Source organism: Mycobacterium sp. TY815 (genome assembly GCF_030755135.1).
Taxonomy (GTDB): domain Bacteria; phylum Actinomycetota; class Actinomycetes; order Mycobacteriales; family Mycobacteriaceae; genus Mycobacterium.
Window position 1 is genome coordinate 459,292 of sequence record NZ_JAUFRX010000001.1, and the last position, 461,373, is coordinate 920,664.

Below are 461,373 nucleotides of genomic sequence, written 5' to 3' on the forward strand. Positions count from 1 at the left end.
GTTCGGTGAATACCGCGACGTGACCGGGTTCGGCGACCACCGGCACCAGGTGCGGTGCCCGTCCGGCCCGGTCGTGGACGATATCTCGCAGGGCCGCGGCGGTGAATTGTGCTGTGCGCCAAGTGATATCCCAGGTCAGCCGTTGACGTAAGCCACGGCCGCGATGCCAGCCCTCGATGACGGGAACCTGCGCGACCACCGCAGCGATAGCCGGGTCTTCGGAGGCCACCGTCAATACGTGGCCCCCGCTGAGGGAGGTGCCCCACAGCGCGATCCGGGCCGGGTCGACGCCCGAAAGATCCCGCGCGAAGCGCACCGCTGCCCGATAGTCTTCGTGTTGTTCTGCGATGTTGATGACTTGTCGCGGCTCGCCGGCGCTGGCTCCGAAGTGCCTGTAATCGAACGCCAGGACGGCCAGCCCCGCTGCGGCGAACCGTTCGGCGTAGCGGGGGAGTCCGAGTCGCTTGGTGCCGCTACCCCCATGTCCCATCACTACGCACGGCGCCTTCTCCTCACCAGTGTCGGGCCGGTAAAGGTCAGCTGCGCAACGTATTCCGCCAGATTCGAAAAATGCATCCTCAGGCACTGGCTTGGTCCGTTCCGCCGCAACATAGTGGTCCGGTGTCAAGCGTAGGCGAGGTTATCTGAACTGCACCGCGCTCTGCAGTGTGATCTCGGAGATGTCGGAATGACTCCCTCAAACCGCTCGGGGCAGGGCACCTTCGACGGGCGGTCCGCGTTCTAGACGAAGTGTTCGAGTTCTGTTCGGGTCTGGTCGATTTGGTCGCAGGCGTACGTCACGGGGGCGTTGGTGGTCATCAGTTCGCCCGCCCGGGCGAGCGATTCGAAAGCCTGGTCGCCAAGGGTCTCGCGTAGGTGCGACCGCGGCGACGTCGGCTTCGCGCCCGATCAGACTCGTGCCGGTAGGCCGCAGATTTCCCGGATCCGTATCCAGCGCCCGCAACGGCGGAAACTCCGTCCGCAAGCCCGCAGCCCGGACCTGAAACAGGCCGACCGGCACGGGGAGATCCCGCAACCGTCGTGGTCCCAGATCGATGAGGTCCACGCCGCTCAGCAGGCATGCGGTCGACTCGGCCACCAGGATCTGCCCGCCATGCCCGGCGGCCATGACCCGCGCCGCACGATTGAGCACCACCCCGAAATAATCGGCCTCGCGCAGTTCGGCTTCACCGGTGGCCAACCCCATTCGCACCGGCAGGTCCAGCTTCCGCTGTGCAGCCACCGCAGCTTCCACAACGGAGCAGGGCGAGGCGAAGGCCGCACAGATACCGTCGCCGGTGTGCTTGAACACGAAGCCGCCGTGGGTCTGGATCGTGTGGTGCAATACCTCGTCATGAGCGCGCAGAGCGGCGCGCATCGCAGCGGCGTCAGCCTCCCACCGACGGGTGGAGCCCTCGATATCGGTGAAGAGGAACGTCACCACTCCCGAAGGAGCAGCGGCCGGCGGAGCAGGCACATCGGCAGAATCTCATAACCGCCGCGCTTGCACCATGGTGCTTGCCGGCGGCCGTTGGTCCCGGCGCACAAACGAAACCACCCGCGCGGCGATCGGCGAAGCGATCGCGGCGCGGGTGGCTCGTCGCTGTCCTGGCCTACTCAGGCTGTAGGACCGGCGTCGGACTTCGACGTCACTTAGACGTCGTAGTACAGCGCAAACTCGTACGGGGTCGGCCGGATCTGCACCGGCAGGATCTCGTTCTCCCGCTTGAAGTTGATCCACGTCTCGATGAGGTCGGGCGTGAACACGCCGCCCTCGGTGAGGTACTCGTGGTCCTCCTCGAGCTTGTCGATCACCGCGGAGAGCTGAGTCGGTGCCTGCGGGATGTTCGCAGCTTCCTCCGGCGGCAGCTCGTAGAGGTCCTTGTCGACCGGCGCCTGCGGCTCGATCTTGTTCTTGATGCCGTCCAGGCCGGCCATCAGCATCGCCGCGAACGCCAGGTACGGGTTACCCGAGGAGTCGGGGCAACGGAACTCGAGGCGCTTGGCCTTGGGGTTGCTGCCGGTGATCGGGATACGCACACACGCCGAACGGTTGCGCTGGCTGTACACCAGGTTGATCGGGGCCTCATAGCCCGGCACCAGCCGCTTGTAGGAGTTCACCGTCGGGTTGGTGAACGCCAGCAGCGACGGGGCGTGGTGCAGCAGGCCACCGATGTAGTGGCGGGCGGTGTCCGACAGCCCGGCGTAACCGGTCTCGTCGTACATCAGCGGGCTGCCGTCCTTCCACAGCGACTGGTGGGTGTGCATGCCGGAGCCGTTGTCACCGAACAGCGGCTTGGGCATGAACGTCACCGTCTTGCCGTTGGCCCAGGCGGTGTTCTTGACGATGTATTTGTACAGCTGCATGTCGTCGGCCGCGTGCAGCAGCGTGTTGAACTTGTAGTTGATCTCGGCCTGGCCGCCGGTGCCCACCTCGTGGTGGCCCTTCTCCAGGCTGAAGCCGGCCGCGATCAGGTTCTGCAGCATCTTGCTGCGCAGGTCGACGTAGTGGTCGACGGGCGCCACCGGAAAGTAGCCACCCTTGGGGCGGACCTTGTACCCGCGGTTGGGGCTGCCGTCGGCCTCGTTGGCTGCACCGGTGTTCCACCAACCCGAGATGGCGTCCACCTCGTAGAACGAGCCATTGGTGCGCGAGTCGAAGCTCACCGAGTCGAAGATGTAGAACTCGGCCTCGGCACCGAAGTACGCCGTGTCGGCGATACCGGTGCTAATCAGGTAGTTCTCGGCCTTGCGGGCGACGTTGCGCGGGTCGCGGGAGTACGGCTCGAGGGTGAACGGGTCGTGCACGAAGAAGTTCAGGTTCAGCGTCTTGGCCTGCGTGAACAGGTCGATCTGGGCCGTCTCCGGGTCCGGCAGCAGCAGCATGTCGGACTCGTGGATCGACTGGAAACCACGGATCGACGAGCCGTCGAAGGCCAGGCCGTCCTCGAACACGCTGTTGTCGAAGAACGAGATCGGAATGGTGAAGTGCTGCATGATGCCGGGCAGGTCGCAGAAACGGACGTCGACAAACTCGACGTTTTCGTCTTTGGCAAGTTTGAAGACGTCGTCGGGCGTCTTTTCCGTCACGTGAAGGCTCCTTTACTTGGTGATTCGCGGCCGACGCTAGGGAGCAGTTGTTGCCCGTCAGTCAACCCCGTGTTGCGCAGAGGTTACGTACCACAGCGGCCGCAACAGCGCCCGGTGACCGCCGGGCCCTATTGTGAAGGCCATGGCCCGCAAGATCGTAACTGGTCCGCCGTCGATGCTGAATGGGCGATGCCAACCACGGGCGGCCGACTTCGCCGGACACCGTCGATGACGCCGGAATCACCTGCCGGTTACCCCGGCGAAACGCTCGGCCTGCCGCGGACCGGCCCGGGTTCGGTGGCCCCCATGGGACGCCGCCTGTTGGCGTTACTGATCGACTGGTTGATCGCCGGCGGGCTGGCGCTGCTCGCGCTGACCTTTGGAGCAATTTCCGACGCGTTGTTGTCGACGGTGCAAGCGCTGGTGTGGCTGGTGATCGGCGCGGTGTCGGTGCGGCTGTTCGGATTCTCGCCGGGTCAGCTTGCGCTGCGGATTCAGGTGGCGGCAACGGACGGCCGGCTGCCGATCGGCATCGGCCGTGCGCTGGTCCGCGGATTGCTGATCTTCCTGGTGGTCCCGCCGCTGTTCACCGATTCCGACGGGCGGGGCTTGCAGGACCGGTTGACCAGGACCGCGGTGCTACGCCGCTGACGCTCACCCGTTGGCGCCGGCGCTGCCGCCCGTTCCTGGCAGCGCGCTGCCCTGGCCGCCGGCACCGCCGGTGCCGCCGCCGGCGCCCGCGTTGAGACCACCGCTGCCACCGTTGCCGCCGAAACCGATTCCGGAGGCGGCGCGACCGCCGCTGCCCCCGTTGCCGCCCTTGATGACGCCGTTGTCGCCGGCATAACCATCACCGCCGGCCCCGCCGTTGCCGAACCACATCCCGGCGTTGCCGCCGTTACCGCCGGCACCGCCGAGCTGGCCGCCCCCGCCGCCGTCGCCACCGTTGCCCCACAGCACGCCGCCGTTGCCACCGCTACCGCCGTGCGCGCCGCCGGTGAAGCCGAAGCCGCCCAGTCCGCCGTTGCCGCCGTTGCCGATAAGCCCCACCGCTCCGCCGCCGTTGCCGCCGGCCCCGCCGACCCCGGCCACGCCACCGCCGATGCCGCCGAGTCCGCCGTTGCCGCCGAAGCCGAAGAGCAGACCGCTGGTACCGCCACTGCCGCCGGCCCCGCCGCTGCCGAATACGCCGTAACCGCCGACCCCGCCGGCTCCGCCGTTGCCGACCAGCGCGACCGAGTTGCCGCCGGAGCCGCCGACCCCGCCGGTGCCACCGACGCTGGTCGCGGTGCCGCCGTTGCCGGCCAGTCCGCCGTTTCCGAACAGGCGCCCGCTGACACCGCCGCCGCCGCCAGTACCGCCCGTTCCGTTCGTGGTGGCCCCGCCGGCCCCGCCGGCCCCGCCGTCACCGATCAGTCCGAGCACGCTGCCGCCGCGACCGCCGGCGCCACCCGCTCCGCCGAGCGTGTTGTACCCGCCGGCGGCGCCCGCTCCGCCGTTGCCGAACAACAGACCACCGGTGCCACCGTTGCCGCCGGAGGCCGCTGCCTGTGTGATGGCGGTAGCGCTCTGCCCGCCGACGCCGCCGGCGCCGCCATCGCCGATCAGTCCGATCGCATTGCCGCCGTTGCCGCCGACCCCGCCGAACCCGGCGGCACCGAGGCCGCCGGCTGCGCCATTGCCGCCGAAGCCGATCACCAGGCCGCCGTTGCCGCCGCTGCCGCCGGCGCCACCGCTGCCCGCGACACCATTGCCGCCGAGACCGCCACCCCCGCCGTTGCCGATGACGGTGAGCGCGTTACCGCCGGCCCCGCCGACCCCGCCGGTGCCTCCGGCGGCGGTCGCCATGCCGCCGTTTCCGCCGATTCCGCCATTGCCCAGCAGATGCCCGCTGCCGCCGCCGGCACCTCCGGCACCGGCAACGCCCGTCGTGGTGTACCCGCCGGCGCCGCCGGCACCGCCGTCGCCAATCAGGCCGAGCACGTTGCCGCCGGCGCCGCCCGCGCCGCCCGGGCCCCCGAAGATGTTGTATCCGCCCGCGCCACCGGCGCCGCCGTTGCCGAACAGCCACCCGCCGGTACCGCCGTTGCCACCGGCCGGCGCCGCTACCGTTCCGTCGCCGGTTTGTCCGCCGACGCCGCCCGCGCCGCCGTTGCCGATGAGCCCGAAGACGTTGCCGCCGTTCCCGCCGGCCCCACCGACCCCGCCGGCACCGACGCCGCCCGCGCCGCCGTTGCCGCCGACACCGAAGAGCAGGCCGCCGCTGCCGCCGCTGCCGCCGGCACCACCGACCGTGCCCAGTCCACCCGTTCCGCCGGCGCCGCCAGTTCCGATCAGGCCCATCGCGTTGCCACCGGCCCCACCGGCTCCGCCGGACCCGCCGAGCCCCAGTCCGCCGATACCGCCGGACCCGCCGTTGCCGTACAACCACCCACTGGTGCCTCCGGCGCCTCCGTTCGCGCCCCGTCCGCCGGCTCCGCCGGCCCCGCCGTTACCGAACAGGCCGGCGGCGCCACCGGTGCCGCCGTTTTGGCCGATCGCCCCCGAGCCACCGTTGCCGCCATTGCCGAAGAGCAGGCCACCCGCTCCGCCGTTCTGTCCGGTACCGGGCAACCCGTTGGCGCCGTTACCGATCAGCGGTCGGCCGAGCAACGTCTGAGTGGGGGCGTTGATCGCCCCGAGCAGGTTCTGCTGGATCGTCTGCAACGAGGCGTTGACCGCGTCCGCACTGCCGTAGGCGATGCCGCCCGCGCTCAGGATGCGCACGAATTCCTCGTGAAATGCCGTCGCCTGGGCGCTGACGGAGCGGTACATCTCGCCGTGCCCGTTGAACAGCGCCGCGACGGCCGCCGACACTTCGTCGGCACCGGCGGCCAGCACCTCCGTCGTGGCCGTCGTTGCCGCAGCGTTGGCTTCGGTGATTGCGGACCCGATGCTTGCCAGATTCGAGGTGGCCGCCGCCACAGTCTCCGTCGAAACGATCACAAACGACACTGCTGTCCTCCCACCGTAGAGACCCGGCTACCGACGAGTCGCTTCGAATTTGCCCGAAATATCAGGCGCAAACGTACGGCGAGTTATGGCGAAATTCACACTAGTTTATCAAAACGTTATAAATAACTTATTACCTTCGCCGTCAATGTGAAGCGGCTATACATAAATGGCTTTTCGCGGTATTTGTCGCGTTTTTGTAAAACGGCTTTACAGCGCGAAGATATCCGGCGATGTGCAGAAAGCCCAGGCAGTCAGTGGGTAGAGCGGTGTCCGGAATCGGTGAAGGACGCGTACCCAGCTATGAATGCGGCGAAATTACAGGTCATTGTCGATTGAATTCAATTGGGCGGGCGGTCGACGGGTTGGACCGCGCGTTGCCGAATTACTTGCGGCGCACCGTACGCTGCACGCCGCGCATTTTTCCGGAGTTTGGCAGCGGGCCTTTTGGCATCATGGCGGCGCCGGCCCGCGACCCGAGCGCGGCCAGCCGGGATTCCAATGTATCCATCTGCTTGACGGTGATATTGGCCGGAAGGCGGTTCAAGTGGCGCTCCAGCTTGGCCAGTGCAACCTCGCCGTCGCCGTTGCCCACGATGATGTCGTAGATCGGCACTTCGCCGACCACCCGTGCCGTACGCTTCTTTTCCTGTGCGAGCAATGGTTTGACGCGAGTCGCCGAGCCCTCGCCGACCAGGATGACGCCGGGCCGGCCGATCACCCGGTGCACCGCGTCGAAGTGTCCTGTCGCGGCCACTCCGGGCGTCACCCGCCACTTGCCCCGCAGGTTGTCCAGCACCCATGCGGCGGCGCCGGTCTGACCTTCGGCCTGCTTGAAAATGCTGCGCTGGGCCCGTCGGCCGAAGATGATGAACGCCACCAGTGCGCCGAGCAGCAGACCGATCGGGATCATCATGATCATGGTCAGTCCGCCGGCCCACACGCCGACGGCCACGCTGATGGCCACGATCAGCACGAACGCGCCGATCATGTACGGCAGCAGGCGCTTGTCCTGCTTGCGCTGCATGTTGAACGCCTGCCAGAGCTGAGCTCGGCGTTGTTTGGAAGCAGCCTTGCGGGCGGCCGCCGCCTCGGCCTTGGCGGCCTTGGTCTCAGCAGCAGTTCGGGATTTCGCCATAGTTGTCAAGGATACGTATGCGCCGGTTATCCGGGCGCCGAGGTTCGCGACGCGCGGGCCTGCTCGTAGAGTCGGCCGGCCCGGTAGGAGGACCGAACCAGCGGCCCGGCCAAAACGCCGGCGAAGCCCAGTCCTTCGGCGAATCGCGCGAACTCGACGAACTCATCCGGGGTCACCCAGCGCTCCACCGGATGGTGGCGCGCCGTGGGCCGCAGATACTGAGTGATGGTGATGATGTCGCAGCCGGCGTTGTGCAGGTCGGCCAGCGCGGTGTGCACCTCGTCGGGAGTTTCACCCAGGCCGAGGATCAGGTTGCTCTTGGTGACCAGACCGACGTCCCGCGCCGCGGTGAGCACGTCCAGACTGCGCTGGTAGGTGAAGGCCGGACGGATTCGCTTGAAGATGCGCGGCACCGTTTCGACGTTGTGCGCCAACACTTCCGGCCGGGACTCGAAGACCTCGGCGAGGCGGGTCGGTTCGCCGTTGAAGTCCGGAACCAGCAGTTCAACGCCGGTCGACGGGTTGAGCTCCTTGATCGCCCGCACCGTTTCGGCGTACAACCAGGCGCCGCCGTCGGGCAGGTCGTCGCGGGCGACGCCGGTAATGGTGGCGTAGCGCAGGCCCATCGTCTGTACGCTCTCGGCCACCCGGCGCGGCTCGTCGCGGTCGAGGTCGGCGGGCTTGCCGGTGTCGATCTGGCAGAAATCGCACCGGCGGGTGCACTGGTCGCCGCCGATCAGGAAGGTCGCCTCCCGGTCCTCCCAGCATTCGAAGATGTTGGGGCAGCCGGCCTCTTCGCACACGGTGTGCAGGCCCTCGCGCCGGACGAGGCTTTTGAGTTCGGTGTACTCCGGTCCCATCCGGGCCCGGGTCTTGATCCACGGCGGCTTGCGCTCGATCGGAGTCTGGGCATTGCGCACTTCCAGACGCAGCAGTTTCCGACCCTGGGGAGCGACAGTCACGTACTCGATGCTACGCGGCTGGCCTCGTGATCCCGTACCGGCAACAGACCGTTCAGGGCGTCGCACACGGCATCGGCGACGGCGGCCCGGACGTCGCTGACGGGGATGCGGCGGCCGAGCTCGGCGGACAACGTCGTGACTCCGGCGTCGGTGATCCCGCACGGCACGATCGTGGTGAACGACGCCAGGTCGCAGTCGCAGTTGAGCGCGAACCCGTGCAACGTCGTCGAGCGCGCCACCCGCACCCCGATCGCCGCCACCTTACGGGCGGGCCGGCCGGCAACCCACACCCCGGAGCGTCCGTCCACCCGCCCGGTTTCCAGACCGAGATCGCCACACACCTTGATCAGTGCTTCCTCGAGCACCCGCACGTAGTTCACCACGTCGAGGGGCTCGGCCAGTCCGATGATCGGGTAGCCCACCAACTGGCCGGGGCCGTGCCAGGTGATCTTGCCGCCGCGATCGGTGTCGACGACCGGGGTGCCATCCACCGGCCGTTCCTGGGGTTCGGTGCGTCGGCCGGCGGTGTAGACCGCGGGATGTTCGAGCAGCAGGAGTGTGTCGGAACCGCCGGCGACCCTTGCGTCGGCAAGATCGCGTTGCAATTGCCAGGCGTCGCGGTAGTCGATCGGGCCGAGCTGCCGTACGTCGATCGGGGCGGGGCTGGACCGGATTGAACCCGTCACTCCAACGACGTTACGCGAAGCGCCCGCCCAGAGGCTCCACCACCGCTAATCTGCCTGCCATGGTTCTGCTGCAGATCGTGGACCACGTCGGCTCTGCCATCGACGTCGCAGGAGTCTCGGTGATCGTGATCGGTTGCGTGATCGCCTGTGCGCTCTTCCTCAAACGGTTTCCGCGCTCGCCGGATCAGGCCTACCGCGACCTCCGCAACAACTTGGGACGCTCGATTCTGATCGGCCTGGAATTCCTGGTGGCCGGTGACATCGTCAAGACGATCGTCGTCACCCCCAACGCACAGCACGTCGCGGCACTGGCCGGCGTCGTGGCCATCCGGACCTTCCTGAGCCTTTCGCTGACCGTGGAGATGACCGGCAAATGGCCTTGGCGGGACAGTGATTCGGGGACGCAGGCCACCTGAGGCTAAACGACACCCGCACAGTCGACCGACCGCATCTCCTGCATCAGGGCGAGGTTCGCATGCGGGTCCACCGGGGCATCGATGATGTGCACGCCGCCGGCTGCGGCGGCCCCTTCGAGCAGGGCACGGAACTGGGCCGGGTCCTGCAGTCGGTGCCCGGTAGCGCCGTAACTGCGTGCCAGGGCGACGAAGTCGGGGTTGTCGAAATCGACGCCGTACCGCTGGTAACCGTCCGCAACCTGTTTCATCGCGATCATCCCCAGGCTCTTGTCGTTGAACACCACCACAATCAGATCCAGCCGCAGCCGCACCGCTGTCTCGAGATCCTGGATGTTCATCGCAAACCCGCCGTCGCCGGTGAGCACCACAACCTTGCGTGCGGGATGGACGAGCTTGGCCGCGATGGCGGCCGGCAGGCTGATCCCCATCGATCCAAGAGCGTGGTCGATCAACATGGTGTTGGGTTGGCGGGCATTGAAATTCCTTGTCGCCCACATCATGTGAATACCGTTGTCGAGTGACAGGATGTCGTCGTCGGCCATGAAGTCCCGCAACGTTGCGATGAGATGGCCCTGCTTGGCCGGAAACGACGTGTCGGTTGCCGAGTCTTGGATACTGCGCCGTGTCTGCTCGGCCAGTCGGAGGAAGCCGTCGTGATCCCAGTCGGGATCAGGGGCCAGCTGTGCGGTGAGCCGTTGCACGGCATCGGCCATCTCACCGACGATCTGAGCTTGGGGGAAGTAGCTGTTGTCGCCTCTGGCGGCAAAGGGATTGAGGTGGATGACGGTCTGGGTGCCGTCGGCCCGCATGAACAGAGTGGGCTTCTCCATGACGTCATGACCGATGTTGAGGATAAGATCGGCGGCCTGGATAGCGCAGTTCGGGTAATCGGCGGGCATGATCGAACACCCGACGTAGCGGGGGTGATCCTCGTTGGCGACGCCTTTGCCCATCATCGTCGCGACGAACGGGATCTGAGTCTTGTCGATCAGTTCCCGCACGGCCGCCGCGACCTCCGGGCGGTTGGCGCGGGTGCCGCCGCCGACCATGATCAGTGGCCGGCGTGCCTGGTGAATCAGTTGGGCCGCGGCGTCGATGCTCTCCTGGGTTGCAACCGGGATCTGGCTGTGCCGGCACGGGACTGACGGGCCGAGTTCGGAATCCCGGGCCACATCGTCGGGCAACTCGAGGTGCGCCGGACCCTGACGCCCGTCCAGCGCTGACATCATCGCCTGGCGCACCAGCGACCCGGCCATCGGACCGGATGGGATCTTGGCGGCGAACTTGGTGATCGGGCGCATCACATCGACCACGTCGACCAGCTGGTACTGGCCCATCCTGTTGTCGCGCACCGCCTTCTGCCCCGTGATCACCAGCATCGGCATAGCCGCCAAATAGGCGTGGGCCACCGGCGTCGTCAGGTTCATGGCACCGGCGCCCAGGGTCGACATGGCGACGGCGAGCTTGCCGGTGAGCCGCCCGTAGGCGGCCGCGGCGAAACCGGCGGCCTGTTCGTGGCGAAAGAGCACGAAAGTGATCCGGCCGTCTTTGCGGAGCGCCTCCATGAAATGCAGGTTTTCATCGCCCGGAATGCCGAAGACGTACTCGACGCCTTCGGCGGCCAGGGCGGCGACCAGCTGTTCGCTGGTGTTCGCCGGCGCGCTCACAGTTCGCCGCTGCCCTGACTGAGGACTGTCTCGGGGTCTTCGCGCTTGAGGCTTTCTTTGGCGGCGTCCATCTTGTGCATGATGTTGCGCGCCTTGGTCAGGATCGCTTCGGCCTCACCGCCCGGAATCACCACGGCCGTCGAACCTTTGGCGAAGATGACATCACCGGGTACGACGGTGACGCCACCGACGGCGATCGGGACGTCGGCCAGGTAGGGCTGGACTTCGTTCCCGCCGGCCCGCACCGTCTCGCCGCGGCTGTAGGTGGCGAACCGGTAGGTGTTCAGCTCTTCGTAGTCGCGGAGCTTGCCATCGGCGAGAATGCCTGCCATGCCGAGGTTTTCCACCCGGCTGAGCTTGGTGCCCCCGCCCAGCGACGTGTGTTGATAGCCGTTGGAGGCCATCACGAGCACCGCCCCAGCGGGATCATGTTTGGCGACGGCCCGGTAGATGGCCGGTCCGAGGCTGTGCCGCTCCGGATCCATCAGATCCTTGCGCACCGGCAGATAGGAAATCGTCACCGCCGGGCCGACGAGGACCCGGCTGGGATCGGGGCTGTCGAGCTCGATGATGTGAGCACGGTGCGCATGCGTCATCGTCATCGCGTCGACCACGTCGGCCACTCCGAGACCCGCAACCAATTCGGTCAACTCCATGCTTTCACCTCTCCAATCAGCGGACTTTTTCTTGGGGACCAGCTGGCAGCATCCGCAGCAGCAGACTCACCACCGGAATCATGCGGCCCATCGCATGAGGTATCAGCTGCTCCAGCGAAGCCCGCACGGCTGCCGTCGTAGCGGGGTCGGGAAGGCCGGTACGGCCCAGGGCTCCGCTGACTGTGACGCCGCGGCGCCTGGCGTCGTCAACCACACAGTCGACGGCGGTGAGCAGCGACCCGCTGTCGTGCAACGGCTGCAGGGCCGCGAAGTAGAGCACCAACATGCTGGGCCAACGGGCCAGATTTCTGGGCAGGCTGACCTGCAGGGTTTGTTCCTGCCCGCGCGCTCCGATCAGGTTGACGCTGCGCACCAATTCCGCAACATGGGTCGGCATCTGGTCGAAATCCAGTGGCGGAGGCACAGGTAGCGCCGAAGGTGCACGGGACGGTGGGCGCACCGGCGGGCACGGCGATGGTGTGGATCCGTTCAGGCGGGCCAGCACTGCGCAAAATGCCACCGTGTTCAGCGGGTTACCCCTGTCGTAGCCGGAAAGGGTTGCTCTGATCGCTATTTCTTGATCGGCATCAATTCCGACCGCACGGAGCGCCGCGGTGGAGAACCGGGGCACCGGCGGCAGATCCGCTACGGCGCGCAGCGCGTCGGCCTCCGAGTACACGGTGCCGTTGGCGAACAGCGGCTTCATCGTCGCCCAGGTCCACTCCAGGCCGTCTGGAATGGACGCCAGGTGACGCCACACCAGGTTGACGAAAGACATCCCCAGGGTCTTGCGGATGTCGTCGTAGAGATCGGCGACGCGCCCGGTCGCGTCGGCCTCGCTGATACTCGGGAGCGGATCACTCTGCATTGCCGCGTCGCTGCTCGACGAGTGCTCAGTCCGGCATGTTCTCGCGCAGGTAGCTGATCGCAAGCTTCATCGCGGCGGCCTTGACTTCGTTGCGCTGCATCATGATCGCGTTGTGCCGGGCGATGTTGACGGTGTAGGGGTTGTCCCGCAGCAGCTTCGCGCCGAAGAGCAGGTTGAGCGCGGTCAGTTCGGCGTTGCGCCGCACATACGGCGACAGTTCGCCGCCCGCCTCGATATAGCTGGCTCCCGGCCCGGCATCGCCGACCCAGTAGAGATCGGTGTTGGGCGGCACGGTCACTCCGAAGTGCAACAGGTTTGCGAAGGTGTTCGCGACGCAGTCGTGGCTGCCGTCCTCGTTGCCCGTGACCACACAGCCCGCGACCGTTCCGTACAGCGGGAACTGGCCGGTGCGCTCACACATCACCGTCTTGGTGGTGCCGTCCAGACGCTCGATCACGCGCTGCATCACCGACGACCGCACGCCCATCCAGATCGGCATGGCGGGCACAATGATGTTGCAGCGCTTGACTTTTTCCAGAATCATCGGCCATTCGTCGCCGTCGCCCTCGTCGTTTCCGATACCGGGCTTGACGTTGTAGTCCACGACGCGGACGATCTCGGTTTCGATGTCCGGTTCGTGGGCTCGTAGTCGTTCGATGAGCAGATTGCACAGCGCCTCGGTATTGGAAACCTCCGGCCCCTTCTTCAGGGTGCAGTTGAGGAAGAGTGCATACAGCGGCCCCTCCTTTTTCACGTCATGAAAAACCGAGGCAGTCACGCTTCTCCACCTGTCCGTCGTGTCGGCTAATCACGCCGGAAGCAAGATACCGCAGAAACCGCTGGTCGGGAATGGGTTCAGCGGAGGTATCTAGTCCTGTTCACGACGGGCCGTGGCGTAATCGAGTGCCTCGCCAATTGTGTTGTGGTGGAACTGAAAACCCGCTTGTTCCAAGGCTGTCGGAATGGCGCGCTGACCGGTGAGCAGACCCTCGTCGGCAAATTCTCCGAGTGCGGCGCGGACCGCGAACCCCGGCACGGCCATCGGCGTCGGGCGGTTGACCGCCCGGCCGAAGGCGGTGGTGAACTCTGCGTTGGTCACCGGCGCCGGTCCGGTCAGGTTGACCGGACCGGACAACGTTGGATTGGAGATGGCGAACAGCAGTGCCCGGACCTCGTCTTCAAGGCTGATCCACGACATGTACTGACGGCCGCTACCCAGTCGAGCGCCCAGGCCCACCGAGAACACCGGCCGCATCATCCGCAGGGCGCCGCCCGAGGGGGCCAGCACGACACCCGTCCGGGCCAGCACTACCCGGGCGCCTTCGTACTGCGCGGGCAAGGTGGCCGCCTCCCAGTCGACGCACAACTGGGCGAGAAAGCCCCGCCCGGCGGCATCGTTCTCGTCGACCACGCGGTCTCTGGTGTCGCCGTAATAGCCGACCGCGCTCGCGTTGATCAGCGTGCCGACCCCTGCGTCGGCGACGGCCGCGGCCAGTACCTCTGTCGGCGCGAGCCGGCTGTCGCGCAGGCTCTGTTTGAACGCACCTGACCACCGGCGCTGGCCGACGTTGACGCCACACAGGTTAACCACCACGTCGACGTCTGCGAGCGCGTCCGGGTCGAATTCGCCGCTCTCCGGATTCCAGTGCAGCTCTTCGGAATTCGCCGGCGTACGACGGACGATGCGCAGCACGTCATGGTCGGACGCGCGCAGCGCAGCGGTCAGCGCCGAACCGATCAAGCCAGACGAACCCGCTATCGCGATTACCGCTTTGGCCACGGCTCGGGAATCCTTCTACAGCCCTAGATCGGCCTCGAAGGCTCCTTCTTCGAGCCGGTGCTTGATCGTGGTCAGGAAACGCCCGGCGTCCGCGCCGTCGATCAGCCGGTGGTCGTAGGTCAGCGGCAGGTAGCTGATCGACCGCACACCGATGGACTCGTTGCCGAATTCGTCGACGATCACCCGGGGACGTTTGACGATGGCCCCGGTGCCCAGCATGGCGGCCTGCGGCGGCACCAGAATCGGGGTGTCGAACAACGCGCCCTGGCTACCGATGTTGGTGATGGTGAACGTGCCGCCGGACAGCTCGTCGGGCTTGAGGTTGCCCGTCCGTGCGCGGTTGGCGATGTCGGCGATGGCCCGCGCCAATCCGGCCAGCGACAGGTCGCCGGCGTTGTGGATGACGGGGGAGAGGAGGCCCTGCTCGGTGTCGACGGCGAACCCGAGGTGCTCGGCGTCGTAGTAGGTGATTTCCTTGGTTTCCTCGTTGTAGCTGGCGTTGACGTTGGGGTGGATTTTGAGGGCGTCGATGACGGCCCGCGCGATGAACGGCAGGAACGTCAGGTTCACCCCTTCGCGCTCGGCGAACGCTGCCTTGGCCCGGTTGCGCAGCGCCACGATCTTGGTCATGTCGACCTCGTGGGTCTGGGTGAGCTGCGCGGTGGCCTGCAGAGATTCGCGCGTCTTGGCGGCGGTGATCTGACGAATCCGGCTGGCCTTCTGCTTGGTTCCGCGCAAGTGGGCCAGTGACGGCGCCGACGCGGCCGCGGCGGCCGGCTTCGCCGCCGGGGCAGAGGGCTGAGCGGCGGGCTTGGCTTCTTCCTTGGGTTGCTGCTTCTTCTCCGCGGCCGCCAGCACGTCCTGCTTGCGAATCCGCCCGCCCACGCCGGTGCCGGTCACTTCGGCCAGGTCGACCTTGTGCTCGGCGGCGAGTTTGCGTACCAGCGGCGTCACATAGGGGCCGCCGTCGGACGAGGGCTCGGCTTGTGGCTCCGGCTTGGCTTCTTGCTTGGGCTCGGGCTTGGGCTCTTCTTTGGGTTCGGGCTTGGGTTCTTCCTTGGGCTCCGGCTTGGGCTCGGGTTCCTTCTTGGCTTCGGGCTCAGGCTCTGGCTCTGGCTCGGGCTCGGGCTCTGGCTCTGGCTCGGCCTCCGCCTTCTCCTCGCTGGGCTCGGGTTTCGGCGCGGGAGCCGAGGCCGCGCCCGAATCGGAACTACCGACCTTGGCCAGCTCGCCGCCGACCTGCACCACGTCGTCTTCCTCGGCGGTGATGCTGACCAGGACACCCGCCACCGGTGACGGGATCTCGGTGTCGACCTTGTCGGTCGACACCTCCACGAGCGGCTCGTCCACCTGGACCGAGTCGCCGACCTTCTTCAGCCATCGCGTGACCGTGCCCTCGGTCACCGACTCGCCCAGTTCGGGCATCACGACCGGCGTCGCGTCGCCGCTGCCACCGCTGGACTTCGCTGGCTCGGGCTCCGGCTCACTTTCGGGTTCGGCCTGCTCCGGTTCCTCGGATGACGAGGATTCCTGAGCCTCCTCCTGTGGTTCCTCCTGGGCGGGCTCCGAGGCGGCTTCGCCGCCTGCGTCGCCTCCGTCACCGGCGTCGTCGGCCGAGTCGCCGATGACGGCCAGGTCGCCACCGACCTCTACCGTGTCGTCTTCCTGGGCGATGATCTTGGTGAGCACGCCCGCGGCCGGCGACGGGATCTCGGTGTCAACCTTGTCGGTCGAGACCTCGACGAGCGGCTCGTCGACTTCGACCGTGTCGCCTTCCTGTTTGAGCCAGCGGGTGACCGTTCCCTCGGTGACGCTTTCACCAAGTGCCGGCATCTGGACGGAGAAGGCCATCTGAGTTGACTCCTCGAACGGTCGTCGGATCGGCGCAGGTAGACCTCTGGCTTACCACACCGTCAGAATCCGGGTGGGCAACCGTGTCGAGGTCAAAACCTATCCTTTCACTCTGCCACCAGCCACCCACATTCAGGGCGCGGCGACTTGGGGTGCGTGTCGTGACAGTCGGCCTTGCTACCGTGTGGCCACTGGTTCCCGAATCGATCCCAATTACGCGTGGCAGGTGCGGAGGTTTGATGCCGGCAACACAACATGCACCCCAACAGTTCGTCGACAGCGCGGACGGTGTCCGGATTGCGGTCTACGAAGAGGGCAATCGCGAAGGGCCAACCGTGGTGCTGGTGCACGGCTGGCCGGACTCACATGTGTTGTGGGACGGCGTCGTGCCGTTGCTGGCACAACGGTTCCGGATCCTGCGGTTCGACAACCGCGGGGTCGGCCTGTCGTCGGCGCCCAAACCGGTATCGGCTTACAGCACCGCCCGGATGGCCGACGACTTCGCCGCGGTGATCAGCGAGTTGAGCCCCGGACAGCCGGTGCACGTGCTGGCCCACGACTGGGGCTCGGTGGCGGTCTGGGACTACCTGGGCCGGCCCGGCGCAGCAGACCGGGTGGCATCCTTCACCTCGGTGTCAGGCCCGGCGCAGGACCAGCTGGTCAGCTTCATCTTCGGTGCTCTGCGCCAGCCCTGGCGGGTCCGCAAGCTCACTCAGGCGATCAGCCAGGTGCTGCGGCTGACCTACATGGCCTTCTTCTCGGTACCGGTACTGGCGCCGCTGCTGCTGCGGCTGGCGCTGTCGAGGGCGGCGGTGCGGCGCAACATCGTCGACAACATCCCCGTCGAGCAGATCCACCACTCCGAGAAGCTGCCCAGCGACGCGGCGACCTCGGTGAAAACCTATCCCGCGAACTACTGGCGTTCGTTTTCCGGCACATTCCGCCGCCAGGGCGTGCGCGTCATCGACACGCCGGTGCAGCTCATCGTCAACACCAGGGACAAGTACGTCCGGCCGCACGGATACGACGAGACCGCGCGCTGGGTGCCGCGGCTGTGGCGGCGCGACATCCGGGCGGGCCATTTCTCGCCGATGTCGCATCCGCAGGTGATGGCGGCGGCGGTGCACGACTTCGCCGATCTGATCGAGGGCAAGCAGCCCAGCCGGGCGATGCTGAGGGCGCAGGTGGGCCGCCCGCGGGGCTACTTCGGCGACACGTTGGTGTCGGTCACCGGCGCTGGAAGCGGCATCGGTCGCGAAACAGCGATCGCGTTCTCGCGCGAGGGCGCCGAAGTCGTGATCAGTGATATCGACGAGGCCACCGTCAAGGAGACCGCCGCCCAGATCACCGCGCGAGGCGGTGTCGCGCACCCCTATGTGCTCGACGTCTCCGACGCCGATGCCGTCGAGTCGTTCGCCGAGCGGGTATGCGCGGAGCACGGCCTGCCCGACATCGTGGTCAACAACGCCGGCATCGGCCAGGCGGGCGGCTTCCTGGACACCCCGGCCGAGCAGTTCGACCGCGTGCTGGACGTGAACCTCGGTGGGGTGGTGAACGGTTGCCGGGCATTCGGCAAGCGCCTGGTCGAGCGTGGCACCGGTGGGCACATCGTGAACGTGTCGTCGATGGCTGCCTACGCACCCCTGCAGTCCCTCAGCGCGTACTGCACGTCGAAGGCGGCGACGTTCATGTTCTCCGACTGCCTGCGCGCCGAACTCGATGCCGCCGACGTGGGTCTGACCACGATCTGCCCCGGTGTCATCGACACGAACATCATCGCGACGACCCAATTCCACGCCGGCACACCGGACGACGAGAAGGTCGACGGTCGGCGGGGTCAGCTGGACAAGATGTTCGATCTGCGCAGCTACGGACCGGACAAGGTCGCCAACGCGATCGTGTCCGCGGTCAAGAAGAACAAGCCGATCCGGCCGGTTACCTTCGAGGCCTACGCGCTGTATGGCGTATCCCGGGTGCTGCCCCAGGCATTGCGCAGCACCGCGCGGATGAAAGTGATCTAGATGTCGACCGGCGCGCCTCTGGTGCGCCGCACGAGCAGCGCCCCCGCTACGCCGACGAGGCCGATCACCGTCAGCGGGATCGTCCACATCCGCCGGCCCGACACCGCGGACTCGCACTGAGCCACGAAGTCGGTGTGCGGGATGATCTCGTTGAGGATCGGGATATTCGCTCCATTGCGGTCATTGGCGGCCCGGGCTCCGGAGAGGTCCGTGGCGAATCCGTTCCCGCATGACACCGTTCCGCCGTTGCTGTTGGATACCTGAACCGGCACCAGCAAGCCGATCACGCCGGCCACCAAGAGCACGGCACTCACCGCGATGATCAACCGTCGTACAGTCACTTTTCGGCCTTTCCCGAGGAGTTTCCTGCTGACGGGGTAATAGCCGCACCGATTTGAGTTAAACCCGCAAAATGTTTGCCAGGACCCGGTTGCGGTACTTTCCGGCGGCCGGGGTACTCCGCGGTGGAGATTCCGACGCGGAAGGACCTGTGATGACTTTGACGAAGGAATTGACCACGATCCGAGACGTGTCGGCGTCGCGGCAGGCCGTGTGGGACGTCATCGCCAACGGCTGGACGTACACCCAATGGGTGGTGGGCAATAGCCGGACTCGTGCCGTCGACGCAAACTGGCCGGAGCCCGGCTCGGCGATCAAGCACTCGGTGGGGGTGTGGCCATTGGTGATCAACGACAAGACCGAGGTCGAAAGCTGCACGCCCGGTGCGGAACTGGTGCTCAACGCCCGGTTGGGACTATTCGGCGCGGCTCGAATCACGCTGCGGCTCAGCGATATTGCGGACGGATGCCGGATCGAGATGATCGAGGTTCCGGTCAGCGGACCGGCACGCCTGCTGCCCGACCAGATGGCGCTGGCGGCCGTCTACCCGCGCAACCGTGAGTGCCTCTGGCGCCTCGGCGCTTTGGCCGAACGTCTCAATCCCAGCCAGGTCAAGTAGCCATGGGCGTCGCCGATCCGGTAGACGAACGGACGCGGGGCCCATGGCGCTAGCCCCTTACCCGTTGCTGACGATGTCCTCGAGCACGGCGAACATCGTCCGCGTCGGAACACCGGTTGCCCCCTTGGGTGTGCATCCCCATGGGCTGCCGGTGTTGTAGGCAGGTCCGGCCACATCGATGTGCGCCCACTGCACCGACTCGGCGACGAACTCACGCAGGAACACTCCGGCCACCAACATGCCGGCGAAACGCTGTCCGCTGACGTTGGACAGGTCTGCCACTGTCGACTTCAGGTCGTCCTTGAGTTCGTCGGGAAGTGGCATCGGCCAGCCGTTTTCGCCCACCCGCTGAGAGATCCCCGCGACCCGGTCGCGGAACTCTTCGCTGCCCATCACCCCGGGGATACGGGCACCGAGGGCCACCGTCTGCGCGCCGGTGAGCGTGGATGTCTCGATCAGGTAGTCCGGTTTGTCCTCACACGCCCGGACGATGGCGTCGGCCAGGATGAGCCGGCCCTCGGCGTCGGTGTTCTGTACCTCGACGGTGATGCCGCCGTACTGGGTCAGCACGTCGCCGGGCCGTTGTGCCGTGCCGGACGGCATGTTCTCGGCCATCGGCACCGTGGCGATCACGTCGATCGGCAGTTGCAGCTGGGCGGCCAGCGCCACCGTCGCGATCACCGCGGCCGCCCCGCCCATGTCGGAGGTCATGTAGTGCATCGACGCGGCGGGTTTGATCGAGATTCCGCCGGTGTCGAAGGTGACGCCCTTGCCGACCAGGGCGACCGTCTTGGCCCGCTTCGGGTTCTTCGCCAGTCGCGACCCGCGATGGATCAGCCGCACCAGCCTGGGCGGCCGGGAGGAACCCTGACCCACCCCGATCAGGCCGCCGAAGCCCGCCTTCTTCAGCGCCTTCTCGTCGAGCACCTCCACCTCGAGGCCCGCCGATTCTCCCAAAGCTTTTGCGCGGGCTGCGAATTCGCCCGGGAAAAGGTGACTTGGCGGAGTGTTCACGAAATCGCGGGCGGTGGCCACGGCGGCGGCGACTGCCGCGCCGTGCGCGCTCTGCTTCTTGGCATCCCGGGCGGTCGACAGCACCGTGATCTTGCGTAGCCCGGCGTCTTTGGGAGCGGTCTTGGCGCTGCGGAACGCGCTGAACCGGTAGCTGCCCAGGATGAGGCCCTCGACGGCGGCCTCGCAGCTTCCGTCGCCGGGCAGCTCGGCCAGCGTGGTGATCACGGCTTCCGCGGTGCCGAGCGATCGAGCCGCGGCCCCCGCTGCCCGACGGACCAGGTCAGCCGGCCACCCGTCGCGCTTCTTGCCCAGGCCGATGGTGGCCACACTGGCCACCGGCAACGACGGCACCACCAGTCGGTGCACCTGCTCGGACCCGCCGGTGGCGCCCAGCGCCTTCAGACCGGCCTCGATCTCGGCCACCGCCTCGGCGGGCAACAGTGCGGTGCCGGCGGCGACGGTGGCTCCCGGCTCGTCCTTGTCGCCGGTCGAGACGACCGGTACCAGCAGGACCGAGGAACCTACACCGCGTTTAGGCAGGGATGTCGCAACGTTGACGGTGGGGGCCGCGTAGCCCGAAGCAGAGGTGGTCACGGGCCTAACTTAGTCGGGCGACGATGCTGGGCGCGTGGGCGGCCGGAGATGGAGTCCGACAAATGGAGTGGAGTCGGGCAGTCGGAATGCGACCCGTGGCGTTCGTGGCTACGCACCGCAAGTGGTACGTACGTCGCCGGCGTCCTCACCGCCGTTGGCGGCGCGTAACTCGAAAGCCGCCACCGGGACGTCAAAACCCTTCAGAGTCAACGGGCCGTGCGGTTTCGCGGGCCAATCTGGCAGCTGCTCGTGCAGCGCCGCGTCGGTCAGGATCTGGCCCGGCGCCGCCGCGGCCACCAGGCGCGCGGCCAGATTGACTGCGTTGCCGAAATAGTCGCCGTTGATCGCCAGGACCGTGCCGAAGGCAAGGCCGGCGCGGACCTGCAGGCCCTCGGCGCGTGCCTGAGGATGCTCGACGAGATCGACGGCGGCGTTGGCGAGCTGCTCCGGCGACGCGCTCACCCACATCACCTCGTCGCCGATGAACTTCACGACCCGACCGCCGTCGGCGTGGACCACGTCCGACACCGCGCCGGCGAACTCGTTGAGCAACTCCGACAACTGGGCGGGGGTGAGCGCCTGGGTGAGGGCAGTGAAACCCGACAGGTCGGCAAAACCGATGCCGCACACCACACTCGACGACGTGTCGCGGATAACGCCCTCGAAGTGGGTGCGGGCGCTGGTCAGGTGGTGGCGGTGCACGATGTCGATCAGCGCCCCGATCCGCGGAACGAACTCGGCGACCGATCGGTAGGCCTGCGCGGTGGCGAACTCGTCGTGGGTGTGGGTCATCTGGATGTCCGGGGTGCCGGCGCGGATCAGCGTGGACTCCGCCTCGGCGAGCCGGGCCATCGCGGCGCCGAGGACCCGCAGCAGGCCCAGCGCCCCGTCCTCGCCCACGACCGCCTTCAACCCCACCCAGGTCGCCAGGGCGTCAACGTCGGCCTGACTGAACACCGGCACGTCGGGGCCGGCGAAGGTCAGACCCAACAACCCCCAGGCGTGCGCGACCTGTCCGGCGGTCAATCCGAGTTGGTCGGCCGCTGCTGCCACGGTGTATATCGGGGCGCCGGACCACTGCAGCACGTCGCCAGCCAGCCCGAACAACCGGCCCCGGCGTTCGGCCTCCACCATCTCGTCGAGCGTGAATCCGAGGTCGTCGAGGTACTTGATGAGATCGGCGCGCTCCCGCGGGTTGGCGATTCCGGCGGCTTCCATCGCATCCCAATCGAACACCGCCCAAGTGTGCCAGCTGCTACGGGTTTGAGTGAGGTTGTGCGTCTCCATACGCGGGCCTCTTGGCGGGCCTTTCGATAGCCCCCTGGTTCGGCGCCTGCTTAGGCCTCTGCCGCGACGTTGGCGCTTTGTACGAATTGCTGGTGCAGGCCGCCCAGTTCGCGACTCAGTACCTGGTACTGGCTGGCGTGATCGTCGAACAACGCCGCAATCAAGGCCGAGACCTCGTCCGCGGCGGCCGGCGCCAGTGCGGTGGTAGCCGGTGCTGCCGTCATATCGGCTAGGCGGACGGCAGATCCAAGCCGCGCCAAAAGCGAAGCTGCTAGTGCCACGAGATCCGGCGATGCGATGACGAACGACCTTGATGTACTTCTCTCTTGTTTTCACCACCAGCCCGAAGAGTCCGAGCAGTTGGACTCGGGGTCTTGCCTCCCGCAGCCGGCTTAGCCCGGGTTGCCGTTTTGCCCACCGTTGTTGATGCCGGTTCCGGTGCCGCCGGCGCCGCCGGTGCCGCCGGTGCCGTTGGGTTGTCCGCCGGTGCCGGTGCCTCCGGTTCCGCCGTGGCCGCCATTGCCGCCGATGCCGCCGGTCTGTCCTGGTGGTTGGGTGCCGCCGTCGCCGCCATCTCCGCCGTTGCCGCCCTTACCGCCGCCGGCGCCGGGACCTGCGCCGCTGGCGGTGCCGGCGTCGCCTCCGGTGCCGCCTTGACCGCCGGCGCCGCCGCTGCCGCCAGGCCCGTAGTTGCCGCCAAAATTCCCGGCGCCTCCATGACCGCCGTTGCCGCCGTCACCGGCCGTTCCGCCGGCCCCGGCTGCTCCGCCTGCCACCCCGGCCGCGCCCTGGCCACCGCCACCGCCGGCGCCGCCCTTTCCGCCATGACCCCCGGCGTTTGCGCCGTCGGATCCGGAGACGCCGCCCTGGCCGCCCTGACCCCCGGCCGCCCCGAAGCCACCGGCGCCGCCGGCGGCGGCTGTTCCGGCACCAGCGCCTGCTTGGCCACCGGCTCCGCCGGTGCCACCGATCCCGCCCTGGCCGCCGTCGCCGCCATTGCGTCCGCTGAAGTCGGCTTGGGGGCCGGGCGCCCCGTTGCCGCCGGAACCGGCCGCCCCGCCGCCCCCACCGGTTCCACCGGCGCCGTTGGTGCTGCCGACTCCTGCGGCGCCACCGCTGCCGCCGGTACCGCCGGCACCGCCGTCACCGCCGGAACCACCGTCGAAGCCTCCGCTGAAGAACGACCAATTCGAGGAGTCCGCGCCCGAACCGCCGGTGCCGCCCGTGCCGCCGTTGCCGCCGGCCCCGCCGCCGGCTCCTTGGCCGATGGCGCCGGTTGCCCCGCCGTTGCCGCCGGCCCCGCCCGCTCCGGCTTTGCCGCCTGCGCCGCCACCGGTACCGGTGTCGGCGGTGCCGGAGCCGCCATTGCCGCCGTTGCCGCCCTGTCCGCCGGCACCCCCGGTGCCGTTGACCCCGGTCGCGCCACCGGCGCTGCCGCCGCCGCCGCCGGCTCCACCCCGCCCCCCGGCACCTCCGGCGTGCCCGGTGGCCGCCGCTGCGTTCGCGCCGGTACCGCCCTGGCCGCCCTGGCCGCCCTGGCCGCCCTGGCCCACGCCACCGGCGGCGCCGACACCGCTGCCCGCCGCGCCGCCGTTTCCGCCGCTACCCGCGGCACCTCCGTCGCCGCCGCTGCCTGCGCCCATTCCGCCGTCGGCACCACCGTGGCCGCCGTTACCGCCCCTACCCCCGGCACCCCCGGCGCCGCCGCTGCCGTTGACGCCCCCGGCGCCAGCGCTGCCGCCGGCGCCGCCGTTGCCGCCCTTGCCGCCGGCGCTGCCGCTACCGCCATCGCCTCCGACCAGCGTGGCGGTGCCGGCCACCCCGGCCTGGCCGCTCATGCCGTTGCCGCCCTTACCGCCGGCCCCGCCAGCGCCGCCGATCCCGGCGTCGCCCACCGTGGCGCCGGAGCCACCGGCACCGGCGTCACCGCCGACGCCCCCGGAGCCACCGTCACCGCCGGCGATGCCCGCAGTGCTGCTGATGCGACCGTCAGCGCCCGCACCCCCGGCCCCACCATTGCCGCCGGCGCCACCGGCGCCCTCGCTGCCCGCAGATCCTGCGCCGTCGCCGGCCGCGCCACCGGCCCCACCAGCCCCACCGGCCGCGCCGCTGCCGCCATTGCCGGCACCGGCACCGCCGTCGACACCCCCTTGACCGCCACTGCCGCCGGCGCCACCTTGCCCGCCGGCACCGCCCTTGCCGTTGACACCACCGGCGGCCGCGCTGCCACCGCTGCCGCCCTGGCCGCCGTTGCCACCAGCAGTGCCGTTGCCGCCGTTGCCGGCCACCGACGTCGAGGTGCCCGGGATGCCGGTGCCGCCGGCCAGACCGGCCCCGCCTTTACCGCCCGTCCCGCCGGTGCCGCCAGTGCCCGCATGCCCATCGATTCCGCCAGTACCCCCGGTGCCAGCCGCGCCGCCGAGACCCGCCGCACCGCCATTGCCTCCGCGGCCTCCGGTACCGGTCACGGCGGCATCGCCACCGACACCACCCACGCCGCCGTCACCGCCGACACCACCGCTGCCATTGACCCCGCCAGCCCCACCAGCGTCACCACCAAGACCACCGTTGCCGCCGGCTCCGCCCTGACCACCAGGATTGCCCGGACTGCCGAGAACGCCGCCACTACCGACAGAGTCGCCCACGGCACCAGCTCCGCCAGTACCACCGGCACCGCCCTTGCCCGCCGCTGCCTGCGACGCCCGCGCCGCCTGCGCCGCTGCCCGCCCCGCCTCCAGTGCCGCCCTGACCGCCACCGCCGCCGGCACCGCCGGTGCCGCCTCCGGTGCCGGCGTCAGCCTTGCCGAGGGCCCCGGTGCCGCCGACGCCGCCTTGTCCGCCGTTTCCGCCTGCTCCGTTGGTGCCGCCTATGCCGCCGGAGTTGCCGCCGGTGCCGCCCGCGCCGCCGCGTCCGCCCTGTCCGGCCGCATCGCCGTTGCCCGGTGTTCCGTTGCCGCCCGCGCCACCGGTGCCACCGCTACCGCCGGTGCCACCATTGCCGGCGGCGCCACCAGCGCCGACCGCGCCCACCGCACCACCGTCACCGCCGCGTCCGCCGGTACCGCCGGTGGCCCCGGTGCCGACCGAGCCCAACACGTTGTTGACCCCGTTGGAGCCGGCACCGCCCGCGCCGCCTAGGCCGCCCTTACCCCCGCTGCCACTGACCCCGCCAGGCCCACCGGCGTTGCCGCCCTGACCGCCGTGCCCGGCGTTACCACCAGCGCCTCCCTCGTTTCCGGACGAGCTGAGGGCGGCGGCTCCGTCACCACCGTTGCCGCCTGCGCCGCCCTGACCGCCGGCGCCTACCGCGCCCGCTGTTCCAGGTCCGCTGCCGGCCGCTCCGCCGACCCCGCCGGCGCCACCGCCACCGCCGGCGCCGCCGGTACCGGCGCCGAGTCCGAGGTCGGGGCCGCCTGTGCCGCCGTTGCCGCCGTTGCCGCCCTGGCCCCCGGTTCCGCCGGCGCCGTTGGTGCCGGTGGTCCCACCGGCGGCACCGCCTTGGCCTCCGGTCCCGCCACCGCCGCCCTGGCCGCCGACCCCGCCGGTGGCGCCGGCGGAACTGCCGGCGCTGCCGTTGAGCCCGGCACCGCCCGTGCCGCCAGTTCCGCCCTGGCCACCGTCGCCGGCTTTGCCCGCGATACCGGAGCCGGCGCCTGCGGCGCCGCCGGTTCCGCCCTGGCCGCCGTTACCTCCCAGACCGCCGGTGAACCCCTTGGCGCCGTTGCCGCCGATGCCGCCTTGGCCGCCGGTACCGCCGTCACCGTTTGCGCCGTTGACCCCGCCCGATGCACCCCCGCTACCGCCGGCACCACCGCGTCCGCCGACGCCGCCGGACTGACCGGAGCCCGTCACGGCGTCGCCGCCGGCACCGCCGGTGCCGCCGGAGCCACCGGTTCCACCGCTGCCGGCAATCCCGCCGGTGCCGATCACGCCTGCCGCGCCACCAGCGCCGGCCGCACCGCCGGCACCGCCGGTTCCGCCGGGGCCGACGACACCGCCGACCACGTTGAAGTCGGTGGCGCCGGCACCGCCGAGGCCACCCCGGCCACCGGTGCCGCCGTTGCCGCTGGTCCCGCCGGCACCGCCGGCATCACCACCCTGACCTCCGGCACCACCTGTCCCGCCGGCACCGCCGTCTGTGCTGCTACTGCTGATTCCGCCGGTACCCGGACCGCCGCCACTCGAACCGCCGCCACCCGGACCGCCGCCATTCGAACCGCCACCACCCGAACCGCCGCCGCTCGAACCGCCGCCACCCGTCCCGCCGCCACCCGTCCCGCCGCCGCCGCCTGTGCTGCCACTGCTGATTCCGGCGGCACCCGAACCGCCGGCCCCGCCCGTGCCGCCCTGACCGCCGCCGCCCACACTGCCCGCTGCACCCGGACCGCTGCCGGCGGCGCCGCCGGTGCCGCCCTTGCCGCCAGCCCCGGCGTCGCCACCTCTTCCGGCGCCAAGCCCGAGTTCGGGGATGCCCTGACCGCCGTCGCCGCCGTCGCCGCCGGTGCCGCCGCGGCCGCCCGTTCCGCCGCTGCCGTTGACGCCGCTGGCATCCCCAGCACTGCCACCGACACCGCCACGCCCGCCGGGTCCGCCGCTCAAACCGGTCCCACCGGTGGCCCCGCCGCTTTTGCCGGCGCTGCCGGCGTCGCCGGCACCGCCCACACCACCGGTTCCGCCCTGGCCACCGGTGCCCGCATGCCCGGCAAGCCCGCCGCTGCCCAGCAACCCACCGGTTCCGCCGGCCCCGCCAACCCCGGAGCTACCGCCGGCACCTCCCTCGCCGCCGGTGCCCCCGGCAAATCCGTAGCCGACACCGCTAGCACCGGCACCGCCCGTGCCGCCGGCCCCACCGGCCCCACCGACGCCGCCGACACCACCGGACCCCAGTAAGCCACCCGCACCGAACAATCCGGCGTTGGCGCCGCCCGCCCCACCGCTACCACCGTTACCGCCGGCGCCACCGATATCGCCATTAGCGCCCGCAGTCTGCCCGTCAACACCCGCCAGACCCGCACCGCCGGCGCCGCCGGCCCCGCCAGCGCCTCCGGAAAAGCCCACTACCGACCGATTGTCACCCCCAGCACCGCCGTTGCCACCCAGCCCGCCGACCACCCCAGAACCCCCGGCACCGCCCGTGCCGCCCGCACCACCGTTACCGGCCAGCCAACCCCCAGCCCCTCCCGCACCACCATTACCCCCAGCCCCAGCCCCAGCCCCAGCCCCAGCGCCAGCCTCCGCCCCGGCGCCCCCAGCACCACCCACACCACCAGAGCCCCACAACAGCGCCGACCCGCCAGCACCCCCGGCGAACCCAGCAGCCCCGACACCACCACTGCCGCCATTGCCGAACAACCAGCCGCCGTTGCCGCCCGCTCCGCCGATCGCACCGGCCCCGCCGGCCCCACCAACCCCGCCGTTGCCGATCAACCCGGCAGCCCCGCCCGCGCCACCGGCCTGACCGGCCGCCCCAGACCCACCGTTACCACCGTTGCCCCACAAAAACCCCCGGCCCCGCCAGCCTGCCCGGAACCCGCGGCGCCATTGGCACCGTCACCGATCAGCGGCCGCCCGAGTAGAGCGTTGGTCGGTGCGTTGAGCACGCCCAGCACGCTCTGCTCGATGGCCTGCAACGGTGACGCGGCCGCAACCTCTGCCATCGCGTAGGAACCCGCACTGCCTGCCAGGGTCTGTGTCAGCTGCTCATGAAAGGCCAGAGCCTGCGCAGCGACCTGGCCGTAGTCCACCGCATGCGCAGAGAACAGCGCCGCAATCGCCGTCGACACCTCATCGGCCGCCGCACTGATGACACCGGCGGTCGGCCCCGCCGCGACCACCTGAGCACGCGCCAGCGCAGCGCCGATGCTCTCGACATCAGCAGCCGCCGAACTGACCAGATCCGGTGAAACAAACACGAAAGACATTCGAACCCCACAGCGAGAGAAGTGGACGAGAGGCAAAACACTCGAAGAATTCGACCAGAGCTTAAACCCAAAATTCCGATGCATTCGTGCGGTTTCTCGTAATCAGAGAAAAGTCCACCACGAGGAGCCTGCCGGGGGGCGACCTAAAGCCGAAAAGCACTGTGCAATAACAATGTTGGATTCATCTTGGACAGCGAGTGATCCGACCCGCCAGCGCGGAGTATCACAAATCAACTTCGCTACACGCTTGCCGGGATTTGTCTAAAAAGTCAACCATAGCGAAATCGGTTATTCATCGATATGTGCAAAGTGCATACAATTCGGCCGGCAGTGAAGGCACTATGAACATTCGCGCGGGTCGTACCCGCACCGACGCGAGCCGGGATCGACACTGCCCGCAGGCCGTTGGAGCCGGCGAAGCAGGATCACGGTGCACCGGCGACGCCATGGACCGCGAGGATGAAGCCCGCGCGGCGGACGAGGCGGGAGCGGTCACACCGGCAGAGTCGTCAGTTCGGGTCGCAGCAGTCGAAAAGAGAACATGGCTGGCGAAAGGGCTCGCAGGCGTATCCGCCGCCGTGTTGCTTCGCCCGATAGAGGGCTTGGTCCGCACGTTGCAGAGCGTCGCTGCCCAGTTGCCCAGGAGCGATCACGCTGACCCCGATGGTGACACTTCCAGGGGAGTGGGTCCGTACCCGCTCAACCAGCGTCTGGGCTAGCTCCTGAGCCTTCTCGGCGGAGGTATGCGGTAGTAGTGCGGCGAACTCATCCCCGCCAATGCGGGCAAATACATCAGACAGGCGCAGTTGGCGGCTGATGATCTGGGCCACGCTCTTGATGTAGCTGTCTCCCGCGGCATGGCCGTACTGGTCGTTGATTCGCTTGAGGCCGTCGAGGTCGATCATGAACACCGCCGCCTCGTCCTCATGGCCATCTCGACTGAGCAGCGCTCCGTAGCGGGCCAGTTCCTCAGTGAATCGCGCGCGATTGAGAACCCCGGTCAGGGGATCGCGCGTTGCCTGCTGCCTGAGCAGTTCTTCGTCGCGTTTGCGTGCGGAGATGTCCTCAACGAGGGCGATGAAGTGCAGAGGCTGACCATCCGCGTCACGCACCATCGAACCCGAGAGATGGATCCAGATGAGGTGTCCATCCTTGGCGTAATAGCGCTTGTCCAGTTGATAACTGCTGATCTCACCGTGCAGGAGCCTGGTGGCTTCATGGAGGTCAGAGTTCAGATCATCGGGAAACGTGATGTCTTGAAACGTCAGCTGGGTCAGTTCCCGCTCGTCGTATCCGGTGATCCGGCACAGCTGCTGGTTGACCCACCGGAAGCTGCCGTCGAGGCCGACAACGGCAATACCAATGGGAGCGCTATCGAACACGGCCTTGAAGATGGCGTCGGTATCGCCCTGACGGGTTCGAGTCTCCGAAACCGCGGTCATGTCGCGAATGAGGGCATGCAGCCTCACTTTCGGGCCGGAACGGACCGCGGTGACGAACACTTCTACCGGTAGTTTGCTGCCGTCTTTTGCGTGCGCGACGTGCGCAACGACGTTGCCGACAACCGGTGTCTGATCGGTGTGCGCATAGTCCAGCAGTTCCTGCAACGCCCAATCGCTGTGCTCGCCATCGCAGACTCCCACGACCTCGGTCAGATGCCGGCCCACCGCCTCCTCTGGCGTCCAGCCCAACATCGCGACCGCGGCGCGATTCCACTCCAGCACCCGCCCGTTCGAATCCAGGCCGACACAGGCCTCCACCATCTGGCGCGGCAGGTGATCTGCCCTGCGCCCATTGTCGGCGTCAGACAAAGCGGCGATGGCAGGTTGGTTATTCAGAACCGGCGAATCCATGCACTCCCTCCTGCGGCCGTCGGACTGCGAGATGGAGGATCCGGTGGGGTCTTCGCCACGGTCCTGTGAGTGAGTATGGCGCGCGAACAGCAGATCTGGCGCTGAACGAGACAAACGAAGCTTTTCGGCAAGTCCGAGGTCGCGTCGTCGTTGCGCCTCACACCTTTGCCGGCCCGCATCGTCGGCCGACTGCGACGATGGTCGTGCTCCGCAACGGGCCTTTGGCGGCCCGCATCGTCGCCCGACTAGGGTGACGGCCGTGACCGATGCGCCGGAGTTGCTCAAGGGACCGCTGGAAGACCGTCATCGCGAGCTCGGTGCGAGTTTCGCCGAGTTCGGTGGCTGGCTGATGCCGGTGTCGTACGCCGGAACCGTCGGCGAGCACAACGCCACCCGCAACGCCGTCGGTCTGTTCGATGTGAGCCACCTGGGCAAGGCGCTGGTCCGAGGCCCGGGTGCGGCGCAGTTCGTGAACTCCGCACTCACCAACGACTTGCGCCGCATCGGCCCGGGCAAGGCGCAGTACACGTTGTGCTGCAACGAATCCGGGGGTGTCATCGACGACCTGATCGCCTACTACGTCGACGACGACGAGATCTTCCTGGTGCCCAATGCCGCCAACACCGCCGCGGTGGTGGCGGCGCTGCAGGCCGCGGCACCGGCCGACCTCGCCATCACCGACCTGCACCGCGACTATGCGGTGCTCGCCGTGCAGGGGCCCCGGTCCACTGAGGTCCTTGCCGCGCTCGGGCTGCCGACCGAAATGGACTACATGGGCTACGCGGATGCGACCTATTCGAATGTGCCGGTGCGGGTTTGCCGCACGGGTTACACCGGCGAGCACGGCTACGAGCTGCTGCCGCCGTGGGATTCGGCGGGGGTCGTGTTCGACGCGCTGGTAGCGGCGGTCGCTGACGCCGGGGGTCAACCTGCGGGTCTGGGTGCGCGCGACACCCTGCGCACCGAGATGGGCTACCCGCTGCACGGACATGAACTGTCGCTGGACATCTCGCCGCTGCAGGCTCGCTGCGGCTGGGCGATCGGCTGGAAGAAGGACGCGTTCTTCGGCCGTGACGCGTTGCTCGCCGAGAAGGAAGCCGGGCCGCGCAGGCTGCTGCGCGGTCTGCGTACCACCGGCCGCGGGGTGTTGCGGCCGGGACTGACGGTGCTCGACGGCGACAAGCCCGTGGGCACCACCACGTCCGGCACTTTCTCGCCGACGCTGCAGCTGGGGATCGCGCTGGCGCTGATCGACTCCGACGCTGGAGTGCAGGACGGCCAGCAAATCACCGTCGATGTCCGGGGCCGCGCGGTCGAGTGTGAAGTGGTACGTCCGCCGTTCGTCGAGCTGAAAACGCGGTAGGCCGCCGATGCGCGTGGCAAAAACCCGTTCGCGCACGGTTATAGAATCACCCTCTCAGTGTCAAAGTGAGGTTGCCGCGTATCGCGGTGGTTGGATCCTGATCACCTGGTGTCTGGCTCATAGAATCGGTGCCACCTTCGGGTTGGCGTGCATGCGTTTTGTCGGCATCAGGTGTGAAGGACCGGCCGGCGTGACTTGATAGGAGCGTGGCATCGCCCCCACTGAGATGTGTCCGCCGACCGGTCCAACCGTCACCTCACAGTGAATGGAGGCAACCACCATGGTTGTTGTTGGAGCCGATGTACACAAGCGCACGCATACGTTCGTCGCTGTTGACGAGGTGGGGCGCAAACTCGCCGAGAAGGTGGTTCGGGCCACTACTGCAGGCCACCGCCAGGCGATCCGGTGGGCGCGCGTGCAGTTCGGTGTGGAGCTGGTGTGGGCGATCGAGGATTGCCGGCACTTGTCTGCGCGGTTGGAGCGCGACTTGCTCTCGGCCGATCAGAAGGTGGCGCGGGTACCGCCGAAGTTGATGGCGCTGACGCGCAAGTCCGCGCGCACCAGGGGCAAGTCCGATCCGATTGATGCACTGGCGGTGGCGCGGGCTTTCCTGCGTGAACCGGATCTTCCAGTGGCCTCCCACGACGCGAGGTCCCGAGAACTCAAGTTGTTAGTGGATCGCCGGGAAGACCTTGTTGCTCAACGGACTTCGACAATCAACCGGTTATTGTGGCGGGTTCACGAACTCGATCCTGATCGGGCTCCGAAACCGGCGTCGCTGGATCTGGCCAAGCACCGCAAGTTGCTGGGTGACTGGCTTGGCGCCCAAACCGGCCTAGTCGCCGAGTTGGCCCGCGATGAGCTCACCGACATCACCCGGCTCACCGAGGCGATCAATGCATTGGCCAAACGGATCGGAGAACGCGTCCGCGCCATCGCACCGGCACTACTGGCCATGCCGGGTTGCGGCGAGCTCACCGCGGCCAAGATCGTGGGTGAGACCGGCGGGGTTACCCGCTTCAAGAGCGAGGCCGCGTTCGCCCGCCACAGCGGTGTCGCACCGATCCCGGTGTGGTCGGGCAACACCGCCGGCCGGGTCCGCATGACACGGTCGGGCAACCGCCAACTCAACGCCGCATTGCACCGCATCGCCATCACCCAAATCCGCCTCGTCGGTGTTGGCCAGACCTACTACCGCAAACGCTTAGCCAACGGTGATTCCAAAACCGAAGCGCTGCGCTGCCTCAAACGCCGGCTCGCCCGAGTGGTCTTCAATCACCTGCACACCGATCAACAAACCCGTCAAAAGCCTTGCCAACCGGCAGCGGCTTGACATAGGAGAAACCCATGACCAGCGGCCCCCTCGAGTTCACGGTTTCGCGCGCGGCAAATCCCGCCACCGAGGCCGAGCGGGTAGCGATCCTCGCAGACCCCGGCTTCGGCAAATTCCACACCGACCACATGGTCTCGATCGACTATGTCGAGGGACGGGGATGGCACAACGCCCGCGTCCTCGGATACGGCCCGATTGAGCTGGATCCGTCAGCCATCGTGCTGCACTACGCGCAGGAGGTTTTCGAAGGCCTGAAGGCGTACCGGTGGGCCGACGGTTCCGTCGTCGCGTTCCGGGCCGACGCCAACGCCGCCCGAATGCGTGCGTCGGCGCGCCGGCTCGCGATGCCGGAGCTGCCCGACGAGCTGTTCCTCGAGTCGTTGCGCCAGCTGATCGCCGTCGACAACCAGTGGGTGCCCAAGGCCGGCGGCGAAGAGGCGCTCTACCTACGGCCCTTCATGATCGCCACCGAGCCCGGCCTGGGCGTGCGGCCGGCGAAGGAATACCGGTACCTGTTGATCGGATCACCGGCCGGCGCGTACTTCAAGGGTGGCATCAGTCCCGTTACCGTCTGGGTGTCGACCGAGTACGTGCGCGCCAGCCCGGGCGGCACCGGTGCGGCCAAGTTCGGCGGGAACTACGCCGCGTCGCTGCTGGCCCAGGCGCAAGCCGCCGAGCACGGCTGCGATCAGGTGGTGTGGCTGGACGGCGTGGAACGGCGCTATGTCGAAGAGATGGGCGGGATGAACCTGTTCTTCGTGCTCGGCAGCGGCGGCTCCGCACGGTTGGTCACTCCCGAGTTGTCCGGTTCGCTGCTGCCCGGGATCACCCGAGACTCGTTGTTGCAGTTGGCGCTTGATGCCGGCTTCACCGTCGAAGAGCGCAAGATCGATATCGAGGAGTGGGAGAAGGAGGCGGCCTCCGGCGAGATCACCGAGGTATTCGCCTGCGGCACCGCGGCTGTTATCACCCCGGTCTCGCGGGTGAAGTACGGCGACGGCGAGTTCACCATCGCCGATGGCGAATCCGGCGAGGTCACGATGGCGTTGCGGGACACCTTGACGGGGATCCAGCGCGGCACGTTCGCCGACACCCACGGCTGGATGTCGCGACTGGGCTAGTCGGCCTCGCTCGGCGCCGTGAACGGCACGCTCGGCGCCGTGACGGCGCCGTTAGAAGCGCACCAGCCCGGCCAGCGTCACCGCGCACACCGTCGTCGTCAGCTCGATCGCGGCCCCCAGCACGTCGCCGGTGATGCCGCCGAACCGGCGCACGCAGTGCCTGACCAGAACCGCCCCGCAACACACGGCAACGACCACCGCTACCGGCCCCTGCCACGGCCGCGGACCTGCCACCACCGAGCCGGCAAGCAACGCGACCAGCCACGCCACCACCACCCACCCCGGTTGGCTTCCCGCGACCTGAACGCCCAGTGTGCTGCCCTCGGCCGCCGGAACCGACCGGTGACCGGCGAGTACCGCGCTCACCCGGCCGGCGCACACCGCCAGAACGATCGCCGGTGCACTCAGCGCCGTGAAGGCGGCACTTTGCAGGGCGATCACCAGGACGACGGCCGCGACCCCGAACGGTCCGGACGTGCCGTCGCGCATCACCGACAAGGCCCGCTGCGGGGGTCCGTAGCAGCCCAGCCCGTCCGTCGTGTCCGCCACGCCGTCGATGTGCAGACCGCGGGTGGCAAGCAGCAACGACGCCACGGCGAGTAACCCCGGCAGTGTGCTGGAATGCCCGAACGCTGCCGCGGCGCCCCACGCCACCGCCGCGGCCAGCGCGCCGAGTGCGGCGCCCACCACCGGCAGTGCCGTCAGTGCGCCGCGACCCATCGGGCCGGTTGCCGAACCCGGGACTGGCAGCACCGTGCCGAACGCGAAAGCGGTTGCCAGCGAACGGATCACGCGGGGTCCGGCGGAGTGATCGCGCCCGACACTCCGGCCTCGGTGAACGTCGACATCGCGGACAAGGTGGCCACTGCCGCCCGGAGCACCGGCAACGCCACCGCAGCACCGGTGCCCTCGCCCAGGCGCATCCGCAGGTCGACGATGGGCTCCAATTCGAGAGCCGCCAACGCCAGCGTGTGGCCGGGCTCGGTGGAGCGGTGACCGGCCTGCCACCACTGCCGGGCGCCCGGTGCCAACCGTTCGGCGACCAGCGCCGCGGCCGTCACCGCCATGCCGTCGAGCAGCACCGGGGTGCGCCGGATCGCCGCCTGCGCGCAGAAGCCGGCCATCGCCGCGAAGTCCGCGCCACCGCAGCAGCGCAGTAGGGCCACCGGGTCGTCGGCGATCGACCTGGCCCGGAAGAGGGCATCGCGGACCGCTGCCGTTTTGCGCGACCAGGCGGCATCGTCGATCCCGGACCCGAAACCGATCACCGCCACCGGTTCGGTGTTCGTCAGTGCCGCCACCAGAACCGCGGCCGGGGTGGTGTTGCCGATGCCCATGTCGCCGGCGATGAGCAGATCGGCGCCGGCGTCCACCTCGTCGTCGGCGATCTGTTGACCCGCCACGATGGCCCGCGCCGTCTCTTCGTCGGACAGCGCGTCTTCGACGGCGATGTCGCCGCTGCCGCGACGGATCTTGTCGCTGAACTTGTCCGACTCGCCGATCAGATGCTCGTCGACGTCGACGGCCAGGTCGACGACCCGCACCGTCACGCCGGCGATGTCGGCCAGCGCGTTGATCGCCGCTCCGCCGGCGGCGATGTTCGCGACCATCTGCGCGGTCACCTCGGCCGGGTAAGCCGACACGCCGGACCGGGTGACGCCGTGGTCGCCGGCGAAGACCACCACCCGCGCACGGTCGAATTGCCTTGGCGGGCATTGGGATTGGCACGCAGCGACCCAGACCGACAGGTCTTCCAGTCGGCCCAGCGCGCCCCGCGGCTTGGTGAGAGTGTCCTGCCGGGCACGGGCGGCGGTCGCGGCGTCGGCGTCGGGCGGCGACACCGGTGCGAACCCGATCATGTCGGCGTCTTGATCGTCAGCGGCTGTCCGGCGACCACCAGCACCACCCGGTCGCACAGCGCTGCGACCCGTTGGTTGAGACTGCCCAACTCATCGGCGAAGCGCCGTCCCGATGCGCTAGCGGGCACGACGGTCAGCCCTACCTCCGGACTGACCAGCACCAGCGTCGACTCGAAGGCGCCGACCGCGCGCAGTAGTTGCTCGACCGGTTCGTCCACCGAGCCGCCGTCCCACCCCTGGTGGTCGTCCAGGGTGCCGGTGAGCCAGGTGCCCAGATCGTCGACCAGGGTCGGAACCGCGGGCGGCTGCTGCAGAACGCGGGTGACGTCGCCGGTTTCCTCTGTCGTCCAGTGTCCGGGGCGGCGGGCGCGATGCTTGGCGATGCGCGCCAGCCAGTCCGGGTCGACCCGGACCGACGCGCCGGCGGCCAGATAGCGGACCGGCTGATCCGGGGCCAGCGCGTTCGCGATCGCGTCTTCCGCCCACCGGGACTTGCCCGACCTGATGCCGCCGAGTACCAGCGTGCGCACGTCAGGTCAGCTGGTCATTCGACATGGGCACCGCGTTCGACCTGCGGCCTGGGAGCGCGCATCCGACGCATCTGCGAGGCGCGACCCGCGGCGTAAATGCCCAATTTCCAATGACTTTCGGTGTTCTTGGGGAACTTCGCGTCTACCAGCCTGCCCACCTTGCGGCTCAGGATGATCCCGTCGATCGTCATCAGTGCCATCAACAACAGCATGATCGGGGACATGTAGTACTGCAGCTGTGGCAACGCGAACATGAACGCCAGCAGTGCCAGGGCCGACGGCATGAACAAGCCGAGCACATTGCGCCGCGCGTCCACCACATCGCGGACATAGCGCCGCACCGGCCCCTGGTCGCGCGGCAGCAGGTAGCCCTCCTCGCCGGCCATCATCCGATCCCGGCGCTCGGACATCTTGGCCCGGCTGGCCAGGCGATCGGCACGGCGCTCTTCGCGGCTGAGCTTCGGTCCGGACATGGACTTGCGGCGGGCCCGCGCCTCGGACGCCGTCATCGGCGCCGGCGCCACCGGGCCCTTCCTGCCCCGAGCCTGGTTGCGCTTGGGTGTGGGACGACCTTTGGGGCCGGTTCGCGCCCCGCGAGCCACCGTCTCCGCTGTCACAGAACCCTGCTCCGGCGCGGCCGAAGCGTCGTCGTCCTCGTCATGATCCTTGTTGCGGCCCAGCAGCTTCACAGTCGTCAGGTTACTTCGCCGATGTGAGCCTGCTTAATTGCGGCTGTATTGCGTACGGTGAACTGCGTGTACACCTACGCTGGCCTGTGATGAACGGGGCGCAGGCGGGGGGTGGGAATGCCGGTGGCTTCGGGCCCGGCAGGCTACAGCTGCCCGCGATGCGGGTGCTGGTCGCTCCGGACTGCTATGGCGACAGCCTGTCCGCGGTAGAGGCCGCCGCCGCGATCGCCACGGGCTGGACCCGTTCCCGCCCCGGTGACTCCTTCATCGTCGCGCCGCAATCCGACGGCGGCCCCGGGTTCGTCGAGGTGTTGGCCAGCCGGATCGGCGGGTTACGACGGCTGCGCGTGTCCGGGCCGCTGGACGCCGAGGTCAACGCCCGCTGGGTGTTCGACGAGCGGTCCCGCACGGCCTATCTGGAATGCGCCCAGGCCTGCGGTCTGGCCTTGCTGGACGGGCCGCCGACGCCGGAGACCGCGCTGGCCGCCCACAGCAGGGGAGTGGGCCAGCTCATCGCCGCAGCGCTCAAGGCGGGCGCGGTGCGGATCGTGGTCGGGTTGGGCGGCAGCGCCTGTACCGACGGGGGCCAGGGGATGGTCGACGAGCTGGGCGGCCTGGACACCGCCCGCCAATGGTTGTCCGGTATCGACGTGATTGCCGCCTCAGACGTGGAATATCCGCTGCTGGGTCCGTGGGGCGCGGCCCGGGTGTTCGCGCCGCAGAAGGGTGCCGACGCCGCGACGGTCGCCAAGCTGGAAAGCCGGCTGGAGGCATGGGCCCTGGTGCTGGACACCGTCGCGGGCCGGGACGTGAGCGCGGAGCCGGGCGCGGGTGCCGCCGGCGGGCTCGGCGCCGGGCTGCTCGCGCTGGGCGGCCGGTGTGAATCGGGCGCGGCGATCTTCGCCGAACTGACCAATTTCGCCGACGACCTCGACGATGCGGACATGATCGTCACCGGTGAGGGCCATTTCGACGAGCAGTCGCTGCACGGAAAGGTGGTCGGCGAGATCGCGGCCGCCGCCCGTCCCCTCGGCATCCCGGTGATCGTGCTGGCCGGTCAGGTGTCGGTGGACAAGTCGACCACCCGCGTATCGGGCATCATGTCCGCGCTGGCCATGAGCGAATACGCCGGTTCGGTGCGGCTGGCGCTGGCTGACGCCGCCAATCAGCTGATGGGGCTGGCCTCGGAGACGGCCGCGCGACTCGGGAATAGCGGCCCGCCGGGGTACCGTTGACGTAGTGGGTTCTCGTGAGCAGGCCCCAGACTCATACCTGGCTTAAAGCTGGATAGGCCCCACCCGACGATGAGCATGTAGGAGAAGCAATGACGGTGCAGAACGAGCCGACCGCCGCGACCCACGGCGTGATCCTGACCGAGGCCGCTGCTGCGAAGGCGAAGTCCCTGCTGGACCAGGAGGGATGTGACGACCTGGCGCTGCGCATCGCGGTGCAGCCGGGCGGATGCGCCGGCCTGAGGTACAACCTGTTCTTCGACGACCGCACCCTCGACGGCGACCTGACCGTGGAATTCGGCGGCGTGACGCTGACGGTGGACCGGATGAGCGCCCCGTACGTCGAAGGCGCATCGATCGACTTCGTCGACACCATCGAGAAGCAGGGCTTCACGATCGACAACCCCAACGCCACCGGTTCGTGCGCGTGTGGGGACTCGTTCAACTAATACTGACCGGCGGTGCGCAGCACATAGGAACACACCAGGATCTGTCCACGCTGGAATAACAGCTGGGCGATGCCCTGGACCGGCCCGCGTGACGGTCCGCCGGCGGCGGGCGTCACCTGCATGCTGAACAGCACCTGAGCCTGGTACTGCGACAGGTAGACGATCTTGTCGATCGCCGTCACCTCGACCTCGGAGAACTGCTTCCGGAACGCATCGCTGCTGAGTTTGGCCAGAGCCTGGTCGGAGCGCTTGTCCTTGACGGCTTCGTACAGGCCGCACAGCGTGTTGCGTTCGATCGCGTCGATGTCCTTGTGCGCCAGAGCGTTGAGATAGCTCTGGATCGCGGTCTTGGCCGAGGCTTCCGACACCGCACTGCCGGTGTTGGCGCCGTTGGTGCGCACCCCGTACACGATCGCGGTAGTCAGTCCGGCCACCAGCGCGACCGCCAGCAACAACCCGATGAGCAGCCGTTTGGGCCGTCGCTTCTGATACGGCGGCGGACCGGCATAACCGGCCGGGGGACCCCCTGCATTGCCGGGCCCGAACTGCGGTTCGTTGTGCGGAAATTCCACGGTGCCGGACGGGTTTGGTCCGGTCTCGGGATATGGCTGCGGCTGTTGCGCTCCGTCGGCACCCACAGCGGGGTTCGGTGGGTGCGGACCGGCCATCGTTGTTCTCCTACGCTGGGGGACGAGGCGACAAGCGGGTTGCCGTCCGAATGTCCAGCCGCGGCAACCGAGTGAGTCTCTAGGCAGGCTAGCGCAAGGGCTGCGGGCCGCCTCGGACGTCGGCAGCGTTCGTCGCCGCATGACGTTCGTGAGAGGCTAGACGACTGACTAACGAAGGGTGGATTTTTCGTGACCATCGCGGTGACCGGTTCGATTGCGACAGACCATTTGATGCGCTTCCCCGGCAAGTTTTCCGAGCAGCTGCTGCCCGAGCACCTGCACAAGGTGTCGCTGAGCTTCCTGGTCGACGACCTGGTGGTGCACCGCGGCGGAGTGGCCGGCAACATGGCGTTCGCCATCGGTGTGCTCGGTGGTGACGTCGCGCTGATCGGCGCCGCCGGTGGCGACTTCGCCGACTACCGGGACTGGCTGAAGTCCCACGGCGTCAACTGCGACCACGTCCTGCTCTCGGAGACCGCGCACACGGCGCGCTTCACCTGCACCACCGACGTCGACATGGCTCAGATCGCGTCGTTCTACCCCGGCGCCATGTCCGAGGCGCGTGACATCAAGCTGGCCGACGTGGTTTCGGCGATCGGTACGCCGGAGCTGGTGATCGTCGGGGCTAACGACCCCGAGGCGATGTTCCTGCACACCGAGGAGTGCCGCAAACTCGGGCTGGCCTTCGCCGCCGACCCCTCCCAGCAGCTGGCCCGCCTGTCGGGTGAGGAGATCAAGCAGCTCATCGATGGCGCCGCCATCCTGTTCACCAATGACTACGAATGGGACCTGCTGCTGTCCAAGACCGGCTGGACGGAGGCCGACGTGATGGCCCAGGTGGATCTGCGGGTTACCACACTCGGCGCTGACGGTGTCGACATCCTCGAGCGTGACGGCGCCAAGGTGCACGTCGGCGTGGTGCCGGAAACCAGCCAGACCGACCCCACCGGCGTCGGCGACGCATTCCGCGCCGGCTTCCTGACCGGACGCAGCGCGGGCCTGAGCCTGGAGCGCTCGGCTCAGCTCGGGTCGCTGGTCGCGGTGCTGGTGCTGGAGTCCACCGGGACCCAGAACTGGGAGTGGGACCGTGCGAGCGCGACCGCCCGGCTGGCCGGCGCCTACGGTGACGACGCGGCGGCCGAGATCTCCGCGGTGCTCGCCTGAGCCCGGGGGCTTGGGCGCGGCCTTACAGCTCGACGGGATAGACAGGCTCGCTGATCTGCGGCACCACGCTGTGCTCGATGAAGATCGCGTGCCACAGCATGAAGATCAGCATCGTCCACAGCCGGCGGCTGTGATCGCTGCTGCCCACCCGGTGTTCGTCGAGCATCCGGCGGACCGCGGCCAGGTCCACCAGGTGGCCGGCCTGCGACGTGTCGACCATCTCGTAGGCCCACTCCAGCAGCTCGCCGGCGCGCAGCCAATGCCTGATCGGAACCGGGAACCCGAGTTTGGGCCGGTTGAGCACATGTGCGGGCACGATGGGCGCCAGCGCGCGCCGCAGCGCGTACTTGGTGGTGGTGCGGGTGATCTTGGCCTGGTACGGCAGTCGCGAGGCCACAGCGAACACCTCGGGGTCCAGGAACGGCACCCGCAGCTCCAATGAGTTCGCCATGGTCATCTTGTCGGCCTTGACCAGGATGTCGCCGCGCAGCCAGGTGAACAGGTCGATGTGCTGCATCCGCGCGACCGGGTCCCAACCCGCCGACTCGGCATACACCGGGGCCGTGACGTCGGTGTGGGTCCAGTCCTCCCGGAAGCGGGGCAGCACATCGCGTAGCTGCGCGTCGGAGAAACTGCGGGCATTGCCGTAGTAGCGCTCTTCGAGCGTCAGCGATCCCCGGTGCAGCAGGCTCTTGCCGCGCATTCCTTCCGGCAGCGGCTTGGACACCCTGCCCATCGACCGTCGCAGCGGCCGGGGCAGGTAGTCGAAGGGTTTGAGCGAGAGCGGCTCCCGGTAGATCGTGTAGCCGCCGAACAGTTCGTCGGCGCCTTCACCCGACAGCACCACTTTGACGTGCTTGCGCGCCTCGCGGGCGACGAAGAACAACGGCACCAGCGCGGGGTCGGCGACCGGCTCGTCGAGGTACCACACGATCTCGGGCAGCGCGCCCACGAACTCCTCGGCACTGACCACCTTGGCGATGTGCCGCGCTCCGATTGCCTCGGCCGATGCCACCGCGACGTCGAGCTCAGAGAAGCCCTCACGCTCGAATCCGGTGGTGAAGGTGATGAGCCGGGGGTTGTGCCGGATCGCGAGCGCCGCGATGGCCGTGGAGTCGATGCCGCCGGACAGAAACGACCCGACGGTGACATCGGCACGCATGTGCTTGGCCACCGAATCCTCGAGAACCGCGGTGATCTCGTCGTAGCGGGCCTGTTCGGTGCCCGAGGTGATCGGGACCGCGGTGAACCGTGGCACGAAGTAGCGGGTGACCACCGGGGCCGAACCCGGACGGATCCGGGCGTAACAGCCCGATTCGAGCCGACGTACGCCACGGTGCAGGGTTTCGGGTTCGGGCACGTACTGCAGGACGGTGTAGTGCTGCACCGCGCGTTCGTCGATCCCGGAGCCCCCGGCGTCGAAGCCGACCAGGTCGGCCAGGTCGAGCAGGCACTTCTTTTCGCTTGCCACCGCTGTGCCCCCGGCGCCGGTCGCCATGAACAGCGGCTTGATGCCGAACGGATCGCGGGCGCAGAACAACTCCCGGGTGACGGTGTCCCACAGGGCGAACGCGAACATCCCGCGCAACCGGTTAAGCACGGCGGTGCCCCAGTGATGGAAACCGGCGACAATGGCCTCCCCGTCGCCGTCGGTGGCGAAGACCACGCCGTGCTGCGTGCGCAATTCCTCGCGCAACTCCAGGTAGTTGTAGATCTCGCCGTTGAACACCAGGACGTAGCGCTCGGGGGACTCCGGTGGTCCCCAGCGCAGCGGCTGGTGCGAATGGGCGATGTCGATGATGGACAGCCGGTTGAACCCGAACACCACCGAACCGTCCGCGTCAGGGTCGGCCCAGGTGCCCGGTTCGTCGGGTCCACGATGGCGCATCAGGTGCGATGCGCGGGCGATCGCACCATCAGCCTCGGCGGCATGAGCTGCGGCAGCATCGGCTCCGGCGGGGCCGTCCTGACCCGGGGGAGCAGCGACGAAGGCCAACAATCCACACACGGCGCCCCAGTATGCCGCAGTCCCCGGCACCTTGTCGGGTCGCCGTGCGTGCCGCGCCCGGCGGGTCGTGGTGACCAGGCAGTCGCCCGGGGGAGCGGCGTGGTCTACGCTGCGTAGTATTCGACATCCGAGTTAGCCGAACGCAGTCGGCACAGCTTGCGATACAGGAGGCGTCAACGTGACACGTCGCGGGCAAGACAGTTCGCAGAGCTTGTCGCAGAGCAGGTCTGGGCACCGTTCCGGAAAGGCGCGGGGCCTGTCCCGTCGTCTCCGCCCGATCGCGATGGTCGTGACGCTGGGCGTGCTGGCCGTCACCCTGAGTGGATGCTCGTGGGAGGACGCGCTGGCACTGGGCTGGCCGAAGGGCATCACCCACGAAGGCCACCTCAACCGGCAGTTGTGGATCGGCGCGGTCATCGCCTCGCTGGTCGTCGGCGTCATCGTGTGGGCCCTGATCTTCTGGGCCTGCACCTTCCACCGGAAGAAGAAGGGTGACGACGAGTTCCCGCGGCAGTTCGGCTACAACATGCCGCTCGAGCTGGTGCTGACCGTCACTCCGTTCCTGATCATCTCGGTGCTGTTCTACTTCACGGTCGTGGTGCAGGAGAAGATGACGCACCTGGCCAAGGATCCCGAAGTTGTCATCGACATCACGTCGTTCCAGTGGAACTGGAAGTTCGGCTACCAGCGGGTGGCCTTCAAGGACAACACGTTCAACTACGAGGGCGCCGACGAGGCCAAGAAGAAGGCGATGACCTCCAAGCCGGAGGGCAAGGACCGCCACGGTGAGGAACTCGTCGGACCCGTCCGCGGACTCAACACCGAGGACCGGACCTACCTCAACTTCGACAAGGTCGAGATTCTGGGCACCAGCACCGAGATCCCGGTCCTGGTGTTGCCCGCTCACAAGCGCATCGAGTTCCAGATGGCCTCGGCCGACGTGATCCACGACTGGTGGGTGCCGGAGTTCCTGTTCAAGCGTGACGTGATACCGAACCCCGAGGCGAACCACTCGGAGAACCGCTTCCAGGTCGAAGAGATCACTCAGACCGGCGCATTCGTCGGCCACTGCGCCGAGCTGTGCGGCACCTACCACGCGATGATGAACTTCGAAGTGCGGGTCGTGGAGCCCAACGACTTCGTGGCCTTCCTGCAACAGCGCATCGCCGGCAAGACCAATGCCGAAGCGCTGCAGGCGATCAACCAGCCCCCGCTGGCGGTCACCACCCATCCGTTCGACACCCGCCGCGGCGAATTGGCCCCGAGCCCAAGAGGTTAGGACAACTCATGCACATCGAAGCCAGGTTGTTCGAGTTCATCGCCGCGTTCTTCGTCTTGGTGACGGTGTTGTACGCGGTGCTCACCGCGATCTTCGCGAATGGCGGTGTCGAGTGGGCCGGCACCACGGCCCTGGCGCTGACCGGGGGATTGGCGCTGATCGTGGCCACCTTCTTCCGGTTCGTGGCACGCCGTCTCGACACCCGGCCCGAGGACTACGAAGGCGCCGAAATCAGCGACGGGGCAGGCGAATTGGGGTTCTTCAGCCCGCACAGCTGGTGGCCCATCATGGTCGCGTTGTCCGGCTCGGTGGCCGCAGTCGGTATCGCTCTGTGGCTGCCGTGGCTGATCGTCGCGGGCGTCGTTTTCATCTTGTCGTCGGCGGCCGGGCTGGTCTTCGAGTACTACGTGGGACCCGAAAAACACTGATTCCGTCCGCAAAGGTCACAATCTGGTCACCAGTTGACCGGTGGGTAGTTTGGCGTGCGACCTGTGCACCGGCCCGTTCGGTAGGGTTTGCCGGGGCACGATTTCACGGAGTGCACCGACGCAGCCGCGGAGCCCCGCGCGCTGGCTGGGCAGTTGGACAGGGTAGGCAGACATGAGCGGGCCGAATCCGCCGGGACGGGATCCTGACGAACCCGACGTTGCCGGCGAGCCTGCCGAACCCGACGTTCCTGGCGAGTCAGCCGACGCGGATGCCGATGTCGATGCGTTCGGCCATGGCGACGTACTGGGGCCGCTCGACGGCGGGGAGGTGGAGCCCGCAGGGGAGACCGATGCCTACTCCCGGGCCTACTCAGCGCCCGAGTCCGAATTGTTCAGCAGCTCTTACATGCCCGGCGACCTGGCGTTGTACGACTACGACAGCTACGACGAGGCCGACCGGGACGACGATCGATCCCCGCGCTGGCCGTGGGTGGTCGGGGTGGCGGCGATTCTGGCGGCAATATCGCTGGTGGTCGCGGTGTCGCTGTTGGTGACCCGCACCGGCACCAGCCAATTGGCCAACCCGGCGACCACCACCTCCTCGGCGCCCCCGGTGCAGGACCAGATCACCACCACCAAGCCGCCGCCCTCGTCCGAGCCTCCACCGCCCCCGTCCTCTGAGCCCCCACCGCCACCGCCACCGCCGGAAACCCCCACTGCAACGGAGACGCAGACAGTAACCGTGACGCCCCCGCCGCCACCACCACCGCCGCCGTCAACCACCGCCGCGCCGCCGCCCGCGAGCAGCACCACTGCGGCGGCCCCGCCCCCGGCGACCACGACGCCGGCGGGTCCGCGGCAGGTCACCTACTCGGTGACCGGCACCAAAGCCCCCGGTGACATCATCTCCGTCACCTATGTCGACGCCTCAGGGCGGCGGCGGACGCAGCACAACGTGTATATCCCGTGGTCGATGACCGTGACTCCGATCTCGCAGTCGGACGTGGGTTCGGTGGAGGCGTCCAGCCTCTTCCGCGTCAGCAGACTCAACTGCTCGATCATCACCAGTGACGGAACGGTGTTGTCCTCCAACACCAACGACTCACCGCAGACGAGCTGCTGATGGTCGGCAGGTATTCGGCGTACCGGCGGGGGCCGGACCCGGTCGTCAATCCCAGCATCATCGACCGCATCATGATCGGCGCTTGCGCCGCGATCTGGCTGGTGCTGGTAGGCGTCAGCGTCGCGGCCGCCGTTGCTTTGGCGGACCTGGGCCGGGGTTTTCATAAAATGGCGCGCACCCCACACACCACCTGGGTGCTGTATGCCGTGATCGTCGTCTCGGCCCTGATCATCGCCGGTGCGATCCCGGTGTTGTTGCGGGCCCGCCGGATGACGCAGGCCGAACCGGTGGTGCGCTCCCGTGCCCTGCAGGGCGGTGCCATCAGATCGTCCAAACAGGCGGGACGTTCAGGGGCTCGCATCCCGATCGAGCCGGCGCGCCGTGAGCCCGTCAAAGCCTATGGCGCCGTTGACCATTGGTCCGGCGAGGTGGTGGACCGCATCTGGCTCCGCGGCACGCTGGCGCTGACCACCGCGATCGGGACATCGCTGGTTGCCGTCGCTGTGGCGACCTATCTGATGGCTGCCGGGCATGACGGCGCAGCCTGGGTCTGCTACGGATTCGCGGGCGTGATCGCGGCGGGTCTGCCGGCGATCGAGATCCTCTACGTGCGCCAACTCCGTCGCCAGGTCGCGCACTGAGTTTCGCTCCTCGTTTCTGTCCGTCTGTTCTATCGGTTCTGTTAGTCGGTTCTGTCGGCCTTTGGTGCGTCCTCGATGCGCCGGCGCCGACCACCGTTGTTCGAGTGTGCATCGACTGCTTTGGGTGTGCACTGAAGGCGGGATTGTCACACCGGAAGGCCGCGCTACGCGCACACCGGAAGCGCCGAATGCCCAGAGAGACAAGAACAGAGAGATAAAAGCGAGCCGCCGCCCCCGGTAGTCGGGGACGGCGGCTCATTGCCTTGCTGGGGGCCCTTAGTGGTGGCCTCCATTGGTGGAACCGTTGGAACCGTTGGAGGCGCCGTTAGAGCCGTTGGAGGACCCGTTCGGGCCTTCCTGGTGCTCGCGCAGCGCGGTGAGGGCACGGACCTCGGCGGTGTGGCCCGCCTCGCGCAGTGCTGCATCCTCCGAGGCCGGGTCCGCGAACAGGAAGCTGCCGCTACCCGGTGAGCCGGCCGAGCCCAACTTGTTCATCTTCTTGGGCAGGGCGGCGCCCTGGTATTCCAGCGGAAGCGGGTGGCCGTGGTCGTCGACCGGACCCAGCGGCTGGTGCAGCTCGATGTAGGCACCGTGCGGCAGGCGCTTGATGATGCCCGTCTCGACACCGTGCTCGAGCACCGAACGGTCGCTGCGCTGCAGCCCCACCGCCCACCGGTAGGCGATGAAGTAGACCAGCGGCGGCAGGATCACCATGCCGATGCGGCCGATCCACGTCGTCGCATTCAGCGAGATGTGGAACTTGAACGCGATGATGTCGTTCATCGCGCACAGCGTCAGCACCATGTAGAAGGCGATCGCCATGGAGCCAATTGCGGTGCGCACCGGTGCGTCCCGCGGCCGCACCAGCAGGTTGTGGTGTGCGTAGTCCTTGGTGAACCGCTTCTCTAGGAACGGGTAGATGACCAGCAGGCCGAACACCAGGCCCATGATGATCGCGACCCACACGACAGCCGGGATGGTGTGGTGCCAGAAGTAGAACTCCCATGGCGGCCAGATACGGGCCAGGCCTTCCGTCCACATCATGTAGAAGTCCGGCTGCGAGCCTGCGGAGACCTGAGATGGCTTGTACGGGCCCAGATTCCAGATGGGGTTGATCTGCAGCAGCCCGCCCATCAGGCCCAGCACGCCGACGATGCAGGCGAAGAACGCGCCGGACTTCACCGCGAAGGTCGGCATCACGCGCACGCCGACCACGTTGTGCTCGGTGCGGCCCGGTCCGGGGAACTGGGTGTGCTTCTGGAACCACACCAACGCCATGTGTGCGCCGATCAGAGCCAGGATGATGCCCGGGATCAGCAGAATGTGCAGCGCGTAGAGTCGCGGGATCAGGATGGTGCCCGGGAAGTCGCCGCCGAACAGCGCCCAGTGCAGCCAGGTGCCGATGATCGGCATGCCCAGCGTGATCGAGGACAGCGCCGCGCGCAGGCCGATGCCGGAGAGCAGGTCGTCAGGCAGGGAGTAGCCGAAGTAGCCCTCGAACATCGACAGGATCAGCAGCAGCGACCCGATCACCCAGTTGGCCTCGCGGGGCCGCCGGAACGCGCCAGTGAAGAAGATGCGTGCCAGGTGCACCATGATCGACGCCGAGAACATCAGCGCCGCCCAGTGGTGGATCTGCCGGACGAACAGACCGCCCCGGACTTCGAAGGAGATGTTCAGCGCCGTCTCGTAGGCCCGCGACATCTCGACGCCGCGCAGCGGCTGGTACACGCCGTTGTAGGTGACTTCGGCCATCGACGGGTCGAAGAACAACGTCAGGTACACGCCGGTGATCAGCAGCACGATGAAGCTGTACAGCGCGATCTCACCCAGCAGGAACGACCAGTGGGTTGGGAACACCTTGTTCAGCTGACGGCGCACCGCCGCAGACGGGTGGTAACGGGAGTCGATGTCGTTGCCCTGGCGGGCCAGGACGTCGCCGATTTTCGGGGGACTCAATTTTGGACTCATGTTGTTGTGCGCTCCCAGAATGCCGGTCCCACGGGTTCGATGAAGTCACCGTTGGCGACGAAATACCCGTCGGAGTCGATTGTGATGGGCAGCTGAGCCAACGCACGGGCCGCCGGGCCGAAGATCGGCTTGGCGAAGTGCAATGCGTCGAACTGCGACTGGTGACACGGGCACAGAATTCGGTAGGACTGCTGCTCGTACAGCGATGCAGGGCAGCCCAGGTGCGAGCACACCTTGGTGTAGGCGAAGAACTCACCGAAGTTGAAGCTCTCCTGCCCCTGACGCTTGACCACGCGGTCGACGTCGGTGGGCTTGATGCGGATGAGCATGACGGGATTGCGGACGCCCAGCGAGATCGCGGATAACTTCTCGTGTGACTCGACAGTGGTGCCGTCGCCGTCGGACTCCCGCCACGGGAAGACCGTCTCCATGCCGCCGGCGTCCATGTCCTCGGGGCGCATCTTCACGTAGGGAGGTCCGTCGTGGGCGCCGGTGGCACGGGCGAGGTAGATCGTCTCGCCCTTGTAGCGGGGAGTCCACCCCGACGTCCACAGCACCGCCTTCATGCCCTCAGCGGTGGGAACGACCGGCTTCCACGGGTTCTTGATCAGGCCACCGGCAAACGCGACCAGGGTGCCCAGGCCGAACGCGCCCAGGCCGATTCCCAGGGACGCGCCGATCAGCTTGCGGCGTCCGACCGTGGAACCCTCGTAGGCGTCGGTCAGGTTGGCCACCACGGTCTTGCGGTCGATCTCACGGGAGGCGCCGTCGTGGCGGTCCTGGATCGTGATCTCTTCGGGGATAAAGCGTTTCTGCAGCAGCACCGCGCCGATGGCGATCGAGAGGATCGACATCCCGAACGTGAAGCCGTACAGCGGCGTGGCCAGCGAGTACAGGAAGTTGCCCGAACTGCCGGTGGGCTTGTACTCCCACGGCCAGAACAGGAAGACCAGCAGCAGAGCCAACCCGAACACGCCGCCCAGCAACAGCCAGGTGGCGACTCCGCGCGCGGCGCGCTTCTCGGCCTTGGTGCCCTCGACCGGCCAGCGAGGCTCCTTGTAGACGATCTGGACGCCGTCCATCTCGCTGCCGAGCGCCAGCAGTTCGTCGTTGGACATGCGGGCCAGCGCTGCGTCGTCGGGCTCCGTGCGGCCCGCGTGTGTGCTGGTGTCGGTGTCCGAACCGGTCTTCGCTGTCTGTGTCACCTCAGACTCGTCGCTCATGAGCGCGCCCCAATCCACAGTGCCAGCCCGATGGCGGAGACCATGCCGATGATCCATGCCGCCATGCCCTCGGGCGCAGGTCCGAATCCACCCAGTCCGTAGCCGCCCGGAGAGCGTTCCTCGGCGGCGGTCCGCACGTAGGCGATGATGTCCTTCTTCGACTCGAAGGACAGCTGGCGGTCGGAGAACTTCGGCATGTTCTGCGGACCGGTCAGCATCGCCGTGAGAATCTGCTGCTCGTTGGCCTCACCCAGGTCGGGCGCGTACTTGCCTGACGACAGCGCCCCGCCCTTACCGGTGAAGTTGTGGCACGAGGCGCAGTTCAGCCGGAACAGGTCGCCGCCGCGGCCCAGGTCGGTGCCGCGCAGCGACTGCATGGCAAGGCTTCCGTCGGGGTTGCGCACCACGGTGGGGCCGCCACCATTGGCCTGCACGTAGGCGCCGAGGGCGTCGATCTGCGCCTCGTCGTAAATCGGTTCCTTGCGTGGTGCCTGGGCCTCGCCGCGCATGGCGGGCATCCGGCCGCTAGACACCTGGAAGTACACGGCCGCCTCGCCGACGCCGATCAGGCTGGGCCCGTGGTCGGGCACACCCTGCAGGTTGGCACCGTGGCAGGACACGCACGAGGTGTCAAAGAGCTGCTTGCCGGTCCGCAGCAAGGCCGAACCCGACTCGTCGGCGACCGCGACCTGCGGCGTCGGTGTCAGGACGGCTGCCAATCCACCGGCGATGGTGAGCGCAATCAGCAGCAACAGCCCGCCGGTGAGCCGACGGTGCAGACGCCGCCGGGACCGGCCGCTGAGGCCGGTGCCGGACCGGGTGAACCGCATTTTCTTCAACCGAGCACTCCTGTTCATTGGTGTATTCGGAGCCGCGGGCTCATCGGATGAAATAGATCACGGCGAACAACGCGATCCACACGATGTCGACGAAGTGCCAGTAGTACGAGACGACGATGCTGGCGGTGGCCTGTGCCGGGGTGAACTTGCTCATCGTGGTGCGGATCAGCAGGAAGATGAAGGCAATCAGACCGCCGGTGACGTGCAGGCCGTGGAATCCGGTGGCGAGATAGAACACGCTGCCGTAGGCGCTGCTGGGGATGGTCGTCCCGTGCGTCACCAGGTGGACGTACTCGTACGCCTGGCCGCAGATGAAGAACAGCCCCATCAGGAAGGTGATCACATACCAGCGGCGCAGGCCGAAAACGTCGCCGCGTTCGGCCGCGAACACGCCCATCTGGCAGGTGAACGACGACGCGATCAGCACCAGCGTCACCGGTACGGCCTGATACAGATTCAGCTCGGTCGGCGGCGGCGGCCAGTTCCCGCCGGCCTGCGCTCGCGCCGTGAAGTAGAACGCGAACAGGCCAGCAAAGAACATTAGTTCGCTGGAAAGCCACACTATGGTGCCAACACTGACCATGTTGGGCCGGTTCAGCGAATGGACTCGCGACGTAATCGCAGTACCCGAGGTCCCTACAGCACTCGTCACATCCGCAAGTATGACGCTTTGTAGTTGTCGAAGACTACCCGGGTCACAAATTTCTGAGATTTCGTGTCGCGCGGGCGGTCTGGCGGTCCCGGGGCGCCCTGTTGGGAGCGGTGGAATTCTCGTGGGACCATCGGCGACGTGGCTGCGTCGTCTGAGGCTTGTTCGTCCGCCGCGCCGTCGTGGCCGCGGGTGCTCGGGCGCCTGACGGACCGGCAGAACCTGCTGCGGGGTCAGGCCGGTTGGGCGATGGATCAGATCATGAGTGGCGCCGCCCAGCCGGCACAGATCGCGGCGTTCGCCGTGGCGATGAAGATGAAGGGCCCCACGTCCGATGAGGTCAGCGAACTGGCCGGTGTGATGCTCGACCATGCCCGTCCCATGCCGGCCGGAGCCATCCCTGACGACGCGGTCGACGTCGTCGGTACCGGCGGCGACGGCGTGAATACGGTCAATCTGTCCACCATGGCGTCGATCGTGGTGGCGGCGGCCGGTGTGCCGGTGGTCAAGCACGGCAACCGGGCGGCATCGTCGTTGTCGGGCGGCGCCGACACGCTCGAGGCGCTCGGGGTCCACATCGATTTGGGGCCCGAAGAGGTCGCGCGCAGCCTCGCCGAATTGGGTATCGGGTTTTGCTTCGCGCCGCAGTTCCATCCGTCCTACCGGCATACGTCCACGGTGCGCCGGGAGATCGGGGTGCCCACGGTGTTCAATCTGCTTGGGCCGCTGACGAATCCGGCGAAACCGCGGGCCGGCTTGATCGGTTGCGCGTTCGCGGAGCTCGCCGAGGTCATGGCCGGGGTGTTTGCTGCTCGCCGGTCCAGCGTGTTGGTGGTGCACGGCGACGACGGCCTCGACGAACTCACCACCACGACGACGAGCACCATCTGGCGGGTCCAGGCCGGCACCGTGGACAAGCTCAAATTCGACCCCGCGGGCTTCGGGTTCGCCCGTGCCGAGCTCGAGGAGTTGCGCGGCGGCGACGCTCAGGCCAATGCCGCCGAAGTGCGCGCCGTGCTGGCCGGCGCCCGGGGGCCGGTGCGCGACGCGGTGGTGCTCAACGCCGCGGGTGCACTTGTCGCGCATGCGGGGCTATCCAGCCGCGCTGAATGGTTGCCTGCGTGGGAGGACGGGCTGGGCCGGGCCGCGGCCGCGATCGACAGCGGGGCGGCCGAAGAGCTGCTCGCGCGATGGGTGCGGTTCAGCCCGCAGCTCTGAGTCGGCTTGCGCTCCGCGACGACGCCCGTCGGGGCCGAAGGGCGGCTCCATCGAACCCGGTGCCTGGCGATCCGCCAGCCGCGCCGAGCGCGCGGTGGCGGCCCAGGCGGACCATGCGCCCGCCGCGCCCAGCGGCGAGGCCCAACCCGCGTCGCCGGCGCCGGTCACCCGCACAAGGCGCACCCCCGGAGCCGCCAACCACCGCGCGATGAGCGCCGTCTCCTCGACCAGCGCGCCGCCCAGCGGGGTCTGTGTCGGCAGGATCGTCTGAGCGCCGGCCCGAATAGCGTCCACCACCGGCATTGGCGGAACTCCTCTCGCGGCGCTGCCCGCTGCCGCGAGTTGGCCGTGACGGACCACGGCGAACTGGTAGCCGCCCGCGCCGTCGGGCGCCGCGGCAATCAGCTCAGGCAGCGCCGCCAGCGCCCGCAGGCGCTGCCCGCGCCACAACGCCTCGACGGCGGTGGCGATGTGGTCGCGCAGCCGGGCCGCGCTCTCATAGTGGTGACGCCCGGCCAGCACCGCCACCTGGTCGACGGCAGCGGACAGCGCAGAGTTGTCCGATCCGTCGATCAACGCCTGGGCGCGCCGCGTCGCCTCGGCGTACTGCTCGGCCGCGACGTCGCGGGCGGCAGGGCAGGGTGCGAGCTCGACCTCCGGACACACTGGACCGTGCAGCGCGGCACGTCCCAGCCGTTTCGTGCACGTGCGCACGCCGGTGAACCTGGCCAGCAGCGCGGCGGTGTCCGCCGCGTCGGTGCGCGACCGGAACGGCCCGATCGCGCGCTCGTGGCGCGGATTGCGGATGACCGAGAAGCGGGGGAACGCCTCGTCCGTCAGCACCACCCACCACCAGCGGTGCGGGAACTTCGAGCGACGGTTGTACGGCGGGGCATGGGCTGCCAGCAGGCGTAGTTCGCGCACGCCCGCTTCCAGCGCGTGGGCGCATTCCACATGGTCCACCCCGTCGGCGAGGGCGACCATCTCCTTCATCCGCCCACGCGGGTCGCTGCCGTTGAAGTACTGACTGACCCGGCGCCGCAGGTCGACTGCCGTACCGACATAGAGCACCTCGCCGGCCGGGCCGCGGAACAGGTAGACGCCCGGCCGGCGCGGCAGGCCGTCGGCGAGGACACGCTTGCGGCGCTGGGCGGGAGTGACATCCGGCAGGTACGAGCGCAGGTCGGCGTAGGTGTGGATGCCCTGATTACCCACTCGCTCGATGAGGGCGTGCAGTACTTCGACGGTGGCCCGCGCGTCGTCGAGGGCACGGTGGGTGGGCTGGGTCGCCACCGCGAAGATGCGCGCCAGCTCGGCTAATCGCACGCTGGGAGCCTCTTCGCGGCTCAGCACCCGGCGCGCCAGCCGGACCGTGCACAGGACGTTGGGTCGCGGCCAGCGCAGCTCGCATCGCTCGGTCGCGGCACGCAGGAAGCCGACGTCGAAACCGGCATTGTGGGCCACCAGCACCGAGTCGCCGGCGAACTCGAGGAACATCGGCAGGACGGTCTCGATGGTGGGGGCGTCACACACCATTGCCGTGGTGATGCCGGTCAGACGGACGATTTGTGGGGGGATGCTGCGTTGCGGGTCCACCAGGGTGGCGAATTCACCCAGGACCGCGCCACCGCACACCTTGACCGCGCCGATCTCGGTGATCGCGTCGGGGGTGGCACCGTCCCGGCCGTTGGCGCGTCCGCCCGTGGTTTCGAGGTCGACGACGACGAACGTGGTCTCGCGCAGCGGCATTTCGTCGGGGGTGACCAGCCCGGTGAAGCTGAGTTGAGTTCCGCCGGTCGCACCCATGGCGGTGACGTTAGGCATCCCCACCGACACCCGCTGATTCCCACGCCGGGCGATGTTGTCGGTGCCCGCCGTTACGGTGCGGTGCAGTTGGAATGAGGAGCTTAAGCACTAGCGAGAGGACCGCCCAGATGGCACACAGCAGCGGGACCGAATGGACCGGTGGCGCCGCGGCCAGGCCGGGGGAGCCGGTGGTCATCGATTGTGACGACTGTGCGGTGCGAGGCCCCGGATGTCGTGAGTGTGTGGTGAGCGTTCTGCTCGGGGTACCTGAAACCCTTTCGTACGACGAACAAGTCGCGCTAGAGACGCTGGCCGAGGCCGGGTTGGCGCCGCGGTTGCGCTTGGTTCCGATCCGCCGCGACCGCGCTGTGTCGCCTAAAGGAGTGGCGTGACCGATCGTGTAGGGTCGGCGACGACCAGAAACCCTGACTCACATAGAAATGACATAAATCTTCCCAATTTCTTAACTCCCCCCTTTGGACAAACGTCGATATCGTTTCGTAACCTGTTTGAGACCTAAACCAGCTCGGCGAATTTACGCCGATGGCAGTTTAAGGAAGCAAATCTTGAGGCTCGACTGTAGGCATTCGATCGCGCGTGTAATCAAGCGGTTCGCCATCGGTTCGTTCGCGAGCTTCATCGTGTTCTCGGGCATCACGGCCGCCGGCGCGCTGGCCGATCCCGCCGATGACGCGTTGGCGAAACTCAACGAGCTGTCCCGTCAGGCTGAGCAGACCACCGAGGCTATGCACAGCGCTCAGCTCGATCTGAACGAAAAGCTCGCCGCCCAGCAGGCAGCGGAGCGCAAGCTGACCGACGACCAGGCCAAGTTGGAAGCCGCGAGAGCGCGCCTGGCCAACTTCCAGGGAGCCGTCAACAAGGCGGCCGCCGCCACGTACATGGGTGGCCGCACCGACGGTCTGGACGCCATCCTGACCGCCGGGTCGCCGCAGTCGCTGATCGACGGCCTGACCATCCAGCGCGTGATGGCGGGTCAAATGTCTTCGCAGATGGCCAGTTTCAAGGCCGCCGGCGAAGAGGCCGTGAAAGCGGAGCAGGCGTCCGCCAAGTCCGCTGCCGACGCGAGGGCCGCGGCAGAGCAGGCCGTGGCGGTGCGGGCGAACTTGCAGCACAAGCAGAGTCAGCTGCAGGTGCAGATTGCTGTCGTCAAATCGCAGTACCAGGCGTTGACCCCGGACCAGCGCACTGCGCTGGCCAACCCCGGGCCGGCCCCCGATCGAGTGCCGGACCGCGGGCCCGGTGCGCCCGCTCCCGACGCCCTGCCGCCGGGCGCGCCGCCGGAAGGCGTCCCCGGTGAGGCACCCGCTCCGGGTGGGGCGTCCAACGTGCCCTTCACGGGTGGCGGTGGCAGCGGAGACCGTGCCGTGGTCGTGCAAGCCGCGTTGACTCAGATCGGCAGCCCCTACGTGTGGGGTGGTGCGGCTCCTGGCGGATTCGACTGCTCGGGCCTGGTGATGTGGGCGTTCCAGCAGGCGGGCATCTCGCTGCCGCACTCCAGTCAGGCCCTGGCGCACGGTGGTCAGCCGGTGTCGCTGTCTGACCTGCAGCCCGGCGACGTGCTGACCTTCTACTCCGACGCCTCACACGCCGGCATCTACGTGGGTGACGGCATGATGGTCCACTCGTCCACCTTTGGCCAGCCGGTTCGGGTGGTGCCGATGGACTCCTCCGGCCCCATCTACGACGCACGCCGCTACTGACGGTCCCGCCCGGGCGGCGTTGGCTCCAACTGCTCCTGGCGAGTGTCTTCACCGCCGAGCTGATCGCTGCGGTCCTACTGCCGGCGCGCCAGAGTCCACCGGCGCGTGCGGTTGCGCACCCGGCACCCGCCCCGATGACATCACTGGTCCGCGATCGTGTGGTGCGACTGGTCAGCCCGGGTGACGCGGAGTCCTACCAGCTGCTGTCCCGCGTCGCAGCCGATCTCGGCGGTGCCGTCGATGCGGTCGTCGGGTTCTGGGGGCCGGACTGGACCCGCGACATCGTGGTGGTGGCCACTGGGTCAGACGAGCGGTTTCAGCGGGCCGCGGGCGGCGGGCCGGCCTCGCAGTGGGCAGATATCGCAGCGGTGACGGTTGTCGATCAGGTGAACCCGGTGGCCCGGACAATGGTCGGCGCCCGGATCCTGCTGGCTCCCGGTGCGTCGCAGATGAGCGCCGGGGCGCTCCGAATAGTGCTGAGCCACGAACTTTTTCACTACGCGGCCCGAGTGGACACGGCTCTGGACGCACCACGTTGGCTCACCGAGGGCGTGGCCGATTACGTTGCCCGGCCGCAGACGCCGCCTCCCGCTGAGGCCGCGGCCACGATGCCGGCATTGCCGACGGACGACGACCTGGACATCCCCGGGCCGCAACGCTCGCTGGCCTACGACCGGGCATGGTGGTTCACCCGGTTCGTCGCCGATACGTACGGTCCGGCGAAGCTGCGCGAACTCTACGTGGACGCGTGTGGTGTGGGGCATTCCGACCTGGCTGGTGCCGTCCATCGGGCGCTGGGCATCGACGTCGCCGGTCTGCTGCCGGGCTGGCAGCGGTGGATGAGCAACCACGCCTGACGCGCCGCTACCCGCGGCGCGCCTCGTCGCCCGCTCTGTTGACGCGGCTCCTCACCGCGCCGCTACCCGCGGCGCGCCTTGTCACCCGCTGGGTCTGTTGACGCGGCTCCTGACGCGCCGCTACCCGCGGCGCGCCTCGTCGCCCGCTGGGTCTGTTGACGCGGCTCCTCACCGCGCCGCTACCCGCGGCGCGCCTTGTCGCCCGCTAACCTCACCGTGTGAGCCGGGTCCTGCTGGTAACCAACGACTTTCCTCCGCGGCGCGGAGGCATCCAGTCCTACCTCGGCGAGTTTGTCGACCGGCTGGTCGACTCCGGATCGCACAGCATCACGGTATACGCACCAAAGTGGAAGGGCGCCGAGGCTTTTGACGATGCCGCGGCCTCAGCCGGCTACCACGTGGTGCGCCATCCCACCACGCTGATGCTGCCGGTCCCGACCGTCGATACCCGGATGCGCCGGTTGATCGCGGAGAATCACATCGACACCGTCTGGTTCGGCGCGGCCGCCCCACTGGCCTTGCTGGCTCCCCGCGCCCGGCAGGCCGGCGCCACACGAGTGCTGGCCAGCACCCACGGCCACGAAGTCGGGTGGTCGATGCTGCCGGTCGCACGGTCGGTGCTACGCAGCATCGGCGATCACACCGACGTCGTCACCTTCGTCAGCCGCTACACCCGGTCGAGGTTCGCGCCGGCGTTCGGGCCCAAAGCCGCCCTGGAATACCTGCCCCCTGGCGTGGACAGCGACCGCTTCCGCCCTGATCCGGCCGCCCGCGCCGAACTGCGTCAGCGCTACCGCCTCGGCGAGCGGCCCACGGTGGTCTGTCTCTCCCGTCTGGTACCCCGCAAAGGCCAGGACATGCTGATCAAAGCCCTGCCGGCGATTCGCCGGCGCGTTGACGGCGCAGCGCTGGTCATCGTCGGCGGCGGCCCCTACCTCGAGACGTTGCGCACCCTGGCGCGCGACTGCGAGGTCGAAGACCACGTCACCTTCACCGGCGGCGTACCCGGTGACGAACTACCCGCCCACCACGCCATGGCCGACGTCTTCGCCATGCCGTGCCGCACTCGTGGCGCCGGCATGGACGTCGAGGGTCTGGGCATCGTCTTCCTGGAAGCCTCGGCGACGGGAGTCCCGGTGGTGGCCGGTGATTCGGGTGGGGCTCCGGAAGCCGTGCAGCACAACAAAACCGGGCTGGTGATCGACGGCCACTCCCTCGACGAGATCGGCGAGGCCGTCACCGAACTGCTGACCGATCGCGATCGCGCGGCCGCGATGGGCGCCGCCGGCCGCGAGTGGGTGCGAACGCAGTGGCGCTGGGACACGCTGGCCACCCGGCTGGAGACGCTGCTGGAGGGTGGCTAACCGGAGGCCGGCGTGACGACAGGTCAGTCCTTCGAGTAGATGGCCTCGATGTCGGAGGCGAACTTCTCGGCGACCACGTTGCGCTTGACCTTCATCGTCGGCGTCAGTTCACCGGTGTCCTCGGTGAAGTCGACGGGCAGGATGCGGAACTTGCGGATCGACTCGGCGTGGGAGACCTGCTGATTGGCCTGCTTGACCGCCGCATCCACCTCGGCGACCAGATCCGGGTCGGTGGCCAGATCGCCGACGCTCGCCGCAGCGGCCTTGTGGTGATGGTGCTTCCAGCCTTCGAACGCCTCGGGGTCGATGGTGATCAGCGCGCCGATGAACGGTTTGGCATCCCCGACGACCATCGCCTGGCTGATCAGCGGGTGGGCCCGCAGCTGATCTTCGAGCACCGCCGGGGCGACGTTCTTGCCACCGGCGGTGACGATCAGCTCCTTTTTGCGGCCGGTGATACTGACGAATCCGTCTTCGTCGACGGCGCCGAGATCGCCGGTGCGGAACCAGCCGTCGGTGAACGCTTCGGCGGTGGCCTGCTCGTTGCGCCAGTAGCCGGTGAACACCACGCCGCCGCGCACCAACAGTTCCTTGTCTTCGGCGATGCGCAGGCTGTTCCCCGGCACCAGTTTGCCCACGGTGCCGATCTTGAGGGCGTTGATCTGGTTCACGGTGATCGCCGCACTGGTCTCGGTGAGCCCATACCCCTCGTAGATCGTCACCCCCACGCCGCGGTAGAAGTGTCCCAGCCGCGCGCCCAGCGGTGCCCCACCGGAGACCGCGGAGTGGCATTCACCGCCCAGCGCCGCGCGCAATTTTCCGTAGACCAGCCGGTCGAACAGTGCGTGCTTGGCGCGCAACACTATTCCGGGCTTGCCGCTGTCCTGCGCGCGGCTCCAGTCAACCGCCGTCTGCGCGGCTGCCTTGAAGATCGGGCCTTTGCCGTCATTGGCGGCGTTCTGCTCGGCGGTGTTGTAGACCTTCTCAAACACTCGCGGAACAGACACCACCACCGTCGGCTTGAACTCGGCCAGCAACGGCAGCAGGTTCTTGATGTCGCTGGTGAATCCGACCGTCACTTTGCTGGTGAAGGCCGCCAAGGTCAGCGCCCGGGCCAGCACGTGGGCCAGCGGCAGGAAAACCAGCAGTCGTTGGCCCTCGCACAACAGCGTCGGCAGACACTCACCGGTGCCGCGGATCTCGTGGAGCAGATTCGAATGGGTCAACTGGCAGCCCTTGGGACGTCCCGTGGTGCCCGAGGTGTAGATGAGCGTCGCCGGGTCGTCGGCCTGCAGCGCCTGCTGCCGCGCTGTCAGTTCGGCCGCGTCGACCGCGGCGCCAGCCTCCACCAACTGGTCCAGCGCCTTGGGGCCCGAACCGTTGATGTGCAGCACCCGGCGCAAGGCCGGCAGTTCGCCGGTGAGCTCGGTGACGATCGCCGCGTGCGCATCAGTCTCGGCGAACGCCAGCACCGCTTCGGAGTCCTGCAGCACCCAGCGCACCTGCTCGGCCGACGACGTCTCGTAGATCGGCACGGTCACCGCACCCACCGACAGAATCGCCAGATCCAGGATCGCCCATTCGTAGCAGGTGGCGGAGAAAATCGAGACGCGGTCGCCGGCTTCCACGCCCATCGAGATCAAACCCAGTGCCGCCGAACGGATTTGTTCAGCGGCCTCGGCGCAGGTGACGTCCGTCCAGGCCCCGTCCACCTGGCGCCGGTAGATCACGTAGTCGGGATCGTTGCGCTCGTGCTCGTACACCACGGCCGCGACGTTGTCGTGGTCGTAGACGGAAAAGCGGGCGGGGACACTGTACTGACGCACTCTCATTACCTCGCTTGACCTCGGGGGGCGCTGGTCGCCGGCGACTTGCTGATGCCCAGCCTATCGGGGACATTCGCGCAGGATGGCGACGGCCGGTAGGCGTTCGGAGCGATTGCCGGAAGGTCCCGGGGCTGCGCCGGTCCCGCTCGGGCGGGTATGTGAAGCTGAGGCGATGAACAGCATCCAGATCGCCGACGAAACGTACGTCGCCGCAGCCGGCGCACTGGTCGGAGCCGCGATTGCGGATCGGTCCAAGTGGAGCCGGTGGTGGCCCGACCTGAAGCTGCAGGTCACCGAGGACCGCGCCGAGAAGGGCATCCGGTGGGCGGTGAGCGGCCCGCTCACCGGCACGATGGAAGTCTGGCTGGAGCCGTCGATGGACGGGGTGATACTGCATTACTTCCTGCATGCGGAACCGACCGGCGTATCTCCGTCGGAGCTGGCCAAGCTCAATCTGGCCAAGATGACCCATCGCAGACGCGTGGCGGGCAAGAACATGGCGTTCGAGGTGAAAACGACCCTGGAACAGTCACGTCCCGTGGGGAGTTCTCCGGTAGTTTAACCGGGTCAGATCGGCATCAAGATTGCCGAGAGAGAGAGTACCGTTTCTGCCGGGAGATTCGGGGGCACTCCCGCAATTGACCGGGGCCGACCGGGAAAGGGAAGCAGCCAAGTGGCGGACAAGACCAACCAGACGATCTACATCGACGCGGACCCAGCCGAGGTGATGAAGGCGATCGCCGAAATCGAGTCCTACCCGGACTGGATCAACGAATATAAGGAAGTCGAAGTCCTCGAGGCCACCGACGACGGCTACCCCAAGAAGGCCCGCATGTTGATGGACGCGGGGATCTTCAAAGACACCCTGATCATGAACTACCAGTGGCCCGACGACCGTAAGTCGCTGAGCTGGACCCTGGAATCCAGCTCGTTGCTGAAGTCACTTGAAGGCTCCTACATCCTGAACCCCAAGGGTTCCGGCACCGACGTCACGTACGAACTGGCGGTAGACCTCGCAGTTCCAATGATCGGGATGCTCAAGCGCAAGGCCGAACGCAGGCTGATCGACGGCGCATTGAAGGATCTGAAGAAAAGAGTCGAGGGCTGAGTGATTCCGTCCCGCCTACTCCGGCCCGGATCAGCCTGTTCGTCGGTAAGGGCGGGGTAGGGAAGTCCACCCTGGCGTCCGCGACCGCGGTTGGTGATGCCAGCGGTGGACTGCGCGTGCTATTGGTGTCCACCGACCAGGCCCATTCCCTGGGCGACGTTCTGGGCATTCCGGTTCCGCCGACCGGTCAAGGCGAACCCGTCCGGGTGCACGCCGACGACTCCGACGCCGGCGGTGGCCTCATCGACGCCCTGGCGCTGGACACCTTGGCCCTGCTCGAGGACCGCTGGCGCGAAGTAGTGGGCGCGCTGGACGCGCGGTTCTCCGAGTCTGAACTGAATCGCATTGCACCCGAGGAACTTTCGGCGTTGCCCGGCATTCAGGAGGTCCTCGGGCTGCACGCCGTTGGTGAGCTTGCGATGTCGGGCCGATGGGATCGCATCATCGTCGACTGTGCCTCGACAGCGGACGCGTTGCGGATGTTGACCCTGCCGGCCACTTTCGGGCTGTATGTGGAACGCGCCTGGCCGCGGCACCGGCGGCTCAGTTTCGGCGCCGACGACCCCCGCTCGGCCGCGTTGGTGAATCTGCTGGAACGCACCAGCGCCGGGGTGGAACGGCTCAGCACCCTGCTCACCGACGGCGACCTGGTCAGGGCTCATCTGGTGCTCACCCCGGAACGGGTGGTGGCCGCCGAAGCGGCGCGCACGCTCGGGTCGTTGGCGCTGATGGGAGTGCGTGTCGAGGAGCTGCTGGTCAACCAGGTCCTGGTGCGCGATGAAACCTACGAGTACAGCAGCCTGCCCGACCATCCGGCGTTCTACTGGTATGCCGAACGGATCGCCGAGCAACGCGCGGTGCTGGAAGAACTCGACGCCACGATCGGCGATGTCGCACTGGTGCTGGTGCCGCACCAGGCGGGGGAGCCGATCGGGCCGAAGGCACTGGGCGGGCTGCTCGACAGCGCACGCCGGCGCCGCGGTGCGGACCCGCCCGGGCCGCTGCATCCGGTCGTCGACCTGGAATCCGGAACCGGTCTGGAATCGGTGTACCGGATGCGGTTGTCGTTGCCCCAACTTGACGCCCGATCGCTGGCCCTGGGCAGGTCCGATGACGACCTGATCATCAGCGCCGGCGGTGTGCGCCGCCGGGTTCGGTTAGCCTCTGTGCTGCGCAGGTGTACGGTGCTGGACGCGCATCTGCGGGGCACCGAATTGACCGTTCGTTTTCAACCCGATCCGGAGGTATGGCCGAAGTGAGTGGGGCTCATACCGACCTCGGTCCCGAGCTGCGCAAGCTTGCCCAGGCGATCCTGGACGGGATCGATCCGGCCGTGCGCGCGGCGGCCGCCCTGACCTCGGGCGGCGCCCCCGGCAAGTGTCAGCAGGTGTGGTGCCCGGTGTGTGCGCTGGCCGCGGCGGTCAGCGGCGAGCAGCACCCGTTGGTGACGGTCATCGCCAATCACAGTGTCGCGCTGCTGGAAGTGATCCAGGCCATTGTCGACGACATCGACCGCTCGGCGGTACCGGCACAGGCCGAGGCACCCGAAGCCGGGTCGGCCGCCGAGCGCCCGACCAACGGCGAGGGCACCAAGAAGACGGGCTACCAGCCGATCCCGGTTACGCTTCAGGAGTGAGCGGGCACCCGGCCCGGGCTCGCGAGGTGGTCGCAACCACCGCGGGTGAGTACAGTTGGCCCAGACACCAACGGGTGTGGGCGAGAGGGAGGGCCAATGTGGTACTACCTGTTTAAGTACGTCCTCCTGGGTCCGTTGCTGTCCTTGATCGGCCGCCCGAAAGTGGAAGGGCTGCACCACGTTCCGAGCTCCGGTCCGGCGATTCTGGCGAGCAACCACTTGGCGGTGATGGACAGTTTCTTCCTGCCACTGGTCGTGCGGCGCCGGATCACCTTCCTGGCCAAGTCCGAGTACTTCACCGGCACCGGGATCAAAGGTTGGTTCAACCGCTGGTTCTACACCGCCGTCGGCCAGGTGCCGATCGACCGAACCGACTCCGAAGCCGCACAGGCCGCTCTGCAGACCGCCGAGCAGGTGCTGGGTCAGGGCAAATTACTCGGCATGTATCCCGAAGGCACCCGCTCGCCGGACGGACGGCTCTACAAGGGCAAGACAGGCCTGGCGCGACTCGCCCTGCAGACGGGCGTTCCGGTGATCCCGGTGGCGATGATCGGCACTGATGTGGTGAACCCACCCGGCACGACACGACTGCGGTTCGGCCGGGTCACGGTCCGCTTCGGCAAGCCGATGGACTTCTCCCGCTTCGACGGCCTGGCCGGGAACCACTTCATCGAACGCGCCGTCATCGATGAGGTCATGTACGAGCTGATGGGCTTATCCGGCCAGGAATACGTCGACATCTACGCCGCCAGCGTCAAGGACGGCACCGCCGCGGACGGCGACACCGAGGCTGCCAAACCGGAGTCGTCGGTTGCGTCGCGGATTCCCGAGACCGCGGTCGGCTGAAGGACTGAAGCGCTAAGCCGCCGCGACCGGGGTTCGTTCCCGGGGCGCCGAGCGCGTGGGCGCAATGGCCGCGGTGACCGTGAGGCCGGCGACGACGATGACGGCCAGGGCCCACCAGACGTAGGACATCCCCACTAGCTGGCGCCACCAGTTGGCCGTCGTCTCGTGGTGCTTGGGCAGCAGGTCGATTGGCGACCAGTGCATCAATGCCAGCCCCGCGACGGTGACGACGCCCAGCGCGATGTTGCGGCGACGCCAGGCCAGGACCCCGGTCACCAGTACCGCGGGCAGCATCCAGACCCAGTGATGCGACCACGACACCGGGGAAACCACCAGCCCGAACAGCGCGACGCAGATGACGGCCAGCGTCGGTTCGCCGGCTTTGAGCACGCGGCGCATCGCCCAGACCGTCGCAGCCAGCACCAGCAGGCAGGCCAGCACCCAGAGCGGAAAACGCTCGTGTTGATCGAGCCCCAGCCGGGCCAGCGAGCCCGCGATGTTCTGGTCGGTGTTCAGCGCCGCCTCGCCGATGCGGTCGGTGTGCTGCAGCGTTTCCGTCCAGTACTCGCACGAGTCTCGCCAGGCGAGCGCGAAGCCCAGCACCGTCGCGCCCGCGAACGTCGCCAGCGACGTCAGCGCGGCCCGGTTGTCCCGCCGCAGCAGGAAATACAGCAGGAACACCGCCGGGGTCAGCTTGAGCGCGATACCCAAACCGAGCAGCAGGCCGCGTGGCCAGGGGGTCCGGCGGGGGAAGCAGTCGGCGATCACCAATGTCATCAGCACGGCGTTGATCTGGCCGAAGGCGAAATTCGATGCGATCGGTTCCAGCCAGATCGACGCCGGAGCGACGATCACGACCGCCAGCCAGGCGCGGCGCAGCCATGCGGGCCCGGGCAGGAGGGCCGATTCGGCCCACACGTCGAGGCGGGTCAGCACGATCGTGGTCGACACCAACAGCACCACCAGCGTCAGCGCGGTGATCACCACGCTGGCGACGGGCATCCCCATCCAGGCGAACGGGCTGAACGCGATGGCGGCCAGCGGGGGATAGGTGAACGGGAGGTCCACGATGGGTGTGTGGAACATCACGTTGCCGTGGTAGAGCGGCCGGCCGTCCAGCCAGGCCTGGCCGCCCATCTGATACACGTCGATATCGATGCGGTAAGGAATGTGGCCGAATAACTGCCAGCACGTGTACGTCAATGCAAGGCCGGCAAGCAGCCAGAGCAGGCACCATAGCGAAACCCGCCCGAGTCGACTGCCCACCCCGGGCGACCGCCATTTACTCATGTCGAAGACAGCCTAACGGGTATTTCGGCTTGTCTGGCCCGTGCAGCGCGGCTTGCCGGAACCACGCTCGGGTCCGGCGTAGCTTTTTTGAGGTGCACCACTGGCTGCAGCACGACATCATCGACCGCGGTCGGCTCCCGCTCCTGTGTTGTCTGGTCGCCTTCATTCTCACCTTCTTCGTCACGCGGTCCTGCGTCCGCTTCATCCGCCATCGGGCCGACCGCGACCGGCCGGCCCGATGGTGGCAGCCGCGCAATATCCATGTCGGAACCGTGCACATCCACCACGTGGCGTTCGGTGTGGTGCTGGTCATGCTGTCCGGCCTCACCCTGGTGACGCTGGCGGTCAATGGCCAAGAACCCCAACTGACCCTGGCGGCAATACTTTTCGGTGTGGGCGCGGCGCTGGTGCTGGACGAGTACGCGCTGATCCTGCACCTGTCCGATGTGTACTGGGAAGAAGACGGCCGCAGCTCGGTGGATGCCGTGTTCGCCGCGGTCGCGGTGGCCGGGCTGTTGATGCTGGGTTTGCATCCGCTGATGTTCGTGCTGCCCATCCGCTACGACGGCGACTGGCTGACACTGCAGAGCACGCTTGCCGCGGCGCTGGTGTTCACCCTGCCGCTGGCGGTGATCGTGCTCCTCAAGGGCAAGGTGTGGACCGGGCTACTCGGCATGTTCATTGTGGTGTTGCTCATCATCGGGGCGGTCCGGCTGTCGCGCCCGCACGCCCCGTGGGCGCGGTGGCGCTACACCGCCCGGCCGGCGAAGATGCGGCGCGCGCTGCAGCGCGAACGCCGGTGGCGACGGCCGGTGGTGCAGGCGAAGCTCTGGCTACAGGGCGCGATCGCCGGAACTCCGCGGCTGCCCGACGAGCGCACCGTCGACGCGCAACTGGACCTCGAGGTGCACCCCGCACCGCCGCCCGACACCGGGCCCATCCTGATCGGTGGGTAACTGCCGCAACCGCGAGCAGACGCGAACTCGCACTGCGGCGCGCCGCAGCGTGCGAGTTCGCGTCTGCTCGCGCAGCTGAGGCGAACTAAGCTGCGGCGGTGCGGTACTTCTACGACACCGAATTCATTGAGGACGGCCGCACCATCGAGCTGATCTCGATAGGGGTGGTCGCCGAAGACGGCCGGGAGTATTACGCCGTTTCCTCGGAATTCGATCCCGGACGAGCGGGCACCTGGGTGCGGTCCCACGTGCTGCCGAAGCTTCCGTCACCGTCGTCCCAGCTGTGGCGCTCGCGCCGGCGGATCCGCGCTGACCTGGAGCAATTCCTGGGTGTCAACGGCTCTGAGCCCATCGAACTGTGGGCCTGGCTGGGGGCCTACGACCACGTGGTCCTGTGTCAGCTGTGGGGCACGATGCCCAATCTGCCCAGGGCGATCCCGCGGTTCACCCGGGAGCTGCGCCAACTGTGGGAGGACCGGGGATCCCCGCGGCTGCCGCCCAGATCTGCGGACGCACACGACGCGCTGGTCGACGCGCGGGATCAGCTGCGCCGCTTCCAGATTATCGCCGCCAGCGACGATGTGGGCCAGCGGCGTTCGCCCTGATCAGCCACGAACGGCCACAGCTACCATGGACCGATGAACTGGACCGTCGACATTCCGATCGACCAGCTGCCGCCGCTGCCTCCGCTGCCTGCCGACCTGCGGGCGCAGCTGGACGCGGCGCTGGCCAAGCCGGCCGCCCAGCAGCCGAGTTGGGACCCCGATCAAGCGGCGGCGATGCGCAAGGTGCTGGAAAGCGTGCCGCCGGTGACGGTGCCGTCGGAGATCGTCCGGCTGCAGGAACAGCTCGCGCAGGTGGCCCGGGGAGAGGCATTTCTGCTGCAGGGCGGTGACTGCGCGGAGACGTTCACCGACAACACCGAACCCCACATCCGCGGCAACATCCGGACACTGCTGCAGATGGCCGTGGTGCTCACCTACGGCGCCAGCATGCCGGTGGTCAAGGTGGCCCGTATCGCCGGCCAGTACGCCAAGCCACGGTCGGCCGACATCGACGCGCTGGGCCTGAAGTCCTACCGCGGCGACATGATCAACGGCTTCGCTCCCGACGCCGCGGTTCGTGCGCACGACCCGTCACGACTGGTGCGGGCCTACGCCAACGCCAGCGCCGCCATGAACCTGGTGCGGGCGCTGACGTCGTCGGGTTTCTCCTCACTGCACCTGGCGCACGACTGGAACCGCGAGTTCGTGCGCACGTCACCGGCCGGTGCGCGGTACGAGGCGCTGGCCTCCGAAATAGACCGTGCGCTGCGCTTCATGAGCGCCTGCGGGGTGGCCGACCGCAACCTGCAGACCGCCGAGATCTACGCCAGCCACGAGGCGCTGGTGCTCGACTACGAGCGCTCCATGCTGCGGCTTTCAGACGTGCAGGACGGCGAACCGCAGCTCTACGACCTCTCGGCACACACCGTGTGGATCGGCGAGCGGACCCGCCAGCTCGACGGCGCTCACCTGGCGTTCGCCGAGGTGATCGCCAACCCGATCGGCGTCAAGATCGGACCGACCATGACCCCCGAGCTGGCCGTCGAATACGTCGAGCGCCTGGACCCGCACAACAAGCCGGGCCGGCTGACCCTGGTGAGCCGGCTGGGGAACAACAAGGTGCGCGACGTGCTGCCGCCGATCATCGAGAAGGTCCAGGCCACCGGCCACCAGGTGATCTGGCAGTGCGACCCCATGCACGGCAACACCCACGAGTCCTCGACGGGCTACAAGACCCGCCACTTCGACCGCATTGTCGACGAGGTGCAGGGCTTCTTCGAGGTGCACCGCGCGCTGGGCACCCACCCGGGCGGCATCCACGTAGAGATCACCGGCGAGAACGTCACGGAATGCCTTGGTGGGGCACAGGACATCTCGGACAACGATCTGGCGGGGCGTTACGAGACCGCGTGCGACCCGCGGCTGAACACCCAGCAGTCACTGGAGCTGGCCTTCCTGGTCGCGGAGATGCTGCGCGACTAGCCCGACCAGAACTAGAGCAGCGTGCTCAGGTGGACGCCGATCGTCCAGGCGGCGGTCGCCACCAATCCGGTCAGCGTCAACACCACGGCCACCCAGATCAGCACCATGCGGCGGCCGTGCTGGCGCGCCCAGACGAATTCGTCCATCGGGATGCCGGCGAATTCCCCTGCGTCAGGACCAAATTCGGCCTCGTCCAGCTCGTCGAAGTCGTAGTCGTCGGGCAGCGCCGGGGCAGCGGGAGCGGCCTCCCCGGGTTCTCGGGTGAACTGACGGGTCGGGTGGGGAGCCGGAGACGGGGCCGGGCGCTGCGTCATGCGGCTGTGCTCCAGCGCGCGGTGCTGTGCTGAGTTGCGGGGCGCTGGAACCCGGAAGTCGGGCAACCCCAGCTCCTCGACGATCGATTCCAGATCGGCCGCCATCTCGATCGCGTCGGCGTACCGCTGCGCCGGGTCACGAGCGGTCGCGCAGGCCACGAATTCGTCGAATTGTCTTGGCACGCCATCAATTACCGCGCTCGGTGGCGGTACATCGTTGTCCAGGCGCTGATAGGCGACCGACAGCGCGGTATCGCCGCTGAATGGTGTCTGCCCGGTCAGCAGTTCGTAGGTGAGAATCCCGGCTGAGTAGACGTCGCTACGTGGACCGGCGTTGCCGTCGCGGACCTGCTCGGGCGACAGGTAGGCCGCGGTGCCCAGAATGACGCTGCTGGATGTGATTCCGGCGGCCGCCACGGCGCGCACCAGGCCGAAGTCGGCGATCTTGACCTCGCAGTCATCGGAGATCAGCACGTTCTCCGGCTTGACGTCGCGGTGGACCAGCCCGGCCCGGTGCGCGGCGGCCAGCCCGCCCAGTACCGGGCGCAGCACCGCCGCGACCGCGTGCGGCGGCATCGGACCCCGCTCGGTCAACAGCTCGCGCAGGGTGCCGCCCTCCACCAGCTCCATCACCAGAAACGGGTGCCGGCCGTCCTGTCCCTGGTCGTAGACCGCGACCAGGCCCGGGTTCTTCAGCCGCGCGACGGTGCGCGCCTCGAGCTGGAAGCGGTGCAGGAACTGCTGATCACCGGCGTAACGGGAGTCCATCACTTTCAGTGCCACAGGGCGGTCAAGGCGCGTGTCCAATCCCCGATAGACCGTCGAGGTGCCACCGCTGCCGATCTTCGCCTGCACCAGATACCGGCCATCCAGTAAGGCGTTGTCCAACGGGTCCCCTCCAACCACGTGGGCCATCGTAGGTGGACGGCGCAATTCGACAGCACAACGCGCACACTTGACCGTCCGGCAAGTTCTAGACTGACGTCGTGGGCAGTATCCCGGCCGGCGATGATGTTCTGGATCCCGACGAGCCAACCTACGACCTGTCCCGGGTCGCCGAACTGCTCGGCATACCGGTGAGCAAGGTCCTGCAGCAACTGCGCGAAGGCCACCTGGTCGCAGTTCGGCGGGCCGGCGGCGTGGTGGTTCCGCAGGTGTTCTTCACCAATACCGGGCAGGTGGTCAAGAGCCTGCCGGGCTTGTTGACGATCCTGCATGACGGCGGCTATCACGACACCGAGATCGTGCGGTGGCTGTTCACCCCAGATCCGTCGTTGACCGTCACCCGTGACGGCTCGCGCGACGCGCTGAATAACGCCCGCCCGGTTGACGCGCTGCATGCCCACCAGGCCCGCGAGGTGGTACGGCGCGCCCAGGCGATGGCGTACTGATCAGGGCGCACCGATCCTGATCAGGGGGTGCTGACCGGGACCTGTTCCTGGCTCGGCTCCGGCTCGCGGTACAGCGAGTGCCAGGCCAGCACCGCGAACGCGGTCGCGAGCCCCACGTGCAGCCAGGAGTACATCCCGTGGGACCCGTCCGGCTTGAAGATCACCATGATCCACGTCGAGAATCCCGCGATCGCCGCCATCGCCCGACGCGACTGGGCCAGTGGGGCCACCACCGCCAGCGGCCAGGAGTAGTACCACGGCAACGCCGCAGGCACGAACAACACGACTACCAGCATCACGCCGAAGATGCCCAGCAGCGCGTCCCGGTCGTCGCGGCGGAAGCGCCACCAGAGCAACGGCAGCGACACCAGGATGACCAGGATCCCGATCAGCCGGGCGATCCGCAGCAGGGTGTAGAACTGCACGGCGAAGAAGCCGCTGCTGAAGGCGTGGATGAGGTTCGCCGCGGCCGTCGGGATGGTCAGCCAGTTGATGATTTTCACCGAGCCGGCCAGCGCGGTCAGCCAGCCGAGTCCCACCCCGGCCACCAGTGACAGCACCGCGAACCCGATGACACAGATCGCCAGCGAGGCCAGCACCGCCGTCAGGAACGCCCGCACGGGCCGCCAGCCGCGATCCTCACGCAGGTGGCGCATCCATACCCAGCACAGGAACGGCAGCGCCAGCCCCGCGGTGGCTTTCACCGCAATCGCGATGGTGAGCAGCGTGATCCCTGCGACATGGTGGCGTTGCAGAGTCAGCGCGATGCCGGCGGCCATCAGACCGACCATCAACATCTCGTTGTGCACCCCGCCCATCAGATGGATGAGCACCAGCGGGTTGAGCACGCAGATCCACAGTGCTTTGGCGCCGTCGGTACCCACGTGATGCGCCAGTCGGGGAGCGGCCCAGATCAACAGCGCCAACCCGGGCAGCATGCACAGTCGCAGCAGCATCGTGCCGGCCACGACGTTGTTGCCGACGATCATCGTGACCACTTTGGCTATCAGGATGAAGGCCGGCCCGTAGGGCGCAGTGGTGATGGTCCAGATGGGGGAGACGTCGTCCAGCAGCGAATTGTTGTTGCCCACCGGGCCGACCGCATACGGGTCCAGGCCGTCCCGCAGCAGTGCGCCCTGCGCCAGGTAGGAGTAGGTGTCGCGACTGAACACCGGCACCGACAGCAGCAGGGGCAACAGCCAGAACGCTGTGGTGGCCCGCATGGTGAATTCGGTGGTCGCACCGGCCAGGCACCGCCGGCCCAGCCGCAGCCAGGCGATCAGCATCAGGCCGACCCCGATCCACAGCAGGATGGAGGACAACACCAGGCCGTGCCCAAAACGCATCCAGGACAGATGAATCGACTCCAGCAACGGATCGTGCTGACGAGTGCTGCCGGCACCAAGGCCGCCGGTGGTGATGAGCACCGACCCCAGAAAACCCAGTCGGGCCGGCGCGCCCTCGGCGGCGGTTGCGAACACGCGCAGCCGGGAAAGGCGTTGCGGATAGGTCTGTTTCGCCGTGGCTGAGGTCGGGGCTGCCATGGGTCAGGCGGTCCGCTCGGTGGCCAGGCGGGCCAGTTCGGACAGTCCGGCCTTGGCGGTCGCGCTGATCGGCGCCGCCGCCAGCGTCGCCAACGCCCGCCGGGTGAGATCGGTGATCCTGTTCTCCGCGGCGGCCAGAGCGCCCAGATCCTCGATGACCGTGCGCAGTTCGCGCACCTGGGCATCGGTCAGTTCGGTACCCACCGAAGTGCGCAACAGGTCGGCCGCCACCGGGTCTGACTCGTCGGCCAGTTGAGTGGCCTCGGCCAGCAGCACGGTGCGCTTGCCGGAGCGCAGGTCGTCGCCGGACGGCTTGCCCGTCACCGCGGGGTCGCCGAACACGCCCAGCACGTCGTCGCGGAGCTGGAATGCCACCCCGAGGTCGGTGCCGAATTGCTGGAAGGCCGCCATCACGTCGGGCCGGTCGGCCGCGGCGGCAGCTCCCAGTTGCAGGGGTCGCGACACCGTGTAGGAGGCGGTCTTATAGGTGGCGACGGTCATTGCCGCCGCGACCGACTCGGCGGCCGACGCCGGGGTCGAAGCCTCGGCGACGATGTCGAGGAACTGGCCGCCGAGCACCTCGGTCCGGATATCGGACCAGACGCGCTCGACCCGCTGCCGGGCCGGCGGGCACAAACTCGCCCGCACAATCACGTCGTTCGCCCAGGCGTGCGCGATGTCGCCGAGCAGGATGGCCGCCGACACACCGAACTGCTCTGGGGCGCCGCGCCACTCCCGGTCGCGATGCAGGGCCGCGAAATGCATGTGAGCGGTCGGCTTGCCGCGTCGCGTCGCGGAGGCGTCGATGACGTCGTCGTGGATCAGCGCGAAGGCGTGCAGCAGCTCCAGTGCGGCGAACAGCAGTAGCGCGTCCTCGTCGGGCGCCTCGCTGCTCACCGCGTCCCAGCCCCAGTAGGCGAAGACCGGTCGCATCCGCTTGCCGCCGCTGAGCACGAAGTCCTCGAGCCAGGCGGTCAATGCCGCATAATCGGCGCCGAGAAAGGCGGATTCGACGCGGCGTTCGTGCACGTACCGGCGCAGCTGATCGGTGATGGCTCCGGCCACCTGGACGGCCGCCGATGCTTCCAGGCTCACCGGAGGTGCCCCTTTCTGCTCGGCGTGCTTCTGGCCCGACAGTGTATGCCGCCCGCCAGTCGGTGGCCCGTCGGCAGCCCCCAGCGCTGCGGTCGCCGCACCGGCCGCCCCTATGCTGTCGTGGTGGCCCGACACGGGGGGTCGGAGTTCTCACACAAGGAAGAGGAGCCGAGTGACGCTCAACACCATCGCGCTGGAGCTGGTGCCGCCGAACGTGGACGGGGGTCAGGAGAAGGCGGCAGAAGACGCGCAGAAAGTGGTGCGGTACTCGGCTGAATCGGGGCTCGACGGCCGCATCCGGCACGTCATGATCCCCGGCATGATCGCCGAGGACGACGATCGTCCGGTGCCGATGAAGCCCAAGCTGGACGTCCTGGACTTCTGGTCGATCATCAGGCCGCAGCTACCCGGCATGCGGGGACTGTGCACCCAGGTCACCGCGTTCATGGACGAGGCATCCCTCGGCCGGCGCCTTCACGAGCTGACCGACGCCGGCATGGAGGGCGTGGTGTTCGTCGGGGTGCCGCGCACGATGAACGACGGTGAGGGCTCCGGTGTCGCACCGACCGACGCGCTGTCGATCTACCGCGACGCGGTGGCCAACCGCGGGGTGATCGTGATCCCCACCCGGGAAGGCGAGCACGGCCGGTTCAACTTCAAATGCAACCAGGGCGCCACCTACGGCATGACCCAGCTGCTGTATTCCGACGCGATCGTCGATTTTCTGGCCGAGTTCGCCAAGGAGACCGATCACCGGCCGGAGATTTTGTTGTCCTTCGGTTTCGTGCCCAAGATGGAGAGCCGCGTCGGCCTGATCAACTGGCTGATTCAGGACCCCGGAAACGAAGCGGTGGCCGGAGAGCAGGAGTTCGTCAAGCAGTTGGCCGGCAGCGAACCCGAGCAGAAGCGCCGGATGCTGGTGGACCTGTACAAACGGGTGGTCGACGGGGTGGCCGAACTCGGTTTTCCGCTCAGCATCCACTTCGAGGCCACCTACGGCGTTTCCGGTCCCGCGTTCGAGACGTTCGCCGAAATGCTCGCCTACTGGGCGCCCGACCGGGCTTAGCCAATGTCGCGACCCGCAGCGACCGGCTACGCCGCTCTTGCGATCGCGATTAACCGATTGTCGCGACCCGCAGCGACCGGCTACGCCGCTCTTGCGATCGCGATTAACCGATTGTCGCGACCCGCAGCGACCGGCTACGCCGCTCTTGCGATCGCGATTAACCGGACGTCGTCTTGTCGCCCGAAGCCGTGAAACGCGGTGATCGGTCCCGGCTGACCCAGGCCAGCAACGCCACCACACCGGCGGCGGCGAACGACGCGATGCCCAGCCAGATCCCCGCCCCCGTGAACGAACGGGTGTTGGGGTCGGTGTAGCGGGCCTGCGCGGTCATCGTGCTGACCACGCCCGGTTTGAGCTTCCACTGGACCACTTCGGGCTCGATCCGGTCGCCGTTCGTCGAGGTCACCGTGCCGGGAAAGGCGACGGTCAGCTCCACGTCGGCATCCGGATCGGTCAGCGAGGTCAGGTCGGCCCGGCCCTCCAGGATCACCAGGTTCCCGTTGCGGCGAAGTGACAGGTTGACACCCGCGGCGTCGGGATTCATATGGGCCAGTTGTGGCAACTCGGCGAAGGTCAGGTCGGAGAAGACGGCCTGGGAACCCACATAGCCGTCGCTGTCGTAGTTGGACACGGCGACCTTCTGGCTGAAGGGCAGGTTGGTGTCGAGCTGCGGCCCGGTGTCCTTGTTGTTCTTGGGTTTTGCCGCGGCGATGATCTCTCCGGACACCTTGTCGTCGGGCGAGATCGTCAGTGACGCGCGCACGCGCAGGCAGCCGGTGGCCAGCGGCACCAGCATCAGCAGCATCAGAATGGCCAGCACGCGGCGCCGCCGTGCAGTGAACAATCCGCGGGCTGGAAGCGGGGGTGAGCTGGCTCGCACCAGGTCATCGTGCCAGACCCGGTGCAACGCCCGGGCGAGCCGTCCGGTTAGAGCGGCAGTGCGCGGCCCAGAATCGCGAAGGCCCGCGGATCGCCGGTGAAGTAGTAGCTGCGGATGACGTCGGTGAAACCGAGCCGCCGGTACAGTCGCCAGGCCCGGTTGGCCTCGCCGTTGTTCTCCGGAGTGGAGAGCAGGACGTTGTTCTCGTCACGCCCGGCAAGCAGACGGCGGGCCAGCGCCTCGCCGAGGCCCCGCCCCTGGGCGCGCGGGTGGATGTGCAACTCGGTCAGCTCGAAATAGCTGTTCATCAGCCGGTCAATGGCGTGCGGTGGAAAGCCGCTGCGCTGCAGCCCCAGGACGACCTGCTGTTGCCACCACTGGCCGGGTGCGCCGGGGTAGCCGTAGGCGATGCCGACGAGCGGCGCGGAGCGCAGCTCGGCCTCCGAGCCGGGGCCGGCGGCGTCATCGGCGACTTCGACGGCGGCGACCGCCTTCCAGCCGCGCCGCCGGGTGTGCTCCAGCCACATGCCGGCGCGCTGATTCTCCGTGCCCCTCGGGTAACGCATGGCGTCGACATAGACCCGCAAAGCGTCGCCGAGGCGCCGCTCCATTTCTTTGGCCGGCAAATCGATGAGGAATGTCGCCAACTTGCGGTGTCCTTTTCATCGTCTGCGGGTGAGCTCCGGGTGGTTCCAGTATCGGACGCTGCGTTCGGGAAGCCACGACTGGGCGCAGGACGCCTGTGTGACGGGTTGCACCATCATCTGATTGCGGCCGATCACGTCGCACTCTCGCTGCCGGGATAGAATCGCCTGCGAACCAGTGGTACGGCGCAGATTGACCTCGTATCATTGTGGTTAATTGCCCTAACAAGGGCAGGGCGCGTGCTACCGGTGGTTACGTGACAGTGTGTCGGCAAGGAGGGACGAATGCCACTCTCCGATCATGAGCAGCGAATGCTCGATCAGATCGAGAGCGCTCTCTATGCCGAGGATCCCAAGTTCGCGTCCAGTGTGCGCGGCGGCGGTTTCCGGGCGCCGACCGCGCGTCGTCGCCTGCAGGGCACGGCGTTGTTCGCCGTCGGTCTGGGCATGCTGGTTTCCGGCGTGGCATTCAAAGCCACGATGATCGGAAGTTTCCCGATTCTGAGCGTGCTCGGTTTCGTCGTGATGTTCGGCGGCGTCGTGTACGCGGTCACCGGCAAGCGGCTGTCCGGCAGGCCGGACCACGGCGGCCCGGCTGCCGGCTCATCGCGGCAGCGTCGCTCCAAGGGTGCGGGCGGCTCCTTCACCAGTCGCATGGAGGACCGCTTCCGTCGGCGCTTCGACGAGTAGGTCGACCGCAATAGCTTCATGACGGGGTAGCCCCACCGGGCTGCCCCGTTTTTGTATGCGCGCTGGTATGCGCGCGCCCCCTGGCCGTGGGGGAGTGAACGCGCCTGCACCGGGGTTGGGCGGACCGTCTGGGCGCGGTCCATGCAACCGTCGCAGACCGGGCCGCCGCGACACGCCATCCACGCCGCCTGAAGCCATCTCGTGCCCCACTTGTAGCGCAGTTGTGTCCAATCCGCCCCACTGCGCCCCACCACCACCCCGAGACGCCAAAAATGGTCTGCGACATGGAATTTCGCTTATATCACCCGGTGGCCGGCGGGCCTCAACATGGCAGGCGGGTGAGCATGGTGTGGGAAAACGCCGCTCCGTGACGCGCGCAGGGGGCATTTATGGGGCGAAGTGGGGGGTTGTGGGGTATGGTGGCCGAAGTGTTTGGGTGAGAAGCAAGTTGGAGGTGCCGCAGTGTTTCTCGGCACCTACACGCCCAAGCTCGACGACAAGGGGCGGCTCACGCTGCCGGCCAAGTTTCGCGACGCACTGGCGGGAGGGTTGATGGTCACCAAGAGCCAAGACCACAGCCTCGCTGTGTACCCGCGGGCGGAGTTCGAACTGCTGGCACGGCGGGCGAGCAAGGCGCCGCGCAGCAACCCGGAGGCGCGGGCATTCCTGCGCAACCTCGCCGCCGGCACCGACGAGCAGCATCCCGACGCGCAAGGGCGGATCACGCTGTCGGCCGACCACCGCCGCTATGCGGGTCTGTCCAAGGATTGCGTGGTGATCGGCGCGGTCGATTACCTCGAGATCTGGGATGCGCAGGCCTGGAGCAACTATCAGCAAATTCACGAAGAGAACTTCTCCGCGGCCAGCGATGAAGCACTCGGCGACATCTTCTGAGGTGCATGCCTGTGCACCGTGGTCTCTGCCCGAACCGACCCTGGCGTACTTCCCCAACGCCAGGTGCGTCTCGGACAGGGGCCTCGGTGCGCCGGCGCCACGGCGTGTAGGCCTGACCCGGGGAGGTGTCGCAGTGGGTGACTCCAGTTCCGGCGCAGGAGATTTCGGGCATGTCCCGGTCATGGCCCAGCGTTGCGTCGAGCTGCTCGCTCCGGCGCTGACCCGCCATCACTCCGACGGATCGGAGGCCGTGCTCGTCGACGCCACGCTCGGCGCGGGCGGGCACGCGGAACGCTTTCTCACCGACCTGCCGGGCCTGCGGCTGATCGGACTCGACCGTGACCCGACCGCCTTGGACATCGCCCGCGAACGGCTGGCGCCGTTTGGCGATCGGGTCACCCTGGTGCACACGCGGTACGACGGCATCGCCGCTGCGCTCGACGAATGCGGTTACGGCACAGTGGAATCGGTCGACGGAATCCTGTTTGACCTCGGAGTGTCGTCGATGCAACTCGACCGCGCCGAGCGTGGCTTCGCCTACGCCAAAGACGCCCCACTGGACATGCGGATGGACCCGTCCTCGCCGCTGACGGCGGCAGACATCGTCAACACCTACAGCGAGGCGGAGCTGGCCGACATTCTGCACCGCTACGGCGAGGAGCGGTTCGCGCGGCGCATCGCCGCGCAGATCGTCCGCCGCCGCGCCCGCACCCCGTTCACCTCCACCGCCGAGCTGGTGGCCCTGCTCTACGAAGCGATCCCGGCGCCGGCCCGGCGCACCGGCGGGCACCCGGCCAAGCGGACGTTCCAAGCGCTTCGGGTAGCCGTCAACGACGAACTGGAGTCGCTGCGCACGGCCCTCCCCGCCGCGCTGGACGCCCTCGTCGTAGCCGGTCGCATCGTGGTGATGGCCTACCAGTCCCTGGAGGACCGGATCGTCAAGCGTCTGTTCGCCGACGCGACCGCATCCCGCACGCCGCCGGGCCTGCCGGTCGAACTTCCCGGCCACGGACCGCTGTTCCGGTCGTTGACTCACGGAGCGGAAAAAGCCGACGCGGCCGAGGTGGACCGCAACCCGCGCAGTGCCCCGGTGCGAGTGCGGGCCCTGCAACGAATCGAGCACGCGAGGGGGAACGCACAGGCATGAGCACAAAGCGTGAGGCGACGAAACGCCGCGAGAGCGAGCGTCGCGGCCGGCGCGGCGGTGCCGCTCGTCCGGGCACGGTGGACTCATCTGCGCGCCGGGGTCGCGGACGCTCCGGAAAACCGCAGGCACCCAGTCGTGAGGCGCGCGTGCCGCGTTCGGGTCCGCAGACCAGCCCGATGGCCCGGCCCGTCGACCGGCCGGCCCGCCCGAAGAACACCAGTCAGGCCAAGGCGCGCGCGAAGGCCCGGAAAGCCAAGGCCCCCAAAGTTATCCGGCCCAAGCTTACGGAGCGGCTGGCAACCAGGCTGAGCGAGATCGACCTCCGGCCGCACACGCTGTTGAGCCGGGTGCCGTTTGTCGTGCTGGTCATCGGTGCGCTCGGCGTCGGTTTGGGTTTGACGCTGTGGTTGTCCACCGATGCCGCCGAGCGTTCCTACAAGCTGAGCGACGCACGCGAGCGGACCCGCATGCTGCAACAGCAGAAAGAGGCGCTCGAACGCGATGTGCGGGAGGCGGAGTCGGCGCCAGCCCTGGCGGAGGCCGCCCGCAAGCAGGGCATGATCCCCACCCGGGACACCGCCCACCTGGTCCAGGCTCCCGACGGCAACTGGGTGGTGGTTGGGACGCCCAAGCCGGCCGACGGGGTTCAGCCGCCCCCGCTGAACGCCAAACTGCCCGACGACGGGCCACCGGCGCCGCCGAAGCCGGCGGTGACCCCGCCGGAGGTGGCGGTGCGGGTGCTGCCGGCTCCCGGCGACCCTGCGCAGCCTGGTCGGCCCGGCCCGGAGGTGTTGTTGCGGGGGCCCGACGGTTCGTCGACATTGCCAGGTCAGGTACCCGCCGTGCCGGGTCAGCTGCCCACGATGCCGGGTCAGCTGCCGACGCCCGCCGGTCAGGTCCCTGCGGTGCCGGGTCAGCTGCCGACGCCTGCCGGTCAGGTCCCGACGGTGCCGGGTCAGGTCCCGACGCCCGCCGGTCAGGTCCCGACGGTGCCGGGTCAGCTGCCGATGGTGCCGGGGCAGGTGCCGACGGTGCCGGGTCAGCTCCCCACCATGCCGGGCCAGGCCGCGACCGTGCCCGGTCAGGTGCCGACCGCGCCCGGCCAGCTGGACGTGCATGGGCCGCTGTTGTCCTTCCCCGATCAGGTGCCGGCGCAGCTACCTCCGCCCCTGCCACCGGCGGCGGTGCCCAATCCCTTACGCAATGCACCCCCGGCTCCGGGCGTATCGCCGCCCCCGCCCGCTAACACCGAGCAATCCGTTCCCGTCGCGCCGCCCGCGGCGCCCGCGGTCCCGGGAACACCGAGATGAGTCGCGGCGAGCCGAGGCGCGATCGCGGTCCCCGTCGGCCGCGTGAAGACCAGGGGCCGGCCAAGCGCCGCAGCAACCGTTCGGCCACCGAGGTTCCGGGATCCAAGCGAATCCGGAAACCTAAGGAGACCAACAAGTCCCGTGCCACCGCGCGACCGGAGACGGGACACCCGGCGACACAGCGGCGCACCCGGCAGGCGGTGGAAGTAGCCAGCCGCGGTGCGTCGTTCGTCTTCCGGCACCGGGCGGGTAATGCGGTCATCCTCGTGCTGATGCTGGTGGCCGTGACGCAGCTGTTTTACCTCCAGGTGTCCAACGCCGCCCAACTCAACGCACAGGCGGCCGGCCAGCTCAAGGTCACCGACGTCGAACGTGCCATTCGCGGCGCCATCATCGACCGCCACAACGACCGCCTCGCGTTCACCATCGAGGCGCGCGCACTGACCTTCCAGCCCAAGCGGATTCGCCAGCAGCTCGAGGACGCCAGGAAGAAGATCCCGAGCGCTCCCGACCCGGACCAGCGGCTCAAGGACATGGCCAAGGATGTCGCGGGCAAGCTGAACAACAAGCCCGACGCCGCCACCCTGCTCAAGAAGCTGCAGAGCAACGAATCGTTCGTATACCTGGCCCGTAATGTCGAACCGGCTGTCGCCCATGCAATTTCGGCGAAATACCCCGAGGTCGGCTCCGAACGTCAGGACCTGCGGCAGTACCCTGGCGGTTCACTGGCGGCCAACATCGTCGGCGGCATCGACTGGGACGGCCACGGGTTGCTGGGCCTCGAAGATTCCCTGGACGCCATGCTGGCCGGCACCGACGGTTCGGTCACCTACGACCGCGGCTCGGACGGCGTCGTGATACCCGGCAGCTACCGCAACCGGCACAAGGCCGTGCATGGTTCCACGATTCAGCTCACCCTCGACGACGACATCCAGTTCTACGTCCAGCAGCAGGTGCAGCAGGCCAAGAACGTGTCGGGAGCTCACACCGTTTCAGCGGTGGTGCTCGACGCCAAGACCGGCGAAGTGCTGGCCATGGCCAACGACAACACCTTCGACCCGTCGCAGGACATCGGGCGGCAAGGCGACCGGCAACTGGGCAACCTGCCGGTGTCCTCACCGTTCGAGCCGGGATCGGTCAACAAGATCATCACCGCGTCGTCGGTCATCGAATACAACCTGTCCAACCCTGACGAGGTGTTGCAGGTACCCGGCACCATCTCGATGGGCGGTGTCACCGTGCACGACGCGTGGGAGCACGGCGTGATGCCGTACACCACCACCGGGGTGTTCGGGAAGTCCTCGAATGTCGGCACCCTGATGCTGGCGCAGCGAGTGGGCCCGGAGCGCTTCTACGACATGGTCCGCAAGTTCGGGCTGGGCCAGCGCACCGGCGTCGGCCTGCCCGGTGAAAGCGCCGGCCTGGTGCCGCCGATCGACCAGTGGTCGGGCAGCACCTTCTCCAACCTCCCTATCGGACAGGGCGTTTCGATGACGCTGCTGCAGATGGCGGGCATGTACCAGGCCATCGCCAATGACGGGGTGCGGATTCCGCCGCGAATCCTCAAGGCCACCATCGCCGCCGACGGTTCGCGCACCGAGGAGCCGCGTCCGGAAGGCGTCCGGGTGGTGTCGGCGCAGACCGCCCAGACGGTGCGTCAGATGCTGCGTGCGGTCGTGCAGCAGGATCCGATGGGTTACCAGCAGGGCACCGGTCCCGCGGCCGCCGTGCCGGGTTACCAGATGGCCGGCAAAACCGGTACCGCGCAACAGATCAACCCCGGCTGTGGCTGCTACTTCGACGACGTCTACTGGATCACCTTCGCCGGCATGGCCACCGTCGACAATCCGCGCTATGTCATCGGCATCATGATGGACAACCCGCAACGCAACGCCGACGGCACTCCGGGTCACTCGGCGGCGCCGCTGTTCCACAACATCGCGGGCTGGCTGATGCAGCGCGAGAACGTGCCGCTGTCACCGGATCCGGGACCGCCGCTGACGCTGCAGGCGATGTAAGGCGTCTGCCCTTTCGCCATCGACAGGTGGATGAGGCGGGAGCCGGCCCACAACCGGCGGCGCCCGCCCGCACCGATTATTGCGCGATGCAGTGCGTGATGCTTCCAGCCGCGCGGCGTGCATCAGCCGAAACCCGGACCTGCGCGCGGCCACTGGGCACCGCGTAGCTCGCCCAGAGAAAATCTACGCCGCCGTCGCGGGCAATCTACGCGGTATGGCCGATGCGCTCAGCTCCGCAAGGTCACATACTCAATTCAGCGTTGATTGACACGAATACTACGGTCGGCGGTCCCCGAAGCGGGCGCCTTCCCGGTACTCACGGTTTGCGCGCGTCCTGCGCCAAGCCAGATTGACACGCGCGTCGGGCCGGCGCGGGGCCCACGAGCGTTCAGACATGCGGCGCAGCCGCTGCCACCCCGGTGCATGGTCACAGCGAAGTGGCTGTGCGCCGCGGGTCCCTTTGTGAATCACCAAGCGAGCTTTGCTCATTCGCCGTGCATTCGTGCGTCAGAGCGGATGACCCATTGGTCCGACGACAGCGAGCCGAGCCGAGGAGGTCTAGTCGATGAAAAGCCGCCGCCCGATCGACGGCATGCAGTTGGTGACCGACCAGGTCGCCTCGGCAAGCCCTGGGTTGATACGTGAGCTGCTGTCGACGTTCATTCACACCTTGCTGAGCGCGGACGCCGACGCGGTGTGCAGCGCCGACTACCGTCAACGCAGTCGAGGCCGGGCCAATAGCCGCAACGGCTATCGGCGCCGCAATCTGGCAACTCGCGCCGGCAAGATCGAGCTCGCCATCCCCAAATTGCGCTTCGGCAGCTACTTTCCGTATTGGCTCCTGGGGCCGCGCGAGCGCGCTGAGGGCGTGCTCACCAATATGGCGATCACCTGTTATCTGTTGGGCGTGTCCAGGCATCGGGTGGCGACGCTGGTCGAATCGCTCGGCATCACCGGCCTGTCTGCATCGCAGGTATCGGCAATGGCCGATCGACTGGAGCAGTCCGTGGACGCCCTTCGCAACAAGGCCCTGGACGGCGGCCCGCACCGGTTTGTCGCCGTCGATGCCTTGACGCTGAGCGTGCAGCGGCACGGCCGAATCTGCCACGTGCAGTTGCTGATCGCCACCGGTCTGAATGCGAACGGCTGCAGCGAGATCCTCGGGGCTTACATGTGCTCCGCCGACGACACCGAACGCTGGCTGACTTTCTTTCGGAACCTCTGTGCCCGCGGCTTGTCCGGAGTCGCTCTGGTTACCGGTCACTACGATGCCGACCTGATCACCGCGATCGAGGCCATGCTGCCGGGAGCGACCTGGCAGCGCTGCACTACGCACTACATCACCGAGCTGATGGCGGTCACTCCTACCAGCTGCTGGTCAAAGGTCCGCAAGCTGGTGAAGTCGATCCTCGACCAGCCGGACGCCGACTCCGTTGCGGCCCAATATGATCGAGTCTTCGAGATCTTGAGCGAGGCGCTGCCCGAAGCGGCCAGGCACTTCGAGGCGGCCCGTGACGAGCTGCTGGGCTACACCGCATTTCCCGATCAGCTCTGGCGTCAAATCTGGCTGAACAACCCTTGCGCTTTGCGGCGCTGCAACACCCATTTGTGACGCCGCGGGCACGCCCTTGACCCTGGTCGGGAACCTGCGCGGCCGGAGAACTACCGAACTGGCGCGGTGCCGTCCCGGCTAGAGGCGGATGGTGCAGATGTGCATGCGCGGTGCCGCCCCCGCGCACGCGTCACAGCGGTCGCACCTGTGTCGGGAAACGGTGACGAGTTCGCTGCTCGCCGTTGTGCGACAACAGTATTGAGCAGCACTACCGATCTTGCGCAACGGGTGCGCCGCAGATCAGTTCTGCAGTACCACGCCGGACAGCCGGGACCCGATGCTGGCGAAGCCGGCGACAACGCTGTCGAGGTTGAAGGACAGCAGGCCGGTGTTCGCGATACCGGATATTCCGCTGCCCAGGTTGGAGAAGCCGGAGACGTTGCCGCCGTAGTTCTGGTAACCCGACCCGAAGAGGAGGCCGCCCAACGGGTTTGTGTTGGACCATCCCGAGAGGGCCGAGCCGTTGTTGCCGAACCCTGAGTTTCCTCCTGCGCCGGCGTTGAAGAAGCCCGAGGAGGGCGTACTCGTCGAGTTGAAGTAGCCGGGACCCGGTGGGATGTCGAAAGCCGTGATGGTGGTGGAGGGCAGGGTGATGCTCGGAACGGTCAGGGGTGGAGTGGTGAATGCGCCCACGCCGATGGGCGGAATGGTCAGCGGGGGGGTCGTGATCGGCGGAATCGAAATCTGCGGCAGCGCAAAGCCTCCCACTCCGATCGGCGGGATGGTGAGGGCTGGGGTGGTGATGGCCGGGGTGGTGATCTCGGGCAGCAGGAATCTTCCGACACCGATCGGGGGGATGGTGAGGGCTGGGGTGCTGATGGCCGGGGTGGTGATCTCGGGCAGCAGGAATCCTCCGACACCGATCGGCGGAATGGTGAGTTCCGGGGTTGCGATAGCTGGGGTGGTGATCTGCGGGAGGAAGAACCGGTTGACGCCGATCGGCGGAATGGTGAGCTCCGGGGTTGCGATAGCTGGGGTGGTGATCTGTGGGAGGAAGAACCGGTCGATGCCAATCGGCGGAATGGTGAGCTCCGGCGTGGCGATGGCCGGCGTGGTGATCTCCGGCAGGAAGAACCTGTCGACGCCGATGGACGGGATGGTCAGTACAGGGGTGGCGATGGCTGGGGTGGTGATTTCCGGGAGGAAGAACCGGTCGATGCCGATCGAAGGGATGGTCAGTGCTGGGGTGGCGATGGCGGGGGTGGTGATTTCCGGGAGGAAGAACCGCTCGATGCCGATCGACGGGATGGTCAGCTCCGGCGTTTCGATTGCCGGGGTGGTGATTTCTGGGAGGAAGAACCGCTCGATGCCGATTGGCGGGATGGTCAATGCCGGCGTCTTGAATTCGGGTATTTCGATCTGCGGCAGCGTGAAACCCTGAACTTGAGTAGCCGGGATCGTCAGAGATGGAAGGTCGAATTCGTTAATCTGCAGGCCCGGAATAACGTAGCTACCGCCGTTGGGATTGCTAATGGTGACGAAGGGTAGATCGAACTCCGATATCCTTGCGCCCGGAATGACAAATTCGTTGATTATTCCTGCAAACGATCCTGGTAATACTTGCCCGATGAAGAACGGCGGCATGTTGAAGGCCGGTATATAGAATTTCAGGTCGCCGATCGCACCGCCGTTAACGTCGATATATAGGACCTGAACCCCGTTGTTATCCGGCCCGCCACTGCCCCCTGGGAAAAAGACACTCGGCGTTTGAATGGTGGGCAAAGTGATTCTAGGAATTGTTACCGTCGGTAGTGAGAATCCGCTTATGGATACCAGGGGTGTAGTGATCGGCGGAACGACTATTTCGGGTAGTCCAATGGATGGCACATGTATCGTGGGAGTCTGTATTTCGGGCAAGCTGAAGGCGCCGACAGTGATATCTGCAGGCGATTGCCACTCCGGAATGGTAACTGGGGGAATTGCTAACGCCGGCAGTGCGAACCCGCCGACTTCGGTGTTGCCGAGGGTGACGGGTGGGATGAGCAGGGGCGGGATGGTGAGTTCGGGGAGGGCGAAGCCGTCGACGGCGATGTTGCCGAGGGTGACGGGTGGGATGAGCAGGGAGGGGATGGTGAGTTCGGGGAGGGCGAAGCCGTCGACGGCGATGTTGCCGAGGGTGACGGGTGGGATGAGCAGGGAGGGGATGGTGAGTTCGGGGAGGGCGAAGCCGTCGACGGCGATGTTGCCGAGGGTGACGGGTGGGATGAGCAGGGAGGGGATGGTGAGTTCGGGGAGGGCGAAGCCGTCGACGGCGATGTTGCCGAGGGTGACGGGTGGGATGAGCAGGGAGGGGATGGTGAGTTCGGGGAGGGCGAAGCCGTCGACGGCGATGTTGCCGAGGGTGACGGGTGGGATGAGCAGGGAGGGGATGGTGAGTTCGGGAAGGGCGAAGCCGTCGACGGCGATGTTGCCGAGGGTGACCGGTGGGATGGTCAGCGACGGGATGGTGAGTTCGGGAAGGGCGAAGCCGTCGACGGCGATGTTGCCGAGGCTGACCGGTGGGATGGTCAGCGACGGAACAGTGAGCTCCGGGAGTCCGAATGCGCCGACGAAGATGTCGTCCGGCGTCTGGAAAGCCGGTATCGACAGGGAGGGCAACGTTATCGCCGGCAGATTGAAACCGGGGATTGCGATGGCGGGGATGCCGATTGGCGGCAGAATTATATCGGGTGTCGTGATGACAAAATGGAGTCTGCCCTGGTTCTGCCCGGCGTAGAACGCGCCGTTGTTCATGTCGCCGGTGTTGAAGGCCCCGGTGTTGATGCTGCCCGCATTCGCGAAACCAGTGTTGGAGCTGCCGGTGTTGAAGCTGCCCGTGTTGGACACGCCGGGGTTGAAGTCGCCTGTGTTGTAGTTCCCGGCGTTGAGGTTGCCCGTGTTTGCGTTGCCCGCGTTCAGAATCCCGGTATTGAAGGCGCCGGCATTGAAGATGCCGGTGCTTGCGGTCCCGGTGTTGAAGAGCCCGGCGTTGTAGCTGCCGGAGTTGCCGATGCCGAAGTTGCCGGTGCCGGAGTTGAAGAACCCCACATTCCCGGTACCGGAGTTGAACAGCCCGAGGTTACCTGTTCCGGAATTAAGCGGACCGGTGCTGAACTGTACGATGTTGGAATTCTCCAGGCGGACGTAGGTGTCGCCGAAGCCGATCAGATTGTTGCCGGTCAGCCCAAGGCCGACGTTGTTGTTGCCGGTGTTCGCCAGACCGATGTTGAAGGCGCCGGCGTTTCCGAAGCCGAAGTTGCCGCCGCCGATATTTCCGAGGCCGACGTTGCCCGCACCAAGATTTCCGAAGCCGGCATTGGAAATACCGTAGTTTCCAGAACCGACGTTGAGATCGCCGAGATTTCCGCCACCGAAGTTTCCGACGCCGACGTTTGCGTTGCCGAAGTTTCCGATGCCGACGTTGGCCAGGCCGAGGCTGAGCCCGAGCGCGCGCACTGAGGAAGTTGCGGCCGCCAGGCCAGGTGTTGTCGGGCTGAACCCCGCCGCTTCGATCCCCGCCAGATCCTGCAGCGGCTGGACGAACGGCGGCAGAGCGGAGACAATCGCCGAGGCCTCAGCGTGGTAGGCGGACATGGTGGACACAGCTTCGGTCCACATTTGTTCGTAGTGAGCCTCGGCAGCGGCAATGGCCGGGCTGTTCTGCCCGAAAAGGTTCGAGATCACCAGCGACACGAACTGAGAACGGTTGGCCGCGACCAGTTCCGGCAGCACCATCGTGGTGCGGGCCGACTCGAAAACCGCCGCTGCGGCGCGCGCCTGGGCAGCCGCCTGATCGGCCTGAGCCGCCATCGTGGACAGCCAGCGTGCAAAGGGAGCAGCCGCGGCGCTCATCGCCGTCGCCGACGGTCCCTGCCACACCTCGTGGGTAAGCCCTGCGGTGATCGATCCGAAAGAAGCTGCTGCCGAGCTCAATTCAGCCGCCAGCCCATCCCACGCGGTCGCCGCCGCAGCCATCGGCGCAGATCCTGCGCCGGCGAAAAGGCGCGCCGCATTGATCTCGGGTGGCAGCACAAAGAAGTTCACCGTCTCACACCTTCCCGCGCCCGGGCCCGTCGTCGCTGGGGCGCACAGGTGGGGAAGCTACGTAAGGACAACAAGTCTCGTCCACGAAAGTGGTGTATGGCGCAGCGGAAAGCGCCGTCCCCTCAGATGCCGGCGTGCAGCGCCGGTGCGCCGGGCAATCCCGTTATCGGCAGGGGCATTTCATTGCGCGTTCAGCACATGCCGAGCGTGGATCACGCGGCCCGCAGGAGCCTTCGCCGATTGGAAGTGCTGGGGACGGCGACGCCACAATTGGCGCGGCTTGGTACCGCGCTGCACAGCGCCAATGCCGCTGCCTCGGCCTCGACCACCGAAATCCCGTCGGCCGGGGCCGACGAGATATCGGCGGCGGTCAGCTGGCACCGCGGGCGCAGCTCACTTGCCGACCGCTTCGCCGTGGGCGCACTGCTTTCTCGACGGCCCAGCCGCGATGAGGAGAATCTGTGCCGCAGCGCGGGTAGAACTTGCATTGAAAAGGTTGAGATATTCGCGGAATATTCGCCCCATTGCGCCGTGACCGTTGCATACTGGCTCGTCATTCGTGGCCAGATGAAAGCATTCGGGCTGGCCTAACGCGCTAGGAGGGCTTTGATGTCTTTTGTAGTGGCTGTTCCGGAACTGCTGGGCACGGCGGCGCAGCATGTGGCGGGTATCGGCACGGCATTAGGCACCGCGAACGCAGCGGCGTCGGCGTCCACCACAGGGGTGTTGTCGGCCGGCGCGGACGAGATCTCCGCTGCGATCAGCGCGTTGTTCAGTAATCACGCTCTGCAGTACCAGTCATTGAGTGCGCAAGCGGCAGAGTTCCATCAGAATTTTCTGGCGACCCTGAACGCGGCCGGTAGTGCTTACTCGGCAGCGGAAGCGGCCAATGCTTCGCCCTTGCAAGCGGCGGCAAATAGCATCCTCGACGTGGTGAATGCGCCCACGCAGGCGCTCCTGGGGCGTCCGCTGATCGGCAACGGAGCTAATGGAACAGCTGCCAGCCCCAATGGCGGCGCGGGCGGAATCCTGATCGGCAACGGGGGCGATGGCTACGGCTATAACGAAGTCGGTTTCTTCACTCCGACGAACGGCGGCAATGGTGGCGCCGCGGGCCTGATCGGCAACGGCGGCGCGGGCGGCGCCGGCAAAGCCGGCGGGAACGGGGGCGCCGGGGGAAGCGGGGGGTGGCTGATCGGTAACGGCGGTGCCGGCGGTGCCGGAGGAACCGGCCTCACCGCTAGCGGCGGCGCGGGCGGCGCCGGCGGCAGCGCCTCACTCATCGGCTGGGGTGGTCACGGCGGTGCTGGTGGCGACTCCAACTTCACTTTTGGTGGGGTTGGTGGCAGTGGTGGTGCCGGTGGACGACTCGTGGCGATCGGGGGTGACGGGGGAGCGGGTGGTTACGGCTTCACCGGCGGGGGCGCCGGTGGTGCAGGCGGTGCCGGCAGCGGTGTGCTTATCGGTAGCGGCGGCGCGGGTGGCGCCGGTGGGACGGGCTTTGCCGGTCTGGGCGGTGGTGCCGGAGGTGCCGGCGGCGCTGCGGGCGGCAATTTCTTCAGTCTCGGCGGGGCCGGGGGCGCCGGCGGTGCGGTTATTGACACCACCACCGGCGTTGGTGGGGCCGGGGGTGCGGGTGGTATCGCGGGGGGATTGTTCGGGTACGCACAGGGAGGTGCCGGAGGTTTGGGTGGCTTCGCCCAGGCCGGCGGGGGTGCGGGCGGTCTCGGTGGTACAGCGGCGGCGGTCTTCGGCGTGGGTGCCGGCGGCAGTGGCGGCATGGGCGGCGCCGCCGGCAACGTCGGGGCAATCAGCGGTGCAGGAGGTGGGGGCGGCATCGGCGCCGCGGTGTTCGGCGCCGGTTTCGGCGGCGTTGGTGGTGCCGGTGGGACGAGCCTGGGTGGGCCCGGCGGCGCCGGCGGCACCGGCGGCCAGGGCGTCTTAGTCGCCGGCCTGGGCGTCGGCGGTGCAGGCGGTAACGGTGGTGCCAGCATTACTGCAGCTAGCGGCGATGGCGGAGACGGCGGCAGCGCCGGCGGCCTGCTGACCCTCGGTATCGGCGGCAACGGAGGCAACGCCGGACCCAGCAACAACAACGTTCCGACTGCCGCCGGCGGCGATGGCGGCGATATCGGGGCGTCCACCAACGGCTCCTTCGTTCGGACGTTCTTCGGCTTCGGCGGTAACGGCGGCAATGGCTTCAACGGTGGACCCGCCGGCACCGGCGGCACCGGCGGCCTGCTGCTCGGTGCGAACGGAGACAACGGCGTGTCATAACCGGGGTGGGCGGATCTGCCCGCGCGGATTGAGTCCGGCGACATCGCCGGCGCAGATGGCGCTGCGGTAGCAGCCGCCCCCGCGGGGCGGTACCGATCGGTGATCGCCGCCACCGTGCGCGGGCGCGGCTCTGCGTGGCGACCGGTTGCCTCTGGGTAGGGTGTCAAGGCCGAGCGATCTCTGGAACATCCGCGGCCGGACGGAGGTGGTGCCCGTGGCGGAGTCGACGCCCACCGGGCTACGTCCCCGCACCGTCGTCGGCGTACCGCTGGCCACGCTGGCCGCGCAGATCGGAGCGGCACCCCCTACCGGCGCCGACGTGCTGGTGACCGGCGTGACGCTACGCGCTCAGGACGTCCAGCCGGGGGACCTGTTCGCCGCGCTGCCCGGTGCGACCACACACGGCGCCCGGCATGCCGGTGACGCCCTCGAGCGCGGCGCGGTGGCAGTGCTCACCGACGCCGACGGGGTGGCGGCAATGGGCGCTCACGCGACGGCCGTGCCGGTTGTGGTGCACCCCGCACCGCGCAGCGTGCTCGGCGGACTGGCGGCGAGCGTGTACGAGCGGCCCTCCGACCGGGTCACCGTCGTCGGCATCACCGGCACATCGGGCAAGACCACCACGACGTACCTAGTGGAAGCGGGATTGCGGGCCGGCGGCCGCGTCGCCGGTCTGGTCGGCACCATCGGCATCCGCATCGACGGCGTCGACATCCCCAGTGCGCTCACCACCCCCGAGGCTCCGGCACTGCAGGCGCTGTTCGCCGCGATGGCCGAACGGGGTGTCGACACCGTCGTGATGGAAGTGTCCAGTCACGCGCTGGCCCTGGGCCGCGTCGACGGCACCGAGTTCGCCGTCAGCGGCTTCACCAACCTGTCGCGCGACCACCTGGATTTCCACCCCACCATGGCCGACTACTTCGAGGCCAAAGCGCTGTTGTTCGACCCCGCCTCGGCGTTGCACGCCCGCACCGCCGTGGTGTGTGTCGACGACGAGGCCGGCCGCGCGATGGCGGCCCGGGCCGCTGAGCCGGTCACCGTCAGCGTCACCGGCCAACCCGCCCAGTGGCGCGCCGTCGACGTCGAGACCACCGGACCGGCGAGCCAGGAATTCACCGCCATCGATCCCACCGGCGCCGAACACCGCATCGGCATCAACCTGCCAGGCCACTACAACATCGCCAATTGCCTTGTTGCGCTGGCGATTCTGGATGCAGTCGGGGTTTCGCCGGCGCAGGCGGCGCCGGGTCTGCGGCATACCCGGGTACCGGGGCGCCTTGAACAGATAGACCATGGCCAGGATTTCCTCGCGCTGGTCGACTATGCGCACAAACCGGGCGCCCTGCGCGCGGTGCTCAGCACCCTGGCCCAGCCCGGCCGCCGCCTGGCGGTGGTGTTCGGCGCCGGCGGCGACCGTGACCCGGGCAAGCGCGCGCCGATGGGCGCGGTGGCCGCCGAACTCGCCGACCTCGTCGTCGTCACCGACGACAACCCGCGCAGCGAGAACCCTGCCGTCATCCGTGGTGAAATCCTCTCCGGAGCAAAAGAAGCCGGCACAACAGCCGAACTGGTCGAGATCGCCGACCGGCGCGAGGCGATCCGGCACGCGGTCACCTGGGCGGGTCCCGGCGACGTGGTGCTCATCGCCGGCAAAGGCCATGAGACCGGTCAGCGCAGCGCCGACGAGGTGCGGCCATTCGACGACCGGGTCGAACTCGCGGCCGCCCTCGACGCCGTGAAAGGCCGAGCGTGATCGACCTGACCGTGGCCCAGATCGCCGACATCGTCGGCGGCACGTTGGCCGACATCACCCCGGAGCGTGCCGCGGCCACCCGCGTCACCGGAACGGTGGAATTCGACTCACGCGCCGTCGGCCCGGGCGGACTGTTTCTCGCCCTGCCCGGCGCGCGCGCCGACGGGCACGACCACGCCGCATCGGCCGTGGCCGCCGGCGCGGTGGCGGTGCTGGCCGCCCGGCCGGTGGGGGTGCCGGCGATCGTCGTACAGCCACAGGCGGCGGCCGACGACCGCGCCTCGGTGCTCGAGCACGACGCAGATGGCTCGGGCGCTGCGGTGCTGGCCGCGCTGGGCAAACTGGCCAAGGCGGTGGCCGCCGACCTGGTGGCCGGTGGGCTGAGGATCATCGGGATCACCGGCTCGTCGGGCAAGACGTCCACCAAGGACCTGGTGGCCGCCGTGCTGCGGCCGCTGGGTGAGGTGGTCGCGCCGCCCGGGTCGTTCAACAACGAGCTGGGTCACCCCTGGACCGTACTGCGGGCCACCCGGGACACCGACTTTTTGATCCTGGAGATGTCGGCGCGCCACCCCGGCAACATCGCCGCGCTGGCCGATATCGCGACCCCGTCTATCGGCGTGGTGCTCAACGTCGGTACCGCGCACCTGGGCGAGTTCGGCTCCCGCGAGATCATTGCCCAAACTAAATCCGAACTACCACAATCTGTTTCGTCGTCCGGCGTGGTCATCTTGAACGCCGACGACCCGATGGTGGCCGCAATGGCCGACGTGACCGCGGCCCGGGTGGTCCGGGTGAGCCGCAATGCCGGGCCCAATACCGGCCACGTGTGGGCCGGGCCGGTGTCGCTCGACGAGTTGGCCAGGCCGCAGTTCACCCTGCACGCGGGGGCCGAAGAAGCCGACGTTCGCCTCGGCGTCTTCGGCGACCATCAGGTCAGCAACGCGCTGTGCGCGGCCGCCGTCGCGCTGGAGTGTGGCGGGACCGTCGAACAGATCGCGGCAGCGCTCGCGGCGGCGGGCCCGGTGTCGCGCCACCGCATGCACGTGACCACCCGCGCGGACGGCGTCACCGTGATCGACGATGCCTACAACGCCAACCCCGACTCGATGCGGGCCGGTCTGCAGGCTCTCGCCTGGATCGCGCACGGCGAGGATCATCCGCGGCGCAGCTGGGCGGTGCTGGGTGAGATGGCCGAACTCGGCGAGGATGCAATAACCGAGCACGACCGCATCGGCCGGCTCGCGGTGCGATTAGATGTGTCTCGACTCGTTGTCGTGGGAACCGGGAGGTCGATGAGCGCCATGCACCAGGGTGCGGTGATGGAGGGCTCGTGGGGGGAGGAGGTCGTCAACGTGGACGACGCGGCCGCCGCCCTGTCCCTGTTGCGCGCTGAGCTGCGACCCGGAGATGTGGTTCTGGTGAAGGCATCCAACTCGGCCGGATTGGGAGCGCTGGCCGACGCGCTGGTCGACGACACAGCCGGCAAGGGAGCGACGCGCCCGTGAGGCAGATTCTGATCGCCGTAGCCATCGCGGTGACCGTGTCCATCCTGCTGACTCCGGCGCTGATCCGGCTGTTCACCCGGCAGGGATTCGGTCACCAGATCCGCGAGGACGGCCCGCCCAGCCACCACACCAAGCGGGGTACGCCCTCGATGGGTGGGGTGGCGATCCTGGCCGGCATCTGGGCCGGCTACCTGGGCACCCACCTGTTCGGGCTGGCGTTCGACGGCGAAGGGATCTCGGCGTCGGGTCTGTGCGTGCTCGGACTGGCCACCGCCCTGGGCGGAGTCGGGTTCATCGACGACCTGATCAAGATCCGCCGGTCGCGCAACCTGGGCCTGAACAAGACGGCCAAGACGGTCGGGCAGATCACCGCCGCGGTGCTGTTCGCCGTGCTGGTGCTGCAGTTCCGCAACAACGCCGGCCTGACACCGGGCAGTGCGGACCTGTCCTACGTGCGCGAGATCGCCACGGTCACCGTCGCCCCGGGGTTGTTCGTGCTGTTCTGCGTGGTGGTGGTCAGCGCCTGGTCGAACGCGGTGAACTTCACCGACGGGCTGGACGGCCTGGCCGCCGGTTGCATGGCGATGGTGACCGGTGCCTACGTCCTGATCACCTTCTGGCAGTACCGCAACGCGTGCGTCACCGCGCCCGGCCTGGGTTGTTACAACGTGCGCGACCCGCTGGACCTGGCGCTGATCGCCGCCGCCACCGCCGGCGCCTGCATCGGGTTCCTGTGGTGGAACGCCGCGCCGGCCAAGATCTTCATGGGTGACACCGGCTCGCTGGCTCTGGGCGGCATCATCGCTGGACTGTCGGTGACCAGCCGCACCGAGATCCTGGCCGTAGTGCTGGGGGCGCTGTTTGTCGCCGAGGTCACCTCGGTGGTGCTGCAGATCCTGGCCTTCCGCACCACCGGGCGCCGGGTTTTCCGGATGGCCCCCTTCCATCACCATTTCGAGCTGGGGGGCTGGGCGGAAACGACAGTCATCATCCGCTTCTGGCTGCTCACAGCGATCAGCTGTGGCCTGGGCGTCGCCCTGTTCTATGGCGAGTGGCTGTCCACGATCGGTGCCTGACATAGACCCGTTGGCGCCGGGTGCGCCCGTCCTGATCGCCGGCGCCCGGGTGACCGGCCGCGCGGTGCTGGCGGCGCTCACCCGGTTCGGGGCCGTGCCGACGCTATGCGACGACGACCCCGCGATGCTGGCCCCGCACGCCGCGGCCGGCGTCGCGACCGCCGACCCGGCGACTGCCATTGCGCAGATCGACCGGTACGCGCTGGTGATTACCAGTCCCGGATTCCAGCCGGACACCCCCGTGCTGGCCGCCGCCGCCGCGGCCGGGGTGCCGATCTGGGGCGATGTGGAGCTGGCCTGGAGGCTCGATGCAGCCGGTCATTTCGGGCCGCCGCGCCGGTGGCTGGTGGTGACCGGTACCAACGGCAAGACCACCACCACGTCGATGCTGCACGACATGCTGATCGCCGGGGGACTGCGCAGCAAGCTGTGCGGGAACATCGGCGACCCGGTGCTCGATGTGCTGGACCAGCCGGCCGACGTGTTGGCGGTGGAGCTGTCCAGCTTCCAGCTGTACTGGGCCCCGTCGCTGCGGCCGGAGGCGGGCGTGGTGCTCAACATCGCCGAGGATCACCTGGACTGGCATCACACCATGGCCGCCTACACCGCCGCCAAAGCCCGGGTGCTCACCGGTCGGGTCGCTGTCGTCGGCCTGGACGACAGCCGGGCGGCGGCGCTGCGGGACACCGCCCCGGCGGCCGTTCGAGTGGGCTTCCGGCTCGGTGAACCCGCCCCGGGGGAGCTCGGCGTGCGTGACGGGCAGCTGGTCGACCGGGCGTTCGCCGAGGACCTGCCGCTGCTGCCGGTCACGTCGATTCCGGTGCCGGGCCCGGTCGGGGTGCTCAACACGCTGGCTGCCGCGGCGCTGGCGCGGGCGGTCGATGTGGCGCCCGAGGCGATCGCCACGGCCATCGCCTCGTTCCGGCTCGGCCGGCACCGCTGCGAGGAGGTGACCGTCGCGGACGGCATCACCTACGTCGACGACTCCAAGGCCACCAACCCGCACGCCGCCCAGGCCTCGGTGCTGGCCTACCCCCGGGTCGTCTGGTTGGCCGGCGGCCTGCTCAAGGGCGCATCCCTGGATGCGGAGGTCGCCCGCATCGCGTCGCACCTGGTCGGAGCGGTCCTTTTCGGGCGGGATCGCGCCGAGGTTGCCGAGGCGTTATCACGACACGCCCCCGATGTCCCCGTCGTACAGGTTGTTACAGGCGAGGATGTTGAGATGCATGCGACTGGTGTGGTTTCTGTTGCTGATGTGACACAAGTGAATAACGAGGGTGGGACCATCGGGGATCGTGTGATGGTCGCGGCCGTCGCCGCGGCCCGCGAGATGGCCCAACCGGGAGACACGGTGCTGCTCGCACCGGCCGGCGCATCGTTCGACCAGTTCACCGGGTATGGCGCACGGGGTGACGCCTTCGCGGCCGCCGTACGCGCCGCGGTCCGGTAGGCGGTGTGGGTATCGCAGTGACCCGGCTGTTCCGCCGGGATAAGGGGGAGACGTCCGCCGCAACCGAGGTGGCGGACGAGGCAGAGCAGGCAGAGCCTGCTGCCGCGGGGGAGAAAAACACCGCGCCGAAAGCCGATCCGAGCGGGCCGCGCACCGCGTTCGGTGCCTGGCTGGGCCGCCCCATGACCTCGTTCCACCTGATCATCGCTGTCACCGCACTGCTGACGTCGCTGGGACTGATCATGGTGCTGTCGGCGTCGGGCGTGCACTCCTACGACAACGACGGGTCGGCCTGGATCATCTTCGGCAAGCAGGTGCTCTGGACGATCGTCGGGCTCTTCGCCTGCTACGCCGGCTTGCGGATGTCGGTGCGCTTCATCCGGCGCGTCGCGTTCACCAGCTACGCGGTCACCATCATCTTGCTGGTCCTGGTGCTCATCCCGGGCATCGGCAACCTGGCCAACGGCTCCCGCAAGTGGTTCGTCATCGCCGGTTTCTCCATGCAGCCCTCCGAACTGACCAAGATCGCGTTCGCGATCTGGGGCGCGCACCTGCTGGCCGCCCGGCGCCTGGAGCGGGCGTCGCTGCGCGAGATGCTGGTCCCCTTGGTCCCGGCCGCGCTGATTGCCCTGGGGCTGATTGTCGCCCAGCCTGACCTCGGTCAGACCGTGTCGCTGGGCATCATTCTGCTGGGCCTACTGTGGTACGCCGGACTGCCGTTGCGGGTGTTCGTCAGCTCGCTGGGCGCGGTGTTCGCCGCCGGCGCGGTGCTGGCCATGTCCGCCGGCTACCGCTCCGACCGGGTGCGATCCTGGCTGGACCCGGAAGACGACCCGATGGACACCGGTTACCAGGCGCGCCAGGCCAAGTACGCCCTCGCGCACGGCGGCATCTTCGGCGATGGCCTGGGGCAGGGTGTGGCCAAGTGGAACTATCTGCCCAACGCGCACAACGACTTCATCTTCGCGATCATCGGCGAGGAGCTGGGCCTGATCGGGGCGGTGGGCCTGCTGGGGCTGTTCGGGCTGTTCGCCTACACCGGCATGCGCATCGCGCGCCGCTCCGCAGACCCGTTCCTGCGACTGCTCACGGCGACCACCACGTTGTGGGTGCTGGGCCAGGCGTTCATCAACATCGGGTATGTGATCGGCCTGCTGCCCGTCACCGGCCTGCAGCTGCCGCTCATCTCGGCCGGTGGAACGTCAACCGCTGCAACACTGTTCATGATCGGCATCATGGCCAACGCGGCCCGGCACGAACCCGAAGCCGTCGCGGCGCTGCGTGCCGGGCGAGACGACAAGGTAAACCGGCTGCTTCGGCTGCCGGTGCCGGAGCCGTACGTGCCCAGCCGGATCGAGTCCTTCCGTGATCGCAAGCGCCCGTCGCCCGCGCCGCCCAAAGCGCCGCGGCCCCGGCGGGCCGCCGGGCCACCGCCGAAGGCGCAGCCGCGCACCAGTCGGCGGTCTGCGGGAAGCGGCCACGGGCGGGAAAGGCATCATAGATCTGGCCAGCAGTACGCCGGCCGGCGCCAAACAGGGCGCGTAGGTGCATTGGAAGGTCAGCGTTACGGGTGAACGACAAGGTCACGGAGTCGGCCGGCGGGTCAGGGGACAGTCCCCTGCCCGCCGGTGGTGCGTTCTCGGTCGTGCTGGCCGGCGGTGGTACCGCCGGCCATGTGGAGCCCGCGATGGCAGTGGCCGACGCGCTGACCGCCCTGGACCCCCGGATCAGGATCACCGCGCTAGGCACGGCCCGCGGGTTGGAGACCCGGCTGGTGCCTGAGCGCGGCTACCGACTGGAGCTGATCACCCCGGTGCCGCTGCCGCGCAAACCCAGCGGTGACCTGGCGCGGCTGCCACCACGGGTCTGGCGCGCCGTACGGGAGACCCGCGCGGTGCTCGACAGTGTCGCCGCCGACGTCGTCATCGGTTTCGGCGGCTACGTGGCGTTGCCGGCCTATCTGGCTTCTCGCGGCAGGCCGGGACGCCGCCGCATCCCCGTGGTGATTCACGAGGCCAACGCCCGGGCGGGCCTGGCCAACCGGGTGGGCGCGAGGACCGCCGACCGGATTCTGTCCGCGGTGCCCGATTCGGGGCTGCGGCGCGCCGAGGTGGTCGGAGTGCCAGTGCGGGCGGCGATCACCACGCTGGACCGCACGGGCCTGCGTGCGCAGGCGCGGGCCCACTTCGGCTTCGCCGACGACGCGCGCGTGCTGCTGGTGTTCGGTGGCTCCCAGGGTGCGGTGTCGCTGAACCGGGCCGTCTCCGCGGCGGCCGCCGACCTGGCCGCCGCCGGGGTGTCTGTGCTGCATGCGCACGGACCCAAGAACACGCTCGAACTCCGCACACCCGAGCCCGGCGATCCGCCGTATGTGGCGGTGCCCTATCTGGACCGGATGGACCTGGCCTACTCCGCCGCCGACATGGTGATCTGCCGGTCCGGCGCAATGACGGTGGCCGAGGTCTCGGCCGTCGGCCTGCCCGCCATCTATGTGCCACTGCCGATCGGCAACGGTGAGCAGCGGCTCAACGCGCTGCCGGTGGTCAACGCCGGCGGCGGCATGATCGTCGCCGACGCGGCGCTGACCCCGGAGCTGGTGGCGCGTGAGGTGTCCGGCCTGCTCAACGATGCACCCCGGCTGGCGGCGATGACGGCGGCGGCGACCCTGGTCGGGCACCGCGACGCCGCGCAGCAGGTGGCCCGGGCGGCGCTGGACGTTGCCGGGCGGATCCCGGGAGCGCGCCGATGAGCGCCGAACAGCTGCCGCCGGAACTGCAGCGTGTGCACATGGTCGGCATCGGCGGCGCCGGCATGTCGGGCATCGCCCGCATTCTGCTGGACCGCGGCGGGATGGTGTCGGGCTCGGACGCCAAGGAGTCGCGCGGCGTGCATGCGCTGCGGGCGCGCGGCGCGCTGATCCGCATCGGTCATGACGCGTCGTCGCTGGATCTGCTGCCCGGCGGCGTCACCGCGGTCATCACCACGCACGCCGCCATCCCCAAAACCAACCCGGAGCTGGTCGAGGCCCGGCGCCGCGGCATTCCGGTGGTGCTGCGGCCCGTGGTGCTGGCCAAGCTGATGGCCGGGCGCACCACCTTGATGGTCACCGGTACGCACGGTAAGACCACGACGACGTCGATGCTGATTGTCGCGCTACAGCACTGTGGTCGCGACCCGTCGTTCGCGGTCGGGGGTGAGCTCGGCGAGGCCGGCACCAATGCCCATCACGGCAGCGGCGATATCTTTGTCGCCGAGGCCGACGAGAGCGACGGCACGCTGCTGGAATACACGCCCAACGTCGCGGTGGTCACCAATATCGAGTCCGACCACCTCGATTTCTACGGCAGCACCGAGGCGTACGTCGGGGTGTTCGACTCCTTCGTGGAGCGGCTCGCGCCCGGTGGCGCGCTGGTGGTGTGCACCGACGACCCGGGTGCGGCGGCGCTGGCCCGGCGCACAGCGGAGCTGGGAATTCGGGTGCTCTGCTACGGGTCGGGGGACGGGCCGCTCGCGGCTCGCTTGTTGTCGTGGGAACAACGCGGCACCGAGGCGGTCGCCCACATCCAATTGGCGGACGAGCCGCACCAGCGGGTGATGCGGCTGTCGGTGCCGGGACGGCACATGGCGCTCAACGCCCTGGCGGCGCTGCTGGCCGCGATCGAGATCGGCGCGCCCGTCGACGAGGTGCTCGACGGTCTGGCCACCTTCGAAGGAGTGCGGCGACGCTTCGAACTCGTCGGCACCGCTCATTCGGTGCGGGTATTCGACGACTACGCCCATCACCCCACCGAGGTCGCCGCCACGCTGGCGGCGGTCCGCTCCGTGGTCCAGCAGAGTGGCAGCGGTCGTTCGCTCGTCGTCTTTCAGCCCCATTTGTATTCCCGGACAAAAGCTTTCGCGCAGGAATTCGGGCACGCTCTGGACGGTGCCGACCAGGTCTTCGTACTCGACGTCTACGGTGCGCGCGAACAGCCACTGGCCGGCATCAGCGGCGCCACCGTCGCCGAACATGTCAGCGCGCCCGTGCGCTACCTGCCTGACTTCTCCGCGGTGGCCGAGGAATTGGCCGGGGCCGCCGAACCGGGCGATGTCATCGTCACGATGGGCGCGGGCGACGTGACGCTGCTCGGACCCGAAATCGTCACCGCACTGCGGATGCGGGCCAACCGCGGTGCACCCGGTCGGGAAGCACCCCAGTGAGCGAACCCGACCCCGACGCACCCGGGGCTCGGCCCGCCGACCTGGCCGGCGATGCTCCCGAGGACTCTGTCACCGGCGAGGCGGCGACGGAGCCGATCTCCACCGAGGGCGGCGCCCCGCCCGAATCTGAGGAAGAGGCAGAGGATTTCGAGGGCCCGCGGCGGCGAGCCCGGCGGGAACGCGCCGAACGCCGCGCTGCCCAGGCCCGGGCAACCGCCATCGAGGAGGCCCGCCGCGAGGCCAAGCGGCGCGCGAAGGGGGCGATGCTGCCGGAGCCCAAACCGGTTGCCCGCGGGGTGGTTCGGGGCCTGAAGATGCTGCTCGCAACGGTGCTGCTGGTGGTGGTCGGGGTCGGACTCGGCCTGATCCTCTACTTCACGCCCGCGATGTCGGCCCGCAACATCGTGGTCACCGGTACCGGCGTCGTCACCCGCGAGGAAGTGCTCGACGCCGCGCAGGTGCGGGTCGGGACTCCGCTGCTGCAGATCAACACCAACCAGGTCGCCGACCGGGTCGCCGCGATCCGGCGGGTGGCCAGCGCGCGGGTGCAGCGGCAGTACCCGTCGGCGCTGCGCATCACCATCGTCGAGCGAATCCCGGTGGTGGTGAAGGATTTTCCGGACGGACCGCATCTTTTCGACCGCGACGGCGTCGACTTCGCCACCGATCCGCCGCCGCCGGCGATCCCGTACATCGACGTGGAGAACCCAGGGCCCACCGATCCGGCCACGCTGGCCGCGCTGAAGGTGCTGAGCACGCTGCGTCCCGAGGTCGCCGGTGAGGTGGGCCGTATCGCGGCGCCCTCGGTGTCGTCGATCACGTTGACGCTGACCGACGGCCGGGTGGTGATCTGGGGGACCACCGATCGTGCAGCGGAAAAGGCCGAGAAGCTGGCGGCGCTGCTGACGCAGCCCGGGCGCACCTACGACGTGTCCAGTCCAGACCTGCCGACCGTCAAGTAGCCGCCAGCGACCGAGCAGCGCGAGCAGACGCGAACTCGCATTCAGAAGCGCTCAGCCATGCAATTTTCCGTCTGCTCGCGCAAAGAAAAAATCCGTGGCGCGCGTCGGCGCGCCTGCACGGCTAGTGCCCGTCGTACCCATACGGTTCTGGTTACGCGGAACTACTTGACATAACTCTAACTCTATGGTTGAGGTTGAGGGTTTGCAAGGAGACACACCGCAGGCACACCACGCATTACCAGGGGAACTGAAAGCCCATCAGGGAGGAAGACGAATGATGACCCCCCCACACAACTACCTGGCCGTCATCAAGGTCGTGGGCATCGGTGGTGGCGGCGTCAACGCCGTCAACCGAATGATCGAGCAAGGCCTCAAAGGTGTGGAGTTCATCGCCATCAACACCGACGCGCAGGCGTTGCTGATGAGTGATGCCGACGTCAAGCTCGACGTCGGTCGCGACTCGACACGAGGCCTGGGCGCCGGCGCCGACCCGGAGGTCGGCAAGAAGGCCGCTGAGGACGCCAAGGAGGAGATCGAGGAGCTGCTGCGCGGCGCCGACATGGTGTTCGTCACCGCCGGGGAGGGCGGTGGCACCGGCACCGGTGGCGCGCCCGTGGTCGCCAGCATCGCGCGCAAACTCGGCGCACTGACCGTCGGCGTCGTCACCCGGCCCTTCTCGTTCGAAGGCAAGCGGCGCAGCAACCAGGCCGAGAACGGCATCTCCGCGCTGCGGGAGAGCTGCGACACCCTGATCGTGATCCCTAACGACCGGTTGCTGCAGATGGGTGACGCCGCGGTGTCGTTGATGGACGCGTTCCGCAGCGCCGACGAGGTGCTGCTCAACGGTGTCCAGGGCATCACCGATCTGATCACCACCCCGGGTCTGATCAACGTCGACTTCGCCGACGTCAAGGGCATCATGTCCGGCGCCGGCACCGCGCTGATGGGCATCGGCTCGGCCCGCGGCGAGGGACGCTCGCTCAAAGCGGCCGAGATCGCCATCAACTCACCGCTGCTGGAAGCCTCGATGGAAGGCGCTCAGGGCGTGCTGATGTCGATCGCCGGCGGCAGCGACCTGGGCTTGTTCGAGATCAACGAGGCCGCCTCGCTGGTGCAGGACGCCGCCCATCAGGACGCCAACATCATCTTCGGCACCGTGATCGACGACTCGCTCGGTGATGAGGTGCGCGTCACTGTGATCGCCGCAGGCTTCGACGCCGGCCCCGGCCGGAAAGCCGTCAGCGGCAACGAAACCGGTGGCGCCCACCGCATCGAGACTGCCAAGGCCGGCAAGCTCACCTCGACGCTGTTCGAACCGGTCGATGCCGTCAGCGTCCCGCTGCACACCAACGGGGCGACCCTGAGCATCGGCGGCGACGACGACGACGTCGATGTGCCGCCCTTCATGCGCCGCTGAGGTCTCGATTTGCTTGCCAGTGCGCGACAAACCGGCGTCGAAACATCATGGCCCGACGTCGATGCGGTCTGACAGGCAACGGAATCCAGATACTGGGGACGTGAGCGTTCGTATCCGCCGGGTGACCACCACTCGGGCGGGCGGCGTGTCCAAGCCGCCGTTCGACACCTTCAACCTGGGCGACCATGTCGGGGACGATCCGGCTGCCGTGCGGGCCAACCGGTCGCGCCTGGCCAAAGCCGTCGGCCTGCCCGGCGACCGGGTGTTGTGGATGAACCAGGTGCACGGCACCCACGTCGAGGTGGTCGACGGCCCGCAGTCCTCGGCGCTGCCCGACACCGATGGAATGGTCACGGCGACAACGCGATTGGCGTTGGCTGTGGTGACAGCCGATTGTGTGCCGGTGTTGCTCGCCGACGCGCGGGCCGGTGTCGTCGGCGCGGTGCACGCCGGGCGGGTGGGCGCTCAGCACGGCGTGGTGGCCCGCACGGTCGAGGCGATGCTCGAATTGGGGGCGCAGATCGGCGACATTTCGGCGCTGTTGGGCCCCGCGGTCAGCGGTCGCAACTACGAGGTGCCCGAGGCCATGGCCGCAGAGGTCGAAGCCGCGTTACCCGGCAGTCGCACCACGACGCCCGCGGGCACTGCGGGCCTGGATCTGCGCGTCGGCATCGCCGGCCAGCTTCGTCGAATGGGCGTGACGTCCATCGAGGTCGACCCGCGCTGCACCGCAGCCGACCGGGCGCTGTTCAGTCACCGGCGCGATGCGCCGACCGGACGGCTGGCGTCGCTGGTATGGATGGAACAGTCGGCATGACGGTCGAGGACGCCGCTCAGGGCGAACGCCAGTCGGAATTGACCCGATCGCTCGCCGCAGTGCGATCGCGGCTGGCTGCGGCGGCCGAAGCGGCCGGCCGCAATGTCGGCGAGATCGAACTGCTGCCGATCACGAAATTCTTCCCGGCTTCCGATGTGGCGATCCTGGCGCGGCTCGGAGTGCGGGCCGTGGGCGAATCCCGCGAGCAGGAGGCGTCGGCGAAGGTGGCCGAGGTGGCGCGGTTGCTGGGTGCATCAGGGGAATCCCGGCAGATGCAGTGGCACATGGTCGGCCAGATTCAGCGCAAGAAAGCCAAGGCGCTGGCCCGGTGGGCGCATACCGCCCACTCGGTCGACAGCCAGCAGCTGGTGACCGCCCTGGACCGTGCGGTGGCCGGCGCTCTGGCCGAGCAGCGCCGCAGCAAGCCGCTGCGGGTCTACGTTCAGGTCAGTCTCGACGGTGACGCCTCGCGCGGCGGTATCGACATTTCCGAGCCCGGCGCGGTGGATCGGGTCTGCGAGGAAGTGGAGCAGGCGCAGGCCCTCGAACTAGTCGGTCTGATGGGTGTTCCCCCGCTGGGCTGGGACCCCGAACAGGCCTTTGACCGGCTGCAATCCGAGCACTGCCGGGTGCGCAGCGCCTTCCCCAACGCGACGGGGTTGTCGGCCGGCATGTCAGCAGACCTCGAGATAGCCGTCAAACATGGATCGACGTGTGTGCGTGTCGGTACCGCGCTTATGGGCGAACGGCGGTTACGGTCACCGTGAATAGTCACTCGAGTCACACCTTCATCACAAACAACAAATATCCCAGGCTAGAAGGGGTCGCACGATGAGCACTCTGCACAAGGTCAAGGCCTACTTCGGTATGGCTCCGATGGAGGATTACGACGACGAGTATTACGACGACCGCACGCCGTCCCGGGGTTATTCGCGGCCTCGATTTGAGGACGACTACGGCCGTTATGAGGGGCGCGATCGGGAATACGACGAGCCTCGCCGGGACCCGCGCGGCGACCTGCGGGCCGAGATGCCCGCGGACTACCCGCCGCCCAGCAGCTACCGCGGCGGCTACCCGGACGAGACTCGCTTCCAGCCCCGCGAGTTCGACCGGCCCGAGATGGCCCGGCCCCGGCTGGGGTCGTGGCTGCGCGGTTCGACCCGCGGCGCCCTGGCGATGGACCCGCGCCGCATGGCGATGATGTTCGAGGACGGCCACCCGCTGTCGAAGATCACCACGCTGCGGCCCAAGGACTACAGCGAGGCACGCACCATCGGCGAGCGCTTCCGCGACGGCACCCCGGTCATCATGGACCTGGTGTCCATGGACAACGCCGACGCCAAGCGGTTGGTCGACTTCGCCGCCGGCCTGGCCTTCGCACTGCGCGGTTCGTTCGACAAGGTGGCGACCAAGGTGTTCCTGCTGTCGCCGGCCGATGTTGACGTGTCCCCGGAGGAGCGTCGCCGCATCGCCGAAACCGGTTTCTACGCTTACCAATAGGCGAAAACTACGCCGCACAGCCCGGTTGGCCACACGATGGCTGACCGGGCTGTGCGCATGCCTGCGGTCCCTTGCGATGTGTGCGCCGCGGTCGGGTCGGTAGGCTTGCTGGTGCCGCTGCGGCGGCGACGGACATTCCTCTCATCGTCATCGTTAAGGTCGGGCTCCCGTTGGTGCTGTTCTTTCAGATCCTTGGTTTCGCGCTGTTCACCTTCTGGCTGCTGCTCATCGCGCGGGTCGTGATCGAGTGGATCCGCTCGTTCAGCCGGGACTGGCGGCCGACGGGTGCGACAGTGGTGATCCTGGAGATCATCATGTCGATCACCGATCCGCCGGTGAAGTTGCTGCGCCGACTGATCCCGCAGATCACCATCGGCGCGGTTCGTTTGGACCTGTCCATCCTGGTGTTGTTGCTCGTCGCATTCATCGGGATGCAGTTGGCGTTCAGCGCTGCGGCGTAGCGGCCTTCGGCCACGGACGGAATGTAGCTAGGAGACGGTTCGGCCACGATTCGGCGACAAGTGGGATGCGCGTGATTTTTCTCTTCTAAGAAATGTGATTTATTTGCCTTAGAGATTGAAATTGCTCCTTATTTATTAGTCCAATCGGCAACCGCCGAGTCTGGTGTGACAGGATGGGCGGCAGTTGCCAGACGGCTACCGCACCGTTTTAGACTCTCCAGATCGCTTGACCGTCCAGGAACTTTGAGGGGACAAAGAATGCCGCTTACACCTGCCGACGTCCACAATGTGGCGTTCAGTAAGCCGCCCATCGGCAAACGCGGGTACAACGAAGATGAGGTTGACGCCTTCCTCGACCTGGTGGAAAACGAGCTGACCCGGCTGATCGAGGAGAACTCCGATCTGCGTCAGCGCATCGCCGAGTTGGACCAGGAATTGGCCGCCGGCGGCGGTGGTGGCGCTGCCGCGCCGACCGTTGCCCAGCCCGTTCCGACGTTCGAGCCCGAGCCTGAGCCGGTGAAGCCCGCGCCGGTGGCGGCTCCGGCCGCGGCGCCGTCGTCCAGCAACGAGGAACAGGCCATGAAGGCCGCGCGGGTGCTCAGCCTGGCGCAGGACACCGCTGACCGGTTGACCAGCACGGCCAAGGCGGAATCGGACAAGATGCTGTCCGACGCCCGCGCCAACGCCGACCAGATTCTCAGTGAGGCTCGCCATACCGCCGAGACCACGGTCGCCGAGGCTCGCCAGCGGGCCGACGCGATGCTGGCCGACGCCACGTCGCGGTCGGAGACGCAGCTGCGTCAGGCGCAGGAAAAGGCCGACGCCCTGCAGGCTGACGCCGAGCGCAAGCACTCCGAGATCATGGGGACCATCAACCAGCAGCGCACGGTGCTGGAAGGCCGTCTCGAGCAGCTGCGGACGTTTGAACGCGAGTACCGCACCCGCCTCAAGACTTATCTGGAATCCCAGCTCGAAGAGCTCGGCCAGCGTGGGTCGGCGGCCCCGGTTGATTCCAGCGCCGATTCGGGCGGGTTCGACCAGTTCAATCGCGGCAACTGACGCACTGCGGGGGGCTGGACGCGCGCGGGCTGCGGCTCTGGGGCTGTCGGCCCTGGTAGGTTTGGCAGTCGCACCGCGCCGGCCGGAGGATGACCAATGCTGATCATTGCGCTCGTATTAGCCCTAATCGGGCTTGTCGCCTTGGTGTTTGCCGTGGTGACCAGCAACGAGCTGGTGGCGTGGGTGTGTATCGGCGCCAGCGTCCTGGGCGTCATTCTGCTGATCGTCGACGCGGTGCGGGAACGCCAGCAGCGCGAGGCGGGCCGGGACGAGAAAGACTCGACGGACGAGGACGAGGACGACGGCGAACCCCTCGACGCTGTCGACTACCCCGACGACGCCGACGCGGCTGACGACTCAGCCTCCGAGCCCGCCTCCGAGCCTGCCGACGCCCCGGCCGCCGACGAGAATTCCAAAAAGTAACGCACGCTCAGCGCCGCGGGACGTTGTCGGCCGGTATGGCCAGCAGTGCCCGCACCTCGTCGTCGGTGACTTGATGGAAATCGGCGTAGACCTGTCCGACGGCGTCGAAGTCGACCGGCATCGTCGCGAACACCACGTCGTCGGCTTCGGCGGCGAGTTGGCGGCGGGCTGAGCGGGGGCCCACCGGCACCGCGACCACCACCGACCGAGCTCCGGCCGCCCGCACCGCCCGCACCGCTGCCAGCATGCTCGCCCCGGTGGCGATGCCGTCGTCGACCAGCACCACGGTGCGACCGCGCGGGTCGGCTTCGGCCCGGTCGCCGCGGTAGGCGTGTTCGCGGCGGCGCAGCTCCGCCGTCTCACTCTCGATGACCGAGCGCACCTCATCCTCACTGATGTGCAGGCTGGACACCACGTCGTCGTTCATCACCACCCGGCCGCCGCTGGCCAGTGCGCCCATCGCGAGTTCGGGCCAGCGCGGAACGCCGAGCTTTCGAACCACAAACACGTCCAGCTCGGCGCCCAGCGCCGCGGCGACCTCCCACGCGACGGGTATGCCGCCGCGAGCGAGGCCGAGCACGAGTAGATCGGGTTTGCCGCGATAGGAGGCCAGCTCGGCTGCCAGTACGCGACCCGCTCCGCGGCGGTCGCGGTACCTGCGAGCCGGCATTCGCCGGAGAAAGCCCCTGGATGGGATCCTCGATGGGGTCATGTCACACTCCCGACTGCGCGCCTCGTTTAGCCTACGACGCCGAGTCTGAGTGCAGAACTCTGCAATCAGCTGCGCGCGCTGACTGCAGTCGTCTCGCGGGCCTCGCCGCTCCCACCCGCCGAGCTTCGGTCCGAGCCCCCTAGAAGGTGAACCCCGTCGATTGCCTCGTCGCTCAGCGAGCCATTTCCCTTGTCCAGTTCAGCATTCGATGTAGTTGACCGAGACGTTCACAGCCAGTCCGCCGGTGGCGGTCTCCTTGTATTTGTGACTCATGTCCAGACCCGTAGTGCGCATGGTGTCGATGACCTCGTCGAGGCTGACCAGATGCGTACCGTCGCCGCGCAGTGCCATCCGCGCGGCGTTGATGGCCTTACCGGCCGAGATGGCGTTGCGCTCGATGCAGGGCACCTGGACCAGTCCGGCGATGGGGTCGCAGGTCAGGCCAAGGCTGTGCTCCATCGCAATCTCCGCGGCATTCTCAACCTGTTGCGTTGTGCCGCCAAGGATTTCGGCCAGTCCGCCGGCGGCCATGGACGCGGCCGAGCCGACCTCGCCCTGGCAGCCCACCTCGGCGCCCGAGATCGACGCACGCTCCTTGTACAGCGACCCGATGGCTCCGGCGGTAAGCAGGAACCGGATCGCCGTGTCATCGGGGTCGGCCTTGCCGGCTGCGGTGTAGTGCACGGCGTAGTGCAGAACGGCGGGGATGATGCCGGCAGCGCCGTTGGTGGGGGCGGTGACGACCCGGCCCCCTGAGGCGTTCTCCTCGTTGACCGCCAACGCGACCAGATTGACCCAGTCCTCAGCGAAATGGGCGGCGCGGTTCGGATCCTCGGCGTCGAGACGTCGGTACCAGTCATGGGCGCGCCGCCGGACGTTCAGTCCGCCCGGCAGGATGCCGGTGCGACTGACGCCGTTGCGTTCACATTCGACCATCACGTCACGGATGTGCAGCAGGCGTTGGCGCACCTCCGCCTCACTGCGGGTACCGGTCTCGTGGGCGAGCATGACCTCGCTGATCGACATGTTCTCGGTCTCGGTGAGTTTCAGTAGTTCCTCGGCGGAGGAGAACGTCAGCGCGGCGGGCGGCTCGCCTGCGCTGCCCGCCGGCGTGGCGGCCGCCTCGGTCCCGGTGAGCACGAAGCCCCCGCCGATCGAGAAGTAGGTCTCGGCGAAGATGGTGTTGCCGTCACCGTCGACCGCGTCCAGGCGCATGCCGTTGGGATGCGTCGGCAGCACTGTGAGCGGATGGAGCACCATGTCCTCTTCGCGCAGTGCGATCGGGACGCTCCCGCCGAGCAGAACTGCAGCGCCAGAACGGAACTCGGCAAGCCGTGCTTCCTTGACCTCGGTCCGAACGGTTTCCGGGAGGTGACCGTCCAGACCCAGCAGGATGGCCGGCTGAGTGCCGTGTCCGGCGCCGGTGGCCGCCAGTGACCCGTACAGGTCGACGCGGACACTGGCCACCCGGGTGAGCCGATCGGAGCCGCGCAACTCTTCGGCAAATCGCGCGGCGGCCCGCATCGGCCCAACCGTGTGCGAACTGGACGGTCCGATGCCGACCGTGAACAGATCGAACACGCTGATGGTCACCGGTCTAGGCCCTTGATTTTGAGTAGATCGGGAAGTGACGTGCCAGCTGCGCGATCCGCGCGGGCAGGCCGCTCAGGTCGGCGTTCACGCGCTGACTCCGTTTTTCTCCGCGTACTCCGCAGCGGTCAGCAGCTCGCCGGCCGCGTCGGGCTGGACGGCGAACAACCAGCCGGCACCGTACGGGTCGGCGGTGATCACGGCGGGGTCCTCGGCGGCGGCCCGGTTCACCTCGATGACGGCCCCGCTGACGGGTGGGTAAAGCTCGGAGACGGTCTTGGTCGACTCGAGCTCCCCGCACGCCTCGCCGACCGTGACAGCGGCGCCCACCTCAGGGAGGTCGACGAAAACCAGGTCACCGAGGGAGTTCGTGGCCACCGACGTGACGCCAATTCGCACCGGTGTGTCCGGTAGTCCGGCGCCGGGGGCGATCATCACCCACTCATGATCGTCGGTGTAACTGCGGTCATTCGGGATGGACACGTGCCTAACTCCTTGCAGGGGTTCCGTGGTTCAGCCGCGCCGGTAGAACGGGAAGGGGGCACGTGAGACGTCGCCGTCGGACAACGCCTGTAGCACAGCGCGCTCTACGAAGTCCTTGTTCAATCGGACTGCCGTGCCCAGCCGGGCCTCGTAGGGGCAGGATTATCGGCGCGGTACCGCGGATCTGCGCAGGATTGGCCGAGTCGATCAGGTCGTCGAGGCGGTCGAAGGCCACGGTCTCGAGCATGCGGGCGACGGCGGTGGGGCCGGGGCCGATATGGCGGGTGCAGAAAGAGTCAACGTAGAGCTGCGATGAGACGTCAGGTACCACGCCAGGTGCCTCCAGGTTCACGAAGTCCGGATGTCTCCGAACTGGAATCGACACCTCCCCGCTCTGTCCTGTGAACCTGAGAGTTTGGGGGCATCCGGCCCGCGGGCCGGATGCGCTCTACACCTTCGGTAAGTCCCGGCTTGGCCGAGGCTGTTCTCCAGAGTTGCCTCGGCGCTGCGGTACTGGGGCCTGAGAGATTCCCGGGGAGGAACTTGCTCCTACGGCGCCTCCGTGGCGGAGGTTCTCCCGCTGCGCTTCAACGGCGTCTTGAGTTGTGATGGTGGACGCTACCTTCCGAACCCGCCGTTGTCATCCTGAGAACTTCGTCGGGGGTGTCGCGGCTGCCTGGAATGTGGGGCTCGCGGCCCCTCGCGGGGGTGCTCAATCTCTTGGACATCTAGGCGCCTCGACCTACAAGATGCCCGGCGGTGTGCCGATGTGCTGGGCGGTGCTTGGGTTCTTCGCGTTCGTCATTTGGGCGTTCACCCAGAAGGCCGACACCCTGCACGCGCTGCAATGCACGCCGGTGTGGTTCGTCGTCTTGGCAATCGTCTGGTCGGTGGTCCGCAAGCGGCCGCACCATCTGCAGAAGGAAACCGTCTTCGAGGCTGAACTGGAGTCGGACGAGCCGATGGCATCCGCGTGATCTGACCGCGTGCGGGTCAGCGGGTCCGGACCAGACATAGTCACTACCAGGCTGCTCGTCCGGGGAATCTGCAACCCATCACGCGACTCACCTGTAACCGATGACGCGACTCATCACACAGTGTCCGAGGGGGGACTTGAACCCCCACGCCCATTAGTAGGGCACTAGCACCTCAAGCTAGCGCGTCTGCCATTCCGCCACTCGGACCCGACCAACCGCATGAGTTGGCAGCTAAGGCTATCGGATGGATTCGCGTCGGCCCAATCGGCCTCGGGTCGCACCATTCAGCCCCGCGACTGTCAGCGCAACGCAGCCGTGGGGGACAGATCGCCACCACTGCGAACCGTGGTAGGAAAGGTGACTGTGACCGGTGCAACGGCGGCTGAGCCGAACGACCCGACGGGCCCTGTCGATCCGGCAGACGAGGTGGCCGAAACCGTCAGCCAACTGATCCGCTTTGACACGAGCAATACCGGCGAGCTCGAGACGACCAAGGGCGAGGCCGAGTGCGCACTCTGGATCGCCGAGCAGCTCGCCGAGGTCGGTTACGAAACCGAGTACGTCGAGTCCGGCGCTCCCGGCCGGGGCAACGTCTTCGCCCGCCTCCGCGGCGCAGACCGTACCCGCGACGCCCTGATGATCCACGGTCATCTCGACGTGGTCCCGGCAGAACCCGCCGACTGGAGCGTGCACCCGTTTTCCGGTGCGATCGAGGACGGTTACGTCTGGGGCCGCGGCGCCGTCGACATGAAAGACATGGTCGGCATGACCCTGGTGCTGGCCCGGCATTTCCGCCGAGCCGGCATCGTGCCGCCGCGGGACCTGGTGTTCGCGTTCGTCGCCGACGAGGAACACGGCGGCAAATACGGGGCCCAGTGGCTCGTCGACAACCGGCCGGATCTGTTCGACGGCGTCACCGAGGCGATCGGTGAGGTCGGTGGCTTCTCGTTGACGGTGCCACGCCACGATGGCGGAGAGCGCCGCCTGTATCTGATCGAGACTGCCGAGAAGGGCATCCAGTGGATGCGGCTGACCGCGCGGGGGCGCGCCGGACACGGGTCGATGGTGCACGACAACAATGCGGTCACCGCCGTCGCCGAGGCCGTGGCCCGTCTGGGCCGTCACCAGTTCCCGCTCGTGGTCACCGACACCGTCGCCCAGTTCCTGGCCGCCGTCAGCGAGGAGACCGGTCTGGCCTTCGACGTCGACTCACCCGACCTCGACGGGATGATCGACAAACTGGGCCCGATGGCCAGGATGCTCAAGGCAGTGCTGCACGACACCGCGAACCCGACGATGCTCAAGGCAGGCTACAAGGCCAATGTGGTGCCGGCGACCGCGGAAGCGGTGATCGACTGCCGGGTGCTGCCCGGCCGCCTGGCGGCCTTCGAAGCCGAGGTGGACGCGCTGCTCGGACCCGACGTGAGCCGGGAGTGGATCCGGAGCCTGAGCTCGTACGAGACCACTTTCGACGGTGATCTGGTGGACGCGATGAACGCTGCCGTGCTGGCCCTCGACCCGGGTGCCCGCACGGTGCCCTACATGCTGTCCGGCGGCACGGACGCGAAATCGTTCATGCGGCTGGGGATTCGTTGCTTCGGCTTCAGTCCGCTGCGGCTGCCGCCGGACCTGGACTTCACGTCGCTGTTCCACGGCGTGGACGAGCGGGTACCCATCGACGCGCTGAAATTCGGCACCCAGGTGCTGGCGCACTTTCTCACCCACTGCTGATGACACGAGAGGACTGACCATGACAGTGCCGAACCCTTACGACGCGCTGCCGGAGCTGCCGTCGTTCACCCTGACCTCGGAGTCGATCACCGACGGGCAGCCGCTGTCCAACCCGCAGGTCAGCGGCATCATGGGTGCCGGGGGTGAGGATGTCAGCCCGCAGCTGAGCTGGTCGGGCTTCCCGGCCGAGACGCGCAGCTTCGCAGTCACCGTCTATGACCCCGACGCCCCGACGGCGTCCGGGTTCTGGCACTGGGCGGTGGCCAACCTGCCCGCTGACGTCACCGAGTTGCCCGCCGGTGTCGGCGACGGCGGCGAATTGCCTGGTGGCGCCCTGACATTGGCCAACGATGCCGGTCAGCGTCGTTACATCGGCGCCGCACCGCCTCCCGGGCACGGTCCGCACCGCTACTACGTCGCCGTGCACGCCGTCGATGTCGACAAACTCGATCTGCCGGAGGACGCAACCCCGGCTTACCTGGGCTTCAACCTCTTTCAGCATGCGATCGCCCGCGCCGTCATCCACGCGACGTACGAGCAGACATAAGCAACCAACCCGTGCGCGGGTGCGTCCTGGTTCTACCGGGCGGCAGAGTGCGCAGCGAGGAGCCGTCGCGCTGGTGGCAGCCCGCCAACCTCCGGATGGTGTTCCTTGCTCGTGCTCTGCGGCGCCGGCTGGACTCGGACATCGTCGTGCGACGTGTGCAGTACCGGTTGCGTGGCTGGAACAGCCCGCAGCGGGATCCGGTGCACGACGCCGCCGAGGTGTTGCGCAGCTGCCGACTGCAATGGGCGCCGGAAAAGCTTGTGCTGGTTGGTCATTCGATGGGTGGGCGGGTCGCCGCGCAATTGGCGGCCGGGGGTGGCATTGACGCCGTGGTGGCGCTCGCGCCGTGGTGGGCCGGGGACAAGGGTGACCTGATACCGCCCGGCACGCGCCTGCTGGTCGTGCACGGCACCGCCGACACGCGGACCGATCCGGGGATCTCGTGCGTGCAGACGCAGCGCGCCAGCCGGCGGGGGCTGGATGCGCGATGGGTGGGAATCACCGGTGCGGGCCACGCCATGGTCCGGAATTGGCGTGAATGGCATAGTCACACAACTGATTTCGTTGCCCAATGCCTGGCGGGACAACGTTGAGGCCGGCGCGGCGGCCCGCGGGCCCACCCGGTCGCGGAACCCGGTCGCCCCAGCGGCCGTCCGTCGCGTAGTCCGGATTACGCCGCGCCTGCTCCGGCGCGGTCTGCGCGCCACGCCGACCTTGGGCGGCAAATCAGCGCGGCAAAGGGTCCGGGAGGCAACAATGAGAGGCGCCCCGCCTGGTGCCGGGGCCCGGACGACTTGGCCGAGACCGCATGGAGAGCCGATGACCACCACCGACCGCGTCACCGTCGTCGTAGCCGACGATCACCCGGTAATGCGACAAGGGGTCGTGCGGGCCCTCAAGGCCAGCGGCCGGGTTGATGTGGTCGCGCAGGTCGCCGACGGGCGCGCGGCATTGGACGCCATCAGGAAATTTAAGCCCACGGTCGCACTGCTGGACTACAAGATGCCCGGCCTGGACGGCGTCGAGGTCACCCATGCCGTCGTCCGCGACGGTGTGCCCACCAGCGTGGTATTGCTGACTGCGTTCGATGACAGTCCGGTTGTGTTCAAGGCACTGGCCGAGGGCGCCTCCGGCTTTCTGACGAAAGAATCCGACGCCGACGAGATCGTCAACGCCGTGCTCCGGTGCGCCGAGGGAGAGTCGTATCTGCCGGCCGGAGTGGCCGGCGGTCTGGCCGGTGAGGTCAGGCGGCGCGGCAGGGGAGCGACGACCTCGCTGACCGAGCGCGAGACCCAGGTGATCACCATGATGGCCGAAGGGATGTCGGTGCCGCAGATCGCCGCGCGACTTCACCTGGCGCGCAGCACGATCAAGACGCATGTGCAAACCCTCTATGAAAAACTCGGTGTCTCCGATCGGGGAGCGGCCGTCGCCGAGGCGATGCGGCGACGTCTGCTGGAATAGCGGTCAACCCGGGCGGGTCACGCGTATGCCCGCTCCGACACGACACAGGTGCGCAACGGCAGCTCCACCCGGACGTGCGCCCCGCCGGGTTCATCGATGACTGTCAGTGCGCCGCCGGCGGCCTGCACGCGCGCCCGGTGCGAGGCAAGACCGATGTGCCCCTCGGCGAAACGGCGGGCGGCGATGTCGGCGGCGATCCCCACCCCGTCGTCCACCACGTCGACGCGCGCAACGCCGTGGTGCACGGCCAGTGTCACCGTCGCCGAACTGGCCTGCGAATGGCGGGCCACATTGGAGACCAATTCGCGGATGACCCCGAACAGGATCGGATCGATCGGATTCGGGTCGGGGTAGTCGATGTCGGTCGATATCGCGATGCCGGAGCGCTCTGCGGTGACTGATACCAGTTTGTCCACCGCCGCGGCCAGGCCCACTTGCTCGAGCAGGGCCGGGTGCAGTTCGAACGTGGCTTCGCGGAGCAGTTGTGAGGCTTCCCGCAGACTGGTCAGGGCCTGTTCAAGCGGGGCGTCCGGGGAAACTTTGAGGAAGCTGGCGAGATCCCGGCGGGCCGCCAAGACGTCCTGCAGCGGTCCGTCGTGGATGAACTCTGATATCTGCCGGCGCTCGTCCTGCGAGGCGGTCATCGTCTGAGCCAGCAGCTCCTCGCGCGAGGTCGTGAGTCTGGCCATCTCGTCGACATTGCGTAACCGGAAGATGACCATCAAAAACGCTGTGGTGCAGACGAATCCGTACATCAACACGATCAGCGCCACTTCCCAGGCGCCGACCCGCGGCATGATGACCGGATCCTGTAGCAGTGACGCGGTGAACACCGCGAGGCTGGTGGCCAACACCGCTCCCGCTCGCCGCAGCGACAACTCGACCGCCACCATGCGTGGCAACAGCGCCATCACCAGGAGCGGGATGTAGCCGCCGGGTGACAGAAGCTTGAAACCGAACACGGTGGCGACGTCGGCCAGACCGAGGGTCATCAGCGCCGTGTCATCCTCGAAATGATGCGGCCCCAGAAAGGCGATGAGCAACGCGGCGACTGTCACCACGGCGTAGATGCCCAGTAACACAGCTTTCGCCGGCAGCCGGGCCGGATCGTCGGCGATCAGCATCGCGACGATCATGATGGCGAGAACGCCGACGCGAAGCAGTGATCCGCCCTGCAGTGAGCGCAACCGCTGCCGTCGCAGGACCTGTTCGATGTCTGGGCTGTTCATGAGTCACCTAACGTTGCCGCGCGCGTTGCTTCTGCGAATGTACAACGGCGTAGCCCCATTTCAGTTGAGTCAGAACACCGAATCGATCAGGCGCGCGCGTCACGGCCACGCGAAGTTGTTGAAGAATCCGGACAGGTCGGTGCCGACGTTTCCGACGCCGGAGAGGGTGGTGCCGACATTGGCCAGACCCGATTCCAGCTGACCGGTGTTCAGATAGCCCGAGTTGCCCGGCCCTCCGTCGTTGAGCAGGCCCGAGGTGTTCGCGAAGTCGTTGAATAGGCCGGACACCCCGGTGTCGCCGGCATTGAAGAAGCCCGATGCGCCCCCGCCGCCGGAGTTGAAGAACCCGGACGACGGCTCGGTCGACGAGTTGAAGAATCCCGGATTCTGCTGGTGCTCGAAGCCGAAGGTGTATGGGCCCACGGTCCCGCTGCCGGGGAAATCGACTGTCTGACCGAATGATTCGTCGATGACCGTCTCCGACAGCAAAGTGGTGGGACTGATCGTCCAGCCGCCGATGCTGTCGTTGTAGAGCGTCGTCGTCACCGTGCTACACCGGTAGTACGGGTACTCGTACCACGGATAGCAGATCGTCTGCTGCAGTTGGACTTTGATCGGGATATCGGAAATGTTGAACTCGTCCAGGGTGATCGCGTTGATGTGGCCGGTGACCGGGATCTCGATGGGCGCGTTCACGTCGTAGTGCCAAGGGATCTCGGGAACGGTCGAGGAGTACCCCACGGAGACCAGGCCCTGGTAGTCGCCCCGCCACAACAGGCCGTTGCTGTAACTGCCGGTGATGAAGGCGCCGGTGTCGACGTTGCCGGCGTTGGCCAGGCCGGTATTGGAGTTGCCGGTGTTGAGCAGTCCGGTGTTGACGCTGCCCGGGTTGAACAGGCCAGTGTTGTAACTGCCGGGGTTCAAGCTGCCGGTATTGGTGGAACCGGCGTTGTAGCTGCCGGTGTTGTAATCGCCGACGTTGGCGACGCCGGTATTGGCGGTACCGGCGTTAAACAGTCCGGTGTTGTAGTCCCCCGAGTTGGCGATGCCCCAGTTTCCGTCGCCGGAGTTGAAGAAGCCGACGTTGCCGGTGCCCGAATTGAACAGGCCGACGTTGGCGCCGCCGGAGTTCAGCGGACCGAACCCGACCTGGCCGGTGCCGGTCAGCCCGAAGCCGATGTTGCCCTGGCCGGTGTTGCCGAATCCGATGTTCGCATCGCCGATGTTGCCGCTGCCCACGTTGTGGCTGCCGAGGTTGCCGCTGCCCAGATTGTGGGCGCCGAGATTGCCGTTGCCGGCGTTGAAGTCGCCGACATTACCGCTGCCCAGGTTGTAGTCACCGACATCGGCCAGACCCAGATTGAGCTGACCGACATTGGCGAGCCCCAGGTTCAGCACCGTCCCGCTGGGTCCGTCACGGAACAGGCCGGCCAGGTCGGTACCGACATTGGCGAAACCGGAGACGCTGGTCGGCGCCGCGGTGTTGAAGACCCCCGAGACGGTGTTGCCGAAGTTCAGCAGACCCGATTGCAGCGCGCCGGCGTTGCGGTAGCCCGAGACGCCGCCAAAGGAGAGGTTGCGGAAGCCGGAGCCGTCGACGCCGGCGTTGCCGAAGCCCGAGGCAGATCCGTTGCCGGAGTTGAAGAATCCGGACGACGGGGTGATGGTCGAGTTGCCGAAGCCGGGCGCCGCCGGAGCGTTGATGAGCGGGATGCTGACAGGCCCCACCCCGCCCGACGCGTCGATACCTATCACCGTCGATTCGTCGGGGTTGCCGATATTGATCGCCACCGCGGGTTGGTCTCCGAAGCTGATCAGAATCGGGTCGCCCGTCTCGGCTCCGTAGACGCTGACGGGGCCGATGTAACCGACAACCTCTCCGCCGAGACCGTCGTCCAGCCCGCTGAACGAGATCTTGGGAATGGTGACCGGGTTGATCTGGACGTCGCCGACGCTGACGGTGATCGGGATGTTGAGCGGGATGTCGACGGTGAGGTACGCCGGAATTTCCGGCGCGGTGATCGCGTAGTAGGCGCCGAGCTGGCCTTGGTTGTCGCCGCGCCAGAAGAAGCCGTTGTTCATGCTGCCGGTGTTGTAGGCGCCGGTGTTGGTGTCGCCGCTGTTGGCGAGGCCGGTGTTGTAGTTGCCGGGGTTGGCGGGTCCGGTGTTGGTGTTGCCGGGGTTGAAGCTACCGGTGTTGGTGTTGCCGGTGTTGGCCAGGCCGGTGTTGTAGTTGCCGGTGTTGGCCAGGCCGGTGTTGGCGGTGCCGGTGTTGAACAGGCCGGTGTTGGTGTGGCCGGGGTTGGCGAGGCCGGTGTTGAAGTCGCCGGTGTTGGCGATGCCCCAGTTGCCGTCGCCGGAGTTGAAGAAGCCGATGTTGTTGGTGCCGGTGTTGAACAGGCCGATGTTGTTGGTGCCGGAGTTCAGGGGGCCCAGGCCGAGTTGGTTGGTGCCGGTGAGTCCGAGGCCGATGTTGCCCTGGCCGGTGTTGCCGAGGCCGATGTTGTTCTGGCCGGTGTTGCCGAGGCCGATGTTGCTCTGGCCGGTGTTGCCGAAGCCGAGGTTGCCGGTTCCGATGTTGCCGCTGCCGAGGTTGTGGTTGCCGAGATTGCCGCTGCCCCAGTTGGTGTCGCCGATGTTGCCGTTGCCGAGGTTGTGGTTGCCGCTGTTGCCGAAGCCCAGGTTCCAGACGCCGGTGTTGGCCAGGCCCGCGTTGAGTACACGCCCGGCGGTGCCGGCGCTGCTGTTGTAGACGCCCGAGACGGTGGTGCCGTAGTTGGCCAGACCCGATTGCAGCGCCCCGGCATTGCGGTAGCCCGAGACGGTTCCGGAGGACAGGTTGCGCAAGCCCGAGACGTCGGCGCCGCCATTGCCGAAGCCGGACGCGGCGCCGGTGCCGGAGTTGAAGAATCCCGACGACGGGGCGGTGGTCGAATTGCCGAACCCGGGAGCGGCGGGGATGTCGAGGAAGGTGATGTCGATCGGTCCGATGCCGCTGTTGATGGCGATCGGAATCGAGGTGCCGGGCCCCCCGATCAACGCATTGACAGCGGGCACGACTCCGGTGATCGCCGGGATGGAGATGGTGCCGAAGGTGACGCTGAGGTACGACGATCCCAGCAGACTCACCGTGATCGGTTTGATGGTGAACGAATTGACGACGATGTTGGCGATATCGACAGTGATGGGGATATTCACCGGGATGTCGAAGTCGAGGTCCACCGGCGAGAACTCGGGGATGTGGATTCCGGCGTGCAAGCCGTACAGCCCTTGGTAATCGCCCCGCCAGAAAAAGCCGTTGCTGTAGGTGCCGGCATTGAACGCCCCGGTGTTGACATCGCCGGTGTTGAGCAGGCCGGTGTTGTAATCCCCGGGGTTGACGAAACCGGTGTTGTAATCACCGGAGTTGAAGCCGCCGGTGTTGGTGCTGCCGAGGTTGTAGCTGCCCGTGTTGTAGCTGCCCGGGTTGGCCAGCCCGGTGTTGGCCACGCCTGCGTTGAAGGCGCCCGTGCTGTAGCCGCCCGAGTTGCCGACGCCGGTGTTGGCATCGCCCGGATTCCACAGTCCCGTGTTGTAGTTGCCCGCGTTCTCGATCCCGGTGTTGCCGACCCCGGCATTGCCGATACCGTGGTTTGCGTTGCCGGAGTTGCCAATTCCGATATTGCCGGTGCCGGAATTGAGCAGGCCGATGTTGCCGGTGCCGGAGTTGAACAACCCGAGATTGCCACTGCCGGAGTTCAGGGCCCCGAATCCGACCTGGCCGTTGCCGGTGAGCCCGATGCCGATGTTGCCCTCGCCGGTGTTGGCGAAGCCGATGTTGGCGTTGCCGGTGTTTCCGAACCCGAGGTTGTGGTCGCCCGCGTTGGCGAATCCGCGGTTGTGATCTCCGATGGTTCCGAAACCGAGGTTGTGATCGCCCACGTTGCCGGAGCCGACATTGTGCGCGCCGTGGTTTCCGAAGCCCAGATTGACGTTGCCGATATTCGCGCTGCCGACGTTGGTGTCGCCGATGTTTCCGCTGCCGAGATTGGCGTGGCCGACGTTCCCACTGCCCAGGTTGAGGCTGCCGTCGTTGGCGAAGCCGAGGTTCGATACCGCGAAATTGGCGAACAGGCCCGACAGGTCGCTGCCTCTGTTGGCCACCCCCGAAATGTCGGCCGCGGCGCTCAGGTCGAGCGTGCTGGTGTTGAGCACGCCCGACATGGTGTTGCCGAGGTTCGCCATACCGGAGATCAGGCTGCCGAGGTTCTTGGCGCCGGAGATTCCGGTGCCGCCGACGTTGAAGAAACCGGAGGTGTTGGCCCCGACATTGGCCAGCCCCGAGGAACTGCCGGCACCGGTGTTGAAGAAGCCGGAGGACGGGACGCTGGTGGAGTTGCCGAAGCCCGGGGCGGCAGGAATGTCGATGACTGGGATGGCGACGGGGCCGATGTCGCCGGTGCCGGTCAGGCTGATGGCAGTGGTCGGCCCGCCGAGCGTGGTCTCGATGGCCGGTAGGGAGATCGCGATGTTGCCCAGCGTGATCGGGCCGACGCTGATGGCCTGCGTCTCGCCGGTGCTCAGGATGTTGATGTCGGCGGTGTACTTGGGAATGGTGAAGCCCTGAACGGTCAGGGTGCCCAGGGTTGCGCTGATCGGGATGTCGATCGGGACGGTGATGCCGGCATCAACCGGGATGGCGGTGTCCGGGATGGAGATGGTGTAGCTGTAGCCGATCAGGCCCTGGTAATCGCCTCGCCACAACAGGCCGTTGCTGAAGTTCCCGGCGATGAACGCCCCGGTGTTCCCATCGCCCGAATTGGCCAGGCCGGTGTTGTAGTGGCCGGTATTGGCCAAACCCGTGTTGTACCAACCCGGGTTGAATCCCAGGGTGTTGAAGCTGCCGGCGTCGAAGCTGCCGGAGTTGTAATCACCCGCGTTGACGAAGCCGGTGTTGACCGCGCCGGAATTGAGGCCGCCGGTGTTGAGGGTGCCGGAGTTGAGCAGGCCCGTATTCAGGTGACCGCTGTTCCCGAGTCCCCAGTTCGCCGTGCCCGAGTTGCCGATGCCGACGTTGCCGGTACCGGAGTTGAACAATCCGGTATTGCCGGTGCCGGAGTTGAACAGCCCGATGTTCGCGCTCCCGGAATTGATTGCCCCAAAGCCGATTTCGCCGTTGCCGGTGAGGCCGATGCCGATGTTGTTGTTGCCGGAATTGCCGAAGCCGATGTTGGAGTCGCCGGTGTTGGCGATACCGCTGTTGGCATTGCCGGCATTGGCGAGCCCGTGGTTGTAATCACCGATGTTGGCCCGGCCGATGTTGTGGACCCCCAGATTTGCAGACCCGAGATTATGTGCGCCGAGGTTGCCGAAACCTCCGTTGCCGGAGCCGATTTGCCCGCCGCCGAGGTTGTAGTCACCGACATTGCCGGCGCCGAGGTTATAGTCGCCGACGTTGCCCAGGCCCGCGTTCAACGCGCCGACATTGGCCAGACCGAGGTTGTAGGTCGTCATCCCCGTCACGCCGTCGCGGTACAGGCCGGCGAGGTTGGTGCCGAGGTTGGCGAAGCCCGAGACGTCAGCCGGTGCGCCCAGGCCGGTGTTGAACAAGCCCGAGACGGTGTCGCCGAGATTCGTCATGCCCGACAACGACGCCCCCACATTGCGGAAGCCCGAGACAGTCCCCGTCGAGAGATTGCGGAAGCCGGAGCTATCGGCGCCGACGTTGGCGAAGCCGGACGCGGAGCCGGTACCGGAGTTGAAAAAGCCCGATGACGGAGTGGTCGTGGAATTGCCGAATCCCGCAGCGTTGCCGAAGTCGAGCAGGGTCAGGTCGGCAGGCCCGAGGCTGGCGAAGGCGGGGATGACGATCGCGGTGGAGCCGTCCGGGTTGCCGATCTGGATAACCGGCGTGGGACCTGATGCGTACACGGGCGGGATGGTGAGCGAGTTGACGGTGCCCTCCAAGACCGGGATGGGCCCGAGCGCGACAGTGGTGCCGAAGGGGATGTCCTTGATCGTGACGCCGTGGTACACGGTGGTCGTGAAGCTGCCGCTGACGGGGATGTCCACGGGGATGGTCCCGGTCAGATTCAATGCGATCTCCGGAACATGGATCGCGTAGTAGGCGCCGATCTGGCCTTGGTTGTCGCCGCGCCAGAGCAGGCCGTTGTTCATGGTGCCGGTGTTGTAGGCGCCGGTGTTGGTGTCGCCGCTGTTGGCGAGGCCGGTGTTGTAGTTGCCGGGGTTGGCGGGTCCGGTGTTGGTGTTGCCGGGGTTGAAGCTGCCGGTGTTGGTGTTGCCGGTGTTGGCCAGGCCGGTGTTGTAGTTGCCGGTGTTGGCTAGGCCGGTGTTGGCGGTGCCGGTGTTGAACAGGCCGGTGTTGGTGTGGCCGGGGTTGGCGAGGCCGGTGTTGAAGTCGCCGGTGTTGGCGATGCCCCAGTTGCCGTCGCCGGAGTTGAAGAAGCCGATGTTGTTGGTGCCGGTGTTGAACAGGCCGATGTTGTTGGTGCCGGAGTTCAGGGGGCCCAGGCCGAGTTGGTTGGTGCCGGTGAGTCCGAGGCCGATGTTGCCCTGGCCGGTGTTGCCGAGGCCGATGTTGTTCTGGCCGGTGTTGCCGAAGCCGAGGTTGCCGGTTCCGATGTTGCCGCTGCCGAGGTTGTGGTTGCCGAGATTGCCGCTGCCCCAGTTGGTGTCGCCGATGTTGCCGTTGCCGAGGTTGTGGTTGCCGGTGTTGCCGAAGCCCAGGTTCCAGACGCCGGCATTCGCCAGACCGGCGTTGAACGCGGTCCCGGTCGCGCTGTCGCGCAGCACGCCGGCCAGGTCCGCGCCCGAGTTGGCGAAACCGGAGAGGTAGGCGGGAGCGGCGGTGTTGACATAACCGGAGACTGCGGTGCCGTAGTTGGCCAAACCTGACTGCAGCGCACCGACATTCCGCAAGCCCGAGACGGTTCCGGAGGACAGGTTGCGAAAGCCCGAGACGTCGGCGCCGCCGTTGCCGAAGCCGGACGCGGCGCCGGTGCCGGAGTTGAAGAATCCCGACGACGGGGCGGTGGTCGAATTGCCGAACCCGGGAGCGGCGGGGATATCCAGGATCTGGATGGTTCCGCCCTGCAGGGCTCCGACCAGCGTGGCGTCGATCGACGTCGTCGGGCTGCCGATAACCACCGTCACCGTCGGGGCGGTGAGCGTCGACGGCGAGATGTAGAGCGGTCCGATATAGAAGGCGCCGTTCAGGAAATAGGTCTTGGGATAGTCGTAGCCCGGGATGTCCCAGTCCTGACCACCGACCACCAGCGTCTGATTGACCGGGTTGTTCGATGCGATGTCGACGGGAATGGTCGGGATATCAATCGCGATGTGGGCGCTGATCTGGCCCTGGTTGTCGCCGGTGACAAAAAGTCCGTTGCTGCAGTTGCCCCGGATGAACGCGCCGGTGTTGACGTTTCCGGTGTTGTAGTAGCCGGTGTTGTAGTTGCCGGAATTCAGGCCTCCGGTATTGAAACTGCCGGTGTTGTAGCTGCCGGTGTTGGCGCTACCGACGTTGAAGAAACCCGTGTTGTAGCCGCCGGTGTTGCTCGCGCCGGTGTTCGTGCTGCCGGCGTTGAGGAATCCGGTGTTGTAGCTGCCGGTGTTGGCGATGCCGGTGTTGGTGCCGCCTGCATTCCCGATGCCCCAGTTTCCGGTGCCCGAGTTGCCGATGCCGACGTTGCCGGTGCCGGAGTTCAGCAGGCCGATGTTGCCGGTGCCGGAGTTGAGGAGGCCGACATTGGCGATACCCGAATTCAGTGCGCCGAAGCCGATTTCACCGTTGCCGCTGAGACCGATGCCGATGTTGTTGCTGCCGGTGTTGGCGATGCCGGTATTGGCGTTGCCGGCGTTGGCGAGGCCGACGTTGGCATTACCGGCATTCCAGAAGCCGCGGTTGTCGCTGCCGAGGTTCCCGGGCCCGATGTTGCGATTGCCGAGGTTTCCGAAGCCGATGTTGCCGTCGCCGTGGTTGCCGAAGCCACGGTTGCCGCCGCCGATGTTTGCGCTGCCGATGTTGGCGTTGCCGACGTTCGCGGATCCGATGTTGAAGTCTCCGAGATTCGCGCGTCCGATGTTGCCGGAGCCGAGATTCGCGAAGCCCAGGTTCGCAAAGGGTGGGTTGGCCGCCGCGGCACTTGCGGAACCGTTGGGGGAGAGGGGGGTCAGCGCTGAGGCGATGGTCGAAGCCTCTGCGTGGTAGGACAAGAGCGCGGATACGTCCTGCGCCCACATCTGCTCGTACTCGGCCTCGACAGCGGCGATCGCCGGTGCGTTCAGCCCGAGCAGGTTCGCGGTCACGAGGCGAATGAGTGCGCCGCGGTTCGTCGCGATGATCTGCGGGTGTACGGTTGCCGCTCGCGCGGCCTCGAAAGCGCTTGCGGCCAAACGGGCTTGGGTGGCCGCCTGCTCAGCGTCGACGGCTGCCCCAGTCAGCCACCCCGCGTAGGGTGCGGTCGCGTCCAGCATCGCCGCCGATGCCGCGCCTTGCCAGGAAGACCCGGTCAGCCCGGTGGTCAGCCTGGTGAAAGCGGCTGCACACGAGCCCAATTCAGCGGCCAGACTTCGCCACCCCGCGGCAGCCGCGAGGAGGGGGCTGGGCCCAGGACCGGCAAACAACCGTCCGGAATTGAGCTCCGGCGGAAACCTCGCGAAATCCATCACATCTCTCCCTAGGCCGCAACAGATGGTCGGCGCCGCAGTGCGGGGGCGGTGAATCCCTGCGGGCAGGTGATCCCGCTCTGCCATCGCTTAGCTGCGGCGAGCGGAGATCACCGTCATTCGAAGGCAACTTTGCGGAATGCGCAAACGGCTGATTCTGCGATGGCCGGCGCTGGGCTGTGCGGTCGGCGAACGTGTTTCGGCGATCGGCAGAGATGCCAAAATTGTTGCAGCACAGCGGTAGTCAGTTCTAAGCAGATCTTCTCGTTGGCACTGAGCGAGGTCGAATGCCGGGAAATCCTCCCCCAATAGGGGGAGGAAATTTCATCCATCGATTCCGCCCGCTGCCCGAGGCCCCGGCGCTCACATCCGCGCGACAGTCGTAGCTGGAGCAGTGGCCGGGCCACGCAATGCACTCATGCGAAGGGGTTCCAAGAGATGTTATTTATGTGGGCTGGTCCGGAGGCATTGTCGGCTGCAGCGGCTGACATCGCTGATATCGATGCTTCTCTGCGCTGGGCGAACGCCTCTGCTGCTGCCTCGACCACGTCCGTGCTGGCGGCGGCTGCCGATGAGGTCTCGGCCGCGGTGGCCGCGCTTTTCTCCGGACATGGCCGGGACTATCAGCTGCTCAGCGCTCAATTGACGGCCTACCACGACCAATTCGTGCGGACGCTGGATTACAGCGCCTACACATACGCCGCGGCGGAAGCCGGCAACGCGTCGCCGCTCCAAACCGTGCTCAACGTGATCAACGCGCCCACCGAGGCGCTGGTGGGGCGGCCGTTGATCGGTGACGGCGCCAGCGGCGCCAGCGGGGCGATGGGCCAGCCCGGCCAGGACGGCGGAATCTTGCTGGGCAACGGAGGCAACGGGGGCAGCAGCAGCGACGCGGGTGCTCCCGGTGGGGCCGGCGGTTCGGCCGGGCTGATCGGCAATGGCGGAAGCGGTGGTACCGGGGGCGCCGGCGCGGTCGGCGGTAGAGGCGGCAACGGCGGCTGGCTGCTCGGGTCTGGCGGTGCCGGCGGAACCGGCGGTGCCGGCGGGTACGGGGGCCAGGGCGGTTCAGCCCTACTGCTCGGCAATGGCGGACAAGGCGGCACCGGAGGTGCGGATCCCCTCGGCAGCGGTGGCCACGGTGGTAGCGGCGGCAGGGCCGGGACGTTCTTCGGTACCGGGGGTGCCGGCGGTGCCGGTGGTGTTGGCGCGATAGGGGGTGTCGGAGGAGACGGCGGCACGGCCGCGTTGGTCGGCGCCGGCGGTGCCGGCGGCACCGGTGGTGCCGGAGCTGCGGGCGTGCCCGGCATGAACGGCGGGACGGGTGGCACCGGAGGTGCGGGCGGTACCGGCGGGGTGCTCGGTTTCGGCGGCCACGGCGGGGCCGGTGGTGACGGCGGAGCCGGTGGTGTGGGCTCTGCCGGTCAGCAGGGCAGCGCCGGCGCTACCGGCGGCGCTGCGGGTGCCGGGGGAGCCGGCGGCCAGGCGTTGATCGGCATCGGCGGCCAGGGCGGAACCGGCGGGACCGGTGGCATGGGTGGGGCCGGTGGCGCTGCGGTGGGTGCTGGGGCGCAGGCCGGGCAGGGCGGCAGCGGAGGTACCGGAGGTACGGCCGGTGCGGGGGGTGCAGGACTCGTTGCGGCCGGTGGTGCTGGCCGGGGTGGCGTCGGCGGTACCGGAGGTGCCGGTGGTGTAGGCAGCAGCGGCGCAACCGGTTTAAGCAGCGCGACCGCTCCCACCGACGGTATGCAAGGCGGCCTGGGCGGCGCCGGCGGCCAGGGTGGTGCCGGCGGTGCCGGGATCAACGGTGTGGGCGGCGGTCAGGGTGGCCAGGGCGGGGCCGGCGGCCAGGGTGGTAGCGGCGGTGATGGCGGGGCCAATACCGGAACCAAAGCCGGGATGGGTGCTGCGGGAGGACAGGGCGGTACCGGTGGCGCCGCCGGAGTGGGCGGTTCCGGAACAGACGGCGGAGCGGACGGATTGAGCGGTGCCGGTGGCAAGGGTGGCACCGGGGGTACCGGTGGAGCGGGCGGTGGCGCACAGTCCGGTACCGCGGGTTCCACGCCGACGGCCGGCGCGCACGGTGGTCAGGGCGGCGCCGGCGGGCAGGGCGGCGACGGTGGTGCCGGGATCGGCGGCGTCGGCGGTGGCCAGGGTGGTCAGGGCGGCATCGGAGGCCCGGGTGGCGCCGGAGGTGACGGCGGGGCCAACACCGGTACCAACGGCGGCATCGGTGCCGCAGGAGGACAGGGCGGTACCGGCGGCACTGCCGGCGCGGCCGGTCGTGGAGTCGACGGCGGCGCGGGCGGTGTGGTCGGTACGGGCGGCAAGGGCGGGGTAGGGGGCGTCGGCGGCATCGGCGGCACCGGTCAGGCCGGGGACCCGGGCACTGCGCCCGCGTCCGGTGCGCAGGGTGGTCAAGGGGGCGCCGGCGGGCAAGGCGGTGACGGTGGTGCGGGGATCGGCGGCGTCGGCGGTGGCCAGGGCGGTCAGGGAGGCATCGGAGGCCAGGGCGGCATCGGCGGTACCGGCGGCAGCAACACTGGCACCGGAGTCACTGCGACCGGGGGCGCCGGCGGCAAAGGCGGAACCGGAGGTACCGCCGGTGCCGCCGGTCAAGGAATCGACGGCGGAGCGCAAGGCACGACCGGCAATGGCGGCAAGGGCGGACTCGGCGGCACGGGCGGAACCGGCGGCGTGGGCCAAGCCGGCATCTCGAGCTCCACGCCAAGCGCCGGTGGGCAGGGCGGCGCCGGCGGCGCTGGTGGCCAGGGCGGTGACGGCGGTGCGGGTTTCAACGGCATCGGCGGTGGCCAGGGCGGAAGAGGCGGCCAGGGCGGCCAGGGCGGCATCGGTGGCGCCGGCGGCAGCAACACCGGCACCGGGGTCAACGCCAACGGAGCCAGCGGCGGCAAAGGCGGCACCGGCGGCCTCGCCGGCGCCGCCGGGGTCGGAACCGATGGCGGCGCTGCCGGGGCCAGTGGCAGCGGAGGCAAGGGGGGTACGGGTGGCACCGGAGGCGCCGGCGGTACCGGTCAATCCGGCGTCTGGGGCGCCACGCCTACCACCGGTGGGCAGGGCGGCGTCGGCGGCGCCGGAGGCCAGGGTGGCGACGGTGGGGCGGGCATCGGCGGGGTCGGTGGCGGGCAGGGCGGATCCGGGGGTACTGGTGGCCACGGCGGCTCAGGAGGTCTGGGCGGCAGCAGCACCATCAACAGCTCTGCTAACGGTGCTGTCGGCGGAAAAGGCGGTGCCGGCGGTGTCGCCGGTGCGGGCGGAACGGGCGGAGCCGCGGGCGGCAGCGGCGGTGTCGGCGGTCAGGGTGGGACCGGCGGCACCGGTGGAAACGGTGGCAGCGGCAGTGTCAGCGGGAGCGGGGCCAGCGGCGGAGCCGGCGGCGCTGCCGGTGCCGGCGGAGTGGGCGGGGCAGGCGCAGGCGCCGGCGCTGCCGGAAACGGCGGCATCGGCGGAACCGGTGGTGACGGCGGCAACGGCGGCAACGGCGGCGCAGGCGACGGCACCAAGAACAGCAGGGGCGCCGGAGGCCGGGGCGGCGATGCGTCCGTCGGTGGTACTGGGGGAGCCGGCGCCAACGCGGCGGTAGGGACCGGCGGAACGGGTGGCACCGGAGGCAGCGGCGGCACGGGTGGCACCGGAGGCAGCGGCCAAGGTCTCGGCAGCGTCGGGACCAGCGGCAACGGCGGCAGCCCGGGAGGTCCGGCCGTCGGTAACACCGGTGGCAAGGGCGGCTCGGGCGGCAGTGCCGGCACGGGTGGGGCGGGTGCCCCGTCGGGTGCGGCGGGCCCGGGGGCCGGCGGCGGTGGCGGTGTCCCCGCCGGTTAACCCGCCGGTTTCTCCCGTCCAGCCACCGCCGACCCCACGGCATCGCTCAGCGACGCGTATCCGCCGTCGTGCAGCCGGCGGGCAATACCGTCGTGAATCTCTTTGGCCCACAGGCCCCCGCCGTAGATGAACCCGGTATAGCCCTGCAGTAGCGAGGCGCCTGCGGTGATGCGCTCCCAAGCGTCGTCGGCGGTCTCGATGCCGCCCACGCTGATCAGCACCAGTCGGTCGCCGACCCGGTCGTAGAGCCGGCGCAGAATCTCCACGGCCCGGCGCGCCACCGGTGGCCCGGAGATGCCGCCGGCACCCAGTGCGGCCACGTCGGGTGTGCGCAGGCCGTCGCGTGAAATCGTGGTGTTGGTGGCCACGATGCCGGCCAGTCCGAGCTCGACGGCCAAGTCAGCGATGTCGTCGACGTCTGAGTCGGACAGATCCGGAGCGATCTTGACCAGCACCGGGGTGTTCGACGCTTCGGCCAGGACGGCGGACAGGATGGGACGCAGCGACTCGACGGCCTGCAGGTCGCGCAGCCCGGGAGTGTTCGGTGAGCTGACGTTGACCACAAGGTAGGACGCCAGCGGCGCCAATAGCCTTGCACTCCAACGGTAATCGTTGACGGCATCTTCGGGTCGGGTCTTCTTGGTCTTGCCGATGTTGACGCCCAGGGGCACATCGGGAACGTGCTGGGCAAGCCGTGCCGCCAGCGCGCCGGCGCCGTGGTTGTTGAAACCCATGCGGTTGAGCAGCGCCCGGTCCTCCGCCAGCCGGAACAACCGCGGCGCCGGATTGCCCGGCTGCGCGTATGCGGTGACGGTACCGATCTCGGCGTACCCGAAACCCATTGCGCCCCAGGCGGATAGCCCTGTTCCGTCTTTATCGAATCCGGCGGCCAGCCCGAGCGGCCCGGGGAAGCGCACCCCGAACACCGTGCTGGCCAGCACCGGGTCGGTCGGGCCGAGCCAGTGGCTCATCCGGCGGCGCACCGCAGCCGCGGCGGTGACACCGCGCAATCCCGCGAATACCAGGGTGTGGACGCGTTCAGCGGGCACCTGGAAGAGCAGGCTTCGCAGCAGGCCGTACATCCGGTGTGAGTGCGATGGTGCCGACGTCACGATTCCAGTCACGATTCCGGCTGCTCAGACAACCGGTTTTGCATGCGAGCCTTCTTGCGCCGCAACAATACTCGCCTACTTCCGTCGGTGTAGAGCCGCACCCTGGTCAATTCCCAGCCGCGGTACTCGGCCTCGATGGACAGCCGGGTGGATGCACTGAGCCGGGTCACGTCCGGGGGGAGCCGCAACGGCACCCACTCGTACTCCTCGGACATGTCGGCTTCCCACCCGGCAGGCAACCGGCTCCACCGCGGCGCGGGCCCCGGGTTCACGGCGCGCCCCCAGCATGTTCGATGATCTGCACCCCCGCGCCCGAGCCCGACACCACGTACAAGGTGTCCGACGCCTCGTCGAAGGCCAGCGAGTTCGGTTGCTGCACGGTTGGGTAACGCACCTTTTCCACGGGTATTCCGGTGCTCAGATCGTAACCAATGACGGTGTTGGATGCCGTTTGGGACACCCAGGCCAGTTGGCGGGACCCGGCCAAGCCGTAGGGCGACTGCCGTACCGGGAAGGCCTGGCGCAGGATCAACGGATCGATCCCGTAGACCAGCAGTTGCCCGCCGCGGGTGTCGGCCACCAGCACCCTGCCCTGCGAGTCGGCGGCCAGCGTGGTGGCGCCCTCGCCGGCCCGCAGAGACTGCGCGGCACGGCCGTCGGGGCCGATCGTCGTCACCGACGTCTGGCCACGATCCAGCACCACCGTCGTGTTTGCTTGCGCGACAAGGGCATCCACCCGCGCAAAGATCTTGTTCCGATTGGCCACCGACCCGTCGGCGCCCAGGGAGTACACCGCACCGTCGGCGCTACCCAGCACCAGCCTGCCGTCGGCGCGGCGCGCGATGGCGGTGAATTCCTGGCCGCCGGCGACGGTCGTTCTGACGCCCTGCCCGGTGGCCAGGGCCACCGTGACATAGCCGTCACGTCCCGCCAGATAGACCGTGCCGTGTCCGTCGCCGGTCATGGCGGTGGCGGGCCCGGGCAGCGTGATCACGCGCGCAGCGCCCCGCGGTCCGAGCACGGCGATGCTGCCCGGTCCGCCGGGGTCATCGCCGGGGGATAAAACCACCAACTGCCGCGAGTCGCCGTCGAAGAAGGCGCTTTGTGGACGGCCGCCCAGAGACTGCACCACCCCCGCGGGGTTCGAGGCGGGTGGGGAGACGGCCGGCTGCGCGGGTTCGATGGTGGGTGGCGTGTAGCTGAGCGGGTTCGACGAGCACCCCGAACCGACCCAACCCGTTACGAGCAAACTCGCCAAAATAACAACGCGCTGTTTAAAGAGCGCTCTTCGCGTTGTCAGCAATCCAGATCTCCCGTATCTACAAGACGCATATAAAATTCTAAGGAACGTTATCGCGCTCAATTTCGCCATCTGTGACGTGTAAATCGGTGTAGCGGAGGTATTCTCAGCCCATGACCGTCACCGATGACCGGCATACCGCAGACCAGGAGTTTGCTGTCGAGGACATGACGCCTGGCATTTTCGCCAGCGGGTACGGGCAAGTCGGAGATGGGCGCAGTTTTTCCTTTCATATCGAACACCGGTCTCTCGTCGTAGAAATTTACCGGCCGCACCTGGTGGCACCGGTTCCGCAGGCCGAAGACGTCGTCGCGCGCGCCGTGCGCAGTGTGCTCGATATCGACCTGACCGACGAGCGCAGCTTAGCCGCCGCAGTGCGCGATGCGGTGGCCCGCGCGGTGCCTGTCTCGCGCTAGCCCGGCCGCGGCGCGGCCGCGCTTCTTCACCGCACCAGGTACGGTCGTCGTCGTGTCTGCGGTAGCGCCGATGTCCTGGGGGCAAGTCATCGTCTTGTCGGTGGTGCAGGGTCTGACCGAGTTTTTGCCCGTCTCCTCCTCCGGGCACCTGAACATCGTGTCGCGAATCTTCTTCAGCGGCGACGCCGGCGCATCCTTCACCGCGGTGAGCCAGCTGGGCACCGAAGCCGCGGTGCTGGTCTACTTCGCCCGCGACATCGGGCGCATCCTGCGCGCCTGGTTCAACGGACTATTCGTCAAGTCGCAGCGCAACGCCGACTACCGGCTCGGCTGGTACGTCATTATCGGCACCATCCCGATCTGCGTGCTCGGGCTGCTCTTCAAGGAAGTCATCCGCTCCGAGGTGCGCAACCTGTGGGTGGTGGCCACGGCGATGGTGGTGTTCTCGGCGGTGATCGCACTCGCCGAATACCTCGGACGCCGCAACCGCGACATCGAGCAGCTGAACTGGCGCGACGCGATCGTCGTCGGAAGCGCCCAGTGTCTGGCGCTGGTGCCGGGGGTGTCACGCTCGGGCTCGACGATCAGCGCGGGGCTGTTTCTCGGGATGGAGCGCGAACTGGCCGCTCGCTTCGGCTTCCTGCTGGCCATCCCGGCGGTGTTCGCCTCGGGGTTGTTCTCCCTGCCCGACGCGTTTCGGCCCGTCACCGAGGGAATGAGCGCTACCGGGGCACAGCTGCTGGTGTCTATCTTGATCGCGTTCGTGATCGGCTTGGCGGCGGTGACCTGGTTCCTGCGTTTTCTGGTGCGCCACAACATGTTCTGGTTCGTCGGATATCGCGTGGTCGTCGGTAGCGCGGTGCTGATTTTGCTGGCGACGGGGACGGTCGCGGCGACATGACGGTCCTGTTGTTGCGTCACGGCCGGTCAACGTCCAACACCGCGGGTGTGTTGGCGGGCCGGTCAGAGGGTGTGGACCTCGACGACAAGGGCCGCGAGCAGGCGGCCGGCCTGATCGACCGGATCGGTGACCTGCCCATCCGGGCGGTGGTGTCCTCGCCCTTGTTGCGCTGCCGCCGCACCGTCGAACCGCTGGCCCGGGCGCTGTGCATCGAGCCGGTGATCGAAGACCAGCTCGCCGAAGTCGACTACGGCGAGTGGACCGGCCGCAAGCTGAGCGAGTTGGTCAGCGAGCCCCTCTGGCGGGTGGTTCAGGCCCATCCCAGTGCCGCGGTGTTCCCCGGCGGTGAGGGACTGGCGCAGGTGCAGGCTCGCGCGGTCGCGGTCGTTCGCGAGCATGATCGCCGGCTCAGCGAGGAGCACGGCGGCGACGTGCTGTGGGTGGCCTGCACCCACGGAGACGTCATCAAGTCATTGATCGCCGATGCCTACGGCATGCACTTGGACAGCTTCCAGCGGGTCAACGCCGACCCTGCGTCGGTGAGTGTGATCCGCTACACCCCGCTGCGTCCATTTGTGCTGCATGTCAACCACACTGGCGCGCGGTTGTCGGCCGGCCTGCGCGCCGCGCCGGCGCCGGAAGCGAAGGAAGAGCCCTCCGGCGACGCGGTTGTCGGCGGCTCCACGAACTAGGCGACACGCCCGGCGGTGTCCGGCACTGCCGGACGAAGCGCACGGTGCCAGCGTCTGCACGGTATTTTGGAGGTGCCATGGCCCGCGCAATTCACGTATTCCGTACACCCGACCGTTTCGTGGCCGGGACCGTCGGGCAGCCCGGGAACCGCACGTTCTACATCCAGGCGGTGCACGACGCCCGGGTCGTCTCGGTGGTCCTGGAGAAGCAGCAGGTTGCGGTCCTGGCTGAACGCATCGGCGCGCTGCTGCTCGAAGTCAACCGTCGTTTCGGCACTCCGGTACCCCCCGAGCCGACCGAAGTGGAAGATCTCAACCCGCTGATCATGCCGGTCGACGCCGAATTCCGGGTCGGCACAATGGGGCTCGGCTGGGACTCCGAAGCGCAGACCGTCGTCGTGGAACTGCTCGCCGTCACCGATGCGGAATTCGACGCCTCCGTGGTGCTCGACGACACCGACGAGGGCCCCGACGCGGTGCGGGTGTTCCTGACGCCGGAGTCGGCGCGGCAGTTCGCCACCCGGTCCAACCGGGTCATCTCGGCCGGCCGGCCGCCGTGCCCGTTGTGCGAGGAACCGCTGGACCCCGAGGGTCACATCTGCGCGCGCACCAACGGCTACCGGCGCGAGGCGCTCTTCGGGTCCAGTGATGACGCCGAGGAATGACCATCATGAGGTGCTGCGCGACGGCGAGCTGACTGTCCTGGGACGGATCCGGTCGGCGAGCAACGCCACCTTCCTGTGCGAGGCGTCGCTCGATTCTCGATGCGTGCACTGCGTCTACAAACCCGTCTCGGGCGAGCAGCCGTTGTGGGATTTTCCCGACGGGACGCTGGCCGGCCGCGAGCTGGCCGCTTACCTGGTGTCGACGCAGCTGGGCTGGAACATCGTGCCCCACACCATCATTCGCGACGGCCCGGCCGGTCCGGGAATGCTGCAGCTGTGGGTGCAGCAACCGGGCGACGCCGCCGACTCCGACCCGCGGCCAGGTCCCGACCTGGTCGATCTGTTCCCCACCGGCAAACCGCAACCCGGCTACCTCCCGGTACTGCGCGCCTACGACTACGCCGGCGACGAGGTGGTGCTGATGCACGCCGACGACGATCGGCTGCGCCGGATGGCGGTGTTCGACATCCTCGTCAACAACGCCGACCGCAAAGGCGGCCACATCCTCTACGGCGTCGACGGCAATGTCTACGGCGTCGATCATGGAGTGAGCCTGCACGTCCAGGACAAGCTTCGCACCGTGCTGTGGGGTTGGGCCGGCAAGCCGATCGACGATTCCACGATGGGGCCGGTGGCCGAGTTGGCCGACGCGCTGTGCGGCCCGCTGGCCGCCGAACTCAGGGGCCTGATCACCAGCGCTGAAATCGCGGCGCTGATCCGTCGCACCCAGGTGTTACTCGAGGATCCGGTGATGCCCGGACCCAACCGCAGTCGCCCTATTCCCTGGCCGGCGTTCTGAGCGGGTGCCCGCCGTCGGCGATACTGGGGCGGTGAACCCGGGCGCGCGTGACCAGAGCGATGCCGCGCTGGCCGCTGACCTCGCCGCCGAGGCGGGGGAGCTGCTGCTCAAGGTGCGTGACGAGGTCGGGTTCGACTATCCGTGGGAATTGGGCGACGCCGGCGACCGCCTGGCGAATTCGCTGATCCTGCGCCGGCTGAGGGCCGAACGTCCCGGAGATGCCGTGCTCAGTGAGGAAGCTCACGACGATCTGGTTCGGCTGAAGTCCGACCGGGTGTGGATTGTCGACCCGCTGGACGGCACCCGTGAGTTCTCCACCCGCGGGCGTGACGACTGGGCGGTACACATCGCGCTGTGGCAGCGTTCGTCCGGGGGATCCGCGACCGGTTCCGCGAACGGAGTACGGCAGATCACCGACGCGGCGGTGTCACTGCCGGCCCGCGGCAACATCGTCTACCGCAGCGACACCGTCACCGCGAACGCCGCGCCCGTCGGCATTCCCGACGTCATCAGGATCGCGGTCAGCGCCACCCGGCCGCCGGCCATCCTTTACCGCATCCGGCAGATCCTGGACATCGAACTGGTGCGTATCGGCTCGGCGGGCGCGAAAGCCATGGCGATTATCGACGGGGTTGCCGACGCCTACCTGCACGCCGGCGGTCAGTGGGAGTGGGATTCGGCCGCTCCGGCCGGCGTCATCCAAGCCGCCGGAATGCACGTGTCGCGCCTGGACGGGTCGCCGATGATGTACAACCAGCTCGATCCCTACCTGCCCGACTTCGTGATGTGCCGCGCCGAGTTGGCGCCGATCCTGCTCGAGGCCATCCGCCAGTCGTGGTGGTAACCGGGTGTGCGGCCACGGTGCATTTCCTGCCCAATCGCATCGGTGCCCGCACAGTAGAAACGGTGGGCGCACACCCGCTCAGCGCCCCGCTGTGCGGGGCGCATCGTCACCGGGCCTAGACCGATTGCCCGGCTTCTCAGCGCCCCGCTGTGCGGGGCGCATCGTCACCGGGCCTAGACCGATTGCCCGGCTTCTCAGCGCCCCGCTGTGCGGGGCGCATCGTCACCGGGCCTAAAGTCGACGCATGCGGTCGTGGTCTCCTCCGCCGGTCCCGGCGTTGCCCGGACGCGGTCCCGAACTGAGGCTCTACGACACCGCTGACCGGCAGATCCGCCCCGTTTCGGCCGGCGGCACGGCCACCATGTACGTCTGCGGCATCACGCCCTATGACGCGACGCATCTCGGCCACGCCGCCACCTACCTGACGTTCGACCTGATTCACCGTTTGTGGCTCGACCTCGGCCACGAGGTTCGGTACGTGCAGAACGTCACCGACGTGGACGACCCGCTCTTCGAGCGCGCCGAGCGCGACGGTGTCGACTGGCGCGAGCTCGCCGACCAGGAGGTCGCGTTGTTCCGCGAGGACATGACGGCGCTGCGGGTGCTGCCGCCGCAGGAGTACGTCGGGGCGACCGAGGCGATCCCCGAGATGGTCGAGCTCGTCGAGAAGATGGTCGCCTCGGGGGCCGCGTACGTCATCGAAGGCGAGTACCCGGACGTCTATTACCGGGCCGACGCCACACTGCAGTTCGGCTACGAATCGGGTTACGACCGGGAAACCATGCTGAACCTGTTCGAACAGCGTGGCGGTGATCCGCACCGGCCCGGCAAGACCGACGGACTCGACGCGCTGCTGTGGCGGGTGAACCGGCCGGGGGAGCCCAGCTGGCCGTCCCCGTTCGGCCCGGGCCGGCCGGGCTGGCACGTCGAATGCGCCGCCATCGCTATGAGCCGGATCGGCAGCGAAATCGATATCCAGGGCGGCGGCAGCGACCTGATCTTCCCGCACCACGAGTTCACTGCCGCCCACGCCGAATGTGTCAGCGGCGAACGCCGATTCGCCCGCCATTACGTGCACGCCGGCATGATCGGCTGGGACGGCCATAAGATGTCCAAGAGCCGGGGCAACTTGGTCCTGGTGTCGCAACTGCGCGCCCAGGGTGTCGACCCGTCGGCGGTCCGACTGGGCCTGCTCGCCGGGCACTACCGCGCCGACCGCTCCTGGAGCCTGCAGGTGCTCGAAGAGGCGCGCACCCGCCTGCACCGCTGGCGCACTGCCACCTCGCTGCCGGCCGCTCCCGACGCCGTCGACGTCCTGGGCCGCGTCCGCCGCTATCTGGCCGATGACCTGGACACGCCGAAAGCACTTGCGGCACTGGATGGTTGGGTGACAGACGCGCTGGAGTACGGCGGCCACGACGAGTCGGCCCCCGCGCTGGTGGCCGCCACGGTCGACGCCCTGCTGGGAGTCGGCCTTTAAGGCTGCGGTGGTACCTTTTGCGCCATGACATCGGTGCAGGACAAGGTCATTTTCATCACTGGCGCCGGGCGCGGAATCGGTGCCGAGGTCGCCCGCCGGCTGCATAACAAGGGCGCCAAGCTCGTCTTGACCGACCTGGGCGAAGCCGAGCTCAAATCGATCGCCGCCGAACTCGGCGGCGACGGCCGGGTGCTGACAGTCGTCGCCGACGTGCGCGACCTGGCGGCCATGCAGGCCGCCGCCGACCAGGCCGTGCAGAAGTTCGGCGGCATCGACGTCGTGGTGGCCAACGCCGGGATCGCCAGCTACGGCTCGGTGCTCACCGTCGACCCGGAGGCTGCAAAGCGGGTGATCGACGTGAACCTGATGGGCGTGTTCTACACGGTGCGCGCCACGCTGCCGTCGATCATCGACAGGCGCGGCTACGTGCTGATCGTCTCGTCGCTGGCCGCCTACGCCGCGGCTCCGGGAATGGTGCCCTACGACATGTCGAAGGCCGGCGTCGAACATCTGGCCCACGCGCTGCGACTGGAGGTCGCGCATCTGGGCGTGACGGTCGGGTCGGCTCACATGTCGTGGATCGATACCGCGCTGGTCCGCGACACCAAGGGCGACCTGCCGGCGTTCAGCGAGCTGTTGTCCAAGCTGCCTCCGCCGCTGAACAGGACCACTTCGGTCAACAAGTGCGCCGCGGCCTTCGTCAAGGGCATCGAGGGCCGCAAGACTCGGGTGTATTGCCCCGGTTGGGTGGCGGCGATGCGCTGGCTCAAGCCGGTGCTGTCGACGCGCATCGGCGAATCCGCGATCCTCAAGACCGCGGCCGAAGTGATGCCGAAGATGGACGCTCAGGTCCTCGCGCTGGGCCGATCCACCAGCGCATACACCCACGAGCTGGAGAAGTAGCAGCCCAGCGTGAAAGTAGTCATCTGCGGCGCGGGCATCGCCGGGCTGGCCGCCGCAGAGCGCCTGGCCTCCCTCGGTAACGACGTGGTGGTGCTCGAACGCGCCGCCGGGCCCCGCGAACAGGGCTACATGATCGACTTCTTCGGCGCCGGCTACGACGCAGCCGAGGCGATCGGCGTGCTGCCGGCGATCCGGGCGGTCGGCTACAACTTCGACGAAGCCGGCCTGTTCGACCAGCAGGGGCGCCGCCGCGCCGCTGTCTCCTACGTCAAGATCGACCGGGCGTTGCGCGGCCGCCTGTGCAGCGTGATGCGCCCCGACCTGGAAAAGGTCCTGCGGGATAATCTGCCCGACACCGTCGAATTGCGCTACGGAGCCGACGTCACCGGCATCGAGGATCGCGAGGACGGCGTGACGGTCACGCTGGCCGGCGGGGACAGGCTCGACGCCGACCTGCTCGTCGGAGCCGACGGAATTCACTCGACCGTGCGCGCGTTGGTGTTCGGCGAGGAAGCGCAGTATCTGAGGTACCTCGGATTCCACACCGCCGCTTTCCTTTTCGACGCCCCCGCGATCCGTGAGGCGGCCGGCGACAACGTCGCCCTCACCGACACCATCGACCGGCAGATCGGCTTCTACGGGCTACGAAACGGCAAGGTGGCCGTGTTCGCGGTGCACCGCGCCGCGGAGCGACGACTGCCCGACGACGCCCGCGCCGCGATACGGGAAAGCTATGCCGACATGGGCTGGCTGGTGCCTGACGCACTGCAGCGGTGCCCCCCGTCGGAGCAGATCTACTACGACGAGGTCGCGCAGGTGGTCATGCCGCGCTGGCACAAGAACCGCGTGGTGCTGATCGGCGACGCCTGCGCGGCGGTCTCGTTGGTGGCCGGTCAGGGCGCCTCACTGGCCGTCGGCGCCGCCTATGTGCTGGCCGAGCAGCTTCGCCGGACGTCGACGGTGGAACGGGCGCTGGACTTTTATGAGCAGCTGTGGCGCCCGGAGATCGAGGAGAAGCAGAAAGCGGGACGGGACGCGGCCAACCGGTTCCTGCCCAGCTCGCCGTTTCAGCTGTGGACCCGGCGCACCGCGCTGCGGCTGGCCTGGCTCCCGTCCGTAAGCCGGCGTATCACCGCGGCGCTGGTCGGTCCGCCCTCTCCGGTGGTCGCGATGCTGCGCACCGGCTCGGAGTCCGACGAAGGTGGGGAAAGCGCAGCGGACTAATCGGTGCGCGGCTAGCATGCACCTTTCCAGGCCTCACATAGTGCGTGTCCCGCAACGAAAGGTGCCGACGATGAATCGTGTGAAGGGCGTGCGGACACGGCGGCTGCTGGGTGCGGTGTTCGCCGTGCTGATTGCGTCATTGACGGTGGGTTGCACGGAGCACGCACCGACCCCGCCGGGGTTCTTCACAATCAGGAATGTGCCGCCGGCTGGTTGACCGCTCTACAGCCCGAAGCCCGGCCGGCGTCGCCGCAGATAGCGTTCAAACTCGGCGGCCAGCGCGTCGCCGTCGATCTTGCCGAGCGCCTCGTTGACGTCCACCGCGGCGTCGCCGTGCTGCTCGAGCGACTGCACGTACTCGGCCAGCTCCTCGTCGTCGGCGGCCATTTCGGTGATCTCCTGCTCCCACGCCTCGGCCTGGGTCGGCAGGTCGCCGAGTGGCACCTCGACATCGAGCACTTCCTCGACCCGCCGCAACAGCGCCACCGTCGCCTTCGGGTTGGGCGGATGCGACACATAGTGCGGAACCGCCGCCCAGAATGTGACCGCGGGAATTCCGGCGGCCACGCAGGCGTACTGGAAAACCCCGGCGATGCCCGTCGGGCCCTCGTACCGCGTTTCTTCCAGGCCGAACAGCCGCGCCGACTCCGACGAGTAGGCCGCACCGGAGACCGGCACCGGCCGGGTGTGCGGCGTATCGGCCAGCAGCGCCCCGAGAATGACGACGGTGTCGACATTGAGCTTGTCGATGACTGCCAACAGCTCATCGCAGAACGTGCGCCAGCGCATGTTCGGCTCGACCCCGTGCATCAAGACGACGTCGCGGTCGCTGTCTGGCGGCCGGCAGTGCGAGATGCGCATCGCCGGCCACTCCAGCTCGCGGGTGACGCCGTCGACCTGGCGGATGACCGGGCGATTGACCTGGTAGTCGTAGTACGCCTCGTCGTCGATCTCGACGATCGGCAGCGCATCCCAGATGGCGGCCAGGTGCGTCACCGCGTCACTGGCCGCGTCGCCGGCGTCGTTCCAGCCCTCGAAAGCCGCCACCACCACGGTGTTGTGCAGCTGGGGGAGCGTGTCGTCACCCGGCCCAGGATCCGGCAAAGTCACCCAGTCAGCCTACGGCGTGACCAAGCGGCGCCGGTGCGGGCGTGGCCGTGCCGGAGCCCCCGTCCTCGCCGAGAATGCCGCAGTGGTCGCGCTTCGGGCCTCGACCGCGACCGCGGTGGCAATCTCGGCGAAAACGCGGAGAACTCCGATCCATAGGTCGTCTATCCTTATCAGGAGACTGCGGACGAGGCGAAATACGCCCGGGTGCAGTCTGGTTAACCTAGGTAACCAGGACATTGCCGACAAGATCCGCGAGCTGACGCTCAACGGCGCCGCGACCGGCACACGGATCGGGTCGAGCTGGGCGTCCAGACGTCGTACTACGACGTAGACTTCTCTCGTCGAGAGGCGTTGCAACGGATCCGGGTCCGCACAGGCCGGTTTCCGCCACGCTCGGCGGAGTCAAGGACGCCTTCCGCTAAGGAAGGAATGTACGTGAACGCCTCTGAGTCGATCGCCGCGACAGAATTCGCACCCAACGTCCGCCCCGACTGCACCGAAGCGCTGACGGCAGCGCTGCGCGAGCGGATTGTGGTGATCGACGGTGCGATGGGCACGGCGATCCAGCGGGACCGGCCCGACGAGGCCGGCTACCGCGGCGAGCGCTTCAAGGACTGGCCCAGTGATCTCGTCGGTAACAACGACCTGCTGAATCTGACTCAGCCGCACATCATCGAGGGAATCCACCGGGAGTACCTGGAGGCGGGCGCCGACATCCTGGAGACCAACACGTTCAACGCGAACGCGGTCTCACTCGCCGACTACAACATGCAGGAATTGGCCTACGAGCTGAACTACACCGGCGCTGCGCTGGCCCGTCAGGCGGCCGACGAGTTCAGCACCCCCGAGAAGCCCCGCTACGTGGCCGGCGCCCTCGGGCCGACGACGCGGACCGCGTCGATCTCCCCGGACGTCAACGACCCCGGGGCGCGCAACGTCTCCTACGACCAGCTGGTCGCCGCCTACCTCGAAGCCGCCAACGGACTGGTCGACGGCGGGGCCGACATCATCATCATCGAGACGATCTTCGACTCGCTGAACGCCAAGGCGGCAGTGTTCGCCGTCGAGACCCTGTTCGAAGACCGCGGGCGCCGCTGGCCGCTCATCATCTCGGGCACCATCACCGACGCTTCCGGCCGCACGCTGTCCGGCCAGGTCACCGAGGCGTTCTGGAACTCGATCAGGCACGCGAAGCCGATCGCGGTCGGCCTCAACTGCGCGCTGGGTGCGCCGGAGATGCGGCCCTACATCGCCGAGGTGGCACGCATCGCGGACACCTTCGTCTCCTGCTACCCGAACGCCGGCCTGCCCAACGCCTTCGGCGAGTACGACGAGTCCCCGGAGCGTCAGGCCGGCTACATTGCCGATTTCGCCGGCGCCGGCCTGGTCAACCTGGTCGGTGGCTGCTGCGGAACGACGCCGGCGCACATCGCCGAGATCGCCAAGGTCGTCGAGGGCAAGCCGCCGCGCGAGGTGCCGGAGATCCCGGTGGCCACCCGGCTGTCGGGCCTGGAGCCGCTCAACATCACCGACGGCTCCCTGTTCGTGAACATCGGTGAGCGCACCAACATCACCGGTTCCGCCCGGTTCCGCAACCTGATCAAGGCCGAGGACTACGACACCGCCCTGTCGGTCGCCCTGCAGCAGGTCGAGGTCGGTGCGCAGGTCATCGACATCAACATGGACGAGGGCATGATCGACGGCGTCGCCGCGATGGACCGCTTCACGAAGCTGATCGCGGCCGAGCCCGACATCAGCCGCGTCCCGGTGATGATCGACTCCTCCAAATGGGAGGTCATCGAGGCGGGCCTGAAGAACGTGCAGGGCAAGCCCATCGTCAACTCGATCTCCATGAAGGAGGGCGAGGAGAAGTTCATCCGCGAGGCGCAGCTGTGTCGTAAGTACGGTGCCGCCGTCGTCGTGATGGCCTTCGACGAGAAGGGGCAGGCCGACAATTTGGAGCGCCGCAAGGAGATCTGCGGGCGCGCCTACCGGATCCTCACCGAAGAGGTCGGCTTCCCGCCCGAGGACATCATCTTCGACCCGAACTGCTTCGCGCTGGCGACCGGCATCGAGGAGCACGCGACCTACGGGATCGACTTCATCGAGGCCTGCGCCTGGATCAAGGAGAACCTTCCCGGGGTGCACATCTCCGGCGGTATCTCGAACGTGTCGTTCTCGTTCCGGGGCAACAACCCCGTCCGTGAGGCGATCCACGCGGTGTTCCTGTTCCACGCCATCAAGGCCGGCCTGGACATGGGCATCGTCAACGCCGGTGCGCTGGTGCCCTACGACTCGATCGACCCCGAGCTGCGTGACCGCATCGAGGACGTCGTCCTGAACCGTCGCGAAGACGCGGCCGAACGGCTGCTGGAAATCGCCGAACGGTTCAACAGCACGGAGAAATCCGAGGACCCGGCCGCTGCCGAGTGGCGCAGCCTGCCCGTGCGCGAGCGGATCACCCACGCGTTGGTCAAGGGCATCGACGCCCACGTCGACGAGGACACCGAGGAGCTGCGGGCCGAGATCGCCGCCGCGGGCGGCCGCCCGATCGAGGTGATCGAGGGCCCGCTGATGGACGGCATGAACGTCGTCGGTGACCTCTTCGGCTCCGGCAAGATGTTTCTGCCCCAGGTGGTGAAGTCGGCCCGGGTGATGAAGAAGGCTGTCGCCTATCTGCTGCCCTACATCGAGGCAGAGAAGGAAGAATCCAACGTCTCTTCCAAGGACACCAACGGCACGATCGTGATGGCGACGGTGAAGGGCGACGTGCACGACATCGGCAAGAACATCGTCGGGGTTGTCCTGCAGTGCAACAACTACGAAGTGATCGACCTCGGCGTGATGGTGCCCGCGAGCAAGATCCTGGACGCGGCTAAGGAGCACAACGCCGACATCATCGGGCTGTCCGGCCTGATCACCCCGTCTTTGGACGAGATGGTCAACTTCGCGGTCGAAATGGAGCGCGAAGGGCTGGAGATCCCGCTGCTGATCGGCGGCGCGACCACCTCGCGCGCCCATACGGCCGTGAAGGTGGCGCCGCGGCGCAAAGGTCCGGTGGTGTGGGTGAAGGACGCGTCCCGCTCGGTGCCGGTCGCGGCCGCGCTGCTGGATGACAAGCAGCGCCCGGCTCTGTTGGAGGCCACCGAAAAGGACTACGCGTCCCTTCGCGAACGGCACGCCCAGAAGAACGAGCGGCCGATGATGACGCTGGAGAAGGCGCGCGCGAACCGCACGCCGATCGAATGGGACGGCTACACGCCGCCGGTGCCCGCCCAGGGCCTGGGCGTGCGGGAGTTTAACGACTATGACCTCGCCGAGCTGCGCGAGTACATCGACTGGCAGCCCTTCTTCAACGCCTGGGAGATGAAGGGCCGCTTCCCGGACATCCTCAACAACCCGGCCACGGGCGAGGCCGCCCGCAAGCTGTACGACGACGCCCAGGAGATGCTCGACACCCTGATCAAGGAGAAGTGGCTGACTGCCAACGGGGTAATCGGGTTCTTCCCGGCGAACGCGGTTGGGGACGACATCGAGGTCTACACCGACGACACCCGCACCGAGGTGCTGACCAGGTTGCACAATCTGCGTCAGCAGGGCGAGCACCGCGAAGGCATCCCGAACCGGTCGCTGGGCGACTACGTCGCCCCCAAAGATACGGGTCTCGCCGACTACGTCGGGGCCTTCGCCGTCACCGCGGGGCTGGGCAGCCAGGACAAGATCGTGGAGTTCAAGGCCGCCCTTGACGACTACAGCGCGATCCTGCTGGAGTCGATCGCCGACCGGCTGGCAGAGGCGTTCGCCGAACGGATGCACCAACGGGTCCGCAAGGAGTTCTGGGGATTCCAGCCGGACGAGCAGCTGGACAACGAGGCCCTCATCGGTGAGAAATACCGGGGAATCCGCCCCGCCCCCGGCTACCCGGCCTGCCCAGAGCACACCGAGAAGGTGACGCTCTGGAAAATGATGGACGTCCGGGAGCGCACCGGAATCGAACTGACCGAGTCGATGGCGATGTGGCCGGGTGCTGCCGTCAGCGGCTGGTACTTCTCGCACCCGCAGTCGCAGTACTTCGTGGTCGGCCGGCTGGCCCAGGATCAGGTCGCCGACTACGCGAAGCGCAAGGGATGGACCCTGCAGGAAGCCGAGCGCTGGCTCGCCCCCAACCTCGGCTACAACCCGGAGGACTGAGGCTGTCGGCGTGACCCTGCTGCACCACCCCGACGCCAGGTACGTCAACGTCTGAAACAATCGCTGGTCGTGAAGACCTTCGAGGAGCTGTTCGCCCAGCTCGGTGAACGTGCCCGGACCCGACCGGCCGGTAGCGCCACCGTGGCCGCTCTGGACGCCGGAGTACACACATTGGGCAAGAAGATCCTGGAAGAGGCCGGCGAGGTGTGGTTGGCCGCCGAACACGAACCCGACGAGGCGCTGGCCGAGGAGATCAGCCAATTGCTGTATTGGACGCAGGTGTTGATGATCTCTCGCGGCCTGTCCCTCGACGACGTCTACCGGAAGCTGTGAGCATGTTGCGAGTCGCGGTGCCCAACAAGGGGGCGCTGAGCGAGCCGGCCAGCGAGATCCTCTCCGAAGCCGGCTACCGCCGCCGCACCGATCCCAAAGACCTCACCGTCATCGACCCGCTCAACAGCGTCGAGTTCTTTTTCCTTCGCCCCAAAGACATCGCCATCTATGTCGGTTCCGGCGAACTCGACTTTGGGATCACCGGTCGGGATCTTGCGCTGGATTCGGACGCGCCGGTGCGCGAACGACTGGCGCTGGGCTTCGGATCCTCCAAGTTCCGTTACGCGGGCCCCGCCGGGCGGGAGTGGACGGTGACCGACCTGGCGGGCAAGCGGATCGCCACCGCGTACCCGAATTTGGTGCGAAAAGATCTGTCCGCCAAGGGAATCGACGCTACGGTGATCAGGCTCGACGGCGCGGTGGAGATTTCGGTGCAGCTCGGCGTGGCCGACGCCATCGCCGACGTGGTCGGATCGGGCCGCACCCTGAGCCTGCACAACCTGGTGGCTTTCGGTGAGCCGCTGTGTGATTCAGAGGCGGTGTTGATCGAACGGGCCCAGGACCACTCCAGCGCGGCCCGTGATCAATTGGTGGCCCGGGTTCAGGGCGTTGTTTTCGGCCAGCAGTACCTGATGCTCGATTACGACTGCCCGCGTTCGGCGTTGGAGCAGGCCACGTCGATCACACCAGGACTCGAGTCGCCGACCATCGCTCCACTCGCCGATCCGGACTGGGTCGCGGTACGCGCGCTGGTGCCACGCCGGGGTGTCAACGCAATCATGGACGAGCTCGCCGCGATCGGAGCGAAAGCGATTCTGGCATCCGACATCAGATTCTGCCGATTCTGACCCCTCGCCAGAGCCGTTGCTGTGTTAGCGTCCCCGCTGGGACCGCCGCGTTAATCGGGGGCTTTCCCGTTATCGTCGCCAGGCTGTACGTCTGTCCCAGGAGGGATCGCTGTGACGCAGGTTCTCGTTCTTCTTCTCGCGCTGTTGATCGGTGTCGTCGCCGGATTGCGGTCGTTGACGGCACCCGCCGCGGTCTCCTGGGCGGTCTTTCTCAGCTGGCTCAATCTGCACGGAACATGGGCGTCGTGGGTGGGAAACCTGGTGACGGTGGTGATCCTGAGTCTGCTCGCGGTCGCCGAACTGGTGAACGACAAGCTGCCGAAGACCCCGCCGCGCACCGCGCCGCCGGTGTTCGCCGTTCGCCTCATCATGGGTGGTTTCGCCGCTGCGGTCATCGGCACGGCCTGGGGGCATAAGTGGGCCGCGCTGGGCGCCGGCATCGTCGGCGCAGTATTGGGCACGGTCGGCGGGTACCAGGCGCGTCGCGCACTGGTAGCCAAGAACGGCGGCCATGACCTGCCCATCGCGCTGCTGGAAGACGCCGTCGCCGTGCTCGGTGCGTTCGCCATTGTCGCCGCGGCCGCCGCACTGTGACGGAGGCGCAGCAGTTCGACGCTATCGTCGTCGGAGCGGGTCAGGCGGGACCGCCGCTTGCCGGGCGGCTCAGCGCGGCAGGGCAGCGGGTCGCTGTCATCGAGCGCCAGCACGTCGGCGGAACGTGCGTGAATTACGGATGTATCCCCACCAAGACTCTGGTTGCCAGTGCTCACGCCGCACATCTGGCTCGCCGGGGTGCCGACTACGGCGTCGGAACGGGGCCCGTCACCGTCGACATGGCCAGGGTCAAGGCCCGCAAAGACGAGATCATGCTCAAAGACCGCCACGGTGTCCAGAAATGGCTGGACGGCATGGACGGCACCACGTTCATTCGCGGACACGCCCGCTTCGAGGACCCACACACCATCAGGGTGGGTGATCAGCTGCTGCGTGGCGAGCGAATCTTCCTCAATGTCGGTGGCCGCGCGGTGATCCCGAATATCCCGGGCCTCTCCGACGTCGAATACCTGACCAATGTGACCATCATGGATCTCGACACGGTGCCCGAGCACCTGGTCGTGGTGGGCGGCAGCTACATCGCGCTGGAATTCGCGCAGATGTACCGACGGTTCGGAGCCCCGGTCACCGTCATCGAGCGTGGGCCGCGGCTGGCTTCACGCGAGGACGAAGACGTCTCGGCCACCATCCGCGAGATTCTGGAGGGCGAGGGCATCGACGTCGTCACCGGTGCGGATGATGTGCGACTTGCCAAGACGGACAAGGGTTTTGAACTGACTCCGGGTGCCGGCGCAGATCCCGTCGCGGGCAGTCATCTGCTGCTTGCGGTGGGGCGTCAGCCCAACACCGACGACCTGGGCCTGGAGGCGGCCGGTGTACAGACCGACGCCAGGGGTTACATCGTGGTCGACGATCAGCTCAAGACCAGCGTCGACCACATCTGGGCGTTGGGCGACTGCAACGGCAAGGGCGCCTTCACCCACACCTCCTACAACGACTTCGAAATCGTCGCCGCCAACCTGCTCGATGACGATCCGCGCCGGGTCAGCGACCGCATCACCACCTACGCGCTGTACATCGACCCGCCGCTGGGACGGGCCGGCATGACCGTCGAGCAGGCCCGCGCCGCCGGCCGCAAGGTGCTGGTCGGCAAGAGGCCGATGACCCGGGTCGGCCGAGCGGTCGAAAAGGGTGAAACGCAAGGGTTTATGAAGGTCGTCGTCGACGCCGAGACCGATGAGATCCTGGGCGCCGCCATCTTCGGCGTCGGTGGCGACGAGGCCGTGCACTGCGTCCTGGACGTGATGTCGGCCAAGGCGCCCTACACGACGCTCTCGCGCACCATGCACATCCACCCGACGGTCAGTGAGCTCATTCCCACGGTGCTGCAGGAGATGTCACCGCTCGACTAGCGCGCGTAATGCTGCGCCGAGCTGCCATCGCTTGACGGATATCGCCTCGCTAAGTTCGAAGTGCTTTGTCCGGCAATAGAATTAGCTAGTAGGCGAAGCGACGTGCCCGGCCGTGCCCCCTTGAGGCACGGGCGATCACCCGCAAGCAGCAGGCGGACGGATGCCAAACTCGACCAGGCCGGGAGCACACGGTCAGAGATCAGAACCTGGCCCGGGACCGCTTCACGCCGCCGGCTCGGTCGGCTGTGAGGCCGTCTGGCGCGCGAACCCTGGCCAGCCAGGGTAGGGCGGTGGCGTCCCGCCGAACGCGGGGCAGTGCGCCTGATGGGGGCACCAGTCACACAACCGCGACGGGCTGGGCCGGAAATCGCCGGTCTGTCCGGCGGCCTGGATGGCTCGCCAGATCGCCATCAGCGTCTTCTCGAAGCGCAACAACTCGTCGTGGTCCGGCGCGTAGTCGAGCACCTGACCGTCGGCCAGATAGATCAGTCGCAACCGGGCCGGCAGGACGCCGCGTGAACGGAGCAGCGCCACGGCGTAGAACTTCATCTGGAACATCGCCTTGAACTCGGCCCTGGAATCGAACCCAGCCCGAGCGACCGGTGGCGCTTTACCGGTCTTGTAGTCCACGACCCGCAGTTCCCCGGTGACGGCTACATCGATGCGATCGATGTAGCCACGCAGCAGCGTGCCGTCGGCCAGTTCGACCTCCACGCGCTGCTCACAACACTGCGGCTCGAACCGCGTCGGGTCTTCTAGCCGGTAGTAACCCGACAGCAGGGCGCGCGCTTCGCCGAGCAACTCCGCGCGTAACTCGGGATCCAGCTCATCGGCCAGCGTCGGCTCGCCGGCTATCACCCGGTCCCACGCGGCCTCCAACAGCGAGTAGGCGGTGTCCGGCACCCGCTGCGGTGCGGGCAGCCCATACAGCTGCTCGAGAGCGGCGTGCACCACCGAGCCGCGCAGTTGCGCTGTCGAGGGCGCCTCCCGTAACCGGTCGATCGCACGGAACCGGTACAGCAGCGGGCACTGCTTGAAGTCGGCGGCCCGCGACGGCGACAGCGCCGGCGGGGGGCGTGACTCCGGCTGGTCCGTCATATTCGCAGCCTAGGACTGGGGCGTGACAAATCATGGTCAACCCCGACCACGAGCTACGGCGCGTCGGCTGGCACGCTATACGCCGTGTCAGCAACCGGTCCGTTCACCGTGGGCGAGCGCGTCCAGCTCACCGACGCCAAGGGCCGTCATTACACGATCACCCTGACGCCGGGTGTCGAGTTCCACACGCATCGCGGCCGGATCGCGCACGACGCCCTGATCGGTCTCGAGCAGGGCAGCGTCGTCAAATCCAGCAACGGCGCCCTGTTCCTGGTGCTGCGGCCACTCCTGGTCGACTACGTCATGTCGATGCCGCGCGGACCGCAGGTGATCTATCCCAAGGACGCGGCGCAGATCATCCATGAGGGAGACATCTTCCCGGGCGCGCGGGTGCTTGAGGCCGGCGCCGGATCCGGTGCGCTGACTCTCTCGCTGCTGCGGGCGGTCGGGCCGCAGGGGCAGGTCGTCTCGTACGAAGCGCGTGCGGATCACGCGGAGCACGCCCGCCGCAACGTCTCGGCTTTCTACGGCCAGGCCCCAGAGAACTGGCAGCTGATCATCAGCGACCTTGCCGACGCCGAGTTGCCCGACGGTTCGTTTGACCGGGCGGTGCTGGACATGCTGGCGCCCTGGGATGTGCTCGACGCGGTGTCGAGACTGGTGGTCGCCGGTGGCGTCCTGCTGATCTACGTCGCAACCGTCACGCAGTTGTCGAAAGTGGTCGAAGCGGTGCGGGCACAGCAGTGCTGGACCGAACCGCGGTCCTGGGAGACGATGCAGCGTGGCTGGAACGTCGTCGGCCTGGCCGTGCGCCCCCAGCACACCATGCGCGGGCATACCGCTTTCCTCGTCGCCACCCGGCGGCTGGCGCCGGGCGCGGTGGCGCCTGCGCCGCTCGGCCGCAAGCGTGAGGGCAGGGACGGCTAAGGCTGGCTAATCGTCGCTGCGGTTGAGCCCGCGCCGCACCGACAGCAACTCAAACTCCGGATGCGCAGCGACGAGGCGTTCGGCCGCATCGAGGACATCCACGGCATGGGCCCGGTCTCGCGACACCATGGCCACGCCGATCCCGGCCCGCCGATGCAGATCGTGCGAATCGGTCTCAGCCGCCGAAACGCTGAACTTGCGCTGCAACTCGGCCACCACCGGGCGGATCACCGAACGCTTCTGTTTGAGCGAGCGCACATCGCCCAGCAGCACGTCGAATTCGAGCCAACCGATCCACATCGAGTCAGGGCGTCGGCGACGGCGTCGGCGAGGGTCCGGCCGCCGGGGTGGGGGCGGGGCTCGGCGACGGGCTTGGTGAAGCCGGCGAGGGCGCCGCTGTCGAGTTTCGCGAGTTCTGCAGAGCCAGCAGCATCTCCGCGGTCTTGCGGGACAGCTGCCAACCTCCCTGGGCGGGCGTGAACTCCATTGGGAAGGTGAATTCCCGACGCTCTGGATTGGCCGTGTTGACGACGACGGTGGCCAGCACGCAACCCGCGTCCGTGGCCGACCACGCGACGTTGTTCGCCGTGAACGTCATCGGCAAGTAGCCGCCGTCGCGCGCGGCGTTGGTGAACCTGTCCAGCGCCGTGGCCGCCTCCGGGGTCGACCCCTGCACGAGGTTGAGTTTGTTGCTGCCCGGCACGGCCGGGTCAGCGAGGCGGGCCAGCACATCGGTGAGAGCTTCGGGCGGTGGCAGGGGAGCGCTAGGAGGAGCCACGGATGTGATGGACGTGGGCGGTGGTCCAGGTGTCTGCGCCGAGTCCAACTGTCTCGCGGTGTTGTGCGAACAACCCGTCATCGTGATCACCACCGCAGTGGCGGCGGTGCCCAGTGTTACGCAGACGTTGCCGGACATCCGGGACAGCCTCAATTACAGGCGACGAAGCCGATTGCGTTGCACGTCACATCGCAGACCGCGGAAGGCGCGAATGGAGCGGTCAGAACGCCTGTGGCTAGGGATTTCGCGGTCACGGAAGTCCTTTCGCTCGGCCCGAATAGAAGGCGAGATTACCAGCGTGACCCAACTTGTAACTTTCAAACGGCATTTGACTGCCCACATCGATCGTGGTTGACCGGTAGCGTTGAGGGTATCCGCCACACCTATTCCTGGTGCGGGAAAGGAGCGCAACATGGGTGACTCAGAGCGTTCTGAAGCATTCAAGACATCTCGCGATATCCCCCTGTCCAGCGACGATGCTGCCGAACTCGAACAGCTGCGGCGTGAGGCCGCGGCTCTGCGCGAGCAACTCGACAACGCGGTTGCCCACCAGAGCCCGGCGCGTTCGGCGCGCGACGTGCATCAGCTCGAGGCCCGAATCGACTCCCTTGCGGCCCGCAATTCCAAATTAATGGAAACTCTTAAAGAGGCCCGTCAGCAGTTGCTGGCATTGCGGGAAGAAGTCGACCGGCTGGGGCAACCACCGAGCGGCTATGGCGTCCTGCTGGGCACCCATGACGACGAGACCGTCGACGTGTTCACCTCCGGCCGCAAGATGCGCCTGACATGCTCGCCCAACATCGACACCTCCGTGCTGAAGAAGGGCCAGACGGTCCGGCTCAACGAGGCGCTGACGGTGGTCGAGGCCGGAACGTACGAGTCGGTCGGCGAGATCTCGACGTTGCGCGAGGTGCTGGGCGACGGTCACCGTGCCCTCGTGGTCGGCCACGCCGACGAGGAGCGCATCGTGTGGCTGGCCGAGCCGCTTGTTGCCGAGGATCTGCCGGAAGGCCACCCCGACGCGCTCAACGACGACACCCGGCCCCGCCGGTTGCGTCCGGGGGACTCGCTGCTGGTGGACACCAAGGCCGGGTACGCCTTCGAGCGCATTCCCAAGGCCGAGGTCGAGGACCTGGTGCTCGAAGAGGTGCCCGACGTCAGCTACGAGGACATCGGTGGCCTGACGCGTCAGATCGAACAGATCCGCGACGCCGTCGAACTGCCGTTTCTGCACAAGGAGCTGTATCGCGAGTACGCGTTGCGTCCGCCCAAAGGCGTGCTGCTCTACGGTCCGCCCGGTTGCGGTAAGACGCTGATCGCCAAGGCCGTCGCCAACTCGCTGGCCAAAAAGATGGCCGATCTTCGCGGCGACGACGCCCGCGAGGCGAAGTCGTACTTCCTCAACATCAAGGGTCCCGAGCTGCTCAACAAGTTCGTCGGAGAGACCGAACGCCACATCCGGCTGATCTTCCAGCGGGCCCGCGAGAAGGCCTCCGAGGGCACCCCGGTGATCGTGTTCTTCGACGAGATGGACTCGATCTTCCGCACCCGCGGCACCGGTGTCTCGTCGGACGTCGAGACCACGGTGGTGCCTCAGCTGCTTTCGGAGATCGACGGCGTCGAAGGCTTGGAGAACGTCATCGTGATCGGCGCCTCCAACCGCGAGGACATGATCGACCCGGCCATCCTGCGGCCCGGCCGTCTTGACGTGAAGATCAAGATCGAGCGTCCGGATGCCGAAGCCGCACAGGACATCTTCTCGAAGTACCTGGTCGAGACCCTTCCGGTGCACGCTGACGATCTCGCCGAGTTCAACGGCGACCGCAGTGCCTGCATCAGGGCGATGATCGAGAAGGTCGTCGAGCGGATGTACGCCGAGATCGACGACAACCGGTTCCTGGAAGTCACCTACGCCAACGGTGACAAGGAAGTCATGTACTTCAAAGACTTCAACTCCGGGGCGATGATCCAGAACGTGGTCGACCGCGCGAAGAAGAACGCGATCAAGTCGGTGTTGGAGACGGGCCAGCCGGGTCTGCGCATCCAGCACCTGCTCGACTCGATCGTCGACGAGTTCGCCGAGAACGAGGACCTGCCCAACACCACCAACCCCGATGACTGGGCGCGGATCTCGGGCAAGAAGGGTGAGCGGATCGTGTACATCCGCACCCTGGTCACCGGCAAGTCGTCGAGCGCGTCGCGGGCCATCGACACCGAGTCGAACCTGGGTCAGTACCTGTAGATAACGGCGGACGCTTGTCCGCCAGGCCAATTAGAGTCGCGCGGGTGCGATTGCGCTTTGGTCCTGGTGAAGAGGACGCCTACGCCGATACCCGCGGGGTGCTTCTGGAAGAGCTCAACGGGTGGCTGGACCTCCCGGAGATCGAGCGTTCCGGAACGGTCGTCAACGTAGGGTTCGTGCTGGATTGGCGGTACCGCGACTCCGACGGCGTGCTGGACGACTTCGCGCCGAGCGACATCGCCGACCTGATGTTGAAGTGGTGCCCACCGCGGCTGGCGGGCCGGGCTGAGGTCGTTCCCTTTCTGTGCGACGCCGTCCAGATCTACCTCGAGTTCATGGCGGCCACCGGACGGCTGGTCGGCGGCCGCAAGCGCGCCACCCGGCTGATCGGGCTGGTCGACGATCTGATGCCGGCCCTGCTGGCGGAGGTACAGGACCCGTCGAGCGTCGAGGAGTATTCCGAACAACCGCAGCGCACTTACGAGTTGCCGTTCGTATACCTGCGGCCACCAGCAGCCGAGGTCGAAGCTGCTGCGGCTGCCGCGCCGTTGCTGGCGAAGTTCAGGACGCTGTGCGCGTACCTGGGTCCAGACGGGAAGCAACTGACCGAGAACGGCAACCTGAAGCTGGCAGATGGCCGGGCGCTGGTGGACCTGCTGGAAACCGGCGACATGATGGAGATGCAGCTCGGCGGCACCACGATCAGTGCGAAATCTACGAGGTCGTTGCGCCGGCTGGATTTCATCGTCACCTTTGCCAGGCACGCCGGCGCGGTCCGGGCGCTTAAAGGTCGCCTGGTTCCGGTGAAGGCGTGGGCAGCGCGCCCGGCCGTGCAGCAGGCAGAGGCACTTTTCGCGGCGCTCGTGCAGCGGGGCCCGCTGGAAGTCGAAATCTCCGATTCCTGGCTGTACTCGCTTGAACTGCGCCAACTACTCGACGATGGAATCGTGCACTGGCTGGCGCCACTGCTCGCACCGGGCGCCGTCGAGTCCTTCGACGCCATGGTGGAGTGGGCGCAGTCGGCGGCGACCACGAAACACGAACTGCTCGATCCTGACGATGAATGGAACTACGAGTCCATCGAGGCGGATATGAGCCGCATCTTCGAGGTGCTCGAGCAAGCCGGTGTGGTCCTTTGGACCGATCGGCAGGAAGTGCCCGAGCCATTCGGTCCCACTGTCTGGACCGGCGGCACGGTGGCGCTTACGGCGTTCGGCCGCCATGTCCTGCCGGACTATCTCGGTGACGCGGGATACGTGCTAAGGCGCGCCGAAGATGTCGTCCACGCTGACGCCCCCGCTCTGATCGACGCGCTGTTTTCAGCCGGCGACACGGACCGGGAGGCGCTGATCGCGGCTTGGCAGGCGGAGCGGCCGACCACGGAGCGGGTGCAGATGCTCACCGAAGCAATCGTGGCGGCTTCCAACGGAGCGAGTCGCGGAATGGCGCTCTCGGTGCTGGACCATTTCGACATCGACGTGGCGGAGCCGTTCGTCCGTCAATTGCTGGACACACCGGTCGCCGGCCATGCGGCACTGTGGCTTATGTCGCAGGGGCGGGCCGATGCGGAGACGGTTGGCAGTTTCATCGACATGACGGTCATCGTGGATGTGCTCGCGGCCGGCGTGGACGACCCGAAAGAGCTGTGCGAATTCTTCGGCAGCTTCCCTGAACCGTTCGGGCTGCTCGATGACATGTGGCGCCATCCCGCACCTGAAACCGCAGTCGTACTTGACGCGCTCGGACACCACCTACAACACAAAGCGCTGGCCAAAGCCGCGCGAAAGGCGGCGGTCAAACACCGCAGCTGGATGGCGAACCGCTAACTCACCAGCGAATAGCTGTTGGTCAGGTCGTCCTGGATCACCTGCGCGGCCTGCGTGGTGGTGTCCACCCGCAGTGTCTCGGGGAGCACCCGCGCATGAAAGGTCCAGCCCGCAGGCAGGTTGAGCCGATCGCCTAGCTTGGGCAGATCGGCGCGTGAAAGCTTGGGGTCGACGACCTGACTCCAGGTCTGCATGACCCATTGTCGGCCGTGCGGATCCTGCAGTTCGTAGACCTCTTGGCCGGCGTCGAAGACGAAAACGGTGTTCCGGCTGACCTGATTCACGGTGTACGGATTCGGGTTCATCGACGCGAGCAGCACCGTGGCCTGCAGGATCATGTCGATGCCGCCGAAGTTCTTGATGATCTGCGGGCCCTGCTGAGTCTTTTCGATGCTGTTCATCAGCCAATAGCGTGGGCCGTTGAGAAGTGCTGTGGCGGCGCCGTTTTCGGTCGCGATGGCATGGGCGTCCAACGCCGTCCACAGGTCGGCGGGACAGTCGTTGAGGGGGAAGCTGTTATAGACGGTGGCCTGAGGGCCTGCCTCGCCGGGCGTTACGAGAAGCACTTCGCCGTAACGTTTCCCGGAAAGGTCGCCCGAATCTTGGTGGGCTGCTGAGGGCGATTGAGGGGCTGACACCAGGGTGAACCTAATCACCCAGGTCAGCGCCGTCAACACTGGTCACCGGCGCGTTCGCCATCCGATTGCGATAGCGGTTCCGCGCGGTCAGGGTGGCATGCAGATCACCAATCAGCGGGTCGACGAAATTCGACCGGTAATCGTCGTCGCCGGCTGCCCGGGCGCTGATGTACATGAACGTCAACGCGCCCAGGAACAGGCACAGGTGCACCAGTGAGTCGGGCACCGGGACCGTCAGACCCAGCACGGTTGTGTCGTTATCGGTCGTGCGGGCCCACTCCTTGAGCAGGGCGGGCGTGAGCACAATCAGGCCGAGGGTCACGTAAATGCTCGCCGTCAGCGCGGCGACCACCGCGATCTGCGCCAGTTGCGAGGCGGCCAGCACGAAGATCACGTTGACGCGCTCGGCGCGGGTCAGCTTGGGACTGTTCGCTGGATCAGACATCGCCTCGAACGGCGTACCGGCCAGGCGTTCGGAGTCCTGGGGCACCGCCGCCGGTGAGCGCAACATCGGCCTGACGCGCTCGCCCGTCGCTGAGACCACGAACGCCGCGGCGATGCCGACCAGGAAAAGAATTGCCACAGCTAGCCGATCGCTGCTGATCATCGCCGACATCAACCAGACGTTGCCGTTGAAGAACACCAGTGTCGTCAGCAGCACCACCGGTAGTGCCCGCACCGCGAGTGCTCCGATCGAGGTGAGGTGCGACAGCGTCATGCGTGCCGCCCACCCGACGACCGACCCGACTCCGCAGCCGGTCAGCACCATCAACACCACCGCGGTCACGACGGCTTCGGGAAGGTGCGACGGGTCCGTTTCCACGACGATGACGATCCCCACAACGGTGATTGCCGCGGTGGATGCCAGGGCGCGGTACCGACGGTCGGAGATGCGGGACACCCACCATCCGGCCAGCGCCATCGCCAAGGGTGCAAGGCCGATAAGCCCGAGCAGCGACCACTCCTTGGCCGACGGATTGTCGTCGATGACGACTTCTTTCTGGCCGTCGGTAAGGAACAGGATCGGCACGGTCCAGCAGTGCATGGTCGCATAGGCCGCCAACATCGGAGCCGATCGCGACCACAGCCGCCGCCACCTGCCGCGAGTCGTCAGAACCGAGGGCAGGCCGCGTTCCAGAAACCAGCTTTCAGCCTCGTCGGTCACCGACGCCCGGCGTACCGGCGAGCGCACAAAAGGGCTCATGGCGGCTCACATTAATGGCGGACGGCCGCGGCGGGCGCACGTGACGAGAGGCGGAATTCCGGCGTCAGCCACCCGCTCCTGATCGGGGGTCACAGCGGGACCGTAGTCTTTAACTCATGCAACGGATTATCGGGACGGAGGTCGAGTACGGCATCTCCTCGCCGTCGGACCCGACCGCCAACCCGATCCTCACTTCGACACAGGCGGTACTGGCCTACGCCGCCGCCGCCGGCATCCAGCGCGCCAAGCGAACCCGCTGGGACTACGAGGTCGAGTCGCCACTGCGCGACGCCCGCGGCTTCGACCTGAGCCGCTCGGCCGGTCCGCCGCCGGTGGTCGACGCCGACGAGGTCGGCGCCGCCAACATGATCCTGACCAACGGTGCGCGGCTCTACGTCGACCACGCCCACCCGGAGTACTCGGCGCCCGAGTGCACCGACCCGATGGACGCGGTGATCTGGGACAAGGCCGGTGAGCGCGTGATGGAGGCCGCTGCCCGCCATGTCGCGAGCGTCCCCGGAGCGGCCAAGCTGCAGCTCTACAAGAACAACGTCGACGGCAAGGGCGCGTCCTACGGGTCGCACGAGAACTACCTGATGTCGCGGCAGACGCCGTTCTCGTCGATCATCGCCGGGCTCACCCCGTTCCTGGTGTCGCGGCAGGTGGTGACCGGATCCGGTCGGGTGGGTATCGGTGCCTCGGGGGACGAGGCCGGTTTCCAGCTGTCGCAACGTTCGGACTACATCGAGGTCGAGGTCGGACTGGAGACCACCCTCAAGCGGGGCATCATCAACACCCGCGACGAGCCGCACGCCGACGCCGACAGGTACCGCCGGCTGCATGTCATCATCGGCGACGCCAACCTGGCCGAGACGTCGACCTACCTCAAGCTGGGCACCACGGCGCTGGTCCTCGACCTGATCGAGGAAGGCGTCGATCTGAGCGATCTGGCGCTGGCGCGCCCGGTACATGCCGTCCACGCGATCAGCCGCGACCCGTCCCTGCGTCAAACCGTCGCACTGGTCGACGGCCGGGAACTGACCGGCCTTGCGCTGCAGCGGATCTATCTGGACCGAGTGGCCAAGTTGGTCGACAGCCGCGACCCGGACCCAAGGGCCTCGCATGTGGTGGAGACCTGGGCCGAGGCGCTCGACCTGCTCGAGCGCGACCCGATGGAGTGTGCCGAGTTACTGGACTGGCCGGCCAAGCTGCGGTTGCTCGAAGGCTTCCGGCAGCGGGAGAACCTGAACTGGTCGGCGCCGCGCCTGCACCTGGTGGACCTGCAGTACTCGGACGTGCGACTCGACAAGGGCCTGTACAACCGTCTCGTGGCGCGCGGCTCGATGAAGCGGCTTGTCACCGAGCAACAGGTACTGGCGGCGGTGGACAATCCGCCGACGGACACCCGCGCGTACTTCCGCGGCGAATGTCTGCGCCGGTTCGGGGCCGACATCGCCGCGGCGAGCTGGGACTCGGTGATTTTCGATCTGGGCGGCGATTCGCTCGTCCGGATCCCGACGCTGGAGCCGCTGCGGGGCAGCAAGGCGCACGTCGGCGCGCTGCTCGATTCGGTGGACAGCGCCGTCGAACTGGTAGAACAGCTCACGAGTTAGTGCGACGACCGTGGGGATCGGTGCGGCCCCAGGTGGGGGTGCCCCCAGGCGCGTGGCGTCGAGGGGCGGCGTCGGGCAGTGATGCTTAGGTGGTGGTTAGACCGACGAATTGTCGGTGGGCAACGGTAGGGTAGAGAAAAGCCTGCGGGCGTGTGACGGCGCCAGCGGCTCATGACAAGCAGGAGGCGGCGATGGCGCAGGAGCAGACTAAACGCGGCGGTGGTGGCGGCGACGACGATGACGTCACCGGCGCGGCGGCCGCAGGTCAGGAGCGTCGCGAGAAGCTGACCGAGGACACCGACGATCTGCTCGACGAGATCGACGACGTGCTCGAAGAGAACGCCGAGGACTTCGTGCGCGCTTACGTCCAAAAGGGCGGACAGTGACCTGGCCGTTGCCCGATCGCCTGTCCATCAATTCAGCACAACCCGGATCCGTAGACCTGTCGTCCTTCGCGGATTTCCTGCGTCGCCAGGCGCCTGACCTGCTTCCCGCAAGTCTCAGCAGCGCCACCGTGGGTGACCAGCTGCCGCACGGCACCACCATCGTCGCGCTCAAGTACCCCGGCGGTGTCCTGATCGCCGGCGACCGCCGCTCGACACAGGGCAACATGATCGCGGGCCGCGATGTCCGCAAGGTCTACATCACCGACGACTACACCGCCACCGGCATCGCCGGAACGGCAGCCATCGCGGTCGAGTTCGCGCGACTCTACGCGGTCGAACTCGAGCACTACGAAAAGCTGGAAGGTGTCCCACTGACCTTCGCCGGCAAGGTGAACCGGCTGGCCATCATGGTCCGTGGCAACCTGCCGGCCGCGATGCAGGGGCTGGTCGCGCTGCCGTTGCTGGTGGGCTACGACATTCACGCCGCTGATGCCGAGTCGGCCGGACGCATCGTCTCCTTCGACGCCGCGGGCGGCTGGAACATCGAGGAAGAGGGATACCAGTCAGTGGGCTCGGGGTCGATCTTCGCGAAGTCGTCGATCAAGAAGCTGTATTCGCAAGTCTCGGATGCGGATTCGGCTCTGAAGGTGGCCGTGGAGGCGTTGTACGACGCCGCCGACGACGACTCGGCGACCGGCGGACCGGACCTGGTCCGCGGCATCTACCCGACCGCGGTCACGATCGACGCGGACGGAGCGATGGAGATACCGGAGCGGCGCATCGCGGAACTGGCCCGAGGAGTCATCGAAACGCGTTCGCGCGCCGACACTTTCGGCCCCGACGGTGGTGAGAAGTGAGCTTCCCGTATTTCATCTCGCCTGAACAGGCGATGCGCGAGCGCAGTGAGCTCGCACGTAAGGGCATCGCCCGCGGTCGCAGCGTCGTGGTGTTGGCGTACTCCGACGGCGTGCTGTTCGTCGCGGAAAACCCGTCGCGGTCGCTGCAGAAGATCAGCGAACTCTACGACCGGGTGGGGTTCGCCGCCGCCGGCAAGTTCAACGAATTCGACAACCTGCGGCGCGGCGGAATCCAATTCGCCGACACGCGGGGCTATGCCTACGACCGCCGCGACGTCACCGGCCGCCAGCTGGCCAACGTCTACGCTCAGACCTTGGGCAGCATCTTCACCGAACAGGCCAAGCCCTACGAGGTCGAGTTGTGTGTCGCGGAGGTGGCCCACTACGGCGAGACGAAAGCGCCCGAGCTGTACCGGATCACCTATGACGGGTCGATCGCCGATGAGCCGCATTACGTTGTGATGGGTGGCACCACCGAACCGATCATCAACGCGCTCAAGGAGTCCTACGCCGAAAACGCCGACCTCGCCTCTGCACTCAAAGTGGCGGTCAACGCGTTGCGGGCCAACAGCGGCGACAACGCCACCAATGGCCAGCCTGCGCTCGGTGTTGCCAGCCTGGAAGTTGCGATCCTGGACGCCAACCGGCCGCGACGGGCATTCCGCCGGATCAACCGCGCGACCCTGGAATCACTACTGCAGGAGTCGGATTCCGCCGAGGCCACGGACGAGGCTACCCGCGAGGCCGCCGGAGGTGCCGAACAGCCGGAGAGCCCGGAGAAACAGGCAGAACCCGAGGGCGACTCCTCGTCGTAGTCGCCGCCTCACCGCCAGGTGTTGGGCAGCATCGGCAGGGTAGGGCCATCGTCGAACTGGCCATCGTGCAGCCTCGTCAGTCCGGCGGCCTGGGTCACGGTGTCCTGGCTGAGCGTCCCGGCCAGTCCGAGCCGTTGCGCACCTCGGTCTGACGCCGTGGAGTCTGGTGTGCCCAGCGGTTCGTCCCAGTCCGGCTCGACGTCGCCGTCCATGTCCAGGTACTCGTCGCCGGGCTGACGCTGGATGGTGCGGGACCGCTGCCTAGCCCGTGCCTTTCGGCGCTCGGCCGCCCGCGACTGCGCTGCCGCCGGCGCGCGATCGGGTTCGGCGGCCTTTTTCCTGACGCTGGCGCTGGCGCCGGCCGCCATGCCTGAACCGAATCCGATACCGGGCGGGCCCACCGCGTAGGGCGGTGCAAACCCGGCGGCTGGTCCGGGTGATGTGGTCGGCAGCGAAGAGATCGGAGCGGGCGCGCTCGTGGGAGCGGGGGCGGGTGCCGGAGTGGACGTCGGGGCTGTAGCGACTCCTGTCGGCGCAGAACTCGATCCCGCGAGGTGCCACGAGCTGGGCTCGTCCGCTCCGGTCAGCGGCTCGGGCGCGGCCATCGGTTGGGGCGGCGCGGCCAGCCCTGCCAGGCCGGCTAATCCACCGGCCGACGCGGCCGGAACCACCACCGCGCCGCCGGCCGCGGCCAGCAGCAGCGGGGACTGGGTGATGGCGGTGCCCAACTGGGCGATATGAGTCGGCCAATCGAAGATCGCCAGGGCCAGCATGTACTGCACAGCCTGTGCCGGGTTCTGCGACATCTGCATGGAGTCCCCGATCAGTTCGAGGCCCCGGGCGAGGTACCACATCGGCTGGGTGGCGTCCGCGTAGTACTCGTAGTCAAGACCGTTGAGCATTCCGGCGGCGGGGTCCCAGTACACACCGAAGTTTTCCAGGACGTCGGCGATGAAGGTCGTCACGACGTTGGATACCAACGGATTACGGATCAGTGGGTTGATTCCGAATTCGTTCAGAATCGGTTCCAGCGCCTTGAGAGCGATTCGCACCGGGTCGAGGGATGCAGCGGGTTGAGCTTGCGCCGGCGCGGCAGAGCGGACGATTTGCGGCGCCGGAACCGGTGATGGCGCCGACGCGACCGCTGCTGTCGCACTCGTCTCGTAGACGCTCATCGTGGTGGCGGCCTGAATCCACATCCGGACATAGTCGGCCTCATTCAGTGCGATCGGAATGGCATTGATTCCGAAGAAGTTCGTCGTGACCAGGGCTGCGTGGAGGGCGTGGTTGGCAGCCAGTTCCGACAGGGTCGGCATGGCGGCCAGAGCGGCGGAGTAGGCCGCCTCGGCAATCTCGTGCCGGCAGGCCGCCGCGGCGCTGTCGGCGCTGGCCTGCAGCAACCATGCTGCGAAGGGCTGGTGGGCGGCCGTCCACGAGGAAGCCCCCGCCCCCTCCCACGCTTGCTGCGTCGCGGCGGTCAGCGTGCTGATCTCGTCGGCCGCGACGGCGTATTCAACGCTGAGGGCACGCCAGGCTGCTGCCGCCGCTGCCAGCGGCCCCGGACCCGGCCCCTGGCTCAACAGCGCGGAGTGCACCTCCGGCGGTAGTGCCATCCACACAGCCGCCGTCATCCAGTCAGCCCTCCGAGACTTCACCTGAAAGTTTCGGACAGCCTAACTTTTCGATTAGGTAGATCGATAACGGGGATGGAAGCGTTGTCAGCGAGCTCTGATCGCGAGCAGCGCGATGTCGTCCTCCGGTCCGAGTTTGGGGATGAGGGTGGCCAGTTCGTCGATCAGGCCCCTGACTTCCGGCCCCGCGTGTTCCGCGGCGAAGGCGGCCAGGCTGTCTTCGTTGAACGGGTTGGCACCGCGACGGGCTTCGACGATGCCGTCGGTGTAGAACAACAGCGTCTGACCTGGACGCAGTGTGACGTCGCAGGAGTGGAATGTGGCGTCTGCCCGCAACCCGACCAGTGTTCCTTCGTCGGAGCGGACCTGCGTTGCCGTCCGGTTGGCGGGATCGAGCAGCAACGCCGGGGGGTGACCGCCGGTGGCGATGGTGATGGCAAAGCCCTCGCCGCCCGGGAGCCGCTTCAGGGTCCCGAACAGCACAGTGCAGAAGCGCCGGGTGTCCAGCTCGCGCAACAAGACCGCGTTGAGTTCGGCCAGCCCTTCGGTGGGGTCGCTGTAATGCAACGCAGCAGACCGCAACGTGTACCGGATGAGCGAGGTGACCACGGCGGCATCCACCCCATGCCCCTCGACGTCGCCGATGAAAAACGCCCACCGGTCGTCAGCCAGGGCGAACACGTCGTAGAAGTCACCGCCGATCCGGCGCGCGGAGGCGGGATGGTAGTGAGCCGCCAAAGATGCGCCCTCGATCGTTGGCAGCATCGGGGGCAGCAAGGTTCGCTGCAGGACCGCGGCGTATTCCTCGGTCAGGTCGCGGTCGTACTCCGCGATATTGCGGTCCCGGATCGCGACGTCACGATCCAGGCGTGCGTCATCACGCTCGCGTTGCGCTTCGTCGAGGTCACGGCGCGCCGTATCACGCGCCTGCTGCGCGTGGTAGCGCTCGAAGCGAGCATCGTCGCGCGCGTATTCGGCGGCACTGCGTAGGCCGCGTTCCACGCCCAGCGCATCCAACGAGGCCAGCCGCAAATCCAGCTGCTCCATCACGATCGCGGCGAGGTCTTGCAGCACCGACACTTGCGTCTCTGACAGGGTCCGCACCTCGGTGTCCATCACGGCCACCGCACCCAGGCTGTATCCGTCAGGGGTCACGACCGGGGCGCATGCGTAGAAACGGATCTGGTGAGCGTGCACCCACCGGTTGCCGGCGGTCCGGTGATCGGTGAGCGCGTCTTGCACCACGTACGGCGTCGTGCCCATGACGGCCGAGGCGCACAAACCCTCATCCCGCGGGATCTGGTCCGGGGCGGGCAGGCCGTACGCGGCCATCAGGTAGATGTCGTCCTCGCCGACCATCGACACCGTCGCCATGGGCATACCGAGAGACCGAGCGGCTAACCCCGGAATTCGCTGGACTACCCGGTCGGGGGGCATGCCGAGCACGTGGTAGCGGCGAAGCGCTTGCACGCGAGCTCTGTCTGCGTCACTGCCCGGAAGCAGATTTTCTGAAATGGTTCGTCACATTCCGCGCGGGAGGATTATCTGACACCCCGACGCCCGAAGGGGGCACGCGCCATCATATCCAATCCCCATGGTGGATTCGCGGGCCAACCGCAGCGATGTGGTAACGAGGGCGTGGCTTGCGCGCCGCGACATTTCGACAACAAGTACCCTCGATTACGTGCAGCGACGAATTATGGGCATCGAGACAGAGTTCGGTGTCACCTGCACCTTTCACGGGCATCGCCGACTGTCTCCGGACGAGGTGGCCCGCTACCTTTTCCGGCGGGTGGTGTCGTGGGGTCGCAGCTCGAATGTTTTCCTGCGAAATGGCGCGCGCTTGTATCTCGACGTGGGCAGCCACCCCGAGTACGCGACCGCGGAATGCGACAGCCTGGTCCAGTTGGTCACCCATGACCGGGCCGGTGAATGGGTGCTCGAAGATCTGCTGATCGATGCCGAGCAGCGGCTTGCCGACGAGGGCATCGGCGGCGACATCTATCTGTTCAAGAACAACACCGACTCGGCGGGCAACTCCTACGGCTGCCACGAGAATTATCTGATCGTTCGGGCCGGCGAGTTCTCCCGGATCTCCGATGTCCTGTTGCCGTTCCTGGTCACCCGTCAGCTGATCTGCGGGGCCGGCAAGGTTTTGCAGACGCCGAAGGCCGCCACCTTCTGCCTGTCGCAGCGCGCCGAGCACATCTGGGAGGGCGTCTCGAGCGCGACCACTCGCAGCCGGCCGATCATCAACACCCGCGACGAGCCGCACGCCGACGCCGAGAAGTACCGGCGGCTGCACGTCATCGTCGGCGATTCCAACATGTGCGAAACCACCACCATGCTCAAGGTGGGCACCGCCGCACTGGTGCTGGAAATGATCGAGGCCGGAGTCGCGTTCCGGGACTTCTCACTGGACAACCCCATCCGCGCCATCCGCGAGGTCAGCCACGACACCACCGGTCGCCGGCCGGTCCGGCTGGCCGGCGGACGTCAGGCCAGTGCCCTGGACATTCAGCGCGAGTACTACAGCCGTGCCGTCGAGCATCTGCAGACCCGGGAACCCAACGCGCAGATCGAGCAGGTGGTCGACCTGTGGGGCCGCCAGCTCGACGCCGTCGAGAGCCAGGACTTCGCGAAGGTCGACACCGAGATCGACTGGGTGATCAAGCGCAAGCTCTTCCAGCGCTACCAGGACCGCTACAACATGGAGCTGTCCGACGCCAAGATCGCCCAGCTGGACCTTGCCTATCACGACATCAAGCGCGGCCGCGGCGTCTTCGACCTGCTGCAGCGCAAGGGCCTGGCGGCCCGGGTGACCACCGATGAGGAAATCGCCGACGCCGTCGACCACCCGCCGCAGACCACCCGTGCCCGGCTGCGCGGTGAGTTCATCAGTGCCGCGCAGGCCGCCGGGCGCGACTTCACCGTTGACTGGGTGCACCTCAAGCTCAACGACCAGGCTCAGCGCACGGTGCTGTGCAAGGATCCGTTCCGCGCCGTCGACGAGCGGGTCAAGCGACTGATCGCGAGCATGTAACCCTTAATCTGGACCGGATGCCCATCAACAAAGTTGAGCGACTGGTCAATCTGGTCATCGCGCTGTTGTCCACCCGTGGCTACATCACGGCCGACAAAATCAGGTCCAGCGTCGCCGGGTACGCCGACAGCCCCTCCGCAGAAGCGTTTTCCCGCATGTTCGAACGCGACAAGAACGAACTGCGCGACCTCGGCATACCCCTGGAAGTGGGCAAGGTCTCCAACCTCAACCCCACCGAGGGCTACCGGATCAACCGCGACGCCTACGCGCTGCCGCCCGTCGACCTGACCCGGGAAGAGGCCGCCGCGGTCGCGGTCGCCACCCAGCTGTGGAAGTCACCCGAGTTGATCACCGCAACCCAGGGCGCGCTGCTCAAGCTGCGCGCGGCCGGTGTCGACGTCGATCCCGTGGACACCGGGGCTTCGGTATCCATCGCATCTCCGGCCGGCGTCCCGGGGCTGCGAGAGTCCGAAGAGGTTCTCGGAATCCTGTTGAAAGCCATCAATTCCCGGCAGGCGGTCCAATTCCCGCACCGGTCGTCGCGTTCGGCGCCGTACACCACCCGCACCGTCGAACCCTGGGGCGTGATCACCGACAAGGGCCGCTGGTATCTGGTCGGTCATGACCGCGACCGTGACGCCACCCGCACCTTCCGGCTCTCGCGCATCGGCGCCGATGTCACCGCGATCGGTGAGCCGGGCGCGATCACCGTGCCGGACGGCGTCGACCTGCATCAGATCGTCGCCGACGCGGTCGCCGAAGGGCCGACCGGAGCGCTGGCCACGGTCTGGGTTGCCGACGGACGTGCCACAGCGCTGCGCCGCGCCGGACGCTCCGTCGGACCCCGCGAATTGGCCGGGCGCCACGGCGAGGTGCTGGAACTGGACATGGGGTTCAACGACCGGCTTGCCCGGGAGATCGCCGCCTACGGGGCCGACGCGATCGTGCTCGAGCCGGCGTCGTTGCGCGAGGATGTGTTGTCCAGGCTGCGGGCAGCCGCCGGGGAGGGCCGATGAACTGCGCCGGCGACGATGCAGTGGGGGTACCGCCCAGTTGCGGAGGAGGGTGTCGTCGATGACCCCCGTATCCGACCGGCTGGTCCGGTTGCTCAACATGGTGCCGTACCTGCAGGCCAACCCCCGCATCACCAAGACCGAAGCGGCAGCCGAACTCGGCGTCTCCGAAGACCAGCTGCAAAAGGACCTCGAGCAGCTGTGGATGTGCGGCCTGCCCGGCTACGACCCTGGTGATCTCATCGATTTCGAGTTCTCGGGTGACACGGTCAAGGTGACGTTCTCCGCCGGCATCGACCGGCCGCTCAAGCTGACCTCGCCGGAGGCGACTGGACTGCTGGTAGCGCTGCGTGCGCTGGCCGACATTCCCGGTGTGGTCGATCCCGAAGCGGCGCGCAGCGCGATCGCCAAGATCGCCGCGGCGGCCGGGGCCGCCGGGCACGACGACGCCGCGGCCGCCATCGACGAACCGGCGCCGATGGAGAGTCGCGCCGCCGCGACGGTGCGTGCCGCGGTGCGCGACAAGCGAGCGTTGACCATCGACTACTACGCCGCCTCGCACGACTCGCTCACCTCCCGCGTCGTCGACCCCATCCGCGTCCTGCTGGTCGGCGACCACAGCTACCTGGAAGCCTGGTCACGCGAGGCCGAAGGGGTCCGGCTGTTCCGGTTCGACCGGATCGTCGACGCCACAGCGCTCGCCGAACCCGCCGCACCCCCGGAACCGGTGTTGCAGTCGCCACCCGACACGTCGCTCTTCGACGGTGACCCGGCCCTGCCGTCGGCGACGCTGCGGCTGGACCCGTCAGCGTCCTGGATGTTCGAGTACTACCCGCTGCGGGACCCGCAGGAACTGCCGGACGGCTGCTGCGATGTGACCATGACCTATGCCTCCGAAGACTGGATGACCAGGCTGATTCTGGGTCTCGGGTCGGCCGTGCGGGTACTGGCGCCGGAGTCGCTCGCCCAGCGGGTGCGCGCGGCCGCCCTCGCGGGCGTCGAGGCGTATCAAGCCGTGCAAAGTACCTCTGAGCAGGCATGACGTCCTAAAGCGAGCGGCGCGCGGCGGTGCAAGGGTTCGCTTGTCCCGGCCAGGCACCTGTGCTGCGGTAGCATCGGGTGAACGTCTGGAGGTAATCAAAGTGGGCAGTCTTCAACCGTGGCACTGGCTGATCCTCGCTGTCGTGGTGATCGTCCTGTTCGGTGCCAAGCGGCTTCCCGATGCGGCGCGCTCATTGGGCAAGTCGCTGCGCATTTTCAAGTCCGAGGTCCGTGAGCTGCAGAGCGAGAACAAGACCGACTCGTCTATCGAGACTCCTGCGGCGGCTCCCACACCGGTGCAGTCGCAGCGTGTCGAACCGCCAGCCGCCGCCGAGCAGGGTCACACCGAAGCACGGCCGGCGTAGTCCGTCCTCACTTCTGACCAAATGTCGTGAAAGGTCCCAGGGTTTCAGCGCGCGCTTTTGGTCCTCTCAAACGCCTCAACCCGCGTAACCGGCGTAGCCGGGTCAACCCGGACGGGACGATGTCGCTGGTCGACCATCTGACCGAGCTGCGTACCCGGCTGTTAATTTCGATGGCCGCGATCGTGGTCACTACGGCGTTCGGCTTCATCTGGTACTCGCACCCGATCTTCGGGATGGAGAGCCTCGGCGAGTGGCTGCGCCACCCTTATTGCGCGTTGCCCCAGTCCGCGCGGGCCAGCATCAGCGCAGACGGGCAATGCCGGCTGCTGGCCACCGCGCCGTTCGACCAGTTCATGCTGCGGCTCAAAGTCGGGATGACGGCCGGGGTCGTCCTGGCCTGTCCGGTGTGGTTTTACGAGCTGTGGGCGTTCATCACGCCCGGGCTGTACAAGAAGGAGCGCCGCTTCGCCGTGGCCTTCGTGATTCCGGCTGCGGTGCTCTTCGTCGCCGGAGCCGTCCTGGCCTACCTGGTGCTGGCCAAAGCGCTGGGGTTCCTGCTGACGGTCGGCAGCGACGTGCAGGTGACCGCGCTGTCGGGTGACCGCTACTTCGGCTTCCTGATCAATCTGCTGGTCGTCTTCGGGGTCAGCTTCGAATTTCCGTTGCTGATCGTGATGCTCAACGTCACCGGCATGCTGACCTACGAGCGGCTCAAGTCGTGGCGTCGTGGGCTGATCTTCGCGATGTTCCTGTTCGCCGCGGTGTTTACTCCGGGATCCGACCCGTTCTCGATGACCGCGCTCGGTCTGGCGCTCACGGTGCTGCTCGAATTCGCCATCCAGATTGCGCGGATCCATGACAAGCGAAAGGCCAAGCGCGAAGCCGCCGCCGCTGCGATCCCCGATGACCAGGCGTCCGTCATCGAACCACCCTCGCCGATACCGGCGCCGTCGGTGATCGGCGGAACACATGACGACGTCACCTGAGCCGTCCGTCCCGGAGGGCCTGCCGGAGCTGACCCGGTTCGCGGCCGAGCTGGCCTTTCCCCTCGATGACTTTCAGCGCCGGGCTTGTGCCGCCCTCGAAGGCGGTCACGGGGTGCTGGTCTGCGCGCCCACCGGCGCCGGCAAGACGGTTGTCGGCGAATTCGCCGTACACCTGGCGCTCGCCGGCGGGGGCAAGTGCTTCTACACCACGCCGCTGAAGGCGCTGAGCAATCAGAAGCACACGGACCTGACGGCGCGCTACGGCAAGGACAAGATCGGGCTGCTCACCGGCGACCTCTCGGTCAACGCCGACGCCCCGGTGGTGGTGATGACCACCGAAGTGCTGCGGAACATGCTCTACGCGGATTCGGCTGCGCTGCAGGGTCTTTCGCACGTGGTAATGGACGAGGTGCATTTCCTGGCCGACCGGATGCGCGGTCCGGTCTGGGAGGAAGTGATCCTGCATCTGCCCGACGAGGTGCGGCTGGTCAGCCTGTCTGCGACGGTGAGTAATGCCGAGGAATTCGGCGGATGGATCCAGACGGTGCGCGGCGACACCACCGTCGTGGTCGACGAGCACCGGCCGGTGCCGTTGTGGCAACACGTTCTGGTCGGCAAGCGAATGTTCGACCTCTTCGACTATCGCGCCGAGGGTTCGAGCAAGGACAAACCGCACGTCAACCCCGAACTGCTGCGCCACATCGCACACCGCCGCGAAGCCGACCGCATGTCGGACTGGCAGCCGCGCCGGCGCAATGCCGGACGGCCCGCCCGGCCGCGCTTCTACCGCCCACCCGCCAGGCCCGACGTCATCGCATCGCTGGACTCGTCCGGGCTGCTGCCGGCCATCACCTTCGTGTTCTCCCGTGCCGGCTGCGATGCCGCCGTGCAGCAGTGCCTGCGCTCGCCGCTGAAGCTGACCACCGAGGAGGAACGTGCGCAGATCGCCGAGGTCATCGAGCACCGCTGCGGCGACCTGGCAGACGACGACCTGGCCGTGCTGGGTTACTACGAGTGGCGCGAAGGACTGCTGCGGGGCCTGGCCGCCCATCACGCCGGCATGCTGCCGGCCTTTCGGCACACCGTCGAGGAACTATTCACCGCCGGCCTGATCCGGGCCGTCTTCGCCACCGAAACGCTGGCCCTGGGCATCAACATGCCGGCCCGCACCGTGGTGCTGGAAAAGCTGGTGAAGTTCAACGGCGAGCAGCACGTGCCGCTGACGCCGGGGGAGTACACCCAGCTGACGGGGCGAGCAGGCCGGCGCGGCATCGACATCGAGGGCCATGCGGTGGTGCTCTGGCACCCGGATGTGGAGCCTTCGGAGGTGGCAGGCCTGGCATCCACCCGCACCTTCCCGCTGCGCAGCTCGTTCGCGCCGTCGTACAACATGACGATCAACCTGGTGCATCAGCTGGGGCCGGAGCAGGCGCACCGCTTGCTGGAGCAGTCGTTCGCGCAGTACCAGGCGGACCGGTCGGTCGTGGGCCTGGTGCGTGGCATCGAGCGGGGCGAGACGATGCTCGCCGAGATCGCCGCCGAGCTGGGCGGGCCCGAGGCGCCGATCCTCGAATACGCACGGATGCGTGCGCGGATCAGCGAACTCGAGCGGTCCCAGGCACGAGCGTCGAGGCTGCACCGCCGGCAGGCCGCCAGCGATGCCCTCGCCGCCCTGAAACGCGGCGACATCATCAACATCAACCACGGCCGGCGCGGTGGGCTGGCCGTGGTCCTGGAATCCGCCCGCGACCGCGACGACCCGCGACCCCTGGTGCTGACCGAACATCGGTGGGCAGGCCGGATCTCGTCCGCGGACTATTCGGGCGCGACCCCGCCGGTCGGGTCGATGACGCTGCCCAAGCGGGTCGAACACCGCCAGCCGCGGGTACGACGCGATCTTGCCTCCGCTCTACGCTCAGCCGCCGAAGGCCTGACGGTCCCTTCGGGCCGCGGTGACAAGGCGGACACGCACTACGACCCGGACTTGGCGTCACTGCGCGAGCAGTTGCGCCGGCACCCGGCCCACAACTCGCCCGGTCTGGAGGAGCAGGTAAGGCAGGCCGAGCGCTATCTGCGCATCGAACGCGACAACGCGCAGCTGCAACGGAAGGTGGCCGCGGCCACCAATTCCCTGGCCCGCACCTTCGACCGGATCGTCGGCCTGCTCACCGAGCGTGAGTTCATCCAGGGGCCGCCGACGGACCCACACGTCACCGACGACGGCCGATTGCTGGCGCGGATCTACAGCGAGAGTGACCTTTTGGTGGCCGAGTGCCTGCGCACCGGCGCTTGGGCCGGGCTGAAGCCGCCGGAGTTGGCGGCCGTGGTCTCGACCGTGCTCTACGAGGCCCGCGGCGGTGACGGCCCCGGCGCCCCGTTCGGCACCGACGTGCCGACACCGCGGCTGCGGCAGGCGCTCGGGCAGACCGCGCGGCTGTCCACGGCGTTGCGCGCCGACGAGCAGACGCACCGCATCGGGCAGACCCGCGAACCCGACGACGGGTTCGTCCACGTGATCTATCGCTGGGCGCGTACCGGTGATCTGGCCGCAACCCTGGCGGCGGCCGATGCCTACGGTTCCGGATCTCCATTGTCAGCAGGCGATTTCGTGCGCTGGTGTCGCCAGGTGCTCGACCTGCTGGACCAGGTCCGCAATGCGGCACCCGACCCCGACGTGCGGTCCACAGCCAAGCGCGCTATCAATGACATTCGGCGCGGCGTCGTCGCAGTTGACGCCGGGTAGGCTAGGCCGGAGCTACGGTTACATCCGGAATGCGTACAGAGGCCACCGGGGGCGACGGTGGCGAGGACACATCAGACTGAGGAGTAACGATGAGTGGACCGCAGGGGCCAAACCAGTCATGGCAGCCGCCCGGGGGTTCCTCGGACCCGACCGTGGCGGGATCGCCATGGCAACAGCAAGGCGGCAATCAGGACGCGACATGGCACGCCCAGTCGTACCCCGCCGCGGAGTATCCCGGCTACCAGCAGCCGGCTGACCCCGCTTATCCCCAGCAGTCGCCCGGGTACGGTTCGGACTTCGGATCACAAGCCACTCAGTACGGTGCCACCCCGCAGTACGGTCAGCCGCCCCAGTACGGACAGCCACAGCAGTACGGTCAGCCCCAGTATGGGCAGCCGCCCCAGTACGGGCAGCCGGGCCAGCCGGGTCAGTACCCGCAGCAGCCGTACAGCCAGACCCCGCAGGGTCCGAAGCGTTCCAAGGCATTTCTCGGCGCTGTCATCGGTGGCATCGCGCTGCTGTTCGTGATCGTCATCCTGGTGCTCGGTTTCGTGGTTCCCGGGTTCTTCGTCACCACCAAGCTGAACGTGAACAAGGCGAACACCGACGTGCAGTCGATCCTCACCGACGAGACCAACGGTTACGGCGCCAAGAACGTCAAGGACGTCAAGTGCAACGGCGGCTCCGACCCGGTCGTCAAGAAGGGCAGCACCTTCGACTGCACCGTGAGCATCGACGGCGCGAACAAGCACGTGACGGTCACATTCCAGGATGACAAGGGCACCTACGAGGTCGGTCGGCCCCAGTAAGTCACAGGGCGTCGAGCGCTTTCTGCAGCCGAGAGATCGAGGATCCGACGCCGTAGCGGGTGGCCAGTTCGGCGGTGCGTTCGGGATGGGCCGCGTGCAGCGGCAATTCGTCGCTGGGCGTGGACAGCGTGACGGGTGCGTCGGTCGCCACCCGCACCACCGTGCCGGCCGCCTCGATGTAGTCCGTCGAGGACTTGATTTTCGCCCGTAATCCCTTGGCCATCTTCGACTTTGGATCCTCGGCGGCAGCGACGATCTGCTCCAGCGAGCCGTGCTGCGCGAGTAGCGTCGCCGCGGTCTTCTCGCCGACCCCCGGCACGCCTGGCAGCCCGTCGGACGGATCGCCGCGCAGCAGAGCGAGTTCGGCGTATGCCGGGCCGGCCCGATCGATCGGAACCCCGTACTGCTCGGCTACCTGGGCGGGTCCGAACAGCGTCGCCTTCGACAGACCCCGGCCCAGGTAGAGCACGCGGACGGGGACGGGTTCGTCGGCGACCACCTGCAGCAGGTCGCGATCGCCGCTGACGACGACCACCGGGTCGTTGCGTTCCTGTGCGGCCAGGGTTCCCAAGACGTCGTCGGCCTCGAAACCGGGCGCACCGGCCGTCGGGATGCCGAAGGCATCCAGCAACTCCATGATCATGTCGACCTGGGGGGTGAGCTCGTCGGGTACTTCCTCGATGTCGGGTTCACCGGCAGGTCCCTCGGCGGCCACGCGGTGCGCCTTGTAGGACGGGATCAGGTCGACCCGGAACTGCGGGCGCCAGTCCAAATCCAGGCACACCGCCAGCCTGCTGGGCTTGTGCTGGGTGATGACCACCGCCATCGAATCGATGAATCCGCGAACGGCGTTCACCGGCCTGCCGTCGGGGGCCTTGATCGAGGACGGCACCCCGAAGTACGAGCGAAACCACATGCTGGCGCCGTCCAACAGCAACAGGGGTGCGGGCATGCTGATCATCCTGCCAGGCCGTCCGGTTAGCCTGGCTGCCATGGACACTGACCGATTCGAGGCCGCGGTGTATGCCCGACGGCTGAGGGCCGCCGCGGGATTGGCCGAGCGGGCCGGCTTGGCTGGTCTGGTCATCACGCCCGGATATGACCTGCGATATCTGCTCGGGTCGCGAGCGGAGACGTTCGAGCGGTTGACCGCTTTGGTGGTGCCTGCCGTTGGTTCGCCGACGGTGGTGCTGCCCCGGCTGGAACTGGCTTCGTTGAAGCAGTCTGCGGCTTCGGAATTGAGCGTCAGCGTGCGGGACTGGGTGGATGGGGAAAACCCGTACGCGATGGTGGCCGCCGCGTTGGGAAGCGGTGCTTTCGCCGTCAGCGATTCCATGCCGGCTCTGCACCTGTTGCCGTTGGCTGCTGAGCTGGGTGTGACACCGGTGCTCGCCACTGACGTGTTGCGCGAGCTGCGGATGGTCAAGGAGCCGTTGGAGATCGAGGCACTGCGCGCGGCCGGTGCGGCCATCGACCGGGTGCATGCACAAGTGCCGTCGTTCCTGGTGCCGGGGCGGACCGAGGCCGAGGTGGCCGCAGATATCTCGAGAGCGATTGTGGCCGAAGGGCATTCCGAGGTGGCATTCGTGATTGTCGGTTCGGGTCCGCACGGGGCTGACCCGCACCACGGGTATTCGGACCGGGAGCTCGCGGAGGGCGACATCGTCGTCGTCGACATCGGCGGTTTGTACCGTCCCGGGTACCACTCGGACTCGACCCGTACCTACAGTATTGGCGAGCCGAGTCCTGAAGTTGCCCAACACTATTCGGTGTTACAGCGAGCTCAACGCGCCGCGTGCGATGCGGTCCGGCCGGGCGTGACGGCGTCGCAGGTGGACGCCGCGGCCCGTGATGTGCTGGCCGAGGCCGGCCTTGCGGAATATTTCGTGCATCGCACCGGGCACGGCATCGGGTTGTGCGTGCATGAGGAGCCCTACATCGTTGCGGGCAATGATCTGCCGCTGGTGGAAGGCATGGCGTTCTCGGTCGAACCGGGTATCTACTTCCCGGGGCGCTGGGGTGCCCGCATCGAAGACATCGTGGTAGTCACGTCGGACGGTGCTTTGTCGGTCAATAACCGGCCGCATGAGCTTGTCGTCGTGTCGTAAGCCCTGGTTGGGCAACGGGATTCAGGGCTTGCGGCTTGCGGATGCGCCGTCAGTGCGCCTTCGCTGCCAGAAACCAGGCGAGATGGTAGTTGGCGGTTGCCTTATCCCCGGCAACTAAAGCATCGATTGCGGCAAGCAGCTGCCAGTTGCCCACCTCGTGGCCGTTGACTCCGTCGGGGTAGCTGTCCAGTACCCGCTTGCTGGTCGTCGCGAGATGCTCGCGCAGCAGGTTGATCTCGGAATCCAACACGCCGGTGCCGGCGGAGGCCGCCTTCGCCAGGGTATGGGCAAGCCGGGGTAGGCCGTCACGCCATTGGGTCGCTTGGCTGAGCTCCCATCCGAGATCGTTGACGTCCGGGGCGGTGCGGGGTCGCGACGAAGTCGGGGTCTCGTTATCGGCATGGGGCAGATGATGGATCGGGGTGTAGCTGGCGGTGACGGTAGCGCCGCCCAGTAGTGCTTCCAGGTTGCCGCGGCGCCGGGCCGGCGCCAGCAGGGTCACCGCGGACGGCAGTTCGATGCCCGGCGGGATCCAGCCGCTAGCCAGATCAGTGACGAGGAACGTGGTGTTATCGGCGTGGTCACCGGCAGCCCAGGCCAGCCGGGGTTGCTGACGCGCGACCGCGTTGACCAGGCGCTGCAACCGTTTTCGCGCTGTGTCCTCGGCCGAGATGGTACCCATTGTGGCCCCGGCGGCAGTCGCGGCGACGGCCTGGGTTCCCAATGCTGATGGAGGTGGCGGTGTGGGGGATGGGCTGGTCTGGCGCACGACGGCCGGCTGGTTCGCGGGCGATTGAGCTGCTGACGGCGTCACCGGCGCGGAGGTCGGGTTGGCCGACGGCGGTAACGGGGTGCCCGGTGCTGCTGGCGGGCTGGTCGCAGTCGAGACCGGAGGCCGTATGTCGGAGCCGTAGCTAGGCAGGGGGCCCACGGCTTGCGGCGTTACGGGTGGCGAAACTGGCTGGGGCGCAGCGACTATCGGTGTGGGAGTAGCTGGTGCCGCGTCCATCGCCGGTGCGTGGTGGACCGGCGGTGGGGAGTCGACGACCGGGACGTGCACCTGCGGGCTGGGAGCTGCTGATGGGATCGTCTGCGCGGCATGGGAAATCTGCGGTTCTGTCGACGTCACGGGGATCGACGGCGCGACGTGCGCGGCTGCGGACAGCGGGGCTCCCGATTCCATGCCCTTGTTGAAGCTTTGAGCGAGTTCGGTGGGGGAGAGGGTTGGGGTGGGGGGAAGCGCTGCGAGTGTTTCGCTGGACGTACCTAGCGGCGCTGGCACCTTGACAGAGGATGCCGCTGGCACGGGCACCGCGGTGTGATTGGGAACCGTCAACGGCATGCCAGTCTCGGCGCCAAGGCTGATTGGTAGCGGTGATTTGGTGGGCGATTGACCTGACACCGAAGCGATCTTTGGCCCGGTCGAGGCATTACGTGGAACTCCGGGACCTACGTCAGGGCCGCGCGAAAGTGTTGCTGCTTGCACATGGCTTGGTCCAGCGCCGAGATTGGTGGGCAGCGCCCCCGTGCCTCGGCCCTCTGTCTCTGGTGCCGGGGCGGCGACCAGAGGCTTGGTCGACTGGTTGTGGGGAATGCCTGCAACACCCGGCCCGTTGAGTTCTGTGCGGACCTCAGACTCTAATTCCTGCGAGGTCTTTCCCTGCCGGAACAATTCTCCAGCATCGACTCCGTGGCCAAGGGCGAATTCCCGAGCCGATTGGCCTCTTCCTTCCATATCTAAGATGTGTTGCATCGCATCAATCACATTACTGCCGTATTTGGCTGATGCGGCATTTGCCAATCCTCGATAATTCTCTATCAATGTCGCAATCTGTGCCACCTTCAGCGGCTCCGGATCTTTCGAATTTACCAACGCTTCTATTGCAGCATTTCCCTCGGCGGCGAGTGCCGTCAAATCATGCTGCAGACTGATGACGCTCGCACATGCGGCGGCATAGGCACGTTCCTTTACCGCATTCTTGGCTGCTACACCAAGAGCGTGGGTCTCCCCGCTTCGAAAGGTTTCGCGGAGATCGGCGATTGTCATTCCGTGCTGCTCTGCGAGGGAAGAAGATTGTGCGCGGCGCAGCAATTCGGCAAAGTCGTGAAATCCAATGTGTATCCGATTGCGGTTGCTCTCGCATTGTTGAAGTACTGCGAGGTCGTGGGCCGTCGGCCACTGTTCACCCACGAGAAGTTGTGACCATCTTCCCGGGGGGAATTCGGTCACTGGCAGAGCCTGTCAATGTCCAGGGAGGGCTGTTCTGCGGCGCGTCGTAACGGCTCAATATCTGCTTCGTCTACTTCAGCAAGGTAGTTGATCGCAATTTCTCGATATAGACCCGCAAGCTTATGAACCGCATTCGCCAGATCAACTGCAGTTGCCGGCGCTTCATCAAGCTTGGAGCTTAGGTACTGGCTGCCAACTGCAAGCGCCTGCCGCGAACTCGTCGCGACCGCAAGGGTCGCGGTGGGGTCCGTTCCGCCATCTCGGCTACCCGTTGCGGCCAGAGCCTTTCGGACTACCCGATAAGCAGCGCAAACCTTCGCCTTCGCATCCGCCACCTGCTGGCTCGAATACGTCGGCGCCGCAGGCGGCTCGTTCTTCGGCAGCGGCCGGAACCAGGCACCGATGGCGATGCCGACCGAGACCAGGGCAATTCCGATCGACACAAACGCGAGCCACCGAGACGGTCGACTCGCCGCAGGCGCCCACGGCGGCGGAAGTTGCGAGGGAGGCATATTCGACACGCGTGGATCGTATCGTTCCTCCGGAAATTCGCCAGTCAGACTTTGCTGAAAAGTATCAGCTAGCGGGACTGTCAGCGATTACTAGCGAAAAGGCAAGCGAGATGGATTTGCTTCGAGCTCAGTCCTCAGCGTTCCTCGTCGTCCCGCTTGACCTCCGGTAGAGCAATCCGCCGCGTCGCCACCGGCTTGCCGTCCACATGCTTGGTCACCGCCGGCATGGGAGGCGCAGTGATGCGGCCCTGCACCGGCGCGCCATTCTTGACCGTCGGCCCCAGGATGCGCTTGGTTTCAGGCTTGTTTTCGCCGCTCGCGCCGGCGGCCCCATGCATCCCACCGGGCGGCATCATCGGCATCGCACCCATCGCCCCGCGCTGCGCCGGCGCCGACTCTGGAGTGGCAGTCGGCGCCGGTGCCACGGCCTGCGACGACGCGGGCACAGTACCGGCGGACGGGGTCGGCGGCGGTCCCAGCATCGCGGTCGGCGTGGTGCCCTCAACACCCCCGCCGCCGCTTCCGCCGCCACCGCCAGCACCGCTCAGTTCGCCGGCTTCACTGCCCAGACCCCTTTCGGCGCCTGCCAGCTCTTCAGGCTCGGCTTCGGCCGCGCCCGCGCCTTGCTGCATCATCCCCATCCCGGCCTGCATGGCCTGCTGTCCGGCCTGGGCCAGCTGTTGCGGAATCTGACTCAGCGGCTGCAACAGACCGCCGAGAGCTCCCGCGATACCGCCCGCGATCCCCGACGCCATTTGCGGCATCTGCTGCAGCATTTGTCCCATCTCGCCGGATCCCCCGACACCCGCCAGCTGCGCTGCGGCCTGCTGCTCGTTGGCGGGAAACTTTGCCAGTGCATCGGAGGTCTTGGCCTCACGCTCGTCGTGTCCGGCCAGCGCTTCACCGTAGTCGGCCGAGTCGCCGGCATTGGCCGCCGCGCCGAGCGCGCGCAGCAGCTGGCTGATGCTGGAAGCTCCCGTCGCCAACTGGTCGGGGGTGATCATCGGCGGCGGCGGTATCCCGAGCAGCTGCGACAGCTGATCGAGAATGATTCTCAGTTGGTCGTCCCCACCGCTCATGATGTCCTTAAGTTCGTAGTTGCAGTTACTTCGTGTTGTTACGTTGTGCTGTGACCCGGGTGGGCCGGGTGAGGCTGTCATGTTGTTGTCGGCCCGTGGGTGCGGCTTGAAAGGACTGGCCGCCCGGTCTGCTTGGACTTCTCTGGCCGCTGATTGAGATCTGCGATGTGATCGCTTGTTTAAGGACATGCTGGCGGGGTCGTCCGTGGGGATCATGTTGGGCAACAAGCGAAGAGGAGGTTCGATGGCGGCGAGCCAGTTGTGGGCTGGTGTGGATGTCGGCAAGGAACACCATTGGGTGTGCGTGGTCGACGATAAGGGCGCCGTGGTGCTCTCGCGCAAGCTCGCCAACGATGAGCAATCGATTCGCGAGCTGATCGCCGAGATCGAAGGGGTGGCCGGACAGGTGGCCTGGACGGTGGATTTGACCACGGTGTACGCCAGCCTGCTGTTGACGGTGCTGGCTGACGCCGGCAAGTCGGTGCGCTACCTCGCCGGCCGTGCGGTCTGGCAAGCCTCGGTGACCTACCGCGGCGGCGAAGCCAAGACCGACGCCAAGGACGCCCGGGTGATCGCCGACCAATCGCGGATGCGTGGTGCTGATCTGCCGATCCTGCATCCTGACGACGACCTGATCACCGAACTGCGCATGCTCACCGCCCATCGTGCGGATCTGGTGGCCGACCGCACCCGCACCATCAACCGGCTGCGCCAGCAACTCATCGCGGTGTGCCCGGCCTTGGAGCGGGCCGCTCAGATCACCCAGGATCGCGGGTGGGTGGTGCTGCTCTCGCGCTATCAAAGACCGAAAGTGATTCGTCAGAAGGGGCTTTCGCGGCTGACCCGGATACTGGCCGATGCCGGGGTCCGCAACGCAGCCGCGATCGCTGCGGCGGCGGTCACCGCCGCCAAGTCTCAGACGGTGCGCCTGCCCGGCGAAGAGGTCGCTGCCGCCCTGGTCGCCGAATTGGCCCAGGGGGTGATCGCCCTCGATGACCGCATCAAGACCACCGATACCGACATCGAGGGCCGATTTCGCCGCCATCCGCTCGCTGAGGTGATCACCAGCCTGCCCGGCATGGGCTTTCGGCTCGGTGCAGAATTCCTCGCCGCCGTAGGCGATCCCGCGCTGATCGGATCGGCCGACCAACTCGCCGCCTGGGCCGGACTGGCCCCGGTATCCAAAGACTCCGGAAAACGCACCGGACGACTGCACACCCCCAAGCGCTACAGCCGTCGACTCCGCCGCGTCATGTACATGTCCGCACTGACCGCGATCCGCTGCGACCCCGACTCCAAGGCCTACTACCGGCGCAAGAGAGACGAAGGCAAACGAGCGATCCCGGCCACAATCTGCCTGGCCCGACGCCGCACCAACGTCTTCTACGCACTCATCCGCGACAACCGCACCTGGCAACCCGACTCACCACCCATCACTGAATCGGCGGCTTGACTTCTTCATTGAGAGTCCTTTCTGATTCTCGATGTCGCTGGGTCACGCGCAGGCAGGGATGTGCGCCTTCGGTATCGGGCGATGCTAGCGCCGATCGCCCGCCGGCGGTATTCGGCTTTGCTGGGAGGCGGCTACTTCTTCTGCGGGTCGTGATCCTGGATGACGGCGTCGTAGCGATTGACCATGTACAAATCCGGGACGAAGGGCTGTTCAAGACCATTGGCCTGGCTCTGTCGCAGGAGACCGGCCAGCAACTGATTGAGCGTTTCGTCGTAGTGGCCAAGGTCTACCTCGATGTGCTGGCGCGCCAGCTCGTCAGGGCTTCCGATCCGGCCTTCAATGAGGTACTGCGGCGGCACGCCCTCGACAGAACGGCCGGAAGCGATGACGGCATTGAGGATTTCGCGATCGGCCTGCCCGATGGACATATGGGGTAGCTGATGGTCGGTCACCGCACTACTCGTCGGGGGCAGTCCGACGTAGTCGTTTTCCAGTGCCGTGCTTAGTATTCCGATCGCGACGCCGGCGGCCGGACCGACTACCGGAACACGGTCGACCCCAGCTCCGAGCACCTTGGCGCCCAGTTCGTAAGCGAGCTTCCTCTGGTTGTACTCGGCGGTCGCGGCCGCTTCGGCGCTCAGGTGACGGTTCTCCGTATCCGCCTGCAGAGCGCTGTGAATCCCGGAATCGACCAACCCACGCAACGTCATAGCATCGTGCAGGTGGGCGTTGTAGGCGCCCGTGCCGGGTTCGCCGTTCACCACCTGTCGGGCGTAGGCACCTTCGGCGATCAGGGCCTCACGGTCGGCTGCGCCGTTGAAGTACTCGGATGCCTTTTCGTCGGTGCTGAGCACCGCGAAGATTCCCTTGGCGATGGGCATCACGCCGCTTTCACGGTTGCCGTCCTGCATCACGCCGAACTCGGCCAATCCGCCTGTGCCCGAGATGTTTTGGACGTAGGGAGCCAGCCCGTGCGCCAAGCCCCGGACCAAGTCCGGATTCACTTCGCCGACAGTGTGATTGCCCGGCAGGTGCAACAATCCCGGTTCACTTGCCCCGATGTACGCGGCGTACGCTCTAGCGGTCTCGCCGGCGATCCCGGCCTCGGTGCCATGAGCGGCGTGTTCGGTCCAATCGAAGAGCGACGCTGCGGCTTTGCCGTGGTCGCTCCAGAAATGGCGAGTGACGTTGTCCATGAATGCGACGTGCGCGGGACCGGTCAACACGTCATGCACGACCTGGTGGTCTGGCGATACGGCGGCGAGGATGTCGGCGACGATCGGATCAAACACCATTGCGCCCTGACGCATTTGGGGAGGCGGCGAAGACATGCCAAAGGTTGCATCCATCATCGCCGATGCCCTGGCGAGCATCCGTCGGTCTAGTTCGGTGTTGGTCTGGAACGAGGATCTTCCGTGTTTGACGACGTCCGCCACAGTCTTCGAGGGGTCGCCGCCGGCAAGCATTTGTCCCACCACGAGGTCGTAGTACTGCGACCACGGCGCTTCCAGCGCCTGCCGGACACAGTCGGGCAGTTGCGTGAAGCCGCCCCTGACGATGTCTGTCCCCTGCAGCGCATCGGGTTTGAGGTCGGTCCGGGGGAACGTGAGGGCGGGGTTGCTCATCAGCTGCCATGAATTGGCGATCATCTCTTGTTGGTCGCCCAGTCGCTGCACGGCGGTCTGCACAGCTTCGATGGACATCCCGTGTTGCTGCGCTTGAAGCTGACTCACGACGGATGCCTGCTCCGGAGACAGCGGCACCTTTCCGGCCAACTGGTCAGCGGTGATCGAGCCCAAGATCGCATTCACCCGCGACGCGGCCACCTGATCACCGGCGAGTGCCGCGTGGACGTCCCGTTCTGCTTGCGCGGGTGATTGAACGGGCTTGGCCTCCCCGCCGTCCAATGCTGAGACGGCCCCGTCGTAACCACCTCGTTCGCGCATCCGAGTCTTCAATCTTCGCAACAGGTCTGCGTACATCTCCCGGATTTGCTCAACGTTTCGCAGCGCCCCCGCGGTGTCGTCAATCGCGCGCTGCTCGAGTTCGACGATGATGCCGTCGAGGGCGATTTCGTGCGACAAGGGCAGGTGGTCGGAGTTCACCAACGCATGGGCTTCGCTCAGCTCGCGGTCGAGGGCCTCCAGTCGGCCTTCCAGCGCCCGGATCCGGCCCGCGGATGCGCGCTGCGCTTCAGCCAGGATCGCCGCAATCCGTTCCAGATCAATCGCGATCTCCGGCAGCTGCTCGGCCTGCACGCCGAGTGAACCCGTTGCGCGCTGAACCTCGGCCGCATCGTTGATCGGGTGGTCGCCGTTCTCGCGGTTCCACGCCGCCTCGAACCGGTCACGGGCCTGACGGAACGCCGACTCAGCCTCGTTCGTCAGGCGGCCGGCGTCGTGAAAAGCAGTTGCCAGGAACGAGATCTGCGCCGGACGACCGCGCTGCAGGCTGGTGTTCACAGCCCAGGGGTCGCCCCCCGCCGCGGCGATCAGGTGCTCGACGCTTATGTAGCGGAGTCGCACCACACCGCCTGCACGCTCGCCGCGTTGCTCGCGTCCATCTCAGTGAACCCCGCTGCGGCACGGCATGCGCGACCACCAACGCCGACAAGGACAGTCCGATGCTGGCGCAAAAGCGCCATGTGGTGGGCCTGCATCGAGCCCACGGCTTCGTGAAAAGTCTCGGCAGCGGCGAAATCACCGAAGATCCCGGGCTCTAGCGCGGCACGCGAAAGATGTTGAGCCGCTTCCTGTGCATGGTCACCTGCGCGGCCGGAAGCAGCACCGCCCGAACGCAGCACGGCAACGTCGACGAACACCCTTGCTCCTTTCCGGTCGTCGGATCGTGGCGAGGCTAACCCGGTGCCAAACTGCCCGCAATTCACTGCTGGGGTCAGCCGCGCCGTCCAATCGCAGGAGGGTGAATTCCAGGCCCCAGCGCTAGAGGCTGAAGTTGCATATGAGAACTATGAGTCAAAAGAGACCAATGTTAACGAAGTGATTTCAACACACCCACAGTTCGACAACATTTCTCCTCCCTATAGCCAAGCCGTGACAATCTTTCGCGCATGTCAAGCGCCCCATGCGCCCGGTGGCTGCAATCCGCTGTCGTGGTCTGTGCGTTCATGCTGGCCCTCGCCTCGGCCCCGCCGGTGACCGCCGACGTCAATGAGGTGCCGACTCCGCCATCCCCGACGGCGCCCTGTAATGCCATCAGCCCCTTCGCTTTTCCCTGCGTGGGTACAGGAAAGTTCGCCGACGCGGTCGCTGCCGAATGCCGGCGCATCGGGGTAACCGACAACCTGTGCCTCGTTCCGCTCGCCTCCAAGGTGACCCAAGCGGCCACCGTCGCCTACCTGAATTCCTGGGTGCATCGCACCGCGCAGTTCCAGTACGCGCTCGGCAACCCGGTCCCGTTCAAGGACGCGCAGTGGATTGGCACCCACAACTCGTTCAACAGTCTGGTAAGCCAATTCACCCCGTCCCACGCCGACTCCAATCAGCAGCTGTCGATGCCACAGCAATTCGACATCGACGCCCGCAGCATCGAACTGGACCTGCACTACATCCCGCAGATTGACCAGCTGGGCAATCGCGCCGTCACGGTGTGCCACGGCCGGGGGCCCGACCAGGCGAATCTGGGTTGCACGACCGAACCGGTACTCACCAAAGTGCTTCCGGCGATTACTGATTGGCTGAACACGAATCCGAACGAGGTCGTCCTCATCCTGATCGAGGACCAGTTGAAAGACGCCAAGGCTTATGCCTCGGCACTGGACTCCCTGGAGCGACAGTTACGCCGCCCCAACGGCACCAGCCTCATCTACCATCCCGCGCCGGCCGACATCACGGCGAATGGTTGTGCCGACTTCCCGCGGACCATCTCGCGTGATGACGTGCGCACTGCGGGCGCACAGGTCGTACTCGTCGGAGACTGTGTGCCGAGCTGGGGAACCACGGTGTTCAACTGGGACGGCCAGGAAGTGCAGAGCGGCTCGACGTTCGACTATCAGCCCTACCCGAAATGCGACGCCACGTATGGCCCCGCCATCTACGCCTCGAAAATCGTTCGCTACTACGAAGACTCGACCTTCATCTCGGCCCTGATCAACCCGAGCCGACCACCAACCAACCCCGCGGCCCTCACCCCTCCGAAAGCGCAGTCGATGACGAACTGCGGGGTCAACCTGTTCGGCTTCGACCAACTGCTACCCGAAGACGGGCGTATTCAGGGCACTCTGTGGAGCTGGGCACCCGACGAACCCCGCGTGAGCGTCGGCACCTGCACCCTGCAGAGCACCGACAGTCGTTGGGTGGCGGCGCCGTGTGCGGCCGCGCATCCCGCGGCCTGCCAGAACGCCTCCGGCACCTGGTTCGTGACGGCTCCGGTCACTTTCGCCAACGCTCCGGCGGCCTGTGCGGCGGCAGGCTTCACTTTCCAACTGCCCCGGACCGGGGTCCAGAATTCCCGTCTGCATGCCGTTGCCGGGCCGGCCGGGGGCGCCTGGGTGAACTACACCATCACCTGAGTCGGGATTAGTCGCCGCGGTCGAGCAGATCCGACGAACCCAGAACCCGTTCTATCTGAACCTCGATCACCACGCGTCGAGGATTCGCCCGCGGTGTCCGATAGCGCTGGGCATACCGCAGTTCCGCGTCACGGACGGCCTCAAGCTCCTTGTTCACCACCGCCCGGCCCTCCAACGAGAGCCAGCGGGCCCCGTCCACCTGGCTCAGCACCGCCACCCCGGCCCGCTCGGCGTTGAGTGCCTTCTGGGAACCGCCGGTGGTGATTACCCGGGCGATGTGAGTCTTGGGGTCGAAGGTGAAGCCCACCGCGACGACGTGCGGTGAATTGTCGGTGCGCAGCGTGGTCAGCATGGCCAGATGGCGTTCGGAGAGGAACGCCATCGCATCGTCGGTGAGACGGGTCGTTGTCTTGGCCATCGCCCTTCACGCTAGCGCAGGCAATAATCACAGCCGTGGACGACACCCGCGAAGGTCCGCTGGTAATTTTCGGCGGCCGCAGCGAGATCGGTATTGAACTCGCGCGGCGCCTGGCACCGGCGAGCACTGTGGTGCTGGCGGCGCGCAACGCTGACCAACTCGAGCACCAGAAAGCCGCCCTGCTCGCCGCCGGCGCCGAAGCCGTGCACACCCGGGAATTCAACGCCGACGACGTGTCCTCCCACGGTCCTCTGGTCGACGCCATCATCGCCGAACACGGTCCCATCGGCACCGCGGTCCTGGCCTTCGGCATCCTCGGCGACCAGACCCGCGCCGAACGCGATGCCGCCCATGCCGTCGCCATCGTCCACACCGACTACGTCGCTCAGGTCAGTCTGCTCACCCATCTGGCCTCAGCCATGCGCGCCGCTAACCGAGGATCGCTGGTGGTGTTCTCCTCGGTGGCCGGGGTCCGGGTGCGCCGCGCCAACTACGTTTACGGATCGGCCAAGGCCGGCTTGGACGGCTTCGCCAGCGGACTGGCCGACGCGCTGCACGGCAGTGGCGTTCATTTGCTGATCGCGCGCCCGGGATTTGTGATCGGCCGGATGACCGACGGCATGGCGCCCGCGCCGCTGTCCAGTACCCCCGACCAAGTCGCCGCCGCCACAGCGCGAGCACTGGCGAAAGGCCGACGCAGTGTCTGGATACCGTGGGCGCTGCGGCCAATGTTTTTCACGCTGCGGCTACTTCCGCAGCCGATATGGCGCAGGATGCCGCGATGATCGTCGTAGTCGGCATCGGTGCGGACGGAATCCCGGGTCTGTCCGCCGCCTCCAGATCCGAATTGCACCGCGCCACCGTTATTTACGGATCCCGGCGACAGCTCGACCTCCTCGATGACACCATCGCAGCGCCGCGACGGGAGTGGCCGTCGCCGATGCTGCCCGCGCTGGAGGCGCTTGCGGTGGACGGGCCGGACATCCACATCGTCGCCAGCGGCGACCCGCTGCTGCACGGGATCGGCGGCACATTGATCCGCCTGTTCGGCGCGGCCAAGGTACGGGTTCTGCCGCACGTGTCGTCGGTCACCTTGGCGTGTGCCCGGATGGGCTGGAACGTCCACGAGACCGAGCTGATCAGTCTGGTCACCGCTGACCCGCACACCGCGATCCGCCGCGGTGGCCAGGCGATTGTGTTGTCGCGCAACCGAAACACACCCAAGACGCTGGCCGCGGCGCTGGACGCTTACGGGCACGGTGAGTCGGAATTCACCGTCCTCGAACTGCTCGGCGGACCGGGGGAGCGCCGACGCGACGGTGCCGCCCGGGACTGGGCACACAGCACGGCCGAGGACGTCGACGACCTCAATGTGATCGCCATCCGCTACCTGCCCGACCATCGGGTGACCTCGCTGCCCGACGACGCTTTCATGCACGACGGACAAATCACCAAGTACGGGATCCGGGCGGTGACGCTCGCAGTCCTGAATCCGCGCCCCGGTGAAAGACTCTGGGATGTGGGGGCGGGATCGGGCAGCATCGCCATCGCATGGTGCCGCAGCGCGCCCGGTTGCACCGCGGTGACGTTCGAACTCGACGAACGGCGCCGCCTCAACATCGGTTTCAATGCCGCCGCCAGCGGTGTCAGCGTCGAGGTGCGCGGCGCCGCACCCGACCAGTTCGCCGGCGCGCCGCGCCCGTCGGTGATCTTCATCGGCGGCGGCCTGACCCACCCGGGACTGCTCGACGCCTGCTTGGAACACTTACCCGCGGGTGGGCGCTTGGTGGCGAATGCGGTCACCGTAGAGTCCGAAGCCATTCTCGCACAGGAATTTTCCCGACATGGCGGTGAACTGCGGCGGTTCCAGCACTACCAGGGTGAAGCGCTCGGCGGCTTCACCGGCTGGCGCCCACAACACCCCGTCACTCAGTGGTCGGTGACCAAGCAGTGACGGTTTACTTCATCGGGGCCGGCCCAGGGGCCGCCGATCTGATCACCGTTCGCGGCCAACGACTTCTGCAACGCTGCCCGGTGTGCCTCTACGCGGGCTCCATCATGCCCGACGACCTTCTCGCGCACTGCCCGCCGGACGCCAGGATCGTCGACACCGGCCCCTTGACCCTGGACCAGATCATCGCCGAGCTTGCCGAAGCCGACGCCGCCGGACATGACGTGGCGCGGCTGCACTCCGGTGACCCCTCGCTTTACAGCGCACTCGCCGAACAGTGCCGACGACTCGACGCGGGAGGCATCGACTACGAGATCGTGCCGGGCGTGCCTGCTTTCGCCGCCGCGGCCGCCGCGCTCAAGCGGGAACTCACCGTGCCGGGCATCGCGCAGACCGTCACGCTGACCAGGGTGTCGACCCTGTCGACCGCTATGCCGCCCGGCGAAGACCTCACCACTCTCGCCCGATCCGGTGCCACCCTCGTCCTGCACCTGGCCGCGGCGCAGATCGACAACATCGTTCCCCAGCTGCTCGCCGGCGGATACCGGTCCGAAACGCCAACAGCGGTAGTCGCATTCGCGAGTTGGCCGAAAGAGATTGTGTTGCGCGGCACGCTGGCCGACATCGCCGAGCGGATGCACGAGGCTGACGTCACCAAGACGGCGGTCATCGTGGTGGGCGACGTCCTGGGCGCCGAAGGTTTCACCGACAGTTATCTGTATTCCGTCGCGCGGCGCAGCAGAGGCGCGCACTGATGCGGGTGCTGCTGCTCGGCGGTACGGCTGAGGGTCGGGCATTGGCGAAAGAGCTGCACCCACAAGTTGATATCGTCAGCTCCCTGGCCGGCCGGGTGCCCGATCCCGCGCTGCCGGTGGGTCCGGTACGCATCGGCGGGTTCGGTGGTGTCGAAGGTTTGCGCCGGTGGTTGCGGGACGAACGCATCGACGCCGTCGTCGATGCCACGCATCCGTTCGCGGCCACCATGACCGCGCATGCCGTGCAAGCCTGTGCCGAGCTGCGGATGCCGCATCTGGTGCTAGCTCGCCCGGCGTGGGATCCCGATCTGGCCACGGTTGTCGCGACAGACGATGAGGCAGCGAATGAAGTTGCCCAGCAGCAGTATTCGCGAGTTTTCCTGACAACCGGACGGTCCGGCGTCGCGGCGTTCGCCGCCAGCGATGCGTGGTTCCTGATCCGCGCCGTCACCCCGCCCGCGGACGCGGTGATGCCCCGGCGTCATCACCTGCTGCTGTCGCGCGGCCCCTACCACTACGACGAGGAACTGAAGCTGCTCGCCGAACACCGCATCGACGTGTTGGTCACCAAGAACAGCGGCGGCGAGATGACCCGGGGCAAGGTGGATGCTGCTGCGGCACTTCATATTCCGGTGGTGATGGTGTCACGGCCGCCGCTGCCCGAGGGGGTCGCGACGGTCGGTACCGTCGCCGCAGCCGCCCAGTGGGTCGCGCACCTGCGTTAACCGGTCAGGTCGTCGCGTTCGGCGTCGGCCAGCAGCGCGTCACGGGCCCGTGCGACGCGGGAGCGAATGGTGCCCACCGCGTGTTTCCGGTGGCGGCCGCCATGGCCAGGGAGGTGACGGCCTCGTCGTCACTTGCCGCGGTCATGGGGCACAACGCTACCGGTGCCCGAACGGGCGATGCGCGCGTCAGACCCGAAGGCGCTCATGCCGGGCCCATGACGCGGATGCGATACTGCGGCCATGCAGGGACTGCCGGGCACACAATTAGGCCGCCGCGAATTTCTGGGTGCCGCCGCCGTGTTGCCGCTGGCGGCGTGTGCGCAGGGCGCGGGCCGCACCGGATCGGCAACGACGTCGACGCCGGCGCCGGACCTGTCCCGTCAGTTCGCCGACATCGAGCGGCGATACGGGGGACGACTGGGCGTCTACGTGCCTGAGAGCGGCACGACGGCAGCGATCGCCTACCGCGCCGACGAGCGGTTCGCCTTGTGCTCCACGTTCAAGGCGCCGTTGGTAGCAGCGGTGTTGCATCAGTATCCGCTTGCTCACCTCGACTCGATGGTCAGCTTCACCAAGGCCGACATCAACTCGATCTCACCGGTGACCGAGCAGCACGTCGACACCGGAATGACCGTGGGGCAGCTATGTGACGCCGCCATTCGATACAGCGACGGCACCGCCGCCAACCTGCTGCTCACCCAGGTCGGCGGGCCCGCGGGTTTCACGGACTACCTCCGCAGCCTGGGAGACGACACCAGCCGGCTGGACCAGGCGGAGCCGGAGCTCAACCGCGACCCGCCGAACGACGCGCGGGACACGACCACGCCGCATGCGATCGCTCTCGTCTTCCAGAAGCTTGTGCTCGGTGACGCGCTGCCGCCTGACAAGCGGACGATGCTCACCGACTGGATGGCCCGCAACACCACCGGCGGCAAGCGGATCCGCGCCGCGTTCGCCGCCGACTGGAAGGTGATCGACAAGACCGGGTCGGGCGACTACGGGCGGGCCAACGATGTCGCCGTCGTCTGGTCACCCAAAGGCGCAGCGCATGTCATCGCCATCTACACCGACATCGCCGGCGGCGGATATGACGCGCAGCCCAATGAGGCATTCGTGGCCGACGCCGCGCGCGTGGTGGCCGGCGCTCTCGGACATTAACCCGGATAACGCCGTGGCGTGAACACCCGATCGCCGGAATCGCTTGCATGCCATTGAGTTTGGGACGAACCGACAATCAGCAGGCAGCGCATGTCGACGTCGGCGGGATTCAGGTCGGCCAGCCGCACCACGCGCACCTCCTCATCCGGGCCGGACACGTTCCGGCCGATCACCACCGGCGTTCCCGGTTCGCGATGGGCCAACAACAGATCCCGCATCGCCCCCACCTGCCAGGTCCGCGACTTTGAAGCCGGGTTGTAGATGGCCAGCACCAGATCGGCGGCCGCCGCGGCCGACACGCGGGCGGCGATGACGTCCCACGGCTTGAGCCGATCCGACAGCGAGATCACCGCATAGTCATGGCCCAGCGGCGCGCCCACCCGGCTGGCCACCGCTTGTGCCGCGGTCATCGCCGGGATCACCCGAACCTGCACATCCGGCCACTGCTTGGCCTCCTCGAGGACCGCGGTCGCCATCGCAAAAACGCCCGGGTCGCCGGACGACACCACGGCCACCGCGTGCCCCTGTTCGGCCAGCGAGCAGGCCAGCCGGGCGCGGGCCGGTTCGTCGGTGTTGTCGCTGGCGTGGCGGCGCTGTCCGTCGCGCAGTGGGACCCGGTCCAGATATCCGGCGTAGCCGATCAGATCGGTTGCCCGGGCCAGTTCGCGGCGGCTCTGCGGCGTCATCCACTCGGTGCCGCCCGGTCCCAGGCCCACCACGGCGACGGTGCCCGCGGCCGCCGGCCGGCGTCGCCCGCCCGGCAGCATGGCCAGCGAAAAGTATGGCACGCCGGTCTCGTCGACGTCAGCGGCGGGCATCACGCGTTGCCCGGGTGTGCTGGCCCGTTCCACATAGAACGTGTCGTCGAGCACCCCGGAAGCCGAAAGCGCTTCGCGCACATTGCGATAGGAACGACCAAGTTTGAGTATCACCGCCGCGTCGGCATCGGCGAGCCGGCGGGTAAGTTCGGCCACCGGCAGCGTGCCGGGCAACACCGAGAGCACTTCGTCGCCGGCCACCAGCGGCGTGGCGACAGCGGCCGAGGCGGCGCTCACCGACGTCACGCCCGGCACGATGACGGCGTTGAACCGCTCGGTCAGCCGGGTGTGCAGGTGCATGTAGGAGCTGTAGAACAGCGGATCGCCTTCGGCCAGCAGCGCCACGTTGCGCCCGGCTGTCAGATGCGCGGCGATCCGTTCGGTGGCGGCGACGTAGAAGTCCTCCAACGCGCCCGCATAGCCCCCGGGATGGTCGGTCGTCTCGGTGGTCACCGGATACACCAGGTGTTCCTCGATCTGCCCGGGCCGCAGATACGGCTCGGCGATGCCGCGCGCGATGCTGCGACCATGGCGGGCGCTGTGATAGGCCACCACGTCGGCTTCGCCGATCAGCCGGGCCGCCTTGACCGTCACCAGCTCCGGATCACCGGGGCCCAGCCCGACACCCCATAACGTGCCCGTCATTCGCGGTCGGTCGCAATCGCGTTGACGGCCGCCGCGGCCATGGCGCTGCCGCCGCGCCGGCCCTGGACCAACAGATAGGACATGCCACGTGGGCGCTCGATGAGCTCCTGCTTGGACTGGGCGGAGCCGACGAAACCGACCGGTCCGCCGAGCACCGCCGCCGGTGGCGCAACTCCCTCGTCAACCAGTTCCAGCAGGCGGAACAACGCGGTCGGCGCGTTACCGATAGCGACGACGGCGCCGGCCAACTCGTCGGCCCACAGGTCGACGGCGGCGGCCGAACGGGTGGTCCCGTGCTCCGCGGCCCAACCCGCTGCGCGTGGATCGGCGACCAACGACACCACCTCGTTGCCGATCGGCAGCCGCGACTTGGTGATCCCGGCGGCCACCATCGACGAGTCGCACAGCACCGGCGCGCCGTCGCAGAGTGCGGCCCGGGCCCGGGTGACGACGTCGTCGGTGAAGGCGACGTGCTCAGCGACGTCGACCTGGCCGCAGGTGTGGATCAGGCGGACCACCACGCGTTCGACGTCGGCAGGAAATCGGCTGAGGTCGGCCTCTGCGCGGATCGTCGCGAATGACTGCCGGTAGATCTCCGCAGCATCGCGGGTGTAGTCGAGCACTCGCTCACCTTAAGACCTCAGCAGCCGGTACCCCGTGCCGGTGGCGACCAACACCTCCCCGTCCACCGGGCTGCCACATGCCCGTTCGCAGCCGACGAAGTGGCGGTGCACCGGATAGCCGGCGTCCAGCGCTTGCGCGGCATCGGCCCGTACGTCGGCGGCGGAGTGCGCACAGCCGGGGCTGCCGGTGCACGCACTGATGCTCAGCCACGGGGAATTCTCGTCGAATATCAGACCCAGTGGCGCCAAGACGCGCAGCGCGGTGTCCGCCACCTGCTCGGTCAGGTCGCACACCAGCACCGACCGCCACGGCGTGATCACGATCGGCGCCTCGATGGCGGCCAGGAATTCGGCGACGCGAGCGGGCAGGACTCCCAGCGGCACGGCGGCTCCCAGCGCCACCCGGCCGTCGTCCTGAGGTATCCAGCCCACCGGCGCCTTGCCGGGCGAGGGGAGGGTTGGGCCCAACTGCACGCCTGGGCACAGCTCACTGAGGTTATCCAGTTCGGTTACTCGCCAAGCTTTTTCGCGAATCTCGACAAACCGGAGTGCGATATCGATGAGGCTCTGGCAGACGTCGGTGACCCGTATCCCGGTATCGCGGCCGGAGAGCAGCAGCCGGGGTCCTTCGGCGAACACCTGCACCCCGGCATCGGCGTGCAGGCCCGACACGTCACCGCGGCCGTCGTCGAGGCTGAACCAGAACCGGCCGCCCAACTCGGCCAGCCGGGGTTCGGCGCGGACCGCCGCGTCCAGTTCACCGACCCAGGGCCGGACGTCGACGTTGCCCCCCGACCGGCCGGACAGCGGCGACGCCACGATGTTGCGTACGCGTTCGTGGGTGGCCGACGGAAGGAGCCCGCTCGCGGCGACGGCCTCGGCAACCTTGCCGACGTCGGTCACCGCCCGCAATTGCACGTTGCCGCGGCCGGTCAGTTCCAGGGTCGACCCGGCGTATTCGGCGGAGACGGCCGCCAAGGTCGCCAGTTGGGCGGCGGTGAGCGTGCCGCCCGGCAGGCGAACCCGTATCAGAGCGCCGTCTGCGGCCTGGTGTACCTGCAACGCGCCCGGGCAGGCGTCGGAGTCGCGGATTCTGGCCACCTGCCCAGGTTAGACAACCGAAAGGGTGTCCCGAAGTCCGAGCAAATGCGTGTGCGCATGGTTTTGCCGGCCCATCGCGCGGGCACACCCGTGCCTGTGCGGACGGTCGAATACGCCCCGGGACGGTTGGCCGATGTCTTCGGCGATGCCGGCCAACCCACCGTCTTGCTGTGGCACGGCATGCAGAGCGACGCCCGCGCCGCGGTCCGGCCGCTGGCGGAACTGCTGGCCGGTCACGGTGTCACCGTCATCGCACCCGACTGGAACTCGCACGCCGACGATGGTGGGCGCGCAGACCTGTTGCGATCGGTCGCCTTCACGCGCGAACGCGCAGCGGGGCCAATTGTGCTCGTCGGGTGGTCCTTGGGTGGTGCCGCGGCGGCCGGCCTGACCGTGGATGCGCCGCGCAATGACGTGCAGATCTCGCACACGGTGTGTCTGGCCGGAGCATTCATGGCCGACGACCCGATATCCGGGGAAGCGGTCACTGACCTGCTGTCCACCGCCCAAGCGGGTACGCCGTTCACCTTGTTGCACGGTATGGCAGACGACGTCGTACCGATCAGCGCGAGCGAGAAGTTCGCTGAGGCTTTGCAGCACGCCGGTTGGCCGGTGGACTTGATCGCGCTGGCGGCCGATCACGGGTCGATCGCCGGAGCCGACTATGACGTGGCCGCCGATCGTTACGTGCCGGGAGAAAGCGACGCGGCGCGACAGGTGGCGCAGGAGGTCGCCGGCCGCATCGCAATGCTCGCCGGCTCAGCAAATTAAGTACTCGACTACTCAAGGTGCCCACGCGGCAGCGCAGCACACTTCGTTGCAGTCCATCGACGAAGGAGCGTGCAATGGTGCGACGTGGTGGTGATGCGGTGGTGTTGGGCGCCAGCATGGGTGGCCTGCTGGCAGCCCGGGTCTTGGCCGACTACTACGACAGGGTCACGATCGTCGAACGTGATGTCCTGCCCGAGGATCCGGTCAACCGGCGCGGTGTCCCACAGGGCCGGCTCATCCACACCTGTCTGGCGCGGCTCACGCTGGTGCTCGAGGAACTCTTCCCCGGCATCCGGGACGAATTGATCGCCCACGGCGTCACAACCTGGGACGACGGGGATTTCGCCAAGCTGGATTGTTCCTTCGGTGGGCATTCACTGGTGCGTTCCGGCAAGTCGGCGCACGCGCCCCAGATCGTGTCGCCGAGCCGCCCGGTGCTGGAATGGTCTGTGCGCCAAAGAATTCGAGCAATCCCGAAGGTCACGTTGTGTGAGAATCACGATGTCGTGGGCCTGGCGGCGACACCGGACCGTCGGCGGGTGAACGGTGCCCGGGTGATCGATCGCTCGACCGGCCACGAGAGGACGTTGTCTGCCGATCTTGTCGTCGACGCCACGGGCCGCGGATCCCGCACACCGGTGTACCTGGAGCAACTCGGTTACGGACGGCCACCCGAGGACGAGGTGAAGGTGCAACTCGCCTACGCCAGTCAACTCGTCCGCATACCGCCCGGCCTCATCACCGAACACATGATCGCGCACTTCCCGCGTCCTGGCCGGCCGCGGATGTTCGCCATGATCGGCTACGAGAACAACTACTGGATGATCGCTGCCGGTACCATGGCCGGACTCGAGCCGCCGCGCGATTACGCCGAAATACTCTCCTACGCAGCAGAATTCGCACCTGCCGCCGCGGCAAAGGTGGCCGCCGCCGAGCTGATCGGCGACGTTATCCACCATCGCGTGCCCTCGAACCGCTGGCGTCGCTACGACAAGATGCGGCGCATACCAGAGGGCCTGCTCGTGGCCGGAGATGCGGTATGCAGCTTCAACCCGATCTACGGGCAGGGCATGACGGTCGCGGCCGTCGAAGCCACGGTGCTGCGAGACTGCTTGCGGCGAGGTGGCAGTGGCCTGGCTCGCCGGTTCAATCGTATTGCCGCCAAGAAGGTGCGAGTGGCCTGGCAGACCGCTGTCGCCTCGGATCTGGCGCTGCCCGAGGTGTCGGGTCCGCGACCACTAAGGATCCGCGTCAGCAACGCCTGCCTCGAGCCGGTAATGACCGCAGCCGAGTCCGACCCCGTCGTCGCCGCGCAGTTCATGCGGATCACGGCGATGGTCGACCCGCCCGCTCAATTGCTGCGGCCGGCATTTCTACTGCGGGTCGCGCGGGCACACCACCGCCGGACGGGCAGCAATGTTGTCCACGAGGGGTCCGGCGGAGATGTGGTCACCCGCGAATCTCTGGGTACGCCGGTCCGATCGGCGTAACGTGCACGTCAGCGAGACACCGGGAGGCGGCAATGGCGCGTGCACTGAAAGTCGCGATTATCGGGGCCGGGATGTCCGGCATCTGCATGGCAGCCAAACTGCAGGATGCGGACATCGACTCGTTCACCATCTTCGAGAAGGCCCACGACGTGGGTGGTACCTGGCGCGACAACACCTATCCCGGCCTCACCTGTGACGTGCCGTCGCGTTACTACTCATACTCCTTCCGGCCCAACCCGAACTGGTCGCACTGGCTGCCGCCCGGGTGGGAGATCCAGAACTACTTCCAGCAGGTGGCCGACGAGCGTGGCATCCGTCCGCACATCCGGTTCGGCACCACCATCACCCGCGCCGAGTATGACGACGGAAAGTGGCAACTCACCACCTCCGACGGCGAGACCCACTCGTTCGATGTGCTGGTGACCGCGACGGGGGTGCTGCGGGTGCCGCGTTATCCGGACATCCCCGGGCGCGACACGTTCGCCGGGCCGGCGTTCCATTCGTCGCGCTGGGATCATGCGGTGTCGTTGCCGGACAAGCGGATCGGCTTGATCGGCACCGGATCCACCGGTGTGCAGATCACCGCCGAACTCGGCGGCAACGTGCGTCAGCTCAAGGTCTTCCAGCGCACCGCGCAGTGGATCTACCCATTGCCCAACCCGCGCTATTCCAAGCTGACCCAAGCGGCGCTGTCGCGCTTCACGGCCCTGAACAGATTGCCTTACCTGTTCTGGGGATGGTTCTTCCGTTTGGTATTCGGCCGCGCCCCGATTCGGCCGGGCTGGCAGCGTCGGCTGGCTCAGGCCGAGTGTCGTTGGAACTTGCGGCTTTCGGTGCGCGACCCCGAGTTGCGGGCCAAGCTCACCCCCACTTACCAGCCGATGTGCAAGCGGCAGGTGATGGCCGGGCGCTTCTACAGATCCGTGCAGAAGCCCGGGGTGGACATCATCACCGACCCCATCGACCACATCGAGGCGCGCGGGATCGTGACCGCGGACGGCACGCTGCACGAACTGGATCTGCTCGTGTTCGCCACCGGATTCGACGCCCGGGCCTACGTGCGTCCGATGGAAATCGTCGGGGAGGGCGGCCTCACCCTGGACGAGGCCTGGGCCGACGGACCGATGGCCTACCGCTCCATCGCGGTGCCGGGATTCCCCAATCTGTTCATGATGATCGGGCCGCACTCGCCGATCGGCAATCAGTCGTTGATCCCGATCGCCGAAGACCAGGCCAACTATGTGATGTGGTGGATTGAACAGCTGCGCGCCGGGCACGTAGTTGCCGCCGCACCCACCGAGGCGGCCACCAAGCAGTACAACGAGGACATGAAAGCCGCCATGCCGCAGACGATCTGGGTCAGCGGCTGCAACAGCTGGTACCTCGGCAAGGATGGCTTGCCGGAACTGTTCCCGTGGACGCCGGAGACGCACCACGAGCTGCTGCGCCAACCGGAGCTCACCGACTTCGACGTGCGGACCGCCTGACCCCGGCAATATCGCGTTGCGGCCGTGGCCGGGACTGGACTGCGACGCACACGGTCTCAGACGCGGCGTGGAACGCTGCCCAGTTCGCGCAGCCAGCCTTTACGTGCGGCGTCGTGCCACTTCAAGGCCGCGGGTATGGCACGCCACCCCTGTTTGATCGTCGCGCGCAACGCGCGGTAACTGGTCTCGTCGACGCCAGTCCAGCCGATCCCGAACCGCTCCCGCACGATGGGCGGTAGGCCGCCGAAGATCACCAGACGCATCGGCGGGGCCAGCGCGGTGCGCACGGGCATGGTGGGCAGCAGGGCGTCCATGATCGGTTTGAGCAGGGGAGTGCTCGGATAATCCGGTGACGCGCTCATGTCGGGGATCGCCGTGCGCTGGATGAACTCGATCAGAAAGTCCGAAGCCGCGTTCGGCTGCAGCACTTCGGTGCAGTATCGCTCGTATTCGCGGTTGAACTCGGCGAGCGTCGACGGCAGCACCGAATCTGACATGCCGTAGCGGCGAAACCATTCGCAACCCTCGAGGTAGAGCTGCTCACGCTCGGTATCGCTGAGCCGGTGCACGTCCCAGTGCTCGGCGAGTCGATGCACCATCACCTGGAAGGTGGCGTGCGCCCACCAATACGTCTCTGGCTTCAGGGCGTGGTAACGCTGCCCGTCAGGCAGGTTCCCTTTGATGTCGCGATGAAAGTCGCGCACCTTGAGTCCGGTCTCGTCCGCTTCGGGGCCGTCATAGATGGTGCCGAGAATACCTGGGAGCGAACGGAATACCCGATCCACGGGATCGCTGAAGAAGTTCGAGTGGTCGATGAGGCCCTGCCCGATGGCGGGATGCATCGTCTGCATCAGGCCGGCCGTACCGCCTTCGAAGGCGATCCGCATGTCGCCGGCCCAGCGCCACAACAGCGACTTCGGGCCCAGGTCGATGCGGGTGCCCTGGCTCACGACAGACCAGTCCGCCGCGTGTAGACGTCGTGCTGCTCGCGTTTGAGGTCGCTGGTGAACACGCGGCCCGTACCCAGTGCCCGCCCGAGCGCCTCGGCCAGGCCCATCGGCATCAGGCGCTGCGCCCACACCGTCGCCCCCAGCGAACGGGGTATGGCCACCCGAGGTTCCGGCTTTCCGATCACCTCGACGACCGCGCGCGCGACGTCTTCGGGCTCGGCGTTCTTGAAGCCCTTCGCATGCCCGACGCCGGCAACCATGTCGGTGTTGGTCAGAGTCGGCATGATCACCGTGAAGTGCACGCCACTGCCCCGATTCTCCATCCGGACGGCGTCGGTGTAGCCGAGCACGGCATGCTTTGTGGCGCAATAGGTTGCGATGCCCTCGGTGGGTAGCACGCTGCCCAGAGACCCGATGTTGATGACGTGGCCGCGGCGCCGGGGCAGCATTCGCTGCGCCGCCAGTTTGGTGCCCAGGATGACACCGTGCACGTTGACGTCGAAAAGGCGCCGGGTGGCTTCGTCGTCCTCCTCGACCGCGCTGCCCACTGAGATCAGGCCGGCGTTGTTCACCACCACGTCGAGCGGTCCGAGTTGGTCTTCCACCGTGTCGAGGAACTCGGTGAACGACGGCCGGTCGGTGACGTCCAATTTCCGAGCGAGCGGCAGCCCGAGTCGGTCACCCGCCGATTTCGCGCCGGCCTCGTCGACGTCGCCGATGGCGACTTTGGCGCCCGAGCTGTGCAGGGCGGTCGCGATGGCCAAGCCGATTCCGCGAGCGCCTCCGGTGATAGCGACGACTTTGCCGGCAACCGAGGATGTCATCGCCTCACGCTACCCACCTGGGCGTTCGGACTGAACACCGACGTGATCGCGGCAGAGGTTTCGTCCGCGGCGGTCGAGCGCCGATCCGATTCCGGCGAGATCCGTCGCGGTGGAAGTCAGCAATTCCGGGACCGCCCATAGTTGCGACATCGCCATCCTCCTTCACGTCGTCATTGACGCATCGGTGATTCGGATGAATGTGGAGACTACGCCGGCTCCGCCCCGCTGTCCCGGTGTTGGAGACAAAATGTCGCCGGTCCTGAGCCGGCCCGCCGGCGGGATCGGCAGTAATCGCTTGTTCTGTTGCGCGACAAAGGTTTACAGCGGTCTCGCGAAACGCGGGTAAAGTTGCTCCGATGGCTGCCACCCCGTCGAACGAGAAGATGCTTGTCGGTGTCGCCGCCGCGGCCGTCGCACTCGGGGTGGCTCAGCTGGTCAGTATCCCGTTCGGTGGGCGCGCCGACGCGCGTACCGCCGTCGGCTCGGCAGTCGTCGACCTGACACCGGGACCGGTCAAAGAGTGGGCGATCCAGACCCTCGGCACGCTGGACAAGCCCTTCCTGGCCGTCGCGGTGCTCGTGGTGATCGCGACCTTGGCAGCGATAGCCGGGTCCTTCGAGACGCGCCGCCGCCCGCTCGGCAGCGCGGTGATCGCCGCGGCGGGTGTTATCGGATGTATTGCCGTGCTGTCCCGGCCGGGTGCCACAGCGCTCGACACGATCCCCACCATCGCCGGCGCCGCCTGCGGTGTGGCGACGCTGCGGGTGCTGGTTCGCCGGATCCAGCCCGACGTGAAGTGCCCGGACGACAACAGCGACGAGGCCGACGCCGGCCGGCGCAAGCTGATGGTTCTCAGCGTGCTCGGACTGGGAGTCGTCAGCGGCGTCGCCGGTGCCGTCATCGCGCGACTGGCGCATTCGGTGGCAGCCGACCGCAAGACATTCGTTCTCCCGCCGCCGAAATCGTCGGCGCCGCCGATCCCTCCGGACGTGCAACCGAAAGGCGTTGCGCTACCGCGTTTCATCACACCCAGCACCGAGTTCTACCGGATCGACACCGCGCTCAGTGTTCCCCAGCTCAGCCACGGCGACTGGCGGCTGCGCATCCACGGCATGGTGGATCGCGAAACCAGTTACAGCTTTGACGATCTCACCCGCTTCGACCTGGTCGAATCGGTGGCCACACTGACCTGTGTGTCGAACCCCGTTGGCGGAAAACTGATTTCGACCGGAATCTGGACGGGCTATCGGGTGGCTGATCTGCTGGCAGCGGCCGGTGTGCACAAGGACGCCGACATGGTGCTGTCGACGTCGATCGACGGCTTCACCGCAGGCACGCCGGTGCAGGCCCTCACCGATGGCCGCGACGCGCTGCTGGCGGTCAGCCTCAACGGCCAGCCTCTGCCGGTCGAACACGGCTATCCGGCCCGCCTGGTGGTGCCCGGACTCTATGGCTACGTGTCGGCGACCAAATGGGTCGTCGACCTGGAGTTGACGCGGTTCGACAAGGCAAAGGCCTACTGGACACGGCAGGGCTGGGCGGCGCAGGCGCCCGTCAAAACCGAGTCGCGAATCGACGTCCCACGCAGCGGTCAGCAGGTGCCACCCGGTCCGGTCGTGTTCGGCGGCGTCGCCTGGGCGCAGAATCGTGGCGTGCGTGCCGTCGAGGTCCGCATCGGTGAGGGGGAGTGGCAGCCCGCTGAATTGGGCGCGAGCTATTCCAACCAGACCTGGCGGTTGTGGAGCTTCCCGTGGCAGGCGAAAGGCCCTGGCAAGCAGACCATTACCGTGCGGGCGATCGACAACACCGGAGCTGTCCAAACCGAGCAGCGGGCTGATCCCGTTCCAGACGGTGCGACCGGCTGGCACACCGTGAGCTTCTCCGTGACGGGGAAGTAAGGCCTACTTGGCTGACAGTTTCCGCCAGCTGAACACCGCGATCGCAACGCCGACCAGTGCGGTGATCGGGCCGATGACCGACCAGGTGGTCGTGTTGCTCATCGGGCTGCCACCGAGCACTCCGAATCCCTGCAGGGCCCAGATCAGACCGAACAGCGCGATGATCAACCCGACCCCGAAGGTGACGACGAAGCCCCTGTTCATACCGGAACCCTACGTGCCGATTCGTCGGGTCTGCGTCGCTGCTGTACGAATAATGAGTGGCTGAGCCGACCGTCCTGTTGCTGTCGACGTCCGACACCGACCTGATCAGTGCCCGTTCCAGCGGAAAGAACTACCGGTGGGCCAACCCGGCGCGGCTCTCCGAGGTCGAGCTGCCCGAGCTGCTCGCGGAAGCCTCGATCGTGGTGGTGCGGATTCTCGGCGGGTACCGCGCCTGGGAGGACGGCATCGAAACGGTGCTGGCCAGCGGGGTGCCGACGGTGCTGGTCAGCGGTGAGCAGGCGCCTGACGCCGACCTGACCGGTCGCTCCACGGTCGCGGCGGGCATCGCGGTGCAGACGCACATCTACCTCGCGCACGGCGGCGTCGACAACATCCGGCAGCTGCATGCGTTTCTGTCCGACACCGTGCTGATGACCGGATTCGGCTTCACGCCACCGGTGGCGACCCCGACCTGGGGCGTACTCGAACGACCCGCCGTTGACAGCGACGGTCCGACGATTGCCGTGTTGTTCTACCGTGCCCAGCAGCTGGCCGGCAACACCGCCTACGTCGAGGCGCTGTGCCAGGCGATCGAACGTGCCGGTGGGCGCGCGCTGCCGGTTTACTGCGCGTCGCTGCGCACCGCCGAACCCGAGCTGCTGCATACACTGGGCGACGCCGATGCCATGGTGGTCACGGTGCTGGCCGCCGGCGGAGTGAAGCCCGCCCTGGCGGAGGCTGGTGGTTCCGATGACAGCTGGAACGTCGAACATCTTGCCGCGCTGGATATTCCGATTTTGCAGGGATTGTGTCTGACGAGCTCGCGGACGCAGTGGAGTGACAACGACGACGGCCTGAGCCCACTTGACGTGGCCACCCAGGTCGCGGTGCCGGAGTTCGACGGCCGCATCATCACGGTTCCCTTCTCGTTCAAGGAGATCGACGACGACGGTCTGATCTCCTACGTGGCTGACCGGGAGCGCTGTGATCGGGTGGCCGGGCTGGCAGTCCGGCACGCGTTGTTGCGCCGGATCGCCCCCGCCGACAAGCGGGTGGCCCTGGTCTTTTCGGCCTATCCCACCAAGCACGCGCGCATCGGCAATGCCGTCGGCCTCGATACCCCGGCCAGTGCGGTCGCCCTGGTGCGGGCGATGCGTGAGAGCGGGTATCGCGTCGGCGATCTGCCCGGTATCGAAGCCGGCGACGGTGACGCGCTGATCCACGCCCTGATCGAACGCGGTGGGCAGGACCCCGACTGGCTGACCGAGACACAACTGGCCGCCAACCCGATCCGGGTCCCGGCCGCCGAGTACCGCGCGTGGTTCGCCACCCTGCCTGACGAGCTGACCGACGCGGTGACCCAGCACTGGGGACCGCCGCCCGGTGAGCTCTTCGTCGATCGCACCCACCATCCTGACGGTGAAATCGTCATCGCCGCAATCGAATCCGAGAACCTGGTACTGATGGTGCAGCCGCCACGCGGGTTCGGCGAGAACCCGGTCGCCATCTATCACGATCCGGACCTGCCGCCCAGCCACCACTATCTGGCCGCCTACCACTGGCTTTCCCAAGACGCTCCGGCCGGTTTCGGGTCACACGCCATGGTGCACCTGGGCAAGCACGGCAACCTGGAGTGGCTGCCCGGCAAGACGTTGGGCATGTCGGCGGCGTGCGGATCCGACGCGGCGCTGGGCAACCTGCCGCTGATCTACCCATTCCTGGTCAACGACCCCGGCGAGGGCACCCAGGCCAAGCGCCGCGCGCATGCGGTGCTGGTCGACCACCTGATCCCGCCGATGGCCCGCGCCGAAACCTACGGCGACATCGCGCGGCTCGAACAGCTGCTCGACGAACACGCCAACGTCGCCGCGTTGGACCCTGCCAAGCTGCCCGCCGTCCGCCAACAGATCTGGACCTTGATCCGGGCGGCCAAGATGGACCACGATCTGGGGCTCACCGAACGTCCGGAAGAAGACACCTTCGACGACATGCTGCTGCACGTCGATGGTTGGCTGTGTGAGATCAAGGACGTGCAGATCCGCGACGGTTTGCACATTCTGGGCCAGAAGCCCACGGGCGAAGGCGAACTCGATCTGGTGCTGGCTATTCTGCGGGCCCGTCAGTTGTTCGGTGGCACGCATGCGTTGCCCGGTCTTCGTCAAGCGCTGGGCCTGGCCGAAGACGGCACGGACGAGCGGGTGTCAGTTGACCAGACCGAGGCCGTGGCGCGCGGGCTGGTGGCGGCGATGCAGGAAGCCGGCTGGGACCCGCAGGTGGCCGACCGGCTCACCGACAACGCCGACGTCGCGGCGGTCCTACGCTTCGCGGCAACCGAGGTGGTGCCGCGGCTGGCCGGCACCACATCGGAGATCGAGCAGGTGCTGCGGGCGCTCGACGGCCGGTTCATTCCGTCTGGGCCCTCGGGATCTCCGCTGCGCGGACTGGTCAACGTGCTGCCCACGGGGCGCAACTTCTATTCGGTCGACCCGAAGGCGGTGCCGTCCCGGCTGGCATGGGAAGCCGGTGTCGCGCTGGCGGATTCGCTGCTGCAGCGGTACCGCGCCGACCACGGCCAGTGGCCGCAGTCGGTGGGGCTTTCGGTTTGGGGCACGTCGGCGATGCGCACCGCCGGCGACGACATCGCCGAAGTGCTGGCGCTGCTGGGGGTTCGGCCGGTCTGGGATGACGCGTCGCGACGCGTCGTCGATCTGGCCGTCATACCGTTGTCGGAGCTGGACCGGCCCCGCATCGACGTCACCGTGCGGATTTCCGGTTTCTTCCGCGACGCTTTCCCGCACGTCGTCACCATGCTCGACGATGCGGTCCAACTGGTCGCCGGGCTCGACGAGCCCGCAGAGGACAACTACGTCCGCGCGCACGCGCAGGCCGATCTCGCCCAGCACGGTGACCAGAGGCGTTCCACCACAAGGATTTTCGGGTCCAAGCCGGGCACGTACGGCGCGGGACTGCTGCAGCTGATCGACAGCCGCAACTGGCGTGACGACGCTGACCTCGCGCAGGTGTACACCGCCTGGGGCGGATTCGCCTACGGCCGCAACCTGGACGGCCGTGAAGCGGTCGACGACATGAACCGGCAATACCGCCGAATCGCGGTGGCCGCCAAGAACACCGACACCCGCGAACATGACATCGCCGATTCCGACGACTACTTCCAGTACCACGGCGGCATGGTCGCCACCGTGCGGGCGCTGACCGGCCAGGCGCCCGCCGCCTACATCGGAGACAACACCCGCCCCGACGCCATCCGCACCCGGACGCTGTCCGAGGAGACCACCCGGGTGTTCCGGGCCCGCGTGGTCAATCCGCGCTGGATGTCGGCAATGCGCCGGCACGGGTACAAAGGCGCGTTCGAAATGGCCGCGACGGTGGACTATCTGTTCGGCTACGACGCGACCGCCGGGGTGATGGCCGACTGGATGTACGAACAACTCAGCGAGCGTTATGTGTTGGACGCGGAGAACCGCAAGTTCATGAACGAGTCCAATCCGTGGGCGCTGCACGGCATGGCGGAGCGACTGCTGGAAGCCGCCGGCCGCGGCATGTGGGCCGAGCCGCAACCCGACACACTCGACGGACTTCGCCAGGTGCTGCTGGAAACCGAAGGCGACCTCGAGGGTTAGCTCGCTCGCGCAAAGTCAATCAGCTGAAGAACCCCGAGGTGTGGTCGCTGCTGTTGTAGCCACCTGAGGTGTTGTTGCCGGCGTTGGAGATGCCCGAGTCGTAGTCGCCGGAGTTCCGGTAGCCCGAGTTCCAGGTGCCGGAGTTTGCATAGCCGACGTTGTAGTTGCCGGTGTTCTGGAATCCGGTGTTGACCATCCCCGCGTTGCCATATCCGACGTCGCTGAAGCCTGAGTTCAAAATGCCCACGTTGTACTGGCCGGTGTTGAAAAAGCCCACCCCGTTGGTGCCCGTGTTGAAGAATCCGACGTTCGGCGACAGGTCCGGGGTCAGCATCATGGAGCCGCCCTGACCGTTCCCCTTGTTCTCGAACCCGTAGTTGTACTCGCCTGTGTTGCCGTAGCCGGCGTTGTAACTGCCGATGTTGTAGAAGCCCGAGATGTGGTCGCCTGCGTTGCCGATGCCCGAGACGGTGCCGGGCTGAGTGAGCGCGTTGCCGAAACCGGTGTTGACACTGCCTCCATTCCAGAATCCGGTGTTGAGATCCCCTGAATTCGAGAAGCCGGTGTTGAGGGAGCCCGAGTTGAAGAACCCGACATTGCCGCCGCCGACAGTGAGCGTATTGAGGTTGACGCCGCCGGAGTTGAAGGCTCCCGCGTTGCCGAAGCCCGAGTCGAATGCCCCCATATTGGAGTAGCCGGAATTGTAGAGCCCGAAATTCGTGTAGCCCGCATTGGCGAAGCCGGAGTTGAACGTGCCCGAGTTCTCGATGCCGACGTTGCCGGTGCCCGGGTTGAGCAGGCCCATGTTGCCCTGACCGGCGTTGAGGGCACCGAAGCTGAACGAGCCGGTGTTCAGCACTCCGGTGTTGTAGCTCCCCGCGTTGAATAAGCCGGTGTCGTGATCGCCGGAGTTGAAGAGTCCCGTTTCGAAGCTGCCCCCGTTGAGAACCCCGGAATTGGCTGTGCCGGAGTTGAACAGACCCCAGTTGCCTCCGTTGCCGAGGCCATTGCCGCCGGAGTTGAAGAATCCAGTGTTGTTGGTGCCGGAGTTGAACAAGCCGGACGTGCCCGTTCCCGAATTGAACCCGCCGAACCCGATCTGATTGTCACCGGTCAGCCCGATCCCGATGTTGTGGCTTCCGGTATTGGCGAGCCCCCAGTTGCTGTCACCGGTGTTGGCGAAGCCGAAGTTGAAGTTGCCGCTGTTGGCCAGCCCGATGTTCCAACCAGTGCTGCCGCTCCAGTTCAACCCGCCGATGCCGATCTGATTGTTGCCGCTCAGGCCGATCCCGATGTTCCCGATCCCGTTGTTGCCGAAGCCGACATTGTTCAGGCCGCTGTTGCCGAAGCCGACGTTGCCGTCACCGAGGTTCCCGAGTCCGAAGTTGGTGTTTCCGATGTTGGCGTCACCGAAGTTGTAGGTACCGAGATTCGCGCTACCGAAATTGATCGACGAGATTTTGTTTTCCAGAGCCGCTTGCTCCAGGCTCCCGTTGCCCAGGCCGAAATTGAGGAAGCCCGCGTTGCCCAGGCCGAAGTTGTAGCCGCCCAGGTTGCCGAAGCCCAGGTTGTTGCTGCCCAGATTGCCACTGCCGATATTGCCGCCGCCCAGGTTGCCATCACCGAAGTTGAAGCTGCCGGTGTTGCCGCTGCCCAGGTTGAGGTCGCCGACATTGCCCAGGCCCAGCAGGCCAAAGTTCTCGAAGTTCATGGCCTGCAGCATGGAAGCGCCTGAGGCCTCGGCGGCAGCGTAATGTCCGCCGGCGATATCCAGTAGCTGGGCCAATCGGTCCCGGAACGTCGCGGCCTGAGTGCTGGCGGCTTGGAACTCAAGGCCGTGCCCGGAGAACAACGACGCTATCGCCGACGACACCTCGTCGGCAGCTCCCGCGAGCACCGATGTCGTAGCCTGTTGGGCCGCCGCGCCGGCCGCGCTGATCTTCGAACCCAGCTGGGTGAGATCCGTTGCCGCGAAAGACATCAACTCGGGCGCTGCCATCACATACGACACTTGATTTCCTCCATGAAGAACTGGTGTGCGTCTCGCCTGTTGCGGGACCTGAAAAAGCGAACGCCAGAGGCAGATTCGTTGACCCCTGACTCACGCGCTGGACTGCTCAGCCAGCAAGCCCGAGTCGGCATCCGGCGCGTCGCCAAAACACGCCGCCACCTGCGTCGGTACCTGAGAGCAATCCGTCACACGGTAGAAGTCGCTGTGACTGAACAAAAAGTTCCGGGGAATGTGACAAGTACCCCCGATTGGGGCTTATCGTCTAGACGAAATCGGAGCCGCCGTCCACGTTCACCGTAGCGCCGGTCACGTACCCGTTGCGCCGGGACGCCAGATACGCGGTGATCGAGGCGATCTCCTCGGGCAGCCCCGCGCGTCCGAGGTCGCAGGGGTGATGGAAGTTCTTGTCGATCCAGGTCATCACATCCCACGGGTTGGTCGCATCGAGGCCGTCGGCGGCGAGAATGTCCCTGAGGTTTTCGGTGAAGCTGGCTGTCACGATCGTTCCGGGGCACACGCAGTTGACCAGAATGCCGTCTTTGGCAAGGCTTTTCGACAAGTTCTTAGTGATGCTGGCCAGCGCCGCCTTCGATGCGGTGTAGGCCACCAGCCGTGGGCTCTGCCGTTGGATGGAGTGCGCCGCTAAAGTGACGATGCGGGCCCAGTCCGCCGACCGCAACAGCGGCAGCGCGGCGCGGATCGAGCGCACCGCCGACATCGTGCCCAAGGAAAACGCCGCTTCCCAATCCGTGTCATCCATCTGCTCGAAATAGCCGTCGCCCGGTCCGATGGTGTGCACCACGCAGTTGAGGCGACCCCATCGCTCGGCGACGGCGGCGAAGCCGGCTGTGATGGACTCGGCGTCGTTCATGTCCACACTGATCGCCACGGCGTCCGGCGCACCCGCCGAGAGTAGTGACGCCACGGCGGCGTCGAGGGCATCTCGCCCTCGTGCCATCACGGCCACGCTGGCCCCTTCGGCCGCCAGCGTCTCGGCGATGGCCAGCCCCATCCCTTTGCTGCCGCCCGTGACCACTGCGGTCGATCCCGCAAATCCCAGATCCATGAAAAGACTCCTTTGTCAGAGGTCCACACCCAGCCCGCCCAGACAGAACCGCACAATGTGTTCGCGAAGGTCGCCCGGCGTGCAGTCGCCGGCCGTCCAGTACCGGTCGATCCCCGCCCACACCACGCCATGGATGAACCGTGCGCAGGACCCCGGTTCGACACCGCAGAACACCCCGCGCCGCAGGCCGCGCTCGATCACCTCACCCAGTGGCAACAACATCTCGGCATAAGCCGATTCGATGAGATGCGGTGCGGCCGATGTCTGGGATTGCGCCTCCAATGACAGCCGCCGCAGGTCGGTGCGCACCGTGTCGTCGAACGCCAGATCCAGGCGTCCGTCGATCCAGGCCACCACGGCATCGACTTCCGTTGCGGCTTGGTCCATCCGGTCGCTGAGCCGCTGCGCCTCGGCCCGCGCCGAGTCCAGGAACACCGCGGCCACCAGTTCGTCCTTGGAACCGAAATGCCGATAAAACGCGCGGGTACTCAATCCTGCCCGTTGCAATACTGCGGCGATGCTCAGACCGCCGACCCCGTCCTCGCGCAGGGCCGTTGACGCCGCGCTCAGAATCTCGCGACGTACCCCGGGGTCCGGAGGCAGCTTGTCGCGCCGCCGTGTTCGGGGCGCCGCCACCTGTTCACGCGGTGGCATCGTAGGTGGCCAGGTAGTCGGCGAACCGCTCCCGAACGCCTTCGGGCGTCAGGCCGTAATCGGTCAGGTCGTAGTCGTGAGCACCGCGGGAGCCGGGCCGGTGCTCGCGGGCCCAGTGCTGTACCGCCGCAAGTGAGGCCTCGCTGAAGGTCAAACCCAAGGATTGGTAACTGTTTTGGAGGGTCGCAACCGGGTTCGTCTGCAGGTCTGCGAACGACACATCCACGAATCTGTCGTCACCCACCCGCCGGCGGAAATCCATGGCGCGGCGGACGGCTTCGGCCCAGCTCTCGACCTGTTCAATACCGAGTTCATGGGCGTCGTCGCGGTCGCTGCTCCAACTGCGGACGTAGTGGATCAGACTGCATACCGACCCCATCACCTTCGCCGGATCACGATGGTTCCATAGGAATTTCGCATTCGGGTACGCCTCGATCAGCGCGTCGAGGGCGAACATGTGCACTGGTGTCTTGAGGTGCCACAGGTTCGGCGGGCAATGCCACTGCAGCAACTTGAGCACTCGGCGGTGGAAGATGTAGGTCTCGCGCATGTCGCAGTCCATCAGCCACGCCAGATAGGCCGGCGCACGCACGGCTCCGTCGAAGTGGAAGGTGCGAAAACTCATCCCCATCAGGTCCTGGCACTCGGTGGGTGCCGTGGCTTCGGAGTTGTAGAGCGTCTTCATCAGCGGGAACATGTCGTCGAGCATTCTCAGCCCGGCCTCGGCCTGTGCGATCCGCGGATCTTCGTGTTGGGTAGCCGATTCCGGCGGTGGGGTAGGGGCCTGCGATTCCCACATCCGCAAAGAACGGAATTGTGGATCGGCCGCCACGAGTTGGCTCAGGGCGGTGGTTCCGGTGCGGGGCAACCCGATGACGAACACCGGCCCGTCGACCTCCTCACCATCGATCTCGGGATGCCGGGCGTAGGTGTCCTCGACCTTGAGACGCTGGATCAGGGCGTTGCTGATGGTCGCATGCTGAATGACGTGACCCATCTCGTTGAGATCGGCCTCGGTGTTCAGGGCGTCGACGATGCGTTCCAGGCCCTCCCGGTAGTAGGGCGAGCCGAAGTCGTCCAAACCTGTTGCGGCGCAGGCGCCGTCTTCCAGTTCGTCCGCGTTGAAGGTCATCGCCCGAACCTCTCCAGTACGGCGGCTCGTCGTGCTGCGAGCACGGCTGCCCGCTGTTCGGTGGTCACCGTCACGGTGTCCGTGGGCAGCGCGGCGAGCACGTCGCTCACCGGCACGAGGCGTGTCGTCGGCGTCGGCGCGGTCTCGGTCCGCACGCAACGCAGAATGATCGGGCCGTTGCTGTGCCCCGTGGTGTCCAGCCAGTTGGCGACGCCCGGGTCCTCGGCACACAGCACCACACGGACGCGGCCGTCGGCGTCCACCGCCGCCTGGTAGCCGTTCAGGCTGGACTGGTGACGGCCATAGTGAATGGTTTCCCACCACGGGTTGCCGATCGAGAAGCTCCAATAAACCCCTTGGGGAGGTTCGACTTCCACGATCAGTGCCTGGCCCGGCTGCAGTTCCCAGCGGCCGATCACCGGCCGGTTCTCCGCGGCTGCGCCCATGTCGCTCCGGTCGATGGGAGGGAGGAATCCATTGGCCGGCGCCGCCGCGCCGAACTGCAGAAAGAAGGCGAGGTTCTCGGTGACGAAGTCGCCGAGCGCCATCACCTGCCGGGACAGGGCGTCACCCCCGTCGACCGGACCAGCGCTCGCAGCAACCGCATCACCGAGCCGCTCGATCCGCAGCGACGAGGCCACCTCGTTGTCCCAGTCGTAGAAGAAATGCCGCACCGTGAAGGTGGGATGGTCGCCCTCGATACGCATCCAGTTCCCCGGCCGCTCGTCGGCAGACAACACCACCTCGAAGTCGCCACCGGCGTCGGCACTGAGTTCGTCGACCAGCGTATTCGCCGTCGCCACAATGCCATTCATGGTCTGTAGACCGACATAGCGCGCGGTGCCGCGGTTGCCGGAGACCCGGTAACTCTCCCCACGCCGCAATACGGCTCTGGTGTAGATGCAGTCCGGGCACTCCATGCCCCAGGTCAGCACGTCGTCGGTGCTGGTGCGTTGCACCCGCAACACCGGATCCGGGTCGAACCGCAACACTTCGTCGACGCCGGCGGCCAGGAGAACCAGCAGATGCCGCATGCCGGCAGTGAGATCGGCCCGATTCCGGTTGGCAGGGTCGGATTCCACGGACACCGCGGCGGCGCGCAGCCGGTCCAGCAGGTGCGACCACGCTTGCGGAAGAGCCGGAGTGTCACCACTTCCCGATAACGCCGCTTCGGCGATGGAAAACGGCAACCAGGCCACCGGCGCACCCCTTAAATGAAAATAATGTTTTCACTTAAAGGTGACTATCGCAGCCTGCCCGCAGGGCTGTCAACGAGCAGACGCGAAATCGCGTCCGGAAGGCTTGCCGGACGCGATTTCGCGTCTGCTCGGCAGGTCACGGCCGGTCGCGGCCAGGTACGTTGTCAGCGTGACACCCACCTTCGCCGACCTGGCCAAAGCGCAATACATCCTGCTCACCACGTTCACCAAAGACGGGCGGCCCAAGCCGGTACCCATCTGGGCCGCGGCCGACGGCGACCGCCTCCTGGTCATCACCGAGGCAAAGTCGTGGAAGGTCAAGCGGATTCGCAACACGCCCCGGGTGGAACTGGCCATCTGCGACATGCGCGGTCGCCCCAAGAGCGAGTCCGTCGAAGGCACCGCGGCCATCCTCGACAAGTCACAGACGAAGCTCGTATACGACGCCATCAGCAACCGTTACGGCATCATCGGCAAGGTCTTCCGACTGTTCAGCAAGCTGCGTGGCGGCATGGACAACAACGTCGGCCTAGAGCTCCGCGTGGCGTGACGACCCCGGACACTTAACCGGTCTCGGCGCCGTAGCGCTGCCACCACTGGTACAGCTCGCCGAGGTCCGGGCCTCCGTTGACCGTTGCCAACAGCAACTGCGAGTCACGGGTCCACGCGATGACGGCCTGATCCTCGACGGTGCCACACACGATCTTGCCGCCGGGACTGGTCAGTTGTGGTCCGTAATTCCAGCTGCCCGGCGAGTTGTTTCCGCCTGGGCACGGTGACACCGTCATGCTCGCGGCGCTCGCGTAGAAATCGGTCGTCAGCGGGTCCATCGCCTCGTACAGAGTGAAGCGCGCGTAGTCCGGCGTGTCGGTGTGCAGGTCGTCGGTGCAGTCCAGGCTCGCCAGCGCGGCCGGGAATCCGTTGGTGGCCCGGCTGCACGAGGCGGCGGTGTAGCCGGGCGGCAGCAGTGCGACGATCTGCTGCTCAGCCGCACTGAACTGCTCGGCGTGAGCCTGAGCGGGTGCGATTCCGGCCAGAGTCAGGGCCACCGAGCAGGCACCGAGCCGACGCATCCGGGTCATCCCAGGTGCTCCCCGAAGAACGCGAACACCCGGCGCCAGGCGTCTTCGGTGGCGGCGTCGTCGTAGCCGAAGCCGGTCACCCGCAGCAGCGGCTGCGCCGGCAGCTGGTTGGCGAAGCTGTGCCCAACCTTGGGATAGGACTTGATATCGGCGGTGATGTTCTTGGCCGTGGTCACCTTGCGCAGTCGCTCGGCCGCGCCGATGCCGATCGGGTCACGGCTGCCGAAGCTCGCCACGATCGGGCACGCGCCGTCCAGCGTTTCACTGAGCTTGCGTGGCAGCGGGGTGCCGTAGAAGGGAGCTGACGCGCTAAACCCTTTGGGCGACAGGACAAGTGCGAACTGGCCGCCCATGCAGAAACCGGCAATCCCGACCCGGCCGGAGCATTCGGGCATCGCCAGCAGGTGTTCGCGGGCGGCCAGCACGTCGTCGATGGCGGGGCCGTGTTTGGTTAGCACGTCGCGCATCACCCGCGTGATGCACCGCGCTCGGCCGCCCCGCGCATACAGGTTCGGCGTGAGCGCCAGATACCCCGCGCGAGCGACCCGCTGCGACACCGCCTCGTTATCCGGCCCGTAGCCGATGGCGTCGTGCACGATCACCACCCCGGGCCACGGTCCCTGACCGGACGGAATATTCAACAGCGCATCGATCGGTCCCGCGGGTGTGTTGAGCTCAATCGTCGTCATAGCGTCATCTAACTGCAGCCGCGCCGCGACCGTTCGCGGAACTCCGGCGCGCGGCGCAAACGTTGGCCTCACATGGTTGGACGGCTCTTTCTCATCTACGCCGTCGTCGAGCTCATGGTGGCTATCGGGCTGGCGGCGGCGATCGGCGTCGGCTGGACCGTAGTGGTGCTGCTGGGCACCCTCGTCCTCGGACTGGGCCTGGGAGCCCCGATGGGTGGGCTGCAGCTCACCCGGCAGTTCGTGCAGCTGCGGTCCGGTGCGCAGGAACCGCGCAGCGCGCTCAGCGACGGCGCGCTCACCGCATTGGCCACCGGACTGGTTCTGGTTCCGGGTCTGGCCACCACCGTCGTGGGGCTGTTGCTGCTGGTGCCGCCGATCCGGGCGGCCGCGCGGCCGGCCCTCACGGCCGTCGCGCTGCGGGGATTTCTGCGGCGCGTCCCGGTGCTCGGTGCGGACCCGGCCGGTCTGGCCGACCGCCGCGCCCCGCGCACGGACTACATCGACGGCGAGGTGATCGACGTCATCGACGGCGAGCCGCCCACCCTGACCCGCGCGCCGGTCGCCGACCAGCCGCCCTGGTAGCGGTCCACGCCTTCCGTCCGCCCTCTAGGGTTTTGCCGTGAGGTCTACCACGCTGCTCGTGAACGGCCGGGTGCACAGTCCCAGTCATCCCGAGGCCACGGCCATGGCAGTTCGCGGCGATGTCATCGCGTGGCTGGGCAGTGATGAGGTGGGGCGTAGTCAGTTTCCCGATGCCGACGTTCAGGATCTCGACGGCGCCTTCGTGGCGCCCGGCTTCGTCGACAGCCACATTCATGTGAGCGCAACCGGTTTGGCCATCAGCGGGCTGGATTTGCGGGCGGCCGAGTCCCGGGCGCAGTTCCTGCAGATGCTTGCCGACTACGCGGCCGCCAACCCTCGTGGGCCGGTCTGGGGTCACGGCTGGGACGAGTCGACGTGGCCGGAGAACACCGCCCCCGGCACCGAGGACCTGGACCGGGTGCTGGGCGACCGACCGGCTTATCTGACCAGAGTCGACGTGCACTCGGCGGTGGCTTCATCCGGACTGCGACGGCTGGTCCCGGATCTGTCGTCGCGGGCCGGCTTCGCCGCAGAGCAGCCGCTGACCGCTGATGCGCACCACCAGGTACGGGCGGTCGCGCGCGGTCTGTTGACCGACGACCAACTCACCGCGGCCCGCACCGCCGCCCTGGACGCCCTGGCCGCGTCGGGGGTCGTCGCCGTCCACGAGTGCGCCGGACCCGAGATCGGGGGACTCGACGACTGGCTCGCGCTACGCCGTCTGCACCACGGCGTCGAGGTGATCGGCTACTGGGGTGAGCCGGTGACCACGCCGGAACGGGCCCGCGCCCTGATCGCCGAAACCGGTGCCCGCGGCCTGGCCGGTGATCTGTTCGTCGACGGTGCACTGGGCTCGCGCACCGCCTGGCTGCACGAACCCTATGCCGATGCGCCCGGGTGCACCGGCACCCGCCATCTCGATCCGCAAACCTGCGAAGCCCACGTCCGGGCGTGCAGCGAGGCCGAGGTCACCGCCGGCTTCCACGTCATCGGTGACGCTGCCGTCTCCGCCGTCGTGGACGCCTTCGAACGGGTCGTGGACGACCTGGGGGTGGCTGCCGTGGCACGCTGCGGACACCGGCTGGAGCACCTGGAGATGGTCGATGCCGAACAGGCGGCCAAGCTGGGAGCCTGGGGCGTCATCGCAAGTATGCAGCCCAATTTCGACGCGCTCTGGGGCGGTCGAGACGGCATGTACGCGCAGCGACTTGGCCCGGACCGAGGCTGCCGGCTCAACCCGCTGGCGCTGTTAGCATCGCAAGGCGTGCCCCTCGCCTTCGGCTCCGACGCACCCGTCACCGGCTTCCAGCCGTGGGCCAGCGTGCGCGCCGCGATCCATCACCGCACTCCGGGAAGCGCGGTTTCGGCGCGAGCCGCGTTCGCCGCCGCGACGCGTGGCGGCTGGCGGGCCAGTGGCGTTCGCGACGGCATCGCCGGCACCCTGGTGCCCGGTGCACCCGCCTCCTACGCGGTCTGGGACGCCGGCGCGCTCGACGTGAGCGCCCCCCGCGACGCCGTCCAGCGCTGGTCCACCGACCCACGTTCCCGGGTCCCTGCGCTGCCCCGGCTGGACGAGAACGACACGTTGCCGCAATGCCGCCGGACGGTGCGCCGGGGTGCGGTCATCCATGGCTGACGAACCACCTGCAGAGCAAACACCCAGCGATTCGCTGGAGCCGGGGCATGACGAGTTGCCGGCGGCCCGGCCCGGGATCGGTACCCGGGTGGGTGGGCTGGCGCGCGCCGGCCTGGCGCGGACACCCGCTATCGGGGCGTGGCTGCGTCCCCGACTGGCGCGCCTGGCCGCCGTACTGATCGCCGGCCTGGCCATGTACGCCAGCTTCCCGGCGCTGGACTGGTGGTGGGCCGCGGTCGTATCCGTCGCGTTGTTGAGCTGGGTGCTGATTCATCCCGCCACCACGCCCGCGGGCGGCCTGGGCTACGGCTTCCTGTTCGGTGTGGCCTTCTACGTGCCGCTGCTGCCGTGGATCAGCACGCTGGTGGGTGACATGCCATGGCTGGTGCTGGCGACGGTGTGTGCGGTCTACCCGGGCCTGTTCGGCCTGTGTGCGGTGGTGGTGCGGCGACTTCCCGGATGGCCGGTTTGGTTCGCGGTGCTCTGGGGTGCCCAGGAGTGGCTCAAGGCGACCTTCCCGTTCGGCGGATTTCCCTGGGGATCGATTGCCTTCGGTCAATCCGACGGTCCGCTGCTGCCGTTGGTGCAACTGGGCGGTGTTCCGCTGTTGTCGTGCGCGGTGGTGCTGGTGGGTGCCGCCATGACGGCGATCGCCGTGGAAATCGCCAAGTGGCTTCGCGCCGGAGGGCATACCGGAGCCACCCGAGACCAGACCAAACCGCCGGCCGTGGTGTTGCCCGGCATCTACATCTGTCTGGTGTTGTTGGCCGCCATGCTGGTCTGGCCGCAGGTGCGGCATGCCGGCGTCGGTTCCGGCGGCGAACCTGCGGTCACCGTCGCAGTCGTACAGGGCAACGTGCCCCGGCTCGGCCTCGAATTCAACGCTCAGCGCCGGGCGGTGCTCGACAACCACGTCAGCCAGACACTGCGGCTGGCCGAGGACGTGCACGCCGGCGTGGCGCCGCAACCCCGTTTCGTCATCTGGCCGGAGAACTCGTCGGACATCGATCCGTTCGTCAATCCCGACGCGGGCCAGGAGATCGCCAAGGCCGCCGACGCCATCGGGGCGCCGATCCTGATCGGAACGCTGCTCGCGAAGCCGGGCGGGCCGAACGACAACCCCGAATACACCAACACGATGATCGTCTGGAACCCCGGCTCCGGGCCCGCCGACCGGCACGACAAGGCGATCGTCCAACCGTTCGGCGAGTATCTGCCCATGCGGTGGCTCTTCCGGCATCTCTCCGGCTACGCCGATCGCGCGGGCTACTTCGTCCCGGTTCCCGGCAGTGGACTGGTGCACATCGACGGCCTGCCGGTCGGTGTCGCGACCTGCTGGGAGGTCGTCTTCGATCGCGCGCCGCGCAACTCGGTCCTCAACGGCGCCCAGTTGCTGGCCGTGCCCAGCAACAACGCCACCTTCACCAAGACCATGAGCGAGCAGCAGCTGGCGTTCGCCAAGGTCCGCGCCGTCGAGCACGACCGCTACGTGCTGGTGGCCGGGACCACCGGCATCAGCGCCGTGATCGCCCCGGACGGAGCGGAGCTCAAGCGCACCGACTTCTTCGTCCCCGACTACATCGACACCCAGGTTCGCCTCAAGACCCGGCTCACGCCGGCCACCCGGTGGGCACCGATCCTGCAATGGGTGCTGGTCGGGACGGCTGGCGCGGTGGTTCTCTTCGCGATACGGCACAATAGTTCTTCCTCCGGCTGGTTCCCACGTCCGAGGCGCCCTCGGTTGCGAAGGCGGTCGGGGCCGGCGGACGAAGCTGACAATTCCGATACGCCGTCAGCTGAAACGGACAACACCGAAGTTGCGAACGAATCAGTGACGGCACACGTTGAGACTGCGAACGAAGGCCAGTCCGTCGAGGGCGACCGAACGTCTATCGGGCGAAATGAAGGAGCTACATGACCACCGGCCAGTCTGGGCCCGAGGTTGCGGGCAACAGTCCCAGCCAGCGCGTCCTGGTGATCATCCCCACCTACAACGAGCTGGAGAACCTGCCGCTGATCCACCGGCGCGTCATCGATGCCCGCCCCGACGTGCACGTTCTCATCGTCGACGACAACAGCCCCGACGGCACCGGTCGGCTTGCCGACGAGTTGTCCGCCGCCGATCCGGACCGGATCCACGTGCTGCACCGAACCGTCAAGAACGGCCTGGGCGCGGCGTACCTGGAAGGTTTCGCCTGGGGACTGAGCCGTGGCTACTCCGTGTTGGTCGAGATGGACGCCGACGGCAGCCATGCGCCAGAGCAGCTCTACCGGCTGCTCGAGGCGGTCGACGCGGGCGCCGATCTGGCGATCGGCTCACGGTACGTACACGGCGGCACGGTGCGGAACTGGCCGTGGCGCCGCTGGGCCCTGAGCTGGACCGCCAACACGTATTCGCGGCTCGCGCTGGGCGTCGGGGTCCACGACATCACCGCCGGTTACCGCGCCTACCGCCGCGAAGTGCTCGAGACCATCGACCTGGCCAGCGTCGACTCGAAGGGCTACTGCTTCCAGATCGAGATGACCTGGCGCACCGTCAACACCGGCTTCGTGGTTGTCGAGGTGCCGATCACCTTCACCGAGCGTGAGATCGGCGTTTCGAAGATGAGCGGCTCCAACATCCGTGAGGCGCTGGTCAAGGTCGCCCAGTGGGGGATCGAGGGCCGGCGCAACCGTAGCCGGTCGAGCCGCGCCCACACGTGATCGGCGGCGGCGCTAGCCGCGCCGCTTGGACCGGATCAGTTCCAGACGCTCCTTGAGCAGCTCTTCCAGCTCCTCTACCGACCGGCGCTCCAGCAGCATGTCCCAGTGCGTACGCGGCGGCTTGACCTTCTTCGGCTCGGGCAGGTCACCTTCGATCAAGGTGCCTTCCATGCCGTTGCGGCACAGCCAGGTGCCGGGAATCTCGGCGTCGTCGGCGAACGGAACCTCGAATTCCTCGCCGTTCTCGGTGCGGTACCGAGCGATCTGACGCGGCGCCAGGTCGTGGTTGCGGTCGGTCTCATAGCTCACGGCTCCGAGGCGACTACCTCGTAGGACACGATCAGCCATTGGTGCTGCTCCTTTGGGTCCGGCGAGCTGCTGGTGCTCCCGTAATCTGAATCTCTCTAAGCAAACGTTAAGACCGTCTGCACAAGTTCCCGGTTGGTTTGTTCTGCGCGGTGCGCGACGCGACTGTCCATGATACCGGGATGGCGGCCGGTATCGGACTAAAGTCGTCAGGCGTGAGTCGTCGCGTTCGGCCTCAGCCGTGCCGCTGGTGTGGTCGTGATGTGGCCGATGTCGGAATGGGCCGGCGCCGCCAGTACTGCCGGCAGTCGTGTCGGCAGCGGGCCTACGAACAGCGGGCGATGATCTCCCGCGGCGACGTCGCTGCGCTGCCCACCGATGCGGTGGTGTTGTCGGCCGAAGAGGCTGCCGATCTCTCCGATCGCGTCTATCAGGTCAGATGCGCCGCTGAAGACGTCGTCACCGCGCTGGATGAGGGCGCGGCAGCGCGTGAACTGCGCGAATTGTGCGACGAGTTATTGCGCGCTGCCAGGGCCGCGGACGGCTGGCGGCGGGTGGGAGTCTGAGGCGCTCGCGGACCGCGCGTGGCGTCCTGACCGGTAAAGTCGCGCCATGGACGGCGGGCCAGGTGTACAAGGGAGTGCAGAAGGCTCACGGTACGCGGGGTGCCCGGCCGGTCTTCGGCTAGGCGCTGGGAGTAGTCGACGTTTTTGAAATCCTGCCGGAGTTGGCGATACTCACGAGCGAGATTCTTGGGTCGGAATGCTGCACCAAGCGGTCGCTTCGCGCAGCACTATCTATGACTCGGCGAGAGCCGCATTCGGCGGGTCAGAGACGACCAAATTAGGCGAGGGGTTAGTAATGAGTGATCAGCTCCAGCATGCGACTGAAGCATTGCGGAAAGCGCTGGTCCAGGTAGAACGCCTGAAGAAGACCAACCGTGCGCTGCTGGAGCGGACCAGCGAGCCGATCGCCATCGTCGGAATGTCCTGCCGATTCCCGGGCGGCGTCGACTCCCCGGACAGCCTGTGGCAAATGGTGGCCGACGGCCGCGACGTGATCGCCGAGTTCCCCACCGACCGCGGCTGGGATGTCGGTCAGCTGTTCGATCCCGACCCGGACGCGGCGCACAAGACCTACGCGAACACCGGCGGTTTCGTCGACGGAGTCGGCGACTTCGATGCCGCCTTCTTCGGTATCGCGCCCAGCGAGGCCCTGGCGATGGATCCCCAGCACCGGATGCTGCTGGAGCTGTCCTGGGAAGCCCTGGAACGGGCCGGAATCGATCCCGCCGCATTGCGGGGCAGCGCCACCGGTGTGTTTGCCGGAATCATCGCCCAGGGCTACGGAATGTTTGCTGAGGAGATCGAGGGCTACCGGCTTACCGGGATGACGTCCAGCGTCGCCTCCGGCCGGGTGTCCTATGTGCTGGGTCTGGAAGGCCCGGCGGTCTCGGTGGACACGGCGTGTTCGTCCTCATTGGTCGCGCTGCACATGGCGGTGCAGTCGTTGCGGTCGGGGGAGTGCGACCTGGCGCTGGCCGGTGGCGCGACCGTCAACGCCACCCCGACGGTTTTCGTCGAGTTCAGCCGGCACCGGGGCCTGGCTCCGGACGGCCGGTGCAAGGCCTACGCGGGCGCAGCCGACGGAGTGGGATGGTCCGAGGGCGGCGCCATCGTTGTGGTGGAACGACTTTCGGATGCGCGGCGACTGGGTCATCCCGTGCTGGCGGTGGTCCGGGGCACGGCGGTGAACCAGGACGGCGCCTCCAATGGGCTGACCGCACCCAACGGTCCTTCCCAGCAGCGAGTGGTGCGCGCAGCGCTGGCCAACGCCGGGCTGTCCGCGATCGACGTCGACGTGGTCGAGGGCCACGGCACCGGCACGACGCTCGGCGACCCGATCGAGGCACAGGCGTTGCTGGCGACCTACGGGCAGGGGCGCGCGGAAGCCGGACGCCAGCCGCTCTGGCTCGGTTCGATCAAGTCGAACATGGGCCACACGCAGGCCGCGGCCGGTGTCGCCGGTGTGATCAAGATGGTGCAGGCCATGCGCCACGAGGTGTTGCCGGCGACCCTGCACGTGGATGTGCCGTCGCCGCATGTGGATTGGTCGGCGGGGTCGGTGGAGTTGTTGGCCCAGCCCCAGCCGTGGAAGACCGAGCCGGCCCGGGCCCGCCGCGCGGCGGTGTCGTCGTTCGGGATCAGCGGCACGAACGCGCACGTGATCATCGAGTCCGCCCCGTCCGACCAGCCGCGCGAGAACGTCGCCCCGCGCCCGGCAGTGTCCTGGACGATCTCGGCCAAATCAGCCTCCGCGTTGACCGCGCAGGCGGCCCGACTGGCCGAATACATCGGCGCGCATGAGGATCTGGACCTCGCTGACGTGGCCTGGTCACTGGCGGGCCGCACCCCCTTCGAGCATCGGGCCGTCATCGTCGGCGGCGACCGCGACCGCCTGCTGAACGGACTGGCGGCGCTGGCCGCCGACGCGCCGGGTGACTTCATCCGTGGTGTCGCCCAGCCTGTCGGCAAGACCGTCTTCGTCTTCCCCGGCCAGGGTTCCCAGTGGGCAGGTATGGCCGTCGAATTGCTGGACACCGCACCGGTATTCGCGCGGCAGATCCAAGCGTGCGCCGAGACCTTCGCCGAATTCGTCGACTGGTCGCTGATCGACGTGCTTCGTGGCACACCCGGCGCCCCCGGGCTGGACCGCGTCGACGTGGTGCAACCGGTGCTGTTCGCGGTGATGGTGTCGCTGGCCGAGTTATGGCGCTCGATCGGGGTGCGCCCGGATGCCGTCATCGGTCACTCCCAGGGCGAGATCGCCGCGGCCTGTGTCGCCGGCGCGCTGTCGTTGCGCGACGCCGCCAAGGTGGTCACCCTGCGCAGCAAGCTACTGACCGGTCTGGCCGGGCCGGGCGGCATGCTCTCGATCGCGTGCGGTGCCGATCAGGCCCGGGAGTTGTTGGCGCCCTTCGGTGATCGGCTCGACATCGCTGCCGTCAACGGACCCTCCGCGGTCGTGGTCTCCGGCGACGTCGCCGCGCTCGACGAGCTCAGTGCGAACTGCGTCGAGCGGGAGTTGCGGGTGCGCCGGATCGAGGTGGACTATGCGTCGCATTCGGCCGAGGTCGAGGCGATCCGCGCCGAACTCACCGAGGTGCTGGCCGACCTGGAGCCGTCGTCGTCCCGGATCGCCTTCTTCTCCACGGTGACCGGAAGTCGTTTCGACACAGCCGGTTTGGACGCCGAGTACTGGTACCGCAATATCCGCCAGACCGTGCAGCTCGACCAGGCGGTCCGCAGCGCCTGCGAGCACGGGTACCGGGTGTTCATCGAATCCAGTCCGCATCCGGCGCTGATCGCCGGCATCGAGGGCGCCGCGGGCGCCTGCGGCACCGAAGCGGTGGTGGTCCCCACCCTGGGTCGCGACGACGGCGGACTGCAGCGTTTCCTGTCCTCGGCCGCTACCGCCTTCGTCGCCGGTGTGGCGGTGAACTGGCGCGGTCTGCTGGACGGAGCCGGGTTCGTCGAACTGCCCACATACGCCTTCGACAAACGCCGGTTCTGGCTGTCCAGCGAGGGCACGGCCGCCGACGCCTCCGGCCTGGGACTGGCCGCCAGCGAGCACCCGTTGCTGCGCGCGGTGGTGGAGTTGCCCGATTCGGGTGGCGTCGTGCTGACCGGCCGGCTGTCACCGAGCGTCCAGGCATGGCTGGCCGACCACGCCGTGTCCGGCATGGTGGTGTTCCCGGGCACCGGCTTCGTCGAACTGGCCATCCGCGCCGGCGACGAGGTGGGCTGTTCGGTGGTCGACGAGTTGACATTGCGCTCACCCCTGGTGATACCGGCCTCGGGATCCGTTGCGGTACAGGTGATCGTGGGAGCGGCCGCCGATGAGACCGGGCAGCGCGGTGTCTCGATCTACTCGCACGCCGACATCGACGGCGGCTCGGTGTGGGTGTGCCATGCCGAGGGAACACTGCGTTCGGGCACCGTGGAACCCGGTGCGGATCTGTCGGTGTGGCCGCCGCAAGGCGCCGTCGCCATCGACCTGACCGGTGGCTACGAGCGGCTCGCCGAACACGGGTACGGCTACGGCCCGGCGTTCCGCGGGTTGACCGCGTTGTGGTCGCGTGGCCAGGAGTTGTTCGCCGAGGTGACGCTGCCGGAGAAGGCCGGCGGCTCGGCCTCGTACGGGGCGCATCCCGCGTTGCTCGACGCGGCGCTGCACGCCGCGGTACTGGCCAATCCCGCGGCCGAACTCGTGCTGCCGTTCTCGTGGCAGGGTGTGACGCTGCACGCGGCGGGCGCCTCGGCGGTACGGGCGCGGATCGCGCCCGTCGGCGAGTCCGCGGTCTCGGTCGAACTGGCCGACGGCCTGGGCTTGCCGGTGCTCTCGGTCGCTGCCATGGTGGCCCGCCCGGTGAACGAGAAGCGGCTGCGGGCAGCGCTTTCCGGCTCTGGCCCGGACCGGCTCTTCGAACTCGTGTGGACGCCGGCGACATCCGCCGCCGCGGCCGCCAAGGCACCTTACGAGGTTTTCGAATCCGAGGTCACTGGCGAGGATCCGGTCACGGCAAGCTACGAACGCACGCACCGCGCCCTGGCCGCGGTCCAGTCGTGGCTGGCCGAGCACGAGACGGGTGTGCTCGTCGTGGCGACCCGCGGCGCCATGGCGCTGCCGGCCGAGGACGTCAGCGACCTGGCGGGCGCGGCGGTCTGGGGCCTGGTGCGCTCGGCGCAGACCGAGAACCCCGGCCGCCTGGTGCTGATCGATTCCGATGCGCCACTGGATGATTCGACGCTGTCCGCGGCGCTGGCGGTGGGTGAGCCGCAACTGTTGGTGCGTGCGGGGCAGATTTACACCCCGCGGGTTCGCGGCAGCCGCGCGGTGGACCAGATTCTGGACCCGCCCGGTGACGGCCCGTGGCGGCTCGGCCTGAGCAGCGCGGGCACCTTCGAGAACCTGCGCCTGGAGCCGGTGCCCAACGCCGGCGCCCCGCTGGAACCCGGCTACGTCCGCGTCGCGCTGCACGCCATCGCGGCCAACTTCCGCGACATCATGATCACGCTCGGCATGTTCACCCACGAGGCGCTGCTGGGTGGCGAGGGTGCCGGCGTGGTCGTCGAGGTCGGACCCGGCGTCACCGAATTCGCGGTCGGTGACTCGGTATACGGCTTCTTCCCCGACACCAGCGGCACCCTGGTTCCCGGCGATGTCCGGTTGCTGCTGCCGATGCCCTCGGACTGGTCGTACGCCGAAGCCGCCGCCATCTCAGCCGTTTTCACCACGGCCTGGTTCGCGTTCATCGACCTGGCAGCCGCCAAGCCGGGGCAGCGGGTATTGATCCATGCCGCCGCCGGCGGTGTCGGCATGGCGGCCACCCAGCTGGCCCGCCACCTGGGGCTGGAAGTGTTCGGCACCGCCAGCAAAGGCAAGTGGGACACCCTGCGCGCCATGGGCTTTGACGAGGACCACATCTCCGACTCGCGCAGCCTGGACTTCGAGGAGAAGTTCCGGGCCGTCACCGGCGGGGCGGGCATGGATATCGTGCTCGACTCGCTGGCGGGCGAATTCGTGGACGCCTCATTGCGTCTGGTCGCCCCCGGCGGGGTGTTCCTGGAGATGGGCAAGACCGACATCCGCGACCCCGGGGTGATCGCCCAGCAATACCCGGGCGTGCGCTACCGCGCCTTCGACCTCTTCGAGCCCGGTCGTCCGCGCATGCACGAGTACATGCTGGACCTCGCCGAACTCTTCGACTCAGGGGTGTTGCGCCCCTTGCCGGTGACGACGTTCGACATCCGGCGCGCACCGGCGGCGTTGCGCTACCTCAGCCAGGCCCGTCACATCGGCAAGGTCGTCATGACCCTTCCGGGCCTATGGGCCCGCGGCACCGTCTTGATCACCGGCGGCACCGGCATGGCGGGTTCGGCGCTGGCCCGCCACGTGGTGACCCAGCACGGCGTTCGCAACCTGGTGCTGCTCAGCCGGCGCGGACCGGACGCGCCCGGCGCGGCGGAGTTGATCGCCGAACTCGAGGCGGCCGGCGCCCAGGCGCAGGTGGCGGCGTGCGACGCTTCCGACCGCCCGGCGCTGGCCAAGGTGATCGCCGACATTCCGGTGCAGCGGCCGCTGTCCGCGGTCATTCACGCCGCCGGCGTGCTCGACGACACCGTGGTGACGTCGCTGACACCCGATCGGATCGACTCGGTGCTGCGGGCCAAAGTGGACGCGGCCTGGAACCTGCACGAATTGACCGCCGACCTGAATGTCTCTGCCTTCGTGATGTTTTCGTCGATGGCCGGTCTGGTCGGTTCCTCGGGACAGGCGAACTATTCGGCCGCCAACTGTTTCCTGGACGGCCTGGCGGCCCACCGGCGGGCACACGGCAAGCCGGCGATATCACTGGGCTGGGGACTGTGGGAACAGGCCAGCGCCATGACCGGCGGGCTGGACGAAGCCGACCTGGCCCGGTTGGGCCGCGAAGGCGTGCTGGCCCTGTCGTCACACGAGGCGCTGGAACTGTTCGACACCGCGCTGATCGTCGACGAGCCTTTCCTGGCGCCGGCCCGCATCGATCTCGCCGCGTTGCGTGCCCACGCGGTCGCCGTGCCGCCGATGTTCCGCGACCTCGTCACCGCGCCGACACGGCGGCAGGTCGACGAGTCGCTGGCCGCTGCGAAGTCGAAATCGGCTCTCGCGCAACGGTTGCACGGCTTGCCGGAGGCCGAGCAGCACGCCCTGTTACTCGACCTGGTGCGCTCCCACATCGCCACGGTGCTGGGCAACGTCGCGCCGGAGGCAATCGATCCCGATAAAGCGTTCCAGGACTTGGGCTTCGACTCGCTGACCGCGGTCGAGATGCGCAACCGGCTCAAGTCGGCCACCGGACTGTCGCTGTCACCCACTCTGATCTTCGACTACCCGACCCCGAGCGGCCTGGCCACCTACATCCGTACCGAACTGGCCGGGGTGCCGCAGGAGATCACCCACGGCCCGGTCGCCCGCATCACCGGTGCAGACCAGATCGCGATCGTGGGCATGTCGTGCCGCTACCCCGGCGGGGTGAATTCACCTGAAGACCTGTGGCAGATGGTGTTTCAGGGCCGTGACGTGCTCTCGGACTTCCCGGTCGACCGCGGCTGGGACCTGGGCGGACTGTACAACGCCGATCCCGACGTCGCCGGCACCTGCTACACCCGCACCGGCGGTTTCGTGGACGGCGTAGCCGATTTCGACCCCGCCTTCTTCGGGATCGCGCCCAGCGAAGCGCTGGCGATGGACCCGCAGCAGCGCCTCTACCTCGAGCTGTCCTGGGAAGCCCTGGAACGGGCCGGCATCGAGCCGGGCTCGCTGCGCGGCAGCGCAACCGGCGTGTTCGCCGGGGTGTACACACAGGGGTACGGGATCGGCGCCGCGCAGGCGGCCGAAGGCTTCCGGTTGACCGGCCAGTCGTCCAGCGTCGCCTCGGGCCGGGTGGCATACGTGCTCGGGCTGGAAGGTCCGGCGGTGTCGGTGGACACCGCATGCTCCTCGTCGCTGGTGGCGTTGCACATGGCCGTGCAGTCGCTGCGGTCGGGGGAATGCGACCTGGCACTGGCCGGCGGTGTGACCATCAACGCCACGCCCGACATCTTCATCGAGTTCAGCCGCATGCGGGGCCTGTCGGCCGATGGCCGATGCAAGGCCTTCGCAGGTGCCGCCGATGGCACCGGATTCTCCGAGGGCGGCGGAATGCTGGTCGTGGAACGGCTTTCCGATGCCCAGCGGCTGGGACACCCGGTACTGGCTCTGGTACGCGGGTCGGCGATCAACCAGGACGGCGCGTCCAACGGGCTGACGGCGCCCAACGGTCCCTCCCAGCAGCGGGTGGTGCGCGCCGCGCTGGCCAACGCGGGCCTGGCCGCGAGCGAAGTGGATGCCGTCGAGGGTCACGGCACCGGCACCATGCTGGGCGACCCCATTGAGGCGCAGGCGTTGCTGGCAACCTACGGGCAGGGACGCAACCAGCCGTTGTGGCTGGGTTCGATCAAGTCCAACATGGGCCACACCCAGGCCGCCGCCGGTGTCGCCGGGGTGATCAAGATGGTGCAGGCGATGCGGCACCAGTTGCTGCCGGCCACGCTGCATGTCGACGCGCCGAGCCCGCACGTGGACTGGTCGACGGGATCGGTTGCGCTGCTGACGGAGCCACAGCCGTGGCCGGACGAACCGGCCCGGGCCCGGCGCGCAGGTGTGTCGTCGTTCGGGATCAGCGGAACCAACGCACACGTGATCATCGAATCAGGACCCGCCGCGCCCGCAGCCGCACCTGCGGGCCCGAAACCCGCTGTGCTGCCGTGGGTCGTCTCCGCCAAGTCCGCCGCGGCATTGCGCACCCAGGCAGGCCGGCTCGCCGAATACCTGGGCCGGCACGACGAACTCGCGGCCGTCGACGTCGGCTGGTCCCTGGCGGGCCGGTCGTCGTTCGAGCACCGCGCCGTCGTCGTCGGCAGCGACCGGGACGCGTTGCTCAGCGGATTGGCGGAGCTCGCCGGTGACGATCCCGGCACGGTCATCCGCGGAGTGGCACAGCCGGGCGGCAAGACCGTCTTCGTCTTCCCCGGCCAGGGGTCCCAGCTGCTGGGCATGGGAATGGGCCTGCATGCGACGTACCCGGTGTTCGCCGAGGCGTTCAACACCGTCGTCGGCGAACTGGACCGTCACCTGCTGCGGCCACTGCGCGAGGTGATGTGGGGCCACGACGAAAGTGTGCTCAACACCACGGAATTCGCCCAGCCGGCGTTGTTCGCGGTGGAGGTCGCGTTGTTCCGGCTGCTGGAGTCCTGGGGCGTGCGGCCCGACTTCGTGATGGGGCACTCCGTCGGTGAGCTGTCCGCCGCGCACGTGTCCGGTGTGCTGTCGCTGGAGAACGCCGCCGTGCTGGTCGCCGCACGCGGACGGTTCATGCAGCGGCTGCCGTCCGGTGGCGCCATGGTCGCCGTGCAGGCCACCGAGGACGAGGTACAGCCGCTGCTGACCCCGGAGGTCAGCATCGCCGCGGTCAATGGGCCGGCCTCGCTGGTCATTTCGGGTGCCGAGGATGCGGTGCTCCGGGCCGCCGAGCAGCTGCGCGCCGAGGGCCGCCGGGTGCACCAGCTCGCGGTGTCCCATGCCTTCCATTCGCCGCTGATGGATCCGATGATCGACGAGTTCGGCGCGGTCGCGGCCGGACTGCCCATCGGATCACCCACGATCCCGGTCATCTCGAACCTGACCGGTCAGCCGGCCGGCGACGACTTCGCCTCGGCGGCCTACTGGAAGCGCCACGTGCGGGAAGCGGTGCGCTTCGCCGACAGCATCCGATTCGCGCAATCAGCAGGCGCGACAAGGTTTCTGGAGGTCGGCCCGAGCGGTGGCCTGACCGCGTCGATCGACGAGTCGCTGCCCGATGTCGCGGTCACGACAAGCTTTGCGCTGCGCAAGGACCGGCCCGAACCCACCACACTGACCAACGCCGTGGCGCAGATGCACGTTGCGGGTGCTCCGGTGGACTGGCGGGCCGTGCTGGGCCCGGCGAACTTCGTGGAATTGCCGACGTACGCCTTCGAGCGACGCCGCTTCTGGTTGTCCACCGGCAGTGCCGCCGTCGACCCCGAGGGCCTGGGCCTGGCGTCCGGCGATCACGCACTGCTGGGTGCCGTGGTCGACCTGCCGTCCTCGGGCGGTGTCGTGCTGACCGGCCGGCTGTCGGCGGCGACGCACGGCTGGTTGCGCGACCATGCGGTCGGTGGCGTCTCGATATTCCCCGGCGCAGGCTTCGTGGAACTGGCCATTCGCGCCGGTGACGAGGTCGGCTGCACGACGGTCGACGAACTCACCCTGGCGGCGCCGCTGATTCTGCCCGGATCCGGCTCGGTCGCGGTGCAAGTCGTCGTCGATGCCGCCGATGACTCGGGATCCCGCGGCGTATCGGTGTTCTCGCGGGCCGAAAGCGGCTGGCTGCTGCACGCCGAGGGCTCGGTGAGTTCCGCGGCCGCGCAACCGGTCTCGGACCTGTCGACGTGGCCGCCGGCGGGCGCCGCCCCGGTGGATGTCACCGGAATGTACGAGAGCCTGGCCGAGCGCGGGTACGGTTACGGCCCGGCCTTCCAGGGGCTGTCCGCGGTTTGGCGGCGCGGTGACGACCTCTATGCCGAGGTGAATCTGCCCGACACGGCGGGCTTGTCGCCCGCGGGATTCGGCGTGCACCCGGTGGTGCTGGATGCCGCGCTACACGCGATCATCGTGGCCGCCGACGAGGACCGCAGCGACGGCGTGCTGGTGCCGTTCGCCTGGCAGGGTGTGTGCCTGCACGCGGCGGGTGCATCGGCGGTGCGGGCCCGCATCACGCCCACCGGACCGTCGTCGGTGTCGGTGGAGTTGACGGATGCGCTGGGCCTTCCGGTCCTGTCGGTCGCCTCGATGGTGGCCCGCCCGGTGACCGAGCAGCAGCTCAAGGCCGCCCTGGCCGGCTCGGCCGGCGACCGGCTCTTCGAGGTGAACTGGGCACCGGCACCGGCAGCAGGAGCGACAAGCACTCCGCCCTACCAGGTCTTCGAGTCCGATCCGGTCGCGGGTGACACGCTGGCCGGGGTCTACACCGCCACCCATCGCGCGCTGGCGGCCGTGCAGGCCTGGCTGGCCGAGCACGACTCGGGAGTGCTGGTGGTGTCGACATACGGTGCGATGGCACTGCCCGGTGAGAGCATCACCGATCTGGCCGGCGCTGCGGTCTGGGGCCTGGTCCGTTCGGCTCAGACCGAACACCCCGGCCGCATCGTACTGGTGGACACCGATGTGCCGATCGCCGAAGACGAGGCGGCAGTGGTTCTGGCGGTCGGTGAGCCACAAGTGTTGTTGCGCAACGGCACGGCGCACATCGCCCGCGTGCACGGCAGCCGCGCGGTGCGCGGCTTGCTGGCGCCCCCGGGTGACGGTCCGTGGCGATTGGGCATGAGTACCCCGGGTACGTTCGAAAACCTGCGTATGGAGCGCATTCCCGACGCGGACGCACCGCTGGGTCCGCGGCAGGTGCGCATCGCGACCAGCGCCATGGCCGCCAACTTCCGCGACGTCATGATCGCCCTCGGCCTCTATCCTGACGAAGCTGCCGCCATGGGAGTCGAGGCGTCCGGAACGATCATCGAAACCGCGTCGGACGCCGGTCTTTTCGCGGTCGGCGAGCGGGTGACGGGGCTGTTCCCGGAAGGAACCGGGGCCGTGGCGACCACCGACGAGCGGTTGCTGATCAGGATCCCGGCCGGCTGGTCGGACACCGACGCGGCCACCGCGCCGGTCGTCTTCGCCACCGCGTACTACGCGCTGAAGGTCCTGGCGGACGTGCAGCCCGGACAGCGGCTGCTGGTGCACGCGGCCGCCGGCGGCGTGGGTATGGCGGCCGTCCAGCTGGCCCGGCACTGGGGCGTCGAGGTGTTCGCCACCGCCAGCAAGGGCAAGTGGGACACGCTGCGTGCCATGGGCTTTGACGATGCTCACATCGGCGACTCGCGCACCCTGGACTTCGAGGACACCTTCCGCGCCGCCACCGGCGGACGCGGTGTGGACGTGGTGCTGGATTCACTGGCCGGCGACTTCGTTGACGCGTCGCTGCGGCTGGTGGCCCCGGGTGGGGTGTTCCTCGAAATGGGCAAGACCGACATCCGCGACGCCGCCGAGATCGCCGAACAGGGCGTGCGCTACCGCGCCTTCGACCTCTTCGAGGCCGGGCCCGACCACATTCAGCGGATGCTCGCGGAGCTGGCCGAACTGTTCGCTGCCGGAGTGCTCAAGCCGCTGCCGGCCACGGTGTTCGACGTGCGGCGCGCGGCGGCGGCCCTGCGCTACCTCAGCCAGGCCCGCCATGTCGGCAAGGTCGTCATGACCATGGATTCCGCTCTGGGCGACGGCACCGTTCTGGTCACCGGCGGCACCGGCATGGCCGGCTCGGCGCTGGCGCGGCATCTGGTGCACCGGCACCAGGTGCGTCGGTTGGTGTTGCTGAGTCGTCGCGGGCCGGACGCGCCCGGCGCCGACGAGCTGACCGCAGAGTTGACCGCCGCCGGCGCAACCGTGCGGGTGGTCGCCTGCGACGCGGCAGACCGCGCGGCGCTGGCCACGGTGATCGCCGACATCCAGGAACACCGGCCGCTCTCGGCGGTGATCCACGCGGCGGGCACACTCGACGACGCGGTGGTCACGTCGTTGACCCCGGAGCGGGTCGACGCGGCGCTGCGGGCCAAGGTAGATGCCGCGTGGAACCTGCACGAGCTGACCCGCGACCTGAAACTGTCCGCCTTCGTGATGTTTTCGTCGATCGCGGGGCTGGCCGGCGCGTCCGGGCAGGCCAACTACGCCGCCGGAAACTCGTTCCTGGACGCGCTGGCTCTGCACCGCCAGCAGCACGGGCTGCCGGCCGTCTCACTCGGCTGGGGGCTGTGGGATCAGGCCAGCAGCATGACCGGCGCGCTGGGTGCGGCCGATCTCGCCCGGTTCGCCCGCGACGGCATCGTGGCGATGGGTTCGGAGGAAGCGCTCGAACTGCTCGACACCGCCTTGGCTGTCAACGAGCCGTTCTTGCTGCCGGCCCACATCGACCTGGTGGCCCTGCGCGCCAAGTTCGACGCCGGGACCTTGCCGCCGATGTTCGTGGACCTGATCAACGCGCCGGCGCGCCGGCAGGTCGACGACTCGCTGGCCGCAGCCAAGTCCAAGTCGGCACTGCTGGGTCGGCTGGAAGGGCTGGACGAGGAGGAGCAGCACGCGGTGCTGCTGGACCTGGTGCGCTCGCACATCGCCACCGTGCTGGGCAACACCACGCCCGAGGCCATCGACCCCGACCGGGCGTTCCAGGAATTGGGCTTCGATTCCCTGACGGCGGTTGAGATGCGTAACCGGCTCAAAGCCGCTACCGGCCTGGCACTTTCGCCGACGCTGATCTTCGATTACCCGAACTCGGCGGCGCTGGCCGGCTACTTCCACCAAGAATTGCTCGGAACTGTGCACCCGGACGCACAGCCCGCGGCGGCGCCAGGGGAAGAGGAACTGCGGCGCGTGGTGGCGTCCATCCCGGTCAAGCGGCTGCGGCAGGCCGGTGTGCTGGACCTGCTGCTGGCGCTGGCCAACGAGCACGACGGCGACCGCAGCGGCGCGACACCGCAGGACGAGTCGGCCGGAAAGGACCTCGCGGACATGGACCTCGACGACCTGGTCAATGCGGCCTTCATGGACGACGACGAGTAGCGTGCCCGAGCCTATGAAGATCGCCGTTACCGGCGCCGCCGGCGTGCTCGGCCGTGGCCTGGTCGCCCGGCTGCTGACCCAGGGGCACGACGTCACCGGCATCGACCGGATTCGCCCCGAAAGCTGGCCCAGCGCGGCCCGTTTCGTCGCTGCGGACATCCGGGACGCCGAAGCGGTTCGCCACGCCATCACCGGCGCGCATGCGGTCGCCCACTGCGAACCGGCGCGGGGCGCAGACGATATCCAGGGCGTCGCCAACCTGCTGGCGGCCATGGCCGAAGCCGGCACCGGGCGCGTCGTCTTCGGCTCCAGCGCGCAGGTCTACGGTGCGGCTGCACGGCCGGTGACCGAAGACGGGCCGCTGCACCCGGCGACTCCCGAGGGGCGATACTCGGCTCGGGTGGAGCGGATGCTGGCCGACTCCGGTTTCGAGTGGGTGGCGATCCGCCTTCCGCTTGTCGTGGGCCGTAGTGTCGACGACCGGTTGCGTGCGCTCGCGGCACTGCCGGTGCTGTTCACCGCGCCCGGATCAGACCACCTTCAGGTGGTGCACACCGACGACGCGCTGCGGCTGTTGAACCAAGCCGTCCTGCAAGACGAAATCATCAGCGGCGCAGTGAATCTCGCGGCACCAGGTGCTGCAACGGTACGTCAGCTGGCCGCGGTGCTGCGTCGGCCGACGCTGCCACTTGGACCCCGGCTCGCCACCCTGCCGGACATCGCGCTGATGGACACCACCCGGCTGCGCGACGAGTGGCGTTTCGAACCGGCCTGGACCGCACAAGAGTGCCTGGACGACTTCTCGCTCGCGGTGCGTGGCCGGGTCGCGCTGGGCCGCCGAGTGCTGGCACTGCCCTGGCGGTTGGCTCCGATCCAGGACCTTCCCGCGGTCGACACGCCCGCCGATGACGGGGTCGAGCCGAGACTGGCCGGCCCAGAAGCAGAGAACGGCGAGTTCGACACTCCGATCGACCCGCGCTTTCCCACCTTCCTGGCGACCAACCTGTCCGAGGCGCTGCCCGGCCCCTTCTCTCCGTCGTCGGCGTCGGTGACCGTGCGGGGTCTGCGTGCGGGCGGGGTGGGCATAGCCGAGAGGTTGCGACCCGGCGGCGTGGTGCAGAAGGAAATCGCGATGCGCACCGTCGCGGTGTTCGCCCACCGGCTCTACGGCGCCATCACGTCAGCGCATTTCATGGCCGAGACGGTGCCGTTCGCCAAACCCGCCACCATCGTCAGCAACAGCGGTTTCTTCGGTCCCAGCATGGCGTCGCTGCCGATCTTCGGTGAGGAACGCCCGCCCTCCGAGACCAACCCGCTCCGCCGCCGGCTGCGGACGATCCGCAACATCGGCGTGTTCGGGGTGAACCTGGTGGGCCTCAGCGCCGGCTCCCCGCTCGACACCGGCGACTACCGCGACGACATCGACCGACTCGAGCGACTCGTCGGAGACGACGTCACCCTCCTGGACGACCGCCGACTACTGAGCCTGATCCTGCTGGCACGCGACCACGTGGTGCACGGCTGGCTGCTGGCGTCCGGATCGTTCATGCTGTGCGCGGCGTTCAACGTCTTATTGCGCGGACTGTGCGGGCGTGAGACCGCGCCGTCGGCCGGACCGGAACTGGTCAGCGCCCGGTCGGTGGAAGCCGTGCAGCGCCTGGCGGAAGCGGCCCGCCGCGACCCGACCGTGCTGCGGGTGCTCGCCGAACCAGGCGAACGCCTGGCCAAGCTCGCCGTCGAGGCGCCGGAGTTTCACCGCGCGGTGCTCGGCGAACTGGATTTGATGGGACACCGCGGGCCGGCCGAGGTGGAGATGTTGTCTACCAGCTACGCCGACGACCCCGAGCTGCTGATCCGGATGGTCACCAAGGCGTTGAGTGCGCCTGCGGCTCCGGAACCGCAGCACGCACCGATTCCGTTGCGCGCCAAGCCAATCGCTCTACTCGCCGCGCGGCAACTGCGCGACCGCGAGGTGCGCCGCGACCGGATGGTGCGGGCCATCTGGGTGCTGCGTGGACTGCTGCGCGAGTACGGTCGGCGGTTGACCGAGGCCGGCGTGTTCCAGGCCGTCGATGACGTGTTCTATCTGCTGGTCGATGAGCTCGATGCGTTGCCCGCCAATGTCTCCGAGCTGGTGGCGCAACGCCGCGCCGAGCAACGGCGGCTGGTGGCCGTCGTTCCTCCCACCGTGTTCAGCGGCCATTGGGAGCCCACCACATCGGCGCCGGCGGTGCTGGGCGGCGGCGACGCCCTGCGCGGCGTCGGTGTCTGCGGGGGGCGGGTGCGGGGCCGGGTGCGCATCGTGCGGCCCGAGACCATCGACGACCTGCTGCCCGGCGAGATCCTGGTTGCCGAGGTCACCGATGTCGGCTACACGGCCGCGTTCTGTTATGCCGCGGCGGTCGTCACCGAACTCGGCGGTCCCATGTCGCATGCTGCCGTAGTCGCCCGCGAATTCGGCTTCCCTTGCGTCGTCGACGTCCAGGGCGCCACCCGGTCGCTGCCGCAGGGCGCCCTGGTCGAAGTCGACGGCGCCACCGGCGAAATCCGCGTACTGGAGCCCTGACCGCGATACCCTGTGCTTCACATCCGGCAGGACCGGGGGAGGTGCGCAATGTCGTCTGTGGTCGCGGTGCCGGAGCTAATTGCCTCTGCCGCAACAGAGTTGACGAGCATCGGATCAGCGGTCAACGCCGCCAACGCAATTGCCGCACCCGCCACGGCCGATATTCTCGCGGCCGGCGCCGATGAAGTGTCGGCGGCGATCGCGGCACTGTTCGCCCGGCACGCTCTGGGGTATCAGACGCTCGGCGCGCAGGCGCAGGCCTTCCACGTCCAGTTCGTGGACGCGCTCACCGCGGGCGCGGCGTCTTATGCCGGTGCGGAGGCAGCCGCCGCGACCGCTCTGGGCCCCCTCAACGATCTGCTCAACCTGATCAACCTGCCCACCCTATTGCTGCTGGGCCGTCCGCTGATCGGCAACGGCACCAGTGGCGCCGCGGGAACCGGCGCTGACGGCGGGGCCGGCGGTCTGCTGTTCGGTAACGGCGGCTCCGGCGGATCCGGTGGCGGGGCGCACCCGGCCGGCGGAAGGGGCGGCGCCGCCGGCTTGTTCGGCAATGGCGGTGCCGGCGGGGCCGGTGCCGCCGGGGCGGTCGGGGGTACCGGGGGCAACGGCGGCTGGCTCTTCGGCAACGGTGGGGCAGGGGGCGCAGGCGGCGACGCACCGGCCGGCATCGGCGGGCTCGGCGGCGCGGGCGGTCAGGCAATTCTGTTGGGCGCCGGCGGGATCGGTGGCGCGGGCGGACTGGGCGCCGGGGGCGGCGGCAACGGTGGAGCCGGCGGGTGGGGTGGACTGCTGGCCGGTAACGGGGGTGCCGGAGGTGCCGGCGGCATGGCGACCACCGCCGGCAACGGCGGCGTCGGCGGCGCCGGCGGCGGCGCTTGGCTGATCGGCGATGGCGGCGCCGGCGGACTCGGAGCTGCCGCGACGGCTCCGGCCGCGACCGGTGGACTCGGCGGCACCGGCGGTGGCGGCGGCACCGGCGGGTTGTTGTTCGGCAACGGCGGTATCGGAGGCGCGGGCGGCGCCGGGGCGGCCGGCGGCACGGCCGGAACGGGTGGTTTCGGCGGCGACGCGGGGCTGTTCGGCGCCGGCGGTGCCGGCGGTGTGGGCGGAACCGGCGGTGGTCACTTCGGCGAGACCGGCGGGGCCGGCGGCAACGGCGGCGCGGGCGGGGTCATCTTCGGCAACGGCGGCGCGGGCGGGGCAGGCGGAGATGCGCTCGCCCAGGCGGTGGGCGCCGGCGGTGCCGGCGGTCCCGGTGGAAACGGCGGCGCCGCACGGCTGTTCGGCGATGGTGGCACCGGCGGGATGGGCGGGGACGGCGGGCGCGCCGACGGCGCCGGCGACTCCGGGGGAGCCGGTGCCCGGGGTGGCCGCGGCGGAGCGGGCGGCTATCTGTTCGGAAGCGGCGCAGCGGGCGGGCGTGGTGGGGCCGGCGGAGTGGCGGCGAACGGCTCCGGCGGGGCCGGCGGGGCCGGCGGCGACGGCGGATCCACCACCCTGATCGGTGACGGCGGAAACGGCGGCAGCGGTGGGCCCGGCGGAACGGGCACGCCCGCGGGCGCCGTCGGCGTCGGCGGCAGCGGTGGTGTGGGCGGCCTACTGTTCGGCAGCAACGGCACCGCCGGCTGAGCCGGAACCGTTGCGGCGGTCAGCAGTTGAAGGCGATCCCGACGCCGTCCGGCGGTGGCACCGAGCGTAGGCACCCGTACGGCTGGATGCCGGCTGCACCGAACCGGGCGGCCGACTGGTGGGCGTAATTCACGCACACCAGGCCGCCCTGATCGGCGCGGCACCGGTAGTCGCCGAAGGACAACGAGTTTCCGTCGGCAAGTTCGGCGCCGGTGCCGGCCAGGAACGGCCCCGGATCGGCGCGAGCCGACCCGACCTGCAGGTTGTTGCCGTCGAAGTCGACCCACCCGGCCTGCCAATCCCCGTAGGCCGTGTCCGGCCGGGGTGGGGGATTGGTCAGCGCCACCAGGCAGGACAGCAGGCCGGCGGTGTGCTTGACGTCTGTCGTGCATCTGGCTTTGCCGCCGGGCGCACTGAACGCGACATTCCCGTCGAGCTGGTAGCGCGCCGGATCGCCCGGATGACCGGCTTCGATCCAGGCGATGACGCCGGTGATGGGCGCTCCGGATGTCGGGGCGGCCGACGAAGGCGGCGCCTTCTGGGTAGCGGGAGCCGGCGGCTGCGCGGACATACCGCCGCCGGTGTGCGAGCAGCCGGCAACCAGTATCGGGATGGCGACCAGCTCGGCGATCCGCATGCCGTCAGGCTAACCGCCGCAACCCGCATTTTGGCGCTGCGCGCGCCGTCCCGTCGGTGCGTCGGTTAACGTCGAGTTATGCATGAGCGCATCGTCCGCGCCCGCACCACCGCCGGTACCGTCGAAGGCTTCACCCGCGACGGGGTCAATCGCTGGCGCTCGATCCCCTATGCCCGGCCGCCGGTGGGTCCCTTGCGCTACCGTGCACCGCAGCCCGTCCAGCCCTGGTCAGGGGTGCGGCACTGTCACGGATTCGCCAACTGCGCCCCCCAGCAACGCCGCTACACCATGCTCGGGGTCGGGCGATACCAGCCGATGAGCGAGGACTGTCTGACCCTTAACGTCGTCACTCCCGAAGAAGGCGCGGCCGAACCGTTGCCCGTGATGGTGTTCATCCACGGTGGGGGCTACATCCTGGGCAGTTCGGCCACTCCGCTGTACGACGGTGCCGCACTGGCTCGCCGCGGCTGCGTGTACGTGTCGGTGAACTACCGGCTCGGCGCCCTCGGGTGCCTGGACCTGTCGTCGTTGTCGACTCAGGACGTCACCATCGACGGCAACCTGTACCTGCGCGACCTGGTGATGGCCTTGCGCTGGGTCAGGGAAAACATCGCCAACTTCGGCGGTGACCCCGACAACGTCACCATCTTCGGTGAGAGCGCCGGTGCGCATATCACCGCGACGCTGCTGGCGGTGCCCGACGCGGCGGGTCTTTTCCACCGGGCGATCTCGGAGAGCCCGGCGGCCGGCATGACACGGTCGACGGAGGTGGCCGCCGAATTCGCGGCACGGTTCGCCGAAATGCTGGGTGCGCGCAGCAAGGACGCGGCCAACGCGGTGATGCGGGCACCGGCAGCGCAACTTATCGAGGCCCAGCACCGGCTGATCGACCAGGGCATGCAGAAACGCCTGGGCGCCTTCCCGATCGGCCCGGTCTTCGGCGACGAGGTGGTGCCGGTCGATCCCGTTGAGGCGATGCGTTCCGGTCAGGCGCACCAGGTGCCCCTGATCGTCGGAACCAACGCCGAGGAAGGGCGTTTGTTCACCCGCTTCCTGGGCATGCTGCCGACCAACAAGGCGATGGTGGAGGCTCTCCTCGCTGAAGTGGAACCCGCTGCGCGGGAACGTATTACGGCGGCATATCCGAAATACCCGAAGCCGGAGGCGTGCATTCAGCTGGGTGGCGACTTCGCGTTCAGCACGGCGGCCTGGCAGATCGCCGAGGCGCACACCCACCACGCGCCCACCTACCTGTACCGCTACGACTACGCCCCGCGAACACTGCAGTGGTCGGGTTTCGGCGCCACGCACGCCACCGAGTTGTTCGCCGTGTTCGACATCTACCGCACCCGGTTCGGCGCGCTGCTCACCGCGGCGGCCGACCGTGGTCCGGCCCTGCGGGTCAGCAACGACGTGCAGCGACGCTGGCGCTCGTTCAGCCGATCCGGCGTACCGGGGGAGGACTGGCCGCGATACACCCACGACGAACGCGCGGTAATGGTCTTCGATCGCAAGTCGCGCATCGAGTTCGACCCGCACCAGCATCGCCGGTTGGCCTGGGACGGCTTCACCCTCGCACGCTGACCTGGCACGCTGACCCCATGGTTTCCAATACCGATCAAGCTATCGAGCAGCCCGGCGATCTCACCGCGGAGTGGCTCACGGCCACCGTGCGCGCGGGTGCCGTCTCCGCCTACACCGCTGAGCGGATCGGCACCGGTCAGATGAGCGAGTGCTACCGCATCGCGCTGAACTACGCCGAACCCGAAGGCAAGCCACGCCCGTCGACGGTGGTGCTCAAGGTCGCCGCGACCGATCCGGTGAGCCGGCAAACCGGCCTGGCGCTCGGTCTCTACGAGCGCGAAGTTCGCTTCTACCACGACATCGCACCCCGCCTGGGCGGGGCGATCGCGCCCTGCTTCCATGCGGCGATCAACATCTCCACCGGCGTGTTCGACCTGCTGCTCGACGACGCCGGGCCAGCCGCCGTCGGTGATGAAATCGCGGGGGCCACAACCGAACAGGCGTTCCTTGCGGTCACCGAGCTGGGCCGCCTGCACGGCCCGCTGCTGGGTGACGCGACGTTGGCCGACGCGCCGTGGCTGAACCGGGACTCGCCGCTCAACCAGGCGATGATCACCCCGCTGTATGCCGGTTTCATCGAGCGGTATGCCGATCAGATCGCGCCCGAACACCGCGCGGTCTGTGAGCGCCTGATAGGCGCGTTCGACGGCTACCTGGCCCAGGAGGCCGCCGGCGGCGGTATCCAGGGTCTGGTACACGGGGACTACCGCCTGGACAACATGCTGTTCGGAGCCCCCGGTGCCAGCCGGGCCCTCACGGTCGTGGACTGGCAGACGGTTTCGTGGGGCCCGGCGTTCACCGACCTGGCCTACTTCGTGGGCTGCGCGCTGCCGACCGAGGATCGTCGCGCACAGTACGACGACTTGCTGCAGGCGTACCACGAGGCGCTCGGTCCGCAGGCTCCGGTGAGCGTGGCCGACGTCCGAGACGGGGTGCGGCATCAGAGTTTCTTCGGGGTGATGATGGCGATCGTGTCGTCGATGCTGGTCGAGCGCACCGAGCGGGGCGATCGGTTGTTCATGACGATGCTGGAGCGCCACTGCCAGCACGTGCTGGACATCGACGCCCTGGCGATCCTGCCGGACGCCGCCGCTCCGGAACCGCTGCGCCCCTCACCCGAGGGCGAAGGAGCCCATCCGTCCACCGACGAACCGCTGTGGAGCGAAAGCTGGTACGCCGACTTCGTCGACGCCGCAGAGGGATTGGGCGGCTGGTTCCGCATCGGTCTGATGCCGAATCAGCAGACGGCGTGGATTCACGCGCTGCTATGCGGACCCGACGAGGCCACCATCGCCGTCGACTACCAGATACCGCTACCGGCGGATGCCTGGACGGCGCAGGCCGACGGCATCAACCTCGCCCACACCAGCGGCACCCCGCTGCAGACCTACCGCGTCGACATCAAGGCCAAAGGCCAGTCCTACCAGGACCCTTCGGCGCTACTGCGCGGCGAACCGGGCGAGCCGGTCGACCTGGCGATGAATCTGGTGTGGACCACCGACGGCATCCCGTATCAGTACCGGTTGACCACGCGCTATGAGATTCCGTGTACCGTCTCGGGCACCGTCACCGTCAAACATGCCCGCTACCAGATTGATTCGGTGCCGGGGCAGCGCGACCACTCGTGGGGGGTGCGCGACTGGTGGTCCATGGACTGGATGTGGACCGCACTGCACCTGCAGGACGGTAGTCATCTGCACGGGGTGCGCATCCAGATCCCCAACACCCCGGCATTCAGCATCGGCTACGCCCAGGACCGCGCCGGCAGCATTACCGATCTGACGACGGTGGACATCCGGGAAGCTTTCAGCGCCAACGGGTTACCCGAAAACCAGGTTCTGGAACTCGCCCCCGTCGGCATCACCGCGGAGGTGAATATCCGCGCGCACGCGCCGGTCCGGTTGGTGGGCCCCGACGGGCGCGTCAGCCAGTTTCCGCGCGCCTGGGTCGACGTCACGACCGCTGACGGCCGCACCGGCGTCGGCTGGATGGAATGGAACCGCAGCCAGGCCGATCAGGGTCAGTGACACGCACAGTCGTCGTGACCGGGGTGTCCGGGTCGGGCAAGTCGACCGTCGGCGCCGCACTGGCCAAGCGGTTGGACGTGCCGTTCGAGGATGCCGACCACCTGCACCCACCCGCCAACATCGCCAAGATGGCCTCGGGTCAACCGCTGACCGACGACGACCGCTTCCCGTGGCTGGACAGGGTCGGGGAGTGGCTGGCCGCGCACCCCGGCGGTGTGATGAGCTGCTCGGCCCTCAAGCGGACATATCGCGACCGGCTGCGGCGGTACAGCCCGTCGGCTTACTTCCTGCACCTTCGCGGACGACCTGACGTCATAGCCCGCCGCTTGGCCGCCAGGCCCGTACACTTCATGCCCGCGAGCCTGCTGCAATCGCAACTCGACACGCTGGAGCCGCTTGACGCCGACGAACCAGGAGTCGCCGTCGACATCGACGATCGCGGTGTGGACGCGATCGTCGATGCCTTTCTGAGCTGGGGCGGCTAAGAGCGGCGGCTAGCGTCCCCAGCGCTTACGGGTGCTGGTGAGTTGGTCGTCGAGCCGGTCGCGCGCCGTCTCGGCCAACTCGTTGCCGCGGGTCACCGCCGTGTCGGCCAGCCGAGAGCCGCGTTCACGCGCGGTTTCGGCGATTTCCAGACCACGCTCGCGGGCGGTATCGGCCAGCTTCTCGCTCCGCTTGCGGGCGAGTTCGGCGTAGTCGGCACCGCGGTCGGCGGCCTTGTGGGCCAGCTTCTCGCTGCGCTTGCGCGCCTTCTTGGCGTACGGCTTGCTCTTCTCGGCGGCCGTAGTGGCCAGCTCACGGCTGCGTTCGAGGGCTGCCTCGGCGTACGGGGCGGTGCGCTCGGCTGCCGTGTTCGCCAGCTCGCGGCCACGCTCCAGGGCGGCTTCGGCGTACGGAGCGCTGCGTTCTGCGGCGGTACTGGCCAGTTCGCGGCCACGCTCGGCGCCGGCCTGCAGACCGTGCACGATCTTCTCGCCCAGCTCCGAGTCCAGCACGTCGTGCGAGGAGCCCGGCAGCGCGCCGGACACCTTGTCGGAGAGCCGCTCGGCGGCGCGGCGCCCGCGCCAGCCCAACGACGGCTTGCCCGCGGTGTCGGCGGACGCGATGAGCAACCCACCCAGCAAACTCACGTCGGCCAGGAACGCCCGCCGCTTCTCAGCCTTGCGCTCCGGGTCGGGCTCGTTCCAAAACATGTGCGTGCCAAGGTTTCCCGGGATCACCGTCAGCGCGAGTGCGGCCGACGCCACCCGCGGCAGCTTGCCGGCGGCCAGCAGCACCCCACCGCCGATCTGGACGGCGGCGTTGATCTGGGCGAACGTCTCGGCGTCCGCAGGAATATTGCTGCTCACGGAATCGGGCAGTGACTGCAAGCCGCTCACCGTCGGCTGTGCCGCTTGAGCTGCCGGTTTCGGGTTGAGCAGGGCGTCCACTCCCTGGCCGATAAAGACAGCTGACAACATGGGTCGGGCGATTCTGCGGATCAACATGGCCGCTGTGTTCCCCGGCCGGCCAGCCCACAAACCCGCCGGATCCCCGGTAATTCGGCGATAGGGTGTACGGCGTGCGAGCGTTGATCATCGTCGACGTACAGAAGGATTTCTGTGAGGGTGGTGCACTGCCCGTCGCCGGTGCGCACGGCGTCGCCAGGTCGATCAGCGACTATCTCACAAGTGATCCCGGTTACCACCACATCGTGGCGACCAAGGACTTTCACATCGACCCCGGCAATCACTTCGGCGACGACCCCGACTACTCCTCGTCCTGGCCCCCACACTGCCGGGCCGGCAGCACCGGCGCGGAGTTCGCCCCCGGCCTCGACACCAGAAAGATCGAGGCCGTCTTCCGCAAAGGCGCCTACGGAGCCGGCTACAGCGGCTTCGACGGCGTCGACGACAACGGGACCTCTCTACCGGAGTGGCTGCGGCAACACCGGGTCGACGAGGTAGACCTGGTGGGTATCGCCACCGACCACTGTGTGCGGCACACCGCCCACGATGCGGCCCGGGCCGGTCTGGCGACCCGGGTGTTACTGGACCTGACGGCCGGTGTGTCGCCGGATTCGACGTCCCATGCTTTGCACGAGATGCGAACCGCCAGTATCGAATTGATCGGAAGGCGCTTATGACGACATCGCACAGAGACGACCTGTTGGCCGCGGTCGAGCGCTCGCCCCAAGCGGTTTCGGTTCACGACCGCGACGGGTGGGTCCAGGTCTTCACCTCTGACGGCCGAGTCGAAGACCCGGTGGGATCAAGCCCGCACATCGGACACGATGAGATCTACCGCTTCTACGACACGTTCATCGGCCCGCGCGGCATCACGTTCCACCGCGACCTCGATATCGTGTCCGGGCCGACGGTGCTTCGCGACCTCGAGCTGGAGGTGGCGATGGGCGATGCGGTGACGATGTTCATACCGGCCTTCCTGCGCTACGACCTGCGGGAGGTCAACGGGGAGTGGAAAGTCGCGCACCTGCGCGCCTATTGGGAGCTGCCGGCGATGATGGTGCAGTTCCTCAAAACCGGGACCCGCGCGTTGAGCCCGGGTGTGCAACTCGGTAAAGGGTTGCTGGGCAACCAGGGTCCGCGGGGCGCAGTCGGCTTCATGACGGGCTTCCGCCGGGTGGGGGCGCGGCACAAGAAGTTGGTCGAGGGTTTTCTGCGGGCGATCGCCCGCGGTGACGAGTCCGCCGCCCGTGCGAGTCTGTCGCCGGCGGCCGCGCTAACGCTGGGGGACAACAAGCAACTTGACGTCGCCCAACTCACTGAGCACCTCCGAAATGCCCACTGGACCAAGATGATCGGTGCGGGATCGACCGTCGTGGTGTCGGTGGCCTCAGATCGCGGGCGGGGCATCGTTTTCGCCGATGTCGCCTGGCGTGCCAACCGGATCAACGCCGTCCGCTATTTTCCCGCCTGATCACTGCGTCGCCGACAACGCCAGCGAGAGGACCGACAGCAGCAGGTAGCCGCCGGGAAAGGCGATGTTGGAGAAGACGCGTGCCCGTACATGCACGATCACGGCGCCGGTGAAGTAGAGCACCAGCCCGACGGCAGCGGCAATTCCGATGTGCCGCAAGCCGAGCAGGCCGACGAACAAGCCGCCCGCGCCGGCAAGTTTCAGCACGGCGAGGGTCGGAAGCCACGAGCGTGAGACACCCACCCGCGCCGAATTCGCCAACACGAACTGCGCGGGAACCAGGTCGGGTAAGGCGATCGCCGCGGTCGCGGCGATGGTCGTGACGACCACCGGCACGTATGCGGTGTGCATTAGAGTCATGGGAAAGGTCTCCTTCGCGGGTCGGACAGATGCCATCACCTTCTTGACGATCTCCGCACCGGAAAGGTGACCCGTGAATACAGCTCTGGACCTTGGCGATCTGTCCCAGCGATTCGAGGCAGATCGAGGGCGCCTCACCTCGGTGGCCTTTCAACTGCTCGGGTCCCTGCCTGACGCCGAAGACGTGGTGCAGGCCGCCTGGTTGAAGGCCAGCCGATCCGACTATGCCGACGTCGCCAATCTGACGGCCTGGTTGACCACCATCACCGCACGCGAGGCGCTCGACCAGCTGCGGGCGCGGAGGCGTCGGGCCGAACAGCCCCTCGACGAGGCGGCGGTGGGCGAACGATTCGCCGCGGCCGCGGCAGACGAAGACGCGCTGATCGCGGATTCGGTGAGCCGTGCGCTGCTGGTCGTTCTTGACCGGCTGCCGCCCGCGCAACGGGTCGCCTTCGTCCTACACGACGTGTTCGCCGTGCCGTTCGAGACGATCGCGGACCTGTTGGACCGCACACCGGCGGCTGCCAAGAAGCTGGCGAGCCGGGCGCGGGGGAGACTGCACCCGGCGCCGGCCGCCGTCGCACCACCGGCTGCCGATCACGTGAAAGTGGTGCGGGCCTTCCTGGCGGCTTCCCGGCGCGGTGACATTGATGCCCTGGTGGAGCTGCTTGCCCCCGACGTCGTGCGCCGGGTCGATCCGTCGCTGGTTCCGGCCGACGTGCCCGCCGAAATACGCGGGGCCAGAACCGTCGCCGAGGAGACCCGGCAGTTCACCGACCGCTCGCGCGCCGGGGTGGTGGTGCTCATCGACGGGCGTCCGGGCATCGCCATCGCACCCGCCGGCCGGCTGCGGGCGCTGTTGCACATCGCCATGGACGCGGACCACCGGATCCAGGTCGTCGACATCACCGGCGACCCCGCCAGACTGCGGACCGCCGTCCTGACGTTGCCGCCGGCACGGCCGTCCTGAGCACCGGAAGTAGCGCATCCCAGGCGGAGCACAGGACTGTCCGCTATGAAGAACATCAGACACCGCTAAGGGCGGCAACGGGCCGGTTCCGGGAGCACCATGATCGACAAGCCGTTTGGACGGCGCAGCCTGCTACAGGGCGCAGGGGCGCTCGCGCTGGCACCGTGGGCCGCGGGTTGCGCTTCGGACGACGACGCACTGACCTTCTTCTTCGCCGCCAACCCCGACGAGATCCGGCCGCGGATGAGAGTGGTCAACGAATTTCAGCGCCGGCACCCTGACATCAAGGTGCGGGCGTTGCTGTCCGGGCCCGGCGTAATGCAGCAACTGTCCACATTCTGCGCCGGCGGGAAGTGCCCGGATGTGCTGATGACGTGGGAACTCACCTATGCCGAACTCGCCGACCGCGGTGTGCTGCTCGACCTCAACTCCCTGCTCGCCCGCGACGCGGACTTTGCCGCGCAACTGAAGGCGGACAGCATCGACGCGCTCTACCGGACGTTCACCTACCCGGCCGGTCCGGTCGGCGGCCAGTACGCCTTCCCGGAGCAGTGGTCGGGAAATTACCTGTTCTACAACAAGGCCCTGTTCGACGCCGCCGGGGTTCGGCCGCCGCCCGGGACCTGGCAGCAGAGCTGGAGTTTCACCGAATTCCTCGATGCGGCAGCGGCTCTCACCAAGCGGGAGGCGTCGGGGCGGGTGACGCAGTGGGGATTCGTCAACGCCTGGGTCTCGTTCTATTCGGCCGGCCTGTTTGCGATGAACAACGGGGTCCGCTGGTCGTCGCCGCGGACCAACCCGACCCACCTGAACTTCGACGACGACGCCTTCGTCGAGGCGGTGCAGTTCTACGCCGACCTGATCAACAGGCACAAGGTCTCACCCGGCGCTTCCGATCAGCAATCCATGTCCAACGCCGACCTCTTCTCGGTCAACAGGGCAGCCATGGCGCTGGGCGGGCACTGGCGCTACCAAACCTTCGACCGGGCCGACGGTCTGGATTTCGACGTCGCACCGCTGCCACTGGGTCCGCGCGGGCACAGCGCCTGCTCCAACATCGGAGTCACCGGCCTTGCCATCGCGGCGACCAGCAAGCGCAAGGAGCAGGCGTGGGAGTTCGTCAAATTCGCCTGCGGGCCCGTCGGTCAGGCCCTGATCGGTGAGTCCCGCTTGTTCGTGCCGGTGCTGCGATCCGCGATCAACTCGCCGGGATTCGCCGACGCACACCGGCGCGTCGGCAACCTCGAGGTGCTCACCGACGGTCCGCTGGTGTCCGAAGGGCTGCCGATCACGCCGGCCTGGGAGAAGGTCGTCGCCCTGATGGACCGCAATTTCGGGCCGGTGCTGCGGGGGGCGCGCCCGGCAACGTCGCTGTCCGGGCTGTCACATTCGGTCGACGAGGTGCTGCGAAACCCGTGACCGCGACCGACACGCCCACTCCCGCAAAGACCCTCCCGTGGCGCCGACGCGCCTGGGCTGGAAGGCTTTTCGTTGCACCCAACCTCGCCGCGGTGCTGCTCTTCATGCTGTTCCCGCTGGGCTTCTCGCTGTATATGAGTGTGCAGAAATGGGACATGTTCACCCCGGCCAAGTTCGTCGGCCTGGCCAACTTCACGCAGTTGTTCACCTCGGACCCGCTGTTCTTGATCGCGATGCGCAACACGGTGGTCTACACCGTGGGAACGGTGCTGCCCACCGTGCTGATCAGCCTTGTCGTCGCCGGCGTGCTGAACCGGAAAGTGAAGGGAATCGGCGTCTTCCGCACCATCGTCTTCCTGCCGCTGGCGATTTCCTCGGTCGTGATGGCCGTCGTCTGGCAATTCGTGTTCAACACCGACAACGGGTTGCTGAACATCATGCTCGGCTGGGTGGGAATCGGTCCGATACCGTGGCTGGTCGAACCCCATTGGGCCATGGTGTCGTTGTGCATGGTGAGCGTCTGGCGCAGCGTCCCGTTCGCCACCGTGATCTTGCTGGCAGCGATGCAGGGCATCCCGGAAACGGTGTACGAGGCGGCCAGGATCGACGGCGCGGGCGAGATCCGGCAGTTCGTGTCCATCACCGTGCCACTGATCCGAAGTGCGATGTCGTTCGTCGTGGTCATCTCGATCATCCACGCCTTCCAGTCCTTCGACCTCGTCTACGTCCTGACCGGCGCCAACGGCGGACCCGAGACCGGTACCTACGTGCTGGGCATCATGCTGTTCCAGCACGCGTTCTCGTTCCTGGAGTTCGGATACGCCTCGGCGCTGGCCTGGGTGATGTTCGCCATCCTGCTGGTGCTGACGGTGCTGCAACTGCGCATCACCCGCCGGCGCACCTGGGAGTCGTCCCGTGGTCTCGGGTAAGCGCGCCGTGCTGCGAGCCGCCGGGTCGTACGCGGCGCTGATCTTTGTCGCGTGGTGCGCGCTGTTTCCCATCCTCTGGGCCATCTCCGGATCGCTGAAGAAGGAGGGCGAGATCAGCGAAGCGAAGCTGTTGCCGTCCAGCCCGCGCTGGTCCAACTACACCATGGTGTTCGATCTGATGCCGTTCTGGCGGATGTTCTTCAACACCGTGTTGTATGCCGGATGCGTCACGGCCGGTCAGGTGATGTTCTGCTCATTGGCAGGATATGCGTTCGCGCGGTTGGATTTTCGTGGCCGCGACACCCTGTTCCTGTTGTATCTGGGCACCCTGATGGTGCCGTTGACCGTGACGGTCATCCCGCAGTTCATCGTGATGCGGACCGTGGGATGGGTCGACACACCCTGGGCTATGATCGTGCCCGGTTTGTTCGGCAGCGCGTTCGGCACTTACCTGATGCGGCAGTTCTTCCGCACCCTGCCGACCGATCTCGAGGAGGCGGCGATTCTCGACGGATGCTCGCCGTGGCAGATCTACTGGCGAATTCTGCTGCCGCACGCCAGACCGGCGGTGATGGTCCTTGCGGTGCTGACATGGGTCAGTGTGTGGAACGACTTCCTGTGGCCGCTGCTGATGATCCAGCGCAACAGCCTGGCCACCCTGACCCTCGGGCTGGTGCGGCTGCGCGGCGAGTACGTCGCCCGCTGGCCCGTGCTGATGGCGACCTCGATTCTGATCCTGCTGCCCCTGGTCCTCATCTACGCCTTCGCCCAGCGTTCGTTCGTTCGCGGCATAGCCGTCACGGGGATGGGTGGCTAGTCGATGGCTTCGGTGAGTTTCGAGCAGGCGACCCGGCGCTATCCGGGCAGCGACCGGGCCGCCCTGGACAGCCTGGATCTGGTGGTCGGCGACGGCGAGTTCATGGTGTTGGTAGGACCGTCCGGATGCGGCAAGACGACGTCGCTGCGGATGTTGGCGGGCTTGGAAACCCTGGATTCCGGACGCATCCGGATCGGTGACCGCGACGTCACCAACCTCGATCCCAAGGATCGCGACGTCGCGATGGTCTTCCAGAACTACGCCCTCTATCCGCACATGACGGTGGCGCAGAACATGGGCTTTGCACTCAAAGTCGCCAAGACGCCGAAAGCCGAGATCCGCGAACGGGTGTTGGCGGCGGCGCGCATGCTCGATCTGGAGCAGTATCTGGAACGCAAGCCCAAAGATCTCTCCGGTGGGCAACGGCAGCGGGTGGCGATGGGACGGGCGATCGTGCGTCGCCCGCAGGTTTTTCTGATGGACGAGCCTCTGTCGAACCTGGACGCCAAGCTGCGCGTGCAGACCCGCAACCAGATCGCGGCACTGCAGCGCCAACTCGGCACCACCACGGTGTACGTCACGCACGACCAGGTCGAGGCGATGACCATGGGCGACCGGGTCGCGGTGCTGCGCGACGGGCTGCTGCAACAGTGTGCGACGCCAAGGGAGCTCTACCGCAACCCGGGCAACGTGTTCGTCGCGGGATTCATCGGGTCGCCCGCCATGAACCTGTTCACCCTGCCGGTCGTCGACTCCGCTGTCTCGCTGGGGGATTGGAATATTCCGGTGCCACGGCAGATCGCCGGCACCGCCGCCGAACTCGTCGTCGGGGTCCGTCCCGAGCATTTCGAAGTGGGCAGTGTCGGCGTGGAGATGGAGGTGGACGTCGTCGAAGAACTCGGTGCCGACGCCTACCTCTACGGCCGGGTCACCGGGGCGGACACGGTGATCAGCAAGCCGATCATCGCCCGTACCGACGGCCACGACCCGCCCGGCAAAGGCAGCCGTGTGCACCTGCATCCGCAGCCTGGGCACCTGCATTTTTTCGCTACTGATGGACGCCGAATATCGTGATGGACAAGCAATTTCGCGCATGTCCGCGGCGCGCCGCGCCGGTGATCCGGCCGCCCGCTCCCTAGTATGGCCGGGTGGTTGATCGCTATGGAACCGATGTGCTGGCGGGCGGTGGGCGGCGTAAGCCGCGTTCGGTAGAGCACCCGGTCGAACTGGGGATGGTTGTCGAGGACGCGCAGACGGGCTACGTGGGCGCGGTGGTACGAGTCGAGTACGGGCGCGTCGAGCTTGAAGACCGGCACGGGAAGACCCGTCCCTTCCCGTTGGGTCCCGGCTATCTGATCGACGGTCAACCGGTGATCCTCACTCCGCCGCGCCGATCGGCCCCCGCGACTCCGGCGCGCACGGCGTCCGGATCGGTTGCCGTCAAGGGCGCCCGGGCCCGGGTGGCCCGTGCCGGACGGATCTATGTGGAAGGCCGTCATGACGCAGAGCTGATCGCCCAAGTCTGGGGCGAGGACTTGAAGATCGAGGGTGTCGTGGTCGAGCACCTGGGCGGTGTCGACGATCTGGTGGGGATTGTCAGGGAATTTCAGCCGGGGCCAGGATGTCGGCTGGGCGTGCTGGTCGACCACCTGGTTCCCGGATCGAAAGAGTCGCGCATTGCCGACGCGGTGCGCAGGGGTCCCGGGGGAGCGGACACCCTGGTGGTCGGGCATCCTTACGTCGATATCTGGCAGGCCGTCAAGCCGCAGCGTCTCGGCCTGAAAGCCTGGCCGACAGTCCCCCGGCACATCGAATGGAAGCACGGCATCTGCCAGGCACTCGGCTGGCCACACGCCGACCAGACCGACATCGCCGCGGCCTGGCGGCGCATCCGCGGACAGGTCCGCGATTGGAATGACCTCGAGCCCGCGCTGATCGGAAGGGTGGAGGAACTGATCGATTTCGTGACGCAACCATGTGACTGACGTCACCGTCACGTTTTCGGGCGTGCCCGGCACTAACTCCGTGACCGAATCTCTGATGAGGAATGGAGAAGTGCATGACCGACGCGCTCGTCATCGATGCTCAGGGTCTGGACCGGCTCTCGTGTAACGCCAAAGCCGACCCCGCGACCGGCAAGAAGACTCTCAAGGCCAAAACCGTATGCGAGTCCGGCTTCCGCAACATGACCTATGTGCGCGACCTGGCGCCGATGCTGGTCGGCGAACCGCCGGCGCTGCTGGGTGACGACTCGGCGCCCAACCCTTCCGAGACCTGCCTGGCAGCGCTCGGATCGTGCATCTCGGTCGGGTTGCTGGCCAACGCCACCCACCGCGGCGTGACCCTGACCAAGATCGAGGTGGAGATGGAAGGCGACATCGACATCTCCGCGGTCTGGGGCGTCGGTGACACCCCCGACGGCAAGGTCCTCGGCTTCACCGCCGTGCGCTGCAACGTCACGCTGGCCGGTGACGCCGATGACGCGACCCTCAAGGAGATCCATGACAACGCCGTCGCATGGTCACCCGTGGTCAATACATTCACGCGTCCTGTAACCGTCGACTCCGCCCTTTCCATCGGCTAGGCAGGCATTATGACCACGACGACCGATGCCGTGATCGGCCTGCTCGATTCCGAGCTGATAACAGACATCCGCGACCACGCCGGCGCACTGGACCGCGGCGAGGCCACGGCCCGCCGCAGTTTCGCCGGCCTGGGTGCGGCCGGACTGCTCGACATCGGCGCGCCCGGCAACGCCGATGGCAGGCTCTCCGAGATGACCGACGTGATCAGACTGATTTCCGGGGAGTGTATGAGCACCGGGTTTTCGGTCTGGGCGAACCGGATGGCGGTGGAGTATCTCCTCACTGCTGCAACGCCTTTCAGCCTCGCGGCCGCCGAGTCGTTGGCGGCCGGAACATCGTTGGGGGTGACCGGTATGGCGGCCGCCTTCAAGACGCTGGCGGGTTGCGGTCAGCTGGAATTGGCGGCGACCGTGGTCGAGGGTGGTTACCGCATCAGCGGCCCGATCCGGTGGGCCTCTAACCTGTACGAGGACTCCTTGCTGGTCACCGCCGCCGCGGCCGACGACGGAGCGAAGGTGATCGTCGCGTTGCCCCTGAGTAGCCCCGGAGTCACCGTGGGTGATCACTTCAAGCTGCTGGCGATGGACAGCACCGCCTCGTCGTATCTGAACCTGGACGACGTTTTCGTCCCGGACACGCAGGTGCTGTCCACCGACTTCGAATCGTTTCTCGGAGCCGTGCGTCCCACGTTCCTCGTCCTGCAGTCCGCGATGTGCGTCGGCCTGGCCGAAACGACATTGCGACACGCCAAGGACGGATTGACCGGTGTGAACGCCGTTTTCGCTGCCGAAGTGGACGAGATCGCGGAGAGGCTGGTCTGGGCTCGGACGGCGGTGGCCAGGTTGGCCGGGGCGGTCGGGGGATCGCAACCGCCGAGCAAGAAGGAACTGCTGTCGCTGCGGCTCACCGCGGCCGAGATCGCCAGTGCCAGTGCCGCATTGGAGGTTCGCACCGCCGGCGGCAAGGGATATGCAAGCCGGACGCCCGCCAGCCGCCGGTACCGGGAGGCGGCGTTCATCCCGGTGCAGTCGCCGTCGGAAGCCCAATTGCGTTGGGAACTGGGCGGATGCCCTTGACGCCGTTGGCGTCTTTCGAGGGTGCGGAATCCGAGCATCGGGTCGGTGGGGTTCCGCTGGCCGCGTTGGTCCGCGACTACCACCGCCCGATGGTGAATTTCGCGCGCACCATGGTGAGTTCACCCGCAATGGCCGAGGAGGCGGTGCAGGAGGCGTGGGTTCAGGTGCTCAGATCCTCCGACGCATTCGAGGGCCGCTCGTCGGTGGCCACCTGGCTGTTCGGCATCGTCAAGAACACTGCGTCGCGTCATCGGAGCCGCGAGTCCCGGATCCGCGAGCACGAAGTTCTGGCGACCGCAGACACCGACCCGTTGGCAGGACGGATGCACCCGCCCGGTCACCCCGACGCCGGGCACTGGAGCGCGCCACCGTCGCAACGGTTTCTCCCGGAAGACCACACTGTCGCAAGCGAATTGGTGGGATATGTGCGCGCTGCGCTGGATTCGCTGCCAGCGCGGCAACGGCAGCTGATCATGTTGCGAGATCTCATCGGCATGTCGTCCGAAGAGGCGTCGCAGGTCCTGGAACTCTCCCCGGATGCGCAGCGCGCATTGCTGTACCGAGCCCGGGGAAATCTTCGCAATCAATTGGAAAAGCGGTATCAACGATGACCGTCCACGACAACACTGTTCCCGCGATCGACTGTGTCGAGTTCGTCCGGCTTGTCGACGATCTGGTGGAGTCCGACCCCGGACAGTGGGGCGCCATCGTGGCCAAGCACCTCGAAGACTGCCCGCCATGCCTGGTGTATCTGCAACAGATGCTTGACCTGAAGGTCCTGCTGAATCATGTCTTCGACGGCGAAAAGCTCAGTGATGGACAGATTTCCGGGGTGCTCAACGCGATCGGTGCATTTCGCGACGGCGGTGTGTGAGCCGAAAGTGTGGCCGGCGTACGGATCGTGGCTGGACCGCGACAACGACGGGATCGCCTGCGAGTCAAAGTAGTACAGCGTGATCGGCTCGCACATACGCGGACCTTTGGCTGCGGGAACGCTGCCGTTATCCACAGTTGACGATTTGTCCACAGCTGGGTTTTCCGTTGCGGCGAGTGTCGGCACCGCGGACTAAAATTCGAAAGTATGTTCGATGATCTGGCGGGGGTTGACGACGCCGCGGTGGTGGCGGTCATGGCTTCGGCCACCCGCGATGAGGCCGTGGCGGCTGCGCGCCGCTTCGCCGCGATCGCCGAGCTGGTTGCCCGTCACGCGGTGGGGGCCACCGATAGCGGGCGTTGGTCGTGTGACAACTGGGACGCCATAGCCGCACAGGTCGGAGCGGCCCTGAACATCAGCCACAACCTGGCGTCGCATCAGATGTATCAGGCACTGGCCCTGCGTCAGCGTCTGCCCGCGGTCGCGGCTCTGTTCGCCCAAGGCCGGCTGAGTCTGCGGGTGGTCACCACGATCATCTGGCACACCGAGTTGATCACCGACCCCGCTATACAGCGGGTGATCGATGCTGCGCTGGCCAACGATGCCTTGCGCTACGGGCCGATGTCGCAGCCCAAAACCGCTCGCGCTATCGACGTCCTCATCGAGCGTTACGACCCCGCCGCCGTCCGGCGCGCCCGCATCAGCGCGCGCTCTCGTGAGGTCGTCATCACGTCCGCCGATGACGGCTCGGGCACCGCCCAGCTGTGGGGCACCCTGCTGGGCACCGACGCTGCGGTGCTCGATCGCCGGCTGTCCGACATGGCCCGGCAGGTGTGCGACGCCGATCCGCGGACGGTGGCACAGCGCCGCGCCGACGCCCTGGGCGCCCTGGCCGCCGGCGGCACGCAACTGGCTTGCCAATGCCCGCAATCCGACTGCCCCGCGCGGATCCCTGATTCGCGTGCCAATGCGGTGGTGATCCACGTGATCGCCGAATCCGCCACCGTCACCGGCCCGACGGATCCGTGCCTTGACGGCGAGCAACCCCCGTGGGTAGACCCCGCCGACCCGCTTCGCCCAATCCCTGACCCGGACCCGCCGGCGATCTGCCTGCCCGCCGCCCAGATCCTGGGCGGACAGACCATTCCCGCTGCTCACCTGAGTGCGCTGATCGCCGCGGGTGCCCGTACCGCCCCGATCGACTACTGCCCGGAGCCCGCCCCGGGTTACCGGCCCACCGCGGCGTTGGCCCGCTTCGTCCGCGCCCGCGACATGACCTGCCGCTTCCCCGGCTGTGATTGCCCCGCGGACGTCTGTGACATCGATCACGCCATCGCGTACCCATTCGGGCCGACCCACCGGGCCAATCTGCGTTGCCTGTGCCGAAAACATCACTTGCTCAAGACATTCTGGGGCGGGCCCCGCGGCTGGCGCGACCGCCAGCTACCTGATGGCACCATCATCTGGACGGCACCCACCGGCCACACCTACACCACTCGCCCCGGCAGCCGGCTCCTGTACCCCACCCTGTGCCGATCCAGCGCGCCGCTGCCCGTCAACACCACACCACCCCAAGATCAACCTCGCACCCTCATGATGCCCACCCGCGCCCGCACCCGCGCCCAGGAACGCCAAGCTCGCATCAACGGCGAACGCGCCTACAGCCTCGCGCAACTCAGCACGCCAGGAACCGCCCCCCACATTGCCGAGGCCGTACCGCAGGCGCAATGCCCACCCAAGCCCACAGAACCGCCACCGTTTTAGCAGAGTCTATGAAAACGATTGCAGATCAATCATATTCAGGTACTCCGCGACGCGGCGCGGCCCTGCGCCACGGCCACCCACCCCGAAACGTAGAGTCTTTAGACCTCTACACCGACGACGCAACGCCTCGTAGGATGAGGGCTGCAACGGCAAGGAGCATGGAATGTCAGCGGAAACAACGAAATACGGAATCCTGGTGGCTGTCGACGGGTCGGAGGAATCTGACGCGGCCATAAACTGGGCGACCCGCGAGGCGGCGCTGCACGGGGTGCCGGTCACCCTGTTTCACGCAGTCGCTCCGATCGTCGTCGGTTGGCCGGTCGGGCAGCTGTATAAGGAGATGCCCGACTGGCAGAGTGACATCGCGGACAGTGTCGTTGCGCACGCCCGGGAGACGGCCCGGACAGCGTCGGAGGGCCTCGACGGGGCGCCTGTCGTCCAAGCCGAAATCGTTTATGCCAATGCGGTATCCGCACTCATTGAAGCTTCCAGGCAGGCCCAGATGGTGGTCGTCGGAAGCCAGGGGATCGGTGCGTTGGGTCGCCTGTTGTTGGGTTCGGTCAGTTCGGCGCTCGTCCAGCACGCCCATTGCCCGGTGGCAGTCATCCGCTCCGGCGAGGACGCCGTCCCGGAACCGCAGGGCGCGGTGGTCGTCGGTATCGACGGTTCACCGGCATCAGAAGCCGCGACGGCCCTGGCCTTCGACGAGGCATCTCGGCGCGGTGTTGACTTGATTGCCTTGCACGCGTGGAGTGACGTCGGCGTGTTCCCCGTACTCGGGATGGATTGGCAGGACCGGGAAAATCAGGGACAAGAGGTGCTCGCTGAACGCCTCGCCGGTTGGCAGGAGCAATACCCGGACGTCCACGTGCAGCGGTCCCTGGTATGCGACACGCCGGCTAAATGGCTGCTCGACGCGTCCGAGCGGGCGCAGCTGGTGGTCGTCGGAAGCCGCGGGCGCGGCGGGTTCCCGGGAATGCTGCTTGGTTCGGTGAGCTCCGCGGTGGTCCACTCGGCCAAAGTGCCGGTGATCGTTACCCGTTCGTAGCCGAGAAGGGCCTTTGGTCCCTGCCGCAAGTGGCTTTCGACCGACGCCTTTGGCGGCGAACGCTTTATAGCGTGGAGGCATGACCTATGTGATCGGCAAGGAATGCTTGGACGTGGCTGAAAAGTCCTGCGTGCAGGAATGCCCCGTTGACTGCATATATGAAGGCGCCCGAACGATGTACATCAACCCCGAAGAGTGCGTTGACTGTGGCGCATGCAAACCGGCCTGCCGCGTCGACGCCATTCACTGGGAAGGCGACCTCCCGGACGACGAGCTGCAGTTCCTCGACGACAACGTCGCGTTCTTCCAGCAGATTCTGCCGGGCCGGGACGCCCCCCTGGGAACGCCGGGCGGCGCCAGTGCCCTCGGACGAATCGGCGTCGACACACCGATGATCGCAGCAATGCCGGCCAACTGCTCCTAACCGGAGGTACAACGAAATGACCGCAGCAGCAACAGGAGCCGACAAGCGCCTGGGCATCCTCGTCGGCGTGGACGGCTCGCCGGCCTCCAACGCTGCCGTCGTGTGGGCGGCTCGCGACGCCGAAATGAAGCACCTCCCGTTGACGGTCGCCCACGTCGTGAACACCGACGTAGCGACATGGCCGCCGATGCCGTACCCCGAGACATGGGCGGTATGGCAGGAAGACGAGGGGCGCAAGGTCGTCGCCGAGGCCGTCAAAATCGCCGAAGAGGCGGCGCTGACCGACCGCAAACTGACGATCAATACCGAGCTGGTGCACGCCACCCCGGTGTCCGCGATGACCGAAATGTCAAAGGAAGCCGCCATTCTGGTACTCGGATCCGCCGGCAGGGGAGCGGTGGCTCGGTTGCTGCTCGGTTCTGTGAGTGCCAGCTTGGTGCGGCACGCGCACTGCCCGGTCGCGATCATCCACGACGAAGATCCGTTGATGCCGCACCCGCTCCGTGCGCCCGTCCTGCTCGGCATCGACGGATCACCCGCGTCGGAGGCCGCTACCGCAGTGGCATTCGACGAGGCCTCCCGCCGAGGTGTCGAGCTGATCGCGTTGCACGCGTGGAACGACCTCGAAGTTGTGGAGCTCCCCGGATTGGACTGGGACAAGGTGAAGGCGGAAGCCGAAATCACCCTCGCCGAGCGCCTGGCGGGTTGGCAGGAAACCTATCCCGACGTCAAGGTATGCCGGGTGGTCGTATGTGATCGCCCAGCGCGACAGCTCGTCGCACGCTCTGAGTCGGCGCAGCTGGTCGTGGTGGGTAGCCACGGCCGGGGTGCGGTATCCGGCATGCTCCTGGGCTCGGTCAGCAACGCAATCGTGCACTCTGCCCGGATGCCGGTGATCGTCGCGCGGGCTTAGCGCGGTTGAAAAACGGGCGCTGGGGAAACCCAAGGCGTATGGCTGAATACAGAGTGATCGACCCACGCGGCGAAGTCGTTGACACGAAAGAGATTGAAAGCGCCGAGGACGCGCACGCATGGTTCGTCGACTCTCGTGCCGACAATTCCGAATTGGGTTGGCGCATGGAGGTCAACGCCGATGGCGAGTGGGCGTTCTTCGACGACACCGAAGGTACGTCGAGCTGAAGAAGCCAGGGTCCGGTCACCCGGGTATGCGCCGTCAGGAGTGATTGATCGGATTCCGGCCACGCCGGGACGACGTGCTGCACGCAGCGGCAATCTTCCGCGATCTGCTCCCGTCAGGCAACGCGGTGGCGGGCGGGCGGCCGGGCATTAGGTGAACTCCGCCGCGGCCGCCGCCCATTCACCGCCGATCAGGCGTTGATGGCTTCGCGGTTCTCGCTACGGCCGACGGAGATCTTGCGGGGCTTGGCCTTCTCGGCCACCGGTACCCGCAACCTCAGCACGCCCTCGTCGTACGAGGCGACGATCCGATCGGTGTCGAGATTCTCCCCGAGGACCAATTGGCGGCTGAACACTCCGCGAGGCCTTTCCGAGGCCAGCATCTCGCGGTTGGGGTCAACCCCCGGTCGTTCGGCACGCACTGTGACCACATTGCGTTCGATGTCGATGTCCAGCGAATCGGCTTCGATACCGGGCAGGTCGAATTCGACGACAAACTCTTCCCCTTCGCGCCAGGCGTCCATCGGCATGACCGCTGGACGTGCGGCTGTCCCGAGCACTTGCTGGGCGAATCGGTCCAGTTCACGGAACGGGTCGGTACGCATCAGCATGGCAGTCACGTCTGTACTCCAATCTCCTGCTCTGAGCTGTGGTTTTCTATGTCTCATGACATAGATTTCTTATAACACTATCGACAGCTGAGCGCAAGTATGGTAGATAGGTTTTCTAGCAAGACCTGAGGAGATGCCCCGATGACTGATCGTTCAGCCGACGTGGGCACGCCGGCGTCCGATCACGGCGTGTACGGGATCTCGGTTGCCGCTGAACTCTCCGGCGTCGCCGTGCAGTCACTCCGGCTTTACGAACGCTACGGACTGATAACTCCGGCCCGCAGCAATGGCGGAACTCGCCGCTACAGCGCCGACGACCTGGCCCGCTTACGACGCATCAGCGAATTGGTCGACGCCGGTGTCAATCTCGCCGGTATCGCCCGCATCCTCAGCCTCGAGGACGACAATGCTGAACTGTCAGCCGCCAACAGCGACCTTCGATCTGCCAACAGGACGTTGCGCGGTGCCGTAAAAAGCGCTGCTGTGGAGGAGAATTCGAAGACGCGGAAGTCTCCGACCCGCAAAGGCTAGGCGACCACGCGAAACTGCTGGGCCGTCGGACCTGCGGGGTCGGGACGTGTCATGCCCGCCTGCGCTCCGGTGGCCTGGCGGTGTGAAACCGTAACGGTCGCGGCGGTGATAGTCGCGCAGTGCGTCCAGCAACGGGGCCTCTGACTGGTTCATCGGGGCGGCATACCCGGTTTATCGGTCCATATGCCGGGTATGGATTTGCCATGAGCGATCAGCCCTTGCGTGCCGTCGGCCTGGTGTGCAGTCTCAAGCCCAGTCCGGCCGCCTCGAGCAGCCAGCTGATCGCCGAACATGTTGTCGGCGAATTGAAAAAGTCCGATGTCGGATGCGAACTGATTCGGTGTGTCGACTACAACATCGCGCCGGGTGTCGAGGACGACATGGGCGCGGGAGACCAGTGGCCGGATATCCGGCGCAAGGTACTCGACGCGGACATCCTGCTCGTCAGCACGCCGATCTGGCTGGGACATGCGTCCAGCGTTACCCAGCGCGTGCTGGAACGCTTGGATGCCGAACTGTCCAACACCGACGACAACGGCACACCGGCGATGGTCGGAAAGGTCGCCATCGTCGGCGTGGTGGGCAACGAGGACGGGGCGCACAAAGTGGTGGCCGATCTGTTCCAGGCGCTCAACGACATCGGATTCAGCATTCCGGCGCAGGGCTGCACCTATTGGAGTGGTCCCGCCATGGAGGCAACCGACTACAACGACCTCGACGAAGTGCCCGACCAAATCGCCTCGGCAACAGCTGCCGCGGCTCGCAACGCGGCACATCTGGCCCGCACACTGCAGGCGCAGCGCTACCCGCCCTATGAGCAGTAGCGCGCGCCCCCTAACGCCCGCAAGGAGTTTCATGACCGAACTAGCCACTGAGCAGAACGGCGCCGGTGTGGCAGATCGCGCTCGGCAGGAGGCCGCAGAGTACCGCGGCGACAATCCCCGCCCGCTCGGCGGCTATCTGGCCGTGTTGTCGATCTACAGCACGCTGGTAGCCGCGACGACGCTGGTGGCTGTGGTCACCGGGCGCCGGATGCCTGCGCATTGGAACGTGCAGGATCTGATCACCGTCACGTTCGGCACCCACAAGCTGTCTCGAACCCTGACCAAGGACGCTGTGACAAGCCCCTTGCGTGCGCCCTTCACGCGTTACGCGGGTACCGGCGGACCGGCTGAGGTGCACGAGGAGACGCGCAACGAAAGCCAGTTCCGGCACAGCATGGGTGAATTGATGACCTGTCCCTTCTGTCTCGATATGTGGGTGGCAACCGCGTTCGTGATCGGCCTGGTGTTTGCACCTCGGTTCACCCGCGTGGTCGCCGGCACGTTCACCGCGCTGACCGGGGCAGACTTTCTCCAGCTCGGCTATGCGATAGCGCAGCAATGGGCCGAGAATCCCCGAATTTCTGAATCCTGAGGTGATGTCGTGCCGAAGACCAGCAAGAGCGGTGCCGCGAAGAAGGATGAATTGCCCAGCACGCTTAGGCGGTCGAGTGCGAAAGCGCAGCGAACGTTCGCCAAGGCGCACGATGCGGCTGCCGAGCAGTACGACAGCGAGGAGCGCGCTCACCGAGTGGCCTATGCCGCCGTCAAGCACAGTTTCGAGAAAGTCGGCGACCATTGGGAAGCCAAGGACGAGAAGGGCCCGTCTGATGAGCACGCCGAACGTGGCGGCCTGAACAACCCGCTGCCGACGCAGGAAGGTGTGGATGCCAACGCCAGCAAGAAGCACCTGCTGGACATTGCGCGCCGGCTGCAGGTTCGTGGCCGCTCGACGATGACGAAATCCGAATTGGTGGAAGCGATCAAGAAATACAATCGCCGTGCGCAAAGGAGCTGAGCAACCCGGTGCGCAGCAGTTCCTACCCGCTGATCGGCGGCTGAGCTCGCTGCGACGCGCGGCGATTGACTGCCGCGGCTGCGCCCTGTTCGAAGACGCTACGCAGGCCGTCTTCGGCCACGGCAAACCCGATGCGCCGCTGATGCTCGTCGGCGAACAGCCTGGCGATTATGAGGACCAGCAAGGACTTCCCTTCGTCGGACCGGCGGGCCGATTGCTGGCGCAGGCGCTTCAGGACGCCGAGATCGACCCCGCGCTCACGTACCAGACCAATGCCGTCAAGCATTTCAAGTTCAAACGAGTGGGTCAGCGCCGTATTCATGAGAAACCGGGCCGCATCGAAGTCGTCGCCTGCCGACCATGGCTGATCGCCGAAATCGAGTCGGTGAAACCGCAGGTTGTGGTGTGCCTTGGTGCGACAGCAGCGCAGTCGTTGCTCGGCAATACATTTCGCGTTACCGCCCATCGCGGGGAATGGCTTCGACCACTACTCGACGTCGAGCCCGAACCAATGCTGACAGCGACGATTCATCCATCGGCGTTGCTACGTGATCGCAGCGAACGGCGCCGAGACAAATACGCGTCCTTCGTCGAAGACCTGCGCGCCGCAAGCACCGGGCTGGCGGCTATGTTTCGGGACAACCAGCCTGGGTAGTCGAAATCGATGAGTGTGCGCAGCGAGGAAACCACGCGGGTAGACCCAGCGACACCGGAGCCGACGGCCGCTCACGGGCGTGGCCGCCGCGGCGTGCTGAATTGGATACTGGCGGCGCTGACCGTGCCGGCTGCGGCGTTGATCATGATCTTCGCGGTTGGCGCGGCCATGAGTATGGCCGCGTGCAGCACCGCCCAATGTCCCGACCTGGGGCCGGGCGGCGTTCTTTACGGTGTGCTTTTCTACGGTGCCCCGGTGATCGCCGGCCTGACGATCATCGCCTCGTTCTTCACCGCGCTGCGGCGCAGAGGCTGGATTGTTCCGGTGGTCGCGCTGGGCCTGTTGGCCGCCGACTTCGCTGCTATCGCGATTCTGTTCTGACGTTGGCCGCCAATCGACGCGATGCCGCGGTGTTGTTCGACATCGACGGCACCCTGGTTGACTCCAATTATCTGCACATCGACGCCTGGCAGCGGGCGTTCGGTGAAGTCGGCATCGATGTGGAGACCTGGCGTATTCACCGGTCCATCGGCATGGACGGTTCGACGCTGGTGAAGTCGCTGTCCGACAATGCGCCGGAGGACACTCAGAAGCAGTTGAAGGAGTTGCATTCTCGGTACTACCGGGAAGTGGCGTCGCTGCTACATCCGCTGCCGGGAGCCCGCGCGTTGCTGCGCCGGGTGGCGGATCTGGGGTTGAAAGTCGTTCTGGCGACCTCGGCTCCGGACGACGAACTGAAACTGCTGCGCAAGGTCCTGGACTGTGACGAGCTGGTCGCCGCGGTCACCTCCTCGGCAGACGTGGACACCGCTAAGCCCAAGCCCGACATCATCGAAGTCGCGCTGGACCGAGCCGGGGTCACCGCCGAGCGTGCCGTGTTCGTCGGCGATGCGATCTGGGACGCCGAAGCATGCGCGCGCGCGAAACTGTCCTGTATCGGTGTGCTCAGCGGTGGGGTGTCGGCCGCAGAGTTGCAGGACGCCGGTGCCGCACAGGTTTTCGAGAATGCCGAGAAGTTGCTGGCCAACATCGAGCAGACCAGGATCGCCGCGCTGGCGGCGCAGGAATAACACGCGCTTTCAGCAAGCTTTCGGCAAGCTTTCCGCGCGGAAACAGTTTGTAGACAAGCGAATGGGCCCAGCCCGTTACCGGCCTGGGCCCATTCTCGCGTCAAGCTACTGGTTGGCCTTCTGGCGCTCCTCGGCGGCCTCGGCTCCACCGCGAGCCGCTTCCGCTTCGGCTTCCTTCTTGGCCGCGTCACGCTGAGCGTCGGCCTTGTCCTGCTGGGCCTGGCCCTCACGCTTCACGTCGTCACGGCCCGTCACTGCGCCGATGACTTCCTTCGCCTTGCCCTTAACGCCCTCGACGACGCCTTCGACGCCCTCTTGCGGGCCACTCTTGTCCGACATGGATTCCTCCTGCATTACTTGCTCACTTGCATGGCGACTGCGCGCCGCGCTCGGCTGCGCTCAGCCAACAGAGGTCAGGACCAACATCCGCGTCATTCCTGGGATCCCCCCGCAGCCACAGTGTTTCCGGGGCACCGCAGCCTCAAACCTGTGGGCTGGCTCACCTTGTACGCCGAACTTCGTTTAATGTCTTGGGATTTCGTTAGCGCCCCGCGGCGCGAGGAGGGTGCGCCGGCTACGGACACCTTTCCGGTGTGGGCAGTGGCACCGCCGCCCCCGCGACTAGCGTCGCGTCGCGACCGGCGCGCATCACCGTCCGGTCGGGTCTGATAAGTGCGGCCGAAGCCCGCCCGTGGCGCAGCCACGAATCCAGGGGCCCGCCCGGCTCCGCCGCGATGATCGGAACGCTTCTCTCGCGCAACAACGTCTCGGTAGCCGCCTCGACTGGGATCCGGCTGATCAGAGCGAAGCCGGTGCCGGCGATGTCGTCGAGACGTTTGCCGTTTTCCAGCAACGGATTGGGGCACAATTTCCCGGCGAGTTCCCACGGCCGGCGGGATTTCTGAACCAGGGCAGAACTGCGCAGTGCGGGCGTAGCCGAATCCACGATTCTCTTGCGCAACCCCGGAATGATGCCGGCTCGGGGCAGAATGGCGCGCCGGGTCAGATCTCCGAGCCGGCCACCGCCGGTCATCGACCAGCCGACGGTGAGCGCCAAACGAATCAGGGCGCGGCAGTGGGGTTTACGCTCCTGTTGATAGGTGTCCAGAATCTGAGCCGGCAGCGTCCCATTGCACACCGCGGCGATCTTCCAGCTGAGGTTCATTGCGTCGCGTAGACCGGCGCCCATGCCCTGCCCGATGAACGGGGGAGTGAGGTGCGCGGCGTCACCGAGGATGAAGACGTTGTCACGACGCCATCGATCCGCGATCTGGGCACGAAAGGTGTACTCGGCGACCCGCAACAGAGTGAGTTCTTCGTCGGGTAGGTGCCGGGTCCACGGATCGATCAGCGGCCGGAGTCTGCTCAAGGTGTTGAAGTCTCCGGCGTTCTCGCCGTCCAGCAGGCGAAACTCCCAGCGGTAGCGGGATTCTCCGATGCGCATGTAGGTTCCGGCGCGGGCCGGGTCGCAGATCTGGTAGACGCCGTCCCACTGCCTGAGGTCTGCCTCGGTAGCGACGTCGACGACCAGCCACCGTTGCTCGAACTTCAAATCCCGCATGGTCGAACCAATCTCAGTGCGCACTCGACTGTTGGCGCCGTCGCAGCCCAACAGGTAGTCGGCATCGACCTGATGAACCGTTCCGTCGGTCCGGTCGGTGAAGGTGACGCGCGCACCATCGCCGCGAATGGCGATCGCGGTGACGTCCGAATTGCCGCGCAATTCGGCAGCCGGATAGTGCTCGAGGTTGGTCCGCAACAGGGCCTCGAGTTCCGGTTGGTCGAACATGTTGGCCTGGGGGTGGCCGTGCACGCTTTGCGCGGGGTCGCGATGGAATTCGGCCAGCACGGCGAAGCGGTTGTCCAGCAGTCGCAGTCCCAGCGTGGGCCGGGATATCGCCGCGAATTCCTCGGCAATGCCCAGACGCGCGATCACACGGTAGATTTCGTCGTCGAGATGCACCGCGCGGGGCTGCGGGTACACCCCCGGCCAGCGTTCGAGGATCAGACTGGCAACTCCATACTGCGCCAGCAGCGTGGCGGCGGTGATGCCGGTTGGCCCGGCGCCCACGATGACGACGGGGACGCGCCGAATTGCCCGGGTGCTCATGCGTATCGGACGGGATTGCGCTGAGTTCCGAGGTCGATGGCACCGTCGTCGGTGGCTACCGACGCTTCGACGATGTCACCGTGCTGCAAGTACTTGGGGTTGCCCGCTTGCCGCTTGAAGAACGCCTTCCACTTGACGGCCGGCGGTAGCAGGTTCCCGATGATCTCCACCGGCTTGGACGGGGCGCTCAGCGCGGTGCCGACCGGCGTACCGGTGAGTATCAGGTCGCCCGGCGCCAACTCCTGAAACTGGGTGAGCGACTGCAGCGCCTGCAGGGGCCGGTAGAGCATGTCGCCCTCCACGAGGGCGTTCTGGCGCTCCTGACCATTGACCCGCAGCCGCAGCCGCAGATCACCGAAGCGCTTGAGTTCATCGGCGCTCAGCAACACCAGCCGCGGGCCGACCGGCGTGAACGTCGGATACGACTTGGCTTCGTAGAACTGGGTCTGCGGAAGCTGAATGTCGCGGGCAGACACATCATTCGTGACGACCAGCCCGGCGATGAAGTCGGCCAGATTACTGTCGGAAATGCTGGTGCCGACGGCGATCGGGCGTCCGATCACCAGCCCGATCTCCACCTCGTAGTCGAGCAACTGAACGTGCGCGGGCTTGACGATGTCGGCGAAGGGTGCGCAGATCGAGGCAGATGCCTTGCGGAAGAAGGTCAGCGGAATCGACGTCGGGTCCATGCCCGCGTCCTTGACGTGCGACTCGAAGTTCGTCATTTGGGCGACCACCCGGCACGGCCTGGTCACCGGCGACACCAGGTCCAGGGTGTCGACCGGGACGGTGTCGGTAGTCGTCACGGCAGCCTCGATCGCCGCCCGATCGGACAGCAGCTGTGCGGTGCTGGTTGCGGTGGTGTCGATCCTGGCAGCGCCGGTAGGGGTCTCCACCCACCAGCCGTCGTTGGTGTGCAGTACGGAAATGGTCATGCGCCAGCCACTTTCAGTAGACCAATCATGCGGTTGAAGTCGAACTCATTGCGTTGCCGGAGCGCGCCGATCATCGAAACCACCTCGTGGCGGGCCGATTTGGGGTCGGTACCGAGGAAGTCCCGGGTCGCCGGGGGGCCCCACTGAGCGAGGCCCGAAGCGGTCAGCGGTGCCCAGCCGGGCTCCAGTGTGTTGTCGAACATGTCGCCGTCGGTGAAGTGTTCGACCAGGAAACCGTCCGGATCGCGCCAATAGTCGAAGATCTGACTGCCCTGGATATGCCGGCCGATTCCCCACGAACGCACATAGCCACGCTCCCTGAGGTACTCGCCACCGGCGGCGAGCGAATCGAGATCACTGACCTGGTAAGCCGAATGCAGGTAGCGGTTGGCCGGGCCCAGCGCCAACGCCAACGTGTGGTGATCGGCCGGCGTCGCCCCCCGGTCGCAGCGGATGAAGCTCATAGTCGGCCCGCGCTCGCGCTGGCCCGGGAAATACTGGAAGTCGCTGACGATCATCCCGAGGTTGTCCAGGTACCAGTTCAGCGATTGCAGATACTTCGTCGATTGCAGCACCAGGTGGCCCAGCCGCTGTACCCGTGCCGGTACTCGGGGCGGACGCTGAGTGGCGTTGATACGCAGCGTTTCCCGTCCGAAATTGAAGACCGGTGGCTGCTGGCTGGGCAGTTCCGGCAGTTCGTGCATGCCGGCGACCACCCGCACCGGAATGCCGGTGGGGTCGAGCAGGTCGACCGACATTCCTCCGAGGGCTTCCGGCAACGAGTGGGCGGTGAGACCGGATTTGTCGGCCAGTCGCAACACATCCACCTCGTCATGAGCGCGAAATGCCACCCCGGTGAATCGTGAGCGTTGGCCACGACGCACGATCACGCAGGGCGCACCGGAGTTGGTGCCCCGTAAGGCAATCTCGTTGGGCCCGCGATGCGCCGTCTGAAAGCCGAAGGCCCGCGCGAACGCCTCACAACGGGCGAGGTCGGGCTTTTCGAACTCCAACCAAGCGAGGTCGGCAACTTTGATCACCGGATTCCGGGATCGGCCGGGATGTTCGGCGGGTCGGGCACCCTGCTCGCTGTGCAAGCCGCGGTGCGGTTCGGTCGGGGATTCGAGCACTTCCATCACCGTCTCTCATTAGTAACTGACGAAATCGTCACATACTCGCGGAGGCCGAGTCAAGGTTTCTGACGAATTCCTCAAATCTGAGGCATACTGCTGGAGTGACGATGTCAGCTGACAGCGTGAGCCGCCTGGAGCGACGCAAACAACGCACCCGTTCGGCGCTGGTCAAGGCAGCTCAGCGACTCATCGCCGAAGGCAAGGTCAACGTGCCTGTCCTGGAGATCACTCAGGCCGCAGACGTCGGGATGGGATCCTTCTACAACCACTTCGACAGCAAGGAGCAGCTGTTCGAGGCCGCGGTCGCCGATGTGCTCGACGCCCACGGGGCGCTGCTGGACCGCTTGACCGAGGCCATCGAGGATCCGGCGGAGACGTTCGCGACCAGCTTCCGCCTGACCGGCCGGATGTTTCGCCAGCGGCCGCAGGAAAGCGAGATCCTGCTGGCCAACGGCCCGGCGCTGCTGTGGTCGGACCGCGGTCTTGCGCCTCGGGCGCTGCGGGACATCAAGGCGGCCGCGGCTGCCGGCCGGTTCAAGACCGACGATCCGGAGTTCTCGCTGGCCATGGCCGGTGGCGCGCTGTTGGGTCTGGGAGCACTGCTGCGCAACGACCCGGAGCGGGACGGGGCGCAGGCCGCCGACGCCGCAACCGAGAGCGTGCTGCGCCTGTTCGGACTGTCTGCCGAGGAGGCGCACGCCATATGTCAACGGCCGTTGCCGGACTTCGCCGCAGATTAGGAACCCGCTCTGGCCGGCGACGCCCTCGCCACGATGATCGGCACATGGGTCACCGTGCCGGCAACTCCCGGGCCGAACAACATCGCCGCGAATCCGCCGTTGCCCTGAGTGTCCACCACCACAAGCTGAGCTTTCTCGGCGTGATCCACGAGTTGCTGCACCGGGTCGGTGAGTGCGGCCACCTGGTGGACCGTGACGTCCGGGTAGCGATCGGTCCAGCCGGCAAGCGCGGGGCTGGTCTCGTCGAGGCCGTTGCAGGCCTCGCAAGTATGGAGGGCCACCAGTCCCACGCCGCGTGCTGAGGCTTCCTCGAACGCGATCTCCATGAGCGACCCGGCCTCTGACGAGGCGTCGATGCCCACCAGCACCGGAGCCGCGAGGGTTTCCGGGCTGAGCTGGACGTCATCGTGGATGACGACGACCGGGCAGTGGGCGTGATGGATCAGGGTCGAACTGACCGAACAGAACTGACATTCCCCAGGTGCGCCACCTCCGGGGCAGCCGACCACCACCAGTTCGGCGTGCTCCGACAGGTCGGCCAACGCAAAAACGGGAGTAGCACAGGGCATTTCGCATCGCACCCGAACCCGGGCAGATACCGTCCGCAGGGCCTGGTCGAGCACCTGTAGTCCGCGCTCACGCTGGCTGCGCGTCCGGGCGGCGTGGGCGAGGGTAAGCGGCACGTCGCGCAGAGCCGCGTCGTAGGCGGCCCACTGGACGGCAATCGCGGAGCCGGGCGAACCGTCGACGCCCACGACGATGCCGAGATGCGTACCGCGGGTCGCCATGCCACCGCTCCTTCCGCTTCGCCTCGGAGGTTAAGTAGCCGAGGACGCCCGCGGATGGGCCATAGGTCACCGATCTGATGGTCTTCTGGCCCTAACGGTGATGAGTACCGCCCCGGTACCGAAAATCAGCGCACGAGCCCAGGGGAATCGACCGTCGGGTGCGAAGCCGTCGGCCGCGAAACACGCCAGGGCGTAGGTCGTCATTCCGGCTCCGGCCAGCAGCGCCGGTGTGGTCCAGCGTTCGGGCACCGGCGTGGTCAGCATCGGTAGCGGCGCGGCGAAAAATCTTCGGCCCCAGTACAACAGCGCTATCTCAGCGGCGGTGACAACGATGAGGATGCCGGTCCACTCCAGCCGGAACAGCCACCAGGCCGCGGTCCCCTCCGGCGGCTGCGGAAACAACCCGGCCGGGTAGCCGACGACGGCGACCAGTACGACCGGCACCATGTGCCACAGGTACAGCGCCATCACGTTGTCGTTGGCGATCGACACCACCCGTTGCAGCCCGGGCGGACGCAACGCCCGATTCAGGGCCGGAACCAGCGCGGTGGCAATGCCGATCTGGGCGCAGCCGAAGACCAGCAAAGCCACAGTGGGTGGCGTCGTGTTCTGCACCTGCTGGCCCGGCACGCCGATCATGCTGACCGGGTAGTGCCCCCATGCGACCAACAGTGCCAGCACCGTGACCGACCCCGCAGCCAGCACGACCGGCCGAAGTCCGGACAGCTGCCCGGCATGCCAGGCGATTCCGAGTTGGTAGAACGCACCCCAGCACAACAGGTAGTTCAGCAGGCCGACGTGGGGCACGTGGTACGCCACTGCGGCGACGTCGACGACAACTGCCCCGAGGGCCAGTGCCACCACCGCCCATAGCCCCCAACGGCGTTGTGCAGCAAGCGCAATGGGCGTCGACGACACCACCACCACATAGACCGCCAGGAACCACAATTGCATTGCCACGGCCCAGCCCGCGTACCGCACCACCGAGCCGGGCATGCCCGTAAGCTGCAGCGCGGCCACCAAAGCCAGAATCACCCCGACGTAGACCGCCGTCGGTCCCAGGACCCGCGCCAACCGGTGCCGCAGCCAGTTCTGCCGTGAGAAGCCTTCGTCGTCGCCCCGGTGCGCCCAGGACACCGCGGTCGCGTACCCGGCCACCATGAAGAAGGTGGGGACCGCCTGGAAACCCCACGTCAACCATTGCGTCCACGGCTGATCGACGAGCGGATTCTGGCGGCCGAAGCGGCCGTCGTGATAGGTCACCGACGACGCCAGCCAGTGCCCCAGCACGATCAGGATCACCCCTGATGCCCGCAGGAAATCCACCGCGACATTGCGCGCCGGTCGTGCGGACTCCCGATCATCCATCAGCGCGAGGGTACCCGGCACAATGACTTCTATGAGACCAGCGCGGCTTGCGGATCTGACAGTCGGACGGCTCGGCCTGGGCGCCATGGGGATGTCTGTGGCCTATGCCGGCGCCGGCAGCGACGACGACGAATCGATCCGCACGATCCACCGCGCTCTGGATCTCGGCGTGACATTGATCGACACCGCCGAGGTGTACGGCCCGTACGCCAACGAGGAACTGCTCGCCCGCGCTTTGCGCGACCGTCGGGACGGCGTGGTGCTGGCGAGCAAGTTCGGCATGATCTCTCACACCGGCCGCAACGGCCTCGACAGCAGTCCGGCCAATGTCCGCATCGCGGTGGACGGTTCACTGCAGCGCCTGCAGACCGATCACATCGATCTCTACTATCAACACCGCCTGGACCGCGACACCCCGATCGAGGACACGGTCGGGGCTCTCGCAGAGTTGGTGCAGGCCGGCAAGATCCGGCACATCGGTCTCTCCGAAGTCGGTGCGCAGACCATCCGGCGCGCCCACGCGGTGCACCCCATCACCGCTGTGCAGTCCGAATACTCGCTGTGGACGCGGGATCCCGAAGGCGCGGTGCTTCCGGCACTGCGCGAACTGGGCATCGGGTTCGTCGCCTATTCGCCGTTGGGCCGCGGCTTCCTCACCGGGGCGATCCGTTCCACCGACGGGATTCCCGACACCGACTTCCGCAAGTCAAATCCGCGGTTCGCCGCCGAGAACTTCGAACACAATCTGCGCAGTGCCGATGAGCTTCGCGACATCGCGGGCGACATCGGCGCCACGCCGGCACAGGTCGCGCTGGCCTGGTTGCTGGCGAAGGGGCCGGACATTGTTCCCATCCCCGGGACCAAGCGAGTTGCGCGCCTCGAGGAGAACGTCGGAGCCGATGCCGTCGAGTTGTCCGCCGAACAGCTGGCCAGACTCGACGGTCTCACGCCGGCGGCCGGGGAGCACCACAGCGCGGCACAGCTGAAATGGATTGACCGCGACTAGATCTTGCGCACCAGGGCTGCCGCGCGCACATCCTCGCCGACAGTGAAATCCATGCGCACCGCGTCGCCGCTGTGTTCGGAACGGATGGTCAACTCTTCGCCGTACTTGATGGGACTGCGGTACTCCAGTACGGCCCGATACGGGTTGTTCTCCAATTCGGGGTAATGGGCCAGGATTTCGTGTACGCCATGCCAGTAGATGGTGTTGTTGACGTGCTCGAAGAGGTCGATATCGGTGCGGCGCAGGGGAAACGGGGTATCGGTGGCGGCTTGGACGTGTTCGGTGACCCACGGGCGCCACTTGAGCCGATGATTGTCCGTCGTACTGCCGAAGCGCTCGATGCAGTAGTCGGTGAGCCGCGACGGCGTCAAGGTGTCCTTGTTCATGCAGATCCAGAAGCCCTGGGTCTCGATGCGCCCGCCCTGGTCGCCCACGAGTTGCACCCGCATGTCACACCACCGACTGGAAAGGCCCGCGCACCAGCGGCGAAACGTGATCTCACTGGGGATCTCGATCGGCTCCAGGACGTCGATCACGGTGCGCAGCACGATCCAGTGCGGATGAACCTCGGCCAGCCCCGCGTCGGCCAGATGTTGGGCGCCCACCTCCTGGATGTAGCGCGCGACGCCGTCCAGCCGCAGCCTGCGGTGCTCGTCGATGTCGGATGTGGCTAACTGCCAACGGGTTTGGTAAACGTAACCGTCATCGGGCACGGGCACGAGCGATGCATCCACCTCGGGATTATGAGGCACGCCTACTCCTTCAGGCTTCACTCATCAGTTTTTCCAGCTGTTCGCTGGCAGTGTCCAGCTTCTTCTGGAACATCGACACCACGCGGTCCCGCAAGCGCGGCTTGTGTGACAACGGTGGCAGCAGCTCGGCCAGCAGGTTCAACCGCGCCGAACTGAGCCAGTCGGTCAACTCGGGGTCGTCGAGCCACCGCGCGAAATTGCGCAGATCCGAGTGAGTCAGGCGGAGCCAGTCGACATCACGGTCGGGGTGCGGAATCGGTGGGCAGAGTTCGTTTTTCACTGCGTCGCCGTCGTAGGCGAACTCCACGTGGGCAATGAACGCGGCGCTGAACACCTGCTGACAGCCGCGCACCGCCTGCAGGGTCAACCGGCCGTCGTCGAAAACCGGCGTTGCGGGACGTTCGGGTGCCCCGTCGGCGGTGCAGTCGATATAGAGCGCCGAGGGCGAGGAGGTGACCGTGCCTTCGTCGAGCACGACGGCCGTGGGCTCGATGCGCTGGACGTGACCCATTCTGACCACATCCTCGATGCGGCGCAGTTGCTCGAACTCTGGTTGGGACACCGTCGCGCAGCGGTACATGCGTGGCCGCACCGAGGGGTCCAGGCGAAGCAACGTGCCGGCCGCTTCCAGTCGATCGAAGAGATCCTCGATCGAGACAGCGGCCTCGATGGCCTCGAGGGTCGCGCCGTAGTTGTCCCGGAATCGCTTGATGAACGTTGGACCCGGTTGCAGCGTCGCCCGATCCATCAGCCATGAATCGCGTGGTTTGATCCAGGTCAGGCGGTCCGCGTCAATGCCCTGCCGCAGCAACCACAGGCACACATCCATGCCGGTCTTGCCGGCGCCGATGACGACGTAGCGGTCCCGTGCGGCGAATTTGGGCAAGTCGTTCGGGGGGATGCAGTCGATGCCCGGAGCGACGGGATACGGCGCGGGCCGCATCGACGGCACGATGGCGCGCAGGTAGCTGGCGTCGACGATGCGCTGCCGGACGTTGACGAGGTACTCGGCGCCGCCGAGGGTGCGGAACCGGCCGTCGCCCAGATACTCCGACATCGGGAAGTACTCGACGCGCCCGGAGGGCAGGAACTGCTGCTGCATGACGGCGTCGAAGTAGGCGCAGACCTCGCCGACGGGGGCCAGTTCGTTCAGCCCCTCATTCCAGCCGACGATGTCAATGGTGTTGTTGCCCAATGCCCTTGAATTGACGCCGTAGTACGCCGACGGCTGGTGCAAACGCACGAACGGATACGCCGTGGTCCAGTGTCCACCCGGTTGGTGAGCCCGGTCGACGATGACGACGCGCGCGTCTGATTCGGTGATGACGGTGTCGGTGAACGCCATCCCCATGGCGCCGGCACCGATGACGAGGTAGTCGGTGTCCAAAGACTGGACACTCATTGCGGCTGCTCTCTCATGCGCCCACGATAGTGCCTGCGATCTCAGCCCTGACCAACCCGGTAAGTTCGCTCGGATGGGAGCCGATCTCACCGTGGCAATCGCCGACGGTGTCGCCGTGCTCACCCTGAACCGGCCGGAGCGGCGCAACGCCTATACCGCGCAGATGGGTGCCCTGCTCAACCAGGCCTACCGCGACTGTGACGACGACGACGCGGTGCGCGCGATCGTGCTCACCGGCGCCGGCGACACGTTCTGTGCGGGCGCCGACTTCGCCGCGCCGACAAGTCCTTTCGACGCGCCAGCGGCTGAAGAGTTCACCGCCTCACCCACCGACCCAGCGGCGTTCGAACTGCGCACCCCGGTGATCGCGGCGGTCAACGGCCATGCCGTCGGAATCGGGCTGACCATCGCCTTGCAGGCCGACATCCGGTTCGTGGCCGAGGACGCCAAATACGCTGTGGCGCAGGTGCGGCGGGGTGTCATTCCGGACTGCATGTCGCACTGGACGTTGCCGCACCTGGTGGGCGGCGCCGTCGCGGCCGAGTTGCTCTTGACCGGCCGCACCATCGACGGGCAGGAGGCGGTCGCTCTCGGGCTCGCGTCCCGCGCCTTGCCCGGACCGCAGGTGCTGGACCATGCGCTGGCCGTGGCGCGCGACATCGCGGTCAATGTGGCACCCATGTCGGCGGCGCTGAGTAAGCGACTGCTCTGGGACACCATCAGCAGGGGCTACACGCCGCGCCAGGTGGCCGCGCTGGAAACGCAGCTCCATCACCGGGTGATGGGAAGTCCGGATGCACGCGAGGGCGTCGAGGCGTTTCTGCAACGCCGACCGCCGCACTGGACCGGATCGGTGGCCCGGGAGTGGGAGCCGCTGCCCGGGATAGGGTCGAGCGATGACCAGCTGGAGAAGCCGGGCGATGCCCACACTGCTTCACCTGACGGGTAGGCATCGACCGTACGCCAGTGCGCAGGCCGCCCTGGCACACCTGGAACAACGCGCCCTGCACCCGGTACCGTTCGGGCCGCCGCCGCGGTTGCGGCCCAAGGTCGACATCACGCTGGAGCATCGATCGGGCTGGCCGATCTACACGTTGACACCGCTGGGGTCGGCGCCCGAACTCACCGTCATCTACCTGCACGGCGGCGGCTGGGTCAACGAAATCACCAGTGCGCATTGGCAATTGGCAGCACAGATTGCCCACCAGGCGGGCGCTACGGTGGTCGTGCCGATCTATCCGTTGTTGCCGACCGCGACCGCTGCCGACGTGCTGCCCGAAATCGTCGACATGGCGGCTCAGCACGCCGACGTGTGTCTGGCAGGGGACTCTGCCGGCGGTCAGATGGCCTTGTCGGCGGCGTTGATGCTGCGCGACGATCATGGCATGGCCATTCCCGCGACGGTGCTGATCTCGCCCGCGCTGGACCTTTCGCTGGGCAACCCGGACATCGCGTCGGTCGAGCCGACGGACCCGTGGCTGGGCCGCGATGCGCTGCATGTCTACGCCGAGCGCTGGCGGGGCGACCTGCCCGTCGACGATCCCCGGGTCAGTCCACTGGCTGCCGACCTGACCGGTCTTGGCCCCTTGACCGTATTCAGCGGCACCCGCGACATCTTGAATCCCGACGCGCGATTGTTGGCCGAGAAAGCCGCGGCCGCGGGCGTCGACATCGAGTACTACGAACAGCCGGGACTCATTCACGTCTACCCCTTGACTCCCACCCCCGAAGGCCGTGCCGCGTGTCGGATTATCGTCGAGCGGATCGGCGGCACAACCGGATCGACCAGGAGGTAGTCGGCGCATGAACATCCCCGACCGTCAGCAGGCCATGGTGATGAACGGGCCCGGCATCGCGCCGGTCGCCGAGGAGCGGCCGGTGGGCGAACCCGGACCGGGACAGGTGCTGATCAAGGTCAACGCCTCGAGCCTGAACTTCCACGACAACGTCAACTTGATGGGCCTGCTACCCGGGCCCTGGCCGCGAGTGCCGATGAGCGACGGAGCCGGTGAAGTGGTCGCCGTCGGCCCCGACGTCCAAGATCTGCGCGTCGGGCAGCGCGTGATGGGAGCCTTCAACCCCGGCTGGCAGGACGGCCCGCCGACGCCGGAGAACAAACGCGAGTTGCCGGGTGACAGTTGCGACGGGTGGCTGCAGCAGTACCGCGTCGCAGAGGCCACCGGCGTTGTCCCCACGCCCGAGCACCTCAGCGACGTCGAGGCCGCAACGATTCCGTGTGCCGCTGTCACGGCCTGGGCGGCACTGCGAGAGGGCAATATCGGCGCGGGTGACGTGGTGGTGACCCAGGGCACCGGTGGCGTATCGCTTTTCGCCGTGCAACTGGCGCAGACACTGGGCGCCACCACCATTCTGACGTCGTCCTCGGACGACAAGCTCAAGGTCGGGTCCGATTTGGGCGCAACGCATTTGATCAACTACCGCACCACCCCGGGGTGGGACGCGGAGGTGAAAAGGCTCACCGACGGCCGCGGCGCAAACCTCGTGGTCGAGCTCGGCGGACCCGCCACCCTGCCCCAGTCGCTGCATTCGACGCGGATGGCCGGCACGATCGCGGTGATCGGTGTGCTCAGCGGATTCGACATGACGCCCATCGCTGTCGCCGAGGTGATGCTGAACAACCTGCGCATCATCGGGATCACCGTCGGCAGCGTGCGCACGCACCGGGAAGTGTGCGAGGTGATCGCGAAGGCTGAGATCAAGCCGCACATCAGCCACGTATTCGGCTGGGACCAACTCGATGAGGCGCTGAGGGTGATGCGGGCCGGCGAACATGTCGGCAAGATCGCCCTCACCATCCCGTGACCTCCGAGCCGCCGTACCTCGACCTCGGCAGTTATCACCGCCCGGTCGACACCGTTGCGCCGCAAGCGCAGCTGTGGTTTGACCGCGGCCTGATCTGGGCCTACGCCTTCAACCATGAAGAGGCGATCCGGTGCTTCGAGCGCGCCCTCGATCATGACCCCGATCTGGCCATCGCGCGGTGGGGCATCGCGTATTCGGTTGGGCCCAATTACAACAAGGCATGGGACGCCTTCGATCCGGTCGACCTGGCGGCATCACTGTCCCGTGCCCGTGCGGAACTCGCGGCGACCACCCAGGGGCGGGCGAGCGATGTCGAGCAGGGACTGATTGCAGCCCTGCGCTCACGGTTTTCGGAGGACCTGGACGCAGGACGGCTCGCTTATGCCGACGCGATGACGGCGTTGGCCGCAGATTTTCCCGGCGACATCGACGTGCAGGCCCTGGCCGCCGACGCGCTGGTCAACGTCACGGCCTGGGCCCTGTGGGACACCGCCACCGGCCAACCCGCGGAGGGCTCTCGTGCCCTGGAGGCCCGGCGGATCCTGGAGGATGCCCTGGCCGGGCCCCGGGGTCGTGCCCACCCGGGGATACTGCACCTGTACCTGCACACGATGGAGATGTCGGCGACGCCCGAAGCGGCCCTGCCGGCAGCGGACCTGCTGCGCGGCCTGGTGCCTGACGCGGGGCATCTGCAACACATGCCGAGTCACATCGATGTGCTGTGCGGCGACTATCGCAGCTCCATAGTTGCCAATAGCGCTGCAGTACAAGCAGATCGGCGTTTTGTGGAGCGCGAGGGCGCGCTGAACTTCTATTCGCTCTACCGCGCGCACGATCTGCACTTCATCGTGTATTCGGCGATGTTTCAGGGGCAATCGCAAATTGCATTGCAGGCCGCCGACGAACTGGCCGGGCAGCTGACGCCCGAATTGCTCGCCGTTGCGTCGCCGCCGATGGCGGACTGGCTTGAGGCGTTCGTTCCGTTGCGAACCCATGTGCTGGTGCGGTTCGGCCGGTGGGACGACTTGATCGCCCAGCCGTTGCCGGCCGACCCGGATTTATACTGCACCACCGCGACGACGGTCCATTACGGGCGTGGCGTCGCCTTCGCGGCTAGCGGACGGCTGGTTCAAGCGCATGCCGAGCGCGAGGCGTTTGCCGAGGCCTACGCGCGGATCCCGGAATCCCGGTCTCTGTTCAACAACACCAGTCGCGACATCCTCGCGGTGGCAGCCGCCATGCTCGACGGCGAGATCGCTTATAGGGAAGGATCTTTCGACGAAGCGTTCAGGTATCTGCGGCATGCCGTCGAACTCGACGACGGGTTGCCGTACGACGAGCCGTGGGGCTGGATGCAACCCACCCGGCATGCCTACGGCGCGCTGCTGCTCGAGCAGGGCCACGTCGAAGAGGCCGCGGCGGTGTACGCCGCTGATCTGGGGCTGGACCCCACGCTGGCGCGGTGTTGCCAGCATCCGGGCAACGTGTGGAGTCTGCACGGCTACCACGAGTGTCTGCAGCGGTTGGGGCGTCACCAGGAAGCGGTGATCATCGGCCAGCAGCTCTCCCTGGCCGCCGCGCGTGCCGATGTGCCGATCCGCGCGTCGTGCGCCTGCCGACTAAGCGGCGTTTAGCCGGCGACCTACAGGGGCAGCTTGTGAGCATGACCGACGACTTGAGTAAAGACCCCACCCCAGACGACGCCGAGGACAACGCGTTCTTTCCGTCGCCGTACTCCTTGAGCGAGTACACGCAGCCCAAAACCGACTTCGACGGCGTGGCGCATCCGGGCGCCTACACCGAGGGACGGTGGAAGGTGCTGGTGATTGCCACCGAAGAACGTTACCTCCTGCTGGAGAACGGCAAGATGTTCTCCACCGGCAACCATCCCGTCGAGACATTGCTGCCACTGCACCACCTGATGGAGACGGGTTTCGAGGTCGACGTCGCCACGGTCACCGGCTATCCGGTCAAGCTGGAGCTGTGGGCCATGCCGCGCGAGGACGACGCCGTACTGGCCACCTACGAAGCGCTCAAACCCAAGTTCAAGCAGCCGAAGAAACTTTCCGAGGTGGTGGCCAACGACCTGGGCTCCGATTCGGACTACCTTGCCGTGTTCATCCCGGGCGGCCACGGCGCGATGATCGGCCTGCCGGACAGCCCCGCGGTAGGACAGACGCTGCAATGGGCACTGACCAACGACAGATTCATCGTCACGTTGTGCCACGGCCCGGCGGCACTGCTCGCGGCCGCGTTGGACGGGCAGGAATCGCCCTTCACGGGCTACTCGGTGTGCGTATTTCCCGATGCGCTGGACTCCGGTGCCAACATCGACATGGGTTATCTGCCAGGACGATTGACTTGGCTGCTCGCCGACCGATTGGGCAAGCAGGGCCTGACCATCCTCAACGACGACATGACCGGCAAAACCCACCAGGACCGCAAATTGATCACCGGCGACAGCCCGCTGGCCGCGAACGAACTCGGTCGCGTCGCCGCCGACGCGCTGCTGGAAGCAGCCGGTAGTTGAGGTTGCTGCGGCTAGAGTCCTAACGCATGTCAGAGGAGTCAGCACGCAACTTCGTCTCACTGCCGGAAGGGTCGCAAGGTCCGCTGTCTGCACCCGCGGGACGGCTGCTGATCACCGGGGTCGACGCGACCGGCCGATCGTGTGCGGAGCAGGACGGCCCGGTCACGCTGGATGGCTTCCCGGGTTTCGAGGGCCTCCTGTTCTCCGTGCTCTATGCGACGCCGTCGGCCCCCGCGATCTCTCCTGGTGGTCGCAGCGCCGACACCCTCGACCTGGGCGTCCCGCCCGGCACCATCAACTGGAAGATCATCGATTACGGCCCCGGCGTGGCCTTTTCGATGCACCACACCGACACTGTAGACCTCGATCTCGTGCTATCCGGCTCGGTGGAGCTGATATTGGACGACGGCGCGCATCCGCTGGAAGCCGGTGACACCGCCGTCGTCACCGGCGTTGATCACGCGTGGCGTACCGGTCCGGACGGGTGCCGGCTCTCGGTGATGTCGGTCGGCGTGTCCGCAGATACCGGTTCCACCGCCACATAGCTAGAACTCATCGCCGGCGTCTGGGACAACGGATCCACCGGTTCGCCATCGATCAGCAGGTTGCGATTCACGCCGAAGATCTGAGGTGCCGCCGTGCCGTGCGGGTCGAAGACGCGCGAACCCCAACCGTGTGCCATGACGAGAAGCCCACGCCGGGGCCGGTCACTCAACGATGCCCGCACCTCGACAGCGCCGGCAGGGGAGTGCACCCGCACCATATCGCCATCGGCGATGCCGAGGTCGGCTGCGTCGGCGGGGTGGATGAGCGCGACGCTGCCCTTGCCGCCGGGATGCAGACCGGGTAACTCGTTCAGGAAGGAGTTCATCGAATGGCGATGGCGGCGGTTGCCGAGTTGGAACGGGTACCCGCGAGGCGCTTCGGGTGCAGGTGCGGCAAGCAGGTCACGGGCGCGGGCAACCAGGGCGGGCGGCGCGATGTGCACCCGCTTGTCGGGAGTGCGCAGCGCGTCCTTGAAGTGGCCGTATTCGCGCGGGCCGAGCACCATGCCGTGCTGGTCAGCAATCACATCGCGCCACTTCAGCTTGCGGCCGTTGACCTTTCGTGACGTCTTGAGCAACAGCCGGTTGATCCAGTGTGGGGAGAATTCCAGCGCTGGGCGACGGGTGGTGCGCGCCAGTCGCCGGCTGGCTTTGATGAACGCGTTGAGGCCCTTGACGCCGAACAGCGGGAGCTTCATGGCCAGCGTCAGATCGACGAAGATCCGCCACGCCTCATGCGCTCCCGCCGGTGGTTCGACCGCCCGCCGGCCATATTGCAGGTAGGGCTCGTCATGCAGACTGCTGGTGAGCGCGAGCAGATCATCGCGTTCGAGCCAGTGCACCGCAGGCAGCAACCAGTGCGCGTGGCGGTGGCTTTCGCGCTGAACCATGTCGATGACCACCAGCAGGTCGAGCTGTGCCAGGGCGTCGTCCAGGGCGGACCCGTCCGGACCGGAGATCACCGGGTTGCCGGCATTGATCAGTAGGGCTCGGATCTGTCCCGGGCCGGGTGTGGTGATCTGAGCGGGCAGTTCGCTCAACGCGTGCACACCTGCCACCATCGGGCGGCCGGTCAGCCTGCTGCGGTGATCGGACGGCTTGATGGCGGAGGCCAGCCTTATCGCATCCAGATAGCCGGGTTCGAAACGCCGGCCACCGGGGCGGTCCATGCGTCCGGTGATGACGTTGAGCACCTGGCCGAGCCATTCACCCACCGTTCCGGTCAGATGCAGCGAGACGCCGGTCCGTGTCACCGCCATAGCGGCTGGTGCGGTAGCGAATTCCCTTGCGATCGTTTCGATTTGCGGGCGCGGCACATCGCACCGCAGGGCCAGGTCGTCCAGGTCGGCTTCGGCCACCAGTGCCCGAAGGGCAGCCATGCCGGTGGTCAGTTGCGCACAGTCGGTTTGGTGTTCGAGGCGTTGGTCAAGAATGACTTTCACCATGGCCAGCAGCAGAGCCCAGTCCTGACCGGGGCGTACCGCGATATGGACGTCGGCCTTGTCGGCGGATTCGGTACGCAGCGGATCGACGACGACGATGGTGGCGCCCTGCCGCTGGCGGGCCAGTGCCCGCTGCCATCCGGCGGGTACGCTTTCCAGCCAGTTCCAGGCGCTCACTGCGGGATTGGCGCCGATCAGGAGGATGTAGTCGCAACGGTCGATGTCGGAGACGGGCACCATGATCGAGGAGCCGTACATCGCCTCCGCGACGACGTGCACGGCGTTCTGGTCGACCGACCCCACCGCGTAACGGTTCTGGGTGCCCACCGCATCCAGCCAGCCGTTCATGAACATCAGATTCGACGACGAGTATCCGGCGGGGTTGCCGTAATAGGCGCCGATGGCGTCGGGGCCGTCGGCGTCGATCAGTGCCGTCATCCGGGCGGCGATGTCGGAAATCGCTTCTTCCCAGCTTGATTCGACGTACCGGTCGCCCACCCGCCGCAGCGGAGCGCGGATCCGGCGCGGATGTTCGACGAGTTGGGCGGCATTGCGGCCCTTCGCGCAGAAATCCTGCCAGCTGTGCGGGTTCTGCTTGTCAGCCGAGATCTTGGTTACCCGGTTGTCCTCGACGGTGACCTCGACGCCGCAGGCAGCCAGGCAGTAGCGGCAGAAGGTGAAGACCGTCCGCGCGTCTCCCGACGGGTGTCCCATGCTCGGAGCGTCACCCTCCCGTCCGTTTCCGTATGGCTTTACCGCCGTTACAATCTCGCCTGAAACTGTATCGCATGCCGAGGGGGATGACGTGGCCGATTCACCGTCGAAGATGATTGACGCGCGTATCGCGGAACTGGATGACTGGCGCGGCGCGACACTGGCACACATCCGGGAATTGATCCACGATGCCGACCCCGACGTCGTCGAAGAGTGGAAATGGCGGGGAGTCCCGGTGTGGTACCACGACGGAATGATCTGCACCGGCGAGACGTACAAGAATGTGGTCAAGGTGACCTTCGCCAAAGGCGCGTCGTTGCCGGACCCGTCCGGCCTGTTCAACTCGAGTCTGGACGGAAACACCCGTCGTGCCATTGACATTCGTGGGGAAGACGCGATCGATGACGAGGCGCTGAAGGCGCTCATCCGAGACGCGGTGGCGCTCAATGAGGCGAAGAAGTCCGGAAAATGAGTGGCCAACCGCGCGACATCCGGGAGTTGCTGGGCGATGCAGACGCCTACCGGGATGAGTTGTACCGGCGTTGGACCGGCCTGCTCAGTTACCGGTACATCGGGCGCAACCACTCGTCGATGAACCTCGGCGAGGTGGACAACACGGTGGTGATCCGCCGCGATATGCGTAACGAAGCCGGCGGCATCATGGTTGCCCCGCTTGCCATCTCATCGCCGGAAGGCTGTCAGACCGACATGGTGGCGGTGCCCAACCCGGTGATCGCGTCGGTGCAGATCGTCGACCCCGGCTACGACGTCAGCCGGATCGAGATCGTCGATTCGGGCATCGTCCACCAGGGCCGCACGATGGGCTACGGGCGGTGCAAGATCGTCGACGCCGACAATCCCGACCGGGTCATCGCCTTCAACGAGGGCCAGGGCGCGATCATCGGCATCCCGCCGGAAGGGCTTGACCGGATGGATGTTTCGGGCACCGAGCTGGTGATCGAGGACTCCCCGGATCTGCCGCCGTTGTGGCAGGCGTTCGGGGCTGCCAGGCGCGACGACGGGCATTGGGTGCTGCCCGCGTTGAGCGCCGAATACGCTTCACCCGACGCGGCCCTGCACATCGGGCCGCAACACGTGGTGCTGGAGACCGCGGCGACCGATCTCGCCGCCCGGGTTGCCGGGACACGCCGGCTGCAGGTCACCAGCTGGCACGTGATGTTCATGTCCCGCGGAAAGGTGGGTCCGTTCCGGGTGGAGGGTTCGGCCCACCCCGGCGGGCCCGGACGCGTCGGGGTGCGGATGCTGCTGCACGACGAGGGCAATGGCGACAAGGCCGTCACCTCGGCAGCGGCGCTGTTCGACATCGTCGGCTGAGCGCTACCGCCGTCGTCGCTGCTGCGTCCTCGTCACCCCGCGTGTCCTCGTCACCACGCGCGTCCTCGTCACCCCGGTCGTCCACGTCACCCCACGCCGACTGTGAATTCCACTACGCGACGCGCCGGCGAAGCGTCGCAGAATTCGCACTCGGCGTCAGACCGAGGTCAGCGACTCCGTCTTGGCCTGGTCCGCCGCGGGAGTAGGCCAGGGGGAGGGCTTCGGGCGCTGCCGGACCCGCTGCGGCCACCAGAACCACTTACCCAACAGGGCCGCGATCGAAGGCGTCATCAGTGACCGCACGATGAGGGTGTCGAACAGCAGACCCAGACCGATGGTCGTGCCCACCTGCCCGATCACGATGAGCTCGCTGACCGCCATCGTCATCATCGTGAAGGCGAACACCAGCCCCGCCGAGGTGACCACGGACCCGGTGCCACCCATGGCCCGGATGATGCCGGTGTTCAGGCCGGCATGGATCTCCTCCTTGAACCGGGACACCAGCAGCAGGTTGTAGTCCGCGCCGACCGCCAGCAGGATGATCACCGACATCGCCAGCACCATCCAGTGCAGCTCGATGCCGATCAGGTGTTGCCAGATGAGCACCGAAAGCCCGAAAGACGCGCCGAGCGAGAGCAATACGGTGCCCACGATCACCGCCGAGGCCACCACGCTTCGGGTCAGGACCAGCATGATGATGAAGATCAGGCACATGGACGCGATTCCGGCGATCAGCAGGTCGTAGTTGCTGCCTTCCTGCATGTCCTTGAAGGTGGCCGCGGTGCCGCCGAGGAGGATCTTGGAGCCCTCCATCGGCGTGCCCTTCAGCGCCTCGTAGGTCGCCTTCTTGATCGCGTCGATATGCGAAATGCCTTCCGCGGACATCGGATCGCCGTCGTGACTGATGATGAAGCGCACCGCGTGGCCGTCGGGCGAGATGAAGTTCTTCATACCCTTCTTGAACTCGGGGTTGTCGAACGTCTCCGGCGGCAGGTAGAACGAGTCGTCGTTGCGGGACGCGTCGAAGGCCCGGCCCATGGCAGAGGAGTCGCGTTGCGCCCGCTGCTGCTGTTCCAGCAGACCCTTCTGGGTCGAATACATGGTCAGCATCATGGTTTTCATGTTCTTCATGTTTTGGATCATCTCGGGCATCAGCGCCACCATCTTCGGCATCAGCGTGTCGAGGTGATCCATCACCGGCAGCAGGCTCTGGATGTCGTCGGTCATCGTGTCGACGCCGTCGAGAGCGTCGAACACCGACCGCAGCGAGAAGCACACGGGGATGTCGTAGCAGTGCTTCTCCCAGTAGAAGTAGGACCGGATCGGCCGGAAGAAGTCCTCGAAATCGGCCATGTGGTCCCGCAATTCGGCGACGTCGATGGTCATCGCGTGCATCTTGCCGACCATCACGTGCATGTCGGCGGCCATCTGCGTGGTGATGCTCTGCATCTGCTCCATGCTGTTGATCGTCGTCTGCATCTCATCCGACTGCTTGAGCATGTCGGCAATCTGATCTTCCTGATACTTCTGCGTCATCTGCTGGGAGACGCCCTGCACGCTGATCTGGAACGGGATCGAGGTGTGCTCGATCGGCTTGCCCTCGGGCCGGGTGATGGCCTGCACGCGGCTGATGCCGGGCACCCGGAAGATGGCCTTGGCGATCTTGTCGATGACCAGGAAGTCCGCGGAGTTGCGCAGGTCGTGATCGCTTTCGATCATCAGCAGCTCGGGATTCATCCGGGCCTTGGAGAAGTGCCGGTCGGCGGCCGCGTAGCCGGCGTTGGCCGGCAGATCGGCGGGTAGGTAGTTGCGGTCGTTGTAGTTGGTCCGGTAACCCGGCAGCGTCAGCAGACCGATGAGCGCGATGCCGATCGTCACGACCAGGATCGGGCCGGGCCACCGCACGACGGCGGCGCCGATCTTGCGCCAACCGCGAATTCGCTGCGCACGCTTGGGCTCCAGGGTCTGCCGAAAGCGTGATGCGACAGAGATGACCGCAGGGCCGAGTGTCAGGGCCGCGAGCACCACCACGACCATGCCGATTGCCAGCGGGATCCCGAGCGACTGGAAGTACGGCAGGTTGGTGAAGTGCAGGCAGAAGGTGGCGCCGGCGATGGTCATGCCGGACCCCAGCACGACGTGGGCCGTGCCGTGGAACATGGTGTAGTACGCGTCTTCTCGCGATTCGCCGACGGCCCTGGCTTCCTGATATCGACCGATGAGGAAGATCGCGTAGTCGGTGGCGGCGGCAATGGCCAGGGTGACCAACAGGTTTGTGGCGAACGTCGACAGCCCGATGACCTGGTGGTAGCCCAGGAAGGCGACCACACCGCGCGCGGCGGCCAGCTCGAACACCACCATGCCCAGCGTGAGCAGCACCGTGATGATGGAGCGGTACACCAACAGCAGCATCGCGATGATGACGACGAACGTCGCCATGGTGATCAGCTGCAGGCTGCGGTCACCGGCGAGGTGCTGGTCGGCTTCCAGTGCCGAGGGTCCGGTGACGTAGGCCTTGACCCCGTTGGGCGGCTTGGCGCTGTCGACGATGTGCTGAACGGCCTCGACCGAGTCGTTGGCCTTGGTCTCACCCATGTTTCCGACGAGATAGACCTGCACGTAGGCGGCCTTGCCATCGTTGCTCTGGGCGCCGGCTCCGGTGAGCGGGTCGCTCCAGAAGTCCTGGACGTGCTCGACGTGTTGTTTGTCGGCCTCGAGTTTGCGGACGATCTCGTCGTAGTACGCGTGTGCATCGGCGCCGAGCGCGTTCTGGCCCTCCAGCACGATCATCACCGAGCTGTTGGACTTGTACTCCTTGAACACTTCGCCGACGCGCTTGGTGGCGATCACCGATTGCGCGTCGTCGGGGCTCATCGAGACCGAGCGCATCTTGCCGACCTCGTCGAGCTGCGGGACCACCGTGTTGAGGACGGCAATCAGCGCTATCCAGCCGATGATGACCGGCACCGCGAATTTCCGCAGGAAACGCGGAATCGCCGGACGCGTGGCGTGTTTCGGGATCGGGGCGGTGTCGGCGTTGTCGGGCCGTCGGTCTTCGAGGGTCGTGCTCATGCTGATTTCACCAAGCAGGATGTCAGGGCGTGCACGCCGTTGGAAATTTTCTCGTCCTTGATTTCGTCGTCGACGGTGATGCGACAGCCGAGGTAGTCACCGTCGCTCTGTGCGGAGATGTTGGGAAACACCGACGGGGCGGTGGTGCTGAGCACCAGCGTCCACGGCAGCGGCGCGTCGTCCAGGCGCCGCGGTTCGGCACTGAGATCCAGATAGTTCACGTTGGCGGTTGTCGCCGAACCGAAGATCTCGTACTTGACCACCTTGGGCTTGAACGGCTTCGAGTCGTCCACCTTCGGGCTGGTCAGCGTGTCCGCGTTCTCGGCGGTGAAGAACGACTTGACCCGGTGCACGGTGAACCCGCCGATCGCCACCACGGCCACGATCAACAGCGGCAACCAGGCGTTACGCACCAATCTCGCCATCTGCACTACGCGATCCCTTCTGGGCCGGGTGATCCGATCTGCTGAGTCGTGTTGCGTTGGAATGCAAGAGGTTTGAGGCTGAACTGTGCCCCTTGCAGACCAAAACGGCCCGACGTGAAGCGGGCGGATGTCTCGATCAACCGAGGCATAATCGTGTTCCGCCGCCGGACCATGAATACATAATCTGCACTTTTTGCAGATCATGCAAGTTTATGTGTTTTCGGTCACGCCGATCACTTGCTGAAAATGCTGTTGACCAGCGCCGCGGCCCGCTCGACGTAGGGCATCGGCGTGTCGTCGGCGTCCTCGGGTTCGCCACTCGACCACCGCTCGATGCCCGAACGCACGGCCGTCAGCGCCAGTGCGGAGATCAGCGCCGGGATCTCATCGTCGGAAGGCAAACCCTGGCGCTTGGCGACGATTTCGGTCAGCTGGCTCTGGAAGCGCTCCAGGTCGGCCAGGAACGCCGCCAGCACCGCCGGGGTGGTCTTGGCCAGGTCCAGCATGCAGACGGCCTGCTCGCGCTGCGGCGGCATGTCGCGCAGATGGTGTCCGGCCAGCGTGATCAGATCCGCCAGGACCACCGACAACGGCGCGGGGCCGGCGGCGACGAACTCCTGGGCCAACTCGGGGGGCAGGTCCGATGGGCCGTACGCGATGGCCGCTTCCTTGTTGGGGAAGTAGTTGAAGAATGTGCGGGTCGAGATGCCCGCCTGCACGCAGATCTCCTCGATGGTGACCTTGTCCCAACCGCGTGCTTGCGCCAGGCGCACGGCGGCTCCGCGGATGTCCGCGCTGGTCTGGCGGCGGCGACGCTCGCGCAGGCCCATTGGATTCGCCATGTGCTCATATTTGCACAAACTGCACACTTTGCACGCATAACGAGGCGCAGGCCACTCTGGCTCAGCGTTTGCCCCAGTCCCACGGGGGCGTCGTCAGCAAACTCTGTCCGGTGATCCGAGTCTCGCCGAAATCTTTGTACAGCTCGATCTCCACGGAGTCCCCGGAGCCGTCGTCGAGGAGCGTGCGCAGCGCATCCGAATGGGTGACCACGACGACCTGAGTGTTTTCGCCCGCTACCCGGATCAGCGCGGCCAGCGGGCCGACCAGGCTCGGGTGCAGCGAGGTCTCCGGTTCGTTGAGCACCATCAGCGAGGGGCGTTGCGGGCTGAGTAATGCCGCTGCCCACAACAGGAATCGCAGTGTGCCATCGGATAATTCGGCCGCACGCAGGGGGCGCAACATGCCGCGCTGCTGTAGCTGAAGATCGAACAGGCCGTTGCTGACGTCGACCGCGACGGTGGCGCCGTCGAACGCCTCGGCGACGATCCGGCTCAGGTCGTCGAATCCTGCTTCGATGATGGTCTGGATCGCCGCGGCCAGATCCCTGCCGTCGTCGGAGAGCACCGGGGTGCGGGTACCCACCTGCGGAACGCGGGCCGGGGCGGCGGCGTCGACCCGGAAGCCGTCGTAGAACCGCCAGCCACGGAGCCGCTCGCGGACTGCGGCGAGTTCTGGAAGTGCTTGCGGGTGGGCGTATTCGGTGAGCACGCTGCGGTAGGGCGGCAGTGTGCGGCTCAGCTCGTCAAAGCCTGAATCGGAGCTGACCTCGGCGAAGTCCCGGGTGCGGCGAACCAGGGTGGTGGCGCGCCGCAGCACCGGGCCTGCGAATATCGCCTCGCGCTTGATCTCCGGGTCGCGGGAGAAGGCCGAACCGTAGCCCGCCATCTGCGGTATGCCGAGATCGACAAGATAGCCGAAATCGTCTGCGGCGAAGCCGAGTTCGAGCGACAGTGGGCGAGTGCGCGTGGTGCCCTGGGTTTTTCCCTGTTTGCGGGCTCCTGCCAGCTGCTCCGGACCGGCCCACAGCACCGATTCCAGACCGCCCTCGCGCGCCAGCGAGCCGATGACTTCGCCGCGTCCGCAATCGGCGAGAAGGCGCAGCGCGCGGTACACCGACGACTTGCCGGTGCCGTTGGCGCCGGTGACGACCGACAGCTGGCCGAGTGGCAGCACGATGTCGCGCAGCGAGCGGTAGCCGCGCACGGCAATCGTCTGCAACATGGGGCCGACTTTAGCGGCGGGGGGTGACAGGGGTGGAACTAGCTGTGGGGCAAGGCAATTTGCTGAGAGCTAAGTGTTAACGACTGTAGTTCCGACACCGCCGGGGCTGTAGCTGGTGTACATCGGTTGCAGATAGAAGGGCAGGAATCCGGTGTTCATCAGGCCGGATGAGATGACCGTGGGTTTGTAATCGTTCGTGTTGTACGAGTAAAGCGGGTTGGTGAAGCCCGGGCCGCCATAGACCGCGATGTTTGTGTTTGCCGGCAAGCTGCCTGCGCCGCCGATTACCGACGACGGCATCGTTCCCAGCACACCGCCGGAGTCGACGATCGAGGGCACGGCTATGGGAGTCCCGCCATTTATAGAAACGTACAACGTAGTGATCGGGGAGCCGTTGAGCGAGAAGTTGACCGGTCCAGGGTTCGGGCCGAATTGCAGCGTCCCGCCTTGCATGTCGATGAGCGCGCCCTGGCTGAGATTGCCCGGCAAGTACTGGTTCGGAATGGTGGGCCCCGGTCCCACCGCATTCGGTCCTAGACCCCAGACGCCGTCCACGCCCGCTGATGCGAAGTACGCGTCGAAGGGGGTGACGAATGGGTTCTTCAGGAACTCGGTGAAGTAGGCCGAGATAGCGAAGGGTGACGTGGGGATTGAGAACAGGACGACATTGACGGCAGTAGGCGCGGTCACGAGACCGTTGCCGAAGTCCACCGACGTGGGGTAGCTGGCAAAGAGGTAAGTCAGCCCGCCGCTGTAGGCGCTGATGTTCAGTCCGTGCGGGATGCCCAGCTTGAGCAGTCCGGGCAGGCCGCCGATGTCTTTCATTTGCATGACCAGGCCCGCGGATCCGGTGTCGACCAGGATCGGACCGCTGGTGTAGCCGTTGACGGAGAGATTGACGACCGGTTCGGTGGTCATGATGGTCGGCATAGAGATCGTCCTGCCGTCCCAGCCGGCACCGCTGAAGCCCTGGCCGCCCCAGATCGCGCCGCCGTGGCCGCCGGTGCCGCCGTACCCCAGAGGGTAGGTAGCCAGGGTGCCAAGTCCGCCGGCGCCGCCGTTCCCGCCGGTGCCCAGCAGATATGCAACGCCCCCGGCTCCGCCGGTTCCCCCCGCGCCTGCGCCGTTCGCGCCGCCCGTGCCGCCCCAGCCGCCGTTACCGAACAACCAGCCGCCGTTGCCGCCGGCCCCGCCGGCTCCACCATTGGCACCCGTGCCGCCGGCCCCGCCATTACCGAAGAACCCGGCGGAACCACCCGCGCCACCTGCCCCGGCCACCGTCTGCGAGTAACCATTGCCGCCGTTGCCCCACAGCAACCCGCCGGCGCCGCCGTTGGGCGACGCGGCGGTGCCTGCTGCCCCGTCGCCGATCAGCGGACGTCCCAGCAGCAGCTGGGTGGGCGCATTGATAATGCCGAAAACGGGGTCAAGCACGGATGCGGCCGTCGCCTCCGCGCTCGCATAGGACCCGGCCGAGCTACCGAGTAACAGCACAAACTGCTGCTGGAATGCGCTGAGCTGGGTATTGAGCGCCTGATATTCCTGGCCGAACCCGGCGAACAGCGTCGCGATCGCGGCCGAGACTTCGTCAGCCGCGGCGGCCGCGACCCCCGTGGTCGGAAGAGCCGCCGCCGCATTGGCTGCGGCCAGCGCCGAACCGATGTTCTCGAGATCCGCTGCCGCCGACGTGACCCAGTCAGGAGCCACGGCTAGAAACGACACGTCGCCCCCTAAGCGTCAATCACCGGTATGTGCGCCAAGCGTATCGAGTTCGAGGCCCCGCATCCGGGCTTTCGGCACACCGGTTCGTCATTACATCGAATACTCACACGGATTGGCCGTCGCTGCAGCGCGACTGCGAATCGTTACGCGAGATGGCCGTGGTGGTCGTGCTCGGTCGGCGAACCGCGACCGCAGCGGCAATCTCGGCGCCGACCGCCGTCGCTGCAGCGCGCGAACTGCGAATTGCTCCGCGAGTTGGCCGTGGTGGTCGTGCTTGGTCGTCGAATCGCGACCGCAGCGGCAATCTCGGCGCCGACCGGCGCCGTCGCCGCAGCGTGGAGCGTGCTTACAGCGCGGCGAGGATCGCCTCTACCCGGTCGCGCGCGTCGCCGAACAGCATCGCGGTGTTCTCCCGGAAGAACAGCGGGTTCTGCACGCCGGCGTAGCCGGAGGCCATCGATCGTTTGAAGACGATGACGTTGTCGGCGTCCCAGACGGTCAGCACCGGCATGCCCGCGATCGGACTGCTGGGGTCCTCGGCGGCAGCCGGGTTGACGGTGTCGTTGGCGCCGATGACGAGCACCACGGCGGTGTCGGAGAAGTCGTCGTTGATCTCGTCCATCTCCAGCACAATGTCGTAGGGCACCTTGGCCTCGGCCAGCAGCACGTTCATGTGGCCGGGCAGGCGTCCCGCGACCGGGTGGATGCCGAACCGGACGTTGACTCCGCGTGCGCGCAGCTTGCGGGTCAGTTCGGCGACGGCGTTCTGGGCCTGGGCGACGGCCATGCCGTACCCCGGGGTGATGATCACCGAGTCGGCCGAGGTCAGCAGCTCCGCAGCGCCCTCAGCGGTGACCTCCCGGTGCTCGCCGTAGTCCTTGTCTTCGGCCGGTCCTGCCTCGATACCGAAGCCGCCGGCGATCACGGAGATGAACGAGCGGTTCATCGCCTTGCACATGATGTAGGACAGGTAGGCACCGGAGGACCCGACCAGGGCACCGGTGATGATCAGCAGGTCGTTGCTCAGCAGGAAGCCCGATGCGGCGGCCGCCCAGCCCGAGTAGCTGTTCAGCATCGACACGACGACGGGCATGTCCCCGCCGCCGATGGACGCGACCAGGTGCCAGCCGAGCAGCAGGGCGAGCGCGGTGACGGCGGCAAGCAGCCAGATCGTCGGGTTGATCACAAACCACACCGTGAGGGCGCCGAAGAGCACCAGCGCGCCGACGTTAAGGAAGTTCTTGCCCGGCAGCATCATCGGCGCCGACTTGATCCGCGCCGAGAGCTTGAGGTTCGCGACGATGGAACCGGTGAACGTCACCGCCCCGATGAACACGCCGATGACCACCTCGGCGGAGTGGATTCCGCCCAGGCCCTCCGCGCGCAGGGTGGCCGCCTCGGCGCCTCCGGGATTGTGCTCGACGAACAGATAACCGTTCCAGCCGACCAGCACGGCGGCCAGACCGACGAAGGAGTGCAGCAGCGCGATCAGTTCGGGCATTCCGGTCATCTCGACCACCCGGGCCCGCCAGAGGCCGATTGCGGCGCCGACCGCGACGGCACCGGCCAGCAGCGCCACCCCCAGCGACTCGATGTGTCCGTTGATCGCCAGTGCGATGGTCGCCGCCAGCGCTACGGCCATGCCGAAAATGCCGAAGGTGTTCCCGGCCCGGGACGTTTCGTGCTTGGACAACCCGGCGAGCGCCAGGATGAACAGCAGGGCCGCGACGACGTATGCCGCTTTGGCGGCGGTTTCTATCGTGAACAAGGGATGATCCTTCGATTAGGTGCGCAGGCTCAGCTGCGGGAGAACATGGCGAGCATGCGTCGCGTCACCGCGAAACCGCCGAAGATGTTGATGCTGGCCAGCAGGATCGCCGCACAGGACACCACCGTGATCGGGAGGTTCTCTTTTCCGATCTGCAGCAGGGCGCCGAGCACGATGATTCCGGAGATCGCATTGGTCACCGACATCAGCGGGGTGTGCAGGGCGTGGTGGACGTGGCCGATCACGTAGTAGCCGATCACGATGGCCAGCGCGAACACCGTGAGATGCACCTGCAGCGCCGCCGGGGAGAGCGCGATCAGCGCGAACAGCACCGCGGCGGCGATGAGTGTGGTCGTCAGCCGTCGCTTGTTGGACATCGGCTGCTTGGCGTGCGACTCCTTGACCGGCGTGGCGGCCGCCGCAACAGCCGGGGCAGCGGACACCTGTACCGGTGGCGGCGGCCAGGTGGATTCGCCGTCCCGGACCACGGTCATGGACCGCTGCACCACGTCGTCGAAGTTCAGGACCAGCTGTCCGTCCTTCTCCGGGGTCATCAGCTTGAGCAGGTTGACCAGGTTGGTGCCGTAGAGCTGGGAAGACTGAGCGGGCAGCCGTCCGGCCAGGTCGGTGTAGCCGATGATGGTTACGTCGTTGTCGGTGACGACGAGCTGGTCCTTGACCGTGCCCTCGACGTTGCCCCCGTTGGCGGCGGCCATGTCGACGATGACGCTGCCGGGGGTCATCGAGGCGACCATGTCCGCGGTGATGATGCGCGGCGCCGGTTTGCCGGGGATCAGCGCGGTGGTGATGATGATGTCGACGTCCTGGCACTGTTCGGCGTACAGCTGCGCCTCGCGGGCCTTGTAGTCGTCGCTCATTTCCTTGGCGTACCCGGTGGCGGAGACCTCGGCTTCACTCTCGTCAACCGAAAGATATTCGCCGCCAAGGGATTTGACCTGATCGGCAACCTCCGGCCGCGGGTCGGTGGCGCGCACGATGGCGCCCAGGCTGCCGGCCGCTCCGATCGCGGACAGGCCCGCCACGCCCGCGCCCACGACGAGCACCTTGGCGGGCGGCACTTTGCCGGCGGCCGTCACCTGGCCGGTGAAGAATCGGCCGAAGGCGTGGGCCGCTTCGACGACAGCGCGGTAACCGGCGATGTTGGCCATCGACGACAGGACGTCCAGCGACTGGGCCCGCGAGATGCGGGGCACGGCGTCCATCGCCAGCACGGTGATCTTGCGGGCGGTCAGCTTCTCGACCAGCTCCGGGTGCAGGCCGGGGGAGATGAGGCTGACCAGGGTCGCGCCGTCGCGCAGCGCGGCGATCTCGTCGTCGTTCGGGGCGTTGACCTTCAAGACGATGTCGGCGGTCCATGCCTGATCCCGAGACCCGATGTCGGCGCCGGCCTCGACGTAAGCGCTGTCCAGGAAGCTCGCGGCGGTACCTGCCTCGGATTCGACGACCACCGAGTAGCCGAGCTTGACGAGCTGCCCGACGGTCTGCGGCGTGGCGGCAACACGCGTCTCACCGGGGAGAGACTCGCGTGGTATTCCGATGATCACTTGCTTGACGTCCGTTCGGTCGGTTGAGCGCCAGGGAGTGCGCGTCTGCGTTCACAAATCGCCGCAAAGCCTACGGCACTCATACCCAAACCTAAGAAAACGGCTAGGACGAACGGCCCGCCAGGCGCTCCGGTTAGCCTTGCCATGACCTGGTGCCGACGTCGGGGGAGAGTGTTGTCAGCGATACCTGTGATCGCGCTCACCGGTCATCTCGGCGCCGGCAAAACGACGCTGCTGAATCATTTGCTGCGCAGTCCCGGCACGCGGATCGGCGTCGTGGTCAACGACTTCGGCGAACTCAACGTCGACGCCGCGCTGGTGGCCGGCCAGGTCGACGAGCCCGCCTCGATCGCCGGAGGATGCATCTGCTGCCTGCCCGACGATGGCGGCCTGGACGAGGCACTGGCCAAGCTCGCCGATCCCGCCCGTCGCCTCGACGCCATCATCGTCGAGGCCAGCGGTCTGGCCGATCCGGTGTCGATCGCGCGGATCATCGGCTTCAGCAAGTTGGCCGGGGTCCGCAGCGGTGGCCTGGTCGACGTTGTCGACGCTGTCAACCACTTTGACACCGTCGACCGTGGCGAACTGCCCCCGGTGCGCTACGGCGTGGCTTCGCTGATCGTGGTCAACAAGCTGGACCAGGTTCCTGAGGGGGACCGGCCGGCGGTGCTGGAGCGGATCAATGAGCGGGTAGCGCAACGCAACCCGCGCGTTCAGGTGGTGGGCACCACGGGAGGGCGAATCGACCCGGCACTGCTGTTCGACCCGCTGGAATCGTCCGAAGACGCGGGGCAACTGTCGTTCCGGGAGTTGTTACTGGACGCGGAAAGCGACCAGGAACACGACCACGTCCACGCCGATTCCGTCACTGTCACCGGTGCCGGCTGTATCGACCTCGATGCCCTGCTCGACCTGCTGGAACAGCCGCCGTCCGGGGTGTTCCGGCTCAAGGGTGTGGTGGCGGTCCGCCATGGGCGGTCGGTTCGCAGCTATGTCGTCAACCTGGTCGGCAGCGCGGTCCACATTGCGAAGGCACCGCCCCGCGCAGTCGCGAACTGCTTGGTGGCGATCGGGATGCATCTCGCGGTTCCCGCCGTGCGTGCGGAACTGAGCCGAGCGCTGCAACCCGTCAGCGCCCCGGCGTCGGCGGTGGCGCTGCGGCGGCTGCAGCGCTACCGGCGACTCAGCTGCTGAGCGCGGCCGGGTAGCGATCGGGCAAGATACGTTTCGATGTCATCCTCGCTCGGCGACGTGCTTGCCACCCTGGACCTGACCCGTGTCGAGCCCTGGCTCTTCACCGGTCGGCAGCTGCCGGCGCCGGGCCACCACATCCTGGGTGGGCATATCGCGGCCCAGGCGTTGCTGGCGGCCAGCCATACCGCGCCCGATCGCGCCCCGCACAGTGTGCACACGTATTTCCTCCGGTCCGGAGACGCTCGCCGGCCGGTGGACTTCGAAGTGGTGAATCTGCAAGAGGGACGGACGTTTTCCGCGCGGCGCGTCACCGCGCGTCAGTACGACAGGATCCTGATGGAGGCGATGTCGTCGTTCAAGGTGGCCGATCCCGCCTCCGCGGAGGTCGTCTATCAACCGCCGTGCCCGCAGGCGCCCGCACCGGAGACGTTGCCTTGGGTGGCACCGCATCTCGCGGAGTCCGACGAGAACACCCAGGGGCGCTACGCAAGCCTGCGCTGGTTCGAACGCCGCGTCATCGACAGCGAGAGTGCGCCTCCCGCACGATCGGCGATGTGGTGGCGGCCGGACGGTGAGGTGCCCGACGATCCAGTGCTGACCGCGAGCCTGGTGGCCTACCTGTCGGCGGTGACGTTGACCGAGCCGGCGTTCGCCGCGTACGGCGGAGTCGGCGAATCGTCGCAGCGCGACCATTCGATGTGGTTTCACTCGCCTGCGGACTTGTCGGATTGGCTTCTCTTTCAACGGTCTTCGCCCAGCAGCGCCGACTCGCTCGCCCGGGCTAGCGGCACGATGTTCAACCGCAACGGTGCGTTGGTGTGCACCGTGCTACAGGAGATGTACTTTTCGCCGCGCCGGGCCTGATCGAAGCGGACCCGGCTCAGCCGGCGGTGTGCACCGCTATGTGCTTCTCACCCGCCGCTGGCTGTTCAGGAACCCCTACCGAGACGGTCAAGATGCCTTTGTCGTAGGTGGCGTTGATGTCGTCCTCGTCGGCTCCCGCCGGCAGGCTGACCGAGCGGGCGAACGAGCCGTAGGAGAACTCTGACCTGCCTTTGCTTTCTTTACGCTCGGTGCGTTCTGCCTTGATCGTCAACCGACCGTCGCGCACGGTGATGTCGACGTCCTTGTCCGGATCGATGCCCGGGATTTCAGCGCGCAGCGTGTAGCGGCCGTCTTCCATGTCGTCTTCGAGCTTGATCAGGTTGCCAGGATGCATAGCGGTCAGTGACGACGGGAAACCGGTGAGTAGGCCGGACCAAAAATCCGGAAGCCACCCTCGAGACTGCTGGCGGACGGGGAGATCATTCATGATGTCCCTCCTTTGGGGTAACAGGACTTGCCTGTTCGATTTTCGAGCGTGCGCGGTTGGAGCAATAGGGACCGAAGTCCCTTTCGCGGGCGGATATTCTCGCGAGTCAGGCAAGGGTGGCATCTCTTGATGAAGCCTTCGGCGACAACAGATTTCGTTTTTCGGCGCAGCGTCTTCGCCCGGTGGCTCGACGGCGACCGGAGGGTCGAAGGGTAGGACGTCCTCAGTGCTCGATGTCGGGGGCGGTTCAGGCCGATCAGTGGCTGGTGAGGGCCTTGGGGGAGCAGATGGCCTTCACGAAGTGCGCAATTTCGTGCTCGTTCAGATGGCGGGCGATGTCGGCTTCGCTGATGATGCCCACCAGGCGGTGATCTTCGATCACGGGCAGGCGGCGCACTTGGTGCTCTTCCATCATGTTCAGCATTTCTTGAATATCGGCGTCGCCGTTGACGTGGTAGGTGCTGCCTTGCGCCAGTTCGCCGACCGTTGCGGTCGACGGATCCGTGCCGGCTGCAAGACATTTGACGACGATGTCTCGATCGGTGATCATTCCGTGGAGCCGGTCGTCGTCTCCGCAGATCGGCAGTGCGCCGACGCCCAGGTCCCGCATGTGTTGCGCTGCGGCGGTGAGGGTTTCGTGTTCGCCTACACAGGCGGCACCGGCATGCATGATGTCGCGAGCTGTGGTCATGATTGTTCTACTCCTAATGCAATGGATAAATTCCGCCTTCAAAGGTAGGCCGATCCCGGATGGGCCTTCTAGGGTCGTTGGGCCCTACGTAACCGGTTTTCGGGGCGACCGGTCAGGGCAGAATCGCCACCTCAGCGGGGAGATGCTTGATCCTGTTCATGAAGCGAGTCAACTCATCTCGTGTCAGCTCGTCGCCGGCGAGAACAAGTTCGACCCTGGGTACTGCGCCGGCCGCGCTCACCCTCACGTCTGTGACCGGGCGGAACCCTTGGGCGACCGCGACCACTTCGTTGGCGGTCTCGGTGAAGTCGACCGTGTTGCATCCCGACGCTGGGACCACTCTGCCTTCGAGGTGTGAGTCAGCGAGCAGGGCCGGCCATTTCAGAATCTCAGCCCCCGCCGCGAGGAACTCGGTGCACCACACCTCGCCCACCCGGCCAGACCAGCCGGGGAGCAACGGAACGGTCGGCGAATTGTCCAGTGCGACAATAATCAAGGGTCCGAGCACTTCGCCGAATGCTGCGGCGTACTGGGACGCGCGATCCGCGTTTTCGGCAGTCGCAATCCATGGCTCGAAGACACTCGCCAGGTCTTGCTTCCCGGCGCGTTGAACCGCAAGGTGTTGCCCGACAGCAAGTGGTGCCACCGGTCGGCTCGCAACTCCGCAACGTTCGAGGGTCTTCGTGCCCTCGTCTGTGGTCCGCCGGGCTTCCACGTCGCGGAGGTCGAGTTGGCATGACGCCACTCGTCGATAGTCGGACGCCACCTGCTCCAAGAACAGCTGTGCTGTCATCGCTGGGCTGGCCCGCTCGTCCGTCGAAGTGCTTGAGGGCAGCAGCGGACGCGAGAAGCGATCGACACGGTCAAACTGGCCGTCCCAGGCCAGCGACGCCGCTGACACCACGCGGACCATTTCCGACTCTCGCGGGTCCCGCGTCGACGGCGGATGCCTCACGATGCCGGCACGCAACCTGCGTACCTCGTCTTCGAGTGTCCGTGGCGGGTTGTCCGGCGTCATTCAGAGTCCCAGGATCGTTGCTACCGCAGCGGCCAGGTCCGGAAGGCCCGCTCTGAGGAAATCGAGTTGATCTTGATCGCGTTGATCCACCTTGTCGGTCAACGCATCTGAGGCGACGCGAAGGACCAGGACGCGCTCACACAATCCCAGCGCACGCATCGTCGACGCGATACCGAAGGACTCCATGTCGACGAGTACCGGCGTGTTCGCGATCTGCGAATGGAGGGCAAGGGCCAGCGAGTAAGACCAATTCTCCTTGGCGTAGACGGGACCGCCCGATGGCGACTCCAATGGCGCCGGTGCGACACCCGGCGAAATCTTGATCACCTTGTCGGTGGCGAGAACATGGGCGTCGGGAACCTCCAACCCCCAGACGGAACCCGGTGCGCCTGCCGCCCCGGCGCGCAGTTCGATTGCCTCGAGTGGAGCTTGCTCGCTGGGTTGGGTGCGAACTATCCACTTGTTCTGCAGCTGAACCACTTCGCCGTCCGGGGTAGCGGCCACCACTCCCAAGGACAGGTAGGAAACCCTCTCGGCCCGGAATACCTTGCCGACCAGCTCGGGATCGACCGTCCCGCAGCAGCCGTAGAAGACGTAGTAGTCGGCCCGGTTCTCGCGGGTCGACCGGCTCAGGGCGGCCGCGGCCACGACATTGCCCTGGGCGCTCAAGGCATGGTGCTCGAGCCGTGCCGTGCGGCCGTCGGACAAGTGGCCTTCCCATGCCTCGTCACCCGGTTTCGTCTGCGCCCATACCGTTGTTCCGAACGCCGGCAAATCGACGCAGAGGCGTGTGAGCAACTCCGTCACTGCCGTCGCTTCGTTTCTGGTGAAGGTGAATATCGCCACCGTCACGTCCGCCACGGCGTCATCGTAAACCCACGAGAACGGGTGTTCACCGGTGAACTTCTGGGTTTAACCTAGAGCGAGCACGCGGCTCAATGCCTACCGATAGCGGTCTGAAAAAGGGGCACGTCGAAATGATGATCCCAGTCAAATTCGCATCAACCGCACTACTGACCGCGTGCGCACTGTCCCTGGCGCCGCTGGCTCACGGCGACATCATCAGGGTGCCCATCCCTGAATTGCCCTGCGATCTGCCGATCTCGAGTGCCTTCATCATCTGGCAGCACGGGCCCGGGGTGCCCGATCGCTCCGTTTTCGCCAACCAGTCCGACGTGTACAACTGTCGGCCGACGCTCGACACCTGGCGCGCCGGCCAGCCGACCGGCCCCGGGTACTGCTCCAAGATCGCCTGGTCTTCGGACAATCCCGGTTACGTCCCTGGGGTGACACCCGCCGCTCCGTTGAAGAAGGTCATCGACCAGGTGGGCGACTGCCCCTAATCGGAAGCGGTCGTCCCGATCAGGCTGAAGAACGTGTGCGACGGGTCATCTGGACCCGGGCTACCCGTGGGTGTATCGCGGGTCATGGGATGAGCGAAGGATCCTGAAATCGACGGGTCGTTCACCTGGACCCAGTCAGTCACGATTTGTCGCTCCAGTATTTTCCAGACACCGAGCCGCTTTTCGTACTTGTCCAGATAGCGGCCGCCGATCACCACGTCGGTAACGCCGTTGCCGGTACCGATGGTGTGCGTTGCGATGCTATAGATCTCACCCTCGGCGTAGCTTCCGCTGACGGCGAAGTTCTTCGTGGTGATGTGATGCTGCATCGACCGAATGAATCTGCGGGAGTCCGCGAGTGTCTGGATGAAAACGGCTACCGGGCCCGAGGAAAACGCGCCGTGTTCGTCGTGGGCATCGTGATGATAGAGACTTCGCAGCGTCTCCAGATCGCCGCGGTCGACTGCGCGGCAGTACCCGTGCACAAGCTTATTCAGAGCGTACTCGTCGAGGATCGCGGCGAGGGCCTCTTCAGATGACGGCATCGACATGAGTCGAAGGTAGCCGAACGGATGCAGCTCGCGAATACGACGGCGGCGCAGTCAATTGCGTCACGACGACGGAACGAGTGGGGAAGGCTGCTCGGGGCCGCCGAAGGGAATGTGCGCGAACACGGCGGTGCGACAGAGGTATTCGTCAACCGTCTCGTGATGGTGCAGACGAGTCGGGTTTCTCCTCTTCGGTGAGGTCGCCCATCGTCTCGCGCGCGCGGCGGCCAGTATGGACGCCACCCTCGATATGAACGGTTCCGCCTGTCGCCTGATGTCGACTCTGCCAGTCGCTTATCGCCTGATGTGCCGCATGGTCGAGGTAAATGACCGACATAGTGACCGTCACGGTCGTGCCCTCCGGGATGGAGGCCAATACCTCGGTGAGTCGGGGCAGGGACAGGAACGTGCACGCGCCCTCGACATCGACGTGCCACTCGTCGCCGTTGTCATCGGCGTGAATCCTGAACCACATCACCCGCCACGCCGTCAGCACGATGGCCAGGGCGAGCCCGATCAGCACGCCCTGCATGAGATTGAGGAATACGACGCCGACCACCGTCACCACATAAACGGCCAGGTCTCCGTTGCGCATCGCGTTTTCGATGTGGGCGGGCTGCAGCAGCCTGATACCGACGAAAACGAGGAGTCCGGCCAGGGCGGCGGACGGGATCTGCTGAATCAGGCCAGAGAAGAACAATGTGAAAACGAGGATCCACACGCTATGCATGATCGTGGCGGCACGGGTACGGGCACCGGCCTGCACATTGGCGGAGCTGCGCACGATCGCAGCGGCGACGGGGAGCCCGCCGAACATTCCAGACGTCATGTTCGCGACACCCTGTCCCGCCAACTCGCGATTGAAGTTGGTGGGTTTGCCGTGATGCATCCTGTCGATGGCGACCGCGCCCAGCAGGCTCTCGACGCTGGCGATGAAGGCAACCGTCACGATGCTCGTCGCGACGGCTCCCCAGTTTCCCTGGGGCAGGGCCGGCAACTCGACCGCGTCGAGCGGGGAGCCCGTCAGCTTGATGCGGTCCAGCTCGAAAGGAAACATCAGCGAGATAGAGGTAGCCACCACGATGGCGACGAGCGGACCGGGAATCGCGGCGACCTTGGCCGGTGCCCAGCGCCAGGCAACCATGATGGCGATGACCAGGACGCCCAGGAAGACGCCCGGGCGTTCCGCGTCGGCAATCTGTGCCGGCAGCTGAACAATGTTCTCCCAGGCTTTGCTATGCGACTCTCCGCCCAGTAATACATGCGTTTGCTGGAGCGCGATCGTGATGCCGATTCCGGCCAGCATCGCGTGCACGACGACCGGTGAAATGACCAGTACCGCTCGGGCGATCCTGCTGAGTCCAAGGATGAGCTGCAGTGCTCCCGCGGCCACGGTGAACAAGCACGTCACGCGCCAGCCAAACTGGGAAACGAGACCGGCGGTCACAACCATCATGCCGTTGGCCGGACCACTGACCGCCAGTGGAGCGCCGCCGATGGCTCCGACAACGAGACCTCCGACGACGGCCGAGATCAGGCCAGCGAGCACAGGCGCGCCCGACGCGATCGCGATGCCGACCGAGAGTGGCAGTGCGATCAGAAAAACCACCAGCGAGGCCGGCAGGTCATGCCGCAACACCGACCGCACTCGGTCGCTCCGCGACGGCTGCGACTCATCGCCAATGGTTTGATCGCCACGCGGTTCGATGTTCTGAATTGGTCGCTCCTTTGCTCCGTCGTTCCTCCGTTCGCAATGCTCGGCTGAGGAGAACTCGGTATCGCAACCACCGTTGTGCTGATTGCGCCCACGCAACCCGTTTGCGCACACACACAAACCAAGCGGACGTCGCTGGCCGCATACCTATTCGGCGAGGGGAGCGCTTGGTTAGTAGCCAGAATCATATGAGCGAGGCAGGTCGTCAAGCAGTCAAGCCAGGCACATGACATACGCAAATGTTTTGGCGCAGTGCGGGATGGCTGCACGAGCCGGCCGTGGCCGTCGGCGACACCCAGCCTGATCGGCAAGCAACTTCGGGTGACGCTCGAAACATCCTGCGCTGCAGATTAATTCGTCACAGTGACGTATTGCGGCAGTTGCGGGCTGTCGCTGCGTTGCGGCTCCTGCCCAGGTAAACGGGAAGCGGACGCCGTCGGCTGGCGCGGTCCGCCAACGCCGCCGTCTCCAGCTTCTTCGCGGCGCGCGGGGGTTCCGGCGGAGCCGGCGGAGCCGGCGGTGATGCCGGACTGCTGTTCGGCACCGGCGGTGGCGGCGGCGCCGGTGCTCGCGGCGGAGTCAACGGCGCCATCCCGGGCGGGTTCGGTGGCGCCGGCGGTTCCGGCGGCAACGGCGGCTGGCTGGTCGGCAATGGAGGCACCGGCGGGACCGGCGGCGCCGGCGCCGACGGCACCTACGGCGGGACCGGTGGGGCCGGCGGGGCCGGCGGGAACGGTGGAATCACCACCGGCGACGGTGGTGGCGGTGGTGACGGTGGCACCGGAGGCGCCAGCAGCTACGGTGGCCCCGGCTTCTCCGGAGGCAACGGCGGCAATGGCGGCAACGGCGGCAACGCGGTGCTGATCGGCAACCGCGGCAGCGGCGGCACCGGCGGCACCGGTGGCTTAGGAAGCGGGTCCAGTAACAACGGCATCACCGGACTAGCCGGGGTAAGCGGCAACCGCGGCTCGCTCTAAGGCAGCCCCGGAGCGGCATAACTCAGGATCGATGTGCAACGACCGTACCGGCTATATCGGCGGCCCGGACCCGGTCCGGGGCTCCTGTCACCGCCATTCGTCACAGTGACGTTTTGATGCGGCCGACGCGGGCTGGCTCGGGTTTGGCGCGTGGGTGTGTGTGGGCAACCGGACCGGTCCCGACCTGCCAACCGCCAACTGAGGCCCTGTGCGTCAATCCGTCGTGGCTCTGACTTACTCACTCGTCGACCTGCGAACCGACAAACACGGTGCGCTCGATCATCAACGCGGCGTGCGCTCGGAAGCCCTGATCAATGCGAAGGTGGGTGTGCGACTGGTGCGTCCACAGTCCCGTTGCTCGGGTCCTGCGTAGGCGGCGTTTTGCCGATAAGCGACATTATGTCAGGTTAAGTACGCCATGTTCATCTGACCGTCGTGTTCTGGATTGGTTTGCAGCGAGTTGCCCTCTAGTGCAATGTGATTCGCGGCCTGCAACCAGCGTCGCCGCAGAGCGCATCCTTGATTCATCTGATGCATCAGCAAGGATTCTGTGAGCACGCAGCCGGACGATCGGGCGCAGTCGCCACAGCCGGGTTGCCGGGTCGAGCGGTTCGACGGTGCTCCTACTCTCCCGCCGGGGGATAAACGAACCCGCACGTGTGCTTCACACTTCGAGCTTGGCGGAACCTGTCAACCTGAATGAGGCATGACATGCGGGCTGTTCAACTTCGCGGTGGCTTGGGTTTTGCGGCGGAACCGCTGCTGAAACGTGGCGTGGTCCGAGTAGTGAGCGGGCGGGGGTCTTGGTGGCTACGACGCGGTCGGTCACCGTGTCGTGCGCCCTCCATACCTCGCCCATCAGTTTTCGGCTTCCGTCGACAAGGCTATCTGCCTGCGCTCTGCTAGCACCGCTTTCGTCGCAGCCAGCCATCGGCGGATGTAATCGTTGGCACCGATTTCCGGGTTGCGGTCGACGTAGCGAACGAACCATCCGGTTAGGCCGTCCCATTCGGTGCAGTCACCACAAGGTGTCAGCAGCGTCCAGTTCAGCTCCTCTAAGGTCCAATGCGCCTTTGCGGAGTTCCGCAGCATCGACGTCGTCACCCAGTTCGTGTCGTTATCGTCGCCACGTCGCGAGACCGGGACAACGTGGTCAATCGAGGGAAAGAGCTCCCAGAAGGCAATATGGGTTTGAGACATCGCCCAGTTCGGATGGGCAGGAAAATCGTCTGGCAGAGCGAGCGAAAGCGCCCGAAGTGCACCCGGGTGAACCAGCCGGGCGCCGGAATAGCGGTCGGTGAAGCCGTCTCGGAAAAATATCCGAAGGCACTGCCGCTCGCTGTATCGACGATTCACTTTGTCGACAGCAACGAATGGATACTCTGCCCGAAGAATTTCGCGACCCGCTGCGAGAGAGTCGCCTTCTAGGGCCGCGCAAACGCGCTCGAGAATTGTGGCCTTGTCCACTGTTCCCCCGTCGTACACCTTGATGGTCACCCTGCAACATACCGCCGCGCCGGACCCGGTTGGTGGTCCCCCGGAATCGACCGCTTTGCTGTACTCGCTGCTGTACGACGGTCTACGTGTTGCGGATCTGCAGCTTGTTCCGGTACCGGCAACCCAACGAGGCCGACTCAGCTGAGTCCAACGTTCTGGGACAACTGTGCCCCATCAGCGTGGCCCGCAAAGTCGTGGAGCCCAGCAACAGGTGCGTCCGGGGCGCGCGCCGACACTCTGCTGGCCGCGATGCCCGGACATCTAGTTTTGCTCGATGCCGAGGTGTCCGCAACGTGCAGGCCGCGTGGAATACGGCGGGTTACCAGTAAACCACTGCATATTGCATCAGATGAATCATCGCTCACCCCCCCGTTTTGCCCGTCACTCTTCCAGTCGTTTTCCTCTGTGGCGCAGGGCTTTTCGCTTGTCGGCGCTGCCTCTTGGAGTTGAAACTCAGCTATGCCGGCGAGCTCACTCCGAGTATGAGAAAAGGCGGGGCCGTCGGCAGTCTGACCGATCAGCTTGGGGCAGGCCTCGATTCGATCGAATCCGGCTTTGGGGCCAGTACTACCCGAGTATCGAGGCTGTCCGATGCTCATAGATCGAGGACGATGCGCAGTGCCGCATCAACGCGGCGCATCTCATCGAAGCTTAGGAACCCGACGCTCTTGCCGAGTCGGCTCGGGTCGACTGCGGCGGCCTGTTCGGCAAGCACGCGGGTGTTCACGCCGCCGATTTCAACTTCGGGACGAAAGCTGGCGGTACGAGCCGACGTGGACGTTGGTGCAACCAGCCACGTCGACAGGGGTAGTTGATCTGATTGAACTACTACGGCGTAGCGGGAACCGGACTGCTCGTGACCGCGGCTCCCCCGCCCGGCACGCAACTGAAAGACCTCACCACGCACGCAACGTCTCCATGTCGCGCAGCACCTGCATGGCCTCAGCGCGGTCGGACTCGTCTTCAGCAAGCCTTTCCGCCTCGGCACGAATCGCCGCGCCAGCCTTCCGTCGTGCGGCATCGATAAGAGCAGACCGAACGGCTACGGATACGGCGGTTCCATCTTTGGTCAAGACCTCCAGCGCCTTCGATGTGTCTTCGTCGGGCCTGAAGGTGATTGTGTCAGCCATTGCAACAGTGTATTACGTTTTGTAAGACGGCCGCTGGATCCGCATGAGCGATTTTTCGCCCAGCAGCGTTAACTCCAGCGGCCTCCGGTCCTGCCCAGCGTTCGCATCGGCGCTCTCAGGTGGAATACGACGGAATCGAATATGGCGGGTTACCAGTAAACGTCGCCGTTTTCATCTGATAAATCACGGCCTTCCGTGTCTGCGGACCTACCATCTGCCATCGCGAAGGCGAGATGTACCGCCGCGGCCAATGCGCCCACTTGGTCAGTTCGGCCAGATCCGGAGGTCTGCTAGGACACGGTGCCGTTTGTGCCGGGGGAGCCGGGTGAGCCGCCGGGGCCACCGGAGCCCGCTGTCCCGCCGGTGCCGCCGGTGCCGTTGGCCAACGTCACCGGGTCGGCGTTGCCGCCGTTGCCGCCGTTACCTCCGTTGGCTGATGTGGCGGAGCCGTTGGCGCCGGTGCCGCCGTTGCCGCCGGTGGCGAATGTGGTTGCGCTGATAGCGGTCGCGAGACCACCGCCGCCGCCGTTCCCGCCGGTGGTGCCGCCGGCTCCGTTGCCGCCGGCTCCGCCGGTGGCAGTAGCTGTGGAGCCGACGTTAAGCAGGTCAACGGTCGCGCTGCCGCCGGCGCCGCCGCTGCCGCCGGGGCCGGTGATACCGCCGCTGGCGCCATCGCCGCCCGCGCCGCCGATGGCGTTTCCGGTCCTAAACGCGGACGCATTACCGCCGTTGCCGCCGGACCCGCCGCCGGCGGCACCGGTGCCGCCGGACCCGCCGGCGCCGCCGGTGGCATTTCCGGACAAGCGGGTCTCCGCGTTACCGCCGGTGCCGCCGGTGCCACCGGCCCCGGTGGTGCCGGTGCCGCCGGTGCCGCCGGTGCCGCCGGTGGCGCCACCAGTCGAAAAAGGGCCGATTACTTGGCCGCCGTTGCCCCCGTTCCCGCCGCTACTGCCGGTGCCGCCCGGGCCGCCGGCGCCGCCCACAACGGTCATCGTCGTGCCGCTGTCAGCGGCAAACACAGCGCCGCCGGTCCCGCCGGTCCCGCCAGCGCCGGTGGTGCCGGTGCCGCCCGCTCCGCCGACGCCGGCGGTTAAGCCTCCGGTTCCACGATTGATGACAGTACCGCCGGCGCCGCCGGCCCCGCCGCTGGTGCCGGCGCCGCCGGCGCCGCCGGCGCCGCTAGTAGCGGTAGCCGAAGAGGCGACGCTGTTAATAGACGCGATGCCTCCCATACCACCGGCCCCACCGGCGCCGGTGGTGCCGGTGCCGCCCGCTCCGCCGGCCCCGGCGGTGACGTTTCCGGTTCCACTGGTAACCGCCTCACCGCCGGCTCCGCCGGCCCCGCCGCTGGCGCCGTTGCCGCCGGCTCCGCCGGCCCCGCCAGTAACGGTAGCCGTAGAGGCGACGCTGCCAATAGACGCGATGCCTCCCTTACCACCGGCCCCACCGGCGCCGGTGGTGCCGGTGCCGCCCGCTCCGCCGGCCCCGGAGGTGACGTTTCCGGTTCCATTGGTAACCGCCGCACCGCCGGCTCCGCCGGCCCCGCCGCTGGCGCCGTTGCCGCCGGCCCCGCCGCCCCCGCCGGTGAGGGTGGCCGCAGAGCCGTTGGTGATATTCACCTGACCGCCCTGGCCGCCGTTCCCGCCGACGCCGGTGGTGCCGCCGGTGCCGCCGCCGTCACCGCCGTTGCCGCCGACGCCGCCGTTGCCGCCGGTCAGGGCGGTGACGGGATTCAGGCCGCCGCCGCCGTTGCCGCCCTTGGCGCCGGCGCCGCCGGCGGCGTCGGTGCCCGCGATGCCTGTGGTGCCGCCGGCGCCGCCGTTGCCGCCGTTGCCGCCGGCCCCACCGTTACCGGCTACGGTCGTGCTGCTGCCGCCGTTACCGGCATTGCCGCCGGCACCGCCCAGGGCGCCGTTGCCGCTGGTGCCCACGGCTCCGCCGGTGCCGGCGTTGCCGCCTGTGCCGCCGGAGCCGCCATCGCCGCCGTTGCCGCCGGCGAGGCCGCTGGCTGGGGCCGCATCAGCACCCGCCCCGCCGGACCCGCCCGCCCCGGCGTGACCACCGTCGCCCGCCGTGGCACCCAGGCCGGAGTTGCCGCCCGCCCCGCCGTTACCGCCCTGGCCGCCGTGACCGCCGGGGTTGCCGGAGTTCGGGTCGCCGGTGAACGCGTCAAAGCCCGCACCACCCGCCGCGCCGTTGCCACCCTTGCCGCCGTTGCCGGCCAATCCCGCGGTGGCGGCGTTTCCGCCGCTGCCGGCCAGCCCGATGGTGCCGCTGTTGCCGCCGGCACCGCCGTGACCGCCGGCGCCGCCGTTGATGTCGCCGGCGGTGCCCGCGGCCCCCACCGCGCCATCTCCGCCGTTGCCGCCCGCGCCGGCGTTGCCGCCGTTGCCCGCGGTGCCACCAGCACCGGAGTTGCCGCCCGCTCCGCCGTTACCGCCCTGGCCGCCCTGGCCGCCGGCGGTGCCGGGAAGGCTTGCTGGTAGGGCGGTCGCCGCGTTGAAGCCCGCGCCGCCCTGACCACCGGCACCGCCGTTGCCGCCGTCACCGAAACTGCCCGTCGCACCGTGGGACCCGAAGAGGCCGCCGTTGCCGCCGGCGCCGCCGGCACCGGCACTACCGCCCAGCCCGCCGCCACCACCGGCACCGCCGTCCATGAAAGTGCTGTTGCCGGCACCCCCGTTGCCGCCGCCGCCACCAATTCCGCCGTCACCACCGACACCACCGGCCCCACCCCTGCTGAACAGTCCGATACCGCCGCCGCCGGCACCACCGGCCCCGCCGATACCGCCCGCGGTACCGGCCACACCGGTCGCCCCCGCGCCAACCGCGCTAGAGGCGGCACTGGCACCGGCACCACCGTGCCCACCGACCCCGCCGGCCCCGCCGGCATAGCACAACAGGGCCCTGCTGAGGCCGCCTGCGCCGCCGACCCCACCGGCACCGCCAGCCTGAGTCGACGTGCCCGCCCCGCCGGCACCGCCCACACCACCGGCACCACCGAAACCACCGAGCAATCCACCAGCCCCGCCCTGACCACCAGTTCCGCCAGCCACCCCCAAGCCGCCGCTCCCACCGGCCCCGCCGGCGCCGCCGTTGCCGAACAGTCCGGCCTCACCACCAGCACCGCCGGCCTTGCCTGCCGCTCCGGAACCGCCGTTGCCGCCATTGCCGAACAGGATTCCACCCGCGCCGCCGGCCTGGCCGGTGCCGGCTGCGCCGTTGCTGCCGTCGCCGATCAGTGGACGCCCGAACAAAATGTTGGTGGGCGCATTGATCAGGTCCAGCACGGGCTGCAGCGGCGATGCGGCTGCAGCCTCTGCGGCGGCGTATGCACCGCCGCCGGTGCTCAATGCCTGCACGAATTGGGCATGGAAGGCGGCGGCCTGCGCACCGATCGTCTGGTACTCCTGACCGAAGGTGCCAAACAACCTCGCGACGGCCGCCGACACTTCGTCACCGCCTGCGGTCAAGATGTCCGTCGTCGAAGCTGCCGCTGCGGCGTTCGCCGTACTGATCGCCGTTCCGAGACCGGTCAAATCCTGCGACGCGGCGGCGACAGCCCCAGGGGTAACGAAGACAATCGAGGTCAACTTTGACTCCTAATTAGCCGATTACTAACTAAGGGCTTAACTGTAGGTGTTCAGAACACTGCCGCAACCACTTCAGCAATTCTTGTGCCGAATTGCGCAATGGCATCACGTGCGTTCAATGAATAAACAATTCTCGCTCGATGTCGTTCAGATCGACACGAGGACAACGTTTGTCACCACAATCGGTCAGGTGCTTTCGCGGCTACCCGGCGCCACATAGCCTACCTGCTCGTTGTAAAGAAATTGACGCGCCCGTTGAATTATGTGCAATCCCTTGTTGTCGAATCGACCCCGGATGACGAAGTTGGTCATTAGCCTTGAAATTTCACTTGGGTGCGCGTGCTCCCGGGGCGTGGGCCGGTGAGGTTCGTTGATCTTGATTTCGGGGCCCCGGGCAAGGCGGCGGCGCCGCGTGTCGTGCAGTGACGCCGGGTTCCACGGGCCCGGTGGTGTTTTGCTCCTTCCTACGGTGGTTGGGACAGTGGCTTGCTGGTCAGGGGATGGCCAGGGCGCGGTTGAGCGCGTCGGCGAATTCCTGTGCCCAAGGCCAGGTTTGGCAGACACGGAGGATCACGTAGCCGGAGTGGCTGATCAGGCGGACAGCGGTGTGCAGCAGCCGATGCCGCAGCGTGGCGGGTTCGGCGTTGGTCACCGGCCCGTCGAGCAGGAGCAACCTCATCCAGCACAGCAGGTCGATGGCCAGGGCGGCGGCGGTGATCCAGGCGGTATTGATGGCGAACGAGGATGAGGGCTAGCGGCCCAGTCCGGTGTCCTTGCCGCAGCGGATGAATCCCTCCGCGCGGGCGTGCACCCGGTCCCCGTAGCAGGTGGGCGCGGGCGGGATCGCACCGTGGCGGGCCGCGATCGCCTCCCACACCTTCGGCCGGATTCGGTTGCGCACCCCGGTGATTGCGGCGATGTCGGACGCGCCGATCTCGTTCAACGACCGCCACACCGTGGGGATCGACGTCACCGGCCCGAACAGCCGCGGCTGCTCGCCCAGCACAACGACATCGCTCAGGTGCACTCCCTCGGGTGATCACTGAACGTCGCCAACGTCGATTCTCGTTGACGCAGGCGAGGCGTAGCATTGTGCTACAGGAGGTGCGGACATGGCGAACCTCGCCGACCGAGTTACCAGGGTTGCTGCTGACCTTATGGACAGCGCCGCTGCCGAAGGGGCTCGCCAGAGTCGATCGGCCAAGCAGCAACTTGATCATTGGGCTCGGGTGGGTCGGGCGGTGTCGAGCCACCAGACGGCGTCGCGTCGCCGTGTCGAGGCCGCGCTAGCCGGCGATCTGGACCTCAGCCACCTGTCCGAAGATGAGGGGCTGGTCTTCAACGCCGAGATCTCGGCCGCGATCGAGGAAGCCTTGGCCGGCGCCCATTACGGTGACCTGCTGGCCGCGCGGGGCATCACAACAGTGGCGCTCAACGACGACGGCGAGATCGTCGAGTACCGGCCCGACGGCACGACCTCGGTGGTCGACGTCGACGGATGAGCGATCGCTTCGCGGTGCACTGGTGAAGCGTCTGGACCTTGTCGTCGGCCCGAACGGCGCCGGGAAGTCGACATTCGTCGCTATCACGTTGGCGCCGTTGTTGCCTCGCAGCGTCTTTGTCAATGCCGACGAGATCGCCAAGCGGCGCTGGCCCGATGACCCCGCTACGCACGCCTACGATGCGGCACGGATCGCTGCCAATACCCGCGCCAAGTTGATCGAGGCCGGCAGATCGTTCATCGCCGAGACGGTGTTCTCCCATCCCTCGAAGCTCGACCTGATCCGCGCAGCCCACAGCGCGGGCTACGTCGTCGCCGTGCACGTGCTGCTGATCCCTGAAGACCTCGCCGTCGAACGAGTGCAGCGGCGCGTGCACCACGGCGGTCACGACGTCCCCGAAAGCAAGATTCGCGAACGGCACCGCCGACTATGGCCATTGGTGGCCGATGCGATCGCGATCGCCGATACCGCAACGATCTATGACAATGCACGCCGCGAGGGGCCTCGGATCGTTGCGCAACTGACTGCAGGCACAATCATCGGCGCGCTGATGTGGCCGCCCTGGACGTCAGCGGAACTGACCCGACGCTGGCCCTGCTAGGAACCCTCGCGAAGTTCCACTTTGCAGGTCCGCTACGGAGACCAAACGGCGCGTCGACGACCCAATACGGCGAAGCCGCTTACGTCGAGTTACCAGAAAATCCCGCCATATTCTTTAAAACATTGCGCTGCAATGTCTGCATTTTGTAAAGTACTTTCCTGCCGATAAATTGAGCAGTTCGTATTGCTCGATCATGAGCGGCTTTTCGCCGCCGTCGAATGGATGGAGTGCAAAGCGATTGAATTCATCAGATGAATAAGCCTGAGCGCTCTGGCGCCATAGTTCCCGATCTCGCTGCCAGATGACTGGTGTCCGGAGGCGGACCGGAGATGGTCATCGACTACCTGCACTGCCACGATGTGGCGGCAACGGACGACATCGTCGTCCGATGGGTTTGGACCGCGGCGAGTGCTGGTCGATTGCCGCTCATAACCGGTGGCCAGGGGCGGGATCGAACCCACCCGCATAGACCGAAGTTCGGCGCAAGAATTTCCCAAGATGACCGCAGTAGGCTCTCGTATGCAAGCTATGAGACAGCTGCTGATACAGATGTAACAACTGAGAAGAGGAGCGGAGATGCGCAGTAATAAAGTCATGAAGACCACGCGTGGCCGCAGGAGATTACTTGGCGGGTCGCTGATGTCGGCAGGCGTCGCCATCGCTGGACTCGTCCTCACCCCGGCAACCGCGCACGCCGACGGCAGCGCCAAAGGCCCGCTAACCTGGTGCCCCGGCCAGGACCCGGCCTCCGTCGGCTCTGGCTCCTACCGGCCGAACTGGGACTGGAACGTCTGCCACACCTATTGGTGGGTGTATGGCAGACCGGGAAATGTGTCCAACGGTGTCTGGGAAGGTGAGCTGCCGCCCCCAGACATCCCGTTGGCGAACCTGTCGCGCCCTGCATTCAACTGCGGGCTTTTCTACTGCCAGGATCCGGGCGGCCCCTACACGGTCGATCCGCGCAACCCGGCGCCGTAGTCCGTTTTTGCGAGTTCAAGGTCGGCAGCGTGGCCACGATGGCGGCAACGTACGCCCCGAAAGTGGCGGTGCACTGACCGCCACTTTCGGGGGCAGTCATTCCATCGTCAGGGCGAAAGCCGCGCGCATCGCGATCAGCGGAACAGCAACAGACTGAATCCGATTCGCATCGCCACGATGACCACCGCGTCGCGGCCCGTCACCGAGGTGACACGGCCCCGCACTATCAAACACGCACGAACCGCGCAGCGCTGACCGGTCCGAACTGACCAGTCGGAGCGATGCTACCGTTTGCACCGTAGGCTCACGTCGTGCACAGCGTGACCCTGGCTAGCACCGCGTCAACGGCGGCGTTGACGGTGGGGCTGGCGGCTTACGCTGGGTTGATCTTGGCCGCCATTGCGATGGCGATCTACGACGCACGGCGGCGCCGACGGAACCGGGCGATCGCCGCCGCAGTAATAGTCGGGGTGTTGACGCTGGGCGGGCTGGTTACCGCGATCGTCAGCAGTGTCGCGTAAACCGTCACAACGTGGTGGGCGTGCACTCCGACACTTGGCCACGGCCGGCAACTCCCGGAAGTAATACCTCGACGACTTCCCGCGCGATGCGACCTCGCGAGCGGCTCTAATGACCATCTTTACTTTCCCACGAAGCACGATTCATCCGTCGTTTGCGACATACTCCCCCTGCTACATTCCACCCGGCTCGCTGCTGAGCATCGCGAGAATATGGCGGAATCGGATATGGCGGATTACCCAGAGAAGCGGCAATGCTGCTTATGATGCAGTCGGACCCAGTTTTGCAGTTGCTGCCGCCGGATTATAAGGGCACCTACGCCCGTTACGCCCACGAGGGTGCGCGCCGAGCGGGCTCGGGCGCGCCAGCGGGTTCGACGCTCTATGCCCAACGTGCATCAGTGCACGGGGCAGCTCAGGATGCGACCTATTTAGCCATCAAGCGCGGGGTGCTACGAACGAAAACCAGGGAGACGTTACCGTCGCGCGCGAGCGGATTCTGGTCCCTTTAACCAGGGGTGTGTCTCTAGTTTTCCCAGCCCCATTGCCGAAGCCGCAAAGGGTGGGTTCAATCTGCTGAACGAAACCGGCGTCGATGCCTCACGAGTAGGGAGGCGCTGTGTTGGTGAGATAGGAGTGTCGGCGGACATGAAAAACTGCCCACTGGCGGACATGAAAGTGCCCGTTCGCGGCCAATAAGAACTGCCCACCGGCGGATACGAAAGTGCCCGCAGGCGGCCATGAATCTGCCCAGACCTACTTGATGTCGTTCGGCGCGTCTGCGCTGGGGCGGCCTCTCCTGCGGTTTCGATGTCGATGCCTAGTCGACCCGACAACCCCAGGAGAGACCTACTTGAAGTCTGACGGAGAACTCATGGAAATACTCAATGCCTACGACCTGACCGGGTCCTACCGCGCCGCGGCCGAGCTGTGTGGGTGCTCGCACCACACCGTGAAGAAAGCGGTCGAGGATCGCAACGCTGGGCTGCCCCCGGCCACGCGGCGGGCCCGGATGATCGATGATTGGCGCGACCTGCTGGAAACCTGGGTCGCTGATTCGAAGGGCAAGATCCGCGGCGACAAAGCCCACGACAAGCTGGTGGCGTTGGGCTACACCGGCACCGACCGCACCACCCGCCGTTCGTTGGCGGAGATCAAAGCGCAATGGCGCCTTGGCAATACACGCGTGCACCGGCCCTGGATCACCGAGCCAGGACTGTGGCTACAGTACGACTTCGCCGACGGCCCCCTTGTCGCCGGCCGCAAGATCGTGCTGCTCGTGGCGTGGCTGGCGTGGAGCCGCTACCGCGTCGTGGTGGCTTTGCGGGACCGCACCGCACCCAGTGTCTTCGCCGGCCTGGACCGCATCTTTCGCATCGTCGGTGGTGCTCCGACCTACCTGCTCACCGACAACGAGAAGACCGTCACCACTGGACACATCGCCGGAGTTCCGGTCCGCAACCGGGCCGCGGTCACCTTCGGCCGCTACTACGGCCTTTCGGTGCTGACGTGTGAACCCGCCGACCCAGCCACCAAGGGTGGGGTGGAGAACGCGGTGAAGCTCGCCAAAGCCGACATCGTGCCTACTGAGACCAACCTCCTGCCGCAGTACGACTCGTTCGCCGACGTCGAAGCCGCATGCGCCGGTTTCACCACCGAGATCAACGCCCGCGTGCACCGGATCACGGGACGCCGGCCGGCCGAGATGCTCATTCAGGAACGCCCGGCCCTGCACGCGGTTCCTGACCTGCCCCACACCGCCGCGTTGGGGGTGACCCGCCGGGTTCCCGACAACACCCCGATGGTCACCTTCGACCACTGCCAATACTCGCTGCCCGCAACTCTTCTGGGCCAGACAGTGTGGATCCGTGACCACGACGGCACCGATGAGGTGGTGATCTGCGCTCTTGATGGCGGCGGCCCGGTGGAGGTGGCGCGGCATCGCCGCGCCGCCCCCGGTAGTCCCGCCATCAACGATGACCACTTCCCTGAGCATCGGGACAAGGTGCCCGGTGATTACCGGGTGCGGGCCCGCACTGTCAGTGAGCAGACCTTCCTGGCGCTGGGGCCGGGTGCGGCGGTGTGGCTCAAAGAAGCCGCCGCCGTCGGCACCGAACGGATCCTGCAGAAGATGGCCCACGCGGTGGAACTGTCGGCGTTAACCGGCCGCGCCGATGTCGACTGGGCGCTCGGGCATGCTGGCGTGCACGGTCGCTTCGCCACCGGTGACCTTGATTCCATCCTCGCCAGCAAGGGCATGGACACCACTCGCCGCGGCGCCGACGAAGACACCTCCCTGGCGCAAGGAACCAGTGGGTGGAACTTATTCGGCCGCAACGTTATCGACGCTGACGAGGCAGGCATCGCGTGACTACCACCACGACCACCGCGTCGCTACCCGCCGACGTCGAAGCGCTGATGCGTGGGCTGCGGTTGCCGCACGCCCGCGCGATCGCCGCCGACGTGCTGGCCACTGCCCGAGCTCAACGCTGGGACCCCACCGAGGTGATCAAAGCGCTGCTGACCGAGGAGTCCGCCGGCCGGGCCCGGTCCATGCTGGCCGCCCGCCGCAAAGCCGCCGGCTTCCCGACCGGGAAGACATTCGACGTGTGGGACCCCAATGCGTCGTCGATCCCGTTACCGACCCAGCAGGCGCTACAGACCCTGGAGTGGGTGGGTCGTCGGGAGAACCTGGTGGTCTGCGGGCCCGCTGGCACCGGCAAGACGTTCTTCCTCGAAGCGTTGGGGCAGAAGGTCATCGAAGCCGGGATGCCGGTGGCGTGGTTCACCCTCGAGCAGATCGGGGTCCTGGTTCGGGCGCACCGCGCTGACGATTCGTTGGGCAAGGCCGTGGCCAAGATCGTGCGTGCCGAGCTCGTGGTGATTGACGACGTTGGACTGTTGCCCGTCGGTGCCGATGCCGCTGAAGGGCTCTACCGCATCGTCGAGGCCGCCTATGAACGGCGCTCGGTGGCGATCTCATCGAACCTGCACCCCAGTGGTTTCGATGAGCTGATGCCCAAGACGTTGGCGACTGCCACCGTGGACCGGCTGCTGCATCACGCGCACCTGTGCCAGACCAGCGGAGACTCCGTGCGGCTGGCCCAAGCCCTGCACGGGAAGGGAGTCAAACCCTTGAGCTGACAACGGCCTCAACCACCGGTGGCGGACACACCCTAATGGGCAGATTCGTGTCCGCCACTGGGCAGTTCTTATTGGCCACCTACGGGCAGTTCTCATGTCCGCCCACGGGCAGTTTCAGCTGTCCATTGACATAGGAGCTTTCTGCGATGGCCCTGTACGCATATCCCCCACTCCTTGTGGGTTCTGCGCTCTTTCTTCGGGCGCAGAGGATGACACTCGGATTGCTGATTCACGGGGCAGCGCATTGCACAACACCCGGTGCCCCTGAATTGCCCATGTTGGTGCAACTTCTCAATCGCCACGAGATTTCGGCATGCACTTCAGAGAGGTATAACCTGCAAAAACACGGGGCAGGCACGTGCTGGAATATCGCCAACATGGTCCGACTGGGCGATCTGACCGCACCTGAAACACTATCCGCAGCCATCAAGCAGACGGTTGACGGACGAAAAATTCCTGCGCGCCGACTTCCACGAACGCAATGGCGGGATTACCCAGCTAGCTAGAAAAGTTCAATCATCCCTGGTAGGACAGGCGCCCCCGACGGGCTCCGGCCCCGAGAAGGATCGAAGGAAATCGACAACAACACCGGAAGCCGGAGTGCGCAATTCGGTCGCGAGCGAATCCTGAGAGCCGCTGCGGCCTTCCTGGGTCAGCGACCGGGTGCGACCCAGGACGAGATCGCCGCTGCGATCGGCGTCAGTCGCGCGACCCTCTATCGCAATTTCGCAGGGCAGGCCGCGCTGATCGAGGCAATTCAACAACTCGCACTTGCCCAGGTGCGTGCGGCACTTGACAGCGCCCGTTTACAGGAAGGGCCGGCCACGCAGGCACTGCTGCGTCTGGTGACGGCCTGCGAACCGGTATCGAGATATCTCACGTTCCTCTACACCTACAGCCAGGAATTCGAGAACGAGGAGTTGGCGCAGGGCTGGGCCGAAATCGACGCGGAAATGCAGGGATTCTTCCTGCGCGGCCAGCGAGCCGGCGATTTCTGGCCCGACCTGACGTCGGCCTGGCTGACCGTAGCCTTCTACAACCTAATCGCAGGAGCTGGTTGGTCCATCCGGGCCGGACGGGCCGCGCCGCGCGATTTCACCACTATGGTCACCGATCTCCTGCTGGACGGGGTTTCCAGGCGCTGGTGACCGACAGTCACGTTGATGCCAACCTGCAGCTGATCATCGGGAAGCAGGTGGCTGACGCCGATCTGATCGGGCGGTCCACGGTCGCGGCCGAGATCGCGGCACAGACACACATCTACTTGGCTGACGGCATGGGCAGATCGTGCCAGCTGCACGACTTCCTGTCCGACTCCGTGCGGACTACCGCGTTGCAGGTGAAACCAGACCCAGGCGCTGTTAGTGCAGCGTCAAGATCGCGGCCGCGGCGAGGCAGATGAGGGCCACTAGGGATATCAAAATTAAAGTGATCGCCGCGCGCACGATCTCTTCTTCGGTGGGTCGCCACCGCGGCTGCAATTCGGCAAGAACGCCGTCCCCTCGACGGCCGAGTGCGTTGATGCTCGCAACCGCCGAGGCGAAATCGTCGTGCTCGTAGGCCTCGTTGTTCTTGATTGGCCGGTGCGTGCCGATTGCGGTTGTCATGTCACTGCCCCCCAAGGCTTGCGGACGCCGATAGGCGTAACGTGGGTTTCAGATTTGGCGTTCTTGTATGTCCAAAGATATGAGCGCGAAATTGCGATTGCGGTAACGATCCCTAACGGTCACAGCACAGAGTCGTGGTTTGCGCCCACCATGCTTAGCTAGCGCCACCCCTACCGCCGCGCCACGCCGAAAAGAGCGTCTCGGGTCTGTAACTTCACTGCCACCGCACCTGATTGCAAGCCCGAGAGCCCCGACGCGAGGACTCGCATGGAGCGTCGGCCACCGCCTGCACCATCGAGGGATCAATCGGAGCCGGGCCGGCGTCGCCAGTGGACCGATAGACAGGGCCGCTCCCCTCGCCGGTCCGTGATGGGTTCGCGGACGGTTACGTCTCTCTACCAGCGCCATAGCTGCTGCCTCTTCGCTACGCTGCGGCGGTGGACACCGAGACCCCGCCGACCGGCCCGTCAGAAATCGTGCGCACCCACGAGACGCCACCTGCCCAGCTGGTGCGCGATGGTCGCTACCGGTTTGGCACCTACAACGGTCCGATCGCGCGGATCAACCCACTCGACGTTGTCACGGCCACCGGAGCTCGTGGTCGCCTGCAGCGCGCAGTGCGCAACGCCCGACTCAAGGAGTGGGAGGCGTTCCAGCTCGGTGACGACGCAATATTCGTGCTCGGCGCCGTCTACGACACGAAGTCGATCTCGCTGCTGCAAGTGCTGGTTGTGGACAAGCAGGCGGCCACGATCCGGCGGTGGGAGCAGAAGTTGCCGACCTCGATGGTGCACGTCGCCCGCGGCCTCGACCACACCCGGTCCCACGGTCAGGTTGGACGTTTTTCGCTGCAAGTGGCCAACGAGATGGACTCGGGCCTGGTCGCAGTGGACGCCAGCCATCCCGGGCGCGGTGCGCTACCGCCACTGGAGTTGCACGGCGCCGGGCGATGCGGCCCCGGCGAGGCCGGACACCTGGTGATCTGTCACCCCTTCGCCGAAGATCGTGCGCTGTACTCGCACAAGGCGATGATGCCGTTCACCGGCACGCTCCGTATCGGAGCCGAGCTCACCGTGTTCGACGCCGACCGTTCGTTCATGATTCTCGACGATCACCACGGGGACTACCCCTCCCCTATGCGGTACGACTGGGTGACCGCAGCGCGCCGCAGCGATGCGGGCCGGGTCGAGGGCTTCAACCTGACCGACAACCAGGTGCGGGACCCGCAGCGTTACAACGAGAATGCCGTCTGGCTTGGCGACCGCGTCCACCGCCTGCCCGCCGTTCACGTGGAACGGCCCGACGGGCCCTGGGGTACCTGGATCGTGCGCGATGCCGACGGGTCGGGTCAGGTCGATGTGCGCTTCACGCCGACCGTCCGTTCCGAGCTGCATGCCGGTCCGCGCCGATCGCTCGCCGAGTACTACGGCCCCTTCGGCTGGTATGAAGGCCGCATCCACACCGAAGAGGTCGACCTTTCGGTCGATGGCATGTTCGGCATGGGCGAACAGAAGTTCATCCGCGTCTGACAGCGGGCCGCGGCAGCCGGCGGTTTGGCAGTCATCCGGCCTGGGCGGGCAGCGGCAGGCGAGAGGCTCCTAAGGGTCAGGCGTACTGGTTGGTCGGTGTGATCGGTCCCCAAACGCCGGAAGAGACCAGCTGTCCCGCGAGTTGCTGGTACTGCTGGGCCGGTATGAACTGGTCGCGCGTCAGCACGTAGCCGCTGAACCCGGTGGGATCGCTGACCAGGACCCAGCTGTAGTCGGGGGCGCGCGCGACGATGATGTAGTTGCCCGTCGGGCCGCTCAGGCTGAACGGCAGTTTGAAGGGTAGGAAGCTGACGTCCAGCGCGGTGTTGGTGGCGTTGAGGGGCACCGCGGACCCGATGATCGAGGACAGCGGGCCGTTGTTGAAGAAGTAGTTTCCTGAATTCTGCACGCGGATCGTGCCGTCAGGGTTGAGGCTGTACATCGCTTTGGTGTTCACCAGGCCGAGCGAGAAGAACTGCTTGACGCTGCCCTGCTCGTAGTAGGTGCCGGCGAACTGGGCGGGATCGACGGGCACCGACGAGGGCACCGGCCGCGGCCCGAAAATCGGCGGGAGGTTCAGCGCGGCGGTGGTCGCCTGCAATTGTCTGACGATCGCGGTCTCGGCGGCCGCGTACTGCTGGCTGGCGTTGTTCAGCGCCTGCACGAACAGGTCCTGGAACGAGGCAGCCTGCGCGCCGAGCGCTGCGAAGGCCCGTCCGTGGCCGGAGAAGAACTCGGCGATTGCGGCAGACACTTCGTCCGCGGCCGCGGACGCCACCGAGGTGGTCGCCGGTGCCAGCGCTGTGTACGCCCGGTCGAGCGCCGCGCCAACACCCGCGATGTCCTGCGCCGCGGCCGTCACCCCCTCGGGCACAACATTCACAAACGCGTTCACCTCAGACAACGGCTTCTCCCCTACTGTCGATGAACCCGGTGTGACCGCCTCAGGTTAGTGGAGGCCGCCGGGGACTGTTCGCGGTTCTGGAGGGAGCAGTCCTGTGACGCGCAGTGCAGAAAACCCTTGAACGGGGCTTTGCACCGCAACGCCAGCCCAGGCAGCGCCCACCTGTCGACGACCCGGGATAGCCCGTGCCGCAAACAGGACACGTGCATCAGGGGATCTCAGTTCAATCCAGCCACTGAAAAATTGCGGGGCGCATGCCCGCTTGCGTCGTGTGGTGGCTGCTTGCTACGCCCGTGCCAGCTGAGCCCTCACCTCTTTGAGCTCCTGCGCAGCATCGCGTCCGGCCCGCCGCGCCTTTTCGTAGTCGCTCTCAGCTTTGGTCAACGCACGCTCTGCCTTGCTCAGAGCTGCTGCTGCTTCATCACGGCGCGTCCGGGCCGCGTCACGTTCGGCTCGCCGGTCGGAAAGCAGGCTCTCGGTGTGCGCAACAGCTTTCTCGGCAGAGGCGACCGCCGCCGTCAACCTTGCTCGCTCCCGCCGGGCGGCTTCGGCTTCCTTCTCGCGCCGAGGCGCCTTCGACGACCGCGATGGTTTGGCCGCCGGTGCGGTCTTCTTGGGTCCGGTAGTCGCTGACACTGCCACACTGTCGCCGAAGTCGCCGAAGCCCGACCAGCGTTCGGCTTTGGTCAGTTGACCGAGGCGCCCCCTGACTTCGGGGTCGGCGATCGCCGCTTGCAGCGTGCCAGCGATGTCGTCGCGCACCGTCGACGACGGATTCTCCACCTCGGCCGCATTCAAGGCGGCCTCCGTGAGTTCGTTGATCAACTGATGTTGCCGGGCGGACAACTCACGGACTAGCACGGCATCCATCGCGGCGTGCGCCTTGCGCAGGCTGTCACCAAGCTCGGCCAACCGAGTCCGTGCTTCCCCGTGCCCGATCACCAACCGGTTGACAATCCATGCCACCGTGGTGGGTTTTCGGGCTGCTGAGATTCGTTGAGCCGCATCGGCATCGCCTCGCCTTTTGGCGGCCGCGGACAATTTCGTCCGCTCACCGGTGAACTGATTCGGAGGGACCCGGTACAAGGCATCGAGCTCGTCGTCGGCCATAGTTCCATGATCTCTCGCGTCCGGGCAGCTACCCAACGGTTTGAAGCCCCTCCCCGTTGGCTACCTCATTCGGCAATGAAAGCCAACACGTTTCATGCACCGCGGCGCCGGCTCTTACTCCCCCTGCTCATCGTGCTCGGAGTGCTGGGCGCTGCGGTGCCGGCGTGCTCTGGGCACCAATCCGTGGGCGGCGCGCCGGCTTCGACGGGTCCTGCGCGGGTGACGATCACGCCAAGTCCTGATGCACAAGACGTCCAACTAACGTCGCCGGTGCAGGTGAAAGCCGACGCGGGAACGCTCGTCGAGGTACGCATGGTCAACGACGGCGGCAAGCCGATCGACGGGGTCATGACACCGGACAGCACCGTGTGGAAACCGACTGGTCCGCTGGGCTACGCACACACTTATACCCTCACCGTCACCAGTCGTGGGACCAATGGCGCTGAAAGCTCGCAAGTTTCGTCCTTCTCGACGGTGCGGCCGTCCAACCAGACCAAGGTGTCGTTCACCATGACGTCAGAAGCTGCGTTGCGGGAAGGCGGCACGTACGGGGTTGGGACGGTGGTCGTCGCGCACTTCGACGAACAGATCTCTGATCGGCCCGCCGGCGAGCGCCAACTGGTTGTGACCACTAATCCCCCGGTGCCGGGTTCCTGGTTTTGGGTCGACTCCCAGCACGCCCATTGGCGCCCGGAGCACTACTACGCACCAGGCACCACGGTGACCGCCGAAGCGAAGATTTACGGTATTGCGCTGGGCGGTGGCATGTTCGGGCAGGAGGACAGCCGGGTGTCAATTCGCATCGGCGATGCGCACGTGTCTGTCGCCGACGATGCGACCAAGCTGGTCAGCGTATTCGACAACGGCAAACTAGTTCGGAGCATGCCCACCTCCATGGGTATGGGTGGCACCGAGACAATCGGCGGGCGGACCTTGTCGTTCTGGACTCCGCCGGGTGTCTACACCGTGCTCGACAAAGGAAACCCGGTCGTGATGGATTCGTCGACCTTCGGGCTGCCGAAGAATTCCCGGCTCGGCTACCGCGAGACAATCAACTACGCCACGAGGATCAGTATTGACGGTATCTATCTGCACCAGCTCGATTCGACCATATGGGCTCAGGGTCATACCGACACCTCGCACGGGTGCCTGAATCTCAACGGCGACAACGCCAAATGGTTTTACGGCTTCTCCGTGCCCGGCGACGTCGTCGAGGTGCACAATACCGGTGGGCCGCCGCTGAAGATTGAGCAGAACGGCGACTGGACGCTCAGCTGGGACGAGTGGCGCAAAGGTAGCGCGCTACCGCGCTCGTCCTAGCCCGGTTCGGCTTGGTCGTGGGTCAAGCGCAACATACAAGTCAGACCTGCCTCACCGACCGATGGAACGGGCCGCTTCTCGGTCGTCGTTCCACCCGATCGGTGAAGCCAGTGCTGCTGCTTTCTGAATCGAACTGTCGCGGAATCCGATTCGTTCGATGACTCTGCGGAAGACGCCCGGCGCGTTCGCCGTGATCAGCAGACTCTTGGGCACGACGATCTTCGCCGAGCGACGCTCGATCCCGTCCGCAATTCCCATGACGACCTCTTGAAGCGGCACCATCTTCCAGACCCCCTTGACGTTGCCGCCCCAAAGTTCCTCGCCGGCAGGGTCTTTGTGCACGTGGTCCATCAGAGGGGTCTTGAAGAAGGTCGGGTGTGCGCTGCCCACGCCGACTCCGAGGCTGCGCAGTTCGAGCCTGATGCTGTCGCACATGGCCCAGACTCCGGCCTTGCTGGCCGTGTAGGAGCCCTGCAGCGGAGAATGGACGAATGCTGCCATCGAGGAAATGGCCAGCAGATAGCCGTGCCGCTTCTGCACGTGCGGCAGCGCCGCCTTGAAGGTTCGCCACACTCCGGTGAGGTTGATGTCGATGACTCTTTCGAATGATGCAGGCTCGAGTGTCGCCATCGGCGCCACCGTGTCGATCCCAGCGTTGGCGACGACGATGTCGATCCGTCCGAAGTGGGGCGCTGCGGCGTCAATCGCCGTCTGCAATGAGGACAGGTCGCGGACATCGGCGACAAACCCCGCAACACCGTGCTCGGGCGGGTGGCCCGCGCTGAACACCTTCTTCCCACGCCGCTGGCGGACAATGCCATTGATGTCGCTGCCGCGCTGGAGTTGGACAACTGGCTCCGCTGAGCAGGAGCCGTTTCTCCTTCGGCGCTTTCTCGACGGCTGGTCAGTCTTCCGCCGGATCAGCAGCGTTGGCTGAGGACGTTGCCGCCTCCCCTGCTGCGACATAGTGCGAAGAGTTCCACGGTGCGTTCGCTGCGCCTAGCATTTGGCTTGCTGGGTAAACGCTGGACGAGCAGAGGGTCTGTTGACGCATCGCGGAACGTTTCTGTTTGCAGTACGGGCTCTGCTTTGCCTCGCGCTGTCAGCGTCAGGCCTCGGCCTACCCGTCGGGATCGCCAGGGGCGGTAACGGAGAGTGGTCCTACCCGTTCTCCTGCTCATGGTCTTCGTTGACGGCTGACTTCGCAGGGCGCGACCAGCTGCCGGAGTCTGGCGAGCCTGCCACCGAGTGGTACCGGACCGATACCGAGGGCCACTATGTCAATCACGGGTGGGGGCCGGCGGCCGACACCTTGCCGACGCCGGCCACGCCGCAGGGGGCGCAGTGCAATCCCAGAACGTGGAAGCAGGAGCGCATCGTCGCGGTAGCTATGCGCTACGTCAACGCACCGGGTAACCCGCTGGGGCTTCAGTACCGGCACCATCACATTCCGGGCTGGGATCCGCCGGCCTCGACGTATGCCGGTGCCCCAGAAGACAATCCCGACGTCGACAACCCCGGTGGGCCGACTGCCTGGAGTCCGGGACGAGGGTTGGACTGCTCGAATTTCACCGCCTGGGTCTACAACTACGGTCTGGGAATCAAATTCGGGGGTGACGTCCACCGGCAGGCGGATGGCACGGCCGGTCCCATGGGCGTTCGCGTGGCCAAAGAAGGTTCGTTTGAACCCGGTGACCTGATTTATCTGCACCCCAACGGCGATGCCGGCCGGGCGTCGCACGTGGTGATTTACCTCGACGACGGGCACATCCTCGACAGCCGCATGAACGCCCAGAACCGGATCGGGGTTCAGATTCGCGATCGAGTGGGCTGGTACCGGGAGGCTGTCGTCGGCGCGTGGCGGCCGATCGGCTGACGCCTCCGCGGGCTCGCCAAGCCAGTGGGTCTTAGCTGCAGGGAACCTGCCCGTTGAGGACGCAGTTTGACGGAGCCGTATAGGTACCGCTCAGCACGCCTCTCATGCCGCCGGTGGCCGAACCCCCGGGTGCAATCATGCGATTCCAATTCGCGGGCGTGATGACCCAGTGGGTGCCGGCCTGTGCCGCGGAGCTGTTCCACGTGTGGATGACGGACTGTCCCGCCGGCATGTCGAACTCAAGCCTCCAGTCCGACAGCGGCGCCATGGTCAAGTTGGTGATGGTGAAGCTGGCGATGAAACCGGTCTGCCAGGTCGATGTCACCCTCAGCGTCGCCGCAGCCGCTGCCGCATGAGCTGTGGGTGCAACGAAAGGTCCGGAGATGGCAACCAGCAATGCCGACACGGCTACGTGAAGCGCTGTGCGCCAGCGTTTCACGTCAGTATGCAGTCCGGCCATACCTGCCAACAGTAGAGCCAGACAACGACACCGGAGCCCCGCCGCGCGAGCAAGCTGCAGTAACTTTGCGCAACTGCAACCGTCGTGAAACCTCCGCACTGGGGGGACTCGTTGGGTTCATCGGCGGCCGTGAACTCACTACGCGCCAGCGCCGCGCACTGCTGGAAGCGCGCCCCGACGTCGAATCGTGGGCAACCTTTCTCGCCCACGGGCAGATTCGTCGCGCGCCGACTGGCACCTAAGCGCTTACCGGGGCCAACGCGCCAATGTGGCGGAGCCAGCGTGGCAGATTGCACAGTTGAGCGCCATCTTTTTGGGTGTTGTGCACAATTTTTCGAGCTCTCGTCATCCATACACTCTGGGGCGTGATCTGGGGTCAACCGTCTACGCGGGTGCAAGACCTGATCCGCGCCGGCCTGCAGCTGGCCTGCGAATCGGGCGACGAGTGGATTGCTGACATCGCACACGCCACGATGAGGTCCCTGCCGCAAGTCGCTGCAGATCCGGATCTGGTGGCGGCGGTGTCACGGGCGCACCGTGCGAACCTGTGTTGCTGGGGATCCGCCATGATGCACTCCCCCACTGCTCCGGACGCGCCCCCGCTGGACACCCCGGAAAATCTCGACCTGGCCCGCATGCTGACGCGCCGCGGACTGGACGCCTGGACCCGTGACATATTCCGCATCGCCCAGAACGTGGCGTGGCGCCGCTGGACGGATATCGCGTTCGGCCTAGGCGCCGACCCCCAGGAGTTGCGCGAGGTACTCAACCTGCCCATGCCCCGGCTGAGCGAGTTCCTTGATGCGGCATGTCGATACGTGGGCGCCCATGCTCAGGCCGAGTCACACCACGCGGGCATTGAGCACCAAAAGAACCTTGAGCGTCGCGCGCTGATCGAGTCCCTGCTCTATGGCACCGATACCGACCCCGCCGCCGTGGCGGATCGGTTGGGCTACCGCTTGGACCTGCCGCACACCGCAGCCGTCATCTGGTCTGATCGAGGCGACGACGATGCGGCCGCGCTGGAACACGCCGCCAGAGAGTTGATCGAAGCCTGCGCCGGCCAGTCGCTTTCAGTGATTTCCGGTGCCCAAACTTACTGGGTGTGGGCACATCAGGTGGAATGTGTTGATCCTGGTCAGATCGAGGCGGCGATCGCGCCGCAGGTGCACATCGCGATCGGCGGCCCCGCCTGCGGAATTACAGGCTTCGCCCGCAGCCACCGCGACGCTTTGACCGCCCAGCGCATTATGGCCCAGTCGAGGTGCCCTGAGCGCGTCCTACACAGTTCCACGCAACTGCAACTCATCGGGTTGGTGACGGAAAATCTCGCAGAAGCAACTGATTTCATTGAGAGGACACTGGGGGACTTCGCTAACGCATCCCCGTCCATGCACGCCTCAGTGCTGGCCTATATCGAAGCCGGTTGCAACCTCACGCACGCGGCGAAAATCTTGTTCACCCACCGCAACACCATGTTGCATCGGCTGGACACGGCGCAGCGTCTGCTGCCACGGCCTCTCAAGGAGAACCTGATCAACGTCGCGGTGGCACTGGCCACTCTGCGGTGGATGCCGGTGCGCGACGCGATAGCCAAGCCGACTGTCCCACAACAACCTTGAACTTTGCAGACGAGCCGGAATCCGTTGTGGTGCTGGGTGATTAATTTCGACTCACCTGCGTGAGGGAGGGTTCGGCTATTGACGCTTACCCGCTGAGTACCGACACGGTACCGGCAGATCTGTTAGAGACGTAAACCTTACCTGTGAGGGGATCGACCGCAACGCCGACCGGACCATCGCCTACGGCGATGGTGGCAGTGACGGTGTTGGTGTTGGCGTTGATCACCGACACCGTGTCGCTGCCTGTGTTCGCGACAAACACATAGTCGCTGGCAGGGTTGACCGCCACCCCTTGCGGTACGGAGCCGACGGCGATGGGTGAGCCGGTGACGGTGTTGGTCACCGGATCGATCACCGACACCGTGCCACTGTTGAGGTTGGTGACGTAGACGTTGCCGCCGGGGTTGACCGCCACCCCCCACGGGGAGGCGCCGACGGCGATGGGTGATCCGGTGAGGGTGTTGGTCACCGGATTGATCACCGCCACCGTGCCACTGATGTTGTGGTTGGTGAGGTAGACGTTGCCGCCGGGGTTGACCGCCACCCCGGTCGGGCGGGAGCCGACGGCGATCGGTGATCCGATGACAGTGTTGGTCACCGGATCGATCACCGACACCGTGCCACTGAAGCTGTTGGCGACGTAGACGTTGCCGCCGGGGCTGACCGCCACCCCGCCCGGGACGGCGCCGACGGCGATCGGTGATCCGATGACGGTGTTGGTCACCGGATTGATCACTGACACCGTGTTACTGCCGTAGTTGGTGACGTAGATGTTGCCGCCGGGGTTGACCGCCACCCCGACCGGGCCGGAGCCGACGGCGATCGGTGATCCGGTGACGGTGTTGGTCACAGGATCGATCACTGACACCGTGTTACTGCCGTAGTTGGTGACGTAGACGTTGCCGCCGGGGTTGACCGCCACCCCCCATGGGCTGGCGCCAAGGCCAGTGATGGTGGCCACGCTGCCGGGTGCCCCGCCGGTGCCGCCGACTCCGCCTGCCCCACCGGAGATACCGGTAGCCAGGCTGCCAGCCCCGCCGGCACCGCCGGTGCCGCTGGCAAAACCCGCAAGAGCTGCGCCGCCGAGGCCGCCCTGGCCGCCCTGACCGCCGGTGCCCCCGATGCCGGCAGGACCCGCCGCGCCCACAGACCCGAACAACCCGCCGGCCCCGCCGGCCCCACCAAGGCCGCCCTGACCACCGCTGCCGCCGAGCTGGCCGGCACCGCCGGCCACCCCAAAAGTGGTGCTATTGGTCCCGGTGGCGCCGACCCCGCCCGTGCCGCCGTTACCGCCCCAACCACCTGCGCCGCCATCGCCCAATAGCAGGCCACCGCGGCCACCAGCGCCACCGGCGCCACCGGCACCACCAGTGCCACCACCGGCGGCGCCCACCACCCCGGAGGCGCCGTTGCCGCCGGCTCCGCCGTGACCGAACAACCCCGCAGACCCACCAGCACCCCCGGCCAGCCCCGAACCCGCCGGCGCGGAATACCCGGCGCCGCCGTTGCCATACAGCAATCCCCCGTCACGGCCGTTGGGGTCTGCGGCCGTCCCGTTGGCGCCATCACCGATCAGCGGACGCCCCAACAACATCGTGGTGGGGGTGTTGATCGCATCCAGAACGCTGTGCCCCCACCCTTGCAGCGGAAAGACGCTGGCAGCCTCCGCGGCGACGTAGGCGCCGCTGGCACCAGCGAGTGCGTGCACAAACTGCTCCTGAAACGCCGCCGCGTGCGCGCTCAGCACCTGATAACCCAGCCCATGAGTAGAAAACAGGGCCGCGACCGCCGCGGACACCTCATCCTGGGCCGCGGCCAGCAGGCCCGTCGTGGGCCCGATGGCCGCGGCATTGGCCGCGCCCACTGCCGCACCCACACCCGCCACATCGGACGCGGCCGCACTCAACCACTGCGGGATCACCACCACCGACATGAAATCCTCCGTTCACCGCGCCCAGTGCAGCTATGCCCCGCTCTGATGGAGACGAAAGAACCACCCGCAGAGCCAAGCCCGACAACCCCATCGGTGAGCCCGACACAGAAGAATTTCTCGGCCTGACGGCGCTGCGCCGTCGAGGCAGTCATCCCGACCTGCCACCAGTACCGCACATCGACGCACTCACCGCAGCCAGCCATCCGCCCGAAGACCCGGGCTGAACGGCATCCGGTAACCGGTGCACACAACACCCACTTCCGCGCAATCGTGCTGGCTCACCGCGGATTCTGGGCGGCCCCACCGCTACCGAACAAGACCGTTCTGCACAACAACAACATCAACGGCCGTGCATTCTGCACACCACCAACGCAGTCGCCCCGTGACTGCATCGGGTCGGCGGATGGACGGGAGAGCGTAGCGATCGAATCGTTCAATGGCAGCAGACTCGCACGCTCGTGGTGATAGGAGCCGATTCGCAAGCGCTGGTTCACTTTTCAACGATCCCTGCTCGCTCTGGCACGCCTTCGGTCCTTGGCTCGGTCAGCAGGATGGGATTGCGACGTTGGTAATGAGGGTGCGGAGTTCTGGCACGCTAGCGTCGAGTACGTGGGTTCTCACCAGGGCCGCCCGAAGCCCGGCCACGCCATGCCGAGGATCGTGATGCATTGCAGGAGCATGAATTCACGCTCGGCGACCGCTTCCCAGTGACAGAAAGGGCAGGTTGCCGTAGAGCGGTGTTGAGGGTCGTCACGACATGTGCGGCAGGTTCCCCCAGTTGACGCCCCAGGTGGCGATTTTGGTGCTGACGGACTGGGGGTGTTCGAAGCCTTCGAGTGTGGATGTGGCTGTGCCGCTGGCCATGTAAGGGCGCAATGTAACAGATCAGGGGCAGTTGACGGTGACCCCGAATGACACCGTCAGTTCTTGCCCGAAGTTGTCTACACCCGACTGGCAGCAACACCTACGTTGTAGGTGTTGCCACTGAGTCCCGGCGCTACCCGGAGGTGCCATTGGCCCCGCCGAATCCGATGAGCGAGCCGGCCTGACCGCCGGCACCGCCGTAACCAGAAATCATCCCGCCCAGGCCGCCGATGCCGCCGGCCCCACCGTTGCCGATCAGCATGCCGCCGGTACCGCCGTCACCCCCGTTCCCGCCAGTACTGTCGCCATAGCCGCCGGCGCCGCCGGCCCCACCGATGCTGAGCAGCCCCCCGCCGTTACCGCCGCCGCCGCCGTGCCCGCCGATGAAGGCGCTGGCTCCGCCGTCCCCACCAGCACCGCCGGCCGCCAACAGCCAGCCCTGCGCGTGACCGCCGGTTCCGCCGGTACCGCCTTGGGTCGTGCCGTACCCGCCCACACCGCCGACCCCGCCGGTGGTTTCCCACACATTGCCAGTGCCACCGTTACCGCCGGTTCCACCGATATCGCCGGCTCCGCCGCTGCCTCCGGCCCCGCCGGTAGCCCAGATCCCGCCAGACCCGCCGTTACCGCCGCCGCCGCCGACGCCCCCGGTGCCGATCCCGCCGGTATAGGTCCCGCCGGCCCCGCCGGCACCACCAGCACCCAGCCACAACCCCCCGGCGCCGCCGTCACCGCCACGCCCGGCACTGATGGCACCGGCCCCACCAGACCCGCCGAGACCGCCGTGACCCCACAACAATCCGCCAGCACCGCCGGCGCCACCATCACCCCCCGCGTCGAAGTCTGAGGACATCCCGGATCCGCCGTTGCCGCCGTTACCGATCAACCAGCCACCCGCCCCACCCGCAGCACCCGATCCGGGCGCGGCGTCTATCCCGTCCCCGATCAACGGCCGCCCAGTGGCATCGATGAACACGGTATTGACCGGGGCTAGCACCTGCTGGGTCACCTGCCACACCACCTGTTCCGGAGAAGTCCCCGCGCCCGCTCCCCACGCGGAAAGCCAGACCCGTTCACCGGCGCCCCCATTGCTGCCGGAGGCCGCTAAACCATTACCCCCGGCTCCACCAGCCCCGCCGACCCCGAGCAACCAGGCCCCGCCCCCGGTGCCGCCGTTGCCGCCGGTGCCTCCGTCAGCGACCTCACCGCCGAGACCGGCCGCGCCCCCGCCGGCACCGCCATGGCCGCCGCTACCGATCAGCCATCCACCGACCCCGCCGGCACCGCCGTTGCCACCCAGCGTGTCGCTGTAACCACCGACTCCGCCGGCGCCACCCAAACTGAACAAACTAAATCCCCCACCGCCGGCGCCGCCGTTACCACCGGCCACCGGCCCGTAACCGCCCCCGCCGCCGGTGCCGCCCGCGCTCTTGATCCATCCCTGCGCCCCACCCACACCACCATCGCCGCCGATGCTGTTGCCTACACCGCCGGCACCTCCTGCCCCACCCGTACTAAACAGCAGTCCTGCGGGGCCGCCGGCCCCCCCGGTGCCGCCGATCGTCCCGTACCCACCTGGCCCCCCAATCCCGCCCGACGACCACACACCGCCCGCACCCCCGGCACCCCCGGTGCCTCCGATCCCGATCCCTTCGGCGGTGTTGGCCCCGCCGGCACCCCCGGCGCCACCGGCACCCAACAGCCAGCCCCCCGTACCGCCAGCGCCACCCGCACCGGGCAGGATCCCGGCGCCGCCAGCACCACCAGCGCCGCCGATACCGGCCAGCAAACCTGCGGCGCCTCCGGCGCCTCCGCTCTGACCCGACCCCACCACATCGGAGGCACCCGAAGCACCCCTGCCACCATTGCCGATCAACCAGCCACCATCACCACCACGACCACCCGTGCCCGCGACCGCATCAACCCCATCACCGACCAACGGCCGCCCCGTCAACGCGCGCACCGGGTCACCGAACAACGCCTGCGGATCGGCCAACACCCCCGCCATCCGCTGCGGATCGCCCACCAACCCCGTGAGTTGCTCCACCCATCCCAACCCGGTGCCATTGACCGCCTCAGCACCCCCATAGGCCGTCGCTGCCGCCGCCAATAACCCGACAAACTGCTCTTCGAATACCGCTACCTGCCCACCGATCCGCTGCAATTCGCGTCCATAATCGGAAAACAACGCCGCAATGCTCGTCGACACCTCATCACCGGCCGCGGGCACAATCCCGGTCGTGGTCCCCGCCACCGCCCACCGCGCCACACCTAACGTCTGGCCAATACTGGCCACCTCACCCGCAGCCTGCACCAACACGTCGTTAACGGCCACAACAAAAGACATCACAAACCTCCACAAAAGTCGGGCCCCATGGAACGGGATGACGGGCCCCATGCACCGGGATGAATCGCCTCGGACCCCGAGATCAACGGATCTCGATACTTCAATGCACTAGTTTGAAACCTGTGGGGGGCCTCCTAAACCGCTCCAATAGATAAGGAAAAGTGCTCATCCACAACCGAATTCGGTGCACAGCCCGCTGACCAGAGGTTCACCGTCGACTCGAAACCGGGCGCGCGGACCGGTGCTGCCGAGCACGCCGCCAACGCCGATGTCCAAAGCTGGTCGACCCCCCAGCAGAGCAGTCGCGTCGGCGCAGTTTGGTGAGAAGCTTTCGAAAAGCCATACAGCGAAGGCTCTTTCGGTCGGGAGGCTCCGTGCCGTGACACTCACTCCCACCGGCTGCCAATACCGACCACCGGCGCACTCAGACATGCGCTAACCGACCCACGTACGAACAAGTCAACGGCCACGGCGCATTCTTAGCGCTACCACCACTACCAAAAAACATCGTTCTGCACACCAACCACGCCAACAGCCGTGCACTGTGCACAAACGAAGCGCACATCGAGTCAACGGCGTGGGTAGGCCGAAGGTCGGGCCCTGACCAATGTTGTCCCAGGGAGTGGTGAACTTCGGATCTGTCCTGGTTCACGCGTTGTACGGCCCGTCGTTCGTCCATCGAGACATCGCATAGGTTGCGACGGGTTTGGTCGCCTTACTGCTGGGCCGGCGGCTTCATCCGCAATGCTGACGACAGATGGGTGCTGGGCGAGCATGGTCCTGGACGGAGCGCGCAAACCCGCCGGAGCCAACAGGGCCTCCGGCCATGAAAACGGCCCAGTCGAGCATGACGCCGACCCTTCAATGCCGCTCGTAGCTCAGCGGCCCACAGCGGACGTCGAACCGTTCCCGCAGCCTGTCCAGGGACTGGCGGTGGTGCTCGTTTTGCCTGCGGCGGGTCAGTGCGGATCGCGCCCCGGCAAGCACGCGGCGCGGCAACGGGTACCAGCGATCCAAGTCAAGGCCGCAGTCGCGGAACACTTCAGCGGGCACGCTCTCGGCGATCAGGCCGATGTTGTGCTGTGCCAGCGACAGGACCGCGCACGGAAACGCGGCCTTGGCCTTCCAATGGAGCTCGACGAGGTCCATTTCATAGAGCTGGAGGTCACCGATCCTGTCCAAGAACAGCAGGTGTGTCATGAAATAGGCCATCGATGACATGAATTGCATTGTGGCCGAGTGCGGCTGAATCGAGAGCACGGATCCGCCGCGGGAAACATATGGCTCATAAGGGTATTCGTGGCCGCGCGTGAGGTATCCCGTGCAGTTCACAATCCAGCTGCCCGGCTCGACGGGCCGGTTTAGTCCGCTTCGGAAAACCAAATGCGTTGTGTCGCCACGGTCGACGACATCGACCAGATGCTCCATGACTACGTCATGAAGGCCCGCCTGGATCGTCCGCTTCTCCGATTCCGACAACAGTCCCAGCATGAAGTTTCCGGTCTCCGGCGTCAGCGAGGTCCCATAGTTCGCCCTGATCCAGTCCCACACCTCACCCTCGTTGGTGCCGTCGAAACGGCGGGCCGCCCCCTTGGCCAGCCGGCTCGCCGGCTTTCCTCCCCACCACCGTCGTGACCCCCTCGGGAAGCAGCGGTCACGCCGCACGAACAGGGTCCCGGAGCCCGCCACCAGATTGACCTCACGGCCCGGACATTCCGTGATGAGCATGTGCGCAGTGTCGGCCGCGGTCTTGCCGCCACCGATTATCCATACGGGATCCCGGCTCGCACGCATTTCTTCTCTGCGCCACATGTCAACGCAATTCGGAGACGCGGACAGGACCCGGCTGCTCGATAGTTCCAGCGGGCCGTTCGGCATCACGCTGTGTCCGTAGGCCTTGATCAGTTTGGTGGCTTCAATGGTCAGCAGCCGACCGTCCGGGCCTTCACAGACCGTCTGAACCATGCCGTCGGCCTCGACATAAGACTTCACTGCCCAGCCAAGACGAGCGTCGATCTGCACGTCCTGCGCCAAGGCCGCGAGGCACTGTCGAAGATGGACGAGTACGTCGGTCTTGGTCGCCAGATAACTGCGGTCCTGATCGAGATTCCATGCGATATTGCCGACGGTGAACATGCCGTGGGGTTGGCTCAGTCGGACGTATGGGTATGCGTCGACCCACATGCCGCCCACGGTCTCGCGCCGGTCGACCAGTACAACCTTCTGATCGCGCGTCAAGTACCGACTCGCCACGAAAAGTGCGTTGAGGCCTGCGATTCCCGCTCCCACGATGCAGACGTCGCATTGCACGATGTCATGTTGGGGTCCGACATTGCTGGGTGCGTCGACGTCGGGCACCGTCTGGCATTGATCCGATCGGGACAACTTGACTACCTCTCTCCCGCCCGGCCGGTGGTCGCTCGCGCGCCGGTGCGACTGGGCCTCAAGGCACTTGGTGGGCCTCGCCAGCGGTAAACGCTTGGCTTGTCACAAGAAATAGTTGCCATCGGCATTATTGTCAACTAGAGTTGACAGTCGATACGGCGCGGTGTCGACAGCTCTCCCCTCGTTTCAAGGCGGTTGTTGAAATTGGTTACCTGCTGTTTGCCTCAGACGATAAGTTGGGCCGACCATGACGCCGGGTGCACGATTGTGCTGGCGCAACCGGCCAACGAGCCGAGGTTGTGGCGCCAGTATTGCTCTGGGGCCCTGCGCAATTACCGAAGATTCGGTGTGGAGGCGGCCCTGGATTACGACGCGATGTGCGGCGGGCGCGATACCGCGCTCTTCTACGCCGCCGTCGACCGTACGGGCCGCTTAGTCGGTGGGATGCGAGCGAAATTTCCGCTGCGTTCCGCCGCAGAAGCCCATGCGATGGTCGAGTGGCGTGGTCAGCCCGGCGAAGATGCGGTTCGCAAAATGATCAGCGACCGGCTGCCATTCGGGGTGGTGGAGTGTGGGACGGCGTGGGTGGCCGATACATTCCTCCGCCGCGACGTGGTCGCAAAGGCTTGGGCGCGCATGTTTTTTCCGTCGCTGTCGCTTCTGCATGTCGACTTCGTGCTGGCCACCGCCGCGGCTCATGCATTGGACCGGTGGCGGTCGTCAGGCGCCGTGGTGGCCAAGGAGATTCCCGCCGTGCCTTATCCGAATGACCGTTACCGGACGAAGATGATCTGGTGGGAACGGCGCACGTTGAGCCAGCACGCCGATGCCGATCAACTGAAGAAAATGCTGCTGGAAATGCGGACAGTGCGCAGAACCTTGTCCTACAGCTCACCCTCACCGCTCACAGGATCGCGATGATAGACCCGGCGCTGCTGCCGTTACCCCCCACCAATCCGCTCTCGTATCGGCAACGCGCACGAGCAATCAGGTCATTTCACAACGGAATCGATCTGCTACGCGACGCGGGCGGTCCGGTATCCCGGGTCGTGCTCGGGCCGAGGTGGTTGATGCCACCCATCGTCGTAGCGTCCTCGCCCAGAGCCATCCACGACATCCTCACGAACAGAGACGGCTCGCTCGACAAGACCGGCCGCGTACTTTCGGAGTTCCGGCGGGTGCTCGGTGACAACCTCTTCAACCTCCCCCACGAGCAATGGTTGCCGCGGCGCCGTACCTTGCAGCCAGTGTTCACACAGCACCAGGTTCGGCGATTTGCCGGTCATATGGCGGAGGCTGCCGAATCCGTTTGCGAGACATGGCAAGACGGCCAGACGATCGACTTGGACGCCGAATGCCGGAGGTTGACGATGCGGGCGTTGGGATATGCCGTGCTGGGGGTTGACCTGTCCGAGCATGTCTCAGACATCACCGACCCGCTGCGCATCGCGTTGACCTACGTCGCGGCCCGGTCGTTGCGGCCGGTGCGAGCCCCCGCCTGGCTCCCGACGCCCGCTCGCCGACGCGCGCGAGCCGCTTCAGCCGCACTGCACCAGCTCGCCATGGGAATCCTGCGGCGATGCCGGGCAAACCCCGGTATCGACGCCCCCCTGTTGCGCGCGCTGATCTCGGCCACCGACCCGATCACCGGGAAGGCGTTGTCCGATACGGAGATTGCCGCAGAACTGATCCTCTTCCTCTTCGCTGGTCACGACACCACCGCGACAACGCTGACCTACGCGATGTGGCAACTGGGCCGCAATCCGGAATTGCAGCGGCACATCGCCGCCGAGGTCGACGCGCTGCCGAAGAGGCGGCTGATCCCGCAAGACGTGGTGAACCTGCCGCACACCGTGCGAGTGATCGACGAGGCGTTGCGGATGTGCCCACCGGCCGCCACCGGTTCGAGGATGGCGACCCGGGATGTTGCCATCGCCGGCTACCGGGTCCAGGCAGGAACGATGGTCATCTTCGGGCGACTTGCGGTGCACAGGGATCCGGAATTATGGCGTGAACCAACAACTTTTGATCCGGATCGGTTCACCCCGCAGGAGATCCGCAGCCGTGATCGCTGGCAGTACATTCCGTTCGGTGCCGGCCCGCGGTCGTGCATCGGCGAGCGTTTCGCGATGCTGGAGCTCACCCTCGGCCTGGCTACCTTCGTCCGTCGCGCCACAGTCCGTTCGTTGGACGGTGTTTTCCCGGTAACCGCTCCGTTCACGATGATCGCGGAGGGCCCAATCTGGGCCCGCGTCGCACGGCGGGAGTGCCCCACCGTGACGGACAACGGCACCCGGGATCTCGTTGCCCGTTCCACTGTCGATACCCACTAGATCGCGCGCCTCGAGCGTAGCCTCACCTCCGTGACGGTTCGATCGCAGGACGACTCCGGTCATGGCCCGTCGGCAGCGGAGGCAGCGCGCACCCTGGCTGCCGCCACGAATGCCGCGACCCTGGCTACGTTGACCGCCGACGGCGGCCCTTGGGCGTCATTGGTGGCCTATGGACTCCTGGGCGGCACGCCGGTTCTCTGCGTGTCGGACCTTGCCGAGCACGGCCGCAATCTTGCCGGGGACCCGCGAGCAAGCATGTCGATCGTGTCGGTGAGCGTCGATGACGACCCGTTGGCCGGCAGCCGCGTCACGCTGGCGGGGATGGTGGCCCCGCCCGCGGCCGCGGAATTGGACGCAGCTCGCCAGGCGTATCTGAACGCGGTGCCCGGCGCGCAGTCGTATCTGGACTTCAGCGATTTCACCCTGTGGCTGCTGAAAGTGCAGCGTGTGCGGTGGGTCGGCGGATACGGCCGGATGGCCTCGGTGACCGGCGAGGAATACGACGCTGCCGCCCCAGATCAGGTAGCGCTTGGTTCTGCCCGCGCCCTCGCGCATCTCAACGCCGACCACGGCGAGGCGTTGCTGGCGATGGCCCATGCCTTCGGGGGGCATCCGGACGCCGACTCCGCGCAATGCATCAGCATCGATCGCTATGGCCTTTCCCTGCGGCTGCGCACCGCCCGCGGGGAGGCCCGCGCTCGTGTCGACTTTCCTGCACCACTGGACTCCGCCGATCAGCTACGGTCGGCGACGGCGGACTTGGCGCGCAGCGCGCATCGCCACCGGTAGTCCGACCGAAGAAGGCGATCGCGAGCGCGTCCGGCTGTGGCGCTTGGGAGAATGATCCACATGGCCGAACAAAGTCTCTGGATGCAAAAGGTCGCGGCAGACCCCGGGCATTCGCACTGGTATGTCGAACGCTTCCGCTCCATGGCGCGCGCCGGCGATGATCTGGTCGGTGAGGCTCGCCTAATAGATGCGCTGGCGGCGCGTGGCGCCCGTGTCCTCGACGCCGGGTGCGGCCCGGGACGGGTGGGCGGGTACCTCGCTTCGGTCGGCCACGACGTCGTCGGTGTCGATGTCGACCCTGTTCTTATCGAGGCCGCCGAGCAGGATTATCCCGCTCCGCGCTGGCTGGTAGCCGACCTGGCCGAACTCGACCTGCCCGCCCACGGTATCGCCGACCCGTTCGACGTGATCGTCTCCGCCGGCAACGTCATGACCTTTCTCGCACCGAGTACCCGGGTCCGGGTGCTGAGCCGATTGCGTGCGCACCTGGTCAGCGGCGGCCGGGCGGTGATCGGCTTCGGCGCCGGTCGCAACTACGAGTTCGGCGAGTTCCTCAGCGACGCGAAGGAAGCCGGTTTCACACCCGATTTGTTGCTCTCGACCTGGGATCTGCGGCCATTCGCCGAGGACTCCGACTTCCTTGTCGCGATCCTTCGGTGAGCCCTCGGCAACCCCTGGCTGATGCATCTGTAGCGTGACAGCGGTGAATTTCACCCGGGTGTCCCCAGCCCTCACGCTCGTTGCCTGTGCGTTTCTGACGGTGACCGCGTGCGGCTCCCCTGCGAATACGTCTTCGTCGTCATCGGCGAGTACGTCGTCGATCTCCGACTTGTACACGCGTCCCTCGGCGCCGGCCACACCGACGGTTGCCGGCGCCTGCCCGACGGTCGCTCCGCAGAACGGTGGCACACCCGAGTGGACACTGGCCGGCACCACGGGCAGCGTCGCGGTCACCGGATCCACCGATGCGACGGCCCCGCGCGTCACGGTGACGGCGCCGTTCAGCGTCGCCCAGACGCAGGTTCACACGTTGCGCGCCGGAGATGGGCCGGTGGTCTCGAACACGGCCCGGGTCTCCGTCTGCTACATGGGCGTCAACGGGCGTGACGGTTCGGTGTTCGACACGAGCTACGAACGCGGCGCTCCTGTTGACTTCCCGCTCACCGGGGTCGTGCCCGGCTTTCAGAAGGCCATCGCCGGCCAGAAGGTCGGATCCACCGTCGCGGTGGCCATGACCTCGGCGGACGGTTACCCCGATGGTCAGCCCAGTGCCGGCATCCGGCCGGGCGACACCCTGATCTTCGCCATCAAGATCCTGAGCGCCTCGAGCTGATCGCCGCAGCTCAGACGGGCAGGTTCACCCGCAGCGCCAGGTGCTCATCGAGGATTCGGCGCAGCGCTGCGTCCATCGGATGAGCCGACGCGAGGTCGCGCTCCAGCCGGTTGTCCACCAAAACGGTTGTTTCTGAGGGTAATTCGCTGGTATCGACTTGGTCGACGAACGCGTCGAACAACCCGTGCGGTGTCGCCAGGTAGTACAGCGCGCGCCGCGACTCGGTCAACCGGGCCGCGTACATCAGTCCGTGCTGAGTTGTGACGAATAGCTCCGAGGCCATTCTCGCGCCAGGGGTCTCTGCCCTCCCCCACGCGATCGCGGCGGACCGGCTCTGTGCCAATCTGTCCGGCACGTCATCGGTCAGTGCCAATAATTTCTCGACGAGGGCGCGGCCCTTCCGGGGATACGTGTCGATGGCGGGGATGAAGTACCGGCGGAAGATCTCGCCGAAAAAGTCATACAGTTGCTCGCTCATGGCGGCTCCCCAGATCAAACGGACAACCCCATTGTGCGCCGCAGTTTCAGCTGGGTACAGGTTTTGGTCGGGACGGGCTGACTGCGTCAGGCGCAGGGCGCGTCACCGGGGGTGTAGTACGGCACGCCCTCACGGGTGTAGCACGGCGGCCGGCCTTGCCACCGCTGTCGCGCCTCGTCCAGCGCGTCCGCTGCCGCGATGCTGCCGATCGGGCAGTCGGCGAGGTTGACCGACGCTCCGTTTTCGGCGGCGGGACAGATGTTCGCGTTGGCCGCTGGGGCGACCGCCATTTGCAGCGCTGCAGCGGTGACGGTCGCCAGCAATGCACCCGTGAGCTTGTTCACGGCGGTAACTTTATCCGCCCGCCGCCCAGTTCTGGAGCGCATCGCGCAGACGTCCACCAGCCCGATCCAGCCTGCTGGCCGCCTCGGCGGCGTCGACGCCTGACAGCAGCGCGACTATCGCGGTCTTGGCGTGCCCGCGCGCCGCGTCCAGTGCGGCCGCCGCGGCATCCTCGTCGACCCCGGCTGCGTCGCGGACCATCCGCACCGCGCGGCGTCGTACTTTTTCGTTGGTCACGCGCACGTCGACCATCCGTGGGCCGTACGCCTTGCCCAGCGCGATCATCACGCTTGTCGACAGCGCGTTGAGGACTACCTTCTGCGCGGTTCCGGCGGTCAGCCTGGTCGAGCCCGCGAGCACCTCAGGACCGGTGAGAAGTTCGATCCGTAAGTCCGCCAACGCTTCTGAGCCCGCATTGTTGACGACGGCGACGGTTAAGGCGCCCAGTGAGCGCCCGTAGTCCAGTGCCCCGAGCACATAGGGAGTGCGGCCGGAAGCCGAGATCCCGACGAGCGCGTCGGCAGCCGTCAGATCGGCGAGATCGGCCGGCCGGAAGGTGTCCTCCGCGCCTTCGATCGCATCGGTCAAAGCCGTTGACCCGCCGGCGATTACGCCACGCACGAGGTTGGTGCCGAAGGTGGGTCCGCATTCTGCTGCATCAAGAACACCGAGGCGCCCTGGCGTTCCCGCGCCAACGTAGACCAGGCGGCCGCCGTTGGCCAGCCGGGCGGCGATCATTTCGGCCGCCGCTGCGATCTGCGGGACAGCGGCTTCGACTGCGCTGTGCGCTTTTCCTTCGGCCCGGACGAGCAGGGCAACGATCTCACCGATTGGCCGGGTGTCGAGGTCGTCGAGGCCCGACTGCGCGGCCTCGGTGCTGAGCGTATCGAGCGAGTGCCGGGCGCTGGGCGCCTGCAAGCGAATGAGATGTGGCTCGTGAATCGTGCTCAGCCGCAACGCGCCGTCAAGGGCGTCGCCCGCAGACGGTTGCAGGTCTAGCCCTTCGCGCAACGCCTCGACCCTGGCCAGTCCCCCGACCATCACTACCGGCCCCTCCCCTGCCGCACGGGCGGTTGCCGCGAGTGCATCCGCCGCGGCTCGGATGATCGCCCGCGCGGTGGGGTCGTCGTGCGCGGCCAGGACATCAGGCGCGAACGACCCGAGGGCGGCGGCGTCGCTGAGTCGCACTGGCCAGGACCGCGGTGCGCCGAAACGCGCGCGGGCCGCATCCAGCAGGGTGGTGGCCGGCCCACGACCGTCGGCGGCACGTAACGCCGCTCTCAGGCCCGCGGCGCCGATCCACGCGCCACCGCCCTCGTCGCCCAGCCAGGGCCCCCAGCCGTCAACGGTGCGTAGCGCGCCGTCGGCTCCGATCGCGAGTGCCACGACACCGGTGCCCACAACCAGGATGACGCCCGGCTCGCCGTTCAGGGCGCCCGCGTGGGCAAGCACAGCGTCGCTGGTTACGGTGACGCGATGCGCCGGCATCGAGACCAGCAGCGCCGAACCCAGAGCATGCGCCGCATCCGGTGCCGTCAGCGCGCCGGCCGCACCCACGATCACCTCGTTTACCGGCGCGAATTCACGAGCGACCCTCAGCACCGCATATTCGGCGGCCCGCACCCCGCCGGGCGCCGCCAGCCCGGGCGCACCCGGCGCGACTGCCCGGCGCCCGTGCGCCGCCGCTCGGCACGATGATTTGCCGAGGTCGACGACGAGAACCGCCGCACCCTCCCCTTGGCGCGTCACGATCCTCCCTTGGTTGTCGTTCCTGCCGAATTCCCTACTGCTGTAGCAGAATTCGACAACATGGGCCGCCGGGTCGGGATTCCGTTGGGACGGTGATCCGCTGGATGCCCATTCTGAAACATTTTTCCGCATCATCTGGGGCGGAATTACGCCGGATTCGCGTTAGGCTCCACCACGTCATGGTCACCGTCGATCAGGAGCCGGCAATGAAGGACGAGGACGAGGAACTGCAGCGCGACATCGAGCGAGATGTTCGGCGGCTGCGGGAATTCAGTACATTCGAGAAGTTCTCCGACGCTGATCTGCAGCGTCTCGTCCGCTCTGCGCGCCACACGTCGCAGTCTCAGCCCTGGCCCCTGATCCGCGAGAAGACACCGTCGGACGCCTGCTTCATCCTGCTCAGCGGCGAGGCCGGCGTCTATGTCGGTACGGACCGGGTTGCCGTGGTAGGCGCCGGTGAGGTGATCGGTGAATCCGCGCTTCGCCGTGGGCAATTGCGTTCGGCCACCGTAACGACTATTGGACCGTCAGAAGTATTGCGTATCGACCGCGACGATCTCGCGCGTCTCCTCGAAGAGATGCCCGCCCTGCGGGAAACGATGGACGCGACCGCGGCCCGGCACGTAGCGGAAGCTCCGCCGGCCAAGCCCAAGCCGACGCACTCGAAATTGAACGTCTCGCTTCCGGCCGACCTGATCGAGCGGTTCGAGCGGGCCGCGGAAGCTGCCGGCGTTGGCGTCCCGGCGGCGACGGAGGACGCACTGTCGCGGTGGATCGAACGGAACAGCACGGCATAGCCGCGGAGAACGCAGGTACGGCGCCCCGCCCCACTTATTCTTGGCAGGTGCCTTGGCAGGTGGATTCTCAGCCGTCGGCGGGGCGTTGGCACGTCATCGGTCTGGCGGGATACCTCGCCATGCTCGCTATCTACGCCGCCGGCGCTGGGACCCGGTTGCGTTGGTTCCTCGCCGGTGCAGCTGTCGTCGGCTGTCTTGCCCTGTTGGGCGGTTGGTTGCTCGGTTGGGGCCGACGACGGAAGTTGCTGATCGGGTGGTCCGTGACGTCGCTGGTCGTCACGATCGTCGCAGGGGCAATCGATTCGCACGCCACTCGCGACTTTCCTGGGACGATAACGATTGCTTTCGCCTTTATCGGCCTCACCTGCCCGCGCTGGTGTTCGCTGGCGATGGTTCCCCTCGGCGTCGTCGCATTCGTGGTGGGCGGCTCCAAGCAACTTCCGGCCGACATACCGAAAGTGGTCTTGACCGCCATCATGTGGGTCCTGGTCGCAGAGGTTCCGGCTTGGCTCATCGCGCGACTGGAAGCGCAGAGTGCCCTGCTGCGCAAAATCGCCCAGACTGACGCGCTCACCCAGTTGCTCGATCGGAGCACCCTCGGGCCGCGGCTGTCGATGCACGCCAGTGAGTCCGCAGTGGTGTTGCTCGACCTCGACCAATTCAAGCGATACAACGATCACCACGGACATGAAGCCGGCGATGAACTCCTCGTCGCTTTCGCCGACGCGCTGCGCTGGTCGGTGCGCAAGGACGACATCGTCTTCCGTATCGGCGGCGACGAGTTCCTCCTGATGCTGATTGGGGCCGATCGCGCCGAAGCCGAACAGGTCGTCGAGCGTCTTCGGCGTCACTGGGCCGACCGTGGCACGCCGGTGGGGTTCAGCGCGGGCATCGCCGCAGGTGAGGACGATTTGCTGCGGCTGGCCGATGAACACATGTACGCGGCGAAGAGGGCGCGCGGTCTCCCAGCCGACTGAACTACTTGGCGACGCGGAATCGCTTCAGCCGCGACGTCGCTCCCGAGACCAGTTCGATTCGGTTGCGTGGCACGTCAAGGTAGGTGGCCAGTACTCGGGTAACCGCCTCGTTGGCCTTGCCGTCGACCGCTTGTTCACGGACGTAGATGGTCAGTTGCCCATCTGCGCCTATTTCGACCCGCGGCCCTTTGCGGCTACCGGGCTTGACTTTGACGACGACGGACTCCGTCATCCAGCCAAGGGTACGTTCCCGGCGCCGATATCTGAGAGAAACCTGAAGGCACCTGAGAGGAACCTTACGGCTACGTGAGCAGATCGTATGTATCAGTAAATCGCATACGAAAAGGCATGTAAAGCGTTTCCTCATCGGATAGATTCGCGCATCACAAGCGAAGACGGCCTCCCCGCGGGCCGACAGTGGCGAGAAAGGCACAGGTAGATGAACTTTTCGGTGTTGCCCCCGGAGGTCAATTCATGGCGGATGTTCACTGGCGCCGGTTCCACGCCGATGCTGGAGGCGGGGGCCGCGTGGAGCACGCTGGCCTCCGAACTCGACTCCGCGGCAGAGTCGTTTTCGTCGCTGACTTCGGCACTGACGGCTGATGCCTGGCAGGGGCCCGCGGCACAGGCCATGCTGGCGACCGCCACCCCGTACGCGGGTTGGTTGAGCGCTGCGGCCGCCCAAGCGGCGGGCACCGCGGCGCAGGCACAGGCGGTGGCGGGCGCCTTCGAGGCGGCCCTGGCGGCGACGGTGCATCCGGCGGCGGTGGCGGCCAACCGTTCAGGATTCATAAATCTGGTGCTGTCCAACATCTTTGGGCAGAACGCACCGGCTATCGCTGCTGTCGAGAGTCTTTATGAGGAGATGTGGGCTCAGGACGTCGCAGCGATGGTCGGCTATCACGCTGAAGCGGCGGCAGCGGTCGCGCAGCTGGTGTCCCCGGCGGCGGCGGCGTTGCCGAACTTTGGTTACGGCAATGTGGGGCAGGGCAATATCGGGTTCTCTAACGAGGGCACGCTGAACCTGGGCTTTGGCAATAAGAGCCCGAACTTCACCCCGACCGATCCCATCACTACCTTCGGCGGGTTCGGCATCGGCAACGACGGGTTGCAGAACGTCGGACTGACCAACACCGGGTCGCAGAACGTCGGTGCCTGGAACCGGGGGATGCTCAACCTCGGTCTGGTGAACACCGGTACCGGCAACGCCGGTCTGCCGTTGGGTCCGCTGCAGTTGCTGGGTATCGGTAACGAGGGCAACTTCAACCAGGGCCTGCTCAACTTCGGCAACAACAACATCGGTATCGGGCTGACCGGAGACAATCTGGTCGGGATCGGCCCGCTGCACTTGCCGCGGACCGGTGGGCTGTTGTCGGCTGCGGCTACGCAGCTGATTGCTCCGGCGGCGGCGGCGTTGCCGAACTTTGGTTACGGCAATGTGGGGCAGGGCAATATCGGGTTCTTCAACGAGGGCACGCTGAACATGGGGTTTGGCAATGTGAGCCCGCACTTCACCCCGACTGATCCGATCAGCACCTTCGGTGGGTTCGGGATCGGCAACCACGGGCTCAACAATGTGGGATTGACCAACACCGGCGCTGACAATGTCGGGGCGTGGAACAGTGGGCGGTTGAACCTGGGGCTGGTCAATCAGGGCGTCGGCAACAGTGGGTTGCCGTTGGGTCCGCTGCAGTTGCTGGGTATCGGTAACGAGGGCAACTTCAACCAGGGCCTGCTCAACTTCGGCAACAACAACATCGGTATCGGGCTGACCGGAGACAATCTGGTCGGGATCGGCCCGCTGCACTTGCCGCGGACCGGTGGGCTGTTGTCGGCTGCGGCTACGCAGCTGATTGCTCCGGCGGCGGCGGCGTTGCCGAACTTTGGTTACGGCAATGTGGGGCAGGGCAATATCGGGTTCTTCAACGAGGGCACGCTGAACATGGGGTTTGGCAATGTGAGCCCGCACTTCACCCCGACTGATCCGATCAGCACCTTCGGTGGGTTTGGGATCGGCAACCACGGGCTCAACAATGTGGGGTTGACCAACACCGGCGCTGACAATGTCGGGGCGTGGAACAGTGGGCGGTTGAACCTGGGGCTGGTCAATCAGGGCGTCGGCAACAGTGGGTTGCCGTTGGGGCCGCTGCAGTTGCTGGGTATCGGTAACGAGGGCAACTTCAACCAGGGCCTGCTCAACTTCGGCAACAACAACATCGGTATCGGGCTGACCGGAGACAATCTGGTCGGGATCGGCCCTCTGCACATCAGCAGAAGTGTCCTGCCGGCGGCGGCCACGCAGCTGATTGCTCCGGCGGCGGCGGCGTTGCCGAACTTTGGTTACGGCAATGTGGGGCAGGGCAATATCGGGTTCTTCAACGAGGGCACGCTGAACATGGGGTTTGGCAATGTGAGCCCGCACTTCACCCCGACTGATCCGATCAGCACCTTCGGTGGGTTCGGGATCGGCAACCACGGGCTCAACAATGTGGGGTTGACCAACAACGGCGCTGACAATGTCGGGGCGTGGAACAGTGGGCGGTTGAACCTGGGGCTGGTCAATCAGGGCGTCGGCAACAGTGGGTTGCCGTTGGGTCCGCTGCAGTTGCTGGGTATCGGTAACGAGGGCAACTTCAACCAGGGCCTGCTCAACTTCGGCAACAACAACATCGGTATCGGGCTGACCGGAGACAATCTGGTCGGGATCGGCCCTCTGCACATCAGCAGAAGTGTCTTGCCGGCGGCGGCCACGCAGCTGATTGCTCCGGCGGCGGCGGCGTTGCCGAACTTTGGTTACGGCAATGTGGGGCAGGGCAATATCGGGTTCTTCAACGAGGGCACGCTGAACATGGGGTTTGGCAATGTGAGCCCGCACTTCACCCCGACTGATCCGATCAGCACCTTCGGTGGGTTCGGGATCGGCAACCACGGGCTCAACAATGTGGGGTTGACCAACACCGGCGCTGACAATGTCGGGGCGTGGAACAGTGGGCGGTTGAACCTGGGGCTGGTCAATCAGGGCGTCGGCAACAGTGGGTTGCCGTTGGGTCCGCTGCAGTTGCTGGGTATCGGTAACGAGGGCAACTTCAACCAGGGCCTGCTCAACTTCGGCAACAACAACATCGGTATCGGGCTGACCGGAGACAATCTGGTCGGGATCGGCCCTCTGCACATCAGCAGAAGTGTCTTGCCGGCGGCGGCTACCCAGCTGATTGCTCCGGCGGCGGCGGCGTTGCCGAACTTTGGTTACGGCAATGTGGGGCAGGGCAATATCGGGTTCTTCAACGAGGGCACGCTGAATCTCGGGTTTGGCAATGTGAGCCCGCACTTCACCCCGACTGATCCGATCAGCACCTTCGGTGGGTTCGGGATCGGCAACCACGGGCTCAACAATGTGGGGTTGACCAACACCGGCGCTGACAATGTCGGGGCGTGGAACAGTGGGCGGTTGAACCTGGGGCTGGTCAATCAGGGCGTCGGCAACAGTGGGTTGCCGTTGGGTCCGCTGCAGTTGCTGGGTATCGGTAACGAGGGCAACTTCAACCAGGGCCTGCTCAACTCCGGCAACAACAACATCGGCATCGGCCTTTACGGAGACAACCTGATCGGCATCGGCCGGCTGCACATCAAGCGCTGACAGCACCCTCCAGATCGGAGATGAGGTCAGCCAGAGCCAGGATCCGCTGGGCGTCGCGCACGTGCAGGTTTTCGATCATGCGACCGTCAACCGTCGTGACGCTGCGCCCAGCGGCCTGCGCCTCTTCGTACGCCGACACAACCTTGCGGGCGTGCACCAGTTCCTTCTCCGAGGGGCCGAACGTGTCATTGGCCGGAGTGATCTGCGAAGGATGGATCAGAGTCTTGCCGTCGAAGCCCATCTCACGACCCTGCCGAGCTTCTGCGGCAAAGCCGTCTTCGTCGGTGATGTCGTTGAACACCCCGTCCAGGACAGCTTTTCCGGCGGCGCGGGCACCCAGAACAGCCAGCGACAGAGCCGGCACAACGGGACCACGTCCGGGCACATGCAGGCCGTGCAACTCATTCACCAGATCATTGGTGCCGACTACCAGCGTCGCCAGACGATCGCTTGCCGAGGCGATTTCCTCGATGCGCAGGAAGGCCCGGGGTGTTTCCACCATGACCCACAGCTGCAACGACTCTGCCGCCCCCAGAGCGTCCATCGCGCCGACCAGCTGCTGAACCTGTTGAGCTGTTTCGATTTTCGGCACCAACACCCCGTCTGCGGGTGAACACGCCACGGCGGCCAGGTCGTCGTGGTGCCAGTCGGTATCGAGGCCGTTGATGCGCACCACCACTTCGCGGGGCCGGTAGCTTCCGGACGACACGGCCTCGCAGACCGTCGTCCGCGACTCGGCTTTGGCGTCGGGCCCGACGGCATCCTCCAGGTCGAGGATCAACACATCCGCCGGGAGGGTTCTCCCCTTCTCCAAGGCCCTGCTTTTGTTGCCAGGCAGGTAAAGAGCGGATCGACGGGGGCGCAATGTCGGTGCCATGGTGCCGTCCATCATTTCATCCGGCATCCCCGGTGGACTGCCAGGGCGGCACACCGCAGTTACGCTGAGCAAGTTACGACACGGCAGGCCGGGACGGGAGCAGCGGATGTCATCGTTTGGTTCGGCGCGCGCCGATGGCGACAGTTGGGACCTCGCATCGAGTGTCGGGGCCACCGCGACCATGGTGGCGGCGGCCCGGGCGTTGGCCTCCCGCGAACCGGATCCGCTGCTGGACGATCGATTCGCCGAACCCTTGGTACGTGCCGTCGGGCATCCGTTCTTCACCCGCATGCTGGACGGCGAAATACCGCTCGAAGACGACGACATGCCGATGACGTTTCAGCAGCGGCGCGAGCAGATGACGGTGCGCACCCGCTTCTTCGACGACTTCTTCAACGCCGCAACCCGGGACGGCATCCGCCAAGCGGTGATCCTGGCCGCTGGACTCGATGCCAGGGCCTATCGCCTGCCCTGGCCCGAAGGCACAGTGGTCTTCGAGGTTGACCAGCCCGAAGTCATCACCTTCAAGAGTCTGACGCTGGCCCAGATCGGTGAAGAACCTGCGGTCGAGCGTCGCCCGGTTGGCATCGACCTGCGTGAGGACTGGCCGAAAGCGTTGTGCGACAACATGTTCGATACGAGTGAACCGACGGCGTGGATTGCCGAAGGTCTGCTCCCTTACCTTCCGCCGGACGCTCAGGACCGGCTGCTGGACAACATCACCGCACTCAGTGCGCGGGGTAGCCGGCTGGCGACCGAAAATATCAGCGATATGAGCGTCTTCACCGATGAACGTGCCCGGAACATGCGTGCCGGCTGGCGCAAGCATGGGCTCGATATCGACGTCGCCGAACTGGTATGGATGGGTGAGCGTCGGCAGGCCGCCGAATACCTGAGCGCCACCGGCTGGACAGTCACGCATTTCCGTACCGAGCAGCTGTACGCGCAACACGGATTTGCGTTGCCGGACAACGAGATTCTCGCCAGATTCCGCGACACCATCAGCTATATCAGCGCCGAACTGACCTGACTGCGCTGCCGCATCTCCACCGGCGGTGTTGGGTTCTGCCCAGAAGTGGGCATTCCTTGACACGATCATTCGAAAGACCAGGAGGCTTCAGCATGAGCACTGTCCCGTCAATCACGCTCAACGACGGGAAGTCGATCCCGCAATTGGGGTTCGGCGTCTTCCAGATCGAGCCCAATCAGACGGCCGCCGCAGTGCGCACCGCACTCGAGGTCGGTTATCGGCACATCGACACCGCCGAAATGTACGGCAATGAGAAGGAGGTCGGACAGGGCGTCCGCGACGCCGGGGTGGATCGCGCCGAGGTGTTCATCACGAGCAAACTCAACAACGGTTTTCACCGGCCCGACGACGCGCGCAGGGCGTTCGACGCGACGCTGTCGGCACTCGGGTCGGACTATGTGGACCTCTTCCTCATCCACTGGCCGTTGCCGACTTTGTACGACGGTGACTTCGTGTCCACTTGGCAAACGCTCGAGGAATTCGCCGCCGACGGACGTGCCCGCAGCATCGGCGTCTCGAACTTCCAACCGGCACATCTGGATCGGCTCGCCGAGGGCGCGCAGACCGTGCCGGCAGTCAACCAGATCGAAGTGCATCCGTATTTCGCCAACGACGCGGTGCGGGCCTACGGCAAGGCGCACGACATAGCGACCGAGGCATGGTCTCCGATCGCTCAGGGCAAGGTCCTTGACGACGAGGTCATCACAGGCATAGCGAAAGAGTTCGGCAAGACACCGGCGCAGGTGGTGCTGCGCTGGCACATCCAGCGCGGTGACATCGTCTTCCCGAAGTCTGTTTCCGCCGATCGGGTCAGGTCGAATTTCGAGATCTTCGACTTCGAACTCTCCGACCAGCAGGTGGCGTCGATCAGCGCGCTGGATCGCGGCGAGAGCGGTCGCACCGGCCCTCATCCGGACAAGTTCGACTACATCCCCGACTGACCTCGGCCGACGGGTCGGCGGCTACGACTCGGATCGGCGTTCGCGCCACTCCCGCTCAAAGGGCAGCCGCCAGGCGTTCGGCGCGATCAGCTGATGGATCGCGTTAGGGCCCCAGGTCCCCGGCTGGTAGAGCTTGGCGGGTGGCGGGTCGTCGAGCAGATCTTGCGAGCGCTCCCAGAGGGACTCGATGCCCTCGGCGGTAGTGAAGAGCGTGTGGTCGCCGCGCATGGCGTCCAGGATCAGCCGTTCGTAGGCCTCCAGCACGTCTGCGGCGGTGTCGATTTCCTGAGTCGAGAACTGCATGGACACCTTGTCGAGTTTCATCCCCGGGCCCGGCCGCTTTCCGTAGAAGGACAGCGACACTTTGGAGTTGTCGGCCAGATCGAACGTGAGGTGGTCGGGACCTTGGGTGCCCACCCCGGATCCCGGTGGGAACATGGTCCGCGGCGCCTCTTTGAAAGCGATGGAAATGATGCGGATGCCTTCGGCCATCTTCTTGCCGGTGCGCAGATAGATCGGCACCCCCGCCCAGCGCCAATTGTCGACCCCCACCTTCAGTGCGATGAACGTTTCGGTGTCGGAATCCTTCGACACACCGTCTTCCTGGCGGTAGCCGCTGTACTGACCGCGCACCACGTTCGATGTCTTGATCGGCAACATGGACCGGAAGACCTTGTTCTTTTCTTCACTGATCGCGCGCGGTTCCAACGCCGTAGGCGGTTCCATCACGACGAAAGCCATCACCTGGAGCAGATGGGTGACGACCATGTCCCGGTAGGCGCCAGTATTTTCGTAGAAGTTCGCGCGCTGGTCCAAGCCGAGGGTTTCGGGAATGTCGATCTGAATGTGATCGATGAAGTTGCGGTTCCAGATCGGCTCGAACAGCCCGTTGGCGAATCGAAACGCCAAGATGTTCTGGGCCGCCTCTTTGCCGAGAAAATGGTCGATGCGGAAGATCTGCGATTCATTGAAGGTTTCGTGCACGAAGTCGTTGAGTGCCACCGCACTGTCGAAGTCGGTGCCGAACGGTTTTTCCATCACGACTCTCGAGTTATCAACGAGGTCGGCTTCGCGCAGCATGGTGATGACGTCGCGCGCCGCTTTGGGGGGAACCGAGAGGTAGTGCAGCCTCCGCACGTTGTCACCCAGCGTCTCTTCGGCTTTCGCCACCGCACCGGCGAGTGCTTCCGCCCCGGCGTTCTGGGGTACATAGGTGAGTATCTTTGCGAATTCCTCCCACTGTTCGGAAGTGAGTTTGTGGGCGCCGAATTCGTCGATCGCGTTCTTGGCGATCTCCCGGAATTCGTCGTCGGTCAGATCTTCGAGTGACGTGGCGATGATCTGAATGTTGGGCGCCAGTTCGGACTGGTCGAGGTGCGCAAGCCCCGGGATCAGCTTGCGCTTAGCCAGATCCCCTGTCGCGCCGAACAACACGATGACGTGAGGCTCCAGCGGCGCATTGTCGTGGTGGTGGGGACGCGCCTCGGGCGCCGGGTACGAGATAGTCTGCGGTTTTTTGGTGGCCACTCTCGCGATACTTCCATCGTGCGGCGCGATCTGCACGCGGTGGTCTTCAGTTCGTATGATGCGACGGCTGAAAGAGCTTGTGCATGTCATCCGGTTCGGTGCCGGTATCGACGCGGTTGAGGTGCGAGTTCCGCAGCCCCCAACCGTTCGCGCGAAATCGCTTGCTTCGCACTTCTGGTTGGCGGCACGCGTCGGGTGCGCGATTATCTTTCTCGCCACCAGTCGCTTTCGTCAGGCTGAGCGCACCGCGTCGATCGCGCGAAAGATCCGCTGTTCGCTGACTGGACGCGGGGTACCGAGCTGCTGCGCCCACAGGCTCACCCGCAACTCCTCGATCTGACGGCCGATATCGCGGATGTCTCTCGCTGCCGCACGCGGCGCAGACAGGGTCAGCAGCAGCTGTTCGTACGCATCCTGCACGCCGTGCACCCGCCGCATCCGCTCCCGATCCCCCTGTAGTGCCTGCGGCAGTTTCTCGAGCCGGCGCTTGATCGCCGTCAGGTAGCGCGCCAGATCGCCGAGATGCGCCGCCCCGGCGGCGGTGACGAATCCAGCCGGCAGGAGCCGGTCGAGCTGCGCGCGCACATCGGAGATGGCCTCGGCGTGCGCGGCGGGCGGCTGGGCGGGTAGTAGCAGTTGGACTTCTTGCGCAGCCGACAAGACCCTTGCGGTGCGGCCTACGATCTCGATGGTTGCCGTTGCCAGGCTCGCCGCAATCCGCTCCCGCAGTTCGGTGAACGCGTCGCGGGTCCACACGGTCTGGGGTATCAACGCGTCCACGGCCGCATCAGCGCAATCGTCGAGCAGCGCGGCCAGCGAGCCGTCCGGGTTCGTCCCCAGGATCAGTCGCTTTCGTGGATCAAGCTGACGTTCAACGGTTTTCACCGGCGAAGGCACACTGAGCCGTAATAGGCGGCGCAGGCCGGGACCCATCGCGCTCCCCTGCTCGGCGGCGCTGGTGAACACGCGCACGTCCACGGCGGTGCCCGCATCGACGAAGGCGGGAAAGCCTCGCACCGAGCGTCCGTCGACTGTGCGCTCGACCACTTTCGGCAGTTCTGCCATCTCCGCTGGCCAGGAGAGCAATCCCGTTCGTTCCAGCTGGCCTGCGACCGCATGAGCGACCGCTTGACGTGCCGGAGCCGCAAGCCGTTCCTGCAGCACGTGCAGGTCCTTCCCGCGCGCCACTTCGGTGCCATCCGCGGACTCGACGGCGAATGTCACTCGCAGATGGGCCGGTAGTTTATCCAGGTCGAAGGCTTCGACGGGCACTACAACGCCTGTGCGCCTGCGCAATTCGCGCTGCAACGCTGTCAGCAACGGCTCGCCGGACGGATCGATGCCGGCAAGCACCGCTCGGGCGGTGTCAGGAGCGGGAACGAAGTTGCGGCGCAGATCCTTTGGCAGCGAGCGGATGAGCGCGGTCACCAATTCCTCACGCAAGGCCGGTACCTGCCAGGCGAATTCGTCACCTCCCAGACGGGCCAACACGTCGATCGGCACATGCACGGTGACCCCGTCGTCGCTGGCGCCCGGTTCGAACCGATAGGTCAGCGCCAGCTCGGCATCACCCGTCTGCCAGGTGTCCGGGCGATCTTCGTCGGCGGCCGTGCGGTCTGCGCGCAACAAATCATCACGGCTGAAGGTCAGCAGGTCCGGGGTCCGGTGCCGTTGCTTCTTCCACCACCCGTCGAAGTGCCGGGCGGACACGACGTCCGCGGGAATGCGCGCCTCATACAGCGCAAAGACGTCGTCGTCACCGATGAGCAGATCGCGACGACGGGCCCGCTCCTCCAGCTCCTCCAGCTCCGCACGCTGCCGTGCATTGTCGCGGAAGAAGTGATGTCGAGTGTGCCAGTCGCCCTCCACAAGTGCGTGCCGGATGAACAACTCCCGCGCCACCGCCGGTTCCACCTTGGCGTAACCAACCCTGCGGCGTGCGACCAGCGGCAAGCCGTAGAGGGTCACCCGCTCGTAGGCCAGCACCTCGCCGCGCTGTGCGTCCCAGTGTGGCTCGCTGTACGTGCGCTGCACCAGTTCGCCCGCGACTCGCTCGACGATCTCGGGCTGGATGCGGGCGGCCGTCCGTCCATACAGCCGGCTCGTTTCGACCAGTTCGGCCGCGACGACCCACTGTGGCGGACGCTTGGTGAGCACCGAGCCGGGCGCCAGCACGAAACGGGCATTGCGTGCGCCGAGATACTCCCGGGTGTCCTCGCGGCGCATACCCACGTGCGACAGCAACCCGGCGAGCAGCGCCGCGTGGACCTGGGCCGGATCGGCCGGTTCGTCGGACTCCACGACTCCCAAGTCCCGGGCGATGCTGCGCAGTTGCCCCACCAGGTCCTGCCACTCGCGGATGCGCAGGTAATGCAGGAACTCCTTGCGGCACATCCGGCGAAAAGCGCTGCCGGACAATTCTTTCCGCTGACTGCGCAGATATCCCCAGAGGTTGAGGTAAGCGATGAAGTCGGAGTGCTCGTCGGCGAAGCGGGCGTGGCTCTGGCGTGCTGCTTCCTCGCGGTCGATCGGCCGTTCGCGAGGATCAGGGATCGTCAGTGCCGCGGCCAATACCAGGATTTCACGCACACACCCTTCGCTCTCGGCCTGCAGAATCATCCGCCCCAGCCGCGGGTCGAGTGGCAGCCGCGCCAGTCGGCGGCCGAGGTCGGTGATCATGCCCTGCGGGTCGAAGGCGCCGAGTTCCTGCAGCAGTTGCACCCCGTCGCGGATGCTGCGGCGATCCGGTGGATCCAGGAAGGGGAAGTTCTCGATGTCGCCGAGTTGCAGGGCCGCCATCTGAAGGATCACCGAGGCCAGATTCGTCCGCAGTATCTCGGGTTCGGTGTAGCGAGGGCGGCTTTCGAAGTCCTGCTCGGAGTAGAGGCGGATACACACCCCCGGCGCGACCCTTCCGCACCGGCCGGCTCGCTGGGCGGCCGAGGCCTGCGAGATCGGTTCGATGGGTAGTCGCTGGACCTTCAATCGGCGGCTGTACCGGGAGATCCTGGCATTACCCGGGTCGACGACGTAGCGGATTCCGGGCACGGTCAACGACGTTTCGGCGACATTGGTCGCCAGCACCACCCGGCGCCCGGTATGCGCCGCGAACACCTTCTGTTGCTCGGCGGTGGGCAGCCTGGCGTACAGCGGAAGCACTTCGGTATGTTTCAGTCCCGCCAATGCCTCAGCGGTATCCCGGATTTCGCGTTCGCCGGACAAGAACACCAGCACGTCGCCAGGTGGTTCTGCTTCCAGTTCTGTGATGGCGTCGGCTATCGCCTCGATCTCATCGCGGCTTTCGGTACGGATGATCTCGTGGTCGGGGTCGTCAGGATCCTCCGATCCGTCCGTCGAGACGGGCACTTCCAGCGGCCGGTAGCGGATCTGCACCGGATACGTTCGCCCGGACACCTCGACGATGGGTGCTCCCGCGAAATGCGCTGCGAAGCGCTGGGGTTCGATGGTCGCCGAGGTGACGATCACTTTGAGTTCGGGACGGCGGGGCAGCAACTCGCGTAAGTATCCCAGCAGGAAGTCGATGTTGAGGCTGCGTTCGTGGGCTTCGTCGAGGATGAGCGTGTCGTACTGCAGCAGTCGGCGGTCGCGCTGGATCTCGGCGAGCAGGATGCCGTCGGTCATCAGTTTGATCAGGGTGCGGTCGCTGACCTGGTCGGTGAACCGCACGGTGTAGCCGACGACATCGCCGAGCGGGCTGTGCAGTTCGTCGGCAATGCGTTGCGCTACGGTCCTTGCCGCCAGCCGGCGGGGCTGCGTGTGCCCGATGGTGCCGCGCACACCGCGGCCGACGTCGAGGCAGATCTTGGGCAGCTGCGTCGTCTTCCCGGAGCCGGTCTCACCGGCGACGATGACCACCTGATGGTGACGGATGGCGTCGCTGATTTCTTGACGCCGCTCGGTGATCGGGAGGTCGGGGTAGCCGATCGTCGGCACGGCCGCCTGGCGGGCGCTCACCAGTGATTCCGCGGCGGCGACCTGCTTGGCCAGCTGACGAAGCTTGTCGGGCTGGGCACCGCCGCGCAGATTCTGCAGACGCCGACGAATGCGGGTGGCGTCGCGGATCGTCAGCTCGTCGAGGCGCCTGCGCAACTCGCTGACGGTCGGATCGGCCACCCGGGCCAGAGTAGTGGTCGGCCGAGCGGGGTTAGGTTGGTCTCATGGCTCCGAAAATTGCGACAGCGGACGTCGTGGACTCTTCTGAATTGCTGGAGTTCATCCGGCCCCGGCACCGGATGATCCTGACCACCTTTCGCGCGGACGGCTCCCTACAGAGTTCGCCGGTGACCGGTGGAGTCGACGCCGAAGGCAGGGTGGTCATCGCGAGCTATCCGCAGCGTGCCAAGAGTGTGAACATCCGACGGGCGGGCAGAGCGAGCGTGGTCGTGCTCTCCGACGAGTTCAACGGGCCCTATGTACAGCTCGACGGCGACGCCGAGGTCATCGACGGACCGGCTGCCGTGGAACCTCTCGTCGACTACTACCGGGCGATCGCCGGTGAACATCCGGACTGGGACGGCTATCGCCGCGCGATGCGTGATCAGAACAAGTGTCTGCTGCGCGTGACCGCGCGCCGGTGGGGTCCGGTGGCGACGGGCGGTTTCCCGCCGAAATAGAGCGCGCGGGTCACCCGGCAGGCGGTAGCACCGGCGGGCGGCACACGTTGGCGGCCGGGTCCCACCACTCGCCGTTCTGGCAGTTCAGTGGCTGCGGCCCGACACCCAGGGGGCGGCAGACATTGGCCGTCGGATCCCACCACTGACCGGCCTCGCAATCGAGCGGCTGTGGTCCAACGCCCAAGGGCCGGCACACTTTACCGGTGGGGTCCCACCACTCGCCGTCGGCGCACTGCGCCGAACTGATGGCGGGCGTCGCGACCGTCACGACCGCCATCGGTGCCAACACCATGGCGGCAACGGATATCAGCCGACAAAGCATCGTCCACATTGCACACCTCGTCTCACGCGAGCGAATCGACGCACTCAAAGCCCGTTTTTCCCCTCCCGGGGCGGTCCCAAACTCGTCAACCGGAGGAAACCGACCGGTTCAGTGAAGCCTTTGAGCGCGACCGTCTCGCGGCGCTGGGGCACCGCAGCCAGGATGTCGCGCACCGCCGGATCGGCGGCGATTGCCTCGGACAGCACGACGTCCTCGCCACGGCTCTGGCCTTGCAGGCGCGCGGCCATATTGACGGTCGAGCCGAAGTAGTCGAGGCGGTCATTGAGCGTCACGACGACGCTCGGTCCGGTATGGACGCCGACCTTCAACACCAGATGCTCGGCGCCCTGTGCCGACGAGGCGATCCGGTTTTGCATGGTCAGCGCGGCGCGCACCGCCTGTGCGGGGTCGTCGAACGCTGCCATCACCGCGTCGCCGATCGTCTTGACGATCGCGCCGTCATGATCACGGACGACCTGAGCGAGCAAGGTGAAATGCTCGCGCACCAGGTTGTACGCCGCGGCATCGCCGATCCGCTCGTAGAGCTCGGTCGAGCCGCGCAGATCGGTGAACAGCAGCGCGACCTGACTCACGCCCGCATCGTCACCCGGCCGCAGGGTGGCCTCGGCGAACAAGTCGCGAAAGGCCTGCAGGGAAATGACTTCCGGTGCAGTCAGTGCCTGGCTCGTCCAGGTGCGCTCCTCGATCAGGGCCGCCAGTTCGAAGCCGGCGTCGTTGACGAACCGCACCATTCCGGGTTGGTCATCCGGCTCGGCGAGCGGTTCCACACCGGAGGCCGTGAGGCGCAGACCGGGGAAGGCACCCGCTCGGTGTTCGACGTCGACGGCGGCACCTGGGTGCAAGGTGCGCAGACGATAGGAGCCGGCAGGCAGCTCGACCGCCACCGTACGTCGCTCCCCCGGCTTCAGCAGGACCTGCACCGCCACATGCTCGGTGCTCATAGGGCCGGAGAGGCAGAAGTCGCCCTCGCGCAGGGGACGCACTGTCGGTGACGGTGTGAACGTCAGCTCGACATTGCGCTCGAACTCGCGGTCGTAATCGATGTTGCACGACGAACAGTGCGCGCCGTGCGGTAGGTCGGCAAGCGACGGCACACTCACCTTGGCCCCGCGGCAGTTGGGGCACAACAGATCCCATTTCATGCTGAGCAAACCGGCCCGCACCGCGGCGAAACACGCCTCCGTTGCGGCGCGCGTCGGCACCCCCAGTTCGCCTGCCAGGACTTTGGGCCGCAGCCGGTGCAGGTCGGCCGCCATGCCGTGCAGCACTTGGTCGGCGAGGCGATTGCCGAGGCCGTTTCCGTACGGGCCGCTGTCTATTTGGTGCGCCATTGCGGTGGCACGTTCGCGCGCCCCGTGCGGAAGTGCCGGCTCCGGCAGCACGAACGGTGTCACCCGTTGCTGGTCACCCCGGGCGAAAGCGACCGCCTCGAGGACGCGCCGTCGTACGTTCTCCCCGGCCTGCGCCGCGAGGCGCGCGCCGAACAGGCGGCCCGCCATGTTCAACGGCTCCCACTCCAGTGCATAGGAGACGCGCGAGCCGCCGTGGCCATCCGGCTCGATATAGAAGTCCGGGCCGAAGCGGCGGAACGGCCCCTTGCTGAACACACGGGACTGGCGAAAGTGCCGACCGGTGACCCATTCGTAGGGCTTCTCCTCCCACTCCAGCGCGAAACCGGCGGCTTTCCCGCGACCCCGACGCAGGATCGTCCCATTGGGTTGCGGTGTTTCCTCGAGCGTGTAGGGCGGCAGACCCAAGGCCTCGTTGAACCGGTTCGTGTCGGCCAGCACCGGCCAGAGTTGCTCCGGGGGCAGGTCGAAAGTCCAGGTCCACGCGCGACGCATGGATTGGAACTTTAGACCCGAGTCGCCCGGCCGGGGTCTGAAAAATCGATCGTCAACTTCCATCGAATACACAGAAGTATATAATGCTTGACTGTATACGATACGTGTATGTAGCATTTGGACACGGGTCGCGGCGATCAGGGCCCGCTCCGAACCGAACCCCCCCCACCTCACCGAGAGAACTCGATGAAAGTACAAAGTGCGCCTACGACCGAATGGTTTTCCGTGGTAGATAGCAAGTTGTCGCCGCAGATCCGCGAGCTGATCCGCCAAGGTGCCTGGATCGCTCTCAACCCCACCCCCGAGTGGTTGGACGAGCTTGACCGGGCAACGGTGGCCGGCAGCTCAGCCATCGCCGGGGATCCCACTCTGGCCGCAGCGGTCAGTTCCTCCAACCGGGCGAGCCTGGTGCACTTCGCCACCAGCCACTTGCGTGATCCGGGCGGCGTCGTGTCCCCCTATCTGGGCCCGGAGCCGCTGCGCATGGCTCGCATTCTGGTCCGCCGTGGTCTCGGCGCCTCGGCGCTGGACGTCTACCGCATCGGCCAGAACGTGGCCTTGCAACGCTGGATGGACATTGTGTTCGACTTGACGTCCGACCCCCACGAATTGCGTGAGCTGCTCAATGTGGTCACGCGTTCGGCCAGTGACTTCGTCGACGTCACGCTCGCGGCCATCGCCCGGCAGATAAAGCTGGAGCACGACGAGCTTGCCCAGGGGGCGATCGTCGAGCGGCGCAAGATCGTGGAGTTCATCCTTGACGGTGAGTCGATGAACCACAAACGGGCCGAAGCGCGATTGGGCTACGCGCTCAACGGTTCTCACACCGCTGCCATCGTGTGGTGCGACGAGGGGGACAGCGACAGCCGCCTGCTGGACCGGACGATCGCCGCGCTGGGCCACGCTGTCGGATGCCCGCAGCCCTTCACCGTCATCGCCAGCGAGGCGACCCGGTGGGTGTGGCTGAAAGACATCGCGGAGGTCGAAGCCGAGCAGGTCCGTCGTGTGCTCGAAGAAACGCCCAAGCTGCGCATCGCGATCGGGACCGGTGCGCGAGGTGTCGACGGATTCCGTGCCAGCTACGAGCAGGCCCTCACTGCACAGCACATGATGGTGCGGCTACGGGCACGACAGCAGGTCGCGTTCTTCGAGGATATTCAAATGGTTGCCCTGCTCACCCAAAAGCAGGAGCAGGCCCACGATTTCATCAACCACACACTCGGGGCCCTGGCCTCGGCCGGCTCGGTGCTGCGTGACACTCTGCTGACGTACATCAACGAGCAGTGCAACGCCGCCCGCGCGGCTCAACAGCTCTACATCCATCGCAACACGTTGTTGAGCCGACTCGACGCCGCGCAGCGCTTACTGCCCCGGCCCTTGGAGCGCACGACCGTTCGCGTCGCGGTCGCTCTCGAAGCCCTGAAGTGGTTCGGTAACCACGATCAGGACCCCAGTTCGACCGCTGATTGAGCAGCGCCGGCTGACCCCGCCGCCGGGTACCCGAGCCGCCGGCTACGCCGTCGCTGCGCGTGTGCCAGGATCTGGGGCATGACTGCACGCAGCCTCGCACGAATCTCCGGTGTCTTCGTCATGATGACGTGGGCACTCCTGACCGTGCCCATCGCCAGCCCGACCGTTGCCTCGGCCGACCCGTGCGCCGACGTCTCGATCGTCTACGCTCGCGGCACTCACCAGGAGCCGGGGCTCGGCAATGTCGGCCAAGCGTTTGTCGACTCGCTCACCTCGCAGTTGGCCGGGCGCTCGGTCGAGGTCTATGCGGTCAACTACCCCGCCAACGACGACTACCACAACAGCGCCACCAGCGGCGCCGACGACGCCAGTGCCCACGTGCAAGGGACCGTAGCCGGCTGCCCCAGCACCAAGATCGTCATGGGCGGGTACTCGCAGGGTGCGACCGTGATCAACCTGGCCACCACGCAGATGCCGGGTCCGGTCGCCGACCATGTCGCCGCGGTCGCCTACTTCGGCGAGCCATCCAGCGGATTCTCCAGCGCTCTGTGGGGCGGCGGACCCCTGCCGACCATCAACCCGCTCTACAGCGGCAAGCTCATCAGCCTGTGCGCCACCGATGACCCGATCTGCACCGGCGGCGGCAACATCATGGCGCACGTCTCCTACATCGAAAACGGAATGACGACCCAGGCCGCTACCTTCGCCGCCAACCGGGTCAAGTAGCTTCGCCGACCGAGCGCCCGAGGAAGGCCATCAGCCGGGCGGTTGGCGTCGCACCGTGCGGGGCAGGTTGCGCCGGTCCGAAGGCCCCGGGACGACGAAGCCTGTCTTCTGGCACCGACTCCACCAGCTGACGGCACAGTGCCAGCAGGCCTTCGGGTAGTTCGATGTCCCGGCCGAGCGACCGGTGCACGTCCCAACTGTGCAAGGCGAGGTCGGTCACCGGAAAGGTCATGGCCTGGCGCAGGGGCACCTCACCCGCTGGCGACACCCGTGGTGCGGCGAAGTCGGCGCCCGGAAGCGCTTGCCCGAGCAGCGGCCGGCTGGACCCATCGTACGAACGCCGAGTAGACGCAAAATCGCGCTGGAGCATACGCTCCAGCACGATTTTGCGGCTGCTCGCGAAGGGTAGGTGACGTCAGTGCGGGAGCAGGCGCTGCTTTTGCTCGATGAATTCCGCTTCGGTGAGGATTCCGGCGTCGCGCAGTGACGCCAGCTCGCGCAGTTCGGCGGCGATGCTGGTGATCGGGCCCCCGGGCAGTACCGGCGCCGGCGCCGGCGTCTCCTCTGTCACCCCCGTCGCCTCCGCCGTTGCCGGCGCGCCGCGCTTGGCCACCCCGAGCCGCTCTTTGGTGCGCGGACCACCGGACCCGCCGGTGCCGACGGTTCCGGCCAAGGCCCGGCCGGCCATGCCGGCGACCGCCATCTGGCTGAACAGCGCACCGGCGCCTTCGGCGGATGCCGCCTCTGCGGCGGCGCCGACACTGGCTGCCGGTGACGTCAGTGCGGCCAGGCGAAAGCCCGGAGCGGTGGTGGTCCAACCCGGCGGCACCCTCAGGCCGCCGACGGATCCCGCCTCACCCAGGCCCGCCGACACCGGTGAGCCGAGGTTGGTGATGACAGGGAATTGGGTCGGGGGCACCGGTGCCGACCCTGGCCAGGACTCGATGCCTGCCCAGCCGCTGACGATGTCATCGGTGTGAACCCCGATGTGGTAGCCGCCGATGTCATACGGGAGGGCTGTCGTTCCCACAATTCCGTCCAAAGTCCCGCTGATGAGCCCCGCGCCGAAGTCGAGGAGTGTGACGATGTCGAACGGCGAAACGGCTGCGGCCGGAGCCGGGGTGGCCAGCGCGGCCAAGGCGTTGGGCACTGCGGCCAACGCCTGCTGCACCGAGGAGACGGCGTTCTGCACCTCTCCGGCGGCAGTTCCAGTGGCCTGGCTGACCGCGGCTGCTTGTGCGGGCAACCCGCTGGAATCGGTGGTGGATGCAGGGTCGGCAAACGGTGTCAGGGTGGTCGCGGCGGCTGATGACGCCGCATAGCCCTGCATGGCCGCGGTGTCCTGCGACCACATCTCGGCGTACTGGGTCTCTGTGAGTGCGATCAGCGGCGTGTTCTGGCCGAAGAAGTTGGTAGCTATCAGGGTCATCAGCAGGCTGCGGTTGGCCGCGACCACCGGTGGCGGCACGGTCTCGGCGAATGCGGTCTCGTATGCGACGGCCGCCGCTTTGGCCTGGTCAGCGGTGTGCTCGGCCTGCATCGCAGTGACTCTGAGCCACGCGATATAGGGGGCCGCCGCCGCTGCCATGGCCGCGGACGCTGGGCCGATCCACGGTCCGGCGGTCAAGGTCGTGACCACGGACTCGTAGGCACCGGCGGTGGAGTGGAGCTCGGCGGACAGCTCGTCCCACGCCACCGCGGCGGCCAGCATCGATCCAGAGCCGGGCCCGGCGTACATCAGCGCCGAGGTGACTTCCGGCGGCAACAACGCGAAGTCCATCACGCTTCCTCCGATCGGTGTGGTCGGCTGGCAGACGCACTCCGGTGGCACCAATCCAGCCCGGCCCCGAACCCCCGCAGGAGCCTATGAGCGGAAATCACCTCGTAGCGTTACACCAGAACAACATCTCGTTGCCTGCTGTTTGCACAGCCTTTACCAATAAAGCACATATTTGGCCCGCTACCGAAATGCCGGTCCACTGCATGCACGCGCGAAGCTATCGCTCGAATTCGAGATAGTGCCGGATCTCCTCGGCCGCCGCCTCCAGGTTTCGGGAGACCAGACCGCGTCCCAGCCACTCGCTCAGCCGGGCGATACCCAGACCGGTTGTGGAAAACGTCAAGGTCAGAGTGAGCCGGCTGCCGTCGTTGTCGGGTTCTACGAGCGCCGCAAACGAATGGCGCGTGCCCTGCACCGCTCGCCACTTCAACAGGCTGCCGGTCGGAGGTGTGATCAGCACGCGGCCACCGAGTTGGATGGTGCCACTGTCCATATAGACGTCCCACAATTCTCCGTCGTCACGCGCTTTGACGAAGCGGCACCGACTGAAGGTGGACACGTGGGGAAAAAGAGCGTGCGGGTCGGTGATGAAGGCGCCGCTCGTCTCGAGCGGGCAGTCGATATGGCGGGAGACGGTGACGGTTTGAGTCATGTCACCGGATCATCGGGACGATGGTCTTGCTGGCCAGCTTCGACAGCCCGACTTGCATGACGCTGGTGACGTAGGCCAGAGCGTGGTCCCAATCCGGATCCTCGCCGAATTTGGCGCGCACGTCGATCGGGTCGAGGACCTGCATGCGGATCTTGGCCGGAAGGGGAAAGTGCGGCAGCGGGAGCGGTGACAGTCCCCACGGGATGCTCAGGGTCATTGGCATGCTCTTGACTCGGGCGATCTTGTCCAGGCGCAACAGCTGCGCCGTGCGGCGGCCGTCATTGAGCACGATCAACGTGTCATGTCCACCCGTGGCCACCACCGGCACGATCTTCACATTGGACTTGTGGGCCAGTCGCAGGAATCCCTTGCGTCCCGAGAAAATGATCTTGTTGCGATCGCGCCACGGGCGCAGAGCCTCCACGTCGCCACCCGGGTAGACAAGCGCTGAGCCGCCGCTGTCGAAAATGCGCTCGGCAAAGGAATTGGCGGCAGGGACTACGCCGAGCTTCCGGGTCAGTCCGCCGATGACCGGCGCGGCGGTGACCGTGTCGTGTGCCAGCGCATAGAGCGGACGGCCCTCGACCGTGAAGTAGGTGTTGTAGGCCAGCAAAAAGATGAAGGTGTCCGGGGTTGCGCCGCCACCGCTGTGGTTGCCGACGAACAGCACCGGTTCATCGGGCACGTTCTCAAAGCCGTGTACCTCGGCTCGGAACCACACGGTCGAGGCCAACCAGAGCGGAGGCAGCACCGCGCGAATGAACTCCGGATCGCGATGGCGAAGTTCTTTGGGAAGTCGTTGCCGAGTCATCTCGATGAGACTAAACCGATTTGGCGCCATTTCACCGCAGGCTCCGCAAACGTGAACCCGGCCCGGCCCGAGCCCACGGAGAAGTCCGAGCGTGTGGGTTCGCGCTCGCGGCGGTGGTTGTCGTAGCTTGAGACGGGATTGTCCTAGCTTCGGCCGGTTCAGCAGAGCAGCCGGTGTAGAGCTCGAATCGGGAGCGACGTGCCCGTGTTGGAGCATCGGGGTACGCGCCTCCCGATCGGTCTGGGTTCGGTGCGCACCGTGACAGCGGGTGGCGGTGATCAATGGGGGTGCGTTTGCGTCGATTAGCTGATCGAACTATAATCTGGACACATGTCCAGTTTGCTGTCCCGTCGTTCGCGGGTGCGTTGACAGCAATGAGATTGGCGCCTTTGCGCGGTCGATCGCTGGCGGCGAAGGGTTGAGTATGCGAATTGCTCTGCTGTCCTACCGGAGTAAAGACCACTGCGGAGGGCAGGGTGTCTATGTGCGGCATCTCAGCCGCGGCCTGGTCGATCTGGGGCACGAGGTAGAGGTGTTCTCCGGTCAGCCGTATCCGGAGTTGCTGGACCCCCGGGTGCGCCTGACAAAAGTCCCAAGCCTCGATCTGTACCGCGAGCCGGACCCCTTCCGGGTGCCGCGGCCGAGCGAAATCCGCGATTCGATCGACGTGCTCGAACTGGCCACCATGTGGACGGCAGGGTTTCCCGAACCGCGCACCTTCACACTGCGGGCGGCGCGGCTGCTAGCCGATCGCGCGGGCGATTTCGACGTCGTACACGACAATCAGAGCCTGGGCACCGGGCTCCTCACCATCGCCGACGCCGGGATGCCCGTAGTGGCCACCGTGCACCATCCCATCACCCGCGACCGGCTGCTCGACCTTGCTGCCGCGCCTTGGTGGCGAAAGCCTTTGGTGCACAGATGGTATGGCTTCTCGCGAATGCAGAAGCAGGTGGCGCGCCAGATCCCCGACCTGCTGACGGTCTCGTCGTCTTCGGCTACCGACATCGTCTCGGACTTCGGGGTCTCCCCCGAGCAACTGCACGTGGTGCCGTTAGGGGTAAACACCGAACTGTTCAAGCCGGGGTCGTCGCCGCGGCAGCCCGGCCGGGTGATGGCGATAGCCAGCGCGGACACTCCGCTCAAGGGTGTCAGCACCTTGCTGCACGCGGTAGCCAAACTCCGCACCAGCCGCGATCTGGAGTTGCGGTTGGTCGCCAAAGTGGAAAGCAACGGTCCCACCCACAAGCTCATCGCCGAGCTGGGTATCTCCGACATCGTCCACATCGCCAGCGGCCTGCCCGACGCCGAGCTTGCCGCTCTGTTCGCATCGGCAGAGGTTGCGTGCATTCCTTCGTTGTACGAAGGCTTTTCGTTGCCGGCGGTGGAGGCGATGGCGAGCGGGACACCCATCGTCGCCAGCCGCGTCGGTGCGCTGCCCGAAGTCCTCGGCACCGATGGCGCGTGCGCCGAACTGGTGGCGCCCGCCGATGTGGACGCGCTGACCCATGCGATCGGGCAGCTTTTGGATTCACCGGACCGGCGCCGCAGCCTGGGCGAGGCGGGACGGCGGCGCGCGGTCAACGTCTTCAGCTGGGACGCGGTGGCCGCTCAAACCGTGCAGGTTTACCAGCAGGCGATCGAACGTCGTGCCCATGAGGGCGGACCGCGATGCTGACGGTTGATTTCGAGCGGCTGGGAATCGGGCCGGACACCAAGGTCATCGACGTGGGTTGTGGCGCCGGCCGGCATGCCTTCGAAGCGTATCGGCGCGGTGCGGATGTGGTGGCCTTCGACCAGGACGCCGCCGAGCTCCGTTCGGTGGACACCTTGCTGCGCGCGATGGCCGAGACTGGCGAGGCGCCACAAGCGGCTTCCGCGAAAGTGGTTCGTGGCGACGCGCTCAACCTGCCCTATGCCGACGAGACGTTCGACTGCGTGATCGCATCGGAGATCTTGGAGCACATACCCGAAGACGACGCCGCCATCGCCGAACTGATCCGGGTGCTCAAAGTCGGTGGGACACTGGCTGTCAGCGTGCCGCGGTGGCTTCCGGAGCAGGTGTGCTGGCTGCTGTCGGAGGAGTACCACAGCAATGAGGGCGGCCACGTCAGGATTTATCGGGCCAGTGCGCTGCGTGACAAAATCGCGGGTCGCGGAATGGAATTGACGCACACCCATCATGCGCACGCCCTGCACTCGCCATTCTGGTGGCTCAAATGCGCTGTGGGACCGTCGAACAACGATCACCCGGCGGTCACCGCCTACCACAAGCTGCTGGTGTGGGATCTGATGCAGCGACCCAAGATCACGCAACTGGCTGAGAATGTGCTGAATCCACTTGTCGGCAAGAGTGTCGCCATGTACTTCACCAAGCCGCAGTCGGTGCACAGCAATCCTGCGCAGGGGTATTCGGTTGCCTCGGGATAACGACGCGCCGGGTGTCGTCGGTGTGCTGACCCCCGAGCAGTGCCGGCAGACCGCTGTGTCGATCGCCGCCGCGCAGGAGCCCTCGGGAGCTATCCCCTGGTTTGCCGGAGGGCATACCGACCCGTGGGATCACGTGGAAAACGCCATGGCGCTCACCGCAGCGGGTTTACTGGAGCCGGCGCGCGCTGCGTTCGACTGGTGCCGCCGCACGCAGCGTCCGGACGGCTCCTGGCCGATCCAGATCCGGGCCGGCGTGGTCGAAGACGCCAACAGCGACAGCAACTTCTGCGCGTACATCGCCACCGGTGTGTGGCACCACGTCCTGGTGACCAGCGACCGCAGGTTCGCCGCCGCAATGTGGCCGGTAGTGCAGAAGGCGATCGACTTCGTCATCGACCTGCAGGTCGGTTACGGCGAGATCTGTTGGGCCCGAAGCGAAGCCGGGCCGCTGCCGGAGGCGCTGCTGACCGGCTGCGCCAGCATATTCCACAGCATCCGGTGCGCACTGGCACTGGCTGCTCTGATCGGAGAACCCCAGCCGGAGTGGGAACTGGCACTAGGCCGCCTGGGTCACGCGATCGTGGCCCATCCCGAGGCGTTCACTGAGAAGGACCGCTATTCGATGGATTGGTATTACCCGATCCTCGGAAGTGCGTTGCGCGGGCCGGTGGCTGCGGCGCGAATCCGCCAGCGCTGGGACGAATTCGTGGTGGGTGATCTCGGCATTCGTTGCGTAGTCGACCGGCCCTGGGTCACCGGTGCGGAAACCTGCGAATTGGTGATGGCGCTGGACGCGATCGGGCATCGGTCAGCAGCGCACCGGCAGTTCGGGGCAATGCAACACCTGCGCGAAGGTGACGGATCTTATTGGACTGGGCTGGTTTTCGCCGACGGGAAGCGGTGGCCAGAAGAGCGCACCACGTGGACCGGGGCGGCGATGATCCTTGCTGCCGATGCGTTGTCCGGAACAACGCCGGCCAGCGGGATATTCCGCGGGCACGCGCTGCCGGTGGGCCTGCAGACCGACTTCGACTGTGAATGCGTTACGGCCGGACCTGGGCGTTAGTCTCGACCGGTTCTCCGGCCTGGCCGGCCGTGCGTTCCAGCACCCGCAGCGACCCGGTTGCCCCGACCTCTTTGAATTGACCGGAAGCCAGTGCACGGCAATAGATCTGGTAGGGAGCGCGCCCCCCGTCGTTGGGGTCGGGGAACACATCGTGGATGACGAGACCGCCGCCGACCACCACCCATTTCGCCCATCCCTCGTAGTCGCGTGCAGCGGCAGCCTCGGTGTGACCGCCGTCGATAAACAGGAATTGCAGCGGCGCGGCCCAACCGCGGGCAACGATCGGCGATTTGCCGACGATAGCGACCACATGATCGTCAAGACCGGCGGCGTCCAAGGTGCGGCGGAACGTCGGTAATGTGTCGAAAAGCCCGGTTACCTCGTCGACAAGCGAGGTGTCGTGGAACTCCCACCCGGCCTGATGCTCTTCGGATCCGTGGTGATGGTCGATCGTGTAGAGCACGCTGGCGCTCTGTTGCGCGGCCGCCCCGAGTAGCAGTGCGGATTTGCCGCAGTACGTGCCGATCTCCACCCCTATTCCGCCGTCGAGATAGCGCCGCGCGGCGTCGTACAGCGCGTGTCCTTCATCGGCGGGCATGAACCCGCGCACCCGCTCGGCGAGCGCGAACAAACGCGCGGTGGAACCGGTGTCGTCATCGCTCATCATTGCAACTTATCCGGCACCCGCGAGATGCCGACAGCCTGGTCGCGGTACTTGCTGGCGCGGTGTCGGCAGAGGCCCTGCTGGACAGCCGTCCGGCTGTCCAGCAGGAACTCGCTCAGCCGTGCGGGGCTTCGGAGATCTTGCTGTCCGGCTTGCCCAGGGTCTGGCAGTAGGTCTGCGCCGACAGTCGGGTCGCGTTGATCTCCAAGGACGTCGGCTCGGCGCCGCTCTTGTCCTTGAGCATCTTGCTGACCTCTTCGCTCTGCTTCTTCTCGTCCTGTGTGGTGAAGTCTTTGCACTTGGTGTCGCCACCGGTATTGATCACCTTTGAAGCCGAACATCCGCTGAACATCAGTGCGGCAATGACAATCGCGGCAGGTGCGAGGGGTTTCATCACTAGCCCTTTCTACGGTCGGAGTCGTAGCTATCTATACACCGCAGCGCGCATTCCCAAACACGGTCGCAATTGCGGAGCGCGAGGCGAGCGGGGTTTATTTTTCCAGGGTGAACTGATTTACGTCTATATACCCGGTGCGGAAATGGTCAGCGCAGCCGGTCAGGTATTTCATGTACCGGTCATAGACCTCGTGGGACTGAATTGCGATCGCCTCGTCGCGTCGTGCCGCGAGGGCGGCCGCCCACAGGTCGAGGGTCTTGGCGTAGTGCTGTTGCAGCGACTGGCGTCTGGTCAGAGCGAAGCCCGCCGACTCCGAAAAGCCCGCCACCATATCGGTATCCGGCAACTGACCGCCCGGAAAGATCTCGGTGAGGATGAACTTCACGAACCGGATGTGGTTCATGGAGATGGGCAGACCGCTCTCGCTCAACTGCTCGCGGGTCAACCCGGTGATGGTGTGCAGCAGCATCACTCCATCGGCCGGCAGCAGTTTGTAGGCCAGCGAAAAGAAATCCTCGTAGCGATCGCGGCCGAAGTGCTCGAACGCGCCGATCGACACAATGCGGTCCACCGGCTCGGTGAACTGTTCCCAGCCTTGCAGCAGTACCTGACGGCTCCGTGTGGTGTCCAAGGCGTCGAATGTCTGCTGCACGTGCGCGGCCTGGTTCTTGGACAGGGTCAGGCCGATCACGTTGACGTCGTATTTCTCTATCGCACGGCGCATGGTCGCGCCCCAACCGCAGCCGATGTCGAGCAGCGTCATACCCGGTTGCAGGCCCAGCTTGCCCAGCGACAGATCGATCTTGGCGATCTGGGCCTCTTCCAGCGTCATGTCGTCTCGCTCGAAGTACGCGCAGCTGTAGGTCTGGGTCGAGTCCAGGAACAGCCGGAAGAATTCGTCGGACAGGTCGTAGTGTGCCTGCACATCGTCAAAGTGCGGCTTCAAATCCTGAGACAAGCGGGTCGTGCCTTTCGTGGCGCCTGGGTTACGACTGCTAGCCGGCGTCGCTCACACCGGCGGGTAACTAGTTCCCCGTCGGTGCCGCACGAAACACCCGCTGCGTCACACCGCGGTGAGTTTCGGGACCGCGGCGGGTCAATCCATCGACCGGACACAGCGCAGAAGAAGGTGGACCCATGCTTGATGCCAAGCCTCCGATCGTTGATCAGCAGACCTGGCGCGCACAGCTCGATGAGCTGCGCAGCCGCGAGAAGGCTGCAACGCGGGAATTGGATGCGATCGCCGCCCAGCGTCGCCGACTACCGATGGTGCAGCTGCCCGCCTACACATTGACCGGCGCCGACGGCCCGGTGCCGCTGGCTGAGGTGTTCGGCGGGCGTTCGCAGCTGATCGTCTACCACCACATGTGGTCGCCCGGTGCGGAATGGCAGTGCAGCGGATGCACGGGGTTCACGTCGCAATTCACGCGGCTCGAGTTTCTCGACAATTACGACGCGCGATTCGTCATCGTCACCAACGGCCCGATCGACGAGGCGCTGGAATACCGGCGCAAGGTCGGCAATCGGATGGAATGGTATTCGTCATCGGACAGCTCCTTTGGCGCCGACATGGACGCACCGGCCGGCGGCGGCTTCGCGGTCAATGTGTTCTTGCGCGACGGTGACACGGTGTACCGGACATGGCACACTAACGGCCGCGGAACCGAGCAGCTCAGCCATTCTTTCGCGTTGATCGACATCCTGCCGTGGGGGCGGCAGGAGGAATGGCTCGATTCACCGCCCGGTTGGCCGTCGAGGCCCACCTACTCCGGGTGGTCCGGCTCGCCCGATATCGCCCGTGCCTACGGACCGAAAGGGAATGATGACTAGCGAATGCTTCACGGTCACCCGAACCATTCAGGCCCCGCCGACGGCAATTTTCGCGATTCTGGCCGACCCGACCCGGCATAGCGACACGGAGCCCACCGACTGGGTCCGCGACGCCGTGGACGGCGAACCACTCACGGGCGCCGGCCAGATTTTCGCCATGAATATGTATCTCGAAGCGGCCGGCGGTGATTACGTCACCTACAACCTGGTCACCGAGTTTGCCAAGGACAAGGTCATCGCCTGGATGCCCGGCCGGATGGACGATACCGGCAAGCATGCCGCCGGTGGCTGGTTCTGGCGCTATGAACTGGACCCCGACGGCGATCGCACCGACGTCACGCTGACGTATGACTGGACGGCCACCCCGCAGGAGTTCCGGGACCAGATCGGCGGAATGCCGCCCTTTCCGCAGGAGTATCTGAGCGCTTCACTGGCCGGCCTGGAGCGCTCGGTCACGGGCTGACTCCGATTCGCTGCTCGAGTTCAGCGAAAGACCCACGCACCGCTTCGGGTTGCTCCATCCAGGGAAAGTGTCCCGCCTCAGGGATGACGCTCCACAGCACATTCTCGGTTTGAAAGGACGCTGTTCGCCACAACGATTGCGTGACGATCCGGTCTTCGGAGCCGCTGATGATCAGGGTTGGCAATGTCGACGGCCACCAGGCGAATTGGTAGTCGCGGTCGAAATGTTCTGCAGACCACTGCACCGCCGGGATGTTGTACGGCATGCGTCCCAGCAGCTCGGCGCCGGCGGCGACCGTGGCAGCGAGGAAATTCCACGGGGCGGATTGCACCGCCACCTCGCGCAGATTCTCCCGGGTGGGGTCCTTCGCGTAACGGGCGGTGGCGGCTTCGACGCCCGGCAGCGGATTATCGGCGGTCATCCGGTCGTAGAGCGGCATCCAGGATGCGTCGGGGGCGGTGCTGATCAACACCAGGCCATGAAGCACTTCGGCAAGAGCCGGCGTCGACAGCAGATATTCACCCCCGGTCGAATGCCCCACATAGATCGGGCGTTCGACGGCGCGCGACGCCTCGGCCAGCACCTCTGGCCACAGGCTGTAGGGATCGGCCGGTGCGCCGGGGGCATCGACGTTGGAACCGTCGCCCGGTAGGTCGACCAACCACGAGCATCCCGATACCGCGACCGCGTCGACAAGTTCCTGCAAGCTCTCCGAGCCGATCCCCGGGCCGCCGGGCAGGAAGAGCCAATTGGCGTCACCGCTGCGACGCCGGTACAGGCGCATGCGCACCCCGGACGCCGTCCACCGAACGTGCTCTGTCGTCATGGCCTCTGTCAGGTTGTGGGGCGAATCCACGGGTGCAAACTCGGCCCGAGATTACCCGCGTTCCTGTGCGCAAAGTCTTGACTGACTCCAGATAAGTGCGGAGTATGAGCATGTGTCCTCGGACCACGCCGAGCAGTTACGAATGGCCGATTTGCGGGTAACGCGGCCACGAATTGCAGTGATGGAGGCTGTTCATGCGCATCCTCACGCCGACACCGACACTATCTTCTCCGCGGTGCGACTCGGTCTGCCCGATGTGTCGCGACAAGCCGTCTACGACGTGCTGAATGCATTGACCGCGGCCGGCCTGGTACGGCGAATTCAACCATCCGGTCTGGTCGCGCGTTACGAATCGCGCGTCGGCGACAACCATCATCACGTCGTCTGCCGGTCCTGCGGGGTCATCGCCGACGTCGATTGTGCGGTCGGAGATACGCCGTGCCTAACGCCGTTGGACGACGGCAACGTGTTGGATGGGTTCGTCCTCGACGAGGCCGAAGTCATCTACTGGGGCTTCTGCCCTGACTGCTCAAGTACTGATTCCTGATCACAACCGTGATCACAGCCCGTTTCAGATAACCCGGAAGGAATGCTGTGTCATCCGATACATCCGATAGCCGACCTCCTCACGCCAGCGACTCGGCGAGCAAGAGCGAGAGCGAGAACCCGGCCATCCCCTCACCCACCCCGAAGTCAGACGCGCCGCGCACCAACCAGGACTGGTGGCCCAACCAGGTCGACGTGTCGAGGCTGCACCCGCACTCACCGCAGGCAAACCCGCTGGGTGACGGATTCGACTACGCCGCCGAGTTCGCCAAGCTCGACGTCGATGCGCTCAAGGCCGACCTGGTCTCAGTCATGACCACCTCTCAGGACTGGTGGCCGGCCGACTACGGCCACTATGGCGGCTTCTTCATCCGCATGAGCTGGCACGCGGCCGGCACGTATCGCATCTATGACGGCCGCGGCGGCGCGGGCCAGGGTTTGCAGCGATTCGCTCCGCTCAACAGCTGGCCGGACAACGCCAGCCTGGACAAGGCCCGCCGGTTGCTGTGGCCGGTCAAGAAGAAGCACGGAAACAAGATCTCCTGGGCCGACCTGATCGTCCTCGCCGGCAACGTGGCTCTGGAAGACATGGGGTTCCAGACGTTCGGCTTCGCCTTCGGCCGCGAGGACGTGTGGGAGCCGGAAGAGGTCCTGTTCGGCGAGGAAGACGAATGGCTGGGTACCAACAAGCGCTATTCGGGAGAACGTGACCTCGCGCAACCCTACGGGGCCACCACCATGGGGCTGATTTACGTCAATCCCGAAGGCCCGGAAGGCAAGCCGGACCCGATTGCCGCGGCCCGCGACATCCGCGAGACGTTCGGCCGGATGGCCATGAACGACGAGGAGACTGCCGCGCTGATCGTTGGGGGCCACAGCTTCGGCAAGACGCACGGTGCCAGCGCGGACCCCGTCGGCCCCGAGCCCGAGGGTGCGCCGATCGAGCAGCAGGGGCTGGGCTGGAAGAGCACGTTCGGCACCGGCAGCGGCAAGGACGCCATCACCAGTGGTCTGGAGGTGGTGTGGACGCCGACTCCGACGAAGTGGGACAACACCTTCCTCGAGACCCTGTACGGCTACGAGTGGGAACTGGTCAAGAGCCCGGGCGGCGCGTGGCAGTTCACCGCGAAGGACGGAGCCGGCGCGGGCACCATTCCCGACCCGTTCGGCGGGCCGGGCCGCAACCCGACGATGCTGGTCACCGACGTGTCGCTGCGCGAGGACCCGATCTATCGACAGATCACGCAGCGCTGGCTGGAGCATCCCGAGGAGCTGTCCGAGGCGTTCGCCAAGGCCTGGTACAAGCTGCTGCACCGCGACATGGGACCGGTCAGCCGCTACCTCGGCCCGTGGATTCCCGAGCCGCAGTTGTGGCAGGACCCGGTGCCGGCCGTCGACCACGAGCTGGTCGACGAGAGCGACGTCGCTTCGCTCAAGGCCAAGGTGCTTGAGTCCGGCCTGTCGGTTCAGCAGTTGGTGAAGACGGCCTGGTCGGCGGCGGCCAGCTACCGCAACACTGACAAGCGAGGCGGCGCCAACGGGGCCCGGCTGCGTCTGGAACCGCAGAAGAGCTGGGAGGTCAACGAACCCTCCGAGCTGGACAAGGTGCTGCCGGTCCTCACCAAGATCCAGCAGGACTTCAATAGTTCGGCGTCCGGCGGCAAGAAGATCTCGCTGGCTGACGTGATCGTGCTGGCCGGATCCGCGGCAGTGGAGAAGGCGGCCAAGGACGCGGGCTATGAGATCTCGGTGCACTTCGCGCCCGGCCGTACCGACGCCACCCAGGAGAACACCGACGTGGAGTCGTTCGCCGTACTGGAACCGCGCGCTGACGGTTTCCGGAACTACGTCCGTCCCGGAGAGAAGGCTCCGGTCGAGCAACTGCTGTTGGAGCGGGCCTACCTGTTGGGTGTGACGGGTCCGGAGTTGACGGTGCTCATCGGTGGGTTGCGTGCCATCGGCGCCAACCACGGCGGCAGCAAGCACGGCGTGTTCACCGACAAGACCGGTGTGTTGACGAATGACTTCTTCGTCAACCTGCTCGATATGGGCACCGAGTGGAAGCCATCGAAGAACAGTGAGAACGTCTACGAGGGCCACGACCGGTCAACCGGCGAACTCAAGTGGACGGCGACCGCGAATGACCTTGTCTTCGGGTCGAATTCGGTGCTGCGTGCGCTGGCTGAGGTGTACGCCCAGGATGACAACCACGGGAAGTTCGTGGAGGACTTCGTCGCGGCCTGGGTCAAGGTGATGAACAACGACCGGTTCGATCTGAAGTAGTCCGCATCGGTCTGACGGCACCCCGCGAGCCAGGCGCACGCGGGGTGTTCGTCATTTCAGCGGACCCTCAGGCGGCCTTCAGGCCGGGAGGGTGACGACGATCGAGTCGCCACCAGGCTGCCACGCCGTGGTGAAGGTGGCGATCGAAACCTGCTCGTCCGCGCGATCGGCTCCGGGGTCGTTGAGGTGAACCACTTCCGCGTTGGTATCGATCCCGGTGACGACAAGGAAGTGATCGGCCGCGGTGCGCTGGTCGCTGGTGTTCCAGATGACCGCGGAATTGACCCACGCAATGATCTTGCGATCGTCGGTGAGGTACCGCTCCAGCGCAGGCAGTCCGGTTTGTTCGGGATGCGTTGTGGCGTTGGTCATCACGGACTTGATGCCGTAGTGCTCGAGAAGAACCACCTCGTCCGCCATCTCGATGCCACCGGTGCCGTTCGCGTGACTCGGGTCGTTCACCGGCGCATAGATCGGACCGGGGTTGGTTCCCGAGGGCGTATTGACTGCCAATGCGATGATCTGCTGCTCGGTCGGTGCGTGCCCGGTGATCTGCCCCACCACGTCGGCGACCGACACGAGCCCGCAGTTGTCTTCGAGAGACTGCTGTTGCCAGTACTTGGCGGCCGCGGCGGGGTCACCGTACACACCCGTCCGGCTCACGCTGCTCGACGTGGTAGGTCGCGTCACCGGTGTGCTGGTGGATATGGCGGTCGCCACCGGCGAGTGCGGCAATTCCTTGCTCGCCGGCGTGCTGCACGCCGAGATTGCGATAACGCCGATCGAGCCGATCAGCGCAATTAACGGGCGAGATCCCATTGCCCGTAGTCGGCGGCCAGAACATCGTCGATGTCGATCTGGGTTCCGGCCAGCAGCGGTCCGTTGACGACACCCTGATAGAGCACCGCGGCCGGTTCACGATCCCCGTTCGACCAGGACCTGGTCTGCCAGGCCCATCGGTGGCCCGGCGTCGTCGAGTTCCCGATTACGTTGTCGTTGATGGCCCACCCGCAAGCACGGGAATGCCCGTAGATCCCGGTGCGCCCCACGCCGAGCACCGAGTTGATGCCCCGGAACCACGGCAGCGCAAGGCTATTCCAGGTGCCCTGGTCGATGTTGTCGTCGACGCTGAAGAAGATCGGCGCCGAGGCCCCTCCCCCGGCAGCGTTGTGCAGGGCCAGTGCTGTCTGTGCATCGGCCACTCCGCCGTCATAGCCACGGGTGAAATCTGAAGGCGCCGACCCGCCCGGCTTGCCGTACTGAAAGTTACTGACGATATGCAGACCCGCCGCACGCAACGCATCGGCGTACTGACGGGTGATCGGCTTGGCTTCGAAGTTCATTCCCGGCCGCGACTCAGACACGTAGTTCACGACGCCCTCATAGCCGGCCGCTTTGATCTCGTCCGGAGGGATTCTCTGCAAGGCGAAGTCGATCAGCTGACCGCTGCCGGCGGAGGCTCTGGGCGCCCCGGCCGTCGCTGCGAGCGCACCGAGCAGAACCGGTGCGAGGGCGTAGCTGAACGCTGCGCGCCTGGACAGCTCGCGGGGACCGCCGGATGAAGCAGAATCGGGCACGGCGCGATGGTAGCAACCGCATGTTTGCGATCGTCGAGAATTCATTCCGATCCCAGCTGGCGGAGCCGCCGGTGACATCGACAAACTGGCCGGCGGGCCCGAATTGAGCGCCTATCGGTCGCCGATTTCGCCGCGCAGGCAGCCGAAAATCAGCCGCGGCCAGGTGCCCGTTCACGGCGTGCGGCGCGACGACGAATACCGGGACGGCCACGTACTCAGGCCGTCCACGTGCCGATCAATGAATTGACCCGTGCCGCCACTGGTTTCGGGACATGAGCACGTCACGGAGCAGGTCGGCGCGGTCGGTGATGATGCCGTCCACTCCCATGTCGAATAGTGCGGTCATCTCCGCTGGGTCGTCGACCGTCCAGGCGTGCACCTGACGGCCCATCTCGTGCGCCGTGCGCACCAGGGCCGGAGTGATGACGGGCACCAATCCGAGTCGCGACGGGAGCTGCAGGCAGTCGCTGTCGCGCATGAGCCGATAGGCATACCCCTGGTCGCGTCGTGTCCGGGCCGCCAAAATCGCCAGAAATGCACCGGTTCCCGCCGCGCTGGCGACCCTTCTCGACAGCAACCGCAAGGCTCGCCGGCGCCGGCGCTCGGAGAACGATGTCACCAGCACCCGGGCGTGTGCGTTCATTCGCTCGATGACGTCGACCGTAGGTTCCACGGCCGAACCAACCTTGATATCGATGTTGACCCGGATGTCGGGATGAGCGGTCAGCAGATCTTCCAGAGTGGGTATGGCCTCTCCGCCGCCCAGATCTGCAGAACGCACATCACGCCAGTCCAACTCGTCAACCGCACCCCGGACGCCGCAGGAGTCGTCGAGTCGCCGGTCATGCAGAACCACTGCGACGCCGTCGCGGGTCGCTCGTACGTCTGTCTCGATGTACCGAAACCCGAGCTGGACTGCCTCCTGGAAGGCGGCCATGCTGTTCATCGGATACTTGAACGACGTAAAACCCCTGTGCGCCATTGCGATTGGGCCCCCGTCGCGAAGAAACTCCACAACCGGGGGTTCGTCATCGTCCACCAGGTAAGTATCACCACCGAGGGGCGAAAGGCCAGCCGCCCTCTGGGCCGATTACACATAATCGCTAAGCAGCGCGCGACCGGACATCACTCGCTACCATCATGTGCTGTGCGCCGACTAGTTGCTCGACGATCGGTAGGACTCGTTCCGAAAGCGATGGTGACTGCTGCCGCGCTGCTATTCGCCGGCTTGGTGTTGCCGGCCGGTGCTCCCGGCGGGGCCGGATCGGCTGTCGCCGCGAACTGCCCGCAGGTGGAGGTCGTCTTCGCCCGCGGCCGCTTCGAATCGGCGGGGCCCGGCGCCCTCGGCAATGCGTTCATCAACTCGCTGAGCTCGAAGATCGGCGGCCGGAGCATGGGCACCTACGCCGTGAAGTACCCGGCCGACACCGAGGTCGACATCGGCGCCAACGACATGAGCCGCCACATCCAGTACATGGTCAACAACTGTCCCAACACCCGGCTCGTGCTGGGCGGCTACTCCCTGGGTGCGGCGGTCACCGACGTCGTGCTCGCGGTGCCCCTATCCGCGTTCGGTTTCGACAGCCCGCTTCCTGACGGAGCCGATCAGCACATTGCCGCGGTCGCACTGTTCGGCAACGGAAGCCAATGGGTCGGACCCATCACCAATTTCAGCCCGCTCTACAACGACCGGACCATCGAGCTCTGCCACGGTGCCGACCCGATCTGCAACCCCGCCGATCCGAACACCTGGAAGGACAACTGGCCGCAGCACCTGGCCAGCGCGTACATCCAGGCCGGGATGGCAAACCAGGCCGCGGATTTCGTCGCCGGCAAGCTGTAGCTCGCTACCTGCTCTTCTGTCGCCGCCTGACGGGACGCCCCCGCGGCTGCAGAAGTTGCGCTGCAGGCAGATACCCCCGCAGACCTGCCAACGCGGGCACCCGTGCCTGCGCAACGATGATCCGCCGCATCCTGCGCGCGACCACCAGCACCACCAGGCCGGCGGTGAGTCTGCCCAGATAGAGGCGAGACGTCCGCGTCCGCCAGGTCGGGGGTCTGGATCCCGAGCGCCGCCCGAAGTGATATCCGGTGCACAGGGCCGAGAAGAGGGCGAGCCCGATCAGCACCGTCATGGAGAGAAGCCTGCTGCCCCGCCGTCGCGGTTGGGTCACGCGGGAGCTACGCCTCGGCCAACAAATCACTGCCGCCGGCAGACGCTCGGCCTGCGGCGATGACGGATCTCAATAAAAATCAGGCTGAGAATTAAGTTTATTCAGCGACGCCGGGGATCTGCGATCACACAGCGGGGAGATATGTTCATCGTGAGTTTTAAGGGAGGGCGTGGGTATTCATATGATTAGCGGGCGTTTTAGTATTTAGCGACGCTCGGCGCTCGTGTTAGTTCGCTCGGTTCGGTGACCGGCGCCGGCGGTCAGCGGCACACGCAGCAATTCACCACCTTCTCATCGCTGCGGCGCGACGGGCGCCCGGATCTGTGCGTGCCAAGGGCCGGGAAGGGTCGCCCGAAGTCTCGTCTGTGACGCGAAAAGCTCAGTCTTGTAAATCATTTCGCAGCTTTACCAGAGTCTGGACGGCTGCGATTGCGGGGTCCCTGCCGAGTCGGAAGGGCCGTTTCGGGGTGCCGCACGGGCGAGCGCGGCGATTATGTCGTCTCTTACTGCACGGATGCTGCGCAGATTTTATGAAGATGATGTGACTAAAAATCAAGGTGAATGTTGGCTAAACATCAAGATCAGGGTCCATTCGGCGGGGTTAGCCACATTGAACCGGTGATGCAACGCTCAATACCGTACCGGGATAACGGCAACACGTTGATGTGTTGAGCTCGCGACCCACAGCCTGTTCGGAGGAATCGATGTCTTTTGTACGCACTTACCCGGAGCACCTGGCTGCTGCGGCGAGCAACCTGCAATCGCTCGGCGCCGCATTGAACGTGGGGAACGCGGCTGCCGCTGCCCCCACGACGGGTGTCTTGCCCGCGGCGGCCGACGATGTGTCGATTCTGACGGCTGCACAGTTCGCCACCCATGCCGCGCGGTTCCAGGAGCTGCAGGCGCGGGCCGCGCAAATCCAGGCGGCGCTGGCAGCGACGCTCGGGACCAGCGCAGGTTCCTACGCAGCGACCGAAGCGGCCAACGCGGCCTCGGTCTGAGCGCTCGCCAGAGACTAGGGGAAACAAAGTAATGGCTGACTACGGCCTGTTGCCGCCTGAGATCAACTCCGGACTCATATACGCCGGCCCGGGAGCGGGTTCGCTGCTTGCCGCAGCGTCGGCATGGAGTGGACTGGCCGCCGACCTGCAAGAGGCCGCGTCCGGCCACCGCTCGGTTATCACCGCGCTGACCAGCGGTCCGTGGCTGGGACCGGCAGCGGCGTCGTTGACAGCCAGCGTCAGTCCCTTCCTCGCCTGGCTGGACAACAGTGCCGAGCAGGCCGCGGAGGCAGCAAGTCAGGCAACCGCTGCGGTGACCGCCTACGAGACGGCCTTTGCCGCCAGCGTTCCTCCTCCGCTGATTGCGGCCAACCGGGCCCTGCTGCAAGAGCTCATCGCGTCCAACCTGCTCGGCCAGAACAGTTCGGCGATCTCCACACTCGAGGCGCAGTACGCCGAGTTCTGGGCTCAGGACTCCGGGGCGATGTACAGCTACGCAGGCAGCGCCGCGGCGGCCACCAAGCTCGCGGAGTTGCCCGCACCGGCCGAGGTGGTTGATCCCTACGGACTGGCCGACCAGGCCATCGCGGTGTTCAAGGCCCAGTACAACTCCGGCTACACCAACGTGATGAACGTGGCGTCGCAGGTCAACCCGAGGGTCTCCGATGTGCTGAAGACGCTGTCCAGCCCGATCAACGGCACGGCGATCGACCAGTTCCTGGTGGCGAACACGCCGTTGGACGACGTCGTCTCGCTGTACAGCAAGTACCTCTCGCCGTACGTCAACTCACTTGCGGCGATGATCCAGTCCACGCAGTCGTTCGGCCAGGTCAGTAACGGTCTGACCGCCATGGCCAACTTCGCCAAGCCCGCGGCGGCAGCGGCCAAGGCGGCAGAAGGCGCAGCGTCGGCCGCCGGCGCGGCCGCAGCCGGCGCCGGCCAGTCCGCCGCGGGTGCCGCCGGCAGTCTCGGAGGCGTGGCAGCGGGCCTCGGTAAGGCGATTCCGATCGGCGGTCTGTCGGCCCCGGCGAACTGGGTGCCGTGGCACGCCACCACTAACCCGGGAATTGCCAGCGCGATCCCGGCCGCCGCCGAGAGCAACAGCTTCCCGATGGCCCCGCCGTTCGGGCAGTTCTTTAACGGCGGCTACGGCCGCAATCAGCCGACCTACGGGTTCAAGCCGTCGGTCATGGCAAAGCCGCCGGCTGCGGGCTGACGGCTACAGCATCCCAGCAATGGTTGATTACGGCATATTGCCGCCCGAGGTGAATTCGGGCCGCATATACACCGGTCCGGGGGCGGGCCCCATGCTGGCTGCCGCAGCGGCATGGAGTGGACTGGCCGCCGACCTGCAAGCCGCAGCGTCGGGCCATCGATTGGTCATAGCGGAACTGACCAGCGGGCCATGGCTTGGCCCCTCATCGGCGGCGATGCTCACGGCGGCGACTCCTTTCGTCGCGTTCCTGGACAGCAGCGCCGCGGAGGCCGAGCAGGCGGCAAGCCAGGCATTCGCGGCAGCCGCGGCCTACGAGGCGGCCTTTGCGGCGTCGATCCCACCACCGGTGATCGCGGCCAACCGCGCACTCCTGGCGGTGCTGGTCGCAACCAACTTTCTGGGGCAGAACACCCCGGCTATCGCCGCGACCGAAGCGTTGTACGCGGAGTTCTGGGCCCAGGACGCCGCGGCCATGTACAACTACGCCGGCAGCGCGGCGGCGGCGACCCAGTTCGGGGAGTTGCCGGAGCCGGCCGAGGTGGCCGACCCGTACCAGCTGGTCGACCAGGCCATCGCGGCCTTCGAAGGTCAGTACAACAACGTGTTCAGCAACATGATGAACGTTGGCTCGCAACTGAATCCGCGAGTGGCCGACGTGCTCAAGACCCTGTCCACGCCGATCAACAGCACCGCGATCGACCAATGGCTGATTGCGAACACGCCGCTGGACGACATCGTTCCGCTATACAGCAAGTACCTCTCCCCCTACGTCTCGACCATCACAGCGGTATTCCAGTCGGGTCAGGCTTTCGGGCAGGCAAGCAGCGGTTCCATCGCCATCACCAACTTCATGAACAACCTGGCCCCCGCTGCCAAAGCGGTCGAAGGCGCGGCGCAGGCCGCTGGCGCGGCCGGCGCCAACCTCGGGACGAAGGTCGGCAGCGTGACCGCGGGCCTGGGCAGGGCGGTCCCGCTCAGTGGCCTGTCGGTGCCGGCGAGCTGGACTCAATCGGTGGGCGCGGCAACGGGTCAGGGAGCGACCGCTATCGGCAACGCCACCGCGATCCCCGCCGCGGCCGAGGGTGCTGTCGCCGCCGGGAATACCCCGGTAGCCCCGCCGTTCGGGCAGTTCTTCAATGCCGGAAGCGGTCGCAAGACGCCCGCATACGGGCACCGGTTGACGTTCATGACCAGGCCACCGGCCGCTGGATAGGGGCTTGTGAATTTCGGGAATTTTCGAAGGTCTCGCCGTGGCTGCTAGGGTGCCTTGCTAATGCCCGAGATTGATCGTCGCCGCATGCTTGTGATGACGGGCCTGCTGACTGGTGCGGCCGCGCTTGGCGCGGCCCCCGCTCCGAAGGCCGGCGCAGCTCCCAGCGGTGCAACAGGCCCGTACATCTTCCACGACGAGTTCGACGGGCCGGCCGGTTCCGCGCCCGACCCGGCGAAATGGACGGTGTCCAAGGCCCGCGAGACCATCAAGGACCCGACCTACTGGGAACTCCCCGAACATGTCGGCCAATACCGCGACGACCGGCAGAACGTCTTTATCGACGGAAACTCGAACCTCGTCATCCGCGCCGCAAAAGACGGTCCCACGTATTACGGGGGCAAGGTCTTCAGTCCGTGGCAAGGCGGCATCGGCCACACCTGGGAAGCCCGCATCAAGTTCGACTGCCTGACGCCGGGCGCCTGGCCGGCGTTCTGGTTGTCCAGCGACGCGCAAGGCGAGATCGACATCGTCGAGTGGTACGGCAACGGCAGCTGGCCCTCGGCCACCACCGTCCACGCCAAGGCCAACGGGTCGGAGTGGAAAACCCACAACATCGCCCTGGACAGCGCATGGCATACCTGGCGGGTCCAGTGGGACGACGCCGGGATGCGCTTCTGGCAGGACTACTCCGAGGGTGCGCAACCGTATTTCACCGTCGCGGCCAACTCACTGCCGGACTGGCCGTTCAACAACCCGGGTTACCAGGTCTTTCCGATTCTGAACCTCGCGGTCGCCGGCTCCGGCGGCGGCGATCCCGGCCCGGGCAGCTATCCCGCGCAGATGCTCGTCGATTACGTGCGGGTCTGGTAGCACTACAGTTCGGGCATGAACGCCGCCCCAGGGCCGCTGATCACGCGTTACTCCCAGCGTTTCGGCGGGGTGCACGTGGGCCACTCGGTGTCCTCGCCGCTGGGCGCCTGGCTGTTGCTCGCGCTGGCTGCGCCGCTGGCCAAGGGCCCGGTCCGCAGGGACCTCGAGGACATTCTGGGTGTCGACGTCAAGCGCGCCCGACGGGCGCTGGATGAACTGCTCGACGATCCGCCGGAGGTTATTCGCAGTGCGCTGGCCGTGTGGGGCGTGCCCGCTTGGCCCACCGAGCTGCCCGCCGCGGTGGAGACGGGACCGGTGCCCACTCAGGCGCAAGCCGACGCATGGGCGCGCGATCACACCGACGGAATGATCGACCGCTTCCCCGTCGACGTTTCGGAGATGACCGCGGTGCTGGCCAGCGCGCTTGCCACCCGCATCGCCTGGGCGCGACCTTACGACGTCACCGATGCCGCGGAATTACGATCACCCTGGGGTGAGCAGGTCGCCGAGGCGCTCGCCGGCGCAGACGGATACCTCACCGACGTCGCTGGGCTGGGCACTGTTGCGGTGCACTCCGCCGTCGGCGGCGGTTGCCTGCAGGTGACGTCGGTGATTGCCGACCCAAAGGCCTCGGCGCAGGCAGTGCTTGCTGCCGCCCACGACATCGCGTGGAGACAGGCCACCGGGTCGAGCGTGCGCCGGGCGAAACTCGCCGATCTTCCACTCGGCGAAGGTCAGTTCTGGACCGTCACCGAGGAGCGCCGACCGGGGGGAGATCAGGTGCGGGTGGTGTTGCCGGCCTGGCAGGCCTCCTCGAACCACGATCTGACGGCCGATCCCGGCCTCGGGTTCGGCGCGCTGGGGCGAGCGCTGGCAGCGGCTTTGCCCGCGGTCCCGGAAATTCAAGCTCGCCAGTCCGCCGTCGCCCGTTACAACCGGTGGGGTTTCGAGGCGGCCGCGGTCACCGCCGTCGCACTGCGCAGCGCGATGCTGCCGACGGGCATGTCACGCACCGCAACGCTGCGCTTCGGCCATCCCTTTGCCGTAGTGGCCAGCGTCGGCAAGCGCCCCGGTCGTCCCCGTCGCGATCCGTGGGCCGGGGTACCGGTCTTCGCGGCGTGGGTCGCCGAACCCGCCGACGTCGACGCCAGTCCCCCCCGTTAGCCGGCCGCTATTCGGGTTTCTGTCGCCACTCGCTGATCTTGCGGCCCAGGGAATCGGCCGCGCTCGTCGCAGCCCGGCCGACTCCGTCGACGAGGCCACCCAGTCCGTCGCGAATACCTTTGATCAGCGGGTCGTCGGACTGGTCGAAGCCATCCTTGTAGTGCCGGGCGGCTTCACCGACGTCATCCGCGAACGAGAAGCCGTCGTCGTCGGCTCGTCGCGGGTAGTCCCCCGACATCACCTTGGCGTAGCCACCGGTATCCACCCACTGCGTCAGCGCGGCGGCCCGCAACACTGAAAACGGATGCGTCTGCAGCTCCAGATTGAGCAGCTTGAGCACCCCGTCTCGCATGTCCCCCGTCTTTTCGTACTCCCGGGCCTGGGCGAGGAACGCTTGCGAGTCCAGCTTGTCCAGGCGGTTTCCGCCCGCGAGCTTCATCTCCACCCGTATCGCCGTGTCCAGATCCTGGCAGCACAACAGGCCGGCACGGTCACCGGACAACTCGGACTTGCGCTGCCACTCCAGCAGGGCCGCCACGATGGCGCGCAGCGCCCAGCCGCCGATGGGCATGAAACCGAACGACCCGGCCAGCCGCATGAGATGCATCATCATCGTGCGGTAGATCGCGTGCCCCGACAGCGCGTGGCCGAGCTCGTGCCCCACCACGAAGCGCATCTCGTCATGTGTCATCAGGTCGTACAGTCCGGAGGTGATGACGATGAACGGACGGTCCATCCCGATCGTGTAGGCGTTGGCGATCGGTGACTGCGTCACGAAGAGTTCCGGCTTTTCAGGCGCGTCCAAGACGTTCACACACTCCTCGAGCAGTGCATCGAGGTCGGCGAACTGGCGCGGGCCCACGCGCGCGCCGCTGGCCAGGTACAGCAGCCGGTGCTGGCGTTCGCGCAGCATCCCGGACAGCAGCTTCAGAATCTGGTCGAACCCCTTGAGCCGGCGCAGCGCCGACAGCGCGGTGCGGTCGGCGGGATGCTCCCATGCCCGTGAGCTGATCTCCGGAAAAACGGCCCGCGTTGAGGCAGGTGTTTGAGACATGCTGGTCCCCTCGCTGTCCGTATCAGGATAAGGGGACCGCGCTTAGATAATTCGGCAGCAAAACATCCGCACGCGGTGAGAGTGCGTGCGGATGGTTTGCGTTCGATTCAGTAGCGGAGTAGGCCGATTGCGGTGCAGAAACGCTAAGCGGGGGCGTCGGCGGTGGAGTACCGGCCAAAGTCGCTGTGTTCGGCGGAGACTGCGCCGCCCATCGCCGCGGCACGCTGCCTGGCGATATAGGCGGGGTGGCGACGCATCGCCTCTTGGAGCTGACGTTCTCGCCTGTGAGCTGCCGTCCAAATCGGATGGGATTGGAGATAAATAACGTTCGCCTCTGATTCACTCGCCACGATTGTCAACTCCTCTCCGACTTACTGCGCGAAAGCTGCAACCACGGGGTTCGCAACTCTGTTCCTGAGGATGCCCAGCAAAGCTGTGACCTAACCGTGTCCTTAGATGAGAATTTGCCGTGAATTCGAAACCGTGCGATGACCTGCGTCACATATCCCCGGCGTCAGCTCACCGAGCCAGCAGCGCGACCGCGCTCCACGGTCGGCTGCCGGGCCGTCGCGGATCTGGTTGCGGTAGCCAGGCGAAGACCCGCATGAACATCGGCAAGCGGTGGAAGCGCCGCGCGGCGGTGAATAGCGATTCGGAGTCGACGACGCGCCACCCCAATTGCTCGAAATAGGCCAAGCCGTTCTCCGGCGCGAATTTGAACGGGGCATTCTGCAGCAGTCCGGACATCTTCTGGTTCATCATCTGCTTGAGGCCGGGACCCGCGAAATCCAGCATCCACCAGCCCACCTCCGGTCTGGCGAGTGCGGCTGACAGAGCCCGGACATCGCCCTCGTCGAGATACATCAACAGGCCTTCGGTCAGCACCAGGGCTTTTTCGGCTCCATCGAGGGCTTCGTTGAAGAAGGCGTCGCGAGCAGCAGGGTCGGCGAGGTCGACCGCAGTCCGCGTCAAGCGGCATCGCGGTTCCTGATCGGCCAGTAGTTGCGTCTTCTCGTCGAGAAGTTGCGGCAGGTCTGCCTCCACCCAGGTGAGATGCGCCGGTAACGGCAGTCGATAAGGACGGGTGTCCAATCCGGCGGCCAGGTTCAGCACCCGGTCACAACCGTCGTTTATGGCCTGCAAGATCGCGTCGTCGATGATCTTCGTGCGCGCGACCAGCCACCAGCCGTTGCGAGTCGAGCGTGGAACGTGGGACACGATCGCGCGGCCCTGCTCGCCGGCAAGGCGTTCGGCTAGCGGGTCTTTGAACAGCGAGTCCGGGCGCGCTGACTCGGTGGCCCGATGCAATGCCGTCCACCGGGCGGTATCGGAGACATGGGTGATGACGTGTTCGGTACCTGCCATACCTGGGTTATAGCAGCGGCCACCGACAGGACGGGTTCTTCCATGTCGCGCCGATCCGGGGTCGGGTACGGTTCGCTCATGGCCGACCGAAACCGCCGCTTTCTTCTGCACGAACGTCCGACCGGACGGATCGGGCCCACCACATTCGAACTCAGCGAGGCGCCGATCCCCGAGATCGGCGACGGTGAGGCACTGGTCCGCGTCGACTGGATCTCGCTGGACCCGACCAACCGCATGTGGATCACCGACACGCCGACCTACCTGCCCCCGGTCGGGATCGGCGAGGTCATGCGGGCCGGCGGTGTTGGCGAGGTGATCGAGTCGAAAAATTCGAATTACCCGGTGGGCCAGACAGTTCAGGGGTTGCTCGGCTGGCAGGAATACGTCGTGGCATCCGATCAGAACCCGCTGATGCCGGTCCAGGTCGCCGAGGGCGTCTCGCCGAGTGCCTACATGGGCGCGCTCGGCATGACGGGACTGACCGCGTGGATCGGTATCCGCGACATCGGCAAGCCCAAGCCGGGCGAGACGGTCGTCGTCTCGGCCGCGGCCGGCGCGGTCGGCTCGGTGGCCGGCCAACTGGCCAAGGCCGACGGCGCGCGCGTCGTCGGGATCGCCGGCGGCCCGGAGAAGTGTGCACTGTTGACCGAGGCGACGTCGACTTCGAGAACGTCGGTGGCAACATCATGGACGCGATCTTCGCCCGCCTGAACATCAATGCGCGCGTCGCCCTGTGTGGCCTGATCTCGGGCTACAACGAGGCCGATCCGCCGCCGGGTCCGCGGGCATTCGGCAACCTGCTCATTCAGCGCGCCACGGTGCAGGGGTTCATCGTCTTGGACCACTTCGGTCGGGCGCCCGAAGCCATCAGCGAGATCGCCGGCTTGATCGGCGAGGGCAAGCTCAAGCCGCTGGAAACCGTGGTTGAAGGCTTCGAGCAGCTGCCGACGGCCATCAACATGCTGTTCGACGGCAAGAACGTCGGCAAGCTGATGGTCAAGGTCACTTAACCGCGACTCGCAGCAGGGCGGCTCAAGTAGCTGTCGATGAATTCGTGCAGGGCGGGCGCCAGATCCGACACGGTTGAGCCGTGCAGCTTGGCCAGCAGGATCAGGCCCTGATAGTGCGCGAACAACGCGTGAGCCAATCGGTCAGGATCGACGTCGGCACGTAGCGTCCCGTCCGCGGCAGCGTCTCGGCAGATGCCGGCGAGGTGGCCTTCGAGTGCGGCCAGTCGCCCGGCCAAGTGGCCACGAACGGCTTCGTCAGTGGTGGACAACTCCGCCGCCAGGTTGCCGAATGGGCACCCGACGAACCTCCCGAACTGACCGTGCAATCCGGTCTGAATACCCGCGATCGCATCCGGAATGGCCAACAGCCGCTCGGCCGGGCTGGTTCCCGGCCTGGCGGACAGGCGAGCCTGAAACACCCCCAGGTGCAGGTCGACAACCGCCTTCGCCACCTCTGCTTTCGAAGAGAAGTAGTGGTAGAAGCTGCCTTTGCGGACATCGGCCACCGCGCACAATTCCTCCACCCCCACGTCGTGGTAGCTGCGCTCGAGGAACAGGCGCGCCGCCGTGGACACGATGCGGTCCCGGGCATCCGAAGTTCGGGGCATGGTCCCAGGATACCGAATAGTTGACTGGTCGGTCAAAACACGGTTACGTTGAGGTCCGACCCACGATTGATTGGAGATCGCCGCGATGAGTCCCCGCCCCGAGATTTTCCGCACCCCCGACGAGCGCTTCGAGAATCTACCGGGGTACAGCTTTGCGCCGAACTACCTTGAGGTCGACGGGTTGCGGATGCACTATCTCGACGAAGGACCGCGCGACGGCACGCCCGTCGTGTGCTTCCACGGCGAACCCAGCTGGGCCTTCCTGTACCGCAAGATGCTCCCCCCGCTGGTCGCGGCCGGACGCCGCGTCATCGTGCCCGACCTGGCCGGCTTCGGCCGCTCGGACAAGCCCACCGACCGCCGGTGGTACACCTACGACCGCCACAGCGATCTGGTCGCGAAAGTGCTGAGCTCTTTGGACCTGCATGACGCGACCGTAGTGGTGCAGGACTGGGGGGGCCCGATCGGGTTGCGGTGGGCAACGGAGAATTCCGAACGGGTCCAGGCGCTGATGATCATGAATACCGGACTGTTCACCGGCAACGTGTCCAAGGGTTTCATGGCGTGGCGCAACTTCGCGGAGAAGAATCCGGATCTGCCGGTGGGGTTTGTCATCCAGAGTGCCACCACAACCCAGTTGCCCGACGACATCGTGGCCGCCTACGACGCACCGTTCCCCACCACGGAGTCCAAAGCCGGAGCGGCCCAGTTCCCCCTGCTGGTTCCCATCACCGAGGACGCGCCGGGCACCGAAAAGATGCGGGCCATCACCGATGACCTCTCGCGGTGGAATAAGCCTGCGCTGGTTGCCTTTTCGGACTCGGATCCGGTCTTCCCCTACCCGAAGGCCGGGCAGCTGTTCTGCGATCTGATCCCCACCGCCGGTGAGCAGGTGCGGATCGAAGGTGCCGCGCACTTTCTGCAGGAGGATCGCGGAGAGCAACTGGCCGAGGTCCTGCTCTCCCGGCTCGCGACGACGAACGCGTAAGCCCTACACCGTCGCGACGACCAGGACCTTCGAACAGTCGCGAGGGTCGACGCGTACCGGGACCCGGGCGCCGATCGCGATGTGCGGTGCCGACGACAGCTCCAGGGCTACGCGACGGATGGCCCGGAACGTTTCGCGGTCGGGCATTTCGACGTCGAGCTCGAGTTCGTGCCAGCGGCCCAACGAAGTGGTGGCGACGTTCTCGCGGATTCCCACAATGGTGGCTACGCCAGCGATTCCGTCGCGCTGCAGCCGTTCCCGTTCGGCGTTGAGCGCGGTGAGTTCGGCGAGAGTGTCCGCCGCCTGCTGTTTGTCGGATCGCCGGACCCGCTGACCCGCGCTGGCCTTTCGCGCACGCTGGAACCAATTCACCGGCTCAGCGTACGACGAATTGAGTTACTGCCGAACCGAGTTGGGATTTGTGTCGATATTTTTGCGGTCAGCTCTGGGAAATATCCGGCCGATCGACTAGCGTGCCCTCATGTTTCGCATGACCGTCCAGGATGTCTTCGCGATCAAGGGGCGGGGCACGGTGGCAACAGGCCGGGTCGAGTCCGGGCAACTGAGGGTCGGCGATCAGGTACGGATCAACGACGGTCCGCCGGTGCGGGTCGATGCGATCGAGGCGTTTCGCAAGAAGTTGGATACCGCGTCGACCGGCGAGAATATCGGGATCCTGCTTCGCGGACTGAGTAAGAGCGACCTGGCAGCGGGTGATGTGCTCACCGCGGGTAGCGTGTATCTCGCCTAGCACGAATACTCAACTGCTTCAACAGCATTGCGCACACCGAGATCGCCGGCTGTGGGTGATGCGCCCACAGTCGTGGCTGTTGCCGCGGAAATGCCCGCGGCGCGGGGATGCTGCCCCTAATGTCGTGGCCATGGTGCGTCCCGATGTCGGCTGATGAGCCGGATGCAAGAGCCGTCCGGCACCTGCATCGCGACCTCTCGAATCGTCAGATCCAGCTGATCGCCATCGGCGGGGCAATCGGAACCGGGCTTTTCATGGGGTCGGGTCGCACGATCACGCAAGCAGGTCCGGCGGTCGTCGTGGTTTATGCCGTCATCGGATTCTTTGTCTTCTTCGTGCTCCGCGCGATGGGCGAATTACTGTTGTCGAACCTGAACTACAAATCGTTTGTCGATTTCGCGGCCGACTTGCTGGGCCCCGCAGCGGGTTTCTTCGTCGGGTGGTCTTACTGGTTCGCATGGGTGGTCACCGGTATCGCCGAAATCGTGGCAATCGTGGGTTATTCGCAGTACTGGTGGCCCGACCTGCCCGACTGGATCCCAGCCCTGGTGACCGTGACGCTCGTCTTGGCTTTCAACCTGTTCAGCGTGCGCAATTTCGGGGAGATCGAGTTCTGGTTCTCGTTGGTCAAGATCGCGGCGATCGTAGGGCTGATCGTGGTCGGCATCGTCCTGGTGGCCACGGATTTCGTCTCGCCGCGCGGTGACCGCGCGGCAGTGGCAAACCTGTGGAACGACGGCGGGTTCTTCGCGACAGGTTTCATGGGTGTCGTCAGCGGCTTCCAGATCGCTTTCTTCGCATTCGTGGGTGTGGAACTGGTCGGCACCGCCGCAGCCGAGACCGCCGACCCGCACCGCACACTTCCGCGGGCTATCAACGCCGTCCCGATGCGGGTGGCGATCTTCTATATCGCCGCGCTACTGGCGATCCTCGCCGTGGTGCCGTGGCGGCACTTCGCCGGCGGAGAGTCTCCGTTCGTGACCATGTTCGCGCTGGCCGGTCTCGGTGCCGCGGCATCACTGGTGAACTTCGTCGTGGTCACCTCGGCGGCCTCCTCGGCGAACTCGGGTGTCTTCTCCACCGGCCGGATGCTGTTCGGCCTTGCCGATGAAGGCAGCGCACCATCGGTGTTCGGACGACTCAACCGTGGTGGTGTACCGGGGTCCGCCGTGCTGATGACCGCTCCCCTGCTGTTGATTTCGGTTCCCCTGCTGTATGCGGGCGGTTCGGTGATGGACGTCTTCACCGTCATCACCACTGTCGCGTCACTGTTGTTCATGTTCGTGTGGGTGATGATCGTGGCCAGTTACCTGGTTTACCGTCGTCGGCATCCGGAGCGGAACGCGGAATCGGAGTATCGGATGCCGGGCGGCACGGTGATGTGCTGGGCCATCCTCGCCTTTTTCGCATTCGTCATCTGGACGCTGTCGACCGGACCTGACACCGCTGTGGCGTTGGGCTGGTTCCCGGCGTGGTTCCTGCTGCTTGCGGTCGGTTGGCTGGTGGTGCGACGGCGCCCCGGTCGCGCCGAGCAATACCGGATGTTCCAAGCTGAGATGAACCACCCGCAGATAGGAGTGTCCGACCATGGCTGATCGCCCCGATGTCTCTGGCAATTCCGCGATTATCGACGAGTTCCGCGCCAACGGTGGAAAGGTCGGTGGTCCGTTTGAAGGGGCGACCTTGTTATTGCTGCACACCACCGGCGCCAAGTCCGGCAAGCAGCGCATCAACCCGGTGATGACCTTCGACATCGATGGCAAGTTACTGATCGTCGGCTCCTACGCCGGCGCTGACGTCGACCCCGCGTGGCTGCACAACCTGCGCGCCAACCCCGTCGCGCACATCGAGATCGGCACCGACGCCTACGACGTGCGGGCCCGCGAGCTGCCGGATGACGAGCGCGACGCCGTGTACCCGCGGATTGTCGAGCAGGCACCGGGATTCGGCGGTTATCAGTCCAAGACCGACCGCGTGATCCCGGTCATTGAGCTGCAGCGCATCTGAGGTTTTTGGGATCGGTAGCGGTGCGGCACCGGTGTACTTCGTGCAACGACGACGCCACCAAGGCGGCGCGCCACGAAAGGAAACCACCGCACATGAACATCGTCCCCGCCGGCATCCAGGCTCAGATCAACCGAGTTGACCGGCAGTGGAGCCTGTGGATCGGCGTCAGCCTGGCCTTGGTCGCTGCCGGATCCGTCTTTCGCTTGTTCTGGATGCTGTACATCTCGATGACCTTCGGCATGTTCGCCGGGGCGATGGCCGTCAACATCGTCTTCTCACTGGTCTTCGGCGGCGCCGCCGCCATCGGGGCGATCGGTTTCCTGACCCGGTATCACAAGGGCAGCGAGGCGGAACGACTCTGACGAGCTGAGGCCAACGAATGGTCCCGAGTCATCGGGACCATTCGTCGTATGGCCGGACGATAGGCTCGCGGCATGCTCATCAGCCGCCGTTCGGCACCGCTCGGACTTGTCTTGGCGGCGTTGGCCGCAGCGTTGTCACTCGGCGGCTGCGCCGCTTCGCAAAAGTCGGCGCCGGTCACATCGACCAATACGATGACGACCACCACTACGATGACCACCGATACGATGACCACCAATGTGATTGCGCCACAACAGCAATCATGTAGCACCCTGCACCTGCCCAGCGAGCCGAAGCTGGCAGATCAGCATGTGCACTGTGCGCTTGCGATCGGTGACCTCACTCTGGACGTGTCCAGTGACCTCCCCTGGTCGTTCAGCTTGCAGAGCCGCGGCAGCGTGATTCAGCGGTTCCGGGAGCCCACCGAGGAAGTGGGTGGAACCGGCGTCGCGCCGCTGTTGCAGGACATCGATGACAGCGGAACGCCCGTGTTGCTGGTCGTCACCGGCCGTGGCGGGACCGGTGGAGAGCCGATGGCGGTGTGGCGGATGACCGCCTCGCGTGACCGGTTCGTGCGCGCCGGTGAGATGTTCGGGTTCCGGCAGTTCTACCGAACAACTGAGGGATTTTTCGGAAACTACGCCCACTCCAGTGCCGCGTCGGGAAGTGTGACGCTGTATCGGTGGGCTGACGACAAGCTGGTGACCGTCGCCGTCCTCGACACCCAGGCGGCGGCAGCTCCGGGCGATGAGTCACGCGCCTGGGTGCGCACCGGCGACGTGCTGTGCGCGCTGAGCGAGGACGACGATCCACCCGGCGCCAGGGCGCAACGGACGGCGGCGCTCCAAGCCGCCGGGGTCAACCCCGCGACCGCTCAGCAGCAGCTGTGCACGCAGTCATGGGTCGCGTCGATCTACCGGGGAGGTCGTTGATGCGCGTCGCGGTGGTGACGGGCGGGGCTTCGGGAATCGGCGAGGCAACCTGTCACGAACTGGGCAGACGCGGCCACCGGGTGGCGGTACTGGACATCAACGGGGACGCCGCCGGGCGCGTCGCCGCCGACCTGGAGGCCGCGGGTGTCACGGCTCTCGGCATCGAGGCAGATGTGCGGGACCGGCCCGGTGTCGAGCACGCCTTCGCCACGGTGCGAGCCGAGTTGGGGCCCGTCGCCGTGCTGGTGACGAGCGCGGGAAAGGCGGCGTTCTCGCCATTCGCGGATATCACCGCCGAGTCCTGGGCTGAGATCATCGACATCAATCTGACCGGAACCTTCCATTGTTGCCAGGTCGCGCTGCCGGATATGGTCGCCGCGCGATGGGGCCGGATCGTGATGATCTCCTCGTCAAGCGCTCAACGCGGTTCTCCGTACATGGCGCACTACGCGGCGGCCAAAGGCGGAGTCATCACATTGACCAAGTCGCTCGCCAACGAGTATGCGCCGCACGGGATCACCGTCAACAACGTGCCGCCCTCGAGTATTGACACACCGATGTCACGAGGGGCGCAAGCAACGGGCCGGCTCGGCTCGCCCGAGCAGCTGGCGAAGCTGATTCCGCTGGGCCACATGGGTTCTCCCGCGGACATCGCGGCCGCCGTCGGGTTCCTGAGCTCGGATGAGGCAGGCTTCATCACCGGTCAGGTGCTGGGCGTCAATGGCGGCGCGGTGATGTGAAAACTGAGGTCAGGCGCTGACCAGTTCGGGGTGGAACTTGGCCGCCATCCGGCGCAGCCCATCCTGCCAGTCGACCGAGCTGCCGGAGCCGATGAGCTCATGAAGTCTGCTCACATCGACGGGGTTGCCGCGCAGCGCTTGCGGGCTTTCGTCGAAGACCGGTTCACGGCCGATCAGCGTACCGAGGAAGGCGCACCATTCCTGAATGCTGACGATCTGATCGCCTGCCCAGTTGACGGTGGTCGCCGGGACTGATGCTGCCTCAAGCAGTTTGGGGATGGTCGCGATGATGTCGTCCTGATGGATCGGGTTGTAGCGAGCCGGTTGGCCCGCGGGCACCGGGATCGGGATACCGGCCAGCATCATCTCCATGTGGTAGAACATCCACCCCCCGTTGTCGCCGTAGGGAACGTTCAGCCGGGCGATCGTCGTCGGCAGGCCCAGGGCGCGTGACATCGAACGCGCGACCGCCTCCCCCGCGATCTTCGAGATCGAGTAGGTGGGGAACAGCGGCTTGTGGTTGTCGCCCAGCGCCGCACTCTCCGAACGGATTTCGTCGTCGGGTGGGTCGTAGACGGCAGCTGAGGAGCAGTGCAGAAAGGCCTGTGCGCCGCGGCAGTGCGCCATCAGCAGGCCGACGGCGTCGGCATTGGCTGCCAGATCCTTGTCCCACTTGCCGCTCTTGGCGACCGCGAGGTTCAGGACGTAGTCGAAGTCTGACGGCAGGCCGTTGAAATCCCCGGCGGCCAGGTTGACCGTCTCGCAGTGCACGCCTGCTTGCTCGAGGGTGCTGCGCGCGGCCGCGTCGGTGAAGCGGGCCACTCCCCAGACGTCGTTATCGGCCGCCAAGGCGATGGCAACGGGTGTGGCAACCTGTCCGGTGACGCCGGTGATCAGGATCTTCGAGTCGCGCATGGGCCGATGGTAGCGGTGGGCCCGATCATCCGGCACATGAGTCCATCGGTTTTGCGCATTCTGCTCAGATGGCGTGATAGGGTGCCCGGCATGGCCACCAGGGGTCGCATCGACCTGCGGCTCGCCAGCCGGATTCTTCTGCTGCAACTGGTCGTCGTCACGCTGACGCTGATCGTGGCGTTCGGGCTGTTCGCTGAGTTCAACCGCCACCGTCTGGACCTGCAATACGGCGTGCACGCAATGGATATCGCACGCGTCGTGGCGTCCTCCCCGACCGTGCTGAACAACATCGGCCGCTACGAGGATGTCTCGTTGACCCCGACCGTGACCGCACCGCCGGCCCTGACCAATGAGCTTGCTACGGGGCCGCTGCAGTCCGTGGCCACCCGGGTAGAGCAACGCACTCATGTGTTGTTCGTCGTCATCACCAACGCGCAGGGCATCAGGCTCGCGCACCCCCGCCGCGCCGAGCTGGGCCTGCGGGTGAGCACCGATCCCTCGAAAGCCCTCAGCGGACACGAAGAAGTCGTTCATCAGTCGGGCACTCTGGGACGGTCCATCGTGGCCAAGGTGCCCGTGGTCGAACCGGGGACGAACCGGGTGCTGGGCATGGTCAGCGTCGGCATATCCACCAAGGAGTTCGACGAACAGTTCTCCAGGAATCTCCGGGTGCTGGCCCCGCTGGGCGGCGCGGCGCTGCTGATCGGCGTGGTCGGCTCGGTGGCGCTGGCCCGGCGCTGGCGGGGAATGACGCTCGGCCTGCGACCGGCCGAGATGGCCGAACTGGTCCGCACGCAGGCTGCCGTGCTGCACGGCATCGGCGAGGGTGTGCTGGCGGCGGACGAAACCGGCAGCATCACCTTCGTCAACGACGAAGCCTGCCGGTTACTCGAGATCGGTACCGAGCTGGGCGGCCGAATCGACGAAATCGGTTTGACACCACGTGTTCTCGATGTGTTCCACGCCGCCGACTCGGCACCGACTCTGGCCACCATCGGACAGCGCATCGTGGTGGTCTCCGCCCGCAAAGTGCAGCGTGACGGCCGGCCGCTGGGCACCGTACTGGTGGTGCGTGACCGGACCGATGTCGAGTCACTGACCCGGCAACTCGATGCCGTGCAGGTGATGAGCACGGCGCTGCGCGCGCAGCGTCATGAGTTCGCCAACCGGCTCCATCTGCTGAACGGGCTGTTGCACACCGGCCATGTCGAGGAGGGACTCCAATACCTGGAAGAGTTGCTCGGATCCGGTCCGCTCGGTTCGGCAATTCCCGGCATCGATTCCATCCGCGACAATCACCTGCAGGCATTCCTCGGTGCCAAGGCCGCGGCCGCCCGGGAAGCGGGCGTGACGCTCAGGATCGGCGAAAACACCTGGGTGTCAGGACGGCTCGAGCTTCCCGTGGATGTCACTACCGTGGTAGGCAATCTGCTCGACAATGCGATCGACGCCGCCCGGATGAGTGAGAACCCGGTCAAGGAAGTGGAAATCGAACTCGTGCAGGAGGGCTCGACCCTGCATGTCACGGTGGCCGACAGTGGTGACGGCGTCGCACCCGACTTCGTCGAGAAGATGTTCACCGAGGGCACAACGACCAAGCCCGACTCCGGAATACCTGGTGGCCGCGGCATCGGGCTCGCGTTGTCACGCCAGATCAGCCGCTCTCTCGGCGGTGAACTTCGGTTGTCCAGTCCGGGTGACCCGGCCGCCCCGGCGGGGCTGGTGGGTGCAGAGTTCATCGCCCGCCTGCCGGGTGTGATGACTGAGGAGGAGCAGTGGGCGGAACAGACCTGACCGTGCTGGTGGTCGACGACGACTTCCGGGTCGCCAACATGCATGCCGGAATCGTCGATGCGATGCCTGGTTTCGTTGTGGCCGCCACCGCTAACACCCTGGCCGCCGCCCGACGCGCCGCTCCCGTCGACCTCGCACTGGTCGATGTCTACCTGCCCGACGGCTCCGGCATTGATTTCATTCGCGAACTACGCAGCGACAGCATGGTTCTCACGGCGGCCACGGAGGCCGACACCGTCCGCTCGGCGATGGCGGCGGGCGCGGTGAGTTATCTGGTCAAGCCCTTCGCGACGACTGAACTGGCCGCGCGGCTGTCCGGCTACGCGCGTTACCGCAAGATCCTGTCCAGTCCGAACCTGAGCGCCGCCGACGTGGACTCGGCGCTGGATGCGCTGCGGCCCAAGGTCGTTCCGGTTCAGTCGGCCACCACGGTGGCATCGCCGACGAAAAAGCTTGTGCTGCAAGCCTTGCACTCGTCCGAGGCGCCGATGTCCGCCGCAGAGGTAGCCGGCGCGATCGGTATTTCGCGAGCGACGGCGCAACGGTATCTGGCCGCGCTGGCCACCACCGGGGAGGTGAGTGTGGGCTTGCGATACGGGACGACGGGCCGACCGGAACAGGAGTTCGCGGCCGCCAATCGATCCGCGCGCTCCCCGCGCGGATCGACCGACACGGCACGCGGCCGTTAGGCGGCTTCGTCGACCGGATGTGACCAGCCGCAGGTGGCGGCCAATCCGAACTCCCCCAGCGTGCTCAGAAGGTCCTGCCGCAGAACGTCATCCGAATTGAAGCGGTCCGGCTGATAAGCAAGGACGGAGATGAACATGCGGCCTTGCACGCGTCCGGAAGCCAGCGCCAACCGTCCTCCGGTGCTGTGCATCATCGACGTCGTCACCCCGGGAAACAGCGACATCACCGCGAAACAGTCGGCTGGTGTGCCGTCGGCCCGCGTCACCGCAGGGTCGATGGTGCCGACGTTGGACGTGACGACGGTGCTCGGCGTGCCGGCAGCGATCCCGACCAACTTTCTGACCATTCGCTTTGGCAGGAAGGGCACCAGCGGCATCAGGTCCCACCGCTCATTGGGAGCCTCCTTGTGGCGGGTCAGCGCATCCTTGATGGTCCCCCGGATCTCACGAAGGTCGGTCGGATCCGGTACGCGCGGGATGGTGATGTCGGCGTTGGTCACCGCGTTGGCGCGGGTATCGCCGGGAATGCGCTCGTTGACAGGCATGGCCAGCACAAGCGAGCCGTCTGCCGCCACCCGGCCCACCCGCTGACCCAACCGGGCCGCGACCGCGGCGAACAATGTGTTGCTGGTGCCACCGAGTGCGTGCGCGCGCGAGTCCCACTCTCTGCCGTCGAGGAAAACCGTCGTCATCGGCATCGCAACCAGTTCATCCCTGGCGGCCCGCCGGGTCGACGACGCCGACGCGGCGGCGCCGCGTTCCCGCCAGGCCAACCGGGCAACGGCGCGGGCGGCGCGGCCGGTAGCCGGCATATCGCGCATCGTCTGACGAAGGTCTTTCCGCAGCACTTTCGAGCGCCGGCGCGACCGGGCCGCGGGCCAGCGGATCGCGTCGTCGTGTCCCGAAGCGGCGTCCACCAACGCCTCGCACAGCCCCAGTCCGTCAGCCAGGCAATGCGACAGCACCAGACTCACCCCGGCGCCTCCTTCGGTGAACGGGAGCACCGCAAGGTGCCACGGCGGCCCATGCTCCGCGTCCAGCGGAGTGTGCGCCTGCTCGACGAGCCAGGCATCGAACTCCGCGCGCGGTCGCGGCGTCGCGACGATCTCGACGTCGGACCAACGTTGCGGGGTCACCCACCGGTGGCGGCCGAACGGCAATGGTGAGCGCTCGATGCTGCGCCGCAGCCGTCCCTGCCGCAGGTGGCCATAAAACGTCCGCAGGCCGTCGAGGTCGATCGCGCGGTGGTAAACCCAGGCGCACTGCAGCAGGCCGGTGGCTCCGGTGGCCTTTTCGCCCAGGAACATGGCCTGGTCGGCCAAATCGATGACATTGTCGACGTGGCGGTGGGAATTGTCGTGGGCGCGCATTTCTGACTCCTAATTAGTGGAAATAGCGGTAATTTATTCGCTGGCCCACGGATTCGACATCGGCAGCGCGCTGAGAATGACGGCGTCAGCGGCTGACCGGTCGGCATCGGTGTAGGTCTGCGAAATCTGCGTGAAGGTCGTACCGGTGCGCACCAGTTCTTCCTGGGCGGCTCGGTGCACCTGCAGCAATGCTGCGGCGTCCTCATGGAAAGCAGTCACTGCCTGCATCGATACCTCGTCGGCGCCGGCGGGCGCCAGGCCGGTGATGGACAGTTGTGCGTGCTCGCCGGCCTCGAGGCTGCTGATGCCGAGTTGTACCACCTGCGCACCGATGTCGCCGACGACCGGATCGAATGTCATGGGTTCCATTCGTGTACTCCTCATCTCTGCAAAGCCGGATTTTCCCCGCGATGCGAAAATTGACGGACAATGCGTTCCCGCGTGGCAGACGCCTCACTTGTTGGAATCGAAGTTAGGGCGCGGTGGAAGCCATGTCGCGGTTGTGGGCGATAGTCGGAGTAAGCGACGATTTCGTAGTTTTGCGCATTGTGCTCAGGGCCGGTTCCGGCGCAGCAGAAAGTGCTTCGGGGCCCCCTGCGGGGACCTTAGAATTGAGTTGTTGTCCAGCGCGGCCGGACCGGCACGCTCGCCGTAGTGGCCGCGCACAAACACAGGAGCAGCACGCAGATGGCAATGGATTCCATGTCCCATGATCCGGCCGCCGGTGACATCGGTTCGCAATTGGTCGACATCGGTAGCCAGGGCATCAGCGCCGCTTCGACGGCGGCCATGTCGGTGTTGACCGGCCTGATACCTGCTGGCGGCGAAGAAGTCTCGATGCAGGCGGTGATGGCCTTTGCGCAGGAGGCCGCGACCATGCTCGCGCAGAATACTGCTGCTCAGGAAGAACTGATGCGCGCTGGCAGCGCGTTGACCGACATCGCCAGGATGTATGGCGAATCCGACGATTCCGCGGCAGGCGCGTTGGCGTTCAGTACGGCCACCATGTCGCGGTTCGGGGCGGCCAGCGGGTCCAGCCTCAGCGGGGGCGGACTAGGTGCCGCCGCATTGCAGAGCCAACTCGGCGCCGCGGCGAGCAATCCCCTGGTAGCGGGTTTCGCAGCTGAGGCGGCGTCGCCAGGGACAACATCCGCGGTTGCCAACGCCGGTTCGTCGGCGATGAGCGGTGCGGCCCCGCTGGGCAGCGGGATGAGCGGCGCCGGGGCGTCCGGTGGCGCCTCGAAAGCAAGCCTGGCGTCGGCCACCGCGCCTGCCGACGAGCAAGAAGATCGCCAACACGAGGGCGAGGACGAGCAGGCCCGCGAGCGGCTGCTCTGACTTTCACGCTGTCGAGGCATCTACGCTAACGCGTGACACTCGACGTGAAGGAGCGCTGTTGTGACCGACGAGCCCGAGATGGCCACTGTCCTGCGGCAGATGAAGGTCCCCGAGCGGATGAAGGGCAGTCAGGCGCTGCGGGACTTTCTGCTCATCTATGTCGACGATGAGGAGTCGATTGCCGCCAACCCGGAGCGGCTCAAGCAGCTGAACGGGCTGATGATTCTGTCGCAACTGGAAATCATCAACGCGCTGGGAGCTCTGGAAGAGAGTGCCCGAAATTACAGCAGGACCACCCGCAGACGTCGCTGGTTCTGAGCATGGTCGTACCGTGAGGTGTGCGGTGGATCGTCGACGGAATGAATGTCATCGGTAGTCGCCCGGATGGCTGGTGGAAGGATCGTCAGCGCGCCATGGTGGTGTTGGCGGACCGGCTTGACAGCTGGGCCGACGCTCAGCGTGAGCCGGTCACGGTAGTGTTCGAGCGCCCGCCGTCGACGGCGATCCGGTCGTCACTGATCGAGGTGACGTATGCGCCTCGGGCGGCGGCGAATTCGGCCGATGACGAGATCGTCCGGTTGGTCCGGGCCGACCCACGGCCCAGCGAAATCCGGGTCGTGACATCAGACAGGGTGCTGAGCGAGCGGGTGCGCAGCCTCGGTGCGTCGGTGACCCGCGCCGAAGGTTTCCGTGACCTGATCGACCCGCGCAACGTCAAACGCGGAGGGCCCCATGCCGATTGATCAGACCAACCGGTTATGCGCGCTGGCGGGCATTGACATCCCGATCGTTCAAGCGCCCATGACCTACATCGCCGGCGCTCAACTGGCGGCGGCGGTGTCCAATGCCGGGGCGCTGGGAATTATCGAAACCACGTCCGAACAGGGTCGTGCCGACGTGCAGCGGGTGGGCGAACTCACCGACCGGCCCGTCGGAGCCAACATCGCGTTGCTGTTCAATCGCGACCCGGCGGTCGTCGATCTCCTGGCGGACAACAATATTCGTTTTGTCACGACGTCGGCCGGTGACCCGTCGCTGTTCACCACCCGCCTGCATGACGCTGGCATCACCGTGTTCCACGTGGTCGGCACGCTGGCGGCGGCGAGGAAGGCCGTGGACGCCGGCGTGGACGGCCTGGTGGTCGAAGGTGTGGAGGGGGGCGGCTTCAAGAATCGCTTCGGCGCCTCGACGATGGTCTTATTGCCCTTGGTGGCAGCACATGTCGACGTGCCGATCGTGGCGGCGGGTGGTATCTGTGACGCCCGATCGATGGCTGCCGCGTTGGTACTCGGCGCCGACGGTGTGCAGATGGGAACCCGACTGCTGGCTTCGGCGGACTCCCCGGTGCACGGCAACCTCAAGCAGGCGGTGGTCAGTGCCGACGAGACGTCCACGGTGCTGCTGCCTCTGGACGGCAGGCGGATGATGCGCGTGATTCGGACGCCTGCCGCCGAAAAGCTCGATAGCGCCGGATCATTCGAGGCCGGAGGCGCAGCACTGCAGCGGGTGCAACGGCTTTACTTCGACGGCGATATGGACGCCAGTGTCGCGAACACCGGTCAGGTCGCCGGGCGCATCGACGATCTTCCGCCGGCCGCCGACATCATTGACCGAATGTGGGCGGGGTGCCGGCAGGTGTTGGCCGCCACTGCCGATCGGCTGCCTAGCTCGGCCGGGAATTGACGTCGAACAACATCTGCTCTCTGTCGACCTTGGTCACTCGCATGTGCGCGGTGTAGGGCTTGCCCTGGTCCGGTGTTGGCTTCGGCTTTGGTGATCCGTAGCCGCTCGGCCAGTGCGGCGGGCAGTTTGCCGCCGAGCTCGTCCGCACTGGCCTGGGTTTTGAGGTGGTTGATCAGGGTGTGGCGCACCGACCGCTCTCGGCGCTCGCGGCGTTCCAGGCGCTCCAGGGCCCGCAGCAGCTCGGGGGTGGTGAGTGCGTCAAAGCTCAACGCGCACAGCCGGTCCTGCACCTCCTCGGACGCGTCGAAGACCTCCACGATCTCCTCAAGCGAACTCGATGACATACCCGAATTCTACGAAGGACCACCGACAAGTTCGGATCGCGACGAGGACGAAAGGCCTTGATAAATAAGCTTATCTGATGCTCAACGGTTGCGCCGCACTGCTCCTCTACTCCGGCGGAATTCCAGGCGGCGGGTTCACGCCGCGCAGGATCCAGGGAAACCAATCGACCGCGTACTCGATCTCGTCGGTGGCGTCGTAATCCGGCCGGGGATCAAGCGGAATGTTCTCCTGCGCCGCTACGGCGGATGGCGACCGGGGTGGGTTGACAGTGGGGGCGTCAGGCTGGCCGTAGACCGCTACCACAACAGTCCGGTCCGGGCTGTTCTCCGACCACACGCCAATCTGACTGTTGGCGCAGTTCGACATGATCGCGAAATATGCGGGCTCGTAATACCACTGGTTGAGCAACTCGACCCCGCTGATCGCCATGGCGGGATTTATTGCCACCGTTTCGGCGACCTTGCCGCGATAGCCTGCAGCGGCGGCTCGGTCCTGGGGTGTGGAACCGTCGGAGCCGATGTCGCCATTAAGGTTTCGGTTGTTCAGGACATCCAGCGTGTGCCGTTGAGCGGCAAACTGCAGCTGGGGGTTGATTCTTACATCGTTTTTGCAGCCGGCCTGGTGTTGCACGGTGAACACATTCGCGACCACGCTGTCGTTGAGGCGCTTATTGTCCGCATGCGCTGTGGCCATACCGGACACCACGCCCAGTGAGAGTGTGGAAAGTGTGAGTACGAGCCGTCGCATCTCAGCCTCCAATCCGATAGTTGGCCGCAGAGTTGCGTAGTTGCCAAATCAGGGCAGGGCACAACTCGTTGACGGCCTGGCTCAATAGATAAGACGCTTGATACTCGTCGGCTGTGTTGAAGTCGGTCTTGATATCGCCGATCAACAGCGCATAGCTGCGTCCCTCAGAAGCCCTGTCGCACAGACCATTTCCGTACTGCAAAGCCTCATCGGCATTGGCGAAGCCGTATCCGGGCCGCATCGTCACGTTCACCAGGTAGGCGACAGCATCAGCGTGAGCCTGTGGTTGCGCGCCGACGACCAGCAACGAGCCGGCCAATACGATGAGAGAAGCGAAGCGGCGCATCGGCATCACCTCAGACCGGATCGAACTGCGAGATCAGCCAACGCCCGCCGCGTTTGTCGAGGGTGACCCGGACGTTGGACGCGGTGCTGGTCGGTGCGTCATGGCCGACGGTGACAGTCTGGCTCACGAACAACAGAACCACGGCATGGTCAGCGGTCGCCGAAACCGACGCGGCTCCCGGAACGGTCGCGACGGCGGAGATTTGCTTCTGCTTGGCGCCGGGGATCACCACATCGTGGGTGAGTTGGGTGTAGGCGCTGAGGAACGTACCGGTCAACCGACCGCGCGCGGCGTCGAGATCCTGCTGCACGGTGTCGGGCTTGTAGGACAATAACGCGACGGTGCCTTCGGTGGCGGCACGTATCGATTCGGTGCGAGCCACGATTCCGTCGCGGACCGATGTGTCCTGCCACTTCAGCCAGCCAGCAGCCGCCGCCAGCGACAACGCCACCGCCGGCAGCAGTCCGTAGGTGAGCACCCGCGACCATTTGATCGCGCTCATGGCACGAATCCTACGTTGGAGACCTTGACTTGATCGCCGATTTTGGCAACTGTGACCCGCATTCGCCATATCCGGGGAACCGGTTCAACTTCGCCGGCATTCGAGGTCTGTACGGACACTTCCACCAACGCCTGGGCGGAATCGGCGGCCTCTGACTCCAGCCCCGCCTCGGTGATGGTGCCGACCGTCGCGGCCTTGGCCTGTTGCAGCACCTCGATGAACGGGCCTGACCGCCTGGCGAAGTCGTTGTAGAACTCCCCCGTGGCGCCGTCGAGTATTCGCCGCACATCCACGTCGGCGTGCTGCCAATCGATGGTCGTCAGGTTCAGTGCACCCTGCCGGGCCACCTGAAGGAACTGACTGCGCTGGACCTGAGCGTTGCGCGACTGATGGCAGCGCATTCCGAGCCAGCAAGTCAGTGTCGTCAAGGCGACCACTGCAAGCACACCGAACACCGTCGACCACCCTTGGGTGGAAAGAGTCCGTCTCCCTCGCATCGGCACCGGGGATTCATCCTCAGCTGCAACGGATTCCGCTGTCAGCTGCCCGGCGGCAGCAGCATCGATTGCCATGTCTTGTCCTTCGGTGCGGTTTGAGCGAGATCCGATCGGGTGTACTGGTGCCCGTCGGGTCCGGTGTAAGTGCCGGTGGCAGGGTCGTATTCGGCCGCGGCCGGCGGCGGGGGCGCGGGTGGGGGCGTCGGCAGGGGCGCGGATCCGGGTGGCAACTGCGGGACCGCCTGCCCCGACATCGTGGCGTTCGGGTCGCCCTTCCAGTTGAAGCCGTCATTGAGCGGCACGTACTGCTCGGCGCTCTCGCAGAGTTTGACCGTGGGCGCCCGCTTTCCGGCCACGGTTTCGCATGGGATGTTTCGCGCGCCGCGAACATTCAGCGGTGAGTCCTGCGGCACCCGGCAGTACAGGTCACCGGCCGGTCGGCCCGGATAGTCCTCGAACGTCGGGATGCGCTGCTGCTGGGCTGGCAGGAAGCCGGTGGTACACGGCGGTGGCAGATTGAGGTTCAGGTTGAAACTCAAGTACTGCCCTCGATAGTCCTGCTTGGTGTTGAGGTTGGCGAGAATGCCCGCCTGTTCGGCCTCGATCGAGCGTGGGAACACGACGAGGAGTTGCTCGATGTCGTTCTGATAGGTCAACGCCACCTGGCCGACGCTGACCAGGTTGGCCAGGAGAACCGGCAGGGTCGGTTGCACGCGGTCGATCAGCTGACGCACTTCCTGCAGGGCCGGGCCGCCGTGCTCGAGGATGCCGCTGACCGCGCCGTCGTGCGCCTGTAGATCGGCGGTGACGGCCGCCAGGTGCGAGGCCCAACCCGCGATCGCATCCGAGGTCTGGGTCTGGGTGTCAAGCACCGCTGGCGTGCGGTCGATCAGCGTCAACAGCGGATCGAGATTGCGGCGGGCGTCGGTGGCCAAGGTCGTCGAACCTGCTACCAGTCGCGAAAGTTCGGGCCCCAGGCCACCGACGGCGGTGTATGACTCGTCGACGACGGTCTGCAGGTTGTCGCGAGGTATCGCAGCGATGGCCGAGTTGGCGGAGCTGAGCAATCCATTGATGTCGGGCGGCACCGAGGTGTTGGACAGCGCAATCACGTCGCCGTCTTTGAGTGGCGGTGAGGTGCCGTTGCGGGGCAGCAACTCGACGTAGGATTCACCGATCGCGGTGTGGCTGTGTACCTCCGCCTTGAGGTCGGACGGGATGTCGATGCCGGATTTCAAAGACAGCACCGCTTCGACGCCGGACTCGGTCAGTCGCACGGATTCCACTCGGCCCACCTCGAATCCGCGGTAGGTGACGTTGCCGGTTCCGTAGAGTCCGCCCGATTCCGGCAGCTGCATCGTCACCGTATATCGGCCGACCCCGAACAACATGGCCGGCAATCTGACGAAGTGCAAGAACGTCACTGCCAGCACGCTCAGGGCGATGACGCCGAAGATGACCAATTGGACGATGATTCGCCGCGGCAGGTGTAGCACTAGGGCCCCTGCTCAAAGTGGTAGGGGGCCGTCAGCGGATTACCTGGCGTGCCCCGGAAGCCACCGGTACACGGACTGGGGAACTGGCCGATGGTGCGGCCCCACTGCAGTTCGAGTTGGGTGAGATGGCACTCCCACCGGGTGCCGGTGAAGATGCCCTGGTCGATCCGGCTGAGCGTCAGGTCGACGATCGCCGTCAGGTTGGCGTAGTCGCCGCGCTGGAAGTTCTGGAACGTCTCATTAGGGAACGGGAAGGTGCCCAGTAGCGATAGCGACCGCGTCAGACTCGGTCCGGCATTGGCCAGTGACTCCAAAACCGGTCCCAACTGTGATAATTCGCTGACCAGGCTGGCTTTGGTTTTGTTGACCGAGTCCGTCGTCAGGGCGCTGAATTTGCTCAACTGATCGGCGGCCTCGACGAGCTTGTCGCGTTCGTCGTTGAGCACCGCGAGTGCTTCAGGGATGGTCGCCAACGCGCGGTCCAGTACGGGTTGCTGGGTGGCGAACTTGCCGACCACCCTGTTCAAACTGTCGGTAGCGGCGATGATGTCGCCGGACTGATCGTTGAGGTAGGCCGAGAAGCGGTCCAGTTGCCCGATCAAGCTGCGCACGTCATGCTCACGGCCGCGGAACGCAGTACTCAATGCCTCGGTGATGTCCTGGATCTGGCCCAGGCCGCCGCCGTTCAGTACCAGGGACAACGCTGCCAACGTCTGCTCGGTACTCGGATAGGCACTGCCGCGTGAGAGCGGAATGACTGATCCGGCACGCAACTTACCCTGGGGTGCTTCGGTTTTCGGTGGCGCCAGCTCGATGTGATATGAGCCCAGCAGGCTGGTGGTGCCGATTTTTGCCGTAGCGTTTTCGGGCAGCGCGACATCACTGTTGAGGCGCATGGTGACCAGCGCGTGCCAGCCCTGCCGCTCGATTTTGGTGACGTGACCGACTGTCACGTCCGCGACGCGCACCCGTGAATTCGCCTGGATGTTGTTGACGTCGGGCATCTGCACGGCGATCACGAATGAGCCGGGTCCATTGCCCTCCGTGCCGGGTAGTGGCAGTGAGTTCAGCCCGTGCCAGCCACATCCGGAAACGCCGGCCACGATTGCAAGCGCCGCTACGAGCGTCACCAGTCTTTTCATGAGCCGGCTCCGGGCGGCAACATCAGTCCGGGAAGGCCGGCGGCGGGATCGGGGTGTACCGGCGCACCGGGCGGCACGAAGTCGGGACGCATCCAGTCCTCGCTGTAGGTGATCTCGTTAGGTCTGGCCTGCGCCCCGACGAACAGGTTCTCCCCCAGCGGCGGGAAGTTGTACTGACGGTTCTTGACGATCGGGGCCATGTACTGCGCGCAGAGCTTCGCTGCCTGCTCCCCGCCGAGTCGTGAGGCCGCCTGAATTGCCCCGCACAGGAACGCGATTGGATTGGCCATATTGGTACCGGCCAGAGCTCCGGTCAGCGATCCGTTTGCCGGCTCGAAGATGTTGTTGAAGTTCTGCAGCACGGTCGGGCTGATGTGCAGGGTCTGCTTGATGTCGTCGAGGCTGGCCACCAGCGCCTGGGTGATCGACGACAGTTTGTCCGATGCCGTCCCGACCGCCTCGCGGTTATCGGCGGCGAAACTTTGAACGTCGGCGACGACGGCGTTCAGATCCTCGGCCGCCGCGGCGACCTTGTGGGGATCGTCGGCCAGCAGTGCGGAGACCGAAGCCAAATTCCGGTTGAGTTGCTCAAGCAGATCTGCGCTGTCGTGCAACGCCGTCACCAAGGTCGACAAGTTCTTCAGGGTGGCGAAGATGTCGTTGCTGTGGTCGCCCAGCGCCGAGACCGCCTGGGACAGTTTGAGGATGGTGTCGCGGATGGTGGAGCCCTGGCCGCGCAGGTTGTCGGCGGCGGTGTTGATGAGGGCGCCGAGCGTGCTGACACCGCCGGGCCGGGTGGGTTTCAGCAGTTCGGTGAGCCGTTGTAGCTGATTGCGCAGATCGTCCCACTCGACCGGCACCGCGGTGCGGTCCTGTGGAATGACCGCACCGTCGACCATGGTGGGGCCGCCGTGGTAGGGAGGCGTCAGTTGAATCGCCCGGCCGGTCACCAGTTGCGGTGACAGGATCGCTGCCTTCGCATCGGCGGGAACCTTGTGCCGCTGGTCGAACCAGAAGGTGATCTTGGACCGCAGTGGTTGGGGTTCGATCTTGAGGATCTTCCCTACCGGCACTCCGCGGATGCGGATGTCGTCTCCGGCGAACAGGCCGCTGCTGTTGTCGAAGTAGGCGACCACGACCGTCCGGCCGGTGTCCCCCGCGGTCCGCATCGCGACGATGACCCCCGCCACGAACACCAGCGCAAGGGTGGTCGCCAGGACCGAGCGGGCACGCCGCAATCTCGTTGTCACGGAGTGCCTCCCGGTTGCTGCGCCGGCGGGCCGGGCGGCGGTCCACCGGGTGGCGGAGCCGGTGGTTCCGGACGGTACGGGTAGCGCGGATCGCCGGGGTTGCCGGTGATGGCGTCGGGCAGATTCAGTCGCGGTTCGCCGCCCTGCCCCGTCCGCGGGTACGGAACAGGCAAGGCCGGCGTGCCCGGCTGACCGGTCGGGGGGTCGGTCAGTTGCGAGGGGAGCAGAGTCGCCGGATCCAATCCCAGATCGGAGAACGCGGCGCTGATGAACGGCTGCACGAACTGGCCAGGCAGCAGATTGACCACGTAGGCCTTGAAAAACGGTCCCGACGACAGTGATTCACCCAGCGACATGACATAGGAGTTGAGCAAGGGAAGGGCCTGTTGGAGGCGCTCTTTGCGGTTCTCGACGATGGTGAGTACGCCATTGAGCTTGTCCAGTGCCGGGCGTAGTTGCTGCCGATTCTCGGCGATGAAGCCCTGCAACTGTTTCGACACCGCCGAGATGTTCGCCCACAGTTGGTCCAGCGCTGTGCTCTGGGTTCGCAGTTGCGCGAGGACGGCATTCGTGTCGCGCACCAGGTCGACGATCTGGTCAGTGCGCTTGGCCAGCACCCGCGTCGCTTTGGCCGCATTGTCGAGCAGGTTGCGCAGCTGGGTATCGCGCTCGTCGAGGGTCTGCGCGAGCCGGGCTACTCCCTTGACGGCGTTCCGGAAATCTGCCGGTGTGTCGGCGAAGGTCTGCGACAGCATGTCCAGCGACGCCGACAGCTGGCTGGTGTTGAGGCCGCTGATCGTGGTCGCCAAATCGCCTAGCGCATCTGGCAATTGGTAGGGCGACATGGTCCGCTCGATCGGGATCGGTCCGGTGAGCCGGCCCCCGCCGCGCGGCAGGACATCGAGAAACTTGCTGCCCAGTAGGCCCTTGGTCTTGATCGCCGCCTCCGTGCGGTCACCGAGCCGGATGTCGTTGTCGATGGTGAAGGTGACCAGTACGCCGGGTCCGTCGAGCTCGATGGAGGACACCTTGCCCACCGGATAGCCGGACACCTCGACGGTGTTGTCGGTCCTGAGCCCGCCGGCGTCGGCGAAGTAGGCTGAGACGCGCGTGCCGTGGTCGAAGAACGGAAGATGTTGGTATTGCAGGGCGCCCACCACCGCTGCGGTCACGGCAGCGATGCCGACCGTGCCGAGGACAAGCCGGTTGCGTTCGGCGAAGCTTCTCATTTCGGCGCGCACCGTCCCGTCGGCTGCCCGGCGACCTTGACGTACACCGGTTGTCCGCCTTTGCCGTTGACCTTGAGCACCACGTCGCACAGATAGAAGGCGAAGAAGTCGCCGTACATGCCCTGGCGTACCAGCGCCTGATACTTGTCTGGCAGCGTGTTGAGCAGGTTGTCGAGATAGTCGTGGTCGGCCAGCGCGATGTCTGCGACGCGGCCGGTTTCGTGCACCACTTTGGTGAACGGCGCACGCGCCTGTGCCAGCAGGTCGGCGATGGAACCCGACGCGGCGTTGGTGTAGGCCACCGCATTCGAGATGTCGTTTTTGCGTTCAGCAAGTCCGCGCACCAGTTGTGACAGTGAGACGACTGCCTGATCGAGTCGATCGCTCTGGCCGCCAAGCGAACCCAGGACGACGTTGAGGTTGCCGATGACCTGCCCGATCAACTGATCGCGGTCGGCCAGCGTGTTGGTCAGCACCGCGGCCTGATCGAGGAATGAGGTGATCGTGGGCCCCTGTCCCTGGAAAGCCTGCAGGAGTTGATCGCTCAGCGCGTTGACCTGGTCCGGGTTGAGGGCGCGGAAAAGTGGTTTGAAGCCGCCGATCAGGGCGTCGAGATCCAGGGCGGGTTTGGTGCGCGCCAGGGGAATCGTCTGTCCGGGGCGCAGAACGGTGAGGTTACCGGCGCCTTCCTCCAAGGCCAGATAGCGGTCACCGAACAGATTGTCGTAGCGGATAACGGCCTGCGTCCCTTCGGTGAGCGTGACCGAGTCCTCTGCGGTGAACTCGACGTGCACCGTTGCATCGGGATTGATGGAAATCTTGGTGACCTTGCCGACTTCCACCCCGGCAATGCGAACGAGTTTGCCCTGCCGCAGGTTTGAAACGTTCGTGAAATCGGCGAAGTAGGTTTTGCCGTCGGTGAACCGCACCTCTCCGAAGACGGCAATCAGCACGAAAGCGGTCAGCAGGCACACCGCGAAGAAGACGCCGAGGCGCAGCACGGTGCCTCTCAGACTGTCCCGCATGGTTGCTCTCCTGCTCTGGTGGTTTCTCGGCCGATCACGGTGGGCCAGGTGCTGCCGGTGGTACCCCGGGCCACAGCGGTACTCCCCCTGGGCCGTACAGCGCCGCACCGTATGGCGGCCCGCCCGGGTTGGGGCCGACCGCCGGGCCGGGAATGCACTGCCGGATCGAGGGCGGCTCAGGCACCGCGCGAGTCACCGGGAAATAGTCGGCCCAACACGGATGTCCGAGACCGGGATTGGGCCGGATGTCGATGCCGGTGCCCCAGCCGGTATTGGTGACCAGTTCGCGCACCGGGAAGTTCTTGCTGGCATCGGGCAGCGATCCGCATCCGGGTCGTCCGCCGGGGCCACCCTTGGCGGCCACCAACGGCAGATTGTCAGGGAAGGCGTAGGGGTCGTTGCCCAGCAGCAGAGCGACATCGAGTTGCAGTGTGCGGCCGTCGGCGCCGCCCCATGCCTCGTAACCGCCGTTGTTGAGGTACCACGTGACGCCCTGCAGGAAGCAGGTGTACTCGGGGCTGTACTTGCCCAGCAGTCGGGTCGTCGGTTCCAGAAGGTTGACTCCGGCGACGAGATTGTCCCTACTTCTCCCCAACAGAGTGGTTCCAGAGCTTGACAGGCCGATGACGTTGAGCAGCAGGGAATCCAACTCCTTGGCGTGATGGGTGATCGTGGTGCTGGTGGTGCTGGCGGCGTCCAGGATGGTCAGGATGTCCCGGGCGGCGGCGTCATAGGTGTCGGAGAAGTTTTTCAACGACTTCCAGTCCCGGCGGATGTTCTCGCTGCGGTCGTTGAGGGCCGTCAGCACTTCATTGAGATCAGTGGTGGCCCTGCCGATTCGCTCACCCTGTCCCCGTACGGCGTCGGCCACCGCGGTCAGCACGGCGTTGAGCTTCAGAGGGTCGATGACGTTGAGCAGGCTCACCACATTCTCGAAGACGGTGTTGATCTCGGTGGCGACGTTCGTGGAGTGCAGAACCGCCCCGGCGGCCAGTCGTGCCCGGCTCGGCTGTTGCGGCACGACCAACTCGACGAACTTGGCGCCGAAAGCGGTGGTGGCACTGATCCGTGCCTCGACATTGGCTGGGATGTAACGCATTTGATCGGGCTCGAGTTGCAGGCCGAGCCGGGTACCCGATTTGTCGTCGGCGATCTGGCTGACCCGGCCTACCTGCACGCCGCGCATCATGACCTTGGCGTCGGTGTCCATCACCAGCCCGGAGCGGTCCGCGGTCAATGTCACCGGTACGTACGTGTGCAAGGTTCCGTCGAACGACACCGCAGTCACCAGGACGACAATCCCGATGGTGGTCAACAGGATCAGCGTCCACCAGCCGTCGTGCAGACGGTGTCGACCCGGACCGCGGCTCATGTCGCTAGCTCGCGAGGTGGAAGTTCGGGGACTGGCCGTAGATGGCGAGCGTCATGATGACGATGGCGATCGAGGCGATGACCATCGAGGCCCGCACCGCCCGGCCGACCGCCTCGCCCACCCCCGCCGGACCGCCGTGCGCGGTGTAGCCGTAGTAGGTACACACCAGCATGATCAGCAGGGCCACGACGACGACCTCGAACGACGACCAGAGCACGTCGGTGGGACGAAGAAAAGTGTTGAAGTAGTGGTCGTAGACGCCGGAGCCCTGCCCGTAGACGGCCGTGGTGCCCAGCCGGGCGGCCAGGTACGCCGTCATCAGCCCGACGCAGAACAGCGGCACTGCCACGACCACGCCGGCCAGCACCCGGGTGCTGGCCAGGTAGCTGACGCTGCGGATGCCGATCACCTCGAGCGCGTCGATCTCCTCGTTGATCCGCATGGCGCCCAACTGCGCCGTGGCACCGGCACCGACCGTGGCCGCCAGTGCGACCATCACGGTTCCCGGCTGGATCTCGCGGGTGTTGAAGAAGGCGGACGCGAAACCGGTGAGGGCCTCCACCCCCACCGACGCGAACTGGTTGTAGCCCTGCACCGCAACGATTGCGCCGGTGGTCATCGCGAGGAAACCGACGATGACGACCGTTCCGCCGATCACCGCGAGTGTGCCGACACCTAAACCCATCTGCGCGATCACGCGCAGTAGTTCGCCCCGGTAGTGCAGTACGGCATCGGGGATCCCTGTCAGGGTGCTGATGTAGAACCGCATCTGTGCTCCCAGCCGATTCCATTCGGCTGCAACGCTTTGCGTCATTGTCATGATCTCACGACACCATGAACGGCATGCCGACTGCGGTGACGATGATGTTGATGACGAACAGGACGATGAAGGCGAATACCACCGTCTCGTTGACCGCACGCCCCACGCCGGCGGGGCCGCCGCCGACCGACATGCCCTTGTAGCAGGCGATCAGTCCTGCCATGAGGCCGAACAGCGTCGCCTTGATCATCGAGATGATCACGTCGATGGTGTGGGTCAGGGTGGTGAGTCCGCTTACCCAGGCGCCCGCCGATACGTGCATGAGGAACACCGAGCAGAAGAAGGCTCCGATCAATCCTGTCGCAGTCACGATCGAACTGAGGGCCAGCGAGATGGTGGTGGCCGCCAGCACGCGGGGAACCGCAAGTGCCTGAATCGGATTGATACCCATCACCCGCAGCGCGTCGAGTTCCTCCCGGATGGTGCGGGCCCCCAGATCGGCACACATGGCGGTGGATCCGGCGCCGGCGACGACCAGGACGGTGACGATCGGAGCGCTCTGATCCACGGTGAAGATCGCACATCCGGTGCCAGAGAAGTCGGCGGCGCCGATGTCGGTCAGCAATACGTTGAAGAGGAATCCCGAAATGACGGCCCACGGGATGGTCATCAGGATGCCGGGCAGGGTCGATACCCGCGCGACGAACCAGCACTGCAGCAGGTACTCGCGCCAGGCGAACGGCGCCCGGAAGGTGGCCAGGAACGTATCCAGGGAAATCGCGAAGAAATCGCCGATCGCGCGGACCGGTTTGGCCGCTTGGCCGATCGCGATCACCATGTCGCCGCGCACCCCCCGGGCTGATCGAAGTGGACGTGTGACATCCGCGAGGGTACGCGGAACGCAGCGCTCATGTCCATAGACGATACGCTCATATTTCGCATGACGTACGGCAAATTACCAAGCAAAACACTGATTATCTGCAAGCATGTATCTTGCTGATATCGGGATCTGGCGGATCATGAGGTGAACGCTTGCAACGTGAGCGCCGAGTTCATGAAGTCACGGAAGTGCAGCCAGCGACCCTCGCGCAGGGTGATGATGTGGGCGAACTCCGACTCCCATTCGTGTCCGGTGGCAAGCCGGCGGAACCGCTGGCGTCCCCATGCGGCCAGGTCGTCACCTTCGGCGATGAACTTCCAAGCCTGCATCTCGACGATCTCGATGTGCTGACCGACCGTGGTGAAGAACGTCACCGCTTCGTCGATGCCCCGATACTCGCCGGCATACGGGATGCTTTCGGTGCCGTAGTAGGTGATGCGGACCTCGGGATCCAGGTGGGCCAGCGCAGTCTGCAGGTCGCCCGCCGGAACCGCGGCGTAAACCGCCTTGGTCGCTGCGATGTTGCGTGCGGCGTTCGTCATGAAAGGTGAAGGGGCAGGCGGACATACGCGTGCGTCAGCAGACTGGCGGTCTGCTTGGTGCCGGGGTCGTCGGTCAGCGTGATGGTCGAACAGCGATCCAGTACGGCGTTGAGCACCGACATGACCTCCAGCCTGGCCAGCGCTGCGCCGAGGCAGAAGTGCAGTCCGTGACCGAGTGACAGCTGCTGGCGAATGTTGGGCCGGTCGATGTCGAGGCGGTCGGGGTCGGGAAACACCGCGGGATCGCGGTTGGCCGAACCGAAGAACAGCGCCACCCAGTCCCCCGCACGGATCGACTTGCCGTCGATCTCCACGTCGCGGGTGGCGATGCGGAAGAGACGTTGCGGTGGTCCGTCGAGCCGCATCGTCTCTTCGATGAAGATGTTGAGTAGTGCACGGTCGGCGCGAACCCGCCGCTGCACGTGAGGTTCTCGCGCAAGGGCGTGCAACAGGTTGCCGATGAGGAAGGTGGTGGTTTCGCTGCCCGCGACCACCAGCGTCACGCAGAAGCGCACGATTTCCTCCGGCGTGAGCCGTTGCCCGTCGACCTCGGCGCGCAGCAGGGCGGAGATCAGATCTTCGGCGTCTTCCACGTCCTCACCATCGGCTCCGGACGGCCGCTGTGCCAACCGGGCCGTGTGCTCGGCAAGTCGCGTGGCGAACGTCGCCACCATCTCCTCGTTGCTCGCCATGCGCTCCTGCGGCGTCAGCGTCGACGACAGCATGAACGCGTTGGCCCAGCGCCGGAACCGTACGTGGTCGCCGTCGGGCAAGCCGAGCAGTCGAACCATGGCTCGGGTGGGGACCTCCGCGGCGAATTCCATCACGTCCACCTCGCCGGCTCCGAGATCGTCGAGCAGGCGCGGGACCAACTCGCCCAACCAGCCCTCGAGACGTTTAACGCGCCGCGGCGAGAATGCCTGGCTCACCAGTTTGCGCTCCACCTCATGCTTGGGCGGATCGGTGTTGACCAGCATCAGGCTGGGCGCTGACGAGGCCTCCTGCAGCGGATCCCGCGAGGAGAATGTGGTGCTGTCGCGTGCCGCCGCGTGGACCTGGTCGTAACGGAACAGGGCCCACGCAGTGACGGGCTCATCTGCCCCGGGCACCGTCCCCGGCGGCCAATCCCGGTATCCCGCAACGGGAGACAGTGCACGGAGCTGGTCATACAGCGGATACGGGTTGGCGATGCCCTCGGGTGTGGTGAGCAGTTCGATGGCGGGGACGGTCGTGAAAGACATGTCGATCAGCTTCGGGCAGCGGCGGTGGCAAAGCGATCCCCCGATGGAGAGGACTCCTGCCCCCGTAGGAGGGCAATTTCCGGATTCTCTCGCGCCAGTCCACTTCCGGGAGGACAGTGAGCACCGTGATCGATGACCAGGTTCTCGGAACTCTGGCCGATGGAGACCACCCCGGGTGGCGCTCGCACCCGGTGCGGGAGACTGACGCCGCCCGCCGTTACCGCGATGCGTTCGACGGCTGCGGGGTCGACCCCACCGATGACCCGCTGGCGGTGGTCGCCGAAGCCATCGACGCCAAGGCCGCGGCTGTTCGCAATGCGCTCGAGGCGATCGGGCGCGAGACCGCAACCGATGCGCTGGAATCGCTGCTGGACTTGTGCGCCTTGGAGCGGGAGTTGATCGAGGACGGTGCCAAGCGGCGGACTTTCGCGTTGTTGGCCGTGCAGGAGGCGTTGAGCAAATTGCGCGCAGTCGACGATGTGGCGACCATCGTCGACCGGGCGCCGCGCGAGCTGGTGGAGTCGTGCGGATTCGACCGCGCCGTGCTGTTTCGTGTGCACGAAGGGCGAATGGTCATGGAGTCGGCCTACTTCGGTGAGGACACGACTGGTGCGGAGAAGATGGTGGCCTTCGCGCAGTCGGTGGCGCCGCCGCTGGATCACATGTTGATCGAGACGCAGATGATCCGCCGGCACGCGCCGGCCATCGTGCGCGACGCGCGTAACGATCCGCGGGTGAACCGGCCGATCGTCGACTTCTCGCTCACGCACTCCTACGTGGCCGCACCGGTGATGCCGACGGGCAAGGTGATCGGGTTCCTGCATGCCGACCGGCTCTACTCCGGGCGCATTGTCGACGAGATCGATCGGGACACGGTGTGGGCTTTCGCCGAAGGGTTCGGTTATGCCTACGAGCGCACGGTGTTGCTGGAGCGCATGCGCCGCCAGCACGCCGAAGTGCTGCGCGCGCTGGCCTCGGCTGACGAAGCTGCCCGTGCTATGCAGGACGCGGATTTGGATCTGCGCAAGATCGAACCGGTCGAACGAAGCCCCGCCGCAAGGTCTTTGGCTGAGGTACAGACGCGGGTGATGGCGATGCTGACCCGTCGCGAAGTGGAGGTGTTGCGACTGATGGCGGCCGGTCGCACCAATCAGCAGATCGCCGATGAGCTGGTGATCTCTGCGGGCACGGTCAAGTCACACGTCAAAAGGGTGCTGCGCAAGCTGAATGCGACCAACCGCGCGGAGGCCGCATCGGCGTATGTGCGACTGGCCAGCGTGCCCGACTTGGGGTGAGGCTCAATGCTATAACTGCTGCTGTATTTGGTAGTGGCGTACGCATGCCTGGTATGCCTGATTGCTACTGGCGTTAGTAGCAAGCGTCTGTATCGGACAATTGTCTGGATGCCAGCTCGCCGTGTAGGTCGGTGGCGCGCCCAACGACGTTCCCTCGTCTACTTCTCTCCGATAGTAGCCACCCGCTACATCGGCTTGGCTCCCTACTAGGTACCAAGTGCGGTCCTTCTTCGCCTGATCTACCGTTCTGGGCACCCGTGGATCACCATCAGGGGCTACTTCATGGGTGTCCTTGTGCAGCCATCCTTCCCGGCTCCACTTAAGCTTGGCCGCCGCAAGTGGTGGCGTGGGAGCGCCGATGCGGCGAGTTGGTGCGAGGCGGGAATCGACGGTACTTACTGCGGAAGTTGGTGGCAGTGAGGTCGGCATGGTGGGCTGCAAGTTGTCATGTGATGGCGGCGAGAGTCTCAGTGCGGCGCGCGCAGCGCGGGCCAGCGCTTTGGTGTTGCCATAACGACTGGCCGGATCTTTGGACATTCCGGCTGCAACCACCGCGTCGAGTGGTGGGGGAACCCCGGGTTGTAGCGCCGACGGCCTAGGAGGGGGCACAGTGAGGTGCCCGATGATCTGTTGTTCGAGACTGTCGCCCGGAAAGGGGCGTCGGCCGGTAAGTGCTTCATGAAGCACGCACGCAAGGGCGTAAACGTCTGACCGAGCATCCGCCGTTCCTGTATTGAGCCTCTCGGGAGCCATGTACGCCCAGGTTCCTATGGTTGTTCCAGTACTGGTCAGGGCCGTTTCTTCGGCAGTCTGAGCGATGCCGAAATCGATCAAATAGGCGAAATCGTCATCGGTAACCAGAATGTTGGAGGGTTTGACATCCCGGTGCACGAGCCCAATTTCGTGCGCAGCATGCAGGGCCGAGGCGATCTGCTCAGTGATGTGAACCGCACGCTCGGCCGGCAACGCCCCGTCCTTTAGAAGCATTTGCAGATCACGACCACGGATCAGCCGCATGGTCACATATAGGCGGCCTTCGACCTCACCGAAGTCGTGGATTGGAACCACGTGTGGTTCATCGATGCCCGCGGCTGCCCGCGCCTCCCTACGAAATCGTTCCCGGTAGGTCTTATCTTCTGCCAAACTCGCCGGCAGCAACTTGATGGCGACCGACCGGTTCATCTGGGGGTCAAGGGCCCGCCAAACCTCGCCCATACCGCCGCGACCTAGCAACTCGACAAGGCGATAACGCCCGAATGGCGTACCCTCCATATCGCTCACCATACCCAACGTGATCACTGGCTTGAGCATGCCGAACTACGACGTGGCCGGCGCTCTGACCGGCAGAATCGTGTCAGGTTCAAAGGCGTTACACCTCAACGGATTTGCGGAAGAAAGTTGCAACAGAAGGGTTGCGCCCTGGCGAGCGGCAGGTGCGGAACGTCGCGGGCCAACAGGTGGACTTATGCCGTGCAACCCAGTAAGTCCACGGCCAATAACAGATAATTTTCCTCGTTCTAACTCAATCCCTCTGTCCTAGCGTATAAGTAATTGGTGATGTACATTTTGAATCCGGACTAGATTTCAGGGAGAGTCCAGATTATGACCGACACAACGGAGATCAGCGAGCAGCTGGTCCGTGACTTCCTCGGATCCTGGGAGTTGCGCAACCTCGACACCATCTGCAGCGGTTTCGCCCAAGACGCCGTCTACCACAATGTGCCGGTCCAGCCGATCGAGGGCATCGACGGAATCCGCGCCGCTTTCCAAGGATTCCTGGACGCGTTCTCGGCTGCCAAACTGGACATCGTGTCGCTGGCGTCCGCGCCGGGCCTGGTGCTCGCCGAACGCATCGATTACTTCACCATGAACGACGGTCGCAAAGTCGTACTGCCGGTCACCGGCGTTTTCGAAGTGAAAGGCGGCAAGATCACCCGCTTCAGCGACTACTTCGACCTGGCGGACTTCGAGTCTCAGAGCGGCCTGCGGCTCTAGGCGATACTTCTCTGGCAGGATTGAAGTCCCGCGGCGCAGAAAGGGGTTCGGCTTGATGGAGACCGCCGTCCAGCCCGTGCGCCGCCGACCCAAAGACCGTAAGCAGCAGATCCTCGACCAGGCTGTCCGCCTGTTCATCGACCGTGGTTTCCATTCGGTCAAGCTGGAGGACATCGCGGAGGCTGCCGGCGTCACCGCCCGCGCGCTGTACCGGCATTACGACAACAAGCAGGCCCTGCTCGCCGAGGCGATCCGGACAGGACAGGATCAGTACCAGAGTGCGCGCCGGCTCAGCGATGGTGAGTCAGAGCCCGAGCCCCGGCCGCTGGGCATCGACCTGCCAGATCTGATTGCCGCGGCCGTGGCTTCCCGGGTGCTGACGGTGCTGTGGCAGCGAGAGGCGCGGTATCTGAACGAAGATGACCGCGCTCAGGTGCGCCGGCGAATCAACGCGATCGTCGCCGGCATGCGCGAAAGCGTCCTGCTGGAGGTACCCGGACTGAGCCCGCGGCATTCCGAGCTGCGGGCTTGGGCGGTGTCCAGCACCCTGACGAGCCTGGGCCGGCACAATCTGACACTGCCCGCCGAGGACCTCAGAACCCTGCTCTATGACGCCTGTATGGCTGCGGCGCGGACACCTCCGGTCGCCGGGCTGCAACCGCTCGAGGCCGACACCGTTGTGGACGTGTTGTTCTCGCGTTATGAAACGCTGCTGGCCACCGGCGCGCGGCTGTTTCGCGCGCAGGGATATCCCGCGGTCAGCACCAGCGAGATCGCCAAGGGCGCCGGTATCGCCGGCCCGGGACTGTACCGTTCCTTCTCCTCGAAGCAGGCGATCCTCGACGCGCTGATCCGCCGCCTCGACGAGTGGCGCAGCCTGGAGGCCATCCGCGCGTTGCGCGCGGAATCGGAAGCGGCGCACCGTCTACGGCGGCTGGTGGAGGGCCATGTCCGGATCAGTCTGGACGCGCCGGATCTGGTGGCGGTCTGCGTCACAGAGTTGTCCTACGCCTCCCCCGAAGTGCGGGAGAGCTACCTGCGTAACCAGGCTGACCGTGAGTCGGTGTGGATCGATCTGATCCCCGCACCGACCGTCGTCGAGGGCCGGCTGTTGGTCGCCGCGGCAATCAGTTTTATCGAAGACGTCGCTCGCACATGGCATCTCACCCGCTATTCCGGGGTTGCCGATGAGATCACCGCGATCGCACTGTCCATCCTGACCAGCCGGTCCTGAGCTTCACCACAGCGCGGCGACGGTTCCGCCGTCGGCGATCTGGGTGGTTCCGGTGATCATCGACGCGTCGTCGGAGAGCAGGAAGGCCACGATGCTGGCCATCTCCTCGGGTGCTGCCATCCGGCCCTGCAGTCGGCCGATCATGCTGCGGGCACCGCCCTCGCCGAGTGCTTCGTCGAACATCGTCATCGCTGTCTGCTGCATCGGAGTATCGACGAAGGCGGGCAACAGCGCATTGGCGCGGATGTTGGACGAACGCAACTCGGCGGCCGTGATCCGGCTCAGATGGCTGATCGCGGCCTTGGACATGCCATACGCGCCGGACCCGCCCACCGCGATATGTCCGGCCAGCGACGACATGTTCACGATCGCTCCGCCTCCGCGCTTGATCATCTGTGGCGCTGCGTGTTTCGTGCAGAGCCAGGCCCCACGCAAATTGATCCCGATGACGCGGTCGAAGTCCTGGACCGAGGTGTCGATGAGCGAAGCGAAATGAACGACACCGGCATTGGCGACGAGCTTGTCCACACCGCCGAACAACGTGACGCACGCCTGGACCATGGCGATAACCTGCTCTTCATCGCTGACGTCGGCTTGATGACCGACGGCACCATGACCGATTTTCGTCGCGGCGGTTTCGGCTGCCGCGGCGTCGATGTCCGCGCAGAGCACCTGACAGCCCTCGCTGGCAAGCCGTTGCGCCACCGCCAGGCCAATGCCTGCGCCCGCCCCGGTGACGATCGCCGCTTTGCCGGCCAGGTCTTTATGCGTCATGTGCTTCTTTTTGCCTCATGTCTTCTTTGTGCCTTACTTCGGTTCTCAGCCGGCCGCTGCCCACGGTTGGGCATCCACGCCGTGCTCACGGATCGCCCCGAACAGCACCAGCCCAAATCCTGGCATGTCCTCGGCGAGTTTGAGGGCATATACCCCGAGGTCGCGCAGCATCCAGGCGACGGTTTCCGCGGTGGGGTCAGCGGATTCGTCACGTGCGAACAGGCCACAGGCGCGCGGCGGTCCGGCCGGGCGCAGGTACAGTACGACCCCGCTGCCCTGTGCCGACATTCTGTTGAGTGCACTGGTGAGTTCACCACTGCATCGACAAGCTTTGGAGCCGAACACATCGCCGGTCAGGCACTCGACGTGCACGTGCAACGGCACCGGCACGCCCGCATCCGCGGCACCGATGATCACCGCGAGATGCTCGCCTCCGTCATGGACGCCCCGGAAGCCGAGCACCCGGGAATCCCCGGCCCAGGTCGGCAATACGGCTTCGGCACGCCGCACCACCTGAGGTTCGGTCCGCCGCCGGTAGGCCACCAGTTCGGAGATGGAGACCACCGCGAGCCCGTATTCGAGTGCGAACTCGACCAACTCGCCACCACGGGCGACCTGCACGGGGTCGCGGCGGGAGACGATCTCACAGAAGCCGGCCGCAGGCCTCCGGCCGGCCAGCCGCGCCAGGTCGGCGGCGGCCTCGGCGGCGCCGCGCCGTCGCAGCACCCCGTCTGCGTTGGCCTGCACCGGAACGACGTGGCCCGGGCGTTGCAGATCCGAGCCGACGGTAGCAGCACAGCCCAGTGCCGCAATGGTTTTCGCCCGGTCTGCCGCAGAGATGCCGGTGCCCGTTCCACGTACGTCGACCGATACGCAGTCCGGACTGTCGCCATGACACATCGGCGGCAGCTGCAGTCGCTCACACTCGTTGCCCGGCAACGCTACTCGGACATAGCCCGAGGTGTGGCGGACCGCGAAGTGCAGCAGGCTCGACGTGGCTGCTTCGGCGGCGAATGCCAGAAAACCGTCACCGTCGGTGCCGTCGGTGAGCACGACGGGTTGTCCGGCCGCGATCGCGGTGATCGCACGCCGCACTCGCACGTCGGTGGTCTTCATGTGCTTTCTCCCCCAGCAGTTGCAAGTCGGTGAAATCGGCTGCCGTGGAAGACCAGCGGCGGGGTGCCGGGATCGGCGCACAGCGAACGGATTTCGAGCAAGGCGATGAGGTGGTCGCCGGCCGGGATCTCGTCGCGCAGGCAACAGTCGAGCCGGGCCGCGGATCCGTGGACCACCACCGCCCCGCTGGGCAACTCGATCCACGGCACTCCGGTGAACCGGTCTCCGGTCTTGCGGGACAGGCTGATACATGCGTCGTCGTGTCCCTCGGCCAGCACACTGACGCCCAGGAATGGCCGCTCCCGTAGCCGCGGCCACGTCGTCGAACTTCGCTGAATGCAGACCGATACCAGCGGGGGCTCAAGAGATACCGCCGTGAAAGTACTGGCGGCCATGCCGACCGGGACCCCGTTCTCGGCAGCGCAGAGCGCGACCACCCCGGACGGGAAACAACCGAAGGCCCGGCGCAGCGCGGTGCCGTCGAGACGATCGGCCGTCAGCTCGACCATGACTAGCGGACTCCGTCAAGGAAGTTCAGCAGCAACCGGTTGGTTTCCTCGGGTGCTTCCTGCTGAATCCAGTGACCGACATCGGCGACCATGTGGGTGCCGCGGAAGTCCGACATGACCTCGTCCGCCCGCTCCACGGCCTCGGCTCCCCAGGTGGTGCCGACGTCGTACTGTCCGCCGATGAACAGAGCCGGTGGCGTGAGCGGTTTGCCTTCCTGGTCTGCGAGGTCGTGCCAGTCGTTGTCGATGTTGTGGTAGAAGCTCAACGGCCCGCCGAAGCCGGAGCGCTCGAACTCCGCTGCATAGAAGTCGAGGTCGGTGTCGGTGAACCAGGACGGCATGGTTTCGGGATAGACGAACGCGTCTTTGAGTTTCGCGCCATCGGCCATGCAGAGCGGGCCCGCACGGATCACGTCGATCGGGTCCATGGCGGCCAGATCCACGCCGGCATCGACGGCGGCCTTGGTCGCCGCGATCATCCCGTCACCGGAGACCGTGTAGGTCAGGCCGAGGAGCCAGGACCGGACGTCTTCTTCGATTTCGGCGATGACGCCGTCCTGTGCGGAGAAGTAATCCTGGTACCAGACCCGCCCTTCGCCGGCCAGTTCCAGGTGGTAGTCGTTGGGACGGTGTTCGCCGAAAGGACTGCCCGGCAGCCCGATCACGCCGCGCCCGGCAAAGGGAACGCTGATGCCGACCACACCGGCGCACCGCTGTGGATGCAGCCAGGCGAAGGTCCAGGCAACCGGTGCGCCCCAGTCGTGCCCGACGACGAATGCGGTGTCCGCGCCGTAGGCGTCAACGACGCCGACGATGTCGCCGACGAGTTCGTGAATGCGGTAGGCGGAGTTCAGGAAGTACTTCGACGAACGTCCGTAGCCGCGTTGATCGATGGCAACCACCCGGTAACCGGCGGCGGCCAGAGCAGGAATCTGGTGGCGCCATGAGTACCACGACTCTGGAAAGCCGTGAATCAGCACCACCAGCGGCGCCCCGGCATCCTGGGGGCCGGCCTCCACCGCGTGGATCCGGGTGCCCCGGCAATTCAAGATCCGATGCAGCATGCTCACGTCTCCCTTAATGTCCGTCACCTGCGGCCGCGCCAACCAACTCGTGGGCGGGCTGAGTTGGTATCGAACGGTTTTCGTAGTTTCGGGCGATCAGGGTCTTCTCCCCCGAGAGCCTGGTGCGAACCCACTTGCCGATGACGCGTCCGGCGATGCCCGGTTTCATCAGTGCCAGTGGTGGCTTGACCAGGTGGACCACGGCAAGGAACTCGCGGTAGGCGTCGAGGTCGTCGTGCACCAGCTCCAGCAGGCGGTCCATGTACCAGGTCAGCACGCCGAAGTAGAACGGGCGCTTCTTGTCCACGTCCTTCATCCAGTCGAACCGCAGGTTCTGTTCGCGGATCACGAACCAGGCGGTGTCGGCCATCTTGGCGATCGACCGGTAGTAGCGGCGAGGCAGGTCCCGATGCCCTGGTCCGTACTTGGCCAGCAGCAGCTGCATCTCCCTGACTTCCTTGAGCGCCAAGCTCATTCCCAGGCCCGACACTGGGTCAGCGCTGGTGTAGGCGTCACCGACGGCCACCAGGGCGCGCGGCAGATTGCGCTTCTTCTCGTAGTGCAGCCGCAGCATGTTCGGGTAGCGGAAGTTGTAGATCGGTGAGGCCGGTTCCAGACCGTCGATGTTCTCCCCCACTACCGGCGACGGCATGATATCGGCGAATTCGCGGAACTCCTTGGCGGTCCGCGGTGGCGAATAGCAGTTGTAGGCCACCAGCGAGGTGGACAACAGCGTGCGGCTGCTGTCGATGTAATACTGCGCCGCGTACGTGTCCTCGAACGGACGATACGCGTAACAGATCACCATGACCTTGTCCTGCCACTGCCGCTCGGGTGGAACGTGGTGCTGCATCGTGGAGTAGAAGCAATTGATGATGTCCTGCTCGACTTCGGGGGCGCCGATTCCGATGCGGTCCAGGAATTCCGGCACCCGAGTGTTCTTGCCGGATGCGTCGACGACGAACTCCGCTGGGATCACCTCGGATTCAGAGCCGACGGCGACGCCGATGACGGCATTGTTCTCACGGTCGAACACCAGGTCGGTGACCTCGGATTCGTAACGGAAGTCGACGCGCGGTTCGTCGTCCAGCCGGCGCCGTACGCACCATTCCAGCAGTGGCCTGCCGGCGCAGACGATTTCGATGTCACTCGTGCCGGGCTTCTTCCACGAGCCGCCCAGCCGGATCCGGTACTGGGCTGCCATGTCGACCTTGAACGCGCCCTCGCGGACCATGTCGTCGACGATGCCGGGAAAGAATCGCTCCAGCTCGATCTGCCCGGCGGTGAGCAGGTGATGCAGATGCCAGCCCTGCGCGGCACCCGGTCTGCCTTCGCGGCGGCGGTGTGGGTCGTCCTTCTCCAGCACGATGACGCGTTCGAAGGTTTCGCTGCACACCTTTGCCGCCGCGATGCCGGCGATGCTGCCGCCGATCACGACCGCGGTGCCGCGGCCGCGCCGGCGTACCTCACCGATGTCCACGGCTGCGTAGTCCAGGCGCGACGGGGCGCGCCGGCGGGCGGCGCCACTGGGAACGAACTTCTCGTAGTAGAGACCGACGCGCTGGAAACCGTTGTCGTCCAGCCATCTTCGAGTAGCCTCAATCATCGCTGCCGGACCGCACAGATAGACGTCGGCATCGCCGCCGGCCAGCATCCGTTCGTCGAGCAGGTCGGTCACCATCCCGGTTCGCCCGTCCCAGCCGGCGTCCGAGTTCGTGACGATGACGTGCACCTCGAGGGCGGCGACGCGACGCCGCAACTCGGTGAGTTCGTCGAGCTTGCACAGATCATCGGCCGCAGTGACCCCGTAGAGCAGATAGACCGGTTGGGTGGTGTCCGGCGACAGACTGCCTGCCATAGCCAGGATCGCCGACAGACCCGTGCCCCCGGCGACAAGAATCACCGGTCGCGCGACCGGACGCAGGTAGAAGCTGCCCTTGCTGCAACGCATGGCGATTCGGTCGCCGGGCTTGGCGCGATCACGGAGATAGTTCGACATGACGCCGTCGGGCAGCAACCGGATGATGAACTCCAGTTCAGAGCGGCCGTCGGGATGGGCGTACGAGTAGTTCCGCCAGGTGTCGGTGCCGGGCACCTGTAGCTGTGCGAACTGGCCGGCCTTATAGCGCACCGGCGTGCCCAGCCCGGAGACGTCAACTGTCAGGATGGCAGTGCTGGACGACACCAGCTCGACGCCGGTCACCACACCGTCGCCGGCGACCAGGTGCGCGGCGTTGTCGTCGGCCGGGTACTGCAGCTCGATGCGGCAGTCCGAGGTGGCAAATGTCTGGCACGTCAATATCTTTCGTGCCGCACGCTCCACGTCGGACAGGCCCTCGGTGCGCCCCATCTCGTACTGCCCCGAGGGGCAACTGGCCACGCAGGTGCCGCAGATGCCGCTCTGGCATTCGTTGACGATGGCAACACCGTGTTCTTCGGCGGCATCCAGTATCGACTGGTCCGCCCGCACGGGCATTGTCCTGGCTGTTCCGTCCGCGTAATTGACGGTGACTTGGCGAATCGACGTTGGAATCGACATTGCGGTGCCCTTCCTAGAGTGCGCTAGACGACCAAGGCCACCGGTTTCCTGGCGATGCGGGCGTTGAGTCTCGGCATGACCTCTTCCGCCAGGAGGCGAAGTGACTCTTTCCACGGCCCCGGGTCGTCCCGGTAGTCGAACCCGAGCACCAACAGGTGGCCGAACCCGCCGACCTGGTCGTAGGTGGCTTCGAGTTTGTCCACGACGGTCTCCACCGAGCCGACCACAAAGGTGTTCTCGGCCAGGTATTCCGCGGTCACGTCGTCGTCGGCCACCGACGGGTGGTGTTTGTAGAACTTGGTCATGCCGAACATCCGGAAGGTGGGCAGCGTGTACTCGCGCATGGCCCGGCCCATGGCGCCGTCCACGGCGTAACGGAATGCCTGCTCATCGGTTTCGGCCACCAGCACCTCACGCACCAGGCGCCAGTCGCGGCGGTCCGGGGTGCGCCCACTGCGCTCGGCCCCCTCCAGCACCGCATCCCAGTGGGTGGCGACGTATTCGGTGTTTAGGTCCAAACTCATTGGCAGATAACCCCGTTCGCCTGCCAGCTTCAGCGTTTCGGAGCCGGCGCTGAAACCGGTGACCCCGATCGGCGGGTGTGGACTCTGGAACGGCTTGATGTGGCGTTTCATCAGCCCTTCGAACATCGGCGCAATCCCGTTGGCGTTCCAGTACTTTCCGCGGTGTTCCCACGGCTGGTCCTCGGTCCAGATTCGCAGCATGATCTCCAGTGCCTCGCGAGTCATTTCGCGGTGCTCGCCGTTCTTGCCGTCGACGTCATACAGGGCCCAGTCGCCGGGGATGCCGCTGGCGCCCACGCCCAACATGAAGCGGCCCTGGGCGAGATGGTCGAAATACGCCACCCGGTGCGCCAATTCGACCGGGTGGTGGTACGGCAGCAGGTGGGCACCGGGCGCGAGCTTGATGTGCTTGGTGCGCAACAGCGCCTGGGCCAGTAACAGATCGGGCGCGCAGATCGGCTCCCACGGCACGGTGAAGTGTTCACCCACCCAGGCTTCGACATACCCGAGCTGGTCGGCCAGCTCGATGATGTCGAGGTCCCACTGGGTCGCGTCGTACAGAGTGCGCTCCGGTGGGTGGGCCGGCATCAGGAAGATTCCGATCTCCATCGTTAACCCTTCTTGTCGTGTGTACCCGGGCCGGGATTCCGGCGCGCCGCGGTTGGCTCGTATCTAGGTATAACACAGTACTAGCAAGATACTTCGTTGTACACAAGATGCTTTTTGCTTGGTAATTCGCTGACCATGATGTCCAGAAATGGCGTATTGGCTATGGACATAATGCGGAACTTCCGCGTAGCCTCGCACACGTCACGCAGTCGGCAGCAAGGAGTAGCCATGAGTGTCACCGGGATCGGTCCGGTCGATCACCGGTCCAACGGGGAGCGTCCCGTCGGAGACTTCCGTTTCATCCGCTACGAGACGTGCGACGACGGGCTGATTGCGATCATCACCCTCGACCGCCCGAAGCAGCGCAACGCCCAGACCCGCGGACTGCTGGTGGAACTGGGCGCGGCGTTCGAGCTCGCGGAGGCCGACGACACGGTTCGGGTGGTGATCCTGCGCGGTGCCGGCCCTGGTTTCTCGGCCGGACACGACCTCGGCTCGTCCGACGACGTGCGCGAACGCACCGCGGGACCCGGCCAGCACCCCACTTATCGATGCAACGGCGGAACCTTCGGCGGCGTCGAGTCGCGCAACCGTCAGGAGTGGCACTACTACTTCGAAAACACCAAACGGTGGCGCAACCTGCGCAAAATCACCATCGCTCAGGTGCACGGCACCGTCCTGTCGGCGGGTCTGATGTTGGCGTGGTGCTGCGATCTCATCGTCGCGAGCGAGGACACGGTCTTCGCCGACGTGGTCGGCACCCGGTTGGGCATGTGTGGGGTCGAATACTTCGGCCATCCGTGGGAGTTCGGGCCGCGCAAGGCCAAGGAGCTGCTGCTGACCGGGGATTCGATCGGAGCCGACGAAGCGCACCGGCTCGGCATGGTCAGCAAGGTTTTCCCTGCCGATGATCTGGCGGACAGCACCATCGCGTTCGCGCGGCGGGTCGCCAAGGTGCCGACGATGGCGGCGCTGCTGATCAAGGAGTCGGTCAATCAGACCGTCGACGCCATGGGATTCACCACCGCGCTGGACGGTTGCTTCAAGATCCACCAGCTCAACCATGCGCACTGGGGTGAGGTGACGGGCGGAAAGCTTTCCTATGGAACCGTCGAGTACGGGCTCGAGGACTGGCGCGATGCGCCGGAAATCCGGGCTGCGGACAAGCGGCAACCCTGACGCGGGGCCCGGCGTGGATGTCACCTACCCGCCCGAGGCGGAGGAGTTTCGCAACCGGATTCGCGCCTTTCTCGGCGAGCACCTGCCCCCCGACTGGCGCGGGCCCGGTGCGCTGGCGGCCCGCGAGCGGGAGGCGTTCGCGCGCGAGTGGCGGCAGGAGCTTGCCCGCGCCGGATTGGTCGCGGTGTCCTGGCCCCGTGAGTACGGCGGTGGTGGCCTGTCCCCCCTCGAACAGGTGGTGCTGGCCGAGGAGTTCGCCTGCGCCGGGGCTCCCGAGCGCGCGGAGAACGACCTGCTGGGCATCGACCTGCTGGGCAACACGCTCATCGCACTGGGCACCGACGAGCAGAAGGCTCGATTTCTGCCGCGCATCCTCTCCGGTGAAGACCGCTGGTGCCAGGGTTTTTCCGAACCCGAGGCCGGGTCGGACCTGGCGGCGGTGCGAACCCGTGCCGTGCTGGATGCGGATGAATGGGTGATCAACGGACAGAAGATCTGGACATCTGCGGGGACGACAGCGAACTGGATATTTTTGTTGGCGCGCACCGACCCGCGCCTGCCCAAACATCAGGGCCTGTCGCTGTTGCTGGTTCCGATGGACCAACCCGGGGTCACAGTGCGACCGATCGTCAACGCGGCCGGCGACTCGTCCTTCAGCGAAGTCTTCCTCACCGATGTCCGCACAGCGTCGGGCAATGTGCTGGGCGGTGTCGGCAACGGCTGGCCGACCGCGATGACCCTGCTGGGTTTCGAGCGCGGATCCGCCGTCACCACGGTCGCGATCGAGTTCGGCCGCGATTTGGATCGGCTGTGCGCACTGGCCCGGCAACGCGGCGTGAACACCGAACCGCGTATCCGGGATGCGTTGGCGTGGTGCTATTCCCGCGTCCAGATCATGCGCTATCGCGGCTACCGCGGCCTCACCCAGTCGCTGCGCGGGCAGTTGCCCGGCGCCGACGCCGCGATCAGCAAGGTGATCTGGAGCGAATACTTCCGCCGTTACAACGATCTGGCCGTCGAGATTCTCGGACTCGACGCGCTGTGCCCCTCGGGTCCCGGCAACGGCGGCGCCCGGGTGGTGCCGGAGGCGGGCACGCCCAACTCCCCCTCGTGCTGGATGGACGAGCTGCTGTATTCGCGTGCCGCGACAATCTACGCCGGCAGCTCACAGATCCAGCGCAATGTGATCGGCGAGCGGCTGCTCGGGCTGCCGCGGGAGCCACGCGGGGAGGGGGTGTGCTGAATGGATTTCCAGTACAGCACCGAACACGACGACTTCCGTGCGGCGCTGCGTGCCTTCCTGGGTCATCAGGCGCCGGATCTGCGCTCGGCCGACGGCCACGACGGCGAGATGTGGCGGCGCCTGTGCGGTGAACTGGAACTGCCCGGGCTGCACGTTCCCGCAGAGTATGGCGGCGCGGGAGCCACTCTCGTCGAAACCTCGATCGCCTGCACCGAACTGGGCCGAACTCTGGCACCAGTCCCGTTCGCGGCGAATGCATTTGCGATAGAGGCGATTCTGCGATCCGGCGACGAGGAACAGCGCAAGACCGTGCTGCCCGGGCTGCTGTCCGGCGAACGGGTTGCGGCGTTTGCGGCTTTCGGCCCGGAGGTGGCGGATGCGGTAGGTGACAGCCTGCTCACCGGGCAATGCGGCCCGGTGTTGCACGGTCATGTCGCCGACCTGTTCGTCGTGCCGGCCCGCCGCGATGGCGTTGTCACTCCGCACATCGTGCGAGCCGACGCGCCGGGGGTGGTTGTCGAGCGACTGCCCTCGTTCGATCTCACCCGCCCCGTCGCACGGTTGCGACTCTCGCAAGCCCCTGCCGAATCCCTGGCTGCGGGCAACCCCGGCGACTTCGACAGGGCAGTCGACGTCGCGCGGGTTCTGCTGGCCGCCGAGATGCTCGGCGGAGCGGAAGCATGCCTCGACATGGCGGTCGACTACGCCTGCCGCCGAACGCAATTCGACCGGCCGATCGGGTCGTTTCAGGCGGTTAAACACGCCTGTGCCGAGATGATGATCGAAATCGACGCGACCCGTGCGGCGGTGATGTACGCCGCGATGAGCGCGACGGCAGGGGACGAGTTGCACATCGCCGCGCCGCTGGCCAAGGCGCAGGCCGCCGACACATTCGTACAGTGCGCCGGCTCGGCGATCCAGATTCACGGCGGCATCGCGTTCACCTGGGAGCACGACCTGCATCTCTATTTCCGCCGAGCCACCACCACAGCGGCGTTGTTGGGCAGTGGCGCGCACCACCGCGCCCTGCTCGCCGACCGCGCGGGACTCTAGCGGTGGACTCCTACGCGGCCGGCCCGGCCGACATCCCGCTAATCGAGGACACCATCGGCGCCAACCTCGAGCACACCACGCGCACCTACCCTGACATCGAGGCGCTGGTCGACGTGGCGAGCGGGCGGCGCTGGACCTATGCCGAATTCAACGCCGAGGTCGACCGACTGGCCCTGGCTCTGCTGGCCACCGGCGTCGAGCGCGGCGACCGGGTCGGCATCTGGTCCCCAAACTGCCCGGAGTGGACCGTTCTGCAGTACGCGACCGCCAAAATCGGCGCCATCCTGGTCAGCATCAACCCGGCGTATCGCAGCCACGAGTTGTCCCATGTGTTGCGTCAATCGGGCACGCGTCTGCTCGTATCGGCCGCCAGGTTCAAAACATCCGACTATCGGCGCATGCTCGGCGAAGTGCGTTCGCAGGCAGAGGATTTGACCGACGTCGTGTTCCTGGGCACCGGCGACTGGGAGCGGCTGCTAGGGCGGGCGGCCGAGACGGACGGTGCCAGACTGCGGGACAGGATGACCGGCCTGCGACCAAACGATCCGGTGAATATCCAATACACTTCCGGCACAACGGGTTCCCCGAAAGGGGTCACCTTGTCGCACCGAAACATCCTCAACAACGGGTTCTTCGTCACCGAGCAGATCGGGCTCGGACCGGCAGACCGGTTGTGCATACCCGTGCCGTTCTACCACTGCTTCGGCATGGTGATGGGCAATCTCGGCTGTACCAGCCACGGCGCCACCATGGTGATCCCGTCCCCGGGGTTCGATGCCGCGGCGACGCTGCGGGCGGTCGAACGCGAACGGTGCACCGCGTTGTACGGCGTGCCGACGATGTTCATCGCCCTGCTCAACCACCCGGACCTCGCCGGCCGGGACGTGTCGTCACTGCGCACCGGGATCATGGCCGGTGCATCCTGCCCCGTGCGGGTGATGAAGCGCTGCATCGACGAACTCCACATGCCGCAGGTGTCGATCGCCTACGGGATGACCGAAACATCACCGGTGTCCTGCCAGACCGCGGTCGATGATGACCTGGAGCGCCGTACCGAGACGGTGGGCCGGGTGCATCCCCACGTCGAGGTCAAGGTGATCGACGCGGACACCGGCCGGATCGTGCCGCGCGGACAGACCGGCGAACTGTGCACCCGCGCCTACTCGGTGATGCTGGGTTACTGGCGCGACGAGGAGCGAACCCGTGACGCTGTCGACGACGACGGCTGGATGCACACCGGCGACCTGGGCGTCATGCGGGAGGACGGCTACTGCGTGGTGACCGGGCGCAGCAAGGACATGATCATCCGTGGTGGCGAGAACCTGTCACCACGGGAGATCGAGGACTTCCTGCACACGCACCCCGACGTCGAGGACGTGCAGGTGGTCGGCGTGCCCGACGACAGGTATGGCGAAGAAGTCTGCGCATGCATCGTGATGCGTCCGGGCCGGACGGCGCTGGACGCCGCGACAGTGCGGGAGTTCTGTTCCGGGCGGATCGCGCACCAGAAGATCCCCCGTTACGTCCACATCGTCGACGCGTTCCCGATGACTGCGACGGGGAAAGTCCGCAAAGTCGACTTGCGTGTACATGCGGCCCAACTGGTGGGCTCAGGGATGGAAAATGTCAAACCCGTTGACAGTGAACGCTAGCGAATCAGCTGCACGGCAACAATTTTCGCCGCAAGGTACTTCCCGCCGCCGCGATTCAGCGCTAACCTCGCTGCCATTGCGACGTTCTGCCGGCCTTGGAGCAAGCCATGAGTGACAGAAATAGAGTACGGATCGTCCGCGCGGTGCTCGCCTTGGTGATGACCGTGACGGGAGGGATGATGCTGGCCGGCTGCCCGGTCAGTGCACAAGCGCCCCTGGCGCCGCGCGCCGCCGTATCTGTGGACTACCCGGGACGCTGAGGCTAGGTGCCGAGCGCGGCGATCGCCGCATCGTAATCGGGCTCCTGCGCGATCTCCGGCACCAGTTCGGTGTGCGCGACCTTGCCGTCGGCGCCGATCACCACGACCGCCCGGGCCAGCAGCCCGGCCATCGGACCGTCGACGATGGTGACGCCGTAGTCCTGGCCGAAGCTGTCCCGGAACGCCGACGCCACGCTGACGTTGTCGATGCCCTCGGCGCCACAGAACCGCTTCTGCGCGAACGGCAGGTCGTTGGACACGCAGACCACCGATGCACCGCTGCCCGCGACGCGCTCGTTGAAGGTACGCACGCTGGCGGCGCACACCGGTGTGTCAATGGACGGAAAGATGTTCAGCAGCACCGGCTTACCGTTGAATTGGTCGCTGCCGAAGGGGCTCAGATCATCGCCGGTCATCGTGAAGGCGGGGGCCGGAGATCCGACGGCCGGAAGCTCGCCGACGGTGTTGATCGCATTTCCGCGCAAAGTTATCTGTGCCATGGGGACAGTCTGCCAAAGGCCCTCGCCGCCACCTGCGAGTAGGTCCGATGTCCTGATTCGTGGGATGTATGGCCTAGACGCCATCGCCTGCCGTGGCCAAGACTGTGTGCATGGCTCGCAAGGTCGTGATCGCCGGCTTTCCCGGGGTCCAGGCGCTCGACGTGGTGGGGCCCTATGAGGTCTTCACCGGTGCGTCGCTGCTCACCGGGGGCGGTTATGAGGTAGTCGTGGCCGCCCGCGACGGGCAACCCGTCACCACGCCGGCCGGACTGGGTTTCAGCGCCGCAGTGCTGCCGGACCCGCACGAAGACGTCGACACCGTGGTGTTGCCGGGCGGCTTCGGGGTCGAGGCCGCGCGGGCCGATGCTCAACTCCTGGACTGGATCACAGCGATCGCCCACACCGCGCGTCGCGTCGTCACCGTATGCACCGGTGCGTTTCTGGCCGCAGAAGCCGGATTGCTGGATGGGCATCGCGCCACCACGCACTGGGCCTTCGCCGAGCAGCTGGCCGCTGAGTTCCCGAAAATCGAGGTCGACCCGGATCCCATCTTCATCCGCAGTTCCGAACGGGTCTGGACGGCCGCCGGCGTCGCCGCCGGCATCGACCTCGCGTTGTCCCTGGTTGAGGACGACCACGGCACCGAAGTTGCCCAGACGGTTGCCCGATGGCTGGTGCTCTATCTGCGCCGCCCCGGCGGGCAGACGCAGTTCGCCGCACCGGTATGGATGCCGCGCGCGAAACGGCCGTCCATCCGCGATGTGCAGGAAGCCATCGAAGCCGAACCGGGCGGCGCGCACAGCGTCGAGGAACTCGCCCGCCGGGCGGCGATGAGTCCGCGGCATTTCACCCGCATCTTCACCGAGGAGGTCGGTGAGGCGCCCGGGCAGTACGTCGAGCGGGTGCGCACCGAAGCGGCCCGCCGGCAGTTGGAGGAGACCGACGACACCGTGGTGGCGATCGCCTCCCGCTGTGGCTTCGGCACCGCGGAAACCATGCGGCGCAACTTCATCCGACGGGTCGGCATCCCGCCTGACCAGTACCGAAAAGCATTCGCCTGAAAGGAAATTTGTGATGACACAGATCGCGTTCGTGGCTTACCCGGGTTTCACCGCGCTGGACATGATCGGGCCCTACGAGGTGCTGCGCCAGTTGCCGGATGCCGACGTCCGATTCGTCTGGCACGAGGTCGGGCCGGTCACCGCTGACTCCGGAGTGCTCGTACTGGGCGCGACCCACTCGTTTGCCGAAACCCCCTCCCCCGACGTCATTCTCGTGCCAGGAGGTCCCGGCACTCCGGTACATGCGCGCGACGAGAACCTGCTCGAGTGGCTCCGCCAGGCTCACCAGCGCGCCCAGTGGACCGCTTCGGTGTGCTCCGGATCGGTGATACTGGCGGCCGCCGGCCTGCTCCGGGACAAGCGCGCCACCTCGCACTGGATCGCCCTGCCGGCGCTGAAAGCCTTCGGCGTGATTCCAGTCAGTGACCAGCGGATCGTGCATGAGGGCGACATCATCACCAGCGCCGGCGTATCCGCCGGCCTCGACCTCGCACTGTGGCTGGCCGCACAGCTCGGCGGTGAGGGCCGCGCAAAAGCGATCCAGCTGGCCATCGAGTACGACCCGCAGCCGCCGTTCGACTCCGGTCACATGTCCAAGGCATCGGCGACGACGAAGGCCGCCGCCACCGCGCTGCTGTCCAAGGACAGCCTGAAGCCGGACAACATCAAAGCCACGACACTGCTGGCGTGGAAGCAGGCGCTGGCGGCGGCACGTTCACGTCGGCGCAAGCGCCCGGCCGTCAGCGTTTAGGCGCGGGAATCGCGTCGGTGGCCAGTTTGCCGCCGGCCTGAATCCACGCTCCGACCACGCGCGGCGCGTCCCGGTTGGGGTTGTAGATGTCCTCTTCGCTGGCGAACAAGCCGTCACCGGCGTAGACCAATCGCGTCCAGTTGGGGAACCAGAACGGCTCCCCGTCCGGGTCGGTCGGGTGGTCGAGCAGGTTCTTGATCATGATGACGACCGCGTCGTGCTCTTCGTCGTAGGCGGTCCAGTCCGACGGAAAACGCATGTGCGGGAACGGCGCCATCACGTCGACAATCCACTGACGCACCTCCTCGCGACCGTGGAAAACGCCGTAGTGGTGTTCGGTGTAGACCACGTCTTCGGTGAACAGGTCGGCGAACGGGCGCCAGTCGCCCGAAGCGCTGCATCCTTCGACGACTTCGGTGTAGTGCCGGACGGCCTCTTCGATCTCTGCTTTGGCGAACTTGCCCATACCGGACACACTAGAGGTATGAGCGTGTTGGACCTGTTCGACTTGCGCGGTAAGAGGGCCCTGGTGACTGGGGCGTCGAGCGGCATCGGCAAGAAGGTGGCATTGGCCTATGCTGAGGCGGGTGCCGAAATAGCCCTTGCGGCAAGGAGTCTGGATACTCTAGAGGCTGTTGCGGACGAGGTTGCGGCGGCCGGCGGCAAGGCCGTCCCCATAGCGTGTGACGTGACCCGGCAAGACCAGGTGACCGCCATGGTCGATCGGGTGACCGCCGAGTTGGGTGGGATCGACATCGCGGTCTGCAATGCCGGAATCGTTTCGGTGACCCCGATGCTGGACATGTCGCTCGAGGAGTTCGAACGTATTCAGCAGACCAACGTCACGGGCGTCTTCCTCACTGCGCAGGCAGCGGCCCGGGCGATGGTCGCCCAGGGCAGGGGCGGGTCCATCATCACCACCGCGTCGATGTCGGGCCACATCATCAACATCCCCCAGCAGGTTGGTCACTACTGCACGTCCAAGGCGGCGGTCATCCATCTGACCAAGGCGATGGCCGTGGAGTTCGCGCCGCACAACATCCGGGTCAACAGCATCAGCCCCGGCTACATCATGACCGAGCTCGTCGAACCACTCGCCGAATACCACCGGCAGTGGGAGCCGAAGATTCCGATGGGCCGCATCGGTCGTCCGGAGGAGCTCACCGGTCTGTACCTGTACCTGGCCAGCGCGGCGTCCAGCTACATGACCGGATCGGATCTGGTGATCGACGGTGGCTACTGCCTCCCCTGAGTTCCGCTGCGCAATCTGCGGCGCCGTGGCGGGCCGCGTGCAGTTCGTCACCCCGGCCGATGCGGTCGGCGAGTCTTGCGGCCCGGCGCTGCAGGCGGTGGCCGAGCTGGATGTCCTGCAGCGCCCCGATGAGCAGGCGGCGGTGTTGGTGCAGAGCTTCTTCGGTGTCACCAGTTCGCCCGTGTCGGCCGAGCGCATCGAAGCGGTGAGCGAGGCGATCGCCGCCCGTGACGCGGGGGCGCTTTACCGCATCGGGTACAGCTATGCGCCGTTCCATTGCCCGGACTGTGCGGCGTCTTACTGCGGTGAGCACTGGAATTGGCGGACTTTCGATGACGAACCGTACAGCGGTGTCGAAGGTGACTGCCCGCGTCGACATTTCCACGTGCTGGCTTACTGATTTGCCCTGATTTTCCGCAGCGACTGTGAACCACACGACGCCATCACGGCGTGTTGCGTCGTGAATTTCACGCTCGGCTCCCTGGCTTACTGGACCAGGCAGGGCCGGCCGAAATAGGTTTGCACACCCGGCGAATACAGGGCCCGCAATCGGTGACCGGCCGGCTGTACCCCCGCCGCGTCCACCAATTCGTCATGCAGCTCTGATATTTCGGCCTCGTGCAACGGCCATGCGTCGTGTTCGTTGGGGACCCACCAGGTACGGCCTGCCTTGCGGGTGTGTGCACCCCAGCGAGCCGTGAGCCACACCTCGAGCGGTGTCGGCTCGATGACGTCACCGACTGTGACCGTCATCAGGCTTCGCAATCCGCGCCGGGGCCACCGGCGCACACTCTGGTAGGTGATTTGGCGCCCGGATCGGGTCAGCCGCATCTTCGCCCAGGTGTACGGGACGCCGAGGCCGATCCGGGTGACGGGTACCACCGCAAGTCGCGCCGTCTCCAGAGACCGGAACAGCACGCCGTGGCGGCCCGCGTCGTCGACCGAGTACAGGCGGACGTTGGTCTCGTGGAATCGCCCGAAGTACGAAAGCGGTACCGCGGTGCCGAGTTTCGTATACGACATCGTGAACGGAATCAGCCCGACGTAGGTTTCGTCGGCGAAGACGTCGGGACGGGTGCCGGGCGGATACAGGTGCGCGATGCTCTCCGGCGCCACCGGCCAGTGCACGAATGACACGTCGCTCCAGCGCTGGTCGAAGGTGACCGGACGCCTCAGTGGCGGCGGCGTCACCGGGTAGCCGGCCAGGACCGGCTTTCCGCCGGCCCCACTGTGCGGCAGGTCAGGGCTGGCGGTCATCGCACCATGGTGACACGGATGCCGGAAACGCGGCGGGCGAAGTCTTGGCGCTTGTCATTGCGAGCCGTCGCTGACCCACTGGCGGGCCTGGTCCTCCTGCCCAGCGGGAAAGTGGCGAATCTCGGCTGACACGAAATGCGAGGTGAGATGTTCGGCGACATCTCCGAGGTGGGAGTCGGTCACCACGGCCACCTTTTTGATGTGCTTCTGATGATCTCTGACGAAGCGGAAGTGAGTGACCAGTGCGCCGAAACTGTCCCATCCCGGGAATTTCGCGGCGCTGATGATGAGACCGTTCAGGTCGCCGTTCGCCTCGATGTGGGGATCGACCACCTTCGCGAGTCGAACGAAATCGTCCTTGTCCAAAGCCGACTCCGGTCGCACCAGCAGCACCGATGAGGCCGCGTCGAGTTCATAGTCGATCATGAAGTGCTCCTCGGTATCGGGCTGTCGCCATGGTTGCACTCTTGACACCGGCGGATAAGAGGCCAAAGTCATCCATATGTGGGCGGCTACTCGTTTGACATGGGCTTGGCATCGGCAGCTTGCCGCGCTGGCGCTCTCTGGATCGATGCTCATGCTCATGCCGGGGCAGGCTGCCGCCGATTCGGCATGCTCGAATGGGCAGCCGGACGCCCGGGCCGCGGGTAAGGGCCAACAGGTGCTGATCGACTATTTCACCGCGATCAACGACAAGGATTACCTCACCGCTTGGGGCTACTTGGGGCGGCAGGTGCGTGCCAGCTATGGCGCGACGGCACCGGAACAAGACGCTGACGGCCTCGCCAGCTTCTCCTCGACCATGCGTCAGCACCTGAAGTGCGTCCGCGTCACCGCGATCACCAATGCTCCCACGAGCGACCCGGATGTCTCCGCGTCGCTCGGAATCCAGTGGTATCACGTGGTATTCGACGCCGAGTACCTGAACCACTTCGAGTCCGGGGCGGGCACCCTGCCGCCGTTCTACAAGACCCAGGCTGATCCTCACGAAGGAGCCGGGCCGCCGCCACTGATCATCAACCAGGCCACCAGTCCCTGATTAGACGACGGTCGGCCCCGCGTCAGAGGGCGTTAGTCCCTATCCGCCCGCCCGTCCGCGCTGTGCAATGGTGCCACACAACGCGAAGGGACCGTCCATGACCACGACCGAGACTTCCCCCACGACGGTTGGTATGCCCCGCATCGGCGACCCGGCACCGCCATTCACCGCCGTCACCACTCAGGGGCCGATCAACTTCCCGGCTGACTACGCCGGCAAGTGGATCATCTTCTTCTCTCATCCGGCTGATTTCACCCCGGTGTGCACCAGCGAGTTCATCACCTTCGCCTCGATGCAGCAGCAATTCGCGGCCTACAACACCATGCTGGTGGGGCTGTCGGTGGACGGGCTCTACAGCCACATCGCATGGCTGCGCACTATCAAAGAGAAGATCTCCTTCCGCGGCATGCATGACGTGGAGGTCACCTTCCCGCTGATCGAGGACGTCTCGATGGAGGTCGCGAAGAAGTACGGGATGATCATGCCCGGTGAGGACTCCACCAAGGCGGTGCGCGCGGTCTTCGTCATCGACCCGGAAGGCAGGATTCGCGCTGTCATCTACTACCCGCTGAGCCTGGGACGCAACTTCGACGAGCTGCTGCGGGTCATCAAAGCACTGCAGACGGCCGATCACTTCCACGTCGCGACGCCCGCCGATTGGCGTCCGGGAGACCGGGTCATCGTGCCGCCTGCCGGCTCGTGTGGCACCGCCAAGGAGCGCATGGACGGCCACGCCGAGGGCATCGCATGCGAAGACTGGTTTTTCTGCACCAAAGAGATCAGCGCCGAGCAGATCGAATCCGCGATCCGGGTCGGCGGGCACGGGCGAATGGGCTGATCTGAACCCCTTCACCGTGGCAGGCTGTCCGTCGTGACGGTGGCAGAAGCGGCGAAGCTCGCATTCCAGATAAGTCTGTTCGTGGTGATTCTCGGTTACGGGTTGACGGCGCAATTCTCCGATGTTCGATATGTGCTGCAACGCCCGGGATTGCTGGGGCGCGCAATCCTGGCCGTACTGATCATCACACCCGCCCTCGCAGTCTTGCTGGTCCACGTGGTGAACCTGCGCCCGCAAGTTGCCATTGCGCTTGTCACACTGGCCATTTCGCCGCTGCCGCCGTTGCTCCCGCGGCGTGGGGAAAAGGCCGGCGGACAAGTGCAATTCGGGTTGGGACTGGTGATCGTGCTGGCCGTGCTTGCGGTGCCGGGGATTTCCGTGGCCGCGCGGGTGCTGGGAGACCTGTTCGGGCGAGATTATGTGACGAGTCCATGGTCGGTTGGCAAACTGCTGCTTTTCTCGGTGCTGTTGCCACTCGTCACCGGGATGGCGATCGGAAAGTTCTGGCCCGCAGCGGCTTCGCGGATCGGAGGGCCCATCGGACACGCGCAACGCTGGGCGTTGCCGGTCGCGATGATCGTGTTGCTGGTTGCCGCGGCGCCGCAGATGTGGAAGCTACTGGGCGACGTGACGCTGCTCGCCATGGTGATATTCGTCGTGGGCGCGTTCGCCGTCGGGCATGTGCTCGGTGGGCCCGACCGGCAGTTCTCGGCGGTGGTGGCCTTCGCGAGCGCCTGTCGCCACCCGGCCACCGCGCTGACCATCGCCTCGGCGAATTTTCCCAACGCCGACGAACGCGGGGCGGTGGCGCTCTATGGCGTGGTCACGGCGTTGGTCGGTGTGCTGTACACGCGATGGCTACGCCGTCGCGGGGCCGCGTCGCGCGCCTGACATTCACAGAATCCCGAAGCCGCGCAGCGCCTTCAACCCGAACCAGATCCCGAAGACCAAACCGACAACAACGACGATCGGGCGGTTGTTGTCCTGCAACCAGCGCAGCACCCGCTCCAGTACGGACCGCGACCGGTCACCGAATATGGCCGCGGCGGCGATGATCACCAGGTTCACGCTGGTCGCGAGCAGAACAAACACCACGTACGACGTCATGTGGCCGGCCCGCCCCATCTCCGAGCTGCCGATCACGCCGATCGCCGCAAAGGTGAAGACCCATGCCTTCACCGACACCGTGACCACGCCCGCGCCGATGAAGAAGGCTTTGGTGGGTGTCGCCGACATCAGCATCGTCATCCACTTCGGTGGCGGCGCATTGGGATCGTCGTCGCTGAGCAACTCTCGCGCGGCGGTGACCAGCAACAGGACCGCGACGACGAGCAGAATGGTCGACACGACCCAGTGGTCGGAGTGCTTCGAGTCGCCGCCGCGCGTTCCCCAATGCAGGATGGTGCCGAAGATGAGGCCCTGCAGCAGCCTCGTGCCGACATGCCCGGAGATCCACGCACCCGCCGCCCGGGTACCGGCAGGCGTGCCCAGCAACATGATCGTGATCATGATTTCAATCGGTTCCAGTGCTCCGCCGAGAATCAGCGGGATGAGGCTGCTCCACACCGTTATTGCGAACCCATCGCGGAACGCATCTCCGCCTCGGCCAACGCTGCCGCCAGGTCGCCCGGACGCGGATCGATGGTGGCCACGATCCGATCGATGCGTCCCGTGAACCGGAAGGCATGCCCGTAGGGTGCGACCGGCGAACCGGTATCGATCCCCACGTCCAGCGTCTCGCCGCTCATCGAGTACCGGAACGGGACGGAGCGTTCGATGCGGCCACTTGCCACCGGGTGCTCGTCGACAAGCAGCGAGATCGTCGCCCCCTTGCCCAACCCCCCACCGTCATAGTCGAACGAAAGGCCTACGGTGGCAGGGCCTTCCGGCAACGGTTCGATGGCGCTGACCGTCGTGAGTTCATGGCCGAGGTAGTTGTAGGTGAACATCGGAACGCCATACTGCAGATACAGACTCCACCCGGCCATCGCCCCGCCGATGCAGATGACCACACCCTGCGCGCCGCCGGCCGGGATCACCAGCTGCGCCCGCAACCGGAACGACGTGCTGGTGTAGGTGACGGTCGCCGTCTCAGGGATGCGGACGTGACTGGGGTAGTACGTGACGGATGTGCGGTCACCCAACAGATTCGGCCGGTTGACCGGCAGGGCCCGGGCCAGAGTGGCGTCGCTGAGAGGGTACACATCGTACTTGCGGGCCTCGGCGTCGAAAACGGCCTGTAATTCGGCCAGTTTGTCCGGGTGTAGGGCGGCGAGATCGACACCCTGGCTGTAGTCGTCGACGAGGTGGTAGAGCTCCCAGCGTTCGGTCTCGCCGAACGGGTGACGACCGGTGCGCACCCAGGGCAGCCGGCCGTGGAAGCACGACGCGATCCAGCCCTGGTGGTATATCGCCCGGTTGCCGAAAATTTCGAAATACTGTGTGGTTCTTCGGCTTTCGGCATCCGGATGGTCGAAGGAGTAGCGCATGCTGACTCCCTCGACCGGCTTCTGCTCGACGCCGTTGACGCGGGCCGGCATCTCGATGCCGGCGGCTTCGAGGATGGTCGGCATCACGTCGATGACGTGGTGGAACTGACTGCGCTGCTCCCCCTTGGCCGTGATGCCGCGTGGCCATGACATGGCAAAGCCGTTGCGGGTGCCGCCGAAGTGGGAGGCCACCTGCTTCATCCACTGAAACGGGGCGTCGAGCGCCCAGGCCCAACCCACGTTGTAGTGGTTCTCGCACCGAGCTGTTCCGAAGTCATCCAGATGGGCAAGCAGCCACTCGGGGTCCTCGGGCAGACCGTTCTGGAATGAGGGTGAGCTCCATGCGCCGTGGATGGTCCCTTCCGCCGAAGCCCCATTGTCGCCGCAGATGTAGATGAACAGCGTGTTGTCCCATTGGTTCAGGTCGTCGATGGCGTCGATGACCCGTCCGATCTGCGCGTCGGTGTGGGCCAGGAAACCGGCGTAGACCTCCATCAGACGCCGGGCCACCGGCTTGTAGCGGTCGTCGTAATCCGCCCAGGCGGGGATCTGTTGCGGTCGCGGAGTCAGTCGGGTACCGGCCGGAATGATGCCCAGCTCGATCTGCCGCTCGTAGATGCTCTCGCGCAACGCATCCCAGCCGTCGTCGAACTGCCCGGCGAACCTGTCAGACCACTCCGGCCATACGTGGTGGGGGCTGTGGGTAGCACCCGGAGCGAAGTAGAGGAAGAACGGTTTACCGGGAGCCGAGGTTTGTTGACGTTTCATCCAATCGATCGCCCGGTCGGCGAGATCTTCGGTGAGGTGGTAATCGCCGCGGCCGAGATAAGGTTCGACGGGTGTGGTCTGGTCGAACAGCGCCGGCTCGTACTGCGACGTGTCGCCACCGAGGAAGCCGTAGAAGCGTTCGAAGCCCAGCCCGGTGGGCCAGCGGTCAAATGGCCCGGCGGGGCCCAATTCCCACGTCGGCGTGAAGTGTGCCTTGCCGAACAATGCGGTGTTGTAGCCGTTCTGCCGCAGGATCTCCGCGACGGTGGCCGTGCTCTGCGGCAGAACGCTGTCGTAACCCGGGAATCCATAGGCGATTTCGCATATCGTACCCATGTGCGCGCTATGGTGATTACGTCCGGTCAGTAAGGCGGCGCGAGTCGGCGAGCAGAGCGCTGTGGTGTGAAATTGGTTGTAGCGCAATCCGGTTTGGGCGACCCGATCGAGTGCTGGAGTCGGCACCGGACCGCCAAATGTCGATGCCGCCCCGAACCCGACATCGTCGAGCAGGACGACGACGACGTTGGGGGCGCCCTGCGGTGGATAGGTGATGGTCGGTTTGACCGGGGTGGACTCAGCGACCGACGGGCTGATCACCCCGGTAAACGGTTCAGCTGTGCGCGGCAGATCGACCACTGTGCCTCCTTGTTCCCGATCGCGTGGATAGTCTCACGCGACAGGGGGAATTCGGAGAGAATTCCGCTATGCCGGCCACTTCGTTCAACGACGCCAACGCCCTCCACCGCTCGATGCGCCGCCTCGCTGCGACGAAAGCCGGCCGGGTGTTGTTCCGGCCGACGGCGCACCGACTGGACCACCTCCTCAGCAAGCTCACCGGCGGAAGGTACAGCTTCGCCGGTGTCGCGGCCGGCCTGCCCTCGGTGATCCTGACGACTACCGGTGCCAGAACCGGACAGCCGCGCACCGTCGCCCTGCTCGGCATCCCCCATCCCGACGGTGTCGCTGTCGTGGCAGCCAATTACGGCGATGAGAAGCATCCCAGCTGGTACTACAACCTGAAGGCGAATCCGGTCGCCACGGTGGTGATCGAGGGAGACACGTGGACCGCCACGGCGCGATTGGCGAATCCCGCCGAACGTCAGGCAATTTGGTCCAAAGGCGTTGCGATTTACCCCGGTCTTGCCAAAGAACAGGAGTGGGCAGGTGACCGCCGAATCGAGGCGTTCATTCTGCAGCGAGGCTGAACACCTCAGTGGACGCCCAGCGTGCCGTCGAGGTATTCGGTGCGACAGGCGACCCGCGCAAGTTTGCCGCTGGTGGTGCGCGGAATAGCGCCGGCCGGCAGAAAACGGACGTCGGACAGGGGCAGCCCGTGCCGGGCCAGCACCGCAGCACGGATTGCTTCGATTGCGGGTTGCGGGTCGGCGCGGCTGGTGCCGGTAGCACGCTCGGCGATGACGACCAACCCGGCAGGCACCGCGAACGCCGTCACATATCCCCGGCGCACCAGCGGCGACGCTTCGGCGACGGTGGCTTCGATGTCTTGCGGATAGTGGTTCTTCCCGTCGATGGTGATCAGATCGGCCATCCGTCCGGTCACGTAGAGCTCACCGTCGAGATACACCGCCAGGTCGCCGGTCCGCAGCCAGTCGCCGTCGATCTTGGCGCCGGCTGCATGGCTGCCTTCGCCGAGAGTCGCGCTCAACCTGGCGCCGAACGTCCGGCGCGTCTCCGCGGGCCGCCCCCAGTAGCCGCGGCCCACATTGTCGCCCTGCAGCCAGGGTTCACCGACGTGACCATCGGGCAACTCGGCGCCGGTTTGCGGGTCCACGATCACGGCCCACAAGCTGCGTGCCACCTGACCACACGACACCTGCCCCACCGCATTGGGCGCATCAGCGGCAACCCGAACAGCCCGGCCCGCGCCCAGCTGCTCGCGGTCGAGGTAGATCACCGACGTTTCGGCCGCGTGGTCGATCGTGGCGATCATCAGCGTGGCCTCGGCAATTCCGTAGGACGGCTTGAAGGCCGTGCGCGGTAACGCATACGGCGCGAATGCCTTATTGAAGTTCGTCACCGCGTCGATGCTGACCGGTTCGGATCCGATGATGAGCACCACGTTGGAGAGGTCGATGTCGTCACCGGCCCCGGGCAGTCCGCGTTGCGCAGTCCACTCGTAGGCGAAATTCGGTGCAGCGGTGACGACTTGGCCGATTCTCGAACTCTCCGACAAAGCCTGGATCCAGCGAAGAGGGCGGCGAACAAACGCCGTCGGGGACATCAGGGTGGTGTGTCCGCCGTAGACCGCGGGGAAGCCGATCATCGACAGACCCATGTCGTGATAGAGCGGCAACCAGCTGACCCCGTGGGTGTTCCGGTTCAGTAGATCGATCGACAGGATCATCTGTGCCAGATTGGTGGCGACCGCCCGGTGGGTGATCTCCACGCCGATGGGCGGTCGGGTGGCGCCCGACGTGTACTGCAGGTAAGCGACGGCATCCATGTCCAGGTGGACGGGTGCGAAGTCGCGTTCGGCTTCGTCCGGGATCTCGTCGATCATCATCACATGCGGCCGGTCCAGCTGTGAGAGGCCGGCCAGGAACGCTTCGATGGCGTCTTTGGCCGCCGCCGTGGTGAGGATGACCGTCGGTTGAGAATCGTGCAGCGCCGTCTGCAGGCGCTCGGCGTGACCGGGCAATTCGGGTGCGAACAACGGGACCGCAATGGTGCCGGCTTTGATGGCCGCGTAATAACCGACCACCCAATCGATGCTTTGCGGCGCCAGAATGGCCACCCGGTCACCGGGACCCGCGTGCTGCTGCACGTGCGCGGCGATGGCTCGCAAGCGGACGCCGAACTCCTCCCAGGTGACCTCGTTGGCGTGCGCTTCGCCCGCGCCGCTGTAGTCCAGAAAGCGGTAGGCGACGGTGTCTCCGACATATCTGATGTTGCGGTCGATCAGTGAGATCAGCGTGGTGTCCGGCGGTAAGACGATGTTGCCGTCCGCGTCCAGGCAATCCTCGATCTGCAGCAACCCATCAGGGGCCGCGGGTGTCGACCCGGTACCGCGATTCATTCGCGCATTCTATAAACCGGTGTGCGATGGCTCGGGCACGCCGCGGTGTGGCGCCGGCCACCTGCGCTGCATGGCGTCATATTGCGGGAGTGATGGCTACTTGTGTTGTCAATCGAAATCGCTTGAGCGATCCCGATTTCCCCTCTAACCGATTCGGCCGGAAAGTGGTAATTTTGACCTTCATTCAGGTGGAGATCTCCATACGGGAGGTGCCCAATTGAGCACACCATCGGAGCGTGCGGCGCAGTTGGCGCTGGTTTCCCGGCTCAAGACAATCTATCCAGAGGTCTCGGAGTGGCCGGCCCCTGACGAGATCAGCCACGATCACTGGCTGGCGTACATGAAGACCAGCCACGACGTCGGCGGAGAGTTTGACCATCCGCACCTCTACGAGAACAAGGAGGAAGAGCAGTGGGAGCTGATGACCTACGTGCTCTGCGAGGTTCTCGGCTGGCGGGGCATCTGGGTCTCCGAAGAGCGCCGGCGACTGGCCAACGTTGACGTAGGCCGTGCCATCTACCTGGGACTTCCGTATTACAGCCGCTGGTTGTGGTCGGTCGGCCGACTGCTCATCGAGAAGAAGCACATCAGCTGGGGAGAATTGACCGAGCGGCTGGCCGAGGTCCAGGCGCGCTATGCCGGCGGCTTGCAAGGGCGCCGCCCGGACGCGCAGCCGAAGTTTCAGGGCGACGGCACTGACGTCCCACGCAACAAGCACCACGTCGAAGCCGTCGGCATCGGTGATCCGCAGCGTTTCGCAGGTCAAGCCGGTGAGGCGAAATTCGAAGTGGGACAACGGGTTCGCGTGCGAGAGTTGCCCGCGATGTTCTACACCCGCACCCCGGAGTACGCGCGTGGCGCCGAAGGGATCATCGCCGAAGTCACCTACGAGAGCCCCGCTCCCGAGGACGAGGCATGGGACCGCGAGGACGCCAAGCCCGAGTGGTTCTACATCGTGCGGTTCAACCAGGCGCTGCTGTGGGACAACTACACCGGGCACCAGAACGACACATTGCAGACCGAGATCCCCGAGCGCTGGCTGGAAGCCGTGGGTTGAGAGGAGCGCGATCCGATCATGACCGACCACGACCACGACCACGAGCACGAGCGCACCGTCAAACCGATGGTCGACGAGATCACCGATTTCGAGGTGCTCGAGATCGCGCTACGCGAATTGTGCATCGAGAAAGGGCTATTCACCGCCGAAGAGCACCGGGTCTTTACCGAGTACGCCGAGCAGATCGGCCCCACGCCCGCCGCCCGGCTGGTGGCCAAGGCATGGTTGGACCCCGTGTTCAAGGAACTGGCGGTGACCGACGCGGTCGCGGCCGCCAAAGAGGTCGGCGTCGACTGGCTGGACCCGACCGGTTTCGGCACCCCCAGTGACTTCGTGGCGTTCAAGATCCTCGAAGACACCCCCACCGTGCACCACGTCATCGTCTGCGCACTGTGTTCCTGCTACCCACGTCCGATCCTCGGCAACTCCCCCGAGTGGTACCGCACCCCCAACTACCGGCGGCGCATCGTGCGCTGGCCACGGCAGGTGCTCTCGGAGTTCGGACTTCAGTTGCCCGACGACGTCGAGGTGCGGGTCGAGGACTCGAACCAGAAGCACCGGTTCATGGTGATGCCGATGCGTCCGGCCGGCACCGAGGGATGGACCGAAGACCAGCTCGCCGAGATCATCACCCGCGACTGCCTGATCGGGGTCGCACTGCCCAGGCCCGGGGTGACAACCAACGTGACTCCCCTGGTGCGCCCGGCCATCCGCCCCGTGGGAGCCTGACCCGTGGCGGACGAAATTCGCTCCGCTACAAGGGAATTCGCTGTACTTGACGAGATCGTGGAGAACCGGCAGACCTGGCCGGTCATGGCGGCCAAGTACGGGGTTGACAACCCATTGCCACCCTGGAAGACCAGCCTGGACGGTCTGTGCGATGTGCTCGATCGCTCGTGCCAAGGCGACGGGAGCTCTGCTCTGACGTTCAAAGAACGCCGTGACGAGGAAGACGAGCTGTCGGCCCACCGCTACGCGGGTCTTCCATACCCGGAAAATCAACTGGTCGCCCTGGCCTTTTCGTTGCTGGCCCGCGGCATCATCAGCGAACACGAGCTGCGTCAGCGGCTCGACGCGGTCCGGACCCGACTGGAGGCCTAAACCCACCGACTGGGCATTCTGTCGCCGAACCGCTAGATTCGGCGGCGGCCAAGCGATGGCTTGTGAAAGTTCACGGACGCTGGCAACCACCCACGCATCGACCGCAGGAGTATCCGTGGACGCAATCGACCATCCGGTCACGACGCGCGAGGCCGCTCTGGCCCGGGTGCATGCCTACCGGGATCGGGCCCGCGCGCGGCCCGCGACGGTGCGTGCCCTGCTCGCGGTGCTCGGGAGCCTGTTGCTGGTGGCGTCTGTCCCGCTGATCGTGGTGCTGCCCGAGGCGGGTATTCCGGCGCTGCTCGTCGCGTTACGCCTGATGGCAGTCGAAGCGGACTGGGCCGCACGAGCGTACGCGTGGACCGACTGGCGCTTTGTGCAACTGCGCCACTGGTTTCAGCGTCAGTCGCGGCTCATTCGGTGGACAATCATGGCCGTTCTGCTGCTGGTCGCGGTGGCCCTGGTCTGGCTGGTGATCTACGAGTTGTGAGGTGATCGCGCAGCACTCCCCCGGCTCGGTCTGATTTCGGTGGCCAGCCGTTCTGGCTGCTGGCGGGCGCCGCGGTCCTTCGCGCGACGTACGTGATCTGATAAGCCGATGCACTCCGCCGACTACCTGCACGCGCTGCGGCGCGACGGCGAGCGGATCGCCGCGGTGGCGGGGGCAGGGCTGCACCGCGGCGTGCCGAGCTGCACCGGATGGACTATCGCAGAATTGGTCTGGCATGTCGGCAACGTCCACACTTTCTGGCGGCAGGTCGCTGCCGGTGTCGTCGCAGGGCCGAAGAGTTACCGCGAACCCGCCCGACCAGACGAACAGTCCCTTGTGCAATGGTTTCGCGACGGTCTGCAGGAGACCGTCACCACGCTCAGCCGCATCCACCCCGAAGCCCCCGCATGGACCTGGGGGCATCGTCAGAATGTGGGATTCGTCCAACGTCGCCTCGCACATGAGACCGCTATCCACTGCTGGGATGCCGTTGTTGCGCTGGGGCGGGACGAGGCGGTGGAACCGCGGCTGGCCGCCGACGGTGTCGCGGAGTTCCTCGAGGAGGTGCTGCCGGGGATGTCCCGCGATCTTGACGGCCCGGTCCAGTCGATCCGCCTGCAGTGCAATGACATTGATGGTGAATGGACCGTTCGCGCCGGCTCCGGCGCATGCCGGCTGGTGCCTGACGGTCACGTCGACGTCACCGTGCGCGCCACGGCGTCCGATTTGGTGTTACTGCTCTGGGGGCGACGCCCGCTGGAGCGGCTGCGCGTCGACGGAGACGCCGGGGCCCTGCGGCGTTTCCTGGCGCGCGGGGCGTTCTAGGACTCGCGAGGAGGTATTACTCGCCGGCCGCCGGCTCGTAGTCGCCGGTGTCCTGGTACGTCGCGCCGAAGTGCGGTACCTCCAGCGGGCCGTCCTTTTTGGCGGCGCTGACCGCGCTGGTCAACAGCGGTGCCAGCCCGGCGAACGAACCGACGTCGAACAGCAGCAGCGTCAGCAGCCGGTTGTGCACATAGCCGAACGAGCTGCCGGACTCGGGATCAGCCCAGCCGACCGTACCGCCCAGGCCGATGTGACCGTAACCCTCCAAAAAGCCTGGCACCGGTGATGATTGGTAGCCCTGGTGGTAGGTGAACGGCAGGCCCAGGTTCAGGTCCGGCCACAGCTCAGCCTTGCCCTTCATCCCGGCGACCGCCTCCGACGAGAGCAGCCGCGTGTCGTCGATGACACCGTCGTTGGCCAGCACCGCATAGGTCTTGGCCAGTGCGCGCGCGGTCACCACACCATTGACCGCCGGTAGTTCGCCGTCCAGGAACGGCATGTCGTCCTGCAGCATCCCCATGATGCCAGGAAAGTAGATCGAACCGAGCAGCCCGGAGAACGACAACCCGGCGACCTTGGGCGCGATGAAATCCAGCAGCGGCGTGGGAATCTTCGACTGCGGCAGCAGCGTCTGTGCCGCCTTGGTCGGTGAGTCGGCGGGCGGTCGGCCCAAATGCAGTCCGTCGGTGTTCAGCGGGCGGGCCAGCTCTTCGCGGAACAGCTGGCGCATCCCTTTGCCGGTGACCGCGCGGGCCAGCCCCGACAGCAGCCACCCGTAGGTGATGGCGTGGTAGGCCGTTTTGCCGTGGGAGTGGTCGACGGGTGCGGCTGCCAGCCGCTCCTCCATCTGCAGGTGGTCCATGATCGTGTGCTTGTCGACACCCTTGAGGTGGGACAGGCCGGAGCGATGCCGCAGCACGTCGCTGACCGTGATCTCGGACTTGCCGTTGGCCCCGAACTCCGGCCAGTACTCGGCGACCGGGACGTCGTAGTCCAGCAGTCCACGATCGACGAGTAGATGAATAATGGTGGCGGCCAAGCCTTTTGTCGCGGAGAACACCATGGCGCCGGTGTCTTCGGTCCAGGGCACCTTGCCCTTGCGATCGGAATAACCGGTCCACACGTCGACGACCGGTTTGCCCTCGATGTACACCGAAAGGCCGCCGCCCCCGAACATCTTGCCGGGGTAGAGGCCGGCGAACGCGCGGACGACATTCAGGAAGTGCGGATCGCATGCTCCCTGTACGCCGGATGGGAGGCCATTGTCGGTGGTGAGGACGGTCGGTTTCGCCATACCGTGCATGATTGCAGCCTCCGGGGCGCCCGGCGCACAGGATCGCCAATTTTCTCGTCGCGCGCCGCTACATCCAGATGCGGCCCAGTGCGTCCGCCAGGGCCGTCGGGTCCTGCTTGTCGACGTTGCAGCTGATCGCCACCGACGTCCGCCGGTCGCTGCTGACGCGGAACGCGGTGACGAACCCGGCCCACGCGCCGTCATGTTCGAGCATGCCGTTAGCCAGGGAGTAGATGCCGGCGCCGTAGCGGTCACCGCCGCCCGGCTCGGTCGGCACTGCTCCGGACAGCTGCGCGTCGAGCAGACTGGGCCCGCCCACCTTGCCGGTGCGGTAGTTGTCGGCCCACCGGACCAGTTGGCTCGGGGTGGTCTGAATACCCCCGTCGCCAACCTGCTCCCACCTGGAGTCGGCCGCCTGAAAGTCGCCCCCGCCCTCAGTCTCGGTGTAGGACAACGCTTTGCCGGGGATGCTCGCGGTCGGGTCCATCGCCATGGTCAGGCTCAGCGGTGTGAAGATCTCGGTACTGAGGTAGTCCGGAAGCGGCCTGGTGGACAGCCGGTGCACGATCTCACCCAGCAGCAGATAGTTGGAATTGGAGTACTCGAAGCGGGCGCCGGGCTTGAAGACCAGCTCCGGCGCTGCCGCCAGCGCCTGCAATGCCTGCGCCTCGGTGGTTCGGTCGGCGTAGCTGAAACCCTGTTCCTGCAGCAGGCCGACGTAGTCGGGGATTCCGCTGGTGTGGTGCATCAGCTGCGCGAGCGTGACATTCGCGGCCCACGGGGGCATTTCCGGCAGGTACTGGGCGAGCGAATCGTCCACGGTCAGCTTTCCGGCGGCGGCCAGCAGCAGGACGGCGGTCGCCGTGAATTGCTTTGATACCGAGGCAATGTCGAAAACCGTCTCCGCGGTGATCTTCGCCCCGTTGTTGATGTTCGCCAGTCCCGCCACCCCGGCCCAGGCCACCTTGCCATCGATGCCGACCGCCGCCGAGCAACCAGGCCCGTCGGCCTTGACGGCGGTGTCCAGCACGGCCTGACTGCTGCCCGCTTTGACAGTCGACGTCGTGCTGGTGGCGGCGGTGGCCGGGGTGCGCGCGGGGTGGGTGGCCGTGCATGCGCCGAGGGCCAGTGCCGACAGCAACGGCAGAGTCAACGACCAGAAAATCGTTTGCACGCCGCGGGTTGCGCTTGTTAGGAAGACAGCCATGGACGGGAGCAACGACATCTCAGCGTGAGCTTCGGCTCGCATTCCTTCGTCACATTCCTTTCGCACCTGCCGTTGCCCATGTGAGGACCCGCCCGTGTCTATTTCCTGTTCGAATCTGTCGTTTGGGTGGCCGGACGGCACCCGCGTTTTCGAGGAGCTGTCATTCGTCTTCGATGCCGGCCGCACCGGTCTCGTCGCACCCAACGGTGCCGGAAAGACTACGCTGCTCGAGCTGCTCGCCGGCCGCTATCAACCTGACAGGGGCAGCGTGTCGGTGCAGGGAGTCGTCGGCTATCTGTCCCAGCAGCTGCCCTTCACCCCGGAATTCACGGTGGCCGACGTCCTCGGTGTCGCGCCCGCGTTGGCGGCGCTCGAGGCGCTGGCCGGTGGAGACGTCCGTGACGAAGTCTTCGCCGCCGTCGGTGACGACTGGGATATCGCCGATCGCGTTACCGCTAAGCTGGATCGCCTCGGGCTGGGCCACCTCGCGCTGGACCGGCGGCTGGACACCGTTTCGGGTGGGGAGATCGTGACCCTGGGCGTGGCGGCCCAGCTGTTGCGGCGGCCCGATGTGCTGCTGCTGGATGAACCCACCAACAATCTCGACAGTGACAGTCGTCGTCGTCTTTATCAGGTGCTCGACGACTACAGCGGTTGCCTCGTGGTGGCCAGCCACGACCGGCTGTTGCTCGACCGGATGGACCACATCGCCGAAGTTATTTCAGACGAAATCCGTTGCTATGGAGGCAATTACACGTTCTACCAACAAGCCGTTCAGCACGAGCGCGATGTTGCCGAACAGCGACTGCGCAGCGCCGAACTCGACCTTGCGCGCCAGCGGAGGGACCGGCAGAAAGCGCGTGAACGCGCCGCACGACGCACCGGCAATGCGGTGCGCAACCGGCAGCGGCTGGGCTTGCCCAAAGCACTCCTGGACAAGCGTGAGAGCAGTGCTCAGGAGTCTGCCGGGAAGTCGGATCGGCTGCATGCCGCTCGTGTCGAGGCAGCGGGCGCCCGCGCCCACGAGGCCGGCCGCGCCCTGCGCGAACCTCCGCGGATCGTGGTCGATCTTCCGGACACCCTCGTGCCCGCCGGTCGGAGCGTCTTCACCGGAACCGGCATCCAGGTGCGGCGGGACGGCGTGCCGCTGTTCGCCGGTCACGGCATCGACCTGAGCATCCGGGGTCCCGAACGCATCGCTCTGACGGGACCCAACGGCGCGGGCAAGTCCACCCTGCTGCGCGCGATCGGCGGACGGATTCACGCTGAAGGCGCGCGGCGCCTCCATGTCCCTGTTGCGTATTTGTCGCAACGCCTCGACATTCTGGACCAGGAACTTTCCGTCGCCGGCAACTTCGCCGAGTTCGCGCCGAGTATGCCGCAGGCCGACCGGATGACGCGGCTGGCGCGCTTCCTTTTTCCTGGACAGCGTGCCCATCAACCGGTGTCGACCCTGTCGGGCGGCGAACGGCTGCGGGCCACACTGGCCTGCCTCCTCAGCGCAGAGCCGGCACCTCAGCTGCTGCTGTTGGACGAGCCCACCAACAACCTGGACCTAACCAGTGTTGCCCAGCTCCGCAGCGCGTTGACCGCCTATCGGGGCGCCTTCGTCGTCGTCAGTCATGATCACCGGTTCCTCGACGAGCTGAACCTCGACCGCCGGCTCCGACTCTGCGGTGGCCGGCTAACTGTCGGAGCGCAGCAGCCGTCCGACGAGTGACCGGTTCGGGTCGGCTTCACGCTCGGCCAGCATCAACTCGATGCCGTGTTCGACCGCTGCCGCGGTGCGCTCACGCACCTTGCGTGCGGCGTTGTCGTTGGCTTCCTGGCCGCTGAATTCGGTGGTGTCGATCGGCTCACCGAACCAGTAGTACTGGCGCTCCGGACGCGGCACCGGGGTCAACCCGACTCCGCGGACCAACGGCGGACCGTCGGGTGTGCCAAGCACTTTCTCTGCGAAAAACTGCACCGGCGCCATCAATTTGGACTCGTTGTCCAAGACGATGTCGATGCCGTGTTCGGCACCCACCGAGGCGAACGGGATGATCGGATAACCGAACTGAATTGCCAAGCGCGCGAAGCCGAGCCGGTTTTTCCATACCAGTTTGTACTGCTCGTTCTTGCGTTTGTTGACCTCGCGGCCGCCGCCGGGAAACACCATCACCAGGTCGCCGCGGCGCATGAGCTCGGACGCGTTCTCCCGGGTGCCGTCGACGACGCCCATGCGGATCAGCGCATCGCCCCAGCCGGGAACCTTGAAGTGCGCATGATCGCCCAGCGAACGGACCATCCTGCCCCGCTCCCACAACTCGGCGGCCAGCAACGGCGCGTCCACCATGCCGAGCGTGTTGTGGTTGCCCACCAGCAGGGCGCGCTCGGTGGGGACGTTGTCTATGCCGTAGACCTTGGGTTTGATCAACCTTCGCAGCGGCTTGATCAGGTTCAGCGCGGCTGCGACATCAGCCTTGGTGGGGGTGGGTGGGACGGATACGGTGTCGGCGTCTGGCACACGGAGAGTATGCGCCCGCCCGCGCCGAAGCGGAATCGTTTTCGCCCGTCAGATCGGGTGGCTATATCGCGGCCCGGTAGGGTACCCGGCAGCACAGTCTCGGGCAGTCGTCACGGTGGGAGTCAGCATGTCGGGTCGCAAGTTCACTTTCGAGGTCAACAAGACCACCAGCGCGCCTCCCGCGACGGTGTTCCGCTTGGTCGCCGACGGCGGCAACTGGTCGTCCTGGGCGAAGCCGATCGTCGTCTCCTCGAGTTGGGTGCGCCAGGGGAACCCCGCTCCCGGCGGCGTGGGGGCGATTCGCAAGTTGGGCATGTTCCCGGTGTTCGTACAGGAGGAAACCGTCGAGTACGAGCAGGACCGTCGACACGTCTACAAGCTGGTCGGCTCGCCGCAGCCCGCCGACGATTACCGCGGCGAGGTGGTGCTCACTCCCACGGCTTCGGGAGGCACCGACATCCGCTGGAGCGGCTCGTTCAACGAGAAAGTCCGCGGCACCGGCCCGGCGGTCCGCGCGGCGATGGGCGGTGCGGTCAAGTTCTTCGCCGGCAAGCTGGTGAAGGCGGCCGAACAGGAGTCCGGAGCTGCCCGGTAGCGCTGTCGCGCAACGCGTTTCGTTACTGCTGCGCCCCGAGTTCGTCCTGGTACTTCTTGGTCATGTGCTCGATCGCCTGCAACTGCGTCGCAGCCAGATCGTCGCGCATTTGGCCGGCGCGCGTCGCGGCATCCAGCGTCGGCTGCGCCTGGCCCTGAAAATGCGGTATGACCTCGGCGGCGAACAGCTCGGCGGATCGTCTGGTCGCCGCCGGGTTGGCCCACTCGTGACCCATCTGCAGCATGCAGCCGAAACCGCCTGATTGATCCCACAACCGTTGCACCTGCTCGCGGGCGCGCTCGGGTGTGCCGATGACTCCGGCGCCGTTCTCGTTGATCATGTCGATCATCTCGTCGAGCCGGTCCCCCGGCATCGTCATCTGCGGGAATGCGGCGACCTTCTGGAAATAACGGAACCACGGCTCGATGCCGAATTTCACGTCGGCGCGGGCCTGCTCGTCGGTCTCGGCGATGTGCATGGGGCCGACCAGGCTCCAATTGCTGCGGTCGACGCGCGTCCCGAACGCCTTGGCCCGTTCCTCGACGATGCCCCAGTGGTAGGCCAGCGCGTCGAAACCTTCGATCGTCAGCGTCGCGCCGATGGAGAGCAGGCCGATTCCGTGCTTGCCGGCCAGCCGCGCACCGGTGGGAGACGCGACGGCCGCCACGGCGAGCGGGATGCCTCCGTCGGAATACGGTGCGAGCTGCAGTTTGGCGTCGAAGAGTTGGTGGGTGGCGGTCTTGGCGGAGACGGTCTCCCCCGCCAGCAAGCGGACGACGATGTCGAGGTTGGTTTCCAGCAACTCACGGGTGTCGGTGGGGGTCAGCCCGATCATGGACGAGTCGGTGGGCAACGAACCCGGGCCCATCCCGCCGATGATGCGACCGTGTGTGAGGTGGTCGAGCAGCATCAACCGGTCGGCTACCCACAGCGGGTTGTGATACGACAGCGAGATAACGCCGGTGCCGAACCGGATCCGCTTGGCACGCTGGGCCGCGGCTCCGATGAACACCTCTGGCGAGCTGATGATTTCGCTGCCGGCCGAGTGATGCTCACCGATCCATGCCTCGTCGAAACCGAGTTCGTCGAGGTGCTCGACGAACTCGAGGTCACGCTGCAGGGCGAGCGTCGGATTGGTGCCGGCGCGGTGGAAAGGGGCGATGAAATATCCGAACCTGAGCTTCGCCATGGTGGCTCCCTTGTTGTCGGCGCTGCCCGAACTTTACGCCCGACGACGATGCGCGCCGGGACGGCGGGGTGAGGAGTTGGGCCGGTGTGTGGGGCCCGACGACGATGCGCGCCGGGACGGCGGGGTGAGGAGTCGGGCCGGTGTGTGGGGCCCGACGACGATGCGCGCCGGGACGGCGGGGTGAGGACGACGATGCGCGCCGGAATGACAAACGAGGACCGGGTTGCCCCGGTCCTCGTTTGGATTTTCAGTTAGCGATGGTCAGTCGATCACGGAATGCTGCCGCAGATGTTGCCGACGCAGCCGCCGCCGCCGCCGGGTCCGCCGCTGCCACCGCCGACGCCCGGAATGCTGCCGCCGCCGCCACCGGGTCCGCCACCGCCGGTGGGTCCGCCCGGAATGCTGCCGCTGCCGCCTCCGGGTCCGCCACCACCAGTGGGTCCGCCCGGGATGCTGCCGCCGCCGCCGTTCGGACCGCCGGTGCCCGTCGGCCCGCCGGGCGCGCCGCCGGGTTGGGTCTCGGAGGGTGCCGCACCGCTGGACGGTGCGGTGCTGGACATTGTCGTCGTCGTCGTCGGCGTCGTCGACGACGACGGGGTGGTGCTGCTGCTCGGGCCCTTGTTATCTCCGCCGCCACAGGCGACGGCCATGACGAGCATGGCTCCACCGCCGAACACCGCAAAGGCAGTTCTAGCTCCAGTTCTCATCAGCTATACCAATCTCCACTCTCGTCTTGCAGGGATGCTTGGGCGGCATACCCCGTAATTTGGGCAAGGAAACTGCTGACGACGGCATCTTTGCAGCCCGTAGGAATCGAGGAGCCGAACGCTGCGCCAGCAGGGCCCCTTGCTGGCGGCAGGTGTCTCGAATCAGGTTGGCGTTCAACAACATCAGGGCAAGTCAGCTCGTCTGCCGATTCTGGCGCTTGATCAACCCCGCTGCCGGCCTGGTCCGGTGGGTGATGCGGTGTGCCGCGGTGGAGCGGCGGGCCACGGTGTCCCAGGCCCGCCGCGGGATGCAAAAACATTGGACGTGAACAGCTTTCTAGAACATGAAGCACCCAGACGAAGACAAAAAGGCCGATTTTCCATAATTTGGACATTTGCGAGATGTAGTAGTTGGTTGTGCAGATTGTGTTTGGCCGATTTCAAGATCATTCTGCGACGCGACGCTCCCGCTCCGCTGGGCGGCTGAATTCCCTTGTTGCACTGCATGCTCCGTGCCATCTCGCGCGGTCTCGGCTTTGACAAAGCGGCTGGAACTTCCGCTCCGTCATTGCGATGTAAAGTTATTTTTCACAGCTACCTATAAAATATCACGTTTCGATAACATTTAGATCGCGTTTAGATAAATCCCCCCGTTTGAACCCCAGATCACCGCGTAGCTTGGCCGCTACGAACACCAGCTTGTCGACGTCCGTGGGTGGGGGGTCTCACCGGTCGTCAGGGGCTGTCACGGCGTAGATGCCACCTTAGAGAGGTAAGGCGATGAGCTTCCTTGTGCTGCCCCCCGAGATCAACTCTGCCCTGATACACGCCGGGGCGGGATCCCAGCCGATGCTGGCCGCGGCGGCAGCATGGGACGGGCTGGCCGGTGAACTGGCGACGGCCGCGGCGTCATTTCAATCCGTGACGTCCGGCCTCGTCGGCGGGGCGTGGCAGGGTGCGGCGTCCATGGCGATGGCGGCGGTCGCGGGTCCCTACGCTGCGTGGCTTTCCGCGGCGGCTGACCAGGCGACCCGCGCCGCCACGCAGGCCGGCGCGCTGGTTACCGAGTTCGAAGCGGTCCGCTCAGCGATGGTGCTGCCAGACTTGGTCTCCGCCAACCGTAATGAGATTGTCGCACTGGTGATTTCGAACCTCTTCGGCCAGAACGCCCCCGCTATCGCGGCCGTGGAGGGCATCTATGAGGAGATGTGGGCCCTGGATGTGTCAGCGATGGCTGCCTACCATGCCGGGGCTTCGGCGGTAGCCGCCGGACTGACGCCGCTCCTTCAACCGCTGCAGAGTCTGGCGAGCCTGCCCGCCCAACTGGCAGCCGCGCCCAACGCGATCGCGGCCGTCGTCAGCGCCGCTGCCGCCGCGCCGACCGTGACGAGCAACATCAACCTGGGCCTTGCGAACAGCGGCATGGGCAACGTCGGCAATGGCAACTTCGGCAACTTCAGTCTCGGCAGCGGGAACCTGGGTAGCTACAACCTGGGCGGCGGCAACCTGGGCAGCTACAACCTCGGCTTCGGCAACCTGGGTAGCAACAATTTCGGCTTCGGCAACCTGGGCAGCAACAATTTCGGCTTCGGCAACATCGGTGCCGGCCTGACGGCCGCGGTCGGAAACGTGGGCTTCGGCAATACCGGCAGCAACAACTTCGGCTTCGGGAACACCGGCAGTGGAAACATCGGCTTCGGTAACACGGGCAACGGGAACATCGGCTTTGGGCTGAACGGCAATAATCTGCAGGGAATCGGCGGCCTGAACTCGGGCACGGGCAACATCGGGTTGTTCAACTCGGGCACCGGCAACATCGGCATCGGGAACTCGGGCACCGGAAACTTCGGCCTGTTCAACTCCGGAAACAGCTACAACACCGGTATCGGCAACGCCGGCGAGGCCAACACCGGTTTGTTCAACACCGGCATCGCCAACTCGGGCATCGCGAACATCGGTAACTACAACACGGGCAACTTCAACCTGGGCAGTTTGAATACGGGGAACTGGAACACGGGCAACTCCAACACCGGCGGATTCAACCCCGGCAATCTGAACACCGGCTGGGGCAACATCGGCAACGTCAACACCGGGGCGCTCAATACGGGGAGCTACAACAACGGGTTCTTCTGGCGGGGTGACTTCCAGGGCCGGGCCGGCTACTCGGGCAGGCTGATCATCCCGGCGATCGGCTTGAATCTCGATGGGCTCGGGGACCTCGGTCCAATAACCCTGCCGCCGATCGCGGTTCCTGAGATCGGGTTGGGCATCAACAGCAACGGCGCGCTGGTTGGCCCAATTACGTTGCCGCCTATCACAGTTCCTGAGATCGGTCTGGGCATCAACAGTAATGGCGCTCTGGCCGGCCCAATCTCCATCCCGCCGATCACCATTCCCACGATCGGGCTGGGCATCAACAGTTCCAACGCGTTGGTCGGTCCGATCACCATCCCGCCCATCACTGTTCCCACGATCGGTTTGGGCATCAACAGCAACGGTGCGCTCGTCGGTCCAATCACCGTTCCGCCCATCACCATTCCCACGATTGGGCTCGGCATCAACAGCAGCGGCGCACTGGTCGGTCCAATCACCATCCCGCCGGTCACTCTCAACCAGATCGAGCTCAAGCTGTCGAGCGCCCCACTGTTGAACATCCCGATCACCTTCCCGGCATCACCGTTGGCGCTTGGATTGTTGGGCGTCAACCCGACCGTGGGGACCGTAGGCCCCGGCACGGTCACGCTCGACGTGGGCAAGATAACGGTGGGCGGTGGGATAGGCGGTTTCAGCACCCCGACGATCACGCTTCCGGGCATTCCGTTGTCTGTCAACGTCGGGGGCGGCATCGGGCCGGTAAGCACCCCCACCATTTCGATCCCCGGAATCCCGCTGAGCGTGAACGTCGGTGGGGGCATAGGACCGTTCACTCTGTTCCCCAACCAATACTCGATTCCGGAAATCCCGTTGAGTGTCAATGTGGGCGGCGGCCTCGGCCCGGTCACGCTTTTTCCGAATGGATACAACCTTCCGCCGATCCCGTTGGGTATCAACGTAGGTGGCGGCCTGGGCCCCTTGACTGTCTTCCCGAACGGCTACACGCTGCCCGCGATACCGCTGGGTATCAACGTAGGAGGCGGGCTGGGCCCAATCACGATATTCCCGAACGGTTTCAGTCTTCCCCCCATCCCCCTGGGCCTTCAGGTGGCCGGCAGTGTGGGCCCGATCGAGATCCCGATCAACATCGGCGGCCCGGGTTTCGGCAACACGACAGCCACGCCGTCGTCGGGATTCTTCAACAGTGGCGCCGGCGGGACGTCGGGTATCGGCAACTTCGGGTCCGGCAGTTCCGGCTATTGGAATGTTGCGCAAAGTCTCGGGAACTCCGGCTCATTCAACGTCGGGCCGCTCACCTCGGGGATGTCGAACTTCGGCAACACGGTCTCGGGGCTGTTCAACACCAGCACGGCGGGCATGGCGACCGCGGCTTTCAACTCCGGCATCGCCAACACGGGTGATCATCTCGCCGGCTTGTTGCGCAATGCCGCAGGGGGAACCACGTTCAACCTCGGCTTTGCAAACGATGGCACTCTGAACACCGGCGCCGCTAACGTGGGCATCTCCAACTTCGGCCTTGGCAACGTCGGCAGTGTCAACATCGGTGGTGGCAACGTCGGGGCTGGGAGTTTCGGCTTCGGAAACCTCGGCGACAACAACTTCGGGTTCGGCAACCTCGGCAACGGCAATGTCGGGTTCGGCAACACGGGCCCCGGGTTGACCGCCGGAATGCAGAACTTCGGTTTCGGCAACATCGGTAACGGCAACATCGGCTTCGGCAACACGGGTAACGGGAACATCGGGATCGGACTGACGGGCAACAACCAGATCGGGATCGGTGGTCTGAACTCAGGGATCGGCAACATCGGTTTCGGCAACTCGGGCAACGGCAACGTCGGGTTCTTCAACTCCGGCACCGGAAACTTCGGCATCGGAAACTCCGGCAGCTACAACACCGGCCTGGGCAATGCAGGCAATGCCAACACCGGTTTCTTCAACGTCGGCAGCGTGAACAGCGGTATTGCCAACGTAGGCAGTCACAACACCGGCAACTTCAACGCCGGCAGCGTGAATACGGGCGATTTCAACCCGGGCGACCTCAACACCGGCCTGTTGAACCCGGGCAACATCAACACCGGCTTGTTGAACAACGGCGACGTCAACACCGGTGCGTTGATTACCGGCAACTTCAGCAATGGCATGTTCTGGCGCGGTGACTACCAGGGACTCGCCGGCGTCTCGGGCACCATCACGCTTCCCGCTATCCCATTGAGCGTCGAGGTGGCCGGCGCTGTGGGACCGATCACGGTGCCCGACATCACGATTCCGGCGATTCCGCTGAATTTGGTCGCTGCCGGCGGACTGGGGCCGATCACCGTTCCGAACATCGATATTCCGGGGATTCCGCTGAATTTGTTGGCGGCCGGCGGCCTCGGTCCTATCACCGTGCCCGACATCAGCGTTCCGGGCATACCACTCAATCTGGTCGCTGCCGGAGGTATCGGGCCGATCACCGTGCCCAATGTCAATATTCCGGGAATACCGCTGAGCCTGCTCGCGGCTGGTGGCATCGGTCCCGTCACGGTGCCTGATATCACCATTCCGTCGATTCCGGTGGCGCTGGAGGCCAGCGGCGGAATCGGTAATGTCACCGTGCCCAACATCACCATTCCTGGCATCCCCGTGACGGTCGGTGTGACGATACCGATCGGCATTTTCATCGGCCAGATTCCGTTGAATGTCGGGGGTGTCATCACGGGTTACATCGGCCCGATCCCGCTGAGCACATTCACCGTGGGACCGGTGCTGACCGGTGGCACCGAGCCATTCAGCATCAACGGCTTCAGTATCGAAAAATTTGGCCTGGACCTGCCGCTGAAGGGCGCGACCAACCCGTTCACCATTGCCGGGTTCAGTCTTCCGGCGTTCGGACTGAACCTTCCGCTGAGCGGAACGACCAATCCCATCACCATCACCGGCTTCAGCCTTCAGCAAATCGGTCTCAACGTTCCGCTGAGCGGGACGACGAACCCATTCACTATCGGTGGGGTCAACATTCCTGAGATCGGACTCAGCATTCCGTTGAACGGATCCACCGACCCCTTCACCATTGGTGGCATCAATATTCCGCGAATTGGCCTCGACATCCCGTTGAGCGGCAGCACCAACGCCGTCACCATCCCTGGTTTCAGCATTGGCCTCGCTCCGCTGAATGTCGCGCTGAACGGAGGGCTCGGGCCGATCAATATTCCCATCAACTTCGGCGGACCAGGCGTAGGAAACACCACGTCCGTGCCATCGTCGGGCTTCTTCAACAGTGGGCTGGGCGGGGCATCGGGCTTCGGCAACGTCGGATCTGCGGTGTCGGGATTCTGGAACCAGGTGCCCGATACATTGTTGGGCGCGGTTTCGGGCTCCTTCAACGTCGGCGAGTTCGTATCCGGCATGTCGAACTGGGGCAACGCCGTGTCGGGCTACGCCAACACCAGCTCGGTTGGCCTGATGACGGCAGCCCTCGACTCCGGCTTCAGGAATATCGGCCAGAAGCTCTCCGGGTTTTTCACCACCGGGACAGGGCCTTAAGCCGCCAGCTTCGTGATCGCCGGATTGCGGTAAGAAGTTACCGGTGGCGATCGCCCATCTGGCGCGGCGTGCCCGCGGCAAAGTACATGGGCTGCACGGGATTTCGTCAGCGCTGCCTAGTGGCAGACAGCCCGGCTTGGCGTCCCTAGCGACGTCGGCTCAGAGTTCTGATTTACCGCCGGGTCGGGTTCTCTCAACAACGGAACTCACGTCCTGCTGACAAGCGACTGGAGTCGTCGATGGCAGGGAAATTCCAACTGCCGCGCCGATGGGTTGTCTGAACAAGAGCGCTTTCAACATTTCCGCCGACACCGAAGTCCCACCTCGGCCGGCGAATGTGTAGCTGGACTCTCCAAGCCGTGCGGTCGCCCACCCTGCCTGAGGATCGGCAGGGGGACAACGCGTTGGGGGACAACGCATTGGGGGACAACGCATCACAGCCGGTTCGGCTACCCCTTGGAACCTGCGGTGCCGGCGCTGCCGGTAGACCCGATCGCGCCAGCGCTGCCGTCACTACCGTTGGTGCCGTAGGGCCAGGCGATGCTGTTGTAGGCCGCGCCGCCCTTACCGGCAGTACCGCCGCCACCGCCGAATCCACCGCTACCGCCAGCGCCGCCGTCACCGCCGATACCGCTGCCGATCAAGCTCCCGTTGGGTCCTAGGCCGGCGGTGCCGCCACTGCCTCCGGTGCCTCCGGTGCCTCCGGTGCCGCCAGTGCCGCCGTTACCCCCGTTACCTCCGTTGCCGCCAATCGCGATGGTGTTGCCGGTGCCGCCGTCGCCACCAGTGCCGCCAACCGCTCCGGTGCCGCCGGACCCACCGGCGCCACCGACGCCGCCGTTGCCACCGAGCGCGTTGCCGCCGCCGTATCCGGCATTGCCACCGGCGCCGCCGGCGCCGCCCAGACCTCCGGTGCCGCCAGTGACTCCTTGACCGCCGTTGCCGCCCGTACCGCCGGTAGCGCCGTAGCTGGGATCTCCCGAGTTGGTACCGAAGAACGAGAGCCCGGCCATGCCACCGGTGCCGCCCTTGCCTCCGCCGAAGCCGCCGTTGCCGCCGTTGCCGCCGTTGCCGGGATACGTCGCGCTGACCGGAATCCCCACGCCGCCGAGCGCATCTCCGCCGGTGCCGCCGTTGCCGCCGTTGCCGCCGTATCCGCCGGTGCCGCCGTTACCGCCGACGCCGCCGGCTGCGTAATTACCTATCGAGACTTGGGAACCGGTTCCTCCCATGCCGCCGTTGCCGCCATTGCCCCCGCTTGGCCCGCCGTTTCCGCCGTTACCGCCCGCCCCGCCGTTGGCGTTTCCGTATCCAGCCGTGAGGACATTGCCTCCGCCCTTACCGCCGGTGCCGCCGGTCTGTCCTGGGGCGGTGGCGTCGGCGCCGTTGCTGCCGACCATCCCGACATTGCCTTTGCCGATGAGGACGTCGGGTGGTTGAGTGCCGTTGGCAGCCGATCCGTTCTGCGGGTTCGCTGGGGTTGGGTTGACACCGGCCGACCCGAGGCCGCCTGCGCCCCCGGCGCCACCGTTGCCGCCGCCTCCGGCATTGCCTTGGATGCCCGCAGAAGCCCCGACGCCGCCGGCGGCGCCGCCGGCACCGCCGTTCCCGCCGTTTCCGCCGGCGCCACCCTTTCCGCCGGAACCTGCGTTCGCGGCACCGGAGGCACCGCTGCCGCCGCTCCCTCCGCTGCCTGCATTCCCGCCGTTGCCGCCATTGCCGGCGCCAGCGCCGCCGACGACCGCCGGCGCCCCGCCTACGCCACCGGCACCGCCATTTCCGCCGGTGCCTCCTGCGGTGCCCGCAGCACCCGGGGTGCTGCCGGAAGTGCCTGCGGCACCGAAGCCTCCGTTCCCCCCGCGGCCCCCATTTCCGCTGACGCCCACCGGGTTTCCGCTCGAGGCCGGCGCGCCCGCCTTGCCGCCTGTGCCGCCGGTACCGCCGGTGCCGCCATTGATGGAACCTGATACCCCGGCGCCGCCGGATCCACCGTTTCCACCGTTTCCGCCGTTCCCGGTGACGCCCACGGAGCCGGCCTTCGCGCCGAGTGCGAGAGCCGTGCCCGCCGCACCGGCCTGGCCGCCGGTCCCGCCCGTTCCGCCGGACCCGCCGATGGCACCGGCACCGCTGGTTCCACCGGTGCCGCCGGTTCCTCCGACGCCACCAGCACCGCCGTTGCCGCCATTGCCGGAAATCGCGCCGCCGGCACCTCCCTTGCCGCCGGCGCCGCCGTTACCACCATCCCCGCCGGTGCCGCCGTTCTGGCCGACGAGGGTCGCGTCACCGCCCTTACCGCCAGTCGCACCGGCCCCGCCGGCTCCGCCGTTTCCGCCGCTACCGACCGGTCCGGCGTCGCCACCGTCACCGCCGCTACCTCCGGCGCCGCCGGGTGTGGTCGCCGCGGCGCCGGTGCCGCCGGTGCCGCCGTTGCCGCCGACGCCCATGCCGCCAGATTTGCCATTCGCTCCGGCGGTGCTGCCGGCACCGCCAGTACCACCGCTGCCACCGTTACCCGGAGTCCCGCCTTGGCCACCTTTACCGCCGGTGCCTGAGCCCCCGCCATCAAAGGTGCCTGTGCCGCCGGCCCCGCCGGTGCCTGCGGACCCGCCGAAACCACCGTTGCCGGCGGCACCGCCGGCGCCCGCGGTACCCGTTCCGCTGGCGCCAGTGCCGGGAGTGCCGCCAGTGCCGCCGTTACCGCCGGACCCGCCCTGACCACCGTTGCCGCCGTCGCCGCCCGCCAGGCCCAGGCCGCCGTCAGCGCCGTTGGCGCCGGCCCCGCCAACGCCACCGATACCGCCTGACCCGCCGGACCCGCCGTTTCCGCCGATTCCGGACAGCGTTCCGCCGGCACCACCCTTACCGCCGGCACCGCCGGTACCACCGCTACCGCCCGTGCCGCCATCCTGACCGGCGATGGTCGCGTCCGCGCCCTTGGCGCCGAATGTGCCGGCACCGCCGGTTCCGCCGGAACCGCCGTTGCCGACCGGTCCTGCATCACCGCCGTCACCACCGGTTCCGCCGACGCCGCCAGGCGTGGTTGCCGCCGCGCCGGTGCCACCCGTGCCACCGTTGCCGCCGACGCCCATCCCGCCGGACTTCCCGTCCGCACCGGCCACACCGCCGCTGTTTCCGCTACCGCCGATACCGCCGGCGCCACCGGAGCCAGGTGTCCCGCCCTGCCCGCCCTTGCCGCCGGCGCCAGAGCCGCCGCCCGCGAATGTGCCGGTCCCGCCGGCACCACCGCTGCCTGCGGTACCACCGAAACCACCGTTGCCGGCGGCTCCGCCCGCTCCGCCTTTACCTGTGCCGCCGGCGCCGGTGCCCGGAGCGCCGCCGACGCCGCCGTTACCGCCCGTGCCGCCCTGACCACCGTTGCTGCCCGCTCCGCCGGCCAGGCCCTCACCGCCGTCAGCCCCATTGATGCCGGCTCCGCCGGCGCCGCCCACGCCGCCCACACCGCCGGCCCCGCCGGCGCCGCCGACACCGGCGAGACTGCCGCCCGCACCGCCCTTGCCGCCTGCGCCGCCGACGCCGCCACCGCTGCCCGTACCACCGTTTTGGCCGGTGACGGTCGCGTCGGTGCCCTTCTGGCCGGCGCCTCCGGCGCCTCCGGTCCCGCCGGTCCCACCGTTGCCGACTGGTCCGGCGTCGCCGCCGTTACCTCCGTTGCCGCCGTTGCCACCCGCCGTGGTCGCCGCAGCGCCAGTGCCGCCGGTGCCGCCGTTGCCGCCTGCGCCCTGGGCGCCGACCTGACCATTCTTGCCACCGCCGCCGCCGGTGCCGCCGTTGCTGCCGCCCAGGCCGCCGGCACCACCGGCGCCGACCGTCCCGCCCTTGCCGCCGTCGCCACCGGTTCCGGTGCCGCCGTTAGCGAAGGTGCCGGTACCGCCTTTGCCGCCGTCTCCGGCGGCGCCGCCGAACCCGCCGTTGCCCCCTGCTCCGCCAGCGCCATCCGTACCGCTGCCGAAGGCGCCGGTTCCGGCGGTCCCGCCAGCGCCGCCGGCGCCACCCTTACCGCCCAGGCCTCCGTTGCCGCCTGTTCCTCCATTGAGCCCCAGGCCGCCGTCGCTACCGTTGGCGCCGTTACCTCCGAAACCGCCGAGGCCACCTTTACCGCCAGCCCCACCGCTACCACCGAAGCCGGCGATGTTGCCACCGTTACCACCGGCGCCACCGGCTCCACCGGTTCCGCCGCTGCTGCCAGCGGTCCCGTTATCACCGGGGTTGCTCGCGTTAGTGCCTTGCGCACCCACAAATCCGTTGCCGCCGGCGCCGCCCTGGCCGCCGTTGCCGACCGACCCGCCATTTCCGCCCTTGCCGCCAGCGCCGCCGGCCCCACCGGCGGTGGTCGCGGAGGCCCCGGTACCGCCGAGGCCGCCATTGCCGCCGGCGGCCGGGGTGCTGCCCGCCGCGCCGTTGGCGCCGGACTGGGCTCCGGTGCCGCCGGCGCCGCCGAGTCCGGCGAGTCCGCCCGCCCCGGGGTTACCACCGTTGCCACCGTCACCGCCGTTGCCGGCCACGCCGCCGACCACAACGCCGTTGCCGCCGGCGCCACCGTCACCCGGTGCTCCACCCTGACCGCCGTTGCCACCGGCTCCGCCCTGGCCGCTGACGCCCTTGCCGAGGGCAGTGCCGCCGACGCCGCCGGCGCCGCCTTTGCCGCCGGCACCGCCGCTGCCGCCGTCGCCGCCTGTCAGGCCCGCCCCGCCAGCGGCTCCTGCGATGCCGGCGCTTCCTGCCGCGCCGTTTCCACCAGCGCCGCCGGTACCACCGTTGCCCGAGATCGACCCGCCGGCCCCACCGGCACCGCCGGCGCCGCCGGCGCCGCCGGCGTTGCCGTTTGACCCGGCGCCGGCCACCGGCGCACCGGCGAGGCCGTTACCCCCGGCTCCACCGGCGCCACCATTGCCGACCGATCCCCCGTTACCGCCCTTGCCGCCGTTGCCGCCTGCGGCGCCGGCCACGACCGCGTCGGCGCCTGCGCCGCCTGCACCGCCGTTACCGCCGAGAGTTGGAGTGCCTCCGGTCTTGCCGTTAACGCCTGCCGTGACGCCGCTACCGCCGGCCCCGCCGGTTCCGCCGGCACCGGCGTTGCCGCCGTTGCCCCCATCGCCGCCCGGATTGGCGACACCGCCGACGACCAGGCCCTTGCCGCCGGCCCCGCCGTCTCCGGCCACACCACCAGCACCGCCGTCACCGCCTGCCCCGCCAACGCCCGCGCCGAGCGCGACGCCGCCGGCCCCGCCGGCCCCGCCCTTTCCGCCGCTCCCGCCGGTTCCGCCGGCCAGGCCCGGGGCGGCTGCCGCGCCGGCGCTACCGCTCGCACCCGTGCCGCCGGCACCGCCCGCGCCGCCGTTGCCCGACGTTGTTCCGCCGTTACCACCGGCACCGCCGGCCCCACCCGCGCCGCCCGCATTGCCGTTCGCGCCAGGCGCGCTGGCGGCAGCCCCGGCCATGCCGTTGCCACCGTCGCCGCCTTTGCCGCCGTTGCCGAACGCGCCCGCGTCACCACCGCGCCCGCCGGCACCGCCATCGCCGCCGGCCGCGCCGGCGTCACCGCCCCGACCGCCGTCGCCGCCATTGCCGTTGGGAGTGGTGGCGTTCGCTCCGCCGCCGCCGGCGCCGCCGTTACCGCCGCCAGGCGTGATACCGGACGCGCCGTTGCTGCCTGCGTTGGCGCCGGCGCCTCCGCCCAGGCCGCCGACTCCGCCGGTGCCTGGGGTACCGCCCTTGCCACCGGCGCCGCCCTGACCGGCGACACCGCCGACGACCACGCCCTTGCCGCCGACCCCCCCGGAACCGGCCACGCCGCCGTCCCCGCCGGACCCGCCTGCCCCGCCGTGACCCGCGGGGCTGAACAACGCCCCGCCAGCGCCGGGCGCACCGCCGGTTCCGCCGGCCCCGCCAGCGCCGCCGTTGCCGCCGGCTCCACCTGTCAGGCCAGGGTCTCCAAGGGCGCCATGGCCGCCCGACCCGCCGATGCCACCGATGCCGCCGGCACCCCCGTCACCACCGGTGCCGAAGAGCAGTCCGCCTCGTCCGCCGATTCCGCCGTTACCGGCGGCACCTCCGGCGGTACCGCTGGTGCCGTTCTGCCCCCCGGTGATGCCGTCGGTGCCGTTGGTTCCGTGAAGTCCGCTGCCGCCCGCGCCCCCGGCCCCGCCGCCTCCGGTAATCCAGCCCGCGTCGCCACCGGCTCCACCCGATCCGCTCTGGGTGCCTCCGGCGCCACCGGCACCGCCCGCGCCGCCGTTGCCGAACAGAAGGCCGCCGCTGCCGCCCGGACCTCCGGTGCCTCCGGTGCCGGAGGTCGACAGGCCACCGGCACCGCCCACGCCGCCCGTACCGAACAGTGACGCGGTACCGCCGCCACCACCGGCGCCACCGATGCCTGAGGCCGAGAAGCCGCCTGCCCCACCGGCTCCGGCGGCGCCGAAGAGTTGGGCCGATCCGCCCGCCCCGCCGGAGCCGCCGATGCCGGTAGTTGACGATCCGCCGGCGCCGCCCGCCCCGCCCGAGCCGATCAATCCCGATACGCCGCCGCTACCGCCTGCCCCACCGTTGGCGCCGTTCAGTCCGGTCACGCCGGAGCCGCCGGCGCCACCGTTACCCCAGAGAATCCCGCCTGCGCCGCCACTCTGGCCGGTGCCCGGTGCGCCGTTGGCACCGTCGCCGATGAGTGGACGTCCGAGCAGGGCCAGGGTGGGCGCGTTGACGATGTTCAGCGTCTGCTGCATTAGCGTTGTGCTCAGAGCTTCTGCGCTGGAATACGAAGATGCGGTTGTCTGTAATGTGCGAACAAATTGATCATGAAAAGCAGCAGCTTCGGCGGCGAGATTTTGGTAGTTGGCGGCGTGCTCGCCAAACAGAGCGGCGATACGCGTCGAGACCTCGTCCGCGGCGGCCGACATCACTTCGGTAGTGGGCAGCGCCGCTGCGAAATTGGCTGCGCTGATTGCGGATCCGATGCTACCGACGTCCGATGCGACCGCCGATAGGGTGCTCGTTGCTGCAATCACGTACGACATGGCGCTAGATCCCACTTTCCCGCAAGTAGCCCGATCCGCCGATGCTATTCGTCAGGTTTGCGAATGGTCGGATTTCTCTCGTTCGTTATCTAAACGTTATTGACGGCACAGGTAGTGTCGATGAGCTTTACATACGGTCATTAAACGAAAGATGTGTATCTATTTGTCAGCGCGCTGGGCAGTGTGTTGCTGAGTCGGTTCGCGCACCTCGAATGTCCTGCCGGAGCCCACCTTTTCAGAGCCGGTGCGGCCCGTTGCGGGAGTCGGCTTCTGAACATGGGTCTCGGGCGTCGGCAGTGCCGACGCCTTGGACTTGCCGGCAGTTGTCGGAGCGTTCTTCCCTGGCCGCCCGTCGTCGGCAGCCGGGTCACCTCAGGGCGGGTAGAGATTTTCGCGCGTTCTTCCGCCGCCGCGGCTGCTCCACTGTAGGCTCCCCAACCGGGGTGGGGATCGGTCCGTGTCTGCCGTGTCGTGTTGTTCGGACAGCCTTCGGTTTTGCGAGCTGGGCATGACCTATTTGCGCCGAATATGCGTCTATTTCGCCGTGCGCTGGGGACGTATTTGACTCCTTATGCCATTTCACGGCCAAGGCAACCCGGCGTGGTCCGGAGTGCGAATCATGTTGACTCTCCACGGGTCTGAGCGATGCGGTTGACATTGGCCGGCTCACTGGCACCGCAGGGCGTCCGTGTAAAGCAACTTGGCAAAAGCCCGATCGCCAAATAACGATAAGATAACGTTTTCATCTCGCGTAGATAAATCTGATGCTCTACCCCGCCAGATGTCCGCTAGCTTCTCCGCTACGAGATGCGTTAGCTGCAACCGCGGGTTCGGGCCCTGGTCGGTTGTGTCGCCCTTCATTGGCTTGATGCCAACACCAGCGATGCCACCTGAGAGGTCCAACCATGAGCTTTTTTGTGCTGCCACCAGAAATCAACTCCGCGTTGATCTCCGCCGGAGCGGGGCCCGAGCCGATGCTGGCCGCGGCGACCGCCTGGGAAAGCCTGGCCGATGAGTTAGCCACTGCTGCAGCCTCTTTCGGGTCGGTGACCGCCAGCTTGGTCAACGGGTCGTGGCAGGGTGCCGCGGCAACCGCGATGGCGGCCGCTGCCGCGCCCTACGCGGGATGGCTGAGCGCGGCGGCATCGCAGGCCGGGCAGTCAGCGGCGCAGGCCAGCACCATGGCGGCGGAGTTCGACGCTGTCCGGGCGGCCATGGTGCACCCGGAGTTGATCGCGGCTAACCGCAGCAACTTCGTGTCGTTGGTGTTGTCAAACATCTTCGGGCAGAACGCCCCAGCGATCGCCAGCGCGGAGGCGCTCTACGAGGAGATGTGGGCGCTGGATGTGTCGGCGATGTCGGCGTATCACGCCGGTGCCTCGGCGGTGGCATCGGCGCTGCAGCCTTTCGCGCAGCCATTGCAGAGCCTGGCGGGTGTGCTGGCAAGCGGCGCACCCGGTGCGGCCGCGACGCCGGCGGTCACACTGGACAGCTTCCTCAACTCCAACCTCGGACTGGCCAACATCGGCACGGCGAACGTCGGTAACGGGAATTTCGGCCAGAACAACCTCGGTGGCGGCAACCTTGGAAACCTCAACTTCGGCTGGGGCAATGCCGGCCTCTCAAACCTCGGTTTCGCCAACCTCGGTAACGGCAACTTCGGCCTGGGCAACCTCGGCAGCAACAACTTCGGCTTCGGCAACGCCGGCATCGGCAACTTTGGGTTCGGCAACAGCGGCAACGGCAATATCGGTATCGGACTGACGGGCACCGGTCAGATCGGCGTCGGCGGATTGAACTCGGGCACCGGAAATCTCGGCCTGTTCAACTCCGGCAACAACAACATCGGCTTCTTCAACTCGGGCAACGGAAACTTCGGCATCGGCAACGCCGGCAACTTCAACACCGGCCTGTGGAGCCCCGGCTCGGGCAACAGCGGCTTCCTCAATGCAGGTTCGTTCAACAGCGGAATCTTCAACGTCGGCGACGCGAACACCGGCAACGTCAACGTCGGCAGCTTCAACATGGGCAGCTTCAATCCCGGCGCCTCCAACACCGGTTCGTTCAACACCGGTTTCGCCAACACCGGATTCCTCAACCCGGGCAGCATCAACACCGGGATCCTGAACTACGGCGACATGAATAACGGCCTGTTCAACACCGGTCAGATGAATAACGGTGTGTTCTACCGCGGGGTCGGCCAGGGCGCTCTCCACATTGCGATCACCACGCCCGATCTGACATTG

At 66.6% G+C, this 461,373-nt stretch carries 399 protein-coding genes, 1 tRNA gene, 11 pseudogenes and 1 riboswitch (2 of these 412 cut by a window edge); of the genes and pseudogenes, 228 read left to right on the forward strand and 183 right to left on the reverse strand.

The features are described 5' to 3' along the window. The 3 genes and pseudogenes from QXK92_RS01895 to glnA form a co-directional block, all read right to left on the reverse strand. A protein-coding gene (locus QXK92_RS01895) for an alpha/beta hydrolase (protein ID WP_306239984.1) crosses the window boundary here: on the reverse strand, window positions 1–586 show its 5' portion. It extends 317 nt beyond the left edge of the window; 586 of the gene's 903 nt are visible here — the first part of the coding sequence; it begins with the start codon at window positions 584–586; its stop codon lies beyond the left edge, outside the window. Between the two features lie 294 nt (window positions 587–880). Further along, a pseudogene (locus tag QXK92_RS01900) lies at window positions 881–1,441 on the reverse strand (adenylate/guanylate cyclase domain-containing protein); the annotation flags it as partial. Window positions 1,442–1,653: 212 nt separating this feature from the next. Next, window positions 1,654–3,090 (reverse strand): type I glutamate--ammonia ligase, encoded by a 1,437-nt coding sequence (glnA, locus tag QXK92_RS01905; protein WP_306239985.1) that lies wholly within the window; start codon window positions 3,088–3,090, stop codon window positions 1,654–1,656. 228 nt (window positions 3,091–3,318) lie between these two features. On the opposite strand from glnA, the gene QXK92_RS01910 reads away from it, so the two are divergent. Further along, window positions 3,319–3,741: an RDD family protein gene (locus tag QXK92_RS01910; RefSeq protein WP_306244109.1), complete on the forward strand. Its 423-nt coding sequence runs from the start codon at window positions 3,319–3,321 to the stop codon at window positions 3,739–3,741. Between the two features lie 3 nt (window positions 3,742–3,744). Here QXK92_RS01910 and QXK92_RS01915 read toward each other — a convergent pair whose 3' ends face one another. From QXK92_RS01915 to lipB, 4 genes are all read right to left on the reverse strand, one after another. Then, entirely contained in the window at window positions 3,745–6,084 is a 2,340-nt protein-coding gene (locus QXK92_RS01915) for a PE family protein (protein WP_306239986.1), read from the reverse strand. 382 nt (window positions 6,085–6,466) lie between these two features. Next, the gene (locus QXK92_RS01920; protein ID WP_306239987.1) at window positions 6,467–7,219 is read right to left on the reverse strand and encodes a DUF4191 domain-containing protein; all 753 of its coding nucleotides are present in this window, start codon (window positions 7,217–7,219) and stop codon (window positions 6,467–6,469) included. A gap of 26 nt (window positions 7,220–7,245) precedes the next feature. Continuing rightward, window positions 7,246–8,181, reverse strand: a complete 936-nt coding sequence (gene lipA, locus QXK92_RS01925) for a lipoyl synthase (protein WP_306239988.1) — start codon at window positions 8,179–8,181, stop codon at window positions 7,246–7,248. Then, the gene (gene lipB, locus QXK92_RS01930) at window positions 8,178–8,867 is read right to left on the reverse strand and encodes a lipoyl(octanoyl) transferase LipB (protein ID WP_306239989.1); all 690 of its coding nucleotides are present in this window, start codon (window positions 8,865–8,867) and stop codon (window positions 8,178–8,180) included. The genes lipA and lipB overlap by 4 nt, the downstream gene beginning before the upstream one ends. A gap of 59 nt (window positions 8,868–8,926) precedes the next feature. On the opposite strand from lipB, the gene QXK92_RS01935 reads away from it, so the two are divergent. Further along, window positions 8,927–9,283 (forward strand): DUF1622 domain-containing protein, encoded by a 357-nt coding sequence (locus QXK92_RS01935; RefSeq protein WP_306239990.1) that lies wholly within the window; start codon window positions 8,927–8,929, stop codon window positions 9,281–9,283. Window positions 9,284–9,285: 2 nt separating this feature from the next. Here the strand turns inward: QXK92_RS01935 and QXK92_RS01940 are convergent, their stop codons facing one another. The 6 genes from QXK92_RS01940 to sucB all read right to left on the reverse strand — a co-directional run bounded on the left by QXK92_RS01940 (window position 9,286) and on the right by sucB (window position 16,105). Next, complete coding sequence (locus QXK92_RS01940; protein ID WP_306239991.1) at window positions 9,286–10,950, reverse strand: acetolactate synthase large subunit; 1,665 nt, start codon at window positions 10,948–10,950, stop codon at window positions 9,286–9,288. After that, window positions 10,947–11,606, reverse strand: a complete 660-nt coding sequence (locus QXK92_RS01945) for an RraA family protein (RefSeq protein ID WP_306239992.1) — start codon at window positions 11,604–11,606, stop codon at window positions 10,947–10,949. The genes QXK92_RS01940 and QXK92_RS01945 overlap by 4 nt, the downstream gene beginning before the upstream one ends. Window positions 11,607–11,622: 16 nt before the next feature. Beyond that, window positions 11,623–12,474 (reverse strand): hypothetical protein, encoded by an 852-nt coding sequence (locus tag QXK92_RS01950; RefSeq protein WP_306239993.1) that lies wholly within the window; start codon window positions 12,472–12,474, stop codon window positions 11,623–11,625. 25 nt (window positions 12,475–12,499) lie between these two features. Further along, on the reverse strand, window positions 12,500–13,252 hold the full coding sequence (locus QXK92_RS01955; protein WP_306239994.1) for a flavodoxin family protein: 753 nt from the start codon (window positions 13,250–13,252) through the stop codon (window positions 12,500–12,502). Window positions 13,253–13,342: 90 nt separating this feature from the next. Further along, window positions 13,343–14,254, reverse strand: a complete 912-nt coding sequence (locus QXK92_RS01960) for a TIGR01777 family oxidoreductase (protein ID WP_306239995.1) — start codon at window positions 14,252–14,254, stop codon at window positions 13,343–13,345. Window positions 14,255–14,269: 15 nt separating this feature from the next. Beyond that, the gene (gene sucB, locus QXK92_RS01965; protein ID WP_306239996.1) at window positions 14,270–16,105 is read right to left on the reverse strand and encodes a 2-oxoglutarate dehydrogenase, E2 component, dihydrolipoamide succinyltransferase; all 1,836 of its coding nucleotides are present in this window, start codon (window positions 16,103–16,105) and stop codon (window positions 14,270–14,272) included. 239 nt (window positions 16,106–16,344) lie between these two features. Here sucB and QXK92_RS01970 point away from each other — a divergent pair, with 239 nt between their 5' ends. Continuing rightward, window positions 16,345–18,126, forward strand: coding sequence for an SDR family oxidoreductase (locus QXK92_RS01970; RefSeq protein ID WP_306239997.1), 1,782 nt, complete (start codon window positions 16,345–16,347; stop codon window positions 18,124–18,126). Here the strand turns inward: QXK92_RS01970 and QXK92_RS01975 are convergent. Next, on the reverse strand, window positions 18,123–18,467 hold the full coding sequence (locus QXK92_RS01975) for an aminopeptidase (RefSeq protein ID WP_306239998.1): 345 nt from the start codon (window positions 18,465–18,467) through the stop codon (window positions 18,123–18,125). The two genes, QXK92_RS01970 and QXK92_RS01975, sit on opposite strands and share 4 nt — an antisense overlap. Window positions 18,468–18,619: 152 nt before the next feature. Between QXK92_RS01975 and QXK92_RS01980 the strand changes: the two genes are divergently transcribed. Further along, on the forward strand, window positions 18,620–19,084 hold the full coding sequence (locus QXK92_RS01980; RefSeq protein ID WP_306239999.1) for an SRPBCC family protein: 465 nt from the start codon (window positions 18,620–18,622) through the stop codon (window positions 19,082–19,084). A gap of 57 nt (window positions 19,085–19,141) precedes the next feature. Here QXK92_RS01980 and QXK92_RS01985 read toward each other — a convergent pair whose 3' ends face one another. The 6 genes and pseudogenes from QXK92_RS01985 to QXK92_RS02005 form a co-directional block, all read right to left on the reverse strand. Next, window positions 19,142–20,692: a leucyl aminopeptidase gene (locus tag QXK92_RS01985; RefSeq protein ID WP_306240000.1), complete on the reverse strand. Its 1,551-nt coding sequence runs from the start codon at window positions 20,690–20,692 to the stop codon at window positions 19,142–19,144. Between the two features lie 108 nt (window positions 20,693–20,800). Further along, complete coding sequence (locus QXK92_RS01990; RefSeq protein WP_306244111.1) at window positions 20,801–21,910, reverse strand: adenylate/guanylate cyclase domain-containing protein; 1,110 nt, start codon at window positions 21,908–21,910, stop codon at window positions 20,801–20,803. Window positions 21,911–22,029: 119 nt separating this feature from the next. Then, entirely contained in the window at window positions 22,030–22,278 is a 249-nt protein-coding gene (locus tag QXK92_RS01995) for a PE family protein (protein ID WP_306244113.1), read from the reverse strand. A 93-nt stretch (window positions 22,279–22,371) separates the two neighbouring features. Beyond that, the gene (locus QXK92_RS34020) at window positions 22,372–24,624 is read right to left on the reverse strand and encodes a hypothetical protein (RefSeq protein ID WP_371934482.1); all 2,253 of its coding nucleotides are present in this window, start codon (window positions 24,622–24,624) and stop codon (window positions 22,372–22,374) included. Then, window positions 24,605–27,900: pseudogene (locus QXK92_RS34025) on the reverse strand (PE family protein). Before QXK92_RS34025 ends, QXK92_RS34020 begins: the two are co-directional and overlap by 20 nt. Window positions 27,901–28,409: 509 nt before the next feature. After that, window positions 28,410–29,753, reverse strand: a complete 1,344-nt coding sequence (locus QXK92_RS02005; protein ID WP_306240001.1) for a PAS domain S-box protein — start codon at window positions 29,751–29,753, stop codon at window positions 28,410–28,412. A gap of 259 nt (window positions 29,754–30,012) precedes the next feature. Between QXK92_RS02005 and gcvT the strand changes: the two genes are divergently transcribed. The 3 genes from gcvT (at window position 30,013) to QXK92_RS02020 (ending at window position 33,570) form a co-directional block, all read left to right on the forward strand. After that, entirely contained in the window at window positions 30,013–31,116 is a 1,104-nt protein-coding gene (gcvT, locus tag QXK92_RS02010; RefSeq protein ID WP_306240002.1) for a glycine cleavage system aminomethyltransferase GcvT, read from the forward strand. A gap of 280 nt (window positions 31,117–31,396) precedes the next feature. Further along, window positions 31,397–32,449, forward strand: a complete 1,053-nt coding sequence (locus QXK92_RS02015) for an IS110 family transposase (RefSeq protein WP_306240003.1) — start codon at window positions 31,397–31,399, stop codon at window positions 32,447–32,449. 14 nt (window positions 32,450–32,463) lie between these two features. Continuing rightward, the gene (locus tag QXK92_RS02020) at window positions 32,464–33,570 is read left to right on the forward strand and encodes a branched-chain amino acid aminotransferase (protein WP_306240004.1); all 1,107 of its coding nucleotides are present in this window, start codon (window positions 32,464–32,466) and stop codon (window positions 33,568–33,570) included. 51 nt (window positions 33,571–33,621) lie between these two features. Here the strand turns inward: QXK92_RS02020 and QXK92_RS02025 are convergent, their stop codons facing one another. From QXK92_RS02025 to QXK92_RS02040, 4 genes are read right to left on the reverse strand one after another with little or no spacing between them, the layout of a single operon-like run. Continuing rightward, on the reverse strand, window positions 33,622–34,362 hold the full coding sequence (locus QXK92_RS02025; RefSeq protein WP_306240005.1) for an adenosylcobinamide-GDP ribazoletransferase: 741 nt from the start codon (window positions 34,360–34,362) through the stop codon (window positions 33,622–33,624). Continuing rightward, window positions 34,359–35,429: a nicotinate-nucleotide--dimethylbenzimidazole phosphoribosyltransferase gene (cobT, locus tag QXK92_RS02030; protein ID WP_306240006.1), complete on the reverse strand. Its 1,071-nt coding sequence runs from the start codon at window positions 35,427–35,429 to the stop codon at window positions 34,359–34,361. The genes QXK92_RS02025 and cobT overlap by 4 nt, the downstream gene beginning before the upstream one ends. Further along, window positions 35,426–35,959: a bifunctional adenosylcobinamide kinase/adenosylcobinamide-phosphate guanylyltransferase gene (locus tag QXK92_RS02035; protein ID WP_306240007.1), complete on the reverse strand. Its 534-nt coding sequence runs from the start codon at window positions 35,957–35,959 to the stop codon at window positions 35,426–35,428. Before QXK92_RS02035 ends, cobT begins: the two co-directional genes overlap by 4 nt. 14 nt (window positions 35,960–35,973) lie before the next feature. Beyond that, on the reverse strand, window positions 35,974–36,648 hold the full coding sequence (locus QXK92_RS02040) for a DUF3043 domain-containing protein (RefSeq protein WP_306240008.1): 675 nt from the start codon (window positions 36,646–36,648) through the stop codon (window positions 35,974–35,976). 158 nt (window positions 36,649–36,806) lie between these two features. Here QXK92_RS02040 and QXK92_RS02045 point away from each other — a divergent pair, with 158 nt between their 5' ends. Then, on the forward strand, window positions 36,807–37,883 hold the full coding sequence (locus QXK92_RS02045; protein ID WP_306244114.1) for a glycerate kinase: 1,077 nt from the start codon (window positions 36,807–36,809) through the stop codon (window positions 37,881–37,883). An 89-nt stretch (window positions 37,884–37,972) separates the two neighbouring features. Then, window positions 37,973–38,329, forward strand: coding sequence for an iron-sulfur cluster assembly accessory protein (locus QXK92_RS02050; protein WP_306240009.1), 357 nt, complete (start codon window positions 37,973–37,975; stop codon window positions 38,327–38,329). On the opposite strand, the gene QXK92_RS02055 is transcribed toward QXK92_RS02050, so the two are convergent. Then, window positions 38,326–38,997 carry a hypothetical protein gene (locus QXK92_RS02055; protein WP_306240010.1) on the reverse strand — a complete coding sequence of 224 codons (672 nt, stop codon included), beginning with the start codon at window positions 38,995–38,997 and terminating at the stop codon, window positions 38,326–38,328. The two genes, QXK92_RS02050 and QXK92_RS02055, sit on opposite strands and share 4 nt — an antisense overlap. A gap of 189 nt (window positions 38,998–39,186) precedes the next feature. Here QXK92_RS02055 and QXK92_RS02060 point away from each other — a divergent pair, with 189 nt between their 5' ends. Next, window positions 39,187–40,161: a carbohydrate kinase family protein gene (locus QXK92_RS02060; protein ID WP_306240012.1), complete on the forward strand. Its 975-nt coding sequence runs from the start codon at window positions 39,187–39,189 to the stop codon at window positions 40,159–40,161. A 22-nt stretch (window positions 40,162–40,183) separates the two neighbouring features. Here the strand turns inward: QXK92_RS02060 and asnB are convergent, their stop codons facing one another. Beyond that, window positions 40,184–42,169 carry an asparagine synthase (glutamine-hydrolyzing) gene (gene asnB / locus QXK92_RS02065; protein WP_306240013.1) on the reverse strand — a complete coding sequence of 662 codons (1,986 nt, stop codon included), beginning with the start codon at window positions 42,167–42,169 and terminating at the stop codon, window positions 40,184–40,186. Window positions 42,170–42,452: 283 nt separating this feature from the next. Between asnB and QXK92_RS02070 the strand changes: the two genes are divergently transcribed. From QXK92_RS02070 to QXK92_RS02085, 4 genes are all read left to right on the forward strand, one after another. After that, window positions 42,453–43,448, forward strand: coding sequence for a cytochrome c oxidase subunit II (locus tag QXK92_RS02070; RefSeq protein ID WP_306240014.1), 996 nt, complete (start codon window positions 42,453–42,455; stop codon window positions 43,446–43,448). Between the two features lie 8 nt (window positions 43,449–43,456). Then, the gene (locus tag QXK92_RS02075; protein ID WP_306240015.1) at window positions 43,457–43,876 is read left to right on the forward strand and encodes a cytochrome c oxidase subunit 4; all 420 of its coding nucleotides are present in this window, start codon (window positions 43,457–43,459) and stop codon (window positions 43,874–43,876) included. Window positions 43,877–44,048: 172 nt separating this feature from the next. Then, window positions 44,049–44,999 (forward strand): MmpS family transport accessory protein, encoded by a 951-nt coding sequence (locus QXK92_RS02080; RefSeq protein ID WP_306240016.1) that lies wholly within the window; start codon window positions 44,049–44,051, stop codon window positions 44,997–44,999. Then, window positions 44,999–45,640 carry a DUF2561 family protein gene (locus tag QXK92_RS02085; protein ID WP_306240017.1) on the forward strand — a complete coding sequence of 214 codons (642 nt, stop codon included), beginning with the start codon at window positions 44,999–45,001 and terminating at the stop codon, window positions 45,638–45,640. Before QXK92_RS02080 ends, QXK92_RS02085 begins: the two co-directional genes overlap by 1 nt. Window positions 45,641–45,916: 276 nt before the next feature. Here the strand turns inward: QXK92_RS02085 and QXK92_RS02090 are convergent, their stop codons facing one another. The 4 genes from QXK92_RS02090 to QXK92_RS02105 are packed head-to-tail and all read right to left on the reverse strand — an operon-like array spanning window position 45,917 to window position 50,325. Then, window positions 45,917–47,611 (reverse strand): cytochrome bc complex cytochrome b subunit, encoded by a 1,695-nt coding sequence (locus QXK92_RS02090; RefSeq protein ID WP_306240018.1) that lies wholly within the window; start codon window positions 47,609–47,611, stop codon window positions 45,917–45,919. After that, window positions 47,608–48,834, reverse strand: coding sequence for a ubiquinol-cytochrome c reductase iron-sulfur subunit (locus QXK92_RS02095; RefSeq protein WP_306240019.1), 1,227 nt, complete (start codon window positions 48,832–48,834; stop codon window positions 47,608–47,610). The genes QXK92_RS02090 and QXK92_RS02095 overlap by 4 nt, the downstream gene beginning before the upstream one ends. Next, complete coding sequence (locus QXK92_RS02100; protein WP_306240020.1) at window positions 48,831–49,673, reverse strand: c-type cytochrome; 843 nt, start codon at window positions 49,671–49,673, stop codon at window positions 48,831–48,833. The genes QXK92_RS02095 and QXK92_RS02100 overlap by 4 nt, the downstream gene beginning before the upstream one ends. Window positions 49,674–49,713: 40 nt before the next feature. Further along, on the reverse strand, window positions 49,714–50,325 hold the full coding sequence (locus tag QXK92_RS02105; RefSeq protein ID WP_306240021.1) for a heme-copper oxidase subunit III: 612 nt from the start codon (window positions 50,323–50,325) through the stop codon (window positions 49,714–49,716). A gap of 129 nt (window positions 50,326–50,454) precedes the next feature. Here QXK92_RS02105 and trpD point away from each other — a divergent pair, with 129 nt between their 5' ends. Next, complete coding sequence (gene trpD, locus QXK92_RS02110) at window positions 50,455–51,540, forward strand: anthranilate phosphoribosyltransferase (RefSeq protein WP_306244116.1); 1,086 nt, start codon at window positions 50,455–50,457, stop codon at window positions 51,538–51,540. On the opposite strand, the pseudogene QXK92_RS02115 reads toward trpD, so the two are convergent. After that, window positions 51,478–53,364: pseudogene (locus tag QXK92_RS02115) on the reverse strand (DEDD exonuclease domain-containing protein); the annotation flags it as partial. The gene trpD and the pseudogene QXK92_RS02115 sit on opposite strands and share 63 nt — an antisense overlap. Window positions 53,365–53,474: 110 nt before the next feature. On the opposite strand from QXK92_RS02115, the gene QXK92_RS02120 reads away from it, so the two are divergent. The 4 genes from QXK92_RS02120 to pimB all read left to right on the forward strand — a co-directional run bounded on the left by QXK92_RS02120 (window position 53,475) and on the right by pimB (window position 57,288). Further along, the gene (locus tag QXK92_RS02120; protein ID WP_306240022.1) at window positions 53,475–53,738 is read left to right on the forward strand and encodes a hypothetical protein; all 264 of its coding nucleotides are present in this window, start codon (window positions 53,475–53,477) and stop codon (window positions 53,736–53,738) included. A gap of 174 nt (window positions 53,739–53,912) precedes the next feature. Next, window positions 53,913–55,067, forward strand: a complete 1,155-nt coding sequence (ripC, locus tag QXK92_RS02125) for a peptidoglycan hydrolase RipC (protein ID WP_306240023.1) — start codon at window positions 53,913–53,915, stop codon at window positions 55,065–55,067. Window positions 55,068–55,201: 134 nt separating this feature from the next. Then, on the forward strand, window positions 55,202–55,924 hold the full coding sequence (locus QXK92_RS02130; protein WP_306240024.1) for a hypothetical protein: 723 nt from the start codon (window positions 55,202–55,204) through the stop codon (window positions 55,922–55,924). 218 nt (window positions 55,925–56,142) lie between these two features. Beyond that, on the forward strand, window positions 56,143–57,288 hold the full coding sequence (pimB, locus tag QXK92_RS02135; RefSeq protein WP_306240025.1) for a GDP-mannose-dependent alpha-(1-6)-phosphatidylinositol monomannoside mannosyltransferase: 1,146 nt from the start codon (window positions 56,143–56,145) through the stop codon (window positions 57,286–57,288). Between the two features lie 23 nt (window positions 57,289–57,311). Here the strand turns inward: pimB and QXK92_RS02140 are convergent, their stop codons facing one another. Further along, window positions 57,312–59,114, reverse strand: a complete 1,803-nt coding sequence (locus QXK92_RS02140; RefSeq protein ID WP_306240026.1) for a long-chain fatty acid--CoA ligase — start codon at window positions 59,112–59,114, stop codon at window positions 57,312–57,314. 172 nt (window positions 59,115–59,286) lie between these two features. Between QXK92_RS02140 and QXK92_RS02145 the strand changes: the two genes are divergently transcribed. From QXK92_RS02145 to QXK92_RS02165, 5 genes are all read left to right on the forward strand, one after another. Further along, a complete protein-coding gene (locus QXK92_RS02145; RefSeq protein WP_306240028.1) occupies window positions 59,287–59,676 on the forward strand; it encodes a polyketide cyclase / dehydrase and lipid transport in 390 nt (129 codons plus the stop codon). A gap of 111 nt (window positions 59,677–59,787) precedes the next feature. Further along, window positions 59,788–60,222 (forward strand): SRPBCC family protein, encoded by a 435-nt coding sequence (locus tag QXK92_RS02150; RefSeq protein ID WP_306240029.1) that lies wholly within the window; start codon window positions 59,788–59,790, stop codon window positions 60,220–60,222. After that, a complete protein-coding gene (locus QXK92_RS02155) occupies window positions 60,219–61,481 on the forward strand; it encodes an ArsA family ATPase (RefSeq protein ID WP_306244119.1) in 1,263 nt (420 codons plus the stop codon). Before QXK92_RS02150 ends, QXK92_RS02155 begins: the two co-directional genes overlap by 4 nt. Continuing rightward, complete coding sequence (locus tag QXK92_RS02160; RefSeq protein WP_306240030.1) at window positions 61,478–61,858, forward strand: hypothetical protein; 381 nt, start codon at window positions 61,478–61,480, stop codon at window positions 61,856–61,858. Before QXK92_RS02155 ends, QXK92_RS02160 begins: the two co-directional genes overlap by 4 nt. A gap of 96 nt (window positions 61,859–61,954) precedes the next feature. Beyond that, window positions 61,955–62,704, forward strand: coding sequence for a 1-acyl-sn-glycerol-3-phosphate acyltransferase (locus QXK92_RS02165; protein ID WP_306240031.1), 750 nt, complete (start codon window positions 61,955–61,957; stop codon window positions 62,702–62,704). A 12-nt stretch (window positions 62,705–62,716) separates the two neighbouring features. Here QXK92_RS02165 and QXK92_RS02170 read toward each other — a convergent pair whose 3' ends face one another. After that, entirely contained in the window at window positions 62,717–63,994 is a 1,278-nt protein-coding gene (locus tag QXK92_RS02170; RefSeq protein WP_306240032.1) for a glycosyltransferase 87 family protein, read from the reverse strand. 92 nt (window positions 63,995–64,086) lie between these two features. Here QXK92_RS02170 and QXK92_RS02175 point away from each other — a divergent pair, with 92 nt between their 5' ends. The 3 genes from QXK92_RS02175 to QXK92_RS02185 all read left to right on the forward strand — a co-directional run bounded on the left by QXK92_RS02175 (window position 64,087) and on the right by QXK92_RS02185 (window position 66,977). Then, window positions 64,087–64,950, forward strand: coding sequence for a hypothetical protein (locus QXK92_RS02175; protein ID WP_306240033.1), 864 nt, complete (start codon window positions 64,087–64,089; stop codon window positions 64,948–64,950). Between the two features lie 98 nt (window positions 64,951–65,048). Further along, a complete protein-coding gene (locus tag QXK92_RS02180) occupies window positions 65,049–65,555 on the forward strand; it encodes a polyadenylate-specific 3'-exoribonuclease AS (protein ID WP_306240034.1) in 507 nt (168 codons plus the stop codon). Window positions 65,556–65,588: 33 nt separating this feature from the next. Continuing rightward, window positions 65,589–66,977, forward strand: coding sequence for a class II 3-deoxy-7-phosphoheptulonate synthase (locus QXK92_RS02185; RefSeq protein ID WP_306240035.1), 1,389 nt, complete (start codon window positions 65,589–65,591; stop codon window positions 66,975–66,977). Between the two features lie 11 nt (window positions 66,978–66,988). Here the strand turns inward: QXK92_RS02185 and QXK92_RS02190 are convergent, their stop codons facing one another. Continuing rightward, window positions 66,989–68,197 carry a protein kinase gene (locus QXK92_RS02190; RefSeq protein ID WP_306240036.1) on the reverse strand — a complete coding sequence of 403 codons (1,209 nt, stop codon included), beginning with the start codon at window positions 68,195–68,197 and terminating at the stop codon, window positions 66,989–66,991. Window positions 68,198–68,277: 80 nt separating this feature from the next. Here QXK92_RS02190 and QXK92_RS02195 point away from each other — a divergent pair, with 80 nt between their 5' ends. Further along, entirely contained in the window at window positions 68,278–68,682 is a 405-nt protein-coding gene (locus QXK92_RS02195; protein WP_306240037.1) for an Rv2175c family DNA-binding protein, read from the forward strand. A 20-nt stretch (window positions 68,683–68,702) separates the two neighbouring features. Here QXK92_RS02195 and QXK92_RS02200 read toward each other — a convergent pair whose 3' ends face one another. Beyond that, window positions 68,703–70,226: an alpha-(1->6)-mannopyranosyltransferase A gene (locus tag QXK92_RS02200; protein ID WP_306240038.1), complete on the reverse strand. Its 1,524-nt coding sequence runs from the start codon at window positions 70,224–70,226 to the stop codon at window positions 68,703–68,705. Window positions 70,227–70,229: 3 nt separating this feature from the next. Next, window positions 70,230–71,291, reverse strand: a complete 1,062-nt coding sequence (gene idsA2 / locus QXK92_RS02205) for a bifunctional (2E,6E)-farnesyl/geranyl diphosphate synthase (RefSeq protein ID WP_306244121.1) — start codon at window positions 71,289–71,291, stop codon at window positions 70,230–70,232. A gap of 202 nt (window positions 71,292–71,493) precedes the next feature. Between idsA2 and QXK92_RS02210 the strand changes: the two genes are divergently transcribed. Further along, window positions 71,494–72,387, forward strand: a complete 894-nt coding sequence (locus tag QXK92_RS02210; protein ID WP_306240039.1) for a mycobacterial-type methylenetetrahydrofolate reductase — start codon at window positions 71,494–71,496, stop codon at window positions 72,385–72,387. A 157-nt stretch (window positions 72,388–72,544) separates the two neighbouring features. Here the strand turns inward: QXK92_RS02210 and QXK92_RS02215 are convergent, their stop codons facing one another. Continuing rightward, a complete protein-coding gene (locus QXK92_RS02215) occupies window positions 72,545–73,231 on the reverse strand; it encodes a DUF3153 domain-containing protein (RefSeq protein ID WP_306244123.1) in 687 nt (228 codons plus the stop codon). Window positions 73,232–73,314: 83 nt separating this feature from the next. Continuing rightward, complete coding sequence (locus QXK92_RS02220; RefSeq protein ID WP_306240040.1) at window positions 73,315–73,914, reverse strand: N-acetyltransferase; 600 nt, start codon at window positions 73,912–73,914, stop codon at window positions 73,315–73,317. A gap of 282 nt (window positions 73,915–74,196) precedes the next feature. On the opposite strand from QXK92_RS02220, the gene QXK92_RS02225 reads away from it, so the two are divergent. From QXK92_RS02225 to QXK92_RS02250, 6 genes are all read left to right on the forward strand, one after another. Beyond that, window positions 74,197–74,601: a DUF3040 domain-containing protein gene (locus QXK92_RS02225; RefSeq protein ID WP_306240041.1), complete on the forward strand. Its 405-nt coding sequence runs from the start codon at window positions 74,197–74,199 to the stop codon at window positions 74,599–74,601. A gap of 462 nt (window positions 74,602–75,063) precedes the next feature. After that, complete coding sequence (gene mraZ / locus QXK92_RS02230; protein WP_306240042.1) at window positions 75,064–75,495, forward strand: division/cell wall cluster transcriptional repressor MraZ; 432 nt, start codon at window positions 75,064–75,066, stop codon at window positions 75,493–75,495. Between the two features lies 1 nt (window position 75,496). Further along, complete coding sequence (gene rsmH, locus QXK92_RS02235; RefSeq protein WP_306244125.1) at window positions 75,497–76,642, forward strand: 16S rRNA (cytosine(1402)-N(4))-methyltransferase RsmH; 1,146 nt, start codon at window positions 75,497–75,499, stop codon at window positions 76,640–76,642. Next, on the forward strand, window positions 76,639–77,952 hold the full coding sequence (locus tag QXK92_RS02240) for a hypothetical protein (protein ID WP_306240043.1): 1,314 nt from the start codon (window positions 76,639–76,641) through the stop codon (window positions 77,950–77,952). The genes rsmH and QXK92_RS02240 overlap by 4 nt, the downstream gene beginning before the upstream one ends. Beyond that, the gene (locus QXK92_RS02245) at window positions 77,949–79,970 is read left to right on the forward strand and encodes a penicillin-binding protein 2 (protein WP_306240044.1); all 2,022 of its coding nucleotides are present in this window, start codon (window positions 77,949–77,951) and stop codon (window positions 79,968–79,970) included. The genes QXK92_RS02240 and QXK92_RS02245 overlap by 4 nt, the downstream gene beginning before the upstream one ends. A gap of 565 nt (window positions 79,971–80,535) precedes the next feature. Beyond that, entirely contained in the window at window positions 80,536–81,582 is a 1,047-nt protein-coding gene (locus tag QXK92_RS02250) for an IS256 family transposase (protein ID WP_371934258.1), read from the forward strand. A 240-nt stretch (window positions 81,583–81,822) separates the two neighbouring features. On the opposite strand, the gene QXK92_RS02255 is transcribed toward QXK92_RS02250, so the two are convergent. Further along, on the reverse strand, window positions 81,823–85,605 hold the full coding sequence (locus tag QXK92_RS02255; RefSeq protein ID WP_306240045.1) for a PPE family protein: 3,783 nt from the start codon (window positions 85,603–85,605) through the stop codon (window positions 81,823–81,825). A gap of 96 nt (window positions 85,606–85,701) precedes the next feature. Between QXK92_RS02255 and QXK92_RS02260 the strand changes: the two genes are divergently transcribed. The 17 genes from QXK92_RS02260 to QXK92_RS02340 all read left to right on the forward strand — a co-directional run bounded on the left by QXK92_RS02260 (window position 85,702) and on the right by QXK92_RS02340 (window position 104,508). Continuing rightward, window positions 85,702–86,196: a PE family protein gene (locus tag QXK92_RS02260; protein ID WP_306240046.1), complete on the forward strand. Its 495-nt coding sequence runs from the start codon at window positions 85,702–85,704 to the stop codon at window positions 86,194–86,196. Between the two features lie 18 nt (window positions 86,197–86,214). Further along, window positions 86,215–87,882 carry a PE family protein gene (locus QXK92_RS02265; protein ID WP_306240047.1) on the forward strand — a complete coding sequence of 556 codons (1,668 nt, stop codon included), beginning with the start codon at window positions 86,215–86,217 and terminating at the stop codon, window positions 87,880–87,882. Window positions 87,883–88,069: 187 nt separating this feature from the next. Next, window positions 88,070–89,635, forward strand: a complete 1,566-nt coding sequence (locus QXK92_RS02270; protein WP_306244128.1) for a UDP-N-acetylmuramoyl-L-alanyl-D-glutamate--2,6-diaminopimelate ligase — start codon at window positions 88,070–88,072, stop codon at window positions 89,633–89,635. Beyond that, on the forward strand, window positions 89,632–91,143 hold the full coding sequence (murF, locus tag QXK92_RS02275; RefSeq protein WP_306240048.1) for a UDP-N-acetylmuramoyl-tripeptide--D-alanyl-D-alanine ligase: 1,512 nt from the start codon (window positions 89,632–89,634) through the stop codon (window positions 91,141–91,143). The genes QXK92_RS02270 and murF overlap by 4 nt, the downstream gene beginning before the upstream one ends. After that, the gene (mraY, locus tag QXK92_RS02280; protein ID WP_306240050.1) at window positions 91,140–92,219 is read left to right on the forward strand and encodes a phospho-N-acetylmuramoyl-pentapeptide-transferase; all 1,080 of its coding nucleotides are present in this window, start codon (window positions 91,140–91,142) and stop codon (window positions 92,217–92,219) included. The genes murF and mraY overlap by 4 nt, the downstream gene beginning before the upstream one ends. After that, the gene (murD, locus tag QXK92_RS02285; protein WP_306240051.1) at window positions 92,188–93,669 is read left to right on the forward strand and encodes a UDP-N-acetylmuramoyl-L-alanine--D-glutamate ligase; all 1,482 of its coding nucleotides are present in this window, start codon (window positions 92,188–92,190) and stop codon (window positions 93,667–93,669) included. The genes mraY and murD overlap by 32 nt, the downstream gene beginning before the upstream one ends. A 5-nt stretch (window positions 93,670–93,674) precedes the next feature. Next, window positions 93,675–95,243, forward strand: coding sequence for a putative lipid II flippase FtsW (ftsW, locus tag QXK92_RS02290; RefSeq protein ID WP_306240052.1), 1,569 nt, complete (start codon window positions 93,675–93,677; stop codon window positions 95,241–95,243). After that, window positions 95,240–96,418 carry an undecaprenyldiphospho-muramoylpentapeptide beta-N-acetylglucosaminyltransferase gene (gene murG / locus QXK92_RS02295; protein ID WP_371934259.1) on the forward strand — a complete coding sequence of 393 codons (1,179 nt, stop codon included), beginning with the start codon at window positions 95,240–95,242 and terminating at the stop codon, window positions 96,416–96,418. The genes ftsW and murG overlap by 4 nt, the downstream gene beginning before the upstream one ends. Next, window positions 96,415–97,869, forward strand: coding sequence for a UDP-N-acetylmuramate--L-alanine ligase (gene murC / locus QXK92_RS02300; protein ID WP_306240053.1), 1,455 nt, complete (start codon window positions 96,415–96,417; stop codon window positions 97,867–97,869). Before murG ends, murC begins: the two co-directional genes overlap by 4 nt. Further along, window positions 97,866–98,831, forward strand: a complete 966-nt coding sequence (locus tag QXK92_RS02305) for a cell division protein FtsQ/DivIB (RefSeq protein WP_371934483.1) — start codon at window positions 97,866–97,868, stop codon at window positions 98,829–98,831. The genes murC and QXK92_RS02305 overlap by 4 nt, the downstream gene beginning before the upstream one ends. 277 nt (window positions 98,832–99,108) lie before the next feature. After that, window positions 99,109–100,248, forward strand: coding sequence for a cell division protein FtsZ (gene ftsZ / locus QXK92_RS02310; RefSeq protein WP_065135863.1), 1,140 nt, complete (start codon window positions 99,109–99,111; stop codon window positions 100,246–100,248). 100 nt (window positions 100,249–100,348) lie between these two features. Further along, a complete protein-coding gene (gene pgeF, locus QXK92_RS02315) occupies window positions 100,349–101,065 on the forward strand; it encodes a peptidoglycan editing factor PgeF (RefSeq protein ID WP_306240054.1) in 717 nt (238 codons plus the stop codon). Further along, on the forward strand, window positions 101,062–101,832 hold the full coding sequence (locus tag QXK92_RS02320) for a YggS family pyridoxal phosphate-dependent enzyme (RefSeq protein ID WP_306244134.1): 771 nt from the start codon (window positions 101,062–101,064) through the stop codon (window positions 101,830–101,832). The genes pgeF and QXK92_RS02320 overlap by 4 nt, the downstream gene beginning before the upstream one ends. A gap of 64 nt (window positions 101,833–101,896) precedes the next feature. Then, a complete protein-coding gene (locus QXK92_RS02325) occupies window positions 101,897–102,565 on the forward strand; it encodes a cell division protein SepF (RefSeq protein ID WP_306240055.1) in 669 nt (222 codons plus the stop codon). Between the two features lie 170 nt (window positions 102,566–102,735). Then, window positions 102,736–103,026, forward strand: a complete 291-nt coding sequence (locus QXK92_RS02330) for a YggT family protein (protein ID WP_306240057.1) — start codon at window positions 102,736–102,738, stop codon at window positions 103,024–103,026. Between the two features lie 258 nt (window positions 103,027–103,284). Continuing rightward, window positions 103,285–104,085: a DivIVA domain-containing protein gene (locus QXK92_RS02335; RefSeq protein ID WP_306240058.1), complete on the forward strand. Its 801-nt coding sequence runs from the start codon at window positions 103,285–103,287 to the stop codon at window positions 104,083–104,085. A 96-nt stretch (window positions 104,086–104,181) separates the two neighbouring features. After that, on the forward strand, window positions 104,182–104,508 hold the full coding sequence (locus QXK92_RS02340; RefSeq protein WP_306240059.1) for a hypothetical protein: 327 nt from the start codon (window positions 104,182–104,184) through the stop codon (window positions 104,506–104,508). Between the two features lie 7 nt (window positions 104,509–104,515). On the opposite strand, the pseudogene QXK92_RS02345 reads toward QXK92_RS02340, so the two are convergent. The 3 genes and pseudogenes from QXK92_RS02345 to gcvH all read right to left on the reverse strand — a co-directional run. Further along, window positions 104,516–105,214: pseudogene (locus QXK92_RS02345) on the reverse strand (phosphoribosyltransferase); the annotation flags it as partial. Window positions 105,215–105,418: 204 nt separating this feature from the next. Continuing rightward, window positions 105,419–106,813, reverse strand: coding sequence for an L-serine ammonia-lyase (locus tag QXK92_RS02350; protein WP_306240060.1), 1,395 nt, complete (start codon window positions 106,811–106,813; stop codon window positions 105,419–105,421). Between the two features lie 84 nt (window positions 106,814–106,897). Continuing rightward, entirely contained in the window at window positions 106,898–107,293 is a 396-nt protein-coding gene (gcvH, locus tag QXK92_RS02355; RefSeq protein ID WP_306240061.1) for a glycine cleavage system protein GcvH, read from the reverse strand. A 498-nt stretch (window positions 107,294–107,791) separates the two neighbouring features. After that, a riboswitch (glycine riboswitch) is annotated at window positions 107,792–107,883 on the reverse strand. Window positions 107,884–107,904: 21 nt separating this feature from the next. Here gcvH and QXK92_RS02360 point away from each other — a divergent pair. Continuing rightward, a complete protein-coding gene (locus tag QXK92_RS02360; RefSeq protein WP_371934484.1) occupies window positions 107,905–108,270 on the forward strand; it encodes a hypothetical protein in 366 nt (121 codons plus the stop codon). Between the two features lie 121 nt (window positions 108,271–108,391). On the opposite strand, the gene QXK92_RS02365 is transcribed toward QXK92_RS02360, so the two are convergent. Further along, window positions 108,392–108,477 (reverse strand) — tRNA-Leu (locus tag QXK92_RS02365). 156 nt (window positions 108,478–108,633) lie between these two features. On the opposite strand from QXK92_RS02365, the gene QXK92_RS02370 reads away from it, so the two are divergent. The 4 genes from QXK92_RS02370 to QXK92_RS02385 all read left to right on the forward strand — a co-directional run bounded on the left by QXK92_RS02370 (window position 108,634) and on the right by QXK92_RS02385 (window position 112,012). Further along, window positions 108,634–110,001 (forward strand): M20/M25/M40 family metallo-hydrolase, encoded by a 1,368-nt coding sequence (locus QXK92_RS02370; protein WP_306240062.1) that lies wholly within the window; start codon window positions 108,634–108,636, stop codon window positions 109,999–110,001. A 19-nt stretch (window positions 110,002–110,020) separates the two neighbouring features. Next, window positions 110,021–110,548: a YbhB/YbcL family Raf kinase inhibitor-like protein gene (locus QXK92_RS02375; protein WP_306240063.1), complete on the forward strand. Its 528-nt coding sequence runs from the start codon at window positions 110,021–110,023 to the stop codon at window positions 110,546–110,548. Window positions 110,549–110,559: 11 nt separating this feature from the next. Next, a complete protein-coding gene (locus QXK92_RS02380) occupies window positions 110,560–111,141 on the forward strand; it encodes an alpha/beta fold hydrolase (protein WP_306240064.1) in 582 nt (193 codons plus the stop codon). 226 nt (window positions 111,142–111,367) lie between these two features. Continuing rightward, window positions 111,368–112,012 carry a response regulator transcription factor gene (locus QXK92_RS02385; protein WP_306240065.1) on the forward strand — a complete coding sequence of 215 codons (645 nt, stop codon included), beginning with the start codon at window positions 111,368–111,370 and terminating at the stop codon, window positions 112,010–112,012. Window positions 112,013–112,029: 17 nt separating this feature from the next. Here QXK92_RS02385 and QXK92_RS02390 read toward each other — a convergent pair whose 3' ends face one another. Together QXK92_RS02390 and QXK92_RS02395 are read right to left on the reverse strand one after the other, a co-directional pair. Continuing rightward, complete coding sequence (locus QXK92_RS02390; RefSeq protein WP_306240066.1) at window positions 112,030–113,241, reverse strand: sensor histidine kinase; 1,212 nt, start codon at window positions 113,239–113,241, stop codon at window positions 112,030–112,032. Window positions 113,242–113,340: 99 nt separating this feature from the next. After that, on the reverse strand, window positions 113,341–121,908 hold the full coding sequence (locus QXK92_RS02395) for a PPE family protein (protein WP_306240067.1): 8,568 nt from the start codon (window positions 121,906–121,908) through the stop codon (window positions 113,341–113,343). A gap of 438 nt (window positions 121,909–122,346) precedes the next feature. On the opposite strand from QXK92_RS02395, the gene QXK92_RS02400 reads away from it, so the two are divergent. Next, complete coding sequence (locus QXK92_RS02400) at window positions 122,347–125,748, forward strand: PE family protein (protein ID WP_371934485.1); 3,402 nt, start codon at window positions 122,347–122,349, stop codon at window positions 125,746–125,748. Here QXK92_RS02400 and QXK92_RS02405 read toward each other — a convergent pair. From QXK92_RS02405 to QXK92_RS02415, 3 genes are read right to left on the reverse strand one after another with little or no spacing between them, the layout of a single operon-like run. Then, window positions 125,745–126,830 (reverse strand): quinone-dependent dihydroorotate dehydrogenase, encoded by a 1,086-nt coding sequence (locus QXK92_RS02405; protein ID WP_306244136.1) that lies wholly within the window; start codon window positions 126,828–126,830, stop codon window positions 125,745–125,747. The genes QXK92_RS02400 and QXK92_RS02405 overlap by 4 nt on opposite strands. Before the next feature lie 38 nt (window positions 126,831–126,868). Then, window positions 126,869–127,075 (reverse strand): DUF5703 family protein, encoded by a 207-nt coding sequence (locus QXK92_RS02410; protein ID WP_306244137.1) that lies wholly within the window; start codon window positions 127,073–127,075, stop codon window positions 126,869–126,871. 53 nt (window positions 127,076–127,128) lie between these two features. Beyond that, window positions 127,129–128,163 carry a YncE family protein gene (locus QXK92_RS02415; RefSeq protein WP_371934486.1) on the reverse strand — a complete coding sequence of 345 codons (1,035 nt, stop codon included), beginning with the start codon at window positions 128,161–128,163 and terminating at the stop codon, window positions 127,129–127,131. 110 nt (window positions 128,164–128,273) lie between these two features. On the opposite strand from QXK92_RS02415, the gene QXK92_RS02420 reads away from it, so the two are divergent. The 10 genes from QXK92_RS02420 to QXK92_RS02465 all read left to right on the forward strand — a co-directional run bounded on the left by QXK92_RS02420 (window position 128,274) and on the right by QXK92_RS02465 (window position 136,301). After that, window positions 128,274–128,576 (forward strand): hypothetical protein, encoded by a 303-nt coding sequence (locus QXK92_RS02420; RefSeq protein ID WP_306240071.1) that lies wholly within the window; start codon window positions 128,274–128,276, stop codon window positions 128,574–128,576. Window positions 128,577–128,646: 70 nt separating this feature from the next. Next, on the forward strand, window positions 128,647–129,477 hold the full coding sequence (locus QXK92_RS02425) for an undecaprenyl-diphosphate phosphatase (RefSeq protein ID WP_306244139.1): 831 nt from the start codon (window positions 128,647–128,649) through the stop codon (window positions 129,475–129,477). Further along, on the forward strand, window positions 129,474–130,169 hold the full coding sequence (locus QXK92_RS02430) for a histidine phosphatase family protein (protein WP_306240072.1): 696 nt from the start codon (window positions 129,474–129,476) through the stop codon (window positions 130,167–130,169). The genes QXK92_RS02425 and QXK92_RS02430 overlap by 4 nt, the downstream gene beginning before the upstream one ends. 77 nt (window positions 130,170–130,246) lie before the next feature. Continuing rightward, on the forward strand, window positions 130,247–130,834 hold the full coding sequence (locus QXK92_RS02435) for a DUF3090 domain-containing protein (RefSeq protein WP_306240073.1): 588 nt from the start codon (window positions 130,247–130,249) through the stop codon (window positions 130,832–130,834). Beyond that, window positions 130,818–131,633 (forward strand): SCO1664 family protein, encoded by an 816-nt coding sequence (locus QXK92_RS02440; protein WP_371934263.1) that lies wholly within the window; start codon window positions 130,818–130,820, stop codon window positions 131,631–131,633. The genes QXK92_RS02435 and QXK92_RS02440 overlap by 17 nt, the downstream gene beginning before the upstream one ends. A gap of 31 nt (window positions 131,634–131,664) precedes the next feature. Beyond that, window positions 131,665–132,477, forward strand: coding sequence for a 3'(2'),5'-bisphosphate nucleotidase CysQ (locus QXK92_RS02445; protein ID WP_306240074.1), 813 nt, complete (start codon window positions 131,665–131,667; stop codon window positions 132,475–132,477). 244 nt (window positions 132,478–132,721) lie between these two features. Then, window positions 132,722–133,957 carry a cysteine--1-D-myo-inosityl 2-amino-2-deoxy-alpha-D-glucopyranoside ligase gene (mshC, locus tag QXK92_RS02450; RefSeq protein ID WP_306240075.1) on the forward strand — a complete coding sequence of 412 codons (1,236 nt, stop codon included), beginning with the start codon at window positions 132,722–132,724 and terminating at the stop codon, window positions 133,955–133,957. 24 nt (window positions 133,958–133,981) lie between these two features. Then, window positions 133,982–134,860 (forward strand): SDR family oxidoreductase, encoded by an 879-nt coding sequence (locus QXK92_RS02455; RefSeq protein ID WP_306240077.1) that lies wholly within the window; start codon window positions 133,982–133,984, stop codon window positions 134,858–134,860. A gap of 9 nt (window positions 134,861–134,869) precedes the next feature. Beyond that, window positions 134,870–136,084, forward strand: coding sequence for an FAD-dependent monooxygenase (locus QXK92_RS02460; RefSeq protein ID WP_306240079.1), 1,215 nt, complete (start codon window positions 134,870–134,872; stop codon window positions 136,082–136,084). A gap of 70 nt (window positions 136,085–136,154) precedes the next feature. Further along, window positions 136,155–136,301: a hypothetical protein gene (locus QXK92_RS02465; protein ID WP_306240080.1), complete on the forward strand. Its 147-nt coding sequence runs from the start codon at window positions 136,155–136,157 to the stop codon at window positions 136,299–136,301. 5 nt (window positions 136,302–136,306) lie between these two features. On the opposite strand, the gene QXK92_RS02470 is transcribed toward QXK92_RS02465, so the two are convergent. Continuing rightward, a complete protein-coding gene (locus tag QXK92_RS02470; RefSeq protein WP_306244143.1) occupies window positions 136,307–137,188 on the reverse strand; it encodes a PAC2 family protein in 882 nt (293 codons plus the stop codon). A gap of 435 nt (window positions 137,189–137,623) precedes the next feature. Between QXK92_RS02470 and metH the strand changes: the two genes are divergently transcribed. The 5 genes from metH (at window position 137,624) to QXK92_RS02495 (ending at window position 144,533) form a co-directional block, all read left to right on the forward strand. Continuing rightward, window positions 137,624–141,385 (forward strand): methionine synthase, encoded by a 3,762-nt coding sequence (gene metH, locus QXK92_RS02475; RefSeq protein ID WP_306240081.1) that lies wholly within the window; start codon window positions 137,624–137,626, stop codon window positions 141,383–141,385. Between the two features lie 51 nt (window positions 141,386–141,436). After that, window positions 141,437–141,718 (forward strand): phosphoribosyl-ATP diphosphatase, encoded by a 282-nt coding sequence (locus QXK92_RS02480; protein WP_065132862.1) that lies wholly within the window; start codon window positions 141,437–141,439, stop codon window positions 141,716–141,718. A gap of 2 nt (window positions 141,719–141,720) precedes the next feature. Beyond that, window positions 141,721–142,566: an ATP phosphoribosyltransferase gene (gene hisG / locus QXK92_RS02485; protein WP_306240082.1), complete on the forward strand. Its 846-nt coding sequence runs from the start codon at window positions 141,721–141,723 to the stop codon at window positions 142,564–142,566. Between the two features lie 111 nt (window positions 142,567–142,677). Continuing rightward, entirely contained in the window at window positions 142,678–143,160 is a 483-nt protein-coding gene (locus QXK92_RS02490; RefSeq protein ID WP_306240083.1) for a DUF4126 domain-containing protein, read from the forward strand. Then, on the forward strand, window positions 143,157–144,533 hold the full coding sequence (locus QXK92_RS02495) for an FAD-containing oxidoreductase (RefSeq protein ID WP_306240084.1): 1,377 nt from the start codon (window positions 143,157–143,159) through the stop codon (window positions 144,531–144,533). Before QXK92_RS02490 ends, QXK92_RS02495 begins: the two co-directional genes overlap by 4 nt. A 222-nt stretch (window positions 144,534–144,755) precedes the next feature. Here the strand turns inward: QXK92_RS02495 and QXK92_RS02500 are convergent, their stop codons facing one another. After that, complete coding sequence (locus QXK92_RS02500; RefSeq protein WP_306240085.1) at window positions 144,756–145,631, reverse strand: RecB family exonuclease; 876 nt, start codon at window positions 145,629–145,631, stop codon at window positions 144,756–144,758. Window positions 145,632–145,715: 84 nt separating this feature from the next. Here QXK92_RS02500 and trmI point away from each other — a divergent pair, with 84 nt between their 5' ends. After that, a complete protein-coding gene (gene trmI / locus QXK92_RS02505) occupies window positions 145,716–146,558 on the forward strand; it encodes a tRNA (adenine(58)-N(1))-methyltransferase TrmI (RefSeq protein ID WP_306240086.1) in 843 nt (280 codons plus the stop codon). A 6-nt stretch (window positions 146,559–146,564) separates the two neighbouring features. Here trmI and QXK92_RS02510 read toward each other — a convergent pair whose 3' ends face one another. After that, complete coding sequence (locus QXK92_RS02510) at window positions 146,565–146,858, reverse strand: DUF503 domain-containing protein (RefSeq protein WP_306240087.1); 294 nt, start codon at window positions 146,856–146,858, stop codon at window positions 146,565–146,567. 4 nt (window positions 146,859–146,862) lie between these two features. Further along, window positions 146,863–147,474, reverse strand: coding sequence for a hypothetical protein (locus QXK92_RS02515; protein WP_306240088.1), 612 nt, complete (start codon window positions 147,472–147,474; stop codon window positions 146,863–146,865). Between the two features lie 274 nt (window positions 147,475–147,748). Between QXK92_RS02515 and arc the strand changes: the two genes are divergently transcribed. Beyond that, window positions 147,749–149,578 carry a proteasome ATPase gene (arc, locus tag QXK92_RS02520; RefSeq protein WP_306240089.1) on the forward strand — a complete coding sequence of 610 codons (1,830 nt, stop codon included), beginning with the start codon at window positions 147,749–147,751 and terminating at the stop codon, window positions 149,576–149,578. 44 nt (window positions 149,579–149,622) lie between these two features. Next, window positions 149,623–151,404 (forward strand): hypothetical protein, encoded by a 1,782-nt coding sequence (locus tag QXK92_RS02525; RefSeq protein WP_306240090.1) that lies wholly within the window; start codon window positions 149,623–149,625, stop codon window positions 151,402–151,404. Here QXK92_RS02525 and QXK92_RS02530 read toward each other — a convergent pair. Further along, on the reverse strand, window positions 151,401–152,042 hold the full coding sequence (locus QXK92_RS02530; protein WP_306244147.1) for a hypothetical protein: 642 nt from the start codon (window positions 152,040–152,042) through the stop codon (window positions 151,401–151,403). The genes QXK92_RS02525 and QXK92_RS02530 overlap by 4 nt on opposite strands. Window positions 152,043–152,052: 10 nt before the next feature. Next, window positions 152,053–153,246 carry a hypothetical protein gene (locus QXK92_RS02535; RefSeq protein WP_306240091.1) on the reverse strand — a complete coding sequence of 398 codons (1,194 nt, stop codon included), beginning with the start codon at window positions 153,244–153,246 and terminating at the stop codon, window positions 152,053–152,055. A 116-nt stretch (window positions 153,247–153,362) separates the two neighbouring features. Here QXK92_RS02535 and dop point away from each other — a divergent pair, with 116 nt between their 5' ends. From dop to prcA, 4 genes are all read left to right on the forward strand, one after another. Beyond that, window positions 153,363–154,859: a pup deamidase/depupylase gene (gene dop, locus QXK92_RS02540; protein ID WP_306240092.1), complete on the forward strand. Its 1,497-nt coding sequence runs from the start codon at window positions 153,363–153,365 to the stop codon at window positions 154,857–154,859. Between the two features lie 191 nt (window positions 154,860–155,050). Further along, complete coding sequence (locus QXK92_RS02545) at window positions 155,051–155,245, forward strand: ubiquitin-like protein Pup (RefSeq protein WP_065049939.1); 195 nt, start codon at window positions 155,051–155,053, stop codon at window positions 155,243–155,245. Continuing rightward, window positions 155,242–156,102, forward strand: coding sequence for a proteasome subunit beta (gene prcB / locus QXK92_RS02550; RefSeq protein ID WP_306240093.1), 861 nt, complete (start codon window positions 155,242–155,244; stop codon window positions 156,100–156,102). Before QXK92_RS02545 ends, prcB begins: the two co-directional genes overlap by 4 nt. Next, window positions 156,099–156,917, forward strand: a complete 819-nt coding sequence (gene prcA, locus QXK92_RS02555; protein ID WP_306240094.1) for a proteasome subunit alpha — start codon at window positions 156,099–156,101, stop codon at window positions 156,915–156,917. Before prcB ends, prcA begins: the two co-directional genes overlap by 4 nt. 8 nt (window positions 156,918–156,925) lie before the next feature. Here the strand turns inward: prcA and QXK92_RS02560 are convergent, their stop codons facing one another. Both QXK92_RS02560 and QXK92_RS02565 read right to left on the reverse strand, forming a co-directional pair. After that, complete coding sequence (locus QXK92_RS02560) at window positions 156,926–158,548, reverse strand: PPE family protein (RefSeq protein WP_306240095.1); 1,623 nt, start codon at window positions 158,546–158,548, stop codon at window positions 156,926–156,928. A gap of 87 nt (window positions 158,549–158,635) precedes the next feature. Then, on the reverse strand, window positions 158,636–159,985 hold the full coding sequence (locus QXK92_RS02565) for a GAF domain-containing SpoIIE family protein phosphatase (protein ID WP_306244149.1): 1,350 nt from the start codon (window positions 159,983–159,985) through the stop codon (window positions 158,636–158,638). Window positions 159,986–160,232: 247 nt separating this feature from the next. On the opposite strand from QXK92_RS02565, the gene pafA reads away from it, so the two are divergent. From pafA to QXK92_RS02600, 7 genes are all read left to right on the forward strand, one after another. Beyond that, window positions 160,233–161,591, forward strand: a complete 1,359-nt coding sequence (gene pafA, locus QXK92_RS02570) for a Pup--protein ligase (RefSeq protein WP_306240096.1) — start codon at window positions 160,233–160,235, stop codon at window positions 161,589–161,591. A gap of 17 nt (window positions 161,592–161,608) precedes the next feature. Next, window positions 161,609–162,607, forward strand: a complete 999-nt coding sequence (locus QXK92_RS02575) for a YafY family protein (protein ID WP_306240097.1) — start codon at window positions 161,609–161,611, stop codon at window positions 162,605–162,607. Window positions 162,608–162,665: 58 nt separating this feature from the next. Then, window positions 162,666–163,646 carry a YafY family protein gene (locus QXK92_RS02580; RefSeq protein WP_306240098.1) on the forward strand — a complete coding sequence of 327 codons (981 nt, stop codon included), beginning with the start codon at window positions 162,666–162,668 and terminating at the stop codon, window positions 163,644–163,646. Between the two features lie 100 nt (window positions 163,647–163,746). After that, on the forward strand, window positions 163,747–164,010 hold the full coding sequence (tatA, locus tag QXK92_RS02585; RefSeq protein WP_306240099.1) for a Sec-independent protein translocase subunit TatA: 264 nt from the start codon (window positions 163,747–163,749) through the stop codon (window positions 164,008–164,010). A 26-nt stretch (window positions 164,011–164,036) separates the two neighbouring features. After that, window positions 164,037–164,996: a twin-arginine translocase subunit TatC gene (gene tatC, locus QXK92_RS02590; protein ID WP_306240100.1), complete on the forward strand. Its 960-nt coding sequence runs from the start codon at window positions 164,037–164,039 to the stop codon at window positions 164,994–164,996. Next, window positions 164,980–167,739, forward strand: a complete 2,760-nt coding sequence (locus tag QXK92_RS02595) for an RNA helicase (protein ID WP_306240101.1) — start codon at window positions 164,980–164,982, stop codon at window positions 167,737–167,739. The genes tatC and QXK92_RS02595 overlap by 17 nt, the downstream gene beginning before the upstream one ends. Before the next feature lie 89 nt (window positions 167,740–167,828). Beyond that, a complete protein-coding gene (locus tag QXK92_RS02600; RefSeq protein WP_306240102.1) occupies window positions 167,829–168,548 on the forward strand; it encodes a DUF4333 domain-containing protein in 720 nt (239 codons plus the stop codon). Window position 168,549: 1 nt separating this feature from the next. Here QXK92_RS02600 and QXK92_RS02605 read toward each other — a convergent pair whose 3' ends face one another. Further along, window positions 168,550–169,500: a 5'-3' exonuclease gene (locus QXK92_RS02605; protein ID WP_306240103.1), complete on the reverse strand. Its 951-nt coding sequence runs from the start codon at window positions 169,498–169,500 to the stop codon at window positions 168,550–168,552. Between the two features lie 40 nt (window positions 169,501–169,540). On the opposite strand from QXK92_RS02605, the gene QXK92_RS02610 reads away from it, so the two are divergent. After that, window positions 169,541–170,656 (forward strand): Xaa-Pro peptidase family protein, encoded by a 1,116-nt coding sequence (locus QXK92_RS02610; RefSeq protein WP_306240104.1) that lies wholly within the window; start codon window positions 169,541–169,543, stop codon window positions 170,654–170,656. A gap of 49 nt (window positions 170,657–170,705) precedes the next feature. Here QXK92_RS02610 and QXK92_RS02615 read toward each other — a convergent pair whose 3' ends face one another. Continuing rightward, window positions 170,706–171,338 (reverse strand): DUF5631 domain-containing protein, encoded by a 633-nt coding sequence (locus QXK92_RS02615; protein ID WP_306240105.1) that lies wholly within the window; start codon window positions 171,336–171,338, stop codon window positions 170,706–170,708. A 1,236-nt stretch (window positions 171,339–172,574) separates the two neighbouring features. Here QXK92_RS02615 and QXK92_RS02620 point away from each other — a divergent pair. Next, window positions 172,575–172,859, forward strand: a complete 285-nt coding sequence (locus QXK92_RS02620) for a hypothetical protein (RefSeq protein WP_306240106.1) — start codon at window positions 172,575–172,577, stop codon at window positions 172,857–172,859. A gap of 23 nt (window positions 172,860–172,882) precedes the next feature. Here QXK92_RS02620 and QXK92_RS02625 read toward each other — a convergent pair whose 3' ends face one another. Both QXK92_RS02625 and QXK92_RS02630 read right to left on the reverse strand, forming a co-directional pair. After that, window positions 172,883–173,329, reverse strand: coding sequence for a hypothetical protein (locus QXK92_RS02625; protein ID WP_306240107.1), 447 nt, complete (start codon window positions 173,327–173,329; stop codon window positions 172,883–172,885). A 203-nt stretch (window positions 173,330–173,532) separates the two neighbouring features. Next, window positions 173,533–174,477 (reverse strand): hypothetical protein, encoded by a 945-nt coding sequence (locus QXK92_RS02630; protein WP_306240108.1) that lies wholly within the window; start codon window positions 174,475–174,477, stop codon window positions 173,533–173,535. A gap of 244 nt (window positions 174,478–174,721) precedes the next feature. Here QXK92_RS02630 and QXK92_RS02635 point away from each other — a divergent pair, with 244 nt between their 5' ends. Next, window positions 174,722–175,930, forward strand: coding sequence for an IS110 family transposase (locus tag QXK92_RS02635; RefSeq protein WP_306240110.1), 1,209 nt, complete (start codon window positions 174,722–174,724; stop codon window positions 175,928–175,930). A gap of 131 nt (window positions 175,931–176,061) precedes the next feature. On the opposite strand, the gene QXK92_RS02640 is transcribed toward QXK92_RS02635, so the two are convergent. Both QXK92_RS02640 and QXK92_RS02645 read right to left on the reverse strand, forming a co-directional pair. Further along, the gene (locus QXK92_RS02640; protein WP_306240111.1) at window positions 176,062–178,455 is read right to left on the reverse strand and encodes a hypothetical protein; all 2,394 of its coding nucleotides are present in this window, start codon (window positions 178,453–178,455) and stop codon (window positions 176,062–176,064) included. After that, complete coding sequence (locus QXK92_RS02645) at window positions 178,437–178,751, reverse strand: DUF2563 family protein (protein ID WP_306240112.1); 315 nt, start codon at window positions 178,749–178,751, stop codon at window positions 178,437–178,439. The genes QXK92_RS02640 and QXK92_RS02645 overlap by 19 nt, the downstream gene beginning before the upstream one ends. Window positions 178,752–179,000: 249 nt before the next feature. On the opposite strand from QXK92_RS02645, the gene QXK92_RS02650 reads away from it, so the two are divergent. After that, complete coding sequence (locus QXK92_RS02650; RefSeq protein WP_306240113.1) at window positions 179,001–180,461, forward strand: hypothetical protein; 1,461 nt, start codon at window positions 179,001–179,003, stop codon at window positions 180,459–180,461. A 7-nt stretch (window positions 180,462–180,468) separates the two neighbouring features. On the opposite strand, the gene QXK92_RS02655 is transcribed toward QXK92_RS02650, so the two are convergent. Next, a complete protein-coding gene (locus tag QXK92_RS02655) occupies window positions 180,469–180,879 on the reverse strand; it encodes a F420-dependent biliverdin reductase (protein ID WP_306240114.1) in 411 nt (136 codons plus the stop codon). Between the two features lie 35 nt (window positions 180,880–180,914). Between QXK92_RS02655 and QXK92_RS02660 the strand changes: the two genes are divergently transcribed. Genes QXK92_RS02660 through QXK92_RS02675 form a run of 4 tightly spaced genes read left to right on the forward strand, consistent with a single transcriptional unit; the run spans window position 180,915 to window position 184,310 of the window. Further along, complete coding sequence (locus QXK92_RS02660) at window positions 180,915–181,664, forward strand: SDR family NAD(P)-dependent oxidoreductase (RefSeq protein ID WP_306240115.1); 750 nt, start codon at window positions 180,915–180,917, stop codon at window positions 181,662–181,664. Next, window positions 181,661–182,833 carry a precorrin-6y C5,15-methyltransferase (decarboxylating) subunit CbiE gene (cbiE, locus tag QXK92_RS02665; RefSeq protein ID WP_306240116.1) on the forward strand — a complete coding sequence of 391 codons (1,173 nt, stop codon included), beginning with the start codon at window positions 181,661–181,663 and terminating at the stop codon, window positions 182,831–182,833. Before QXK92_RS02660 ends, cbiE begins: the two co-directional genes overlap by 4 nt. Continuing rightward, window positions 182,830–183,585: a precorrin-4 C(11)-methyltransferase gene (gene cobM, locus QXK92_RS02670; protein WP_306240117.1), complete on the forward strand. Its 756-nt coding sequence runs from the start codon at window positions 182,830–182,832 to the stop codon at window positions 183,583–183,585. The genes cbiE and cobM overlap by 4 nt, the downstream gene beginning before the upstream one ends. Further along, window positions 183,585–184,310, forward strand: a complete 726-nt coding sequence (locus tag QXK92_RS02675; RefSeq protein WP_306240119.1) for a cobalt-precorrin-6A reductase — start codon at window positions 183,585–183,587, stop codon at window positions 184,308–184,310. The genes cobM and QXK92_RS02675 overlap by 1 nt, the downstream gene beginning before the upstream one ends. On the opposite strand, the pseudogene QXK92_RS02680 reads toward QXK92_RS02675, so the two are convergent. Beyond that, window positions 184,307–184,387: pseudogene (locus QXK92_RS02680) on the reverse strand (RNA polymerase subunit sigma); the annotation flags it as partial. The gene QXK92_RS02675 and the pseudogene QXK92_RS02680 sit on opposite strands and share 4 nt — an antisense overlap. 163 nt (window positions 184,388–184,550) lie before the next feature. Here QXK92_RS02680 and bla point away from each other — a divergent pair. Next, window positions 184,551–185,468, forward strand: a complete 918-nt coding sequence (gene bla, locus QXK92_RS02685) for a class A beta-lactamase (RefSeq protein WP_306240121.1) — start codon at window positions 184,551–184,553, stop codon at window positions 185,466–185,468. Here the strand turns inward: bla and QXK92_RS02690 are convergent. From QXK92_RS02690 to cobG, 3 genes are read right to left on the reverse strand one after another with little or no spacing between them, the layout of a single operon-like run. Beyond that, window positions 185,465–186,931 carry a precorrin-2 C(20)-methyltransferase gene (locus tag QXK92_RS02690; RefSeq protein WP_306240122.1) on the reverse strand — a complete coding sequence of 489 codons (1,467 nt, stop codon included), beginning with the start codon at window positions 186,929–186,931 and terminating at the stop codon, window positions 185,465–185,467. The genes bla and QXK92_RS02690 overlap by 4 nt on opposite strands. Continuing rightward, complete coding sequence (locus QXK92_RS02695) at window positions 186,928–187,554, reverse strand: precorrin-8X methylmutase (RefSeq protein WP_306240123.1); 627 nt, start codon at window positions 187,552–187,554, stop codon at window positions 186,928–186,930. Before QXK92_RS02695 ends, QXK92_RS02690 begins: the two co-directional genes overlap by 4 nt. Window positions 187,555–187,563: 9 nt before the next feature. After that, the gene (gene cobG, locus QXK92_RS02700) at window positions 187,564–188,655 is read right to left on the reverse strand and encodes a precorrin-3B synthase (protein WP_306240124.1); all 1,092 of its coding nucleotides are present in this window, start codon (window positions 188,653–188,655) and stop codon (window positions 187,564–187,566) included. Window positions 188,656–188,751: 96 nt separating this feature from the next. Between cobG and QXK92_RS02705 the strand changes: the two genes are divergently transcribed. The 3 genes from QXK92_RS02705 to QXK92_RS02715 all read left to right on the forward strand — a co-directional run bounded on the left by QXK92_RS02705 (window position 188,752) and on the right by QXK92_RS02715 (window position 192,403). Then, the gene (locus tag QXK92_RS02705) at window positions 188,752–189,426 is read left to right on the forward strand and encodes an alpha/beta hydrolase (RefSeq protein ID WP_306240125.1); all 675 of its coding nucleotides are present in this window, start codon (window positions 188,752–188,754) and stop codon (window positions 189,424–189,426) included. Window positions 189,427–189,500: 74 nt separating this feature from the next. Further along, complete coding sequence (locus QXK92_RS02710; protein ID WP_306240126.1) at window positions 189,501–190,916, forward strand: NAD(P)/FAD-dependent oxidoreductase; 1,416 nt, start codon at window positions 189,501–189,503, stop codon at window positions 190,914–190,916. Between the two features lie 32 nt (window positions 190,917–190,948). Beyond that, window positions 190,949–192,403 carry an NAD(P)/FAD-dependent oxidoreductase gene (locus QXK92_RS02715; RefSeq protein WP_306240127.1) on the forward strand — a complete coding sequence of 485 codons (1,455 nt, stop codon included), beginning with the start codon at window positions 190,949–190,951 and terminating at the stop codon, window positions 192,401–192,403. A 56-nt stretch (window positions 192,404–192,459) separates the two neighbouring features. Here QXK92_RS02715 and QXK92_RS02720 read toward each other — a convergent pair whose 3' ends face one another. Genes QXK92_RS02720 through QXK92_RS02730 form a run of 3 tightly spaced genes read right to left on the reverse strand, consistent with a single transcriptional unit; the run spans window position 192,460 to window position 194,327 of the window. Then, window positions 192,460–193,353, reverse strand: a complete 894-nt coding sequence (locus tag QXK92_RS02720; protein WP_306240128.1) for an oxygenase MpaB family protein — start codon at window positions 193,351–193,353, stop codon at window positions 192,460–192,462. Then, window positions 193,350–194,177, reverse strand: coding sequence for an SDR family oxidoreductase (locus tag QXK92_RS02725; protein WP_306240129.1), 828 nt, complete (start codon window positions 194,175–194,177; stop codon window positions 193,350–193,352). Before QXK92_RS02725 ends, QXK92_RS02720 begins: the two co-directional genes overlap by 4 nt. A 9-nt stretch (window positions 194,178–194,186) precedes the next feature. Further along, window positions 194,187–194,327 (reverse strand): PE family protein, encoded by a 141-nt coding sequence (locus QXK92_RS02730; RefSeq protein ID WP_306240130.1) that lies wholly within the window; start codon window positions 194,325–194,327, stop codon window positions 194,187–194,189. Window positions 194,328–194,533: 206 nt separating this feature from the next. On the opposite strand from QXK92_RS02730, the gene QXK92_RS02735 reads away from it, so the two are divergent. Then, window positions 194,534–196,075 carry a molybdopterin-dependent oxidoreductase gene (locus QXK92_RS02735; RefSeq protein WP_306240131.1) on the forward strand — a complete coding sequence of 514 codons (1,542 nt, stop codon included), beginning with the start codon at window positions 194,534–194,536 and terminating at the stop codon, window positions 196,073–196,075. A 3-nt stretch (window positions 196,076–196,078) separates the two neighbouring features. Here QXK92_RS02735 and QXK92_RS02740 read toward each other — a convergent pair whose 3' ends face one another. Beyond that, window positions 196,079–196,279 carry a hypothetical protein gene (locus QXK92_RS02740; protein ID WP_306240132.1) on the reverse strand — a complete coding sequence of 67 codons (201 nt, stop codon included), beginning with the start codon at window positions 196,277–196,279 and terminating at the stop codon, window positions 196,079–196,081. A gap of 56 nt (window positions 196,280–196,335) precedes the next feature. On the opposite strand from QXK92_RS02740, the gene cobN reads away from it, so the two are divergent. After that, window positions 196,336–199,920 (forward strand): cobaltochelatase subunit CobN, encoded by a 3,585-nt coding sequence (gene cobN / locus QXK92_RS02745; protein ID WP_306240133.1) that lies wholly within the window; start codon window positions 196,336–196,338, stop codon window positions 199,918–199,920. 19 nt (window positions 199,921–199,939) lie between these two features. Here the strand turns inward: cobN and QXK92_RS02750 are convergent, their stop codons facing one another. The 5 genes from QXK92_RS02750 to QXK92_RS02770 all read right to left on the reverse strand — a co-directional run bounded on the left by QXK92_RS02750 (window position 199,940) and on the right by QXK92_RS02770 (window position 205,982). Then, window positions 199,940–201,931, reverse strand: coding sequence for a PE domain-containing protein (locus tag QXK92_RS02750; RefSeq protein WP_306240135.1), 1,992 nt, complete (start codon window positions 201,929–201,931; stop codon window positions 199,940–199,942). Window positions 201,932–202,193: 262 nt separating this feature from the next. After that, window positions 202,194–202,997 (reverse strand): SDR family NAD(P)-dependent oxidoreductase, encoded by an 804-nt coding sequence (locus QXK92_RS02755; protein ID WP_306240136.1) that lies wholly within the window; start codon window positions 202,995–202,997, stop codon window positions 202,194–202,196. Window positions 202,998–203,012: 15 nt separating this feature from the next. Next, a complete protein-coding gene (locus QXK92_RS02760; protein WP_306240138.1) occupies window positions 203,013–203,651 on the reverse strand; it encodes a TetR/AcrR family transcriptional regulator in 639 nt (212 codons plus the stop codon). Further along, window positions 203,638–204,783 (reverse strand): sulfotransferase, encoded by a 1,146-nt coding sequence (locus QXK92_RS02765; RefSeq protein ID WP_306240140.1) that lies wholly within the window; start codon window positions 204,781–204,783, stop codon window positions 203,638–203,640. Before QXK92_RS02765 ends, QXK92_RS02760 begins: the two co-directional genes overlap by 14 nt. Further along, the gene (locus QXK92_RS02770; protein ID WP_306240141.1) at window positions 204,780–205,982 is read right to left on the reverse strand and encodes a hypothetical protein; all 1,203 of its coding nucleotides are present in this window, start codon (window positions 205,980–205,982) and stop codon (window positions 204,780–204,782) included. Before QXK92_RS02770 ends, QXK92_RS02765 begins: the two co-directional genes overlap by 4 nt. Window positions 205,983–206,151: 169 nt before the next feature. Between QXK92_RS02770 and QXK92_RS02775 the strand changes: the two genes are divergently transcribed. Continuing rightward, on the forward strand, window positions 206,152–206,532 hold the full coding sequence (locus QXK92_RS02775; protein WP_306240142.1) for a PPOX class F420-dependent oxidoreductase: 381 nt from the start codon (window positions 206,152–206,154) through the stop codon (window positions 206,530–206,532). Window positions 206,533–206,545: 13 nt separating this feature from the next. Here QXK92_RS02775 and QXK92_RS02780 read toward each other — a convergent pair whose 3' ends face one another. After that, window positions 206,546–207,064, reverse strand: coding sequence for a hypothetical protein (locus QXK92_RS02780; RefSeq protein WP_306240143.1), 519 nt, complete (start codon window positions 207,062–207,064; stop codon window positions 206,546–206,548). Then, entirely contained in the window at window positions 207,061–207,753 is a 693-nt protein-coding gene (locus QXK92_RS02785; protein WP_306240144.1) for a dienelactone hydrolase family protein, read from the reverse strand. Before QXK92_RS02785 ends, QXK92_RS02780 begins: the two co-directional genes overlap by 4 nt. A 72-nt stretch (window positions 207,754–207,825) precedes the next feature. Between QXK92_RS02785 and QXK92_RS02790 the strand changes: the two genes are divergently transcribed. The 3 genes and pseudogenes from QXK92_RS02790 to lnt all read left to right on the forward strand — a co-directional run bounded on the left by QXK92_RS02790 (window position 207,826) and on the right by lnt (window position 212,674). Continuing rightward, window positions 207,826–208,335, forward strand: coding sequence for an FxsA family protein (locus QXK92_RS02790; RefSeq protein ID WP_306240145.1), 510 nt, complete (start codon window positions 207,826–207,828; stop codon window positions 208,333–208,335). Window positions 208,336–208,438: 103 nt separating this feature from the next. Continuing rightward, window positions 208,439–209,971: an amidohydrolase gene (locus tag QXK92_RS02795; RefSeq protein ID WP_306244151.1), complete on the forward strand. Its 1,533-nt coding sequence runs from the start codon at window positions 208,439–208,441 to the stop codon at window positions 209,969–209,971. Window positions 209,972–210,164: 193 nt separating this feature from the next. Next, a pseudogene (gene lnt, locus QXK92_RS02800) lies at window positions 210,165–212,674 on the forward strand (apolipoprotein N-acyltransferase). Window positions 212,675–212,686: 12 nt separating this feature from the next. Here the strand turns inward: lnt and rbpA are convergent. Then, window positions 212,687–213,022, reverse strand: a complete 336-nt coding sequence (gene rbpA / locus QXK92_RS02805; RefSeq protein WP_055579709.1) for an RNA polymerase-binding protein RbpA — start codon at window positions 213,020–213,022, stop codon at window positions 212,687–212,689. A 173-nt stretch (window positions 213,023–213,195) separates the two neighbouring features. Between rbpA and QXK92_RS02810 the strand changes: the two genes are divergently transcribed. The 4 genes from QXK92_RS02810 to QXK92_RS02825 all read left to right on the forward strand — a co-directional run bounded on the left by QXK92_RS02810 (window position 213,196) and on the right by QXK92_RS02825 (window position 230,447). Beyond that, window positions 213,196–213,546, forward strand: a complete 351-nt coding sequence (locus QXK92_RS02810; protein ID WP_306240146.1) for a hypothetical protein — start codon at window positions 213,196–213,198, stop codon at window positions 213,544–213,546. Window positions 213,547–213,841: 295 nt separating this feature from the next. Continuing rightward, window positions 213,842–226,249, forward strand: coding sequence for a type I polyketide synthase (locus QXK92_RS02815; protein WP_306240147.1), 12,408 nt, complete (start codon window positions 213,842–213,844; stop codon window positions 226,247–226,249). Window positions 226,250–226,262: 13 nt separating this feature from the next. Further along, entirely contained in the window at window positions 226,263–228,815 is a 2,553-nt protein-coding gene (locus QXK92_RS02820; protein WP_306240148.1) for a PEP-utilizing enzyme, read from the forward strand. A 48-nt stretch (window positions 228,816–228,863) separates the two neighbouring features. Then, a complete protein-coding gene (locus QXK92_RS02825; protein WP_306240149.1) occupies window positions 228,864–230,447 on the forward strand; it encodes a PE family protein in 1,584 nt (527 codons plus the stop codon). A 19-nt stretch (window positions 230,448–230,466) separates the two neighbouring features. On the opposite strand, the gene QXK92_RS02830 is transcribed toward QXK92_RS02825, so the two are convergent. Then, a complete protein-coding gene (locus QXK92_RS02830; protein ID WP_306240150.1) occupies window positions 230,467–231,084 on the reverse strand; it encodes a hypothetical protein in 618 nt (205 codons plus the stop codon). A gap of 78 nt (window positions 231,085–231,162) precedes the next feature. Here QXK92_RS02830 and QXK92_RS02835 point away from each other — a divergent pair, with 78 nt between their 5' ends. The 3 genes from QXK92_RS02835 to QXK92_RS02845 are packed head-to-tail and all read left to right on the forward strand — an operon-like array spanning window position 231,163 to window position 235,180. Beyond that, window positions 231,163–232,668, forward strand: a complete 1,506-nt coding sequence (locus QXK92_RS02835; RefSeq protein ID WP_306240151.1) for a carboxylesterase/lipase family protein — start codon at window positions 231,163–231,165, stop codon at window positions 232,666–232,668. A gap of 17 nt (window positions 232,669–232,685) precedes the next feature. Beyond that, window positions 232,686–234,695, forward strand: a complete 2,010-nt coding sequence (locus tag QXK92_RS02840) for a phosphotransferase (protein WP_306240152.1) — start codon at window positions 232,686–232,688, stop codon at window positions 234,693–234,695. Next, window positions 234,692–235,180 carry a gluconokinase gene (locus QXK92_RS02845; protein ID WP_306240153.1) on the forward strand — a complete coding sequence of 163 codons (489 nt, stop codon included), beginning with the start codon at window positions 234,692–234,694 and terminating at the stop codon, window positions 235,178–235,180. Before QXK92_RS02840 ends, QXK92_RS02845 begins: the two co-directional genes overlap by 4 nt. A 9-nt stretch (window positions 235,181–235,189) precedes the next feature. On the opposite strand, the gene QXK92_RS02850 is transcribed toward QXK92_RS02845, so the two are convergent. Beyond that, window positions 235,190–236,182, reverse strand: coding sequence for a DoxX family protein (locus QXK92_RS02850; protein WP_306240154.1), 993 nt, complete (start codon window positions 236,180–236,182; stop codon window positions 235,190–235,192). Window positions 236,183–236,256: 74 nt separating this feature from the next. Here QXK92_RS02850 and pncA point away from each other — a divergent pair, with 74 nt between their 5' ends. After that, window positions 236,257–236,820 (forward strand): pyrazinamidase PncA, encoded by a 564-nt coding sequence (pncA, locus tag QXK92_RS02855; RefSeq protein WP_306240155.1) that lies wholly within the window; start codon window positions 236,257–236,259, stop codon window positions 236,818–236,820. After that, window positions 236,817–237,614, forward strand: a complete 798-nt coding sequence (locus QXK92_RS02860) for a nuclear transport factor 2 family protein (protein WP_306240156.1) — start codon at window positions 236,817–236,819, stop codon at window positions 237,612–237,614. The genes pncA and QXK92_RS02860 overlap by 4 nt, the downstream gene beginning before the upstream one ends. Here QXK92_RS02860 and QXK92_RS02865 read toward each other — a convergent pair whose 3' ends face one another. Then, entirely contained in the window at window positions 237,615–237,965 is a 351-nt protein-coding gene (locus tag QXK92_RS02865) for a DoxX family protein (RefSeq protein ID WP_306244153.1), read from the reverse strand. An 82-nt stretch (window positions 237,966–238,047) separates the two neighbouring features. Between QXK92_RS02865 and QXK92_RS02870 the strand changes: the two genes are divergently transcribed. The 16 genes from QXK92_RS02870 to QXK92_RS02940 all read left to right on the forward strand — a co-directional run bounded on the left by QXK92_RS02870 (window position 238,048) and on the right by QXK92_RS02940 (window position 251,020). After that, complete coding sequence (locus QXK92_RS02870) at window positions 238,048–238,944, forward strand: sigma-70 family RNA polymerase sigma factor (RefSeq protein WP_306240157.1); 897 nt, start codon at window positions 238,048–238,050, stop codon at window positions 238,942–238,944. Between the two features lie 99 nt (window positions 238,945–239,043). Beyond that, window positions 239,044–240,363: a sugar ABC transporter substrate-binding protein gene (locus QXK92_RS02875; RefSeq protein WP_306240158.1), complete on the forward strand. Its 1,320-nt coding sequence runs from the start codon at window positions 239,044–239,046 to the stop codon at window positions 240,361–240,363. Continuing rightward, complete coding sequence (locus QXK92_RS02880; RefSeq protein WP_306240159.1) at window positions 240,360–241,292, forward strand: carbohydrate ABC transporter permease; 933 nt, start codon at window positions 240,360–240,362, stop codon at window positions 241,290–241,292. The genes QXK92_RS02875 and QXK92_RS02880 overlap by 4 nt, the downstream gene beginning before the upstream one ends. Further along, the gene (locus QXK92_RS02885; protein WP_306240160.1) at window positions 241,279–242,109 is read left to right on the forward strand and encodes a carbohydrate ABC transporter permease; all 831 of its coding nucleotides are present in this window, start codon (window positions 241,279–241,281) and stop codon (window positions 242,107–242,109) included. Before QXK92_RS02880 ends, QXK92_RS02885 begins: the two co-directional genes overlap by 14 nt. 3 nt (window positions 242,110–242,112) lie before the next feature. After that, window positions 242,113–243,183: an ABC transporter ATP-binding protein gene (locus QXK92_RS02890; protein WP_306240161.1), complete on the forward strand. Its 1,071-nt coding sequence runs from the start codon at window positions 242,113–242,115 to the stop codon at window positions 243,181–243,183. A gap of 74 nt (window positions 243,184–243,257) precedes the next feature. Beyond that, complete coding sequence (locus QXK92_RS02895; RefSeq protein ID WP_306240162.1) at window positions 243,258–244,094, forward strand: DUF3097 domain-containing protein; 837 nt, start codon at window positions 243,258–243,260, stop codon at window positions 244,092–244,094. Between the two features lie 74 nt (window positions 244,095–244,168). After that, window positions 244,169–244,693 carry an OsmC family protein gene (locus QXK92_RS02900; protein WP_306240163.1) on the forward strand — a complete coding sequence of 175 codons (525 nt, stop codon included), beginning with the start codon at window positions 244,169–244,171 and terminating at the stop codon, window positions 244,691–244,693. 9 nt (window positions 244,694–244,702) lie between these two features. Beyond that, on the forward strand, window positions 244,703–245,770 hold the full coding sequence (locus QXK92_RS02905) for an acyl-CoA dehydrogenase family protein (protein WP_306240164.1): 1,068 nt from the start codon (window positions 244,703–244,705) through the stop codon (window positions 245,768–245,770). Beyond that, a complete protein-coding gene (locus QXK92_RS02910; RefSeq protein WP_306240165.1) occupies window positions 245,761–246,381 on the forward strand; it encodes an RNA polymerase sigma factor in 621 nt (206 codons plus the stop codon). The genes QXK92_RS02905 and QXK92_RS02910 overlap by 10 nt, the downstream gene beginning before the upstream one ends. Continuing rightward, the gene (locus QXK92_RS02915) at window positions 246,378–246,644 is read left to right on the forward strand and encodes a hypothetical protein (protein WP_306240166.1); all 267 of its coding nucleotides are present in this window, start codon (window positions 246,378–246,380) and stop codon (window positions 246,642–246,644) included. Before QXK92_RS02910 ends, QXK92_RS02915 begins: the two co-directional genes overlap by 4 nt. Beyond that, window positions 246,586–246,717, forward strand: coding sequence for an excalibur calcium-binding domain-containing protein (locus QXK92_RS34030; RefSeq protein ID WP_371934487.1), 132 nt, complete (start codon window positions 246,586–246,588; stop codon window positions 246,715–246,717). The genes QXK92_RS02915 and QXK92_RS34030 overlap by 59 nt, the downstream gene beginning before the upstream one ends. Window positions 246,718–246,851: 134 nt before the next feature. After that, entirely contained in the window at window positions 246,852–248,408 is a 1,557-nt protein-coding gene (locus tag QXK92_RS02920) for an HNH endonuclease signature motif containing protein (RefSeq protein WP_306240168.1), read from the forward strand. A 163-nt stretch (window positions 248,409–248,571) separates the two neighbouring features. After that, a complete protein-coding gene (locus QXK92_RS02925; RefSeq protein WP_306240169.1) occupies window positions 248,572–249,456 on the forward strand; it encodes a universal stress protein in 885 nt (294 codons plus the stop codon). 79 nt (window positions 249,457–249,535) lie between these two features. Next, on the forward strand, window positions 249,536–249,880 hold the full coding sequence (fdxA, locus tag QXK92_RS02930) for a ferredoxin (RefSeq protein WP_306240170.1): 345 nt from the start codon (window positions 249,536–249,538) through the stop codon (window positions 249,878–249,880). 16 nt (window positions 249,881–249,896) lie between these two features. Beyond that, window positions 249,897–250,793 carry a universal stress protein gene (locus QXK92_RS02935; protein ID WP_306240171.1) on the forward strand — a complete coding sequence of 299 codons (897 nt, stop codon included), beginning with the start codon at window positions 249,897–249,899 and terminating at the stop codon, window positions 250,791–250,793. 38 nt (window positions 250,794–250,831) lie between these two features. Beyond that, on the forward strand, window positions 250,832–251,020 hold the full coding sequence (locus QXK92_RS02940) for a hypothetical protein (RefSeq protein ID WP_306240173.1): 189 nt from the start codon (window positions 250,832–250,834) through the stop codon (window positions 251,018–251,020). 188 nt (window positions 251,021–251,208) lie between these two features. On the opposite strand, the gene QXK92_RS02945 is transcribed toward QXK92_RS02940, so the two are convergent. After that, window positions 251,209–251,628, reverse strand: coding sequence for an Hsp20/alpha crystallin family protein (locus tag QXK92_RS02945; protein WP_306244155.1), 420 nt, complete (start codon window positions 251,626–251,628; stop codon window positions 251,209–251,211). A 141-nt stretch (window positions 251,629–251,769) separates the two neighbouring features. Between QXK92_RS02945 and QXK92_RS02950 the strand changes: the two genes are divergently transcribed. Continuing rightward, window positions 251,770–252,159 carry a helix-turn-helix transcriptional regulator gene (locus QXK92_RS02950; RefSeq protein WP_306240175.1) on the forward strand — a complete coding sequence of 130 codons (390 nt, stop codon included), beginning with the start codon at window positions 251,770–251,772 and terminating at the stop codon, window positions 252,157–252,159. Window positions 252,160–252,207: 48 nt separating this feature from the next. Here QXK92_RS02950 and QXK92_RS02955 read toward each other — a convergent pair. Further along, a pseudogene (locus QXK92_RS02955) lies at window positions 252,208–252,312 on the reverse strand (amino acid decarboxylase); the annotation flags it as partial. A 50-nt stretch (window positions 252,313–252,362) separates the two neighbouring features. On the opposite strand from QXK92_RS02955, the gene QXK92_RS02960 reads away from it, so the two are divergent. The 6 genes from QXK92_RS02960 to QXK92_RS02985 are packed head-to-tail and all read left to right on the forward strand — an operon-like array spanning window position 252,363 to window position 255,723. Further along, window positions 252,363–252,983, forward strand: a complete 621-nt coding sequence (locus tag QXK92_RS02960) for a flavodoxin family protein (RefSeq protein WP_306240177.1) — start codon at window positions 252,363–252,365, stop codon at window positions 252,981–252,983. Between the two features lie 31 nt (window positions 252,984–253,014). Then, window positions 253,015–253,575, forward strand: a complete 561-nt coding sequence (locus tag QXK92_RS02965) for a DUF1360 domain-containing protein (protein ID WP_306240178.1) — start codon at window positions 253,015–253,017, stop codon at window positions 253,573–253,575. 9 nt (window positions 253,576–253,584) lie between these two features. Continuing rightward, on the forward strand, window positions 253,585–253,998 hold the full coding sequence (locus QXK92_RS02970; RefSeq protein ID WP_306240179.1) for a ChaB family protein: 414 nt from the start codon (window positions 253,585–253,587) through the stop codon (window positions 253,996–253,998). Then, complete coding sequence (locus tag QXK92_RS02975) at window positions 253,982–254,653, forward strand: UdgX family uracil-DNA binding protein (protein WP_306240180.1); 672 nt, start codon at window positions 253,982–253,984, stop codon at window positions 254,651–254,653. The genes QXK92_RS02970 and QXK92_RS02975 overlap by 17 nt, the downstream gene beginning before the upstream one ends. A 9-nt stretch (window positions 254,654–254,662) precedes the next feature. After that, window positions 254,663–255,034, forward strand: coding sequence for a hypothetical protein (locus QXK92_RS02980; RefSeq protein WP_306240181.1), 372 nt, complete (start codon window positions 254,663–254,665; stop codon window positions 255,032–255,034). Continuing rightward, a complete protein-coding gene (locus QXK92_RS02985) occupies window positions 255,031–255,723 on the forward strand; it encodes an HAD family hydrolase (protein ID WP_371934531.1) in 693 nt (230 codons plus the stop codon). Before QXK92_RS02980 ends, QXK92_RS02985 begins: the two co-directional genes overlap by 4 nt. A 105-nt stretch (window positions 255,724–255,828) precedes the next feature. Here the strand turns inward: QXK92_RS02985 and QXK92_RS02990 are convergent, their stop codons facing one another. The 4 genes from QXK92_RS02990 to QXK92_RS03005 all read right to left on the reverse strand — a co-directional run bounded on the left by QXK92_RS02990 (window position 255,829) and on the right by QXK92_RS03005 (window position 259,904). Beyond that, window positions 255,829–256,062 carry a CsbD family protein gene (locus QXK92_RS02990; RefSeq protein WP_306240183.1) on the reverse strand — a complete coding sequence of 78 codons (234 nt, stop codon included), beginning with the start codon at window positions 256,060–256,062 and terminating at the stop codon, window positions 255,829–255,831. A gap of 235 nt (window positions 256,063–256,297) precedes the next feature. After that, the gene (locus tag QXK92_RS02995) at window positions 256,298–257,833 is read right to left on the reverse strand and encodes a bifunctional 3-(3-hydroxy-phenyl)propionate/3-hydroxycinnamic acid hydroxylase (RefSeq protein ID WP_306240184.1); all 1,536 of its coding nucleotides are present in this window, start codon (window positions 257,831–257,833) and stop codon (window positions 256,298–256,300) included. Next, window positions 257,830–258,768: a fumarylacetoacetate hydrolase family protein gene (locus tag QXK92_RS03000; protein ID WP_306240185.1), complete on the reverse strand. Its 939-nt coding sequence runs from the start codon at window positions 258,766–258,768 to the stop codon at window positions 257,830–257,832. Before QXK92_RS03000 ends, QXK92_RS02995 begins: the two co-directional genes overlap by 4 nt. Beyond that, a complete protein-coding gene (locus QXK92_RS03005; protein ID WP_306240186.1) occupies window positions 258,765–259,904 on the reverse strand; it encodes a VOC family protein in 1,140 nt (379 codons plus the stop codon). Before QXK92_RS03005 ends, QXK92_RS03000 begins: the two co-directional genes overlap by 4 nt. 104 nt (window positions 259,905–260,008) lie before the next feature. Here QXK92_RS03005 and QXK92_RS03010 point away from each other — a divergent pair, with 104 nt between their 5' ends. Further along, entirely contained in the window at window positions 260,009–260,641 is a 633-nt protein-coding gene (locus tag QXK92_RS03010; RefSeq protein ID WP_306244156.1) for a TetR/AcrR family transcriptional regulator, read from the forward strand. Here QXK92_RS03010 and QXK92_RS03015 read toward each other — a convergent pair. After that, a complete protein-coding gene (locus QXK92_RS03015) occupies window positions 260,638–261,429 on the reverse strand; it encodes a universal stress protein (protein ID WP_306240187.1) in 792 nt (263 codons plus the stop codon). The two genes, QXK92_RS03010 and QXK92_RS03015, sit on opposite strands and share 4 nt — an antisense overlap. Before the next feature lie 66 nt (window positions 261,430–261,495). Next, window positions 261,496–262,797 carry an acyltransferase gene (locus QXK92_RS03020; RefSeq protein WP_306240188.1) on the reverse strand — a complete coding sequence of 434 codons (1,302 nt, stop codon included), beginning with the start codon at window positions 262,795–262,797 and terminating at the stop codon, window positions 261,496–261,498. A gap of 31 nt (window positions 262,798–262,828) precedes the next feature. Between QXK92_RS03020 and QXK92_RS03025 the strand changes: the two genes are divergently transcribed. Next, on the forward strand, window positions 262,829–263,803 hold the full coding sequence (locus QXK92_RS03025; RefSeq protein ID WP_306240189.1) for an aldo/keto reductase: 975 nt from the start codon (window positions 262,829–262,831) through the stop codon (window positions 263,801–263,803). Here QXK92_RS03025 and QXK92_RS03030 read toward each other — a convergent pair. Further along, a complete protein-coding gene (locus QXK92_RS03030; RefSeq protein ID WP_306240190.1) occupies window positions 263,800–264,555 on the reverse strand; it encodes an acyl-[acyl-carrier-protein] thioesterase in 756 nt (251 codons plus the stop codon). The two genes, QXK92_RS03025 and QXK92_RS03030, sit on opposite strands and share 4 nt — an antisense overlap. Window positions 264,556–264,565: 10 nt before the next feature. Further along, complete coding sequence (locus tag QXK92_RS03035) at window positions 264,566–265,957, reverse strand: NAD(P)-binding protein (protein WP_306240191.1); 1,392 nt, start codon at window positions 265,955–265,957, stop codon at window positions 264,566–264,568. Between the two features lie 73 nt (window positions 265,958–266,030). Between QXK92_RS03035 and QXK92_RS03040 the strand changes: the two genes are divergently transcribed. Genes QXK92_RS03040 through QXK92_RS03065 form a run of 6 tightly spaced genes read left to right on the forward strand, consistent with a single transcriptional unit; the run spans window position 266,031 to window position 271,855 of the window. Continuing rightward, window positions 266,031–266,906, forward strand: a complete 876-nt coding sequence (locus QXK92_RS03040; RefSeq protein WP_306240192.1) for an enoyl-CoA hydratase/isomerase family protein — start codon at window positions 266,031–266,033, stop codon at window positions 266,904–266,906. Continuing rightward, window positions 266,878–267,753 carry an alpha/beta hydrolase gene (locus QXK92_RS03045; protein ID WP_306240193.1) on the forward strand — a complete coding sequence of 292 codons (876 nt, stop codon included), beginning with the start codon at window positions 266,878–266,880 and terminating at the stop codon, window positions 267,751–267,753. The genes QXK92_RS03040 and QXK92_RS03045 overlap by 29 nt, the downstream gene beginning before the upstream one ends. A gap of 7 nt (window positions 267,754–267,760) precedes the next feature. Further along, on the forward strand, window positions 267,761–268,780 hold the full coding sequence (locus tag QXK92_RS03050; RefSeq protein ID WP_306240194.1) for an NAD(P)-dependent alcohol dehydrogenase: 1,020 nt from the start codon (window positions 267,761–267,763) through the stop codon (window positions 268,778–268,780). Next, window positions 268,777–270,414: a tetratricopeptide repeat protein gene (locus tag QXK92_RS03055; RefSeq protein WP_306240195.1), complete on the forward strand. Its 1,638-nt coding sequence runs from the start codon at window positions 268,777–268,779 to the stop codon at window positions 270,412–270,414. The genes QXK92_RS03050 and QXK92_RS03055 overlap by 4 nt, the downstream gene beginning before the upstream one ends. Window positions 270,415–270,443: 29 nt before the next feature. Beyond that, window positions 270,444–271,310: a glyoxalase III HchA gene (gene hchA, locus QXK92_RS03060; RefSeq protein ID WP_306240196.1), complete on the forward strand. Its 867-nt coding sequence runs from the start codon at window positions 270,444–270,446 to the stop codon at window positions 271,308–271,310. A 26-nt stretch (window positions 271,311–271,336) separates the two neighbouring features. Further along, the gene (locus tag QXK92_RS03065; protein WP_306240197.1) at window positions 271,337–271,855 is read left to right on the forward strand and encodes a cupin domain-containing protein; all 519 of its coding nucleotides are present in this window, start codon (window positions 271,337–271,339) and stop codon (window positions 271,853–271,855) included. Here the strand turns inward: QXK92_RS03065 and QXK92_RS03070 are convergent. After that, on the reverse strand, window positions 271,768–274,011 hold the full coding sequence (locus tag QXK92_RS03070) for a molybdopterin-dependent oxidoreductase (protein WP_306240198.1): 2,244 nt from the start codon (window positions 274,009–274,011) through the stop codon (window positions 271,768–271,770). The genes QXK92_RS03065 and QXK92_RS03070 overlap by 88 nt on opposite strands. Before the next feature lie 112 nt (window positions 274,012–274,123). Between QXK92_RS03070 and QXK92_RS03075 the strand changes: the two genes are divergently transcribed. Beyond that, window positions 274,124–274,483 (forward strand): DUF1801 domain-containing protein, encoded by a 360-nt coding sequence (locus tag QXK92_RS03075; protein WP_306244157.1) that lies wholly within the window; start codon window positions 274,124–274,126, stop codon window positions 274,481–274,483. Further along, window positions 274,480–275,346: a hypothetical protein gene (locus QXK92_RS03080; protein ID WP_306240199.1), complete on the forward strand. Its 867-nt coding sequence runs from the start codon at window positions 274,480–274,482 to the stop codon at window positions 275,344–275,346. The genes QXK92_RS03075 and QXK92_RS03080 overlap by 4 nt, the downstream gene beginning before the upstream one ends. Before the next feature lie 156 nt (window positions 275,347–275,502). Here QXK92_RS03080 and QXK92_RS03085 read toward each other — a convergent pair whose 3' ends face one another. The 7 genes from QXK92_RS03085 to QXK92_RS03115 form a co-directional block, all read right to left on the reverse strand. Then, window positions 275,503–278,418 (reverse strand): RND family transporter, encoded by a 2,916-nt coding sequence (locus QXK92_RS03085; RefSeq protein ID WP_306240200.1) that lies wholly within the window; start codon window positions 278,416–278,418, stop codon window positions 275,503–275,505. After that, complete coding sequence (locus QXK92_RS03090; protein ID WP_306240201.1) at window positions 278,415–278,843, reverse strand: MmpS family transport accessory protein; 429 nt, start codon at window positions 278,841–278,843, stop codon at window positions 278,415–278,417. Before QXK92_RS03090 ends, QXK92_RS03085 begins: the two co-directional genes overlap by 4 nt. Before the next feature lie 233 nt (window positions 278,844–279,076). Beyond that, a complete protein-coding gene (locus tag QXK92_RS03095) occupies window positions 279,077–279,685 on the reverse strand; it encodes a TetR family transcriptional regulator (RefSeq protein ID WP_306240202.1) in 609 nt (202 codons plus the stop codon). 61 nt (window positions 279,686–279,746) lie between these two features. Beyond that, window positions 279,747–280,907, reverse strand: a complete 1,161-nt coding sequence (locus QXK92_RS03100; protein WP_306240203.1) for an AAA family ATPase — start codon at window positions 280,905–280,907, stop codon at window positions 279,747–279,749. Window positions 280,908–280,976: 69 nt separating this feature from the next. Continuing rightward, window positions 280,977–282,629, reverse strand: coding sequence for a PecA family PE domain-processing aspartic protease (locus QXK92_RS03105; protein WP_306240204.1), 1,653 nt, complete (start codon window positions 282,627–282,629; stop codon window positions 280,977–280,979). A gap of 346 nt (window positions 282,630–282,975) precedes the next feature. After that, a complete protein-coding gene (gene pntB, locus QXK92_RS03110; protein WP_306240205.1) occupies window positions 282,976–284,397 on the reverse strand; it encodes a Re/Si-specific NAD(P)(+) transhydrogenase subunit beta in 1,422 nt (473 codons plus the stop codon). A gap of 29 nt (window positions 284,398–284,426) precedes the next feature. Continuing rightward, a complete protein-coding gene (locus tag QXK92_RS03115) occupies window positions 284,427–285,962 on the reverse strand; it encodes a Re/Si-specific NAD(P)(+) transhydrogenase subunit alpha (protein WP_306240206.1) in 1,536 nt (511 codons plus the stop codon). A gap of 174 nt (window positions 285,963–286,136) precedes the next feature. Here QXK92_RS03115 and QXK92_RS03120 point away from each other — a divergent pair, with 174 nt between their 5' ends. Together QXK92_RS03120 and QXK92_RS03125 are read left to right on the forward strand one after the other, a co-directional pair. Further along, entirely contained in the window at window positions 286,137–287,156 is a 1,020-nt protein-coding gene (locus QXK92_RS03120) for a GTP-binding protein (protein WP_306240207.1), read from the forward strand. A gap of 36 nt (window positions 287,157–287,192) precedes the next feature. Then, window positions 287,193–288,020, forward strand: a complete 828-nt coding sequence (locus QXK92_RS03125) for an acyl-CoA thioesterase II (protein ID WP_306240208.1) — start codon at window positions 287,193–287,195, stop codon at window positions 288,018–288,020. 16 nt (window positions 288,021–288,036) lie between these two features. Here the strand turns inward: QXK92_RS03125 and QXK92_RS03130 are convergent, their stop codons facing one another. The 4 genes from QXK92_RS03130 to QXK92_RS03145 form a co-directional block, all read right to left on the reverse strand. Next, entirely contained in the window at window positions 288,037–288,471 is a 435-nt protein-coding gene (locus QXK92_RS03130) for an Hsp20/alpha crystallin family protein (protein ID WP_371934532.1), read from the reverse strand. Window positions 288,472–288,724: 253 nt separating this feature from the next. Beyond that, window positions 288,725–289,159 (reverse strand): CBS domain-containing protein, encoded by a 435-nt coding sequence (locus QXK92_RS03135; RefSeq protein WP_306240210.1) that lies wholly within the window; start codon window positions 289,157–289,159, stop codon window positions 288,725–288,727. A gap of 112 nt (window positions 289,160–289,271) precedes the next feature. Continuing rightward, window positions 289,272–290,129, reverse strand: a complete 858-nt coding sequence (locus QXK92_RS03140; RefSeq protein ID WP_306240212.1) for a hypothetical protein — start codon at window positions 290,127–290,129, stop codon at window positions 289,272–289,274. Between the two features lie 48 nt (window positions 290,130–290,177). Continuing rightward, window positions 290,178–291,038, reverse strand: coding sequence for a hypothetical protein (locus tag QXK92_RS03145; RefSeq protein WP_306240213.1), 861 nt, complete (start codon window positions 291,036–291,038; stop codon window positions 290,178–290,180). Between the two features lie 116 nt (window positions 291,039–291,154). On the opposite strand from QXK92_RS03145, the gene QXK92_RS03150 reads away from it, so the two are divergent. Next, window positions 291,155–291,520 (forward strand): hypothetical protein, encoded by a 366-nt coding sequence (locus QXK92_RS03150; protein WP_306240214.1) that lies wholly within the window; start codon window positions 291,155–291,157, stop codon window positions 291,518–291,520. On the opposite strand, the gene QXK92_RS03155 is transcribed toward QXK92_RS03150, so the two are convergent. Both QXK92_RS03155 and QXK92_RS03160 read right to left on the reverse strand, forming a co-directional pair. After that, window positions 291,517–292,071: a nuclear transport factor 2 family protein gene (locus tag QXK92_RS03155; protein WP_306240215.1), complete on the reverse strand. Its 555-nt coding sequence runs from the start codon at window positions 292,069–292,071 to the stop codon at window positions 291,517–291,519. The genes QXK92_RS03150 and QXK92_RS03155 overlap by 4 nt on opposite strands. Window positions 292,072–292,216: 145 nt before the next feature. After that, a complete protein-coding gene (locus QXK92_RS03160) occupies window positions 292,217–293,785 on the reverse strand; it encodes a SulP family inorganic anion transporter (RefSeq protein ID WP_371934286.1) in 1,569 nt (522 codons plus the stop codon). A gap of 516 nt (window positions 293,786–294,301) precedes the next feature. Here QXK92_RS03160 and QXK92_RS03165 point away from each other — a divergent pair. Then, complete coding sequence (locus tag QXK92_RS03165; RefSeq protein ID WP_306240216.1) at window positions 294,302–294,646, forward strand: hypothetical protein; 345 nt, start codon at window positions 294,302–294,304, stop codon at window positions 294,644–294,646. 971 nt (window positions 294,647–295,617) lie between these two features. On the opposite strand, the gene QXK92_RS03170 is transcribed toward QXK92_RS03165, so the two are convergent. The 6 genes and pseudogenes from QXK92_RS03170 to QXK92_RS03195 all read right to left on the reverse strand — a co-directional run bounded on the left by QXK92_RS03170 (window position 295,618) and on the right by QXK92_RS03195 (window position 302,006). Beyond that, the gene (locus QXK92_RS03170) at window positions 295,618–296,256 is read right to left on the reverse strand and encodes an HNH endonuclease domain-containing protein (protein WP_306240217.1); all 639 of its coding nucleotides are present in this window, start codon (window positions 296,254–296,256) and stop codon (window positions 295,618–295,620) included. A gap of 595 nt (window positions 296,257–296,851) precedes the next feature. Continuing rightward, the gene (locus tag QXK92_RS03175) at window positions 296,852–297,163 is read right to left on the reverse strand and encodes a type II toxin-antitoxin system PemK/MazF family toxin (RefSeq protein ID WP_306240218.1); all 312 of its coding nucleotides are present in this window, start codon (window positions 297,161–297,163) and stop codon (window positions 296,852–296,854) included. Further along, a complete protein-coding gene (locus tag QXK92_RS03180) occupies window positions 297,153–297,386 on the reverse strand; it encodes a hypothetical protein (RefSeq protein ID WP_019971094.1) in 234 nt (77 codons plus the stop codon). Before QXK92_RS03180 ends, QXK92_RS03175 begins: the two co-directional genes overlap by 11 nt. A gap of 290 nt (window positions 297,387–297,676) precedes the next feature. Then, window positions 297,677–300,979 (reverse strand): PE family protein, encoded by a 3,303-nt coding sequence (locus tag QXK92_RS03185; protein WP_306240219.1) that lies wholly within the window; start codon window positions 300,977–300,979, stop codon window positions 297,677–297,679. A gap of 493 nt (window positions 300,980–301,472) precedes the next feature. After that, a pseudogene (locus QXK92_RS03190) lies at window positions 301,473–301,715 on the reverse strand (transposase); the annotation flags it as partial. Between the two features lie 15 nt (window positions 301,716–301,730). Continuing rightward, complete coding sequence (locus QXK92_RS03195) at window positions 301,731–302,006, reverse strand: hypothetical protein (protein WP_306240220.1); 276 nt, start codon at window positions 302,004–302,006, stop codon at window positions 301,731–301,733. 85 nt (window positions 302,007–302,091) lie between these two features. Between QXK92_RS03195 and QXK92_RS03200 the strand changes: the two genes are divergently transcribed. The 7 genes from QXK92_RS03200 (at window position 302,092) to QXK92_RS03230 (ending at window position 308,870) form a co-directional block, all read left to right on the forward strand. After that, on the forward strand, window positions 302,092–302,481 hold the full coding sequence (locus tag QXK92_RS03200; RefSeq protein ID WP_306240221.1) for a hypothetical protein: 390 nt from the start codon (window positions 302,092–302,094) through the stop codon (window positions 302,479–302,481). A 22-nt stretch (window positions 302,482–302,503) separates the two neighbouring features. Beyond that, a complete protein-coding gene (locus tag QXK92_RS03205; protein WP_306240222.1) occupies window positions 302,504–303,082 on the forward strand; it encodes an AAA family ATPase in 579 nt (192 codons plus the stop codon). Between the two features lie 576 nt (window positions 303,083–303,658). Continuing rightward, on the forward strand, window positions 303,659–304,060 hold the full coding sequence (locus QXK92_RS03210) for a hypothetical protein (RefSeq protein WP_306240223.1): 402 nt from the start codon (window positions 303,659–303,661) through the stop codon (window positions 304,058–304,060). A 311-nt stretch (window positions 304,061–304,371) separates the two neighbouring features. Further along, on the forward strand, window positions 304,372–304,581 hold the full coding sequence (locus QXK92_RS03215; protein ID WP_306240224.1) for a hypothetical protein: 210 nt from the start codon (window positions 304,372–304,374) through the stop codon (window positions 304,579–304,581). A gap of 850 nt (window positions 304,582–305,431) precedes the next feature. Continuing rightward, window positions 305,432–306,949, forward strand: coding sequence for an IS21 family transposase (gene istA / locus QXK92_RS03220; protein ID WP_240258325.1), 1,518 nt, complete (start codon window positions 305,432–305,434; stop codon window positions 306,947–306,949). Window positions 306,950–306,996: 47 nt separating this feature from the next. Beyond that, a complete protein-coding gene (locus QXK92_RS03225) occupies window positions 306,997–307,722 on the forward strand; it encodes an ATP-binding protein (RefSeq protein WP_240263800.1) in 726 nt (241 codons plus the stop codon). Window positions 307,723–308,297: 575 nt separating this feature from the next. Continuing rightward, complete coding sequence (locus QXK92_RS03230) at window positions 308,298–308,870, forward strand: TetR/AcrR family transcriptional regulator (protein WP_306244161.1); 573 nt, start codon at window positions 308,298–308,300, stop codon at window positions 308,868–308,870. Window positions 308,871–309,083: 213 nt separating this feature from the next. On the opposite strand, the gene QXK92_RS03235 is transcribed toward QXK92_RS03230, so the two are convergent. After that, window positions 309,084–309,329 (reverse strand): hypothetical protein, encoded by a 246-nt coding sequence (locus QXK92_RS03235; protein ID WP_306240225.1) that lies wholly within the window; start codon window positions 309,327–309,329, stop codon window positions 309,084–309,086. A gap of 437 nt (window positions 309,330–309,766) precedes the next feature. Here QXK92_RS03235 and QXK92_RS03240 point away from each other — a divergent pair, with 437 nt between their 5' ends. Then, window positions 309,767–310,858 carry a DUF2804 family protein gene (locus QXK92_RS03240; RefSeq protein ID WP_306240227.1) on the forward strand — a complete coding sequence of 364 codons (1,092 nt, stop codon included), beginning with the start codon at window positions 309,767–309,769 and terminating at the stop codon, window positions 310,856–310,858. 76 nt (window positions 310,859–310,934) lie between these two features. On the opposite strand, the gene QXK92_RS03245 is transcribed toward QXK92_RS03240, so the two are convergent. Together QXK92_RS03245 and QXK92_RS03250 are read right to left on the reverse strand one after the other, a co-directional pair. Beyond that, on the reverse strand, window positions 310,935–311,753 hold the full coding sequence (locus QXK92_RS03245) for a PE domain-containing protein (RefSeq protein ID WP_306244162.1): 819 nt from the start codon (window positions 311,751–311,753) through the stop codon (window positions 310,935–310,937). 294 nt (window positions 311,754–312,047) lie between these two features. Further along, on the reverse strand, window positions 312,048–312,872 hold the full coding sequence (locus tag QXK92_RS03250; RefSeq protein ID WP_306240228.1) for a hypothetical protein: 825 nt from the start codon (window positions 312,870–312,872) through the stop codon (window positions 312,048–312,050). 75 nt (window positions 312,873–312,947) lie between these two features. On the opposite strand from QXK92_RS03250, the gene QXK92_RS03255 reads away from it, so the two are divergent. Then, the gene (locus QXK92_RS03255; protein WP_306240230.1) at window positions 312,948–314,192 is read left to right on the forward strand and encodes an Ig-like domain-containing protein; all 1,245 of its coding nucleotides are present in this window, start codon (window positions 312,948–312,950) and stop codon (window positions 314,190–314,192) included. 51 nt (window positions 314,193–314,243) lie between these two features. On the opposite strand, the gene QXK92_RS03260 is transcribed toward QXK92_RS03255, so the two are convergent. Then, on the reverse strand, window positions 314,244–315,158 hold the full coding sequence (locus tag QXK92_RS03260; protein ID WP_306240232.1) for an SDR family NAD(P)-dependent oxidoreductase: 915 nt from the start codon (window positions 315,156–315,158) through the stop codon (window positions 314,244–314,246). 223 nt (window positions 315,159–315,381) lie between these two features. Between QXK92_RS03260 and QXK92_RS03265 the strand changes: the two genes are divergently transcribed. Further along, window positions 315,382–316,068, forward strand: a complete 687-nt coding sequence (locus QXK92_RS03265; RefSeq protein ID WP_306240233.1) for an NlpC/P60 family protein — start codon at window positions 315,382–315,384, stop codon at window positions 316,066–316,068. Between the two features lie 31 nt (window positions 316,069–316,099). Here QXK92_RS03265 and QXK92_RS03270 read toward each other — a convergent pair whose 3' ends face one another. Further along, entirely contained in the window at window positions 316,100–316,528 is a 429-nt protein-coding gene (locus QXK92_RS03270; RefSeq protein ID WP_306240234.1) for a cellulose-binding domain-containing protein, read from the reverse strand. 566 nt (window positions 316,529–317,094) lie between these two features. Between QXK92_RS03270 and QXK92_RS03275 the strand changes: the two genes are divergently transcribed. Beyond that, window positions 317,095–318,150 (forward strand): CdaR family transcriptional regulator, encoded by a 1,056-nt coding sequence (locus QXK92_RS03275; RefSeq protein WP_306240235.1) that lies wholly within the window; start codon window positions 317,095–317,097, stop codon window positions 318,148–318,150. Between the two features lie 85 nt (window positions 318,151–318,235). Here the strand turns inward: QXK92_RS03275 and QXK92_RS34035 are convergent, their stop codons facing one another. Next, window positions 318,236–320,083: a PE domain-containing protein gene (locus QXK92_RS34035; RefSeq protein WP_371934264.1), complete on the reverse strand. Its 1,848-nt coding sequence runs from the start codon at window positions 320,081–320,083 to the stop codon at window positions 318,236–318,238. Window positions 320,084–320,115: 32 nt separating this feature from the next. On the opposite strand from QXK92_RS34035, the gene QXK92_RS03305 reads away from it, so the two are divergent. Further along, window positions 320,116–320,307 carry a hypothetical protein gene (locus QXK92_RS03305; protein WP_306240236.1) on the forward strand — a complete coding sequence of 64 codons (192 nt, stop codon included), beginning with the start codon at window positions 320,116–320,118 and terminating at the stop codon, window positions 320,305–320,307. A gap of 773 nt (window positions 320,308–321,080) precedes the next feature. On the opposite strand, the gene QXK92_RS03310 is transcribed toward QXK92_RS03305, so the two are convergent. The 3 genes and pseudogenes from QXK92_RS03310 to QXK92_RS03315 form a co-directional block, all read right to left on the reverse strand. Beyond that, window positions 321,081–322,973, reverse strand: a complete 1,893-nt coding sequence (locus QXK92_RS03310) for a PE family protein (RefSeq protein ID WP_371934533.1) — start codon at window positions 322,971–322,973, stop codon at window positions 321,081–321,083. Between the two features lie 99 nt (window positions 322,974–323,072). Beyond that, window positions 323,073–323,345, reverse strand: a pseudogene (locus QXK92_RS34040) (PE family protein); the annotation flags it as partial. 810 nt (window positions 323,346–324,155) lie between these two features. Further along, window positions 324,156–325,652 carry an FAD-dependent oxidoreductase gene (locus QXK92_RS03315; RefSeq protein ID WP_306244169.1) on the reverse strand — a complete coding sequence of 499 codons (1,497 nt, stop codon included), beginning with the start codon at window positions 325,650–325,652 and terminating at the stop codon, window positions 324,156–324,158. Between the two features lie 375 nt (window positions 325,653–326,027). On the opposite strand from QXK92_RS03315, the gene QXK92_RS03320 reads away from it, so the two are divergent. Genes QXK92_RS03320 through QXK92_RS03340 form a run of 5 tightly spaced genes read left to right on the forward strand, consistent with a single transcriptional unit; the run spans window position 326,028 to window position 330,134 of the window. Next, entirely contained in the window at window positions 326,028–326,600 is a 573-nt protein-coding gene (locus QXK92_RS03320; RefSeq protein WP_306240238.1) for a hypothetical protein, read from the forward strand. After that, window positions 326,597–328,012, forward strand: a complete 1,416-nt coding sequence (locus tag QXK92_RS03325) for a cytochrome P450 (RefSeq protein WP_306240239.1) — start codon at window positions 326,597–326,599, stop codon at window positions 328,010–328,012. Before QXK92_RS03320 ends, QXK92_RS03325 begins: the two co-directional genes overlap by 4 nt. Window positions 328,013–328,042: 30 nt before the next feature. Further along, window positions 328,043–328,801 carry a HugZ family protein gene (locus QXK92_RS03330; RefSeq protein ID WP_306240240.1) on the forward strand — a complete coding sequence of 253 codons (759 nt, stop codon included), beginning with the start codon at window positions 328,043–328,045 and terminating at the stop codon, window positions 328,799–328,801. A gap of 60 nt (window positions 328,802–328,861) precedes the next feature. Further along, window positions 328,862–329,461 carry a trans-aconitate 2-methyltransferase gene (locus tag QXK92_RS03335; RefSeq protein ID WP_306240241.1) on the forward strand — a complete coding sequence of 200 codons (600 nt, stop codon included), beginning with the start codon at window positions 328,862–328,864 and terminating at the stop codon, window positions 329,459–329,461. A 43-nt stretch (window positions 329,462–329,504) separates the two neighbouring features. Continuing rightward, window positions 329,505–330,134: an FKBP-type peptidyl-prolyl cis-trans isomerase gene (locus tag QXK92_RS03340; protein WP_306240242.1), complete on the forward strand. Its 630-nt coding sequence runs from the start codon at window positions 329,505–329,507 to the stop codon at window positions 330,132–330,134. 10 nt (window positions 330,135–330,144) lie between these two features. On the opposite strand, the gene QXK92_RS03345 is transcribed toward QXK92_RS03340, so the two are convergent. The 3 genes from QXK92_RS03345 to murQ all read right to left on the reverse strand — a co-directional run bounded on the left by QXK92_RS03345 (window position 330,145) and on the right by murQ (window position 332,703). Continuing rightward, window positions 330,145–330,612, reverse strand: a complete 468-nt coding sequence (locus tag QXK92_RS03345) for a glucose-6-phosphate dehydrogenase (RefSeq protein WP_306240243.1) — start codon at window positions 330,610–330,612, stop codon at window positions 330,145–330,147. An 86-nt stretch (window positions 330,613–330,698) separates the two neighbouring features. Continuing rightward, window positions 330,699–330,956 carry a hypothetical protein gene (locus QXK92_RS03350; RefSeq protein WP_306240244.1) on the reverse strand — a complete coding sequence of 86 codons (258 nt, stop codon included), beginning with the start codon at window positions 330,954–330,956 and terminating at the stop codon, window positions 330,699–330,701. A gap of 10 nt (window positions 330,957–330,966) precedes the next feature. Then, complete coding sequence (gene murQ, locus QXK92_RS03355; RefSeq protein WP_306240245.1) at window positions 330,967–332,703, reverse strand: N-acetylmuramic acid 6-phosphate etherase; 1,737 nt, start codon at window positions 332,701–332,703, stop codon at window positions 330,967–330,969. Between the two features lie 92 nt (window positions 332,704–332,795). Between murQ and QXK92_RS03360 the strand changes: the two genes are divergently transcribed. Continuing rightward, on the forward strand, window positions 332,796–333,500 hold the full coding sequence (locus tag QXK92_RS03360) for a cyclic nucleotide-binding domain-containing protein (RefSeq protein WP_306240246.1): 705 nt from the start codon (window positions 332,796–332,798) through the stop codon (window positions 333,498–333,500). A 47-nt stretch (window positions 333,501–333,547) separates the two neighbouring features. Next, window positions 333,548–334,477 (forward strand): GGDEF domain-containing protein, encoded by a 930-nt coding sequence (locus QXK92_RS03365; RefSeq protein ID WP_306240247.1) that lies wholly within the window; start codon window positions 333,548–333,550, stop codon window positions 334,475–334,477. Window position 334,478: 1 nt separating this feature from the next. On the opposite strand, the gene QXK92_RS03370 is transcribed toward QXK92_RS03365, so the two are convergent. Further along, a complete protein-coding gene (locus QXK92_RS03370; protein ID WP_306240248.1) occupies window positions 334,479–334,709 on the reverse strand; it encodes a DUF167 domain-containing protein in 231 nt (76 codons plus the stop codon). Window positions 334,710–334,916: 207 nt separating this feature from the next. On the opposite strand from QXK92_RS03370, the gene QXK92_RS03375 reads away from it, so the two are divergent. After that, the gene (locus QXK92_RS03375) at window positions 334,917–338,114 is read left to right on the forward strand and encodes a PPE family protein (RefSeq protein ID WP_306240249.1); all 3,198 of its coding nucleotides are present in this window, start codon (window positions 334,917–334,919) and stop codon (window positions 338,112–338,114) included. Here the strand turns inward: QXK92_RS03375 and QXK92_RS03380 are convergent. Then, window positions 338,104–338,991: a CoA ester lyase gene (locus tag QXK92_RS03380; protein ID WP_306244170.1), complete on the reverse strand. Its 888-nt coding sequence runs from the start codon at window positions 338,989–338,991 to the stop codon at window positions 338,104–338,106. The two genes, QXK92_RS03375 and QXK92_RS03380, sit on opposite strands and share 11 nt — an antisense overlap. 106 nt (window positions 338,992–339,097) lie before the next feature. On the opposite strand from QXK92_RS03380, the gene QXK92_RS03385 reads away from it, so the two are divergent. Both QXK92_RS03385 and QXK92_RS03390 read left to right on the forward strand, forming a co-directional pair. Continuing rightward, on the forward strand, window positions 339,098–340,021 hold the full coding sequence (locus tag QXK92_RS03385; protein ID WP_306240250.1) for a class I SAM-dependent methyltransferase: 924 nt from the start codon (window positions 339,098–339,100) through the stop codon (window positions 340,019–340,021). Window positions 340,022–340,113: 92 nt separating this feature from the next. Further along, window positions 340,114–340,962 carry an aldo/keto reductase gene (locus tag QXK92_RS03390; RefSeq protein ID WP_306240251.1) on the forward strand — a complete coding sequence of 283 codons (849 nt, stop codon included), beginning with the start codon at window positions 340,114–340,116 and terminating at the stop codon, window positions 340,960–340,962. A 21-nt stretch (window positions 340,963–340,983) separates the two neighbouring features. Here QXK92_RS03390 and zwf read toward each other — a convergent pair whose 3' ends face one another. Further along, a complete protein-coding gene (gene zwf, locus QXK92_RS03395; RefSeq protein ID WP_306240252.1) occupies window positions 340,984–342,489 on the reverse strand; it encodes a glucose-6-phosphate dehydrogenase in 1,506 nt (501 codons plus the stop codon). 231 nt (window positions 342,490–342,720) lie between these two features. Next, window positions 342,721–346,632 carry an ATP-dependent RNA helicase HrpA gene (gene hrpA, locus QXK92_RS03400; RefSeq protein ID WP_371934534.1) on the reverse strand — a complete coding sequence of 1,304 codons (3,912 nt, stop codon included), beginning with the start codon at window positions 346,630–346,632 and terminating at the stop codon, window positions 342,721–342,723. Between the two features lie 35 nt (window positions 346,633–346,667). Between hrpA and QXK92_RS03405 the strand changes: the two genes are divergently transcribed. Next, the gene (locus QXK92_RS03405) at window positions 346,668–347,123 is read left to right on the forward strand and encodes a PPOX class F420-dependent oxidoreductase (protein WP_306240254.1); all 456 of its coding nucleotides are present in this window, start codon (window positions 346,668–346,670) and stop codon (window positions 347,121–347,123) included. Window positions 347,124–347,133: 10 nt separating this feature from the next. On the opposite strand, the gene QXK92_RS03410 is transcribed toward QXK92_RS03405, so the two are convergent. Continuing rightward, complete coding sequence (locus QXK92_RS03410; RefSeq protein WP_306240255.1) at window positions 347,134–347,454, reverse strand: hypothetical protein; 321 nt, start codon at window positions 347,452–347,454, stop codon at window positions 347,134–347,136. A gap of 35 nt (window positions 347,455–347,489) precedes the next feature. Then, window positions 347,490–349,310 carry an adenylate/guanylate cyclase domain-containing protein gene (locus QXK92_RS03415; RefSeq protein WP_306240256.1) on the reverse strand — a complete coding sequence of 607 codons (1,821 nt, stop codon included), beginning with the start codon at window positions 349,308–349,310 and terminating at the stop codon, window positions 347,490–347,492. Between the two features lie 225 nt (window positions 349,311–349,535). Between QXK92_RS03415 and QXK92_RS03420 the strand changes: the two genes are divergently transcribed. Together QXK92_RS03420 and QXK92_RS03425 are read left to right on the forward strand one after the other, a co-directional pair. Beyond that, window positions 349,536–350,780 (forward strand): CdaR family transcriptional regulator, encoded by a 1,245-nt coding sequence (locus QXK92_RS03420; protein ID WP_306240257.1) that lies wholly within the window; start codon window positions 349,536–349,538, stop codon window positions 350,778–350,780. Window positions 350,781–350,858: 78 nt separating this feature from the next. Continuing rightward, a complete protein-coding gene (locus tag QXK92_RS03425; protein WP_306240258.1) occupies window positions 350,859–351,506 on the forward strand; it encodes a cutinase family protein in 648 nt (215 codons plus the stop codon). On the opposite strand, the gene QXK92_RS03430 is transcribed toward QXK92_RS03425, so the two are convergent. The 4 genes from QXK92_RS03430 to QXK92_RS03445 all read right to left on the reverse strand — a co-directional run bounded on the left by QXK92_RS03430 (window position 351,499) and on the right by QXK92_RS03445 (window position 354,749). After that, window positions 351,499–351,876 carry a TIGR03086 family metal-binding protein gene (locus tag QXK92_RS03430; protein WP_306240259.1) on the reverse strand — a complete coding sequence of 126 codons (378 nt, stop codon included), beginning with the start codon at window positions 351,874–351,876 and terminating at the stop codon, window positions 351,499–351,501. The genes QXK92_RS03425 and QXK92_RS03430 overlap by 8 nt on opposite strands. Before the next feature lie 45 nt (window positions 351,877–351,921). Further along, entirely contained in the window at window positions 351,922–353,286 is a 1,365-nt protein-coding gene (locus QXK92_RS03435) for a PPE domain-containing protein (protein WP_306240260.1), read from the reverse strand. Window positions 353,287–353,503: 217 nt separating this feature from the next. Next, window positions 353,504–353,938, reverse strand: a complete 435-nt coding sequence (locus QXK92_RS03440; protein ID WP_306240261.1) for an SRPBCC family protein — start codon at window positions 353,936–353,938, stop codon at window positions 353,504–353,506. 1 nt (window position 353,939) lies between these two features. Continuing rightward, window positions 353,940–354,749, reverse strand: a complete 810-nt coding sequence (locus QXK92_RS03445; RefSeq protein ID WP_306240262.1) for a lysophospholipid acyltransferase family protein — start codon at window positions 354,747–354,749, stop codon at window positions 353,940–353,942. Window positions 354,750–355,173: 424 nt separating this feature from the next. Between QXK92_RS03445 and QXK92_RS03450 the strand changes: the two genes are divergently transcribed. Genes QXK92_RS03450 through QXK92_RS03460 form a run of 3 tightly spaced genes read left to right on the forward strand, consistent with a single transcriptional unit; the run spans window position 355,174 to window position 358,245 of the window. Further along, window positions 355,174–356,427 carry a glycosyltransferase family 4 protein gene (locus QXK92_RS03450; protein ID WP_306240263.1) on the forward strand — a complete coding sequence of 418 codons (1,254 nt, stop codon included), beginning with the start codon at window positions 355,174–355,176 and terminating at the stop codon, window positions 356,425–356,427. Further along, a complete protein-coding gene (locus QXK92_RS03455; protein ID WP_306240264.1) occupies window positions 356,421–357,179 on the forward strand; it encodes a class I SAM-dependent methyltransferase in 759 nt (252 codons plus the stop codon). The genes QXK92_RS03450 and QXK92_RS03455 overlap by 7 nt, the downstream gene beginning before the upstream one ends. A gap of 22 nt (window positions 357,180–357,201) precedes the next feature. Further along, the gene (locus QXK92_RS03460; RefSeq protein ID WP_306244172.1) at window positions 357,202–358,245 is read left to right on the forward strand and encodes a prenyltransferase; all 1,044 of its coding nucleotides are present in this window, start codon (window positions 357,202–357,204) and stop codon (window positions 358,243–358,245) included. Here the strand turns inward: QXK92_RS03460 and QXK92_RS03465 are convergent. The 3 genes from QXK92_RS03465 to QXK92_RS03475 all read right to left on the reverse strand — a co-directional run bounded on the left by QXK92_RS03465 (window position 358,223) and on the right by QXK92_RS03475 (window position 360,264). Then, the gene (locus QXK92_RS03465; RefSeq protein WP_306240265.1) at window positions 358,223–358,909 is read right to left on the reverse strand and encodes a class I SAM-dependent methyltransferase; all 687 of its coding nucleotides are present in this window, start codon (window positions 358,907–358,909) and stop codon (window positions 358,223–358,225) included. The two genes, QXK92_RS03460 and QXK92_RS03465, sit on opposite strands and share 23 nt — an antisense overlap. A 115-nt stretch (window positions 358,910–359,024) precedes the next feature. Continuing rightward, window positions 359,025–359,303 carry a hypothetical protein gene (locus tag QXK92_RS03470; protein WP_306240266.1) on the reverse strand — a complete coding sequence of 93 codons (279 nt, stop codon included), beginning with the start codon at window positions 359,301–359,303 and terminating at the stop codon, window positions 359,025–359,027. Window positions 359,304–359,400: 97 nt separating this feature from the next. Further along, a complete protein-coding gene (locus QXK92_RS03475) occupies window positions 359,401–360,264 on the reverse strand; it encodes a cyclopropane mycolic acid synthase family methyltransferase (protein WP_306240267.1) in 864 nt (287 codons plus the stop codon). A 179-nt stretch (window positions 360,265–360,443) separates the two neighbouring features. Here QXK92_RS03475 and QXK92_RS03480 point away from each other — a divergent pair, with 179 nt between their 5' ends. Together QXK92_RS03480 and QXK92_RS03485 are read left to right on the forward strand one after the other, a co-directional pair. Next, window positions 360,444–361,136: a DUF899 family protein gene (locus QXK92_RS03480; RefSeq protein ID WP_306240268.1), complete on the forward strand. Its 693-nt coding sequence runs from the start codon at window positions 360,444–360,446 to the stop codon at window positions 361,134–361,136. Next, entirely contained in the window at window positions 361,126–361,599 is a 474-nt protein-coding gene (locus QXK92_RS03485; RefSeq protein WP_306240269.1) for an SRPBCC family protein, read from the forward strand. Before QXK92_RS03480 ends, QXK92_RS03485 begins: the two co-directional genes overlap by 11 nt. On the opposite strand, the gene QXK92_RS03490 is transcribed toward QXK92_RS03485, so the two are convergent. After that, window positions 361,589–362,425, reverse strand: a complete 837-nt coding sequence (locus tag QXK92_RS03490; protein WP_306240270.1) for an alpha/beta fold hydrolase — start codon at window positions 362,423–362,425, stop codon at window positions 361,589–361,591. The genes QXK92_RS03485 and QXK92_RS03490 overlap by 11 nt on opposite strands. A gap of 142 nt (window positions 362,426–362,567) precedes the next feature. Between QXK92_RS03490 and QXK92_RS03495 the strand changes: the two genes are divergently transcribed. Continuing rightward, window positions 362,568–362,972 (forward strand): Fur family transcriptional regulator, encoded by a 405-nt coding sequence (locus tag QXK92_RS03495; protein ID WP_371934265.1) that lies wholly within the window; start codon window positions 362,568–362,570, stop codon window positions 362,970–362,972. A gap of 47 nt (window positions 362,973–363,019) precedes the next feature. Beyond that, window positions 363,020–365,254 carry a catalase/peroxidase HPI gene (gene katG, locus QXK92_RS03500; RefSeq protein ID WP_306240272.1) on the forward strand — a complete coding sequence of 745 codons (2,235 nt, stop codon included), beginning with the start codon at window positions 363,020–363,022 and terminating at the stop codon, window positions 365,252–365,254. Window positions 365,255–365,332: 78 nt separating this feature from the next. Here katG and QXK92_RS03505 read toward each other — a convergent pair whose 3' ends face one another. The 3 genes from QXK92_RS03505 to QXK92_RS03515 form a co-directional block, all read right to left on the reverse strand. Continuing rightward, on the reverse strand, window positions 365,333–366,073 hold the full coding sequence (locus tag QXK92_RS03505) for a C39 family peptidase (protein ID WP_306240273.1): 741 nt from the start codon (window positions 366,071–366,073) through the stop codon (window positions 365,333–365,335). Beyond that, a complete protein-coding gene (locus QXK92_RS03510; RefSeq protein ID WP_371934488.1) occupies window positions 366,055–366,876 on the reverse strand; it encodes a DUF1906 domain-containing protein in 822 nt (273 codons plus the stop codon). The genes QXK92_RS03505 and QXK92_RS03510 overlap by 19 nt, the downstream gene beginning before the upstream one ends. Window positions 366,877–367,066: 190 nt before the next feature. Beyond that, window positions 367,067–367,846 carry a glycerophosphodiester phosphodiesterase family protein gene (locus QXK92_RS03515; protein WP_306244173.1) on the reverse strand — a complete coding sequence of 260 codons (780 nt, stop codon included), beginning with the start codon at window positions 367,844–367,846 and terminating at the stop codon, window positions 367,067–367,069. Between the two features lie 180 nt (window positions 367,847–368,026). On the opposite strand from QXK92_RS03515, the gene QXK92_RS03520 reads away from it, so the two are divergent. The 6 genes from QXK92_RS03520 (at window position 368,027) to QXK92_RS03545 (ending at window position 374,469) form a co-directional block, all read left to right on the forward strand. Next, on the forward strand, window positions 368,027–368,674 hold the full coding sequence (locus tag QXK92_RS03520) for a cutinase family protein (protein WP_306240276.1): 648 nt from the start codon (window positions 368,027–368,029) through the stop codon (window positions 368,672–368,674). A gap of 1,035 nt (window positions 368,675–369,709) precedes the next feature. Then, complete coding sequence (locus tag QXK92_RS03525) at window positions 369,710–370,006, forward strand: PE family protein (RefSeq protein WP_306240278.1); 297 nt, start codon at window positions 369,710–369,712, stop codon at window positions 370,004–370,006. 31 nt (window positions 370,007–370,037) lie between these two features. Further along, on the forward strand, window positions 370,038–371,222 hold the full coding sequence (locus QXK92_RS03530; protein ID WP_306240279.1) for a PPE family protein: 1,185 nt from the start codon (window positions 370,038–370,040) through the stop codon (window positions 371,220–371,222). Window positions 371,223–371,241: 19 nt separating this feature from the next. Then, window positions 371,242–372,435, forward strand: a complete 1,194-nt coding sequence (locus QXK92_RS03535; protein WP_306240280.1) for a PPE family protein — start codon at window positions 371,242–371,244, stop codon at window positions 372,433–372,435. Between the two features lie 60 nt (window positions 372,436–372,495). Next, the gene (locus QXK92_RS03540) at window positions 372,496–373,305 is read left to right on the forward strand and encodes a glycoside hydrolase family 16 protein (RefSeq protein WP_306240281.1); all 810 of its coding nucleotides are present in this window, start codon (window positions 372,496–372,498) and stop codon (window positions 373,303–373,305) included. Window positions 373,306–373,320: 15 nt separating this feature from the next. Next, window positions 373,321–374,469 carry a hypothetical protein gene (locus QXK92_RS03545; RefSeq protein ID WP_306240282.1) on the forward strand — a complete coding sequence of 383 codons (1,149 nt, stop codon included), beginning with the start codon at window positions 373,321–373,323 and terminating at the stop codon, window positions 374,467–374,469. A gap of 7 nt (window positions 374,470–374,476) precedes the next feature. On the opposite strand, the gene QXK92_RS03550 is transcribed toward QXK92_RS03545, so the two are convergent. Together QXK92_RS03550 and QXK92_RS03555 are read right to left on the reverse strand one after the other, a co-directional pair. Further along, window positions 374,477–375,523, reverse strand: a complete 1,047-nt coding sequence (locus QXK92_RS03550; RefSeq protein WP_306240283.1) for a M48 family metallopeptidase — start codon at window positions 375,521–375,523, stop codon at window positions 374,477–374,479. A gap of 519 nt (window positions 375,524–376,042) precedes the next feature. Beyond that, entirely contained in the window at window positions 376,043–376,888 is an 846-nt protein-coding gene (locus QXK92_RS03555; RefSeq protein ID WP_306240284.1) for an SAM-dependent methyltransferase, read from the reverse strand. A 78-nt stretch (window positions 376,889–376,966) separates the two neighbouring features. Between QXK92_RS03555 and QXK92_RS03560 the strand changes: the two are divergent. Further along, window positions 376,967–377,898, forward strand: a pseudogene (locus tag QXK92_RS03560) (NADP-dependent oxidoreductase). Here QXK92_RS03560 and QXK92_RS03565 read toward each other — a convergent pair. Further along, entirely contained in the window at window positions 377,895–378,506 is a 612-nt protein-coding gene (locus QXK92_RS03565) for a TetR/AcrR family transcriptional regulator (RefSeq protein ID WP_306240285.1), read from the reverse strand. The pseudogene QXK92_RS03560 and the gene QXK92_RS03565 sit on opposite strands and share 4 nt — an antisense overlap. Window positions 378,507–378,591: 85 nt before the next feature. Here QXK92_RS03565 and QXK92_RS03570 point away from each other — a divergent pair, with 85 nt between their 5' ends. Next, window positions 378,592–379,494: a haloalkane dehalogenase gene (locus QXK92_RS03570; RefSeq protein ID WP_306240286.1), complete on the forward strand. Its 903-nt coding sequence runs from the start codon at window positions 378,592–378,594 to the stop codon at window positions 379,492–379,494. A gap of 3 nt (window positions 379,495–379,497) precedes the next feature. Here the strand turns inward: QXK92_RS03570 and QXK92_RS03575 are convergent, their stop codons facing one another. Further along, on the reverse strand, window positions 379,498–379,866 hold the full coding sequence (locus QXK92_RS03575) for a hypothetical protein (protein ID WP_306240287.1): 369 nt from the start codon (window positions 379,864–379,866) through the stop codon (window positions 379,498–379,500). Window positions 379,867–379,975: 109 nt separating this feature from the next. On the opposite strand from QXK92_RS03575, the gene QXK92_RS03580 reads away from it, so the two are divergent. The 6 genes from QXK92_RS03580 to QXK92_RS03605 all read left to right on the forward strand — a co-directional run bounded on the left by QXK92_RS03580 (window position 379,976) and on the right by QXK92_RS03605 (window position 384,284). Continuing rightward, window positions 379,976–380,245, forward strand: a complete 270-nt coding sequence (locus QXK92_RS03580) for an EF-Tu/IF-2/RF-3 family GTPase (RefSeq protein ID WP_306240288.1) — start codon at window positions 379,976–379,978, stop codon at window positions 380,243–380,245. Between the two features lie 143 nt (window positions 380,246–380,388). Then, entirely contained in the window at window positions 380,389–381,840 is a 1,452-nt protein-coding gene (locus QXK92_RS03585) for an amino acid permease (protein ID WP_306240289.1), read from the forward strand. Beyond that, complete coding sequence (locus QXK92_RS03590; RefSeq protein ID WP_306240290.1) at window positions 381,833–382,252, forward strand: nitroreductase family deazaflavin-dependent oxidoreductase; 420 nt, start codon at window positions 381,833–381,835, stop codon at window positions 382,250–382,252. Before QXK92_RS03585 ends, QXK92_RS03590 begins: the two co-directional genes overlap by 8 nt. A 92-nt stretch (window positions 382,253–382,344) precedes the next feature. After that, window positions 382,345–382,614 (forward strand): hypothetical protein, encoded by a 270-nt coding sequence (locus tag QXK92_RS03595; protein ID WP_306240291.1) that lies wholly within the window; start codon window positions 382,345–382,347, stop codon window positions 382,612–382,614. Between the two features lie 192 nt (window positions 382,615–382,806). Beyond that, complete coding sequence (locus QXK92_RS03600) at window positions 382,807–383,544, forward strand: hypothetical protein (RefSeq protein WP_306240292.1); 738 nt, start codon at window positions 382,807–382,809, stop codon at window positions 383,542–383,544. Next, window positions 383,544–384,284, forward strand: a complete 741-nt coding sequence (locus QXK92_RS03605; protein WP_306240293.1) for an SDR family NAD(P)-dependent oxidoreductase — start codon at window positions 383,544–383,546, stop codon at window positions 384,282–384,284. The genes QXK92_RS03600 and QXK92_RS03605 overlap by 1 nt, the downstream gene beginning before the upstream one ends. Window positions 384,285–384,293: 9 nt before the next feature. On the opposite strand, the gene QXK92_RS03610 is transcribed toward QXK92_RS03605, so the two are convergent. Further along, complete coding sequence (locus QXK92_RS03610) at window positions 384,294–385,199, reverse strand: NAD(P)-dependent oxidoreductase (RefSeq protein WP_306240294.1); 906 nt, start codon at window positions 385,197–385,199, stop codon at window positions 384,294–384,296. 90 nt (window positions 385,200–385,289) lie between these two features. On the opposite strand from QXK92_RS03610, the gene QXK92_RS03615 reads away from it, so the two are divergent. Both QXK92_RS03615 and QXK92_RS03620 read left to right on the forward strand, forming a co-directional pair. Then, window positions 385,290–386,993: an ATP-binding protein gene (locus QXK92_RS03615; RefSeq protein WP_306240295.1), complete on the forward strand. Its 1,704-nt coding sequence runs from the start codon at window positions 385,290–385,292 to the stop codon at window positions 386,991–386,993. After that, the gene (locus QXK92_RS03620) at window positions 386,975–387,682 is read left to right on the forward strand and encodes a response regulator (RefSeq protein WP_306240296.1); all 708 of its coding nucleotides are present in this window, start codon (window positions 386,975–386,977) and stop codon (window positions 387,680–387,682) included. Before QXK92_RS03615 ends, QXK92_RS03620 begins: the two co-directional genes overlap by 19 nt. On the opposite strand, the gene QXK92_RS03625 is transcribed toward QXK92_RS03620, so the two are convergent. Both QXK92_RS03625 and QXK92_RS03630 read right to left on the reverse strand, forming a co-directional pair. Next, window positions 387,679–389,052, reverse strand: a complete 1,374-nt coding sequence (locus QXK92_RS03625; RefSeq protein WP_306240297.1) for a hypothetical protein — start codon at window positions 389,050–389,052, stop codon at window positions 387,679–387,681. The two genes, QXK92_RS03620 and QXK92_RS03625, sit on opposite strands and share 4 nt — an antisense overlap. 33 nt (window positions 389,053–389,085) lie before the next feature. Next, complete coding sequence (locus QXK92_RS03630; protein WP_306240298.1) at window positions 389,086–389,421, reverse strand: PE family protein; 336 nt, start codon at window positions 389,419–389,421, stop codon at window positions 389,086–389,088. A gap of 324 nt (window positions 389,422–389,745) precedes the next feature. Between QXK92_RS03630 and QXK92_RS34045 the strand changes: the two genes are divergently transcribed. Genes QXK92_RS34045 through QXK92_RS03650 form a run of 4 tightly spaced genes read left to right on the forward strand, consistent with a single transcriptional unit; the run spans window position 389,746 to window position 392,073 of the window. After that, entirely contained in the window at window positions 389,746–390,390 is a 645-nt protein-coding gene (locus QXK92_RS34045; protein ID WP_371934489.1) for a PE family protein, read from the forward strand. A 60-nt stretch (window positions 390,391–390,450) separates the two neighbouring features. Then, a complete protein-coding gene (locus tag QXK92_RS03640) occupies window positions 390,451–390,708 on the forward strand; it encodes a hypothetical protein (RefSeq protein WP_306240299.1) in 258 nt (85 codons plus the stop codon). A gap of 20 nt (window positions 390,709–390,728) precedes the next feature. After that, on the forward strand, window positions 390,729–391,133 hold the full coding sequence (locus QXK92_RS03645; protein WP_306240300.1) for an NYN domain-containing protein: 405 nt from the start codon (window positions 390,729–390,731) through the stop codon (window positions 391,131–391,133). Further along, complete coding sequence (locus tag QXK92_RS03650; RefSeq protein ID WP_306240301.1) at window positions 391,123–392,073, forward strand: nitronate monooxygenase family protein; 951 nt, start codon at window positions 391,123–391,125, stop codon at window positions 392,071–392,073. The genes QXK92_RS03645 and QXK92_RS03650 overlap by 11 nt, the downstream gene beginning before the upstream one ends. An 83-nt stretch (window positions 392,074–392,156) precedes the next feature. Here the strand turns inward: QXK92_RS03650 and QXK92_RS03655 are convergent. The 15 genes and pseudogenes from QXK92_RS03655 to QXK92_RS03725 all read right to left on the reverse strand — a co-directional run. After that, window positions 392,157–392,417: pseudogene (locus QXK92_RS03655) on the reverse strand (DUF222 domain-containing protein); the annotation flags it as partial. Between the two features lie 106 nt (window positions 392,418–392,523). Then, window positions 392,524–393,111 (reverse strand): CAP domain-containing protein, encoded by a 588-nt coding sequence (locus QXK92_RS03660; RefSeq protein WP_371934490.1) that lies wholly within the window; start codon window positions 393,109–393,111, stop codon window positions 392,524–392,526. 55 nt (window positions 393,112–393,166) lie between these two features. Next, a complete protein-coding gene (locus QXK92_RS03665; RefSeq protein WP_306240303.1) occupies window positions 393,167–393,517 on the reverse strand; it encodes a DUF732 domain-containing protein in 351 nt (116 codons plus the stop codon). Between the two features lie 4 nt (window positions 393,518–393,521). Beyond that, window positions 393,522–394,004 (reverse strand): hypothetical protein, encoded by a 483-nt coding sequence (locus tag QXK92_RS03670; RefSeq protein WP_306244175.1) that lies wholly within the window; start codon window positions 394,002–394,004, stop codon window positions 393,522–393,524. Between the two features lie 5 nt (window positions 394,005–394,009). Continuing rightward, a complete protein-coding gene (locus QXK92_RS03675) occupies window positions 394,010–394,585 on the reverse strand; it encodes a mammalian cell entry protein (RefSeq protein ID WP_371934491.1) in 576 nt (191 codons plus the stop codon). Continuing rightward, a complete protein-coding gene (locus QXK92_RS03680; RefSeq protein WP_306240304.1) occupies window positions 394,552–396,006 on the reverse strand; it encodes an MCE family protein in 1,455 nt (484 codons plus the stop codon). Before QXK92_RS03680 ends, QXK92_RS03675 begins: the two co-directional genes overlap by 34 nt. Beyond that, window positions 396,006–397,148 (reverse strand): virulence factor Mce family protein, encoded by a 1,143-nt coding sequence (locus tag QXK92_RS03685; RefSeq protein ID WP_306240305.1) that lies wholly within the window; start codon window positions 397,146–397,148, stop codon window positions 396,006–396,008. Before QXK92_RS03685 ends, QXK92_RS03680 begins: the two co-directional genes overlap by 1 nt. After that, window positions 397,145–398,398, reverse strand: coding sequence for a virulence factor Mce family protein (locus tag QXK92_RS03690; RefSeq protein WP_306240306.1), 1,254 nt, complete (start codon window positions 398,396–398,398; stop codon window positions 397,145–397,147). The genes QXK92_RS03685 and QXK92_RS03690 overlap by 4 nt, the downstream gene beginning before the upstream one ends. Beyond that, a complete protein-coding gene (locus tag QXK92_RS03695; protein ID WP_306240307.1) occupies window positions 398,395–399,627 on the reverse strand; it encodes a virulence factor Mce family protein in 1,233 nt (410 codons plus the stop codon). The genes QXK92_RS03690 and QXK92_RS03695 overlap by 4 nt, the downstream gene beginning before the upstream one ends. Continuing rightward, window positions 399,624–400,652, reverse strand: a complete 1,029-nt coding sequence (locus QXK92_RS03700; protein WP_306240308.1) for a virulence factor Mce family protein — start codon at window positions 400,650–400,652, stop codon at window positions 399,624–399,626. The genes QXK92_RS03695 and QXK92_RS03700 overlap by 4 nt, the downstream gene beginning before the upstream one ends. Window positions 400,653–400,686: 34 nt before the next feature. Beyond that, window positions 400,687–402,024: an MCE family protein gene (locus QXK92_RS03705; protein ID WP_306240309.1), complete on the reverse strand. Its 1,338-nt coding sequence runs from the start codon at window positions 402,022–402,024 to the stop codon at window positions 400,687–400,689. A gap of 4 nt (window positions 402,025–402,028) precedes the next feature. Further along, the gene (locus tag QXK92_RS03710) at window positions 402,029–402,844 is read right to left on the reverse strand and encodes an ABC transporter permease (RefSeq protein WP_306240310.1); all 816 of its coding nucleotides are present in this window, start codon (window positions 402,842–402,844) and stop codon (window positions 402,029–402,031) included. 4 nt (window positions 402,845–402,848) lie between these two features. Then, window positions 402,849–403,622 (reverse strand): ABC transporter permease, encoded by a 774-nt coding sequence (locus tag QXK92_RS03715; protein WP_306240311.1) that lies wholly within the window; start codon window positions 403,620–403,622, stop codon window positions 402,849–402,851. Window positions 403,623–403,801: 179 nt separating this feature from the next. Then, window positions 403,802–404,206 (reverse strand): nuclear transport factor 2 family protein, encoded by a 405-nt coding sequence (locus tag QXK92_RS03720; protein ID WP_306240313.1) that lies wholly within the window; start codon window positions 404,204–404,206, stop codon window positions 403,802–403,804. Continuing rightward, the gene (locus tag QXK92_RS03725) at window positions 404,203–405,447 is read right to left on the reverse strand and encodes a cytochrome P450 (RefSeq protein ID WP_306240314.1); all 1,245 of its coding nucleotides are present in this window, start codon (window positions 405,445–405,447) and stop codon (window positions 404,203–404,205) included. Before QXK92_RS03725 ends, QXK92_RS03720 begins: the two co-directional genes overlap by 4 nt. Window positions 405,448–405,563: 116 nt before the next feature. Here QXK92_RS03725 and QXK92_RS03730 point away from each other — a divergent pair, with 116 nt between their 5' ends. Further along, a complete protein-coding gene (locus tag QXK92_RS03730; protein WP_306240315.1) occupies window positions 405,564–406,742 on the forward strand; it encodes a LuxR C-terminal-related transcriptional regulator in 1,179 nt (392 codons plus the stop codon). Between the two features lie 9 nt (window positions 406,743–406,751). On the opposite strand, the gene QXK92_RS34050 is transcribed toward QXK92_RS03730, so the two are convergent. Then, on the reverse strand, window positions 406,752–408,053 hold the full coding sequence (locus QXK92_RS34050) for a serine/threonine-protein kinase (RefSeq protein ID WP_371934492.1): 1,302 nt from the start codon (window positions 408,051–408,053) through the stop codon (window positions 406,752–406,754). A gap of 291 nt (window positions 408,054–408,344) precedes the next feature. Between QXK92_RS34050 and QXK92_RS03740 the strand changes: the two genes are divergently transcribed. Next, window positions 408,345–408,737, forward strand: a complete 393-nt coding sequence (locus QXK92_RS03740; protein ID WP_306240316.1) for a limonene-1,2-epoxide hydrolase family protein — start codon at window positions 408,345–408,347, stop codon at window positions 408,735–408,737. Between the two features lie 55 nt (window positions 408,738–408,792). Next, on the forward strand, window positions 408,793–409,971 hold the full coding sequence (locus tag QXK92_RS03745; RefSeq protein WP_306240317.1) for a TetR/AcrR family transcriptional regulator: 1,179 nt from the start codon (window positions 408,793–408,795) through the stop codon (window positions 409,969–409,971). Between the two features lie 3 nt (window positions 409,972–409,974). Here QXK92_RS03745 and QXK92_RS03750 read toward each other — a convergent pair whose 3' ends face one another. Genes QXK92_RS03750 through QXK92_RS03775 form a run of 6 tightly spaced genes read right to left on the reverse strand, consistent with a single transcriptional unit; the run spans window position 409,975 to window position 417,106 of the window. Further along, window positions 409,975–410,745 (reverse strand): glucose 1-dehydrogenase, encoded by a 771-nt coding sequence (locus tag QXK92_RS03750; protein ID WP_306240318.1) that lies wholly within the window; start codon window positions 410,743–410,745, stop codon window positions 409,975–409,977. A 45-nt stretch (window positions 410,746–410,790) separates the two neighbouring features. Further along, a complete protein-coding gene (locus QXK92_RS03755) occupies window positions 410,791–411,861 on the reverse strand; it encodes a 3,4-dihydroxy-2-butanone-4-phosphate synthase (RefSeq protein ID WP_306240319.1) in 1,071 nt (356 codons plus the stop codon). Next, window positions 411,858–412,370 carry a flavin reductase family protein gene (locus QXK92_RS03760; protein WP_306240320.1) on the reverse strand — a complete coding sequence of 171 codons (513 nt, stop codon included), beginning with the start codon at window positions 412,368–412,370 and terminating at the stop codon, window positions 411,858–411,860. The genes QXK92_RS03755 and QXK92_RS03760 overlap by 4 nt, the downstream gene beginning before the upstream one ends. Before the next feature lie 2 nt (window positions 412,371–412,372). After that, complete coding sequence (locus QXK92_RS03765) at window positions 412,373–413,440, reverse strand: alpha/beta fold hydrolase (protein WP_306240321.1); 1,068 nt, start codon at window positions 413,438–413,440, stop codon at window positions 412,373–412,375. A gap of 7 nt (window positions 413,441–413,447) precedes the next feature. Continuing rightward, window positions 413,448–415,973, reverse strand: a complete 2,526-nt coding sequence (locus QXK92_RS03770; RefSeq protein ID WP_306240322.1) for an FAD-binding oxidoreductase — start codon at window positions 415,971–415,973, stop codon at window positions 413,448–413,450. 23 nt (window positions 415,974–415,996) lie between these two features. Beyond that, window positions 415,997–417,106, reverse strand: a complete 1,110-nt coding sequence (locus tag QXK92_RS03775; protein WP_306240323.1) for an LLM class flavin-dependent oxidoreductase — start codon at window positions 417,104–417,106, stop codon at window positions 415,997–415,999. A gap of 228 nt (window positions 417,107–417,334) precedes the next feature. Between QXK92_RS03775 and QXK92_RS03780 the strand changes: the two genes are divergently transcribed. From QXK92_RS03780 to QXK92_RS03800, 5 genes are all read left to right on the forward strand, one after another. Beyond that, the gene (locus tag QXK92_RS03780; RefSeq protein WP_306240324.1) at window positions 417,335–418,285 is read left to right on the forward strand and encodes an enoyl-CoA hydratase; all 951 of its coding nucleotides are present in this window, start codon (window positions 417,335–417,337) and stop codon (window positions 418,283–418,285) included. Between the two features lie 13 nt (window positions 418,286–418,298). Next, entirely contained in the window at window positions 418,299–419,528 is a 1,230-nt protein-coding gene (locus tag QXK92_RS03785) for an acyl-CoA dehydrogenase (protein WP_306244178.1), read from the forward strand. Continuing rightward, window positions 419,529–420,581 (forward strand): acyl-CoA dehydrogenase family protein, encoded by a 1,053-nt coding sequence (locus QXK92_RS03790; RefSeq protein ID WP_306240325.1) that lies wholly within the window; start codon window positions 419,529–419,531, stop codon window positions 420,579–420,581. It abuts the gene before it with no gap. A gap of 2 nt (window positions 420,582–420,583) precedes the next feature. After that, on the forward strand, window positions 420,584–422,233 hold the full coding sequence (locus QXK92_RS03795; RefSeq protein ID WP_306240326.1) for an AMP-binding protein: 1,650 nt from the start codon (window positions 420,584–420,586) through the stop codon (window positions 422,231–422,233). A 107-nt stretch (window positions 422,234–422,340) separates the two neighbouring features. Next, a complete protein-coding gene (locus tag QXK92_RS03800) occupies window positions 422,341–422,493 on the forward strand; it encodes a hypothetical protein (protein ID WP_306240327.1) in 153 nt (50 codons plus the stop codon). Between the two features lie 2 nt (window positions 422,494–422,495). On the opposite strand, the gene tpx is transcribed toward QXK92_RS03800, so the two are convergent. After that, entirely contained in the window at window positions 422,496–422,993 is a 498-nt protein-coding gene (tpx, locus tag QXK92_RS03805; protein ID WP_306240328.1) for a thiol peroxidase, read from the reverse strand. Window positions 422,994–423,103: 110 nt separating this feature from the next. Between tpx and QXK92_RS03810 the strand changes: the two genes are divergently transcribed. Further along, window positions 423,104–424,054: a GlxA family transcriptional regulator gene (locus QXK92_RS03810; protein WP_306240329.1), complete on the forward strand. Its 951-nt coding sequence runs from the start codon at window positions 423,104–423,106 to the stop codon at window positions 424,052–424,054. 13 nt (window positions 424,055–424,067) lie between these two features. After that, window positions 424,068–424,805 carry a DJ-1/PfpI family protein gene (locus QXK92_RS03815; protein ID WP_306240330.1) on the forward strand — a complete coding sequence of 246 codons (738 nt, stop codon included), beginning with the start codon at window positions 424,068–424,070 and terminating at the stop codon, window positions 424,803–424,805. Here the strand turns inward: QXK92_RS03815 and QXK92_RS03820 are convergent. Beyond that, window positions 424,795–425,271, reverse strand: coding sequence for a nuclear transport factor 2 family protein (locus QXK92_RS03820; protein ID WP_306240331.1), 477 nt, complete (start codon window positions 425,269–425,271; stop codon window positions 424,795–424,797). The genes QXK92_RS03815 and QXK92_RS03820 overlap by 11 nt on opposite strands. A gap of 18 nt (window positions 425,272–425,289) precedes the next feature. Here QXK92_RS03820 and QXK92_RS03825 point away from each other — a divergent pair, with 18 nt between their 5' ends. Next, entirely contained in the window at window positions 425,290–426,057 is a 768-nt protein-coding gene (locus QXK92_RS03825; RefSeq protein ID WP_306240332.1) for an SDR family oxidoreductase, read from the forward strand. Window positions 426,058–426,082: 25 nt separating this feature from the next. After that, window positions 426,083–426,457, forward strand: coding sequence for a hypothetical protein (locus QXK92_RS03830; protein ID WP_306240333.1), 375 nt, complete (start codon window positions 426,083–426,085; stop codon window positions 426,455–426,457). Window positions 426,458–426,543: 86 nt separating this feature from the next. Here the strand turns inward: QXK92_RS03830 and QXK92_RS03835 are convergent, their stop codons facing one another. Further along, a complete protein-coding gene (locus QXK92_RS03835; RefSeq protein WP_306240334.1) occupies window positions 426,544–427,314 on the reverse strand; it encodes a YqjF family protein in 771 nt (256 codons plus the stop codon). Window positions 427,315–427,368: 54 nt separating this feature from the next. Continuing rightward, window positions 427,369–427,899 carry an STAS/SEC14 domain-containing protein gene (locus QXK92_RS03840; protein WP_306240335.1) on the reverse strand — a complete coding sequence of 177 codons (531 nt, stop codon included), beginning with the start codon at window positions 427,897–427,899 and terminating at the stop codon, window positions 427,369–427,371. On the opposite strand from QXK92_RS03840, the gene QXK92_RS03845 reads away from it, so the two are divergent. From QXK92_RS03845 to QXK92_RS03855, 3 genes are all read left to right on the forward strand, one after another. Continuing rightward, window positions 427,898–428,353, forward strand: a complete 456-nt coding sequence (locus QXK92_RS03845; protein WP_306240337.1) for a hypothetical protein — start codon at window positions 427,898–427,900, stop codon at window positions 428,351–428,353. The two genes, QXK92_RS03840 and QXK92_RS03845, sit on opposite strands and share 2 nt — an antisense overlap. Before the next feature lie 97 nt (window positions 428,354–428,450). Continuing rightward, on the forward strand, window positions 428,451–429,191 hold the full coding sequence (locus tag QXK92_RS03850; RefSeq protein WP_306240339.1) for a peroxiredoxin: 741 nt from the start codon (window positions 428,451–428,453) through the stop codon (window positions 429,189–429,191). A 33-nt stretch (window positions 429,192–429,224) separates the two neighbouring features. Continuing rightward, complete coding sequence (locus QXK92_RS03855) at window positions 429,225–430,082, forward strand: bile acid:sodium symporter family protein (protein WP_306240340.1); 858 nt, start codon at window positions 429,225–429,227, stop codon at window positions 430,080–430,082. Window positions 430,083–430,085: 3 nt separating this feature from the next. Here QXK92_RS03855 and QXK92_RS03860 read toward each other — a convergent pair whose 3' ends face one another. Beyond that, window positions 430,086–430,757: a GAP family protein gene (locus QXK92_RS03860; RefSeq protein ID WP_306240341.1), complete on the reverse strand. Its 672-nt coding sequence runs from the start codon at window positions 430,755–430,757 to the stop codon at window positions 430,086–430,088. A gap of 2 nt (window positions 430,758–430,759) precedes the next feature. After that, window positions 430,760–433,084, reverse strand: a complete 2,325-nt coding sequence (locus QXK92_RS03865) for an arylsulfatase (protein WP_306240342.1) — start codon at window positions 433,082–433,084, stop codon at window positions 430,760–430,762. A gap of 68 nt (window positions 433,085–433,152) precedes the next feature. Between QXK92_RS03865 and QXK92_RS03870 the strand changes: the two genes are divergently transcribed. After that, window positions 433,153–433,653 (forward strand): nitroreductase family deazaflavin-dependent oxidoreductase, encoded by a 501-nt coding sequence (locus QXK92_RS03870; RefSeq protein WP_306240343.1) that lies wholly within the window; start codon window positions 433,153–433,155, stop codon window positions 433,651–433,653. Between the two features lie 5 nt (window positions 433,654–433,658). Here QXK92_RS03870 and QXK92_RS03875 read toward each other — a convergent pair whose 3' ends face one another. Continuing rightward, window positions 433,659–435,485, reverse strand: a complete 1,827-nt coding sequence (locus QXK92_RS03875; RefSeq protein WP_306240344.1) for a fatty acyl-AMP ligase — start codon at window positions 435,483–435,485, stop codon at window positions 433,659–433,661. Window positions 435,486–435,702: 217 nt separating this feature from the next. Between QXK92_RS03875 and QXK92_RS03880 the strand changes: the two genes are divergently transcribed. The 5 genes from QXK92_RS03880 to QXK92_RS03900 all read left to right on the forward strand — a co-directional run bounded on the left by QXK92_RS03880 (window position 435,703) and on the right by QXK92_RS03900 (window position 438,958). Next, the gene (locus QXK92_RS03880) at window positions 435,703–436,542 is read left to right on the forward strand and encodes an SH3-like domain-containing protein (protein WP_306240345.1); all 840 of its coding nucleotides are present in this window, start codon (window positions 435,703–435,705) and stop codon (window positions 436,540–436,542) included. Window positions 436,543–436,560: 18 nt separating this feature from the next. Beyond that, window positions 436,561–437,271, forward strand: coding sequence for a thiocyanate hydrolase subunit gamma (gene scnC, locus QXK92_RS03885; protein WP_306240346.1), 711 nt, complete (start codon window positions 436,561–436,563; stop codon window positions 437,269–437,271). 84 nt (window positions 437,272–437,355) lie between these two features. After that, the gene (locus tag QXK92_RS03890) at window positions 437,356–437,643 is read left to right on the forward strand and encodes a thiocyanate hydrolase (protein ID WP_306244179.1); all 288 of its coding nucleotides are present in this window, start codon (window positions 437,356–437,358) and stop codon (window positions 437,641–437,643) included. A gap of 115 nt (window positions 437,644–437,758) precedes the next feature. Next, window positions 437,759–438,133, forward strand: a complete 375-nt coding sequence (locus tag QXK92_RS03895) for a hypothetical protein (RefSeq protein WP_306240347.1) — start codon at window positions 437,759–437,761, stop codon at window positions 438,131–438,133. A gap of 108 nt (window positions 438,134–438,241) precedes the next feature. Next, window positions 438,242–438,958 (forward strand): maleylpyruvate isomerase family mycothiol-dependent enzyme, encoded by a 717-nt coding sequence (locus QXK92_RS03900; RefSeq protein WP_306240348.1) that lies wholly within the window; start codon window positions 438,242–438,244, stop codon window positions 438,956–438,958. A 16-nt stretch (window positions 438,959–438,974) separates the two neighbouring features. On the opposite strand, the gene QXK92_RS03905 is transcribed toward QXK92_RS03900, so the two are convergent. Next, complete coding sequence (locus QXK92_RS03905; RefSeq protein ID WP_306240349.1) at window positions 438,975–440,252, reverse strand: serine hydrolase domain-containing protein; 1,278 nt, start codon at window positions 440,250–440,252, stop codon at window positions 438,975–438,977. Between the two features lie 67 nt (window positions 440,253–440,319). Then, window positions 440,320–441,405 carry a serine hydrolase domain-containing protein gene (locus QXK92_RS03910; RefSeq protein WP_371934270.1) on the reverse strand — a complete coding sequence of 362 codons (1,086 nt, stop codon included), beginning with the start codon at window positions 441,403–441,405 and terminating at the stop codon, window positions 440,320–440,322. Between the two features lie 148 nt (window positions 441,406–441,553). Here QXK92_RS03910 and QXK92_RS03915 point away from each other — a divergent pair, with 148 nt between their 5' ends. After that, on the forward strand, window positions 441,554–443,179 hold the full coding sequence (locus QXK92_RS03915; protein ID WP_306240351.1) for an ABC-F family ATP-binding cassette domain-containing protein: 1,626 nt from the start codon (window positions 441,554–441,556) through the stop codon (window positions 443,177–443,179). Here QXK92_RS03915 and QXK92_RS03920 read toward each other — a convergent pair. After that, on the reverse strand, window positions 443,144–443,968 hold the full coding sequence (locus QXK92_RS03920; protein ID WP_306240353.1) for a lysophospholipid acyltransferase family protein: 825 nt from the start codon (window positions 443,966–443,968) through the stop codon (window positions 443,144–443,146). The genes QXK92_RS03915 and QXK92_RS03920 overlap by 36 nt on opposite strands. A 127-nt stretch (window positions 443,969–444,095) precedes the next feature. Between QXK92_RS03920 and QXK92_RS03925 the strand changes: the two genes are divergently transcribed. After that, complete coding sequence (locus tag QXK92_RS03925) at window positions 444,096–444,563, forward strand: SRPBCC family protein (RefSeq protein WP_306240355.1); 468 nt, start codon at window positions 444,096–444,098, stop codon at window positions 444,561–444,563. Window positions 444,564–444,585: 22 nt separating this feature from the next. Here QXK92_RS03925 and QXK92_RS03930 read toward each other — a convergent pair whose 3' ends face one another. Together QXK92_RS03930 and QXK92_RS03935 are read right to left on the reverse strand one after the other, a co-directional pair. Continuing rightward, window positions 444,586–445,752 carry an LLM class flavin-dependent oxidoreductase gene (locus tag QXK92_RS03930; protein WP_306240356.1) on the reverse strand — a complete coding sequence of 389 codons (1,167 nt, stop codon included), beginning with the start codon at window positions 445,750–445,752 and terminating at the stop codon, window positions 444,586–444,588. 269 nt (window positions 445,753–446,021) lie between these two features. Further along, window positions 446,022–446,459, reverse strand: a complete 438-nt coding sequence (locus tag QXK92_RS03935; RefSeq protein WP_306240357.1) for a hypothetical protein — start codon at window positions 446,457–446,459, stop codon at window positions 446,022–446,024. A 780-nt stretch (window positions 446,460–447,239) separates the two neighbouring features. Between QXK92_RS03935 and QXK92_RS03940 the strand changes: the two genes are divergently transcribed. Then, a complete protein-coding gene (locus QXK92_RS03940) occupies window positions 447,240–452,096 on the forward strand; it encodes a PPE family protein (RefSeq protein ID WP_306240358.1) in 4,857 nt (1,618 codons plus the stop codon). Window positions 452,097–452,545: 449 nt separating this feature from the next. Here the strand turns inward: QXK92_RS03940 and QXK92_RS03945 are convergent, their stop codons facing one another. Next, the gene (locus tag QXK92_RS03945; protein WP_306240359.1) at window positions 452,546–459,127 is read right to left on the reverse strand and encodes a PE family protein; all 6,582 of its coding nucleotides are present in this window, start codon (window positions 459,125–459,127) and stop codon (window positions 452,546–452,548) included. Between the two features lie 905 nt (window positions 459,128–460,032). Here QXK92_RS03945 and QXK92_RS03950 point away from each other — a divergent pair. Then, window positions 460,033–461,373 carry the 5' portion of a PPE family protein gene (locus QXK92_RS03950; RefSeq protein ID WP_306240361.1) on the forward strand. 2,925 nt of this gene lie beyond the right edge of the window, so the window shows 1,341 of its 4,266 coding nt (coding positions 1–1,341); the start codon lies at window positions 460,033–460,035; its stop codon lies off the right edge, out of view.

What these genes read in the sequence shown, in the direction of transcription:
- QXK92_RS03125 (WP_306240208.1), top strand. Translation starts at nt 287,193, where the DNA reads ATGTCATCCTCGCTCGGCGACGTGCTTGCCACCCTGGACCTGACCCGT.
- QXK92_RS03610 (WP_306240294.1), bottom strand. Translation starts at nt 385,199, where the DNA reads ATGCGCGACTCGAAGATCCTGATCACCGGCGTCACCGGACAGGTTGCC.
- QXK92_RS03615 (WP_306240295.1), top strand. Translation starts at nt 385,290, where the DNA reads ATGGCCACCAGGGGTCGCATCGACCTGCGGCTCGCCAGCCGGATTCTT.
- QXK92_RS02710 (WP_306240126.1), top strand. Translation starts at nt 189,501, where the DNA reads ATGGTGCGACGTGGTGGTGATGCGGTGGTGTTGGGCGCCAGCATGGGT.
- QXK92_RS02600 (WP_306240102.1), top strand. Translation starts at nt 167,829, where the DNA reads ATGAGTGGACCGCAGGGGCCAAACCAGTCATGGCAGCCGCCCGGGGGT.
- QXK92_RS02400 (WP_371934485.1), top strand. Translation starts at nt 122,347, where the DNA reads ATGTTATTTATGTGGGCTGGTCCGGAGGCATTGTCGGCTGCAGCGGCT.
- QXK92_RS02655 (WP_306240114.1), bottom strand. Translation starts at nt 180,879, where the DNA reads ATGGCCAAGACAACGACCCGTCTCACCGACGATGCGATGGCGTTCCTC.
- QXK92_RS02510 (WP_306240087.1), bottom strand. Translation starts at nt 146,858, where the DNA reads ATGTGGATCGGTTGGCTCGAATTCGACGTGCTGCTGGGCGATGTGCGC.
- QXK92_RS03385 (WP_306240250.1), top strand. Translation starts at nt 339,098, where the DNA reads ATGTCATCGTTTGGTTCGGCGCGCGCCGATGGCGACAGTTGGGACCTC.
- QXK92_RS02250 (WP_371934258.1), top strand. Translation starts at nt 80,536, where the DNA reads ATGAAAAGCCGCCGCCCGATCGACGGCATGCAGTTGGTGACCGACCAG.
- QXK92_RS03045 (WP_306240193.1), top strand. Translation starts at nt 266,878, where the DNA reads ATGCCCACACTGCTTCACCTGACGGGTAGGCATCGACCGTACGCCAGT.
- mshC (WP_306240075.1), top strand. Translation starts at nt 132,722, where the DNA reads ATGCGGTCGTGGTCTCCTCCGCCGGTCCCGGCGTTGCCCGGACGCGGT.
- QXK92_RS02865 (WP_306244153.1), bottom strand. Translation starts at nt 237,965, where the DNA reads ATGCACACCGCATACGTGCCGGTGGTCGTCACGACCATCGCCGCGACC.
- QXK92_RS02260 (WP_306240046.1), top strand. Translation starts at nt 85,702, where the DNA reads ATGGCGCAGCGGAAAGCGCCGTCCCCTCAGATGCCGGCGTGCAGCGCC.
- QXK92_RS03695 (WP_306240307.1), bottom strand. Translation starts at nt 399,627, where the DNA reads ATGAGAAGCTTCGCCGAACGCAACCGGCTTGTCCTCGGCACGGTCGGC.
- QXK92_RS02145 (WP_306240028.1), top strand. Translation starts at nt 59,287, where the DNA reads ATGAACAGCATCCAGATCGCCGACGAAACGTACGTCGCCGCAGCCGGC.
- QXK92_RS03850 (WP_306240339.1), top strand. Translation starts at nt 428,451, where the DNA reads ATGACCACGACCGAGACTTCCCCCACGACGGTTGGTATGCCCCGCATC.
- QXK92_RS03840 (WP_306240335.1), bottom strand. Translation starts at nt 427,899, where the DNA reads ATGAGCATGAGCATCGATCCAGAGAGCGCCAGCGCGGCAAGCTGCCGA.
- QXK92_RS02045 (WP_306244114.1), top strand. Translation starts at nt 36,807, where the DNA reads ATGCGGGTGCTGGTCGCTCCGGACTGCTATGGCGACAGCCTGTCCGCG.
- QXK92_RS02760 (WP_306240138.1), bottom strand. Translation starts at nt 203,651, where the DNA reads ATGCCACCGCGTGAACAGGTGGCGGCGCCCCGAACACGGCGGCGCGAC.
- QXK92_RS02925 (WP_306240169.1), top strand. Translation starts at nt 248,572, where the DNA reads ATGTCAGCGGAAACAACGAAATACGGAATCCTGGTGGCTGTCGACGGG.
- QXK92_RS02790 (WP_306240145.1), top strand. Translation starts at nt 207,826, where the DNA reads ATGGTTGGACGGCTCTTTCTCATCTACGCCGTCGTCGAGCTCATGGTG.
- QXK92_RS03255 (WP_306240230.1), top strand. Translation starts at nt 312,948, where the DNA reads ATGAAAGCCAACACGTTTCATGCACCGCGGCGCCGGCTCTTACTCCCC.
- QXK92_RS02945 (WP_306244155.1), bottom strand. Translation starts at nt 251,628, where the DNA reads ATGCTGATGCGTACCGACCCGTTCCGTGAACTGGACCGATTCGCCCAG.
- QXK92_RS03305 (WP_306240236.1), top strand. Translation starts at nt 320,116, where the DNA reads ATGCCCCGCTCTGATGGAGACGAAAGAACCACCCGCAGAGCCAAGCCC.
- QXK92_RS03530 (WP_306240279.1), top strand. Translation starts at nt 370,038, where the DNA reads ATGGCTGACTACGGCCTGTTGCCGCCTGAGATCAACTCCGGACTCATA.
- QXK92_RS03075 (WP_306244157.1), top strand. Translation starts at nt 274,124, where the DNA reads ATGATTGACGCGCGTATCGCGGAACTGGATGACTGGCGCGGCGCGACA.
- QXK92_RS02935 (WP_306240171.1), top strand. Translation starts at nt 249,897, where the DNA reads ATGACCGCAGCAGCAACAGGAGCCGACAAGCGCCTGGGCATCCTCGTC.
- QXK92_RS02920 (WP_306240168.1), top strand. Translation starts at nt 246,852, where the DNA reads ATGTTCGATGATCTGGCGGGGGTTGACGACGCCGCGGTGGTGGCGGTC.
- QXK92_RS02910 (WP_306240165.1), top strand. Translation starts at nt 245,761, where the DNA reads ATGCCCTTGACGCCGTTGGCGTCTTTCGAGGGTGCGGAATCCGAGCAT.
- QXK92_RS03250 (WP_306240228.1), bottom strand. Translation starts at nt 312,872, where the DNA reads ATGGCCGACGACGAGCTCGATGCCTTGTACCGGGTCCCTCCGAATCAG.
- QXK92_RS02410 (WP_306244137.1), bottom strand. Translation starts at nt 127,075, where the DNA reads ATGTCCGAGGAGTACGAGTGGGTGCCGTTGCGGCTCCCCCCGGACGTG.
- tpx (WP_306240328.1), bottom strand. Translation starts at nt 422,993, where the DNA reads ATGGCACAGATAACTTTGCGCGGAAATGCGATCAACACCGTCGGCGAG.
- QXK92_RS03270 (WP_306240234.1), bottom strand. Translation starts at nt 316,528, where the DNA reads ATGGCCGGACTGCATACTGACGTGAAACGCTGGCGCACAGCGCTTCAC.
- QXK92_RS03375 (WP_306240249.1), top strand. Translation starts at nt 334,917, where the DNA reads ATGAACTTTTCGGTGTTGCCCCCGGAGGTCAATTCATGGCGGATGTTC.
- QXK92_RS03470 (WP_306240266.1), bottom strand. Translation starts at nt 359,303, where the DNA reads ATGAAACCCCTCGCACCTGCCGCGATTGTCATTGCCGCACTGATGTTC.
- QXK92_RS03445 (WP_306240262.1), bottom strand. Translation starts at nt 354,749, where the DNA reads ATGACTCGGCAACGACTTCCCAAAGAACTTCGCCATCGCGATCCGGAG.
- QXK92_RS02020 (WP_306240004.1), top strand. Translation starts at nt 32,464, where the DNA reads ATGACCAGCGGCCCCCTCGAGTTCACGGTTTCGCGCGCGGCAAATCCC.
- QXK92_RS03625 (WP_306240297.1), bottom strand. Translation starts at nt 389,052, where the DNA reads ATGCGCGCCCACGACAATTCCCACCGCCACGTCGACAATGTCATCGAT.
- QXK92_RS03815 (WP_306240330.1), top strand. Translation starts at nt 424,068, where the DNA reads ATGACACAGATCGCGTTCGTGGCTTACCCGGGTTTCACCGCGCTGGAC.
- QXK92_RS02455 (WP_306240077.1), top strand. Translation starts at nt 133,982, where the DNA reads ATGACATCGGTGCAGGACAAGGTCATTTTCATCACTGGCGCCGGGCGC.
- QXK92_RS03650 (WP_306240301.1), top strand. Translation starts at nt 391,123, where the DNA reads ATGCCGATTGATCAGACCAACCGGTTATGCGCGCTGGCGGGCATTGAC.
- QXK92_RS02630 (WP_306240108.1), bottom strand. Translation starts at nt 174,477, where the DNA reads ATGAGCGGTGGGGACGACCAACTGAGAATCATTCTCGATCAGCTGTCG.
- QXK92_RS03040 (WP_306240192.1), top strand. Translation starts at nt 266,031, where the DNA reads ATGGGAGCCGATCTCACCGTGGCAATCGCCGACGGTGTCGCCGTGCTC.
- QXK92_RS03750 (WP_306240318.1), bottom strand. Translation starts at nt 410,745, where the DNA reads ATGACGCATAAAGACCTGGCCGGCAAAGCGGCGATCGTCACCGGGGCG.
- scnC (WP_306240346.1), top strand. Translation starts at nt 436,561, where the DNA reads ATGACCGACCACGACCACGACCACGAGCACGAGCGCACCGTCAAACCG.
- QXK92_RS03760 (WP_306240320.1), bottom strand. Translation starts at nt 412,370, where the DNA reads ATGGTCGAGCTGACGGCCGATCGTCTCGACGGCACCGCGCTGCGCCGG.
- QXK92_RS03520 (WP_306240276.1), top strand. Translation starts at nt 368,027, where the DNA reads ATGGTGACTGCTGCCGCGCTGCTATTCGCCGGCTTGGTGTTGCCGGCC.
- QXK92_RS02085 (WP_306240017.1), top strand. Translation starts at nt 44,999, where the DNA reads ATGGTCGGCAGGTATTCGGCGTACCGGCGGGGGCCGGACCCGGTCGTC.
- QXK92_RS02095 (WP_306240019.1), bottom strand. Translation starts at nt 48,834, where the DNA reads ATGAGCGACGAGTCTGAGGTGACACAGACAGCGAAGACCGGTTCGGAC.
- QXK92_RS03090 (WP_306240201.1), bottom strand. Translation starts at nt 278,843, where the DNA reads ATGGCGAGATTGGTGCGTAACGCCTGGTTGCCGCTGTTGATCGTGGCC.
- rbpA (WP_055579709.1), bottom strand. Translation starts at nt 213,022, where the DNA reads ATGGCTGATCGTGTCCTACGAGGTAGTCGCCTCGGAGCCGTGAGCTAT.
- QXK92_RS03725 (WP_306240314.1), bottom strand. Translation starts at nt 405,447, where the DNA reads ATGTCTTTCACGACCGTCCCCGCCATCGAACTGCTCACCACACCCGAG.
- hisG (WP_306240082.1), top strand. Translation starts at nt 141,721, where the DNA reads ATGTTGCGAGTCGCGGTGCCCAACAAGGGGGCGCTGAGCGAGCCGGCC.
- QXK92_RS02825 (WP_306240149.1), top strand. Translation starts at nt 228,864, where the DNA reads ATGTCGTCTGTGGTCGCGGTGCCGGAGCTAATTGCCTCTGCCGCAACA.
- QXK92_RS01950 (WP_306239993.1), bottom strand. Translation starts at nt 12,474, where the DNA reads ATGCAGAGTGATCCGCTCCCGAGTATCAGCGAGGCCGACGCGACCGGG.
- QXK92_RS02245 (WP_306240044.1), top strand. Translation starts at nt 77,949, where the DNA reads ATGAGTCGCGGCGAGCCGAGGCGCGATCGCGGTCCCCGTCGGCCGCGT.
- QXK92_RS03410 (WP_306240255.1), bottom strand. Translation starts at nt 347,454, where the DNA reads ATGTGGACGATGCTTTGTCGGCTGATATCCGTTGCCGCCATGGTGTTG.
- QXK92_RS03275 (WP_306240235.1), top strand. Translation starts at nt 317,095, where the DNA reads ATGATGCACTCCCCCACTGCTCCGGACGCGCCCCCGCTGGACACCCCG.
- QXK92_RS03770 (WP_306240322.1), bottom strand. Translation starts at nt 415,973, where the DNA reads ATGTCGATTCCAACGTCGATTCGCCAAGTCACCGTCAATTACGCGGAC.
- QXK92_RS03675 (WP_371934491.1), bottom strand. Translation starts at nt 394,585, where the DNA reads ATGGCAATCGATGCTGCTGCCGCCGGGCAGCTGACAGCGGAATCCGTT.
- QXK92_RS03720 (WP_306240313.1), bottom strand. Translation starts at nt 404,206, where the DNA reads ATGACGAACGCCGCACGCAACATCGCAGCGACCAAGGCGGTTTACGCC.
- QXK92_RS01935 (WP_306239990.1), top strand. Translation starts at nt 8,927, where the DNA reads ATGGTTCTGCTGCAGATCGTGGACCACGTCGGCTCTGCCATCGACGTC.
- QXK92_RS02755 (WP_306240136.1), bottom strand. Translation starts at nt 202,997, where the DNA reads ATGGATCTGGGATTTGCGGGATCGACCGCAGTGGTCACGGGCGGCAGC.
- QXK92_RS02915 (WP_306240166.1), top strand. Translation starts at nt 246,378, where the DNA reads ATGACCGTCCACGACAACACTGTTCCCGCGATCGACTGTGTCGAGTTC.
- QXK92_RS03440 (WP_306240261.1), bottom strand. Translation starts at nt 353,938, where the DNA reads ATGACTCAAACCGTCACCGTCTCCCGCCATATCGACTGCCCGCTCGAG.
- QXK92_RS03535 (WP_306240280.1), top strand. Translation starts at nt 371,242, where the DNA reads ATGGTTGATTACGGCATATTGCCGCCCGAGGTGAATTCGGGCCGCATA.
- QXK92_RS02615 (WP_306240105.1), bottom strand. Translation starts at nt 171,338, where the DNA reads ATGGGTACCATCTCGGCCGAGGACACAGCGCGAAAACGGTTGCAGCGC.
- QXK92_RS03800 (WP_306240327.1), top strand. Translation starts at nt 422,341, where the DNA reads ATGAGTGACAGAAATAGAGTACGGATCGTCCGCGCGGTGCTCGCCTTG.
- QXK92_RS02430 (WP_306240072.1), top strand. Translation starts at nt 129,474, where the DNA reads ATGACGGTCCTGTTGTTGCGTCACGGCCGGTCAACGTCCAACACCGCG.
- QXK92_RS34030 (WP_371934487.1), top strand. Translation starts at nt 246,586, where the DNA reads ATGGACAGATTTCCGGGGTGCTCAACGCGATCGGTGCATTTCGCGACG.
- fdxA (WP_306240170.1), top strand. Translation starts at nt 249,536, where the DNA reads ATGACCTATGTGATCGGCAAGGAATGCTTGGACGTGGCTGAAAAGTCC.
- QXK92_RS02420 (WP_306240071.1), top strand. Translation starts at nt 128,274, where the DNA reads ATGACCGTCACCGATGACCGGCATACCGCAGACCAGGAGTTTGCTGTC.
- QXK92_RS03100 (WP_306240203.1), bottom strand. Translation starts at nt 280,907, where the DNA reads ATGTTGCAGACGATTGCCGTGCGCGGCTACCGCTCGCTGCGCGACATC.
- QXK92_RS03080 (WP_306240199.1), top strand. Translation starts at nt 274,480, where the DNA reads ATGAGTGGCCAACCGCGCGACATCCGGGAGTTGCTGGGCGATGCAGAC.
- QXK92_RS03480 (WP_306240268.1), top strand. Translation starts at nt 360,444, where the DNA reads ATGCTTGATGCCAAGCCTCCGATCGTTGATCAGCAGACCTGGCGCGCA.
- QXK92_RS03630 (WP_306240298.1), bottom strand. Translation starts at nt 389,421, where the DNA reads ATGGAACCCATGACATTCGATCCGGTCGTCGGCGACATCGGTGCGCAG.
- QXK92_RS02080 (WP_306240016.1), top strand. Translation starts at nt 44,049, where the DNA reads ATGAGCGGGCCGAATCCGCCGGGACGGGATCCTGACGAACCCGACGTT.
- QXK92_RS03685 (WP_306240305.1), bottom strand. Translation starts at nt 397,148, where the DNA reads ATGAAAAGACTGGTGACGCTCGTAGCGGCGCTTGCAATCGTGGCCGGC.
- QXK92_RS02265 (WP_306240047.1), top strand. Translation starts at nt 86,215, where the DNA reads ATGTCTTTTGTAGTGGCTGTTCCGGAACTGCTGGGCACGGCGGCGCAG.
- QXK92_RS02240 (WP_306240043.1), top strand. Translation starts at nt 76,639, where the DNA reads ATGAGCACAAAGCGTGAGGCGACGAAACGCCGCGAGAGCGAGCGTCGC.
- QXK92_RS03415 (WP_306240256.1), bottom strand. Translation starts at nt 349,310, where the DNA reads ATGCGTCGCGCGTGGACCTGGACTTTCGACCTGCCCCCGGAGCAACTC.
- QXK92_RS03430 (WP_306240259.1), bottom strand. Translation starts at nt 351,876, where the DNA reads ATGCTCCAGCGCGATTTTGCGTCTACTCGGCGTTCGTACGATGGGTCC.
- QXK92_RS03260 (WP_306240232.1), bottom strand. Translation starts at nt 315,158, where the DNA reads ATGTCGCAGCAGGGGAGGCGGCAACGTCCTCAGCCAACGCTGCTGATC.
- QXK92_RS02715 (WP_306240127.1), top strand. Translation starts at nt 190,949, where the DNA reads ATGGCGCGTGCACTGAAAGTCGCGATTATCGGGGCCGGGATGTCCGGC.
- QXK92_RS03710 (WP_306240310.1), bottom strand. Translation starts at nt 402,844, where the DNA reads ATGACAATGACGCAAAGCGTTGCAGCCGAATGGAATCGGCTGGGAGCA.
- QXK92_RS02390 (WP_306240066.1), bottom strand. Translation starts at nt 113,241, where the DNA reads ATGAACAGCCCAGACATCGAACAGGTCCTGCGACGGCAGCGGTTGCGC.
- QXK92_RS03945 (WP_306240359.1), bottom strand. Translation starts at nt 459,127, where the DNA reads ATGTCGTACGTGATTGCAGCAACGAGCACCCTATCGGCGGTCGCATCG.
- QXK92_RS03050 (WP_306240194.1), top strand. Translation starts at nt 267,761, where the DNA reads ATGAACATCCCCGACCGTCAGCAGGCCATGGTGATGAACGGGCCCGGC.
- QXK92_RS03940 (WP_306240358.1), top strand. Translation starts at nt 447,240, where the DNA reads ATGAGCTTCCTTGTGCTGCCCCCCGAGATCAACTCTGCCCTGATACAC.
- QXK92_RS02055 (WP_306240010.1), bottom strand. Translation starts at nt 38,997, where the DNA reads ATGGCCGGTCCGCACCCACCGAACCCCGCTGTGGGTGCCGACGGAGCG.
- QXK92_RS03335 (WP_306240241.1), top strand. Translation starts at nt 328,862, where the DNA reads ATGGCCGAACAAAGTCTCTGGATGCAAAAGGTCGCGGCAGACCCCGGG.
- QXK92_RS02950 (WP_306240175.1), top strand. Translation starts at nt 251,770, where the DNA reads ATGACTGATCGTTCAGCCGACGTGGGCACGCCGGCGTCCGATCACGGC.
- QXK92_RS02835 (WP_306240151.1), top strand. Translation starts at nt 231,163, where the DNA reads ATGCATGAGCGCATCGTCCGCGCCCGCACCACCGCCGGTACCGTCGAA.
- QXK92_RS02820 (WP_306240148.1), top strand. Translation starts at nt 226,263, where the DNA reads ATGAAGATCGCCGTTACCGGCGCCGCCGGCGTGCTCGGCCGTGGCCTG.
- QXK92_RS03095 (WP_306240202.1), bottom strand. Translation starts at nt 279,685, where the DNA reads ATGGCGAATCCAATGGGCCTGCGCGAGCGTCGCCGCCGCCAGACCAGC.
- QXK92_RS03490 (WP_306240270.1), bottom strand. Translation starts at nt 362,425, where the DNA reads ATGACGACAGAGCACGTTCGGTGGACGGCGTCCGGGGTGCGCATGCGC.
- QXK92_RS03020 (WP_306240188.1), bottom strand. Translation starts at nt 262,797, where the DNA reads ATGGATGATCGGGAGTCCGCACGACCGGCGCGCAATGTCGCGGTGGAT.
- QXK92_RS03150 (WP_306240214.1), top strand. Translation starts at nt 291,155, where the DNA reads ATGATGATCCCAGTCAAATTCGCATCAACCGCACTACTGACCGCGTGC.
- QXK92_RS02780 (WP_306240143.1), bottom strand. Translation starts at nt 207,064, where the DNA reads ATGACCCGGATGCGTCGGCTCGGTGCCTGCTCGGTGGCCCTGACTCTG.
- QXK92_RS02120 (WP_306240022.1), top strand. Translation starts at nt 53,475, where the DNA reads ATGGCACACAGCAGCGGGACCGAATGGACCGGTGGCGCCGCGGCCAGG.
- QXK92_RS03465 (WP_306240265.1), bottom strand. Translation starts at nt 358,909, where the DNA reads ATGAGCGATGACGACACCGGTTCCACCGCGCGTTTGTTCGCGCTCGCC.
- QXK92_RS03935 (WP_306240357.1), bottom strand. Translation starts at nt 446,459, where the DNA reads ATGAGAACTGGAGCTAGAACTGCCTTTGCGGTGTTCGGCGGTGGAGCC.
- QXK92_RS03025 (WP_306240189.1), top strand. Translation starts at nt 262,829, where the DNA reads ATGAGACCAGCGCGGCTTGCGGATCTGACAGTCGGACGGCTCGGCCTG.
- QXK92_RS02890 (WP_306240161.1), top strand. Translation starts at nt 242,113, where the DNA reads ATGGCTTCGGTGAGTTTCGAGCAGGCGACCCGGCGCTATCCGGGCAGC.
- QXK92_RS02165 (WP_306240031.1), top strand. Translation starts at nt 61,955, where the DNA reads ATGTGGTACTACCTGTTTAAGTACGTCCTCCTGGGTCCGTTGCTGTCC.
- QXK92_RS03180 (WP_019971094.1), bottom strand. Translation starts at nt 297,386, where the DNA reads ATGGCTGACACAATCACCTTCAGGCCCGACGAAGACACATCGAAGGCG.
- QXK92_RS03875 (WP_306240344.1), bottom strand. Translation starts at nt 435,485, where the DNA reads ATGAATCGCGGTACCGGGTCGACACCCGCGGCCCCTGATGGGTTGCTG.
- QXK92_RS02900 (WP_306240163.1), top strand. Translation starts at nt 244,169, where the DNA reads ATGACCGACGCGCTCGTCATCGATGCTCAGGGTCTGGACCGGCTCTCG.
- murD (WP_306240051.1), top strand. Translation starts at nt 92,188, where the DNA reads ATGGCGAGTGGCTGTCCACGATCGGTGCCTGACATAGACCCGTTGGCG.
- QXK92_RS02070 (WP_306240014.1), top strand. Translation starts at nt 42,453, where the DNA reads ATGGTCGTGACGCTGGGCGTGCTGGCCGTCACCCTGAGTGGATGCTCG.
- QXK92_RS03155 (WP_306240215.1), bottom strand. Translation starts at nt 292,071, where the DNA reads ATGTCGATGCCGTCATCTGAAGAGGCCCTCGCCGCGATCCTCGACGAG.
- QXK92_RS03565 (WP_306240285.1), bottom strand. Translation starts at nt 378,506, where the DNA reads ATGCCCCGAACTTCGGATGCCCGGGACCGCATCGTGTCCACGGCGGCG.
- QXK92_RS03225 (WP_240263800.1), top strand. Translation starts at nt 306,997, where the DNA reads ATGCGTGGGCTGCGGTTGCCGCACGCCCGCGCGATCGCCGCCGACGTG.
- QXK92_RS02875 (WP_306240158.1), top strand. Translation starts at nt 239,044, where the DNA reads ATGATCGACAAGCCGTTTGGACGGCGCAGCCTGCTACAGGGCGCAGGG.
- QXK92_RS01910 (WP_306244109.1), top strand. Translation starts at nt 3,319, where the DNA reads ATGACGCCGGAATCACCTGCCGGTTACCCCGGCGAAACGCTCGGCCTG.
- QXK92_RS03930 (WP_306240356.1), bottom strand. Translation starts at nt 445,752, where the DNA reads ATGGCGAAGCTCAGGTTCGGATATTTCATCGCCCCTTTCCACCGCGCC.
- QXK92_RS03890 (WP_306244179.1), top strand. Translation starts at nt 437,356, where the DNA reads ATGGCGGCCAAGTACGGGGTTGACAACCCATTGCCACCCTGGAAGACC.
- QXK92_RS03925 (WP_306240355.1), top strand. Translation starts at nt 444,096, where the DNA reads ATGTCGGGTCGCAAGTTCACTTTCGAGGTCAACAAGACCACCAGCGCG.
- QXK92_RS34050 (WP_371934492.1), bottom strand. Translation starts at nt 408,053, where the DNA reads ATGCTCAAGCCAGTGATCACGTTGGGTATGGTGAGCGATATGGAGGGT.
- QXK92_RS02335 (WP_306240058.1), top strand. Translation starts at nt 103,285, where the DNA reads ATGCCGCTTACACCTGCCGACGTCCACAATGTGGCGTTCAGTAAGCCG.
- QXK92_RS03820 (WP_306240331.1), bottom strand. Translation starts at nt 425,271, where the DNA reads ATGGGCAAGTTCGCCAAAGCAGAGATCGAAGAGGCCGTCCGGCACTAC.
- QXK92_RS03235 (WP_306240225.1), bottom strand. Translation starts at nt 309,329, where the DNA reads ATGACAACCGCAATCGGCACGCACCGGCCAATCAAGAACAACGAGGCC.
- QXK92_RS03495 (WP_371934265.1), top strand. Translation starts at nt 362,568, where the DNA reads ATGGCCGATTTGCGGGTAACGCGGCCACGAATTGCAGTGATGGAGGCT.
- QXK92_RS03660 (WP_371934490.1), bottom strand. Translation starts at nt 393,111, where the DNA reads ATGGCCACAGCGCATGCGGACAATAAGCGCCTCAACGACAGCGTGGTC.
- QXK92_RS03010 (WP_306244156.1), top strand. Translation starts at nt 260,009, where the DNA reads ATGTCAGCTGACAGCGTGAGCCGCCTGGAGCGACGCAAACAACGCACC.
- QXK92_RS03605 (WP_306240293.1), top strand. Translation starts at nt 383,544, where the DNA reads ATGCGCGTCGCGGTGGTGACGGGCGGGGCTTCGGGAATCGGCGAGGCA.
- QXK92_RS03665 (WP_306240303.1), bottom strand. Translation starts at nt 393,517, where the DNA reads ATGCCGATGCGCCGCTTCGCTTCTCTCATCGTATTGGCCGGCTCGTTG.
- QXK92_RS02185 (WP_306240035.1), top strand. Translation starts at nt 65,589, where the DNA reads ATGAACTGGACCGTCGACATTCCGATCGACCAGCTGCCGCCGCTGCCT.
- QXK92_RS03870 (WP_306240343.1), top strand. Translation starts at nt 433,153, where the DNA reads ATGCCGGCCACTTCGTTCAACGACGCCAACGCCCTCCACCGCTCGATG.
- QXK92_RS03845 (WP_306240337.1), top strand. Translation starts at nt 427,898, where the DNA reads ATGCCGGGGCAGGCTGCCGCCGATTCGGCATGCTCGAATGGGCAGCCG.
- QXK92_RS02815 (WP_306240147.1), top strand. Translation starts at nt 213,842, where the DNA reads ATGAGTGATCAGCTCCAGCATGCGACTGAAGCATTGCGGAAAGCGCTG.
- QXK92_RS02075 (WP_306240015.1), top strand. Translation starts at nt 43,457, where the DNA reads ATGCACATCGAAGCCAGGTTGTTCGAGTTCATCGCCGCGTTCTTCGTC.
- QXK92_RS03780 (WP_306240324.1), top strand. Translation starts at nt 417,335, where the DNA reads ATGAGTGTCACCGGGATCGGTCCGGTCGATCACCGGTCCAACGGGGAG.
- QXK92_RS02940 (WP_306240173.1), top strand. Translation starts at nt 250,832, where the DNA reads ATGGCTGAATACAGAGTGATCGACCCACGCGGCGAAGTCGTTGACACG.
- QXK92_RS02225 (WP_306240041.1), top strand. Translation starts at nt 74,197, where the DNA reads ATGCCACTCTCCGATCATGAGCAGCGAATGCTCGATCAGATCGAGAGC.
- hchA (WP_306240196.1), top strand. Translation starts at nt 270,444, where the DNA reads ATGACCGACGACTTGAGTAAAGACCCCACCCCAGACGACGCCGAGGAC.
- QXK92_RS02325 (WP_306240055.1), top strand. Translation starts at nt 101,897, where the DNA reads ATGAGCACTCTGCACAAGGTCAAGGCCTACTTCGGTATGGCTCCGATG.
- QXK92_RS03715 (WP_306240311.1), bottom strand. Translation starts at nt 403,622, where the DNA reads ATGGTGATCGCGATCGGCCAAGCGGCCAAACCGGTCCGCGCGATCGGC.
- QXK92_RS03580 (WP_306240288.1), top strand. Translation starts at nt 379,976, where the DNA reads ATGTTTCGCATGACCGTCCAGGATGTCTTCGCGATCAAGGGGCGGGGC.
- QXK92_RS02375 (WP_306240063.1), top strand. Translation starts at nt 110,021, where the DNA reads ATGACAGTGCCGAACCCTTACGACGCGCTGCCGGAGCTGCCGTCGTTC.
- QXK92_RS02575 (WP_306240097.1), top strand. Translation starts at nt 161,609, where the DNA reads ATGCCCATCAACAAAGTTGAGCGACTGGTCAATCTGGTCATCGCGCTG.
- QXK92_RS02090 (WP_306240018.1), bottom strand. Translation starts at nt 47,611, where the DNA reads ATGAGTCCAAAATTGAGTCCCCCGAAAATCGGCGACGTCCTGGCCCGC.
- QXK92_RS03550 (WP_306240283.1), bottom strand. Translation starts at nt 375,523, where the DNA reads ATGTCTCAAACACCTGCCTCAACGCGGGCCGTTTTTCCGGAGATCAGC.
- QXK92_RS03790 (WP_306240325.1), top strand. Translation starts at nt 419,529, where the DNA reads ATGGATTTCCAGTACAGCACCGAACACGACGACTTCCGTGCGGCGCTG.
- QXK92_RS02905 (WP_306240164.1), top strand. Translation starts at nt 244,703, where the DNA reads ATGACCACGACGACCGATGCCGTGATCGGCCTGCTCGATTCCGAGCTG.
- QXK92_RS02395 (WP_306240067.1), bottom strand. Translation starts at nt 121,908, where the DNA reads ATGGATTTCGCGAGGTTTCCGCCGGAGCTCAATTCCGGACGGTTGTTT.
- QXK92_RS02860 (WP_306240156.1), top strand. Translation starts at nt 236,817, where the DNA reads ATGACGACATCGCACAGAGACGACCTGTTGGCCGCGGTCGAGCGCTCG.
- dop (WP_306240092.1), top strand. Translation starts at nt 153,363, where the DNA reads ATGCAACGGATTATCGGGACGGAGGTCGAGTACGGCATCTCCTCGCCG.
- QXK92_RS02635 (WP_306240110.1), top strand. Translation starts at nt 174,722, where the DNA reads ATGGCGGCGAGCCAGTTGTGGGCTGGTGTGGATGTCGGCAAGGAACAC.
- QXK92_RS03370 (WP_306240248.1), bottom strand. Translation starts at nt 334,709, where the DNA reads ATGACGGAGTCCGTCGTCGTCAAAGTCAAGCCCGGTAGCCGCAAAGGG.
- QXK92_RS03135 (WP_306240210.1), bottom strand. Translation starts at nt 289,159, where the DNA reads ATGACCACAGCTCGCGACATCATGCATGCCGGTGCCGCCTGTGTAGGC.
- QXK92_RS02580 (WP_306240098.1), top strand. Translation starts at nt 162,666, where the DNA reads ATGACCCCCGTATCCGACCGGCTGGTCCGGTTGCTCAACATGGTGCCG.
- QXK92_RS03900 (WP_306240348.1), top strand. Translation starts at nt 438,242, where the DNA reads ATGCACTCCGCCGACTACCTGCACGCGCTGCGGCGCGACGGCGAGCGG.
- QXK92_RS02535 (WP_306240091.1), bottom strand. Translation starts at nt 153,246, where the DNA reads ATGAGCCCTTTTGTGCGCTCGCCGGTACGCCGGGCGTCGGTGACCGAC.
- QXK92_RS01970 (WP_306239997.1), top strand. Translation starts at nt 16,345, where the DNA reads ATGCCGGCAACACAACATGCACCCCAACAGTTCGTCGACAGCGCGGAC.
- QXK92_RS01980 (WP_306239999.1), top strand. Translation starts at nt 18,620, where the DNA reads ATGACTTTGACGAAGGAATTGACCACGATCCGAGACGTGTCGGCGTCG.
- QXK92_RS03000 (WP_306240185.1), bottom strand. Translation starts at nt 258,768, where the DNA reads ATGACCATTTCCGTACTGCACACCAACGACGGCTGGTGGGTGGAGACC.
- murC (WP_306240053.1), top strand. Translation starts at nt 96,415, where the DNA reads ATGAGCGCCGAACAGCTGCCGCCGGAACTGCAGCGTGTGCACATGGTC.
- QXK92_RS02840 (WP_306240152.1), top strand. Translation starts at nt 232,686, where the DNA reads ATGGTTTCCAATACCGATCAAGCTATCGAGCAGCCCGGCGATCTCACC.
- QXK92_RS02405 (WP_306244136.1), bottom strand. Translation starts at nt 126,830, where the DNA reads ATGTACGGCCTGCTGCGAAGCCTGCTCTTCCAGGTGCCCGCTGAACGC.
- QXK92_RS02425 (WP_306244139.1), top strand. Translation starts at nt 128,647, where the DNA reads ATGTCCTGGGGGCAAGTCATCGTCTTGTCGGTGGTGCAGGGTCTGACC.
- QXK92_RS02850 (WP_306240154.1), bottom strand. Translation starts at nt 236,182, where the DNA reads ATGTTGATCCGCAGAATCGCCCGACCCATGTTGTCAGCTGTCTTTATC.
- QXK92_RS34035 (WP_371934264.1), bottom strand. Translation starts at nt 320,083, where the DNA reads ATGTCGGTGGTGGTGATCCCGCAGTGGTTGAGTGCGGCCGCGTCCGAT.
- QXK92_RS02170 (WP_306240032.1), bottom strand. Translation starts at nt 63,994, where the DNA reads ATGAGTAAATGGCGGTCGCCCGGGGTGGGCAGTCGACTCGGGCGGGTT.
- QXK92_RS02605 (WP_306240103.1), bottom strand. Translation starts at nt 169,500, where the DNA reads ATGCCCGCACCCCTGTTGCTGTTGGACGGCGCCAGCATGTGGTTTCGC.
- QXK92_RS02990 (WP_306240183.1), bottom strand. Translation starts at nt 256,062, where the DNA reads ATGTCGGACAAGAGTGGCCCGCAAGAGGGCGTCGAAGGCGTCGTCGAG.
- QXK92_RS02545 (WP_065049939.1), top strand. Translation starts at nt 155,051, where the DNA reads ATGGCGCAGGAGCAGACTAAACGCGGCGGTGGTGGCGGCGACGACGAT.
- QXK92_RS03390 (WP_306240251.1), top strand. Translation starts at nt 340,114, where the DNA reads ATGAGCACTGTCCCGTCAATCACGCTCAACGACGGGAAGTCGATCCCG.
- QXK92_RS02595 (WP_306240101.1), top strand. Translation starts at nt 164,980, where the DNA reads ATGACGACGTCACCTGAGCCGTCCGTCCCGGAGGGCCTGCCGGAGCTG.
- QXK92_RS03525 (WP_306240278.1), top strand. Translation starts at nt 369,710, where the DNA reads ATGTCTTTTGTACGCACTTACCCGGAGCACCTGGCTGCTGCGGCGAGC.
- QXK92_RS03510 (WP_371934488.1), bottom strand. Translation starts at nt 366,876, where the DNA reads ATGAATTCTCGACGATCGCAAACATGCGGTTGCTACCATCGCGCCGTG.
- QXK92_RS03485 (WP_306240269.1), top strand. Translation starts at nt 361,126, where the DNA reads ATGATGACTAGCGAATGCTTCACGGTCACCCGAACCATTCAGGCCCCG.
- QXK92_RS03065 (WP_306240197.1), top strand. Translation starts at nt 271,337, where the DNA reads ATGTCAGAGGAGTCAGCACGCAACTTCGTCTCACTGCCGGAAGGGTCG.
- QXK92_RS02785 (WP_306240144.1), bottom strand. Translation starts at nt 207,753, where the DNA reads ATGACGACGATTGAGCTCAACACACCCGCGGGACCGATCGATGCGCTG.
- QXK92_RS03380 (WP_306244170.1), bottom strand. Translation starts at nt 338,991, where the DNA reads ATGGCACCGACATTGCGCCCCCGTCGATCCGCTCTTTACCTGCCTGGC.
- QXK92_RS03600 (WP_306240292.1), top strand. Translation starts at nt 382,807, where the DNA reads ATGACGACCACCACTACGATGACCACCGATACGATGACCACCAATGTG.
- QXK92_RS02730 (WP_306240130.1), bottom strand. Translation starts at nt 194,327, where the DNA reads ATGTCGCAACTATGGGCGGTCCCGGAATTGCTGACTTCCACCGCGACG.
- QXK92_RS02980 (WP_306240181.1), top strand. Translation starts at nt 254,663, where the DNA reads ATGAGTGTGCGCAGCGAGGAAACCACGCGGGTAGACCCAGCGACACCG.
- bla (WP_306240121.1), top strand. Translation starts at nt 184,551, where the DNA reads ATGCAGGGACTGCCGGGCACACAATTAGGCCGCCGCGAATTTCTGGGT.
- QXK92_RS02320 (WP_306244134.1), top strand. Translation starts at nt 101,062, where the DNA reads ATGACGGTCGAGGACGCCGCTCAGGGCGAACGCCAGTCGGAATTGACC.
- QXK92_RS03595 (WP_306240291.1), top strand. Translation starts at nt 382,345, where the DNA reads ATGAACATCGTCCCCGCCGGCATCCAGGCTCAGATCAACCGAGTTGAC.
- QXK92_RS03405 (WP_306240254.1), top strand. Translation starts at nt 346,668, where the DNA reads ATGGCTCCGAAAATTGCGACAGCGGACGTCGTGGACTCTTCTGAATTG.
- QXK92_RS02610 (WP_306240104.1), top strand. Translation starts at nt 169,541, where the DNA reads ATGGACACTGACCGATTCGAGGCCGCGGTGTATGCCCGACGGCTGAGG.
- QXK92_RS03345 (WP_306240243.1), bottom strand. Translation starts at nt 330,612, where the DNA reads ATGAGCGAGCAACTGTATGACTTTTTCGGCGAGATCTTCCGCCGGTAC.
- QXK92_RS01945 (WP_306239992.1), bottom strand. Translation starts at nt 11,606, where the DNA reads ATGGAGTTGACCGAATTGGTTGCGGGTCTCGGAGTGGCCGACGTGGTC.
- QXK92_RS02725 (WP_306240129.1), bottom strand. Translation starts at nt 194,177, where the DNA reads ATGACATCCTCGGTTGCCGGCAAAGTCGTCGCTATCACCGGAGGCGCT.
- QXK92_RS03570 (WP_306240286.1), top strand. Translation starts at nt 378,592, where the DNA reads ATGAGTCCCCGCCCCGAGATTTTCCGCACCCCCGACGAGCGCTTCGAG.
- arc (WP_306240089.1), top strand. Translation starts at nt 147,749, where the DNA reads ATGGGTGACTCAGAGCGTTCTGAAGCATTCAAGACATCTCGCGATATC.
- QXK92_RS02340 (WP_306240059.1), top strand. Translation starts at nt 104,182, where the DNA reads ATGCTGATCATTGCGCTCGTATTAGCCCTAATCGGGCTTGTCGCCTTG.
- ftsZ (WP_065135863.1), top strand. Translation starts at nt 99,109, where the DNA reads ATGACCCCCCCACACAACTACCTGGCCGTCATCAAGGTCGTGGGCATC.
- QXK92_RS02650 (WP_306240113.1), top strand. Translation starts at nt 179,001, where the DNA reads ATGTCAAGCGCCCCATGCGCCCGGTGGCTGCAATCCGCTGTCGTGGTC.
- QXK92_RS03085 (WP_306240200.1), bottom strand. Translation starts at nt 278,418, where the DNA reads ATGAGCACGACCCTCGAAGACCGACGGCCCGACAACGCCGACACCGCC.
- QXK92_RS02795 (WP_306244151.1), top strand. Translation starts at nt 208,439, where the DNA reads ATGGCAGTTCGCGGCGATGTCATCGCGTGGCTGGGCAGTGATGAGGTG.
- QXK92_RS03705 (WP_306240309.1), bottom strand. Translation starts at nt 402,024, where the DNA reads ATGAGCCGCGGTCCGGGTCGACACCGTCTGCACGACGGCTGGTGGACG.
- QXK92_RS03425 (WP_306240258.1), top strand. Translation starts at nt 350,859, where the DNA reads ATGACTGCACGCAGCCTCGCACGAATCTCCGGTGTCTTCGTCATGATG.
- QXK92_RS03810 (WP_306240329.1), top strand. Translation starts at nt 423,104, where the DNA reads ATGGCTCGCAAGGTCGTGATCGCCGGCTTTCCCGGGGTCCAGGCGCTC.
- QXK92_RS02435 (WP_306240073.1), top strand. Translation starts at nt 130,247, where the DNA reads ATGGCCCGCGCAATTCACGTATTCCGTACACCCGACCGTTTCGTGGCC.
- QXK92_RS03740 (WP_306240316.1), top strand. Translation starts at nt 408,345, where the DNA reads ATGACCGACACAACGGAGATCAGCGAGCAGCTGGTCCGTGACTTCCTC.
- QXK92_RS02465 (WP_306240080.1), top strand. Translation starts at nt 136,155, where the DNA reads ATGAATCGTGTGAAGGGCGTGCGGACACGGCGGCTGCTGGGTGCGGTG.
- QXK92_RS03505 (WP_306240273.1), bottom strand. Translation starts at nt 366,073, where the DNA reads ATGGGATCTCGCCCGTTAATTGCGCTGATCGGCTCGATCGGCGTTATC.
- QXK92_RS02690 (WP_306240122.1), bottom strand. Translation starts at nt 186,931, where the DNA reads ATGACGGGCACGTTATGGGGTGTCGGGCTGGGCCCCGGTGATCCGGAG.
- QXK92_RS03210 (WP_306240223.1), top strand. Translation starts at nt 303,659, where the DNA reads ATGCGCAGTAATAAAGTCATGAAGACCACGCGTGGCCGCAGGAGATTA.
- QXK92_RS02500 (WP_306240085.1), bottom strand. Translation starts at nt 145,631, where the DNA reads ATGACGGACCAGCCGGAGTCACGCCCCCCGCCGGCGCTGTCGCCGTCG.
- cbiE (WP_306240116.1), top strand. Translation starts at nt 181,661, where the DNA reads ATGATCGTCGTAGTCGGCATCGGTGCGGACGGAATCCCGGGTCTGTCC.
- QXK92_RS03835 (WP_306240334.1), bottom strand. Translation starts at nt 427,314, where the DNA reads ATGACCGCCAGCCCTGACCTGCCGCACAGTGGGGCCGGCGGAAAGCCG.
- QXK92_RS03545 (WP_306240282.1), top strand. Translation starts at nt 373,321, where the DNA reads ATGAACGCCGCCCCAGGGCCGCTGATCACGCGTTACTCCCAGCGTTTC.
- QXK92_RS03775 (WP_306240323.1), bottom strand. Translation starts at nt 417,106, where the DNA reads ATGGAGATCGGAATCTTCCTGATGCCGGCCCACCCACCGGAGCGCACT.
- QXK92_RS02735 (WP_306240131.1), top strand. Translation starts at nt 194,534, where the DNA reads ATGGCTGCCACCCCGTCGAACGAGAAGATGCTTGTCGGTGTCGCCGCC.
- QXK92_RS01990 (WP_306244111.1), bottom strand. Translation starts at nt 21,910, where the DNA reads ATGGAAGCCGCCGGAATCGCCAACCCGCGGGAGCGCGCCGATCTCATC.
- QXK92_RS03745 (WP_306240317.1), top strand. Translation starts at nt 408,793, where the DNA reads ATGGAGACCGCCGTCCAGCCCGTGCGCCGCCGACCCAAAGACCGTAAG.
- QXK92_RS02385 (WP_306240065.1), top strand. Translation starts at nt 111,368, where the DNA reads ATGACCACCACCGACCGCGTCACCGTCGTCGTAGCCGACGATCACCCG.
- QXK92_RS02740 (WP_306240132.1), bottom strand. Translation starts at nt 196,279, where the DNA reads ATGAACAGGGGCTTCGTCGTCACCTTCGGGGTCGGGTTGATCATCGCG.
- QXK92_RS03435 (WP_306240260.1), bottom strand. Translation starts at nt 353,286, where the DNA reads ATGGACTTCGCGTTGTTGCCGCCGGAAGTCACCTCGGCGCTGATGTAC.
- QXK92_RS02515 (WP_306240088.1), bottom strand. Translation starts at nt 147,474, where the DNA reads ATGTCCGGCAACGTCTGCGTAACACTGGGCACCGCCGCCACTGCGGTG.
- QXK92_RS03005 (WP_306240186.1), bottom strand. Translation starts at nt 259,904, where the DNA reads ATGGAAGTGCTCGAATCCCCGACCGAACCGCACCGCGGCTTGCACAGC.
- QXK92_RS34045 (WP_371934489.1), top strand. Translation starts at nt 389,746, where the DNA reads ATGGATTCCATGTCCCATGATCCGGCCGCCGGTGACATCGGTTCGCAA.
- QXK92_RS02130 (WP_306240024.1), top strand. Translation starts at nt 55,202, where the DNA reads ATGACATCACTGGTCCGCGATCGTGTGGTGCGACTGGTCAGCCCGGGT.
- QXK92_RS03905 (WP_306240349.1), bottom strand. Translation starts at nt 440,252, where the DNA reads ATGGCGAAACCGACCGTCCTCACCACCGACAATGGCCTCCCATCCGGC.
- QXK92_RS03755 (WP_306240319.1), bottom strand. Translation starts at nt 411,861, where the DNA reads ATGAAGACCACCGACGTGCGAGTGCGGCGTGCGATCACCGCGATCGCG.
- QXK92_RS02200 (WP_306240038.1), bottom strand. Translation starts at nt 70,226, where the DNA reads ATGGCAGCCCCGACCTCAGCCACGGCGAAACAGACCTATCCGCAACGC.
- QXK92_RS02015 (WP_306240003.1), top strand. Translation starts at nt 31,397, where the DNA reads ATGGTTGTTGTTGGAGCCGATGTACACAAGCGCACGCATACGTTCGTC.
- QXK92_RS02765 (WP_306240140.1), bottom strand. Translation starts at nt 204,783, where the DNA reads ATGACCTTCAACGCGGACGAACTGGAAGACGGCGCCTGCGCCGCAACA.
- QXK92_RS03825 (WP_306240332.1), top strand. Translation starts at nt 425,290, where the DNA reads ATGAGCGTGTTGGACCTGTTCGACTTGCGCGGTAAGAGGGCCCTGGTG.
- QXK92_RS03015 (WP_306240187.1), bottom strand. Translation starts at nt 261,429, where the DNA reads ATGGCGACCCGCGGTACGCATCTCGGCATCGTCGTGGGCGTCGACGGT.
- QXK92_RS02620 (WP_306240106.1), top strand. Translation starts at nt 172,575, where the DNA reads ATGCTGCAGACTGATGACGCTCGCACATGCGGCGGCATAGGCACGTTC.
- QXK92_RS03070 (WP_306240198.1), bottom strand. Translation starts at nt 274,011, where the DNA reads ATGGGACACCCGTCGGGAGACGCGCGGACGGTCTTCACCTTCTGCCGC.
- QXK92_RS01920 (WP_306239987.1), bottom strand. Translation starts at nt 7,219, where the DNA reads ATGGCGAAATCCCGAACTGCTGCTGAGACCAAGGCCGCCAAGGCCGAG.
- QXK92_RS03585 (WP_306240289.1), top strand. Translation starts at nt 380,389, where the DNA reads ATGTCGGCTGATGAGCCGGATGCAAGAGCCGTCCGGCACCTGCATCGC.
- QXK92_RS03450 (WP_306240263.1), top strand. Translation starts at nt 355,174, where the DNA reads ATGCGAATTGCTCTGCTGTCCTACCGGAGTAAAGACCACTGCGGAGGG.
- QXK92_RS02830 (WP_306240150.1), bottom strand. Translation starts at nt 231,084, where the DNA reads ATGCGGATCGCCGAGCTGGTCGCCATCCCGATACTGGTTGCCGGCTGC.
- QXK92_RS02050 (WP_306240009.1), top strand. Translation starts at nt 37,973, where the DNA reads ATGACGGTGCAGAACGAGCCGACCGCCGCGACCCACGGCGTGATCCTG.
- QXK92_RS03325 (WP_306240239.1), top strand. Translation starts at nt 326,597, where the DNA reads ATGATAGACCCGGCGCTGCTGCCGTTACCCCCCACCAATCCGCTCTCG.
- QXK92_RS03035 (WP_306240191.1), bottom strand. Translation starts at nt 265,957, where the DNA reads ATGAGTGTCCAGTCTTTGGACACCGACTACCTCGTCATCGGTGCCGGC.
- QXK92_RS02005 (WP_306240001.1), bottom strand. Translation starts at nt 29,753, where the DNA reads ATGGATTCGCCGGTTCTGAATAACCAACCTGCCATCGCCGCTTTGTCT.
- QXK92_RS02560 (WP_306240095.1), bottom strand. Translation starts at nt 158,548, where the DNA reads ATGACGGCGGCTGTGTGGATGGCACTACCGCCGGAGGTGCACTCCGCG.
- sucB (WP_306239996.1), bottom strand. Translation starts at nt 16,105, where the DNA reads ATGGCCTTCTCCGTCCAGATGCCGGCACTTGGTGAAAGCGTCACCGAG.
- QXK92_RS03455 (WP_306240264.1), top strand. Translation starts at nt 356,421, where the DNA reads ATGCTGACGGTTGATTTCGAGCGGCTGGGAATCGGGCCGGACACCAAG.
- QXK92_RS03555 (WP_306240284.1), bottom strand. Translation starts at nt 376,888, where the DNA reads ATGGCAGGTACCGAACACGTCATCACCCATGTCTCCGATACCGCCCGG.
- QXK92_RS03700 (WP_306240308.1), bottom strand. Translation starts at nt 400,652, where the DNA reads ATGCGGGACAGTCTGAGAGGCACCGTGCTGCGCCTCGGCGTCTTCTTC.
- QXK92_RS02965 (WP_306240178.1), top strand. Translation starts at nt 253,015, where the DNA reads ATGACCGAACTAGCCACTGAGCAGAACGGCGCCGGTGTGGCAGATCGC.
- QXK92_RS02995 (WP_306240184.1), bottom strand. Translation starts at nt 257,833, where the DNA reads ATGAGCACCCGGGCAATTCGGCGCGTCCCCGTCGTCATCGTGGGCGCC.
- QXK92_RS03200 (WP_306240221.1), top strand. Translation starts at nt 302,092, where the DNA reads ATGGCGAACCTCGCCGACCGAGTTACCAGGGTTGCTGCTGACCTTATG.
- cobT (WP_306240006.1), bottom strand. Translation starts at nt 35,429, where the DNA reads ATGATCGGGTTCGCACCGGTGTCGCCGCCCGACGCCGACGCCGCGACC.
- QXK92_RS02565 (WP_306244149.1), bottom strand. Translation starts at nt 159,985, where the DNA reads ATGCCCCCCGACCGGGTAGTCCAGCGAATTCCGGGGTTAGCCGCTCGG.
- QXK92_RS02675 (WP_306240119.1), top strand. Translation starts at nt 183,585, where the DNA reads ATGCGGGTGCTGCTGCTCGGCGGTACGGCTGAGGGTCGGGCATTGGCG.
- QXK92_RS02960 (WP_306240177.1), top strand. Translation starts at nt 252,363, where the DNA reads ATGAGCGATCAGCCCTTGCGTGCCGTCGGCCTGGTGTGCAGTCTCAAG.
- QXK92_RS02440 (WP_371934263.1), top strand. Translation starts at nt 130,818, where the DNA reads ATGACGCCGAGGAATGACCATCATGAGGTGCTGCGCGACGGCGAGCTG.
- metH (WP_306240081.1), top strand. Translation starts at nt 137,624, where the DNA reads ATGTACGTGAACGCCTCTGAGTCGATCGCCGCGACAGAATTCGCACCC.
- QXK92_RS03590 (WP_306240290.1), top strand. Translation starts at nt 381,833, where the DNA reads ATGGCTGATCGCCCCGATGTCTCTGGCAATTCCGCGATTATCGACGAG.
- QXK92_RS03540 (WP_306240281.1), top strand. Translation starts at nt 372,496, where the DNA reads ATGCCCGAGATTGATCGTCGCCGCATGCTTGTGATGACGGGCCTGCTG.